Genomic DNA, 461373 nt, shown 5'->3' with positions numbered 1-461373 from the left:
GTACATGACAGTATTTAGCAACGCGCCACCTATCCCCATAAATCTCATATCAAGTCCCTGGAGAATGATTCCCACTAAAGGAGTTGTTGTCGCACCTAATCCTAAACCATACATAAACAACAATAAGCTATTTGACCAACTTAGCAACTCTGGCTGTAACATGACTGACTGACTTAAATATAATAAGGCTATTCCCATAACAGCTGTACCAAAAAGTAATAACTTATCTCCCACAACTGATAATAACTTACTTGATGATACAGAAGTTAAAATAAACCCAACACCTAATGATAAAAAAGCTAAGCTCGTCTCTGCCACACTGTTACCAAGACCTGATTGAACATAATAAGTTATTAAAAAGAATACCGAAAACATATTCAAATAAACAAATAACACACTAGCTAAACCTAAACTATAAAAGGAATTATCAAACAATTCTAAATCAACTAGAACCACTTTACCTTTTTCTTTTCGTTGCTTTTCAATCAGATAAAATGCAACCAGTAACCCAACGGCTACAAAAATCATAACTACTTGAAATGACATAGCCTGTTTATTTTGAAGCTGATATAGGCTATTAATGACTAACAACAAACCGGAAGATAACAAACCTGCCCCTAACCAATCAATTTTATCAGCTGAGATAGCTGGTTGTGTTTCCAATAATCTCATACCAAGCAAAATTAATAAGCAAAAAGGAATGTTGATAATAAATATATTACGCCAGCCTAGATCGAAGGCGTTGATATTTATGATCAGTCCACCAAGCATTAGACCAAAGGTAAACCCTAAGCCGATGACAACACCATAAATCGAAAAGACTAAGGGTTGAACGGCTTTATCAAACTGGTTGCGCATAAGAACTAAAACTTGTGGCTGAATACAGGCTCCAAAAATCCCCTGCAAAATTCTGACAACAATCAAAATAGTTCCTGATATTGCAGTCGCTCCAACGATTGAGACTAACATAAAGCCAAGAATTCCGACTATTAACAGCCGTTTATAACCAAAAACATCGCCTAGCTTGCCACTCAGTATTAACGTTGCTGCTAACCCTAAGGCATAGCCACTTAGGATATATTGTGCTTGACCGTAACTAGCACCAACTTGAGTTTGAATTTCCGGCAGTGCAACTTGAAGCATATATGTATTTAAACTAATTAATAAGTTAGGTAACAAAATAACACTCAATGTCACCCACTCTTTAACTGATAACTTTTTCACAAAAAAACTTCCTTCTAACCACTAAATTTTAACCGTAGATTTTTTTAGCTAACTGCTCAACACCTTCCAATGATTGGTAGCCATAACCAAACATCGCATTGTAGTCTAAGCCATAAACTTTTTTATTTTTAATCGCTTGCATCTCTTGTAGACGAGGGTCTTTCATCAGGCTATCAATTAAATCTTGGTCAGAAACGCCATCAGAACCCCCTGCTGACCAATCAGGTACGATTAAATATTCTGGATCTGCTTTGATTAATGATTCTAAGCTAACCTCACCCTCTACATCTTTAAAAATGTTGTTTAAGTTTAACATTTCAAAAACACTTTGGAAGAAGGTTTCTTTACTGGCAGAATAGACCATAATTTCATCAGGTGTACTCATGTGTAAATAAGCAAAGTCGGCTTTATCATGTGTCCCGATCGTCTTTTTAATAGCTGCTTCTTTCTCTTTTAATTCTGTTGAGAATTCCTTTGCTTTATTTTCAACCCCAAATAATGTCCCAGTACGTTCAATGTCATCGTAAATCGACTCGAATGTTCCACCTTGAATAGATGACCCTAAGATAAAACTTGGAACTGACATTTCTTTCAAACTTTCAACTGACCCATTGCCCCATTCTTCTTCACTAAACAATGTTCCACGTCCGTAAATTAAATCTGGATTGACACTTAAGGCTAATTCTTTCCCTACATAGTCAGTGGACACTTTAGGTAGTTTGGCATATTCTTTCGCAACGGTTTCATCACCTTGCCCAAAGTTAGCACCCACACCGACAATCCGATCTTGTAAGCCTAAGTGTAATAAAATCTCCGCCGCTGGTTTTGTATTAACAAAAATTTTCTCTGGTATTTTTTCAAAGGTCGTTTCAACTTTTGAAAACTCCGTTGAGCCTTTTTTATTTTCATAATTACTAATTGTGACACTCTTATCTGAACCTGCTTTATCTTGCGTTGTATTTGAACAGCCTACTAATACAAAAGCTAATGCTATTGTCATAATAACTGATAATTTTTTCATGTTAATTCTCCTCTTCTTTAAAATAGAAATTTAATCCTTGGTCAAAAGGATTACGGTATACTTCGCATTTTACATCGTACAACCGTGTTAACAGTTCTGAGGTCATCACCTCTTCTGGACGTCCTTCTGCTATAATCACCCCCTCTTTCATGGCATAAATATAATCACAGTACCTTGCAGCTGTTTCTAAATCATGCAGGACTGTTAAAATGCCAATATTTAACGATTTAAGTTCTTTCATCAATCGTAATTGATGTTTTATATCTAAGTGGTTTGTTGGCTCGTCTAAAACCATATAAGGGGTTTCTTGACATAATGCCCGAGCAACAATCACACGTTGTTTCTCACCGCCAGATAATGATAAAAAATTACGATGACGATAAGCTAATAGCTCCATTTTTTCTAACGCCTTAGTGACTAACTGATAGTCACTAGCTTTGTCACCTTCTAGTAATTTTTTATAGGGCGTTCTGCCTAGTAAAACCATTTCTTCGACAGTTAAGTCAAAGTTGACCTCATTAAACTGACCGACAACTGACATATTTCTTGCCACTTCTTTAGCATCTGCTGTTCTGGTATCTAAACCATCTAACTCAATTTGACCTGACGCAATAGCTAAGACACCCGTAATGCCCTTCACTAAAGTTGATTTACCACATCCATTAGGACCAATAATCCCCACACATTGCTGATCAGAAACTTTTAGTGAGGCTTCTTTAACAAGCTTAGTCTGTTTAATTTGAACAGATAAATTATCAACATATAAACCCATTTAAGCACCCCCAAAGTTGTATTCTTTTTTGACAATCATATAAATGAAAATTGGTGCACCAATTAAGGCTGTAATAATACCAATTGGTAATTCAGCATTCGTTACGATAACACGGGATAATAGGTCACAAAGCACCATGAATAAGCCACCTGATAAAATTGAAATTGGTAATAACTGTTTATGGCTTGAACCACAAAAACCACGAACAATATGTGGAATAATCAAACCAACAAAACCAATCATTCCAGAAAACGATACAATTACTCCAGTTAAAACAGCCGTCAGCCCCATATATAGCATACGATAGCGGCGCAGATTTACACCGAGTGATAATGCCGCATCTTCCCCGAGTAACATCACATCTAAAATACGATACTGACTCAAAAAGAAGAGAATCATTAACGTTAGTACGACTAGCAAAATTTGTAGTTTTTGCCAATCAGCTGACGCTAAACTTCCCATTGACCAAAACGCAACGGACTTCATCCCTTCTGCATTATTAGAAAGGAACACAATCAAACTTGTCACCGCACCAAATAAGGAGCTAATAATTGTTCCCGATAAAATTAATTTAATTGAGGTCATTTTTCCCCCGACTGATGAAAAAACAAACACTAAAACCGAGGCTAATAACGCTCCCCAGAATGCCCCAAAAGAGATCCCCGCATTTTGAAGCATTGGCAGCGAACTAAAGCCAATTAAAATCGCAAATGTTGCCCCTAATGAAGCTCCTGATGAAATTCCCAAAATATAAGGATCCGCTAGTGGGTTTTGGACCATCGCTTGCATGACAACACCAACCAATGCTAACCCCATCCCAACTAATAACGCTAAAAAGACACGCGGACTTCTTACGAACCAGATAATTGATTCTGTTGCTGGATTTACATCTGACACCCCAGATAAATGAAATATTTTATTAGCATAAACCGATACAATATCAACGAAGGATATATCAGCTTGACCATTGGCTACTGAAAACGCAACTGCCAATATAATCAATCCAACCAAACAAATTATTATAAAGGGAAATCCCCATTTTTTCTTACTCATTACACACTCTTCTTTCTAATTGAGAATAATTATCATTATCAACCACTTCATCATAACATCACTAATTTAAAATATCAATGTGAAATACCTAACAAAAAAAGACCCTTTAAAGGTCTTTTTTTTGACTAATTAATTTGCAAAAATTAACTTTATTTAGTTGATTGCCCTGTGCGATATAAATCCCCTTTGAACTAGCAAAGAAACAACTGACATAACTTGCCAAAAGTAACCAAGGTGCTAGTTCCAACCCAAACAACTCCACCCCCATAACAGCACATGCTAAGGGTGCATTGGTAGCACCAGCAAATACCCCAATAAATCCTAAGCTTGCTAAAAATGGAACGGTTACTTGTAGCATCGTCGCTAAGCTCGCACCTAAAGTCGCTCCAATTTCAAATAACGGGGTCACTTCTCCCCCTTGGAAACCCGCTCCCAGTGAAAAGACGGTAAAGAGTAATTTATTAATAAAATCAAAAAGTTGATGGGTGCCTGCAAATGCATCTGATAATAAGGGAAGACTTAATCCCAAATAACGTGTTGTCCCAAATAGTCCAACCAAACCTAAAACAACTAGCCCACCAAATCCAGCACGTAACACTGGATTAACAATCAGATGAGAATAGATGGTTTTAATTTGACGAATTGACCAACTAAATAAAGTCGCAACACACCCAAAAGCAATACTGGCTAGTAATACTTTTAATAATAGAGAGATTGAAAAGTCAGGTATGATTCCAGCTGCGTAATGACTATGCTGGATCCCTACTAAAACCGTGACTTGATTAGCAATTAACGCTGTTAATAGACTGGGCAGTAGCCCACGGATTTTAAAGCGTCCAATCATAATCACTTCAACGGCGAAAATTGCACCTGCAAACGGCGTTCCAAAGACACTGGCAAAACCACCACTTATTCCACAAATAATCGCTGTTTGGCGTTCTGAATCTGATAAGTTAAACCACTTGGCAACTTGCTCCGACCAAGAACCACCCATTTGAACAGCCGTTCCTTCACGACCAACTGAAGCCCCAAACAAATGACTAGTAATTGTCCCAAATAACGTTAGTGGAATCAATACTAAGGGAATTAAATTGTCACTACCATTAGCCCGACGAATCACTAAGTTATTTCCTTGATGACTTAACCCACCATATTTTTGATACAACCAGGTAAAAACCATCACAATCAGCGGCATGCCAAAAATTAACCACTGATTAGCTTCTCTAGTGGTTGTCGCCCAACTTAAACTGGTCAAAAAGAAACTCGATAACAATCCCGTCGCAACACCAATTACTAGACAAACGCTTAACCATTTAATCATCGTTATTCCTATTTTTTTTATGCTATCCATCTCTTGCGCTCCTATATCAAATAAAACACCGACTAAAAGTAGTCGATGTTTTTATCTCACTAACTTTTCTACTACTTAGAATAACATAGCAAAAGTAAGCAAACAATTCTCTTTAATTATGATACACCAATCGATCTCTTACTGGAAAGACTACGCGATTATTATTTGTTGGCACAAATTTTTTCACACGTCTAACCACTTCTAAGTTAGCGTACTGCATCTCATCAATGACAAACCATAAAACCGGTCCTGAATAAGGAGGCGTTGTTAGCGATCCAACAAAGTGATAATACTTCAACGGACGAGATAAATAATCTGCAGGGTTAAAAATCATATTAGTCCCTTCGTAAAAAATTTCTTCCATCATTTTACGACGCTTAGGATTTTCTTCAATATAGTCATCAGAATCCCCTTCATACATCACCGCAATCACTAAGTTTTCACCTTCTGGACCACTGTGGACTAAATGAAATTCAAACTTACTGGCTTGATTGTTTAACGTGTGCTCACTTGGAAAGTGAACGTGAATATCATCTAAATTGAAGCGTTGGCCCTCAAAAGTTAACCAACTCTTCCCTTCATTTGGCACTAGGTGATACGAACCACCAAAAACTTTTTGCTGATATTCTTCTTCCTGATAATGAAGTTTTAAATCCATCTCTGGCTCTGAAATAATACTCTCCACTTCGCCAAAGTCAATGGGAGATTGATACTGAAAGGCTTCCATTCCATCGGCTAAGCTCTTTAAGGGTAAGGCGTTTAAATCAGCTAATTTTTGATTCGCTTTTGTATATAAGTGTTGAATTGGCATGGGGCTATTCCCTCCTCTTTCTACACTTATATTTTAACTGACAAAAATAAATATCGTCAATTCTAAACCCTTATGCTTGTTCACTTCTTGCTTCTTTAGGTAGTACTTGGTTTAAGAAAATTCCGAATAACGTTGCAAGGGCCATGCCAGATAATTCAAATGGTCCTACCTTAAACATTAAGCCACCAATTCCAACAACTAAAATGACTGAGGCAATAATCAAATTGCGTTTTTTATCAAAATCAATTTTATTATCAATCAAAATTTTTAAGCCACTCGCTGCAATGACACCGAATAGAATGAAACTAATACCTGAGATAACTGGTCCAGGGATACTAAGAATAACCGCGCTGACTTTCCCAACAAATCCTAGGATAATCGCTAAAACAGCTGCCCCACCAAGAACAAAAACACTGTGAACTTTAGTAATGGCTAGTACACCAATATTTTCACCATAACTTGTGACAGGAGGACCTCCAATAAAACCAGCCGTAATTTGGGCTAAACCATCACCAAGTAACGTTCTTGATAAGCCTGGATCTTCAAAGAAGTTACGACGTGTTAATTTATTTAAAACTGTTAAATGACCGATATGCTCTGTCATTGTCACAAAGGCAATTGGTGCCATGGTCATAATCGCACCAATGTGTAATTTAGGTTGATACTGAACAAACGGAATTTCAAAATTAGGCATGGCAAACCAACTAGCTTCTGCAATGGGAGCTGTGTCGACAATTCCCATTAATAAGGCGAAAACGTAGCCTGAAATAATCCCTAGCAAAATTGGCAGCAAGCCGATAAAACCTTTCAAAAACATGTTAAAGATAATCGTCAATGCTAAGGTTACGAGCGCTACTAAAATTAATTTGGGATCATAATTCCCCGCACCATCATACATCGCATTAGTTGCTGCATTTCCAGCAAGTCCTAATCCAATCACCATCACAACTGGTCCCACGACAATCGGTGGTAAGACTTGATTAATCCACTCTGAGCCAATCTTTTTTATGATATAAGCAACAATGACATAAACTAAACCAGTTGTGATTGCACCCTGAGCAACTGCTGGGTAACCATCACTTTTCATCAACATTTGCATAGCAGGAATAAAAGCAAAACTACTTCCTAAGTAAGCTGGTATTTTAGCCCCAGTTGTCAACATATAAACAATCGTTCCTAATCCAGAACTCAACAAAGCTATTCCCGGATCAATCCCTACTAAGATTGGGACTAAAACAGTTGCTCCAAACATCGTGAAGAGATGCTGCAAACTCAAACCAAACCATTGCAATGCTTTTGGCTTATCCTTAATATCTAACACGACTTGATCATTTCTAAATTCACTCATTTTCATTCTCCTTTTTGTTTAGTTGCAAATTAAAAACCTTGATCAGCTCGACCAAGGTTCTCACAAAAAGACTCCAGACTTAGTAAGGAGAATTTTTGCTTTTCCTAGCCTCACGGGACTACTTTAAAAAGCGACTATTATTTAATTAAACAGATGCGGTCTTCCCCATCTGACTCAACCATTTTAACTTCAACTTCTTCTGTTACAGCTGTGGGTAAGTTCTTACCTACAAAATCCGCACGAATTGGTAACTCACGATGCCCGCGATCTACTAAGACAGCTAAAGCAATGCTTGCCGGTCTACCGTGGTCCATCACTGCATCAAGGGCTGCCCTTATTGTCCGTCCCGTATAAAGGACATCATCAACAAGTATGACTTTTTTACCCGCTAAGCTTTCTGGTATTTTTGACATTGTTGGATCCGGCGTCATGTCTAATTTTTGATCATCACGATACGTGGTTATATCCAACTCTCCAGTAAACACTCTTACATTCGAAAGTTCTGACAAACGATTAGCTAATCTTTCAGCAATAAAAATTCCACGTGTTTTAATACCCACTAACACTAAATCATCTAATGACTCATATCGTTCGATAATTTCATAACTAATCCGTGAAATCGTACGAGCCATTGTTTGAGCATCAAATACTTCTACTTCACTCATTGTTTTCCTCCTTTGTCAGTGAATTTGCCACAAAAAAACTCCTACCTAAAAAGGGCAGGAGTAAAAGTTCTACACAAAGTACAGTTTCCCTCAAGAAACTGTCTGCCTTATCAGTCTCACGGGACTGTTTTAAAGGTATTGTTTAATTGTCTTAAATTCTTATCTATTAGCATACTATTTTTGTTATCTAATAACAAGTTATTTATTTAAGGTTTTTAAAATCTCTTGGAAATTCTCTGGTAAGTCTGCTTCAAAGTATAACTCTTCACCCGTTTTTGGATGCACAAATCCTAACGATTTGGCATGCAAGTATTGACCTGTTCCAGGCAATGTTTTGCGTGGGCCATACAAAGGATCACCAGCAATTGGGTATTTAATATATTGCATGTGGACACGAATTTGGTGCGTACGTCCTGTTTCAAGTTGGCATTCAATCAATGTGAAATCTTCAAATTTTTCTAAAACTTTAAAGTGTGTCACAGCAGGCTTGCCACCCTCGATAACCGCTTGTGATTGACGATTGATTTTAGAACGACCAATTGGCGCATCAACCGTCCCTTTTTCATGAGGGATTTCACCATGAACTAAGGCAACATAGCGACGGACAACCGTTTTATCTTTTAACTGCTTACTTAATGATTCATGAGCTTCATCATTTTTAGCAACCATTAACAGTCCAGATGTATCTTTATCGATTCGGTGAACAATTCCTGGTCTCACTACATCGTTGATACTTGATAAGTTTTTGATATGGAATAATAAAGCATTAACCATTGTGCCACTAGCATGACCGGCTGAAGGATGAACGACCATTCCTTGCGGTTTATTAACCACAACCACATCATCATCTTCATAGACAATTTCTAAAGGAATATCTTCTGCTTCGATTTTTAATTCCACTGGAGCTTGACGAATAATTTCAATTTCATCACCAGCTTTGACTTTATAATTTGATTTCACTACTTCACCATTTACGGTTACGAAACCATCTTTTAACCATTGTTGGATTTGTGATCTTGAAAAATCAGCAAACTCTTCAACAATCGCTTTATCGATTCTTCCTGTTTGTTCTTCAATTGTCATATTTAATTTATCTAACATTATTAGCCACCTATTCTTTTTTTTCATCAAGCAAGATGTAAATTAAAACACATGCTACACCGATACTTAATGCTGTATCTGCTACGTTGAAAATCGGGAAATTAAAAAACTCTACTTGGAACATATCTACCACATATCCTAAACGAATACGGTCAATAAAATTACCAATAGCCCCACCTAAAATCAGTGCTAGACCAACTGTTAACCATTTACTTTCTTTAATATTATGAACTAGTAAATAGCCAATTACTAAACAGCACACAACTGTCACAATATAAAAGAACCACATTTTACCTTCTAACATACTCCAAGCTGCCCCTTCATTATGAAGATGGGTCAAACTTAACACTGGATTGTGGAGGACTGTTTCACCAATGACGATTTGATTGACTGTCCAAATCTTAACTAACTGATCCACAATAATGACTGTTAGGGCGATTAATAAATAGGGAATCATTGCATCTCACTCCACTCTTCATAATAATCTTGGAACACTTCTTTCGGTCTAACTAGACCGATTAACTTACTATTCGCTTGTCCATCAGTTGTTATCAAGATAGCCTCAATGGTTGGGTCAGCTAAAAACTTTTCCATAACTTGAAAGACATAGGCATTTTGAGCCACAAACAAATAGTTATTGCGTTTTGCATCACTTTTTAAAACCGATTCGACTGTTTTCCCTTTGATCGATATTTGCTCATTTTGATTGTGAGCTGCCAACCAAATCCCAATACCATTGGCAGTGATTAATCCCAAAAACTGCTTACCATCATAGATTGGAAACTGTGAGTATTCTTTCTCTGTTAAACTTTTTAAAATGACATCTAAAGACGTCCCTTTTTCAAAAGTCACAACCTCTTTTTTAAACCGCGGACTAACAAGCTCTGGCGCAATTAACTCTTGTTCAATTTTTTCGATTTTTTTGACAATCCAATCATTCGGTTCCGCAATAACAAAATCCGGAGCAATCCGATCATGAACAATTGCATTTCGCAATTGGGCAATTTCAAGTAAGTCATCATGGTATTTACGAACTTGTAAATCTTTACGTTTGGATAATCTACGAACTAGTTCAGCAAAACCTGGAAATGGTTTACGTTTGTATTCATCTTGTAACCACTTTTCAATCCGATTAAACGATGCTAAAAATTGATTGGCTTGTTTTCCCATAATAGACCCTCGCTTTTAAACTTAGTTCATTCTGCACTGATATAAATCCTTTCTAATGATAACAGTTTATAGCGGAAAAAGCCACGGCTACTTACTGTCACCGACATTCTGATAAAAAGCACTTAAAATTGACCTTAGACACTTTATTCCCTATAATGAAAGGGTATTCAATTATGACTAACTGGGGGAAATGAAGATGACGAATGGAACAGTTAAATGGTTTGATGCACAAAAAGGCTATGGCTTTATTACGTATAATGAAACTGAAGAAATATTCGTTCACTTTACCGGAATCGTTTCCGATGGTTTTAAAACCCTAAAAGAAAATCAAGTTGTTTCATTTGAAATTAAAGATGCTCTGCGAGGTCCTCAAGCAACAAATGTAACTGTTATCGATTAAAAAAAAGCGCTGGCAAATGCCAACGCTTTTTAAATTCCTTTAACTATACCTTTAAACTGTTCATGAGCTTTGACATCCCTTATAAACATGTCTAATGTTTTAGGTGTCATCAACAGTGATTCATTTAATAACTCTTGTTCTATCGTTAGACCGTAGGTGCCAACTGACAATTCTTTAATCGATTGCACTGGAATCTTGCGTTCATTTTTTTTCAAAATAGTTTTAATAATTAAATCATTATCTTCTATGACAATGATTCGTCTTAAACCAAGCCAAACAAAAAAAATAAATACTAAACCAATTAAAATAGAATATATATTCAGTTTAATTAATTCTAATTGCACAATTAAGGCAATAAAAAACAAAGTAAATGTCAACGACCAATAGATTAAACTAGTTGCAATCTCAGGCTGCCAACGGTATGCTTTCTTTATTAGTTTTTCTTTCATAGAAACCCCTCTAGTAATGTAACATTGTTTCTATAATACCATAATTTCAAAAAAGTCTCACTGATAGATAAGGAGTTCGTTTCATGCTTAAGATTTACGTTGATGCATCAACTAAAGGAAACCCAGGACCAAGTGGCATTGGCATTCAATTAATTGATGGTAACCATTACTTGCAACTCAATTACCCCCTCTCTGACATGTCCAACCACCAAGCAGAATTTGTAGCAATGGAAGCCGGTTTGACGGAAGCAATTGAGCGTGGACTGAATGACCAAACAACCTTTGTCTACAGTGATAGTAAAGTTGTCTGCGAAACCATCGATAAAAACTTCACTCAAAATGAGACGTTTAAGCCTTATTTAAAACGGATTCAACAACTTATCCCAAAATTTGATTTGATTATTATTCAGTGGATCCCTGAAAGACAAAATAAAGGCGCTGACAACCTTGCCCGTCAAGGTTTACAAAAAGCGCTACATAAAATAGAAAAAGAAGCCTAAGCGGCTTCTTTTTAATTTGTTGCTAATTCTTTTAGTAATTCAAAAAATTCTGGTGAGTCATTAAAAGGGTGAATATAGTTAAACTCCACTCCACCATTTTCCATAAAGTATTCTTTATTCTCACTTTCAATTTCTTCAATTGTTTCAATACAATCTGATACAAAACCTGGGGTAATGACCAATACTTTTTTGACCCCTTCTTTAGGCAATGCCATTAAAGTTTTATCCAATGCGGGTGTCAACCATTCAGCTGGACCAAATTTAGATTGATAGCACATTCTCCAAGGTGTTTCTAACTGAAGTTCTGCCATCAAAGCATCTGTCGTTGCTTGACACTGCGCTTGGTACGGGTCACCTTTTTCAACATAACTCACTGGAATTCCATGGTAAGACAAAATTAACTCATCAGGTTGATGCTCCGAAATTCCTTGGCGAATTTGATCTGCTAACAATTTAATGTAACCAGGATGGTCAGTAAATTCTCTAACAAAATGTAAATGTGGCATGTCTTCTGATTGTAAATAATGCTTGAAGACAGCATCGTTAATCGAAGCAGTTGTCGTAGTTGAATACTGTGGGTACAACGGAATAATTGTCACATCATCTACGCCCATTTCTGCCATTTCTGTTAAGCTTTGGCTGATTGTTGGCTCACTATATGCCATACCATAACGTACTACACTATCTGATAGTAATCCTTGTAACCCTTCTGCCTGTGCCTTTGTATAGATTTCTAATGGCGACCCTTCAGCTGTCCAAATTTCTTTATATAAAGCGGCTGACTTTTTAGGTCGTGTATTTAAAATAATGCCATGTAAGATTGGTAACCATTTCCAACGAGGTGTATCAATCACACGATGATCACCTAAAAACTTTGCTAAATAGCGTTTAACTTCTTTTTTTTCAGGTTTTTCTGGCGTCCCAATATTAGCAATTAAAATTCCTTTTTTCATCATCATCTTCCTTTCTATCACATCATAAACCTATTGATAATAATTCTCAATACCAAACAAAAAAGAACTGACTCAGTCAGTTCTTTTTATTCTTGCACTTCCCTTGGTTCTCTCGGTGGACGAGTTCCCCAGTATTGGAATAAATCTGTTCTTAACGCACCATTGTATAGTTTACGTTTTTTTGTTGCTTTCGCTTTATAATGCGTTTCAAAAGTTAAATCACTAGTTAGGATATACTTACTCCATGTTTTTAATGGACGATATGTCTCTCCCATTTCACGGTATAAGCGTTGAACTGATTCTTCTTCACCTAAACGTTCACCATATGGCGGATTGGCAACAATCACACCATATTCTTTTTCAGTGGTAAAATCTTTTAATTGCATTTGTTTAAATTGAATGGAATCACCTAAGCCGATTTCAGCAGCATTATCTTGTGCAATCTGAATCATCTTACCATCAATATCAGATCCCATAATATCTAATTCAATATCATAGTCTGCCTTCTCATCGGCTTCTGTTCTGACCTTATCAAAGATATCACCATCAACCCAGTCCCAATCTTCACATAGGAAATCTCGGTTGAAGCCTGGTGCAATATTGTGGCCAATTAAAGCAGCTTCAATACAAATTGTCCCTGATCCGCAAACGGGGTCATAAAAAGGACGGTCTTTACGCCAATTAGTTAACATCACTAAGGCCGCAGCCATATTTTCTTTTAATGGCGCTCCCCCTTTTTCAACACGGTAACCACGTTTAAACAAACTTGGTCCTGTCGTGTCTAAAGTAATCGTCACTTGATCTTTTAACAAAGCTACTTCTAACGGGAATTTAGCTCCTGTTTCTGGTAGACGGCCATAACGGTGATAAACCTCACTTAAGCGACTAACAATCGCTTTTTTAGTAATGGCTTGGCAATCAGAAATACTAAATAACGTTGATTTGATTGATTTTCCTGCTACTGGAAACTCAGCATCCATTGGTAAAATATCTTCCCATGGTAAGGCCTTAGTTTGTTCAAACAGCTCTTCAAAGGTCACCGCTTTAAATTCACCAACCACGATTTTGATACGGTCAGCGGTTCTTAACCATAAGTTTGCTGTCGCAATTGTTTCAAGATCGCCATGAAAAATCGCTTTCCCATTTTCAACCTGGCATTCAATCCCTAAATCTCTTAATTCTTGACCAACCAGCGCTTCCATACCACTGGCAGCTGTGGCAATTAGTTTAAATTGTTTCATATTATTAACTCCCTTTCAGGGTATTATTCGAAAAAAAAGCCTTCCAGTTACGGAAGGAAATCCTGATTAATTGTAGTTTTCTATAAGCCATGTTCTGTATTGAAACCTCTCAGGAAAGAAAGTTCCAACGATAATCATCTGTCTACAGTAAAACTGTTCCTTTTCTTGTTCAATTCCTCAAAAAGAATGCCCCTACCAAAGTTTGGGTTGCTCGCTCGAGGGGTTTACCGCGTTCCACTAACACCATTTCTAATGTTACTTCGTCACTGTGGCACTTTCAAGACTACTCCCCCATAGCCGAAACCTTAGGAGTTTTATCTGCCGTTACCTGACAAGCAGGTACCTTAGCTTATTTTTTCGCTAAGCACGAACACTACAAGCATCGCAGCTTGTGCGAGCATGGACTTTCCTCAAACGAGTAAACTCGCCTGCGATTACCCAAAAACTACAAATACAATCAATTAATTAAAATGTTCTTGTTTGTTCTAAATCTTCATGAATCGCTTTAACAGTCATTGTATCTGAAAATTTATCTTCTGCTTGAGTCGCTTCAACAACTTCTTCAGTTGCTTCTTCAAAGACAGGGATTTCAGTTACTTCTTCAACAACTTCTTCAGCTGTTAATTTTTTACCAAACACTTCTTTTTCTAAACTTGATAAACGTTTTAAAATATCAAAGTTAGTTGCTGAAGCTGTTGGGGTTACAGGTTCTTGTTTAATACGTGATAACGTTTCTTGGCTTTTCGTCATTTGTTCAACTTTAGCTTTTAAACGTTGGTTTTCTTCACGTAAAGATAATAACTCACGTGTGAATGTTTCGTAGTCTTTAATAACGCCATCTAAAAACTCGTCAACTTCAACTGGGTTATAGCCACGCATTTTTGATGTGAATTCTTTTTGTAAAATCTCTCTTGCATCGTAATTAATCGCCATTTTAAGCACCTCATCTATAATTTTTCAATAAATTTTCATAGTATAAATCTATTCTTTATTCATTGTACCGAAAACCTAGGTTAAAATCAATTAAATATCATTCAAAGTCTTGGGAATGTTGTAGGTCATCCATGGTAATTTGGAAGATAGTAAATTCCTTATCCTTATCTGATTTTTCAACAAATTTATTGGCATCATTTAGAAAATATTGACTCTTTCCTTCGTACTCTTCATCATAAATCAATAAGCAACCATCAGAATGTGTTAAAAGAAACTGTGTATGGTTTCGCAGCTGTTGGGGATTGTCGTACGGTTTATGCGAAACCGAGTCAACATAGTCCGCTTTGCTTTTCATCGCTATCAACTTACCTTGGTTCTTTTCATTCCATTGTTCACCAAACCCTTCAAAAGGAAAGATTAAACCAATAGAAAAATCGGGATACTCTATCTTTAATTCCTGCGCTACATCAAAGGCCCATTCTTCTATTCCAAGGTTTCCTGACAACAACAACCACTCTAATCCCTCTTCTAAACGCTGTTCCAATTGCATTTTTAAAACTTTCTTAATAATTCTAATTTTAGGGTCATTCTCTTGAAAGACACCGAGTTCAAAACTACGGTAGCCTGTCAGATAGATTGTTTTCATTTTTAACCCTCCTAAACTTTCCATTATCTAGGCTTTTTTGTTATAATATTCCCTAGGAGCGTGAACACCATGACAATCAAATACCCAAATGGAAGAACTCCTTCTAATCATGGCGGGAATTCTCTAAAAAAGCAAGTAAAACCAACACTAAGTCATAGCCACCGGAATCGTGGTATGAGCTTTGAAGAAATGATTAATTCATCTAATTTATATTATCGTGAAAAAGGGTTAGCTGTTATTCACAAAAAGCCTACTCCAGTTCAGATTGTAAAAGTGAATTATCCAAACCGAAGTGCTGCAGTTATTACTGAAGCCTATTTCAAAGAAGCGTCTACAACTGACTATAATGGTATTTATCAAGGTCATTATCTTGATTTCGAAGCGAAAGAGACTAAAAATAAGACCTCTTTCCCTTTAAATAACTTTCATCATCACCAAATGGAACATATGCGTCACTGTTTAAAACAACAAGGCGTCATTTTTGTATTAATTTGGTTTTCTAGTTTAAAACGATGTTTTATGCTTCCAGCAGACATACTTTTAGACTATTGGGATTCACAGTCAGATCAGCGAAAATCTATTCCTTTAACTGATTTTGAACAAAAAGCAGAAGAATTAAAAATTGGGATTGCACCAACTATTCCCTACTTAGAAAGTTTGACAACTATGATAAAAGGAGATTCGATCAATGAGTAAAACCAAACAACCAACCACTAAAAAAGTGGTCCCAAAGAAATCGCCAAACAAAAAAAAGAAAAAAGGTGGTTTTCTTTCTAAACTGAAAAAAATAGTCTTAACTTTGATTGGATTATTCCTGGTATTAGGCATCACTGTCGTTGTCTTTGCATTTGGTGTCATTAAAAACGGACCTGACCTAAATATGAAAGAACTAAATGCGCCTCGTTCCTCACAACTCTTTGACACTGGAAAAAACGTCATTTATGAAGTTGGTGAAGAAAAGCGGGAAAGTTTATCTGTCGAAGAGACACCTGACTCTATTAAAGAAGCAATTATGTCAATTGAAGATAAACGTTTTAAAAAACATATGGGTGTTGACCCTATTCGAATTATGGGTGCAGCTGTCTCAAACTTAAAATCCGGGGGCATGCAAGGTGGTAGTACACTGACTCAGCAGTTAATTAAACTATCGTTCTTCTCGACTACATCAAAAGACCAAAACTACAAACGTAAAATCCAAGAAGCTTGGATGTCTTTACAATTAGAGCGTAAACTATCAAAAGATGAAATCATTACCCTATACATTAATAAAGTCTTTATGGGTAATAGCTTATATGGCATGGAAACTGCTGCTCAAGGTTACTTCGGTAAACCTCTTAAAGAGTTAACAATTGCTCAAACGGCTTTACTTGCAGGTATTCCTCAAGCTCCTAACGCATACGATCCAATTCATCAACCGGAACAAGCAAAAACTCGTCGTGATTTAGTTTTATCAGAAATGCACAAAGATAAAAAAATTACTAAAGAACAATATGATGAAGCTGTCGCTGAACCAATTGATCATGAATTAAACACAGAACTTGAAAATAAAGAACAAAACAAAGTGATTGATAACTACATTAAACAAGTCATCGAAGAAGTGGAAAAAGAGTCTGACTATAACATTTATACTGATGGATTAGACATTTACACTAATATCAATATGGATGCACAAAAATATTTATATGATTTAGTTAATAGTGATGAACAAATCGCCTTCCCAAGTGATGATTTCCAAACAGCTGTATCAATTACTGATCCAGATACTGGTAAAGTTATTGCTCAACTAGGTGGACGTAAAGTGCCAGAAGATACTCAAATGAATAACAACTTAGCTGTTACTGCTGAGCGTGACTTCGGTTCAACTGTCAAACCAATCACTGACTACGCCCCAGCAATCGAATACTTGAATTATAGTACTGCTAAAATCACACCGGATACTCCTTATACTTACCCAGGTACAACAACTGCAGTAAACAACTACGATAAACGCTTCCGCGGAAACATTTCAATGCGTGAAGCCTTAGTTGATTCTCGTAACGTCCCTGCCATCCGTACCTTAGATGCTGTTGGCTTAGACAAATCAGCTGAATTCTTAAAAGGCTTAGGAATTGAATACGACGAAGGCCCCTTCTTATCAAACGCTATTACGGGTGCCCCTTCTTCATTACAAATGGCAGCTGCCTATGGCGCCTTTGCAAATGGCGGCACTTATTATAAACCATCTTACGTTGATAAAATCATCACTCCTGATGGTAAAGAAACAGAATTTGGTGATAAAGGTAAACGAGCAATGAAAGAATCAACTGCTTATATGATTACCGATATGCTTAAAGATGTTCTTATTCGTGGAACTGGTACACGCGCTAACATTCCTGGTTTCGCCCATGCTGGTAAAACAGGAACTTCTAACTATCCAGATGATTTCTTAGATAAAGTTGTTGGCGACGCCTATAAAGGTGTGCCTGATATTAGTTTTGTTGGCTACAGTCGTAACTTTGTTATTTCTGTTTGGACTGGTTACCAACAATATAACCACGCTATCGGTGTGCAAGACCAATGGTTAGCCGCTGAAATCTATCGCAACTTAATGTTATACCTATCTAACGGCATTGACACTCCAGACTGGAGCATGCCAGACGATGTTGTTAGAATTGGGAATGAGTTATATGTTAAAAACCATACCAATGACCAAGGAAATATAGCACAAAACGAAACAAAAGAAGATAAAGATAAAGATGACGAAGATAAAGATAAAGATAAAGATAAAGATAAAGACAAAGATAAGGACAAAGACAAAGACAAAGATAGGGACAAAGAAACAAAACCAAAACCTACAGAACCGAAACCAACACCTCCTACTACTGAGAGACCTACACCTCCGACAGAAGGAACTACGTCTCCTCCGACAGAGGGAACTACAACTCCCCCTATTACAGAAGAAACAAGTAGTACTCCACCAGAAACCACCGGCCCTTCCAATGGTGGCGGGGAAAACAGTAGCACCTGACCTTAAATGTCGAATCTAAAAATAAAAAAGCACTCGCAATTGCGAGTGCTTTTTATTTTTGTTTTAATAATCTACTTTTACCTTCTTGGCAGTAATCAAATACAGGGCAAGTTTCACATTTTGGCTGACGCGCTATACAGTGATAGCGACCAAAGAAAATCATCCGATGATGGGTTTTGACCCACATATCTTTCGGTATTTTTTTCATCAATGCTTCTTCTACTTCTAAAACGGTTGCTTTTTGTTTTACAATTCTCAATCGTTTAGACACTCGTTCCACATGTGTATCAACAGCAATCGCTGGGACATTGAAGGCATCACCCAATACGACGTTAGCTGTTTTACGACCAACTCCTGGTAATTTGACTAATTCTTCTCTCGTTTGTGGCACTTCACCGCCAAAGTCCTCGATGAGCATTTGGCAGCAAGCTTTAATATTCTTTGCTTTATTTCGATACAAGCCAATAGTTTTAATCATATTCATAATATCTTCTAAAGGAGCTTGGACAAACGCTTCTGGGGTCGGATATTTTTCAAATAAGGCAGGAGTTACTTTATTAACCGAGACGTCGGTTGCTTGAGCACTCAAAGCGACTGCGATGACTAACTCAAAAGGATTACGATGAGTTAATTCACATTCCGCTTCGGGAAACATTTCCGCCATGATATTAACAACTTCTAACGTTTTTTCTTTCGATAACATCAGATCACTCTTTTCTTTTATGCTTTGGGATCTAACCAGTTATACAATGGTACTTTAGGCAAGTCTTGCCCTGGTTGATTTGTTTGTTGACGTTCGTCATCAGCTAGACTTTTTTTGCGTTTTTGTTGATCCGCAATAATTTGTTCTTTTGATTTTAAATTTTTACGTTCCCAGCTTAATAAAATACGATCAATGTATTTTAAACTGTAGGCTTGGTTTAAAACCGCTTCACGCAATGCCAAACGGATGATTTCTGGCTCATATTGATCTTCCTTTAACCATAGCCCGATTGTTTCTAACTCTATTGGAGATAAAGGACGTCCAAATTCTTGTTCGAAAACTTGGTATAATTCACGACTTTGAAATTCAACTGATAATTGTGTTTCTTTCTTATGTGTTGCCTGCTGTAACTTATCAATCTTGCTGAACAGCCCTGTTAAATCATAGGCGTCGGTTGTTTGCCCTTGATCATTTTTAGTTGTTATTAATTTGATTATTTCTTTATCAATTAACCCTTGAAGCATTTGGAAAATATCTTCAGGTTGGTATCCCATTTGCTGTGAAATCACCATTAAATCTGGAAATAATACACCTTGTTGTTGGTATTGAACTAATTTTAAATATAAGATTAACTCTTGATCTGACATACCTAACGAACGGTAATGAGTTAATACTAAATTTGAGACACTAGTCTCACCGGCTTTTAAATAAGTTGTTAAATCTAACATTTGTCTCAACTCGCTTTCTCTCATCTAGTATAGCAATTTTTAAAAATAAATACAGTTATTTGAAAAAGAAAAAGACTACAAAATGTAGTCTTTATTTTTTAACCTGTTGTTTTTTTAAACTAGCTGTAATAATTAAACGAAGGATAATCGTGATAATCATTAAGGCAATAAAAATAGGCAAAGTCTTAGCCGTTAATAAGCCAATAAATAAAATCTTATGGAATAACATCGCTGCTACATAAATACCAACAACGGTTGTTACAATTAAGAAAACTCGTAGTGGATTTAATGGTAAACAAGCTTTAATGACTGCTAATAAGCTGACGCCAATTAATAGATAATACATTAATGTCGTTGATTCTAACTGACTAAAATTCATCACTTTTGCTAAGCCATAAACCGCCACAATATTCATAATAACTAGTAAAGCGTTAGGAAGAGCGTTTTTCAAAACTGTAGGTAAAAACTTACCATGTACTTGTCGTTTATCCGATTCAAATGATAGGAAGAACGCTGGATAGCCCTCGATAGCTAAATCAAGTAAGGTGATTTGAATCGGTACGAATGGAAATGCTAATGCCGATATCATACAAATGATTGATAAAATGAACGAGTAGATGGTCTTAATAAAGAAGACACTGGCTACTTTGGTTACATTATTAACTACTCGGCGTCCTTCAAATAAGACATCAGGTAAGGTTGTAAAGTCAGAGTCTAATAAGACTAAGTTAGCGATTTGGCGTGTGGCACTATCACCTTCAGCCATAGCGATACTACAATCCGCTTCACGTAAAGCAAGAACATCATTTACCCCATCCCCCGTCATAGCAACGGTATGTCCTAGTGATTGCAACTCATTCACTAAAATTTGTTTTTGTTTTGGCGATACTCGGCCAAAAACGGTGTAGTTAGCCACTGCTGCCCGAACTTCTGATTCAGTTTCTAAACCAGACATATCTAGATAGTTTTCATACCCTTCAAGTCCTGCACGTCTTGCGATATTGGAAACGGTCACTGGATTATCACCAGAGATAACTTTAATAGCCACCCCTTCGGATTTTAAGTAAGCTAATGTTTCATCTGCATTTTGACGGATCGGATCATCGATTTCAAAGACCATCAAAGGAACTACCTCTGACAGAGTTTCAGATTCCATGACTTCTGCTTGTGTTAGAGCTAACATCAAAACACGGAATCCTTCTTCTTGTCCGCGTTTCACTTGTTCTGGTAACTTATCTTCTGAAACTAAACGTTCCGGTGCCCCTAAAATAACTGTTCCTAAACCTTCAAACTTAATCGCTCCCCATTTACGTTCAGATGAAAAGGCTAAATCATCAATAGCTTGATAGTTCGTACTTTCTTCATAGGCTTCGCGAATCGCTTGCATGGTGATGTTGTTATCTGTTGATTCGTGTAAGTAACTTCCTAGAATCGCTTCGACTTCTACCTCATGCTCTGGCGATAAAATAGTAGCTTCAGCCACTTTCATTTTACCTTCTGTGATTGTTCCTGTTTTATCTAAACAAATCATATCAACATGAGCTAAGGTTTCAACAGCATACATATCTTGTACTAAAATACGTTTCTTAGCTAATTTTGTCACAGCTGTTGCTAAAGCGATACTAATTAAAAGAACTAAACCCTTTGGTAACATACCAAGTAGCGCCGCAGCTGATGCTACAACAGCTACTTTAGGAGAATCACCACGAATAAACAATCCTTCTGCTAATAAAATTAATCCCAACGGAATAATAATATAACTTGTAAATTTAGAAACTTTACGAATTGAGTTAACTAATTCGGAATTGATTGGTTTATGAACTTTCGCTTCTTCCGCAATTTTAGTGGCATAGTTATCTTTACCAACATGAATGACTTCAGCATAGACTTGTCCACTTGATAGGAAGCTACCTGACAATAGGTCAGCCCCCTCTTCTTTTTCAATTAAATCGGATTCACCTGTTAATAGTGATTCATTTGCCTCAGCACGTCCGAAAAGAACACGCATGTCAGATTGTATTTGTTCGCCTGCATTTAATTTAACAAGATCACCTAATACCAACTCGGTCGCATCAATCACTTGCTCTTGCCCATCACGGATAACCGTCGCCTGTTCACGAGATACAATTGATAACTTCGCCACCATATTTCGCGCATGAATCTCTTGATAAATCCCAATAACAACATTAATTAAAATAATCAGTATAAAAGCTAAGTTACTAAATGCTCCAACAAAGATTAAACAGACAGCAATCATCACATTTAAGAAGTTAAATAAGGTTAGCAAATTATCCTTAAAAATATCCTTCGTAGACTTTGCCACGTTATCATCATAATTATTTTGTAATCCTTGTACTTGTTTTTGGTGAACATCTGTTGTTGAAAGACCTTTATTATTCTCTAAGAAATTCTCCATTAACTAACTTCCTCTTTTCACTTATTAAAATGGTAAATCTTGGAAAATCTTCATCATTCGTAAGTTCCACTCAACGGTTTCAGCATAGAAAAAGTTCCCGCCATCTTTATAGAGATATCCTCCGTTATGAGCAATCGCTCGTGGTTTCAAATAGCGATACGTTTGACCAAAATTATTTCCTAATAGTGGAGCTAAAACATCTCTAGAATATTTTTCAGCTAATTCAACCGAATGAATGCCACCATTTTTACGAACATACTCGATATAATTACTACCGAAATTATAGGCTTGGACACCCGTCCAAATATCTGTTCCTTTATCTTGAGCTTCTTTTAACACTTCTGACAAGTGTTTGACACCAATCTCAATACTCTCACGAGAACTTGTTACTAGGTCAGTTGTTCCGTATTGACTTTCACTACTTTGCATGACGTCAAGGTGCTCACCTTTGGATTCAGTTAAGATAATCGCCATCACAATATCGTTATAAGCAGACAAGTTATACTCCGCTGTTACTTCTTTTACTGTTGACTCCCAATGTTCTACATCATGAACTCGTTGGTTCGTTTTATAAGCTTGATAACCACCAAACCCAATCGCTGCTATCAGAATCAACATTAGACCATAAAAAAGAATATGCCCAATTGCTTTAAAAAATTTCATATCTACCTTACCTTTCAACTACAAATAGCTGACCTATCTGCAGGACTATTCAATCTATAATTCTACTATAGTTTAGTAAAAATTAACAGTTAACCTCCCACCCTTAAATAAATATTAAGCAAACTATGAGATACTCCTCATCCGTAATTGACAATGCTCTAGTCTGATGCTATTTTTAATAAGTTATTATTTTTTATTTTTAAGGAGACTTTTATGGAAAAGAAAGAAATTATCGTATCACAAAAACTAATTGACCCATCAGCAATCGGTTTATTCGGTCTTGCAATGGTAACGTTAGTCGCTTCATCACAAAAATTAGAGTGGACAAATGGTGTCGGTGGCGTTATCCCTTGGGCTATTTTCCTAGGTGGTTTACTGCAAATCGTAGCTGCTGTTTACGACGCTAAAGAGCAAAACTTATTTGGCGCTACAGCTTTCTTTGGTTATGGATTCTTTTGGTTAGCAACTGCGACTGCTTGGATGACCCAAAACGGCGTCTTCGGTGAAGCATTGCAAGCTAGTTATGATCCAAAACAACTAGGCTTTGCTTTTATCGGTTACCTAATCTTCACAATCTTCATGACAATTGGTGCCATGGAAACACATAAAGTTTTATTCACTATTTTTGTTTTGATTGATTTCCTATTCTTAGGATTAGCTTTATCAACATTAGACATCGCACCTGATTTCTTCCACAGCTTAGCTGCTTGGTCAGAATTAGGAATCGCTATTATGTCATTTTACGGAAGTGCTGCTGCAGTGTTAAACAAACACTTCGGTAAAATCTTCTTACCAGTTGGAAAACCGTTCGGCATTTTCAAATAAACATGAATTAAAAGCACTCGCAAAATTGCGAGTGCTTTTTTTAATCTCGTTCTTTTTTGATTAACTCAGCTGTTTCAGCATTGAAGAAATAATTAAATTCTTGACGGCCTTCTTTCGTTTGAACTTCCCATATATTTTGACCAAGTTCTTTGCCTAACTCCATACTTTCAATCGTCTCTATATCAACTGCTTCTTTTTTCAACGCTGACTCTAATTCTGTTAATGTCGCTAACTCTTTTAAATTCGTTAGAACTTCTGGCGCTTCTTGTTTATCTTCACGATCTAATTTTTCTGAACGTTCTTTCAAAATTTTTGCCCCATCATAAGTCATGCTTGTTTCATAATCACGTTCTGCATCTTGTCCTTTAACAGCGACTTTTATTGCTTTCCCGTCAAAGTCAATCTCAATATCTGAAACCTTTACTTCAGGATTAGCTTGATGAAAAGTTGTTTCATACGTTGCTAAATCTTGAGTGAACAACCTCGTCACATCTTCTTTTGATACTTTTTGACAGGCTGCTAATAAACCTACCATCCCAAAGGTTGCTACAATTAATGATAATTTTTTCATCGATCATCTCTCCCTTTTACTCTAACTGGTTGTTGGACACGTACACGTTTAAAGCGATTGATTGCCACAGTGACAATGATTGCTCCAAAAACGACCATTGCAAAAAGACTTGCTGGAATATGGATGTTTATCATTGGGATTGACAAGAATAATTTAATCCCAATAAAGAAGATTAAGAAATAAGCCATTGCTTCCAACTCAGGAATTTTATCCATTAATTTAGCAATAAATGAAGCAATGCCACGCATACATAAAATCCCAACTAATCCCCCTAATAAAATAACAACTGGATTTTCTGATACAGCTAACGATGCTAACACAGCATCTACTGAGAATGCTAAATCCATCAATTCAATTGAAATCACCGTATACCAAAAGCCTTTTGCTGCTTTAGCAACATGACCTTCTACAACATGTGAGTCTTCTTTTTTAGTAAAGTATTTTACTGCTAGATACATCAAATATGCCGCACCTAAGACTTTGATTTGCCACATGTGAATTAAGTACGTTCCTAGCCCAATCGCGATGAATCTAAAGATGTAAGCTCCCCATAACCCATAAGTTAAAGCACGACGGCGATCAGCAGGATCATCTAATGTTTTCGTTTGCGCCGCCAATACAACAGCATTATCAACAGATAGTAAACACTCCATTAAAACTAATGTACCTAATAACAACCATGCTTCCGGGTTACTAAAAAACTCTACCCAGTTAGCTTTGTCAAAAAACGGTTGATACAAATTAATAATAAAATCCATCATATTCCTCCAGTATTAAATCTTTTTATTTTTTATATTACTATTTTAAGTCCACCATTTCGCCTGTTTCCCGGTAAACACTCCACTCACAAACGTTGGTAATATAATCGCCAATTCTTTCTAAATAACGGCCAACTTTCAAGTATTCAGTCATTGTCAGAACACTATCAGAATCTTTGATCATCATAGCTACAGCGGCGTCATAAAACTCACTATATTTTTCTGAAACAACTTGATTGTGACTGGCAATTTCTTGGGCAAAATGGGCATCTTCTTTAATAAAAGCTTCAACTGCTTGATTCCCCATGTTGTAAATCATTTGACCTACTTCATACAGCTGCTTTTCAATGACTGGATAAGATTCTTTCCCTTCCAATTGAATGGTTGCTTTGGCTATACTCGCTGCATGATCTCCGATTCTCTCTAAATCAGAACTGGCTTTCATCACTGAAATAACGCCCCGTAAAACACTACTAACAGGGTGCTGTAACGCGATGACTTCGACACATTTACGGTCAATATCTAGCTCTTTATCATTAATTAAAAAATCATCCTCAATAACCTCTTCTGCTAAAGCAAAGTCTTTCTTTTCAAATGCTTCTAGCGCATTACGAATACCACGATTAACTAAGGTTGTCATCTCAACCATCGACATATTGACACGTTTAATTTTACGATCTAATCTTTCACTCATAATACCCTCCTATAATTTCCCTGCAATGTAATTTTCCGTTGCTTTTTCTTGTGGTGTTAAAAAGATGTCTTTCGTAGGACCAAACTCAATTAAATGCCCCTTTGAGAAGAAAGCTGTTTTATCTGATATTCGGCTGGCTTGTTGCAAGTTGTGCGTCACCATAATAATGGTGTGCTCACGTTTAATCGTATCTAACATCTCTTCAATTTCTTTCGTTGAGATGGGATCTAAAGCACTAGTTGGTTCATCCATTAAAATTACTTTTGGATTCATCGCTAACACTCTTGCAATACAAACTCGCTGTTGTTGTCCACCAGATAAACTATCAGCACGACTGTTTAGTTTATCTTTGACTTCATCCCAAATAGCTGCTTTGCGTAAGCTTGTTTCCACGGCCTCATCCAAGATTGCCTTATCTTTTATCCCATTGGCTTTCAAACCATACACCACATTCTCATAAATAGAAAATGGAAATGGATTGGGCTGTTGAAAGACTAAGCCGATGTCTTGGCGTAACTGCGTAACATCAACTGCTTCATCATAAATATCTTTCCCTTGGTACTCAATCGCCCCCGTAACTCGCGCACCAGGAACTAAATCATTCATTCGATTTAGCGATTTTAAAAAGGTCGACTTGCCACAGCCAGATGGACCAATTAAGGCAGTGATGCCTTTCTCTTCAAAAGACATAGAAACTTGTTTGACGGCTTCAAAATCATCATAAAAAACACTCATTTTATCGACTGTTAACATCTCTTTTCCCCCTTACCCAAACTCACCTGTTATATAACTGTGAGTTAATTCCACAGCAGGATCTGTAAAGATTTTGGCTGTGTTATCATACTCAATCAACTCACCGTAATTAAAGAAGCCGGTATAGTCACTTAAGCGTGATGCTTGCGCCAAGTTATGAGTGACCATAATGATTGTGTAATCCTTCTTTAACTCATCTAAGGTTTCTTCAATCTTTCCTGTGGAAATGGGATCCAAAGCACTGGTTGGCTCATCCATCAAAATAATGTCTGGTTCCATTGCAAGCACCCGAGCAATACACAAGCGTTGTTGTTGACCACCTGACAAGGCTAAGGCACTTTTGTCTAGCTCATCTTTGACCTCATCCCATAACCCGACTTGCTTTAAACTAGTTTCCACTTTATCAGCCAAAAGTTGTTTATCTTTCAAGCCATGGCGTTCGAGTGCAAAGCTAATATTTCGACGGATACTCATCCGAAAGGGATTTGGTTTCTGGAAGACCATGCCAATTTTTTGGCGTAGTAAGTATTGATCGACTTTATCTGTATTCACATCAATATCTTGATAAATAATTTGGCCTGTCACTTGTCGATTATCACTCACGTCATGCATTCGATTGAGAGCTTTCAAGAATGTCGATTTGCCACAACCTGAAGGACCGATCAAGGCACTAATTTTATTCTTTGGAATGACCATATCAACAGCTTTAACTGCTTGATGTGTTCCATAATAAACTGATAATGCTTTAATATCTAAGGCAACATTTTGTTTTTTTACTGCTTCCATCTCAGATCCTCCTAACTTGATAGTTTTTTCTCTAAGCCACGACCAATTAATTTTGCGGAGATGTTAAAGATTAAAATAATAATCAGTAAGACTGTCCCCGCGCCTGCAGCAACCATTGGGCCATCAGGCATTAAGCCTTCACTATTGATTTTCCAAATATGGACTGCTAACGTTTCTGCAGGTCGAAATGGATTTAGTGGACTCGTCGGATCAAAGGGATTCCAATTGCTGAAGTCCATCGCCGGTGCACTTTGGCCAGAAGAGAAAATCAAAGCGGCTGCTTCTCCAAAGGTCCGTCCCGCTACTAAAACCACTCCTGTTACAATTCCTGGAATAGCTGATGGAATTAATAACTTAGTCACTGTTTCCCAACGACTTAAGCCTAAAGCAATGCCCCCTTCACGTTGAGCACCATCCACACTACGGATGGCATCTTCCACTACTCGTGTTAGAAAGGCAACATTTAAAATGGCTAAACTAATGGCACCTGCAATAACTGAGAAGCCAATATCCAGCTTAATCACAATAAACAAGTAACCAAACAAACCGATAACAATCGAAGGTAACGAACTCATCATTTCTATTAACAAGCGAAACCCTCTTGTCACAGCAGAGTCTTTAGCATATTCAGCTAAATAAATCCCTGCCCCTAATGCTATTGGCAAACAAATAAGTAAGGTTAAGATCATAATATACAACGAGTTAAATAACTGAATCCCAATGCCACCTCCTGCTTCAAAAGCTTTAGATGGCTGTGTCAGAAATTCCCATGAAATGACCGAAAATCCTCTAACTAGCACGTATAAAAGAAAACTCCCTGCCAGTAAAATGACAATCCCAGTCAATAAACTAATCATGACATTGTTTACTTTATTCAACTGTTCTTTTTTCATTTAGACCTGTCCTTTCTGACTAATACGTTTGATAATTAAATTAAAGACTAGTGACATAAATAGCAGAATAAAGGCTAACGTCCATAACGCATCATTCTCAAAGGTTCCCATGATGGTATTTCCCATCCCTTGAGTTAAGACACTTGTCAGTGTTGTGGCTGGCATCACCAAACTGTCTGGAATAACAATCGCATTCCCGATAACCATCTGAACCGCCAGTGCTTCTCCGAAAGCACGAGCTAAACCAAAAACAACTCCTGTTAAAATACCTGGTTTAGCTACTCTTAAAGTCACTCGATACATCGTTTGAAACTCATTAGCTCCTAAGGCTAAGGAAGAATGTTTCAGATGCTTTGGCACTCGGTTTAAAGCATCTACGGTCATACTTGCCACTGTTGGTAAAATCATCATGGCTAAAACAATTCCACCTGCTAAGATCCCAAACCCACTTCCTCCGAAGGTATTACGCATAAACGGCACTACAACTGACAAACCAACAAAACCATAAACAACCGAGGGAATACCGACTAAAAGTTCTAATAAGGGTTGCAAGATATATTTACCAATCTTTGGTGAAAGTTCGGTGATGAATAATCCTGTGGCAATGGCTAAGGGCGTCACCATGACTAACGCTAGTAACGTGACCGCCGTTGATCCGACTAACATTGGTAAGACACCCACTAAACTAAAGCCTTGTTCATTCGTTTTACCAGGTGACCATTGATCGCCAAAGAAAAACTGACTTAACTGGACCTTGTCATTGAAAAATAATGGCAACCCCTTGGCACTAATAAAAACAAAAATCGACACTACTGTGACTGCTAATAATAAAACGGCCAACAAACTAATCGTGTGTCCACGTTTTTCAACACTGGCTTTTTTAGATGTTCCCAGTAACGACTGATTCAAGCTACTCACTAGTTTCCCCTCCTTTTACTTCTGTTACTTCCCCCAAGCTATCTCGTTCAACCTTCATATTAGCGATGGGAATGTAACCCAATTTCTTAAAGACTTTCTCTTGAATGTCATGCGACATCATGTGATCAATAAATTCTTGGGTTAACTCATCTACTTCTAACTGGGTATACATATGTTCATAAGACCAAATTGACCATTGGTTCGTCGCAATCGTTTCAACACTGGCTTCCACACCCTCTATTGCCAAGGCGCGAACTGATTGATCGATATAAGGTAATGCCATGTAACTAACAGCACCCGGTGTTTGACTAACAATTTCTCGTGTCATTCCATTAGCTTCTTGTTCTTGGCTCGGTTTAACGGCAATATTATCTAACCCATACTTTTCAAAGTTCAGACGGGTTCCCGAACCCTCACTACGATTAATCACTATCACAGGTAAATCTTTACCACCAAGATCTTTCCAATTGGTAATCTCACCTGAAAATAAGCCTTTCAAATCGCTTTTAGAAATATCTGTCACACCAACATTCGGATTAACCACAGGTGCAATCCCGATGACTGCAACTTTATAATCAACCAGTTGCTCAGCTTTAATGCCTTTTTTCTCGTCAGCAAAGACATCGGAGTTCCCAATTTCCACCGCACCTGCTTGTACCTGACTTAAACCGGTTCCACTTCCCCCACCTTGGACATTCACCACGCGTCCCTTATGCTGTTGCATAAAATCATGTGCCCCAGCTTCTACTAAGGGTTGTAATGCCGTTGAACCAACCGCCGTTGTTGATGCCAGTTTTGCGCCACAGCCTGTTAGTAAAAAAACAGATGCTAACAATAAGCCAAATTTTTTCATCAGATTGCCTCCCAATTCCTTTATTACTATCAGTATACGAAAGCCTTGTAAAATTAATGTTTGCCTATTGTAAAATTTAGGTAAAAAAAAAAGCCGATTTATTGATCGACTCCTTTGGGTAAGGTCACCGTAACGGTAGTCCCTTTATTTTCTTGACTTGTCAGCTTAATTTCACCTTGTAAGGTTTCCACTAGCTCTTTAACTATGGATAACCCTAAACCGGTGCCTTTGATGTCACTTGTACGAGCTTTATCAACTCGGTAAAACCGTTCAAACACTCGACTCAAATCAGCCTCCGGAATCCCACGACCATTATCTGAAATCTGGACTCCGACTTCGTCAGAAGATTCGTTAATCATCACTTTAATTAGGCCACCTTCATCGGTGTACTTAACACTATTACTTAGAATATTATCTAACACTTGATAAACCAATTGCTCTTGACTAAAAATTAACCCTTTACCTACTGATTCAAACTCTAGGGTTAGATCCTTTTTAGCCAACTCCAACTCATATTGTTGCTTCAAGTCATTTAACGTCTTACGCAAATCAACAGGCTGAACAAGTTTATCACCTGTCTCTGATGACACTTTAGATAATTCTAAAATATCAGTGATCAAGTTTTCTAAACGGATACTTTGTTGGTTGATAATTTGAATAAAGTCTTCTGCTACTTCCGGTTGATCCTTGGCCCCATCGAGCAAACTTTCACTAAAGCCTTTAATAGCTGTGACTGGGGTCTTTAACTCATGAGAAACATTTCCGATAAAATCACTTTGATGAACGAGTAAATTTTCTTCATCTGTCACATCGTAAAATAAAATCACCACTTGCTTTTGATGATCATTCAAAATAGTGTTCCCTTTAATTTTATACCAATGTTGCTGCCATTCTTTTTTCGTACTAAAAGATTGATTCGTTTCAAATGTGGCCTCAACTTGTTCATAAAGGTCAACACCTGGTAAATAATGATGATAGTCTTTCCCTAAATCTTGACCCTCTAAACCAAGCACGTGGGAAGCAAACGGATTTGCCATAACAATCTGACGGTCTTGAGAAATCACTACCACACCTAAACTTAAAACATTCAGCAACTCTTCAAAACGCTGCTCACTTAAATTAAAATCTTGGGTTTGTTTTTCTAACTCATCAGCCAGACTTCTGACGGTTAAACCAAGTTGCGACAACTCACCATTGTCTGTCAATAAATACTTATCTGTGTATTCCCCTTTTTTTATTCCTGTTAGGGCTTTGGTCAAAACTAATTCACGTCGTTTTTGAATAGAATTAACATTCCAACCTAGTAGGAAGACAATCACCATAAAAGCAATGAGCAACGCCATAATCAACTTCTTAAATTGATTAATATTATCGACGAACCCACTGGCTTTTTCAGAAAGTCGCAGAATTCCCATTAACTTCCCATCTGACATGACCGGGATAGCAATATAATAATAAGATTCTTTTAAAGTCGCACTCATTCGAATATCTGAGCCAACTTTATCGCCTGATAAGACTTCTTTAATTTCTGGACGGTGACTCATATTATTGCCAATTTCCGAGTCACTCTCACTATCAAAAATCATCGTTCCCTCAGGACTAACAACAGAAATGCGTTGACTATTTTGATTTGATATTTCTTTAATCAGTTGCTTTTGTTCAACTGAAATATCTGTCGACCAATCGGTAATATCTGTCGCATAAAGAATGACATTTGCTTCATCAATCATTTCTTTACGATGTTGACTAAATAACTGTTTTGTCACATAACGATTACTAAAAAAGTAACCGGCAATCACTAAGATAATCGCCATGATGATGACGGTAATCATTTTTTTATTTAGTTTCATGTTCACCATCCTCTAAACGATAACCAAAACCGCGAATCGTTTTTAAATAGCGTGGTTCTTTAGGATTCTCTTCAATTTTTTCACGAAGTTTTCCCATGTGCATATCAATACTACGGGTACCACCCGACAATTCCAGCATACCCAAGCCATCAATCAATTGGTCGCGACTTATAATTAATCCTTTATTCTTCATCATATAAGATAAAATCGTAAACTGGGTTTTTGTTAAATCAAGCAGCTCTCCATCTAAGGTTACTTGATAATTTTTAGTATTTAGTGCTAAAGTGCCACATCTCAGCACCTCTTTTGTTGCTACAGGACTTGCTACTGATTTATCTGACCGTAATTCATCACGACGAATCACTGCTTTTAAGCGCGCTTCTAATTCACGAGGACTAAAAGGCTTCGTGATATAATCATCCGCACCAAGTTCTAACGCCATCACCTTATCCACTTCATTATCTTTTGCTGTTAACATGACAATCGGTGTGTAGTTTTTCAGATGACGTAGTTCTTTGATGATTTCCAAACCAGTCATACTTGGCAACATCAAATCAACGAGCAAACATTGATAGTCTTTTGCTTGTGCTTCTTCAAAGCCTGCCAATCCATCCTGACAAACAGTTGTATTAAATCCTGCTTGTGCCAAGTTATATTCTAAAAGCTTTGCAATTGCTGGTTCATCTTCAATAATTAAAATAGCCATTTCCCTAGCTCCTTATGTATAAGAATATTTTTCTTAACTTGAGTTAATCATATCATGAGATTTACCTAAATAAAAAAATAAGACTTAAAAAAGCATCCATCAATAGATGAATGCTTTTAAATTAATCCGCTTCTGCATATTCCATTAAAGCTTTGATATCATATCCTTCAATCTTAGCACGACCATTTAAATCAATTAATTCAATTAAGAACGCACAACCCACAACGACTCCGCCTAATTGTTCAATTAGTTGAATTGTTGCTTCGATTGTTCCGCCCGTAGCTAATAAGTCATCACAAATCATCACACGCTGACCTGGTTTAATCGCATCTTTATGTAGAGTTAAAATATCAGAGCCATATTCTAAACCATAATCTACTTCAATCGTTTCACGGGGTAGCTTCCCTTTTTTACGCGCAGGTGCAAAGCCAATACCTAATTCGTAAGCAACAGGACACCCAATAATAAAACCACGTGCCTCTGGCCCAACAATCATGTCTGCCTGTTTTTCTTTGGCATATTCAACAATCTGTTGTGTGGCTTCACGATAAGCCTCACCATCTCCCATTAATGGTGAGATATCTCTGAAAGTAACGCCTTCCACTGGGTAATTAGGAATGCTAGCAATATAATTTTTTAAGTTCACTTGATTTCCTCCTAGTTTAGCAACCAATCTCTTAACTCACTGATTTTGCTATATAATAAAAACTCTTCTGTTTTCATTTGTTTTTCACGCTGTTGATAAAGTTTACTTTCCTCCAGCTCACGACTAATAGGATTCTCAACTTTATTCATCAAACCATTTTCTATTGTAACAAATCCTAAGTCAGAAAACACTTGAATCATGAAAATTAATACTTGCGGTTTGATTTTCAAATACTGACTGATGGCAGGTAATTTGTGTCTAACATCAACATTTTTCTGATTGGCAATGAACTTAAAGAGCAGACCAAACTGTTCTCTAGAAGGCATGCCATTTAAATAGGCTTCATCTTTTGACGTTAAATAAACAAATATTTTTTTAGGTTCTAATTGTAATAACATCTCTTTTAATTCAGCTTTTTCAACTGGACAATCGACTAATACAATATCAGTCCATCCTCCTTTAGGAATGGCATTACCTATTAACACATTGTGTTCCGTTTTTTCTGACGCTTTTTCAAAAAGTTTCTCATCACTATAAATAAACAACGTTGTTTCAGAATTATGCTGATCTAACTTTATTTTTTGACCGCGCTTATCTAAAAGCTGTAACCCTGGAATTTTAAAATCATTAATCATGACTTGTGGTTTTTGATTGCCGTTCCATTCATTGATACTCAGCTGTCCCACAACAGAAACTTTTTCTGCTGTCGCCAATTCATCGTATTCTGTGCCTAAATTAAAGGCTAAGCAATCGAGATTACCACCAGTATCAGCCACTTGAAATTTCAAATGATTTTTATCCGCTCCAATTTGTTTCACTTGGACAGGCTGAACATCAGTGATTAAAAAGTTAGGTGCCGGATTATCAGTTCCAAAGGGCGCAAGTTTTCTAAGTTCTTGAATTTGTTTAATTGTGATGTCGGCGATGTCAATTTCACTATCAACACTTAGCGTTGGGCCTTCAGAAAAATCAATCTGCAACTCTTCTACAAATTTATTTAATTGCACTTGTAGTTTTTCTAAATTTTCTGATGGTAAGGACATACCTGCGGCCATTTGATGACCTCCAAAGGCAGTGAACAGTTCAGCTGCACTATTAAGTGCCTCATATAAATTAATTTGTTCAATACTTCGTCCTGATCCTTTTGCAATACCTGTTTCAGGGTCGATTCCTAAAACTAAGGCTGGACGTCCAGTTTCTTGAACTATTTTACTAGCAACAATCCCTAAAACACCAACATGCCAACCTTCTTTAGCTAAGACATAGATATCTTGCGAGGCACTACCATTAATCATCGCTAATGCTTCTGCTGAAATTTCTTTTACAATACTTTGGCGTTCTTGATTCACAGTATTAATCTGATTTGCTAGTCCGTCCGCTTCCTCTTTGTCAAAACTGCTCAACAATACGACTCCCGGTGTAGCATCTCCCAATCGGCCAATTGCATTTAAACGGGGAGCAATTCCAAAGCCGATTGACTCTTCCGTAATATCTTGTGGCTTAATATCGGCTGCTCTCAATAAAGTCGTCAAGCCCATTCTTTGACCTTGTTTCATCACTTCTAAACCATATTGAACGAGGACTCGATTTTCACCTGTCAGAGGGACTAAATCGGCAACCGTACCAATTGCCACAAGATCAAGCATCTCTTCCGGCAACTCTTCTAATAAGGCTGTCGCTAGTTTGAAAGCAACACCCACACCTGCCAACTCGCCAAATGGATAATTACCTTCAGGATGACGTGGGTGAACAATTGCATAAGCATTTGGTAATTCTTGAGGGATTTCATGATGATCTGTGACGACAACATCCACACCAACTGAGTTAGCATAGTCAATCGCATCATGACCTGCTACACCATTATCGACAGTGACAATTAGTTCAATGCCACGTTCTTCAATCAAGCGTTTATAAGTCTCTTTATTCGGCCCGTAACCATCTTTGAAACGATCAGGTAAATAGACAGAAACTTCTCCCCCAACCGTTTCAATTGCTTCTTTTAAGACTGTCGTACTAGTAATGCCATCAGCATCGTAATCACCATAAATCAAGATAGATTGACCCATAGCGATTCCTTCTTGAATTCGCTCAACCGCTTTTTCCATATCAAACATTAAATATGGATCATGAATTAAATCTGGTGTTGGCTCAAAGAAGGCTTGTAACATTTCTTCAGTTTGGATACCACGTTGCCATAACAACGGTGCAAACATTTCAGGTAAATCATGGCTACTTAACCACGGAATTAAGCTGGTACTCGCTTGATTATCTTCCGTTACTTTCCATGAATAATTTGGTTTTCCCATCTTCTTAGCTCCTAAACTATAAATAATCATTAGAAAACGCCTGACAACAGGTCAGACGTTTGTATTAATCAGCAATATGTTCGTCAATATCCGACAGTTGAATGGGTTGAGTATAACCTTCTGCATAGATTTTAACTTGACGTTCTAACTCAACAATTTTTTGATCTTTCGCGGCAATTTGAGCGTAAAGTTCTGCACCCGATGCTAATACTTTACCTTCAACACCTTGCTCTGCTTCTTTAATTTCTTCCTCTAAACGCTTAATTTTTTTGCGTTGTTTCCAGTAACTTGAAAATAGTGACATCCCAACAATCAAGGCTCCGACTACAGCTGAACCTAAGATGACATAAATAAGTGGAAACTCAAATTCAGCAAAGCCGAAATTAACACGTGTTGGTCGAATATTAATGACAGAAAAAACTGCAATAAAACCGACTAAAATAAAACTAAAAATTAATTTACCTTGTTCTCTCATATGCACTACATCTCCTATAATCCTTATTTTCCTGGAAAGGGAATATCAAATAAATCAAAATCTTTCACTATCTGACTATCATTAAAGACCGCTTGGGCTTCTTTTTCTAAATCATTAGCAGCTTTACCCACATACCTAGCACTAATGTGTGTTAAGAATACGCGTTTTACATTGGCTTCAATTGCAACTTCTGCTGCTTGTTTCGTTGTTGAATGGAAATAAGCCTTGGCTAACTTGGCCTCTTCTTGGTTAAAGGTGCTTTCATGAACTAAAACGTCAGCATCTTTAGCTAACTTAATAGCATTGGGGTGCTTTCTAGTATCTCCTAAAATTGTTACGACACGGCCTTTTTGTGGTTCACCCACATAATCTTTGCCGTCCAGAATGCGACCATCTGGCAATTCGACTTTCTTACCGCTTTTCAGCTTACCATAGATTGGTCCGGAAGGAACATTCTCAGCACGTAATTTTTCAACTTGAAGCTCTCCGTCGTAGTCTGCTTCTTCAATTCGGTAACCAAAGCATTTAATACGATGATCTAATGGTTCGCAAACAACCGTAAATTGATGATCCTTAAAAATTTCACCTGTCTCATCAATTTCATTGTAAATGATGGGATATTTCAAATGAGATTCGGATACTCTTAAACTCGTTTCCACAAAATCTTTAATCCCTTTAGGTCCAATAATAGTTAATGGCTCTACGCCGCCTTGGAATGAACGACTACTTAATAAGCCAGGCAAGCCAAAAATATGATCCCCGTGTAGGTGTGTAATAAAAATTTTTTCTATTTTACGAGGTCTAATATTTGTTCTTAAAATTTGTTGTTGTGTCCCTTCGCCACAATCAAATAGCCATACGGCATTTCGCTCATCTAATAACTTCAAAGCGATACTTGTGACATTTCGTTGTTTCGCTGGTACGCCAGCACCTGTTCCTAAGAATTGTATTTCCATTTATACCAAACTCTCTAAAATTATTTTCAAATACACTCAGTCAAATGACTGCCTTTACGTCTCTTCTATTGTAACAAAAAAGACCTTATCTTAAAACAAAAAAAGACCTCTTACCGAAGTAAAAGCTCTTTATAATGGTTAATCAATAAATTCGAAGGCAAATTCTCCGATACGAACTAAGTCGCCATCAATGGCACCTTTAGCACGTAATGCCTCATCAATCCCCATACCACGCAATTGACGAGCGAAACGCATAACACTCTCATCATGATCAAAGTTAGTCATCTTGAATAATTTTTCAAGACTTTCTCCTGACAATACCCAAGTAGAATCATCATCACGAGAAATATCAAATTGACGTTCTTCAGGAGTAAATTCATAGCGAACTGTTTCTTCTTCTAAACTCTCTTGATCGTATAATGGGAATTCTGGTGTTGTTTCAACTAAATCAACTGTCGCACTCATCAATGGTTCTAACCCTTTATGAGCAATACTTGAAATAGCAAACACTGGAATTTTATCTGCAAATTCATCAGTAACATCTGCATATAATTTTTCTTTAAATTCTTTTAAGTTCTCTTCGGCATCTGGCATATCCATTTTATTAGCTACCACAATTTGTGGACGTTCTAACAAACGTAAGTTGTGACTTTCTAACTCTTTGTTAATAGCTAGATAATCTTCATAAGGATCACGGCCTTCTGAGCCACTCATATCAATGACGTGTAAAATAACACGTGTACGTTCAATATGACGTAAGAATTGGGTTCCTAGTCCAATACCTTGTGAGGCGCCTTCAATCAGACCTGGTAAGTCCGCCATAACGAAACTACGACCATCTTCAACAGATACCATTCCTAAGTTAGGAACTAATGTTGTAAAGTGGTAAGCACCAATTTTTGGACGAGCTTTTGAAACGATTGATAAAATTGTTGATTTACCAACTGAAGGGAAACCAACTAAACCAACATCAGCTAGAACTTTTAACTCTAACTCAATTTTCTTCTCGTCTCCCGGTTCACCATTTTCAGCAATCTCTGGTGCTGGATTTCTTGGCGAAGCAAAACGAATATTACCACGGCCACCACGACCGCCTTTGGCAACGCGCAATTCTTGCCCTTGCTCGATTAAATCACCAATTAATGTCCCTGTTTCAGCATTACGAACTGTTGTGCCGGGAGGAACTGCTACATAAGTATCATCCGCTCCACGACCATGCATTCCTTTACTCATCCCATTTTCCCCTGGTGTTGAACGGAAGAAACGATTGAATCGGAAATCCATTAAGGTTCTTAAGCCTTCATCTACTACTAATATAATATCGCCACCACGACCGCCATCTCCCCCTGCAGGGCCACCGTCTGGGACGTATTTCTCTCTTCTAAAAGCAACCATTCCGTCACCGCCTTTACCGGCTTTAACGTCAATTGTTACCTGATCTAAAAACATGGACATCATTTGTCCTCCTAATCTTTTTCATCTTCTATTCATTCTACGTGCTAGAGAGCTATTTGTCTAGGTATTATTCTTATCTCTCGCGATTTATGTGATAAAAAAATGACTAAATAAAAATTTAGTCATTTTCAGTCGTTGAAACTTTGACTGGCATATTAAAATAGCGGGTTAGTAAAAATAAATGTGCAACATATACGGTGATTAAAATAATTTTAATCATCCAACTGTCTATAATAAAAAAAGGAATCGCTAAAATAAATAAAATACCTACAAACATTTTGACTTGCTCTCGCTTCCCCATCTTCTTTTCAATAATCATTTCTTGAATATATTTTTGATAATAAGTCGTCCCCACAAAATAATCATGCAATTTTTCAGAACTATTCAGCCAAAAGAAACCCGTTAATAAATAAAATGGGGTCGTCGGTAATATCGGAAAAAAGATGCCAATGGTTCCTAATACAAACGTCAGACTTCCTAATATGATAAAAAGAAGTTTTTTCATTCTTCATCACTCCTCTATTATGAGTTAAATGGTTCGCGCTCAGCATAGCACACTTCTGCTTAAAAAGCCTACTCTATTACGCTTGAGATATTTCTATACTAAATCCATATTATTTGTTATGCTATTTTTGAAAACAAAGGAAATGGGGAAATGAAATGAAACGTAAAAAAATATTAGTCAGTTTATCAGCTATTGCAATGACAACCCTGATTGCTGGTTGTACGGCTGGGACTGATTCTGCTAAAAGTAATACCACCGATCAAACAACTGAAAAAGTTGATGTTAACACACTAGATTTACCACAATTATCTAATGACATTGCTGAAAATGAAGTGGCTGCTGACATTGTGACATCACTTGGCACTATCTCAGTTAAACTGTTCCCGGAACAAGCACCTAAAGCTGTTGAAAACTTTATGACTCACGCTCGTGACGGCTATTATAATGACGTAAAATTTCACCGTGTTATTAAAGACTTTATGATTCAAACCGGTGACCCTCGTGGTACTGGTATGGGTGGTGAAAGTATTTTTGGTGAAGAATTTGCACCGGAAATTTCGAACCAACTTTATCACATCAATGGAGCACTAGCCATGGCCCGCACTGGTGGACCAGTTACTGATAAGACTCAAGGAAGTCAATTTTATATCGTCCAAAACGATCAAGATGTGTCAGGTCAATTATCAAAAGGAAATGTTAACTACCCTGACAAAATCAAAGAGGCTTATAAAAAAGGAGGCACTCCATTTTTAGATGCAGAATACTCTGTCTTTGGACAAGTCATTTCTGGTTTAGATATTGTTAAACAAATTGGAGAATTAGAAACTGTTGCACAAGATGCCCCAGCCAAAGATTTCCGTATTGAAAAGATTAATATCATTAAAGATTTACCTGAAACTAAATAACCTCTTGGACTTGTTGAACATTCAACAAGTCTTTTTATTTATAAAGATTTGTTAAGACCAACCCTTAGTACTAACTTTTATTTAATATGTTTAGTAAACTAGCATTATAAAATAACATTTATTACTTATATATATGTCAGTTACATTGCAATGTACGCTAACTTATTTTAAAATAGTGAAGTTGAGGCTTTTTTGCCTAATTTTACGTAAGAAAGGATTGGCCTATCAGATGGTATATAATGGAACCGGTACAGCTAACGGGAAGATTATCTTAATTGGCGAACACGCTGTTGTTTATCACCAACCATCAATCGCTCTTCCTTTCCCAGCTATTCAAGTAAAAGTACACGTTACTCCATCTGAAACTGAGACAACGATTGATTGCGCTTTTTATACTGGATTGTTAACGACAATGCCAGAGCTATTAGAAAGTATCAAAAAAACAATTGAATTAACCCTACTCGATTTAAATAAAATATCGGTACCGCTTGCGATTAAAATCGATAGCACGATTCCAGCTGAACGGGGCATGGGTTCAAGCGCTGCGGTTGCAGTTGCCATCACACGAGGACTATACAATTATTTTGATGCTCCATTAACGCAAGAGCAATTATTAAAAACCGTTGCTGAAGCTGAAAAGATAGCTCATGGAAACCCTAGTGGCCTAGATGCTTTAATGACTAGCAGCTCACATCCCTATTACTTTATTAAAGGGCAAGAACCTAAAAAACTACCACTTAATTTAAATGCCGTCCTAGTCGTCGCCGATACTGGTATCACAGGCCAAACAAAAAAAGTGGTCGAAGCGATTGCTAAAAAAGTATCTGGACCAAACCAAGTGCCTTATCAAGATGCCTTGTACCAATTGGGGCAATTAACAAATTCTGCAAGAATTGCCTTAGCAGAAAATCAACCTGTGAAACTTGGAGAAATCTTAACGAAAGCCCAAAAACAATTAGCTTTCTTAGGCGCAAGTAATGAGAACCTTGATACTTTAATTGAAGCAGCTCTTAATGCTGGATCATTAGGTGCTAAATTAACTGGTGGCGGTGCCGGCGGCTGTATGATTGCTCTTGCAAGTGATACAACGTCCGCTAATGATATTGCCCTATCTTTAAAACAAAATGGAGCCAAAGAAACTTGGCTATATGAAATGAGTGACTTATCAAATGAAATCAGCTAAAGCTAAAGCCCATACAAATATCGCTCTAATTAAATACTGGGGTAAAAAAGACCCAAAATTATTTTTACCAATGAACAGCAGTCTTTCACTGACGCTAGACGCTTTTTATACAGAAACCGAAGTCATCTTAGACGGTAATTTGGAAATGGATCAATTTATTTTAAACGATGAGATTCAAGGAGAAGCTGAAACAACAAAAATTTCAAACTTCCTAAATCTCTTTAGACAAGAAACTGGTATCTTAACTCCTGCTAAAGTGACAAGTCAAAACTTTGTCCCCACTGCTGCTGGATTAGCATCATCTGCTTCCGCATTTGCAGCCCTTGGCGCTGCAATGAATGAAGTTAGCGGAATGAAGGCAGATCCCACAACACTATCAACCTTTGTTAGGCGTGGTAGCGGAAGTGCTACTCGTAGTGTCTTTGGCGGTTTTGTTGAATGGCAAATGGGAACTTGTAACGAAGATAGCCATGCTATCCAAATTGATGATGCCAGTTGGGATATTGCGATGGTAACCGTTGCTGTTAATACTGGTAAAAAAACTATTTCTAGTCGTCAAGGCATGCAATTAACCGTAGATACTTCACCTTTTTATGCTAGTTGGGTAGAAACAGCTGCCACAGATTTAGTCGACATCAAACAAGCCATTCGTAATCAAGATTTTCAACAACTTGGTGAAATCACTGAATCAAATGGCATGAAGATGCACGGGACGATGTTAGGTGCTCGTCCACCATTTACCTATATGGAGCCCACAACTATTGATGTTTTAGCTGCCGTTCGTCAGTTACGTCAACAAGGTTTTGAAGCCTACTACACAATGGATGCCGGTCCGAACGTAAAAGTTCTCTGCCATCTATCTGATTCAGAAAAAATTCAAATGAAATTAAAAGAAGCCTTCCCTAATAATCCTGTGATTATTTCAAAAGTTGGCGGTGGAATTGAATTGCTTTCTTAAAAGCACAATTCTTAGAGAGGACGTTTTTTATGATTAAAGCTAGTGCCCCAGGAAAACTCTATATTGCCGGTGAATACGCCGTGTTAGAACCAGGTCACCCAGCTATTTTAGTTGCCTTAGACCAATTCATTACTGTTTATTTAAAAGAAGCTAAAGACCAAGGATCGATCCGTTCAAGCTATTCAAATGGTATGTCGATTCCCTGGACTCGCCGAAACGGTCATTTTTTTATTGATGAACGTGAAAATCCTTTCGCTTATGTTGCACAAGCTGTGACAACAACTGAACACTACATTGAAGAAAAAGGCATTGAGCTAAGTTTCTTTGATATTGAAATTGAAAGTGATTTAGACAATAAAGATGGTCGCAAATACGGATTAGGTTCAAGTGGTGCTGTAACAGTTGCTACAATTAAAGCACTCCTACTCTTTTACAAGGTGCCTTTTAATCAAGATTTAGTATACAAACTAGCTGCCTTAACCCACATGAGTATAAAAAGTAATGGCTCTTTTGGTGATTTAGCTGCCAGTACATTTGGTGGTTGGACAGCTTATTCATGTTTTGATCGCCAGTGGGTTGCCAATGCTCGGGAGCAATTATCATTACATGAATTGGTTTCATTAGACTGGCCTGACTTAATGATTGAACCCTTAACACCGCCAACTAATTTAGAATTATTAATCGGTTGGACTGGTACCCCCGCTTCAACCACGCAACTGGTCGACCTATTAAACGAAGAAGTTCATGATGAAGAACATTTCTATTCTCGTTTCTTACAAGATAGTAAGGAATGTGTTAACAACTTAATCACAGCTTTCAAATCGAACGATTTAGAAACTATTCAAGCGGGTATTCGTCAAAACCGTCAACTATTACAGCAATTAGGTAAAAATAGTGGCATCCACATTGAAACTGCCCCTCTGTTTGATCTTTGCGAAATAGCCGAAGATTATCACGGCGCTGCTAAATCATCTGGGGCTGGTGGTGGTGACTGTGGAATTGTCATTATTGATAACACATTAGATGCACATGGCTTAATGACAGAATGGCAACAAGCGGGAATAGAACCCCTTCCCTTATGTGTCCATTTTGAAAAAGCCTTAACCATTAAGTAAAGGAGCTAAGCAATATGTCACAACAAATGAATCGAAAAGATCAACACGTTGCTTTAGCAAATGAGCAATATCAAGTCCAAGCCATGTCTGATTTTGATCAAGTTCGCTTTGTTCATCAATCTCTACCACAAATTGATTTGGCTGATGTTTCATTAAAAACCCGGTTTGCTGGTTTAGACTTAGACTATCCATTCTATATAAATGGCATGACAGGTGGTAGCGAAAAAACAGCCATCATCAATCAACAGTTAGCTGAAGTTGCAAAAGCAACTGGCATTGCGATGGCAACTGGATCTGTCAGTGCGGCTTTGAAACATCCTGAAACAGCAGCAAGCTATCAAATAGTCCGTGAAGTGAATCCTGATGGTTTAGTTTTTGCAAACCTTGGGGCTGAACATTCTGTTGAAAATGGTAAAAAAGCTGTCGCTTTATTAAAAGCTGACGCTATTCAAATTCATGTCAATGCACCACAAGAAATGATTATGCCAGAAGGCAGTCGAGAATTCAGCACTTGGTTAGATTCAATTAAAGCCATGGTTGAAGGTGTTGGCGTTCCCGTTATTGTTAAAGAAGTCGGCTTTGGAATGAGTCGTGATACTATTTCTCAACTCAGCTCAATTGGTGTTAAAACAATTGATATTAGCGGTCGCGGCGGTACTAACTTTGCGACAATTGAAAATGCCCGTCGTCCCGAACAAGAACTAGATTTATTAGCTAACTGGGGACAATCCACTGCCATCAGTTTAATTGAAGCGTATAATTTCTCAATGACCCACGATATTTTAGCTTCTGGTGGCATCCGTAATCCACTGGACATGGCAAAAGCTCTCGCCCTTGGCGCTAAAGCTTGTGGACTTTCCGGACAAATTCTTGAACTTGTCCAAAAACAAGGTGTTGAAGAAACCATTAAAATCGTTAATAGCTGGAAAGATCAATTACAAACAATCATGACCCTACTCGGTTGTCGTAAAGTATCTGATTTAAAACAAACCGATTTAGTTTTAACTGGTTCTGTCAAAGACTGGTGCGATGTTCGTGATTTGAACTATCGTAAATTTGCTAATAGATAAACAAAAAGAGAGAGCAGCAGCTCTCTCTTTTTTATTTACTTAATAAGTAAGACACACGATTAGCAAAGGTCTTTGTTTCTTCTTCACTATCTCTAAACTTAACACCTCGATCAGGATGGTTCGTAATAATACCATCCATATCCAGACGTAAATATTTTTTCAACAACTCATCTTCGTTAACTGTCCAAACAAACAAATCCTTATTCATCTCAGCAGCTTGTTCTCGAACATTTTCTCTAATTGAAAATTCTTCTAAAACATAAAAATCATGCTGTGTATCAGGTAATTCCCCTAGATTCAAAGGAATGACATAACCCGTCTTAACTTTAGGCTCGATGTCTTTTAATTGATTCAAAACCTTTAAATCTAAAGACTGAACTAGAAAATCATCTAAGACATCCTTTTCAACCATTAAATCAATTAGTTTTTGAGGCATTTCCTTTGATTCATGCCCATGTGGTTTAACTTCAATTAAAAGCTTAATTTTTAATTCTTTAGCCTTATCAATATACTCTGACAGTGTGGGAATATGATCTTCAAAACCGCTTTGTGATAAGGTCAATTTTTGAACCTCTTCTAACGTCATATCATAAACCATCTTATTGGTACCTGTTAGACGTTTTAAATTAACATCATGCATCACAATAAATTGACCATCTTTAGTTTCTTGAATATCCATTTCAACCATATCAGCATCGGCTTCAGCTGAACCAACTAATGAGCCAATACTATTTTCTACCCCTTTTTCAGTAAATCCGCGATGAGCAACAATGGTTGTTTGAGGCTGATAAATAATATTGCTAACAGTCCAGGTATTAAAAGCTAACATTCCTAATAAACCAAGGGCTAGTCCAAATTTCACCCACTTATTCGTTAAGAAACGATGCCATTTACTACCTTGAACTTTTTCAGGTTCTGTTTTATTTAAATAATTTTCATCGTCTGTACTAGCAATAATCCCGTTTACTACTACTGGTTGAATTAATCCACCAAAAAAGAAAGTCAATAGTTGAATAACTGTTAAAACAATTCCCGCAATAATTGGTGAAGCAACCGGCAGGAGCCAATCGCTCAACATAACAGGACTAACAACTAAGAACATCACTAAACCAACAATAATTAAGTAAATAGTCATAATGCAAAATTGTAAGAAGAAGTTACTGATTGTTTTTCCTTTGGCGTAGTTCCAACTTCTTTTTATACTTTCCCAAATCGTCGCATCAGGATCCAATAAAAAGAAATAAAGCATGTAAATAAGTTTCAACGCCAAGTAAACTAAAATAATTGTCAAACCAGTGATTAAAATAAAGCCAACTGTTGTCATCGACAACTCATCTACAATAAAATCAGGAATTTTCAACGAACTAACTAAATCAGGTTTCAATCCCAAGGAAGCAATCGGTAAAACTAGTAGGAAATAACCAGCTAAAATTAATAAATGACCGCTAAAAAAATAACGAATTTTATGATGAAGATGGCCGACCACCTTGCGAATGCTGACAGGCTCTCCAGTACGGTGGTAGCCACTTAAAACAAAGTAGTAACCTAGTTCATAGAATACGGAATAAACAGCTAGCAGTAGCCATAGAACCCCTAATATCAAAGCCCAAGGATTTTTGAATAACAAAAGAATTGTTTCGTTTGTCAAACCGGCAACTTGTGCTTTTTCTAACATCAGATAAAAAATAAAACTTAAGGCAGGTAAGACAATTAAAAAGCGAACTCCCTGTAGAAAGAGTAAACTCTTAAAGTAATCTGGCCAGTGACTTAACACCTGCATGTAACTATTTTTCACATTTTTTACTAACTTACTCATACATTGTCATCCTCAATATAATTATTTTTATAAAAAAAGTCTCTAGGATATGGTTCTTCCTAGGACTCTCTTGCTTCATCAATTTTTTTAAATACTTTTAGGGTTTCTAAAAATCGTTGTTGTTCTACTTTATCCATACGGTTATAGTCGTTAGTAATAATTTTTTCGTATTTATCATAGAGACTAGCTGCAAGACGCTCACCTTTTTTAGTAAATGAAATATCATAAAAACGCTTATCTTCTGATGATTGTTTTTTTTCAATAATATCATCCGCAATCAAGCGCGTTAACAAGCGACTCGTATATCCTTTATCAAGTGCTAATTCCGATTCGATTGACTTGGCTGATACTGTTCCATTTTCCCACAATTCAAAAATAATACGCATTTCATTGAAATTAAAATCATCTTCCGCCATTTCTTTTTCCAAAAATGTAACATAATTAAAAAATGACTTAATAAACCCATTTACATCATGTTTTTGTGATTTCATTTAAAACCCTCCTAAATCCGAGCATCTTACTGATTTACTTCTACCATTCCGACTTAAGAATAGCATAATAATATTCATCCCACCAACCATCAGCTACTGGAATACATTCTTTAAAGTAACCTTCTCTACGCATCCCTAACTTTTCCATTAATTTGTAGGAACTACTATTTTCAGGCTGACACGTTGCAATGACGCGATGAATCCCTTTTTCTTTAAAGCCCCAGTCCATCAGAGCTTGTGCTGCTTCAAAAGCATAGCCATTGCCTTGATATGCCTGATTAAAAACCCAACCAATTTCATACGAATGATCACCAAAAAACGGCTCAAAATATAAGTGACCAATGACTTTTTTTTCTTCCTTTAACACAATCGGATAATAAGCAACTTTACGATTATTTTTAGCAATAAACTCTTTTATCGACTCTATGGTAAAAGATTCTTCTGGTAAATAATGCATCGTCTCTTTATCACCTAAGAATTCTAAAGCCTCTGTACTATCAGAAGCTTTATAATCTCTAATAATTAAACGCGGTGTTTCAATCAACATTATTTAAACATTCCTAAAATATCTGTAATATCAATATTCATTTTATTACCGTTAACTTGGGTTTTTGCTCCTTTTTGAGTTAATTCTTTCCCAAGCTGACCTAAAATATCACCAAAAACATCATTCATACCAGATTTTTGTTCTTGTACTTTAGTTTGATTACCACCAAACATGCCACCTAGAATATCACCTAAGTCGGGCGTTTTAGGCGCTTGTTGAGTGCTAGGTTTCCCTCCTAGAATATCACCTAAAATATCACCTAGGCCACCTGACTGACGGTGTTGTTCTACTTTAGGGGATTGCCCTTGTCCAAAGATAGAGCCAAGAATATCGCCTAAATCCGGAGCTTCATATTCAACCTTCGTTTGACCTTTCTTAGCCGCCTCTTTTATTAAGTCTGTAATATCAATCGCAGCTTTTTGTCCCGCTTCTAGCGGAATACCACGAGCAGCTTTATCTAATGTTTCTAGTTGATTTTGAATTGATTCTTGAGCACTGCCTGCTGGTGCTGGCCCTGCTTCATTCAAATAGATATCTTGTTTATTTTGATCTAATCCTGTTGCACCCAATAAGTCTGTTAAAAGTCCCATAAGTCACCTCGTCGTTTTATTTAACTACTCTTATGAACATTTTATCATAGATTATCTAAAAGCTACATTTTTAACTGTCTTGAGACAAAAAGATTGACCAGTGACATCGTGTCACTTATTATAATAGATAGATACTGAGGAGGTGAACGACATGCCCACTGAAACATTTTTTAATCTAAAACCAGAGAAAAAAAATCTCATTTTAAATGCTGCTTTCAAAGAATTTTCACAACATAATATTCATGATGCACTAGTATCAAATATTGTGGCTGACAGCAATATTTCTCGAGGTGCTTTCTACAAATATTTTACTGATATTGAAGATCTATACTACTTCGTTTATCGACAAATAACTGAAGATGCTCACAGTTTGGTCATTGATGGTATTAAACGTGCTGATGGTGATTTATTCTTAGGAATTGAATATTATCTATCTGCATTGGTTTTAAGCTACTCTACTTCTGATCATCAGAAGTATTTTGAAACGTTAACTTTAAATACCAACTATGAATTAGAACATAAGCTTTCTGGTGAAGACCAGTCTGAATCATCTGCTTCGATGAAACAATTTGCTAGATTAATTAATCCTGATAATTTACTGATTCAATCAAAAGCTGAGATGATCGATTTTCTTAAAGTCTTAACACCTTTAATTCACCAATGTATGATTGATTATTTTGTTAATAAATGGGATGAAGACGAACTTATTACTCAGTATCATAGACGCATTAAATGGTTAAAACATGGCGTACTAAAAAACGAATAGGAGATTTACACACATGATGAACAAACTTTTTAAAACAAGTAGTTTTTACCTTATTTTAGGATTAATCTTAGGAGTGTTTTACCGCGAATTTACTAAATTTAATAACTTTGAAGGTTCAACACAATTAAGCATTACACATACACACACTTTAGTTTTAGGAATGATGATGTTTTTAATTGTCCTTTTACTTGAAAAGAATTTTAACTTGTCGCAATTTAAACAATTCAACACATTCTATTTAACTTATAACATCGGTTTATTACTTTCAATCACAATGATGATTGTTCACGGTGTTTTAACAGTTTTAGGTAAAGATGGTGGCGCTGTAATGCCAGAAGCAGCTATTTCAGGAATGGCTGGTTTAGGTCACATCATTATGACAGCTGGTTTAGCTTTCTTATTCCACACAATTTCAAAAGCTGTTAAATTAGCTAGCAAGTAATTGCATTAACTCAAAGAAGCCCGTTATTAAATAACGAGCTTCTTTTTTTATCTTTTAAAATATTGCTGTGACTGCGTACTAAAGTTTGACCTTTTGCAAAATAAGGCTTAGCATTAAGATGTAAAGATATTTAGAAAGGGATGAAGTCTGATGAAAATTGGTATTGTTGGTGCTACTGGAAAACAAGGTAATTTATTACTTTTAGAAGCTTATCGTCGTGGTCATGAAGTAACTGCTCTTATTCGCGATCAAGCTAAACTACGTCATGAAGTTCCCTATATAGAAAAAGAATTATATGCTTTAACCCCTAAAGAAGTTGAACAGTTCGATGTGATTGTTTCAGCTTATAATGCTCCTGAAAACATGCCTCAACTTCATCAAACCGCACTTCGTCATTTGACTAAAATCCTTAAATATTCAGATACTCGATTATATGTTGTCGGTGGCGCTGGTAGCCTTTGGACTGATTCTGAAAAAGTTGAGCGCTTATTTGAAACTAATGATTTTCCTAAAGACTTTTACCCTGTTGCTTCAAGTATGTATCAGTCCCTATTTGAGCTTGAAAAGAGTAAAGCAACCAACTGGACCTATGTTAGTCCTGCTGCTGATTTCGACTTTGAAGGCGTCCTAACCGATGAGTACCAATTAAGTAATGATATTTTAACTCTTAATGAGGCTGGTAATAGTTACATTAGCTACTTAGACTATGCTAAAGGCATGATCGACCTAATCGAAGGGAAAGAACACAATAAAGAACATGTTTCACTTGTAAGTAAATAAAAAGACTCCCAGTTGGGAGTCTTTTTTTATGCAACTAATTTTAACGCTACTGTTGATAATAAGATTAAAGCAATACATGCTAAACGTTTGCGATCTGTTGAATCTTTGTACAATACAATACCAACGATTGCTGTCCCAACTGTTCCAATACCGGTCCAGATGGCATAACCTGTTCCCATAGGTATCTCTTGTAGCGCAACAGAAAGCAATAGTAAGCTACTTCCCATTGTGAAGAAGGCAAATAAGATTGCTTTGAAGTTTCCTTCAGCGACACGTTTTAAATTCCAAACACCGATAACTTCCATTAAACCGGCACCAATCAATGCTAACCACGCCATCTTACTTCACCTCTTTCTGTTCATTAGACTTAGCAAGTTTACCTGCTGTTCTTTCAGCATCTTCCATTTCTAATTCATTCATTAATTTACTAATTTTTAGTTTTAATGCATCCATCTCATCTAGTTGTGATTCATCAATACTCTCTAAAGTTTCTTTCAATTGTTCAGACGCGTCTTCCTTTGCAACTTCTTCAGAAACAATAGCCAATTTCTCTTCATCACTTACTGAAGGTGTTTGATCTTCATGAGAAATAACTTCTTCTGCTGAAACCTGTTCTGTATCAATTGTATCAAGCTCTGATTCTTCAGAATGATGGTCAACATCATGATCCACTTCCGCTTGTTCTAACATGGCAATGGTTTCATCTTCTACAATTTGCTCAACTTGGTCAATTTGTTCTTGCTCTGCTTTTTCTTTTTCAGAACGAACAACAAAAGGTTTTAAAGCTTCAATATTTTCCAAGTCTTCTTTATTTTCTTGATTTTGTGATTCAATTAATTTCAACCCAATGATTCCTACGAGTAATGTTCCCATGAAGAAAATTTTCACACCACTGATTTTTTCATCAAATAAAAAGACCCCTACTAAAATTGAGCCAATTGACCCTAGTCCTGCAAAGACTGCATAAACTGTACCAATCGGTAATTTTTTTACTGATGCTGTCAGCAAGTAAAAACTTACAACTACACCAATTGCTGTTAATAACCATTCAAAAAAGTTTGTTGCATGTGCTAAACCAGTTACCCAAACTAGCTCAAACAATGAAGCTACAACAACTTTTAACCAATCTTTTGTCATTTAAAACACCTCTTCATCTTTAAATTCTATTTATCTTCTGCTTCAGTTGTCCACTTAATCATACGTGCAAGGACTGCTTCACGTAGCTCTGTTTCTAACGGCTCTGCTTTAAAAAGTTCCGCATAATACAGTCCGTCAATCGCTAAACGAATAATTGTTGCTAGTACCGGATCATATCCATCCATTGTAACATGCTCTTGGATGACATTGAAACTGCGGGAATTATTCCCTTCTTTTTGACTGGCCATTGCACCAGCGACTAAAGCATTATTAAGACCACGCTCACCTTTCAAATCAGCATTCGACACATCGATTAATGCACGTGTCCAAGACCCTGTTGAACTTTCTTTTTGAGCAACTTCATCTTCGATTTTATGTATATAATCTTCATCCAACATATTCGCTAATTCAACTAATAGTTGATCTTTATTTTTATAGTAATGTGTAATGCCACCTTTACTGAAACAGGCCTGTTTGGCTACTTCATCTAAGGTCATATCGTGCAATCCTTTTTTCGCTAGTAATTGATTGGCGCTTTGTAAGATATGTTTTTTACGTTCTTCAATCGACAACATTTCATAAGACTCCTCTAAACAAATTAGGCTAATAAAACAAAATTATCAGTCGGTTTTAATTCTAGGTTAGTCCCGAACAAAATGCAAGGAAATGACTAAAAAAAACTTTGAGTCGGAAAATATAAAAAAGCTCATCCAAGATGAGCTTTTCCATTTAAAACAAGCCAGTAATTTGGCCTTTTTCATTCACGCTTATATTATTTGCTGCAGGTACTTTAGGCAGACCTGGCATTGTCATCACATCACCTGTGTAGACAACAATAAATCCTGCACCAGCAGATACTTTTAATTTTGTAACTTCAATTTCAAAGTCTGTCGGCGCTCCAATTAAACTTGGGTCATCGGAAAATGAATACTGTGTTTTCGCCATGCAAATTGGAAGATTAGCAAAACCTAGTTCCGTTAAGTTGATTAATTGTTGCTTAGCAGCTTTAGAATAATTGACTGCTGAGCCACCATAAATACGCTTAGTTAGTGTTAAGATTTTATCTTCAATTGATAATTCTTCCTCATAAGCAAATCTGAAGTCTTTATTTGCTTGTTCAGTTAACGCCACGACTTTTTCAGCAAGCTCTGTCGCACCTGCTCCACCTTTTGCCCAGACATCAGACAAAATAACTTCTACACCTAACTTAGCACATTCGTCAATCACTAAGTTAACTTCAGCTTCTGTATCTGTAGGGAACTTGTTAAGCGCTACAACTGTTGGTAAATGATAGACATCTGTCATATTACTCACATGTTTCAATAAGTTAGGAAGACCTGCTTTAAGTGCACCTAAATCTTCATTACCTAGTTCCGACTTAGCTAATCCACCATGCATTTTCAAGGCACGAATTGTACCAACAACGACAACCGCATCGGGTTGTAAGTTAGCTTGACGACATTTTATGTCTAAGAATTTCTCGGCCCCTAAGTCTGCTCCGAAACCAGCTTCTGTGACCACATAATCACTTAATTTCAAAGCTGTTTGCGTGGCAATCACCGAGTTACATCCGTGAGCGATATTAGCAAACGGCCCACCATGAATAATCGCTGGATTGTGCTCTAACGTTTGGACAATGTTTGGTTTGATGGCTTCTTTAAGCAAAGCTGTCATAGCTCCTGCAGCCTTTATCTCACCTGCGGTTACGGGTTCATTTTTAATCGTATAGGCAACAATGATATTTTCTAGCCGTGTTTTCAAATCATTTAAATCCGTTGCTAAACATAGAATAGCCATGATTTCTGATGCCACTGTAATCTCAAAGCCATCCTCACGTGGGACGCCATTCACTTTTGGTCCTAAACCATCAACAACTTGACGTAATTGACGATCATTCATATCCATACAACGTTTCCAAGTAATCCGATTCACATCTATTTGAAGCTCATTACCTTGGTGAATATGGTTATCAAGCATAGCAGCTAATAAGTTATTGGCTGCTCCAATCGCATGAAAATCGCCTGTAAAATGTAAGTTAATATCTTCCATTGGAACGACTTGGGCATAACCACCACCGGCAGCTCCGCCTTTCATTCCAAAAACCGGACCTAATGATGGTTCACGCAAGGCAACAATTGCCTTTTTACCAATTTTATTTAGCCCATCACCTAAACCCACAACTGTTGTTGTTTTTCCTTCTCCAGCTGGTGTCGGAGTAATTGCAGTGACTAAAATCAATTTTCCTTTTGCTTCTTTATCTACTAAAGAATCGACATCAATTTTAGCTTTGTAATTCCCAAATAGTTCAATATTATCTCGAGTTAAGCCTATCTTTTTAACAACCTCGTCTATGTAGGCCATCTCTGCTTGTTGCGCAATCTCAATATCACTTAAAAATTCAGTCATCTTAGCCCTCCTCAAATAATCATCTCTTATTTCATGATTTACTTCTATTCAGTTTACCATTTTTAAAGTTAAAAAGCACGCTACCAGAGGGTAACGTGCTTCAAACTTATCTTACTTCCACACCTAATTCACTCACAAGCGCTGCCTGGATCTTATCCATCGCAGAGGTTACTTCTTCGTCAACTAGTGTTGCTTCATTATTTAAAAATGTTAAAGAATAGGCCATTGATTTTTTGTCAGCCCCTAATTTTTCACCTTGGAAAATATCAAACAACTTGATGTCTGCTAGGAATTTTCCAGCATTAGCTTTGATAACATCAACTAATTGTTGGTTGCTAACTTCACTATTAACTAATAACGCCATATCACGTGTCATCGCTGGGAATTTCCCAACTTCTTGATACTTGATGCCCACGCCATCTAGGGCTAGTAAAGCTTCCAAATTAATTTCAGCCACATAGGTTTCATTAACATCATAGGCTTTAGCAATTACTGGATGAACTTGTCCAATGAAACCAATTGTTTGTTCACCAGCTACTAATTTTGCACTACGGCCTGGGTGTAAATCAGTCAATTCTGTTGTCGCTTCAAATCGGATGACATCTGTAAGTCCTAAACGTTTAAAGATATTTTCTAAAATACCTTTTAAAACATAGAAATCAACTAACTCTTTACCATTTTGCCATGTTTGTTGTTGCCATAAACCACTAATAGCAAAACCTAAGTGATTCACTTCTTTAGGTAATATTTCATCAGCAACTTGACTGAAGACTTTACCGATTTCATATAAAGCCACATCATTATTTTTACGAGCGATGTTATAAGCCACATCTTCTAACAACCCGCTAATTAAGCTTTGACGTAAAACCCCGCGATCTGAACTCATTGGCGACTGTAAGGCAACAACCGGTGCATCTTCTAATACGAAAGCAGTTGCTTTATCTTCTGTTGTTAAGGCATAGCTAATCGCTTCAGATAAACCTGATCCTTCAACTGATTCACGGATAGCACGAGTAATGGCTTGATCTGATGTTAAAGCACCTGGTAGAGCTTCCCCGCTTGGTAATGTTGATGGCAAATTATCATATCCATAAATGCGAGCCACTTCTTCAATCATATCTGCTTCAATTGAAATATCCCAACGGCGTCCTGGAATCGATACCGTAAAGACTTCTCCGCTTTCAGTAAATTCAAAGTCTAAGGCTTTTAAAATATCTGACACAGCAGAAACCGTTAAATCTGTTCCTAAACTACGATTAATTTTTGCTAGAGCAATGGTCACACTTGTTTCAGGTGCTTTAGTTTCTGTTCCGACAACTTCTCCAGAAACAACCGTTCCTTCACCTAAGTCAGCCATCATTTGAGCAGCAAATGCCAATGCTTCTTCAACAGTATCTAAGTTAATGCCTTTTTCAAAACGGCTACTTGATTCACTACGTAAACCAAATTGTTTCGCAGATTTACGAGTAATAATTCCGTCGAAGCTTGCTGCTTCAATGGCAACGGTTGTCGTTCCATCAGTAATTTCTGATTCTTTACCACCCATGATTCCTGCTAGGGCTAATGGTTTTTGACCGTTGGTAATCACAACGTTTTCAGCTGTAATGTCGCGTTCTTCTTCATCTAAAGTCACTAATTTTTCACCAGCTTGACCACGACGAACTAAGATTTCTTTGCTACCTAATTGGTTATAGTCAAAGGCATGTAAAGGTTGACCGAATAAAATTAACACATAGTTTGTCACATCCACTAAGTTATTAATCGGGCGAATCCCCGCATTCATTAAGCGATTTTGTAACCAAGCCGGACTTTCTTTTACCGTCACGTCTTTCACAATACGCATACGATAATTTGGAGTATCTTTTTCATCTGTCACAGAAACAGACAGATAATCGGCTGCTTTTTCACTAGCATCTTCTTTTAATTCTAATGTTTCGAAGGTTGGTTTTTGATTGTAAATTGCACCAACTTCATGAGCAGCACCTCTCATACTTAAAGCATCCGCACGGTTTGGTGTAATTGATAGCTCGATGATTTCATCTTCCATACCTAAATACGGATAAACATCTGAACCTGGTACTGCATCTTCTGGCATAAAGAAAATACCATCTGAGTAAGCTTTTGGCACGACGTTTTCAGAATAACCCAATTCATCTAAAGAACAAATCATTCCTAATGACACTTCACCACGCATTTTACCTTTTTTAATTTTTACATTGCCAGCAATACGTGAGTTTGGCATTGCCACAATCACTTTTTTACCAGCTTGAATATTTGGAGCACCACAGACGATTTGATAAAGTTCGTCTTCACCTACATCGACTTGGCAAATTGATAAGTGATCACTATCAGGATGTGGCACACATTCCTTCACATCACCGACAACAATTTTTTTCAACCCTGCTGATGGTTGATTGACTTCTTCTACTTCAATCCCAGTACGAGACATTTTATCTGCTAATTCTTCAGCAGTCACATTTGATAAATCTAGCATTTCACTTAACCATTTATAAGAAACTAACATATTAATTCTCCTTCACTGAAAATTGATTTAAGAAACGTTGATCGTTTTGATAGAAATAACGAATATCATTTACACCATAACGTAACATTGCAATACGGTCTGGTCCCATACCGAAAGCAAATCCGCTATAGACATCTGAATCAATACCTGACATTTTTAGAACGTTTGGATGAACCATACCTGCTCCTAAAATTTCAATCCAACCTGTTTCCTTACAAACGTTACAGCCTTCGCCACCACATTTGAAACAGCTCACATCAACTTCAACTGATGGTTCTGTAAATGGGAAATAACTTGGACGCAGACGGATTTCACGGTCTTCACCAAACATTTTTTTCATGACTACTTCAAGGGTTCCTTTTAAGTCACCCATCGTAATGTTTTTATCAATGACCAAGCCTTCAATTTGATGGAATTGGTGACTGTGAGTTGCATCATCGCTATCACGACGGAATACTTTACCTGGACTAATCATACGTAATGGTCCTTTAGAAAAATCGTGAACTTCCATTGTCCGAGCTTGGACTGGTGATGTGTGTGTTCTTAATAAAAGCTCTTCAGTAATATAGAAGGTATCTTGCATATCACGAGCTGGATGATCTTTGGGTAAGTTCATGCGTTCAAAGTTGTATTCATCTTGTTCCACTTCAAACCCTTCAACGACTTGATAACCCATACCTAAGAAAATATCTTCCATCTCTGACATTGTTTGCGTTAAAATGTGGGCTGCGCCACGAGCTGATTCTTTACCTGGCAATGTCACATCAATTGTTTCACTAGCTAATTTAGCATTTAATTCAGCAGCCTCTAACTCAACTTTTTTAGCTTCTAATTGTTCCGCTAAATGGTCGCGAATTTCATTGGCAAAACTACCTACAACCGGGCGTTCTTCTGCTGATAAATCTTTCATTCCTCGTAGGACTTCTGTGATAGGACCTTTTTTACCTAGCGTTTCCACTCTGATTTGATTTAATTCTGCTAAAGCTTCACTAGCTGAAATTTTAGCTAACGTTTCATGTTTTAACGTTTCTAATTGTTCTTTTAATGACATTATTCATGCTCCTCACTTTTATTTTAATAGCTGTCGCTGTTTCAAGACACAAAAAAAGACCTCATTCCTATCAAGGAACGAAGTCTCGCGGTACCATCCTAATTTACCGTCTACGATAAGACGATACTCTCTTCTTTGTTAACGGTGAATGGCACCGGCTCAGCATGACACTAAGCAACTCAGGAAGTGAACTTCACTTGCAGCCTCTATTCTAGCTCTCAGTCTTGACTAGAATTCCCTGGATATCAGCTCACATGCTACTCTTTTCCTTCAACGTTGTTACTATTATCTTATGCCTTAGTTTACTAGAAAATAGTACCTAGGTCAACTTGCTAACAGCCTACATCCATTTTACAGCCCAGTCTTGAATTTCAGACATGACTTCTTTTAAATCTTGTCCTTGTTCTGTTAAGGCATACTCAACTTTTTTACTATTGTTATCATCTTCATGTCTTTCTACAACTCCAAAAGCTTCTAGTTCTTTTAAACGTTCAACTAAAACACGGTCACTAACCATTGGGATTTTTTCAGCTAACTCATTATAACGCTGGGGACCTGTTTCCAATAAGACATCAATAATCAAACCATTCCATCGTTTTCCTAACATTGAAAATGTTTTTTCAAACTTAGGGCATAATTGGAATTTTTCACCACATTCATTTTCTTTTTCAGACATTTATAACACTCCTTCATAATAATCCATAAAAAAAGCAACCACCAAATGGTTGATTGCTTTTTCATCACTTAACTTGCTAAGTTGAATAATGAGGTCATTCGTTGTTTGGCATTGCGACAAGCTGGTACGATAACTTCATTTATCGCACAGTACTTATCAACCATGGTTACGATGTAACTCTCTTTATATCGTGGTGGCGCAATCGTAGCCAACCACATATGCTTGACTATTATATCACGTTCTCTTTTGTTTAACTCAGTTAATTTTTCAGCATTTTCTAAAGCAACACGGGGATGAACATAAGCATGTGTCCCGCCGGTATACTCTTCAGTACGCCAATCATAATAAAATAAATCATGTAGTAAGCCTGCACGTGCTGTTGAGCGAACATCGCCACCTAGACGTTTGGCTAAAAGATAACTACGATATGAAACAGCTATTGAATGATCAAGTCGAGTTGAATAATGATGCTGAGTAAATTCTGCTAAGCTTTGAACTTCATCCGTTGCTAGCAAATCCTCTACTAAAGCGACATACTCTTGATCTTTTTTCCAATCTTTTTTCAAGCGCGACATTCCTCTACTAAGTTATTTTGAACTCTTAATAACTAGTGTATCACCTTCTATAGCTTATAGCTAAAAAATGGATTGAGGTTAATAAATTCATAATAATTACGCTTTTAAAGCAAACATTAGAACTCCTGCAGCTACCGCAACATTTAACGATTCAGCTTCACCGACAATTGGAATGTAGACATTTTTGGTTGTTTGAGCTAAGATTTCAGCGCCCACTCCTTGTCCTTCATTACCCATCACTAATGCAAACTGTTCCATTGGTTTAATCTCACGATAGCAAACAGCTTGAGGATTTAATTCCGTGCCATAGACTGGGATGTTTTTTTCAGACAATGTAGACATCAGCTCTAGAATAGTCCCTTCAATCACATCGATGTGGAAGTGACTCCCTTGCATTGAGCGCAAAACTTTATCATTATAAATATCTGCTGTGCCTTCTCCTAAAAAGACTGTACCAAAACCTGCAGCATCAGCTGTGCGAATCATCGTACCAACGTTACCAGGATCTTGAACATTGTCTAAGACTAAAATTGGCTGATTTGTTTTTAACTCGACTTTGTTAGTTGGTAACTTAACAACTGCCATAATACCTTGAGGAGCTGGTACAAACGATAACTGTTTCATTATCTCATTTGATAATAAATAAGTCTCAACATTGTCTGAAATAGATAAGTTAGAATGGTTTTCTAAAAACTCTCTACTATATAAGATAGCTTCAATTTCAGTTCCACTTTTAAGTGCCTCTCCTACTAAGTGCTCACCATCTAATAAATAGCGACCTTGTGATGTTCGCTCTTTTTTCTTTGTTAATTTTTTTAAACTTTTAATATAATTATTTTGGCTTGAAGTAATTTCGTTCATTTTATCGCGTCCTTTATCAATCTCTTCCTTGTATTATATCATTCTGACTAAATAATCACTAGATAACTTAAAATAAGTTTAAAGCACAACTTAGATTTTACTCCCACGATTGAAATATACCTCTGAATAGCTTATAGTAAACTGTGTTAATAAATACTGAAAAAGGATGTCACTTATGAAAAAATCAAATAAAAAAATAGTTTTAGCCTCAAGTTTAGTGTTAGTTTTAATCACTTTATCAGGTTGTGTGGACCAAAAAAATGGGGTCCCTACTGGTGAAGGTTGGGTTTACAACTTACTTGTTGAACCAATGACTAATCTTTTAACAACTTTCTTAGGTTTCTTAGATGGTAATTATGGATTAGCGATCATTTTATTTACAATCATCATTCGTTTAATTATTTTACCTCTTGGTTTATACCAAACTAAGAAAGCTGCCTATCAATCTGAAAAAATGGCTTACTTAAAACCTCAGATGTCAGCCATTCAAGAACGTCAAAAAGCAGCGACAACACCTGCTGAACAAATGGCAGCTAACCAGCAATTACAAGCCTTATATAAAGATAACAACATGAGCATGTTCGGTGGTATCGGTTGCCTACCTTTACTAGTCCAAATGCCAATCTTTACTGCTCTTTTCTATACAATTAAATTTATGCCGGGAATTGAAAGTCAATCATTCTTAGGAATTAACTTAGCTGAACGTAGTTTACTCTTAACAGCTTTAGCTGGTTTAACTTATTTACTACAAAGTTACATCAGTTTACATGGCGTACCAGAAGAGCAAAAGAAACAAATGCAAACAATGATGTATATGTCTCCCCTTATGATTATCTTTGTATCATTTAGTTCACCAGCTGGTGTCACTTTATACTGGGTAGTCGGAGGTATCTTCAGTTGTATTCAAACGATTATCTCAACGTTCATTCAAAAACCAAAAGTTCGTAAAGTGGTTGAAGAAGAATTTCGTTTAAATCCACCAAAACCAGTCCGTGATATCCCTGTACAAGACGTGACACCACCTACTCGTCCAACAACAGCCACAACTAAAGCTGTGAATGCATCAAGAAATACACAATCAACAGGTGGCCGTAACGCTGGCAAACAACCAAAAAAATAATGAAATATTTATGACTGATTTCGAATATGAAATCAGTCTTTTATTTTGTTCCAAATTAATGAAAACGCATACATTTTGTGATTATGGAACCATTAATAAAACCTTATACATCAATGGTTTCAACCCTTTCAAAGGCTGTTTCATTTTTTTTCAAATAAAGTGAAGATTTCATTAGTTTATTGGTTTTATTTGTGTTACCATGATGATGTATTTGGTAGTAAATAAAAAACAATGTGAGGGGATTTTTTTAATGTTTGGAAGAAATAAAAAAGATCAATTTGGCGAGATTTTAAATGAAATGACTGCTAATCTAAGTGAAGCGGCATCATACTTTTCATCTTTCTCTCCAGAAAAACTTGAAGATATCACAGTTTTCTCAGAAACAATCAATAACTACGAGTCACAAGGTGACCGTCTTGTTTATAAGATGATTGTAGAATTAAATGATACATTTATTACACCAATCGAACGTGAAGATTTACTTGAATTAACTAACCGTATTGATGACGTATTAGACTCAATGGAGAAAGCGGCTCTTTCATTTGAAATTTGTCACTTATCTAAATTTAATGACGTTATTACAAGCATGGCAGCTGAAATTTCTGGTGCCTGTGAATCAATTTGTGAAGCAGTTGAATTAATGTTCCACAAAAAATTAAAAGATATCAATGCCCTATCTAAAAAAATCAAAGCGCACGAATCAGCTTGTGACGCTCTTTACCGTAAAGCTTTATTAGATTTATTCCAAGATGAGGAAGATCCAATTCGTTTAATCCGTTACAAAACGGTTTATGAAAACTTGGAAGAAATTGCAAACTTCTGTGAAGATGTTTCAAAAACTCTAAACTCTATCGTTATGAAGAACGCATAGGGGGCTAATAAATCATGGATCAATTACTAATTTTAACCGCTGTCATCGTTGCCTGTTCATTAGTTTTTGACTTAATCAACGGTTTCCACGATACAGCTAATGCAATCGCTACAAGTGTTTCAACAAAAGCACTTAAACCAAAACACGCTATCTTATTAGCAGCATCAATGAACTTCTTAGGTGCCCTTCTTTTCCAAGGTGTGGCTAAAAGAATTACTGATGATATTGTTTTATCAACAACCTTTGATTTACCGCATGTGAATATGCAAGTTGTCTTGATTGCAGCTTTATTATCTGCAATCACTTGGAACTTAGTTACTTGGTACTTTGGTATTCCAAGTAGTTCATCTCATGCTTTAATCGGTTCTATTGCAGGTGCAACTGTAGCTGCGGCAGGTTTTTCTGCTATCAATAAAACTGGCTTACTAGAAATTTTTGGCGGTTTAATTTTATCCCCTGTTCTAGCATTCTTTGTTGGTTATGTTGTTTATACAATTATTAAATTCATCTTTAAGAATCACAATTTAGCTCGAGCGAATCGTAATTTTCGTTTAGTCCAAATTTTAACAGCAGCACTGCAATCATTTACTCACGGGACTAATGATGCTCAAAAAGCGATGGGTATTATCACAATGGCCTTAATTGCCGGTGGTTACCAATCTGGTAGCGATGTTCAAACATGGGTACAAATTGCCTGTGCGACTGCTATGGCAATCGGGACAAGTATTGGTGGTTGGAAAATCATCAAAACAGTTGGTGGTAAAATCATGAAGATTAAACCAGTGACTGGTGTGGCAGCAGATATCAGTTCTGTTATTGTCATCTTCAGTGCGACATTACTTCACTTACCTGTTAGTACAACTCACGTAATTAGCTCTGCTATTATGGGTGTGGGTACTTCTCACCGTCCAAAAGGTGTTAAATGGGACACTGGTAAACGTATGTTATTCACTTGGGTGATTACTTTACCAATTGCATTTGCCTTATCAACAATCATTTATTACATTCTACATTTCTTTGTAGGTTAAAAAAAAGCCCGGTCAATTGACCGGGCTTTTTTTATGCATTCAATTCTGGCTCAAGCGATACTAAAGGTAGTTCAATCCTAAAGATTGTTCCAACGCCAACAGCACTTTCGGCTAAGATATGACCGCCATAACTTTCAACAAGTTCTCGAGCAATTGATAAGCCTAAGCCATTGCCACCTTTGTGACGACTGCGAGCTTTATCTACACGATAGAAACGATTAAAGACTTGATCTAAATCTTCTGTCGATATCCCCTCACCAAAATCCTGGATAGCAATTTCTAACGTATCTCGGGTTGACGATAAAGATAGATGAATCTCTTTACGATCAGTAGAATATTTAACTGCATTATCCAATAAAATAATCAGCAACTGTTCAAAGTGATGACGATAAATTTTGACTTGGCGTTCGCGGTATAAATCGTCATCTAAAATGAAAGTAAACTCTGGGTGTAAAATTTTAAAGTTATTAAATGTTTGATGCATCACTTCTTTAGCATGTGAGATATCATTTTTGTGTTGGAATTCCACTTGTTCTAAACGAGATAGATCTAACATCTCCTGAACGAGGCTCTTCATACGAATAATCTCTTGTAAAGAAGCTTCTAGGGACTCCTCTAAGACTTCTGGATCATCTTTCCCCCAACGATTCAATAACTTAAGGTGCCCTTCTATAATCGCGACAGGCGTTCTTAATTCATGTGATACATCTTCAACGAATTGTTGTTGTTGTTCAATGAAACGTTGCATCCGATCCATCATATCATTAAAGACATCAGCTAAATCTCCAAATTCATCACGATTAGGCATTTCAGGGATTCTAATTTCTGCCTGAGGATCTGTTTTAATCTCATTGATAACATTTGTGATTTTTCGTAATGGTCGTAAAAAATAAGATGATAATAAAAAGCCTAATAGTAACGTAACCAATAAACCAATAGCCATCAAAACGATGATATTTCCTAATAATTTTGATTTAACTGTTTGAACAACTGACATATCATAAAATAATTGAATATAACCAATTAACTTATCATTAGCTTGTGACATAACGGGTTGCGTCAAAATAAACCCATCTTTACCATTTAAAGTAATTTCTTGAATTTCTCGTTGTAAACTACCTTTGTAAGGAAAATTATTTTCACGTGTTTCTAAAATAATTTCTTTATTAAAATTATAAATCGTCGTGGTTACTTCCGGACGAGATAACTCTGCAATAAAACTATTTAATTCTATTTTTTTATTGTCTGTTGTTTCAGTATGAGTCTTTTTTAACAATTCAACAACACTCTCAGGTGTTAATTCTTCTGTCGATTCTGACAAGCGTTTTTCAACCTCTATATGGGTTTGTTTTAATTTGGTTTGTTCTTCTTTAACCAATACTTCCGTGCTCGATTTGTAGGTTATGATAGCAAAAGTAGAAAATAAGACAAATATAAAAACGGACGTTAGCAAGGTCCACTTAACAGTTAAAGTTAAATTGGACTTCACTAACGACGTCATTGATTTTTTAAATTTTGCCATTACGATCTCATAACATAACCAGTTCCGCGAACTGTTTGAATATAGCTCTCTTCTCCTGGCACATCAATTTTATTACGTAGATAACGAATATAAACATCTACTACGTTTGTTTCTACTTCTGACTCATAACCCCAAACCTTGTTTAAAAGAACATCACGAGCAAGAACAACGTTAACATTTTCCATTAAGGCTAATAATAACTCATACTCACGTTTTGTTAATTCAATTACTTCATTATCACGACGAACAATACGATTTTCTTTTTCAATTGTTAAGTTGCGATACGATAACGTCGTTTGTTTCATAATGTTTTTGTCGCCTTCAATATCAATACGACGAAGCAATGCTCTTAAACGAGCTAATAGTTCTTCAATCGCAAATGGTTTCACGATATAATCATCGGCACCATGGTCTAAACCTGAAACGCGATCAATAACTGAATCACGAGCAGTCATCATAATAATTGGAGTGTTTTTTGTTTGTCTAATACGACGACAAACTTCTAATCCATTTAATTCAGGTAACATCAAGTCTAGTAAAATAGCATCCCAATCACCTGCTAACGCTGCTTCTAATCCTGTTCTGCCATTGTAGTGAACTTCAACATGATAACCTTCATGCTTCAATTCTAACTCAACAAAACGGGCTAAATTTTTCTCATCTTCAATGATTAAAATATTACTCATATGTTGTAATTTCCTTTCTCAACACTGTAATTTCTCACTATACTGTACATTATACAGATTATTATCTAAAAAAGCCACGACTATTTATAGCGCTTTCTTTTTCAAACTTCTAGTTATTTGCACCGTACCAGTCAAAGTGGAATGTCCCTTCCATATCCTTGCGTTTGTATGTGTGAGCACCGAAGTAATCACGTTGTGCTTGGATAATATTGGCTGGTAAATCTGCACTGCGGTATGAATCATAATAGCTGATTGCTGATGCAAATGTTGGCACCGGTACTCCTGCTTGGACAGCTAGTGAAACAACATCACGCACAGACTGTTGATATTTTTGTGTAATCTCATTGAAGTACTCATCTAATAACAAGTTTTTAAGGTCTGCTTGACGATCATAAGCGTCTGTAATTTTTTGCAAGAATTTTGCTCGAATAATACAACCTTCACGGAAGATTTTAGCAATCTCACCATACTGTAAATCCCAACCATATTCTTCACTAGCAATCCGTAATTGAGCAAAACCTTGAGCGTAACTCATAATTTTACTAAAGTATAAAGCTTGGCGAATTTTTTCAACGATTTCTTTTTTATCGCCTGAGAAAGTTGCTACAGTTGGCGCTGGGATCACTTTACTTGCTGCTACACGTTCTTCTTTCATGGCTGAAATATAACGAGCAAATACTGATTCGGTAATCAATGGTAATGGCACACCTAAATCTAAGGCACTTTGGCTTGTCCATTTCCCTGTTCCTTTATTCCCAGCAGCATCCATGATAACATCAACAATCGGTTGGCCTGTTTCAGGATCTTTACGCGTTAAAATATCAGAGGTGATTTCCATTAGATAGCTATCTAATTCCCCTTCATTCCAATCGTTAAAAATTGTGGCACATTCTTCAACTGATAGTCCTAGGACACGAGTTAAAATATCATATGATTCAGCAATTAATTGCATATCACCATATTCAATTCCGTTGTGGGCCATTTTCACATAGTGACCAGCTCCATTGGGTCCAATATAAGTGACACATGATTCACCATCTTCAGCCACAGCCGCAATTTTTTCAAAAATTGGTGCAACTAAATCATACGCTTCTTTTTGTCCACCCGGCATGATTGAAGGTCCTTTTAAGGCTCCTTCTTCTCCGCCCGAAACACCTGTCCCGATGAAGTTAATTCCTGAGTTAGCTAATTCTTCGTTACGACGAATGGTATCTTTATAGAATGTGTTCCCACCATCAATTAAAATATCACCTTTATCTAAATGTGGTAATAAACTTTGAATTGTTTTATCTGTCGCATCTCCAGCTTGTACCATCAGCATAATACGGCGAGGTTTTTCTAATGACGCAACAAACTCTTCTACAGAATACATGGGTACTAATTTTTTGCCTGGGTTTTCTGCAACCACTTCCTCAGTTCTTGAAGCAGTTCGGTTAAAGATTGAAACAGTATACCCTCTACTTTCAATGTTTAAGGCTAGGTTTTTACCCATAACAGCCATTCCTACGACACCAATTTGTTGTTTAGTCATTTAACATTTCCTCCTACTTATAAGCCAATAGTCGGCTTATCTCTTGTAATCTAACACTCTAGATTATTATAGCCTATTCTCATCAATTTTTAAATAAAACACCCTTATTCTCAGACAACAAAAAAATCCCTTAGACTCCATGGTTGTCTAAAGGGATTTCGAACATTTCAAAAAATGTTTAATTATGCTTCAGTTGTTTTAACGTCTTTACCATCGTAATGACCACAAGCTGGACATACGTGGTGGCTACGTTTCATTTCGCCACAGTTTGAGCATGTGCTCATACCAGGTACTGACATTTTGTAATGCGTACGACGCTTAGCTTTTTTAGCTTTTGAAGTTCTTCTAGCAGGTACTGCCATATTAACTACACCTCCTTAAATCATTTAGCGAAAAGTAAACTCTTCACCATCTATTCCAATCTTACTCATCACCGGAATCTTTATTATTATCTAATAAAGCTGACAACTTTGCAAGACGAGGATCAATATTGTTTTGTTCTTGTTGCTGACGTTCATTGTAATAAGCGTCTTCTGACATTAATTCCCAATCAGAACCAACAATGTTAGCTTCAGACTGTTTCTCTTCATCAGTTAAGACTTGTAGTGGTAAAGATAATAACAAATGATCTTCAACCGCTTCACTTAAATCAATTAAGTCTTTTTCCAGAATCATCACTAATTCATCTGCCGCAATTTTATCTTGTTGCTTTTCAAATTGCTCCGGTGTCATATAGATTTCAGTTATATGTAACTTTGTCAGATATGGCACTGGTTCTAATGAGCGAGTTGATGCTAAAGTCAGCTCTGTTTCAATATCAAAATCAGCAATATACTCATTTTGAGAGACTGAAAAGATTCCTGATACTTTAACTGGTGATGCCCCTAAAATATTAGGTTCTCTTTCAGTTAACGATTGATTAACATCAATTGTTTCTGAGAACACTAACGGTTCATCTTTAAATTTATTTAGTTCTAATAATGACCATTTCATGTTTTTCACCTCTGTGCAACAAAAATAATTATACTAAGATAAGATACTTTTGTCAATGTAATTTTCTTGACAGGTATAGTAAAACCCCGTTATTTCACGGGGTTAATTCTACCATCAGTTTAAGGATTACGGCGGTTGGCACCTACCATTTTAATTTCACGTGCTAGATAACGAATACGTTCCATAATACGGCCCGCTTTCATCGGTTCTTCGTTACCTTCTTTGGTTACCATTAAGTGTTCTTTTTCTAACTGTTCCATACTAAAATTAGAGCTAAAGAAAGTTGGTAACTGTTCTTGCATACGATATTGTAGGATAACTCCTAAAATATCATCACGAATCCAAGAGCCCATAAAGTCTGCTCCAATATCATCAATCATTAAGACTGGTGACTTCTTGATTGCATCGACTTTATCACCCGTAGTATTTGTAGCAATAGCTCGTTTCATTTCAACAGCAAACTCTGAGAAGTTTAGCAAAGTTGATTGAATCCCTTGTTTAGCTAATTCATTGGCAATAACGGCTAGTAAATAAGTTTTACCAACTCCATAAGACCCTTGTAAATAAAGACCTTTATGGAACGCTTTAGGATTTTTAGGATACTCTTCGATAAATTCTAAAGCTGCTGTTAAGGCTTCTTCACGCTCAACAGTTGGTTCGTAACTTTCTAATGTGGCTTCACGAATATCTTTCTGCATACCAATAGCCTTCACACGATTACGTAGTGATTGCTCCGCTTGTTTTTGTAATAACTCTTCCGTTGGGACATACGTCACATCAATAAAGTGGAAGTTCATAAACAGTTTAGGCTCATACCCTGGGGCAATCATATTTGGTTCGTTCAATTTGAATTTACGTTTTTCTTGAACGTATTCATACATTTTAGCGTAGCTTTTATGAATCGCTTCATCGGTTAATTCATCTTGATGTTCTGAAATAAAGGCCGCTACATCTGGATCAGCAAGCACTTCTTTAACTAATTCATCTAGGCGTTCATTCCAATTGTTTTTATTCAAAACTTTTGTCATTTCATCTCCAACATGTTCCATTAGGCGTCACCCTCCTTTGACTGTTCACGTAATTTTTTAATTCGTTCTTTCAAACGATCCTCTGCTTCTTTCGAAACACGTGTTTCTTGGTTTGTTTGACCTACCCAATCAGGTGTCGTTTCTTTACGACCTCCTTTTTTAGCATAGGATTTTTTAGAATAAGATTGTTTTGGCTTACTTGCTTGTTGTGAAGCTACTTCTTTAATTTTTTCAAATGCCGCTTCCGGCGTTCTAATTTGATTTTGTGCCCAATCATTGGCAATGGTTTCCGCATGGAATTTATTAATATCTGGCTTACCTTGAACAACTAAGATGTAATGAATTAAAACATTAAGCACCGCATCTGATAATGTTGAACGTTTAATTAGGCCTTCAATGGCATAACGTTCCCCATCAGAAATGAACCCACGTTTTTGATCTTTGATTGATTCTAAGTAAATCATCGGACTATAACTTTCTGTTGCTAAAATAAATTCAACATCCGCATCACTATAACCTTTTGCTACCATGTCATTTTTACGACGAATCAATTGCTCAGAATCAGTTAAGCCTTCCAAAGCTGGTGAGGCTTCACCTGCTTGCTGTTCCTTACGACCATGATATTTATCAATGACCGCTTTACGCAACTCATTTACTTTAATTTCATTAGTGACATAATCGACACTTGGTTCCACTAATTCACGCATCGTTAATTCATTGATGCCGTATAAATTATGCAACGTATAGATTGTATCTTTTACTTCTTGTGTCATTTTTTCCTTATTTAAGAAAAAGTCATTCATTAAACTCATAAAGTAATCCCAATCAAAGCTATCACGTACTGGTGATAATTTTGTTAGCTCCACTTCAGTAAATTGGGCTTTCGTTTGGGTAAGTTGTTGGCTATGACTAGCTAGCTGCTCCCCTTTGAAATGAAAGACATCCACAAATTTATGAGTTACCTCTTGATAGCCTGTTGGCTGACATTGTGGAATCGCAAAACGTTTGACTAATTTATCAAAACGCTTTTCTCCCACAGCATCTAATAATAACAAACTTAAAACATCATCATTAAAAATATTTGTTGGGGCTAACGGCGGAATAAGTTCATAAATAAAGTGACGGAAATTATCTTGTTGTTTTTCGTAAACACGCAACAAACCAATCCCTTCAAGCTTTACTCGGGCATTAAAGATTTTAGGTAAATCAAGATTAAGTTGATTAAACAATTCACTGTGCAATGTTTCTTGACTATCGAAATCATGATCATCAATGGCGGTTAACAAGGCATGGTATAACCCAAAGGCTTCGATACCAATAATCGGTTGATATAAGTAACTTAAAACACGCTCATCTTGAACCGTTATTTCCTGACACAATTTTACCGTAAAACTATCTTGTGGATGTAATTGCTTCCAAGCACTATTCATGTCTATTCCTCCTTTCCCATTTTTATATATGACTATTTCTCTGCTTTATCTAACATCTCTTGCATCTCTTTTAAGAAGACACTCATATCTTTAAATTGACGGTAAACACTTGCGAAACGAATGTATGAAATTTCATCCAAGTTTACTAAGTCTTCCATGACATATTCACCAATTAGATTGGTTGACACTTCATTTTCCCCTAATGAACGAACCTTGTTCTCTACTTGATCAACAATTTGTTCCATTTGTTCCATCGAAACAGGACGTTTCTCTGAAGAACGAATTAGACCACGCAAGATTTTATCGCGGTTAAATTCTTCACGACCACCATTCTTTTTAATCACTAATAATGGTGCTGCTTCAATTCTTTCAAATGTTGTAAAACGGAAGCCACACTCTTCACATTCACGACGACGACGAATTGCTCGGCCATCATCTGCTGGTCGGCTATCGACTACTCGAGAGCCATTGTTTTGACATTTTGCACATTGCATTTCAGTTCACCTCTTTTTCAATTTAAATGTTATCAATTCGATTCCATTATTTGTCCAATTATAGAACTATTATATCACAATTGTTTCATGGAACATAGTCTGCTACACTTGCTCTCCCTCAGTTTTAATTGACATCTAAAAGCCCAATAGATACACTTGCCTTGTCTTCGTTTATATCCCCTTAACTTGAAAGGAGAATACTATGTCACGACAAGAAAAGATTGATAAAATCATTACTATGTCACTAATCCTAATTATTATTGCAATCCTCCTTTTTCTCTTCATTCCATTTATATCCCAACTAATCGCTCGAATTTCTGACAGCAACTTTTTAATGCTCTATTCATTATTAACTTATCTGTCCCCTGTATTATTACTTTTTTGGGCTGGCTATGCTTTATACATTTGGAAAAAATAAAAAACCTTCACATATGTGAAGGTTTTATTTTTTTATTCTTAACTAACCATTGATCGATTTGTTGATACGTTTCAGGGATCGTTCCCGAGTTATCAATGATAACATCAGCTAACTTGATTTTCTCAGAAATTGGCATCTGACTGGCTAAACGAGCTAAGCCCTCTTCTTCAGTCAATTTATTTCTAGCACACAACCGTTCTAATTGTATTTTTTCAGACAAACCCACAACTATAATTTCATCCATCATCTCATCATAATGAGCTTCATATAAAAGTGGAATATCAACTATAACTAAAGGCGCTCCCAGTTTAACTTGTTCTTCTATTCTCGTTGAAATCTCTCCGCGAATTTCATCATCTAAAATAGCATCTAACTTTCGACGTTTTTCACTGTCATTAAAAATGATTTCGCCTAATCTTTTTCTATTTAAATGACCATCTTCAAGTAAAATAGACTCTCCAAAATAAGCAACAACTTGAGCTAAGCCTGGTTCTCCTGGTTCAACCACTTCTCTAGCGATGATATCCGCATCGATAACTGGGTATCCCACCTCAGAAAAATAACGACTAACAGTTGACTTTCCGGTAGCTATTCCTCCTGTTAAACCAACAACTTTTGTCATGACTTTGCTCCTTTACTCTTGCGACGTTTTAACTGCTGACAGTTCGGACAATAATGAGTCCCACGTTGAGCCACTTTCTTCTTAGCAATTGGTCCACCACAATACTCACAAGGTTCACCGGTTTGACCATAAGCTTTCAAAGCTGTCTGGAATTTACCAGCTTCCCCTAAGGCATTTTTATATGTTCGAATCGTTGTTCCTCCTGCTTCAACCGCACGTCCTAAAACGTCAATAATTGCTTGGTGAAGGATCGTCACTTCTTTCTTGGTTAATGTGTCAGCTGGCTGTTCCGGATGAATCTGGGCTTGGAATAACGCCTCATCCACATAGATATTACCTAAGCCTGTCACTAATTTTTGTTCCAGTAATAACGGTTTAATTGCCTTACCTGATTTTTTCAAACCGACTGCAAACGGGTCTAATAAAAATTCTTCAACAACCGGTTCTGGTCCAAGTTTTTTTATCCCAGCATAGTCAGTTGCTGTTCCTTTTTCAATTAATGCCATACGACCAAACTTACGCACATCTAAATAACTTAGGCTGCTGCCATCTTGAAAATTAAAAACAACATGGGCATGCTTTTGTAATGATGCTGACTCTTCACTGAATTCATATTTCCCTTCCATCCTCAAATGAGAAATCAAATCATAGTGAGTCAGCCTGATAATCAAGAACTTACCTCGACGTTCTAGCCCCGTAATCGTTTCACCCTGTAGCATCAGCTTGAACTCATCAACTTCTGGCTTTTCAATAATTCGCGGCCAATAGACATCTACTGATTGAATTGTTTTGTTTAAAACCAATTGTTCTAATCCAATTCTGACTGCTTCTACTTCTGGTAATTCAGGCATAATTTCCTCCCCTGTTACTCACAAGCAGTTGAGTAACGACTTATTTAGCTTCGTACCACGTGTTACCTGTACTACTATCGACTTTCAACGGTACACTTAATGACACCGCATTCTCCATTACTTCTTTAACTAAAGCTTCTAATTTAGGTATCTCTGATTTAGGTGCTTCAAAAACTAACTCATCATGCACTTGCAATAACATCGTTGCTGCCATTTTTTCTGCCTTAAGACGCTTCGCCATCTCAATCATTGCTATCTTCAAGATATCTGCGGCGCTACCTTGAATCGGCGTATTAATCGCTGTTCTTTCTGCAAAGGAACGGATGTTAAAGTTGCGAGCGTTGATATCTGGTAAATAACGACGACGGTGCCATAAGGTTTCAACATACCCCTTATCTTTCGCTTCGCGAACAATTTCTTCCATGTAAGTTTTAATATCAGGATATTTTTCAAAGTATTTATCAATAAATGTTTGCGCTTCTTGACGACTGATTCCCAAGTTTTGTGATAAACCATAATCACTAATGCCATAAACAATTCCAAAGTTTACCGCTTTTGCCTGACGACGAATATTACCTGTCACCTCTTCTGGTGTTGGCACACCAAAGACACGCATTGCTGTACTTGTATGAATATCTTGTCCTTCTTTAAAGGCATCTTGCATGTGTTGGTCTTTTGCAATATCCGCTAAAACACGTAATTCAATTTGCGAGTAATCCGATGAAAAAATTTGCCAGTCAGGATCTCTTGGAATGAACGCTTGACGAATCTTACGTCCTTCTTCTAAACGAACGGGAATATTTTGCAAGTTAGGATCAACCGAACTCAAACGACCTGTTTGCGTCAGCGTTTGCACGTAACGTGTGTGAACTTTGCCATCATGGTGAATCACTTTCAACAAGCCTTCAACATAGGTCGATTGGATTTTAGCAATCTGACGGTAAGTTAAAATATCTTCAACAATTGGTGCTTGTTCTTTTAATTGCTCTAAAACATCAACCGCTGTTGAATAACCTGTTTTCGTTTTCTTAATCACTGGTAGTCCCATTTTTTCAAACAAAATTACGCCCAGTTGTTTCGGTGAATTCAAGTTAAATTCTTCGCCTGCTTGTTCAAAAATATTTTTTTCAATGTCAGCTAAGCGAATCGCAAACTCTTGTTTCATCTCTTGAAGACGTTGAGCATTAACGGTAATCCCTGCAATTTCCATATCAGCTAAGACTTTTGATAATGGTAATTCCATTTCAAAGAATAAATCTGATTGTTCTTTATCCGCTAGTTTTTCCATTAATTGTGGGGTTAAAACAGTTAAAGCTTTAGCTTTACGTGCTAAATGATCAGCTAACACCGTTTCTTCAGGTATTGCTAATTTAGCTCCTTTACCATAAACCGTTTCATCTGTTTCTAAGGCAAAGTATTCATGGTTGAAGGCTAGATCTGCTAAATCTTCACTCTTATCATTCGTATCAATTAAGTAAGCTCCTAATAAGCTATCAAACTTCACACCTTGTAATTGAATATTGTAACGATTTAACAAGACATAATTGGCTTTTGCATCATAAACATTTTTAACCTTTGTCTCGTCTTCTAACCACTCTTTTAAAACTGTTGAATGTAAGGCTTCATCACCTGGAACCACAAATAATTTATCTGTATCTCCCCAAGCGATTCCCACAATATCAGCATTGTGATAATTTTTATCTAAGAATTCCACATAGAAGCTCATCTCATCACTAAACATGTCAGCCGTAATATCAGAGCTTGATGTTACTAATTCGAATTTGATTTCTTCCGTCGTTTCAGATTCCCCAGTCATGCCACTTGTATCGAGTTTACTTAGCAATTGTTTGAATTCCATTTCACGGTAGAACGGTACTAATTTGTCTAGGTCTTTTCCTGAATAAGCTAAGCTCGACATCTCAACTTCAATTGGTGAGTCCGTATCAATCGTCGCTAATTTTTTACTTAAGAAAGCTTGCTCACGATCATTGATTAAGTTCTCTTTCATCTTGCTTTTCTTCAACTCATCAATGTTTTCATAAACGCCTTCAACTGAACCATATTCATGTAACAGTTTCAAAGCAGTCTTCTCCCCGACTTTTGTCACACCAGGAATGTTATCTGACGAATCACCAGCCAAACCTTTCATATCAATAATCTGCAATGGTTTTAAGCCGTACTTTTCTTGAATAAAATCAGGTGTGTACGTGACTAATTCGCTCACACCACGTGATGTTACCTCTACACGAATATGATCATCTGCTAATTGAGTTAAATCTTTATCTCCTGAGACGATCACAACTTCACAGTTTTCATTTGCTTCGCGCTTCGCCATCGTACCGATAATATCATCTGCTTCATAATCCATTAACTCGTAGTGTTTAATCCCTTGGGCTTCAATCAACTCACGAATATACGGCATTTGTTCTTTGAATTCACCAGGCGTCTTTGAACGACCGGCTTTATAGTCAGTAAAGAAGCCATGTCTAAAAGTCGTTTTTCCTGCATCAAAGGCAATCAAAACATGTGTTGGGCTTTCTCTTTCTAAAATGCTTTCTAGCATATTGTTAAAGAATAAAACCGCGTTCGTATGTAACCCTGTTTTTGTTTTGAATGACTCATAATTCTGAACAGCATAAAACGCTCTAAAAGCGATACTATTCCCATCGATTAATAATAATTTGTTTTTAGACATAACTCTTCTCCATTCTGTAATCTCTCTCTTTACTAGTTTAACAAAAACACTGACTAATTGCGATGTTCAGGCCTTCAAAGAACAAAATAAAAAAGCCTCTCACATGAGAAGCTTTTATTTAGTCACGACTACCAAAAATACGTAAGAAGGCTAATAATAAGTTGATGAAATCTAAGTACAATTGCATCGCACAATTAATAGCAATTCCTTTTGCTTGCGGACTATCCCCAACTTGGTAATACATTTTTTTAATTGTTTGGTGATCGTAAGCTGTTAACCCAGAGAAAATAATAATCATCGCAAAACCGATAAACATATCGACTGCTGAACTACCAACAAAGATATTGATTAGCATCACAACAATCAAACCAATTAAAGCACTGCGCATAGCATGCCCAACACCTGATAATTCTTTCTTCGTTCTTACACCGACAATTGCTGTTACGCCGTAAGTTACTGCCGCAGCAACAAAGGCTTTCGTAACACTTGCTTCAGTATATTGAGCTAAGATCAAACTTAGTACCACACCATTAATAGCTGAGTAAGCTACAAAAGCAGCCATCGCCATTGCAGGGTTTTTTAGAGATTTTGCACTTAAGTAAATCACCAACGCAATCTCAATAATTGGCATTAAGATAAGTAACATTGGGTGTTGCATTAGGTAGCCACCGACTTGGGCTGCAAAAACATTTGTAACTAAGTAAGACGTAACTGCACTTACTGCAATTCCTAAACCGACATAAGCGTAGACTCTAGCAAAAAACGTTGCTAATCCAGACTGAGTTGTCGTTGTTCCATAATTGACTTCATTCATTTTATCTATCTCCTTTTAAAAAACAGGACAGACCTTACGCCTATCCCGTATTTTATTACATACTATTTTTACGTGTTGTTCCTAACAATGTTTCATAGGCGCGTTGGAATTTTTGAACATCCCCTGCTCCCATAAAGACCATCACAGCATCATGGAAATCTAACAGCGGCGAAACATTTTCTTCCGAAATAACTGATCCACCTTTAGAAATCTTCGTCCCTAGATCATCAATCGTTACTTCACCTTGAACTTCACGAGCTGATCCAAAAATATCACATAAATAAACCGCATCAGCTAAATCTAAAGCTTCAGCAAATTCATCTAATAAAGCAACCGTTCGTGTAAAGGTGTGTGGTTGGAATACTGCTACTACTTCTTTGTCTGGGTATTTTTGACGAGCTGCATCAATGGTTGCACTAATCTCAGCTGGGTGGTGAGCATAATCATCCACTATTACCATATCATCGACTTTTTTCTCGCTAAAACGACGCTTAACTCCGCCAAACGTTGCTAACTCTTTTGCTACGAGTGTCATGTCTTGATTTTCTAAATGACCAATCGCAATTACACCTAAAGCATTAAAAACATTGTGCATACCATAGGCCGGAACCATAAAGTTACCTAATAACTCACCTTTAAAGAAGACATCAAATTTTGATCCTTCTGTTGTTCGTTGAATATTTTTAGCTTGGAAATCATCTGAATCATTTTCTCCGTAATAATAAACAGGAACATCTACTTTTAACTGACGTAGTTGTTCATCATCACCAAAAGCAACAATTGCTTTGTTGACTTGACTGGCAAATGATTGGAAAGCATCAAAAACATCGTCAATACTCTTATAATAATCAGGGTGATCAAAGTCAACGTTTGTAATAATCGCATAATCAGGTGAGTACGCTAAAAAGTGACGACGATACTCACAGGCTTCAAACGCAAAATATTCCGCATCTTTCACGCCGTGTCCTGTTCCATCACCAATCAAGAAACTTGTCGGAACAATCCCACTCATCACATGGGCTAATAAACCTGTTGTACTTGTTTTACCATGAGAACCAGTCACAGCCACACTCGTATAATTTTTCATTAGTTCACCTAAGAAACGGTGATATCTAACAACTTTCAAGCCTTTTTTTAAGGCTGCTTGGATTTCAACATGACTATCTGGAAAAGCATTTCCGGCAATCACCGTCATTCCATCTTTTATGTTCTCATCTGCAAAAGATAAAATTGGCACGCCTGCTTTTTCTAATTCTCTTTGAGTGAAACAGTATTGATCAATATCTGACCCTTGAACTTGAAAACCTTTTTCATAAAGAATTAATGCTAGCGCACTCATTCCCGCACCTTTAATACCGACAAAATGATACAAAGTTTCTGATTTATTCATCATTTATAAACCCTCTTTTCTCAAGCCTAACTATCTTTTCAAAATAAACTCAACCCGTTTGTTTTATAGTGGCATTCATTCCACTTATTATCTAATACTTTGCTTAATAATTCAACAAAAAAAACTTACACCACAGTGTAAGTTTTAGTCAAAATATCTTGTGATCGTTTCCCGTCCAGATTCTTCTTCAAAAATCCCACTCAGACCTCGATCTAATCGATTGGTACGACGTTGTTCTTTCTCCTGTGCCTCTGAAGGAAGTTCAACTTTTTCTTTTTCTTTATCGCTCAACTTTTTGAATTCACGACGTGTGAACGGAATATCCGCATCTTCACGTTTAAAGTTTGGTTTTTGTGGTGTAGAAACAATTTCTGTTTTACCATAAGCTTGTGTTTCTTCTTCGCCATCTTCCATTAATAAATAACTTTCACGTTCTTTTTTAAAGCGTTTAAGAATTTTATTTTTCTCTTCTTGATCTTTTGCAATCGCAGCAAACGAACGGTTACGAGATTCCGGAATCGGTTTTGGTGTGAATCGGTGATTTAGACTAGTTTCTCGTTCTGACTCAACCTTTACATCAGATAAGAAATCACGTGCAACTGGTTCATATACTGGTTTAATACGCTCATCATCTGATTCATCACCTTTGTCAAAAATAGGTTGATGAGCTGGTGTGAAGTTGGGTTTGATTGGTTCAAATTCAACATCCTCTTGAACCGCAACGTTATCTTGATATAGTTCTTGATGATAATTAAACTCAATTTCATCCTCTAATTCATAATCGCTAAAACTATCCTGATAGTTTACACGAGGCTCTTCCTTAAATACATCTGGAGAAACTTGGTAATCAGCGTCATATTCCAACTCTGCATAATCTTCATCGGTTAATAATTCCGCTGTATATTTACGGTCTAAATCCGTTAATTTCATTGGATACTCTTCTTGTAAGATGACGCGTGTGTATTCAGGAATCTGCTTCACACCTGTTTGGTCATCGAACATTGGAAAGCGGCAAACTTTACGTTCATCAGTTTGTTTTGTCATCTTTTATCAGTCCTTTAATAATCTGTCCTAATTAGTGTATCATATTTTTACCAATCACAAAACTTTTACTGTGCTATTTCATCACAAATTATGGTAAGCTAATGACTGGTTCTGAATTTATTTTAAAGGGTGATCATATGTATAAATTAGTAGTTAGTGATATCGATGAAACATTAATCACAAAAGATGGTGTTGTCACACCTGAAAATATTGCAGCAATCCAAGCCGTCCAAGATAAAGGAATTACCTTTATGCTAGCGACTGGTCGTAGTTTTAACGATTTCCAACGTATCTTAACTGATTTGGGAACCGTTGGTTTAGAAAAACACTACTCTATTTCGTATAACGGTGGCGTTATTACTGAAAATAAAAATAATAAAATTTTATATAAAAATGCCTTAGAACAAGATTTTGTTCACCAAATATTTGAAATCGGTGCCACTTACGACGGTGTTTTAATTCACTTATTTGCCTTACACCATACCTTTACTTATCGCATGACTGAATCAGAGCGGAACTTTATGGATAATCCTTTCCAATTGGAAGAATTAACTGATGCTAACCTTGATTTTTTAGGTGATATGGAAATCTTAAAAATCAATTTTCAAGCTGATGATATGGAGCAACTAAGAGCAATTCATCAACAATTACCTCAAGAAGTTATTAGTAACCACGATATTAATTATTCATCTGGCCGTTACCTAGAATTTAACCCTAAAGGAATTAACAAAGGGGAAGCTGTTCGTGTTGTTGCTAAAGAAATGGGCATTACGCCTTCAGAAATCCTTTGCATTGGCGATAACATTAATGATTTATCAATGGTCCGCTATGCTGGAACTGGTGTTTCGGTTGCCAATGGCGTACCAGAGTTAAAAGAAATTGCTGATCATATTTGTGATAATGACCATAATAATTCAGCTGTTGCTGAAGCCTTTAATCACTTTGTCCTAAAAAAATAAGCCTCCGCTAGTGCGGAAGCTTTTTTATTTTAACTTTTTATCAAGAGCAATACGTTCGCCACCATCGTCACTTAAGGTTAAATCACCAATTAATTGATAGCCTTGTTTTTTAAGGATATGTTGCATCCCTTTATTATCTTCATGAGTGTCTACTCGAATCACTTGTCGACCTAATCCAACAGTAATCTCTTCGGCATAAGCTAACAGTTTTTGGGATAACCCTTGAGCCGGAAAATCTTTGTTAATTGCTAAACGATGAATCGCTGTATAGGGCTCGTCATAACGCCATGCACCTTTATTCAACTGCTCATAATCAGATTCTGGAACGGCAGTCACAACAATGACGCCACGAATCTGCTCCTGTTCCTTTGCAATGTAACACTGCCCTAATTTGATGTCTGACTCCACCACTGCCATGCTAGGATAACCATCTTGCCATTGGTCGACACCAAGGTTTTTAAAATATGCTACGCCTTGTTGAAAGATATCAAGGATTTCTTGCTTATCTGTTTCCTTTGCTTTTAAAAATTCCATGTCATACCTCCAAAAGAAAAGCTCTGCAGCTGCAGAGCTTTATTTTATTTAGATAACCAGTTTGCTACTTCAGCTAGGGCATCAGGAATACCTGCTGGATTTTTACCACCAGCTTGGGCCATATCTGGACGACCGCCACCGCCACCACCAACAAGTGGTGCGATTGCTTTAATTAAATCGCCAGCTTTAAAGTCTTTATCATTAGCAGCTTTTGTCATCGCAACTAACAAGTTAGCTTTTTCGCCTTGGGCAGTTCCTAGAACTAATACATCAGATAATTCTTTTTGTTTCCATTGGTCAGCTAATTGACGCAGTTGATTCATATCTTTGACTGTCACTTGAGCTGTGATATATGACACACCACCCACTTCTTGTACATCTTTGAAAACATCTCCTGCTTGTTGATTAGCCATTTTAGCACTTAAAGCTTCGTTTTCTTTTTGTGCTTCTTTTAATTGTTTTTGAAGTTGTTCGACTTTACTTGGCACATCTTTTAATTGAGGAGCTTTTAAGCCACCTGCGATTTCTTTTAAGAAACCTTCTTCTTCTTTTAATAACTCATAAGCTTCTTGACTTGAAACAGCTTCAATCCGGCGAACGCCTGCTCCTACACCTGATTCAGAAACTATTTTGAAGATACCGATATCAGATGTATTAGCTACATGAGTTCCACCACATAGTTCGATAGAATAACCACCAATATTAACGACACGGACTTCTTTACCATATTTCTCACCAAATAGTGCCATCGCACCCATCTCTTTGGCAGTATCAATATCCGTTTCAACTGTTTCAACAGCTAATGCTTCCCAAATTTTTTCATTAACGATTGTTTCCATTTGAGCTAATTCATCAGCTGTCACTTGACCAAAATGTGAGAAGTCGAAGCGTAAGTGCGTTGGCGTTACTAATGAGCCAGCTTGGTTAGCATGATCACCCAACACATCTTTTAAGGCCTTATGTAATAAGTGAGTTGCTGTATGGTTTTTCAAAACTTTCAAGCGACGTTGACGGTCGACTTTCAAGACGTATTCTTGCCCTGAAGCTAATTCAGCCGTTACCTCTACTTTATGTAACCCTTGACCATTTGGCGCTTTTTGAACATCAACAACTTTAGCAACTTCTTTACCATCAGTTGTTTCAATCACACCCGTATCAAAGATCTGTCCACCCATTTCAGCATAAAATGGTGTTTGATTAAAGATTAATTGTGCTTCACCTGTTGAAACTTTATCAACTAATGTTTCATTTTGAATCAAGCTTGTTAACTGACCCGTTGCTGTTGTTTCTGTGTAGCCAATAAATTCACTACTATCTTTAATATCTGTTAATAAGGCCGATTGAACATTCATTGATTGATCGGTGTTACGTGCTGAACGAGCACGTTCACGTTGACCTTCCATTTCACGTTCGAAACCTTCATGATCAACAGTTAACCCCGCTTCTTCAGCAATTTCTTCTGTCAATTCAAATGGGAAACCGAACGTATCGTATAATTTAAAACTATCTTTTCCTTCAAGAACTGTTTTGTTTTCAGCTTTTAATTCAGCGATTAAATCATTTAAAATTTGTAAGCCGTCATTGATTGTTTCATGGAAACGTTCTTCTTCAGTTTTAATTACTTTTTGAATGAACGCCATATTTTCAGTTACTTCTGGATAATAGCTATTCATAATCTCAGCAATCACTGGTACTAGTTGGTGCATAAATGGTTTGTGAATACCTAGTTTTTTACCATGCATCACAGCACGACGTAATAAACGACGTAAGACATATCCGCGACCTTCATTTGATGGTAGTGCACCATCTCCAATGGCGAAAGCTACAGCACGCGTATGATCGGCAATCACTTTAAACGACGTATCCGTATCAACATCTTTGCCATACTCTTTGTTATCACTTAATTTAGCTGTTGCTTCAATAATTGGTACAAATAAATCAGTTTCAAAGTTTGTTGGTGTTTCTTGAATAACTGAAAGTAAACGTTCTAATCCCATACCCGTATCAATATTTTTATTAGGTAATGGTTCATAGGTGTCTTCTAACGTGTGGTTAAACTCTGAGAATACTAAGTTCCAGATTTCTAAATAACGTTCATTTTCACCACCAGGGAAGTTTTCAGGGTCTTCTTCTGCAACATCATTAAACTCCTCACCACGATCGTAAAAAATTTCTGAGTTTGGTCCACAAGGGCCAGCACCGATATCCCAGAAGTTCCCTTCTAAATCAATCACGCGGTCAGATGTTAGGCCAACTTCTTCTTCCCAAATTTTACGAGCATCTTTATCTTCAGGATAAACCGTTACATATAATTTATCTGCATCAAAGCCAATCCATTTTGGATCTGTTAAAAATTCCCACGCCCAAATAATCGCTTCACGTTTTTGATAATCTCCAACTGAAAAGTTCCCTAACATTTCAAACATTGTATGGTGACGAGCTGTCTTACCAACATTTTCGATATCATTCGTACGAATACTCTTTTGAGCATTGACCATACGTGGGTTTTCTGGCACAACTGATCCATCAAAATATTTTTTCATCGTTGCCACACCAGAGTTAATCCATAATAACGTTGGATCATTGACTGGCACTAATGAGGCGCTTGGTTCAACTGCATGACCTTTTTCTTGATAAAAATCTAAAAACATTTGACGCACTTGACTACTTGTTAGTTTTTTCATTTTCTCCACTCCTTCTCTTTTAAAAACAAAAAAACACCATGCAAAACAAGGACGACGACTCGCGGTACCACCTTGTTTGCAATGATGTTTAACATTCATTACCTCTTAAGACCGTTAACGCTGGTAAGCGTGATAGTTTCCTATCATGACTAAAGGGAGCATTTTAAACGGGCTTGATTTTCCTCTCACCAATGGAAAACTCTCTGAACAAACGACCTTCTAAAACATATCCTTCACTATATTACAAAGTATAATCAATGACTTGATAATTGTCAATTTAACTTAATGCATTTTGAATCAATTGAACAATGGCTAATCCTGCAAATAATGCGATCATTAACACGACTACCCAAAACATAAGACGACGCAACGACATGACGGTTCCTCCACTTGCTAAACTATTTGATATAAAAAATAATGGCGGCACGATAATTAAAGCGTGCTGGTGATAACGGTTGATTTGATTTTGGAACATCAACCACTAAACGTTCAGCTAAGTCTGTAACTGATTTCGGTTGACCATCCAAATTTGGTAATGCTACAGGTTTCATAACCCCTGTTTCAGCTGTTAATTCTGATTTTTCTGGATTACTCCCTGACTCAAAGTAGACCTCTGGTAAAAGGCTATCTGAAGGATTAATGGCTTCCTTCAATAAAATCCGTTCATCTGAATAATGGTCATAGTGGTTTTCTTCCTTTGGCGCAAAAACGTATTCCCACGCATCTTCAGATAACAATTGAAAACCATCAGAATAAACTTCTAACCAAATATCACTGTATGTTATATCTTCATACTGATACAAATAATAACGATCAGGATTTAGCTCATCACGTTCCATATAGAACATATTACGAGCCAAAATACTTGGGGGGTATTCCCATGATAAACTCGCTTCAAAATCAAGTTCAACTGTTAACTCTTTTTTGATGCGGGCTTCATTCATTTCATAAAAACGACGATCATCACCGACATATTGACCAGTCACAATATCATAATAGCCCTTATCTTTAACCCCGACTATTTTTGCCTTACGAGCCACAAACATCGGTTCAATTGTAACATTTCTGAGATGACTATACTCTTTTATCTGATCTTTAAGACAGACATCACTTGCCAACTCTTCTTTTCCTAAATCCACATCTTCCTGACCTGGTAAAAAGTAAAAAGTTTGTCCTGCCACCTCAACAGCAAGTGTTCGGCACACAGCATCCGTCATCCGCAAGTTCACCATATAAGGTTCTCCTACAGTGTGACGTTCTTCAAAGGTTGGTTTCATGGCGTCCTCAAACAAGGCTAGCTTATGTTCATCTGAAAGTCCTTGCCAAGCCGATAATTGCATGTAGTCATAGTAATTCACAAAATCGCTCCTATTCTGATAGGTACTTAGTTAAGAATGTATTCACTACTTCTTCATATTTTTTAGGATCAGTTTTAAAAGCTTCCGCATGTTTCGCACCAGGTACTAAGTAAAGTTCTTTTGGTCCTTTAGCTGCATCATATAATGGGTAGACCATATCAGTTGGAACAAAATCATCTTTATCACCGTGAATGAATAAAATCGGTAACTGATTTTTTTCAAGTTGTTTGACAGCACTTGCCTCTTTGAAATTATAACCTGCTCTCATTTCTGTGTATTTTGATGTCACAGGAATTAAAGGAAAGGCTGGCAAGCCAAACATTTGATCAAGCTGATAAGATAATTCGTTTTCAACTGTATCATAACCACAATCTGCAACAATTGCTTTCACGTTATCTGGTAAGCTTTCTCCTGATGTCATTAGAACCGTAGACGCCCCCATGCTGATTCCATATAATACAATATCAACTTTATTATCGTACTCTTTATTGATTTGGTCAATCCATTTCACGTAATCTAATCGATCTGGCCACCCAAAACCAATATACTTCCCTTCACTACGACCATGGCCACGCGCATCCGCTAAGAAAATATCATAGCCATCTTGATAAAACATCTTACCAAAATCATACATAAAATCACTACTACTTGTATAACCATGAGCAATAATAGCTATTTTTTTACGACCTTCTTGTTCTTGTTGAAATAAACGACCACTTAATTCTAAACCATCATCTGTTTTTTGAGTCATGACTTTTGCAGGCTCTTTCGCGAACTCCCACTTATCGATATCTTTCCCCTGGCTACCAGTTGCATCATCTTCCCCAAAGAAATCCTTTGGACCAGCAGCAATGGCATAATTAAATAGATAATTAACTCCCCATGCAAATCCACCAGCAACAGCAACTACCGCAATCACTAAAATAGTCATAATTATTTTTTTCATTCGTCATTCTCCATCCACTTTTTTATAAGTAACGACCCAATTATATAGAAGAATGACTTAAAAAGATATTTATAAAATTGAAACATTTTGAACAATTTAGAGTATAAACTATACATTATGAATTTTTTCGTCTGTTAAAAACTACTCGATTGTCTTTTCTAAAACAGAATTACAGGCATTTGTGTAAATAAAAAACTCACATTTCTGTGAGTTTAACGTTTTGTTTTTTTAGATTTTTTCATTTGGCGAGCTGCAGCACGTCGTTCAATCTTACGTGTTTTTTGTTCTTTTTCTGCAATAACCCAACCAATTTTCTTCTTATAAGCTGGTTTAATATGTTTCTTTTTCTTCTTAACTAAACCAATCATTTCAATGTCTAATTGTTTTTGTGTTTTATCACGTTTGGTACGACGATTACGGTCATAACCATCAACAATTTCGCCACCTTTAATTTCTTTTGGAATAAAATTAATACCAAGTTTTTCAAGTGCGTTAATCGCTTGCTCATCACTCGGATCATATAACGTAATCGCTGTTCCTTGCATTCCTTTACGACCGGTACGTCCCACACGGTGAATAAAGAAATCTAAATCATTCGGAATTTCAGCATTAATAACATGTGAAACACCATCGATGTCGATTCCACGTGCTGCTAAATCTGTGGCAACAACATATTGGAATTCAAGATTTTGAACTTGTTTCATCACACGCTTACGTTCACGAGGTAAAATATCGCCATGAATTTTAGCAACTTTTAACCCTTGTGATTTTAAGTGGTTAGCAATTTCATCCACCCGTTGTTTGGTATTTGCAAAGACAATCGCTAAATATGGTTGTCCTGTTGTTAACAGCTTATAAACTACTTGATTATTATCTTTTCCTTTTGTTGAAATCAACCAATTATCAATATCATCAGAAATAATTGAGGCTGGTTTAATATGTTCAATCACAGGATTTTCCATATATTTTTTCAAGAAAGGTTTTAAGTTTTCAGGGATTGTTGCTGAGAAGACTAACATTTGTAGTTTGCTTGGTAAGCTTGCTGCAATTTTATCAACATCTTCTAAGAACCCTAAATCTAAGGTCATATCAGCTTCATCTACAACAAAAGCTGTTGCTGTGTGTGTCCCAAGGGCATTTTCTTTCATCAAATCAAGAACACGACCTGGTGTCCCAATAGCAATGTGCGGTTGTTGATTTTCTAACTTAGCAATCTGACGTTTTTTATCTGTTCCTCCAACGAAACGAGAGACACGAACCTCTTCTTCAGAATGTTCAGCTAATTGAATAGCGGCATCATAAATTTGATTGGCAAGCTCACGGCTTGGTGCTGTTACTAATACTTGCACTTCATCCTTAGCCGGATCAATTTTATCCATTAACGGCAATAAGAATGTGTGTGTTTTACCAGAACCAGTTTGTGATTGTCCCACAACACTACGTCCTTTTTTAATAACTGGAATCAATTTTTCTTGAACTTCAGTCGGCGTTACAAATCCTTTTTCAGCTAAAGCTGATTCAAGATATGGTTTTAAATTAAATTGTTTAAATGTGGCCATAACGGTCACCTCTTCCTTCTTCTTTAAATTAATCTACTTGTAGCATTATAGCACAGAACCAGCTTCATTCCTTACTAATGAACAAAAAAGATTAAGATTGGGATAACAAATAAATAGACTAAAAATGTAAATGCTTGTGTCGTTGTGGCAAATTCAGCATCTGCACCATACTGTTTTGCTAATACTGGCATCGTATTCTGTGCTGGCATTGCTGCTTGCACAATAAAGACTTTTAGCATTAAGTCTGGCACGTGAATGATGAATGATAATAAAATTACCATTAATGGTGAGAAAAAATATCTTCCTAACAGAACGCCAAAGGTGTCCTTGTTCATGCGTAAATTTTTAATCCCTGTATGATAAATAATCATTCCAATAACAAACATTGATAACGGCGTTGTTAAACCACTTAAATGGTTAGCGAATCTAGACAATACTGGAATCTCTGGGATTTCCAACAACATCCAAACCATTCCAATAATAAACCCAAGCATTGCTGGGGTTAATAATAATTTAATCACTCCAACCACATCTAACTTCACATTTTCAATTGTTGGATCTTGATTGTCACTTGAAATCAAATAAATCCCCACCGTCCAAAAGAAGGTTGTATTGCAAATATAATATAGCAATACATAGGGAATGGATGACTCACCAAATATTGCTAGATTAATCGGGATTCCCATAAAGATTGAATTTGATACGGTAAACATCGTTTGAAATAAACCTTTTCTAGATGTTTCAACTTTGGTTAGCTTCCCATAAATGATACTAAATCCAAATGTTGCAAGTATTGAAACAGCTGGCAATAACATGCCAGTAAATAAGCTCAAAAATTCTTCTTTATTAAACTTTTCTGTCATGTTTAAAAACATGTTGAATGGCAAGGCAATATTTAAAACTAAATATGAAAAAATACGCATGGTATCTTTTTCAAACAAACCTTTCTTCGATAAAAAATAACCCACTAATACCAAAGCAAACACAACTAAAATATTAAAATATGACTCTAACATTTAACTCCTCTTTTCTCGTAAAAAAAAGGATGATAACTTCTCATCCTATTGTTTTATTTAGTTACAACTTCTGCTAATAAGTTATAAATTCGTTCCACATCTGATGGTGTCCCACGCAACTCATAATCTGCAACAAATGACACATTAAATTTTTCAGCATACTGCTTACCGGTTAAACAATATTGCCAGTTAAAGTTTTTATTCCCACTGCCAATAATTCCTAAACAACGTTGAGCATTATCACCAAACTCAATATACTCACCTAGTGTATTTGTCATGATTTCATTTGTTCCACTATCTAAACCATTCCCGCCATCTAAGTACGTCGGGACGCAAGCAAAGAAGTCTTTTTCTTCAGCTTCAAACATACTGTCATCGGTAATTTCTTTAATTTCAACCAAAGGCATGTCCACGTTTTGTGCATGTTGCTCTTTGCCATATGTTTCCATATGTTTTGCAAATGCTCGGGTATTGCCTGAAATTGAAAAGTATAATAAACGGATCATCTAATCTCTCCCTTTAGTTAGCTTCATATTTATCTAAACTACCTTCATTTTTATAAACCAGCGGAACACGCTCAGATAAAATACAAGGTAATTCATAATTAATCGTCCCGATATACTCGGCACCTTCTTGGAATGAAATCATTTCATGGGACTCTTCATCTTCACCAAAGATTGTGACAATCGTACCAATCGGAACCGGCTTATCTAAACGAATCATACATTGATCCATACAAATACGTCCGACAATTGGAACTCGTTTCCCATCTAAAAGTAATTTAAATCCTTGGAAGCTTCTCAAAAGACCATCGGCATACCCAATTGGCAATGTAGCAATCCATTCGTCTTCTGTTGTTTGATAAGTTGCACCATAGCTTAGTGACTCTCCCGCAGGAACTAACTTCATTTGGACAACTTCTGTGACCACAGACATCGCTTGCTTCAATTCATAAGGTGATGCTAACTCAGAACCTGATGGGTTAATCCCATACATGCTTGCCCCCAAACGAATTAAATTAGAACGCCAGTGGTCATGCCATAAAGCTGTTGCTGAATTAGCTGTATGAATATAACGAATATCATCTGGAAAAATAGTTAGGGCTTCTTCAAATCGTTCTTTTTGGAGATCAACATACGATGTATCTTTAGAATCTGCTTTTGCAAAATGTGTAAATAATCCCTCTATCTCAAATTCTTTATGCTTTTCTAAAAAAGCAACGACTTCTTTCATTTCATCAGCCGTACGCAACCCTAAACGACCCATTCCACTGTCAATTTTCACGTGAATTTTTAACCTTTCCCCATGACCAGCTTCCAAAGAGGCTGCTGCCATTTCAAGCCATTCCATGCTGACCGCTGCACAGGAAATATCATATTCAACCAGAATATTAGTAAAGATCGGGTCCACCACACCTAAAACAATAATCGGTTCAGTAATACCTGATTTCCGAAGCTCTACCGCTTCGTCTAATAGCGACACGCAGAAACCTGTCGCCCCTGCTTGTCTTGCAACCTCTGCAACCTTCACAGCTCCATGACCATAACCATTCGCTTTAACAACAGCAAAAATTTCTGCTCCGTCTTTAATATGTTTAAATTCAGATTTTATATTTTTATAAATAGCCGGACAATCGATGACGCGTTTTGTCGGCCGTAAGAAACCAATCGCCATCACGATTCTCCTTTCATACTTAACAACACATCCTACTTAATATAGTACCTTTTCCAACGTAAATTTACTAGTATTTTAATAATAAAAAAGCAACCACATGTGGTTGCTTTTTTATTTAATAACGTCTTTTAAGGCATTTAAATTTTTTTCCATCACAGATAAATAATCTTCACCTTCTGATTGTTCTTGATTTGTTAAACCTTCAAGTGTATTTAAATCTCGCAATTCGGCTCCTGTATTATCAGCAATCGTTTTGGCAATTTTACTCGATGAAAGCCCTTCGGTAAAGATAACTTTAACATTGTTGTTCTTAACAAAGTCTTGAATCTCTGCTAACTCAGATGGATTTGGTTCTTGGTCTGGATTTAAGCCCGCAATTGGTTTTTGAATTAAATTGTAGCGCTTGGCTAAATGACCAAAAGCTTCGTGTTGCGTGACAAATGTCCGATTTTTAGCATCCTTGAAGGCCGAAGCATATTTACTATCAAGCTCTTTCAATTTAAGAACGTACTCATTCGTATTTTTTTCAATATCTTCTTGCAGCTCGGGATAAGTTTTTACAATCGCTTCGCTTATCGTCAACACAGCATCTTGGGCTAAAACAGGATCTAACCAAACATGAGGATCGGTAGCACCGTTATCACTAGCTTGTTCGGCTTCGGCTACTCCACCAGCTTCAATTATCTTGGTTTTAGTATCACCCATGCTTTCTAAAGCTGTCGGTACCCATGTTTCCATATCAGTTGAATTATAAATAAAGATATCAGCATCTTGAATTTTAGCAATATCTTTTGCACTAGGTTCATAGTCATGTGGCTCAGTAGCACCATCAATTAAAACCGTTACATTTCCTTTGTCCCCAACAATTTGTTTTGCAAAATCATACATTGGATAAAAAGTTGTAACAACATTCAGTTTGTTATTTTCTTTCACTTCTTCTTTCTTGCTTCCACAGGCAGTTAAGGTTAAAGCGACAAGGGCAACGACAACAGTTTGAAATAAACGTTTCATATTCATGTCCTCTTTTCTAAATCGTAATTATTACACTTTGTATTATATGATGAATATTTTTAATTAGCAAGATTTTTTTACAAAAAAAGACCATTCATTTCTGAATGGTCTTCAACTAATTTTATTTTGGTCTAAAGGCATCCTTAACTTTATCAAAGAAACCTTCTTCTTCTGTTACTTGGTCGCCACCTGCTTCAGCAAATTTTCTTAATGCATCTCTTTGTGCATCACTTAAATTTTTAGGCGTCACGATTCGTACAGTCACTTGTTGATCACCATTACCAGTTCCTCTTAATTTAGATGCACCTTTTCCTTTTAATCGGAAAGTTGTACCTGTTTGAGTACCAGCTGGGACTTTTAATTTAATTTTCCCATGAATGGTTGGGACTTCAATTTCATCCCCTAATGTTGCTTGAACAAAACTTAATGGTAAATCATAGTAGATTTCTGAACCATCACGGTCAAAAATATCACTTTCTTCAACACGGAAGACAACATATAAATCACCATAAGGTCCACCGTTAATACCAGCTTCACCTTGACCAGCTAGACGCATTTGTTGCCCGTCTTCAACACCAGCGGGAACATTTACTTTCACACTATGTTTTTTCTTAATCCGACCTAAGCCAGCACAGTCATCACACGGTGTATTGATACGTTGACCTTTACCGCCACATTGATCACATGGTTGTTGTGTCATCATCCGACCAAGTGGTGTTTGACGTTCAACTTGAACCACACCTTGACCATGACACTTACTACATGTTTCAGGATGTGTTCCAGGTTTAGCACCTGAACCATCACAAGTTCCACATTTGTCTTCGCGATTAAATTTAATCGTTTGTTCTGTCCCAAAAACAGCTTCTTCAAAACTTAAATCTAATGTGTACTGTAAATCTGACCCTTGGCGAGGTGCGTTGGGATTTGATGAACGACCGCCACCACCAAAGAATGAACCAAAGATATCTTCGAAGCCACCGAATCCGCCGCCTTCGAAGCCACCAAAACCACCACCGAATCCGCCACCACCAAAGTTAGGGTCGGTACTCGCATGACCGTATTGATCATAGGCTGCTTTTTTCTGAGGGTCACTTAACACTTCATAAGCTTCAGAAATTTCTTTAAATTTATCTGCAGCATCATCTGCTTTATTAATATCTGGATGATATTGTTTTGACAGTTTACGATAAGCTTTTTTCATCTCATCAGCTGTTGCACTTTTAGATACACCCAGCACTTCATAATAATCACGTTTTGCCATGGGTTTACCTCACTCTCTCTAAATTCTTTTGCTCACCTAGCATAACATAAAAGTGTTATGAACTAAATGTGCTAATAAGTAGGAAAAGCCAAAAGCAAATTGCTTTGGCTTCCCTTTTTAAAAGCTTATTTATCGTCTACTTCTTCAAAATCAGCATCTACGATATCATCAGCACCGCCTTGGGCAGCATCAGCATCCGCTCCACCAGCAGCTTGTTGCGCTGCAGCAGCTTCTTCGTATAATTTAACTGTTAAAGCTTGCACGATTTCATTTAATTCATCGCGTTTCACTTTCATTTGTTCTAAATCATTTGCTTCTACCGCAGCTTTTAATTCATCGCGAGCAGCTTCTGCTTTTTTAACTTCCGCTTCATCAACTTTACCTTCTAATTCTCCTAAAGTTTTATCAACTGAGAATAATAAAGCATCTACGTCGTTACGTAAGTCAACTTCTTCTTTACGAGCTTTATCCGCTTCAGCATTTGCTTCAGCATCTTTCACCATTTTTTCAATTTCTTCATCTGTTAAACCTGAAGAAGATTTGATTGTAATTGTTTGCTCTTTTTGAGTTCCTAAATCTTTAGCAGAAACATTTACAATACCGTTTTTGTCGATATCGAATGTTACTTCGATTTGTGGCACACCACGAGGAGCTGCAGGAATATCTGTTAATTGGAAACGACCTAATGTTTTGTTATCTGTTGCCATTGGACGTTCACCTTGTAACACGTGAATATCTACTGCTGGTTGGTTGTCTGCTGCTGTTGAGAAGACTTGTGATTTACTTGTTGGAATTGTTGTATTACGGTCAATTAATTTAGTGAATACTGATCCCATAGTTTCAATACCTAATGATAAAGGTGTTACGTCTAATAATACGACATCTTTAACATCACCAGTGATTACGCCACCTTGGATTGCAGCACCCATTGCTACGACTTCATCTGGGTTAACTGATTTGTTAGCATCTTTACCTGTTTCTTTTTGAACAGCTTCAACAACAGCTGGAATACGAGTTGAACCACCAACTAAGATAACTTCATCGATATCTGATTGTGATAAACCAGCATCTTTAAGCGCTTGACGAACTGGCGTTTTAGTTCTTTCAACTAAGTCAGCTGTTAATTCATCAAATTTAGCACGCGTTAAGTTTAACTCTAAGTGTAACGGTCCAGCTTCACCTGCTGTGATGAACGGTAAGCTGATTTGTGTGCTTGATACACCTGATAAGTCTTTTTTAGCTTTTTCAGCAGCATCTTTCAAACGTTGGACAGCCATTTTATCTTTTGATAAATCAATACCATTTTCTTTTTTGAATTCTGCAACTAAATGATCGATGATTTTGTTATCGAAGTCATCCCCACCTAAGTTGTTATCACCGGCAGTTGATAATACGTCGAAGACACCGTCACCTAATTCAAGGATAGATACGTCAAATGTACCACCACCTAAGTCAAATACTAATACTTTTTCTTCTTTATCAGTTTTATCTAAACCGTATGCAAGTGCTGCTGCAGTTGGTTCGTTAACGATACGTTCTACTTCTAAACCAGCAATTTTACCAGCGTCTTTAGTTGCTTGACGTTGCGCATCATTGAAGTAAGCAGGAACTGTGATAACTGCTTTTGTAACTTCTTCACCTAAGTAGTCTTCAGCAAATCCTTTTAAGTATTGTAATGTCATAGCTGAGATTTCTTGTGGTGTGTATGATTTTCCATCAGCCTCTACTTTATATCCAGGTTCACCCATGTAACGTTTAATAGATGCAATTGTGTCAGGGTTTGTTACTGCTTGACGTTTAGCAACTTCACCTACTTGGATTTCACCATTTTTGAATGACACAACAGATGGTGTTGTACGATTACCTTCTGGGTTTGGAATAATTTTTGCTTCTCCACCCTCTAATACTGCCACTGCAGAGTTTGTTGTACCTAAGTCAATACCAATAATTTTAGCCATAATATAGATCTCCTTTTATATGTTAGTTTATTTTATATTTTTTTATTGAGCTACCATTACCATTGTCGGTCTTAAGACACGATCATGTAAAATATAACCCTTTTGTAACACTTGAACGATTTGATCAGCTGTTTGACCATCTTCAAGTGGAACTGTTTGAACTGCTTGATGAAGATTTGGATCGAATGTTTCACCCATTGCAGGGATTTCTTCGATTCCAGAAGTTTTCAAAGCATGTAGCATGCTTTCCATTACCATCTCAATACCTTTTTTCAAACTTTCGCCTTGTTCATCTGTTACTTCGATTGCTAAAGCTCTTTCTAGGTTATCGATAGCTGGTAATAATTCTTTCCCTAAATCTTGCGAACGGTATTTAGCTGCTGCTTCACGATCTTTAATTGAACGATTACGAACATTAGCCATTTCCGCTTGAGCTCTTAGGAACTTATCTTCCATCTCATCTAGTTTTTCTTGTAACTCTTCTTCAACTGTTTTTTCAATAACTTCTTCAGTCATCTCTTCAACAGCTGTTTCTTCCGTTGCGTCAGTTTTCACTTCTTCAACTGTTTCTTCTGTTTTCTCAGTCACTTCTTGTCTCCCCCTCTAAATCTTCTTGCCCATCATAATCAAGCAAGCGATAATATTCTGTTAATTCTTGTGATAGTTCTTGACGGAAAGCATCAACTAAACCTAATACTTTCGAATAAGACATATTCGTTGGTCCAAGTAAGGCGATTGTCCCTTTACCATGTCCTGCAACATCATATGATGCTGTAATCAGACTCATGTTTTCCAGTAAATCGTTGTTTATTTCATGACCGATTCGAATATCAATATCACTATCAGCTGGACTGATTAACTCAGTTAACTGATCTGGATTATCCATTAAAGAATAAACCGATTTAAATTGGGATAAATCTGTCATGACATCGAAGTCTAACAGATTCATCTGGCCACCTACATAGACTCTTTCTTCAAATGCATGCCCTAATATTTCATTGAAAAGATTCATCACGCCTGCTGGTGTATGGAAATACTGTTGCAGCAATAATGGAATTTCAGTGCGTAATTTTTGATAAACCGTTAAGAGTGGTTCTCCTACTAAGGTATCATTAATTAACTGAATCATCTTTTCTAAATCTTCATTAGAAACATCTTCCGGAATATTAAAGACTTGGCTTTCCACATTTCCTTTGTCAGTCACAATAATTGCCATAATTTGTTGGCTATTAAGTGGCACCATTCGGAAACCTGTTAAGCGGCGATCCTTAACATCTGGACCTAAAGAAAAAGCTGTGTAACTTGTCAAATCAGATAAAATTTCAGCTGAACGCTTAATGATATCATCAATGGCACTAAACTCTTGACCAAACGACCCTTTGATCAACGATAAGTCGCGAGAACTAACCGTTAATGGTTGGAGTAAGTTATCAACATAAAAACGATAACCTTCAACTGATGGAATACGACCAGAAGACGAGTGAGTTTTTTCAATCAAGCCCAACTCTTCGAGCAAACCTAAGTCATTTCGAATCGTTGCAGAACTTGCCTTAATCCCCTCATTCATCAAAGTCTTAGAACCAACAGGCACTCCAGTTGAAGTGTAAGTCTGAATGAGCAGACGTAAAATATTTAATTGACGTTCTGTTAACATTCTTCTCACCTCATTTTTCTAGCACTCGATACTATCGACTGCTAATACAATTATTATATTAACAAGGTAACCTACTAATGTCAACAGATAAGACTCATTTTTTAGCACTCGTACAAAAAGAGTGCTAACCTTAGTTTTAACGGTGCTAGCCTCACCTTTTTTCCATTATAAAACAAAATAATTCATTGCTCTTACTCGAAAAGAATCTTATACTAAAGGTGTATAAAAAAACAGAAAAGGAGATGTTTTTATGAAGAAAAAGAAGATTAGTTTCCCTTCCGCTTACACGGTCATTTTAATTGTTTTATTACTAGTTATGGCTCTAACTTATTTTATTCCTGCTGGTAAGTTTGAAACAATTCAATTTGATCCCGCTACAAAAGAATTTGTGATTACAGATACACATGAGCAAGAAGCTCAGCGCGTATCAGCTAGTCAACAAGTTCTTGATGATCATCAAATTAAAGTTGATTTAGCTAAATTTGAAGACGGCTCAATTTCAAAACCCGTTGCAATCCCAGGGAGTTATCAAGAGCTCGATGAGAAACGACCAAATGCATTTGGTGCACTTAAACAGTTCCTCCATGCTCCTATTCAAGGTTTAGCAGATTCAATCGGAATCATAACATTTGTTTTAATATTAGGTGGCATTATTGGTGTTATTAATAAAACGGGAGCATTCAATGCCGGTATGAACGCTCTATCAATACGTTTAAAAGGGAAGGAAAAATGGTTAATCATCATCATCTCTGTTTTAATCGCTGCTGGCGGAACAACCTTTGGCTTAGCTGAAGAAACAGTTGCATTCTATCCGATATTAGTTCCTATTTTTATGGCTGCTGGCTATGATGCTTTAGTTGCAATTGCCACTATTTATTTAGCTAGTTGCGTCGGAACAATGGCTTCAACTGTCAATCCATTCTCTGTCGTAATTGCCTCCGATACAGCGGGAATTCCTTTTACCCAAGGTATGAGTTTACGTCTAATCATGCTGACTCTCGCTTTAGTTCTTTGCATGGCATACATTATCCGATACGGAGAAAAAGTTCGAAAAAATGCTGAGCATTCATTAGTCTTTGATCAAAAAGAAGAATTAGAAGCGCAATTTTTAACAAAAGATAGTCAAGCAGAAGCGCCCGTATTTGATATTCGCAAAAAAATCATGTTGGCTATTTTCGCTCTTGGATTTGTTGTCATGGTGTTCGGTGTCAAAGATTATGCATGGGGATTTGATGAAATATCAGCTTTATTCTTATTCATTACATTCATTATGGCAGCTATTAGTGGCTTAGGTGAAAAGTCATTTGTTTCTGAATTTATAGCAGGCGCCTCTGATTTACTTGGAGTCGCATTGGTCATCGCCTTAGCACGTGGCGTAACTATTATTATGGAAGATGCTAAAATCAGTGACACTCTAATGCAATGGTTAAGTAGTGGTGTTTCCCACATGACAGGGGTTGTCTTCACAACGGTTTTATTCTTTGTTTATATCTTATTAGGTTTCTTTATTCCATCATCATCAGGGTTAGCTGTACTTTCAATGCCAGTAATGGCTCCTCTAGCCGATGTTGTTGGAATTGATCGCGCCTTAATTGTTGATGCCTACAACTGGGGACAAGGGATTATCGCATTCATTGCTCCAACAGGTCTAGTACTTGCATCGCTTGCTATGGTAAACATATCTTTCGATAAGTGGTTAAAATTTGTAACTCCTATTATGTTAGCTATTGGTGCCTTAGCTATTATTTTATTAGGAATTGGGGTCTTTATATAATAGAAGAAAAAAAGCTAGGACAATGAGTCCTAGCTTTTTTATTTAATAAACTTTTCAAAGACGGTATTGCCTAAAATCATCCCTCTATCAGTTAAGGAAATAAAACCATTTTTTTCTTGCAATAAACCATCCGCTAATAGATCATTAATTTCCGATTGATAGACACTATCTAATGTCTGGTTATATCGTGATGCAAAATGTTCTCTTGAAATTCCTTTGATTTTACGTAAACCCAAAAACATTTCTTCTTCCATTTTTTGCTTTAGCATCAGTGTTTCTGTTTCAATAACTGGAAGTTGATTATTTCTCAACGGTTCTAAGTAATGTTGAATTGGTCCATGATTACGGTAACGTTCGTTTCCTACATAACCACTTGCTCCAGCACCTATTCCAAAGTAATGATCATTATTCCAATACACTAGATTGTGTTGACTTTCAAAACCTGGCGAAGCAAAATTACTCACTTCATATTTAGGTCGACCCGCAGCTTCCATCTTGCGGGTAGCAAGCTCAAACATATCCCCTTCTTCGTCTTCAGTTGGAAGGTTCAATCGACCTTGGCGTGCCCAGTTATTAAACATAGTTTTGTTTTCTAAGATTAATGAATACATAGAATAATGAGGTAAGTCTAAGGCTATTGCTTTGTCTAAGGTATCTTCGAAATTTGCTAATGTTTGCCCTGGTAGTGCATAAATCAAATCTATGCTGACATTTGTCAGCCCTGATTTGTCAATTACCTTCATCGTATCAAAGACATCTTGAGCAGAGTGTTTGCGTCCAATTTTTTTCAACAAACGATCATCAAAAGATTGAACTCCCATTGATAAACGGTTAACACCATAGTTTTTCATGACTGCCAATTTATCAGCTGTTAAATCTCCAGGATTGGCCTCTACAGTGAACTCATCTCCATCAATAAAAGGTAGTTCTTCGCGAACCCCTTTTAGCAACGCATCTAACTGCTTGGCGGTCAAAGACGTTGGCGTTCCGCCACCAATATAGATTGTTTCAACACGATCCGTTGGGTATTTCTTCATGCTCAAATGCATTTCTTTGATGACCTCTTGGATATATTCATCAACTGGTTGGCCTTTTAAAAAGACTTTATTAAAATCACAGTAATAACAGATATGTTCGCAAAATGGGATGTGAATATAAGCTGACGTCATATTATGCCTCTCTTTCAGAGAAATAAGTTTCTGTGTCTACTTGATCTTGTTTCAACTGAGCTACTAATCCCTCAATACCATCAAATTTTATCTCATCACGCAAATAATGATGCCACTCGACAGCAACCTGTTCACCGTAAATATCTTGACTAAAGTCTAAAATATTAACTTCCACTGTCACATCACGGTTAGCTTCGAAAGTAATATTGCGACCAATTTGAGCCATGCCGCTATACCATTTCCCAGCTACTTGAATTTTCACTGCATAAACCCCTGTTCTTGGCATCCGTGACATTCCCGGCACTTTGATATTAGCTGTCGGGAATCCTAGGGTACGACCTCTAGCATCACCATGAACGACTGTTCCTTCCATTGTATAGGGATATCCTAGAAATTCTGAGACTCTCTCCATTTCTCCAGCTTCCATTAAATCTCTGATTGCCGTAGAGCTGATCTTCGTATCTGCTTCTGTTTGTTTAGGGACAGAAATAATTTCTAAACGACCATTAGTATACTTGGGTAGATTTGTCATTGTCGCAATATCTCTTGGTCCATAGGTATAATCGAATCCTGCTACAACCGTATCGGCATGTAAGCCCAGCATATACTGATCAACAAATTCATCAGGTGATAAGCTAGCAAAGGCTGACGTAAATTCAACAACATATAAAATATCAACACCTAAGTCCTCCATATGCTGACTTTTTTGCTCCACTGTCGTTAAATATGTCATCGTTTGTGGGTCAATTTTTTTGAAAACAATTGACGGATGTTGATTAAAGGTCATGACAGCTAGTTTTAAGCCTTTTTTCTCTGCTGCTTCACGACCGCGTTTAATGACTTCTTGGTGTCCACGATGAACACCATCAAAGAACCCTAAAACTAAGACAACTTCTCCAGTTGGTATTTGATCTTGTTTATATGGATGATGTAATTCAATAACTTCCATTTGACTACTCCTTTTATTGACCATTTCGTAAAACTTTAATCGGTTTTAAGAAGGCTTCTTTATGTGGGTGTTGCCCATAAATACTTACTAATAACTCCTTATAATAAACTGATACTAACTGATCATGAATCAGCTCAGGAAATGCTGCTAATTCAAGGAACCCACCATTTTTCACAATAGCATATTGGCTATCAGTTAAATCAATTCTTTGGAACATTGTCATGACTTGTTCAATTGGCGCTAAGAAGTCTAGTTCTTCTGCTGTCATTTTAGCAGCCACTTGATCTAAGGTTAAACAGTTTCCCGCTACAAAGCCACCACTACCAATTCTTGTTAAATCAGACATGTGTGCTGGGTAACCCATTTTAGCTCCCGTATCAACAGCTAAGGTGCGGACATAAGTTCCTTTGCCACAACCCACTTCAAAACGCCAAGAGACTGTTTTATTACCTTCATTAAAGACTGGTTCTGATGTTCGTTTAAAATACTCAATTTCAGCTGTTCGTACAGGTCGTTCAACTTCAAGCCCTTCACGAGCATATTCATACAAACGTTTGCCATTCACTTTAACAGCTGAATACATTGGCGGAATTTGGGTAATGGTTCCCTCCATTGATTTCATCACTTGATCAATTTCAGCAAGAGTAGGAACTTCTGTTACTTCCTTAACCTCTACTGTCTCACCACTAACATCTTCAGTCGTTGTGCTATATCCTAAAGTAATCTCACCAATGTAGGTTTTGCCACTATCTTGAATGTACTCAATCACTTTGGTCCCTTTACCAATACAAATTGGTAAAACACCATCGACATCCGGATCAAGCGTGCCACCATGGCCCACTTTTTTTGTTTTTAATATTTTTCTTAATTTAAAAACGCAATCATGACTAGTCATGCCACGTTCTTTCCATAGGGGTAAAATGCCATCCATTTTTTCGACCTCGCATCTTTTTCTAATAACTCGTTCATTATAGCATAACCAACCATTTTTGACTGATTTATGACACAAAAAAAGCCTAGATTTCTCTAGGCTTTTTGATTAATCATTTTTGTTTAAGTTACGGATTAATTCATCAATACGACTTCCGTAAGCAACTGATTCATCACGCTCAAAAATTAATTCAGGCGTTTTATAGATTCTTAAGCGTTGGCCTAACTCTTTACGAATTAAGCCTGTTGCTTTATCTAATCCTTCTTGCGCTTTTTTAAGCTCAGAAGCTTTATCAGATAAAATACTATAGTAAATCGTTGCTTGTTGTAAATCACCTGTCACACGAACGTCTGTAATAGTCACGTCTTGGACACGAGGATCACGGACACGTTTTTGAAGAATATCATTAACTTCTCGTTGCACTTCTTGCGCAACTTTACGATCACGATATTTAACCATGTCAATCCCTCCGATTTTTTGGATTATTTACGTTTAATTTCGACCATTTCAAATCCTTCAATCACATCATCAACTTTGATGTCATTGTAATCTTCAATCATCGCACCACATTCAAATCCCATTTTTACTTCTTTCGCATCATCTTTGAAACGTTTCAAGCTGGCAAGCTTACCTTCGTGGATAACAATGTTATCACGAATTAAGCGGATACCACCATCGCGCTTGATTGAACCATCGGTAACATAACAACCACCGATTGTTCCAACTTTAGAAACAGCATAAGTTTCACGGATCAACATTTGACCAGTAATCACTTCTTCATATTCAGGTTCTAATAAACCGTTCATAGCTGTTTCAATTTCATCAATCACGTTATAGATAATACTGTGTAAACGAATATCAACTTCATCTTGTTCAGCTTGTTGACGAGCTTGAATGGTTGGACGGACATTAAATCCGACAACAATTGCCCCACTGGCAGAAGCTAGTGTGATATCACTTTCAGTGATGGCACCAACTGCTGAGTGAACGATTTTAACACGCACACCTTCAACTTCGATTTTTTGTAAGCTGGCTGATAATGCTTCAGCTGTACCTTGTACATCAGCTTTGATAATCACGTTAACATCTTTGATTTCGCCATCTTTCAAGCTATCAAATAAGTTATCTAACGTTACAACTGTGTTGGTATTACGTTGTGCTGATAGTGCACGAGCGGCACGTTCTTCACCTGCTGCACGAGCCGTTTTCTCATCTTCAAAGACTACAAAACGATCGCCGGCTTGTGGCACATCATTTAAACCTGTGATTTCAACTGGTGTTGCTGGTCCAGCTTCTTTATCACGACGACCCATATCATTTGTCATCGTACGAACACGACCAAATGTATTACCAACTACGATAGGATCACCAACACGTAGCGTACCTTGTTGAACTAGTAATGTAGCAACAGTTCCTTTTCCTTTATCAAGACGCGCTTCAATCACGCTACCAATTGCACGTTGCGTTGGATCAGCTTTTAATTCTTGCACTTCAGAAATTAAAACAATATTTTCTAATAATTCATCAATGTTTTCATTGTTTTTAGCTGAGATATTAACGAACATTGTATCGCCACCCCAAGCTTCTGGAATAAGACCATGTTCACTCAATTGACCGATAACATTTTCAGGGTTAGCACCTGGTTTATCGATTTTATTAACCGCTACAATAATTGGCACATCTGCAGCTTTAGCATGGTTAATCGCTTCAATAGTTTGTGGCATAACACCATCGTCTGCTGCTACGACTAAGATGGTAATATCAGTGATACTTGCACCACGTGCACGCATACTTGTGAAAGCAGCATGTCCTGGTGTATCTAAGAAAGTAATTGTTTTACCATCAACATCAATTTGGTAAGCACCAATATGTTGAGTGATACCACCGGCTTCACCATCAGTTACTTTAGTATTACGTAACGTATCTAATAATGTTGTTTTACCATGGTCAACGTGACCCATGATTGTCACAACTGGTGGGCGTTCTTGTAAGTTGCCTTCTTCAATTGCTTCTGGTTCGAAGAATTTATCAATATCAGCCACATCAACTGCTACTTTTTCTTCTGCTTCAATACCATATTCAACAGCTAATAATTCAATCGTATCATTATCAAGGGCTTGGTTTTGGTTAACCATAACACCCATCATGAATAATTTTTTGATGATTTCAGCTGGATCACGGTAGATTTTTTTAGAGATTTCAGCAACGTTCATACCTTCTGTGTAAACTAACACTTCTGGTAATTCTTTAAACTTACGTGCTGGTACAGCAGGTTTGTTTGAAGCTGGATATTGTTTCTTACGCCCTTTTTTATTAAAGCGATTGTTGTTACGTCCTTGATAACCACCTTGTCCACCTGGGCGGTAGTTGTTATTACTGCGACCTTGGTAGCCACCTTGTCCACCACGGTTGTTTTGTCCACCTTGTTGACCACCACGAGCATTTTGGTTTTGACCTTGTGCCGGGCGATTGTTTTGATTTTGTCCCTGTGCTGGGCGATTGTTTTGATTTTGAGCTGGACGATTTTGTTGTTGCGCTGGTTTAGACGCAGCTGGTTTTTGTTGTGCTGGTCTTTCAGCTGGCTTAGCTGCTGGTTTAGATGCAGCAGGCTTTTGTTGCGCTGGTTTTTCAGCTGGTTTAGCTACTGGTTTAGACGCAGCTGGTTTTTGTTGTGCTGGTCTTTCAGTTGGCTTAGCAGCTGGTTTCGGTGCAGCTGGTTTTTGTTGTACTGGTTTTTCAGCAGGTTTTGCTGCTGGTTTGGGTGCAACTTTTCTTTCATCTGCACTGAAGTTTGGACGAGCTGCATTTGGTCTTTGTGACGCTGGTCTTTCAGACGTATCAAAGTTTGGACGAGCCGCATTTGGTCTTTGTGACGCTGGTTTTTCAGCAGGTTTAACTGCTGGCTTAGCATTTCCTTTAGGAGCTGGTTTTGCTCCTCCTTTAAAGGCTGCTTTTAATTGTTTTTCTTGTTCAGAACTAATTGACCCCATATGGTTTTTAATATCCATACCTAGTGATTGGGCTTTATCGACGATTGCTTTATTCGATTGATCGATTTCTTTTGCGAATTCATAAATTCTTTTCTTACTCATTCAATCACCTTCCTATGTCATCAATAACTCCTGGAATTTCTTAGCAAAGCCTTTGTCGCATACACCGATAATCATTCGGCTACGACCGATAGCATTGCTTAATTCCATTTGTGAGAACTCGCTACTACAAGGAACTTGGTAATAGCTGCTCTTGTCATTGATTTTTTTTATTGTATTGGGACTTGCATCGTTGGCTACAAAGACAATTTTGGCATTGCCTGAGCGAATGTCATTTATTGTTAATTCTTCACCTGAAACGATTTTACCGGCTCTCATTGCCATCCCTAGTAAATTTAAAATCTTATCCTTATTTGTCATTTGCAAATAATTCCTGTCTTGCTTTTTGATGGGATACATAATCCATTAACTCTTGATAAAAACTATCTTCTACCTTAGCTTTTAATACTCGATCAAATAATTGTTTATCACGGGCTTTTTGGACAATCGTCGGCTCAATAGTAACGTAAGCACCTCGACCTGGCATTTTACCGCTAGGATCGATTGAAACAACGCCTTCTTTTGAGCGAACAATCCTAACCATTGTACCTTTAGGATTCATTTCACCTGAAACAACACATTTTCTTAAGGGAACTTTTCGTTCTTTCATCTATTTCGCCACCCTTCTTTACGCTTCTTCGTTACTCACTTCTTCATCAGTTTCAACAGCTTCTACTTGATTACCAAGCTCTGCCATGTCTGATTCAGATTTAATATCGATTTTGAAGTTTGTTAGTTTAGCAGCTAAACGAGCATTTTGTCCGCGTTTACCAATTGCTAATGATAATTGATAATCAGGAACCACAACTGTACAAGCTTTTTGGCTTTCATCAAACTGAACATCCACAACTTGAGCTGGGTTTAAAGCATTTGCAATGTAGATTGCTGGATCTTCATTCCACTCAACGATATCCATGTTTTCACCTTTAAGTTCATTAACGATTGCTTGAACACGTTGACCACGTTGACCCACACATGTTCCAACTGGATCAACATTTGGGTCTTGTGAACGAACTGCTACTTTAGCACGATCGCCTGCTTCACGAGCAACGCTGACGATTTCAACAATACCATCGTAAACTTCAGGTACTTCTTGTTCAAATAAACGTTTTAATAAATCTGGGTGACTACGGCTAACAAATACTTGAGGGCCTTTTGATGTATTTTCTACTTTTGATACATAAACGCGGATACGATCATGTGCATGGTAAACTTCATTTGGAATTTGATCTTGGCGAGAAAGTACCGCTTCGATTTTTCCTAAGTTTACATAGATGTAACGATTGTCTTGACGTTCTACAATCCCTTGCATGATTTCATTTTCGTAAGCTGAAAATTCATTAAAGACGATTTCACGTTCTGCTTCGCGAACACGTTGTAATACAACTTGTTTAGCTGTTTGTGCTGCAATACGTCCAAAATCTTTTGGTGTTACTTCAAAACGGATTGTATCCCCTACTTCATAAGCACCATTAATTTTTAGAGCTTCTTCTAAACTGATTTCTAGTTGTGAATCCATCACTTCATCAGTGACTTCCTTCACGCCGTAGACATGGATTTTACCTTTTTTAGAATCAAATTCCACTTCAACATTTTGCGCTTGGCCATAGTGACGTTTGTATGCTGACACTAATGCTGCTTCAAGTGCTTCGATGACAATGTCTTTTGAAATCCCTTTTTCAACTTCTAGGGCTTCAAGAGCATTTAACATTTCTTTACTCATTTTATTATGCCTCCATTGTTTTCAATTGTTTAAAATTTAATCGCTAAGCGCGCTTTTGCAATATTGCTACGTTCAAAAGTCATGTCTTTATCACGTGTTTTAATCTTAACTGTTAAAGTTAAGGTTTCTGGTGTCACTTCTTTTAAATAACCGTTGAATTGTTTGTCATCTTCAACCGTTGTATACAACGACACGTGAACATATTCTTCCAACGCATTTACAAAATCTTCTTCTTTCTTCAAAGGACGCTCTGCACCAGGCGAAGACACTTCCAAGAAATATGCTTGCGGAATCGGATCTGGATTCATGGCATCTAAAGCTTCACTAATTTTTTCACTAGCTACTGCACAATCTTCAATATCAATCCCACCTGGTTTGTCAATGTAAATTCTTAGAAACCAATTTTGGCCTTCTTTTACAAACTCCACCTCAACAACCTCAAATTTTAATTCGTCAGTGATTGGTGTAACAACTGTTGTTACAGTTTCCACAACACTACTCAAGTAATTCCCCTCCTTCTCGATACTTAACCTATTTCATCAAAAAGAGTGAGCGCGGGGCGCTCACTCTTTCTCAAGTATCATTCTATAAGTATTGTACCATACCCGCAATGACAATTCAAATTGACACGCCTTCTTCTTTGATAGTTCCGAAGTCTATTAAATTAAGATTAAGAAATATTATCTAGGTTCCTTTATTTTTTATTTATTTGTTATACTAACTAACAGAAAGATTTAGAAAGGACTGCCTATATGAGCACAACTACGTTGATTTTGGCAATGCTTATCATACTAATTATTGGTTATGGCTTCTGGTCTAATCGCCAATTACAAATAGAACACATTCCCTTATTAGTCACTAACTTACCAAAAGAATTAGAGCAGGTTAAAATTAGTCATATCTCTGATTTACATTTTAGACGACTTAAATTAAACCCTGATGATTTATTAGAAGCTATTTCCAAAGAATCACCTGATTTAATTTTTGTGACGGGTGATACAATTGATCGGACAGAAGATTTATCAGTAACGACCATCGCAAACTTTATCGACGACTTAGTTATCATTGCCCCTACTTTCGTCATTGAAGGGAATCACGAAGAAACTTGTGATGACTTTGATCAATGGCGTCAATCAATTTTAGCTACTCGGGCTACCTTACTTGAGAATGACGTGACAACGGTCACTATCAAACAAACTAATATTGCCGTTGTTGGCTTACGGAATGAAATAACTGATTTACCACCTGAAGAAAAAAACAAACTGAAAGATTACCCAATTTCACTCATCCTAGCACATCATCCAGAACTGTATTCTGATTACTTAGCTAACTTTAAAGAAACGACAGCAGTCGCTATTTTTGCCGGACATGCTCATGGAGGTCAAATTAGATTACCATACATAGGTGGACTTTTAGGACCTGATAATACTTGGTTACCACCTTATTCATCTGGCATTTATTTTGATCAAGCAACTAAGCAATTACCTTTAATAGTTAGCCGTGGATTAGCTAATAGTCGTTTCCCACTTCGCATTAACAATAAACCGCATTTAATTACCCTTACCTTAAAACAAAAATAAGCAGAGCCAATGGCTCTGCTTATTTTTTATAGCATATCGAATAATGATAGTTGGTTTTCATCTGGCAAGCCATCAAGAACACCATTTTCTGTCATGTATTCAATTAATGTTTTAGAGACTTTGCCACGGTTAGCAAGATCTTCTTTTGATAAAAACTCTTGCTCTTCACGGGCAACCATAATCTGTTTCGCAACGTTCTGACCTAAACTTGGTACTGCACGGAATGGCGCAATTAAAGTATTACCTTCAATCACAAAGTTTTCCGCATCAGATTTATACAAATCAATCATTTTGAAATTATAACCACGTTCAAGCATTTCGTTACATAGTTCAAGCACGGTTAAAAGATTTTTTTCTTTCGTCGATGCTTCCATTCCTTTATCCGTAATTTCTTTCATGCGAGCTTTGACAGCATCCTTGCCTTTCGACATTGCTACTAAATCAAAATCATCAGCACGAACTGAGAAGTACGCTGCATAATAAAGAATTGGATAATAGACTTTAAAGTATGCCACACGTAACGCCATCAAGACGTAAGCTGCCGCATGGGCTTTCGGGAACATGTACTTAATTTTCAGACATGATTCAATGTACCATTCGGGAATACCAACCGCACGCATTTCCGCTTGATCTTCTTCTGAAATCCCTTTACCTTTACGAACGCCCTCCATTATTTTGAAGGCAAGTCCATCTTCTAAGCCGTTGTGAATCAAGTAAACCATGATATCATCACGACAACCAATTACTTCTGCCAAGGTTGTTTGACCTTTACGAATCAACTCTTCAGCATTTCCTAACCAAACGTCAGTACCATGAGAAAGTCCTGAAATTTGGAGTAATTCAGCAAAAGTTGTGGGATGGGTTTGTTCTAACATTCCCCGAACAAACTTCGTCCCAAACTCTGGAATACCTAAAGAACCTGTTTTTGAAAAGATTTGATCCGGTTCAACACCTAGCACTTCTGGCCCAGAGAAAATTCGCATCACTTCTGGATCATCCGTTGGAATCGTTTTAGGATCAATCCCTGATAAGTCTTGCAACATTCTAATAACTGTTGGGTCATCATGTCCCAAAATATCAAGTTTTAGTACGTTATCATGAATCGAATGGAAATCAAAGTGAGTTGTTTTCCATTCAGAGTTTTGATCATCAGCCGGGAATTGGATTGGTGAGAAATCATAGACATCCATATAATCAGGAATAACAATAATCCCCCCTGGATGTTGTCCAGTTGTTCTCTTAACCCCTGTTGACCCTTTTGCCAAACGGTCAACTTCCGCAGCTCTAAAGTTCAATTCATTATCTCGTTCATACCCTTTAACGAATCCGTACGCTGTCTTATCAGCAACTGTACCAATTGTCCCTGCACGGAAAACATATTCTTCGCCAAATAGCACTTTTGTGTAATGGTGAGCCTCTGCTTGGTAATCACCAGAGAAGTTCAAATCGATATCGGGTACTTTATCCCCGTGGAATCCTAAGAAGGTTTCAAACGGAATATCATGCCCATCTTTAAAGAGTCTACTTTGACATTCAGGACAGGCTTTTTCCGGCAAATCAAAACCAGAACCTACTGAACCGTCCTCAAAGAACTCAGTGTACTGACATTCTGCACAGCGGTAATGAGGTGCTAAAGGATTAACTTCGGTAATCCCCGTCATCGTAGCAACAAAACTTGACCCTACCGAACCACGTGAACCAACTAAGTAACCATCTTCCAAACTCTTATGAACGAGTTTTTGGGAAATTAGATAGATAACCGAGAACCCATTCCCAATGATACTGTCTAATTCTTTCTTCAAACGTTTTTCAACGATGTCTGGTAACGGATCACCATATAATCGTTTGGCTTCGTTGTAACTCAAGTCAGTGATTTCTTGTTCTGACCCTTCAATCTTAGGCGTATACAAATCATCTTTAACTGGCGTAATCTCATCACACCAACTAGCAATTAATTGTGAATTGGTTACAACAATCCGTTTAGCTTCTTCCTCACCTAGGAATGCAAAATCTTCAAGCATTTCATTCGTCGTACGGAAATGCACTTCAGGTAAAATACTTCTATTAAGCGGATTAGCTCCTCCCATTGAGTTAATCAAAATCTTACGGTAAATACCATCCGTCTTATCTAAGTAATGAACATTCCCTGTTGCAACAACAGGGATATCTAATTCACCAGCAATCTTGATTAAGTTGCCAATAATATCTTCTAAATCTTCATCGTTTTTAACTAACTCTTGGTCAATTAATGGAGCATAAACTTGTTTTGGCATGATTTCAATATAGTCGTAGAACTTCGCACGTTTCTTCGCTTCTTCTACCCCTTTTTGCATCATTGCCTCAAAAATCTCTCCACTGCTACACGCTGAACCAACAATTAATCCTTCACGTAATTTAGTTAGTTGTGATCTTGGGATACGCGGCACACGATAGAAGTAATCCACATTTGACATGGAAATCAGTTTAAATAGGTTTTTCAATCCTGCCTGTGTTGTCGCCATAATAATCGCATGGAACGGACGGGCACGCTTATATGCATCGCCTTCCCCAATGTGCTCATTCAATTCATCATGGAAATTAATATTGTGTTCCTCTTGGGCTTTTTTTAAGAAAATCCAACATAAGTGCCCTGTTGTTTCTGAATCATAAACAGCTCGGTGATGTTGCTCTAAGCCGACACCATATTTTTTAGCCAACGTATTTAAACGGTGACTCTTCCACTCTGGGTGTAGCATTCTTGAAAGTTCCAAAGTATCAATAACTGGATTAGGTGCTTCTGGCAAGCCATATTTTTCGTAACTTGTATTTAAGAATCCCATATCAAAGCTAGCGTTGTGGGCAACTAAAATATCATCACCCGTAAATTCTTTAAACATGCGTAGAACTTCTTCTTCCGATTTAGAACCACGAACCATCTCATCCGTAATCCCCGTTAAGTTAATCGTTGTTTCTGATAAGGGGTGACCTGGATCAATAAATTGTTCAAAGGTATCAATGACATTTCCTTTATGCATTTTCACTGCTGCTAACTCAATAATGGTATCGTAAACAGCTGACAAGCCAGTTGTCTCAACGTCAAATACGATATAAGTGGCATCTGTTAACGATTGATGGACTGGATTGTAAGCAATTGGCACACCATCATCGACAATATTGGCTTCAATCCCATAAAGAATTTTCACACCATGTTGCTTCCCTGCATGGTGAGCATCTGGGAAACTTTGTGCACCACTGTGATCCGTAATCGCCACAGCTGGCATCCCCCATTTACCTGCTTGCGCCACTAAATCTTTTGCTGCTGTAATACCATCCATTGTACTCATATTAGTGTGCATATGTAATTCAACACGTTTTTCATCGACTGGTGCAGTGTCCATGCGTCCGGCCTTTTTAACCTCAATTAAATCACGAGCATTCATGACTAAATCTTTCATGAATGTATCTTCTTGGACACTCCCTCGAACTTTTAACCATTGACCTTTTTTGATTGCGCCAAAAACTGCTTCATCTTGAGCACCGTTCGAGAATTTCTTAACAGCGAATGAAGATGTATAGTCAGTAATTTTAACAATTAGAATCTTACGACCAGATCGCAAATCACGAACTTCAACATCAAAAACATAACCTTCAATTGTGACGCTACGCTCTTCATCTACAATATCTGCCATTGGCATGATTAATTCACTATTGTTGATTGGCCGACCAAGTTGAATGGGTCCTTCAAGAGAAACTGGTTCAGATTTTTTCTTTTGTTTTAACTGTTCATTTTTTTCTAAAGCCGCCGCCGCTTCTGCCATCATTTTTTCTTGTTGCTCTTTTTGACGTTCTAAAAAGGCTTGCTGGTTTTCTTGAGCTTTCTCTTCGTTAACTTTTGGAAAAACACGTAATCTTGGGAAACCAAACTCAACAAAGACCTCTTCAACGATTGGTAAATAGTGTTGTTGTAAGTAGCTAACTAATCCTTCGTTTTCAACTAACAACGTTAATTTATCTTCAAATTGAATTGGCACCTGTCCTTTTAAGGCTCCCTTAACAATCGCCTCGTTACATTTAGCTTGTTCCAACCCTAACGGCCAGTAATCTTGAACTTCTTCTAAGCTAAAACTAGCGTCATCTACTGCTATCACTAATTTCACATCTGCGATGTCTTTAAACGCCGTTGTTAGTTGATAAGAAAATTGACGATATAATGAAACCGGTAAGCGTTTGGCAAAACGTAAATGGAATTCCCATAGACGACTTACTTTATGAACAATGACTTTTTCTACTGTTCCTGATTGCAATGATTTTTCGGAACGAAATTCTGGTGTCACATTCATTTGGTCTAATAATTTATCGAATAATTGCTGATTATTTAATGTCATTTTCTTACCTCCTTCTCTCTCATAATAAAAAGAAGACCGTCAACATAAGATTAGCTGACTGGCCTTCTTTGTTCTATTAAATTATACTCTTTTTCAACTCATTTTGAAAGTTATCTCTATTAGTCCTTTTCAGGATTTAATAAGACTGTTAAGGTATTGATCAATTCGTCTTTACGCACTTCTAGGTTTTCACCTGTTTTACGAATTTTGACTTCAACAATTCCTTCTGCAGCTTTTTTACCTACTGTAATTCGAACGGGTAATCCGATTAAATCAGCATCCGTAAATTTAACTCCGGCGCGCTCTTTGCGATCATCAACGAGAACTTCATAGCCCGCCGCTACCATTTCAGACTCAATTTCAGCAGCTAAAGCAACTTGAGTTTCATCTTTCACATTTACTGGTACGATATGCAAATCAAATGGTGCCAAACCTGCTGGCCAGTTCATACCATTTTCATCAGCATTTTGTTCTACGATAGCAGAAACCAAACGGCTCACACCAATTCCGTAACATCCCATAATCACAGGAATATCTCGGCCATTTTCATCAAGAACTGTTGCGCCCATTGCTTCACTATAACGTGTTCCTAGTTTAAAGATATGACCAATTTCAATACCTTTAGTAAACTGTAGCACGCCTTCGCCATCTGGAGAAATATCTCCTTCTTGCGCTAAACGGAAATCTTCAAAAGTTGTCACTTGGAAATCGCGTTCATGATTTACATTTCTTAAATGGAAGCCTGTCTCGTTAGCTCCGACAATGGCATTTGCCATATCTTGAACATATAAATCTGCAACGATTTTAACTTCTTCAGGAGCATTAACCGGTCCGATTGAACCAAATTCTGCACCAAAGTATTTCGCTGCTTCTTCAGGTGTAGCAGGTTCTAAGACCGCTGCATCTAAGAAATTTTTCAATTTAATATCATTGACTTCATGGTCACCACGAACTAGGACCATCACAGGTTCTTCATCAGCCATAAATAATACTGATTTAATGATTGTATCCGGGGATACTTTTAGGAATTCAGCCACTTCTTCAATCGATTCTACCTCAGGAGTCGCTACTTTTTCCATAGCTAACGCTTCAGTTTGCGATTGTTTGGGCGTGTATAGGCTCGTTGCCATTTCTAAGTTAGCAGCATAATCGCTCTCAGTTGAGTAACAAATGGTATCTTCCCCAACTTCTGCAATTGCCATAAACTCTTTTGAATCACTACCACCCATAGCTCCACCATCACCGATAATCGCACGGAATTCTAAACCACAACGTTCAAAAATACGGTAATAAGCTTGTTCATAAGCTTTGTAGCCTTCATCTAAACTTTCTTCTGAGGCATGGAATGAATAACCATCTTTCATTAAGAACTCACGACCTCTTAAAAGACCTGAACGAGGACGTTTTTCATCACGATATTTTGTTTGAATTTGATAAAGTGATAACGGTAAACGTTTGTAAGAGGCCACTTCATTTTTAATCAAATCAGTAATTGTTTCTTCGTGAGTTGGGCCTAAGATAAAATCACGACCATGACGATCTTGTAATTTCATTAGTAGTGGTCCGTATGTATCGTAACGACCAGACTCTTTCCATAAATCGGCTGGAATTAAAGCAGGCAATAACATTTCAGTTGCATCAATCGCAGCAAATTCTTCTTGCATGATTTTTTTTATTTTTTCTAACACGCGATGAGCAAGTGGTAAATAAGTATATACCCCAGCCGTCACTTGGCGGATATAACCCGCTCTCAATAACATTTGATGACTTAAGATTTCTGCATCATTTGGCGTTTCACGTAAAGTAGGTATTAACATTTTTGATTGTTTCATTAACTTTTTCTCCCCTATTTTAAGATTCTTTTTTATCTGAAAAAGAATCGCATAATATCGTTCCAAGTCACTAGGACCATTAAAATCATCACAAAAGCAAACCCTAAAATTGTAATCTTACCTTCGCTTTCAGGACTCAACGGTTTCCGTCTAATACCTTCTACAAAGTTCATTAGTAACTTCCCACCGTCTAATGCAGGAATTGGTAACAAGTTCATAATTCCCAAGTTAACACTTAGCATTGCCATAAAGTTCAAAACTGTAATCAGTCCTTGATTAGCAACTTCTGAAGACACTTGGAAAATCATCACAGGTCCACCTAGTTTATTTAAACTAAAGCCCATAATTAAATCTTTTAATGCCACAAAAATCGCTGTCGCACTAATTAACGTTTGAGCCCAAGCCGCTTTAATTTTTTCAAAGAAACTTAATTTAGTAAAGGTTGTTCCTGACATGATCCCAATCATCACACGTTCAGAACCATCTTCTTGTTTCTCACTCTTAGGTGTTAACTTAACTGTCTGTTCTTCCCCATCACGTTCAAGAAGAATTGTCACTTCTTGATCTTGATGTTTAGCTAATTCCGTTCCAATTGAACTGAAATCCGAAATACTTTGGTCCGCGATTTTTAAAATGCGATCATCCGGTTTAATCCCCGCTTGATACGCCACTCCATCTTCTACTAATCCACCAATCACAGCACTTGTATCAGCTTGCTTAATCCCACCTTGCATAAACATCACAATAGTAAAAATGACCATCGTTAGAATGAAATTGAATAATGGGCCTGCAAAGTTTGTTAACATCCGCTGCCATAATTTTGCTGATTGAAATTGCACATCCCGAGGAGCAATCCGGACTTCGGTTCCATCTGCTTCAATAATACTAGCATCATGATGGACTGGGTAATTCACCACTTGTTGATCGTCACCATTTAGGTAACCTTTAATATGTAAATCATCTTCTAAATCAAATTCTGTTACCGCAAGCGGAATTGCCTGCTGCAATTGAATTTTTGAACTAGTATTAATTTTTTCTACTAATCCTGATTCATTCAACACTAAGGAAATCGGCTGTCCCGGTGTCAAACTAACATTATCTTCCCCCATACCAGCCATGCGAACATAGCCACCCATCGGAATCATTCGAATCGTGTAGGTTGTCCCATCTTTCCCTTGATGAGAAAAGATTTTAGGACCCATTCCAATTGCAAATTCTCTGACTAAAATACCAGAGCGTTTAGCAAAGATAAAATGCCCTAATTCGTGAACAATCACAATGACACAAAATACGAATAAGAAAGTTATTATTGTTTTAATCATTTTCTTTCACGTCCTTATTTTTAAGCATAAACAAAGTATGCTGAGTACGTTATTTCTCTAGTATTTTAACACATTTCAGCCCAAGCTCCAAACTCGCTAATTCCCCAAGCAAAAGAAAAAAACTAGATTGAGATAAACTCAATCTAGTTTTTAAATAATTCCTAAAATAGCCATTACTGGGAAAACAAATAACATACTATCAAAGCGATCTAAAATACCACCATGCCCAGGTAAAATTTTACCCGAATCTTTTACGCCATAATGACGTTTGTAGGCTGATTCAACAAGGTCACCTAATTGCCCAACCATTGATAAAACAATTGTAAACATGATCATCATAAAGAAATTATAACCAAAAATTTCTTTAACATTGAAGAACAATAAATAGATTGTCGCAACAACAACCGCACTTAAAATCCCACCAGCAGAACCTTCTAAGGTTTTATTAGGCGAAATAGCTGGCGCTAATTTATTTTTACCGAATTGACGCCCTACTAAGTAAGCACCAATATCCGTTGACCAAACAACTAATAAACCAAACATTAATACAACTAAACTATTCGTATCACCACGAGCAACTAAGAAATACTTGAAGCCCATTCCAACATATAAAGCGACTAATACAGGAAAACCTGCTTGTTCTAAGGTATACGTATTTTTTGAAAATACTGCGATACTAAGCAACACCATTACCATTAAATAAAAAATCTCTAAACCATCAATAAATGACCCTGTATACTTAGCAATCGGTAAAACTAAAGCCACCGTTCCAATAATTGAAACAACACCTTCTAGACTTTTAATTTCTAAGCCTTTCATTCTAAATAATTCATAAACACCTACAGCTGCTAATAAAGCTGCTGTTAATTCAATCGCCCAACCACCAAAAATTAAGATGGGAATAAACAATGCCAAGGCAACTACTGCTGTAATAACTCGTTGTTTCATTTGAAACTCTCCTTTTAATACCAAGTCGCTAACTATTTACTAGCTGACTCTTGATTTAATCCGCCAAAACGACGGTTGCGATTTTGATATGAACCAATAGCTTGTTCAAAATGAACTTCGTCAAAATCAGGCCAAAGCGCCTCAGTAAAGTATAACTCACTATAAGCAATTTGCCAAAGCAGGAAGTTACTAATTCGTTCTTCACCACTTGTTCGGATTAGTAAGTCTGGATCCTGCAATTCTTTGCCAAGCTTTGCGGTCATTAAATGTTCTGATAACATTTCTTCAGTAACCTCACCTGTCAACTCACCTTTTTTAGCTTGTTCAACTAGCTCATTAACAGCCGTTAGCATTTCTGCACGACTACCATAATTCAACGCAAAGTTTAAAATCATGCCAGTATTATCTTTAGTTTGCTCCATTGCATCATTAATCGCTTTTTGGGTATGTTCCGGTAGATATTCTGTATAGCCGATCACTTCAACTCTAACATTTTCAGCAATCAAATCTGGAACAAAAGTATCAAAAAAGTCAACTGGTAACTGCATTAAAAAATCCACTTCTGAAGATGGACGTTTCCAGTTTTCCGTTGAAAAAGCATACATAGTTAACACTTTCACACCCATGTGGCTAGCGTGTTTTGTAATTTTTTTAACCGTATCCATTCCTTCTTTATGACCTGCTACTCTTGGGAGACGACGATTTTTAGCCCAACGTCCATTCCCGTCCATAATAACAGCAACATGCTTTGGGATAGAACCATCCGCATCAAAAATCACAGCCTGCTCTTTATTAATATATTTTTGTTTTTGTGGAAATAAACGAAACATACGTGACCTCCTAGAATCATTTCTATCTTACATTTTATCAAAAAGAAAGCTAAATACCTAGAAAAAGAATTGTTTTAAAGACTTTCTTATGAAGTTGCTCATAACAAAAAAAGACTGCTTACGCAGTCTTTTATACATCCAATAATTCTTTTTCTTTTTCAGAAGTAATTGAATCAATCATTTTTGTACTCTTATCGGTTAAATCTTGAACATCTTTCTCATAACCACGTAAATCATCTTCCGAAATCTCTTTAGCTTTTTCTTTTTTCTTCAAGTCATCAATCGCATCACGGCGAATGTTACGCACTGCAACTTTCGCTCCCTCAGCTAATTTTCCAACTTCTTTTGCTAAATCTTTACGACGATCTTCTGTTAATTGTGGAATCACTAAGCGAATAACTGTCCCGTCATTAGCTGGGCTAATGCCAATATCACTCGCCATAATAGCTTTTTCAATATCTTCCAGTGCTGTTTTATCAAACGGTGTAATCATTAAGACGCGGGCTTCTGGTACATTAATAGAAGCAATCGCATTTAAAGGAGTTGGCGCTCCATAATAATCCACTTGAATTCGATCTAACAAACTTGCGTTGGCACGACCTGCACGAACTTGACCTAATTCGCGAGTTAAGCTTTCTTCAGCTTTCACCATACGTTCTTTTGTGTTATTTAAAATTGTTTGTGCCATGTTTATTTCCCCCTAACTGTTGTTCCGATGTTTTCGCCTAGACAAACACGTTTAATGTTGCCAGGTTCATTTAAGTTGAAGACTACTAATGGAATGTCATTATCCATACTCAATGAACTTGCAGTTGAATCCATGACTTGTAACCCTTTAGAAATAACATCTAAATGAGTTAATTCATCAAATTTAGTCGCATCTGCGTTTGTTTTAGGATCTGCTGAGTAAACACCATCAACGTTGTTTTTAGCCATTAAAATGACGTCAGCATCAATTTCAGCGGCACGTAGCGCTGCTGTTGTATCAGTTGAGAAGTAAGGATTACCCGTACCTGCTGCAAAGATGACAACACGTTCTTTTTCTAGATGACGAACGGCTTTACGACGGATGTATGGTTCAGCAATTTGACGCATGTCAATAGATGCTTGAACACGAGTTGCCACACCAATATTCTCTAATGTATCTTGTAGAGCTAAAGCATTCATAACTGTCGCTAACATGCCCATATAATCCGCTTGTGCACGTTCCATACCCATTTCTTCACCAATTGTTCCACGCCAAATATTTCCGCCGCCCACAACAATAGCAACTTCAACACCTAGTTCTTGAACTTCTTTGATTTCTTTAGCAATTTCAGCAATAACTGGGGGATTGATTCCAAATCCTTCTTCACCAGCTAAGGCTTCACCACTTACTTTTAAAACTATACGTTGATATTTAGGTTTATCCATTTTAATTCCTCCATCGGACTTTTTATTCTCAATCTATTCTAGCATAATCAAGAGCAAAACTATACTTTTACCTAAAAAAAGGGAGCGCAACTTTCGCAAATTGCGTTCCCAACCATTTCAATTAAGAAATAGGTCTTATTTCATTTGGTTAGCTACTTCTTCCGCAAAGTTTTCTTCACGTTTTTCCATACCTTCGCCTACTTCAAAACGAATGAATGATTTAACAGTAGCATTTTTAGTTGCTGTAAATTTAGCAACAGTCATATCTGGATCTTTAACGAATGGTTGGTCAACTAAACAAATTTCAGCTAAGAATTTTTGCATACGTCCTTCAACCATTTTTTCAACGATATTAGCAGGTTTACCTTCGTTTAAAGCTTGTTCAGTCAGAACTGATTTTTCGTGATCTAACTCTTCAGCAGAAACTTGTTCGCTAGATACGTAACGTGGATTAATAGCCGCAACGTGCATCGCAACATCTTTAGCCATATCTTCATCAGTTGTGCCATCGATTGTAGCTAAAACAGCAATACGTCCACCCATGTGTAAGTAAGCACCGAAAGCTTGGTTGTCAGTTTTTTCAACTAATTCGAAACGACGGAAGCTAATTTTTTCACCGATAACAGTAGTAGCTTCTAAACATTCTTTTTCGATTGTTCCGTTTTCAGTAGTGATTGCTAATGCTTCTTCCATGTTAGCTGGTTTGTTTTCAGCAACAAGTTTCGCAATTTTAGCAACTAAGTTAACGAACATATCATTTTTAGATACGAAGTCAGTTTCTGAGTTTACTTCAACGATTGCAGCAGTGTTTCCTGCAACGTGTACGTTAGCTAAACCTTCAGCAGCGATTCTATCGCCTTTGTTAGCAGCTTTCGCTAAACCTTTTTCACGTAAGAAATCCACGGCTTTTTCCATGATTCCTTCAACTTCTACTAATGCTTTTTTAGCATCCATCATACCAACGCCAGTAGCGTCACGTAATTCTTTTACCATAGCAGCTGTAATTTTTGACATTCTAATTTCCTCCTAAAGTTAGCGTTTTGACAAACGCGATAATTGATTTAAAAAAACTGCCTCAAAGGAAGACTGGGCTACTTAAATTCGCCTACCGATCAATAGCCTTTGAGACAGTCTCAAGTTTTATTTAATTAACGAGCAGATTACTCTGCAGCGTTGTCGCCTTCAACAACTTCAACAATTTCTTCGATTGAAGCATTGTCAGCTTTTTCTTCAGTGAAAGTTTCTTCAACGACTTGATCTTCACCTTGGTTTCCTTCGATGAAAGCGTCAGCCATTTTACCAGCAATAAGTTTAACGGCACGAATAGCATCATCGTTAGATGGGATAACAACATCAATCTCATCTGGATCACAGTTAGTATCAACCATAGCAACGATTGGAATGTTTAATTTTTGTGCTTCTTGAACAGCGATACGCTCTTTACGAGGGTCAACGATGAACATTACATCTGGAATTCTAGGCATATCAGCGATACCACCTAAGAATTTTTCAAGACGGTCACGTTGTTTGTTCAAACCAGCAACTTCTTTTTTAGGAAGTAAATCGAAAGTTCCATCTTCTTCCATTTTGTTAATTTCTTTTAAGCGAGCGATACGTTTTTGGATAGTATCCCAGTTAGTTAAAGTTCCACCTAACCATCTGTGGTTTACATAGTATTGACCAGAGCGGATAGCTTCATCTTTAACAGCATCTTGTGCTTGTTTTTTAGTTCCTACGAATAAAGCAATGCCGCCATCTTCAGCGACTTTCTTCATGTAGTTGTAAGCATCGTCAGCAAGACGTACAGTTTTTTGTAAGTCGATGATGTAGATACCATTTCTTTCTGTGAAGATGTATTTCTTCATTTTTGGGTTCCAACGACGAGTCTGGTGACCGAAGTGAACGCCGGCTTCTAACAATTGTTTCATTGAGATTACTGCCATTTTTGTTTCCTCCATTTGGTTTTTATTTTTCCTCTCCTAAGTTCATGTGATAAAGAACTTGCAAGCAAGCACCCCTCTATCGATTCCTTAGGATGTGGTTTTAGCATCAATTAAATTGATACCTTTGATAGTATATAATATTTTACCAATCATTTCAAGCCTTAATCCAGTAATCAAACAACAAAAAAGAACAGCATAAGCTATTCTTTACAATGACAATCCTGGTTGGGCATTTAAATCCCAATCAGCTCGTGACCCTTTTTCTTTTTCAATTAATCCAGCAGCCGCAATCATTCCGGCATTATCTCCACAAAGATGGAAATCTGGAACAATTAATTCAACTTTTGGCAATTCTTCTGCTAAAGCTTTTGTCAAAGCTTTGCGCAATCCTTTATTCGCAGCCACACCACCAGCTAATACTAATTGCTTAACGTTGTATTCTTGACACGCTCTCAATGCTTTAGAAACTAAAACATCAATTACACTTGCTTGAAAACTCGCGGCAAGATTTTCTTTAATCAATGTTTCACCTTTTTGCTCAGCGTTGTGAACGGTATTAATAAATGAACTTTTCAAGCCACTAAAACTAAAATCAAAATTAACTTCTTTAATCATCCCTCTAGGGAAATCAAAGGTATCTTCACCCACGTGAGCCAACTCATCAATTTCTTTGCCTGAAGGATAAGCTAACCCCAGAACACGTCCTACCTTATCATAAGCTTCACCAGCTGCATCATCTCTTGTTTCGCCAATGATTTCATATTCGCCATGTTCTTTCATGTAAACCAATTCAGTATGCCCACCACTAACAAGTAGTGCCATTAAAGGAAACTCAAGTGGGGCTTTTAAGCTAGCAGCATAAATATGTCCTGCCATGTGATTGACTGGAACAAGCGGTAAGTCATGAGCCCAAGCAAATGCTTTTGCAGCACTAACACCGATCAATAACGCTCCCACTAATCCTGGCCCTTCTGTGACTGCAACAGCACTCAACTGGTCAACTGTAATTCCCGCATCAACAAGTGCCTCTTCCATACATAATGTAATTTGTTCAACATGGTGACGGCTGGCAACTTCTGGTACCACCCCACCAAAACGACGATGGCTTAACACTTGCGAAGCCACTACATTGGATTGTAATTTATTATCATCTGAAATGATTGCTACACTGGTTTCATCACAACTGCTTTCAATCGCTAATAAATATTTTTTCGTCACACCGCTCACCTCACTTTCTTCATCTAACAGGTCTGACCATTAAGATACCATCATCATCTGGACCATGATAATAGCCTTTTCTTTTGCCAACTTTAATAAATTTATTTTTTTTATAAAATTTTACTGCCGCTTCATTTAACGATCTAACCTCCAAATAAACTGATACAACTTTATTTTCTTTTGCTATATCAACTAATTCTTCCATTAAAGATTGCGCTGTTCCGCACCCTTTCATTTTTGGCGAAACAGCAATATTATCAATTTCAATTTCATCTAACATTTGACGGTAAGAAATAAAACCAATCACTTGATTCCCCTCTAATCGCGTTAAATAATTCGACCGCTCATTGCTTAAATCATCAAAAAATTGTTCAGCCGTCCAAGGCGAACCAAAATCATAACTAGCATCTGCTAATTGCCAAAGGCCTCTCGCTAATGATTCGCAAGAACTTTGTTCAGTAGACATTTACTTTTCCTCCAAAAGGTAATGCATTTTATACGCATCTTCTTTTTCTTTATAATAATAATTTTCTATTTGATCAATCGTTTCAAAACCTAATTTAGCATATAGCTCTTGAGCAGCGGTATTGCTAACTCGAACTTCCAATGTTAATTTTTCGACACCATAAACACAGCCAATTTCTTTTACTTGTTCCAATAAGAATGAAGCCAGACCCTGTCGTTGAAAATCAGAGCTGACAACAAGATTTGAAATTTGTCCCACACCCTCTGCAAAACGAGCCGTTACAAAAGCAACTGGTTCTTTAGCCACCATTAACATCATATAGAAAACTGGAGCAGCTTCGTTCATCTCTTCTAGGAACGCGGCACGACTCCAAGGAATCCGTCCACGGTAGACTTCTTTTTGTAATTGCATTAATTTTTTAATATCTTGATAACCAATTTCTTTAAATAAAAATTCCTGTCCATTTATTTCAACTGGACGTTCAGGCATAACCCGCTGAACTAAGCGTTCTTTATTATTTATCATTGTCATAACTAACCTTTTCAACATATGTTTGGACAGTGTCTTGATTTTCTTTCAACCAATTTTCTTCTGCTTCAACACGTTTTAAATAATTAGGCGTGAAGCCGTGAATATCTTTAATTGGTTCTGCATCTTCACCTAGCAAAGCTAACGAGCTGGCATCCACTTGGTTTAACACTTGTTCTTCGCAACATTCAGCTGTTGGGATAATAGTTTTAATGGCTTCTGAAAAATTAATCACATCTTCTCCCACGAACCGAAGCTCTTTTGTACCAGTTGCTTGCAACTCTGCCAACCAATCCATTAAAGAAGTATGTTTATCCGCAATCACTGATACTAATTCACCTGATTGCCACTGATAAGCACCTGTATAAATGTTTTGACGACGGGCATCAAACAAAGGGATAATCAACCCACCATAGTCACGCGAATTAGCGGCAATAGCTGCCAAACTAGAAACTGACACTAACTCAATTCCTAATGTCCACGCTAATGTTTTTGCTGTTGTCACGCCTATTCTTAACCCTGTATAGGAACCTGGTCCTGAAGCAACCACGATTCTATTCAAATCAGTTGGTTTCCAACCAGCTTTTTTCATTTCTTGATTGATAGCGGGCATTAAACTAACACTGTGATTTTTACTTTTCTCACCTAAGTGATTCCCAATCACAACACCGTCTTCAACAAGCGCTACCCCTAAACCTTGATTCGACGTATCGATTCCTAAAATTTTCAATTTAAGCCCTCCCTTCTTGCTTACATCCCTTTAATAAATTCAGCCAATGCCAAGCCTTTTGCTTTAAACATATCTAAAGTCTCTAACGCTTCAAACTCTTTCACTGTTTGCTGTTCTGCTAATACCCCTAAAACCATATCCGCAGAATCTGTCATCTGATGGAAAATAATATCCGTTTGTAATTTACCATCTTTTGAATATTTGATAATTGTCGGATCCGTTTCATTAAAACCTTGCCACTTGGCAACCACAAATTCTTCTAATAATTTTAATTGTTGGCGATCTGTCGATTTCAAGCGCAAACTTGTCACTGGCCACACCACTTCAAACAATTCAACTTGGTTGAACAACTCTGATATAGACAACACTTTTTCTGCCGCTGCCATTATCGGCAAGCTCGCAACCCCGCCAATGTAATGAGGGTGCGTTACGTCCTTTGCTAAGCTTGCTACAAAGTAATGTTCAAACAGCCCTTTCAACTGATTAAGATGATTAATTTTTTCATTCAACGTCACCTGTTGATGATGATTTTCAGATGTAAACAAGGCATCTTCTTGCCAATACTGTTGATCGGAAAAATGATAATTCCAAGTTTGACCATCTAAGTTCATTCTAATCATTCGTTTCGTCAAGCTTGAATCTTGCTCATCCGTTGAAATAAACCCTTCACGTTCCATACAATAAGTACACGTTGGATAAGCTGCTTCAACAGGTTTGTTTTTCCCTTTTTCAAAAGATAGTACTGAACCAAATTTCGAATCTAAGCTAGTTGAACTTTGGACGTCCGAGACTTGTTTATTTCCTTGATTGATTCCGCAGAAATAGGTGGTAGCATCTACCGGATCTTTTTCATAACGTTGAGCAAACAAGGCGTTCAGCACAGATGGTGGCGGCGTGACTAAATCAGCCAGTTGATCTGCTCTCAAACCACGCTCTTTTTGAAATGTTACTAACGCTCCTAAGTAATCATCACCTTCAACAAGGATATCTTTCTCTTCACATTCTGCAGGTGATAATTCTAATAAGCCAAACAAACGATTACGTAAATACAAGCGATCTAAAACCATCCAACCGCCTGCATCCATACCTGTATTTAAAAACTCTTCTACTACTTGTGATAACTTCATTTCAGCACCTCATTATCAGAATAATCTTATCCTTGTATTCTAACAAATTTCCCTCGGAAAGACCATGGCTTTTCACGTAATAAAAAACACGATAACAATTGTTATCGTGTTTTTTGTTTATTTAGATAAACCTGCTAGGGCTGCTTCATCTGCGATTAAGACAACATTATCATGTTTTTGCAGAATGCTCGCTGGACAGTCTGTTGAAATCGGCCCTTCAACCATTCCTTTAAGGGCGTCAATTTTGCTTTCGCCATAAGCAACTAAAATAATTTTTTTAGCTTTCATAATTGAACCAATCCCCATTGAATATGCTTCTGTAGGAACGTCTTCTTTTTTATCAAAGAAGCGCTTGTTTGATTCAATTGTCGATTCAACTAAACCAACTCGTCTTGTTTGAGAATCAAAAGGTGTGCCTGGTTCATTAAAACCAATATGACCATTTGTACCGATTCCTAAAATTTGAATATCAATTGGGTTGTTGGCAATAATTTCATCATAACGATCACACTCCGCCTTTTCATCCGTTGCCATACCATCTGGTACATAAGATGCTTTAAACGGTTTGTGATTAAATAATTTATCATTCATAAAGAAACGATAACTTTGTTCATCTGTTCCTTTTAAACCAACATATTCATCTAAGTTAATAGCTGTCATATCAGAAAAATCCAGATCACTAGCTACCATTTCTTGATACATCGTAATTGGAGAACTACCTGTCGCTAAGCCTAAAACTTTAGCTGAGTCGTTTTCCATTCCCTCTTTAATTAATTCAAAGGCTTTTTTTCCGCCTGCAACTTGATCCTGAACTTTAATAATTTCCATGACATAACCTCCACTGTTTTTGGTATAGTCCAATCATACACCCAACTTGGCATTTGTTCAAGGTCTAGACCAAAAAAATAAACAAAAAAACTATCACCTTACGATGATAGTTTTAAGATTATTCGACTGTCACACTTTTAGCTAAGTTACGTGGTTTATCTACATCTAGACCACGGTGTAAACTTGCATAATAAGCAATCAACTGAATCGGCACGACACTAACAAGCGGTGTTAACAACTCGTGAACGTGAGGTAAAACAATGTGATCGCCTTCTTTTTCAAAACCTTCCATTGAAACAACGACTGTTGCTGCTCCACGGCTTTCCACTTCTTTCAAGTTACCACGAGTATGACTACCCATGACTTCGTCAGTAATAATACCAATTACCGGTGTTCCCTCTTCAATCAAAGCAATTGTTCCATGTTTCAATTCACCAGCAGCAAAACCTTCTGCTTGAATGTATGAAATTTCTTTCAATTTAAGCGCAGCTTCCATTGAAACAAAATAGTCCATTCCGCGACCGATGTAAAAAGCGTTACGAGTTGTTTCTAAATTAGCTTTTACTAGATCAGAAATATGTTCTTTTTCTCCAACAAGACGTTCCATTCCTGTAGCAACTAAACTTAATTCTTTTACTAAGTTAAACTCTTTAGCAACTGCTGTTCCTTTAACCATTCCTGTCGCTTTAGCTAAAATTGCCAATGTAGCAATTTGTGCTGTATAAGCTTTGGTAGAAGCAACTGCAATCTCAGGTCCTGCATGCAATAACATCGTATGATTTGCTTCACGAGATAAGGTTGAGCCTGGAACGTTCGTCATTGTCATTGACTCGTATCCCAATTCATTGACACGAACTAAAACTTGACGACTATCTGCCGTTTCACCACTTTGACTGATAAAAATAAAGAATGGATTTTTAGAAATAAGTGGCATATTGTAAGCAAACTCACTTGCAACGTGAACTTCTACTGGAATTTCAGCCACTTTTTCAATTAGTTGTTTACCAACTAAACCTGCATGCCAGCTTGTTCCACAAGCGACAATATAAATGCGATCAGCTTTTTGAATACGTGATGTGATTGCTTCATCAACAACTAATTCACCTTTTTCATTTGTATACTCTTGGACTAAACGACGCATGACAGCAGGTTGTTCATCCACTTCTTTTAACATGTAGTGTTCATATGTACCTTTATCCATATCAGCAACATCGATTTTAGCTTCGTATGAATCACGATTAATCGTTTCACCAGCTTGGTTTTCAATGGTAATTTTATCTGCTTCAACAATTACTAATTCTCCGTCCATAATTTCAACGAACTCTTTCGTTTCAGTAATCATCGCCATAGCGTCACTACAAACCACATTAAAGCTATCACCTAATCCAATCAATAACGGACTTTTGTTTTTAGCAACATAAATCACTTCTGGTTGATTGCTTTCCATCATCGCAAAAGCGTATGATCCTTTGATAATTGTTAAAGCTTTTTTGAAAGCTTCTTTAGCTGATAAGTTTTCTTTTTCAGCTAAGACATTAATCAATTGAATGGCAACTTCCGTATCTGTCTCACCAATTAAATTAACACCTGCTAAATAATCAGTTTTGATTTCTTCATAGTTTTCAATCACGCCATTGTGAACTAAAACAAAACGTTCATTGCTCGATGTATGAGGGTGAGCATTTGTTTCTGATGGCACACCATGAGTTGCCCAACGTGTGTGACCAATCCCGGCTGTCCCATTAACATCAGCTGAAACTTTCTCGCGCAAGTTAGCAATACGGCCTACTGCTTTAATTAATTGGCCTTCATTTTCAGATTCTGACACAAAAATCCCCGCTGAGTCATAACCACGATACTCTAATTTCTCTAAACCTGTTAATAAAATTTCTTTCGCATTCTGATTCCCAACAATCCCGACAATTCCGCACATTTACATTTCCTTCTTTCAATAATTTAGTTTTCCAGCTGCGTGACTAGTTTTTTGTTATAGTTTTCCAACTAACTTTTAGACTAGTCTGTAGAGTGCAGTCCCTAGAGCTACCCGCCGAATATTTCGATAAGCTCTCTCCTCGTCACCTGTAAAAGGTCTGGCGCTTTTTAATAATTGGTATAGACGTATACCGGGTAAAAACTATCTGGAAACAGATATAAGAATAACTTTATATTAGCGTTTTGTCAACAAAAATAAAATTGGTATAGTTATAATAATTTATTGGTATACAAAAAAAGACAAGAGCTAAGCTCTTGTCTTTTTAGTCAATTCCAATTTCTTGACGAACAACTTCTGCAATCTGATCAACATAGTAATCAACTTTTTCTTTCGTTGGCGCTTCAGCCATCACACGAAGTAATGGTTCAGTACCTGAAGGTCGAACAAGGATACGTCCGTCACCATTCATTTCAGCTTCAGCTGCATCAATCGCTGCTTTGATTGCTGGCACTTCCATCGCACCATTTTTATTCGATACTTTAATATTCACTAATTTTTGTGGGTATTCTTCAACTTCTGCTGCTAATTCAGATAAAGTTTTACCCGTTTCTTTCATAACATTAATTAATTGAATTCCTGATAACATCCCATCACCAGTTGTATTGTGATCTAAGAAAATCATGTGGCCTGATTGTTCCCCACCGAAGTTATAACCATTATTTCTCATTTCTTCTACAACATAACGGTCACCTACTTGAGTTGCTAAAGCAACCATTCCTTCAGCTTCTACCGCTTTATGGAATCCTAAGTTACTCATTACCGTTGAAACAATTGTGTTCTTTTTCAATTTACCTTGGCTATATAAGTACTTACCACAGATAAACATGATTTTATCGCCATCAACGATTTGCCCTTTTTCATCAACAGCAATCACACGATCGCCATCTCCATCAAAGGCAAGCCCAACATTCGCTCCTTTTTCAAGAACAAATTCAGCTAATTTTTCAGGGTGTGTTGAACCAACTCCATCATTAATGTTTAAACCATTTGGATTAGTTCCCATTGTATAAAAGTCAGCTTCTAAATCCGCAAATACACGATCAACTAATGGTGTTGTGGCTCCATGAGCACCGTCTAAACAAATTTTAATTCCCTCAAAATCACCATCAATTGTTTCGGTTAAGAATTTTGCATAACGTAAAACACCTTCTGGGAATTCATCTAACGTTCCTAGACCATCGGCAGATGGACGTGGCAATGTATCTTCTTCTGCATCTAACAACACTTCAATTTCTGCTTCTTGAGCATCAACTAATTTAAAACCATCTGGTCCAAAGAATTTAATCCCATTATCTTGCGCCGGATTATGCGAGGCTGAAATCATCACACCTGCTGAAGCTTTTTGAGTTCTCGTTAAATATGAAACCGCTGGAGTTGAAATAACTCCTAAAGAGAACACTTCAATCCCAACTGAAATCAAACCTGAAATTAAAGCTTGCTCTAATAATTGACCTGAAATACGAGTATCACGACCAACTAAAACACTCGGTTGTGTTCCTTCTTCAATGTGTTGCGTTAAGACATAACCACCAAAACGTCCTAATTTAAATGCTAATTCTGGTGTTAATTCTTGATTGGCAATCCCACGAACGCCATCAGTTCCAAAATATTTTCCCATGTTATTCTCTCCAATACTTTAAAATAGTTATATTCATTATTTAAATTATTTTTCTTCTTTATCTTTCTTTACAGGTGTCACTTCTACTTGAACAATCGCGGGATCTAATTCGACCCCTTCAGGTTTAGTGATTGAATACGATTCTAATTCTCGTTTTTCAATTCCTGATGTATCAATAACTAACTCTAGCTTATCAATCGCATCAATCGTCGTACGAGATCCGTAAATAACGATATTTTCCATTTCAGGTTTGAATTTAAACTCTTTAATTCCTTCTGCAATTGAACCTGATTGTTTAATTTCTAATGGAACAGATTTTGAAGGTGCTGTCACTTTCACTTGGACTTTAACTGCTGCTGGCGCAATAATGACACCTAGCGCATTAGCTTGTTCGTCCAAAGCAACTAAATCAACTTCACGAGTCATGTTTTCAGATAAGTCACGAACGTCACTTAAGACAGCTGCCACTTTATCAATTTTGTGAATCGTGCTTTCACCAGCTGTGACTGTAACCTTCTCAGGATCTGCTGTAATACTCTCTAAAGTGTAGCCTTGCTTTAATAATGTGTCATTCAGCTCAGGGACTACTTCGAATTCTTTTGTCGCACGTTTTTCAATTGTGACATTTATTGATTGATCCCCTAGTACAGCATTAACTGCACTATTAAGACCTTTCACTTCAAGCGGAACATCATGAACCCCTTCTTCTAAGTTCGTTAAATCCGCCTGCACTTTAAAGTTCCGAGTCAATTCATTCGTTTCACCATCTAACAACACTTTATTATTACTCTTTAAGTAAACGGTTGTTGTTGGATCAAATCCTGAGATGTAATACTTTTTATCGTCGAACAACAATTGAATTGGCACCTTATCAGCAACCGCAGAAATACTTGGCACTGCTTCGCCCTTCAATACTTTATTTTCAGAATTAGCATTCCAAAAAAGTAATAAGGCAAATAGCAGTGCTACTAAAGGCGAAAACCACTTATGTCTAATTATTCTATCCATTAGCGCTGCCCTCCTTTAGTAAAACCTTCTAAGAACGATTGAACTAAACTTTCTTTTGGTTTTTCATCATGATTAACAAAAGCATCTTCTAATATTTTATAATACTCTTCTTGCTCTAAATGAGGGTAAAAATGATTATCCATTGTAATACTCACATCACCAGTTTCTTCAGACACGATAATCGTTAAGGCATCTGATACCTCACTGACACCAATCGCTGCACGGTGACGTGTCCCAAACTCTTTGGGAATAGTCTCACTTTCTGACAAAGGTAAGTAAGCACATGCTACCGCAATTTTATCATCATTAACAATAACTGCTCCATCATGCAACGGTGTGTTTGGAATGAAAATATTAATTAATAACTCTGAACTAATTTCAGCATCTAGTGGTATGCCTGTTTCAATATATTCATCTAACCCAGTGTTACGTTCAATCGTAATTAACGCTCCAATCTTACGTTTAGACATATATTGAATAGCTTGGTCGTACGCTTTTACTAAGGCAATATCTTTACGCTCTGCTTTTCCTGATTTTTTCAAGAAACCAACACGGCCTAAATGTTCCAATCCTCGGCGAACCTCTGGTTGGAAAATCACCACCGCCGCAATCACACCATACGTAATCACTTGATCCATCAACCATGAAACGGTATTTAGCCCTAGCACTCGGCTAAGCAATCGAACGATAATAATAACTGCAATCCCTTTAAGTAATTGGACTGCTTTTGTTCCTCTTAATAAGTTAAATAATTTATACAGAACAAACCAGACTACTAAAATGTCTAATAAATTAATAAAGAAATTCGGCGTCAAAATAAAACTATGCCAAATATCTTGCCATGTTTCTATCTTAAATAAGCTAAAAAAAGTATCTAACACATTTGTCACTCCCTCATTGAGTTGTCCAAGCAATTATATCATAATACCCCTGACTATAAAACTAAGGCAAACTAAAAAGAAGTTGAACTTAATCAACTTCTTTTTTCTTTTCTAATTTTTCACGAATCTTCTCTTCTTGCCCCGCCATTCTAGCGTAACGATAGAAACGTGATTTTGCTTGCGCAACCGTTTCATCGTATAACTGTTCGGCAATATCAGGATCCACACTCATCAATGTCGCAAATCTGGTTTCAGTCTTCATGAAATCTTTCATGCGATCAAAATCAGGTTTTTTGAAATCGATTGTCATTGGATTTTTACCTTTTTCAAGCAACAATGGATTATATCGATACAATGACCAATAGCCTGTTTCAACAGCATCTTTTGCTTGTTGAATCGTAATCCCGCCTGAAATACCATGTTCAATACATGGTGTATAACCAATAATCAATGATGGTCCAGGGAATTTTTCCGCTTCCTCAATCGCCTTAATTGTTTGCATTTGGTTAGCGCTTGAAGAAATTTGTGCGACGTAGACATGTTCATAGCTCATGGCAATCACACCAAGATCTTTTTTACCGCCACGTTTCCCTTCGGCAGCAAACTTCGCTACCGCAGATGAAGGTGTTGCTTTAGATTTTTGACCCCCAGTATTAGAGTAGACTTCATTATCCATGACTAGGATATTAACATCTTCCCCACTAGCAATCACATGATCTAAACCACCAAAACCAATATCGTAAGCCCAACCATCGCCACCGATTAACCATTGACTAGGTTTGACGAATAAATCATTGCTATCATAAATATCATTTAACAGCTCATCTGAATCTTTTTCTTCTATTAAAATAGCTTTTAACTTTTGAGCACGTTGTTGAGTTCCTTCGCTATCCATCAGATGCTCTAACCAATCGGACATCAAAGCACGTAAATCTTCACTTAATTCTTTCGTTGCTAACGCATCCGTAACTTTAGCAGCTAAATATTCACGACGAGAATTATTGGCTAAGTACATGCCGTAACCATATTCTGCATTGTCTTCGAATAACGAGTTAGACCACGCTGGCCCTTGACCTTGGTCATTTGTCGTATACGGTGTCGTCGCAGCTGACGCTCCAAAGATTGACGAACAACCTGTAGCATTCGCCATCATTAAACGGTCCCCATATAATTGCGTCAACAATTTCAAGTACGGTGTTTCACCACAACCAGAACACGCACCTGAGAATTCAATCAACGGTTTCTCAAATTGCGACCCTTTAACTGATCCTAATTTAACCGGATTCTCTTTCGCTTGCAAGGTCATCGCAAAAGCCCAGTTAATTGCTTCTTCTTTCATTTCTTCATAAGGACGCATTTCCAAAGCTTTTCCTTTAGCAGGACACACTTCAACGCATAAGCCGCAGCCAGTACAATCTTCAAGGGATACTTGAATTCGATACTTAAGACCATCTGCACCACGCATTTCACGAACTAAGAAACCTTCAGGAGCTTCTCCAAGTTCTTCATCATCTGCTAGGAATGGACGAATCGCAGCATGTGGGCAAACAAAGGTACATTCATTACACATCGTACATTTATCTACATCCCAGATTGGAACCTCTAAAGCCACGCCACGTTTTTCATACGCCGCTGTTCCTAAAGGCATCCGACCATCCGTCATACCATTTTCTTTCAAGTCGCCAACAGTTAAATCATTACCTTCTTGGCGAGCCACCGGATCAACAATATTAAAGACGAATGATGGGCGATCTGATTTAATTTGAGGCGCTTCTACAGAAGCCGTTGCCCACTCACTAGAAACAGGGATTTCCTCTAAATGTTCTATGGTTTGATCAATCGCTGTAAAGTTCAATTCAACAATCTCTTGTGATTTGCGACTATAGTTTTTAACCACGTGTTCTTTCATTAACGCAATCGCTTCTTCTTGAGGAATTAATCCCATCAACTTAAAGAAGGCTGCTTGCATAATCGTATTAATACGTTGACCAAGTCCCACTTCTTTCGCTAAGCCATTGGCATTAATCGTAAAGAATTTAATCTCTTTTTCTGCTAGCTCACGTTTCAACTTAGTTGGTAAGTTTGCCGCTATCTGTTCTGGTGTCCAAACTGTATTTAATAAGAAAGTACCACCTTTTTTCAACCCTTTTAGCAAATCATAATTATAGATATACGATGAATTATGACAGGCAACGAAGTCAGCATTTTCTACTAAATAAGCTGAATCAATTGGCTGCTCACCAAAACGCAAGTGAGAAACTGTTAGGCCACCCGCTTTTTTCGAGTCATAAGAAAAATAACCTTGAGCATATAAGTCAGTATTATCTCCGATGATTTTAATCGCTGATTTGTTAGCGCTAACTGTTCCGTCAGAACCAAATCCCCAGAACTTCGCTTGATAAGTTCCTTTAGGGGTTAAATCAAGTTTGCCTAAAGTCGGCAATGATAGATGGGTTACATCATCAACAATTCCAATCGTAAAGCGCGATTTCATCTCACTTTTTTCTTTCAACAATTCATCATAGACTGCTACGATTTGATCAGGCGTCACATCTTTCGAGCCTAATCCATAGCGACCACCAATGATTGTCGGATGACTGTCACTATCATACATCACACTTTGCACATCAAGTAATAGCGGCTCGCCGCCGGCACCTGGTTCTTTTGTCCGATCTAAAACTGCCATACGTTTCACTGTCGCTGGCATAGCTGCTAAGAAATCTTCTACTGGGAAAGGACGATATAAATGAATATTGATATGTCCTACTTTACGACCACTTTCAATCAAATGATCGACCACTTGATGAACAACTGGTGCGACACTTCCCATTGAAACAATCACTTCAGTTGCATCATCTGCACCATAATAATTGACTAAATCATAATCAGTCCCACGCAATTGATTGATTTCTGTCATGTATTTTTTTATGATTCCTGGGACTGCTAAATAATGGTTATTAACTGTCTCGCGTTGTTGGAAATGGATATCTTCATTTTGATTCGAACCACTGACATGCGGGTGATTTGGATTCAAACTACGAGCACGAAACTCGGCTAACTTCTCTTGATTAACCAAACCTGTAATTTCGTCATAATCTAACACTTCAATTTTTTGAATTTCATGACTCGTTCTAAAGCCATCAAAGAAACTTAAAACTGGCAAACTCGCTTCAATCGCTGCTAAATGAGCAATCGCTGACAAATCCATCACTTCTTGGACTGAACTTTCAGCTAACATCACCACACCCGTTTGACGAGCTGCCATAACATCGCCATGATCCCCAAAAATACTCAATGCATTGGTCGCCACCGCACGGCTAGCCACATGAAAGACAGCTGGCAATAATTCCCCAGCCATTTTGTACATATTAGGAATCATCAATAATAAGCCTTGTGACGCTGTGTAAGTTGTCGTCAAAGCCCCAGTATTTAATGAGCCATGAACCACACCTGCTGCTCCAGCTTCCGATTGCATCTCAACCACTTTAACAGGGTGTCCAAATATATTCTTTTTACCTTCAGCAGACCATAAATCAACTAACTCCGCCATTGAAGAACTTGGCGTAATCGGATAAATAGCTGCTAATTCTGTAAATGCGTATGAGATATAGGCAGCTGCTGCACTACCATCCATTGTTTGTTTTCTTCTCATCATCCGACACCTACTTTCTATCACTCTATGCTTAAATTTTGCACTAATTATCAAGATAACTAACGTCTATTATATACGAGGTCCTTATTTTTATATAGTAAAAAAACTTAATTTCTTTATTCTTTTTAAGAAACCAACAAAATAAAAAAAGCCACACTTTAAATAGTGAGGACTTTTTCTATTTTTTACAAACAAAAAACCAACGTGTTGTATTTTCTGATGGTTCTTCATCTGTGAAATCTGCACACATTTTAATATCTCTAAAATTCGCATTTTCCAACATCATGTAATAGTTGTCTAAAGAATAAGTCCGTTCTTCATGTAATTCATCATGACGAATAAACTGTTCATCTTCGGCTTTTTCTTTCACAAAGAAAGTTAAATGATGTTCAATACTGTGTTCTTCTTGCCCCTCATAACTATCCCAAAGGAAAGCAAAATCATCTGTTTGATAGTGATAACTGTACTCTGGAAAGACTTCGTTGACTTGAAAAATTGAATGCACGTCGAAAATAAACGTGCCGTTTTCTTCTAATCCTTCATAAGCTGAATCAAAAACTTGTTGAACTGCTTCTTGATCCGGCATATAACAAAGAGAATCAGAAAAACAAGTGATCGCTTCATAGGTACCGACTTCTGATAAATCCATCATATCGCCTTGCACAAATTGAACCTCTACGTTCTCTTCTTCCGCTCTTTCGCTAGCCATCGATAGCATCTCTTCTGACAAATCTAAGGCAGTGACATCGTAGCCTTCTCTTGCAAAATCACAAGCTAAAGCTCCTGTCCCACAAGCTAGTTCCAAAATACGTTTTGTCTCTCCTGGCAAATGGCGTTTACTAAAGGCCAACCACTCTTCATAAAGCGTTGGATCCATTACTTCGTCATACACCATGGCAAAAGTTTTATACAACATGTTAATCAACCATTCCTGTAACATCTACTAATGGTGCATCTGACCATAGTTTTTCTAAATTATAGAAGCTACGTTCTTCACCGTGGAAGACATGTAAAACGATATCGCCTAAATCTGCTAATACCCATTTTCCAGAATCTTTACCTTCGATACGTCCAACTTCAACTCCAGCTTTACGAGCTGCATCTGCTACCTCATCAACGATAGCTCCAACTTGTTTTTCACTATTCCCGTGACAAATGACAAAATAATCCGCTAGTAAAGAAATTCCTTGAACATCTAATGCCATGATTTCTTCCCCACGTTTGTCATCAATTGCTTTAACAACTACTTCTAATAATTCTTTGCTTTCTATGATAATTACCTCCTATTTTTTAACAACCCACTGGTTGAATGTTTCAATTGTTTTTGGATAAATCAACGCTTCTTTTTCAACTAAATATGCTAAAGTATGCTTTGTTTCAAATGCAACAGCTTCATCTAAGTCCGTCAAGGCAATTTCTCGCGCCTGATTGACTACTGGAAAATCACGACCACTTTCAACATAGTCTGCCACATAGATTAACTTATCTAATTGCGTCATATCAGCTGCACCTGTGGTATGCAACCTAACAGCATTTAAAATTTCAGCATCTGTCATGCCTAGTTCTTTTGAAATGATTTCTGCACCAACTAAACCATGCCAAATCGGATTACCATAAACTAATAGCTCTTCTGGAAAACCCTTCTCCTGAATCACTTTAATAAAATCATGATCGGGACGTTCTTTAGCATAATCGTGAACTAGGGCAGCGATACTGACTTTTTCTAAGTCACCACCATGAATGCCGGCTAACTCTAAAGCCATCTCTTCCACACGCAAAACATGTGCAAACCGTTTTTCAGACATTTGCTGCGCTACGATTTCAATCAAGCGTTCTCGACTGACGTCCACATATTGATTTGTATAAACTATTTCTTTAGACATCTTGATACAACCCCTTGTCTTGAATATAGTTTAGCACATTTTCAGGTAAGAAGTAATTGACTGACTTACCCTCGCTGATGTGATTACGAATCAATGATGAACTGATAGACATTAATGGCGCTTCTACCCAAGTGACTGGATAAGAACTTGATTCACCATATCCCGGACGTTTGACCGCCACCAGTGTAACCAATTCAAGCAAATCTTCTAAACGGTACCATTTTGGTAAATAATCTACCATATCGCCACCGATAATAAAGAAATAATCTGTATTAGAATTTTTCTCCACTAATTCAGCCATGGTGTCATAAGTATAACTAACACCACCTCGGTCAAGTTCACAGGTTTCAATCTTCAAACTATCTTGCCCTGCTACTGCTAATTCAAGCATGTCTAAACGTAAATCAGACGATAATGTTGTCTTCTTATCAATGTGAGGCGGCGTATAGGTTGGCATTAAGTAACATTCGTCTAAAGCTAACTCATGTTTAACTTGATCCGCCATCACTAAATGACCATAATGAATTGGATTAAAACTACCACCTAGAATCCCAACACGCTTGCGCTTATTTAATTCAGTTGTCATAGTTCACCCTCCTCATAGTTCGCTCAATTAAATTTTACGAACGTCTACAGAAATTTTTTGATATTTTTCACGACTAGATGGTTTAAACACCACTAAGATCCGGCCAATCACTTGAACCACATCACAACCAATTTCACGTTCTAAGACTTCTGCTACTTCTTCAGCAACTTCATCAGTATTTTGTAATAGACTAACTTTAATTAATTCTCTTCTATCTAATGTGTCTTCAATTTGATCAAGGACACTATCAGTCAAACCGCCTTTGCCAATTTGGCAAAGTGGTTGCATATGATGAGCCGCACTTCTTAAGAAACGTTTTTGTTTTCCTCTTAATTCCATTATGATCCTCTTCTCTTTTAATTTAACTTTAAACCAAAGCTTTACGACGAATTACGTCAACACCCTTTGGAGCCCACCCAGCTACAACACATGGTGAGTCAATTGTTATCCAACCCAGTCCTGCAAAAACAATATCCGTGCTTTCTTTAACAGAAAACTCAAAACGAACTAGTTCTGGGAAGTCTGAAACTTCATCTTGTTGTGGCGGTGTTAGTAACCCACCCACATGTTTTTCATAGAAAGCATCCGCATTTTCTAATTTCGTACGGTGCATTCCTAAGTCATTTGAGACATAAGTGACAAATGATTGGCGTTCACCTTGAATGAAATCAAAACGAGCCAAGCCACCTAAGAACAATGTTTGACCTTCATTTAACTGATAAACTTTCGGTTTAATTTCTTTCGTTGGGGCAATCAAGCGTAAATCTTTCTTCCCTAAGTAATGAGCCATTTGGAAATTATGAATAATTCCCGGCGTATCAATTAAGAACTTCCCATCATCTAAAGGAATTTCAATTTTATCTAATGTGGTACCAGGGAATTGTGATGTTGTGATTAATTCTTGCACCCCTGCTGTCGCTTTAATAATGCCATTGATTAATGTTGATTTACCAACATTGGTAACCCCAACAACGATGACATCGCGACCTTTGCGATATTTTTCAATCGTCTTAAGTAAGTCTTCCATTTCAGAATTTTTCTTGGCACTTGTTAGAACCACTTCTTCTGGACGCAAGCCCACTTCATGAGCACGTTCACGCATCCATTGTGTTAACTTACCACGCTTTAATGACTTAGGTAGGATATCAACTTTATTCCCGACTAATAAAACGGGATTGCTACCGATAAAACGGTGTAACCCTGGAATTAAGCTACCGTTAAAGTCAAAAATATCTACCACATTGACAATCAAGGCATCTTCTTCCCCGATGCTATTTAACAGACGTAGGAAATCATCATCCGTTAATGATACATCTTGAATATCATTGTAGTGACGTAGACGGAAACAACGTTGGCAATAGACATCGCCAGATTCTAAACCTTTTTCTAATGCCGAATTAGGCGTATAGCCTAAACCATCTTTATCAGTTGTTTGAATCGTCGACCCACAACCAATACATTTAATCTCTTCATTCACCTAAATCACCTCGCCAGTCCATTTTGGGATTTCTTTTTTTCAAATACTTCATAATATGTTTTTCCATAAAACGATTTGGTTTCGTTTTCCATTCATCTGTTGCAACTAATGGTTTCACTAAAATAGAACGAATTCCAGCACCATTTGCAGCACGAACATCTGTCATGACTTGATCCCCAACCATGACAATATTCTCTTTTGGTAAACCAAGTTTTGTCACACCTTCGTTCATGCCTTTTGGCAATGGTTTTTTTGCATGAGCAATAAAATCTAAGCCAAATGGTGAAACAGCTTTGGCAACACGTTCAGCATTATTATTAGAAACAACAACTACCGGAACCCCTGCTTCTTTTAACGTTTCAAACCACTGCAATAATTCGGGCGTTCCATTTGGATTATCCCAAGCAATCAGCGTATTATCTAGGTCAGTTAAGACCGCTTTAATATTATGTTTTGCTAACTCTTCTGGTGTTAAATGATAAATAACATCTAACATATATGTTGGTTTAAATTTTTTAAACATTGAATAAACTCCTTCCAATCCAGACACCCTTCAATCAAAATGTCTATAGCTTGCTTATTATACCGTAAATAACCGTTAATTTCATCTTATTTTAGTTGATAGCCAAAAGTAGTAAATTCAGATTACAATCTTTTAGTTTTTTCTTAAATCTGGCTAAAAAATAATGATTAAATGAGATTATTTTGCTATTTCAACAAAAAGAATTTATAATTTTAGTAGATTCGATTTTATCGAGATATTAGTGAGGTGTTGTTTATGAAATGGCGTGGAGATCGTCAAAGTACAAATGTAGAAGATCGGACAAACGGTCGCGTTACCCAAACTGGCGGGAGAGCAGTTAAAGGTGGCGGAATCTTCTCAATGATTATTTTAGGTTTAGTTATGTTGTTAGGTGGCGGAAACTTAGGATCCGTTTTAAATATGATGGAGCCTCCTGCTCAACAAGTGTCACCACAAACGCAACAACTTTCAACAGAACGTAAAGAATTTGTTTCCGTTGTTTTTGGACACTTAGAAGATTTCTGGGGTCAAGAATTCCAACGAGAAGGATTTAGATACACACAACCAAGTATGGTTTTATATTCCGGCCGCGTTCGAACAGCCTGCGGTTCTGCTGATTCTTCAGTTGGTCCATTCTATTGTCCAGGAGATCAAAAAGTTTATTTAGATTTATCTTTCATGGATGAACTAGCAACTAAATACAAAGCTAAAGGCGATTTTGCCATGGCTTATGTGGTTGCTCATGAAGTCGGCCACCATGTTCAACAACAACTTGGTATCGCTGATCAAATGAATAAATTAAGAACGACACTTTCAACGAAAGAATATAACAAGTATCAAGTACGTATGGAATTACAAGCTGACTACTACGCCGGCATGTGGACAAAATATATTGCAGGCAAAACTCACAATGGCCAACCTATTTTAGAAATTGGCGATGTGGAATCTGCCTTAACAGCTGCTAATGCGATTGGTGATGACACCTTACAACGTAAGTTCCAAGGATTCGTTATTCCAGATAGCTTTACTCACGGGACATCAAAACAACGTATTAACTGGTTCAATCGTGGTTACCAATACGGTGACTTTGAACATGGCAATACATTCGCTGCTACAAATTTAGATTTAGAATAAAACAAAAACCGATTCTTTCGAATCGGTTTTTTATTTATCTCCGCGGTGCATAACCGTCAGACCTTTAATAAAGTTACGGGCAAATTTATCACCACAACGTTGGTAATTACGAGCACCTTCTTTTCTCAACACAGCCCCTAGTTCGCTTGCAGAAATTCTCATACCTGCATGGTCAAACACTTCTAACATATCATCGCTTGTCATACTTAAAGCAATTTTCAATTTTTTCAATAATTCATTATTGCCATTACCATGATTCATTGTGTACACAACTGGCTTTTCAACTTCACCAGGTTTCAATGGTCGCTTACCTCTTTTAAATGTGATAAAGCCGTTTAAAAACATTTCCAATTTACGATCATTACATGTCACTTCGTATTTATTATCATCAAATTCATCAGTATCTTCCGTATAAACACGTTTTAACATGGCTTTAACTTCGTCCACTGACAAATCTGCTCCACCTAATTTAAAAATTTTCGCCATATCCTGATCTTTTAAATCTAAGGCATAGCGTAAACGAACTAATTTATCATTATTATTCATTTGCAACCTCCGTCTTTTTATCTTCATTTCATTATAGCTTGCTCAACACTTCAACACAAGACAGCACTCTCACTTCAAAAGTGAAAACTTTCATGAAAATATTTTTAGTATTTCGGCATCCCTTATTCCTAGAATTGCTACTTCGCCTTTGCTATAATCATAATCAATAACTCATTGGGGGAGATTGTATGTTAGAACAACGTTACGCTGAATTGAAAACAGCAGAAAAAGGGGCCATTGTTAGCATCGTTGCCTACCTTTTAATTTCAATCTTAAAATTAAGCGTTGGTTATTGGGCTAACTCATCTGCCCTAAGAGCCGATGGTCTCAATAACTTTACAGATATTATTGCCTCTGTCGCAATTTTAGTCGGAATAAAAATCGCACGCAAACCCGCTGATGACCAACATCGCTATGGTCACTGGAAGGTGGAAACTGTCGCTAGTATGATTACCTCTTTCATTATGGTCTTAGTGGGTGCACAAGTTTTAATTAACTCAATCACGGCTTTTATTAACCACAAAACAACTACCCCAGACCCAATTGCCGCAACGGTCGGAATTTTTTCAGCCGTTGTCATGGTCTTAGTATTTCTTTATAATCGGAAATTAGCAAAATCTGTTAAAAGTAGCGCGTTAATGGCGGCTGCAAAAGATAACTTATCTGACGCCTACACAAGTATCGGCACAGCTATCGCGATTTTTGCAGCCAGCTTCGGGATTAATTGGCTCGATAGTTTAACAGCGATCATCGTCGGAGCTTTAATTATTTGGACTGGTATCCAAATTTTTTCTGAAAGTGCCTTTTCTCTTTCAGATGGTTTCTCTCGTGAAGAACTACGAACATACAAGGCAGACATCTTAGCTGTCCCAGGCGTTGAAAAAATTGTCGGTTTAAGAGGCAGAACATACGGTGCCAATGTCTTCTTAGATGTCGTCGTCTTAATGGATGGCAACTTAACCGTTAGTGAAAGTCATGAGATTACTGAAGAAATTGAAAGAATTCTCAGTGAAAAACATAATATTTTTGATACGGATGTTCACGTTGAACCCGTCCAAAGTTACAAACCTTAACAACTTGTTTTCAAGTTGTTTTTTATTTCCAAAAAATACGCTATACTAAAGCCATTAAGGAGGTTTCCCAAATGAATATTGCAATTATCGGCGGCGGAATCGTCGGTTCAACTACTGCTTTTTATTTATCTCAAGACGATTCAGTGACCGTTACCTTATATGATGAACCGACTGGGCAAGCTTCCAGCGCTGCAGCTGGAATCATCTCACCTTGGCTATCACAACGTCGGAATAAAAATTGGTATCATTTAGCAAAAACTGGAGCTGCATTTTATCCCACTTTAATTAAAGACTTGGGATTACCTTTCGCCTCTGAAGTTTACAAACAAACAGGTACTCTGCTATATAAAAATACACCTGAACTTTTAGACAAACTCACACACATTGCTACTGAACGGAAAGTTGAGGCTCCCGAGATTGGTGAATTAGCTGTTTTATCACCTGCGGAGATTCATCGTTTGATCCCCTTACTCAATAATGAACAGTCAGGTTTACTCGTATCTGGCGGAGCACGAGTTGATGGCGCTGCCCTTGTTAGAACTTTAAAAGAAGCCATCGGCAACAAACACGGTAACTATTACCAAACAGAAGTAACCTCTCTCAAAAAACAAAATGACCTTTGGCAAATTACAACTACTGATGGTTGTGTGCAATTTGATAAAGTTATTTTGACTGTTGGCGCTTGGTTACCGGAACTTCTAACACCACTAGGATATACCGTTGATGTTCGTGGACAAAAAGGTCAATTAGTTGAATTAGATATTGCCACAGAAACTGACCAGTGGCCTGTCGTCATGCCCCATGGCGAAGCTGATATTATTCCCTTCGATAACGGAAAAATCCTAATTGGGGCCACACATGAAAACGATCTTGGATATGATTTAACTAGTGACCCTACTAAGATCAACGAATTAGTTCAAAGCGTCATGACTATCGCTCCAACTATCTCTTCATTTAAACAAACAAGTACACGCATTGGCACCCGAGCTTACACTTCGGACTTTTTACCATTTTTTGGACCCGTTCCTAACGATAACTCTATTTTAGTTGCTAGCGGTCTCGGTTCTTCTGGTTTAACAACAGGCCCCATCATCGGCAAATCCTTGGCAGATTTATGTTTAGAGCGGGAAACTACTATCAACATTCAACACTATGCATGTGATAATTATATAAAAATGAAGGATGTGTTCTAATGGGACTAAAATTTAAAAAAGATGATTTTCTAGAAAAGAAATTTGAAGACTTCGGTTTAGACTCACTTTTAAGTGACGTTGATCAGCGCGCTAACGAAGCTAAATTAGCTGCAGAAAAATTCATTGAAAAAGAACAAGAACAATTAGCAAAGAAAAAAGACGAAAAAAAAGGCCAGTAAGCAATTCGCTTACTGAGCCTTTTTTATTTTAGTCACAATAACTGGTTTATAATTACGGCGAGCAATTTCAAAAATAATCAACCCACCAGCAATTGCTCCAGCTAGGGCGATGACTTGAATACCATACTCTACTGCTTGATGGTAATCACCAACAAATAAACTGTGCATCATTTTATAAGATGTTCCCCCTGGCACCACTGAAGTGATTCCCGGGATATTATACAATGTTGCAGGCGTATGTGTCTTACGTGCAATAATGTAACTTAACCAAGCAATTGTTAAAGCGCACCAAAAAGTTGAAACGGTATTTCCCACACCAAACTCGCGACAAGCCCAGTAAACCATCCAACCACCAGCACCTGCTAGGCCCGCTAGATACATTCTATTTTGGGGAACACGCCAGATAAAAGCAAAGCCTACCGCTGATAAGAAGCTAAGGGTAAACTGTTCAATCATTTTTAATAATATTTCCATCTCTACCACCCCATCACAGAAAAGGCTAAGGTAATCCCCGCCCCAATCATCAAAGCAATAATCAAAGCTTCAACGCCTCGACAAACACCTGATAACATGTGACCTTCCTGTAAGTCTCGAACTGTATTGGTTAAGGCTACACCTGGTACAAGCGGCATGATACTTCCAATAATCATGTCATCTAAAGAATGACCCCAACCTAATTTGATCATAAAGAATGCTAGGATTCCCATTGAAAAAGCACCAACAAACTCATCAACATATTTCAAACGTAAATATTTTGTACTTAACTCATACACTAACCACCCACCTGCACCAACAATACACGTAGGTATGAAATCAACCCAGGTTCCGCCAAGCAGAATCATCAAACTAGCACTGATAATCATTGCCCAAAAAACATTCCATAAAATCGTCTTTGGCGTTTTGTCATTATGAATTTTTCTAAGTTCGGCATTTAAATGCTCTATACTAATCATGTCACGAGAGAACAACCACGACAAGTCATTCACTTGGGAAACCTTTCCTAAGTTAGTCGTCCGTTCTTTGATACGTTCCATGTGAATACTTTTTGTACTATCTAATCCCATAATCACAACTGTTTGCGTCACAAAACTTTTCCCAACTTGATTGTGATGATTCATCGCAATACGGTTCATAGTATCTTCAATTCGAAACATTTCTGCACCATTTTCTAGCATCACTTTACCAGCAAAAGCACAGGTTTCTAATAAATAATCCTTGTCAATCGATTCTGCCAAAAACATTACCCCCTTCAACCCCAATTCTTAACTGCACTTATCATAACAACAAGAAAGCCGAATGCCAACCTTAAAACATTTATTTTCACAAAAAATGAGAATAGTTTAACCGGATTGAACGAACTCTCTTAAATTGTTATTTAAAACAAAAAAAGAACACTCTTATGAGTGTTCTTTTCTAACCAATAATTCCCATTCCAACTAACATTCCTAAGATAAATGAAATGACCCATAGCGTCCAAACTGCAAGGCTGAATTTGTGAAATTTCTCTTTAGCCTTATCATCACCTTTTAAATAAACCCAGATAGCCCATAGTAAATGGAATCCCATTAAAATCAAAGCTGCTCCACCAGTAATTTGATGAATTCCAAATTCACCTCCGCCGTTACTTTCTGCAATCCGGTTCATTAAAGTCGTTCCGGTTGTATCAAAAATTAAACCACCGAAGAAGAATAATAAATGTTTCAATTGAATCGTTCCACTAAATTTCTCACCAAACACCCCGATACTATAAGAAATCAAGGCAATAATCATGGCTCCACTTGCTAAAATTAAATCTGCACTCACTAATTTTCCAACTTTCTATGTGTTTTTTGATTTTTTAAAACAAAGCTCAAGAAGAAAATAATTCCTGAAGCTATCGCACTGAATAAGAACATTCTTTGATAAGCTGCCCCCGCAGTCTCTCTAAAAATTGCTAAAGCTTGATTTTTCTCTGGGCTAGCTGCTAAATCAGTTAAACCTAGTAATGTTGATTCAACTGAATGTTGATTCACTTGCGATAATTGTTCTGTCACAAATTCACTTGGTAAAGCTTTCGTTAATTGTGGCATTAATGAATTAAATCCGTTTTGAATTAATGCTGCGTATAAAGTCGGAGCAATCGTCAGTCCAACTTGGCGACTAACTGATAACGTTCCTAATGCAGATCCTTTTTCCTTACCTGCTTCTTCACTAGCTAAAACAGATAGCGGTGCCCCCATTAACATACCAAATCCTAGCCCGGCAATTGTTGACGTGATTAAAAATGTAGTTGTGTTTGTCGCAAAGAACGCTAAACTTCCAAAGCCTACTAAAGAAATAAAACTAGCAATTTGAATCGTTTGAACCGCTCCTTTTTTATCAACAAAACGTCCGCCACTACCAGCACCCACAATAGAGGCTAAACCAATACCAGACATATAAATCCCCGCTTGGTTGGCAGACACGCCTAGGCGATGTTCAACAAAACTCGGAATGTAGACAAAGATGGCTATTAATGTTCCTGTCAATAATCCCATAAAGAGAGTTAACATAAAATTACGATTTGTTAATAAGCGGTAATCTAAAATTGGATCAATTTCTTTCACTTGATTTCCTTTTTCAATAAAGAATAAACCAGTAAATAAGATAATCCCACCGAGTAAAAATCCTAAAACTTTTAAACTTAACAAACTACTCATTAAGTTAGTTTGATCTAAGCTGGTGATCGCTAGCATGAAACTTAGAATTCCTAAACTTAAGAAGACCGTTCCAATATAATCTGTTTTTTTATTAGTCGGATTTTTTGTTTCCGGCACCCATAAGTAAGCTGATATAAGAATTGCAACCGCAATTGGTAAGTTGATTAAAAATAACCAATGCCAACTATTTGTTGCTTTCAAGACTAAACTCCCAATATTTGGACCAACAACTGAAGCAATCCCATTAACTGCTCCTAACATCCCTAATAAGCCACCTTGTTTTTCTTTTGGAAAAACAGTTAAAACAAATGAACTAGCGATGATGAAAATTCCACCACCACCTAAAGCCTGAACAAATCGCGCCGCTAAGAATAAGGTAAAGTTAGTGCTTAATGCTACTAATAATGACCCTATAGCAAATAAAAATATTTCTGCTAGAAATAATTTCTTACGGCCATAACGATCTGCCATCTTACCGATTATCGGTGTGGAGATTGCCATTCCTAAAGTATATAACGTGATTCCCCAAGACCCCTGAACTTCCGATACATCAAATGAAGAATTGATCGTTGTTAACGCCGCTGAAATAATCCCATTATCTAACGCCGACATAAACACCCCTAAAACTAAAATACCTAGCGCCAAACTTTTATTGACTGTTTTTTTTGACATTCAATCCCCTCCTACAACATAAGTGACACGATGTCACCTTTCTTAATTATTATAGTGACACAGTGTCACTTTGTCAATTCAAATGTTTTATTTTTAGCTATGACTTATTATTATGTCAGCTTTATGTTAGGATAATTACTATAACGTATTTAAAGGAGACTCACGATGAATCAATTATTTTTTGTCCTAGCTACATTTGCAGTTGCTATTGTTATCCTCACAATCAAAATGATGTTTAAAGCAAAAAAACAAGGTAATATGGAAAACTACCGTATCTATGAAATAACAACTTATCTATTTGCTGCTATTAGCATCATTCTATATGTGGTTTCATACTTAGCTCCAAAATTATTTTAAATAAAACAAAAAAGACTTCTCAAACTTGAGAAGTCTTTTTTAGATTATTTTTTCTTTTTGTTCATCACGAAGACCACCAAGCCAATTAAGATAATCCCGCCTATCACACTCACCGTAGCAATAATTTTTTTGTCTATTTTTTTTGAATTCATTTTATTTTTGGGGCTATCTTTATTTTCTTTTCCATCCGCCTTAACTTCTATCTTGCGACCAACTTCTGGCGCTTCAACTTTTTTATTTTCAGTTTTTAATTTTTTAAAATAATTTATAAATACCGAGGTATCTGCATCCATAGCTGTCACTAATTTCCCCTTTTTAAAACTTTTAAATCCGTCACCACCACCAAATAAAAAGTCATTAATAACAATATTATAATTTTTATCATCTTCAATTTCAGCACCCTCGTCATCTGTTAGTGATGTCACTTCAAAATTAGATCCGACACCTTGATAACTCATTTTAAGACCTGAAAACTGTAGAAAGTATTCTAATTTATCATTATCAAATTGCTCATTCAAGGCCGAGCGTAAGTCAGAACCTTTAATTTCAACGACTTGTAAAATATTCCCAAAAGGTTGTACCGTTTGAATAGCTCCCCAAGTCAACTCACCATTTTTATCTGCTATCAAATCTGCTCTGATACCTCCATCATTTGTTAGGGCAAAATCAGCATGTACCTCATTCCCATCCGCATCCTTCAGACCTTCTGTATTGGCCATGTATAATTGTGCATCTGTCACTAAGTTGCCCAACGGTGATTCATTATGTGAGTTAGAATCACTTGTAACGACAGAACGACCTTCTGGATCCTTTGTCATTTTCTCGACACTCGCATTTATGATTGACGCTTCAGTAATTGGTTTTATTAATTCATTAGCTTCATCTACTATTTTTTGAACGTCTTGATTATATCGATCTTCACCTACGTCTGTGTTTGGTATTACTTCTGCTTTTGGTGTTTCAGTAAAGTCCTGTGTCGATGGATCTAACGTGCCTTGTACATCAACATACGCTTTACCATGAGAAACACTTTGAACAACTCTCACATCATTTTTCCCATGAATAATTCCATTTGTAAACTGATGATTATGGGCAGCAAATACCACGTCAATACTATTATCAGGATCTAATTTATCAACATTTCCCATAATATCAACTACATCACCCTCAACCACACCGTCTGAACTCACTGCCGGAATATGCGTGATAACAACAATTGCGTTAACGCCTTGTTCTTCACGCAGCTCTTTTGAATATTTTGCCATTGTTTCCGCTTCATCAAGAACATTAAATGATTCTGTATGCTGAGCTAATACCAGATTAGGAAACTCTGACGTAACCACACCAAGATAGGCAACTTTTACAGAATCATCACCTTCTCCATATTTTTTAATAGTATATGGCTTAAACCCATAAGGAATTTCACCTTTTTTACCAAACTCACCATCAGCCTTATTTTCAACATTCGCAATAACAATTTCTTCTCTAGATGCACTTCTTGGGTAATCTTTTAATACTTTCCAGAGATCATCATCCATCGTCGGACCAAAATCTTCTCTAACAGGTTCTCTGCCATCTAATGCCCGTTTATATTCTTTAAGTCCTTCATCAAATTCATGATTCCCTAAAACACCGATAGAAAACCCCATTAAATCAAACGCTCTAATTGCTGGCTCATCTTGTAATAAGGCTGAGTTTGCTGGACTTGCTCCCACAATATCTCCCGCTTGTATACGAACTGTTTCACCATCAGGGTGTTTCTCTTTAAATTGATTTTCCGAATCATTTAAATGAGTAGCTAAATTTTTTAACGCCCCTGTATTTTCAATTTTTTTCCCCTCAATATATACTGTTCCAATTGAATCTAAACTACCGTGAAAATCATTGACACTTAAAATTTGAATCGGGACAGTATTTGTTGCAATCGCTTCCGATTCAAGAACGACTCCACTTCCAACCATCAAAGATAGCAAAATTGTTGCTTTAAGTACCGTTCTCCAACACTTCATATAAATCAGACCCCTTTTTCATTATTTAAAATCAACTCACTTTACCACTGAAGGTCTATTCATTCAATTGTGTTTCAATTTAAATAACAGTTTAATAACAGCCTCTTAGATAAACAAAAAAGACTTCTCAAAATTGAGAAGTCTTTTTTTATACAGTAACGAATTACGCTTCTGCGTTTTCGTCTTTGATACCATATTTTTTGTTGAAACGATCCACACGGCCATCGGCTTGAGTGAATTTTTGACGTCCTGTATAGAACGGGTGAGAATCAGAACTGATCTCCATACGGATTAATGGGTATGTGTTACCATCTTCCCATTCAATTGTTTCTTCTGGAGTTTTTGTAGAACCTGATAAGAATTTGAATCCAGTTGTTGAATCCATGAATACTACAGGTTGGTAATTTGGGTGGATATTTTCTTTCATAATTTAGCTCTCCTTTGCCCTGAATCATTTGCTGAGTCAGAGTTGATTTTGTATTTATAACATTATTATATTAACACACTAGACTTGCTGTGACAATCACTTTCAGTGATTTTTTACGCTTCGTTCACTAATTTGATATCTGCCCCAAGCGCCGTTAATTTTTCAATAATTGAATCATAACCACGTAGGATGTATTCTACATTAGTAATCTTCGTTTCACCTTCAGCCATTAGACCAGCAGTGACTAGACAAGCTCCTGCACGCAAATCACTAGCGACAACTTCTGCACCACGTAATTTGTTAGGACCTTCAATGACAATTGTATTGCCTTGCACTTTTGCTTTAGCACCCATACGCGCTAATTCAGCGATGTGATTGACACGTTTTTGGTAAATCGTATCGTTGATCATGCTTTCACCTTGAGCTAATAGCAATAACGGTGTAATTGGTTGTTGTAAATCTGTAGCAAAACCTGGATAAGGTAATGTTTTAACATCTGTCGCTTTTAAGTTTTTCGCTGGATGAACGAAAACTGAATCTTCTCCAATTTCCATTTCAACACCAATTTCTTCAAGTTTAGAAATTAAACTCTCAATGTGTTCATGGATAACATTCTTAACTAAGATGCCATCGCCAGCCGCAGCAGCTAATGCAATGTAAGTTCCCGCTTCAATACGGTCAGGAATAATCGAATGACGGCACCCATGCATTTCAGTAACCCCTTCAATTCTAATTTCATCAGTACCAGCACCACGGATTTTTGCACCCATATTGTTTAACAATGTCGCAACGTCAATAATTTCTGGTTCACGAGCAGCATTTTCAATCACTGTTTTACCTTTAGCTTTAACAGCTGCAAGCATTACATTAATTGTCGCTCCGACTGAAACCATATCCATATAGATACGAGCACCTTCAAGGCCATCTTCTGTTGTATTTAAATACGTTGCACCATTCTCCATTTTGACGTCAGCACCTAAAGCTTCAAAGCCTTTCATGTGCAAGTCGATTGGACGTGGCCCTAAGAAACAACCACCAGGTAAACCGACAACCGCTTCACCAAATTTTCCTAATAGCGAGCCCATAAAGTAATATGAGGCACGTAAACTACTAATTTTACCACTTGGCATTGGTGTTGATTTCATATCAGTTGGGTCAATAACCATTTCGTTATTTTCAAACGTTACCTTAACACCCATAATCTCAAGAATTTCTTTAAGAGAATGAACATCATCAATATCTGGAACTCCTTCAAGAATAACCGGTGAGTCAGCAAGTATTGCTGCCGGAATTAAAGCTACAGCACTATTTTTTGCCCCATTAATTGTTACTTCGCCTTTTAAAGTACGGCCACCATTAATTACAAATTTTTTCATTATATTAGTCACTCATTTCCTCAGTATCGTTTCAATTAAATAATCTCATTTTAGTCATAGACCCTTAAAGTCTAAATCGTTTATCATTTTATCATATAATGAACATTAAACAAAGCAAACCTCTGTTTTAATAAGAAGATCATTATTAACCTATCTTTTAATACTCTATCAACTAACGATAAAACCAAAGATGGTTGCCATCTGGATCATCAATTTGTAGTAGACCTTGACGTTTATTGTAATAAACATCTTGTCCTTTATCTTTTAAAAATGCTACATATTTTTCCAACTCTTCTTTATCCGGCAAACGAAACGCTAAATAGTCTAGCCCTAAGAAATTATCATCAGTTGCAATTTTTTCTGAGGATGTTGCTAGACGTAAATAATCTTCTTCTTCAGGATTGACTTCAAGCTTCAATCCTTTTTCATCTAACTTTTCTGTAAAGCCTAAAATTTCTGTATAAAACTTATGACTTTCAACAATGTCAGCAACTGCTAATCGAACAGCATGAATTTCCAATTCCTCATGCGTTTTGGCTGGTCCACGCAAAAAAAAGGTCGGCTTAATAATCCCTTCGTGTTTTTTCGCTTGCGCTTCCAAATAAGGGTTAACCGTGTTCATATTCAATAAATCAAGTGTATGGTTCTCTGGATCTAGCACACGGATAACATCATGATTACTTTCAGATTTAAAGGCAGAAAATTCATAGTCAGCCTTTAGCAAACGTTCTTTAATATCAGTAAACCACTTATTCGTTGGTACAGAAATCGCAAACCGCGCTAAAACATTTTGTTCTGGCAAGCTTTCAATCCCCTCTGGGTATTCATATAAAGCAACCATGGGTCTTCCCGTTGCCTTAGAGCCTAAATAGGCGATATTATTTTCTTCAATGATCATATCTAAGCCTAAATAGTCACAATAAAATTGTAATGACTTTTCACTATCTTTTACTTTTAATGAGATGACATCTAGCAGAGGGCTCGTTTTATTAAAAACAGTCATTTCTAGTCAACTCTCCTTTTCATTTATCTTGTACTCGTATACTACCATTTTTATACATTTTTTAGTAGTAATTTGCCCTAGCAAAAAAGCTCTAGTCTACCGACTAGAGCATTTTTAAATCGCTACTTCTTCAGAAAATTGACTGTTATATAAATCAGCATAAAAACCATTTTTAGCCATTAATTCATCGTGATTGCCAATTTCGACAATTTGTCCTTTATCCATCACAATAATCTTATCTGCATCACGGATAGTTGACAATCTATGAGCGACAACAAAACTTGTACGCCCTTCAAGCAAACGATTCATTGCAGCTTGAATGAGTGATTCCGTCCGTGTATCGACACTTGATGTTGCTTCGTCTAAAATTAAAATCTCTGGATCCGCTAAGAAAGCACGGGCAATCGTTAATAATTGGCGTTGACCTTGAGAAATATTACTTGCATCCTCATTTAAGACCGTGTCGTATCCCTCTGGCAGACGACGAACAAAGTCATCCACATGAGCTGCTTTAGTGGCAGCAGCAAGCGCTACTTCATCTGCTTCATCATTACCATATTGAATATTTTCTTTAATAGAACCCGTAAACAACCAGCTATCTTGTAAAACAATTGAGAAGCGTTGACGTAATTCTTCACGACTCATATCGCGAATATCAACACCATCTAATTTAACTGAACCTGCACTAACATCGTAGAAACGTTCAAGTAAATTAATTAAGGTTGTCTTACCTGCCCCAGTCGGACCAACGACCGCTATCATCTCACCTTGATTGACTTCTAAATTGAAATCAGTCATCAACAAATTATTTTCTTCGTAACCAAATTCGACGTTGTCAAAAATAACTTTTTTGTCTGTTTCAATCGGAGCGATTCCACTAGGTTCTTCTGACATTTCTTCTTCGTCTAAAACCTCGAAAACACGTTCAGCCGAAGCAATCGTCGATTGAATCGTATTTAACAAGTTAGCAATTTGAGTGATTGGTTGCGAAAATTGATTTGTATATTGTAGGAACGCTTGCACATCCCCTAAGTCCATGCGACCATTCGCAACTTTCACTCCACCTAAAACAGCAACAAAAACATAGCCTAAGTTTTTAATGAAGTTCATCAATGGCATAATCATCGCTGAAATAAATTGGGCACGACGACCAGCATCATATAGTTTTTCATTTTGTTCTTCGAAGACTTCAATTGCCTTGGCTTCGTAATTGAAACTTTTAATAACATTGTGACCACCGTATGTTTCTTCTGTTTGGTTATTCAACAATCCCAAACTCTTTTGTTGGTTACTGAAATGTTTTTGCGAACGTGGCGCAATAATCATCACCACAATCAAACTTAATGGGACTGTTGCTAATGCTACAAATGTTAAAGTCCAACTAATTGAAATCATCATAATTAAAACACCGATGACTGTCACAAAACTTGTCACTAATTGCGTTAAACTTTGTTGTAAGGTGCTTGAGATATTATCCATATCGTTAATAGCACGTGACATGATATCGCCATTTGAATGAGTATCATAATAGTTAATTGGAACTTTATTCATCTTCACTTTTAAATCTTGACGCATTTGGTAGACCGTTCGTTGTGAGACACGGGTCATGATGAACTGTTGACAGAAATTAAAAATTGCCGAAATTAAGTACATCCCAATGACAATTAATAAAATCTGACCAACTTTTGTAAAATCTACAGGAAATTGCTCAAGTTTAATCCCTTGTTGCATTTGAGCATAGCCTTTAGCAATCCCTTTGGCTACCTCAGTCGTTGCTTTACCTAAAACTTTAGGTGTTCCGATTTGGAAGATTGTTGCTGCGATCGCTAAGATCACCACAAGTAAAATCGCATAAGCACGATTTGACATATATTTTAATAATCGTTTAGTCGTTCCCCAGAAATTTTTAGCTTTTTCTGGTTTACTACCTACTCGCTGTCCGCCTCTTGGTCCACTCATGCAATTTCCTCCTCTCTCAATTGAGAACTAATAATTTCTTGATACGTTTGACAGTTCTCTTTCAATTCATCATGGGTGCCTTGTCCCACAATTTCACCTTCATCAATTACTAAAATTAAATCTGCATCCACAACTGTACTAATACGTTGCGCCACAATGACAACAATTTCATCTGTCACATTTTCTTTCAACGCTTTTCTTAAACGAGCATCTGTTTTAAAGTCTAACGCTGAGAATGAATCATCAAAGATAAAGATATCAGCTTCTTTAACAAGTGCACGGGCAATACATAAACGTTGACGTTGACCGCCAGAGAAATTACCGCCACCTTGTTCAACATGACTCTCTAAACCATCTTCAAGTCCTGAAACAAAGTCTTTAGCTTGGGCAATTTCTAACGCTTTCCAAATTTCTTCGTCTGTGGCATCTTCTTTCCCATATAACATGTTATCGCGAATTGTTCCTGTAAATAACATCGCTTTCTGCGGAACAAAACCAATATGGTCAATTAATTCTTCCTTATTCACTTGGTCCACAGGCAAGCCATTCACTTTAACAGCTCCCGCCTCAACATTGTAAAAGCGCGGAATTAAATTAACTAAGGTCGTTTTACCTGAACCCGTACCACCAATAATTGCCAATGTTTGACCACCTTTAAGGTTAAAGTCAACATCTGACAACGCCAATTTCTCTGCCCCTTCATAACGATAATCAACATGATCAAATGTTAATGAAATAGGCTCTTTTGAATCTGCTAGTGACACAGGATTTTCTGCTGGAATAATGTCGTCTTCTAATTCTAAAACTTCATTGATACGAGCAGCTGACGCTTGCCCACGCGGAACGAAAATAAAAATCATTGATAACATCATAAAGCTGACTAAAATTTGCATCGCATACGACATGAACGCCACCATATGACCGATTTCCATTTGCATATCGGCAATCAAATGACTACCATTCCAAACAATCAAGACACTCGTTCCACTCATAATTAATGTCACTAAGGGAATCATCATTGCCATTATGGTATTCACTTTAATCGCTGTTGCTACAAAGTCTTCATTGGCTTCAGCAAAACGTTCTTCTTCAAAATCAGTTCTGTTAAAAGCACGAACTACACGAACCCCTGTTAAACCTTCACGGAAAACGAGATTTAATTTATCTGTTTTCTTTTGCATGCTCTTGAACAATGGAACAGCAAAATACATAATCACACCAATTAAAATAATCATTAACGGAATTGTGATGATAAATACTTTTGTTAATTCTGCATTTTTACGATAGGCCATAATGCTTGCTCCAACTAACATGATAGGAGCATTAATCATCAAGCGTAAAAACATTTGAATCACCATTTGGATTTGATTCACATCGTTGGTTGTTCTTGTAATTAACGAAGCCGTCCCAACTTTATCCATTTGGTTATGAGAAGCAAAACTTACTTTTTGGAAAATTTCCGAACGAAGTGTCTTCCCAATTTTTTGTGATTCTTTTGTTGCAAAATACGTGTTACCCACTGCTGCAACAATACTAAATAATGAAAAACCAATCATAATGAAACCAATTTTCCAAATATAATCAATATCGCCAGTAGCAACACCTTTGTCAATAATATTTGACGTTAGATTCGGTAAATACAAATCACTTACAACTTGAATTACCATAAAAAACAGCGCAGCTATTACGGACACGATTGACATGCGTTTAATAATTTTAATCATCTATTTCCACCTACCTTACTTAGTTACCCCAAACTGAATCCATTCCAGTTTGGTATTAAATTCTTTTTTTATTTCATCAATATCAACAATCATTCCATGCATTTCCATTTTATAGGCGTGATTAATCGACGTAAACATCATCCCCGTCACAAGTTTGATTAACATAGATAAATGACCGTCATCATCAACCTTCAATGTCGATGTATCAATAATATCCATCAAACTTGCTACTTTTTCTTTATGCTTTTCAGCACGCTGTTTATTTTTCTCTACCCACTCATCGTTATTAGCAATCTCTGGCGACACTTTCGCCGTACCTCGATAATCCATAAACATCAATAAATTGCGGTAGAACTCACAGTGAGGACCTTTTAACACTTCAAAAATCCATTCATCAAAATAATTTTTGGCAGCATTAAAAATATCACCCTTATGTTTTTTTAATTGATATTCTAATTTTTGTTCATTGTTTGTCCGAATCTTTTCAAAATAGTAATAGTAAAGATCTTCTTTATCTTCAAAATATTGATAAAAACTTCCTCTTGAAATATCAGCAAGTTTAACAATTTTTGCAATAGAAGCTTCCTGTAATGGTGCTCGAGCAAATTCAACACGAGCTGCTTCCATTAATCTTTCTTGCTTATCTAGTGGTAAATTAAAAAATGTTTCTTTCGGCATACTAATCCTCCTCTCGTATGTATGACAGGGTGTCATATCGTCATTTTCAAATTATATATGACACCCTGTCATATTGCAAGAAAAAAGAACACCGCATATGCGATGTTCTTAAATATAAGTTTATGCTTTATTTTTTCCACGACGTGCAATCGCTGGCATGATAGCACCTAATGCGATTAATACAATCGGTGTTAAGATATTCATAATCAATTGGAAAATATACTCTTTAGGGGCAGAAGCATACTCCACTTTCGGAACCATTCCTAGTAAACAAGCAAAGGCTGTAAATGCAAAACACCATAAACCAATTAAGTAACCAATTTTTGGATTCTTAACAAATTTGTATTCTGATGAGAATTTTTGATGTTGTTTATTAATCCACATAAAGGCTAAGAATACCCATAAATAGCGCATTGGCATAACAACCGAGTTTAAGTTTGTTAACCATTTGAATAATTCATTCATATTGCCGATACCCAATGACGGTACCACGATTAAGATTGTTACAAGAATACCAGTAAAGATATAACCATTAACTGGTGTGCCTTTTTTATTTAAACGAGATAATTTTTCAGGGATATAATCTGGATCCGCATCTGAAAGTAAGATTTTCAACGGTGCATCAATTGAGAATGCTAGCGCAGAAATTTGTGCCATGGCATTTGCAATCGCATATAAAATAACAAATAGATTGCCAACATTATAGTGAACTCCTAGACGCTCGAAAGCACTATAAGCACCATTGGCCATGAAGTCAGCAGGAATATTATTCGCATCAAACAACATTCCCATCGCAATTGAACCAAGTAACGCACAGACAGCAACCATCCCAGCTAAAACTAACATCCCTTTGGGGAATTCTTTAGCAGGATTTTTTGTATTATTTACATAAGGAGAAATCTTTTCACAACCACCTACGGCAAAGACTAACATGGATACCGTTGTTAAATAGGCAAAATCAAACTTCGGCATGTAGGTTGATAAACTAGTCATGTTTGCTGTTGCAACTTCTGTTCCTCTCAACGCTGGAGCTGATACGGCTAATAAAATAAATAATAGCGACATAACAAACATAGCAGTTCCTGCCATGTTACCGATCATTTTCAACGTTGTTAAACCTTTTGAAGCAACCCATAGGAACACTAAGAAAATTGCCAAACAAATTAGTGAAACGACTTTTGCATCAACCGTATTAACAAAGTTCCCATTTCCTTTAAATAACCAACTTAACGCCAATAAGATACCTTGAGGCTTTTGAGCTAAGTAAGGAATATGTACAACCCAATAAGTCCACGCTGCATAATAAGCTAATTTGGTCGTTGAGGTTTCTTTAATCCATGATGACACACCACCCGCAGACTCTTTAAATGTTGAACCTAATTGACCAACACTCAGTGCATACGGAACAAAATATAATGCCATAATTAAAATCCATGATACAACCACTGTTAATCCTTGTTGTGCAAAGTTATTAACAACATTACCTAGTCCCCAAACGGTTACAAAGGCCATCATTGCAATATTTTGCCATCTCAATTGCTTTTGATTCATCGACAACTCTCCTTTAAATCTATTTTTTATACCCTTTAAGTGTAAACTTTGCTATTTTCCAGAACAATAAATAGAAAAACATTTTCATTAAAATTTAATTAAGTATCACGGGGTATAAAACACTTAAAAAATACCTTGTAAACGTTTACTTAGCGACTGGTATAGACATATTTCTTTCACACTGTTTTCTCATTATATAATAACATTTTAAAAAAATCTATAAAAAAATAAGAGCCTAAGCTCTTATTGGTGATAAATCATATAGACTTCTTGTTTTGGGACTTTTCTTAATTTAGCAACTTGCTTAATGGCATCTTTAGAAGTAAGCCCTTCTTGTTCAATCATGTAGGTCAAATGTTCAGACACGCTCCACTCTTGCCAAGACTCTTCATCAGTCACTACTTGAGTGGCACCTTCTAACAATAAACAACATTCCCCTTTAACGTCATGATCTGCTAAGTACTGATAAACTTCCTCAGCAGTCCCTCTTAAAAACTCCTCGTGAAGCTTTGTTAGTTCTCGACATAAAACGACTTGTCTATCGGGACCAAACACCTCAATAAAATTAGCTACTGTCGCTTTAACACGATGAGGTGATTCATAAAATATTTGGGTTTCAACTTGATTCAGTAAATTTTTCAATTCAGTTTGTTGCTCATTCTTCTTACGTTTCAAAAAGCCGTAAAAAGAAAAGCGGTCAGCCGGTAGTCCTGAAGCAACTAACGCCGTCACCCCAGCGGTAGCTCCTGGTAACGGTACAACAGGAATCCCTTGTGCAATCGCCGCAACTACTAATTCATGACCCGGATCACTAATCGACGGCATACCCGCATCACTAACTTGAGCAATCGATTCCCCATGTTGTAACTTAACTAACAATTCCGGAATACGTTCTTTATAGTTATGGTCGTGAAAACTAATTTGCGGTGTATTGATTTCAAAATGATTAAGTAATTTTTGAGTGTTTCTAGTATCTTCGCTTGCAATATATTCAACTTTTTTAAGTGTTTCTACTGAACGGAACGTCATATCTTGTAAATTACCAATTGGAGTAGGTACCAAGTAGAGTGTCCCGCCTGTATATAATTTGTCATAACTTTTCTGTTTAAACACCATGATTATCTCCTAACTTTCCCAATTAAAAAACTGATTAGATTAGATCCAATCAGCTACTTACGGTCACCATAGATAACGTCCAAGCAAAATGCACATGGTTCATCATTTTCACGTCGTGTGCCATAAGAAAAATTACAAACATGAAAACCATCTTCGTAAATTTTTTCTAGATTCATACGTGATTTGGACAAGGCTTGTGCCTCTGCCACAACTTCTCCTTCTTGACCATCTAACTCTACTAAACGCTCACGCAAATGACGGTTTTCAATTTCTAACGTGACGTTTTGTTCTGTTAACTCATCTACTGCTTTTTTCATTTCAGTAATGCGTTGAACCATTGATGTCATTTCAGACTCAACATTCCCCAATTCATCATACAAGGTTTTCTTATCCATTTGAATCTTCCTTTATCATCCCACTAGTAATTTTTTTACTAGCTTGATAGTCTTTTAATTCATCCTGTTCAAAATCAATCACGCCATCTTTACTTAATAACCGTACTTTCACAACACGATCTAATAGATTCAAACCAACCACTCGACCGCGACCTTCTGGGGTATCTATTTCTTTCCCATAATCAGGCATCTCACGTTTTGCTTGCGCGTATGTATCATTTTCATATTTCAAACAACACATTAAACGACCACATAAACCTGAAATTTTCGTTTGGTTTAATGAGAGATTTTGATCTTTCGCCATCTTAATAGAAACTGGAATAAAATCTCCTAGGAAGGTTGAACAACATAGTTGACGACCACATGGGCCAATCCCACCTAAAATTTTAGCTTCATCCCGAATCCCGATTTGACGTAATTCAATTCGTGTTTTAAATGCAGCAGCTAGATCTTTAACTAAATTTCTAAAGTCAATTCTACCATCTGCTGTAAACTGGAAAATTAGTTTCGAACGGTCAAAAGCATATTCTGCATGAATTAACTTCATCTCAAGCTCATGTTGAGAAATCTTTTTCTTAGCAATTTTGAACGCTTCTTTAGCATCTTCTTCATTTTTTGCAGCTTTTTCAATATCAGCTACAGTGGCATGTTTGATGATCGGCTTCAGTTCATCTGGCACATCAGCTTCAGCTAACGTTTTGCTAGGGTAAACCACTTCTGCAAGCTGTTTGCTTTTTTTATTATCAACTAAGACACGATCACGAAACTCATAACGCCCATCTGCTGGCAAATAATAATAAACATGCCCTGACTCTCTAAATCTAACGCCTACTACTTCAACCATCGAATCCTCCTTATCCAGAAATTAATTTTAACGATAAATATTCACAAACATTTTGAAAGCTAACATTAGCTGAAAACATTTGTCGTGCCTTTAAAATGGTTTCTAAACCATTGATTAGTTTCTTTTGTGACCATTTACTTTGAACGGTCATTTGCTGACTACCTGTAACCTTATTCGCTAATTGTTGACGAACTAGAATTAATAACATATCAATCAAAAGAATTTGCTGTTCTTTTTCTTTACACTGTTGGACTAATTCCTGTTGAACAAAGACCATCGCATAAGGATTATCACTTAACAACAGGCCACACCATTTACGGGCGACTGCTGTAGTTTCATTAAACCATTCATCATTAGAAAACTCAACCGCTTTTTCATGACTATTCGTTAATTGTGAAATGAACTCCGCTTGCTGTTTTTCAATGCCACTTGCCATTAAATCTGCAATTAAAGCTGACTGCGGTAATGGTGAAAAATGTAAAATCTGACATCTTGATTGAATTGTCGGTAAAATTTTCGCCTTACTTTCAGTTAAGAAAATAATCGTCATCTCACCTTCTGGTTCTTCAATAAACTTCAACAAACTATTAGCTGCACTCACGGTCATCTTGTCCGCTTCTTGAATAATCATCACTTTGCGCTGACTTTCCATCCCACTCTTTACAAAATTACCTTTGATTTCGCGAATTTGATCAACTTTTATTGTTTGGCCATCAGGAATGATTGTCAGGACATCGGGGTGATTACCAGTTGCTATTCTTTGGCAATTCAGGCATTGGCCACACGAACCTTGCGAACTATCCTCACAAAATACAAGCTGACTGAACCACGTTGCCATTTCTTTTTTACCTGTCCCTTTAGCCCCTTCAAATAAATAACTGTGACTTAGTCGGTTAGTCTGAAAGCTATTTAATAATTGTTGGAAGACTAAAGGTTGTTTTTCTTTAAGCATTAGAACTGGTGGAAGCTTTCTACAGGCATAATAAAGACTGTTGCCCCACCCACTTGAACAGGGATTGGCACTGAGAAATAACTATCCATATTAACATCTAAACTAACTGGTGATGTCATATATTGTTCACGAGCTTGGCAATATTCTTCAATTAAATCAAGAACTTCTTGGACACGTTCATCTTCAATCCCGATTAGGAATGTTGTATTTCCAGCTTTCAAAAAGCCACCTGTTGTTGATAATTTAGTTGCTCTGACATTTACTTTATTAAACTCATCTGATAACCGACCACTATCTTTGTCTTGGACAATCGCAATAATTAATTTCATGTTACTTCCACCTTTCTAATTATAATTAGTTAAACACTTTTGGAAAACGTTTTTGTATGACATCGAAACAAGCCGTTTGAACTGCTTCAATACTTTGCTCACCATCAATTGAAACGATACGTTCAGGGTTATCTTTCACTAACCTCAAGTAACCATCTCGCACTTTTTGATGGAAACTTAAGCTTTCCGTATCTAAGCGATCCAAATCTTCTGCTGCTCTTCCTTTTTGGATACGAGCTAATCCAACTTCAGAATCAACATCAATGTATAACGTTAAGTCTGGCTCTAAGCCCGCACAGGCAAATTCATTAATGCTTGCCACTTCTGACATGCCAATTCCTCGACCAGCACCTTGATATGCCAGTGAACTGTCAACAAACCGATCACATAACACAATTTTACCAGCAGCTAAGGCTGGCATAACTTTTTCAACTAAATGCTGACGACGAGCTGCAGCATATAATAACGCCTCAGTCCGATCATCCATTGTTGTATGGGCAGGATCCAAGATAATTTCACGGATTTTCTCCGAAATGGGAATGCCACCAGGTTCTCGTGTTAATAACAATTCCGTTTTCAAACTTGCTTCCAGCAACGGTGCTAATCCTTTAATCAAACTTGTTTTACCGGCACCATCTGGCCCTTCAATCGTGATAAATAATCCTGACATCTCTTCCACTCCTAAAATCCTATAGTTCACGGCGCCCTTCCACTGCTTTTAGCAATGTAATTTCATCCGCGTATTCAATATCACTGCCTACTGACAACCCGTGAGCAAGGCGCGTTACTTTAATTCCCGCCGGCTTAATCAACCGCGATAAGTACATTGCAGTCGCTTCACCTTCAGTTGTTGCATTCGTTGCAATAATCACTTCTTTAATCTGATCATCATGGAGACGACTAATTAAACTAGCGATATTAATATCATCTGGTCCTGTCCCATCCATCGGTGATAACACACCATGAAGGACGTGGTATTGACCTTTGTATTCTCGCATCTTCTCTAATGACATGACATCTTTAGTTTCTTCTACAACCAAGACAACACTCTTATCTCGCGTTTGATCTTGGCAAATCTCACAAGTTGGTTCTTCTGTGATATTTCCGCAAACTTCACAATAATGCAGGTCACGCTTCACGCTGATTAACGACTTCGCAAAATCGTTTACGTCATCTTCGCGCATATCTAAAGTGAAGAAGGCTAAACGAGCTGCTGTTTTAGCCCCAATCCCCGGCAAACGCATATAACTTTCTATTAACTTCGCTATTGGTGTTGGATAATGCATACTCCGCCCCCTCCCTTATTTTTGAAAAAAACAGGAAGTTTCCTTCCTGTTAAGTTTTAGAATCCAGGCATACCTTGTGCGTATTTACCCATTTTTTGTTCAGTTTCTTTTTCAATTTTAACTAAGGCATCATTAACTGCAGTTAAAACTAAGTCTTGTAACATTTCTGGATCTTCTGGATCAATCACTTCTGGTTTGATAGTTAAATCAACCATTTTACGATCTCCTGTAAATGTCACAACTACTAAATCATTTATTGCTGCCCCCATAAATTCTTGAGCATTCAAATTTTCTTGTGCAGCCATCATTTCTTTTTGCATTTTTTGAACTTGTTTCATCATACCTTGCATATTTCCCATACCACGCATCATTATTCTTCACTCCTATTTTAACATATTTTAATTTAAATTAATCATTTATAACTTCAGTCACACTATCACCGAAAAGATCTAAGGCCTCATCAACAATCGCATTTTCTGAAGCTGTTTGCTGTTCTTCTTCCGCCGGAACCTCATATGGAGCTTCCTCTGGTGTTTCAACTTCTGCAGCTGGATTAGCTGTACGTTGATTAATAAAATCATTTCTCAAAGTCGTCCAACTATCACCTGGAATACAGACAATATTCGGTTGATACTGAATAATTTTTTGCAGACTATCTAAGACAATCGCATGTAACTCTTGGTCCTCATTGGCACGTTGACAGACAATCTCATAATCAAACGATAACACCATCGCTTTAGAACTTGCCGCCACTGGTTGACTAGCTTTCAACATCGCGCGTTGTGTTACTGAAACCATTTGTAACAATTCATCCCAAGCATCTTGAACTTGTACCAATTGACTACGGGTTGCTTCGCCTAACACTTGGTACACTCGTTCTGTTGGAATACGATAGGTTGACTTTGGTGCAGGTGTAGTCTTTTTAGCTGTCCCTTGATTGCTGTCAGCTGATTGAACAGCGCCATTTTTTAAAGCCGTTTCTAATTGCGCAACACGATTTGTTAACTCTTTAACTACCGCATCATCCATAACTGAACCATTTTGAGGAGCAGCTTGTGGAGTCGGAACCGCTGTACTTGCTGTCGCCATTTTGACAATTCCCACTTCCAAATAAATATCCGGGTGGTTAGTGAAACGAATTTCTTTTTGCGTCTCGCTTAAAATGTCAATGTAATGGTAAACCGTCGTTGCTGGCAGACTCTCTGCTAATTCTTTAAAAATCTCCGTTGCCTGACCATTTTGATTCGCTAATAAATTAGGCGCTTGTTGGTACATTAATAAATCACGACAATATAATAATAAGTTATCTAAAATCCGACTACTCTCTTTACCTTCCGACGTGATTTCATGTAGCAATTGAATCGCTGTTTCTGTTTCTTGCTTTTGACAAGCCTTTAGCAATTGATCCATTAACTCAGCGGTTAAACTTCCTGTCACTTGAAGAGCCGTTTCTACAGTCACTTCCCCGTCAGCAAATGATAAGGCTTGATCCATGATACTCAATGCATCACGCATCCCACCTTCAGCAGCACGAGCAATGATATATAGACTTTGTTCTTGGTAGGCAACATCCATCTCTTTTAAGATGTGTGCTAAGTGTTCGACAATATCTGCCGTATCAATTCGTTTAAAATCAAATCGTTGTGTTCTTGAAATGATTGTCGCTGGAATCTTATGTGGCTCAGTTGTCGCTAAAATAAAGATAACGTTACTAGGTGGCTCTTCTAATGTTTTTAATAAGGCGTTAAAGGCTCCTGTTGAAAGCATATGAACCTCATCGATAATATAAACTTTATAGGTTGCTTGAGTTGGTGCATATTTTACCTTCTCACGAATATCACGAATCTCTTCGACACCATTATTACTAGCGGCATCAATTTCGATGACATCGTTTAAACGCCCTTCAGTAATTCCTAAACAAATATCGCAGGCATTACACGGTTCACCCTCTTGGTTGTTGGGACAGTTAATTGCTTTGGCAAAAATTTTCGCTGCACTTGTTTTCCCAGTTCCTCTTGGTCCGGTAAATAAATAGGCATGAGAGGTTTTATTTTGGATAATGGCATTTTTTAAAGTTTGTGTGACCATCTTTTGGCCGACAATTGTATCAAAACGTTGCGAACGCCAGACACGATAAAGTGCTTGATAACTCATGATTTAACTTCCTCTCTTGATTGACATCATTAGTCATAATTATACGTTACTCACCATAAAAAAACCACTCTCAAGCTGAATTTAAAATAAAAAGAGCCACCTATAACAGGTGGCTCTTCGAACGTTTATTTTAATCAAGCACATGGCTAAACTAACACGGGGCTGCTTCCTTCCGGACCTGACCCAATTAGCTAGTAAGCCATTGCTCTAGCCTTGCGGCAAAATAATTATAACGTATTTTGGTTTGAAATGCTAGCCCTAAAATTATGACCTATTCTACCCCATCAGCTTTGCGTTTTTTATTTCGCGCACGCAGTTCTTTGAAAAAATGCGTCAACAATTCACCACACTCCGCTTCCAAGATCCCCGACTCTAAATAAGGTTGATGATTAAATCTGTCATCTGCTAACAAATTCATTAGTGAGCCACAAGTTCCTGCTTTCGGATCCATAGCCCCAAAATAAACTTCTGACAAGCGACCAAGGATAATGGCGCCACTACACATGGGACAAGGTTCCAACGTTACAAACAACTGACACTCTTCCAAACGCCAATTATCAACTTTTTTACAAGCGTCTTGAATTGCTAAAAGTTCTGCATGAGTCGTAGCATCCTTGGTAGTTTCACGAATATTATGACCCCGAGCAATGACCTCACCTTTGTAAACAATCACTGCACCAATCGGCACTTCACCTTTACTCTCTGCAATCTTAGCTTCAGCGATTGCCTCTGCCATGTATTTTTCTTTTTCTTGTTGAGTCAACTGACTTGTTTGTTCCATATAAACTCCTCTAGTTACGACGATCGCCGTAAATCATAATTAACCTTAACAATTGTAAAACGCTCGCAAAAGCTGCTGCAACATAAGTTAGCGCTGCAGCAAACAAGACATGGCGAGCCATCGACATCTCTTCTTGATCTAAAATTTCCTGCTCATTTAATATGCGTAACGCACGTGCTGATGCATTAAATTCAACTGGTAATGTAACTAATTGGAAAACTAAGGCTGCTGAAAAACAAACAATTCCCGCAGTAATTAAAAACTTACCAAAAAATAAACCAGCAATGATTAAAGGAAACGACACTTGTGTACCAAAGTTTGCAATTGGTACTAAAGCAGCACGCCAAATTAATGGTTTATATCCCACAGCATCTTGAACAGCGTGTCCACACTCGTGAGCCGCAACGCCAATCGCTGATACTGATTGCACATTTGCCACTGGTTCTGACAAACTTAAAATTTTTGTCGCAGAATTATAGTTGTCATTCAACTCGCCACGAATCGGTTGTACCGCAACATTTTGAATGTTATTGACATCTAAAATCATTTGAGCAACTTGTGCCCCCGTATAGCCTTTCTTGGTTTTAACATCGGCATATTTTTTGAATGTTCGGCTAACATAGGCTGAGGCTAACATCGAAAGTACCATACCGATAATAATTAAGATATAGGTTCTATCCCACATCATATTCATCGGACCAAATCCATACATATACATTCTCCTTTTAAAAAAAGCTGAACTCAATGTCCAGCTCTTCTGTTGTTATTTAGATTTTTTTAACAAATTCAGATTTCAATTTCATCACACCGAAACCATCGATTTTACATTCAATATCATGACCAGTATTCATTGACGGATCAATCAAACGAATATTTTTAACGTTTGTTCCCTTTTTAATAGCTGACGAGCTCCCTTTGACTTTTAAATCTTTTATAACAGAAATCGCATCACCATCAACAATGACATTGCCATTTGAATCTTTTACAACTGTTTCCGCTTCAACTTCGGCTTCACTTGTAGATGACCATTCATTTCCACACTCTGGACAGATAAATAAATCACGATCTTCATAAGCGTAAGCTGATTGGCATTGCGGACAATTTGGAATTGACATATTCGTTCTCCTCTATATATAAAATAGTTTTTTGATTTATCAATAGATTATCATATCTTAATAAAAATGCCAATTCTAAAGAAATACACTTGATTTTCAGGAATTTAATAACATTAAATTAGAAAAATGGTATACTTATTGTACAAAAAAACAAATTATATTAATATCTGAAAGGAGAAAAATGATGCGTGATCTACTTGACACTACTACTAAAAGACGTTTAGCTATTTTAGAGGAATTAAACTTACGAGCTGGCTGGATTAGTTCCAATGAGTTAGCAGAGCATAACAACGCATCTTTGCGAACAATTTCTAATGATATTAACTACTTAAAGGAACAAGGTGCTAAATATTTTCAAATTGAGATTTCAAAAAAAAATGGCGTCCGCCTAAATACTTTTGTTAACAGCCAAATCGCTCACGTCTATAGCCTCGTCATGAGACAATCTGAAACATTTAATTTCATTGAGAAAATTTTATTTAATGCCAACACTCCTATTGAGGAATGGGCAGAAAAGTTATTTATTAGTGACTCCTCAATTTATCGGATTGCAAATCAAATGAAAGACTCTTTTAGTGAATATGAAATCGAGCTAAACCAACGTCCATGTTATTTAAAATCAACCCACGAAAACTATGTCCGACATTTTTATACCCACTATTTTGCAGAAACATACGGCGTCCATAACTGGCCTTATGATTTAGATAAAAAAATAATCGTTCAGCTTTCTGAAGAAGTCTATAAAATGTCCGGTCTATACTCTGATGAATTTTTATTATCACAGTGCTCTCACCTTATTGCCATTGGAATTATCCGGTACCAACAAGGATTTTACTACTCAGCTGACCCACAAAAAAAATTACCTAGCGATATTATGAAGCGCCTATACGATAATGAACGTTTTATGGAATTAATTTATAGCTTACAATTAGATAATATTGACCACTTCTTAAATGATTTCATTAATAATATTTATTTTTTAAAAGCAAATTGGTTAGAGCCTGAAAAGCATCAAACTATCGGAAACGAAATAAACGAATATCTTAACCTTCTTGAAATAGGATTAGGGGTTCCAATCGATGAAGCTAGCCGTAAACACACTGTTGACGCGTTAACTATTTTAAATTACAAATATTTAGATTACCCCAAAAGCGATTTTGTTTTATTTGATCGCTACTCATTTAATATCAAAGCTTTGGAATCAAGCTTCCCTTTTTTCTGTAAAGTTGTAGCAAAAAACTTGCATAACTGGGAAAATCGAACTGGCTTTCCTTGGTCTACAACATTTAATAATAAAGTTACGTATTGGACAATCATCACATGGCAGAGTTTACCAACTCTCTTAGAAAATAAACGTCCAAAAGCTAGCTTATTAATTTTTAATGACCTCGGTCACGCTCATGCTGAATTACTTGTGGAAATGATTAATAAGAATTTTATGAATAAAGTTGAAACAACTATCTATCCAGCTTCAACAATGTTTTTGGAAGAAGCTGACATCGAATTTGTTTCGCAGTTTGATTATTTCATTGCTAATTTTTATAATGATATTTTCCCTAAAAATAAAACAATCGTCATAGAACCTATCCCCTCAGATCAAGATTGGGCGAAGTTACGCCATGCCATCCACCGAATATACCGCGGATCAAAAGATTCTAATTAGGAGCTTGAATTATGTTAATTAATCACTTGCCAACTTTTTTCAATACCTACGTTATTAACCTATCACTGATTCTTTCAAGTGTTTTAACGTACTATTTTTTATCATTAGCAAAATCATTTAAGCGGGCGGAATATCGACGATTCGCCCCTCAATTAAATGTCCAAAATATTTTTGACTGGAAAGAAACACTGGTTTCTTCATTCGCATTAGCGGTTGCAACTATTCTATTAGCCTACAACACGATTCCATCATATAGCAAAGATTATTCGCTAGATACTAGCTATATTTTGATTTATTTGACTATCATGTTCGGAACGCCTTTACTTGGAATTTTTACAACTATTTCTTTCGAAGCCCTTTCAACTTTCATCTTGACTAAACAACAAGTTGACCTTGATCCAGCCATTGCACGACAATACTTTTTATTTGTTATTATCATTGTTTCAGCTTCATACGGTTTGCGCTTTTGGAAAATTTCTCTATTTAAAAAACATGTCATTTTCCTAACTTTATTTATTATATTAAAATCATTTTTCTTTTCAATCTACACTGATACCTTTGGCCAGAGTAGTCAAGTTATAGACTTTGTCTATCAAACGCTTGTCTATGGTTCGCTATTTACTACCGCAACACTTATTATCACAAAAATTATCAGTGTGACAAAATCTTTTGATAGCGTCCACGTGGCAGCAAACACTGATGGCTTAACTCAAGCTTTTAATCGCTTTGCATTTGACCAAGAAATGAATAGACTTGAGGCCATCCCAGCAGATTCGCAACAAAATTTCTGTTTAAGCGTCATCGATATCGATAACTTTAAGTTAATAAATGATACTCATGGGCATCAAGCTGGCGACCAGGCATTAATCTATCTTGCCACTCTCTTAGCTACAACCGGCGAGAACGATGAAATCAATATTTATCGAACTGGCGGCGATGAATTTACTCTTCTCCATCAAACAAATACTGAAAAAGCCCGTTCTTTTTACAACAATTTATTCCATTCTTTAGAACAGCAACCATTTGAATATAATCATAAAAATAATACCTTGCTTATTTCAGTTGGCTTAACTGAGGTCTCTAAAGCAACAACATTTAATAGTACTGCTTGTATTGTCAAAGCTGATCACGCTCTTTATCAATCAAAAGAAGTTAGTGGAAATCATCTGACTTTTATAAAATAAAAAGACTCTCTTGCGAGAGTCTTTTTTCTTATATTATCTAGCCTGTGTGTATTTATATGCTGTCCCCAATGAAATATCACATTCTTCAGCGATTTGACGTAACGTATATTTGTTATCACTGTAAAGCGTTTGAATCTTTTCAATCGTTTCTTGAGAAATACGTGGGCGTCCACCAATTCTACCATTTTGACGTGCGACTTCTAACCCACGTGATGTTCTTTCACGAATGATTTCTTTTTCCATCTTAGCCATTTTACCTACCATTAAACTATAAGTTGAGCTATCAACATGTGCAAGTTCAGCCGGTTTACTTAAAATAACTAACTTAATACCTTTGTCATTTAATGATGAAATAAAGTCCGCTAATTGAATAATCGATTTACCTAAACAAATCAATTCAAAAACAACTAATGTGTCCCCTTTTGTCATTTCAGCAACGGCTGCTTCTAGTTCAACATGAGGATGAGATGTTTGCTCAAAACTATCTGTTTCAAGAACGATACGATCACATTCATTTTTACCTAAAGCTTCTAATTGTGCCGATAAATAAGTCTTATCTTTTGTAGTATACGCATAACCAATTGTACTCATTCTAATTCCTCCATTTATATCAAACTATCGTTAATTAATTTTTGTTTATAAATGAATTATAATAAACCTACCCTTTTAAATCTATATCACAAATTGCACAAAGATAGGTAATTCGTGATAATAAACTACTCTTTATGAACAAACGCCAAGAACTACACCTATTTATTCATTTTCTTACTAAAAATAAGTCAGAAAGATAGACAAAAAGAAAGTTTTTTTGCTAGACTGATAAATGTAAAAACTAAATCAAAGTGAGGAATTAAATATGACAAACGTATTAGTTATTAAAGCTCACCCACTTAACGATGAGCAATCAACTTCAATGAAAGTATTATCACATTTTACAGATGCTGTAAAAGTTGCTGATGCCGATGCAACAATCGAAATATTAGATTTATACAATGATTTTATCCCTGAGTTAGACGGTCCATTATTAATGGCTTTTAACGCTTTAAAAGCTGGTGAAGAATTTACTAGTTTAACAGCTGATCAACAAAAAAATGTGGCTCGCTTTAACGAGTTAACTGAACTATTTTTAAATGCTGATAAAATTATTATTGGAAACGCCTTATGGAACTTAAACATTCCAACTCGCTTAAAAGCTTGGGTTGATACAATCAACGTAGCGGGTAAAACTTTCCACTATACAGCAACAGGTCCTGCTCCACTAACAAGTGGTAAAAAAGCTGTTCACATTCAATCAAGTGGCGGAAGTTACAATGGCCAAGATTACTCAACAAGATTTATGGAAGATATTTTAAAATTTGTTGGTGTCGCTGACGTACAACAAATTGCCATTGAAGGAATCGATCATCACCCAGAAGAAAGAGAAAATATTTTAGCTGCTGTCTTTGCAGAAGCTGATGCTATTGCTAAAACATTTTAATAAGAAAAAGAGCTATCACATAATGTGATAGCTCTTTTTTTATTCCTCTTCATATAATGGCGAGGCTGCTTTATACCAAGTGAATAAATGCTGAACTAAAACTTTTAACGCCGCATAACCTGGCACTCCAATAATAACCCCAACAATACCGAAAAGTTTACCTGCTGTTAACAGCACAAAGATAATCGTTACTGGATGAATTTTCAACTGACTTGCTAAAACAAGTGGCGATACAAATTTACCTTCAATCACTTGCTCAATTCCAAACACTGCTAATACTTTTACTAGCATGACTGGACCACTAACCAGCGCTAAGAATATGGCTGGAATCATCGCAATAGCTGATCCAATATAGGGAATCAGGTTTAAAATTCCTGCTGTAATTCCTAATGTCACACTATAATCCATACCGATAATCGCAAAACCAATCATAAACATAATGGCAACTGTAAACGCAACCGTCACTTGTCCACGAATGTATTGTGACACTTGGTTGTTCATATCAATTAATACTTTTTTAGCTGGTTGGCGTACTTTTGTAGGTAACAACTTCACAAAAGAACCAGCTAAATGATGCCCATCTTTTAATAAGTAGAATAAAATAAATGGCGTCGTGAAAATAGTAATAAACCAGTTTGCCACTGTTCCTAAGAAATTACCAATGCCATGGACTGTATTTGTTGATAGCCCTTTGACAATACTAGAAAGACTATCAGTAATACTCTCTACAACTGATTCTAACTGTTCTGAATACTGACTAAAAATTGGTAAGTTAATAAATTCATTCGTCTTATCCTGAATAGTCTGCCAATAACTTGGCCAATTATCAGCTAAACTAGCCGTTTGAGCTTGGATTTTAGGAACTAAAATAATCACTCCCCATGTAATTAGCGCAACTACACCCACATAGATCACACCGATTGCAAGCCCACGTGACATCCCTTTTCGCTCTAAAATATTTACTAGTGGATTTAAAAAATAATAGAGTAACGTTGAAATAACTAACGGCATCCCTACTATTCCAAAAAATTTACCTAATGGAGCAAATACAAAGGCAACTTTTGAAAAAACTAAAATGATCAATAACACCAATAAGATAATTAGTAACCGACTGACCACACGATTATTCATTATATGATGCCAAAACCATGATTTTTGCTTGTTTTCACTAGGTGTCTTTTCCATCATTCCAACTCCTTCAAAACTCGTTATTTATATTTTAATTGTATCACATGTTTATTTAGTTTCGCTTGCCTCAACACTTTCTTAATAAAAATTAGAGATTTTTGACATTTACTCTACTATGCTATAATGGCAGTAATAAATTGAAAGGCGGGAATAATTTTATGACAGAACTTTTAACTTTAGGAACTTATACTCGTGACAAAAGCCAAGGTATTTATACCGTTAGTTTAGATACTCAAAATGACACTTTAAAAGATCTCACGCTACTTACTGAAGCAGGAAACCCCACTTACTTAGCAAAAAAAGACCACACATTGATCAGCGTCCTTACTAATGGTGATCAAGGGGGTATCGCATCTTGGGATTTGGAAAACCAGTCCTGTTTCCTTATTAATAGCGTCATGAAAAATGGTGCTGCTCCTTGTTACGTCTCAATTGATTCAGAGCGTCAACTTACTTACAGTGCCAACTATCACACTGGCGAAATTACTGTCTATCAATTATCTTTAGCCGGTCAATTAGAACAAGTCGAGAGCCTAACTTATGCTGGTTCTGGTCCACATCCCAACCAAGCAACATCACATGCCCACTTTGCTGATTTAACACCTGATAACCGACTTGTCACATGTGATTTAGGTGGAGATACTGTCTACACCTATGATGTTAGTCCCGAAGGAAAGTTAACAGAGGTGACTTCTTTTAACGCCCCCGCTGGTTCTGGCCCACGCCACCTTGCTTTTCATCCAAATAAAACCACAGCTTACCTATTTGGCGAGTTAGATTCAACTGTCACCACTTTAAATTATGATGTTCTGACAGGTGCATTTTCTCAAAACCAAACATATTCAACCTTACCTAAAGATTTCACTGGCGAAAGCAGTGGTGCTGCAATCCAAATCAGCCAAGATGGCCGCTTTCTTTATTTATCAAATCGCGGACATAATTCAATCGTTACATTTGAAATTTCAGCTGATGATCCAAATACACTAACGCCAATCCAATGGATTTCAACAGAAGGTGATGGCCCTAGAGATTTCACCCTAAACAAAACTGAAGATTACCTTATTGTCGGTCATCAATTTACAAACAACCTTACTTTATTTAAACGTTCCAAAGACACAGGATTATTAACCCTTGTCCAAAAAGATTTTGAAGCACCTGAGTGTGTTTGTATTGTTTAGTAAAATGAAAAAGCCACAGCATTTAGCTGTGGCTTTTTCATTTTACTAATGTAAGATATGACCTTTTTTCAAATAATCATTTAATTTTTTCGTATATTTTTGAATTTGTGGGAAGAACATCACTCCAATAATGAAGAATGCTAAGCCAACAATTAATAATATCACTAAGGCTTTAATGGCATTCGGCCAATAAATACCACCAACCGGTTCACGTAATAAGTTTACCGCATGTGTAAATGGTAGTAGCGGGTTAATCATTTGGAAAAATTTACCCGACATTTCAATTGGATAATTACCTCCACCGCCTGAAATCGATAATACTAAAATAATAACCGCTGCACCTTTACCTAAATTACCGAATAAGGCAACAAGAACATAAACCATGACCATAAAGACTAATCCTACGACAATCGCAAATAAAATCGCGAAAACAGGGTTAGCAGCATATGTTCCTAATAAATAATAGTTACCTAACGCTACTATTAAAGCTTGGAAGAAACTAACGACTAAGAAAGTTGCCATTCTAGCTAAAAATTGTTGACGTTTACTATATTTTTTACGTTGTTCATCTGTTAAATGGAACTCAGTACTTGCAATACTTGAGAACAAGACTGCTCCTACCCACAAGCATAGCGCTGTATAGAACGGCGCACTCGCTGATCCATTGTTAGGAACAGGATAAATATCATGTTGATCAATTAGGACTGGACTCGCTAAGAAATCACTCTCAGCTTTTGCATCAGCTTTCAACAGTTTCATTAGCGCAGCAAAATCAATATCTTTACGTCCCTCTCTAATTAATTCAGCAACGCGACTTACACCTTTTTGAATATTAGGCCATTCATTCTCAATTAACCCTTGGGCAGAATCTAAAGCTGATTCAACTAATGGTAATTTTTCATTCACCATTCCCATTGTCTTGTTAACATCTGCTTCAACGCCTGGCAAATCATTTTGAATAAAGCCAGCAGCTAATCCCATTTTTTCAGTGACATTAGGTAAATCATTTTGATACAAATCAGCAGCTTTATTAATACCACTTACAATGGTATCCATATTCTCATTCAACATCATACTTGCATCATGAATTTCTTGCTTAATTTCGGGAATTTGTGCTTGATATTTTTCTAGGAACGAAATACCTTCTGTTATCGTGCCAGAAGCATTTGCAAGCAACCCGTTAATTTCAGAAATCATTTTATTATCAATCACTTGATTGGTAATATTTTCAGCATCGCCTAAGACTTTTTGGACTTTTTCAATAACAGCTGATAATTGTCGACTAATTTCTTCCGGATCCAAACCTGATAATGCTGAAACAATACTAGCCGCTTCCTTACTAATTTCTTCTAAACGAACTTGTAACTCTTCCGCTGATAGATTTTCAGCATTCTCAATCAAATCAGAAAGCTTACTCATAATCGCTTCAACTTTTCCTTGTGCTTCTGTCAATTGATTAATTAAAGGATCCAAAGCTTCTGTCGAACCCATTTCATTAATTTTCTGCATAACTGTAATGGTATGAGTTAACATTTTATGCATACCATTAAAACTATCAAAAACGCCTACAAGTTGTTTGATTTTTTCAGCTTTATTCTCTTCAGTAACATTTTGTGCTAATTCATGTGTAATGTTCTGAACGTCAGTTGCAACAACTAACACTATTTTCAGGCCTGAACCAACACCACTTGCAATTTCAGGTAATGATGTTGAAATATCATTCAATCCATTTGAAATATCTGGTAACGCTGCGTTTGCATCATTTATTAATTTTTCAACATTTGGTAACACTTCTTGCGTTTTACCAATCACGTCTAAACCAGTCTTTGCTTCAGAAATGGCATCATTCATAGTATCCGCAACTTTATCAAAGTCCTGATCAATTTGTTCAACTTGTTTGGCTGCATTTTGTATTTCGGGTATTTTATCTTGTACTTCTAAGATCAACCCACCTTTTTCTTGAATCGTTGGCATCATGCCATTAATTGCAACAACACGGTCACCTAGTTTATTTAACTCAGGCATATATTTTGTAAACTCATTGGCTTTATCAAGTTTACCCTTAATTTCTGGCATTTTTTTATTTAACTCAATAACTTCTTTTGTATAGCCATCAATCTTATCCATATTGTCATCTAAGTCTAAAATCTTATTACTGATTTTATCAATATTCACAATGTTACTGTCTAAATCAACACCGACTTCATTTAAACCACTCACTAACCCTTCACTGATTGTGGCAATAAATTGTTTCGTAATCTGATCTTGGATACCGCTTGCCCCTTTATCGGTGATCTTTGGCGCAATAGCATTAATCTTTTGGTTTACAGAATATTCAATTTCAGGTTTCTTGATGTCACCACCAACAAAACTGACTAAATGTTCTGAGAAATCTTCTGGCAAATAGACTCCACCATAATATTTACCACTTTTAACGCCTTTGTCTAATTCTTCTTTAGAATCGACAAAGCGCCAGCCGACTTTATCATTATCATGTAGACCATCAATAATCTTATCTCCAATATTGATCTCTTTACCCATGACTTCGGCTGTTTTATCATCTGAATAAACAGCAATAGAAATGTCTTTAGTATTTGAATACGGATCCCATAGAGCCGCAATATTAAACCATGCGTATAATGATGGAATGACCATCAAAGCTAAAATCAATGCAAAAGTTAATTTATTTTTGTAAATGCGTTTCCAGTCTAATTTAAATAATTCCCACGTATTTTTAAAGCTATTTTTCATGCGTCTATCATCCCTCATATTCAATCTCATTCCAATCTCTTGTCGGAATTTCTTTTTCCTTAATAAAGACTTTTTTCAATACTTCTGCGATTGTAATCGCTCTTAGTTTTTCTTCCCAAACGCGGTCAGCTTCAGAGAAAAAGCCCGATATAATATTATCACCATTTTGAGCATATTCGTCAAATCCTACGAACGCTCTTTGAAGCACACCAACATCCGGAAAAGACTGGAACGGTCCTTCAATTGCCTCGACAATTTCCAATAAAGAAATATCATCCGTTTCTCTTTCTAAATAAAAGCCACCATTATTCCCTGATACGCCGGCTATTAATTTTGATACCACTAGCTTACGCAATAATTTCTTCACATAAGATTGTGACACCGATAATTTTGTATAAATACTTTCTGAGGACACAGGGACATCCTTTTTCTGAACCGATAAAATCGCCATAATCGCTAGCGCCTGCTCCGTTGCATTCGTTAATTTCAATTTAGTCATCTCCGCTTTCACTACTTATGAAATCCATTATAGACTTTCTTTGTCGCTGAGGCAACTAAAAACTATCATTTTCATGAAAAAATTCAAGAAAACAAAAAAACACCAACCTTTCGATTGGTGTTTTACTAAATTGTTTAAATTAAGCTTTATCTTTAGAACCGAACCATTCAATTCTTTGTTTAACTAATTCAACAACAGCTTCAGTACCTGGAGCTAATAATTTACGAGGGTCAAAACCTTTACCTTCAAGATCTTTACCTTCTTCGATGTATTTACGAGTAGCAGCCGCAAAGACTTCTTGACATTCAGTGTTTACGTTAATTTTTGAAACACCTAATGAGATAGCTTTTTGAACTTGCTCTAATGGAATACCTGATCCTCCGTGTAATACTAATGGTTTACCATCAGTTACGTCAGCGATTTCGCCTAAACGTTCAAAGTTAAGTCCTGTCCAGTTTTCTGGGTATGAACCGTGGATGTTACCAATACCAGCTGCTAGGAAATCAATTCCTGTATCTGACATTGCTTTACATTCTGCTGGGTCAGCTAATTCGCCAGAACCGATGATTCCGTCTTCTTCCCCACCGATACTTCCAACTTCACACTCTACTGAAACACCTTTAGCGTGAGCTTTAGCTACAACATCTTTAGCTTCTTCAATGTTTTTATCAAATGGGTGGTGTGAACCATCATACATTACTGAAGTGTAACCAATTTCGATACATTTTAATGCATCTTCATATTCACCGTGGTCTAAGTGTAATGCTACTGGTACAGTGATGTTCATTGATTCGATTAAATCTTCAACCATGTGGACACACATTTGGTATCCGCCCATGTATTTTGCAGCTCCCATTGATGTTTGGATCATAACTGGAGAGTTTGACTCTTGAGCACCTTTAAGAATAGCTTTTGTCCATTCTAAGTTGTTTGTATTGAAAGCTCCTACTGCGTATTTACCTTCACGTGCTTGTTTTAACATATCTGCTGCTGATACTAATGCCATTGATAATTCCTCCTATTTTTGGAACACATTTTTTGGTTAAGCTATGCTTAACTAACATTTACATTTTATCAGAAAACTCTAATTTATTCTAGTCATATTATCATGTTAACAAAAAAGCTAAGCATTCATTGCTTAGCTCTCACGTGTTTTATTCAAATAATCAATTGCATCTTGAACTGTTTTAACAGGAACTATTTCCATCTTAGTGTCAATTGTTTTCGCGGCTCTCTGAGCTTCTTGATAATTAGTTTCTAAATCTGGGTACTCCTTTAGTAACTCATCTGGAAACTCTTCAGCTGGAGCAAAGAAGACTGTTGCACCCATGTGATCAGCTGCCACAACTTTTTTATCAATGCCGCCAATACTACCAACAGAACCATCTTCATTAATCGTTCCAGTTCCAGCGATTTCACGACCATCCCGTAAATCAACGCCTGCTAATAACTGATAGGTTTCTAGCGTGAACATTAGTCCCGCAGACGGGCCACCAATATCACCGGCATTTATTTCAATCTTATCCTTGGTTTTTAATTCTGTATGATCCACCAGGGTAATGCCAATTGCAGCTTTTTGGTCATCTGGTCCCTCTGTTAGTTTACCAAATGTTTTTAAACTTTCACCATCACGCTTAAAATCAATCCTGACTTCTTCACCAATTTTTTTACTCTTGATATAGGTCATAAAATCAGCAGTGGAATTAAATGTTTGGCTATCAACTTCTTCAATAACATCCCCTGTCATTAGTTCACCTTTAAAAGCAGATTGTTCTGAAACTGCCATGACGTATACACCTTTATAATCAAATTGATATGGTTTACCTGACAAATCCAAGGCTACTTTTTTTGCCATGTTCTCCGATGATGTCATTTGATAGGCTGATAGTTTATCATACTCATCATCACTGCTATCACCCATCAAATCCTCTTTACTAATAATTTCTTGAAACGGCATTAGTTTAGCAGTTAACAGACTGGCTACTGTCCCACGTTTAATACCTACTGTCGTCATCATGTACGAACCATCATTTTTATCACGTTCATCATTAACAGTGACAAAGTTACGAACATTCTCAGCTGAGCCAGGTACTTCAACATAGTATGGTAACGGAATAATCACTGAAGCAATAATTACTATTGCAAGTATAATAAACCCAAGATATTTTATTAATTCTTTTTTCGACTCTTTTACTTCATTCATTGGAGTCTTCTCCTCATTCTATTGATTATGATACTTTTTAAACATCGCTGTTTGGACCGCTTCAGGAACGAAAGCCGAAACGTCACCATCGAATTTTGCAATTTCTTTGATGATAGATGAGCTAACATTCGAATATTCTTCGGCAGCTAGTAAAAAAATCGTTTCTACATTTGGATTTAAGCGCTTATTCATTGAAGCAATATTCTTTTCATACTCATAATCCGTCTGGTTGCGAATCCCACGGACCAAGAAAGCAGCGCCTAATTTATCTGCAATATCGACTGTTAAGCCATCTTCTTGAACCATTACAGAAACATTTTTTAATTGACTAATAGACTCTTCAATTAATTTAATCTTCTCATCAGCATTGAATAGACCAACTTTAGATGTATTAGTCGCTACAGTGATAATCACCTTATCAAATAATTTTGCAGCACGTTCAACCGTATTTAAATGCCCGTTGGTAAAGGGATCAAAACTTCCTGGAAATAATGCAATTTTCGTCATGATTAATTTTCCTCTCTTCGGTAAATGACAACTGTCGTGCCACCATAATTTTGTCTTCGTCTTTCATTGAAATTACCAATTGTTTCTGGCAATTCAACTGATTTATCAACTTCACACACAATCATTGCATCTGATGTAAATAAATTTAATAACTCGGCTTTTTCAATTTGTTCGCAAATTTCTTGCTTCGCATAGGGCGGATCTAAAAATAAATAATCAAAGCATAATCCCTTTGTCGCCAATTGTTCAAGGATCCGATTCGCTTCTCCTTTAATGACTGAAAATTTATGTGGTTCTTTTGTCATTTCCACATTCTCTTTAATCACTTGGATAGCTTGGAAATTCTTATCAATACAGTAAGCCTGTTCACACCCTCTTGAAATTGCTTCAATGGCCAAGCTTCCGCTACCTGAAAACAAATCCAAAACAATTCCTCCGTCAAAATAAGGACCAATCATATTAAAAATAGCTCCTTTTACTTTATCTGAAGTTGGTCTTGTATTATCTCCTGGCAATGATTTCAAACGTCTACCACCATATTCACCTGCAACAACTCGCATAATTCCCGCTCACTTTCTCTTTAACATTAAAAGTTAAAAATGACCCTCATCTAATTTGTTTTTAAACAAACCAAACCAGCGCCATTTACTATTATTTAGTCATAATTAAAGGGGTTACTTTCTTACCTTTATATATGAAATCTTCTTCACTAGGTTCAACATCTTTTAAAATAGACTCTAAGTTACCTTCAACAGCAACTTCTGGACGATGCGATTGATCCACGCTTCTAACAAAATGAAGCTTATTTAATGCTTCAATCGTTTCATCAATGCCTTCTTGATTCACATATATAATAGCATACTTCATCTTACGTGAAGCATACATCACTGAGCCAAATTTTTTTAAAGATTTCAACTGACGTAAGTTATACATCCAAACTACTAACCCACGACGTTCAGTTATGTTGATATCCGCAACTGTATCTGTATATTTATCCAACATGGCAACTCCCTCCACAGCCTTTTGAGGCAAATTCGAAAAATGGATTTCCTGCATCTATCTTAATGTCTTCAGAAATAACTTGAGCCATTTCATAAACTAATCTATCTAACATACTTTGCAACTCGTGTTCGGACACTCTGAACTTAGCCACAATTGGGTCTAAATCTAACTCACGTTTAGCTTGCCTTAACTGACGACGCTTCTCTTTAAAATCAGGAGCGTAATCGCCATAATTTTCAATTTTCTCAAAGGCAGTTTTAGCGTCACCAAATACCTTCTCTTTATTAAGCGTTTCAGGACTATTTAAAATGGCTTTTTTATTTGAACAATGATCGTCAAAACTAGTTGAAGATAATAACGCCTGGCAAAGTTCATCTAAACTATCTTCTAGTTCAAATACTTCATCTGTATAAATCATCTATCTAGCTCCTATCTTTGATTTGATTCAAAAACCAATACTAACATACCTTCTGAAATCGCAATTCCAACCGATTTTCCAGACAAGTCGAATAATTGTTGTTGACCAAACTCCCCACCATATAAACCCATTAACAATAAATTCAAGTTATCTGTTGGAGTGACCGCTAACACTTCAAAATCATCCTGATTTACTATTGAAGTATCAGCCAACTCTAATAGTCTATGAATTGCATCTGAGTCTAAGGTCAGAAAACTTTGAGAAACAACTTGATTTCTTAAATCTTGCCATTCTGTTAAAACTGCATCATCTTTGATAACCTCAGGTAGTTTTTTTATTAAAACTGTTAATAGTTGATCTGCAACATCCGACATTTCTTGATTTAAAATGGCTGGTGATTGCTCCTGTCTTTCAGACATCACTGATAATAATTGACTTAAATGTCTTTCTTGATATGCCCGTAATTCTGAAGAATCTTGAATAACTAAGGGTCGTTTCAGACGACTATCATTGATTAATCGATAAGGTAAGTTATTTAAAAACATTTCCTTTGAATAATAACTTATGCCTAACACTCGACCAGACATTTGATCTAAGTGAGCCATTGCAAAACTGCCATTATCAAATCTAACTAAAGGCTTTGTATTTAAATCATTGCCTGATAACTCAATCTCAAACACCTGGTTTTCAAAATTAACCTCAAACTGATCTTGAAGCGTCAAACCATTACCAATGTCCGCAAGTGTCATCCCTATTTTAAATTGTCCATCTGGAATATCTTCCCCTGCAACGAATAGACTAGCAACATTTCCATAGTCATCTATGTCTGCTTGTAAAAAATCAGCCTGACTTTCACCAAAGGTCATAGCTTGACGACTCTCATTGTAATCAACCACATCTGTTGGTTCACCAAGAACTTGAATAACATCCTTGATTGGTTGTCCAACAAACTCAGCATAGTAATCCGCCGAGAGTTCATCATCAACCGCGTCTAAACTAGCTGTCTTCTCTACCTGAGTGGACTCTGGTAACTCTTGACTCCTAAAAATAGGCGGGACATATGATAAGAATAAAAAACACATGAGTATCACACCAAATATTCCAATTCTTTTAATCACTTGTCTCACCTACTATCTCTACTTAACTATATCCGTTTCATTTGAACTAGTTCACCTTGATTTTGATTGTGAACTTCTTTCATATGACGACGCTTTAATTCATCTGCACGAATGTTTAAAACAAATCCAATTCCTATAGATAATGTAACTAGACTCGAACCACCTTGACTTAGGAAAGGAAACGTTACACCTGTTAACGGGATTAATCCAGTAATCCCACCTACGTTGACTATCGTTTGAATTAATAACATACCACCCACACCAATACACATAAGTGAATTGAATGGTGTACTTGCATTAACGCCAATCGCCATTACTCTCAATGTTAAAAATAATAAAAGCAATAATAAAATAATCCCGACAATTAAGCCTAACTCTTCTAACACGATTGCAAACATGAAATCGGAATGAGCTTCTGGTAGGAAACCTTTCTTTTGAATACTATTTCCTAACCCTTGGCCTAACCAACCACCTCGATACATAGCATAATAGGAGTTGACCATTTGGTGCCCGTCTCCAAATGCGTCAGTAAACGGATTTTTAAAACTTTGGAAACGACCGTAAATATGTTGGAAGTTACTAGGATAAAAGCTTTTCGGAATTGCAGGTAACACTTGAATAACAAACAAGCTAACCAGAGCTCCCGCTCCAGCAACTACTAGTGAGTAATAATAACTTATACCACTAGATAAAAGCATCACTAAAGTAATTAAGATTAAGATTAATGCACCACCTGTATCAGGTTGAATTAAAACCAGCCCAATCAAGGCCCCGACTAACATCATCGGACGCATGACAGCCTGTTTAAAGTTATTGGAAATACCATCCTGACGTCTCGCTAAAATATAAGATAAATACCAAATTAACATAACTTTTAAAAATTCTGCCGGTTGGATCATACCTAATGGTCCTAACTTCAACCAACCTCTGGCACCATTTACTTCTTGACCTAAAGGAGTAAATCTTGTTGCCAGCAACATTAAACTAACAACAATCAAGCCGAATACAATAAAGTTTCTATTTTGGAAAACTTTTGTTTTAAATTTGTAAATAATTGCAATGATAATCAAACTACCTATTAGGAAAATGATTTGCTTTAAAGCATCTGCCCATGGTGCTTGAGGAGGATTAGAGTTCATCAATCGATATGAGCTTGCACTGTACGACATGATAACACCCACAATTGACAACACAATATACGGCACTAAGATTGTGTAATCTAAATATGCAGTTTTTCTAGCTTTTTTACCCAAACCTAAATCCTCCTATTTCCCTTTTGCTTCTTCTTGTTGTTTCTCGTAAACATCACTATACACTTTATTTAGTTCTTGCTCTAAGTTTGCTAACATTTTATGTCCTTCTTGAGATGTTAAGACATTTAAACGAACGGCGTATTCCACTTGTTTTGAAAAACCATACATTTGTGTATCAACCACTTCTTCAAAGGCTTTACACTGTGCAATACACAGATGATTTTGTTGGTTACTGATAAGTTTTTGAATCTTTTGAGCTTCGTTTTCAAGGATTGTTACTGCCTCTACTTTAATAATTTCTGTTGCCACGTTAGCCCCTCCTATCTAATTCCTATATTATATCATAACAATGTATTTTTTTAGTAGTCTCCACTCTTTTTTAATGATATTTAAACTAACAAAAAAACCTCTTAGATTAATCTAAGAGGTTTGATCTATCAAATTATTTTGCTGCTGCAAAACGTTTGTTAACTTCATCCCAGTTTACAACGTTCCAGAAAGCTTTGATGTAATCAGGGCGTACGTTACTGAATTTTTTGTAGTAAGCGTGTTCCCAAACATCTAAACCAAGTACTGGAGTTTTACCTTCAGTTAATGGTGAATCTTGGTTTGCAGTAGACATTACTTCTAATTTTCCATTATTTACAACTAACCATGCCCAACCAGAACCAAAACGGCCTGTTGCAGCTGCAGCAAATTGTGTTTTGAAATCTTCAAAAGAACCGAAAGTTGCTTCGATTGCTTCTTTAATTTCTCCAGTAGGTTCGCCACCAGCGTTAGGTGCCATAATTTCCCAGAAGAATGTGTGGTTAGCATGTCCGCCACCATTGTTTTGAACGGCTGTTTTAATATCAGCAGGAACGTTAGCTAAGTCAGCTACTAATTCATCAATTGATTTTTCTGCTAATTCTGGATATTTTTCAATCGCAGCATTTAAGTTTGTTACATAAGTATTGTGGTGTTTGTCGTGGTGTAATTTCATTGTTTCCACGTCAATATGTGGTTCTAAAGCATCGTATGCGTATGGTAAATCTGGTAAAGTGTAAGTCATTGGATATTCCTCCATTTAATTTGTATTTTGTTCTACATCCTTATCTTATCATTAGAACAGGCTAGCGAGCAATCTAAATGCTTACCTCGTGTTGATAGACAATCCTTGTATTAGCACCCGAAAAAGTTTACAATTATTTTGATAGAACTGTGGTTCAACCACAAAGAAGGAGACCGTCATGAGTTTGTATCAATTATTCATTTCTGCATTTAAAGCACCACAAAAATTAATCTTTTCTGTTAGTAAAAAATTCGGAAAGGTTTTTGTTTACTTGTTATTTTTGTCCGCTCTATTAAGCATTCCGATTGGCATTCAAGTAAACAAAGTCATTAAAGTCGCCCAACGTGACTTAACAACTATCAGTGAGAAAATCCCTGAATTTACAATTCAAGATAATAAGCTATCTGCACCAGATTCTGAAGGATTCATTCAGCAAACAGATAACTTCATTTTCACCTTTGATCCCAAAGGTGTTTACCAACCTAAAGATGTCCAAGATGATTTAATCGGAAATGCTGTGGGACTGGCTTTATTATCCGACCAAGCCTTATTGACTGTACCAGAAGATCATTTAATGGCCGGCATGTTACCGAAAACATTATTCTCGTTAAAATATGAAGCTTTTGATACTAGTTCATTCAATAAAGCATGGATTACTCACCAACTTGGTGACAATAGTCAATCTAGAGTGATTCAGTTCTTTGCCTATATCGCAGCGATTATTCCTATGTTTATCAACTTGCTGATGTCACTATTCATGATGAGTTTAATCGGAAACATTTGGTGCCGAATGACTGGCAGCCCCTTACGTTTGTCAGAGACTTTCAAAATCATTACCTTCTCGGCTACTGTACCAGTTGTCATTTCAACTGTCCTAGCTATTTTTCAACCTGGTATTGATCAAATGTTTATCATCATGTTCCTAACGTTCTTAATCTATTTAAGAGTGATCAGTCCGACTATCCAAAAACCAAAATTAAAATAAAAACAAAAAAGACGACTCAATGAGTCGTCTTTTTATTTTGCTGTATATGTATAAGTTGGTTCATCTAACTTTTCATCATAATCTACTGCTAAATCAAACCCATGAAAAAACCATTCGTCTGATTCTTCTGTAAAATAAGTGATGCCATTGACTTCAATTTTAGCCAACGTGTTAGTTGATGGTTCTGCAATCGTCATGCCCGTTGTAAAACCAACATGAACATTCGTGCTTCCACCATACTTACCGAAGAAACGAATACCGTCACCATCTTTTAAATTAAGTTCAGACTTAAACCACGCTTGTCCTTTATCAGAAATTGTTAAATTCATTTTTAGCCCACGCTTTCATGTTCTATTTAATGTCAGTTTAGCATAGATTGATAAAATAAGCGGTTTATTTGCCTACAACATTTTTGCATCTAAACGGTCAACATCTTCATCGGCACCAATGACTAGTAAGCAGTCATCTTGTAAGACTTTTTCCTCTGCTGCTGGCGAAATAATTAACTTCTTATTGCGACGAATTCCGACGATATTTAGCCCGAAACGCTGACGAAAATTCAACGTTAATAAATCTTTGTCATAAAATTTTGGATTCGTTACTTTAACTTCTGCTAAAGAGTATTCATCAGATAACTCTAAATAGTCTAAAATATTTTTAGAAACTAAGTTATGTGCCACTTTAACCCCCATGTCACGCTCGGGATGGACCACATGATCTGCTCCGATTTTATATAATACTTTGGCGTGATAAGAGTTTTGTGCCTTAGCAATAACATTTTTAACACCTAGTTCTTTAGCCATAAGGGTTACCAAGATACTCGCTTGAATGTCTTCCCCAATCGCAACAATCACGTGGTCAAAGTTCCGAACACCTAAGGAACGTAATGTCATCTCATCTTGAGCATTAGCTACCACAGCATGTGTGGCAATATTCATATACTCATTAATCGTATCTTCATCACGGTCAATCGCTAAAACTTCTTGCCCCGATTCAATTAATGTTTCACATAAACTTCCACCAAAACGACCTAAGCCAATAATTGCAAAATTTTGTTTCATTTCAAATGCCTACTCTTTCATTTTTGTTTATTTAACTATACCATGTTTGAAAGAATAAATCGCCGCTTGTGTACGATCTTCTACATCCAACTTAGATAAAATATTAGAGACATGTGTTTTCACAGTTTTCAAGGTTATGAACAGTTCATCTGCAATTTCTTGATTACTCATCCCTGCTGCAATTAATAATAAAATCTCATGTTCACGATTAGTCAAATCATCATGTAAAACCGGTACATTTTTTTGGTTTAAACGTGCCATCATTTTACCCGTCACTTCTGGTTCAAGGACTGTTTCTCCTTGGTACGTTGCACGAATAGCGTTAGCAATTTCACCTGCAGATGATGTCTTTAATAAATAACCTGCTGCTCCTGCTTCGATTGCCGGATAGACTTTTTCATCATCAATAAAGCTTGTAACAATAATAATCTTAGCCTCTGGCCAATCTTTTAAAATTGCTTTGGTTGATTCAATTCCGTCCATTGTATCCATCACTAAATCCATCAAAATAACATCAGGTTTTAATTCTAAAGCTTTTTCATAGCCTACTTGTCCATTTTCAGCTTCCCCAACAACTTCAATATCTGATTGAACTGACAAGTACGACGACACGCCTAAACGAACCATTTCGTGATCATCTACTAAAAGTACTCTAATCATTGATTGCTTCCCCCTCTAAAATTGGCACACGGATTTCAACACTTGTCCCCTGTCCCTTAAAACTGATAATCTTACATGTGCCACCCATACCAGCAACACGTTCTTTAATATTATTTAAACCATAACTTCCAGCTGTCGTTTCAGTTGTATCAAATCCCACACCATCATCAACTAACCGCAGATGAACATTATTTTCAACTCGTTGTAAATAAACTTCTAATGACTTAGCTTTTGAATGACGTAAGGTATTTGATAATAATTCCTGAACAATTCTAAATAAATGATCTTCAATTGCTTTTTTCAAACTTAAATCAGCAATGTCCCAAGTTAAATCTATTTTTACTTTCGTCGTCAACTCAACTAATAGTTGTTCAATCCCTTTTTTCAGACTCTTACCTTCTAAATTAATTGGTCTTAAATGTAACAACAAAGCGCGCATTTCCGCTTGGGAGTCATTCACAATTGTCGAAACCGTAGCTAGCTGCTTACTTAAAGCAGGATTGACTGCAAAAGTTTCTTCTTCTTCCTGCACAGCTGATAATAACATACTCGCTGCAAACAATTGTTGGCTCACAGAATCATGTAGTTCTCTTGCTAAACGATGACGCTCTTCTTTAACAATATCTTCCTTTGACACACCAGAAACAAGTGCAGGACGTCCTGAATACTCTTGCAACTCCTTTGTCATTTCAATTAACGTAGCATGAATTTTCTCAACATCTTGCAACATACCAGCTAAATTAGGATTGCCAATTTCAACTATCTCATCGGAATAAAAAATTGAATCATCTACAGCACCCTTTGCCAATAAACTTAGCTTCGTTTCAATTTCAGCATACTGACTGCGTTGCACGAAGTGAACAATGATTAATACTAAACCACTGACAACTAGCGCAATTAAAATAACATAAACAATTAATGGAATTTTGAAAATCTGTGCATGAATTAATTCTCTCAACCACAAGCGTTGACTATGAGCATAGTAACTAGTATACAAAGTGATGGTTAAAATAATTATTGTGAAAATAAAGGTATATAAGAAAAGAATCGGACGACTGATTTTAGAAATCATATACGGATAACCTCCAAATCACCAACAAAGGTAGTAGATACAACCTTCAAACGTCGTTGTGTCTGGCTATAATCATCACTATAGACTTTTACTGCATCATTCTTCAACTTAATCACTTGGTTATCTAATTTTACATTACCAGTTAATGCCGAATGTTCAATCATCACACCAATTCCCACCGGCACTAACAAACGGGTGCGGCCAAAGGCTTTTCTAATTAAGATGACATTATCTTCTTTAGGCAATAATGTATTACCTAAATCAACTAATGTATCGCCAGAAATAATGGTCATATTGATATCATCCCATTCATAAACCGTATCGCCTATTCGTTGATTTCCAAACCACTTACGCTTAAATCGACGACCATTTTTATTTTCTGGTTCAATCGTTTCAACCATAATTATTTCCTTGTTTTTACGACCAGATTCACCAAATAATGAGCTTCCTGTTAATTCAAATCCTTTTAGACCTAGGAAAACAATTGCGATCACCAGCATAATCCAAAAAGCAGGGCTATTAATCAAAAGCATTAACAACAAGACAATAACACTTACCACAATTTGAAACTGATTAAAGGAATTGCGTCTTTCTTTTTTGAAAACATATAATAAAGTAATCACAGCTAAAATGACTAAAAATAATGCTCCAAAATTATTAAAAAGTTGACCTAATACAACTAAAAGAAGTAAGGCTTCAATTATTAAAAATAGTTGCCAATAAATTTTCACGATAAAGACTCCAATCTGTACATTCTATCTGTTCATATTATACTTCTTATTAATAAAAGATGGTAGTCATCTACAGACCTATCCATTACTCAGACTTAAGACCTACAAAAAAAGCCTATCATTTAGATAGGCTTTTAATTATGACACTTTAGTAATCTTAACGTTCATATCGCCACCAGGAGTAGCAATCGTTACTTCATCATTTAAACGACGACCAATTAAGGCTTTCGCAATTGGTGAATCATTTGAAATTTTACCTGTTAGGGGATCTGCTTCCGCACTTCCTACAATTGTGTACTCTTCTTCATCGCCAGCTGGCAACTCAATAAAAGTCACTGTACGACCTAAACAAACCTCGTCTGTATCAGCATTCTGATTATCAATAATTTCAGAAAAACGAATCATGTTTTCTAAAGTTGTGATACGTCCTTCCGTAAAGGCTTGCTCATCTTTAGCTGACTCATACTCAGAGTTCTCAGATAAATCTCCGAAACTACGAGCAATTTTAATACGCTCAACAATTTCTTTACGTTTAACTGTTTTCAACATTTCTAACTCTTCTTCTAACTTAGCTTTCCCCTCTAACGTCATTGGGTATACTTTTTCTACCATATTAAATTATGCTCCTTTAACTATGCTTTGTAATAGAAACCCTATTATAGCAACAATGTAATAGCTTTCACTATTTTTTTCACATTCCAAAGGTTACCACTTCTTCTGTGAAATGTAAACAAGCTAGGCTTATTATTATTTTTTCTCTAATTGTTTATCAATATATTCTTCTTTTAATTTCAAATGTTCTTCATACGTTTTGGCAAAATACACTTTATGAGTTGAAACATCGGCTAAGAAGTAGATATAATCATTCTCTTTCGGATGTAAAACAGCATCGATTGCTTCTTCACTTGGACTATTAAATGGTCCAGGACCATAGCCTTTATTTGTATACAAATTATAAGGAGAATCAACTTGTGTATCTTTATTTGATAAATGAACTTTATGTTCATCCATTGCATAAAGAATGGAAATGTCTGATTGTAATGGCATTTCTTCATCAATACGATTTAGGAATACTTGTGCAATATTTTGACGATCTTCTAACTCAACACCTTCTTTTTCAACTAAAGAGGCTAGAGTTAACAATTCTTGAACAGTTAATTTGCTAGCAGCAATATCCGCTTTACGTTGTGCCATCACTTCTGCCGAACGTTTTACCATTTGCGTGATTAAATCATCTACACCATTTTCTTTATAATAGTTATAACTCGCAGGGAATAAGTAACCTTCAAGACGGTAACGGACATCCTTGGCATCTTTTACACTTTCTAATAACTCAGGGTAACTCTCATATAACTTGTCAAACAACTTAGGATTTTTTGCAGCGTCAATAAATTCATCAACTTTAACATCTGTATTTTTTTCCATGATTTCTGCAATCTGATACAATGATGATCCTTCTGGAATCGTTATACGACCATCAGCAAGCGCTGTTGGTTCATCACTACCACCTTGTTGTAGCATTTTAGCAATATCAACTAATTTCATATCAGGTGACATTTGATAAAAACCACCTTTGAAATCAGAAATATTATTAGCTTTGACATAGTAGTTAAATACTAATCCACTTTTAATCACATCTGATTTTTCAAGAATATTACCAATCTGTTTATTACTAGTTCCTAATGGAATTTCAACTTGAACCATATCATGATCCTTAGGGTTTAACGGTTGCAAACCATTTTGCCAATATTTATAAAAAGCAAAACCAGCTACTACTGAAATTAAAACGACAGCTGATAAGACAATTGTTACGATTTTTTTTACCATATTATTTTCTTTTTGACGCATTTCGCGACGCTTCATACTTTCTTCTTTTAAAACTTCTTTAGTTTCTTTTTGAGTCACTTTAGAAACCTCCAATTTACTTGAATTTATTCACCAAACCATTTTACATAGTTTGTAACCTAGTACATTATACATGATATGACTCTAAAGTTAAATGTTTATTCCAGTATTAATCCTTAAGTAAAACGTAAGGATTAATGCCCAAAACAGAATAACTTTTAAGCCAACATTTATTAAATACGCAAAACATCTCATACTATATTAATAATTTTTATTTTATTCTTCTTATTCTTAATTCATTAAGCAAAGATTTATTTTTTTGTGTGGTTATTAATAAATAAACAAGCATAGCGATTGCCCCCAATACATCTATAAACAAATCGCCCATCGTATCCATCAAGGCTTCTCTACCAATTAAATCAACACCTTTTGAAGCAAATCTCTGCATATTAAGATCTAGTAGTCCATCAAAAATAAATTCATAAAACTCCCAAAATACTCCACCAGAAATCGCAAAAAATGTTCCAAAAAAATAACACAGTTTCATTTCAACAGTTGAAATAACAGCTTTATTAAGTAACGACAAATAAAAACTAACCCCAAATAAAACTAGTAACCCTGCACTAATAAAATGTAATAGTTTATCCCAATAAGCAATCTTTCCATAAAATCCAAATCCTGTCCCTAAAAATACCGAGCCTATAATAAAAATGCAATAAAAGATAACTAGCATTCTCGGTAAGCTAACTTTCATTTTTCTTTCAATTACTATAGGAATTATCATCAGGAATAATCCCAAGGCTAATTGAATCCCTTTAAACAAGACTTTCTCACTATCAGGTAAGACTACCAACCCCTTGACCAGAAAATACAATGTCATAACTGTACAAATAACTAATATAATTTTAAAACTTTTAAATCTTTCTTTCATAATTTAGACACCCCGTTTTAAAGATAAAAAAAAAGACACACCGTGGTGTGTCTCCAGAGCTCCGGCAGTAGGACTCGAACCTACGACATCATGATTAACAGTCATGCGCTACTACCAACTGAGCTATGCCGGAATAATACTAAAGCGTGGCAACGTCCTACTCTCACAGGGGGAAACCCCCAACTACCATCGGCGCTAAGAAGCTTAACTACTGTGTTCGGCATGGGAACAGGTGTATCCTTCTTGCTATCGCCACCACACTTGTGATGTATTATTTTCTTTTGAGTAATTGCTCACTCAAAACTGGATAGTAAAGTTTAATCAAAACATTCCTTGAATCCTACGTTTTATTCTTGGTTAAGTCCTCGACCGATTAGTACTAGTCCGCTCCATACATCACTGTACTTCCACTTCTAGCCTATCTACCTGATCGTCTCTCAGGGGTCTTACTTTCCGAAGAAATGGGAAATCTCATCTTGAGGGGGGCTTCACGCTTAGATGCTTTCAGCGTTTATCCCGTCCACACGTAGCTACCCAGCAATGCCCTTGGCAGAACAACTGGTACACCAGCGGTGTGTCCATCCCGGTCCTCTCGTACTAAGGACAGCTCCTCTCAAATTTCCTACGCCCGCGACGGATAGGGACCGAACTGTCTCACGACGTTCTGAACCCAGCTCGCGTGCCGCTTTAATGGGCGAACAGCCCAACCCTTGGGACCGACTACAGCCCCAGGATGCGACGAGCCGACATCGAGGTGCCAAACCTCCCCGTCGATGTGGACTCTTGGGGGAGATAAGCCTGTTATCCCCAGGGTAGCTTTTATCCGTTGAGCGATGGCCCTTCCATGCGGAACCACCGGATCACTAAGTCCGTCTTTCGACCCTGCTCGACTTGTAGGTCTCGCAGTCAAGCTCGCTTATGCCTTTGCACTCTACGAATGATTTCCAACCATTCTGAGCGAACCTTTGAGCGCCTCCGTTACTCTTTAGGAGGCGACCGCCCCAGTCAAACTGCCCATCTGACACTGTCTCCCACCACGATTAGTGGTGCGGGTTAGAATGGCCATAACACAAGGGTAGTATCCCACCAACGCCTCAACCAACACTAGCGTGCTGGCATCTAAGGCTCCTACCTATCCTGTACATGTGTCACAGACATTCAATATCAAACTACAGTAAAGCTCCATGGGGTCTTTCCGTCCTGTCGCGGGTAACCTGCATCTTCACAGGTACTAAAATTTCACCGAGTCTCTCGTTGAGACAGTGCCCAAATCGTTACGCCTTTCGTGCGGGTCGGAACTTACCCGACAAGGAATTTCGCTACCTTAGGACCGTTATAGTTACGGCCGCCGTTTACTGGGGCTTCAATTCTGAGCTTCGCCGAAGCTAACCCATCCTCTTAACCTTCCAGCACCGGGCAGGCGTCAGCCCCTATACGTCATCTTTCGATTTTGCAGAGACCTGTGTTTTTGATAAACAGTCGCTTGGGCCTATTCACTGCGGCTGGTCCGGAGACCAGCACCCCTTCTCCCGAAGTTACGGGGTCATTTTGCCGAGTTCCTTAACGAGAGTTCGCTCGCTCACCTTAGGCTACTCGCCTCGACTACCTGTGTCGGTTTGCGGTACGGGCAGTAATCATCTAACTAGAAGCTTTTCTTGGCAGTGTGACATCGGAAACTTCGGTACTTAATTTCCCTCCCCATCACAACTTGTTCTTATAAGAGTAAGCATTTGACTCACCCTAAAACTCATTGCTTGGCCGTGCACTTCCATTCGCACGGATTTCTTAGCCTACTGCGTCCCTCCATTGGTCAAACAATAATTACTGGTACAGGAATATCAACCTGTTGTCCATCGCCTACGCCTATCGGCCTCGGCTTAGGTCCCGACTAACCCTGGGAGGACGAGCCTTCCCCAGGAAACCTTAGTCATACGGTGGACAGGATTCTCACCTGTCTTTCGCTACTCATACCGGCATTCTCACTTCTAAGCGCTCCAGTAGTCCTCACGATCTACCTTCAACGCCCTTAGAACGCTCTCCTACCAATGCACCTAATGGTGCACTCCACAGCTTCGGTAATATGTTTAGCCCCGGTACATTTTCGGCGCAGGGTCACTCGACTAGTGAGCTATTACGCACTCTTTAAATGGTGGCTGCTTCTAAGCCAACATCCTAGTTGTTTATGCAACCCCACATCCTTTTCCACTTAACATATATTTTGGGACCTTAGCTGGTGGTCTGGGCTGTTTCCCTTTCGACTACGGATCTTATCACTCGCAGTCTGACTCCCGGATATGAATATATGGCATTCGGAGTTTATCTGAATTCGGTAACCCGAGATGGGCCCCTAGTCCAAACAGTGGCTCTACCTCCACAATTCTTAATCCGAGGCTAGCCCTAAAGCTATTTCGGAGAGAACCAGCTATCTCCAAGTTCGATTGGAATTTCTCCGCTACCCACAGCTCATCCCCGCACTTTTCAACGTACGTGGGTTCGGTCCTCCAGTGCGTTTTACCGCACCTTCAACCTGGCCATGGGTAGATCACATGGTTTCGGGTCTACGACAACATACTCATTCGCCCTATTCAGACTCGCTTTCGCTACGGCTCCGACTCTTCATCTTAACCTCGCATGCTATCGTAACTCGCCGGTTCATTCTACAAAAGGCACGCTATCACCCATTAACGGGCTTTAACTTGTTGTAGGCACACGGTTTCAGGATCTATTTCACTCCCCTCCCGGGGTGCTTTTCACCTTTCCCTCACGGTACTGGTTCACTATCGGTCACTAGAGAGTATTTAGCCTTGCGGGATGGTCCCCGCGGATTCCGACGGAATTTCTCGTGTTCCGCCGTACTCAGGATACTCATAGGTGTGCAGTCCATTTCGCCTACGGGGCTTTTACCCACTACGGCTGACCTTTCCAGGTCGATTCGACTATCAACTACAGCTACCATATTTGAGTCCTACAACCCCAAGAAGCAAGCTTCTTGGTTTGGGCTCTTACCGTTTCGCTCGCCGCTACTAAGGTAATCGAATTTTCTTTCTCTTCCTGCAGGTACTTAGATGTTTCAGTTCTCTGCGTCTCACCTCATATACCTATGTATTCAGTATATGATGACAGCCTATAACAGCTGCCGGGTTTCCCCATTCGGAAATCTCTGGATCATAGCTTACTTACAGCTCCCCAAAGCATATCGGAGTTAGTCCCGTCCTTCATCGTCTTCTAGTGCCAAGGCATCCACCGTGCGCCCTTATTAACTTAACCTATGTTGCTAACAATGATGTTAGACTTTCAGTTTCCACTCTGTAGCGATACAGGCTCCACTGATCCTTTAAACAGCGTTTTGAACTTTGTTTAAAAACTCTTATGAATAGTACTAAAGTACTATCACAACGCGGTGTTCTCGGTTTGTTTTGATTAATTTCTTTAACTATCCAGTTTTCAATGAGCAAATGTTTGAGAGTAGACCTCTCAAAACTGAGCAAAGTAAGAACGGACCTGTAGGATTCCGTTATATTCCTTAGAAAGGAGGTGATCCAGCCGCACCTTCCGATACGGCTACCTTGTTACGACTTCACCCCAATCATCTATCCCACCTTAGGCGGCTGGCTCCAAAAGGTTACCTCACCGACTTCGGGTGTTACAAACTCTCGTGGTGTGACGGGCGGTGTGTACAAGGCCCGGGAACGTATTCACCGCGGCGTTCTGATCCGCGATTACTAGCGATTCCGGCTTCATGTAGGCGAGTTGCAGCCTACAATCCGAACTGAGAATGGCTTTAAGAGATTAGCTTGGCCTCGCGACCTTGCGACTCGTTGTACCATCCATTGTAGCACGTGTGTAGCCCAGGTCATAAGGGGCATGATGATTTGACGTCATCCCCACCTTCCTCCGGTTTGTCACCGGCAGTCTCGCTAGAGTGCCCAACTTAATGATGGCAACTAACAATAGGGGTTGCGCTCGTTGCGGGACTTAACCCAACATCTCACGACACGAGCTGACGACAACCATGCACCACCTGTCACTTTGTCCCCGAAGGGAAAGCTCTATCTCTAGAGTGGTCAAAGGATGTCAAGACCTGGTAAGGTTCTTCGCGTTGCTTCGAATTAAACCACATGCTCCACCGCTTGTGCGGGCCCCCGTCAATTCCTTTGAGTTTCAACCTTGCGGTCGTACTCCCCAGGCGGAGTGCTTAATGCGTTAACTGCAGCACTGAAGGGCGGAAACCCTCCAACACTTAGCACTCATCGTTTACGGCGTGGACTACCAGGGTATCTAATCCTGTTTGCTCCCCACGCTTTCGAGCCTCAGCGTCAGTTACAGACCAGAGAGTCGCCTTCGCCACTGGTGTTCCTCCATATATCTACGCATTTCACCGCTACACATGGAATTCCACTCTCCTCTTCTGCACTCAAGTTCCCCAGTTTCCAATGACCCTCCCCGGTTGAGCCGGGGGCTTTCACATCAGACTTAAAGAACCGCCTGCGCTCGCTTTACGCCCAATAAATCCGGACAACGCTTGCCACCTACGTATTACCGCGGCTGCTGGCACGTAGTTAGCCGTGGCTTTCTGGTTAGATACCGTCAAGGCGGGAACAGTTACTCTCCCACTTATTCTTCTCTAACAACAGAGTTTTACGATCCGAAAACCTTCTTCACTCACGCGGCGTTGCTCGGTCAGACTTTCGTCCATTGCCGAAGATTCCCTACTGCTGCCTCCCGTAGGAGTCTGGGCCGTGTCTCAGTCCCAGTGTGGCCGATCACCCTCTCAGGTCGGCTATGCATCACGGTCTTGGTGAGCCATTACCTCACCAACTAACTAATGCAGCGCGGGTCCATCCTTCAGTGACACCGTAAAGCGTCTTTCATAGTTTCACCATGCGGTGAAACCAGTTATGCGGTATTAGCATCTGTTTCCAAATGTTATCCCCCGCTGAAGGGCAGGTTACCCACGTGTTACTCACCCGTCCGCCACTCTTCTCATATGAACTGGTGCAAGCACCGGTTCGGAGAAGCGTTCGACTTGCATGTATTAGGCACGCCGCCAGCGTTCGTCCTGAGCCAGGATCAAACTCTCAATAAAAGTTTTGATTGTTTCTTTCGAAACAGCTCATTTGTTGTTTGCTAGCGAATGTTACTTCACTTACGTTTTTATAAAAAACGTTAAAATTTAGTTTGTTGTCTCAACTAATGAGAACAACATCCTACACGTTTGGTTCGTCTTACTTTGTTCAGTTTTCAAAGGTCTACGTTGTCGCGTTGACAACTTAATCATAGTATCAAGATTACGCTTCACTGTCAACACAATTTTCAAATTAATTCTAATTTATTTTTCTACTTCAAAAACAGGCGTTGATGATACGTCTAAATCAGTCATCATTTCACGTAGTGTTTTTGAATTTTCCCAACTAATCATATCACTCAAAATATGATTCATCGATGCTTGCTTCTCTTCCGTCATTTCAAATACAAACAACTGTGTTCTCTCACCTTTTAAGTTAATACTAACCAACTCAACAAGATCAATTAGAGCTAAATCAATTGCCGCTGTTTTTTTTAATTCTTTTAAAATGACTCCCATATTTGTTTCGTCAGTTGTTGTTTCTGTTGAAAAAAAACTGAAGCCATCATTTTGTCTGTTCACTAAAAATGATTTTTCTCCATTATTTTTACTTAACATTACTGTTCCTGTAACTATTTTCGACACTCGTTTTTCACCTCTATTTCCCTCTTTGATCCAGTTGCTCTAAATTTTCTTCAATCCACTCAGGTAAAACATCTGCTAAACTTTTAAACCCAATATTCTTATTTCGATCCGTAAAATATTTTTTATATTTAAATGCCGGACCCGCTCCTTCAGTTTCTAAAGCTCTCATTGATAAACTGATTTTTTTTGAGTACTCATCAATATCAATGACTTTGACACGGACTTTGTCACCAACTGCTAACACATCAGAAATATTTTTTATAAAACCATGCTTCACTTCGGAAATATGCACTAAACCTTGTTGTTCTCCCTCTAACGATACAAAAGCCCCATACGGCTGAACTCCTGTGACAACGCCATCTATTTCCATACCTATTCTATATTCCAATTCTTTCACCTCGCTTATTAACTCTTTAATAGTATACTCCAGAAATGATTGAGTTTAAAGCCTCTCACTTTTTTTCTGAAAATAAAAAAGAGGCCTCAGCCTCTTTTCAAGTTTTATTCTGAAACTACTACAGATTCAATAACGATATCATAGAGTGGTTTATCTTGTGGGCCACGTTGAACTGCTGCCATATCATCAACAACATCCATACCTTCCATCACATGACCAAACACTGTATGGCGAGAATCTAACCAAGGTGTTCCACCTTTTCCATATTCAGTGATAATTTCATCAGGGAATCCTGCGTCTTTTAATTGCCCAAGCATATTCGCTGGAACATTTTTATTTTGAACGATAAAGAATTGGCTACCGTTTGTGTTAGGGCCAGCATTAGCCATCGATAAAGCACCACGCAAGTTGAAAGCATTCGCTGAAAACTCATCTTCAAAACTTGCTCCATAAATACTTTCGCCACCCATCCCAGTTCCAGTTGGGTCGCCGCCTTGAACCATAAAATCAGGGATAACACGGTGGAAAATAACGCCATCGTAATACCCTTGTTTTGCTAAACCAACAAAGTTAGCCACTGTTTTAGGTGCAATCTCATCAAATAGTTTGAATGTGATGTCACCACGGTTTGTTTTCATTGTGACAACTGTTCCTTTTGCATTTGCTAAATCAAGTTGTGGATATGTCATAAATGATTCCTCCTAATATTAATTGTTTACTTTGCAATCATACCTAATTTCTGCTTTTTTTTCTATCTATTTAACTTAAATAAGTACGATTTTCTGTTTTTATTTTACCCTATCACTTATACTAAATAGCATAAGATTATTTATATAGTAGAAAGGAGTCTTATTGTGACTAACAAAGACATCTACGATTTAACAATTATCGGTGGCGGTCCTGCTGGTTTATTTGCTGGTTTTTACGCCGGTATGCGTCAAGCAAAAACAAAAATCATTGAGAGTTTGCCTCAACTAGGGGGACAACTGACTCTTTTATATCCTGAAAAGAAAATATACGATATTCCTGGTTTTCCTAATATCCCTGCTGCTGATTTAATCGAGAATCTCTCGACTCAAATGGCACCTTTCAATCACGATATTTGTTTGAACGAAGAAGTTCTAGAAATAAATAAACTGGAAGATGGTAGTATTCACTTGAAAACAAATCTAGGTGATCACTATTCTAAAGCAGTTATTATCACGGCAGGAAACGGTGCCTTCCAACCAAGAAAACTACAAGTCCCTTACGAAGAAAAACTAGAAGGACAATCGCTTCATTATTTTGTTACTAACACTGATATTTTCACTAATAAAGATGTCGTGATTTGTGGCGGTGGCGACTCAGCTGTCGATTGGGCACTAACGCTAGAACCCATCGCGAACTCTGTTTCTTTATTACACCGCCGCGACGCATTCCGCGCTCACGAACACAGCTTGGCTTTATTAGAAAAATCTTCTGTGGAAAAATTAACGCCATATGTCATTAAAGAAATTGATTCATCAGGTCCTTCAATTAACAATCTGACTATCGTTAACCCAAAGACAGCGGAAGATATCACCTTAACACCTGACCACCTATTGGTTACTTACGGCTTCATGGCTAATTATGGGGAGCTATCAAATTGGGGATTAGAACTTGATGGACACGCTATTAAAGTTAATAGTGATATGTCAACAAACATTCCCGGTATTTACGCTGCTGGAGATATTTGTACCTATCCCGGAAAAGTAAAACTGATCGCAACTGGGTTCGGCGAAGCTCCCACTGCTGTGAACAACGCACTGCATTTTATTTCACCAGAGACTCGCACGCAACCGGCACATAGTACTGCCGTCTTTAATGATTAGAAAAAAGAACGCCAGCCATTTGGCTAGAGTTCTTTTTTATTTTTATTAAGCAATTGATATTTCCCAAAATAAATACCTAACAATAAAAGTAATTCAAATAAAAGAAAGCCTAAAACGAAACAATGCATGAAATAACTTTCAGGCAAGGCATTAATAATTGGATCAGTTAGAGGGTTAAACAACCACGCATCATTATTAAAAAAGATACTATGGAATGTCACGAAAAACCAATCAAATGACATCAACATAACCAAACCAAAAGCAAACGGTATCAAAGCGGCTATTTGGAAAGGTCGAACCAATCTCCAAAATTGACCTTCACGCCACAACTTTCTTAAAAATAAAACAGTTGGCGTAATCGTGATTAATAGCACACCATAATTAAGCATAAACAACCGTTTCACTTCATAAAAATGAAAGGCGCCTGATACCGAATGAGGAAAGTCAGTTAGTTTAAATTGATTGCGCCACGGAAAATTCAAGTAGCCCATCATCTCACGGTAATTTAGTAATAATTGTTTTGAAGTCAGTCCTAATGACTCTGCTAAATCCAACTGTTTTATTTCAAGAACATATAAAGGATAAGCATTAATCGTTATGGTTATAACTAGCGTTACAATCATTAAGAATAACGACACCATCCCAAGCCAAAACCAACTTCTATTTTTCATCTGCAATTACCCACTCATCTAAACTTGTCACTACGTGGGTCGGTGCAACTGGTAAAGACGGAACTTGTTCTTTACTCGTAAAACCAGTCAAAACTAACAAACTATCAATATCATTTTCAATCCCAGCCTTGATATCCGTCTCATAGTTATCTCCAACCATAACAACTTCACTAGCGGGTAATTTTATTTTTTCCAAAGCAGATAACATAATACTGCTATTAGGTTTCCCGATGACAACCGGAGTCACACCCGTGGCTGTTTCTAACAATGATAAAAAGCTTCCTGCTCCTGGTAACAAACCTCGGTTTGTTGGAATGTTTTTGTCAGGGTTTGTTCCAATAAAATGAGCACCATTGCGGATCGCAAGTGTCGCCGCTGTCAATTTCTCATAAGAAATAGCTGTATCTAAGCCAACTACCACATAATCTGGTTGTTCATCTGTTAACTGATAACCAGCTTCAGAAATCCCTTCCTGCAAACCTGATTCACCAATAACGTAAACTTTTTTACCTTTAGCTAAGCGGTTCATATAATCAACTGTCGCCAAGGTCGCCGTATAAATGGTTTCGACAGGAACATCAATAGCGAATTTTTCGGCTAAGCGCTGGCGAACCATCTCTGGTGTTTTAGTTGTATTGTTTGTGACGAATAAATAAGGGGTTTCTGTCTTCTGCAAGCGTTCAACAAAACGTTTGCCTGCCGGAATCAGTTCTTCACCTAAATAAATCGTACCGTCTAAATCAATTAAATATCCTTTGTATGACATTCTCATTCAATCCTTACTAACTATTTTTTTGACGAATGGTAAACCCTCGTTCTTTTTTAGCACCTTCCACCGAACTTGGTTTATTGTTTTTTACAGCGGGTTTTTGATCTGTTTTTTTCTTCATTACCGGTTTTTGACGATTAGTAATTTTCTTATCTTGGGTTGTCTTAGTTTGTTTCCCACGTTTTTCAGCAACATGAGCTGAATTGTTATTGCTACGTTGTGGTTTAGAACGACGATTTTGGGAACGTTTATGCTTCCCTTTCGATTCATTTACAGGATGCTCACCGATACGTTCAATTACAAAATAAGGACAACCAAAGTTACAGTATTCATACAAGTAATCTTCTAAACTACTAATTCGTTGTTCCGCAGGCATATTTTGGTGATCATCACTGAAAAAACCACGTAAACGTAATTGTTCAAACCCCATATCTCCTACGATATATTCATAGCGATTCAAGACATCGCTGTAACGTTCACCTAACAAATTGACATCAAAGGCTTCACGATAATTGCTGACGATGCGGTAAGCACACTCATCAATCAATAAATTCGTTTCAGAAACTAAAGTAGCACGACATGGTTTTTCTTTCACCGGCTCTACAACAGCTTCAGTTTCTAACGGCTCTACTGTTGAACTTTTTGTTTTATCTTCAGTCATGACTGATACCTCTTTCATTTACATTTCTTCTATTATATCTTGTTTATTCCCTATTGGATAGAGATTATTTAGTATCTTCTGTGTAATTAGCTCGAATCATTTCTAAATATTCAGACGATAGACCAATTTGATTAATGATAAACGCTTCAACCGTTTCATGTTTAGCTAGCATAATTTCATAAGCTAAATCCAAATACTCCGAATCAACTAACAACATCACTTCAGCTTCTTCAAGTTGCTCTGGCGTCATACCTTCATTAGCTAAGACAGTTAAGATTTTTTGGTTCGTGTCTTGGCGCATCTCATTAGTTGCCAAATAATCCTCATAAATATCTTTTTTATCGACACCCAGTATTTCTAAAATTAACATCGCACCAATTCCCGTACGATCCTTTCCGGCAAAGCAATGGAAAATAAAAGGCTCATCTTTCTTAGCAATGGTTTCTAAAAATACACGATAACCATTCAATCCCGAATCAACGACTAAGATATCCCGATAAATCGCCAACATGTGTTCTTTAGCTGACGACAACCCTGACATCAAATCTTCAAAGCTTGCTGAATTCCCTTGGCAATCTTTCATAATATCAATATTGTGATATTCAACGCCTGTTAATTTATCATCAGGTTTAGAGTTTACTTCATCCGCCCCTCGGAAATCGAAAATTGTTTTTAACTGGTAATCCTTCAAAAGGGTTTTACGAGCTTCTTCACTTAAACCAACTAGCTCCCCACTTCTTAAAATTTTCCCCATTACAACTCTACGGTTATCTTTTGTCACCAAACCACCTACATCTCTAAAATTCACTAATGTCTTCATACTATACCCCCGTTAATTTTTATATACATATTATATGCCAAAAACTAGCAGATAGATAATAATACTTACCCAAATCAAAAAAGCTGTCCTTTACAGGCCAGCTTTTTATGCATCAATTAATCTAATTTGTAAAACATTTTTATTTAACGAAATATCTTCAATCAGTTCGGAATGATTAAACCCTCTCGGTAATTCAACTGTGTAAATATTCGTATAAACTTTTTCGTCTGCATGAATTTCAACATCAAAATCGACACCTTTAACTTGGACACCTTTTTCTTCAAAGTAATCCATCACAAATTCTTTCGTTTCCAAACGGTGTTGGTACTTAATTTGTAATTTCTTTAAAGTAGGTACCGCAACAAGCACCTTATTCAGCAACGATAGTACCACTTGGATGACAACGAACCCGGAAATCGCAATCGTATATAAACCCATACCCGCTGCAATCCCTAAGCAAGCGACCGCCCATAACGAAGCAGCTGTTGTTAATCCCATGACCGAACGCTGAGTCACAATGATTGTTCCCGCTCCCAAAAATCCAATACCACTAACAACCTGCGCGATTAAACGCGTCTGATCACTTTTAACGACTGCGGCCAGCTCCGGACTTTCCGCTACCATCTGCAAGGCATTGACAGATAATTGCGTTTGAACTAAAGCGATAACGGCAGCTCCGACACAAACTAAAATATGAGTTCTCATTCCTGCTGGTCGATTTTTAAATTCACGATCAAAACCAACTGCTCCCGAAATAATAATCGCAAGTAATAATCGTTGAGAAATTTCTAACAATGTCATCGAACCACTCCTATCTCACTAATTTAATTATAGCATCAGGTTATTTTATACACCAGAATAATCCCTAAAATAGACGATAGCCACTCACATAAGCGAGTGGCTATCTAACTAAAAATAAATATCTATACGGTTTTGTTCCATAAAACTATTTGTTTAATAACTTCAGTTGTTTCTCATTTAAACGATCCAACCCCTACCATCTGTTGCATCCTTGCAGCCCTATAGCTGCGCCAGTGTGAATAAACTTCTTAAAAATCAATTGTGTTACGACTGATACTTATTTTTAATACACATTTATCGTAACACTTTTATCATCTTTATACAAATCCACCGTTAAACCTTAAAAAAACCTTTAAAACAACCCTAAACACGAACATTAAATAATTTATGTTGATTATTGTACGACATTAAGTTATTATACAGTTGTTATTAATCAAATAAAACTTTTAAAGGAGATTTTCAGACATGACATCTTTTTTCAAACTGAAGGAAAACAACACAACGGTTAAGACCGAGGTACTTGGGGGACTGACCACCTTTTTCACCATGGCTTATATCATCGTTGTAAATCCTGCAATTCTAAGTTCCGCAGGTGTGCCAACCGCTCAAGTTTTTATCGCAACTATTTTATCAACAATTCTTGCTTCAACTTGGATGGCGCTATCTGCTAATTACCCGATAGCTATTGCACCAGGTTTGGGATTAAATGCTTATTTTGTTTCTGTTGTAGCAGGTGGCGTTGATTATAAGGTTGCCTTTTCTTCTGTATTTGTCGCTGGTATCATTTTCTTTCTATTATCATTAACTTCTTTTCGTGAAGAATTAATTCGAGCTATTCCAGAATCACTAAAGTCAGCTATCACTGCAGGAATCGGTTTGTTCATCGCCTTTGTCGGTTTAAAACTTTCCCATATCATTGTTGCTGACCCAGCCAACTTAGTCGCTCTTGGTGATTTAAAAGATCCGCAAGTTCTGCTAGCCTTATTCGGGATTTTATTAACCGTCGCTTTCATTTTATTAAAAGTCCCCGGCGCTATCTTCCTAAGCATGGTAGTTATCGCAATCATTGCAGCTTTAATGGGCGACTTACAGTTTTCAGGTATTATTAGTCTGCCTGATTTCAGTAATGGTTTAATGATTACGAATCCTATCACTCCATTTAAAGATGTCGTAGCAAACGGTTTATACGGGGCCGTCCTCTCTTTCTTATTAATCACTATCTTCGATACAACAGGGACTGTCATCGCAGTAGCTAAAAAAGCTAAGTTAATGAAAAACGGAGAACTCCCTGGAGCAAAAGGTGCATTATTCGCTGACGCTATCGGAACAGTAGCTGGAGCTATTTTCGGAACAAGTCCAACCAGTGCTTATATTGAATCAGGGACCGGTGTTGCCGCTGGTGCCAGAACTGGTTTATCAACTCTAACCGTTTCATTTATGTTCTTATTGTCTGGATTATTCTATCCAGTCGTTAGCGTTTTAACAACTGTTCCCGCCATCACAACACCAGCATTAGTCATTGTCGGTAGCATGATGATTGGTGAAGCATCTGAAATTAATTGGGATGATTTTGCTGAAGCATTCCCAGCTTTCTTAGTTATCATTACAATGCCCTTAACTGGTAGTATTGCAACTGGTTTAGCTTTAGGTTTCATTACTTATCCCATCACTCACTTACTGACTAAAAAAGGACGTGAGGTTCATCCCTTAATTTATGTTTTCGCCTTTCTATTCTTTATCCAACTATTCGTTTTAGGTGGACACTAAAAAAGGACTAGCCAAGCTAGTCCTTTTTTTCTTGCATCTCACCCGCCATGTTGCTACTATCAAATAAAAGAACATTTAGGAGGGAAAGCTTTTGTACAGTCAATTAAAAGAAGATATCATCACCGCTAGTCAGACTATCGGTATCGATAAAATTGGTTTCGCATCCGCTGCTCCCTTCACACATTTGAAAACCAGTTTAGAAGAACAAAAGGCCGCTGGCCATACATCCGGTTTTGAGCACCCCAACATCGAGGAACGAATTAACCCTGACATGATTTTTGACCAGCCACAATCAATTATTTCCATCGCACTGGCGTATCCGACACGTTTAACAAAAAAAGCCGAATCAATCCCTGGCGAACGCCGCGGAAGCTTCGCGCGAGCATCTTGGGGAATCGACTATCACGATATCTTAAAAGAGCGACTAGGAAACTTAATCAGCTTCATCCAAGAGCGTTGCGAAGATGACGAAACCATTACTTTTAAACCAATGGTCGATACTGGGGAGCTGATTGATGTTGCCGTTGCCCAACGTGCTGGCTTAGGGTTTATTGGTAAAAACGGCCTATTGATTACGGAAGAGTTTGGTTCTTATGTCTATTTAGGTGAAATCATCACGAACATTCCTTTTGAACCTGATACGCCAATCAAATCTAAATGCGGTGACTGCACACGATGTATTGACCTTTGCCCAACCGATGCCCTACTTGGCGATGGACGGATGAACGCGAAACGCTGTTTATCATACCAAACCCAAACGAAAGATATGATGCCTTTAGAATACCGTGATAAAATTCGGACGGTGATTTACGGCTGCGATATTTGTCAACAAGTCTGTCCTTATAACAAAGGGAAAGATTTTCACATTCATCCAGAAATGGAACCTGACCCAGAAAGCGTCACACCACTATTAACACCTATGTTAACCATGTCTAACAAAGAATTTAAAAGTCAATTTGGAGCATTAGCTGGCTCCTGGCGTGGTAAGAAACCACTTCAGCGAAATGCAATCATCGCTCTGGCAAACGCCAAACAAACTTCAGCTATTCCAAAATTATTAGAAGTCATTGAAAATGATGTTCGACCTGTTATTCGAGCCACAGCTATTTGGGCTGTAGCTGATTTAATTCCTACTAATAACCCAGAAATACTTCATTACTTTAAAGAACTCCAAACTAATGAAAAAGATACAGATATGCAAAATGAACTACAACATGCTATTCAGACAATCGAAGCCAAATAAAAAAAGACTGAGATGAGATCAGTCTTTTTTTCTATCCTAAAATTTGCCAAGCATTATATAGATTAATAAAAATAACTAATAGCACGACACCTGTAAAAATTTGACCAACACGTTTCTCACAGAATTTACAACTCAACATACCACCGATATAGCCACCTAAAATGGCTGCGGGGACGATAACCCATAAGACACTTAAATCAAAATCACCAAAACCAGTACTTGTGGCAATTTCAACTAGTTTAGCCAATTGCGAAAACAAGATCGTTATAATTGAATAAATAGTTGCTTCTTTCATTTTTAATCCAAAACAAAAAATTAGCAACGAGACATTAATTGGTCCCCCACCAATTCCTAGTAACGTAGAAAAACCACCTAAGAAAATTCCAACCAATAAATAAACAATCGGTCCTGTTAAGTCTAAAGTTTTAGCATTTCTCAACGAGTAGAAGAAAACAATGATAAACGAACTAACCGTTAACACGATTTGCAGAATCTGTAATTGTGTTTGGGAACCGAAATAATCTAATAAAAATGTTACTAATTTATTTCCAAATGTTCCACCAATAACCGAGCCCACAGAAATCGCTCCGGCACGAACATAGTCTATCGAAAAGCCATTACGAACTTGTTTAAATGTCGAGGCAATCGCCATCGTAAAGACTGCCACACATGAAAAGAATAAAATGTTCTCTAAACTATGAAACCCAAATGTTTCAAAAAGAGGCTTAATAATAACTCCTCCACCGACACCCGAAATCGCACCAATTGTATTGGCAAAAATAATAATCAGAAAATAAATTGCATAAACCAAGTTGCTTTCCTTCTCTCCAGCTAATTAATTATTTATACTATTACTACTATGTGTTTTTACAACACGAACATTTCTAGTGTACTCCTAATACTTCGTGATTTAAATAACAAATCAAAATTCTTAGTAAGATTTAATTGACCTTCCCCTTAGGTCAGACTTTAAACTGAACCTATCAAGTAGAAAGGAGGTCTTCCGATGACCTTAACGATTAAAGAATTAGCTGATTTAGCTGGCATCTCAAATAAAACATTACGTTATTATGACCAGATTAATCTATTAAAGCCAAGCTACTATACTGAAGCTGGTTACCGAATCTATGAACAAGCTGAAATCGATCGACTACATAAAATTTTATTATATAAAACTTTCGATATGCCTCTTGAAAAGATTGCTGCCCTCCTCGACCAAGAAGATAATCAGTTGGAACTTTTAAAAAGTCATCAATCCCTATTGTTGGCAAAACAAACCCAATTAATCAACTTGATTGCCAACATTGAACAAACAATTAAAACCATCGAAGGAGAGTCAACTATGACAAACACTGAAAAATTCGCAGCATTCAAAACTAGTATTGATGAAAATGAAGCTCTTTATGGAGAAGAATTACGCCAATCTTATGGGTCAGATGTCATCAACCAATCTGTTCACGCTATGAAAAACATGACAACAGAACAATATAACACTTGGTTAGCTTTAGAAACCACACTTTTAGCCCACCTGCAAAAGCATGCTGAAACTGCCATTCCATCACCTGAAGCTGAACTTTTATTTAACACTCACAAAGAATGGTTACATATGAGTTGGGGGTCTTATGACCGCAAACGTCATGCCGGATTAGCTGAACTCTATCTTATTAATCCTGAATTTACTGAATACTATGATTCTCGGTGTGGTGACGGATCGACAACCGTTTTAGTCGATATTATCCGTTATTACACGAGTCACTAAGCTCAACCTTTGTCACTCTCTCAAATTTTCAGTATACTAATAGATAGAAACTGAATTTAAAGGAGTGTTACACATGACTGAAGTAAAATATTTTGTAACAAGCGGTCCCGCTGCTGAAAATTGCTACTTTATTTATAATGAAGATAACTTATTAATTGTTGATCCTGGGAATGACTTTGACAAAATCAAAACATTTATCACAGAGACTAATCGTAAGCCTGTAGCTATCTTATTAACTCACACTCACTATGACCACATTGGTGCTGTTGAGGAAGTTCGTCACTATTATGATATCCCTGTTTACGTTAGTCCTTATGAGCAAGCTTGGTTAAGTAGCCCGGAAGATAACCTATCTGGTTTGATGCGTCATTCAGATATGGCAGATATCGTCTGCGAGCCTGCCGACTTCGAATTTGAAGCAACTTCTTACACATTAGGCGGCATGACTTTCGAAGTCCGCGAAACCCCTGGCCACTCTCGTGGAGGAGTCAGCTTTGTTTTTCATGATGATCAGTTTGTCATTACAGGTGATGCGTTATTTGCCGGCAGTATCGGTCGCAGCGACTTACCAACTGGCAATATGGAGCAACTTTTAACAAGTGTTCAAACACAGTTGTTTTCATTACCACCAGAATTTATCGCTTATCCCGGACACAACGGACCAACTACCATTGGTCATGAAATAGCAACAAACCCTTTCTTCAATTAAACGAAAGCAAGTGCCGACTTGGCACTTGCTTTTTTTATAGAATTATTAAGAAAACTAAATCAACTTGGACATCATTCTAAAAATAGGTATACTATTACATGAGTTTATTTAAAAAAGATTCGGAAGGACTGACATAATGGATTGGTTTAATTTATTTAAAGCAGTCATCCTTGGTATCGTAGAAGGTATCACAGAATGGTTGCCAATTAGTAGTACAGGTCACTTGATTTTAGTAGATGAGTTTATCAAATTAGATGCCTCACCTGCCTTTAAAGAAATGTTTAATGTTGTCATCCAATTAGGAGCTATCTTAGCAGTTATTGTCATTTTCTTTAACAAGCTAAACCCTTTTTCAGGACAAAAAACAAGCATTGAGAAAAAAGACACGTGGGACTTATGGTGGAAAGTCTTAATCGCTTGTGTCCCTGCCGGAATTATCGGTGTGGTTTTAGATGATTGGTTCGAAGCTAATTTTCACAAATTCTTACCTATTGCCTTAATGTTAATTATCTACGGTGTCCTATTTATTGTTGTAGAAAACTGGAACAAAGGCCAAACTCCAAAAGTAACAAACTTCAATGAGTTCACATATCGTTCTGCTTTTATTATTGGTATTTTCCAAGTCTTAGCATTAATGCCAGGCACATCCCGTTCTGGCGCTACAATTCTTGGGGGAATGTTAATTGGTTGTTCACGTTTCGTGGCTACTGAGTTCTCTTTCTTCCTGAGCATCCCTGTTATGGTTGGAGCTAGCGGAATTAAAGTATTAAAATTCTTATTAAAAGGAAACAGTTTTACATTTGATGAATTTATGATTTTAGGCGTAGCAAGTTTAGTTGCTTTCGTAGTATCTATCATTGCTATTCGTTTCTTATTACAATTCATTAAAACCAACGACTTTAAAGCCTTTGGTTGGTACCGTATCATTTTAGGCGCAATTCTAATCGGATACTGGTTCTTCACAAAATAAAAAAGCAGCCAATTGGCTGCTTTTTGTTTATAAAATAATTAAAAATACTTTTGTAATTAAGAACGCAATCGCTAAGCAACCAGGGAATGTTAACACCCAGGCTAAGACCATTTCTTTAGCTGTTTTCCATTTAACTGTTTCTGGATCACGCGCTGCTCCAACTCCCATAATCGCTGTTGTTTTTGTTTGAGTTGTTGACATCGGTACGCCGAACAAACCTGCACCAAGTAATGCTCCCGCAGCTGTTACATCGGCACTGAAACCTTGATAGGTTTCTAACTGAGCCATGTCACCAATATTATCGATGATACGCATACCACCAGCACTAACTCCTAAGCCAATTGTGACAGAACACAGAATCATTACCCACAACGGAATATCAAAACCGCCACCAGGATTTTGACCAATTAAATTATTATAGAACAATCCTAGCATGAACACGCCCATAAATTTCTGACCATCTTGCATACCATGAACAAAACTCATCATCACCGCACCAAATATTTGCCACCCTTTAAAACGACGATCATTTTCTTTACTTGTTGGATTTTTAATAAATAATTGCAATAACTTTGTTAAGATCCAACCGCCCCCAAAACCAATAACTGTTGAAACGACTAAGCCAATCCCGACTTTTAACCACTCTGCTCCATTCACCGAACTTAAACCACCTAGTGCCATCGCACTACCAGTCAACCCAGCAACCAAGGCATGACTTTCACTTGTTGGAATGCCAAACCACCAAGCCCCTAGCGCCCATGTCACAATAGAGAACAAAGCGGCCATCAGAGCAATTCTTGACTGTGAACCTGTACCATCTTCAAAACTAACGATATGGCTAATCGTATCTGCCACTTGCGAATTAATCATCGTCATAACAAGCGCTCCTAAGAAACACATTACCGATGCAATAATAATAGCTGTTTTAGGTTTCAACGCCTTGGTTGAAATAGCTGTGGCAATACTGTTTGGAGCATCAGTAAAGCCGTTCACAAAAATAACTCCCATCGTTAATACTAACGTGATAACCAACGCAAGATTCATACGCTACACCTCTTCATTTTAATGTAATTTATTATAGGTTAATAATAACATATTTCATCTGAAAACATTGATTTAACTGTGCCCTACTCACATCAAAAATTTGTTGCAATGAAGCTTTTATTTCTGTATAATTACAAATGTTGAATTACAAATGGTTCTGACCAGGCGTAAAACTTAAATCATCGGAGGTGAAACTCATGCCAAACATCGAATCTGCTATCAAACGTGTACGTACTGCTGAAAAAGCTAACGAATTAAATTCAGGTCAATTAAGCACTATGCGTACTGCGATTAAAAAATATGAACAAGCTTTAGAAGCTGGTGCCGCAAACGCTGAAGAATTATACAAAGCTGCTGCTCGCGCTATTGATATGGCTCAATCAAAAGGTCTTATCCACAAAAACAAAGCTGCTCGTGATAAATCACGTTTAGCTGCTAAATTAGCTAAATAATAAAAAAAGCCAACTAACTAAGTTAGTTGGCTTTTTTTATTTGCGGTTCCCGTGCTTTAATAGGAATAATTCAAATAACAAATCTTTTTCTAAAGCTCCTGTTTTAATACGGTAATCATTCTCAACTAAATCTTGGAACATCGCTTTCAAGGTCACTTCATCAAACCCACGAGCTTGTTGTTGTGCCATCTTCAAACGATAAGGATGTACTTTAATGACATCTTGCATATTACTTTGCTGATAACCCGCCCCTTGCATAATCTTGACTTGTAACAACAAGCGGAACTGACCAATTAAAATCGCATTAATTTTAATCGTTTCCTCCCCTTGCAACAACAAGTCGCGATATAAACTTAGCGCATCTTCAGCTTGCCCTTTAGTCACATAATTGACCATATCAAAGATATTATGTTCTAGTGTTTTCGGCACTAAATCTGCAATCATTGGTTTGGTTATTTTTTTTGTGTCCGAACTATACAGCATAACTTTATTTAACTCAGACATGATCTTCGATAAATCCATATCAGTTAAATGAACAAATAAATCAAAGGCTTCTGGTGTAATCTCATAGCCCTCATTATGAATATATTGTTGCACATATTTTCTGACATCGTTCTCTTGCATCTCTTTAACATCAACCAAAGTTGCAACCTTCTTCAATTGCTTTACAACTTTTTTACGTTCATCCAATTTTTCATACGGTGCATAAAAAACTAGGACTGTTGAATCTGACGGCTCTTCTAAATAAGCAATCAGTTCATCTGTATTATGCTCAAGTGCTATTTTTTTCTTTTCACCTGTTAAAAAATAGGGATTTTCAATTGCCACTAAACGTTTGTCACCAAAAAAAGGAATCGTATTAGCTTCATCAATGACTGCTCCCAGTAAACTTTCAGCCATATCAAAACTTGCTGAGTTTAGCTCATCATCTTCTGTTAAAATGATTTGCTTCTGCAACGCTTGTTTAAAACGATCTGCTAAAAACTGTTCTGTCCCTAATACAAGATAGACACTTGCTAACTGACCACTATTTACTTTTTTTATCGTTTCTTGCAAGCTCATAGAACGCAACCCCTTTCTTTTTCAAGTAACTCATTAGCTACTATCTTATCATTAAGTGACCTATCTTTAAAGATTTTTTATTCTGATAACATAACCGTTTTTGCTTGCGAAAGTTTTGAACTAAACGGTGTCCATGTGCAATAAATCATACCTTGCTGGTCGGTTCTAAACACTCTGGCGTTGACCTTAGCTAAATTTTCTAACGTTTCTTGATTAGGATGACCAAAATGATTGGCTACCCCACACGATATAATAGCATCCGTTGGTCGCACACGATTTATAAAAAAATCGTTACTCGATGTTTTACTACCATGGTGTCCCGTACTTAAGATATCTGTTTTTAAATCAGCATATCGCCTGACTAGCATCTCTTCCCCCGTTTTCTCTAAATCACCCATTAGTAAAAAGCTTTTATCTTTAATTTTAGTTTTCAACACTAACGAGTTATCATTGTCCCCCTTACCTGCTACAAGCGGTGCTAATGCTGTTAACTGATACTCACTAAAATTCCACTTAGTTCCCGCAAGGACTTCAACTTGGGGGATTTTTTTGTTTTTTAGCGTTTTGGATAGTTCATTAAATAACGATTGATTCTTAGTACCTTCAGGATAAATTAGTTTTTTTATTTTAAATTGTTGGGCAACCATCGGGAGATTTCCAAAATGATCAATATGACCATGTGTAATAAATACTGCATCAATTGAGGCAACCCCTAAACTTTTCAGCACAGGAATTATATCGTAATTAACTTCTGACGATTTTCCACTCCCTTTTTTCCAGCCTTCTATCGCAGGGTTCTTTACTTCTAATTTACCACCTGTGTCCACAATAATCGTGCCTCTATTAAACGGTCTCTTAATAACCAGTCCATCACCTTGCCCCACGTCAACAAATGCCACCATTCCTCTAGGATCACAATATTTAAATCCGCTAATGACAGCTACCATCCCTACTAAGCAGATAACACTAAACCAAAACGAAGGTCGGACTTTACTCAACCATATTATGCTGATCACGATTGCCACCCCCACCACAATTAAAGGTAACTTACCCGTGACAATATGAAAGGAATCCAAATTATTTAATTTAAACAACACTTCTTGTCCTTTAGATAATATGGCATCAAACTCATTTAGCACCGAACCAATTGGCATTACGAGATTTATAATTAATAAGCCTAATAAACTAGGCATTAAAACAAAACTAAAGAATGGCATTAAAATAACAGTTAACAACAACGACCCTATTTGCCATTCGAAAAAATTAAACGCAACAATCGGGACGGATAGAATCGACAAGACCACAGAAAAAACTAACAGTTCCATTCTTTGCGACACTTGTTTCTGAATGATCGGGGCTAAGAAAATAATATAGGCTGTTAAGCCAAAAGATAATTGACCTGCTGCAGTTAATAATAAATATGGGTTAATCACTAAACTAAACAACAAGGCTAATGACCAGGCATCTAGTGGTGATAACGTTAACCTGAATCGTTGAACGCTTTTTAAAATAGCTATATAAAAAACACTTCTCCCAACACTAGTTGAAAAACCTGTCAAACCTAAAAATAAAAGTAAAAAACTAATTTCAAGGCCATAAATATCTTCTGGAAACAACCCTATACTCCGCAGCCCATAGCCTAACAATGCTAAGAAGAAATAGACATGCATGCCTGAAATACTAAAAAAATGAAGAATCCCTAATCGTGATAACTGATTTTGATTTGCTTTAAATTCATGGTCTTTTACCCCAATAAATAAGCTTTTTAAGTAGGATGCTGTCGTTGTCGGATAATTTTTGGTGATATAACGATTAATTTTAGCACGGCAACTCCGAATTATTCCAATTGGAGAAAATGATTTATCTTTGGATTTAGATAGGATTTCATCTACTTTTAACTGGCGATAAACACCTTGTTCAGTGGCATATTTTTTGTAATCAAAAGCTCCTAAATTACGTTTTACTGAAATCGAAGTTAATTCACCTGATACTTTTAAGCACACTCTATCATCGAGGTTTAAAAAATAATCATGTTCTTCTTTAGTTCTTAGCCAGTTATTCACTTTAATTTTTTCACCCGATTCAGTTATCACTGCTCTAAACTTTAAAGACTGACCATCCACCTCCACTGTATCTGGTTGCACAAGGATTAAACAATTTGAAACTACTTCATTCTTCAGCTGTAAGCCTTTAACCGTTTGATTATGTACATAGAAAAAGAAGCATCCAAATGAAAGGAATAAAAAAAGACAACTCGTTATGACTAACCGTTGTCTTGTGAGAATCAATCGTATACCAAATACTGTACTGAGTACGAGTGAATACATATTAACTGAAAGGATTAAAAAACTTAGCAAACTTGCTGTCAGAGCTAAGTAAACCCACATACCGCTTAAACTTGTCAGTTGGGTAATTTGGCTTGTTTCTTTTAAAAATAGTTTAGCTGTTAGTTTCTCCATTAATCAATAATTTTGAAAAGTAATCATCTGTTAGCTCAACCTGAATGACTTCCACACCAGCTTGTTTAATCAATTGCAGCGCATAAGCATCGTTACGATAGTCTTTTAAGTAGTAAATTTTACTAATTCCCGCTTGTAAAATCATCTTAGTGCATGGTAAACATGGAAAATGCGTGACATAAATTTCTGCCCCTTCAGTCGGAACACCAAATTTTGAACATTGTAAAATAGCATTCATTTCCGCATGAATAGTTCTCACACAATGATTATCTACCACATAACAGCCTTCATCAATACAATGACTATCGCCACTAACCGACCCATTATATCCACCTGCAATGATTCGTTTATCACGAACAATCGTCGCCCCTACTTCTAAGCGCGAACACGTACTACGTAAAGATAAAAGTAAACTTTGAGCCATAAAGTATTGCTCCCAAGGAATGCGTTCTGTCATCATAATATTCTCCCTTAATTTCGTCTTGCATCTATTGTATATGTTAGCATCCCTTTTTGGCAATCTGAAACAAGAAACTTTTCAAAACCCTCCTTTCTAAATAGTTAACTTATCCTTTAACCGTTCAACCGTTTTACTACCAATTCCTGATACGTCACTTAAATTTTCAATTGTTTTAAACGAGCCGTGTTCTTCACGGTAGCTGACGATAGCTGCTGCTTTTTTGGCACCGACACCATCCAATTGTTCCAATTCAACCTCAGTTGCTGAGTTAATATTAATTTTTGTGTCTTGTTCACCTGAACTACTTTTAGCAACTTCTCCTTGCACTTCTTCTAATTCAGAAACATCCTCCCCAATTTTTGGAATGTAAAAGACCGTTTGATCTTGTACTATCAACGCTTGGTTAATCTGTCTATCATCAGCTTCTTTACTTAATCCACCAGCTAGTTGAATCAAATCTAACAACCGCATATTTGAGGTTAATCGATAAACTCCAGGATGTTGCACAGCCCCTTTTATATCGGCATAACTTTTTAGCTCTGAACTTACAGTCTCCATCTGTTCTTCCGTGGAAACTATTTCTTCTGTCAATTCGTTGCTAATTAATTGCGGTTGAACAAAAAACATCTTGCATAATAACAGTCCGACAATAACCACTGTTATTCCTAAAATAATCAAACGACCTCTTGTTAAATTGCTACGAATTATTCGCCACATTTCCTCCCTCCTCAACAATAAAAGTTCGCAGTCGCTTAGCTGCACAACAAAAAAAGACCAACATTTTTTGTTGGTCTTTCATCAATACTTTTTATTCTTCATCTTCGTCATCGTCAAAGTCGATATCGTCTTCGTCAACAACTGTTAATTCGTCTTCTAATTTACCAGATAGTTCATCATCGTCATCTGTTGCATCCGCACCAATTTCAGACAAGTCTTTATTGTACTCAGAGATTTCTTCTTCCTCTTCTTCCTCTTCGTACTCATCTTCAGCAGATAAATCTGCATCTTCTGGATCATCATCATTGTAGTCAATTGCATCTTCATCGTTCATATCAAGGAAGGCATTAACTTTTTTACGTTTTTTACGACGTGGTGTATCTTCATCTTCATCGATGTGTGAGACTTCTTCATCGATTGAATCGATTGGATACCATGAACGTAAACCCCAACGGTTTTCGCCAAGTGAAATGAAACTTCCATCTAAGTTTAAGTCAGTATAAAACTGTGCTAAATCTTCACGGATTGTGCTATCAGCTTTACCTAAAAAGTTTTGAATTTTATTTACTAAATCAGAGAAGTCCATAACTTCTTGCTTATTTTGTTCTAAAATCGCATGAGCAACTTCGATCATTGACAATTCTTCTTTATTTACACCTTTAAATGCTTTGATTTCCAAACGGAACACGTCCTTTCGTAATGTACTCTTTATCTTACAATAGTTTGACCCTAAAAAGCAATCAAAAATTGGCTTTATCACTAAACTAGTAACCGTTATTAATTAATTTCTTGATAATCTAATTCTAGGTGGTAATCTCCTAAGAGACCTTGCTCTGCATGCAGTTGATATTTAATCGTTAAACGACCTGAATAATCTTGAGCTTGAGGTTGATGCTCAATGGCTTTAGTTTGTACCTCTAGTGCCATCATGCCATAAGGAGTTTGATAATTCATAACAGTTGAGCCTTCCAAGGTGAAGTTTAATTTTGTCCGTTGTTCTGCACTTCTCGTTAAGTTAACACTACCATCTTGATTAATCTTCATAATCACAGGTACTTTGACAAGTTGCGCTCCTTCAAGTTGATATTCTTCATCGTACAACAAGTAAAGACTGTCACCTTTTTTCACAGCATTTCCTTTCACATCAAAGTGATGCTTTTCAGTTTCTTTATCTTGCTTCATAATTGTTGTTAATTTAATTTGAATGGGTGTTCCATTTTTCATTATTTTCACCTCTTAAGTATTCTCTTTCATCTCTATATCTTACAAGATTTTCTACCCATTATTCAAGTTATAGGTGTTTTTTATTCACTAGAATGGGCACCTGTATCAAAGTAAAGCATTTCTTGAACAAATCCGCTATAATAAAAGAATAAGAAAATAGAAAGGACTACGTCATGACAACTAATATCACACCTAGTCAACTACATCTGGTCTCACAAGATATCACATCAGCATCTAATGTTTTAGCCCCTTTCGCCGTTACTGATCTATTTATCCAAGAAGCTGCTAAAGACAAACATAGTTTTTTACATTTTTGGACAACAATTCCGACAGTTATTCTAGGTATGAAAGATACCCGTACACCTTTTTTAACAGATGGCTTAGGTCTTTTAAAAACTAGGAACTACCAAACAATCGCTCGTAACTCTGGTGGATTAGCTGTCATTTCAGAACCTGGCGTTTTAAACCTTTCATTAGTTTTACCTAATTCTTCTGATGACCCCATCACTGTAACCCAAGGGTATCAACTAATGACTGACTTAATCCAAGCCACATTTAGTCCTTTTACTAAAGAGATTGAAGCCAAAGAAATTAGTGAATCATACTGCCCAGGAGAATTCGATTTAAGTATTCACGATAAGAAATTCGCAGGAATCTCACAACGTCGCATTGGTAATGGTTTAGCTGTCATGATTTATTTAAGTATTAATGGCGATCAAGATGCTCGTGGGCGACTTGTCCAACAATTTTATCACGCTTCTTTAAAAGAAGATTTTGGAACAAATGGTTATCCCTCTGTTGATCCAGACTCCATGGCAAACCTGAATGATTTATTACAGCAAAACTGGTCTGTTTCAGAAGTTCAGACCATGCTGACCAATGCTGCCGAAACCTTATTCAAGGCAACGGCAACCCCTTTATCATTAAGTACGCATCTTGGTAAGCCAGACGTTGCTACTGCTTATGAAAAACATCTAACAAAAATGAAAACACGTAACCAAGATATTTTAAAGAATGGAGCCATTTAAGATGACACCGTATAAAGATCAGTTTTTACCTATCGAAAAAGTTTTCCGTGATCCTGTTCACGGCGATATTTATGTTGAACACCAAGTGATTTTAGATTTAATTAATTCTCGAGAATTTCAAAGGCTGCGTCGCATCAAACAACTAGGAACAACCTCTTTTACATTCCACGGTGGTGAGCATAGTCGTTTCAGCCATTCCCTTGGCGTTTATGAAATAACCCGTAAAATTTGTGATTTGTTTCAACGTAACTATCCTGTTGAGGAAGACCCTATTAACGGTTGGGATGATAATGAACGTTTAGTTGCTTTATGTGCAGCCTTACTGCATGATGTCGGTCATGGCCCCTACTCACACACCTTTGAAGGTATTTTTGGTACGGACCATGAAGAATTTACTGTCGCGATTATCACCTCACCTGAAACTGAAATATTCAGTATTTTAAATAACGTTGAGGCCGGTTTCCCAGAAAAAATTGCTAGTGTCATTCGTAAGGATTACCAAAATCCACAAGTCGTGCAAATGATTTCAAGCCAAATCGATGCCGATCGAATGGATTACTTATTGCGTGATGCTTACTTCACTGGTATTGAATATGGTACTTTTGATTTAACGAGAATTTTACGTGTCATCCGTCCTTACAAAGATGGCATTACTTTTAACGCAAGCGGTATGCACGCTGTTGAAGACTACATCGTGAGTCGTTACCAAATGTATATGCAAGTTTATTTCCATCCCGTTTCTCGTGGCATGGAAATCATCTTAAACCATTTATTAAAGCGTGGTGCTTATCTTCATCAAGAAGATTCAAGTTATTTCCATGATCAAACACCTTTGTTACGTCCCTTCTTTGAAGATAATTATACATTGAATGACTATCTAAAATTAGATGATGGGGTTTTAAATACCTACTTCAATATGTGGTTAGATGATTCTGATCCAATTCTCAATGATTTGGCAAGTCGTTTCCTTAACCGCAAACCATTTAAGTCAGCACGTTTCAATCCAGAAAAAGATCAAGCTTTAGTTGAAGAGTTATCAGAGTTAATTGGCACAGTCGGCTTTGATAAAACCTATTATACTGCGATTAACACGTCTTATGACCTACCTTATGATTTCTATCGTCCTGAAAAAGAAAAAAACCGCACCCAAATTGTCTTGATGGAAAAAGATGGTAGTTTGACCGAGTTATCAACATCGAGTGCTTTAGTTGCATCACTAGCTGGTCAAACTCACGGAGATGACCGCTTATTCTTCCCAAGAGAAATGTTAGAGCAAGAAAGTTTAAGTTTATTCCAAAATGAAGTATCCTTATTCAACAGTCACTTCCATAATGGAAAACTAATTTAACTTAATTTTGAAAGGATGATTTATTATGAAAATGGCACATACCTGTATTCGTGTTCAAAACTTAGAAGCATCATTAGAATTTTACAAAAAAGCATTCAACTTTGAAGAATCTCGTCGTCGAGACTTCCCCGATCATAAATTTACGTTATCATACGTGACACTCCCTGGAGATGATTACGAACTAGAGTTAACGTACAACTACGATTCTGATCCTTATGATTTAGGAAACGGTTATAGCCACATTGCCATTGCCGTCGATAATCTTGAAGAGCTACACGCACAACAAAAAGCTGCCGGACTTGATGTCACTGATTTAAAAGCTTTACCAGGCGTTCCACCATCATACTTCTTCGTAACCGATCCAGATGGTTATAAAATTGAAGTTATTCGTCAAAAATAAAAAAGATTGAACTGATTTTTCAGTTCAACCTTTTTTTATTTTACTTTGAAATCTGTTACAATAGACTTATTGAAATCGGGAAAGGATGAGTTTCGTGTCAGGATCTTTTACTAATAAAGAAGAAGAAAAACATTACTATGAAAACGAAGCAACTGAAGCTGAATTTTTAAGTTGGTACGCTAAACAAGAACAACCTACTTACGATATGCCTTCAGTAACCATTGATAACGTTATTTTTTGTTACAACCGCGAAGAAGATCAGCTAAAACTTTTATTAATTAAACGTAATAGCCACCCTTTCCAAAATTCTTGGGCATTACCTGGTGGGTTTGTTCAGCGTGGTGAATCCACTGCTGATACTTGCTTGCGTGAAACAGCTGAAGAAACAGGTGTTGCGATTAATTTAGATAGCATCGAACAGTTACATACTTTCAGCACCCCTAACCGTGATCCCCGCGGGTGGGTGGTAACCGTTAGTTATTTGGCCTTCATCGGTGAAGACCCTTTAACTGCTGGTGACGATGCCAAAGAAGCAACATGGTTCAATGTTAACCGTGTTAATTCAGAATTTCTATTAGAACATCCCGGTCATGGTGTTATTACTCTGGACCTTAAAGAAAATCGTGGAACAAGTCCTTTAACCTTAGCTTTTGACCATGATCAAATTATTTTAAAAGCACTAACTCATGTTTTAAATACGATGTATCACGAACCTAAGCTATTACAAGTATTAGGGGAAGATTTTTCAGTGGCGGAAGCACGTAAAGTTTTTGCAAAATTCTTAGGCATTGACTTCCGTGATATTGATCACTCTAACTTCAAAAAAGCTTTATTACCTTTTTTAACAGAAGTTGATGAACGTTCAATGGGTATCGGTCGCCCTGCTAAATTTTATAAATTATCTTGTTATAACTAAAAAACTAGTAGCCAATGGCTACTAGTTTTTTACTGTTCGACGTTCTTTTTTCTTAATTTGTTTACTACGTAATTGACCACATGCAGCATCAATATCTGTCCCTTGTTCTTTACGAACAACGTTATTGACACCATATTTGCTTAAAATCTCATGGAATGTTTTCATATCTGCTTTACTACTACGGCTGTATTGGTCATGCTCACTTACTGGATTATAAGGAATTAAGTTAACGTAACATAATTTCTTTTTATTTTTTAACAACTCGCCAAGCTCATGCGCATGTTCTGGACGATCATTCACATTCGAAATCATAATATATTCAAACGTAATTTTACGGTTAGTCTTTTCTAAATAATAATCAACAGCTTCCATTAATTTTTCCACTGGATTACTACGGTTGATACGCATCATTGACGTTCGAACTTCATTGTTAGGTGCGTGCAATGATAAAGCCAAGTTGACTTGAATACCTTCATCAGCAAACTCATACATTTTATGAACTAAGCCACTTGTTGACACCGTCATATGACGAGCACCAATTGCTAACCCATTTTTATCATTAACCGTTCTTAAGAAGTCCATCACGTTATCGTAATTGTCAAACGGTTCCCCAATTCCCATAACAACAATATGACTGACACGATCGCCGTTACCTTGTTGGTCTAGATAGAATTGAACTTGCATAATTTGCGCCACAATTTCACCAGCTGATAAATCACGTTGTTTTGTCAACAGACCACTGGCACAGAATGTACACCCAATATTACAACCAACTTGAGTTGTCACACAAACTGATAAGCCATATTCATGACGCATCAACACGGTTTCAATCATGTTTTTATCTTCTAATTGGAATAAATATTTAATTGTTCCATCTTTTGATTCTTGAACAACCACTTCTGTTAGCGGACTCATATCAAAATTTTCATTTAAAAGATCAATAGTCCCTTTTCCTAAGTTACTCATTTCATCAAATGTGCGAACACGTTTGACGTATAGCCAATCCCAAACTTGAGTTGCTCTAAACTTTTTCTCGCCGTGTTCTTCAAACCAAGCTTTCAACTTGTCTTGAGTCAAACTATATATCGATTGTTTCATTATATGTTCCTCATTTCAGTTTTTCTCTCTTTGAGAGTATAGCCTAAATAACAGCGAAAGGCAATGTTCTAAGATGCTGCTATGATGATGAAAAGGCTTTATTGCCACTCTTTTTCTGTTCGTTCCAAGATAATTTCCAAAAGCGTTCCTAGCATGGAAAAAATAACTATAGCTGATGTCGGTAGCCAAACACTCGTAAACAAATAATCTACGCCTATAAAAATTAATATATCAACAATAAAACCTAAAATTAAATAACCGACAAATGCTGTTTTAAGCGGAATATTAATTGCTCTTGCAAGTCCCTTGCAAATTCCCGTTACTACTGGTTCAAGAACCAATCCAATAATGATTGCTACCATCAAAAATAAAATCAACATGCCTTTAGACGTACTTTCTACCCCTAACAATTTTAAAATCCCCCCATAACAAGAGCCATAACAAACATGATTAGACCTAATAAAAAAACAACACCCATACTCCCCATAACTTTTTCTTTCATAATGACTATCTCCCTTTGGTTATTTAAAGTATTATCTCACAGCCCCTTTTATCTGCCAACTATTGATTTAATGATGTATAACTTTTTTCTAATATATAATTTAACAAGGCAAGATTTTAGTTATCGCACTATTTTTTTTGCTATAATAATTACGAGGTGAGTTTATGACAATATTAATCGCAAGTATTTTAATGGTCTTACTTGTTGTTTTATCCAATATTATTAGTCATTATTTAGTATCAATTCCCACTGCCCTAATTGAAATCGGCGTAGGATTACTAATTGCACTAATATTTAATTTTCAGATTCAGATGGAATCTGATTGGTTTATGCTTTTGTTTGTTGCACCATTGCTATTCAATGATGGTAAACTTTTCCCTAAAAATGAATTGTGGGAATTAAAAGCTCCTATTTTTGCTTATGCTATCTGGTTAGTACTTTTAACAACAGTTGTGGGTGGCTACTTTATCCACTGGTTAATTCCGGCTTTCCCATTACCTTTAGCCATGGCTTTAGTTGCCGTGCTTTCGCCAACAGATCCAGTTGCTGTTCACGGAATTGCTGAACAAATCAAACTCCCAAAGAAAATTTTAAGTCTGATTAGTGGCGAAAGTTTGATTAACGATGCTAGTGGCTTGATCGCTTTTAAATATGCCTTAGCTGCATTTATGACAGGGCAGTTTTCACTAGCACATGCCACAATCGATTTCTTTTATATGGCAATTGCCGGTGTTGTGATCGGTGTTTTATCGATGATGTTAATCCATTTCTTACGGATGCTACTTGTTCAACAAGGTATTCAAGATGCGATATTACATACGACAATCCAGTTGTTAACACCGTTCTTAATTTATATTTTAGCTGATGAAATTGCCCACGCATCTGGTGTTATCGCTGTCGTTTCAGCAGGTTTGATTTCGATTAATCAAGCCCCTATCTTTAGAAGTCAATATTCTGAAGTTAGATTAATCACCAACAAGATGTGGGACATGATGGTTTATTTATTAAATGGTTTGATTTTCGTGCTACTTGGTTTGCAATTACCAGTCGCTATGAAAGAAACGTTAGCGGACCCAACCATTCATAATTCAACCCTGTTAAAATATATTTTAAGCATTTGGTTCTTCCTATTAGTTATCCGTGTGATTTGGTCTTATCTATATATGTGGTTAACTAACCTTAAAAAAGATGAAAAAACGACACGACCTTCATTCAACAAAGCTCTGATGACAGGATTGACAGGTGTCCGTGGAGCGATTAGTATGGCGACAATTATGTCTGTTCCCTATTTCTTGCCAAACGGTGAAAGCTTTAGCCAACGTTCATTAGTTATTACGATTGCCTGTGGAGTTGTTCTTACTAGTTTAATTGTAGCCACTGTAACACTCCCAATTTTAACTAAGAAAAAAATACGCTTACCGCTTGTTGGTAATGAGCCTATGAGTAAATCAGATGATTTTTACGAGTATCATAAAGAAGAGCAAGAAAACAAATTAACCGAACTTGAAGCGCGTCAACTAATGGTGAAAGAAGCTTTAGTCACTTTAAAACGTGAAGCTGCCACAGCTGAACAACCGTTGATTGTGTCAGATTTAATTCATGAATTCGAAGCCCGGCTTCGTCACTTATATCGTGAACATAATGATGACCAAACAAACTTACACTACTCTAAAATCGAGCGAAAAGTGCAAGAAATTGCTGTCAATGGTGAGAATTCAGCCATTCAAGAATTAGTTGAACATGATGAGGTTTCTAAAACACTAGCCAAACAATACACAAAAATTTTACAAATGAAGCGCGTTTCTTTTGAGCCCGGTTTCATCAATTCAATCAAACGTTACTTCTTCGTTTTACGCAAACAAGGAAACTTAGCTTTTTGGCGCATGAAAGCCGCTCAACATGATGAGGAAGCAATACTGGGTGACACCTCTATCCTCATGTTAGAAGAAGCTAGCACCTTAGGAGCTATTACAAGTTTACAAGCTTATAAAAAAACTTTAATACCAGATTCTGAAGCTTATGAATTACATAAGCACATCGCTAACCAAAAGCTGCATGAATATTTACATAAGCTACATCGCTTGCGTCAAGCAAGTGAAATCTCGAAAAAAGATTATCAAAAGCTGGTTCAAGAATTTTATATGAAAGCGATTGATAGCGAGCGCGAAATCGTTCAAGAATTATTCCAAGATGGACGTATCACTTTGTCGATGCTAAACCATTTAAGACAATCACTAAATTACTATGAAAGTTCACTATTACAAACTAGATCAAATCACTAAAAAAGAAGCTGTGAGATTTCTCTCACAGCTTCTTTTATTTTATTAAAATGGTAAGTCGTTTGGTGATTCTTCAACTTGATTCGTTGGTTCTTCAGGGACTGCCGATTTCAAAATCTTACGCCCTTTACTTCCTTCCGAAGGGCCAACGACACCCATATCTTCCATTTGATCAACTAAGCGTGCTGCTCGGTTATAACCAATTCGGAAACGACGTTGTAGTAACGAAGCACTGGCTTTTCCTTCATGGACAACACAGGCCACAGCTTCTTCAAAAAGTTCATCTAAGTCTGAACCATCTCCAGCTGTCCCACCTTCTGGTTCATCGGTTGGCATCATATCTTCACGATAATCGGCTCCTTGTTGATCCGTTACAAACGCAACTAAATCTTCAACTTCTGAATCAGAAATGAAGGCACCTTGGACACGAGTCGGTTTATTTTGCCCCATTGGTAGGAACAACATATCTCCTCGACCTAATAATTTTTCAGCACCATTACTATCAATAATTGTACGAGAGTCTGTCCCACTTGAGACAGCAAAAGCGATTCTCGATGGCACGTTCGCTTTAATAATACCGGTAATAACGTCCACACTTGGGCGTTGCGTTGCAAGAATCATGTGGATACCCGCAGCACGAGCCATTTGCGCTAAACGAATGATCGCATCTTCAACTTCATTACTTGCTACCATCATTAAATCGGCTAACTCATCTACAATGACAACAATGAATGGTAAGATCGGGCGATTACCGCCATCTTTTTCGTTGTGTTTTGCGACCATTTCATTATAACCAGTAATGTTACGGACACCACTTGCCGCAAACATTTCATAACGACTTTCCATCTCACCTACAACCTTATGTAACGCTTGCGCCGCTTTACGCGGATTCGTTACCACTGGTGTTAATAAATGAGGAATGCCATTATAAACATTTAACTCAACCATTTTCGGGTCAATCATCATTAATTTAACTTCATGAGGTTTCGCTCTCATTAAGATACTCGTAATGATTCCATTAATACAGACTGATTTACCACTACCTGTTGAACCAGCAATTAACATGTGAGGCATTTTAGCCAAGTCAGCTGAAACAACAGAACCAGAAATATCTCGGCCTAAAGGAACTTCTAATAAGTTACTTGCACTTTTCGGTTGAGCTTCAATAATATCTCGGAACGATACCATGCTAACTGTATTGTTAGGGACTTCAATTCCAATTAATGATTTACCTGGAATTGGTGCTTCCATTCGAATATCTTTCGCTGCTAAAGCTAAGGCTAAATCATCAGTTAAACTAACAATTTTACTGACTTTAACGCCCACTGCTGGTTGAATTTCATACTTTGTAACAGATGGCCCTAAACTAGCTCGAACCACTTTGGCATCGACACCAAAACTCTTGAAGGTTTGCTCTAAGACACCCACATTGTGTTCGATTGATTTATATTCATCACTTTGATCTGTTAATGGAATTTCATTCAGCAATGTTGAAGGCGGTAAAACATAATCACGATTTTCTGTTTCTTGTGGAATGTCGAAATCTAAATCTACACCATCATCTTCAACTTCATCACTTGTGTCTTCCATGGCAGGTTCATCTGGAACAATACTAAGGGTTGGTTTATCATCATATTGACTTTGATAGGTATCAATTTCAAGCGGGGCTTGCGCGACTTCCTCTTCTGCTAAAGTAGAAAAAGGATAATCTTTACCTTCTGCCAAAATAGCATCTTGTTTCAATTGATTCGCTTCAGTCAATTCACGTTGCGCAATTTCCAACTCTATAGCTTCACGCTCTTTAGCACGCTGCTCATTTTTAATAGCGCGGGCTTCTTGTTTTTCAGCAAAACTATGGTTTAATTTCCCCCATATTCCTTGAACAAGCTCTACAACTTGTGCCCATTTCACATCTAAAGTCATCGCCAAACCAATACCAAAGACAATAACAGAAACGATGTATGCTCCTACTTGGGAAACCAAAAAGTGAATAACCTTGTATAAAACAGCGCCAATTAAGCCGCCGCCAACCGGCTCGCTAATAACATTATTTTTCAAGTCTGATAATAGCAGTTCCCAGGTCATACCAAAAACATTTGGGTTATCAGCAATTCTTGTTCTAAATAATAAAGCGTGCATGAAAACCAGAACACTTAAGAAAAGTAATGTCAGTCCCACTGCAATTTTTTTATTTGGAATAGTTATTTTACGTCCTTTGAACATTATGTAAACACCATAGGCTATTAACAAGATACCTAGAACTGGGTAAGCATTCCCTACGATAATTCTTAATAAGTTTGTAATGGCAGTTCCTAGGAAGCCTAGTTTAAAAATACCGAAGACCCCAATTAGTACAAGAACCACACCAGTGATCACATTCATTAATTGATCTTGTTGTGCTTGTTGTGCAGCTTGCTGTTTCTTCGTTAATTTAGTTTTATTACCTTTTTTCGTTGCCATGTTCAGCCTCCTTAAATTCTTATCTATTATACTACAAATATCAATGCTTCACAAAAGCAAAAAACTATTAGAGCGCCCCGCTTGCGGACTATCCTAATAGTTTCATTGATTGACCTAATCCCGTCGTTTACAACATTTCGTTTTTTGGCGATAATACATGGCTTCTTCAGCTTCTTTACCATCGGCGTTAATCTTTTTACCATCTTTCAAAAGCAATATGCCATGATAGAGTTGCACATCTTCATCACAGTCGTCGCAATATCTTAATTCTTGCGGATCCCAACAAGCAATTAAGAAGTTATCTTTTCCTTTAATTTCCGGTAATTGTGTATGGGTGTTGACCAATGCTTTCTCAAATGCTTTTAAGGCAACTTGAAAGTCATCATAACTATCCTCTGTTAAAATATCATCACGCCAATCCTCAAAAAACCACCACGGCTCATTTTCTCCGTGCATCGTTACCACTTGATACATCGTCATCACCTCACTTATTAATACAATTTTAATCCCTTTTATGAATAACTGCAATTGATACACCTCGACACAAAAAAAGACCACTCAATAGAGTGATCTTTTTATTATAACGCTTGAAACTCTTCAGGAGAAACTTGTTCTAATGTTACTAACCAAGCCTCTGATTCCAGAGGATTATCTAAAATTGACGAGTCGTTTAAAGCAGCTTGATTGACTTCTTTAATCACACCAGCTACGGGACTCAATAATTCTGTCACAGCTTTTTCTGCTTCTAGCTCTGTGATTGTATCTCCTGTTTCGATGACTTGTCCTACTTTAGGAAACATCACAAATGTCACATTACCAAAATCATCTTGCCCTTGGTTTGTTAACCCAATACGATATTGTTGGTTTTTTTCTTCAATCCATAATTGCTTATTACTAATTTTTTTCATCATGTATTGCCACCTACTTAGTCAGTTCTTCATAAGCGGCTTCTTTAAATCCTAAAACAACCGGTTGTCCTGGTTTTTCTAAGATTGGACGCTTAATTAACATACCATCTACTTTTAATCGATCTGCTGCTTCCTCATGACTAAAATCGTTCACGATATCTTTCAACCCTTGTTCGCGGTAACGAACACCACTTGTGTTAAAGAAACGGCGAACTGGTAAATCAGTGATCGCCATCCAGCCCATAAGTTGCTCTTTAGTGGGTGGTGTTTCTACCATATCAATTGTGTTATATGAAATACCGTGTTCATCTAACCAGACTTTTGCACGTTTACATGTTGAACATTTAGGATACCAATAAAAATTATACATTTGTTTTCCCCATTTCATCTTTATTTCTAGTTCATTATAGCATAGAGAACCTTGCCTTTCAGCCAAAATAAAAAACTCTAATCAACAGATTAAAGTTTTAAACTTGGATTTTTTTGATAACGCATCGACAAGATAATTCCTACCCCAATCATATTTCCCAATAGCGATGACCCACCTTGGCTGACAAATGGTAACGGAATACCCGTTAATGGTAACAAACCAATATTCGCTCCAATGTTTTCAAACACATGGAATAAAATCATCATAATAATACCTGTTGCAATGTAGGCATAGAATTCATTGTTAGTATCAAAACAAACTCGAATCATACGATAGATCAAAATAAAATACATCATAATCATCAAGGCGCCGCCTATGAAACCAAAATTCTCACCAATGACGGTAAAAATCATATCAGACTCCCTAACTGGCACATGAACATCCGAGACATTAAAGCCTTTCCCCGTCACACCACCCGAACCAATGGCAGTAATAGCTTGTGCTTGTTGCAATGATTTCCCAGTTGGATCATGGAAAGGATCTTGCCATGAATCAATCCTTGATAATTGATAGTCTTTTACCCCTACAGTTGATAAGAAATCACGCCCTGCATCTGTGGTGATTAAAAAAATAGTGCCTGCAGCTAAAACGACAAATACTGTAATACAAGGAATAATAATTCGCCAAGAAATACCTGACATCAGGAATACCCCACCTAAAATAGCCACATAGACTAACATTGTCCCTAAATCTTGTTGAAATTTCAGCAACAAGACCACTGGCAATGTGACCAAAAGCATTTTCCCGATTAGATTCATATCATTTTTAAATTCATGCTCATTCACCAAATTATGACGAGTGACAACAAAAGCTAACATTAAAATATAAGCAATCTTCATCAACTCAGACGGCTGAAACATTAAGCCACCAAAGTTAAACCAGTTTCTCGACCCGGTAACAGCTGCTAAATTTTCATCATGGAACCAAATTAACAAGGTCATCAGTAGCAATCCTAAGCCATAAAAGAATGGCGTTAGACGCCACAATAAGCGTGAACTAAACTGCATCATAACTACCACCGCAACGGCTCCAATTAAAACCCATAAAACTTGCTTAATCATTGCATTTGTCACATCACCGACTAAAGGATTGTGAGACAGCGCAACGTACAAGGCTCCTAAGCCCATTAAAATTAAAACAAAGACTGGCAAAATAATCCCATAATCAATTCGATTATCTAAATCATAGTCTTTTCTAAAATTACCCATATCTTTCTCCTTTAGTTAATTTCTTTTACTATCATACTACGAATTTACTGTACCGTGCGTACAAACTGCTTATCTTAAAATTCTTTTATACTATTTATGTTTACCGATAAATTCTTTTACCTCTTCAAAGGTTTCTTGAGACGCTTTCAACGTCATGTCGAACTGATATTCATGCATTAGCGATTCTTTTGACTCCGGATAAAAGACCGTCGTCACATCTGTTCCTTGTTCTCGCATTTTCTTTGCAAAACTTTGGCCTTGCACCGGAAATGAAAATTCATTTCCGTCAGTAATGAATAACGGTGGCATTTTTTTAGCAACGACTGATATAAGATCTGCTTCTTTGACTTTGTTAGAATTTAGCCAGTAACGGTCGCCCGTATAGGCCCAGCCAATATTTTTAACAAAATAATCGATGACCTTAGAGTCACCTAAATCACTTAAATCTTTTAAAGAAAATGGCGTACAGAATAACAGCCCACCTTTGATGGTATCTACTGGAACCACACTTGGTAGTCCCACCTTTTTACTGTAATCAGAATCTAGTTGAATAGCTAAAAACTGCATGCTTATTTGACCACCTGCCGAATCACCGGCAAAGAATACTTTCGATAAGTCTAAGTTATAGGTAGCTGCTTGTTTTTCCAACTCTTTATACAACTCACCTAATTGAATCAGCGGGCTAGGATATTTCGTTCCTGGCGCTAAAGCATAATTCATATTGGCTACAGCATAACCTTCAGAGGCTAACATCTGTGTATAAATCCGATTATCTTCTTTTTGTCCTCCAACAAAAGCGCCCCCATGCACCCAAATGATGACTGGAACTTTTTCTTCTGTATCAGGCCGAACTAAATCATATTTATTTTGTGGTTGCTCTGATTGATACGTTAAATCATTGTAATTTTGAATTTTATCCATTCGCTTTTGAAAATCAGCCGGCTCTTTAGCTGGCCCACCCTTAGCAAACAGACTATTTATTAAGTTGGTTGCAGGGTATGGTGTAAACGCAATTAGCCCTACAGCAAATAGGAGCAACACTCCTAAAATAATACTGATATCTTTTAAAAATCTTTTCATTTAAAATTATCCTCTTCACGTGATTTATTACAGTTAATTGTATCTTTTTTTGAACTGATACACAACTAAGTACCTTCCGTAACTGTAAAGAAAGTCTTAACTTTACCACTATATATATGGTATTCTAAACTCACTATTATTAAAGGAGTTCTGCCTTATGAGAAAATGGATTATTAGCCTGTTAGTTGCCATCATCCTTGCACAACTAGGATTTATCTTTTACCGTCAATCACAATTATCTAATAAAACAGCCCCCACGACTCAACAAACTGAAGAAACTAGCTCGCTTCAACTAACCGAAACAACGAAAGAACCTGATTCTAAACCAGCTAAAACTGAACCAAATACCAAAAACTGGCTCTCTTCTGAGGCAGAAATCAACTTCCCTATCTTGATGTATCATAGCTTATCTGAAGGTAACAGCTTAAGAGTCCCACCAGCTGAATTTCGCCAACACATGGCGTGGTTGAAAGAGAATGACTATTATACGCTGACACCAGAAGAAGCCTATTTAGTGTTAACAACTAATAAAAAACCTGCCGAAAACATTGTCTGGGTTACCTTTGATGATGGCTACCTTGATAACTATGAGGAAGGCTTCCCCATCTTAAAAGATTTAAAGATGAAAGCAACGATTAATTCTATTATCAAAAAACAAAAGAGTGATAATGGTTTCACTCTTGAACAGGCTAAAGAAATGAGTGACTCTGGCCTAGTTAGTATCCAGAGTCACACATACAATCACTTAGAATTAAATCAAATGACTCCGGCAGAACAAACGGAAGAAATGAACTCATCTAAAAATTTTTTAGATAAAAACTTAAAACAAGATACCAACACACTCTGCTATCCTGTAGGACGTTACGATGATACTACGATTGAACTATCTGAAAAAGCTGGTTATAAAATGGCTGTCACAACTGAACCTGGCTATGCTAGTGCTAGCGATGGACTATTTGCCTTAAAACGCGTGCGTGTATCCCCTGGATATGATGGCGCTGGCTTCGGTAATCTAATGACAAGTTTTGCTTATTAAGCAAAAAAAGACTGCCAATGGCAGTCTTTTTTGTTTGATTATTTTGTACCGAATAAACGGTCCCCAGCATCTCCTAGACCTGGAACGATGTAGCCATCTTCGTTTAGTTTTTCATCTAAACCTGCCGTAATGATATCGACATCTGGATGGGCATCGTGTAAAGCTTTAACTCCTTCTGGAGCTGCTACTAAACAAACAAATTTAATGTTTGTTCCACCACGTTTTTTCAGAGCGTCGACTGCTAAAATAGCAGAGCCTCCTGTGGCTAACATTGGATCAACAACAAATAACTGACGTGTTTCAATATCAGATGGTAATTTAACAAAATATTCTACTGGTTCCCATGTATCATGATCACGATACATCCCAATATGTCCTACCTTGGCTGCTGGAATTAAATCCAACATTCCGTCTACCATGCCGATACCAGCACGAAGAATTGGAATTATAGCTACTTTTTTACCTGAAAGTGTTTTTTGAATTGATTTACCGACTGGCGTTTCAATCTCAACATCTTCTAGGGGCATGTCACGTGAAACCTCAAATGCCATCAGCATTGATATTTCATTAACAACCTCACGAAAGACCTTAGTACCACAATTCTTATCACGAATAATTGTTAATTTGTGTTGAATTAGTGGATGATCAATAACTTGAAAATTTCCCATAGCGCTAACTCCCTTTCTTTGTTACTTCAATCCGAAAACTGAAGCGGTGTTATTTTTTACTATTTACCATTGTAGAACAAAAAAGAGCAATTGACTAGCAATTACTCTAATTTTTTTAATTATATAGTGGGAAATTCCCAGTGATTTCTTGAACTTCATTGGCAACAGTTGCTAAACGACTGTCATCATCATGATGTGTTAAGACTTCATCAATTAATTCAGCAATACGTTTTGCTTCGGCTTCTTTCATGCCACGAGTGGTAATAGCTGGGCTACCAATGCGAATCCCACTTGTTTTAAAGGGACTTAGAACTTCAAAGGGAATTGAATTTTTATTAACTGTCATGTGAACGGTATCTAATAAAGCTTCCGCTTCTTTACCATTCAAACCATAACCCGTCACATCAATTAGAACTAAGTGGTTATCTGTACCATGACTAATGACACGCGCTTTTTCAGACGTCATAAAGACATCTGCCATCGCTTTAGCATTTGCTACGACTTGTTTTTGATAATCAACAAATTCTGGTTCCAAGGCTTCTTTAAAGGCCACTGCTTTTGCACCAATCACGTGCATCAATGGTCCTCCTTGGATACCAGGGAAGATGGCACTGTCAATCTTTTTCGCAAGATCGGCATCATTTGTTAAAATAATACCCCCACGTGGACCACGAAGTGTTTTATGGGTTGTTGACGTTACCACGTCAGCATACGGCATTGGGCTTTGGTGAACGCCCGCTGCGACTAAACCAGCGATGTGTGCCATATCAACCATTAACTTAGCACCAACTTCATCTGCAATTTCTTTAAATTTAGAAAAATCAATTTCTCGAGCATAGGCACTGGCGCCTGCCACGATTAATTTAGGTTTAACTTCTCTGGCACGTTCACGGACAACATCATAGTCAATTGTTTCAGTTTCTGGGTCAACACCATAACCATGGAATTCGTAAGTTTTCCCACTAAAGTTAACGGGCGAACCATGAGTTAAGTGACCACCATGAGCAAGATCCATTCCTAAAACAACATCACCAGGTTGAATCAAAGCCATATAAGCAGCTGTGTTCGCTTGTGAACCAGAGTGTGGTTGAACATTAGCAAACTCTGCACCAAAAATTTTCTTTACTCGGTCAATTGCTAAGTTTTCAGCAATATCAACATACTCACAGCCACCATAGTAACGACGGCCAGGATAACCTTCGGCATATTTATTTGTTAAAATACTCCCTTGAGCAGCCATCACTCCAGGTGATACAAAGTTTTCAGAGGCAATTAATTCAATATTACCATTTTGTCTTTCATTTTCTTGCTCTACCGCATTCCAAAATTCCGGATCAAACGCTTGATAATCTTTATTCATCATCTAAACCACACTCCTTCGCTTTTTTATAATTGTAGCATGCTTTATTTTAGAAAAGACATTTTATTGCTCATGAAATCAACTTTTAAATAACAAAAAAAAGCCAGTGAAGGCTTTTTATTTAAATATATTGATTGTCTGCCGCTTTTTTTAAACGGTTCATATAAGCCAAGCCTAACCCTTCTTCTGGGTAAGTTTGAACTAGTATTGTATCTATCTCATTAGAAGATTCATCCAACTGACGAAGTCCAGCAAATAATAAGCGACTAGCATCAGCAATATTATCTCCTTCTGACAAAGCGAAACTTCCAACGCTCGCAAGCTGATTCATTGAAATGATTTCTTCTGAAGCTAAGATTGCCACACGCACACCTTCAGTTTGCAATTTTAAGATAGCTTCTGACCAATCCCGTTCACCTACTGGCATCATCAAAACTCTTGCATTTGGCGAATAATGTTGGTACTTCATACCTGGCGCTTTAGGTTGTTGATCAGTTGGCAAAGCGTTGGCTTGCCCAAGTTTCCCAATAACGGCTTCAATCTCAGCAGCCACAATCTGACCCGGCCGTAAAATCACTGGTTCTGGAACAGATAGATCAAGGACAGTTGACTCTAATCCGACCGTCGTTGCCCCGCCATCTAAAACACCAGTCACTTTCCCAGCAAGATCATGCAGTACATGATCCGCTGTCGTAGGACTAGGTTTCCCTGATGTATTAGCACTTGGGCCAACTAAAGGAACCCCTGCTTCTGTGATTAGAGCTAAAGCCAATTCATGGTCCGGCATTCTAAAAGCAGCCGTTTTTAAGCCACCAGTTACGACTGAAGGTAAACTACCAGGAATAATTTCAAATATCATCGTTAGTGGTCCCGGCCAAAACGTTTCGATCAATTTAATCGCACGCTCCGGTACTTCAGCAACAAATTGATTTAATTGTTCTTTAGTTGAGAGATGAACAATTAATGGATTATCACTAGGTCTACCTTTGGCTTGATAAACATGACTCACTGCTTCGGCATTGGTTGCATCAGCTCCTAATCCATAAACAGTTTCAGTCGGGAAGGCAATTAATTCCCCTGCTTGTATTCTTTTAGCAGCTTGGCTGACTGTCTCTTTCGTATAGCGTTTCGTTTCCATTGTTCACCCCTCCTTTATTGAATAAAAACCATCCGATCCTGACCAAACACATCTTGTTTTATTTCTACTAAACGATTCGGTAGGGCATTTTGAAAAATCTCTTGGACAGCTCGACCTTGATTAAACCCAATTTCTAAATAAACAGTCGTTTGTTCATGGCTGATTGTTTTAAGTTCTTGAGCTAGTTGTTCATATAATGCTAAACCTTTATTTTCTGCAAACAAGGCCATTTTTGGTTCATATTCACGAACACTTTCATCCATTAAATCCCATTCGTCAGCTGAAATATAAGGTGGATTGGAGATAACGATATCAAAGACTTCTCCTTTGACCGCCTGTGTTAAATCACTTTCTAAAAATCTAACATCAGCTTGAAGCTCTTCTGCATTCAAGCTAGCAACTGCAAGGGCATCTGGCGATAAATCAACAGCTGTCACATCCCAGTCAGGAGCTTCTTGCTTTAAGGAAATAGCAATGGCACCTGTCCCTGTTCCAATATCTAAGACTTTTAAATTCTTTTCCTTATCATTTCCAGCTAAACACCCTTGAACTAATTCTTCTGTTTCTGGACGTGGAATCAGCGTGTTGCTATTTACCTTAAAGCGACGACCATAAAATTCACAAGACCCAATCACATATTGGGCTGGCTGTCCTTCCAGAACTTTTGCTAAATCTAGTTCAAATTGAGCTGAAATATTCTCTGGCATTTCCGTTCTTAAGCGAGTCACTAAGTCCGTTTTATTCCAACCTTGGCGTTCGCATAAAAGGTATTCTGCTAAGTAACCTTCAAGACCTTGCTCTTCTAAAAAAGAAGAAGCCCGTTTAAGGACTTCGACATAAAGATTATCTTGCATTTTGCATCTCTTCTAATTTAGCTGTTTGATCATAAATGATTAAAGCATCTACGATTTCGTCCAGTTCCCCAGCTAAAATACGATCTAATTTTTGAACCGTTAAACCAATACGGTGATCGGTTACACGGTTTTGCGGGAAGTTATACGTTCTAATACGTTCTGAACGGTCACCCGTACCCACAGCCGATTTACGACTTGAATCATACTCGCTACGCGCTTCTTGTTCTAATTGGTCAAAGACACGTGCACGTAAAATCTTCATAGCTTTTTCTCTATTTTGTAATTGTGAACGCTGATCTTGCATCGCTACAACAATACCTGTTGGTAAGTGAGTCAAACGAACAGCAGAGGCTGTCTTGTTGACGTGCTGTCCACCGGCACCACTGGCATGGTAAATATCAACACGGATATCTTTTTCATCTAAGTCTAATTCCACTTCTTCTGCTTCAGGTAAAACAACAACCGTCGCAGTTGATGTGTGAACACGACCTTGTGATTCCGTTGATGGAACACGTTGAACACGGTGTGCACCACTTTCATATTTCAATTTAGAGAAAACATTTTCTCCTGTAATCATCACGATAACTTCTTTATAACCACCAATACCAGTGATATTCGCTTCCATCACTTCAAACTTCCAACCTTGTGATGAGGCATAGCTTTGGTACATTTCGAATAAATCACCAGCAAATAATGCTGCTTCATCTCCGCCTGCAGCACCACGAATTTCCATGATGATGTTTTTATCATCGTTTGGATCTTTAGGAATCAACAGAACTTTAATACGTTCTTCTAACTCTTCTTTTTCAGCTTTTAAATCAGATAATTCTTCTTTTGCCATTTCTTGCATTTCAGCATCTAATTTTTCGCCTAACATTTCTTCAGTTTCCGAAATACCTGAAACCACTTCTTTATAACGACGATAAACTTCTACTGTTTCACGAGTGTTAGCTTCTTCTTTTGATAATTCCATGAATTTCTTGTTATCCGAAATAACAGCCGGGTCACTTAGTAATTCCCCTAACTCTTCATAACGATCTTCTATTGATTGTAATTGATCATACATAGATATGTTCTCCTTTAAGTAAGTCCTTAATTAATTTCTGGCTTTAAATAGTGTTTACGACAAACGGGATAATAAGCTTCGTTTCCCCCGATTTGAATTTGCTCGCCATCATAGACTGGCTTGCCATCAAGCATCCGCAAGTTCATCGACGCTTTTTTATGACAGAACCAACAAATTGTTTTTAATTCTTCTAATTTATCTGCATATAATAATAAGTATTTTGACCCTTCAAATAATTCATTACGGAAATCATTTTTTAGACCAAAGGCCATTACTGGCACTCCCAATTCATCCACCACTTGAGCAAATTGCTCAACATGATGTTTTTCTAAAAATTGAGCTTCATCAATCAAAATACAATAAGGTTTGAAATCAAGGCTATGAATAAAATCAAACACGTTAGTCTCACTAAAGATTGGTGTTGCTTCACGAGATAAGCCAATCCGACTAGAAACAGTCCCTACGCCATCACGATCATCAAGTCCACTAGTCATTAAGACCACTGGTTTATTTTGTTCTTCATAATTATGAGCAACTTTTAAAATTTCAATGGTTTTACCACTATTCATCGCGCCATATTTGAAAAATAACTGTGCCATTTTTTCACCCATCTTTCATTTTCTTCCTATGTTAGTATACTTTACTTTGAGGAAAAAATCATCCTTTGAAATAAGAAATCCCCTAAAACTTTTACAAGCTTTAGAGGAGTATTTTTTATTTATATTTGTTTGCATCCGAGTAGTTTGGCGCGCCACCACGGAATGACCCTGTTTTAGCATTAACCGTTACGATATAAATCGGTAATTGGCTATCACTAAAACTTTGCGTAATTGCTGTGTCACGTCTTGTTGCATATAATTCGTAGTAAGCTTCACCATTTAAAATTTCTTTAGCTACTAATGTATAACCACCTGGTGTTACATACCCACGAGAGATAACTGTGTTGATGAAGTTTTCTTGAACCCCTGGTGCCCAAGACCAATCTCCATCAAGCGTTGATCCTGGTGTACGGCCATGAATCACAACGCCATCCTTAACCATACCGCCACCATCACTGTTGGCACCGTGGTCTAAGCCACCTGAACCTGCTGTTCCAGCATTACCACCATTTGCCGATTGTTGTCCTTGTTGTTGAGTTTGCGTTTGTTCACTAGCGGCTTTTTCTTTCGCTGCTTTTTCTGTTTCTGAAAGCACTTTATCAACAGTTGCTAAATCTTTTTCAAATTTAGCTTTTAAATCTTTATCCGTTAATTGATCAACTAATTTTTTAGCCTCATCGTATTGTTTACGTGTGACATCTTTTTTAGGCTTGCTATCTTTATCTAACAAGTTAGCTAAAGCATCTTTCGCTTCATTAATTTCAGTTAGCTGTTTCTTAGCTACGGTTAACCCTTGGTTGACTAACGTTTCAAAATCATCTTTAGGGTCTTCAATTGTTACTGGCACTTTGTTAAGAGATGTTTTGAACACTGGTTTTTCGCTTAACTTATCACCTTTAATAATGCCTTCTTTAAATAAATTGTTTACTTCAAATTGCTTCTCAGCTTTTGCTTGGACAGCCGTTAGCTGTTCCTCTAAATCAGCTTTTAAGTCTTTATTTTTTAACTCAGCCACTTCATCTACAACTTTTTCTAACTTTTCAGCATTAAAATCTTCACTTAAGAATACTTTAGATTCGTTTAAATATAACTCATTTAAATGAGTCTCAGCTAAATCAGCGTGTTGAGTCATTTCAGTTTTAGACTGACCTCCTGTTGTTTCTTGGTATTTAGAATAGCCATATCCGCCACCACCAAGTAATAATAAAGCAGCTAAACCAGTCGCAACTTTTTTACCTTTTGAACCTTTTTTACTGTCAGTATTATCTGTGTCAGAAGCTTCTTCGATTGAAACTTGAGCTTCTTCAACTTTCTGAACTTCTTCTTTTGTTTCTTCTTTTGTTTTTTCTTTTACTTCTTCTTTTTGTTCAACGTCAACAGCTACTTCTTCTGACGCTTCCGCTTTTGCTGACTTTGCAGCTGCAACTGCCGCTGCAGCAGGAGCAAATTTTTCTAACTTGTCATCAGCTTTTTCTTGAATTGTTTCTTCCACAGTTTCAGCTGATTCTTTTGTTGCTTTTTCAACTTCAGCTTTCGCTTCCTTAGCCGCTTTGGCAGCCGCTGCTTTAGCCTCAACTTCTGCTGCTTTTGATCCAGCTACAACACCAGCTGTAGCCCCCGCTACTTTACTAGCAGGTTTTCTAATTTTTTTATTATCTGCAGAAAAACTATCACAGTTCGGACAAACGCCATCTGTTGTTGTCACCACACGTCCACAGTTTGGACATTTAATTTCTTTCGCCATTTTTATCACGATCCTATTTTTAATTTCGTCGAGCACATTAGTTCTACTCATTATATTGCTAGTTTATCATATTCCTTTTTAGATTGTTAGAAAGACACCTAAACTTAACACTATCGTAATGTATCAAAACACCCGTCTTCCAGTCTCAAATGAGATACTTTAAATTTAAAATTGCAGTTATTTTTAGAAATGCTATACTAAATACAGCATTTTATTCAGAAAGGAGGGTTTTCGGTGGCTAAACATCGTTTTTTCTATGGTTATAAACGTGATTTTTCTCGTTTTATTTCATCACATGTTTCCAGTATTCAGTTAATCGTTATCTACTATTTAATTTTAACAAGCATCGCTTTCGTCCTGTTAAAGTTGCCATATTTTCGCGTCCCTGGTGCAGAGACTTCTTTACTAGACGATATTTTCATGGCTGTTAGTACTGTTAGCGTCACCGGATTAACCACCTTTAATATTAGTGAGGTCTTTAACCACCGCGGTGTCATCTTGTTAGAAATTTTATTCCAAGTTGGTGGGTTAGGAATTATGATGGTGTCAACCTTCTTCCTAATTTTATCGAGAAAGAAAATTTCTCTTAAACAACGTCAATTAATTATGGCTGATATGAACCAACCAAAATTAAGCGGAATCGTTAGACTGATTCGCACAACCCTTGGTATTTTATTACTCCTACAATTTGTTTTCGGAGTTATCTTCTCAATTCATTTTTATGTAACAGAACACCATCCAACTATTATTGAGTCCATTTATTATGGTTTCTACCAATCAATCTCAGCGGTGACCAATTCTGGGTTCGACGTAACTGGTACCTCATTGATTCCTTACGCGAATGATTATTTCTTCTTAATTTGTATTATCTTATTGATCATTATCGGAGGGATTGGTTTCCCGGTCATTATGGAAATCAAAGAATGGTTATTCTTCAAGAAGAAACGTCGAGGTTATCCTTTCCGTTTTTCTTTATTTAGTAAGTTAGCTATTAGCTCTTTCTTAATCCTATTTGTATTAGGAACCATTTTTATTTATTTACTAGAACGCAAACACCTTTTTGCTGGAATGGACGGCATGCAAACGTGGATTCACTCAATGTTTTATTCCATGACAACTCGTAATGCCGGTTTACAACTCAATCAGTTAGGTGAATTCCAAACCCCAACTTTACTATTATTCTCAACTTTAATGTTTATCGGCTGTAGCCCAAGTTCAGTCGGCGGTGGAGTGAGAACAACAACTGTTGCGATTGTCTTCCTATACATGGTGTCATTCATTAAAAGTGAAGAAAAAATTAGTATCTTTGGTCGCCGTATCTCGGAAGAAGATATTAAAAAATCCGTGGTCGTATTTAATCTCTCTTTATTAATGTGCTTTGTCTCTGTTCTGATTCTTTCAGCAACAGAAAATGAATCGTTGATTTCATTAATTGTTGAAGTGACATCGGCATTCGGTACGACTGGTTTATCTATGGGAATTACTGACGACCTTAGTGTCGTCGGCAAAATGATTATTTGCGCCCTAATGTTTATCGGACGTATCGGCATGCTTTACACCCTTATGCTATTTGTTCCGAAAGAAATGAAAGATAAAGGCTACATTTACCCAACAGAAAAAATTATTATCGGTTAAAACGAAAAACCTATCCTTCTAGAAAGGATAGGTTTTTCTTAAGTTAATAGTCTGACTTAAAAATAAAAATAAATTATGGTATGATTAACAAGATAAAAATTGCACCTAGCTCTTTCCAAGAGCAGCATAGGAGGAATATAACATGACTTTACGTAGTCAATTAGCCAAAACAGTTGGTAAATCTAGCCAATGGTTTTTAACAAACTTTACTAAAGGTGGTAGCAGTCTACCAGGTAAATTAGCCTTAAAGATTGATCCACATATTTTAGACACTTTAGCCAAAGACTATGAAGTGATTGTAGTGACTGGTACAAACGGAAAGACTCTAACGACTGCCTTAACAGTTAATGTCTTGAAGCAAGAATTTGACCACGTTTTAACAAACCCGACTGGTGCCAATATGGCTCAAGGAATTGTTTCGACTTTCTTAAGCGCTAAAGGAAATAAAAACAGTAAAAAATTTGCGGTTTTAGAAATCGATGAAGCAAGCTTAAGTAAGGTAACAGAATACATCAAACCTAAACTATTCTTATTCACAAATATCTTCCGTGACCAGATGGATCGTTACGGAGAAATCTATACCACCTATAAATTAATTGTTGATGGCGCAGCCAAAGCACCTGAAGCAACAATTTTAGCCAATGGCGATTTACCAATTTTCAATTCCGTTGAAACGGTCAATCCTCGTGAGTATTATGGCTTTAACCATCAAGAAGACAGTGAAATGATGGCTCACTACAATACAGATGGGGTGCTTTGTCCTAACTGCCAGCACATTTTACACTACAAAATGATTACTTATAGTAACTTAGGTAAATACTACTGTGCTAACTGTGACTTCAAACGTCCAGAATTAGATTATCAATTAACTGCCTTAGGCGATATGACTAATACCTCAGCTGCATTCACAATTGATGGGGAAGATTACAACATCGAAGTCGGCGGTTTGTATAACGTCTATAACGCTTTATCTGCGGCTGCAATTGGCGAACACTATGGTGTCTCTGCAGATAAAATCCGTAAAGGCTTAGCTTATGACGAAAAAGTATTTGGTCGTCAAGAAGTTATTGAAGTTGACGGCAAACGTTGTACCCTAGTCTTAGTTAAAAACCCTGTGGGATTAAACCAAGTCATCGACATGATCGACTTAGCACCACGTCCTTTCTCATTAGTTAGCTTATTAAACGCTAACTATGCTGACGGGATTGATATTAGTTGGATTTGGGATGGGAATCACGAAGCATTTGCTGACATGGCCATTCCTAAAGTCATTACAGGTGGCGATCGTCGCAAAGATATGAGCTTACGTTTAACCGTAGCTGGCATTGAAGATAGTATTATGACAGAAGCCGCTTCTTTCCAAGAGGTGATTGAAGAAATTAAGTCTGCGCCAACTGATGATGTCTTTATCTTAGCAACTTATACAGCTGTTCTCCAATTACGTAAAGAATTAGCTAACCAAGGCTATATTAAAGGAGGAATGTAAGATGGCAGAAAAAGTAATTCGAGCTTGCCACCTTTACGGCAACCTACTTAATACCTATGGCGACAACGGTAATATGTTAATGATGGCTCACGTTGCCAAACAACAAGGTGTGGCTTTTGAATCTAAAATCGTCAGCATCTATGAAGAGTTTAATCCTGATGAGTTTGATTTTATCTTTTTTGGTGGTGGTCAAGACTACGAGCAAACAATCGTATCGAAAGACTTACAAACTAAAAAAGAAGCCTTAACACAATACATTGAAGATGAGGGTGTCATCTTAGCAATTTGCGGTGGTTATCAAATGCTTGGTCACTACTACATTGGTGCCAATGGCGATAAAATACCTGGTATCAGCGCTTTAGACCACTACACTGAAAGCCAAGAAGATAATCGTTTCATTGGTGATGTTGAAATTCACAACGAAGCCTTCAATGAAACTTATGTGGGATTCGAAAACCACAATGGTGTGACTTACTTAGGCGAAGGTGAAAAGCCACTTGGAACTGTCACGACTGGTTATGGTAATAACGGAAAAGACAACGGTGAAGGCGCTATTTATAAAAACACTTTCTGTAGTTACTTACACGGTCCAATCCTAGCTCGTAATCCCCACTTAGCAAAACGCTTAGTCGATATTATCTTAGATAAAAAATATGCAAAATAAAAAGAGTGAACTTAACCGTTCACTCTTTTTTATTTACATTTCATTTGGATTTAATTCTTCTTCCTCATCAAAAAACTCGCGAGTAAAACCTTCGCCAATCACACTTTGAACATCATTAATAATGACAAATGCTAAAGGATCAATCTCATTAATAATTTTTTGAATCGGTAATAATTGCTGACGACTAATTACCACATACAAAATCGTCTTAGGATTTTTTTGATAGTAACCAACCCCATCAACTACGGTTAAACCACGTCCAAGTTGATCGCTAATTTCTTTGGCAACCGCTTCATGTTTTTCTGAAATAATCGTGATCGATTTTTTAGGATTAGACCCTTCAAGAATGAAGTCTAAGAGTTTTGTAGAAACAGCTAATGAAACAAAGGTGAACATCATGCTTTCAATTCCAATGACAAAAGCTGATGGAATGACAACAATCAAATCAAAAAATAACATAGCGTAGCTGGTGTTCCAACCTAAGTATTTATTCGCTAACTTCGCTAAAATCCCACTGCCTGCTGTTGTTCCATTACCACGCATAATCAAGCCAATACCGATCCCCATTAAGACACCGGCACCAATCGCACCAATGATTACTTCACTAGTTTGGAATGGATATGGTTCTAAGAGATGTAAGAAAACAGAAATAATAGCGATGGCATACAGTGTATAAAAGATGGTTTTTTTATCTAAAAACTTATAGCCAATTACCAGTAAAATCGCATTAAAGAACATATTTGTATAAGCAGTAGGAATATCATATAAATACTTCAAAATCATGGTAATCCCCGTTACCCCACCCTCACCTAAGTTGTTAGGAATAGCCATAACTTGAACGGAAGCAGAGAAAATAAATGCCCCAATCGTAATTTTAATGATATTTGATAAAAGTTCTTTGTTATTTTTAGTCATCTCTTTATTCCTCCTTACAAAACTTAAAACACCCAGTTGTATTTTATCTAAAGATACTATAAAGCGGAATATCAATGCAACCTAAATGACAGTTTTATGAGCAAGTTCTGTGCAATTGCTCTTTTTTCTGCTTGTAAAAAATCACGGCATTATTATCACTGAAATAGAACAGTCTTCTATACTTATTACTAATATTATGATAGAATTAATTTAATTATAACGTTCACGTATTTTATTAAACAGATAACTTAAAGTCTATGATGTTTAATCAGAGGAATAGCCGCTCTATTCCAAGCAAGTTTAACCTCAGTTTAATTTGCTTAATAAGTTTAGAACAGGTGCTAACCACCTCATTTTAGTATGTGCAATTTGTTGTAATCCGTTATTAACAACGCTGATAGATTTTTTCTATCTTTGAATAAAACTACCCTACGGGGACGAAGGAGACAGATTTATGATTTATAAAGTTTTTTATCAAGAAACAAAAACACGTAACCCAAAAAGAGAGCAAACTAAATCACTTTACTTAGAAGCTGATTCAGAAGTTGCGGCACGTATGACAGTTGAAGACAATACCCCATACCACATTGAGTTGGTTCAACTACTAGAAGGTAATCACTTAGATTACGAAAAAGAAAATGCTGAGTTTTCTTTAACGGAGTTCAAATAAAATGAAACCCACTATTAAAAACAACGAAACTGGTGTTTTTGGGATTGGTGGATTAGGTGAAATCGGGAAAAATACATATGGGGTTCAGTTCCAAGATGAAATTATCATCGTTGATGCTGGGATTAAATTCCCTGAAGATGATCTTTTAGGAATTGATTATGTTATCCCTGATTACAGCTACATCATTGAAAACTTGCCTAAAGTTAAAGGGTTAGTTATCACCCATGGACACGAAGACCACATCGGTGGTATTCCATTCTTATTAAAGCAAGCTAACATTCCAATTTATGCTGGACCACTAGCCTTGGCTTTAATCAAAAACAAATTAGAAGAACACGGTTTACTAAGAGATGCTGTCTTACATGAAATTAATGAAGACACTGTCATTAAATTCCGTAAAACATCTGTTAGCTTCTTCCGTACAACACACAGTATTCCAGACGCTTTAGGTTTAGTCGTTAAGACCCCTTCAGGTAATATTGTTTGTACTGGTGACTTTAAATTTGACTTAACGCCAGTTGGTGAACCACCAAACTTACAACGCATGGCAAAAATCGGTTCTGAAGGTGTACTATGTATGCTATCAGATAGTACTAATGCTGAAGTACCTGATTTTACTAAATCAGAAAAAATGGTTGGCGAGTCAATCGATCGCATCTTCCAAAAAATTGAAGGTCGTATTATCTTTGCAACCTTCGCTTCAAATATCTTCCGTCTACAACAAACAGTACAAGCGGCTGTGAAAACAGGCCGTAAAGTTGCTGTCTTTGGTCGTAGTATGGAAAATGCCATTGTGAATGGTCAAAAATTAGGCTACATCACTGCTCCTGAAGGAACATTTGTTGATGGTCGTGAAATTAATAATGTCCCTGCAAATGAGATGTTAATCTTATGTACAGGTTCTCAAGGTGAACCAATGGCTGCGTTAAGTCGTATTGCTAACGGTACTCACCGTCAAATTTCAATTCAACCTGGTGACTCAGTCATCTTCTCAAGTTCGCCGATTCCTGGTAACACAACAAGCGTAAACCGTGTTATCAACCGTCTTGCAGAAGCTGGTGCTGAAGTTATTCATGGTAAAGTGAATAACATTCACACTTCTGGTCATGGTGGCCAACAAGAACAAAAATTAATGCTTAGCTTAATGAAACCTAAGTACTTTATGCCAGTTCACGGTGAATACCGTATGCTTAAAGTTCATACTCAATTAGCTCAAGATACCGGTGTTGAAGCGGATAACTGCTTTATCTTACAAAACGGTGACATGTTGGCTTTAACAGCTGATAGTGCTCGTATTGCTGGGCATTTTGAAGCTGGTGATGTCTATGTTGATGGTAATGGTATTGGCGATATTGGTAACGCTGTTCTTAGCGAACGTCGTAACCTATCAGAAGAAGGAATTGTTTTAGCAGTTGCAACTGTCGACTACAAAAAACAACAAATCCTTGCTGGTCCAGACATTCTATCACGTGGTTTCATCTACATGCGTGAATCAGGTAGCTTAATCAACCAAGCACAACGTATTGTGTCTCGTGAAATGATGAAAGCTTTGAAAAACCCTGAATGTAACGAAAAAATGTTAGAAGATGTTATCACTAAAACACTACAACCATTCCTAGTTGAGAAGACTGAGCGTCATCCAATGATTATGCCAATGGTATTAACACAAGATAACTAATTTAAAAGAGCCTCCGCAAATGCGGAAGCTCTTTTTTTTATTTAAATAACTTATTTTTTATTTTTTTTGAAACGAAATGTTACCAAACCAGCTATACTAATTAATAATAATCCTAATAATGAGTACACTAGATTATTAATTTCACCAGTTTGTGGTAAGGATTCTTGTTCCTTTGTTGGTTCTGTTGGCTCCGTTGGCTCCGTTGGTTCCGTTGGCTCCGTTGGTTCCGTTGGTTCCGTTGGTTCCGTTGGTTCCGTTGGCTCCGTTGGCTCCGTTGGTTCCGTTGGTTCCGTTGGTTCCGTTGGTTCCGTTGGTTCCGTTGGTTCCGTTGGTTCCGTTGGTTCCGTTGGTTTTTGATCTTTTTCATAAACATATACAACTGTTTGTTCTTTATCTGTAAATGTTCCTGATGTATTAGCTGGTGTTTCTTTCAATGTATAACCATCGATTTCAACCGACTCTGATTTGTACGCATCGCCAATGTTTCCATCAAGAATGACTGGTTTCGCTAATTCTTTACCATCTTTATCTTCATGTTTTACAGTAACTGACGCTGCTTCTACTTGGTCTTTTTCATAAACATATACAACTGTTTGTTCTTTATCTGTAAATGTTCCTGATGCATTAGCTGGTGTTTCTTTCAATGTATAACCATCGATTTCAACTGACTCTGATTTGTACGCATCGCCAATGTTTCCATCAAGAATGACTGGTTTCGCTAATTCTTTACCATCTTTATCTTCATGTTTTACAGTAACTGACGCTGCTTCTACTTGGTCTTTTTCATAAACATATACAACTGTTTGTTCTTTATCTGTAAATGTTCCTGATGCATTAGCTGGTGTTTCTTTCAATGTATAACCATCGATTTCAACTGACTCTGATTTGTACGCATCGCCAATGTTTCCATCAAGAATGACTGGTTTCGCTAATTCTTTACCATCTTTATCTTCATGTTTTACAGTAACTGACGCTGCTTCTACTTGGTCTTTTTCATAAACATATACAACTGTTTGTTCTTTATCTGTAAATGTTCCTGATGCATTAGCTGGTGTTTCTTTCAATGTATAACCATCGATTTCAACTGACTCTGATTTGTACGCATCGCCAATGTTTCCATCAAGAATGACTGGTTTCGCTAATTCTTTACCATCTTTATCTTCATGTTTTACAGTAACTGACGCTGCTTCTACTTGGTCTTTTTCATAAACATATACAACTGTTTGTTCTTTATCTGTAAATGTTCCTGATGCATTAGCTGGTGTTTCTTTCAATGTATAACCATCGATTTTAACTGACTCTGATTTGTACGCATCGCCAATGTTTCCATCAAGAATGACTGGTTTCGCTAATTCTTTACCATCTTTATCTTCATGTTTTACAGTAACTGACGCTGCTTCTACTTGGTCTTTTTCATAAACATATACAACTGTTTGTTCTTTATCTGTAAATGTTCCTGATGCATTAGCTGGTGTTCCTTTCAATGTATAACCATCGATTTTAACTGACTCTGATTTGTACGCATCGCCAATGTTTCCATCAAGAATGACTGGTTTCGCTAATTCTTTACCATCTTTATCTTCATGTTTTACAGTAACTGACGCTGCTTCTACTTGGTCTTTTTTATAAACATATACAACTGTTTGTTCTTTATCTGTAAATGTTCCTGATGCATTAGCTGGTGTTCCTTTCAATGTATAACCATCGATTTTAACTGACTCTGATTTGTACGCATCGCCAATGTTTCCATCAAGAATGACTGGTTTCGCTAATTCTTTACCATCTTTATCTTCATGTTTTACAGTAACTGACGCTGCTTCTACTTGAGCATTTGGTAATAAAGGTTGAGTAATTCGGCCAGAAAATAAACTAGATTGATCTTCTAAGGGAAGTGCCAAGCTAAATGAATATGTCACTTTTTCTATATCATCGTCTAACAACCATTTTATGTTTGGTTGTTCATACGTCCCTGCATGACTTATCGTTGAAATTAATGGTAACTTATCATTTAGTGATAACGTATTGTTTATAATTGTTAAATTTTTTTGCCATAATATTGGATCATTTGTGAATGTTTGATTTTTTGCATCTATAGTAGTTGCATTTTTGAGATTAGTAAGTGACTCAATATTGATAATATGATTGTTAAACAAATATATTTTTTCCAAAGTAGTTATATTACTAAGTGGGGTCACATCACTTATATTATTTGTGTACAAATACAACTCTTTTAAAAAAGGCAAATTAGATAATGGCTCTAAGTTTTCAATTCTTTTGTTATCTCCTAAATTTAAAGCAACTAAATTATGAAGCTCACCAATGGGATTTATATCCTCAATATTGTTTGAGACCATATTCAATAAACTCAAATTAGGTATCGTAGTTAAAAAATCACAATTATTCACTAACATTTGATTATTCATAGATAACTCAGTTAAATTTTCCAACTGACCAATCTTATTAGCAGTTTCTTGTGTCATTGCAGTTGACATTGAAAATGTAATATAGAATTTTTTTAATTGTTTTAAACTAGAAATCAAATCCATCTGTGTATTTATATCTAATTTTCCTTCTTCAGTTGAACTTGTTTTACCTGCTATTTCAAGTTTTGTTAGGTTATTTAAATATTGAAGTCCTTCAACACTCTCAAAATCCCATCCCATATCCATTCCATTCAATAATAGTTCCGTTATTGAGTCTAATTCTGATTGACTAACAGGTGAGGAAATAGATGCTTTATTTAATTTTTTCTTTATCAAAGTTGCTAATTCATTATCCGGAAATATTGAGTTGATTGGTTTACTAGATGGAATAACTTCATCTGGTGAAGCTGCTTCGTTTTCAACCACATTGTTATTTTCATCATTCAATAGATTACTATCTTGTTGTGAAGACATTTCATCCTTAACTGCGACATTTAAAGAATTCTCAGTCGAGTCACTTAGATTATCTTGGCTTCCCCCTGGATCTGAGCTAGTTAGTTCCGAGTTTGTCGTCTCTTTAAATTGCTCTGTAAAACTTGTCTCAGCTTTTGTTTCCAAATCAACAGCTAATGATACCACTGGCATTAATAACTGTGTAGCTAAAACACTGGTACTCATTAATGTAATTAACTTCGTTGTATTTCGTTTCATTTGTTTTATTCTCCTTTAAATTTGAATTTTGATTCTGTAACCTTGCCCAACATCAGAATAGAATCGATGACTTATATTCTCACTGTCTTCAGTACGATCAACCACTGGTAAAATAGTTTTGTCTCCTAAAAAATCCTAATAAGAATCTTTTGGCTCTTTATAAAAAACTCCTCCTACAATATATGTCTATTAACTGTATGTTAACTTTATTATAAGACATCGCTCCACTAAGTTCGTCCCAGTATTTACTTTCTCTTTGCAACTATTGGTAATCTGTTCCTTTGTATCTTTTATTCTAATCGTTGATGATAAAAGTATGCCCAATGGAAAAGAGTTAGTGAAAACCCTAACTTACACCATCAAAATAATATGTTATAACAGTTAGATTTCATTGCACTCTTGATGAAATTGTTAACTGAATTCTGTAAATAATTATTTTAAAAAAGTAAAACGAGATATTGATTTGACCACTTAAAATCCACACTCCACTGAGTTGGACTAGCTGCTATTATCTTATGTACATAACTATTTTGGTAGCACAAAATAAATACAAAAGCCTCCGCAAATGCGGAAGCTCTTTTTTTATTTAAATAACTTAATTTTTATTTTTTTTGAAACGAAATGTTGCCAAACCAGCTATACTAATAAATAATAACCCTAATAATGAGTACACTAGATTATTAATTTCACCAGTTTGTGGTAAGGATTCTTGTTCCTTTGTTGGTTCTGTTGGCTCCGTTGGCTCCGTTGGTTCCGTTGGTTCCGTTGGTTCCGTTGGTTCCGTTGGTTTTTGATCTTTTTCATACACATACACCACTTCTTGTGCTTCTTCAGTGAATGTTCCTGATGCATTAGCTGGTGTTTCTTTCAATGTCCACCCATTGATGCTTGCGGCTTCTGATTGATACGGAAGTCCAACTTTACCATTTAAGGTTGCGTCAGCGGCTAGTTCATTGCCGTCTTCATCTTGATATTTCACAGTAACTGGTTTCGCATCTGTACGTTCATACACATACACCACTTCTTGTGCTTCTTCAGTGAATGTTCCTGATGCATTAGCTGGTGTTTCTTTCAACGTCCAACCATTAATGCTTGCGGCTTCTGATTGATACGGAAGTCCCACTTTACCATTTAAGGTTGCGTCAGCGGCTAATTCATTGCCGTCTCCATCTTGATATTTCACAGTAACTGGTTTCGCATCTGTACGTTCATACACATACACCACTTCTTGTGCTTCTTCAGTAAATGTTCCTGATGCATTAGCTGGTGTTTCTTTCAATGTCCAACCATTAATGCTTGCGGCTTCTGATTGATACGGAAGTCCAACTTTACCATTTAAGGTTGCGTCAGCGGCTAATTCATTGCCGTCTTCATCTTGATATTTCACAGTAACTGGTTTCGCATCTGTACGTTCATACACATACACCACTTCTTGTGCTTCTTCAGTAAATGTTCCTGATGCATTAGCTGGTGTTTCTTTCAATGTCCAACCATTAATGCTTGCGGCTTCTGATTGATACGGAAGTCCAACTTTACCATTTAAGGTTGCGTCAGCGGCTAATTCATTGCCGTCTTCATCTTGATATTTCACAGTAACTGGTTTCGCATCTGTACGTTCATACACATACACCACTTCTTGTGCTTCTTCAGTGAATGTTCCTGATGCATTAGCTGGTGTTTCTTTCAATGTCCAACCATTAATGCTTGCGGCTTCTGATTGATACGGAAGTCCCACTTTACCATTTAAGGTTGCGTCAGCGGCTAATTCATTGCCGTCTTCATCTTGATATTTCACAGTAACTGGTTTCGCATCTGTACGTTCATACACATACACCACTTCTTGTGCTTCTTCAGTGAATGTTCCTGATGCATTAGCTGGTGTTTCTTTCAATGTCCAACCATTAATGCTTGCGGCTTCTGATTGATACGGAAGTCCCACTTTACCATTTAAGGTTGCGTCAGCGGCTAATTCATTGCCGTCTTCATCTTGATATTTCACAGTAACTGGTTCTGCTTCTACAGCTTCTTTCACTTCATAAGGAACTCTCAAATAAACCGTCCCACCATCTAAGTCAAATTTCAACACTGCTGATCCTGAAGTTGTTGCCTGACTCAAATCAGGTTCTATTTCCCATTCTACTTTAAGATTGTCTAATGAAACTGGTGAACCGTCGCTCATTTTCACTGTATCTTTTAGTAATAATTTTGGAGTTGTGTAATTAGGATCTGTTGTTTCTCCTTTACTGTAAATGATAAAATCATCATTCAGTTCTCCAACACCCGCAGTTTTTTGTAGGATATTATTGCCTTGAAAACCCACACCATACTTCATATTCATAAAACTATCGTACATTATTTGATACGGCATCACTTTATAGCTACTTTCAAAACTTTGTTTATAATCTGATGTAGGATTTACTACTTCAATTTTAGAGCTCGCGCTTTGATACAAATTTACACTAAACTTACCTATTGAAACTTTGTTGTCAATCACGAAATCCTTGAGTGATGTTGCAGGTATAGTTTTCATATAATATGATATTTGTTCCACTTCTGACATTCCATTAAAATCAGGGCGTTCGTCATTAGGCAGGCTATACAGTGTTCGTATACCGTTATGACCCCATCCATCTCCAAAAGCCAATATAATATCTCCTGTGATAAAACCATTTATATTAAATACATCAGTAACACCCGTCCCGTTAGAATTTGTCTTTACTTTCTTAAATTCCGGAATATCAAACTTGGTTGTTCGAATAATTGTCCAATCTATTTTTTGTAATTGCTCTGCTAATTCTTGTAAATATTTTTCTTCCCCATTTTTCAAGCCTTTAGCCAAAAATTCGGCCCCTTTTTCGCCGGTCTCTATTTCATCAGTTAATTCAAATTTCTCAATTTCAGAGTCAATATTTAATTCTGTCTCAAGCAAATCTGCCCCTGGATCTGTGGTTAATTCTGATGAAATAACCGTATCACTAGTATCAGCTTCTGTTGCTACTGATACCACTGGGATTAATAATTGTGTTGCTAATATACTCGTGCTCATTAATGTGACTAATTTCGTTGTATTTTTTTTCATTTATGATATTCTCCTTATAGTTTGTCTTCTAATCCAATGTACCTCATCTCACTACTCAAAACATGTCATTTTTTTCGCTCTCGATGTAATAACTGGGAATCCATTTCCTTGTAGCGTACATTGAAATAGCCTATGATATGTGTAAAGGTCTTTGGAAAAGAGGTACTAATATTGAAAACATTACTCCCAAAAAATACGTTACGACAACTAGAGTTTCTTGAACTCTTAATAAAAAAAGATGACTGGATCCCATTGGGGACTATTTCAAAAACTCTAGGGTGCTCAACCAGAATTCTTTGGTACGATATTGAATTTATCAATCAAAATTTACACCCTTTTTCAATTGAGTCATCAACACAATATGGGGTAATTATTAAATACCCCCCGAATTACTCTATTGATTACATCTATTCATGGATTTTAAAAAACACACCCATCTTTAATTTATTAGAATTACTATTCACTCAAGATAATTTGAATATTTCTGAAATTTCTGAAAAATTATTTATTAGCACATCTCAAACTTATCGATTGCTTAATTCCTTAACCAAATATCTTACACCCCTAGGTATTAAAATCTCAAATAAATCCTATCAACTTACTGGAAATGAAGGGGCAATTAGAACTCTATTTGTTCATTACTTTCTAGAAAAGTATCCTGTCATGTCAGATTTTTGGTCTGAAGACAAAATCAAAACTGCTAAAACATATTTTTATTATCTCGAAGAAAATACTGATATCACTCTAAGTTACCCAGACAAAAAACTTTTAACTGTTGTTTTTTTGACACATTTAGATCGAATCGCGCACGGCTTCCGGCTGACAGATCGCCCTTACTCTAATGACGTTGAACCTTTTATCGTTTCTTTCTTGGACAACCCTGATAACCCTATTGACAAAAAAGCATTTTATAAAACATTTAATGTCACACTATCTTCGGATGTTATACAGGAAATATTTTCTGCCTTCTTGTCAAACGACTTCATATTAACCCCTGCTGATTTTGATAAGCGACTAGCACTGAAAGAAGAACCCTTATACTCTCGAGTAGGTATTATACAAACTTTCCTAACTAATTTGTCTAATAGATTAAAAATTGATATTCCTAACTATGATAAACTTGTTTTTGAACTTTATAATATTCATAAATTGTTTATTGGTAAAAATTATATTCTATTCAATCGACGTGAATATTTTGCTCAATACGCAAAAAAAGAATACCCTTATTTTGTTTCCGTCTTAATTGAAGAGCTTGATAATTTCAAATTTGATAGCTCATTCGAATGGGATCAAGACTCTTTTAACGAAGTATTATATACTCTATTAATTAACTGGCAAGACATCCCAAAAGAATTAACACATTCAATTCAACCACTAAATATTGGCATCTTCTGCAACTATGATGAAGAACACTCTTACTTCATTGCGGATATGGTGAACTATCATTTTGGCGATCATGTTTCTGTATCTCTGTTTTCGAGTGCCGATTTTGACTCTGCAAAAATAGAAAGTAAAAAATTTGATTTAACCATAACAAATATTTCTAATATTCAATTGAATTCTGACTATACAATTTGTATCAATTCCGTCCCGACACTAAGAGATTGGAAATTAATCAATCAAATCATCTCTTTACACTCTAAAAACGATATGATGATGGCAACAAAATTTACTAAATAATAAAGGAAGCCTCACTTGAGGCTTCCTTTATTTAATTTGCACAAGGTATTTTATTTCATCAATCAGTTTTACTTTTATTTCAGGTATTTTTTCAAATAAAATCTTTTTAATCTGGTCTTCGGTATAATTAATTGGAAAAATCATCGTTACCATTCTCTCTTCATTTCTTTCTATAAAGTGAATTTCATATTCTAAAAAATCATTAAAGCGATCATAATCAATTATCAAGTGTATAACCTCCCCTTATACATTTGATTTTACTCTATGCTAACTTATTATTTTCTTCAATATTTTCACTGACTATTGAAAATAAAAAAGCACATACAATTGTATGTGCTTTTTGTTTTATTTTTTATTTACTTTAGTTTTACCTGTCCAAGCATTGATTCCGCCTTTTAAGATGTAAACATCAGTGTAACCTTGTTTACGTAAAAGGTTTGCTGCACGAACGCTTAAAGACATCACTTGGTCATATAAATAGATCGGTTGATCTTTTCTAAATGAACTTGGGTTTTGTTTCATCATTGGGTAGCTCACATTACGAGCCCCTAAAATGTGACCAGCATCAAAGGCCGAACGGTCACGAACGTCGATGACTTGTGCTTTACGCATATTTTCAGCAAACTCATCTTCTTTAATGACCTTCGCTGAACGTTTTACCATAATTTTCGTATACAACCAGTTTAAAACAATTACTAAAATAATTAATAACAAAATAATATTTAATACGGCTAAAAAATTTCTCACTGTTTCTTCATCCTTCCAACTATCAATCTGCTCTCTTTTGGGAGCGCTACCTTTATATTCTAACACATCAAATAACTAAATTAAATCCCTGTTTGAGAGCTATTTTCTTTCCGAACTTCGTGTTCATGTTCTTTTATTAGAACAACCTTGGCAGCTTGATAACTTTTTATGTCTAGTATTTGAGCACGATATAAACTATCTAACTCAATTCCCATCATTTCAATATCCCACTTACGCTTACCAACATAAATATATGTTCCATAGCGTTTTAATAGTTGCTGAACATCATATAAGGTTTCCATACATGTGACTCCTCTACTTTGACTTCAGACTGATTATACTGGATAACAAAGTCTTTAGGCAACTGTTTCTAATTGTGTTGGTTCACCTTTTTCAATGAAGAATTTAATTAATAACGGTGAGACTAATGTGGCAATAATAATTGAGACAACAATTGCAGAGTAAACATTACCTGAAAGCAGACCTAGTGACCGGCCCATTTGAACAATGATCAACGCCATTTCTCCACGAGACACCATACCAGCACCAATTACCCAAGCTTTGTTGCGAGCTACTTTTGAAAAACGAGCACTTATATAACCACCGATTAATTTGGTTGCAATCGCCATTACTGATAATACTAGGATAAATAAAAATTCTGTTTTAAATACTGCTAAGTCTAAATCTAAGCCGATTGATACGAAGAAAACAGGAATAAATAGGGCATAGCCAATTGTCACAATCCGTTTTTCTACTTGTTCCTTAACAGGTTCACGAGATAATAATAACCCCATAAAGAAGGCACCGATCACATCGCTCATTCCTAAGTATTCAGATAACAAGGCAAATCCAAAACATAGCACTAACGCCGCTGCTGTTTCACTTTCTGTAGCAATCAAACGTTTCGTAATACGTAAAAACGGTTTTAATAAATATTTAGCCACAATGTAAATTAAGAAGAAGAACAATAATTTCTTACCTAATAAATCCCAGAAAAAGGCAGCATCTAAACTTAACTTACCGTTCATGTTTAAGAATGTTGAGAATAAACTAACAATCAATACCACTACGATGTCATCCACAACCGCTGCTCCTAAGATGATTGAACCTTCTTCGGAGTCTAAACGACGGTAATCACGTAACACTTGGACTGAGATACTCACCGATGTGGCACTGAATACGATACCGACAAAGATTGCCGAAATTAAAGAAAGTCCAAACCAATAACTCACTAGGCCACATAATATCAATGGAAATAAAATCCCTAAGACCGCAACTGACATGGCTGGTTTAAAGTATTTCTTCAACAAGTTTAAATCACTTTCAAGACCTGCCAAGAACATTAATAAAATCACTCCGATTTCAGAAAAAACATGGAGCATATCACTTGGGACAATCAGGCTCAGCACTGCTGGTCCAAAAATAATCCCGACCATTAATTCACCAATAACGGCTGGTACAGAAATCAGCTGACATAAATGTGCGGCTAACTTAGTTCCTATTAAAATCAAAATAAGTGCAAGTAATAATTGTTCTAACATCAAAACATCCTCTCAATTTTTAGACAAAAAAATGGACAGTATGACTTTCAATTTTCTTCCCGCCCTTTGAAGAAAAAACCTTGAAAGCATATCTGCCCAACCGACTGTCTATTTTATTATAGTTCTATTATGACATAGATTTGGTTATTTTTAAAGTTTACCGCTTAGATAGTATACAGGCGATAGACATATAAGAAACACATCGCCAATAAAAATACTAAGGCAATACTTGCCCGAACTTGACTGTGACGGTCAATCCTTGATGACTGAAATTGGCTATTACGTAACTTAGGAATACCGACGATAAATCCTAATAAAAAGCCACCAATTGCGCCACCAATATGACCCCACATATCAATTTGACTACTAAATAAATTGAAGAATAAGTTAACAGCGATTAAGGTCCCCATTTGCTTCGCCATAAAACTAATTTGCGGGTGATGCGGGTAAACTTTTCCTAAAGCATAGAAATAAGCAAACATTCCAAATAGCGCCGTGCTAGCACCTGCTGAAACTGTAGCTGGACTACTAAAAGCAAAACTGGCTAAGTTACCTGCAATCCCTGACAATAAATAAACACATAAAAAGCGCCAGTGACCAATTAAGCCTTCTAGTCTAAATCCAATAAAGTATAAGGTCATTGAGTTTACTAATAAATGCAGCCAACCGATGTGGATAAAGATCGGCATAATGAACCGCCAAAATTCCCCAGTTTCCATGACCACTTGTTGATTCATAGCACCATATTTTAATAGCAAACCGATACTCTTAGTTCCATCGAAACCAATACCATAACGAATACCATCTACTGTCATCAAGACAAAGATTAAACATTGAATCCCTAATAATGTCCACGTAATCCATGGCGAACGTTGAAACTGACGGTAATACCGATTATTTTTTAAATTCATTTTACACCTCTATCTTAGTATATAACTGTTTAACTGGCTGATCATACCTATCAGGAAGCCATTCTTGCCCTAACTGAACCTCAAAGACTAGACTACACGTTTCACCCTTGAAATCGGCTAGATAGCGATCATAAAAGCCCCCGCCAAAACCAATGCGATAGCCATCTGTATTAAACAAAACACCTGGCACCACAATTAAATCAATGTCACTTTTCTCGATAATCGTTTCACTTACTGGTTCTGACACACCAATCTTAGTCATAGTATAACTAGTTTCTGGAAAGACCTCAACAAATTCCATTCGTCCCTGACTATAAACTTTAGGGAGTAATAAACGTTTGCCAGCATTCCAAGCCTCATCCATTAATCTTGTTGTATCAAATTCATAGGGCATACTTTTAGTTGTAGCAATGATTTTAGCTTTTTTCCATTGAGATGATTCGAATAACTGTTTGAGAATTAATCGCTCTTCTACTTGCTTAGCATCTGGACTTTGAGCTAATTGGTCCTTTAATTGTTGGATACCACTTTTTCTAAGCATTGCTTTCAAATAAACCATCTCCTCTCCCTTTATTCTACTATACTATAAACTGACACTCTATTTTTAAAAATAAAAAAACCACACAAAAGTGTGGTTTAAATCGTTATTATTTAGTTTCACGGTGAAGCGTAACTTTACGCTCACGTGGACAATATTTTTTAACTTCTAAACGATCAGGATTGTTACGTTTGTTTTTGTTTGATAAATAGTTACGTTCTTTACATTCTGTACATTCTAAAGTGATATGAACACGCATGTTATTCCCTCCAAGCTATAAATTAAATGACTTACTGGAAATATAATACCATGAATAAAACCTGATTTCTACCCTTTTCAGCAAATTTGTTAAGTAAAGTTACTTTACAAATTTCCCACACTAATTAAAGTGAAAAAAGCTCAACAAATTGTTGAGCTTTTGATTATTTTTTACGTTTTACATAACTTTTATAGCCTAATGTACTAACTACAACAATAATTAGGAAACCAATAACCGACAAGACAAAGTTACGCTGTTCACCTGTTTGTGGTAACCACTTAACGAATTTACTCTCTTTTTTCGCATCAGTCTTAGTATCACTTGGATTATCATCTAAGAAAGTTAGCAGTTTTTGTTTGTATCTATTATCAAATTCTTCCGCATGTTTTCTAACTAAATCTTGGAATTTAAATGGTTTCTTTGAAGCTGGATCTTCTGACCCTTTTTTTGCATCGGATGTTTGATCGTTTTTGTTATCTGTTAAACTATCTTCAGCCTTTTCAGAAGACTTAGAATCTGTGTCAGAAGAACCATCTTTGCTTCCTTCACTATCTGAATTTTCTGAACTATCTGATGTTTCTGAACTGCTTTCACCGTCAGAATTTCCTGGTTCTTCAGAACTGTCTTCACTATCTGAACCGCCTGGTGCTTCTGAACCATCAGAACTATCAGAATCATCTGTATCCTCTGTTTCAGTTGTAGCAACTTTTTCCCAAACATAAGTATCAGCATGGTGGCCGCCGCTATAATTACTGCCTAATTCTTTTGAAGTCCAAACATTAGTACCTTTTGGCTCATCTATTGAACCGTCACCAACGTTTATCCATTTTCCAGTATGTGCTTCACTGGATAAATCAACTCTTGGAAAGGCACTTGAAAACTTATGATTTTTTCCTAGAGTGATTTCCGATAGTTTTGTTATCGGCTTATCTGGATAAATTCCAAAATCACTAGGACTGTGTAATGTATTAAAATTTTCAATGTTCAGCTTCTTTAAGTTACGACAGCCTGAAAACATTAAACACATGTCTTCAACCTTACTTGTCTCAAAATTCGATAAATCTAGTTCTTTTAACTGTGTACAATTGATAAACATTGAATACATATTTAAAACATTACTTGTATCAAAACTTGAAAAATTTACCGTTTCTAAATTGCTACAATTGAAAAACATAATTTGCATATCTTGAACTTTTGTAGTCTTAAAAGAACTTAAATCTAAGTGATTGACTGCTTTACATTCATAAAACATGCCCATCATGTCAGTCACGTTTTTAGTATTAAAATGTGCTAAGTTAATTTCAGACAATTCTAAACATTGTGCAAACATTCCAACCATATTTGTTACTTCACTTGTATCAACATTTTCGAAACCATTTATTTTTTTCAAATTATGCATTTGACCAAACATTTGCTCAGCTGAACCAATAATTTTTAATGGTTCTGAAAAAGTAATTTCTTGGATTTTTGGTGTAATAACCGGTCGTAATTGGTTTGGATTAGTGATGGTACCACCTTTGATAATGGCATGATCCCCATCAATTTCGATCTCGATTGTCTTATTCCATTTGACAATCTTATCGGCCACTTTATTTTTCTTTTCTTCTTTCGTTTCAGATTTATTTTCTGAAGCCGATGTTGAACTTTCTTTTTTTTCTTTTGTTTTTTCTTGTGATTCTGATGTTTGACTTTTACTATCTGTTTTAGCTGTTTCCATCTCTGTTTCTGATGATTTCTCTTGGGAAGAACTCTCTTCACTTGAATCAGAGCTTACAAGCGGATCCATTGATTCCTTGAACTCAATCGATTCAGAACTTGATTGATGTTGCTCTGTTGTTTTTTCTTCTGCAAACATTGTCGCTCCGAAAAATGAATTTATTAACAATACGCCACATATAAACCTCTTCATTATGTTATTCATATAATCCCCCTTATACAAAATCATTTACAACTTTAGTATATATGAAAGCGCTGTTCTGTTCAAATGATACCCTTTTAAAAACTTGAAAACAAAAAATGCTTTTTTTCTTGTATGAAATATACGTTATTTAATATATAAAAAAAAGACTGTGGGATTACCACAGTCTTTTTTATTATTTTTCAAAATAATCATAATAGGCATCTAAAATTTCTTTTGTTACTTGCGAATTCATTTTATCTGCTTCATCACTAATATGAGGAATAACTAATGACACACTCACTTTAGGGTCATCCGACGGTGCGTAAGCGATCATTGTACTATTATATAGCTCAATCGGATTGTCCGGGTCATTTGGATTATCTTTTGGAACTTCGGCAGTACCTGTTTTGGCAGAGGCTGTATATTTCGTGCCGTCCATCCACATACCTGAACCTCCTTCGTTAACAACTTGATACATTCCTTCATGAATAATATCATATTGATCCTGTGAACCAACATGAGCCATTACTTTAGGTTTGGTCGCTAATTCCATGCCACCCAACTTACCATCAGGGTCATTGCTATATAGACCTTTTACAATGCGCGGAGCTAGTTTCACACCATTGTTGGCAATTGTACTAACATATTGTGCTAATTGAATTGGCGTGTAAGTATCAAAGTTACCATATGATAAATCGAGTAAGTTACCCATACGACCTTGAATTAAAGTGCCGTTCGGTTGGTAATAATCTTTAGTTGATAATCCAAAAGATTCACCTGCCACATCAATACCGGTCGATGTTCCTAAACCAAAATCTTGATAGTTATTACGAAGCGTAGCAAAGACATCTGTATGATCTCCTAAGACCATATTTTTAGAATAGGTTTCGCCCATTAATTTAAAGGCAATTTTCATCATGTAGACGTTTGACGAATCTTTTAACGCTTCAACAGCGGTCATTTCTCGAGACTTACCGTTAGTAAACACCGATTCTTTAACCGCATCCCCCATAATTTGAATGGGTTCATCGACTAATACTTCATTTCCAGAAATAACACCATTACGCCAGCCTGCCATAATCGTAGCAGGTTTCACTACCGATCCCGGTGTAAATGATTTGTTAATTGTCCCCAAGGCATCCATCGATAACTTGCCACTATCCAAGTCATGGTTTATACCAGCTAACGCATTAATTTCTCCGGTTTTAGGATTCATTACAACAGCGTAAATCCCTTCAGAATACTGAGTTTTGCCACTGTTCATTAATTGTCCATAGTTACGATACAAGATATCTTCAATCTTTTCTTGGAATTCTTGCTCTATAGTTAAGACAACATTTTTACCTTTTTCACCAGGGTATTTCTCAACTGTTGATTCAACACGTTGTCCATCTTCTGTCAATTTCATTTCAAGATTAGACTTGGTCCCTTTTAAAGCCGTCTCGTAATATTTTTCAATATAACTTAACCCAACACGGTCATTAACCGCATAACCATTTGCCACATACCGGTTTCGTTCTTCAGCCGGCAAACCATTTTTCTCAGTGGATACACGACCAAGGATAGTTCCTAAGAATTCATCTTCGGGGTAACTTCTTTCCCAGTCCACTCCCGCTGACAAGCCTGGAATATCTCCCATGCTTTCACCAACACGAGCTACTTCTTCAGTTGTGACATCGTCTGTTTTCACGTAGACAGGTGTCATTTCTTGTGCGCCACTGATTCGTTTGAAGACGGAAATAACCTTTTCCTCATCTTTACTATAATCAATCTCAGCTTCTGTTACTTTGTCTAAAGTATTTTGATACACGACATCATTACTTAAAAAATTCCCTTTAGCATCTACTTTTTCTGATTTTTTTAATCGCCCTTGAGCTTCTTTTAAATGGTCAGGATCTGCTAGCCAGTAATCTTTTTTATCACGATCCGTTACATTGTCAGCATCGATTGAAATAATCTCAGTGATTTTTTTGGCGGTTTCTAATAATTTTTCACCACTCATATTCTTAGGTTTCGTGTATAATACCGCTTGTTTAGACGTATTTTCCACTAAGACCTTACCATTACGATCATAGATTTGACCACGGGGAGCATTGCCTTTTATCGTTGTTTTTTGATCCCATTTAATTTTAGTATTAAAAAATTGTCCATTCGCTAACTGTAAATAGGCTAGTTGAATTAGCAATGCTACAAACAAGCCAAAGACAATAAAGAATAAAAAATTCAAGCGAAATGGAATGTGATTTTTTTTATGAACAACTGTCGGTGCCACTTCTTTGTGGGAGTCAGTTACTTCTTGAAATTTACGTTTGATTTTACCAAGCATAGTCGTGGTCCTTTCGTTCTATCAGACTCATCTTAAGCTACTTGCGCAACAAACAATTCTATTTGTTTACGTCCTAAGATGACGTTTATTTTCCTTTTAAAAGTATCTCATTAATTAACTATAGGTGCAAGTCATACCGCCTCTCTTAAGAGTTCTTTTAAGAAATAAAAACCAGACCTCAGAGGCCTGGTTTTTGCAAATATTATTCTGTTGGTCGGCTATAGTTTTGAACTTCTGTTGTCACAGCTGTTACAAAATCTTCTAATGCCATTGAAGTTGTTTCTTTACTTCCGTATTTACGGACGTTGACTTCACCAGCTTCAACCTCTTTATCCCCGACAACTAATTGATAAGGGATTTTTTGTGTTTGTGAGGCACGGATCTTATAACCCATTTTTTCGTTACGTTCATCTACTTGGAAACGTAAACCTAGTTTTTCAAGACGTTCTTTAATCTCGAATGAGTAATCCATGTGGTGTTCATTACTTACTGGAATGATTGTTCCTTGGATTGGTGCTAACCAAGTTGGGAAGGCTCCTTTGTAAACTTCTGTTAAGTAAGCAACGAAACGTTCCATTGTTGATACGATACCTCGGTGAATAACAACTGGACGGTGGTTATTTTCACCATCTTCACCAACGTATGTTAAATCAAAACGTTCTGGTAACAAGAAATCTAATTGAATCGTTGATAATGTTTCTTCAATACCCATGGCAGTCTTAACTTGAACATCAAGTTTTGGACCATAGAAAGCAGCTTCACCTTCAGCTTCCACATATTCAAGACCCATTTCATCAACGGCTTCTTTAATCATTTTTTGAGCTTTATCCCACATTTGATCATCATCAAAATACTTTTCAGTATTTTCTGGATCGCGGTAACTTAAGCGGAATTTGTAATCTGTGATGTTGAAGTCTTCATAAACAGCAACCATTAATTCAATTGTACGTTTGAACTCATCTTTAATTTGGTCAGGACGAACAAATGTGTGTCCATCATTTAATGTCATTTCACGGACACGTTGTAAGCCTGATAACGCACCACTCTTCTCATAACGGTGCATCATACCAAGTTCCGCGATACGGATTGGCAATTCACGGTAACTGTGAACTTCATTTTTATAAACCATCATGTGGTGTGGGCAGTTCATCGGACGTAGGACTAACATCTCGCCGTCACCCATATCCATTGGCGGGAACATATCTTCATGGTAGTGATCCCAGTGACCTGACGTTTTGTAGAATTCTACATTAGCCATGATTGGTGTGTAAACATGTTGGTAGCCTAAGCTAATTTCTTTATCAGTGATATAACGGTCAACAACACGACGGATTGTCGCACCATTTGGTAACCAGAATGGTAAGCCTGCACCCACATCACTATTTGTCATGAATAAACCAAGTTCTTTACCTAGTTTACGGTGATCGCGTTCTTTCATTTCTTCACGGAATTGCATGTATTCTTTCAATTCTTTTTTATCAAAGAAAGCTGTTCCGTAGACACGTTGCATCATGTGGTTATCAGAATTCCCTCTCCAGTAGGCACCGGCAACTGATAATAATTTGAAGACTTGAATACGACCTGTTGATGGCACGTGAACCCCACGACATAAATCAACAAAATCACCTTGGTCATAAACAGTAATTTCTTCATCAGCTGGTAAGTCAGTAATTAGTTCTACTTTATACGGATCTTCTTTAAATAGTTCAAGCGCTTCTTCTTTAGAAACTACTTTACGAACGATTGGATTGTTCTCTTTCACAATCGCCATCATCTCAGCTTCAATTTTTGGTAAATCTTCTTCAGTAATTGGGTTTTCACCATTATCAGTATCGTAGTAGAAACCATTATCAATCGCTGGTCCTACACCAAAGTGAATCGTTGGATATAAACGACGAACCGCATTAGCCATTAAGTGAGCAGTTGAGTGGCGTAAAATTTGTAAAGCATCTTCGTGATCAGGTGTCACGATTTCTAATGAACCATCCGCATCTAGTGGTTTTACTAAATCAACTAATTCTCCATTGAATTTTCCTGCTAAAGCTTTTTTAGCTAAACTTTTACTAATGCTTTCTGCGACTTCTTTCGTTGTCACACCAGCACCAAATTCTTTCACTGCACCATCTGGAAATGTAATCTTAATCTCTGACATGTAAAACTCCCCCTTTTATTTTCTCTGCGTTGGTCACTAAAACTAATAAAAAAACGCCCCAGCATTTTGCTTTCGCAAAACACTAGGACGATATGATCGTGGTACCACCTAAATTCAGAATTATCTCTAATTCTCTCTTCACGTGATAACGGTACGACCGACTTAGCTTTAACTAAATTCTTGAAAGTAGTCATCTCTTGGGCTTGTTTAGAAAACTTCCAGCTAATGTTTCCCTCTCTGTAAACAGCTGACAAGACATGGTGTCTTTCGCATAGATTTAATATTAATATACTCTCATTTAATCATGAACTATTTGATAAATCAAGGTTAAAGCTACTTTATTTTGTTTGATTGCCACCTAAACCGTAATTTTCTTTTTTCATATCATTGATAATAATACTGACAGCTTCTTTTTTAGCACCTGTTGTCCGCACGATAGCATCAGTTACTTCACTAATCATCGCTGCTTTTTGTTCTGGCGTACGACCTTCCATTAAACTCACTGTAACGATTGGCATCTCTTTTCCTCCTTTAATAATTCATTAAATTTACCAACTTTTAGGACTCCATAGAGTTCCGTCTAGCTGTCCTTCCATTTGTTCTTTCCTGATAGCTTGTTCTTCATAAATTCGTTGCGCTGCGGCTAACAAAGCCTTTTCTCGATAATCGTGACTCGTTTCCTTTAGTTCAGCTACTAAATTATTAATCCATGTTGTTTCCATTTAGTACCCTCCTTCTGCTGTCATCTCTGATAAAGTATCGTTTAAATCCGCTAGTGTTTCTGCATTCTCTTCAAGGGCACCAACTAATAATTGTAACTTAGCTTGATCCTTATGCTGACTTCTTTTCAAGTGACTAATTAACCACTGCGTTCGTTCAGCTAAAGATTGATTAGCTGGACCCGTTAAATAATATTGGTAATCAGTCACTAAAGATACTTTCTCTGCATCTGTTTGATAAACAAATTGATTAATCGCAAAGTGTGGTAAATAGATCATCTCAAAATAATTTGCTAGTGCTTGATACGGAGCTAAGATGTGTTCCATCGTTAGTCCTAGTTTGCCACCTGGTCGGTAATCTTTCTGATTAGCACCGACTGAAATCACCAAACCAAACGCTTTCCCTTTCAATGCTCCTGAACTCAAACTACTCAGTACTTGGTCTTGCCACTCTTTAAGCAAAGACGGACTACTATACCAGTATAAGGGGAACTGAAACACAATCCGATCATGCTCTTTTAATAATGACACTTCTGTTGCGATATCAATAGCCGAAGTGCCATAACAACTATCCAAATGGTGTATGGTTACGTCTTCAAAACCAAGGATACTCTCTTTCAAAAACTGTTGTCCCATTGATTCTTGATAATTAGGATGTGAAATAATAAGTAATGTTTTCATTTGTCATGCCTCCACTGCTATTATAGCGGAAAATAATGATGAGACGAATAAATATGCATAAAAAAAGCCCCTGATTTAACAGGGGACATTCTTATAATCTATTTTCTAATTCTTTTTGTAAATCTTCAAATCCAGGTTTACCTAATAAAGCAAACATATTTTTCTTGTAAGCCTCAACACCCGGTTGGTCAAATGGATTCACACCATTTAAGTATCCTGAAATTCCTACTGCAATTTCAAAGAAGTACATTAAGTAACCTAATGTATAAGCGTCCGTTTCTGGAATCGTAATCACGAAGTTTGGCACATCGCCATCTGTATGTGCTAATAATGTTCCTTGGAAAGCTTTCGTATTAACGAAGTCAATTTCTTTTCCTTGTAAGTAACCTAAACCATCTAAGTCTTGTTCCATTTCTGGAATCGTTAATGTGTGACGCGCTTTATCAACTTTAATCACTGTTTCAAAGATGTTACGGCGTCCTTCTTGAATGTATTGACCTAATGAGTGCAAGTCAGTTGAGAAGTTGGCACTTGATGGGTAAATACCTTTTTGATCTTTCCCTTCAGACTCACCGAATAATTGTTTCCACCACTCTGAGAAGTATTGCAAGCTTGGCTCATAGTTGATTAATAATTCAGTCACTTTACCTTTACGGTATAAGATGTTTCTTAATGCAGCATATTGGTAAGCCGCATTATCTTCTAATTTATCGCTCATAAAATCAGTACGAGCATCAGCTGCACCTTTCATTAAACCATCAATATCAGCTCCACTGGCTGCGATTGGTAATAATCCCACAGCAGTTAAGACTGAGAAACGTCCACCGACGTCGTCTGGAATCACAAATGTTTGCCAACCTTCAGCATCTGCTTCAACTTTGACAGCACCTTTGGCTTTATCAGTCGTAGCATAAATACGTTGGTTCGCTTCTTCTTTACCATATTTTTTAACTAATAATTCTTTAAAGACACGGAAGGCAATTGCTGGCTCAGTTGTTGTTCCTGATTTAGAAATCACGTTAACTGAGAAATCACGATCCCCAATCACATCGATTAAATCTGCTAAGTAAGAAGAACTAATGCTGTTTCCTGCGAAGAAGATTAATGGTGCTTTACGTTCGCTACTATCTAGTAAGTTATAGAATGAGTGATTTAAGAAATCTAAAGCCGCTTTAGCTCCTAAATATGAACCCCCAATCCCAATAACAACTAACACTTCAGAATCTTTTTGAATTTTAGCTGCCGCTTCTTTAATACGCGCAAATTCAGCTTTATCATAATCTGCTGGCAAATCAATCCAGCCACGGAAGTCACTTCCAGCACCTGTTCCGTCACGTAATTCGTTATGAGCAGCGGTTACTTGGCTTTGCATATAAGCTAATTCATTTTCACCAATGAATGAACTCATTTTTGAATAGTCAAAATTAATATGTGTCATATTGTTTTCCTCCTAAAAATAGTAACGATTTAATATCTTAACTGTACTGTTTTTATGAAATTTTTTCAAGTAATTTTCATCTCTTTTAGTATTAAAATACCCTACCTAAACACCCATCTTTCAATCAACGGATGCTTTATGGTAAACTAAAACCTGAAATGGAGGTCATTCATTTATGACATACGATGTGATTGTAATCGGTGGTGGAACTAGTGGCATGATGGCAGCGGTCAGCGCTGCTGAAAATGGAGCCAATACCTTATTAATAGAAAAGAACAAAAAACTAGGGAAAAAATTACTCCTAACCGGTGGTGGTCGCTGTAACGTAACGAATAACCGTGAACCAGAAGACATCATTCAACATATTCCTGGTAACGGAAAATTCTTATACAGTGCCTTTTCCCAATTTGATAACCATCAAATCATGGCCTTCTTTGAAGAGAACGGAGTTTCATTAAAAGAAGAAGACCATGGTAGAATGTTCCCTGTCTCTGATCGTTCAAAAAGTATTGTTGAATGTTTACAAACTAAAATGTTAGAACTGGGTGTCACGATTCAACAAGCTGACCCTGTTAAACGTTTATTAATAGAAGATCAACGCATTGTCGGCGTCCAATTAGATTCTGGCGATCGCCAAATTGCTCCTTGTGTCATTGTTTCAACAGGTGGTCGAACTTATCAACAAACTGGGTCGACTGGTGATGGGTATCGGTTTGCTAAAAAAGCTGGCCATACAGTCACACCTCTTTTCCCAACGGAAGCGCCTTTATTATCAAAGGAATCGTTCATTCAAAATAAAACCTTACAAGGTTTAGCTTTACAAGATATAAAATTAAGCGTTTTAAACACAAAAAATAAAGAGATTGTCAGCCATGAAATGGACATGCTATTTACCCACTTTGGTATCTCTGGACCAGCCGCTTTGCGCTGTAGCATGTTCGTTAATAAAGAACTCGAAGCACGGGAATCGGTGACACTTGTACTAGATGCCCTACCTAATAAAAGTCAGGCTCAACTTGTTTCAGAGTTTGCTCAACGTCGGGCTGAAAGTGAACAAAAATCGATTAAAAACGCCTTGAAAAATATGTTACCTGAAAGGTATTTAGATTTCTTAATTAGCCAAACTGAAATTGATAGTTCGGCAACTATTAAAAGTCTAAATGAAAAAGATCGCGATCAACTGATTGACTTAATGAAAGCTTTTCCGATTGAGATTAACGGCACGTGGCCTATCGAAAAATCGTTTGTCACAGGTGGCGGTATTTCTCTAAAAGAAATTAATCCAAAATCAATGGAAAGTAAGTTAGTTAGTGGTCTCTTCTTTACTGGTGAAGTCTTAGACGTTAACGGCTATACCGGTGGTTATAATATTACCGCAGCTTTTGTGACAGGACACGTTGCTGGTAAACACGCGGCAGAAATTGCTAGCTATTATAATTACTAACCCTTAAATGTGATAAGATAGACATTGTTAGCGCTATCATTTTGTTTTTTTAATATTTTAAGGTATACTAACGGTGAACTATAAATTATTCAATTCATTGGAGGCGTTGAGATGTTTCAACAAAAAAAAATCTATAAAACTTTAGAAAACCGCAATTTTACTGCTGAGTCACTAGCAACAGAATTAGCAGATTTAAAAGAGTTTAATTTTGAAAATGTATCTTATACTGGGCTAAACCTAAATTTAGATATGTTAATGACACAACACATTCGTAATGATGAGTTTCAACTAATCGAAGTTCAAGGCGGTCTAGCTAAGAAACCTTACGCTACTTGGCAGCAAGATTTAGCCCTTGCTATTAACATCTACAATAACTTTACTGATTATACAAAAGCTCACTTCAATGACTTTATTGAAGAATCTAAAAAATTCGAAGCTGAAACTGGCTACGGTCAAAGTACAGCGCAATTTAAAGATTATTTTGAACAAGGAAATGGCATGTATTTCCACGATGTTCTACACAGTGTCTTTGATATTTCTCGTCGTTTAGATTTATCAATCGAAGATTTCGAAGAATCACTAACCGCTGATGGACAAGCACTAAGTGACTTCCCATTACCTGAAAAACGTGTCTTTGAATCACAAAAAAGAAAATAAAAAAAACAGCCAATTGGCTGTTTTTTGTTTACACAATTAAATCATGAAACTCTCCTCGAACAAGTTGTGCAAGTGCTTGTGGGGCCACACTCATCTGAACTCCTCTTTTTCCCGCTGACACATGAATACTATCATGTTCTAAAGCTGATTGATCAAAGTAAGTCGGATATAACTTTTTCATGCCTACTGGTGAGCAGCCTCCGCGAATATAACCAGTTGTCTGTTCTAGGTCTTTCAAAGGTAACATTTCCATCTTCTTATTGCCGCTGACTTTGGCTAGCTTTTTTAAATCAAGTTCATGATTACCCGGAATAGCAACTACGACTGGTCCTGTTTTATTTCCTAAGGTCACTAAGGTTTTAAAAATCTCTTCTTCTTTTTGACCAAGAGCATGCGCCACACTCACTGCATCTGTGTGTTCATCTGTCACTTCAAATTCCCGCTCTGTGTAGGGGATTTTTTTTTGCTCTAATAAACGAATGGCATTCGTTTTTTGTATTTTTTTCTTTGCCATCTATCTCACCCTTTTAAGTCGAACTTATTTCGTTAAACGACGCACTTCGGAAATAGTTAATTGCCCTGGTGCCGTCGCCGATCTAACTGTTGCAAAGGTTAAAACACCTTGTTTATTTGTTCTAGTCGGCTGACCCACTTCACCCATACCGATTAAAATAAGCGGTTGGATGACATTCCACTGTTCTTTCACTAAAGATAATCTTAACAACTCAGTTTCTTCCGTGACCTTGTATGCCATTTTAATTAAATCTGGTTGACAATAAGACATTTCATCTAACTTATTGGTGATGTCTGGTAGTGTGGGCATGCCATAGAAGTCATGATAAGATAATACACTTGGTTTACCTTGTAACTTAGCTTTTTTCAATAGTGCTTGACGGTAATCCGTTGGACAGCTCATTTGAATATCAACAGCATCCACCTCATCCAGTGTTATTAACAGATCCACTAACATGTGATAGGCTTGCCAGTCTCCTTGGTAGTTTCCACCTTCTGCTTCCGTTCTGACTGTCACTAATAAAGGAATCCCTTTTAAAATTAAGACCAGCTCTTTAATCATTTCAGAAACCATCTTTTGATTATCGCAATCCTCTAAATAATCTAGTCGCCACTCTACTACATCGGCTGCTTCATCGGCTGCTGCATAGGCTTCTAAAAATACTTCACGAGCATCTTTCCCTGCAATTGGTACACATATTTTAAGTGGTTCTTGTTCTCCAAGCAAAACTTCCCCTATTTGAACTGTTTTCATTCCATTCACTCCTTTATGACAAAACTTGATAGATTAAAACTTTTAAATAATTACCTTCCGGAAAACTTTTACTCGTTTTGAAATCTACAGGCAATCGATTTTCACCAATCTGTTTAAACTGTTTCCCTTGTTTGCGTAATGCCGTTTCAACCATTTGTTGATATTTATCAACAGTTACATTAGCCGCATTCGTTGAAGCTATCAAGATCCCCTCATTATTCAATAATGGTGCGACATCTTCTACTAAGTCGCCATAATTTTTAGCTACTGAAAACGTCCGCTTCTTGCTTCTAGCAAAGCTTGGTGGATCTAAAACAATCATATCAAAACTTAACGCTTTACGTTTTGCATAATTAAAATAATCAAATACATCCATCACCACAATGCGATTATTATCTAGTGACAAACCATTTGTTTCAAACATCTCTTGCGTTTTCGGCAGACTACGTTTGGCTAAATCAACACTAACTGTTTCTTTTGCTCCCCCCATAGCTGCAGCAACTGAGAATGCCCCTGTGTAACTGAAAGTATTTAAGACCGAACGGCCTAGTGCTAAACCATCGACTAAACGACCACGAACTTCTTTTTGATCTAAGAAAATCCCCGTCATCAATCCTTCATTCAAATAGGTAGCATACGCCACACCATTTTCTTTAACGACTAAAGGTTCTGGTGCCTCTTGGCCAAAAATAAATTGGGATTCAGGCAAACCGTTTCCTTGGAAACGAATTTTTTCATACCCGCCAACAATTTCGGGATTGACATTTCTAAAGGCGTCAATAATAATTTGTTTATTATGATAAATCGTTTCGTTGTACCAAGAAAACACGGCATATTGATTATAAATATCAATCGTCACACCACCTAGTTGGTCGCCTTCACCGTTAAACATTCGATAAGCTGTCGTCTCATCATTGCTTAAAAAATGTTGCCTTAAACTTTTAGCCTGCTTAAATTTTTCTTCAAAAAACGGTCGTTCTAATGTTGAATAAAATTGGGGCGTTAATACCCAACCAGACCCTTTATTTTGATCTCCTAAATAGCCAATCCCTAAAAAGTCATCTGATTGGGTTACAAATTGAACCCAATCTAATTGGTTCATAAGATCTTTTTCATTCAACAAATCATTACGTCGAATCAGAGGATAGCCCGCTTTGACTTGCTGACTAATTTTAGTTTTTAATTTAATTTTTTTCATTTAATTAACCGCCTACTTAACTATTCAATCACCACGGATTGTTTCTATCATAGTTTACCACATTTCTTTATTATTCTCTTAAAAACCAGAACAGATGTATTTCTAACAATTTATTAAGATAGTACTAATTTGTTTGTTTATTTCCTTTTCAGAGTCTATAATAGTAAGAATGAAAGAGCCTAAATGGCTTTAATAACTTACTATTACGAATCACCACATAGATGAAACAATCAGTGACCTGAAAGGACGTTTTAAATTTGAAAAAATCTTATTATCCAAATTGGTTAAACAAACGCATGGGATTCTTTACCTTGCTAGTTTTACTTAGTTGGGCAAAAGCCATTTTTGCTTACTTAGTTGATTTTAACTTAGGTGTGGAAAATGCCTTCCAATACTTTATTTTATTCATTAACCCATTTGCTACAACTATTTTTATTTTGTCAGCTGCGCTTTATATTAAAAATAAAAAAGCGTCTTATATTACCATGCTTTTACTTTACACAGTCATGTCAATTCTTTTATTTTCAAACGTGACTTACTACCGAGAGTTTACTGACTTTATTACCATTAACACGATGTTAGGTGCTGGTAAAGTTTCCTCTGGTTTAGGAGAAAGTGCCTTACGCTTATTCCGCTGGTATGATTTTGTTTACTTGCTTGACTTAGTTATTTTGCCAGTCCTGCTTCTTAGAAAGAAAATTAAGATGGAAGAAAAACCAATGCGTGGACGTTTTGCGATTGCTATCACCACTTGTGCGGTTCTTTTCTTCTTAGGTAACCTAACATTAGCTGAAACAAGTCGTCCCGAATTATTAAAACGGACTTTTTCACGTGATTATTTAGTGAAGTACTTAGGAATTAATGCTTTTACTGCTTATGATGGTATTCAAACCTTTAAAACAAACCAAACTCGTGCTCAAGCAAATGAAAATGACGTGGTAAACGTGGAACAATATGTTGCTGATCACCGTGTCAAACCTAACCCTGACACATTTGGTATGGCTAAAGGTCGTAATGTTATTTATATCCATCTAGAGAGTCTGCAACAATTTATGATTAACTATAAATTAAAAGATGAAAATGGTGTTGAACATGAAGTCACACCCTTCTTAAACAGTTTATATAATGGAACTGATACTTATAGCTTCAGCAATTTCTTCCATCAAGTTAAATCCGGTAAGACAAGTGATGCTGAAACATTATTAGAAAATTCTTTCTTTGGTTTGAACCAAGGTCCCTTGTTTACTCAGTTAGGGTCTAAAAATACGTTCCAAGCTGCCCCTGCAATTCTTGGACAAAAGGCTGGTTATACTAGCGCTGTCTTCCACGGTAATGCTGGAACATTCTGGAACCGTAATGAAACTTACAAACGTTTAGGATATGATTATTTCTTTGACGCTAGTAACTATGATGTGACTGCTGAAAATTCATTCCAATACGGCTTACATGACAAACCTTTCTTCAATCAATCGATTCAGTATTTAGAACATTTACAACAGCCCTTCTATACGAAGATGATTGCTGTTTCGAATCACTACCCTTACTCAGAATTCAAAGGTGATGAAGCTGGTTTCCCAATTGCCCAAACAAATGATACGACCATTAACGGTTACTTTGCTACAGCTAATTACTTAGATAAAGCTGTTGAAGAGTTCTTTAATTACTTAAAAGATAGCGGTTTATATGATAAATCAATGATTATCCTATACGGCGATCATTATGGTGTTTCAAACTCAAGAAACACTGAACTTGCTCCTTTACTTGGAAAAGACGCTGAAACATGGACTGATTTTGACAATGCTCAACTACAACGCGTGCCTATGATGTTCCATATCCCTGGTACAACAACTGGTGGGGTGCAAGATACCTACGGTGGTCAAGTTGATGTCTTACCGACCTTGCTTGGTTTACTAGGACTTGATACTAAACCCTACTTAATGTTGGGACAAGATTTATTATCACCTGACCGTGATGGTATTGTCGCATTCCGTAATGGTGATTTCTTAACATCTGATTATACGGTATTGCACGACGTCATCTATGATAACAAAACTGGTGAATTGATTGCGGAACCAACACCTGAGCTGAGTGAAACAATCGCAGCATTAACTGATAAAGTTAAATTACAACTAAGTAATTCTGATAGTTTGACAAATGGTGATCTTCTTCGTTTCCACGATGCAGGTCTAACCGATGTCAATCCAGAGGATTACAATTACACGAAACAATTGCCACAATTGGAAGCAATCGAACAAGAACTAGGTGCTGGATCAACCAGCGTTTACAATCAAAACAAAAACACTTCTACTGTCGACTTATATAAAACAAAAACATATAAAGAATATAACGAAGCAAAATAAAAAAGCCCCGCATTAGCGGAGGCTTTTTTTTGTTTCATTTAAACGGATTTTAATATTGTCCGTCGTCCGTTTTGTATACAATTGCTTTGAGCATGCTGGGCAATTATAAACTGCTCTCTCTGGCTTAGAAAAATCTTCAGCAAAGATTTTCACTAGCTTTGTATAACAATGCTGACATTGAAATTCTTCTCGGTTCATCTCAACACCCCTATTTCTTAATAAGTTCTGCCACACACTCCACATGTGGTGTTTGTGGGAACATATCAACTGGTTGAACTTGTTTCAGTTCATAACCCTTATCTGCAAACAATTGACAGTCACGAGCTAAACTAGCTGGATTACATGACACGTAAACAATTTTCTTGGGCGCCATTTCAACGGCCGTATCGATAAATGATTCAGCCAAACCTTTGCGTGGTGGGTCAACGATTAAAACATCTGCTTCAATCCCATCTTTCAACCAAGTTGGCATTAAATATTCAGCACGACCAATTTCAAATTTAACATTATTGATGTCGTTCATTTTAGCATTGATTTTAGCATCAGCAATGGCATCTGGATTTACTTCTAGTCCCAGAACTTTATCGACTTTATCTGCTAAAGATAAACCAATTGTTCCAATCCCACAGTAGGCATCGATCACTGTATCTGATTTTCTTAAGTTAGCAAACTCAATCGCTTTTTGATATAACACTTCTGCTTGAACCGTATTAACTTGATAGAATGATTGAGCAGAAATACGGTATTTCTTCCCTAACAATTCATCTGTAATATAGTTTTGACCAAACAATGTTTTATTCGTTTTACCTAGAATAACATTGGTTGCATCTGGATTGATGTTTTGAACAATTGAAACCACCTCAGGTAATTGTTGGTGAATTTCTTGCACCATTTTTTCATAGTTAAATAATTTAGGTGTGCGCGTCACTAAGACAATCATCATCTCGTTTGAGTAATGACCACGTTTCACAATAATGTGACGTAAGTTCCCATTATTTTCAGCTTCAATATAAGCTTTAACACCATATTTTTCCATGACATCACGAACAATAATAATCGCTTCATCAATTTTTGGATCTTGGATGTAATAGTTTTCTAACGGCACTAAGTCATGGCTATTCTTTCTAAAGAAACCAGTCGATAATTGCCCATTAACTTTACGAACTGGGATTTGTGCTTTATTACGATATTCCACTGGATTGTCCATGCCAATAATTGGTAAAACTTTAGTCTCAGGCATTTTAGCAATTCGTTGGAAGACGTTATTAACTTGTTGCTCTTTAAAAGCTAATTGACCTTCATACGTCATGTGGTGTAACGGTGCAATACCTGTTCTAATCAATGTTTCATCGATATCTTTAACACGATCAGGACTTTCTTTTAACAGGTTTAAAACTTTAGCAAAGCCAAATTTTTTCCCTGTTTTCAAAACTAATACTTCTGCTTCTTCACCTGGCAATGTGTTTTCAATAAATAGTGGATAACCTTCTACTTTGGCTACACCTAGACCATCATGTGATAAATCGATAATTGATACGGTAATCGTATCGTTTTTTTGTATTGATAAAGTTTTCATTCGAAACTCTTTTCTATAAGTTATTTTTATATAAGGTAACCATCAGATTTTAAGAAATCTGACCGTCACCATTGATATCTTGATTCGTTAAGCTTTCTACTTCTTTAACAAAAGCATCAGATATTTCTAATTCTTCTGGATCTCCAACAACAGCATCATCGGAAATATCGTCGAGATTAGCAAACATTTCAATGTGTTGACGTAGATTGATAAATGTCATTGGCGCATCGCCACCGTACTCACCATCTAAGTTAATCATCATTTTGAAGTTTTCATCTAATGGCTCGGCTTTGAAAGCTGATGTTTTGATATAAAGAATCCGTGGGTCATTGATATGTTTCCCACCATGAACCACCATTGCTGCTAAGTGTAGCAACTCAATTAAATTGGCTGTCTTCACAACAATTAGCGAAAATTTACCATCGTCTAACCGAGCGTTAGGTGACAAGTTCTCAAACCCACCGACTGAATTTGTTAAACCAAGGAAAAACATTGAAGCTTTTCCTTCATAAACCCCATCATCATAGGTTAAGCGCATATTGATTGGCTTCACTCGCGGTAACATTTCTGCCCCTTTTACCAAGTAAGCTAAATAACCAAAGACACTTTTTAATTTTGATGGCACTTCATAAGTTAACTCAGTTAGCGAACCACCAGCACCAATATTCATGAAATATTTTTCACCAGCTTGACCAATATCCATTTTAACTGTTTGATTTTTCAAAATGATTTTGGCAGCTTCGACAATATCTCCACGTGGAATTTTCAAGGCTCGCGCATAATCATTCGTTGTCCCACCTGGTAAAATCGCTAACTTCGGTCTTTTTTCTAGTGGGGCAATCCCATTAATCACTTGATTGATGGTGCCATCCCCACCGGCCGCCACGATTAAATCAAAACCTGCTTCAGCTGCTCGTGTTGCCTCATCTTGGGCAGAATTTGGTTCTGGTGTTGTGGCATAAGCACTCGCTTCATACCCCGCACTTTCTAAAATATCCAGCACATCTGGTAAACTTTTTTTCAAAACCTCTTTACCTGATGTCGGATTATAGATAACTCTTGCTCGCATCTTTATCGACTCCTCCATTCCGAAATCGTCCTGTGCTTATCAGAACCTATCTCTTACCAAGTTCTTCTGTTAATAGTTTATTAACGACTCCTGGATTTGCTTGACCTTTAGTTGCTTTCATAATTTGTCCCACTAAGAAACCAACAGCACGGTCTTTACCATTTTTAAAGTCTTCAATTGACTGGCCATTATTATCTAAAATCTCATTGATAATCGGTAATAATTGAGCAGGATCAGACAATTGAACTAACCCCTTAGCTTCAACCACTTCACGGGCATTTCCGCCATTTTCAATTAATTCTTTGAAAACTTTTTTAGCAATCTTAGAACTGATTGTGCCATCAGCAATTAAATTAATCATGCCTGCTAAGTTGCTTGGTGTTAACTTAGTTTGATGTAATTCTAAATGTTCGCTATTCAAGTGAGCAGATACCTCACCCATCAACCAGTTTGATGCTTGTTTCGCATCAGCACCTTCAGCTAATGTCTCTTCAAAGAAATCTGACATTTCTTTTGATAAGGTTAAGACCATTGCATCATATTCTGGCAAGTCTAACTCTTTCACATAGCGTTCGCGGCGAGCTGCTGGTAATTCAGGTAAGCTAGCGCGTACTTCTTCGATCCATTCATCAGAAATTTCCAAGACTGGCAGATCTGGTTCTGGGAAGTAACGGTAATCTGCCGCTCCTTCTTTCACACGCATTAAGATTGTATCACCAGTAGCGTCATCATAACGACGTGTTTCTTGTTGAATGATACCACCTGACATTAAGACTTTCGCTTGACGTTTTTCTTCATAAGCTAAACCTTTACGGACATAGTTAAGTGAGTTCAAGTTTTTCAACTCGGCTTTAGTTCCAAATTCTTCTTGCCCATAAGGACGTAATGAAATGTTGGCATCACAACGCATTGATCCTTCTTCCATTTTTACATCACTTACGCCAGAAAATTGAATGATTGAACGAATCGCATCTAGATAAGCATAAGCTTCTTCTGGCGAACGCATATCTGCTTCTGAGACGATTTCAATTAACGGTGTTCCTTGGCGATTTAGATCCACGTAAGAATAGCCATCTGTGCCATGGATATTTTTACCGGCATCTTCTTCTAAGTGAACACGTTCAATACGAATACGTTTTGTTTCGCCTTCAACTTCAATATCAATCCAACCATCATAACCAATCGGTTGATCATCTTGTGAGATTTGGTAAGCTTTTGGATTATCTGGATAAAAATAGTTTTTTCGATCAAAGTGAGTATCTTTTGCAATCTTACAGTTTAAAGCCATCGCCGCACGCATCCCAAATTCAATGGCACGTTTATTAGCAACTGGTAAGACACCTGGATAACTCCAGTCGATCACATTAGTATTTGTATTTTGCTCGGCACCAAAATGAGCTGGAGCAGGCGAGAAGATTTTAGAGTCTGTTTTTAGTTCAACATGGACTTCAAGTCCGATAACTGTTTCGAAATTCATTACTTGCTCCCTCCTAACATTTCTGGTTTTTGATTATGAAATTCTGTTGCTGTTTCAAATGCTTGCGCAGCACGATACATTGTTGTTTCATCAAATGGTTTACCAATAATTTGAAGACCCACTGGCATACCGTCTACTAAGCCACATGGTACAGACATTCCTGGTAGTCCAGCTAAGTTAACCGGAATCGTTAATAAGTCACCCATGTACATCGTAATTGGGTCATTTAAGTTTTCACCTAATTTATAAGCAGGTGTTGGTGCTGTTGGCGAAATAATCAAATCATACTCTTTAAACACCTCATCAAAATCACGTTTCACTAATGTTCTAACCTGACACGCCTTTTTAAAGTGAGCATCATAGAAACCTGAACTTAATGAGAACGTCCCTAACATAATGCGACGTTTCACTTCTGGTCCAAACCCTTCTGAACGTGAACGAACATATAAATCTTCAATATCTTTAACATTTTCTGCACGATAACCGTAGCGGATACCATCAAAACGTTGTAAGTTTGATGACGCTTCAGATGATGCGACAATGTAATAAATTTCAACCCCATATTTCGAATGCGGTAAGCTAACTTCCTCAACGGTTGCACCCAAAGCTCGATACGTTGCAATGGCTTTTTCAACTTGAGCTGTAACTTCTGGGTCAATCCCTTCACCCATATATTCTTTAGGAACAGCAATCTTCATTCCTTTAACACCGTCATGTAGTCCTTTAGTAAAATCAGGGACATCTAGTTGTGCACTTGTACTATCTTTTTTATCCCACCCACTTAAAGCATTTAAGACTAACGCGTTATCTTCGACGGTACGTGTCATTGGTCCAATTTGGTCTAAGCTTGATGAAAAGGCAATTAAACCATAACGAGAAATTCGACCATACGTTGGTTTCATCCCTACAATACCGTTAAACGCTGCAGGTTGACGAATACTTCCACCTGTATCAGTTCCTAGGGCAACTGGTAATTGTCCGCCTGCAACAGCGGCAGCAGAACCACCTGAAGATCCTCCCGGAACACGTTCATGATCCCAGGCATTTTTAGTTTGTTTATAATATGACGTTTCGCTACTACCACCCATGGCAAATTCATCCATGTTTAATTTACCCATTGGAATCATGTTTGCATCATAAACTTTTTCCATCACGGTAGCATCATAAATAGGCGTGAAATTATGTAACATTTTGCTGGCAGAAGTTGTTAAAATGTCTTCCGTCACAATGTTATCTTTAATCCCAATTGGAATCCCTGCTAAAACATCCTCAGCTGAGATACCAGCTTTGTCAATCTCTGCTGCTTGCGCTAGTGCTTTTTCTTCATTCAAAGTAATGAATGCTTCTAACTCAGGTTCTGTTGCTTTAATGCGATCAAATGTTGCTTTAGTTAATTCTACAGCCGTAATGTCTTTAGCAACTAATAAGTCGTGTAATTCTTTTACCGATTTTTGAAATAATTCAGTCATTATGCCCCAGCCTCCCCATTGTCTAACATTGCTGGCACTTTAATGTAACCATCTTGTTTTGTTGGAACATTTTTCATTAATAAGTCACGATCTGTTCCAGCTTCTGCTACGTCTTCACGCATCACGTTGATGTCGTGAATGACGTTTGTTGTTACAGGCACGCCTGTTGTATCCACCTCGTCTAAACGCTCAACCATTTCAATAATTTTACCTAATTTATCTGATAATGCTGTGATTTCAGCATCGGAAAATTCTAATTTTGATAACTTTGCAATATGTTTAATTTCCTCATTACTAATAGTCATAATAGCCTCCTTCTAAGCTTACTAATTAAATACATTGGTCACGACTTTATCGCTTCCTGCTTCTTTTTTCACAAATCCTTCTGGACCTTCTAAAGAATTAATTTGAACCTCCACAGCACCAGCTACATTGAATAATGTCTCTGTTGCTCTTGAAACGTATTGAATGAAACTATGCATCTCTGTTTCACCAAAATATTTCGTTTCAATTTTAATCACTGTTTTCTGAAGTTCCCGATTTCGATAATAAGCTGTTCCTGAAATACCACTATTATTCGGGAAAAACTCCTCCACGCTATTTTTAAAATCAGCAAACTTAGCTTCTAAACCATCTTCTGCCGCACTGCTTGGGTTATTTGACCCTGGCATTAAGGCCACATGCTCTTCTTCAACTGCTGACCAATCAGTTAGTTTCTTACCTTCCTTGCTAAAAGCTTGGGCAAAGTATGATCCACCAGAAATGTCATTACTGTTAGCTTGACGATATAAACCAATGGTCACTGGTACATCTGACATGCCTTCAAAACTACGAATTTCTTCTAATAGCTTTTCAGCCGCCGCTTTCCCCGCTTCTTCAATTTCAGGATCTTTGATTTCAATCGGCGGTTCAGCACTATAATCCACAGAGTTTAACGCTACCCCTAAACTAATGCCAGCAATTTTCTTTGTTTTCTTATCTAAGAAATCTTGTTCAATCACTTGTTGGAAAATATAAGGTTTGTTTTTATCTTCTGGGTTCAACCCTTTAGGATTATCACTACTTTTGCGCTCGATTAAATCAAGGACTTGTTCCCTTTGTAATAATTGGCCCTCTTGGAAATAGAATTTATCCGTAGCGAAGTGTTCTTTAGAAATTTCAATTAAGCCACGTTCATAGTTCACAGTGTTTTCTTGACTATTAAGCAAGTTAACTGTCAATCCACGTAGCGGGCTTGTTTGATAGTGACCATCTGTCACGATTGATTCATAAGATTCATCATCAATTCGACCCGTCACAACCGCCTGTCCTTTAGGTGTATCGGGATCTAAATGTGAGGTTCCTTTTTCAATTTTTCCACATCCAGCTAACAGAGCTAAACTTAAAGCTGTCACCGTAGCTAATTTAATTTTCTTCATGACTAACACTCCCTTCAATTGCCGCAATCATCTCTTCTTCATTCCAAACAGTGATACCTAGCTCCTGAGCCTTTTCTAACTTACTACCCGCTTCAAGACCAGCAACTACAATATCGGTTTTTTTAGAAACACTCCCAGTTACTTTACCACCTAGTGCTTCAATTTTATTCTTCGCTTCTGTTCGTTTATATTGCTCTAACGTTCCAGTTAAAACTACAACTTTATCTTTAAATGGTGATTCCACTTTAGCTAAATCGGCTGCTGTTACACCACGATACGTTAAGTTAACTCCTGATTCTGCTAACTCGGCTAATAAGACTGGTACTTTTTCATTTGCAAAGTAAGTTGTTAAGCTATTAGCAATCGTTGAACCTAGGCCATCAATTTGACTAACTTCTTCAACTGAAGCTTGACTAATAGCGTCCATCGTTCCAAAGTGAGCTGCTAACATCTGCGCTGCTTTAGCACCCACATGTCTTATGCCTAAGCCAAACAACAGTTTTTCTAAAGAATTTTCTTTACTTGCTTCAATTGCTTTTAAAATATTATTAGCAGATTTTTCTTTGATTTTTTCTAAGCTCAATAAATCTTCTGTTGATAATTTATATAAATCGGCTACATCTTTAATCAAGCCAGCTTCAAACATCTGCTCTAAAACACGTGGTCCTAAACCGTCAATATTCATCGCTTGGCGTGACACGAAGTGGCTCAATCCTTCTTTAATTTGAGCAGGACACATCGGGTTTAAACAACGTACTGCAACTTCTTCATCTAAGTGGACTAATTCGCTGTCACAAATTGGACAATGGGTTGGTGCTTCATACGCAACACTAGTAGCTGGTCGTTTATCTAATAACACACGGGATACTTCTGGAATAATATCTCCCGCTTTATGAATCATGACTTTATCACCTAAACGAATATCACGCTCACGAATTAAATCCATATTATGAAGACTTGCTCGCGCAACAGTTGTACCAGCTAGACGAACAGGTGTCATCACTGCCGTTGGTGTTACCACCCCTGTACGGCCAATCGTCCACTCAATATCTTCAATTAGTGTTTCCGCTTCTTCCGCTGGGAATTTATAAGCAATTGCCCAACGTGGCGCTTTAACTGTATAACCAATTGCTTCTTGGTCTTCAAAATTATTAACTTTAATCACAATACCATCGATTTCATAAGCTAAGTTAGGACGTTCATCTTGGAAATGCTGAACGTATTCCCAGACCTCATCTATTGACTGGCAAACTTTACGTTCATGATTGGTTGCTAGACCTAATTCATCTAAAGCATTTAGTCCTTGTTCTTGACTAGCAACATCTAAATCACCTTGATTAGCCACCGCGTACATAAACGTGCTTAGCTGTCGCTCACCTACTACTGCCGAATCAAGTTGTCGTAAACTTCCGGCTGCCGCATTTCGAGGATTAGCAAAGACCGCTTGACCACTTTCTTCACGTTCTTCATTCAAACGAACAAACGAAGATTTTGGCATGTAACACTCTCCACGAACTTCCATGGTTAAGGGCTCATTTAATTTTGCTGGAATGGATTCGACCATCTTCAAGTTAGCCGTAATATCTTCACCGACTTTACCATCACCACGCGTAGCGCCTTGAACAAATTGACCATTTTCATACTTCACCGAAACAGCTAAGCCATCAATTTTCAGTTCACACATGTATTCAATTGGTTCGTCAATCAACTTCTTAATGCGCCCTTCAAAGGATTGGAGGTCCTCTAAATTAAAAGCATTTCCTAAACTTAACATCGGTGAATCATGAATGATTTTTGTAAACCCAGCAGCCACTTGCCCGCCAACTTTTTGGGTAATGGAATCACTTGTTACCAGATCAGGATAAGCTTCCTCCAATCCAACTAACTCATGATATAACCCATCATAGATATGATCTTCCGCAATCGGTTGATCACTTTCATAGTAGGCCTGAGCCATTTCATTCAATTGCTGGCGCAATTCACTTATTCGGTTTTGTGCTTGTTCTTGATCCATGTCTCAGACCTCCTAATAATTATCTCTTACATTTTTTCGATTGGTGCATAGGCTGCTAACAATCGTTTAATCCCTTGACCTGGGAAAGCAATATCTAACTCGATATCTTTAGCTGTACCACTAACTTTAACAACTGTCCCTGTGCCCCATTTTTTATGGTTCACTTTATCACCAGACGTCCAGCTAGCTGAGTCACCACCTGTGGCAACTTTAGCTGAAACCTTTTTCTGAACAGGTTGTTGATACGCTGGTTTCTTAGTCGGACTAAAGCTGCGTCCCACTTGACTTGAAAAGACTTGGGAACGGTTAGCTTGGCCAGCTTTTTCAATTAAATCTTGATCAATTTCTTCAATGAAACGTGATGGTTGATTGTATTTGGTTTGACCATATAAAGTTCTTGAATACGCATTTGAAATCACTAGTTTTTCTTCAGCACGAGTAATTCCAACATAAGCTAAACGACGCTCTTCTTCTAGCTCATCATCATTTTCCATCGCCCGAGATAACGGGAAAACTCCTTCTTCCAAGCCTAATAAAAATACAACTGGGAATTCTAAACCTTTAGCCGCATGCAAAGTCATCAACGTAATTTGTGATGATTCTTCTGGCAGATTATCTAAATCAGATACTAAGGCTAAATCATTTAAGAAGACTGTTAATTTTTCTTCTGGATTTTCAAGTTCTTCATCCGCTTCAGCTAGTTGTTTATCGAAAGCTTGTGTGACCGTTAAGAATTCATCTAAGTTTTCTAAACGCGTTTGTGATTCTAATGTATTTTGACGATTTAAATCCGCTTCATAACCACTACGTTTTAACGTTTCTTTAACTAACTCTGTGACCGTTAAGAACGGCACCATTTTTTGTAAGTCTTGAATCATTTGACCAAAGTCACCCAGTTCTTTGGCAGCTTTACCCGTGATAGCTGCAAGATCAATATTAATCGCAGCTTCTAATAACGGCCAATCATGTAAATCAGCAAAGTCACGCAATTTTTGAATCGATGTATTTCCGATTCCACGTTTAGGTTCATTGACAATTCTTGCCATGCTTAATGAATCACTCGGGTTAGCAATTAAGTTTAAGTAAGCTAAAACATCTTTAATCTCTTTACGATCATAGAATTTATGACCGCCAACCATTTTATAGGGCATGTTAGCTTTTAATAACATTTCCTCCATCACACGTGATTGGGCATTCGTACGATACAAGACAGCAAAGTCACCGTATTTGCGACCTGACTCACGCATCTCATTTTGAATCGTTTGCACGATATATTGTGTTTCATCACGTTCGGTGTCTCCACGATAATATGTGATTTTCGAACCATCAGTATTGTCAGTCCACAATTTCTTTGCTTTACGATTTGTATTATTATCAATCACATGATTCGCTGCTGCTAAAATGTTTTTAGTTGAACGATAGTTTTGCTCTAATAAAACAACTTTCGCCGTTGGGTAATCTTTTTCAAAATCTAAAATATTTTGCATGTCAGCACCACGCCAACCGTAAATACTTTGGTCAGCATCTCCAACCACACATAAATTTTTGAAGCGCGCTGCTAACATATTAACTAAGGTATATTGAGCATGGTTGGTATCTTGATACTCATCCACATGGATGTATTGGAATTTATTTTGATAATAAGCCAACGTTTCTGGCGAATCTTCCAACAAACGAATCGTTAGCATAATCAGATCATCAAAATCCACACACTGGTTGCGACGTAATTCTTTTTGATAACGTTTATAACAATTGGCCACTGTCCGACCAATGTAATCATTGTTTAGTTCCGTGAATTTATCGACTGTCTGTAATTCATTTTTGGCATTACTAATACGAGATAAAATCATGCGTGGGTCAAATTGTTTCGGATCTAAATTTTCCTCTTTTAAAATTCGTTTCACTAAGGTCAATTGTTCTGAACTATCCACAATCGTAAAGTTGCTGTTGTAACCAATCAAGTCGACATCACGGCGCAACATTCTGACACACATTGAGTGGAAGGTTGACACCCAGACAGCATCCCCACCTTGAGGTAATAAATCGCTGACACGTTCTTTCATTTCACGAGCCGCTTTATTGGTAAAGGTAATCGCTAAAATGTTCCAAGGGTTGATATTTTTTTCAGTCATTAAATAAGCAATACGGTGTGTTAGCACACGTGTCTTACCACTACCTGCTCCCGCCATAATTAGCAATGGGCCTTCGGTCGCTAAAACAGCTTCTTTTTGACGTGGGTTCATCCCATCAATTAAGGTATTACGGTTCATCATTTTACAATCTTCCCTTCAACAATTCGCTCTTTATCTTTAGCTGCTTTGAATAACAGTCACTATCCTTTTCAATCCTTATTATTATAGCAAATTTCACGGAAAACTTCTTCCTAAAGAGGCTAAATTTATGAGTTTTTTTACAATAAAAAAAGCGGCCAACACATATTGTGCTAACCACTTTTAAAATTAGATTAATAAGCTCTTAAAGTTTAGTAACTTCAGCTGCTTGAGGGCCTCTGTCGCCATCTACTACTGAAAACTCAACTGCTTGACCTTCTTCTAATGATTTGAATCCGTCACCTTGAATTGCTGAGAAGTGTACGAATACATCGTCTCCGCCTTCCATTTCGATAAATCCAAAACCTTTTTCGTTGTTAAACCATTTCACTTTACCTTGTTCCATTGGATAGAACCTCCATTTATTGTTTACTTGTAACGAGTCAATCGATGGTTGTTCATCAAAAAACAGATACTGCTTTTATCTAAAATCGCCTTCTTCAAAACTCTGTTTACAAATTCATTATACGACACCCAAAACATTATCGCAATAGGAAATAAACCGCTTTCTTTTTTTATTTATTATCGGTCATTTTTTGAAATTTTGTGAATAAAAAACCACTGACAAGTCAGTGGTTTAACATAATAAATTAATCTGCACGTTTTTTGTTCTTTTGAGATTTTTCACGCTCAGCTTTGTTAAGAATTTTTTTACGTAAACGGATGCTTTCTGGAGTTACTTCACAGTATTCATCATCGTTCAAGAATTCTAATGATTCTTCTAAAGACATCACTTTAGCTTTTTTGATAACACTTGTTTGGTCTTTATTCGCAGAACGAACGTTAGTCATTTGTTTCGCTTTAGTGATGTTTACAGTTAAATCGTTCTCACGTGAGTTTTCACCGATAACCATTCCTTCGTAAACTTCTGTTGTTGGTTCAACAAAGACTGTACCACGTTCTTCAATACTCATGATTGAGTATGTTGTTGCTTTACCAGTATCGATAGAAACTAGGGCACCGTTACGACGGCCACCAATTGTACCATTGATCATTGGTAAGTATTGATCGAATGTGTGGTTCATGATTCCATAACCACGAGTCATTGACATAAATTCAGTTGTATAACCGATTAAACCACGCGCTGGTGCTAAGAAAGTTAAACGGATTTGACCGTTACCAGTGTGGACCATGTCTTGCATTTCACCTTTACGTTGGCTTAATGATTCGATAATTGAACCCATGTGTTCTTCTGGAGTATCGATTTGAACGCGTTCAAACGGTTCGCATTTCACGCCATCAATTTCTTTAACGATAACTTCAGGACGAGATACTTGTAACTCGTAACCTTCACGACGCATGTTTTCGATTAAGATTGATAAGTGTAATTCCCCACGACCTGAAACAGTCCAAGCATCTGGTGAATCTGTATTTTCAACTTTAAGAGACACGTCAGTTTGTAATTGTGATACTAAACGTTCTTCAATTTTACGAGACGTTACGAATTTACCTTCACGTCCAGCAAATGGAGAGTTATTTACTAAGAATGTCATTTGTAGTGTTGGTTCATCAATATGTAGGATTGGTAAAGCATCTTGAGCATCAACTGGAGTCACAGTTTCCCCAACGAAGATATCTTCCATACCTGAAACGGCGATTAAGTCACCAGCTTTTGCTTCTTGAATTTCAACACGGTCTAAACCGAAGAAACCAAAGATTTTAGTCACACGGAAGTTTTTAGCTGTTCCGTCTAATTTCATTAATGACACGCTATCGCCAACTTTGATTGTTCCGCGGAAAACACGGCCAATCCCGATACGACCAACGTAGTCATTGTAATCAAGTAATGATACTTGGAATTGTAATGGCTCATCGCTATTATCAATTGGAGCTGGGATGTGTTCTAAAATAGTTTCAAACACAGGGTTCATTGTTTCTTCTTGATCCGCTGGATTATCTGATAAACTTGATGTTCCGTTTAATGCTGATGCATAAATAACTGGGAACTCTAATTGATCATCATCAGCACCTAACTCGATAAGCAATTCTAATACTTCATCAACAACTTCTGCAGGTCGTGCAGATGGTTTGTCAATTTTATTTACTAATACGATTGGTGTTAATTTTTGTTCTAACGCTTTTTTCAATACGAAACGTGTTTGTGGCATTGTACCTTCGTAAGCATCGACTACTAAGATAACACCATCAACCATTTTCATAATACGTTCAACTTCTCCACCGAAATCGGCATGTCCTGGTGTATCTAGAATGTTGATTTGTTTGTCATTATATTTAATGGCAGTATTTTTAGCTAAAATTGTAATACCACGTTCTTTTTCAATATCATTTGAATCCATTGCGCGTTCATCTAAGGCTGTACGGCCATCTAATGTTTGCGATTGTTTTAACATTTCATCTACAACTGTTGTTTTACCGTGATCGACGTGGGCGATAATGGCAACGTTACGAATATCTTCTCTTAATTTCACTTGTAATTGCTCCTCACTATTTTAATTACTTTTCTATTGTCTGTCACATCATTCTTAATTAACTCGACTTTTCATTATAACAATAAAAGCACCTGAAAAACAATAGAAAGTTTTTCAGAAAGCCCTATCAATAGCTGATTATATCAGCCTTATGAGAGTAGCCTAAGCATTCATCTTTAATTTCATTCCAGAACTTAATTTCTGGCTTTCTTGAACCGCATGATACAGAGAGTAACCAGAGGCTTCTTCAAAATCTCTCCCTAACTGACGCTCTTCGCCAATACTTTTTATGACACCTTTAAACGCCTGATAGGCTTTTTTGAAATCATCAACCAAAACGCCCGTTTCATAAACATCTTCAAGCGTCTGCCACATGACCATCACTTGAATCATCTCAGTCTGACTCCACTCAATATCTAGCGGATAACTATAATTTTCTTGCATCTCTCACACCTCATCATTTCTATCTAGTTCATTCCAGTATAGCAAAAAAAGACAACTTTCGTAAGTCGTCTTTTATTTTGCTGAAGTTGGAATTTGTTCAGTTATCTCATTTTTAGGAAAGAACAGTTTAAAGGTTGTCCCTTTCCCTTTTTCACTAGTAACATCAACTGTCCCTTTATGAAGTTTCATGATTTGCTGCACAATAGATAGACCTAAGCCCGATTCTCCGTGTTTGGTGTTTTTTCGAGAGGGATCTGCTTTGTAATAACGTTCCCAAATATTTTTTAATTCATCTTCGGTCATGCCGATTCCAGTATCAGAAATCAGCACCTCAGTTCCTTCAGTCAATTGCGTCAAACTAATTTGAATTAAACCGTCTTCCGTAAACTGAATCGCATTTTGAACAATGTTCACGAGCACTTGCACAAACCGATCAAAATCAGCTGTTACTGATACTTTATCTGTCGTCAAGACTTTAATTTCATTGCCCACTTCTTCGGCTTTTGGTGTTAATTGTTCAGCAATTTGATTGGCCATATCGGTGGCATCAAATTCTTGGATTAACAAATTAATTTGATTCGTTCGAATTTTTTCATAATCCAAGTTTTCATTTACCAACCTTATTAAGCGTGTCGTTTCATTGCGCATCAAAGAAATACATTTTTCTTCTTGGTTTTTCGGGATTGCCTGATAAGCTAAACCTTCAAGTAAGCCATTGATAGTCGTTAACGGCGTGCGCATTTCATGAGCAGCATCTGCCATAAATTGACGCCGGCGTTCTTCCTGCCGTTCAATTTCTTTTTGCGATTCTTCCAACGAATTGGCCATGGTGTTAAAGTCTTGAGCTAGTTCAGCTAACTCATCATTCCCCTTCACCTTCACTTCAACAGCAAAATTACCCTCAGCAATTTCTTTCGTTGCACGTTTCATCCCATTAATGCGTTTCACTTGGACTTTAGCTAATAAATAACTCACAATCAAGGCAACTACACTAGAGACTAAAAAGGCTTTGAATAAATTTTGTGTCAAATCTTTGATGCTTTTTTCCATATATTCAATCGGTTGTAACACCGCCATCGCCCCATAAAAAACCGTCTTATTGCCATCGGAGAGAAATAACGGTGTTAAGACCATAGCTGACATCACGCTATCTTTGCCGCTCAAACCTGGTGCTTCCAAAGTTTTCCTAACAGAGCCACCTCGCCCATTTTCCAATTGCTGCCAATCTTCTTCCGTAATAAAACGCGGTTTTGACCCTTGTACTGAATGTGGGTATTGAACGGTTTCATTCGCATCTACCACCATAAATAAAATTCGTTGGTTTTTCAATGCACGCTCAGTTAACTGAATATTTGGAACAAGCTGACTGGGTTGATCCATACTGTTTAATTGAATTGCATCGGCGTAGTTAGACATTTGTTCATAGGTTGTATCAAGCACGGCATCTTTCGTAAACTGGGTAAAAGCAACCCCAACAATTATCAAAACTGTGACAATAATGACCCAAAATGCTAGCATCTGTTGTAGTAAATACTTCATTAACTGTCCGCTCCTGAATCATCAAATTTATAGCCTACACCCCAAACAGTTTGAATGACTTGGGGTCCGACTTTTTCAATCTTTTGACGGAGTTTTTTGATATGAGCATCTACTGTCCGTTCATCACCAAAGTATTGATAATCCCAAACCATTTCTAATAATTGTTCACGGGAAAAAACTTGGCGGGGTTTCTTAGCTAAAGTGTAAAGTAAATCAAATTCTTTCGGTGTTAATCCTTGAATTAAAGCGTCATCTAGATAAACTTCACGTGTTTTCGTATTCATTTTAAAATGAGTTGTCACGATATCATAGTTTGCAGCATCAACATCCGAAACAACCACTCCTTTGGATAATTCTGCACGACGATGTAACGCTTTGATACGAGCAATCAAAGTCAAAGGGCTAAATGGTTTTGTGACGTAGTCATCTGCTCCCATCTCAAGACCAATCACTTGGTCACTTTCTGAATCACGCGCCGTCAACATGATGACTGGCACCGTAGCAGAAACTTTACGAATTTCACGACAAACAGAAACCCCATCTAATCCTGGTAGATTTAAATCCAGCGTCACCATGTCCCATTTTTCAGGGTTATCTAGAAAAGCATTCAGTCCTTCTTGACCATCCGCTTTAAATGTTGCCTCCCAGTTTTCATTTAAGAAAAACATCTGCATCATTTCTGATACAGATTCGTTATCTTCAATCATTAAAACGTTCATCTAACCATCCCCTAAAGTCCTATTTTCTTCATTATACTATATCTTAAAAACAATGCTTACTAATCCAACTGACTTTCTAAGTTATTTCATGATATTCACAAAATAGTCACATTCCTATAATCCTCCTATTTTTCTCGTATCAAAAATTATGCTATAATAAAGGTGTACACAACCGTACCCACTTTTAATTAAGGGGGCGTTACGGATTCGACAGGCGGTACGAACATTTGAATAGCGAGTAGTTAGGTAGGACTTAATCCACCACAGTTAAATATAACTGCTAAAAACGAAACTTTAATGGCTGCCTAATTTAATTTAGGTGTGTCATCTAACCCCACATGATTGGCTAGGCATGATTGTGGTTCCAACTCCTAGAGTAGGTTGAAGTGCTGATAATAGCTTATAACCGAAATCACATATCTGCGTTAGACAGACTTCTTGCTTGTTGTCAGTCGTTTAACTAAGGCATACAACATCCACACTCGTAGAATTTTGGGTGCAAGGCCGTTTGGACAGGGGTTCGACTCCCCTCGCCTCCATAATATGCCATTGCTATTATGGAACTAGTAACCTGTGGATTAATTCACAGGTTTTTATTTTGCCTTCAAACGTATTCTTCCATTAAAATAAGAAACGTGCAAAGTATAGACTAACGGGGGAAATAAATATGCAAAACTATCAAGTATTACTGTATTACCAATATGCAGAAATCAAAGATCCAGTTCAATTCGCTAAAGAACATTTAGAGTTCTGTCGCTCACTTAACTTAAAAGGACGTATTTTAGTTGGTGAAGAAGGAATTAACGGGACTTTGTCTGGTTTAATTGAAGACACAAACAAATATATGGAAGTTATGAATGATAATCCGCTATTTAAAGATATGATTTTCAAAGTTGATATGGCTGACAACCACGCTTTCAAAAAAATGTTCGTTCGTCCTAGAAAGGAAATTGTTTCTTTAAACCTTGAAGATGATATCAACCCACTTGAACTAACAGGTGCTTACTTATCTGCTAAAGAATTTAAAGACGCTATTTTAGATGACAATACTGTCGTGATTGACGCTCGTAATGATTATGAATTTGATTTAGGTCATTTTCGTGGAGCCGTTCGTCCAGATATTAAATCATTTAGAGAACTACCACAATGGATTCGTGATAACAAAGAGGAATTTATGGATAAACGCGTGGTGACATATTGTACCGGTGGTATTCGTTGCGAGAAGTTTTCTGGTTGGTTAGTTAAAGAAGGTTTTAAAGATGTCGGTCAACTTCACGGTGGCATCGCTACATACAGTCGTGATGAAGAAGTTCGTGGTGAACTTTGGGATGGGACAATGTACGTCTTTGATGAACGTATTTCAGTTCCCATTAATCATGTCGAACCTACGATTGTTGGTCGTGATTGGTTTGATGACACGCCATGTGAGCGCTATGTCAACTGTGCTAATCCTTTCTGTAACCGTCAAATTTTGACATCAGAAGAGAATGAAGCAAAATACCTCCGTGGATGTTCTCCAGAATGTCGCTCTCACGAGAAAAATAGATATGTTAAAGAACATAATCTAACTCATGATGAATGGGAAGCTAGATTAGCTGTCTTAAACGAATCGCTTGAATCAGTAAAAGCATAATAAAAACACCTTCAATAAGAAGGTGTTTTTATTTTAGTTTAATATAATGGCCAATCATCGCAATGGAAGCCTTACGACTACCCGCATGTAAAACTTCTTTCCCCAATCGTTTTCGGTATTCATCAAAGCCATTATCTTCTAACAACTTAAAAGCTCTTCCGTAAAAGGCAAAGACACTTTCATCTTCTTGTAAATTCATCATTTCTAAATTTGTTTTACACATGACTCGAACCTCTTTCATTCTGACTTAATCCTATTATATCTTTTGAACTAGATTTTTAAAACAAAGAAGATTGGGTCCAACTAAACATTCTATAAGCATTATGTTAAACTAAATAAGTCATATATCATAAAGGAGGCGTTAGTATGTCAGAAAAAACAACTGAAAAACTTACTGGTAAGATTGCCGCTATTAGTCAAACACTAGCTGCTATTCAAACATCACGTCCCCATATTACTTATTCTAAAAAAACAAATTTAAGCAGTAATCTTTATTTAAAACAACAGCTACATCAAACCAATCAACTACTAGCTAAGCTAGAAATTAATTTAGCCGAAGACTTAGATAAACTCAAAGAAATCGACTAATATCTTGTTGATAAAATCAATAGAAAGGAGACCCTCATGCCACTAAATTTTTTTAAAAAAGAAATTAATCTTCAAGAACAATCTGTTAATGACTATATATTAACCATCACAAAACAGTTAGAGACTTTAAAGGTTGAACTATCAGACTTAAAGGACACCGACGCATCAGTAAATCAACAACAAGCTATTACCAATTTGGTTGCAAATTACACACCATTAATTGAGGGTCTCCAACTTGCATTTGACACACTGAATGTATCAAATACTGAGTTAACTCAAAGTTATTTCGCTGAGGTTAAAGGACGAAAAATCAAAAGTAAATTCTTGACCCATCGAAAAAATAAATTAAGCCTCAAATTAAATGCTCTCGCACATAAAAACAAATCAACCTTTACTAGTTGGCGTTATCACAGACTATCAAACAAACATAAAGCTATTGAACTACAACTTCTTTCACTGACTAAATTAGATCACTTAGAACCTGATACGTTTTCAGAAATAGAGATTATTCAACGGCAATTAAGCGTTGGCTTCAGAAACCTTGAACAAGGCAATACATTAGTAAATACTTTAGATAAAAACTCCCCTTGGCTAAAAGAATTAGAACAAGCTCAAATTAATCGGATTTGGAATCAATGGTACCAAGAAAAGAAGAGCTTGCCATTAGACTCTCTTTCTGAAATGACGAAAGAAGCATACAATTCATTTGAACCAATTATGTTTTACACACTCTATTATTATGATGGTTGGGATATTCCTGCTATTGCGGCATTTAATAATTATTTAATTCAACAAATTACATCAGATGAATTATCAGCACAGCAAGTGATGACTGACTTAATGACCAAGCAACGGCAACAAGTCGGATCCCCAGCCTATTTAATTCTATTCCGAAATAGTCATTACTCACCTTTGAAAAAAATCGAGTTAATGCTTAATCAGCTCGGCGGGGAAATTGATGAGTTTAAGTTCTTACAACTTAGCGGACCATTTGAAATTTACAAAGACCTAAGCCCCCACAGTCGTTTTATCGAACTTCTTTGCCAAACGGTTCGTGATGCCTATTTTAAACGTGAAATCGATTCACGGAGACTTCATCAATTTAGAATGTATTTAGATCGTCAAAATTTAAATTATATTCGTAACAACTTCCCGTCAAAAAGAGACGACCTTTCACTTCTGAATTATATAAAAGCCCCTCTACCTAAAGGTTTGGCTGGTCAAAGTTTAATTAGAGAGCGTGGTCGACTTCATAATAAAGTACCAGATACGCGAAATTACAGTGACTATATCTTAGAATTTTCCACAATTAAAAGACTAACCCCCAACTTTCATTCAGAATTTATCTTGGATAATAATGGCATGTTTGTTAGTCAGTGGAACGTCTTGAAAATCAAAAACAACCGAGTCATTAGTGATCCTGATGCTTACGAATGGACTGAAAATTTCGAACGTCAGATATTAAATACCGAGTCCCTAAACTATGCAACTAAAAACGATGCTGAACATAAACGATTAGATAGTATCCCGCCAGAGAAATATGATTACCTAATTCGTGACAAGGCGAGTAAAACATGGTCCAGTCCAACTTTGAACCAATATTCATTTAAACAAGTCGATAATAAAAAAAACAGAAAAGTCTAGCCATAATTGGCTGGACTTTTCTGTTCTAAAAGGAGCATCCTGATAAGTGGATGCATCCTCGGGAAGATCACACAACAACTTCACTTATATAGTTAAGGGGCTATGTTACCCACAAAGCTAATTGTAAATGAAAAAATGCTGTGCTATTATGTAAGCAGATTTAGCAAATAATACAGGGAATAAACTTTTCCAATGTCCTGGCCGACTATTAGATATTTGTTAGGTTATTGCACCATCCGCTTACACCACGAGTATAGTTTCTTTTATTCCTCTCGTCAATGGTAATGCGGAATTTTTTCCGATACTTTTGAAAAGAGGATTGCTATGACTATTTACGAAAAAATAAAATTACTAGTTTCTGAGAAAGAGAATCTAACTGTCTCTAAGTTAGAACAAGAACTAAACTTCGGTAGTGGCACTATCAGGCGGTGGCAGGAAACGATTCCTGGTGTTGATAAATTATTAAAAGTGGCTAACTACTTTGAAATTCCTATTACACTACTACTTGACGACCAAAAACAATTTAATTTGGAAGCACAGTATAAACCATTCACTATTGAAATAGCCCAACTAATCACGCAATTAAGCGAAGCTGACCGACAATATTTATTAAAAGAAATGATTGAGTATGGAACCTTCCAAAAACAAAAATTAAAAAAGAAGTAGCAAGTTGCTACTTCTTTTTATTTATTTCTATTAGTCATTTCCTTCTCATATTGACTTTCATTTGCTTTGTTAACACGACGCATTCGACCTTTAATCGGCATGGACTGTAATTCCTTAAGAACCTTATCACCCTTACCATTTAAAATTTCAACAAACGTCGAAACATCTAACAGACTAATCACACCAATATCATCTCCAGATAGACCATCAATATTACAGATAGCTCCAACGACATCGCCTGCACGCATCTTAGTCTTCTTACCAGCATTGATGTGAAGCTTCATGATCTCATCTTTAAAAACTAATTCCTTTAATGCTTTTAATTCTGGTTGACGATTTTGTTTAGCTGAAAATGATGACATTTGAGAAATAACTAGCTCTTCTTTAGGAGCCATAAACTGTTGAATATCGGAATAACTTTCTCTAATTGCCGAAAAGCGCCTTTCGTCAAATTGATTCACAAATACTAACGCTCTACCTGAATTCTCAAATCGTGCTGTACGCCCAATTCTATGAGTATAATTTTCTACCTTATCAGGTAAATCAAAATTAACAACTAAAGTAACATCAGTCACATCTAAGCCACGAGCAGCAACATCAGTTGCCACTAAATAACGGAAATATCCTTGTTTAAATTCATTAATCGTTTTTGTCCGATCTCGCTGCTCCATGCCACCATGTAACATTTCAGGTTTGGCACCTAATTGCTCTAATGCATCCACAACCTCTTCAACTGCATCGCGAGTGTTACAAAAAATAATAGATGTATCAGGATTTTCAACCACTATTACATCCAATAATAATTGGAGCTTATCATCTTCCAACACATTATAGTAGACTTGCTCAATTCTTTTTTGCACTTGGTTAGCAGAGCTAACTTCAATCATTTTTGGAACAGTCAAATATCTATCAACTAATTCCTTAATTCTATCGGGCATTGTAGCCGAAAATAAAGCTGTTTGATGCTTATTAGGTAGCGCCTTAATCACAGCTTCAATTTGTTCAACAAATCCCATATCGAGCATTTCATCGGCTTCATCTATCACTAGATATTTAATTTTAGAGAGGTCTATTGTCCCACGTTTAACATGATCTAATAAACGACCTGGTGTTGCAACCACAATATGCGTTCGTTGTTTCAACATTTTCTCTTGTTGTTCAAATGAACTTCTACCAAAAACTGCCTCAACCTTCATTCTCTTAAAACGACCAAGATTGAAAATTTCAGCTTGAATTTGCAAAGCAAGTTCACGTGTTGGTGCTAAAACTAACCCTTGCGGTGCACGTTCTTCCCACTCGACCATATCGACTAAAGGTATCCCAAACGCCGCTGTCTTACCACTTCCCGTCTGAGATTTAACTAAAATATCTTGACCTTCTTTAAATACCGGAATCACTTCAGATTGAACCTTTGTTGGCTGTTCATATCCCATCAAGTTTAAAGCCTTGATGATTGACTGATTGATTCCTAACTTTTCAAATGATGACATATAAACCACTTCCTTATTTTGTGATAAAAAAAAAGACACACCGTGGTGTGTCTCCAGAGCTCCGGCAGTAGGACTCGAACCTACGACATCATGATTAACAGTCATGCGCTACTACCAACTGAGCTATGCCGGAATAATACTAAAGCGTGGCAACGTCCTACTCTCACAGGGGGAAACCCCCAACTACCATCGGCGCTAAGAAGCTTAACTACTGTGTTCGGCATGGGAACAGGTGTATCCTTCTTGCTATCGCCACCACACTTGTGATGTATTATTTTCTTTTGAGTAATTGCTCACTCAAAACTGGATAGTAAAGTTTAATCAAAACATTCCTTGAATCCTACGTTTTATTCTTGGTTAAGTCCTCGACCGATTAGTACTAGTCCGCTCCATACATCACTGTACTTCCACTTCTAGCCTATCTACCTGATCGTCTCTCAGGGGTCTTACTTTCCGAAGAAATGGGAAATCTCATCTTGAGGGGGGCTTCACGCTTAGATGCTTTCAGCGTTTATCCCGTCCACACGTAGCTACCCAGCAATGCCCTTGGCAGAACAACTGGTACACCAGCGGTGTGTCCATCCCGGTCCTCTCGTACTAAGGACAGCTCCTCTCAAATTTCCTACGCCCGCGACGGATAGGGACCGAACTGTCTCACGACGTTCTGAACCCAGCTCGCGTGCCGCTTTAATGGGCGAACAGCCCAACCCTTGGGACCGACTACAGCCCCAGGATGCGACGAGCCGACATCGAGGTGCCAAACCTCCCCGTCGATGTGGACTCTTGGGGGAGATAAGCCTGTTATCCCCAGGGTAGCTTTTATCCGTTGAGCGATGGCCCTTCCATGCGGAACCACCGGATCACTAAGTCCGTCTTTCGACCCTGCTCGACTTGTAGGTCTCGCAGTCAAGCTCGCTTATGCCTTTGCACTCTACGAATGATTTCCAACCATTCTGAGCGAACCTTTGAGCGCCTCCGTTACTCTTTAGGAGGCGACCGCCCCAGTCAAACTGCCCATCTGACACTGTCTCCCACCACGATTAGTGGTGCGGGTTAGAATGGCCATAACACAAGGGTAGTATCCCACCAACGCCTCAACCAACACTAGCGTGCTGGCATCTAAGGCTCCTACCTATCCTGTACATGTGTCACAGACATTCAATATCAAACTACAGTAAAGCTCCATGGGGTCTTTCCGTCCTGTCGCGGGTAACCTGCATCTTCACAGGTACTAAAATTTCACCGAGTCTCTCGTTGAGACAGTGCCCAAATCGTTACGCCTTTCGTGCGGGTCGGAACTTACCCGACAAGGAATTTCGCTACCTTAGGACCGTTATAGTTACGGCCGCCGTTTACTGGGGCTTCAATTCTGAGCTTCGCCGAAGCTAACCCATCCTCTTAACCTTCCAGCACCGGGCAGGCGTCAGCCCCTATACGTCATCTTTCGATTTTGCAGAGACCTGTGTTTTTGATAAACAGTCGCTTGGGCCTATTCACTGCGGCTGGTCCGGAGACCAGCACCCCTTCTCCCGAAGTTACGGGGTCATTTTGCCGAGTTCCTTAACGAGAGTTCGCTCGCTCACCTTAGGCTACTCGCCTCGACTACCTGTGTCGGTTTGCGGTACGGGCAGTAATCATCTAACTAGAAGCTTTTCTTGGCAGTGTGACATCGGAAACTTCGGTACTTAATTTCCCTCCCCATCACAACTTGTTCTTATAAGAGTAAGCATTTGACTCACCCTAAAACTCATTGCTTGGCCGTGCACTTCCATTCGCACGGATTTCTTAGCCTACTGCGTCCCTCCATTGGTCAAACAATAATTACTGGTACAGGAATATCAACCTGTTGTCCATCGCCTACGCCTATCGGCCTCGGCTTAGGTCCCGACTAACCCTGGGAGGACGAGCCTTCCCCAGGAAACCTTAGTCATACGGTGGACAGGATTCTCACCTGTCTTTCGCTACTCATACCGGCATTCTCACTTCTAAGCGCTCCAGTAGTCCTCACGATCTACCTTCAACGCCCTTAGAACGCTCTCCTACCAATGCACCTAATGGTGCACTCCACAGCTTCGGTAATATGTTTAGCCCCGGTACATTTTCGGCGCAGGGTCACTCGACTAGTGAGCTATTACGCACTCTTTAAATGGTGGCTGCTTCTAAGCCAACATCCTAGTTGTTTATGCAACCCCACATCCTTTTCCACTTAACATATATTTTGGGACCTTAGCTGGTGGTCTGGGCTGTTTCCCTTTCGACTACGGATCTTATCACTCGCAGTCTGACTCCCGGATATGAATATATGGCATTCGGAGTTTATCTGAATTCGGTAACCCGAGATGGGCCCCTAGTCCAAACAGTGGCTCTACCTCCACAATTCTTAATCCGAGGCTAGCCCTAAAGCTATTTCGGAGAGAACCAGCTATCTCCAAGTTCGATTGGAATTTCTCCGCTACCCACAGCTCATCCCCGCACTTTTCAACGTACGTGGGTTCGGTCCTCCAGTGCGTTTTACCGCACCTTCAACCTGGCCATGGGTAGATCACATGGTTTCGGGTCTACGACAACATACTCATTCGCCCTATTCAGACTCGCTTTCGCTACGGCTCCGACTCTTCATCTTAACCTCGCATGCTATCGTAACTCGCCGGTTCATTCTACAAAAGGCACGCTATCACCCATTAACGGGCTTTAACTTGTTGTAGGCACACGGTTTCAGGATCTATTTCACTCCCCTCCCGGGGTGCTTTTCACCTTTCCCTCACGGTACTGGTTCACTATCGGTCACTAGAGAGTATTTAGCCTTGCGGGATGGTCCCCGCGGATTCCGACGGAATTTCTCGTGTTCCGCCGTACTCAGGATACTCATAGGTGTGCAGTCCATTTCGCCTACGGGGCTTTTACCCACTACGGCTGACCTTTCCAGGTCGATTCGACTATCAACTACAGCTACCATATTTGAGTCCTACAACCCCAAGAAGCAAGCTTCTTGGTTTGGGCTCTTACCGTTTCGCTCGCCGCTACTAAGGTAATCGAATTTTCTTTCTCTTCCTGCAGGTACTTAGATGTTTCAGTTCTCTGCGTCTCACCTCATATACCTATGTATTCAGTATATGATGACAGCCTATAACAGCTGCCGGGTTTCCCCATTCGGAAATCTCTGGATCATAGCTTACTTACAGCTCCCCAAAGCATATCGGAGTTAGTCCCGTCCTTCATCGTCTTCTAGTGCCAAGGCATCCACCGTGCGCCCTTATTAACTTAACCTATGTTGCTAACAATGATGTTAGACTTTCAGTTTCCACTCTGTAGCGATACAGGCTCCACTGATCCTTTAAACAGCGTTTTGAACTTTGTTTAAAAACTCTTATGAATAGTACTAAAGTACTATCACAACGCGGTGTTCTCGGTTTGTTTTGATTAATTTCTTTAACTATCCAGTTTTCAATGAGCAAATGTTTGAGAGTAGACCTCTCAAAACTGAGCAAAGTAAGAACGGACCTGTAGGATTCCGTTATATTCCTTAGAAAGGAGGTGATCCAGCCGCACCTTCCGATACGGCTACCTTGTTACGACTTCACCCCAATCATCTATCCCACCTTAGGCGGCTGGCTCCAAAAGGTTACCTCACCGACTTCGGGTGTTACAAACTCTCGTGGTGTGACGGGCGGTGTGTACAAGGCCCGGGAACGTATTCACCGCGGCGTTCTGATCCGCGATTACTAGCGATTCCGGCTTCATGTAGGCGAGTTGCAGCCTACAATCCGAACTGAGAATGGCTTTAAGAGATTAGCTTGGCCTCGCGACCTTGCGACTCGTTGTACCATCCATTGTAGCACGTGTGTAGCCCAGGTCATAAGGGGCATGATGATTTGACGTCATCCCCACCTTCCTCCGGTTTGTCACCGGCAGTCTCGCTAGAGTGCCCAACTTAATGATGGCAACTAACAATAGGGGTTGCGCTCGTTGCGGGACTTAACCCAACATCTCACGACACGAGCTGACGACAACCATGCACCACCTGTCACTTTGTCCCCGAAGGGAAAGCTCTATCTCTAGAGTGGTCAAAGGATGTCAAGACCTGGTAAGGTTCTTCGCGTTGCTTCGAATTAAACCACATGCTCCACCGCTTGTGCGGGCCCCCGTCAATTCCTTTGAGTTTCAACCTTGCGGTCGTACTCCCCAGGCGGAGTGCTTAATGCGTTAACTGCAGCACTGAAGGGCGGAAACCCTCCAACACTTAGCACTCATCGTTTACGGCGTGGACTACCAGGGTATCTAATCCTGTTTGCTCCCCACGCTTTCGAGCCTCAGCGTCAGTTACAGACCAGAGAGTCGCCTTCGCCACTGGTGTTCCTCCATATATCTACGCATTTCACCGCTACACATGGAATTCCACTCTCCTCTTCTGCACTCAAGTTCCCCAGTTTCCAATGACCCTCCCCGGTTGAGCCGGGGGCTTTCACATCAGACTTAAAGAACCGCCTGCGCTCGCTTTACGCCCAATAAATCCGGACAACGCTTGCCACCTACGTATTACCGCGGCTGCTGGCACGTAGTTAGCCGTGGCTTTCTGGTTAGATACCGTCAAGGCGGGAACAGTTACTCTCCCACTTGTTCTTCTCTAACAACAGAGTTTTACGATCCGAAAACCTTCTTCACTCACGCGGCGTTGCTCGGTCAGACTTTCGTCCATTGCCGAAGATTCCCTACTGCTGCCTCCCGTAGGAGTCTGGGCCGTGTCTCAGTCCCAGTGTGGCCGATCACCCTCTCAGGTCGGCTATGCATCACGGTCTTGGTGAGCCATTACCTCACCAACTAACTAATGCAGCGCGGGTCCATCCTTCAGTGACACCGTAAAGCGTCTTTCATAGTTTCACCATGCGGTGAAACCAATTATGCGGTATTAGCATCTGTTTCCAAATGTTATCCCCCGCTGAAGGGCAGGTTACCCACGTGTTACTCACCCGTCCGCCACTCTTCTCATATGAACTGGTGCAAGCACCGGTTCGGAGAAGCGTTCGACTTGCATGTATTAGGCACGCCGCCAGCGTTCGTCCTGAGCCAGGATCAAACTCTCAATAAAAGTTTTGATTGTTTCTTACGAAACAGCTCATTTGTTGTTTGCTAGCGAATGTTACTTCACTTACGTTTTTATAAAAAACGTTAAAATTTAGTTTGTTGTCTCAACTAATGAGGACAACATCCTACACGTTTGGTTCGTCTTACTTTGTTCAGTTTTCAAAGGTCTACGTTGTCGCTTGTTCTAACGACATGTATTAATATAACAACTATACAGCCACATTGCAAGCTCTTTTTAAGTTTTTTTTATATTTTATTTTTAATATAGATTTAAAATAAAAAAACGTCTATTTGTTAGACGTTTTTAGAATAATCTGTACACGTATTCATTTTTAGGCGGGGAAATTTTTGTTGTTTTTTCAACTTTGACAGTTGGCAAGGTTTGTCCAAATGGTTCATAATATTGCGAATCAATAACTCCTTCTATCGATAGCCACTGATTATCTGGATAAACCAAGTCGCTTTCACTGTCTAACAATAAACCATACACCCCAGAATCAGCTACACAATGAAGGACGCCAAAACGAAAAAGAAATTGTTTACCTGTTTTTGGTTCATTATACATAAAGCCATTTAGTTTAATCGGTTTACCTGCAAACGCTTGTGGATAATTATAAATTAATTCCATCACTTGTAAATAATTATCCTCATTTAGGACTACTTCAGTTAGATCTCCTAGCTCTTCAAAATCTTTTTTCATCATCGCTTCATAGTCTTCATCATTAAAAAAGATATGAGTATTTGGTTTCAAGTACTGCTGCTCAATATCACCAAAACTCGTGCTATCTTTACTGACCGGAAAATTAAACCCTTTCGAGGTCACGACACTAGCATCTAGACTAACTGACGGGAAAAACAAAACAACAATAATCGGTAAAATCAAAAGTACCGTCGACATTGCTTTCCCTAACGGAGATGTCCCACCGTGATTATGCCCGCAGTTCTCATGTTCGTGGAGCCCGTCGTTTTCAACAGAATCCTCTTTCGCCCACTTAAACAATTCGACTAAAGTTAATATCAATGCTAAAACTAACGTCATAATGATTAGATATTGATAACGAGGATTAATATATTGATTTAATTTATTAGTGACAAACAAATAGCTCATCATCACAAAGTAGCCTGCTAATATAATAATTCTTGTCATCATTTCTCCTCCTTATATAATCAAACCGTAAATGAATACAATCACAACAATTATCACAATCAACTTCCAGATAAACTCTGTTTTAAAGTGACGCTTCATCATCAGCAAGTTCTTAATATCAACCATTGAACCTAATACTAAAAAGGCAATGACCGGTCCTAGCCCAAACAAACTAACCATCGTAGCCCCGATGAAAGCATCCGCTTCTGAACAAAGCGATAACACAAACGCTAACAGCAACATCGCTAACACAGCTGTTATCGGATTTTTGGCTAACGGATATAGCCATGACGTTTGTAAAAATATTTGCATAGCTGACGCTAATAGCGCGCCAATCACCAAGTAACGACCTGTATCAAAAAACTCATCGACACTGTGAGTTAACGCATGATAGACTTTCTCTGCGAATCTTGTTGGTGTTTTTGTAACGCCACAGGTATCACATCCATCAACTTCAACCAACAAAATATCATCTTTATATTTATAAGCCAACCACAGCCCGACGACTAAACCGACTATCAAACTTCCTATCACCCGTAAAAATACTGGATACGCCAAATTATTGAACGCTATGTACGTTGAAAATAAAACAACCGGGTTAATTATCGGTGCTGTCACCATAAACGCAATCGCTGTATAACTAGGAACGCCTTTTCGAACTAGCTCCTTAACAACTGGCACAATCCCACACTCACAAGAGGGAAAGAAGAACCCCAATGTCATTCCAGAGATAATCGCAAGCACTTTATTTTTGGGAATAATCCGACTCACTTTTTCAGCATTTAAAAAACTTTGGAGGAAACCTGTCACCAGACATCCAAACAAAACAAATGGAATTGCTTCTATAATAATAGAAATAAATATCGTACTCATTTGTAAAATAGAATTCGGCAATGTCATCTAACTTCCTCCTCAACAACTTGTTATATTTTATTATTTTACCACTTTTAACAAGAGATAAAATAAAAAACATTCCAATTAAGGAATGTTTAAGGTTTAACGTAGGTGATACTTATTCACAACATGAACAACGTCACGTTTACGATAATCTGCTTTGACGCCACCTTCAATACGATGATCACGTAATGACATCATTAAAATGTAAAGGATAACCGCACAAACAACAAACGCGATGAACATCCATTTATAATCCATACCTGTAGCATCCAAAATCGCTCCGATAATAACCGAAGGCGTGACACAACCGAAAATCCCTCCTAAAGAGAAAACACCAAAAGATGGAGAAAAAGCTTTCCCTTTAAACATTGCTAACGGCATACTATACAATACTGTAAATGCCGCATTTGTTAACAAATTACCTGCCGACATAATCAAGAATAAGCCTAGCTTACCATCATTTCCTGCAGGGATCAAAGGCATTAAACAAATTATAGCCACACCAGCGATCATACTTAGACCTACAAAGTGTCCTTCTTTTCCTTTAAACCATTTATTTATAACAAACGAACTCCCGATTCCACCAATCAACAAGAAGATTCCCGCTGCAGCAGCAACAATACCTAACGAGCTCATTTCAAGTCCCTTGTTCACACTTAAGTATGTTGGCATTAAATTCGCAGCACCGATGACAATAAAATTGACACAGGCAGCCCCAGCTGACATGATCCATAGATTAGGATTGTTTAGGATCTGACGAATTGGTAAATCCGGTTCCGTTTCATCAACTTTAGCTGATTCGATATTCGGCATTAAGAATGTAAATCCTACTGCCGCAACTAGTGCAAAAAATGCGACAATCCAATAAATCGCGCGCCAGTTAGTTTCTGCTAACGAAGCAAATAAAACTGGACCTGCCAAAGCAGCCACACCTAATGAAGATAATAAAATGGATTGCGCAAAGCTTTTCTTATCCTCTGGCATCACTTTATTCACTGCTAACGTCGCAGCTGGCGGATAAGCTGTATGACCAAACATGCCAGAAATAAAACGGACAGCGATAAATAAGAACAATGATCCCGACAAACTACTGAAAATAATTGCTGTTACACCAATAATTACTAACGAAGTAACAATTACCCACTTCGTATTCAATTTGTTTAATAAAAAGCCGATTGGAATTTGCATCAAGCCTATCCCAAGATAGAACATACTCACAATTGCCCCTTTTTGTGTTTCGGTGAACCCATACAAATCTGTAAAGGGAATTAATGAAAAGGCCATTGATTGTTTATCTAAATAAACAATACTATACCCTAAAAATAACAAGAATAAAGTACTCATTTGTTTCTTAGTCACGTTTTTATTTCCTCCTTTTAATGAATAGGTTTTATGATACCATATATTTAAAAAGTGGCAAAGAAATAAGACATAACACAGATACCTGTCACCAAAATAAAAAAGCTGGAATTTACCAGCTTTTCTATAACTATTCTTTTTCCATTAGGTATTTTGCAATTTCAAGCGCTTTACCACCATATACTGTAGATGGTCCGCCTCCCATTAGCACAGCGACATCAACTACTGAAGCAATTTCTTCCATTGTCACACCTAATGACAAACATGTTTTAACGTGAGCTAGAATACAACCTTCGCAACGAACTGCAATCGCAATTCCAAGAGCAATAAATTCTTTTTGTTTTTTATCTAAGGCTTGATCTTTCACTGCCGCTCCGTGTAATGTTGTGAAACCATGAGAAACATCACCACAAAATTCTTTCATCAATTTACCGTTACCTGCTAATTGAGCATAATCTTCTGTATAATCTTTCATCTTTTTCGCCTCCATTAATTTGATACTCTAACCATACCTCAAAACTAAAGAAAGCGCCACCAAATCAACATAAAAAAAGAACTGCTTAAGCAGTTCTTTTTTGTTCTCTGTTCATTGCTAACCAATTAATATAGCCATACGTACTATTAATTAAAATTGCAACAGTCATTGCAATCATCGCGGCATCTCCAACTTTGATCCACAACCATAATTGTAAGACATTAACGACAATCCACATAATCCATTGTTCCGCAAAACGTTTCGTCATTAAAATCTGAGCAATGATGCTGACAGATGTTGTCAAGGCATCTTGCATTGGTGAGTTGCTCTTGAATGCAATCAATAACATGACAATAATCGTATACAAAATAGCCGTACTTGCCAACGTCACAAACCAACCTTTTGCATCTAGCGTTTTACTTTCTACGACTTCAGATTCATCACCTGTCACTTCATGCATATTCAATGACCATGTATACAAGCCAACAAACTGCATCACAAAGTAAAACGTCGCTAATGCCGCTTCACCTAACACAAAATGCTGCATTGAAATAATAAAGTAGAAGCCAGCGTAGAAAATACCAAACAAGTAGTTACTCATTTTCCCTTTCGCAACTAAGAAGACACAAAAGATATTGGCAATCGCTGTTAACATCCCCATTGTTGAATTATCAACTTCTTTAGTAAAGAAGAACGTAGCTACTTGGATTGCTAACAATCCCAATAAATAAACCCATTCCCAACCTTTAATACCTGAAACTTCACCTTTGATAAACTTTCCAGCTTGATACTGGTTTTTATCATTCATAAACATACCTTTTAAATTTTTAAACATCAACTTAAATTTTTCCATTATACACTCCCATCAGTATTTTCTATTTATATAGAAGAAACTAGTTATTTATGTGAATCTAACATGCTACAAACAACATCACATGCTTGATTATAACGACCCATATAACTCGGTTCATCAAGTAAGACAACCTTGTCTTCCCAACCGTATTTTTTGATAATAGCCATAAAAGCATTGTGCATCTCCCAACGCTCATCATCGTTAGCTGTCGTCATATCACGGAATCCGTCATCGACGTACTCTGTAATTGGTGGAATCACGAAAATCTTTTCGAATTTCTGGCGTTTAGCGTGAATTTCAAATGTCTGACGAACACTTTCATAGTCTGCCGCAGCATACATTTGTGTATAAACTTCAGTCGTTGAAATATCCGTATCAAAAAAGACTAAGCCCGGATTTCCCATCTCACGAATGGCACTACGATTTAACTCGAATTGAGCTAACCCCATACCTAATAAATCTTGAACTAGTAATTCATTATCACGCACATTAAACAATGGTTCGTAAGTTCTCGCAGCTTCATACGTGAAGGGCGCATTAAAGCGACGTCCCAAATCACGAATTAACGACGTTTTACCCGTAGACGGACTACCAATGACTAAATAATTTTTAGAAAAATACTTCCTAAAAGGTGGCAAGATATAGTTCCAATGTTTTAATGGATTTTCTCTGATGGCCGTTCCGCTAATTGGCAAAATTTGTCGATCAACTAAAACAACCTCATCTTGTGGTCTCAATTCATTTAACTTTTCTTGATATTCTTTTTCCCCTGTATACCAAACGTATTTAGCATTAGGATTGACCGTCAATTTTTTAACCTCTGTTAAAACTAAGTCTAACCATGGTTCCCAACCATGTGGCATAGCTGGAATGTGATCCTCATTAACATAACTAACTGACACGTTATCATCTTCTGAAAAAATCTCACGGGTACTTCGCCCTCTTTGAGTCAGGTTCATCCCGGCATTTTCACCACGATCACCCGTATAACCACTAACAATGACAACACATCCATCATTTTCTCGTTTAGCACGGACAATCTCCGAATAGTGACCTTGATGCAACGGACTTACCGTCCCAAAGAAAATACCAATACGATCACCTTTGATTTTCTTTTCACTGATATCATGTAATTTATTCTTCATCACAAGCTCCTTAAATTGTTTTCAAAAAATACCTTTAATAAAAAATAGTTTACCATATTCAATTCAGATAATGCCACGATGATGCGTTTGTATAAAAAAAGAGAGCGCCAGGCGCTCTCTTACTATTGTTCTATTTCATACGACCGATTGGTTGTATCCATTTTTCATTTACTTCTAAATGCGTCATGTATAGTTCAAGTCGTTCATACAAATGAACTCCAGCTTCTTCATACTCGGCTGCTAATGCTTCACCAATTTGACTAACTGTTTTCTTACCATCAACTTGTTTCATGATAAAACTACCATAGTCATCCAGTGTCATGTAGACAGCTTCAGGAATCTTAATATAGATTTTTCTGAAGAAACGTTGTATCCAATGGTTTTGCGGCTTAGCAATCACCACTAACCCTTCCTCGTTCACAAAGTGTTCAAGGTCGGGGGTGATTTGATAGACCACATTTAAGAAATCATTCGTTTCTTCCATCAGAATTATTTGTCAGCTTTTTTAGACATAATTGGAGCTAGAGATAATACAACTAGCGCAGCAATTAATACTAACGCTCCACCGTTACCACCAAGGAATCCAGTGATTTCACCAGGTTTGATAACGTTTGTTAATTGTAGAATCGCACCTAATAAACCAATGATAGAAGCTCCGGCGATTAAACCTGAAGATAAGCTGATACCAGTGTTGATACGTTCTTCTTTAACTTTTTCATCACGACGGCTCATGAATTCAACGAATGTACGCATGATACCACCAATTAAGATGATTGAAGTAGTTGCGATTGGTAAGTAAGCACCAACGGCAACTGACATTACAGGTAAACCTAGTAAGAATAATACGATACCCATCGCAACACCGATGAATACGATTGTCCATGGAAGGTCACCGTTTAAGATACCACTTGTTAATGTGTGGATTAAGCTTGCTTGAGGAGCAGCAAAGTCACCAGCTTGAATTTGTTCAGCTAAGACTGTGATTACACCTACAACAGTTGCAACACCAACAACAGCAGAAATAATGAAGTATTTACGCATTTCTGAGTAGCTACCACCTAAAACCATTGTTACTTTTTGTGTTTGCATATAAGTACCAGCTACAGAGATAACTAATACTACTAAAGTACCAAACATTAATAAGCTAATTTGGTTAGCTGTTCCAGCCCAACCCATCATTTTGAAGACAGCTGCCATAATAACTAATGAAGCAATTGTCATACCAGAAACTGGTAAGTTAGATGTACCTAAAGTACCTGCTAAACGACCAGCAACGATTGCGAATAAGAAACCTAAGATAAGAGTTAATACAGCACCGATTAATGCCATAGCAACGTTTCCTGAAATAACGAAACCAATAACGAATGTTAAAATAACACCAGCTAAAAGAACCATCATTGAAGAACCGTCGTTATCTGAAGAACCGCCATCTTTTTTGGCAGCCATAGTAGCTTTAAGCGAGCTAATAATTGTTGGGATCAATTGTAAAGCACCAATTAAACCACCAGAAATCATCATACCAGCACCAATATACTTAGTATATGAACCAGCAATTTGACCAACACCAATACCGTTTACAGCAGTAGCTGCATCGTTCCATAACATAGCGTCAGGACCAGCGATATCAGTAAAGAAGTGAATTAATGGAATAATAGCAAAGTTAGTTAATACAGAACCTGCAAATAACATAACTGCAACTTTAAGACCAACGATGAAACCAATACCAGCTAACATTGGGTTAGCTTCTGTACTCATTTCAGCAGTATAAGCTTGTTTGCCTGAACCTTTGATTGGCATTGTGAACATGTTGTTAACAAGACCGAATACGTTACCAGTTAAAGCAGTGATGATACCACCAATACCAAAACCAATACCCATACTCTTAAGTGAATCTCCACCAACTTCTGAAGCAACTAATGATTCAGTAATGGCCATTGATTCTGGGTAAACGATATTTCCGTGTTCTTGAACTAATAAGTAGTCTTGAACGATTGAAATACCACCAACTGAGAATAAAGTAGCGATAACACCTACAGCCATAGCTTGTAAGAAGTTAACTTCTTCACCCATTAAAACAATTGCAGGTAAAACGTAAATCATACCTGAGGCAATTGATTCACCACCAGCTGACATACCAGCTAAGATGTTTTTACCTAAGATACTTTTATTTTTTAAGAATAATGTCACTAAACCTGAACCCAAGATTGAACCAGGGATTCCTGCAGCTACTGTCAATCCGCCCTTCATACCTGAATAAGCTGTTGACGCTGCGAATAAAATTGCTAATAAAATACCGAATAATAAGATCAAGCTTCCACCTGATTTTGTGTTTTTGCCATCTTCAACGTAAGGAACATATTCTGATCCGTGTACGCCTCCGTAAGCATCTTTAGAAAGTTTCTTCATGCCTTTGAGTCTCCTATTGTCTTTTATATTTTTTTACAAAAGCAAACACTGTATCACACCACTTCACAGCAATGTGATACAGTTCCGCTTTAAGTAACAAGATTGTGACTAATCAATAAGTATTTGACGAGCAAAAATTATTTGATTAATTGGTAAATTGAGTCAGCGTAGATAACTGCTGCACGGTAGATATCTTCTTCAACCATGAATTCGTTAGCTTGGTGCATAACGTTTGGACGGTCTGGGAATAAAGCACCGAATGCACAACCACGTTCGAATAAACGTCCGTAAGTTCCGCCACCGATAGTTTGTTCAAATCCTTTAAGACCAGTGTATTTTTCATAAGTTTCTAAGAAAGTTTTTACCATTGGATCTTCAGCTGAAGTATAGTGAGGTTCTTTAACCCCTGCTTCAGTGATCACTTTAGCATCAGAAATTGCTGATTGCATTTGTTCAGCGATTTTAGCTGAATCTGTTCCTTTAGGGAAACGGATATTGATTGAAATTGTTTGGTCGCCATCTTTAGTGTAACGGAAGATGTTAGCACTTGATGTTAATTCGCCCATGATTTCATCTTTGTGAGCAACGCCTGTTAAGTTACCTTGAGAGTCGTTGTGTAAGAATTTAGCTGTTGCTTGGATGTAAGCTTGGCCTTTACCATCAAATTTATATGATGATAAGAAATCAGCTAAGAATGTCGCAGCATTTACACCATCAGTTGGAGTTTGTGCGTGACATTGTTTACCGAATAATTTGATTGTTACGTTTTCGCCATCAGCAGTGAAGTCAGCACGAACGCCATTTTCAGCAACATAAGCTTCTAACGCAGCTTTCATTTCATCAGTGTTTAATGCAGTTGTCATTTCAACTGTAGCATCACCAGGTACCATGTTTGAAGCGATTCCTGAAGTGAATGTGTTTAATGTTACATCGCCTTCTGAAGGAGTAGTTCCTTTGAAGTCTAATGTGTAAGATGCAATACCTTTTTCACCATTGATGATTGGGAACATAGCATCTGGAGAGAAACCGAAGTCAGGCATTTTTTCATTAGCCATGTAACGGTCCATACAAGCCCAACCGCTTTCTTCGTCAGTTCCGATAATGAAACGAACTTGTTTAGATACTGGTAATTCTAATTCTTTAATAATTTTCAATGCATAGTAAGCTGCAACAGAAGGTCCTTTGTCATCGCTTGATCCGCGAGCAAATAATTTTCCGTCGATGATTACTGGTTCAAATGGATCAGTGTCCCATCCGTCACCTGCAGGAACCACGTCAACGTGTCCTAAGATACCGAATGTTTCATCACCTTCACCAAATTCGATGTGTCCAGCCATGTTTTCGATATTTTTAGTAACGAAACCATCGCGTTCAGCGATTTCTAAGAATTTAGCTAATGCTTCAGCAGGAGCTGGTCCTACTGGGAACTCTTCAGTAGCGTTTTACATGTCTTTAACACTTGGAATACGGATAAGAGCTTCTAAATCCGCCATTAGGTCAGATTTACGTGCGTCAACTTCTTTTTGCCAATCAATTGTTGTCATAAAAATTCTCCTTCTTTCTGTTTGGGTTATGAGAAAACTTATCATGTAAGCGGTAAGTATCTCTAATACAATTATCATTATACAACGTTTTCATTTTTTAAGTTAGTAATATCCTTTTTTTTAAGAGAATTCTCATATAATTTAATTGTCATTGAAAGCCTTAACAGTCTGATAAGACTAGTAAATAACTAGGTATAAAGTACTTTTTACTATTAAGCCAATGATAGCGCTATCTTCGTCATTTTTTTCACAAACAATAAACTTACCTTTAAAAAACCCAACCTAAAAATTTGTTATTTTATTTTCTAAGACTTTTCTTACTTTAAACAAAAAACATCTCTTCCGAGATGTTTTTATAGCGTTTTTGATTCGACCACACTTTGACCATTACCTGTTTTAGTAATTATTAATTGCTGTCCAATCCGCTGCTTCATTTCAGTGACATGAGAGATAACGCCTACCATGCGACCACTATTTCCTATTTCCTCGAGAACTGTTATAGCTTGATCTAATGTCTCTTGATCAAGAGAACCAAACCCTTCATCTATAAACAAGGCATCTATAGATACACCACCCGACTTGCCTTGAACCACTTCGGCTAAAGATAAAGCGATTGATAAGGCAGCGATAAAACTCTCTCCTCCAGACAACGTGTCTGTTGAGCGAACCTCATTTGTATTGTAATCAAAAATATCAATTTCTAACCCAGTTTGATTTGCGCGACTGGCTTTTTCTTGTTTCAATTCAAAACGATAACGCCCGTTAGACAGCTGCCCAATATAATGTTGATTAGCATAATTCAAGACTTCTATTAAGAATGCTTGTAAGACATAGCGTTCTAAGGTTAAATTCAATTGATTATTACCGCTTACCGCTTGTGTTAAGCGAGATAATTCTTGGTAGTCCGCATCTGTATTAAGCTTGGACCAAAGCGCTTGAACTCTAGACAATGATTGTTTCGTTGTTTCTAAACGTTCTTCTTCTTGTCCGCATATTTTTGACAAGTCTGTTTTTTCTTGTTCGAATGCGAGGCGTGTTTCTTCTAACTCAACTAGATCAGGTCTTGTTTGTTTAGCTGTTTTAGTCCTTAAGTCATTTTCTTCTTGGGATAAACGCGTTAGTTCGTCCTCATATTGCAAGACTTGCTGACTTTGACGTAACATCTCTTGGTGATCAAAAGTTTGCACCTTAGCTACCAACTCTTCAATGCTCAGCTGTTTGCTTTGCTGCAACATTGTTTTCTCAATCAATCCTTTTAACTCTACGATTTCTGCTTCTACAGACAACTTTGTATCTCGGTATCGTTTTAGTTCAGCTGCTAATAACTCATGCTGTTTTTCAGCTTTTTGCAACTGATCTTTAGCTTCATTATATTCTAATTGCGTCTGCTTCACTTGCGACTCAAGTTTACTCAATTCTGAAGTTAAAATTTCAGAACCAACGCATCTGCTAGTTAACTGATAACCTTGTTCAAACAGCACTACAACCTCTGCTTGTCGTTTCTCAAGTTCCCTTGTCAAACGTTGAGACTCTCTTTTCAATTTATTGAATGCTTCCTCTAACGATTGGCATTTCTCTTGCAAAGCCGCCACTTCTTTTTGAGTCCTATCAATTTTTTCAAATGATGCAGCCAGTGCCCCTTCATCAGCTTTTCCATGAATACCATCTGCAGTTGGATGTTCCTTTGACCCACAAACTAAACAAGCCTCTCCTTCAACCAGCTCCGCTTGCAACTGCAAGACCATCAACTCACGACGATTGGCCAATAAAAGCATTGCCTCTTCTTGCTTTGTTTCATAAAATCGCTTCGACTCATGCAACTGCTTTTGAACACTTTCATAATCAGTCACGGTCTCTTCTTTAGCACTCGATAAACTACTTAGTACTGACATTTGTTCACGTGCTTGCCTTAAAATCTGTTCTAACTCAGTAATCAACCGTTTTTGTTCTGCGGGTGTAGAAGAATTTTCAGTTTTAATAGTGCTTTCAGACGGCAACTGAATTTCTGTTGCTTGTAAACCAGCTCCTAAATTTATTAATTCTTCAGACAGTTTCGCCAATTCTTTTGCATTAGGAATTAACGTCCCTCGCAATTCATTCACACGCTGTTCGGCAGCTGTTAGATTTTCGTGATTCGTTTCAGCAAGTTTAAACTTAGTTTGTCTAGCAGTTAGCTCTTCTCTGGCCTCAGCAACTTCTTTTTCGCTAGCAACAATGGCAGACTTCGTTAGCTCTTGGTTTTGTTTAGTCTTGATGTACGTCGAAACCGGACTAACTAACTCAGCTAACCAACTTTTTTCAGCTACTGATGCTTTTAACTCAGTCATTTGATCTTTATTTTCTTCAAGAGTTGCTAATTGAGACGCCACTTCCGTCAAACGGTTAAAGGCTATCGTTAAATCTTTCCCAGCTTGCCATGCGCTATCACTTTTTTGCCAATCTTTTTCAACGGATTCGACCTTCTTCTCTAACTCTTTATAAGCATCTTTTTTCTCTATCACTAACTTTTCTAACATGATTAAAGATTCTTCATTAACTAAGGTAGGATCTGTTTCATCATTATTATATGATTCTGGCCAACTAACATTTTTTAAAACACCTGCTAATTCATGTTCATCACTCTCACGTGTTTTCGAAGCTTCTTTATAACGTTCTTTTAGCGATAAAGTAAAGCGACTATACAACTCTGTTCCAAACAGATTGCGCAAGATTGCTTCTTTGCTATCACTTTTCGCTGATAAAAACTTCCTGAAATCATTTTGGGGCAAGAGGATAATCTGACGGAACTGTTCTGCCGTTAACCCTAACAATTCCTGAACTGCTGTATCAACTTCATTTTTCTTACTGTAAGCATTACCGGTTTCCTGCCCATCGATATCCGACAACTCAGAAAATGTTTGTTCTGTTTTACGTGTCACCAACTTATCTTTTGAGCGCGCACCAAATGAATCTTGCTCTGGTTTACGGTTAACGCGATAAAACTTGCCATTGTGTTCAAAAGTAAAGATGACTTCCGTCACTTGAGAACCATCAGCAAAGTCACTGCGCATCGCTTTAGGCTGGCGAGAACTTGTCCCCTCGCCAAACAGTGCATACGTCATAGCGTCAAAAAGTGTTGTCTTCCCAGCACCAGTGTCACCACTAATTAAAAACAACGAACTCTCCCCTTGGTTGAATTGTGTAAAGTCAATCACAGAATGACTATGAGGGCCGAAGTAATTCATTTCAATTTTTAATGGTCTCACGCTTCTTCCCCCGCCTTTCTCACTTCTTGCAAGACATCTTCTACTAAGTTTATCTGCTGCAAACTCATCTCTTGCCCAGCAGTGACATCTTCATAAAACTGTTTTAAAATATCTTGATCGCTAGCAACTGTTCGTTGAGATAACTCTTCTTCATCCCATGTCCCGACAGTCGATTGTCCCATAAAGTGTAACTCCACAACATCACCATAAACTTCACTTAAACTTTGACGAATATTTTTGACTAACGGACGATCAGTCAGTTTCACACTAAAGAATGCTTCTCCTTTTTTAGGTTGCTTACTGGAAAAATCTTTTGACATCAACTCGTCGAAAGTTCCTTTTAAAACAATCAAGTCATTTTTAGGAGTAATTTTTCGGAAATCAGAGGTGACACCTTTTTCAGTGATTTCAACAATATAAACACCTTTTTCATTTGTCGCTTCTTTCGTATTAAATTTAACTGGTGAACCACTATATCTGACATACTTATCTGGACTAGCTTGCCATAGATGCAAATGTCCCAAAGCTACATAATCAAAATCTTTAAAGTGAGTCGCTCTAACCGCATTCAAGCCACCAACAGTTGACGTTGTTTCACTTGTTAGCTCATAATCAGCATTTTGCTCACCTGTCACATGAAAATGCGTAATCAAAATTTGTTTCTTACTAGGATTAAATTGTTCCTTCATTCTATCTATAACCAGTGCTATCGCACTATCGATTGAGCGTAGGTCACTTGGTTCATCGATATCGAAATAAATGCGTGCATCTATTGGGTCGAAAAATGGTAGCATAAATATCTGCACATCATTTAATTCAACTGGTTGAAACGCTTCTGAAATTTGGGTACGCAAATATAGTTGGTTTTCTTCAAACCAACGATTACCAAAGTTCAAACGATTGGCACCATCGTGATTACCACTGATTGCATAGACTGGCAAGCCATCTTCAATGTTTAAAATATGAAGCATTTTATCGAAAGCCTCAACTGCAGCAACTGAAGGAATCGCTCGGTCATACAAATCACCTGCAATAATAATCCCATCCACTTTTTCATCTTTGGCTATTTGACGAATTGTTTCAAAGGCATGCCACTGCTCATCTAGTAAATCAAAGCCATTCAATTGTTTACCAATGTGCCAGTCCGCAGTATGTAATAGTTTCATAAGACGCCTCTTTCTCTGTTGTTTTCTCCATTTTAACATAGCTAAACCCAAACAAAAAAGCAAAGGCTGAGGCCTTTGCTTTATTTATTATCTAAATCTACTTCTTGCAAGGGAATTAATTTTGTTTTGTAGCGCACTTTATAGTATACGAATAAAACCAACACTAGAGGAATACTCATATAAGTAAACAAAATTTGTCCCCAATCCATATTAATAAATGCTGGAATATCTTGTCCTACAATAACAAGTACACATAAGGCCAAAGCTAATAATGGGCCAAACGGGAATAGTTTCGCACGATATTTCAGCACGCCTAAATCTTTGCCTTGGGCTTTCATCGCACGACGGAAACGCAAATGACTTAAACCAATCCCCAACCAAGCAATAAAACCTGTTAAGCCTGATGCAGCAATTAATAAACCATAGAAACTCTCACCAAAGATTGAACTTAGGAAAGCCACTGCTCCAACCATTGCTGTTAGGATTAGCGCATTAATTGGTACCCCACGTTTGTTAACTTTAGCAAACACTTTAGGAGCTTGTCCTGATTTCGCCATTGAGTGCAACATTCTTGATGAAGCATATAAACCTGAGTTCCCAGCTGATAAAATCGCAGTTAGGATGACGGCATTTAAAACACTAGCTGCTGTAGCTAACCCAGCACGTTTAAAGACTAGAGTGAATGGACTTGTTGCCACGTCCGCTACATCACCACCTAATAAATTAGGTGAAGTATAAGGAATCAAGACACCAATAATGAAGATTGATACTATGTAGAATAAAATAATACGCCAGAAAACTTGTTTAATCGCTTTAGGAATTGATTCTTCTGGGTTTTCCGTTTCACCGGCACTTACCCCAATCAACTCTGTTCCTTGGAATGAAAAACCAGCTACCACGAAGACACTTAGTAAAGCAGGAATACCACCTACAAATGGCGCTTCGCCAACGGTAAAGTTTTTCATACCTACAGGTTCGCCACCCATAATACCGAAAATAGTTAACGTTCCAATGACGATGAAAATAATAACCGTAATCACTTTAATCATTGATAACCAGTATTCTGCTTCACCAAACGAACGTCCCGATGTAGCATTAACACCAAAAATCAACGCTAGGAAAACCATGCTGAACATCCAACTCGGAACGTCTGGCAACCAATATTGCATAATAATCGCTGCTGTATTAATTTCCACAGCCAAGGTAATTGCCCAGTTAAACCAATAGTTCCAACCTAATGCAAAACCAAAGGCTGGATCGATAAAACGACTAGCGTAAGTACTAAAGGAACCTGACACTGGCATATAAGTTGCCATTTCACCTAGTGACGTCATCATAAAGTAAACCATGACACCCATTAAAGCGTAAGCAACTAATGCTCCACCAGGACCCGCTTCGGAAATCGCTGACCCACTGGCTAAAAACAATCCCGTTCCGATTGATCCACCAATGGCAATCATTGATAAGTGACGGGTTTTCAAACTACGATGCATCTCTGTATTTTCTTGCGACATAATTCTACTCCTCTAACTAATGTATTACTCAAAAAAACAACCACTCTTCATGTCGATTCTATCGTCCATAAAGGGTGATTGTTTGTTAATTTCACACTTTAGTCTGATAGCGCAACACGATTGCTCGTGACAGTTATACACCTATTAAGTGTATCCCCAGCCTAACTAATGAAACGATTAGTTAGGCTTCGGCGGAAGTTCTTTTTATACTTTTTCAGCGGATCGTTCATCCTCTAAAGTACGACTCGTAACTTTCGCAGCCTCTACCTCTAAAAAGAGTATTCAGTTGTTCTTTCAAGTTGAATTTATTATAACGGAAAGTTTCCGAAAAGACAAGATGGACCTTTCCGCATTGTGTCCTCAATCAAATTACTCTGTTATTTGAGTTCGTTTGCTACCATGAAGTGACCAACGATATCAGAAATTCTTGATAAATCAACGTTACCGCCTGACACGACTGCCACAGCTTTTTTACCTTTAACATATTTCTCTGCTTTGCCACTTAGAACAGCGGCTGTTGCTAACGCACCTGCTCCTTCAACTACTACTTTAGTACGTTGAATTAAATCTTTAATGGCAAATTCAATTTCATCTTCGGTCACGAGAATCATGTCAGTCACACATTCTTTAACGACCTCAAAGGTTAATTCACCAGGATATTCAACAGCACAGCCATCAGCTAATGTTGTGCCATCTTTATGAGGGGTAATTTCACCTGCTTGGTAAGAACTTGTCATCCCGTGAATCGTTTCAGCTTGAACACCAATGATATTAATAGAAGGATTGAAGGTTTTAAGCGCTACTGCTAAACCTGCAATTAATCCGCCACCGCCTACGGGAATGATGACTGTATCTACATCCCAAAGCTCATCTAATATTTCAAACCCGATTGTTCCTTGTCCTGCCATTACTAAAGCATCATCAAATGGCGGGATAAAGGTTTCACCTGTTTCTTCTTGAACTTTTTGACAATAGGCTTTCGCTTCATCAAAGTTAGCACCATGCAATACCACTTCTGATCCATAACCTTCAGTCGCTTGCACTTTAGCTTTTGGTGCTGCAACTGGCATCACAATTTTACTTTTGATCCCTAATAATTTACAAGATAAGGCAACCCCTTGCGCATGGTTCCCCGCTGAACACGCAATCACTCCGCGCGCTTTTTCTTCATCTGTTAAACTAGCAATTTTGTTGAAGGCTCCTCTAAATTTAAATGAACCCGTTAATTGCATGTTTTCTAATTTTAAATAAACATCGCCACCACTTTGGCTAGATAAATAATATGATTTTAATAACGGCGTTTGACGTGCATATTGTCCAATCACGTGACGCGCCTCTCTGATTTGGTCAATGGTTACTGGTAATTGCGTTTGGTTAGTCATTTCTGTCAGCTCCTCTGTTAGTTTTAGATTAAAGCCTTACTCTCTTACTTACAACCATAAGATAACACCTCTCAACCCTTGATACAACTGTTTTGATAATTTTTTCACAATCTTTTAGCTAATTCTCATTTAAAAATGAAAAGGCTATCATTTCAAGCCCAATTGCTCTGTGAAACTAAGGAAGTTCTCATAAATCTTAAAAAAACCACTATTAATATAGTGGTTTTTACTTTTATTCTTTTTCTTTTAAACGATAACTTTCCATTTTACGACGGAACAACTCACCATTTGTTGGTGGCGTATAGGTAATCGCGTTTGCTCCGGCTTCAATCGTTTCTAAAATATCTTCATCTTTCGGACCACCAGTTGCAATAATTGGCAAATCTGGATAACGCTCACGGAAATGGCGAACAGTTGCCGCTGTATCTTTTCCCGCGCTAATATTAATAATTTGCACACCTGCCTCAAGTTTTTCATCGATTTCAGTATAAATCGAAGTTACTGTACTGATAACTGGAATTGCCACAACATCACTCACTGCCGAAACCGTAGTCACAGGCGTCGGAGCATTTAAAACAACACCGATTGAACCTTGTGCTTCCGCAAATAAACTCATGTAAACAGAACGCTCACCTTGAGTTAGTCCGCCTCCCACACCAGAAAATACTGGAATATCCGCCGCTTCAATGACACCTTTCATGATAGCTGGGTGTGGCGTGAATGGGTACACCGCAATGACAGCTTCTGCATTACAGTTACAAATAATAGCAATGTCCGTTGTAAAGATGATCGAACGGATTTTTTTACCAAAGATTCTAATCCCACTAGCTTGTTTAATAACTTCTGGCACCTTAATGATATCTTGACGCAATTCTGTGGTCACTTCTGGAACAAATCCTTTTTCCATCTATAATCAACCTCCCAATCTTCTTTTCTTCATTCTACTTCATTTCAAAAAAAAGAGCACGCAAAACAAAAACTCCCCTCAATAGAGGAGAGTTTTCGTTTAACTTATTTTGCTTTTTCTTTTGTCTCTACAATTGATTCAACTGCAGATTTTGTTGGAGCTTTTTTATCTGTAATACATTTAGAAACAACTACTAAGGCTAAAACTAAGAACAGAACGTTCACAAGGAAACCTAAGCCTGCAGCCGTATTTAAATTGCTTGTTTTACCAAGCGCTGTGTAGACAGCCAACGTAATAGCCATACCAAAACTACCACCTAAAGCACTTGCCATTTTGTATAATCCTGAAGCCACACCAACTTTATCAGCCGGAGCACTTTCTAAGACCATATCTGTCGATGGTGTTGCATACATCCCTTGACCAATACCTAAAATAGCAAGACCTAAGAATGTTAAAACTAAGTAAGGCGCGCCAGGGATGAATGTTAATGCCATTAAAACAATCCCTGAAGCGGAAATAACTGGACCTAACATCATCGGACGTTTTGCGCCCCCCGATTTAAGTAATTTTTCACCAGCCATGATTGAAATAATAATTGATACTAGGTAACCAACAGAGATTAAACCAACTTGCGAACTTGATAATCCACGAGTTTCACCTTGTAAGTAAATTGATAAAATTGCTGATGCACCAGTAATTCCATTCATTAAGAAGTTTGAAATTGTCGCACCAAAGAAGTTTGAATCTTTAAATAGAGAAAAGTCTACTAATGGCTCTTTGTGTTTAGCTTCAATTTTTGAGAAAACAAAGGCTGATGCTAAGAAAACTGCTAATAAACCAATTGTTTTCGCGCTTAACCAACCAAACTCAGCACCTTTAGTGATAAATAAGTTAATACTTAACATTAAGATAATAAATGTAATCAGACCTAAGAAATCAAATCTTACATCAGATTTTGATGCAGCAATATTTTTTTCTTTTGTTCCATAAATTAAAGCTAATGACACTAATGATACGATGATTGATACCATAAAAATTGCTTTCCAACCAAAGGCTTGGACTAAGACACCACCAATTAAACCTGAAAGTGCAGTACCACCCCATGATCCAATTGACCACCATGTTACAGCACGTTGGCGATCTTCACCCTCGAAGTTATCTTTTAATAATCCCATTGTCGCAGGCATGATACACGCTGCAGAGATTCCTGAAATGATACGACCAATAACGAATAAAGTTTCACCATTGGCTAATAATAAAATAACTGAACTAACAATACTTAAAATAATACCTAAATAAGTGATTTTTAAACGGCCAATTTTATCAGCAAATCCCCCGGCAACGGTAATAAAGATCCCAGAGAATAAGGCTGTTAAGCTTAAACCAAAGTTAACTGATTCTGCAGAAATACCTAAACTTTCAATAATATTTGGCACACCCACTGTGATGGCTTGCGCAAATAACCAAAATGTTAATACGCTAAGTACAATACCTGTTAATAATTTCTTTTGTTTTACTGTCATGAGTTTCTCCTTTTGAATTTATAAGACGACCTTATAAATAGTTATATGTTTGCTTTCTTGATAATGTTTTATAAACAGGTTTATCTCCTGTTGCAACACCTGCATCTAGTTTCATACTTTGAATATTTAAGTCATCATACATTCTGATATGCATTTCAACTTTATCCAAATCATAGACAACTGTGTAATGGTTATACTGACAACCTAAATCTGTTTTCACCATATCGCGGGGGATATCAAAACTTGATTGCATGTGGAAAATAGTATTAATTGCTGTTTCTTCATGGAAGTCACCAATTAAATTTTTCATATAAGCCGCACGGATGAAACGCCCTGGCGCAGTGTAGTCACCTGGCATCTCACGTAAACCAGAACCTTTACCAATTGATTTAACAGCTAAGTCACCCATTTGAATGTTCGGTGAACTTTCTTCTGAAATCGCAGTATAATTTCTTAAGTTTGTTAAGTGCCAATCAAACGTCGGACTATTCGTCATAATCCCAATCGGGTTATCAAACACTTGGAAACCACCTTCAATCGATGGTTCAACAACAACTGACGCTCCTGTTGTATCAAAGAACATAAAGTGCTGTGGTAATGCCATTGCTGGGTTGAACAAGCCTTCATCAATAATTGCTACTTTATTAATTTGTTCTTTTAAATCAGCTACTGACTCTGAGTTACCCAACGCCCAGAAAACAAACTCTTCTGCATAAACTGGTGTTTTACCTAGCTCAGCAATTTTTTCTTTAGACGCATAAACGTTGTAGTCACCAAAATATAAACTTTGACCTGATAAACCTTTTTCGTTAATACCATCTACAACTGAATCAAAATTCATTTCAGGTGTTTTTTCGCCACCTACACCCATCACTGAGTACTTAAGATTCCAATGTGAATAACCTGTTGCTTCATAGCCTCTTGGCAATTGAGCTAACGCATATGGTAATTCAATATCGAATTCTTGCGTACGTGATTGATAATGAGTATTCTCTTTAGTAATAATTTGAATACCTGTACACATCATCCATTCCTTCTTTCTCTTTGTTAATTAAAGAACAATTTGATTATACTCCTATCCGTTTAATAAAAAAACTATTTTCGATACAAAAATGCATATTTTGGGTTTTTATTGTTTTTTTTTAGAATATTGAGGAGTATAATAAAACTTGTAAACAGAAAGGATGATACAAATGGATAAAAAATTAATTTTAGAAGAAGCAAAAGCTATTCAAGCTGAAATGGTTGCGTGTCGTCGTCAATTACACGAAAATCCAGAAACAGGTTTCGATTTAGAAAATACAACACAACTTGTAATGGATAAACTAACAGCCATGGGTTATACACCTGAACGCTGTGGTAAAGCCGGTGTCGTTGCTACTGTTGGAAACAGCAATGGTAAAACATTCTTATTACGTGGTGATATGGACGCTTTACCTATTACAGAAGAAACAGCTTTAGACTTTAAATCAGAAAACGGTAAAATGCATGCTTGTGGTCACGATATCCACACAACAATGCTGTTAGGCGCTGCCCAATTGCTTAAAAAGCATGAGTCAGAACTTAACGGAACGGTTAAATTAATGTTCCAGCCGGCTGAAGAAATCATGGAAGGCGCTGCCGATATGATCGCTAATGGCGTCTTAGAAAATCCAAAGGTGGATGCTGGTTCAATGATCCATATCGCCCCAGGCTTACCTATGGACGATGGTTCAATCATCGTAGCTAACAAAGGAAAATCATTGTCATCATGTGACTGGTACGAAATTAACATTACTGGTAAAGGTGGTCATGGTTCAATGCCAATGATGGCAATCGATCCTATTACACCCGCTGCTAATATTTTCTTAGCCTTAAACGAAATTCAAACACGTGAATTACCAGCTGATGCACTAACAGCATTAACTGTGGGTGAATTCCATTCAGGCACAACTTCAAATGTTATTCCGGAAACAGCTAGTCTAAAAGGTACTTTACGTACTTATGACGAAGGTATGCGTCAACAAATTAAAGACCGTATGACAGAGATGGCTGATAACATCGCTAAAGCTTATCGTTGTACTGCTGAAACTAAATTCTTATCAGGCTGTCCTACTTTAGAAAATGGTGCTGATATTGTTGATTTAGCAGAAAGTATCTTACCAGAGTATATTGGTGCTGAAAAAGTGATTCGTACAGAAGACATCCCAGGCCTACCCGTTCAAATGGGTTCTGAAGATTTCGCTTATGTCAGCCACGAAGTACCAACAGTGATGTACGCATTAGCTGCTGCTGATTCAAGAGTGAGCGAAGCTTATCCAGTTCACCATCCAAAATTAGTTTTAAATGAAGATATCTTCCCTTATGGTGTCGCTGCCCATGTAGGAACTGCTATGGAATGGTTAGCTAAAAACTAAATTTTTAAATAAAAAGAAAGCTGTTAGACAGCTTTCTTTTTTGTTATTATAGGGTCAATTAGTTATTAAAGGAGAAATAAATATGCTTGAGGTCCTTCTAAGAAAAATGGAACAAAAAAAATTACATATTTTGACACAAGTGAGTCAGGTTGAAACCATCTCTTTAGTACAATTTTCAGATGACCTGAACCTCTCTCGTCCCACTGTTGAAAGACAAGTTCTTTCACTTATTGATGACCTCAATCATCTCTATGGTGAAGATCAATCCTTCATAAAAATTAGTGATGGCGTTATTTTTTCTACTATAGATATTCATACGACTAAACATAATCCAACTAGGGTTTTGATTAATTCCTATCTAGGATCATCTAGCCACTATCATTTACTTGATAAGCTAGTCCAAGAGAAATCCCAAACGACTGAGCTATTAGTTAAAGAATTAGAGACCAGTTTACCGTACATCAAAAAAATGATAACTGAGCTAAACAAGCAACTGAATGAATTCCAGTTGAATATTACGCTAAAAGGAAATCTTATAAAGTTGGATGGCCCCATTTTAAATAGGATCATGTTTACTTACCTTTTTCACTTTATTATGTCAGACACTGAGCACGATATGACACAATCCTTTCTAACAGATCAAGTTTTCAATGACTTAGATGCTACAAATAAATACCGAGCATCCGCACTTTCAAAAACAATCGAACTCTTTACAGATGATTTACAACGGGATATTAATTGCCCACCAACAACAGCTGAACTTATCACTGAGTTATTTAAAGCACACCCTTTAGTTGACACAATAAAACTAAAAAAAGCCGTGAGTGAAAATTGTGTGCCATTCTTAAACTTCTTATTTATCCAAGTTATTAACAACGACTCTAATTTTTTGAGTAACAATGGTCTATTAACTAACAACCTGACCGACCACATCACAACAAGTCAACACGAAGTTGTCTTGTTATCTAGTGAGCTATTACAACGGTTCGGGCAAGCCTACACTGTCACGTGGAACAAGGATATTCTCCCCTTCATCGAAACTGGTATCGTCCTTCATATTCTGACGGTTCAAGTCCATGGCCTAAACATCATCTCTCGTTTTTTCCGTTCTATTAAATTTCAATACGGCTACCGAGTTGATAGCGAATTTTCTAAGTCCGTTTTGACCTTTGTTAAAACACAACAGGTCGAATCTAAATTAACACCAGAAACTTATTTCCCAGATATCCCCAAAGCAATTATGCTTGCTTTAGTTCTGACTTATCAATTTAGAACCTTATTACCGGTTTCAATCGCAGTCAGCATCTCAACAAACAACATGGCAGAAAGTTTAATTCGTAAAAAAATTAGCCAGTTTATTAATCCCGATGCTTATCAGTTCTCAACAAATCATGAAACCGCCGATTTAATTATCGCCGACCACTTCTTATCTTCCTTAATGGATAAAGAAAGTTTAATCATCTCTGATATTACAAATCATAATGTCTGGTCAGACATTACTTCAAAGATAAGTTATGTGTATAGCAAAAAAAATAAGTTAACTTTATAAAAAAAGCCTGCTCAAAAGAGCAAGGCTTTTTATTTTAATTTATTATTGTAAAATTCTATCATTCTATCAATTACTTCATCTTTAATTTCTGGCTCATTGTGAATCTCGTGTCTAAATCCTGGATAGATACGAGTTTGTATATCTGTATGCCCTGTACTCCACAGCATATTAGATACATGGTAGACACCTTCACCATAATTTCCAACTGGATCCTGATCTCCAGCTATATTGTAAATCGGTAATTCTTTAGGAACCGATTCCGACCATTCCACTTGATTAACATCTGTAATAAGCTCACAAAAATCATGAATCGATTGAATCGTTGGTAGCATCCCCAAATTATTAAAGGGATCGCTCTCATTTTCAACAATTACCTCAGGTGTAACAGAAATCCAAGCGCTTGGTGATTCTTCCTCTGGATAACGGCTTTTCATTTCCGAAAACAACATACCTACTAAAGTTTCATCACGTTCATTTCCTTTGCCAGCTTTCACTAGCTTACCTGATTTTTTTAAAATATCTTCCACTTGTCCAAATATTATGGTCGTTCCACAAAAAACGGCTGCTTTAACTTTATCACCATACAGCGAAACAAATTTTCGCACAATTAACGAGCCCCAACTGTGACCATAAATCCCTACCGGTAAGCTCGGATATTTTTCTGTGATGATATTAAATAATTTATATTCATCTTCAACAGCAGTCAGATAACCTTTATCCCCGAAATCTCCCCACGAATCATTAACTTGGGCTGTCTTACCATGTCCTATGTGATCATTGGCAGCAACTATATACCCCGCCTCTACAAACTTAGAAATCATATAAAAATAACGTCTCGAATGTTCTCCAAAACCATGAACGAGTTGAATAATTCCTTTTGGTTTTTTTACAGGTGTATATACCCATCCTTGAATAGTATCTCTACCGTTGAATGATAAAAACTCAATTTCATGTGTTGCCATAATATCTCCCCCTTTATATAACTAAACGATACACCTAACAGAAAAATATTGAAAGCGATTACACTCGGTTTCAAAAAAAGCCTGCTCAAAAGAGCCAGGCTTTTTATTTTGTATAAACTTTACTTAAAAATTGTTGCAGACGCTCTGATTTGGGTGCTTCAAAAATGTCTTTCGGGTGTCCCTCTTCTTGGATAACACCCTGGTCAATAAAGATGACACGATCAGCGACTTCACGAGCAAAATCCATTTCATGGGTAACAATAACCATCGTCATCCCATCTTTCGCTAACTGTTTCATAACTGATAATACTTCTCCAACCATCTCTGGATCTAAAGCCGAGGTTGGTTCATCAAACAACATCACTTCTGGTTTCATTGCTAACGCTCGTGCAATTGCTACCCGTTGCTTTTGTCCACCTGATAAACTATCTGGATATAATTCTTTTTTATCTAATAGCCCAACTTGGTTTAATAAGTTCTCAGCTTCTTGTTCCGCTGTCTGTTTATCTACACCTTTTATTGTCATTGGCGCCAATGTGATATTCTCTAAGACAGACTTATGAGGAAACAGATTAAAGTTTTGGAATACCATACCAATTTTTTGACGCCACGCATCTAATTCTTTTTCAGTTTTAGGTAAATGTTGACCATCAATAATGATGTCTCCTTCATTAGGTGTTTCTAAAACATTTAAACAACGTAGGAAGGTACTTTTCCCACTTCCTGAAGGACCGAGTAAAACAACCACTTCACCTTTTTTGATATCTGTAGACATCCCTTTTAAAACTTCTGTCTCACCAAATTTTTTATGAATATTTTCTGCTTTAATCATTTTGTAGTCTCCTTTCAACCACACCAACGGCTCTTGATAAGGTAAATGTTAATACGAAATAAATTACGGATACGATTAAAATTGGTAAGAAGGGCTTGAAGCTGGCTCCTTGAACCACACCAGCTTGGAACATTAAGTCGGCCACACCGATGACTGATACAACGGATGATTCTTTAATGACTGTCACAAACTCATTCCCCAAGGCCGGTAAAATATTTTTAATCGCTTGCGGCATAATAATCTTTTGCATCGTCTTCATTGAACTTAACCCTAATGAACGAGCTGCTTCAAATTGACCTTGAGGCACAGCATTAATCCCTGCACGAATAATTTCAGCTACATAGGCTCCACTGTTTAAACAAACAGCAATTGCCCCAGCTGCAAAAGCACTCAAGTTTAATCCTAAAACGCCTGTCCCAAAATAAACTAAGAAAATTTGAACTAAAAGCGGTGTTCCTCTTACATATTCGATATAAACTAAAGCAATTCCTTTGAAGAATTTATTTTTTGATAACTTCATTAAAGCTAAGACTGCTCCAAACAAACTACCAAATAATACTCCCAGAACAGATAAACCTAATGTTACACCAGTTCCTTTTAAATAGAAGGTTCCGTATTTTGACCAGAAACTTTCATTGTCAGCTAACAGACCGCCGACTTCTTTTTGCCAGTCAGCCATTTTATTTTCCAATGTCACATTTTCAATTGTTTTATTGATTTCTGTTGCTAAGGCTTTTGACTCTTTCGCTAAGGCTACCGCCATTTTATCTTGACCCACTTCACCGATTTCATAATCAGCAATCATCAAGTCAGGATTTTGTGCCACGTATGCTTGAGCAACTGGACGTTCTAATAAGCCACTATCGACTTTATTATTTTTTAAGTTAAGAATAATATCAGTCATTTTAGGTAAGGATGTTAATTCTGTGTCAGGAGATTCATTTCTCAACAATGTTTCTTGAGCAGATGATTTTTGCACCCCTACATTTTTAGTTGTGATGTCCGTCTCTTTAGACCAATCTTTTTTATCCGCCTTACGAATGACCATCGCTTGATCGATGGCAATGTATGGATCAGAAAACAAAACCTCTTTACTACGTTCTGGTGTAGGTACCATCCCAGAAATAATCATATCGACTTTCCCAGTACTTAGTGCGGGAATTAACGCATCAAAACCTAGTTCTTTAATTTCTAGTTTCACACCCAAGTCTTTTGCAATCGCTTCGGCTAATTTTACATCAAGACCTACGACTTGATCCTTGCCATCTACTTTCGTATGAAATTCATAGGGTGGGTAATCCGCACTTAACCCTAAAGTAATGGTCTTGCTCTTTTCAACTTTAGATAGACTATCATCTGACTCAGCAGCCATGCTTATTGGTGCGATCATCATAATCAATCCCATCATCAAAATCATTTTATTAATCACATATTTTATCGTCATAATTTCAACCAGCTTTCTTTTTCTATAATATAACTATACTCATTAGATGCATAATATTCAACATTTTTCATTTTTTATACATAATTTAAATGAATTATTTATAAAATATGCAAACAAACACCGTTTAGTTCTGTTTTAAATGCATATTTTTTTGTGTTGACTTACATCATACCCAACTATATACTGAAGTTAACTTCACATGAAACAAACTTCACATTCGATTGGAGAATAATTATGACTAATAATGTTAAATCACATCGGCTAGCTATCGATATGACACAAGCTGAACTGGCAAAACACGTTAAAGTCTCTGCCCGTACCATTATTTCTTTAGAACAAGGAAAATATAAACCTTCTATCATGCTTGCCTATCGACTCGCCCTACTTTTCAATACCACTATCGAAGACTTATTTAATTTACCTGACAACTTAAAAATGGAGGATAACACTGATGAAAATACAAAGTAAAAAATACCTGACACTTGGAATTCTGTATGGCTTACTAACACTTTTTTTAGCATTTACCTTACGAGTAGATAACACGGATGTCTTTAGCTGGTTAGAATTATTTAAATCACTCTTCTTTCTGGTCGTGACGTTCTGTGCCAGCGCTTATCATCTCGTCTGCGCTTTTTCAGCTGAAGCACTTGAAGAGGAACAAATTGAAAAAGCTGATGAGCGTAATAACTTGATCAACGACAAAACAAATGCTGTGATAGGTCGTATCTGCTTTATCAGTTGCTTATTATTCGCTATCTTATTCTTAGGTCTTTGGGGCTTCTTCCAGTCAGATGGTTTCTTATGGACAGGTATCCTCTTCGCTGTTATCTTTAATCTATTAATTGTCATAAGTATTTTTGTTGAACGACACTATGAGAAAACAATTTAAAAAGACATCCTTAGAGGATGTCTTTTTTTAATCAATAAAATCGACTGTTTGAACTTGTTTTAACGCATACTTTGTTAATTTATCAACTGCAGTCATTTTGATACCTTGTAACTGTCGATTACCATTCATCGATACATACATAACCTTATTCTCTAAATCATAAGCACTTGTGTATTGTGTGTTGTAATCAAAGTTCGTCCCATCTTCTAAATCAAACACCCCATCAGGAATATCAAATTGATTCATGATATGAAAGAATTTATTTATTCCTTGTTCATGAGGAACAACTTTTGATAAATTATTCAAATATGTCGCACGAACAAAACGACTTTGCGAGGTGAAGTCCCCAGGCAGACCATGCATTCCTGACCCTTTACCTGCTGCTGGGATAATTGCTTCACCTAAAATAGCTGCTTTAACCAGTTTTTGTTCCATGCCAGCATAGTTGCTTAAGTTCGTAACATGCCAATCATAGGTTGGATGGTTCGTCATTGTCCCCACTTTATTTTCATGAATATCAAAGCCTTTTGTTTCTGAAGTATGCTCAATCACCACTGATCGACCCTTGCTATCAGTAATATTAAAATGTAGTGGATCGCATTTTCCTAAGTTATTTAACTTATCACATAAGTCGATGTCATTTGTTAACTTTTCAATTAATTCATCTAGCGAACTGACTGTCGCTAATACCCATGTCACAAACTCTTCTCCACGATATGGCGTTTTGCCTTCTGCAAGGATTGCTTCTTCCTTACCATAAACGCAGAAATCACTAAAGTATTGCATACTAGCTCCAATACCTGCACTATTCATCCCATCAGCAAATAGTACACCTTCAACGCCAAACGGTTCACCATCATAGCAAACACCTATTGCTTGATGCTTGAACTCAATTGGATTCATCGTATTGGTTAACACTGTTCCCGCTGGAACATTAGCCGCTACATAAGGAAGTGGCAACATATACTCTTGTGTTCGACCAAAAACAACCTTTCCCTCTTCGCTGATAATTCTAATACTTGTACACATAAAAAAATCCCCCTTTATTAACATTTAAATTATACCTTAAATTTAAATATTTACGAATAATTTACAAAGTTAATTTGACAAACTTCTAAATAGGTATTATCATTTAGATAAACTTCTAAATAGATTGAAAGGAGTCATCCATGTCAAACAATGAAGAACACATCACAACCTTTAAAGCAATTGGTCACCCCGTTCGTAATGATATTTTAACTGTGTTAAAAGCTGGACCAATGAGCGCTGGCGATATTTCTAAGAATTTCGATTTATCAAATGCTACCATCAGCCACCACCTCTCGATACTGAGAGAAGCAGGTCTAGTTCGCGAACGAAAAGATCGCAACTTCGTCATCTACGAATTAAATACCAGCGTCTTCGAAGAAGCCATCCGCTGGTTTAAAACATTTATCTAAAGGAGTGTTACCTATGACAAACATTATTAAAAATTACAAACTACAAATTTTCGCTTCATTTATCCCATTCGGTACTATCTTATTTTATTACAACCGCTTACCCGAACGAGTGGCAACCCACTTTGATACAAATAACACCGTCAACGGAACAATGTCAAAACCTATTTTTTTGTTGTTGCCACTATTCTTAGTCCTTTTAGAAATTTTCTTACTTTGGGTTGAACAAAAGAAGGGCACTCAAGATAAAAAAATCATCAGTTTAACAGCTTGGATTATTCCCGCTATTAGTTTATGGGCAACCGGCGCTAGCATTCAATATTCTGTCTACAATGAAGCGAATATTTTGAATACCATGCCACTTCTCCTTGGCTTAATCTTTATCATTATGGGGAACTACATGCCAAAAGCGTCTCAAAATAGAACCTTCGGTATTCGCATACCATCCACATTGAACAATGCAGACAACTGGTACCACACTCACCGCCTAGCAGGAAAAGTTTGGGTGATTGCCGGATTGTTCTTGATTGTGATGACAGTGGTTAACTTTAACCCTGTTTGGATTTTAGTGACTACTGTGGTAGCAGTTGTGATACCTGTGGTTTATTCTCTGACTTATAAAGCAAAATAAAAAAACACCCTAACGGGTGTTTTTTTTATAGGTCTTTAGATAGCTCTTTCAAGTATTCCCTAAACTCATTTTTTATATCAGGATGTTGCAAAGCATACTCAACGGATGTCTTCATAAATCCTAACTTATCACCAACATCTGAGCGTTTCCCTTTAAAGTTACGTGCATAGACAGGCTGGGTCTCATTTAATCGATCAATGGCATCGGTTAATTGAATCTCATTGCCCGCACCTTCAGTTTGCGTTTCTAGTAATTCAAAAATTTCAGGTGTTAACAAGTAACGACCGATAATTGCTAAATTGCTGGGTGCTTCTTCAACTGGCGGTTTTTCAACAAAACCTGACACTTGATATAAGCCTGCCGAAATTTCCTCTTTGGGATTGATAACGCCATACTTATCAACTTCTGATTTCGGAACTTCCATCACCGCTAACACTGACGACTCTTCTTTTTCATAATCATTGATTAATTGTTGGGTTAACGGAATTTCATCTGACATCAAATCATCCCCTAACAAAACAACAAAAGGTTCATCGCCAACAAATGCTTTCGCATGTAACACCGCATCTCCTAAACCTTTAGGATACGATTGGCGCACATAGTGAATGCGAATGCCAGTCGTCTCACGAACTAGTTCTAGCAACTCGGCTTTCCCTTTTTGTTCAAGATTTTGTTCTAACTCAGGATTAGAGTCAAAATGATCTTCAATCGAGCGCTTATGGCGTCCTGTCACGATTAAAATTTCTTCAATCCCTGAAGCTAACGCCTCTTCTATAATAAATTGGATTGTTGGTTTATCAACAATTGGCAACATTTCTTTCGCCAATGCTTTAGTTGCTGGTAAAAAACGCGTACCTAAACCGGCGGCGGGAATAACTGCTTTTCTAACTTTTTTCAAAGGTGACACCTCTCTTACTTGATTAATTGATAAATGGCATTTTCATATTTTTTTATTTTTTCATTTGCTTTCTCTACGGATCTATCTTTAACACCGATATAAAACTTAATCTTGGGTTCTGTCCCCGATGGGCGAATCGCGACCCAACTATCATCTGAAAAGTAATATTTAAGAACATCTGCTGGTAGCATCTCTATTTGCTCACTTCTACCATCCGAAAATAATCGCAGTTGAGATTGATAATCCTCAGAAATCAGGACTTCTGTTCCTGCAAGTTCATGTAGGCCTTCCGTTCTAAATGTCTTCATTAATGATGCTATTTTGTCACTACCTTCGATACCTGGCAGGGTGATTGAAATAGTTTTTTCTTCAAAATAGCCAAACTCTTCAAATAATTCATTTAACCCATCATATAAAGTCTTGTTTTGCGATTTATAATAGGCTGTAACCTCTGCTAATAGTAGCGCTGCTTGAATTGCATCTTTATCCCGTACAAACGGCTTTACTAAAAAGCCAAAACTTTCTTCAAATCCAAATAAAAACTCTTGAGTATTAGTTTGTTCAAATTCTTCGATTTTTTCTGCAATAAATTTAAATCCTGTTAAAACATTTAGCATTTCAACATTATATTTTTGACAAATAGCTGTCGGCAGCTCACTTGAAACAATTGATTTTAAGACCACGCCATTTTCTGGTAAAACAGCTTGTTCCGTTTTGACGCGTAAGATGTAAGCTACTAATAATGCCGCAATCTGATTTCCTGTTAGCACCTGATATTTACCGTTATTATCTCTAATGGCTGCGCCCATCCGGTCCGCATCTGGATCGGTAGCAATTAACAATTCCGCATCTTCTGCTTCCCCTAACGCAAAAGCCAATTCAAAAGCACTTGGTTCTTCTGGATTAGGTGATGGGACTGTAGGGAAATCTCCATTTGGAATGGACTGAGAGGGTTCATATAATACCGATTCAAAACCTGCGTTGTTAAAGGCTTTTTGCATCATCATCAACCCTACACCATGTAATGGTGTATAAACAATCCGCAAGGCTTTACCATATTCAGCAACGAGTTCTTGATTCATCGTAACCGTTTGGATTTCCTTCAAATATAGCTCATCCATTTTTTCTCCAATCATTTCAATATAATCAGAGTTTACATCGGCAACTTGGATGTTAAAAGGATCTGTTATTTTCTGTAACTCATTCACAATGATTGATATATCATCCGGTGCCATTTGACCACCATCTGACCCGTATAATTTATACCCATTATAATGTGCCGGATTGTGACTTGCGGTAATCATAATACCTGCAACACATCCCAGCTCACGCACGGCAAATGACAGCTCTGGCGTAGGACGTAACTCATCGAATAAATAAACTTTAATCTGATGATTTGCAAGCACTCTAGCTGCTTCTTCGGCAAATTCTGGCGAATAGTGGCGGGAATCATAGGCAATGACAACCGATTTTTTATTGTCTTCCGAAACGATTTGATTCACGAGCCTTGCAAGTGCCTCTGTAACATGACGCACTGTATAGCTATTCATGCGATTAGTTCCCGCACCGAGAATACCACGCATACCGGCTGTCCCAAATTCCAAAGGTTTATAAAATGCCTCTTTCAAAACATCTGGAGTCGTTTTCAACTGATTTAAATCTGCTTTCAAACCCACTGGTAAACCAGTAAAATCCTCCCAGCGCTTAACTTGTTCTTGCCAAAGCATTTCTTTACCTCTTCTCATCATTGTATTAATTCATTATAACAAGCTTCCCACGTCAGCGCACCCCTAGCCAGACATTTTTCTATAAAATCAGCCCTAAGTATGATACACTTTAGTTAGTTAAATAATAAATTGCTACCGAGCAGAGAGTATCAACTTCCCGTAGGTCCTAGTGGGGAGTTTGGTGCTCTCTTTTTATTTTGAAAGGAGGTGAGGTTATGGCGTGGTTACATTTACTTATCGCAGGCATCTTGGAAGTCGTTTGGGCTACCACTATGAAATTAAGCGATGGTTTCACAAAATTAAACTTCAGTTTATTGACAATTATTGGGATGATCGCCAGTTTCTTTTTCTTGTCGAAAGCCATCAAACTTTTACCTATGAGTTTAGCCTATCCAATTTGGACCGGCATCGGGGCGGTTGGTTCAATCATTATTGGCGTGGTTATCTTTAAAGATGCTTTATCTCTAAAAACTTGGTTCTTTGTTTGTCTACTATTAATTGGGATTATCGGAATTAAGTTAAGTAGTAATGCTTAAATAAAAACAGTACGTTTAAATATAAACGTACTGTTTTTATTATTTTATTGGCAGCTTCCCCAAGCTTTTATTTAAGTTGTAATGCGTATCCAACTTCTTCAACTTCATCGATTTCCATTTCATATTTTTCCTGACTTAATATAGTCATGACATCTTTTTCACTGTAATCAATAGGAAAAATAAATTTCCGCACAACCGGACTTTCAAAAGTTTCCACTTTATAGTAGACATTAAAAATTAAGAAGTCATGACAAAATTTTGAAACTTGCATTCCCTTCACCTCATTACGCCATAATTTTATAAGTTACGATTTAATATCCTTAGATTATTATTTAGGCGTCTTTATTGCGTCTTTTCAAGAATAATAAACCGAATAGCGCGATTAACAATGTCCCTACAGTTGCAATCAAGATACTTGTGTTTTCACCTGTCTGAGGCAATGCTTTTATACCATCTGAATTAAAATCAGAATCAATTGGGCCTTTAATCACTTCTTGTGGCGCAACTGGATTACCATCTTCATCAACATGATTTATGATAACTTCCCCATCTTCTTGCTCATACACATACACCACTTCTTGGGCTTTTTCTGTGAACGTTCCAGTGGCATTCACTGGTGTGTCTGTCAACGCCCAGCCATCGATACTTGCGGGTGTTGTTTGATACGGTAAGCCAACTTTTCCGTTTAAGGTTGCTGAAGGCGCTAATTCATTACCTTTTTCATCTTGATATTTCACGGTAACAGGTTTAGCTGCTGTCCGTTCATACACATAGATGACTTCTTGCGCTTTTTCTGTGAATGTACCAGTGGCATTTGTTGGCGTGGCTTTCAACATCCACCCATCGATGTTTGCGGGTGTTGTTTGGTACGAAAGTCCTAATTTACCATTTAAAACAACATCACCAGATAATTTATTACCTTCTTCATCTTGATATTTCACGGTAACGGGTTTAGCTTCTGTCCGTTCATACACATACACCACTTCTTGGGCTTTTTCTGTGAACGTTCCAGTGGCATTCACTGGTATATCTTTCACCACCCAACCATCGATACTGGCAGGAGTTGTTTGATACGGCAAACCAACTTTTCCGTTTAAGGTTGTTGAAGGGGCTAATTCATTTCCTTCCTCATCTTGATATTTCACGGTAACGGGTTTAGCTTCTGTCCGTTCATACACATACACCACTTCTTGGGCTTTTTCTGTGAACGTTCCATTGGCATTCACTGGTGTGTCTTTCAACACCCAACCATCGATACTGGTAGGGTTTGTTTGATACGGCAAACCAACTTTTCCGTTTAAGGTTGTTGAAGGGGCTAATTCATTGCCTTCCTCATCTTGATATTTCACGGTAACGGGTTTAGCTTCTGTCCGTTCATACACATACACCACTTCTTGAGCTTTTTCTGTGAACGTTCCAGTGGCATTCACTGGTGTGCCTTTCAACACCCAACCATCGATACTGGCAGGGCTTGTTTGATACGGCAAACCAACTTTTCCGTTCAAGGTTGTTGAGAGGGCTAGTTCATTACCATCTTCATCTTGATATTTCACCGTTACAGGCTTAGCTTCTGTCCGTTCATACACATAGATAACTTCTTGGGCCTCTTCTGTGAATGTCCCATTGGCATTCGCTGGTGTCTCTTTCAACGTCCAGCCATCAATACTCGCAGGTGTTGATTGATATGCTGATCCAACCTCACCATTAAGCACGACTGATTCAGCTAGTTCATTACCATCTTCATCTTGATATTTCACCGTTACAGGTGACGCTTCCTCAACTTTATCAAAAGTCTGTACTACTAACGCAGGAACTACAGCGTGAGATTCTGTCACGACAGAAAAACTAACTTCCTCTCTGTCTGAAAGTAATATCGTTCCCATATTTTCATGACCACCTTGAGATGTGAGCCACGAGCTATCAATTCCATTTTTTTTAAGTTTATTTAAATGGCTAACTCCATTATCACTTAATGCAGCTTTTTCTTTTGTAACATCTGAACCACTCAATATAAAAGCTTCTTTTTTTCCAGCTCCAAAGGTTGTTGGATAGCTTTGAGGTGATACGATTGTATCTGCCCATTGTGAATAACCAATACTACCATTCGTGTTGTCTTTCCAATAATATTTTTTCTTAACTTCACCTAATGTAATATTATGACTTGTTACAGGCTGTACAAATTCTTCAGCAGGACTTCCGGCAATGGTGTTCTTATACCATTCGTCGACTGTGGCTTTTACAACACTTTCTTGATAACCATCATTATCATCTTCGTTTTTATTAAAGAAATAATCTAAACTATAAATACTATCTCCAATTTTATTTTCCATAGCAATCATTTTAATCCCATCGCCATAATCTTGGATAACATCCCATGACTTTCCTACGAACTCTACCGTCCCGTCTTCATTATTAGTTGGACGTACAGCTTGCTGTCTAATCTCGTCTGAGTAATCGGATGAACTTCCAATCTCTTGATGTTTATCATTAATAATATCTGTAGCTAGTCCCACCACCGGTTGAACACTAAATACTATTGCTATTAATAAATAGCCATATTTTTTCATATTGTCCTCCTTGAAAAATAACTAGGTCATTTCTATATTATAATATATTAATATGATATTCGCATACAAACACAACTCTCAATACTTTTAATCATAAAAATTGCTATCGCCCATCAGGTTCAGTCTGAAAGACGATAGTTCTCACGCATATTTACCTGTCCTCATTTTAATTAAAATAATCCATCACAATTTATTTTACTGCTTTCTATATTTAAAACGGTATGTCAACAGCCCTGCTAAGCCAACTAATAGAGTTCCTAGCAAAACAGTAGCCGAAGAATTTACTTCTCCTGTTTGCGGTAAAGTTTTTTCTTGAGCACTAGTATCTTGCTCTGTTGGATCTGTTGGATCTGTTGGGTCTGTTGGTTCCGTTGGTTCCGTTGGTTCCGTTGGTTCCGTTGGTTCCGTTGGTTTTGTTGACTCTTCTACGTATACATAGGTTACCGTTTGCGGAGTATCAGTAAATTTACCAGTCGGATTACCTTGTACCTCTTTAAAAATGTATCCTGAAACTTCTTTTTGTTCCGTAGCATAATCGTCTCCAACATTCCCCGACTGCACTTCATCTGAAGCAATAGTGTTTCCATCTACATCTACATATTTCGCTGTTACTGTGCTCTCATAAATGTTCAAATAAGTATATCCCGATATTTCCTTTCCATTTGTCAATGTCACGATGTAGTTTACTAACGTTCCGTTTAAGTCATTTTCATATAGATCAGAAACTCCCGTTTTCCAATTGTATCTATTAAAGGATTTTAATTCTCCCATTTGAATGACCCCATCCAATGCTGGCCCACTTGATGTATTGCTTAACACTGTAAAGTTTGGCACATTTGAAAATGGCATGATTTTCGCTTTTTCAATACCAACCCCACCTTCTTCACCTACTGTGACAATATTATTCAAGTTAACTAATCTTGAACCTAGTAAATTATCCTCGTACATTGATGCTGGATCTAGCAAATAAGAATTACTGCTTGTATCACTAAAGTAATTCTTATCTGAAATTGGAGAATAATCTCTAATGTGATTATCTGAAACATTTAATGATGTCAGCTTACCTAACCTCGATACACTCTTTACATCATCCATAGAAGTCGAAACCACTGTAAGTTTCTCAAGGTTTTCCAAACCACTCAACCAGCCAAAACCATTATCCGTTGTTTCACCAATCCCTGTCATAACTAACTCGTGTAATTGAGATAGATTACTCAATCCAGATAATTCTGCTTTCATTCTCGGATAAGGTGTATAGTTTTTCATCTCACAGTTAAGGTAACCTAAGTGCAGATATTTTAAATTCGTTAAATTACCCAAGTCCGAAAAATCAATAACTTGTTGAATCCCAACACTCTCACCCACATTGTTTAACATTGTTGCATCATTACCCAAAAAGATAATCGAATTAAGATCAAGAGTTTGCAACCAAGTCATTTTTCCCACGTGATTCAACAAATCTACATCTGTTTCAACATATGAAACATATAATTCTCTTAAATTTGTCAGGTACTCTAAACCTTCCCATGACTTAACCTTCTTATTTTCACCACCACTACTGCCTGAAATATCCACAAAAGAATTTATTGATGCCAACTCTTCCTTTGTCGCAGAATAATCCTCATCCTTATATAGCGCTGCGTTAATCGATTTTCTTAATTCCAAATCAGGAATTAAAAACTCACTTATTTTTTCAGTAGCAGGCACCGCTTCATTTTCTAATTCAACACCATTAGTATTCTCCATCTCTGAAAAAGTCGTACTTACTTGTTGCTCTGCAGGTATATTTTCAGAAAAAGCTTCTGAATTAACTGCTTGCCCTACTACAGGGATTAACAAGTTTGCTGTTAAAATTGTTGTTCCTATTAATGCAATGATTTTTGCTCTATTTTTTTTCATAACGTCCTCCTATTTTTACATTTATAACTCAATACTGAATCAACTTTTTCGTACAAAAAAAGATGATTTGAATGCCGTATCATACATTAACTATAATTAAAGAAGCTTCCTTTTTATAGCATCGTATGAGCGATTCGTTATCATCTTTTTTTTAATTCTAAAAATTATTGAGACGTCATTTTTTTTAGTTTAAATATTATTTTAAAGGACTGTCATTATTGTTTTAAAACCATTTCTTTTTATTTTTTGTGTATTCACCATAACAAATCCGGCCTGAAAGTTCTTCCATCAACGCTTTTACCATGTAAGGTTTTGCCATAGACGCGTTACCACTTATCGGATCTTTTTTCTTGGTAATCATTTGCTTATTAGTCGTTTCTGAACCATATTTTTCCAACCATTCTTTAATAGATGATTTTTTATAAATATAATTAACAGTTTGAACATCTTTTGTGATTTTTCCAGAGGGATTCCCGATAATCCTATCCAGGTACCACAGGGTATTATTTTTTATAAAATATTCTTGGCGCGCATACACTTTTTTTTGTTCAACAATGTCTTTAGAATAATTTTGATAAAAATTCTGTGCAGCAAATTGTTGTCCTGTGACAAAGAATAAAAGCGTCCCTAGGATACATATATTAATCTTTTTCAACTTTACTCTCCTTGATTAATAACACTTTATCAGCAAACGTACCCCAGTCGTTTACTGTTGGCGGGTCTCTCCAAATAATTTTATCTGTTTTTATATTTGGCAGATAAATGTCAGTTAAGTATAAATCCGTATCCCCATTATAAGATTCTTGTAAATTGATATTTAAATCTTTATAGTTCTCAATATTTCGTTTAATAAACATGTTGTAAGCTGAGCCATGAGAGAAATCTACACAAATATTAATAATTGGTTCGATCTCATGTAATGATATTTCTTGGATTAATAAGAAAATGAGATCGTAATAGTATTTAGCTAATTGACTATTATCAACTTGTATTGGCAACAAGTTACGACAGTAAACATCAACAAACCGATGTGCGATTGAATGGAATGTTGGATACATCTCACAAAAATAACCAATTTGAGCTTCTTCAATAAAAGAAGTCGCTTTATTTGAAAATATTAACCAATTTGCAAATAACATGGCGCTTTCTTCGACAATATCAGTATTAGCATACACATCCTTCTTTATCTGCTCCTTAATGGTCAGTTCAAACATCTCAATTAACTCTTGAACTCTTCCGCTTTTCACCACTGAAATATCAGCCTTTTGAATATTCAATTGAATATACGCTATCAAAACAACTTGTTCATCTGGTGATAAACCAAGGTTCGTCATAGCTTGACTGAAATAATAATCTGTTTTTTCCATTGTGATCAAGCCATCAATCAGATTTCTATCCATTGAAGTAATATTTTTATTCGATAAAACACGAGTCAGCTGTATACAAATAAATAGTTTTAAATTTTTCCCTTGCGTCTTGGGAATTCTTTTAGTAAATACAGCCTGTACCATTTTTTTGATTTCTAAGTATTTCTCGCGAACCTCATTAGAAAAAGGTAAATCAAACCCACTAAAGTAAAAGAAATACAAATCATATAAGCTATTTCTTAATGCTAGTTCACTTGGCGCTATGAGTTCCATACTATTCAATTCAATATTTAATTCATTTTTTAAAAAACTTGCTAACTCTAAACGAAGTCTATAGGATTGCGGAATACTCAGAAATGCTTTTTTTGAAAAATCTGGCATGCTTTGACCACCATCAAGTATATATTGAAGTAAATGAAACTTTTTAGACCGCATTATGTATGTTTGTTTCAGTTTTTCTAAACGATTCGTCGTAACTGGTCCGTAAATTAAAATACCTTCTTTATCTATCTTGACTTCATTATTTTCAAGAACTTGATTGATTCCTTTGACATGCTGCTCTAATTTATAATTAGAGATATTCAATTCACTACAAACCATATTAGCTGTAAGAACATGATTATTATATTGTTCAAGCATCATCACAATTAACATCTCAACACGGTCATTACTCTCTAAAATATCTAAAATCATAAATCCTCCTAATATCTATACCTATCCGCCATCTCTTTTCATAAAATTTGCCTTAATACTATTATATATAAAACATTAATTTAAATATAGTCTAATTAACCCTGTTAAGTATCAGGTTTTTTATTTTTATAAAAAATAATGATACGTATTTATTCAACAGTCTATCTGAATTGTATTTGATTTAATACTAATATGTTATATCTAAAAAACAACCTAACGTTTGTTAGGTTGTTTCAGTTATAAACTAGTGTCTTCTCTTATAAAAAGTATATCCCAATATACTCAGTAAAATTGCCCCTAACCCTGATAACCAAAGAATAGATTCTTCACCCGTCTGTGGCAAAATTTCATTTGGTTTTTCTTTGCCTTTATCATTAGTATTTTGAGTTGGATTACTATTCTCCGTTCCATTGGAATCTATAGGATTCGTTGGATTTGTTGGATCTGTTGGGTCTGTTGGGTCTGTTGGTGGTACAGCCACTTCATTTTTTACGTAAACATAAGTAACAATTTGCTTATCTAAGCTAAATGTTCCAGTAGCATTGGCTGGTTTTTCTTTTAGCGTCCAGCCGTCAATACTTACAACTTTCGATTCATATGGCAGACCGAATTTACCATTTAATATCACTTCTTCAGATAACGCATTGCCTTGTTCATCTTGATATCTGATGATAACCGGTGCTGCTTCTGAACGTTCATAAACATAAATTACTTCTTGATCTTCATCTGCAAACTTCCCAGTAGCATTGGTTGGTTTTGCTTTTAGCGTCCAGCCATTAATAATTTCTGCTTGCGAGTTATACTCTTCTCCATTTTCCCCTGTTAATTCTTTAGCTGGATGTATATCATTACCGTCCTCATCCACATATCTAACAGTTACTAATCGATAACTATCAAATTCAACATTTTTATAATGCTTACCATCTAGAAACAATTCTGCTATCAAATTTGTCCCGGAATGCGCCTGATCCCAATTTGCTTCAACTGTTGACTCGACAAACACTTTTTCATTAACACCTAATTTATCAAATTTCACTCGAAGCCCCTTAATATCACTGATTGAACTCGGTACTTCTTCATTAAAAGAAACCCCATCTACAGAATACTCCATCGTATATGATGTTGTTTCAGGAGCAGTTACCTTGGGTAGCGACTTTAAAGTAACAGATTTCCCATATGTTTTCGACATTGAAAAATCCACATTTTCTTTACTGGATGGTTGAAACATATGGGAAAAAGTTATCAACGATGCATCGTCTTTTTCAATTGTAATTATTGGTTTTAAAGTTAAGTTTTCACCATTAATATATACTTCCATTCCATAGTTACCTGAAACCGCTCTCGAATTCATATTATTATCATCTAAAAGCATATTTTTTGTTGGAACCAATCCACCTTCAGCACGTGCATTTCCTGGAACTATTAACATTGAACTAAGTAAACACACTAAGCCTATATACCCCATCAATTTATATTTCAACTTTAGCCCTCCATTACATCATTATTTTTTCAAGTTATATTATCCCTCACTTCGCATTCTCAAGCAACCTCTTTTTAACACTTATAATACATTTGAATAACACTTTGTTAATTACATTCGACCCTTCATTTCCAAATATGTACCATACCGTTTGACCTGTTCCGATCAGTCCAAAAAAGCCCCGCACAAGCGAGGCTTTTTTTGTTATGGTCTTAACAGTAATTTTCCTGTGCTTTTTCGACTTTCTAATAGGTCATGGGCTGCCTGTCCATCTGACAAGGCAAAGATGGTCGGCTCAGACACGACTAAATCTTTGTTTAAAATAGCAGTAAACAATTGGTCCGCTCTGGCTTGTCTAATGTCGTGACTTGTTAGCACATTCCACAAATCTCCACCTGTTAACGTTTTTGACGTGTCCATTAACATACGCGGGTCAACCAGTGCTGGGTCGCCACCTGCCATTCCGTAGAAGACAACTGCCCCACCTGTTTTTGTTGCTGCAAAGCTTTGTTCTAAAGTTGAGCCTACCGAATCATAAGCGACATCTACGCCACTAGTAATAGTTTGGACCGCACTCACCCAATCGGTGTCATATAGGAAAACATGGTCTGCGCCTTTAGACGTTACTACTTTTGCTTTAGCATCTGATGAGGTTAAACCAATCACTTTAGCGCCTTTGGCTTTCGCTAGTTGAACTAAATTTTGTCCCACTCCACCTGCCGCAGCATGAACTAAAACAGTCTCTCCTTCTGAACTTAAATTATAACTATCAGATAATAAATATTGGGCTGTTAGGCCTTGAAGCAAGATTGCTGCAGCTGTGTCGAATGAAATACCCTCTGGAATTTTGATGATTTTTTCTTCAGGAACCACGACTAATTCTGCATTAGCGAACGGCACGTCAGCAAAGGCTATACGTTGGCCAACCGCGACATAGGAAACATTTTCGCCAACAGCTTTGACCACTCCTGAACCTTCGTAACCTAAAATATAAGGTGCTTCGCCAGCTAAGTGGTAATTCCCTTTTCTACGATAGATGTCAGCAAAGTTAACTCCGATACTTTTCATTTCTACTAAGATCTCGTTCTCATTCATAACGGGATCAGAAACCTCACCATATTTTAAAACATTTGCATCGCCAAACTCATTAAAGTATAAAGCTTTCATCAAACCCCTCTTTTCTCTTTGTTATTATTACCATCTTACGTTCTAGCAATAGTACACGCAACTTTAAACTCTGAATGAAGAATGGCTCTTTATGGTATAATAAAAACAACTATAGAAGGAGGTGCCTTTCATGAAGAAAACAAATTTTATCGTTATTTTTTGGCTAGTACTAGCTTTAATCTTTACGATTGTTTTATTATTTAACTTAACAAGTATTTTCCAAAGCATTTCCTATTTAATCATCCCTGAAACAAGCAATGATATGTATATGTCTGCTGACGAAGTGAAGCGCTCATTAATTTCAAACATCCCAATGGCAGTTATTTCAATTGCCGGTATGTGGGTTGGTATTAAATCAGGTTTAAAGCTATACAAACACACTGAAGAAGTTTAAGAAACAATTAAAAACCTTCTCTTATCCGAGAGGGTTTTATTGTGTTATCCAATTATACCTTCCATTAACATTTGGGTTATTGGTAATGTTATATTTGTATCAACCTTAAATAAATATACGCGGAGGAACAAGAACATGAGTGATAGTTTGTTTTTTACAACTCAAATAGAATTTACAAATTGGTTGGAGGATCATCATCTAACTTCTAATGAACTGTGGGTAGGTTTTTATAAACAGAAATCAAAGAAAGTAAGCATCTCTTGGTCAGAATCAGTCGATTGCGCACTCGCTTTTGGCTGGATCGATGGTATTCGAAAATCCATTGATGAAGAGAGTTATAAAATCCGCTTTACACCACGCAAGCCTAATAGCGTTTGGAGCAAGATTAATGTTGAGAAAGTCCAAAAATTAATCGAGTTGAACCAAATGAGACCTGAAGGATTGGCCCTTTTCAATCAAAGAAAAGATCAAATTGGTTATTCATCCGTTGACAGAAATGTTGATCTACCTACAGACTATCACTTTGAAATCACAAAAAATATAAAAGCATTAGCATTTTATAACCAACTTCCACCTTCTTACAAAAGAGATTCTATCTGGTGGGTCATGAGTGCCAAAAAAGAAGAAACACAACTTAGAAGACTCCATCGTTTAATTACCGCATGGGAAGAAAAAGATATGTTACGCCCATAACCCTTTTAATCACAATCTTGACAATAATACAGTTACCGTCAATAAAAAGACTATAAACACTGATACCACAGCGTTTATAGTCTTTTTTTATTCCCCTACACTACCTTCCATTAAACAAGTAGCATTAAATTGGCATCAAATAAATCCATAAGAATCACATCTATTTAAAACTTGTAATTTTTTCAGGTGCTAGGCGTACTGACTCATAGCCTTCGTCCACAGCTTTACCTATTGAAAGGATCATAACTGGTACAAAGCGTTCTTTATCTAAATCAAACGCTTCTGCTAATTGATCTGATTCAAATCCACCAATCGCATTCGTATCATAACCATATGTACGAGCAACTAACATCAGTTGCATCGCTGCTAGACTTGAATCGATTTTAACAACATCGTTCATTTGTTCTTTAGTGAAGCTATTATAATATGGAAGAATAGCTGCTAACTGTTGCTCTTTAACCTCTTCAGGCATTTTACCTTCAACTACAGCTTGCGAGTATATCTCTACACCATTTTCTTGACATAACATATCACCAAAAATTAAAATCATTGCTGATGAGGTATCATTTTGACGTCCATTAAAACGGACTAAAGGTTTTAATTTAGCTTTAGCTTCATCACTTTCCACTACAACAAAACGCCAAGGTTGCATATTGACTGAAGAAGGAGCTTTCGTTGCTTCTTCAATCATTTTCAGCATATCTTCTTGTGGTATTTTATGATTTTCATCAAACACACGGATTGATTTTCTGCCAAAGGTAATGTCATTAAAATCATTTGTCATTTTTTTTAACATTATAAGTTCCTCTTTCCTTCTTATTAAACAGCTTTAACTGTCAGTTCGATATTATTTTTAACAGCTTTTGAATAAGGGCATACTTTGTGTGCAACCTCTAACAATTCCTGCGCTTCTTCTAAAGTAAGCCCTTCAATATGACCTTCAATCTCCACCCCTAATTGGACGTCAGGTAACGCGGATTGACTCATATTATATAGACCAACTGTTGCTGAAACGACTGATTCACCCGTAACATTATGCTGTTCTTTAACATAGTCTAATGCACTATTAAAACAAGCACTAAATCCTGCTGCAAATAATTGTTCAGGATTGGTTGCACCGTCTCCTTTTTTCCCAGGTGGTAAAATCAACATTGATAATGAACCATCTGCAGAACGAACCTCTCCTGAGCGCCCTCCAGTATTAATCACCTTAGTAGAATATACTTTTTTCATTGCCATTCCTTCTTTCTGTTAATTAGATTGTGCGCAATCTATATCGCTAACAAATTGAATTGTACACAATCAAATTGTGTTTGACAAGTGTTTTGTTTTAACATAAACTGAACCTATCAAATAACTGGAGGTAGTTACTATTATGACGGAACAATCCCCTCATTTAGAGCAAAGCATTTGTTTTCAAATGTATGTGGCATCAAAAGAAATCATTCGCCTTTACAAACCTTATTTAAATGAATATAACTTAACTTATACTGGTTTTATTGCCATGTTAGCAATTGAAGATGGCATGTCTGTTAGTTCATTAGGTGAAGCTTTGTTTTTAGACTCTGGCACGCTAAGTCCCTTATTAAAAAAACTAGAGAAGCACGACTTAATAAAACGAGTTCGCTCAAAAGAAGATGAACGTGTCTTAGTTTTAAAATTAACGGAGCAAGGACAGTTACTAAAAGAAAAATTGCCAAAAATATCAGAAACTATTTATAAACAAATTAATGAACAAGCGCCGACTATCAATTATCCTCAACTATTAGAAACTCTGAGAACCATCAACCGCACATTGTAACTAAGGAGGAAGAAGAATGGGCACCACTACCCCTTTAAAAGATATCTATACACATGATTTTTTGTTAGATTTTTCTAAACAAGTCACTACTTTCCAATCGCATTTTAATAGTGACTCATTTGTTTTAGAAATCACTTCAAATTCTTGGACTGAATTAAGTTTACGACAAAGGATGATGAAAATCGCAACTTTATTAGGTGACCATTTAACAGGTACCTATCTCGAAAAACTAGAAATCATCCTATCACTACATTCGCAAAATCCCGGATTTAATTATTTGTTTTTACCAGATTTTGTCAGCGTCTTCGGTTTATCGGATGAGCATTTCGATATTTCTCTGGACTATCTAAAAAAATTAACTTGCTTCTCTTCTGCGGAGTTTGCTATTAGACCTTTTATTAATAAAGACCAAAAGAGAGTTCAACCTTTTTTATTAGAATGCAGTTTAAATCAGAATGAACATATTCGTCGCTTAGCATCCGAAGGCAGTCGCCCGCGACTTCCCTGGGGAATCCATCTGAAAGATTATATCCAGAACCCTGAATTGAATTTACCACTATTAACTAATTTGAAGAACGACCCTTCCCTCTACGTTCGGAAGTCAGTAGCAAACCACTTAAATGATATCTCTAAAGAGAATCCTGATTTGGTAATTGCAACCTGCAAAGACTGGTCAAACCACTCAAAAGAAACGGATTGGATTATCAAACGCGCTTGTCGCACACTTGTTAAAAAAGCAAATCCTGATGCGTTAAAACTTTTCGGTTACGCTGAACCAGGTACGACTTTTGAGATTCTACGGACTGAATTAAGCATTCTAAATAAGACGCTCTCAATTGGCGAGACTCTATCGTTTAACTATCTTATAGAAATAACTCTCACAGCTACACAGCCTCTTCGCCTCGAATTTGGCATAAATTATATGAAGGCAAATGGAACAACCTCGTTAAAAAAATTTCATATTTCAGACTCATTAACATCGGAACAGATCTTTTCTGGGAAAAAGAACTTATCATTTCAGGACTTATCCACGCGGAATCATTATCCCGGCACTCATCAACTACTTCTTTTCTGTAACGGGCAACAAGTTAATTGTATGGATTTTCATTTAACAACTAGTTAAATACCTGTTTGGGATAATGACGTCTTTATGATAGACTACTTATTAACGTCACAACTTCTAGGAGCTTTTTATGATTAATTTACACGATTATTCAAACAATAAAGTAACAATCACAATGACAATTGGTGGATTGAACGATAGGCTAATAAAACAAACTGTTGAGACTATCATTGCCGCGCACGGACATCAATTAGAATACTCAATAAATGAATCTGCATCTCAACTTAAACTGATATTAGCAACTCAGGAAATTCCAGAGTTCGTTAAACTTTTTACTAATGAAAATCTCGCTATTTATGAAATGAAAGAAATTAAAGAAAAGACCACCCCATAATGCGGTGGTCTTTTCTTTATATTTTATTGTTTTAAAAATCATATGGGCTCTTCTAAAGGAAGCACTTTTATCAGATGATATTTAATTTTTGAGGAGCTATTTCAGAAATCAAAAAATATATAAACTATAAATAGTTTTATTTTTTCCAAACAAAATAACTTAGGGTAATCACAAAATCAATTCCTAGAACAAGCAACCAAACTTGTACCATGTCTGTTAGTACTTTGGTTCTTTCTGGATCACCTACGATAACTGTAATTAGTAGTAACATGCCTGAACCTAAAAGAAAGGCTAAAACATGCTTCAGCCAACTCCTAAATTGTTGTTTCGCATACGCTATACCAACTAGCTTTTTAGGCTTGTCACCTATCTTCATTATATAATAAGCAAATCTTTCGTCTGCCCATTGGATCATACCTTTACCATAGATAACTGATACCCCAATATAAACACCGGCTAAAGCGTGAGCTGGTGTGGCTGTTGCGCCATTATACATATCGAAACCAGCTGCGGTTAACAAGATTAAATCTAGTATAGGAATCATGGACAAGATTCTAAAACCCAATCTGTCATTTTTAAATATACCTGACTATTAATCCAAGTCCAATGGCTACCCAAAATAAAATTTCACATAATAAAATTAACCCAATAATCAAATAATCTTTCCTCCAACCTAGCTTTCTTCTATCATTTTAAACAATACTATAACCCAAAGTTCATTTAGTAAAAGCTATTTCTTTGTCACGATAAACGCGGCACCTCCACCCTAACTACTTTCCACGTCGATTTTCTTCCTTATATTTTAACATAAGCCACTGTATTTCAGATACTGTATCAACATACAAAAAGAGCCCTCATTTCTAAGGACTCTTATTACATGTACTGAACTCTCTATTTCTCGTCAGCTATCACTTCAATCGGTTCAACCACATTCCCGTCTTTATCATAGATAACTGATTCGTTGATTCGATTATCTGATTTCGTTTGTTGCATGTAGAAAAATGAACCCGCTATAGCTGATAAAAGAATAATGCCCCATAACCAAATATTTTTATAAAATGGTTTCACTTGATTTCCATTGCTCATTGTAATACCTCCATGTAGGTTAGTTTATGCCTATTATTCTATCTCTAACAGCTTCGTTTCACAATAGTACCCTTTTCCGCCTACGGAAACTTTTTCGATCGTTTCATTTACATCTGTCCCCAAGGTTACCATGATTTCAGATGGAAGGTTCAATGCATAACCTTGCTCAAAAGCGTAAGTCTCTTTCCTCAGAATATTATTTTTATGCAAGAAACAAGCTAAGGCACAATTTGACGTGCCAGTTGCTGCTTCTTCATCAATATCAAAACGCGGAGCGAAGTTTCGACAAATAATCCGATTATCATTAAATGCATAAAGATGCATGCCTACCACATCATAGTCATCACTGATTGTTTTAATCTCAGAAAAGTTAGGTTGCAGCTGATGTAGTTGCTCTGCCGTTTTGATTGGGACTAAGATATCTTTCAAGCCAGTGGAAACAATTTGAATAGCCAAGTTGTCAGCAATAGCCTCAGGATCAAAACAGGCAGCGAGCTGTTCTAAAGCTAAAACATCATAAAATTCAGGCTGATTTTGTTCCATAAAAATCATATCGTCTTTTATGCTAATGTTTAGCACGCCACTGTTTGTTTCTATTGTATAGTTTCCTTTAGAAAGTTTATTTAAATGATTCAATATAACAAATGACCCAATCGTAGCGTGACCGCATAAATCAACTTCTTCTTTTGGTGTGAAGTATTCGATTTTATAATCCGCTATCTCAGAATCAGAAATATAAGCTGTTTCTGCATAACCTAACTCTTTGGCAATGGCCATTTTTTTCTGAGCACTTAATGGCTGATCCATTAGAACAACCCCCGCTTTATTACCACCTTTTTGATTTTTACTAAAGGCACTTGCAACATAAACCGTGACTGACATCTTAGCCCTCCTACTAACTCACTTATTAAACTAATTATACCGATTAATGAATGAATAGTAAAAACAGTTTGAATTTTATTATCACACACCATAAAAAAAGCCTCCGCACTTGCGGAGGCTTTTTCTTATTTTACGAATTTATTTAATGCTTCAAAGTATGCTTCAGGTTCTTCCAACATTGGGTTGTGTCCACTTTTAGAAAACTTAGTCACTTCTAGACCGTTTTCTTCTGTTATATCATCCCATAGCTTGGTTGGTGCTACCAAATAATCAAAATCACTTAGCAATAATAGAACTGGTTTATGCCAGTTTCTTAAAAAGTACGCTGTATCAAAAGTAGCAAAAGCTTCGCCCCATAAATGATCAAGAGCTGGCATGTTATTCTCTACGCCATCCCACAAGTACGCACCATCGAACTGATAGTCATAGAAACTGTGAGCTTGCATACGAATATTCATGTGACTAAAACGATTCTTTGGATCTGCTTCAATTTCATTTGCCAACTTAGCAATTTCACCATAGAAGTAATTTTTGCGTTCATCAGATGCTGTCGTTTCAAAATACTCAATACTGCCATCTTGACGTTCCTGAGTATTCGTTGGTGCTAAGTTAGACAGGATAATACCTGTTACCCGTTCACCATACTTTTCAGCATAGGCCATCGCCATAAAGCCATGACCCGAGTGTCCTAAAATATACATTGATTCAATCCCTAAATCTTGACGAATTAATTCAATATCCTCTACAACTTCCGATAAACTATAACCAGCATCTTCAGACTCTGGCCTAGCAAATCCCCTATGATCTATGAAAATTAAGTTTAACGCTTCAAAGATCTTATCTTCAAATAGTCTTGGGTAGTAAACACTACTACCTATAACCATGATCGGTTGTTTTGTTGTATCTCCTTTTTGGAAATAATTTAATTTATATGTATTTGTATTAATATGTTTCATCTCTTTCACCTCTAATAATTGTTATTATTATAGGCCACACATGTAGCCCATAATACTTGCTACATTAGGTATGTCTACTCTATAGATAGTACCTATACTTATCTATAGAGACTAGTTATCGGATGAAACTCCCTGATAATCCCATTTCTCTCACCTGACTTGTTTATTATTTTATTAAATATTAACACATGTAGTTTATAAGTTCAAAATACGCGAACCATTCAGTTTATTATAATTTTACTTCAGAAAAATATAAAAGCCCACATTTTCATGTGGGCTTTCTCTATCATTATTTTTCTAAATCCTTTAAGCAGTCAATAATAATTTGTGTGCCCTTTTCTACAGTTGCTCTTGGGCAGGCAATATTCACGCGCATGTAGCGTTTGTCGTTTTCGAAGAAATCTTTGCTTGTTTCTAGCGCTAGACCGTGTGCCACTAATGACTCACGCATCTCATCTTCTGTGACCTTTAAGTAGTCGACATTTAGCCAAACTAAGTAAGTTGCTTGTAAGTCTGTAATCACGACTTGCGGACACTCTCTTTCAATTTCGCTTCGCATGTATTGGTAGTTTCCGTAGACATACTCAGTTAGTTCTTTAACGTATGGCGCCCCATGTTTATAGGCTGCTTCCATTGCAAGACATGAAAAGTTATTTAGTAGATCTGAACTATGAGTGTAGGCTTCGGCTTCTTTAATTTTACCAAGTAAGAATTCATTTTCTACAATGTAATAGGCCACTTGAATACCTGCCAAGTTAAATGTCTTAGTTGGTGCAATTAAGACACATAAGGATTGGTCAAAACCAATTTTCCGAGCGACTTTCATAGCCGGCACAAAAGTATGGCCTGGCATAATCAAGTCACTATGAACTTCATCTGATACCATCAAAACATTGTATTTTTGACAGATTAACATCATTTTTTCTATTTCATCTTCTGACCATACACGACCTGTCGGGTTATGTGGGTTACATAGAACATATAGTTTAATATCATTTTCAATAATTTTTGTTTCAAAATCATCAAAATCAAACTCGACTTGGCTACCGTTCATTATTAAGTGTGTCCCAATCCAATTTCGTTTAGCACCTGTTGTCACATGAACAAAAGGTCCGTAACTCGGCATCGACAATAGGACATTATCCCCTTCTTCAGTAAAGGCAATGACAGCTAAATTTAGCCCTTTTAAAATAGAAGACGTAAAGAAGATACTATCTTCTTTATAGGTAATATCATTTTGCTGTTGATGCCACTTCACTGGTGCTTCTCTATAGAAAGAACCAAATAAAGAATAACCAAACACACCATGGTGTGCGCGTTTTTCAATTGCTTCTACGACTTCTTTTGGTGGATAAAAGTCCATATCCGCCACCCACATTGGTAACAAATCAGGATTCCCATATAACAAACCTAGTCCATCATACTTACCACAATGAGATCCTCTTCTTTCAATTATTTCATCAAATTTTGACATTCTCTTTCCTCCTATTCAGGTATGCGTTTTAACAAACGTTGTTCAAACTGTGTGATAACTAATGTCACGATTAAAATGACAACAATCCCAACTCCAACAAAGAATGACGTCGTGGCTAATTGATCAGAAAATAGTCCGGATATTTGATTGATAATTAAAGGCGACAATGCAAAACCTAAACTTGTGGCTGCTGAAAAGACGCCAGCAGTTATGGGAATTGCTGCTGGTTTTACAACAGAGGTCATTAAGAATAAAATACGGGTCATCACAAACCACGTGCTAATGCCATTAACTAGACAACCAATAAAGACAGCCATTGGTAAATGGATAGTAGCAATCAATAACTGACCAACTGCCATCCCGATGAAACCAATAATCATCGTGTAACTCCGAAAGACTTTGGCTAACTTAGTCACAATTAAACCAGCCGCTATCCCACCTAGACTTTCACAAGATAATGCCAAGCCTGCAACCTTTGCATCTCCAATATGGGCTTCTTGAATATGAAGTGCAACATTATTTTGACTCACACCACCTAAAAGAGTCACTAACATGCCTAAGATAATCACGAAAATAACAGTGGTACTGACTAAGGTAAGGCGATTGTCATCAGCTGAGGTCTCACCACTACTCTCTTGTTCTTCTAGTAATTGGGTTTCACGAATGGCTTTATCATTAGGTAAGAAAAAGATGGCAAAGACAACGCCAACAAAAGCGAATAAGAACATTGCATAACTGAAGTACCAACCAAACGAAGCTAAGATACCACCAAGCGCAGCCACTGCCATACCGCCAATCGCTTTTAGACTTGTGTTTAAACCAAGCATGTTGGAACGACTGTCCCCACTAAAGTAGGTAGCAATAATAGCGGGCATTGTCGAGGTCATTAGACCTGCCCCTAACCCAAGTAATACTGAAATAAACAGCAGAAAATTAAATCCGGGTTGAATAAATAGTGGCAAGGACCCTGACCCTAAAAGTAGCGCTCCTATGATGACAACAATTTTCTGAGAAAAGATATCTTGCAGTTTCCCCGCGACAAGAGAGACACCAAAACTAGCAAAAGCTGCTAAGGAAATAATTAATTGCAACGTTGAACGACCCACTTCTGGATAGGATAGACCAATGACACCTAAACTTGGGGCAATCCCTAAAGCAATGTTAGAAATTATCATTAGTAGACCAAGAGTGACAATCATTTGTTTACTTGTCATAGTGATGACCTACTTTCATCCGACTGTCAGAGGTAACCTGATGAATAGCATCAACCAACACATTCATTTTAACTTGAGTCATTGTTATTCCTCCAAATCTGTCAAAACAAGTGACGTACGACTGGATCCATTAAAAAGTAAGTAATAGTAAACGAAGCAACTGCCTTTATTCTCTAGAAAAATAAAAGAGGGCTAGACGTTAGTCTAACCCTCTTCATAATTATATACCCACCAAACAAGACCTACATAAATAGACCTACTCCATCACTTGTTTTTATTCGGAATATTTAAAAATCCGATTTACAAATGCTGTCAGTTGGTGTTACATTAACTATAAGCAGTGGTTAGTCCTTGGCGACTAATCTTTATCCATGGGTGTTACCAGCACCTATGGGATGCTTTTTTTATTTTGTCTACTATTACTCGCCACCATCATATGGCTAAAACACATAAAGGTCAAGGGGAACATATACGCTTTTATGATAACTAGTAAAATCAAAATCACATACTTTTTATGGGTAAACTTGTAATTTACTATTGCAAAAATCACATGATGACTAGTACATACACTATTTACTATCACATAGACCTTACCTTTTCAGCATCTATTTAGTTGGTCAGATTCAAACTGTTGCAGATGCTTTAATAAAAATAAATTTCCTTATTAATCTTTGCTTAAATCAAGTATAATTTATTTAAAATCTAGGAGGTTAACTTATGCAAAAAACTGACTATATAAATTGCTGGAAAGAAAAAAATGAAGTTGGATTAGATGAAGTAACTGATACATTTATCAACTTATTTAAAAAACCTGATTTTCTTCCATCAATTTATCATCCAATTCTGTATAAATACTTGAAAAACCCTCAAATAAAACATTGGGACAAAGAGTTATTCACATTTTCTTATACGAAAATACGAGAATTAGAACGTTCTATTGGCAAAGAAAATATGTCGATAACGCTATTATCTAACTTTCATCTTCTTTCTACCGCATATCAAAATTTATTGGATATAGAAAGTAGAATTTTATTAATGAATAGGTTTAAAGGAAGCGAAGAACTTAAAGCTAAAATTTTCAACATTAACATTTACAATGACCTTCTAAATGGAGTATTCGGAGAACTATTAAAGCTTTTTATTACTTTTGAAAGCGCTAAAGATAATAAAAACTTATCTCAAAAAACATTAAAGCCTCAAATTGAATTACTTGAATCTAATAAAAGGGGCTATCAAAACATAACCGCTTTAGCTGATGCTAATATTCGAAACGCAATTTCTCACGGCGGAGTCAAAGTAGTTGGACCAAAAATTTATTTTTCATTCAGAATTGGAAAAGAACATTTCCAACACGAGTCAACGGTCTATGATTTTAAAGATTCCCTTCTACGACTATTTGATGGAGTAAGCGGTATTATACTATCTTGGTTCAGCTATTTGTGTGAGGAAAACATATCATATAACGAAGTCTCTGGTAACTCTTTGATTAATGAAGAAACATCCCTTTTCTTCGAAAAATTATCAATGTCCACCTTATTAACTGCCTGTGATAAGGTATACCAAGTTGATATTGATAACGAATCTGGAAAAAGAAAACATATAAATGTTGAGTTTATTGGCACTGACTTGGATGTGGACCAAAGAATTCTTTTTGGAATATATACTGCAGAACGAATCTTCCATCTAAGACAACTTAATCAGGAAGACACAGTAATGATTTCTTTTAACTCTCCTAAAACTGTTACTTCTTTCTTTACGATCAATTGCTCAGATATCAATAATTTGAGTAATGGAAAAATTACAGTTGAGGATGTTTCCAAAATCATCTATCAAAGCGGAAATGTATTAATGTTTCCTGTTAATGATGAAGATAGAAATGAGTTTGAGGATAGTTTTAGACACTACTCAGATATCGAGACCCAGGATTACCATATTACTGAAATCGAAGATATTAGTCTTGAAAACGAAAAAAGAATCAAGGCTGTTGTTTATCTTAATCGAGCAAAAAGACCTAACCATGTTGAAAAAAACATCTCTGAAATTGTAGAACAGTTAAAAAAACTTGAGACTTACGGCTTCGCATCGAACAAAGTAAAACACGGAAAAATGGATGCCGATTTGATTTATTTGATTTTGTATAAAAAAGAGGTCCGTAAAGGAAAGGATAGAGCTTTATATCCAACAAATGACAATTTCATTGCTCAAATTCAATATGATAATAAAATGAAATTCCCAATTAGAAATGCTTTTGTTGACCCCAATTTAAAATTACGCCGTTATAAAACGATTGAATATAATTGGAATCCTAATTTTTAATTGTTTCTAGATAATTTCTTGAGAAAAAGCTTTATTGTCCTTTTTAATAATGATTAAATAACTTTTAATTATTTTTCTATTTGATTGTTTTGTACATAACCCCTGAAATACAAAATCAACATAAATCAGGAATTTTAAATCAATATCAAAAATAAATCAAACAAGACGGTGCTCTTTCGAGCTCTGCCTTGTCTAATATCAACTATTATTCCACTATCCACTAACATTTCACCCACTAAATAGCATGCATTAACAAATTTTGATATTTAGCCATTATATAAAGGTCTAATGGTCTAGTGGTTTAATCTTAATATATCTAAGTGATTATTTAATCGATTAGATATTATTTTTAGCTGGGCAACCTAAGCACTTACTCATTTTTGAGTAGGTGCTTTTTTAATTATCACTTATATCAGTTACATTCTCTGAATTCACTTTATAACGGTTGTCTTTTTTATTCACAGGTCCAAATCTAGTTATATAATACTCTTTTGTTTTAGCATCCCTATTAGCAATAATTGTAATCAATCCATCTTTTTTATCATTATTAAATAGTTTCAATAATTCTTTTATGTCTTTTTCATATAAAGTTATGACAGCTATATCTCTAATTGTAAGTTCTAATTTTTTATAAGATAAAATATTCTTAACCGCTTTATTAGGCCACCAACCAATCCTATCTATCGTTTTGTCTTTGACATTTTCGTCAAAATAATTTTTACTCACAGGCTTTAGTTCACTTAGTTCATCATTTTTTTCCGCCACCGATTTCGAGAATGAGTTTTTAATAACTGGATACACTAATGCCCCAAATCCCCCGACTAAAACACTGATAGTTAAACCTGATAACACATCCCTAAAAAAATCAACATTGAATATTATATTATATATCATTTATTTCCACCTCTATTTTTCTTATATCAACAGTCATATAAAAAACAGCCTCACCGAAAGGAGTGATTATGTACAAATAAAACTGCAATCAGCCTTATATATTCTTTAATTCCCCTTCGTTTATAGCCCCTAAGACACTACCAAACAGATCATTACATACTTTAGTTATCTCTATAAATTTTAGCCATCTTATTTCACTGTCTGACATCATTTTATCCCTACAACCCTTACTATGATTTAGCCCTTTTTTAAAATCATAATAATTAGCAAACGAACTTATATATTCCAAATATGAGGTGAATATTAGAAGATCATCAAAAAATGTATCATAAATCAAAGAATATTGTCCTTGATTTAAATATTTATTCAATAGACATATTAATTTATAGTTTTCCTCATCCATTTCAAACCATTCTTTTGGCAGATTTGTTGTTACACTTGGATTTTCAGCATCATATCTCAATGCACTTCCCATCTTAGTTATTTGCTTACCAATTAAAGCTACTAACATATCAGTTATTTGTAACCCTATATGTTGATGAGATTCTTGGCCTTTTAGAACATCAGTAAAACCTAATTCTGAAAAACCTAAATCAGGTATCCCTTCATCTAAAAAAAGTTGGTTTTCTTCGCCTTCCCAATTATTAACTACTTTGTTTTCAGTAACCCACAAATCTATCGACCACTTAAATTGTTCCCAATCAAACTGAACTTCATCGAAGTCTATTTCACTTAATCTATGCTTATGCTGTTTAAATACCTTAACCATATTTTTATATTCCGAAATTTGCATTTCCATTCTTTTATTTCTACTATGAATATCTATGAATTCTTTCAACTCTTTAATAAGTGCACTTATAAACTCTTTATTACTTATATTATTATCAAATAACAATTCATTAAGCTCTTGCGACGACTCTATTTCAAAGAACTTAGTAATCGAGTATTTTATTAAATGAACATTATGTATATGCCTGTCTCTTTGCAACTCTAACAACCACTTACTAAACCGTACATTAACAACAATCGAAAATTTACTAATCGCAAAACATAAGTTGGAACAGTCGTTCTCTATAAGAATTTTTAACAACTCCGTGTAAAAGTTAACCTCTTTTGTATGCATGTTTGCAATTCCATAGTTAAAATGAGATTTTAATATTTGTTGCCCTTTCAACTCAGAAGATTTATTTTGCCTCTCGAATCCATTAATTATTTTTTTGTATTCATCTTCAACTTTTCCTTTTACCGAATTTTTCACACTAAAAAGATTTGCAACGTACGAACTCATATTATCATCAGCTAAATTCAAACGCTTTTCATGAGAAAAATCTTTAGCAATCCGTATAGTTTCTTGTGGTCCTTTTTCATCTATATAAACATAACTCACATTATTTCCTCCCTTATATCACCCGAACAGTCCTTAACTATAGAACCAATCAAGATACCTACTTTTGAATAACACCAACTAATCACCTAAGCATGATATAATCCTTTTCATGCTTAAAAAATTTTAATGCACTAATCATTTGATCAACGTTCCGACAAACTTAGCTACTGACTTATATAAGTTATTTAGTATCTGTTTATACGGACCAGCGTACTTAACATAATATATTAGGATATTATTCATGAATAATCCCATTAATTGAATGGGAATAGCCATTATATAAATTAAAATAATAAATTTTAACCAGTTTACAATGTCATTGAGGGGAGTTGTAAAAAATATAAATCTATCAAAAATAGCAAAAGAGTCCCTAAAATTTATTTTAATATCACTAAAAATAGTTATCACTCCTAATATAGTAAGCAAAAATGATGCAGGAATAAAAGATAGTTTCAAAAACGAATGATGATTGTCTAAAACTGACAATAAAAAATTACTATCGTCTATGTTCTTCAACCGAAAATACATACCCAGATTTATTACTATGACATAAAGCAACATCACCATAAGCAATATCGCCTCCGAGCTAAATAAAATATTTGAGACTTCCTCTAGATCAGAGTATTTTAAAATATATAATTTTATCCATTCTGATATTATAAACATCGGGAAAACTGCAAAATAATAAACAAACATAGGAACCTGATATTTTGTCATATTATTATCCTTATAGTTTTTTAGCCACCTGGAACAAAAAATATCACATAACGATGATAAAAATAAAAAACTAGGGAAAATAAATATCAAAAAAATAAAAAACACAAGAAATAATGTTAGCCCTACGATAACTATTATACCTCCTAATAAAAGAAGTAATACTTTCCAAGCTGACAATAGCAATGCTAATATCACCAATAAAAATAAATAGTTTTCAATCAAAAAATTCACTATCAGTTTAAATACGTCACCTATCCTATTTTTTTTAATCCAATTTTTTACCAGTCCGTGTACCTTCTTCCACATAGAAATCTCCCTTCATACTGACTAGCCTCTAAACTGAAAATGTCATGATTAGTAAAGCAAGTCAAAAAAATAATAATATATATTACTAGCCGCACATAACGCTTTTATTTCATTCACATTATACATCAGATATAACAAAACGAACCACCAATTTAACGACAGCCCTTCCTGTTATTTTATAGTCATATCCCCTTCATATAGCTCTACAGATTCTAATCCTAAAAATACCAGTATATCTGTCATTCGTTTAGATATTTTAAGTAACTCCACTAAACTCTCATTCTTACGGGTTACCTCATGACCTCGAGAGTCTACTTGATCTACCATAATTCCTCAATTAGATATATCGGTAATCAGATGGTTTTTAATCTCCCATAGCTTCATGTAATCCGATACTAAATCTAATAAATACTTAGAGTCTGTTCTATTAGATATGAGCCAAACAACAATAAATACCTATGCACATGTTACTCCTGAACAATCTGAAAATACTAGTTAAAAGCAAGAAAATTATTTAAGTGTCTGACAAATCGATAGCTTTTCAGATAGCATTTTAGATTTATAGACAAACAAAAAAGCTAGGAATGTTGTTAAAACAACATTTCTAGCTTAAATAATATACTTACCCCACTGACCCTTCCAGCAGAAAGTTAGCTTTTTTTGAAGGCTCTAAGAGACTCTAAACGTTGATATAACAGTATTCTGTTTTTCTAGTGAATACTGTTGTATCCCGTTAATTTTTGCTAATTGTAGTTAGTTTTGAGTTAGTTTCAAACTGTTTCAACGAAAAAAACATGGATATTTCGGATGATTTTTAGTAAGAAAATTGCGAGCTAGAATAAATACTAATAAAACACCTTAATACAAAAACCCTAAAGATCTTTGATCCATATCACTTTATTATTGTCAGAATTTTAATTTTTAATTTCAGATATAACGCTTGTATAACTTGAATCTAAAATTGATTTAGGATTTTGATTATAGCCTAGCTCATATTTTGTATATTCCGCCACACTTTTAGATAAATACTCTTGTAACGATATATCCGTAATATATTTATTATTACTAAGTACTTCAGGCACCTGACCTTTCAATGCTTTTACTAAATGATACGTCCATATTCCATTACTTAATTTATCACTTGAATAAGAACTTTCTCCTGTTTGACAAGATAAAAAAGTAGCATAATAAGGGAACTCACTTGAAAATAGTTTGATTTCTTCATCATTAATATCCTTAATGTTATTCCTCTCATTTGGATTTTGAAACATTTGGGCACATGCATCTATAAAAATAAGTGCATTATTGCATTTTGATTTTTGTAGAGGCTCTAATAATATTCTCTTTAATGAAACGGCCGTCTCAATTACATTAGACGGGTGCATATCAAAAGTAGATAAATAATTGGTAATACCATCATGAAATCCATGACCAACGTAGTAAAAAATCAAGCGATCTTCTTCAGTTAAATTATAAAAATGGTATTTTAAATCATTTTCTAAATTACTCTTCAATGCATTTTCATTTATAATCATTACTATGTCTTCTTTAGAGATATTCATAGACTCCACTAACATTTTTTTAAATTCTAGCGCGTCATCAATAGCATACTTGACTTTAGTAATTTGATTATTTTCCCTTTTTGTATAATCTTCTATAGCAATGATGATAGCTAATGTTCTAGTATATCTAGGCGCACTCAATTGAGTTATTTGCTCAGATTTTCCTTCTATAACACTCTGAGATTCAACTCTAACATATTTATTATTCCCTAATAGGATATCTTCACCTGATTTATCTGTTTTTATTACAAAAATGCTTTTGTCTTCATGTATCGCCCAATCAAAGACTACATTTGGAATAGGAGATAGCAGGGAAATTGCATTTTTAGTAATTTCTGTAACAGAAAAATCCTTACTAAGCCCTACAACTTCATTCAAATCTGGAGATATTTCTGTCATTCCAAAAATTAATTTACCTCCACTCGTATTAGCTAAAGATGATATAATTTTTGCTATTTTTTGTGGAGCATAAGGTACCGCATTAAACTCTAAAATTTCGGATTTTGACTCATTAGTTAAACTTTCAATTTCACTTTCTGATAGTTCAATAGTATTTATAGGTATTCTGTTTACACCAGTTTTTTTCAAAAGTTGACCTATTGTGATTTTTTGAGGAATATTTGTTCCATCTTCATACCAAAGTTCAGCATCAACGTACTCAAGAACATCAAACTCTGACGTGTAATATATTAATACTTGATTATTATCGGATGGTCTTGCTACTACAGTTATTTCATTGCCATTTTTGATTATACCACCAATAATACTAGTAGCAATTTTAAAATAATTTGAGCAATCATACTCTGGTAATTTTTCTAAATGACTCAGCACGTTTTCTACTGATCTGGATATAAGTCTCTCCGCATACTTTAGTCCTTCATAATCTGATTTAGACATGTGAAAAAATTCTAAGGTCGTTTCTTTCTCATTAACCACTTTTTCAATATCTGCAAAATTAGAAATAGGATAATTTTTTATTAAAGTGTTAGAATCAAATTCATTGTAAAGTGTAGCTGGAATTTCTAATTCTTCTTGTTCAAAATACTCTTGAATCTCATCCTGCGTTGATCTAAGTAAAAAGTCGAGTTTTTTACCATATCCGTTCAAACAGAAATATTTACACAATATTTCTGATAGGGTCAAAAATACACTATTAGAATTCCAAGGATAAGTCACATAAAGCTTTCGTTCATTATAGTGAGTGTTTACACCTTTAGTAAAATCTATACCTGTATATGTGATTTCAAACTGATCAGATTGGTAAATTTCCAAATCACTAACTTTTGCTTGTAATTCATTTACTATATTGACTACATCACTATCGTTATCTTCACTAGCAATCCAAATTCCAAAAAACGGAAGTATCCTTCTTAGTTTTTCTTTTAAAGATGTAGCTTCTTCCAATTGATGATAAATTAACTCAAATTCACTTTGTCTTAATAGCTTTACTTGAAAATATTCTAATAGCTTTTCTAGGTTTGGATGCTCTCTATTTTCAGCACTAAGCATCATGAATATATATTGCTCTTGGAATACATTCTCATTACCGTCTAAAAAGAATTTAAGAGAGTTACACTTTGTAAATTGTCTTTTCGTATTTAACAATTGTTCAGTTCGTGACCAAGCTTTTACGGTCTCTATATCATCGGTATTCCAATTGATACATTGTATTAATAATTTAGAGTATATAGACTGAATCCTCTCATAATTTTCACTTTTCAAGTAATTGTTTTTATCAGTATCTAAAGAGATTTGTTTTAGTATTTCTAAATAATCAGCTACATTTAAAGCAGTTTTAAAATTGAAAAATGATCTCCAATCAGAGTTCAACTCAGGACCACTAAAAACTGGTAAGTATTTTCCAGAGAGTTCTTTAATTTCCTTTGTATTTAGTAATACCTTACTTGATATCTCACATTTCTTCAAAAGAGTAGGTATAATTTTAGCATTATTAATGAGCCATGGAACATAGTTTCCCACAGCATCACCATTTCGTCTACCTAGTCTTCCTTGATTTCCCCAGTAGGCTCTAGCTGGAATTTCTAGACTTTCATTATCAAAGTTTTCTATATAATCATTCCAAAATCCCAAAGAAAATTCATAGTTATTTTCTATAAAATTAATGTAGTTCATGGTTATTACTTCACTAAAAGTATCTGCTTTAAAAATAGTAACGTATGGTTTGAAATACTTGTCTTCACTTTCGAAATATTCATTTTTTATACCTGAATCAACTAAACTAGATGTAGAACTTTTGTTTAAATATTTTATTTCTGAAATGCCTTCTTGAACTCCAAGCATTTTAAAAAATATTTTCCATTCATCTTTATATAAAGGGTTTTCACAGTAGGAGCTACTAACAAAAATATCTTTTTCTAAAATTTTTTCGCTCTTTAATCTCGGATTATAATAATTCGAAAGATAGCACATTTTTGCAGGACAAAGAGTATCATTTAAAGTAAGTAATTTCAAATCTGCTAATTGTATGATTAAATCTTTTTTTAATTCACCTTTCATATATAAACCGAACAATTCTCTGATTGTCTGTATCGCATTATCTTTTGTAATATAAGAATTTGCATTAGGCAAAATATTCTGAGCTATATAGGTAGTATCTGTTCTCTCGGTAACCCCAATTTTTTCTAGCCATTGTCTGCTATCCATATCAATTACTAACCAATTTTGTAATTCTTGATGAACAAAAGACAATTCATTATTAGGATTATTCCAGTTGTCATCACCCGCTACTGGAAAACATACTCTATTAGGATAATTAAGAACATTTTTTTGATCCCAAATAAATGGAAGTTCACTACAGAAACTCTCAGTAATCACCATATTTTTCCCAGATGAGCATACTATTTTAATATATTTTATTAAATCAATATTATTGCTGATCGTATGGGTCTCAATAAATTTTTTTGATGAAAGAAAAGACTTTAAATCATTCCACTCAAAACTTATAGCACCCATTTTTTTAAAATCATAAAAAAACTGTTTGTTTTTAGCGAACTGCTTATCTTGAACTGAAAGTACCGTATTACCTCTATTAGTAGCAAAAAATTTTATTGAATCTTTTTCTATAAATTTTTTATCAGATAAAGATGTAAAATCAACTATAGTATTCTCAATTTTAATTAATTCATTTTGTTTTGAAAGTATAAATGGAACGCTTTTTAATGCTTCATTTATCCCTTCATTAAATGCTTTACCCAAATCATTTTCAACGCTTTTATTTGGAATCAATTTATAGGCTTCAGATTTAAATTCACTCAATACTAATACTGATATCCAACGAAAAATCTCAACAGCTATTGTTTTAAACAGCCACTGATTCCATTTGGAATCTGTATGAAGTGACTCACGATTGGCAGAAGTTAAGAAACTTGTATTAGCAAGAACTGGCAAGGAATATTTAGTTTCGTCGGTAGGTAAATATGAATAAAGAAGCTTTTCATGATTGGATAGTTTAACAATCCCATCTGCCTCAATTTTTGCAGCCAGAGCTAATTCTATTACTTCAGTTTTTAGTAATTTATCAGGAACATTCCTCTCATCTTGCATTTCATATTTTACATTTTGAGGAACTTTTAACTGTATTGTATTTATTAACCAATCAATTGGAGCCTCATTATTTTTCTGCAAACTTATTCTGTTTTCGACAGATCTATCGATTTTAATACTATTTTTTTCTTCTAAATCAAAATTTATTTCACAAATATTTTTAAGGAATAAAAAAACATTTAAATTATTAGCTAGACTTTGAATGGCTTCACTTGTTTCATGTATATTTTTCATATGGATTATTGTTGCAACTTTTACTTCATCATCTTTAACAAATTGATTGATAGATTTTGAAATATCTTTTGATTCTGTATATATGGGGATAATTTGCCAAGGAAATTGAAATTCCCTATCGTTATTCGTTTCCCAATGCTCTTTAGTATCTTCCCAAGCCCACTCAAATTGATAATTAGCATCAAAACTAAAATACTCATCCTCCGTGTATATTGTGACTTTATCAGATTGACCAAAAACTGATTTAAAACCTATACCTTTGTATCCAGTTTTCGATATATCCGTTTTCTTTGTACCATTATTTATATTACAAATTCCTTGAACATCTCTTTTTGTAAAAGGACTTCCAGAATGTGCTATCACTAAATTATCACCAAAAATTTTTATCCATACTTTAATAGGTTTATCATTTTTGCAAGAATCATCTGCATTTTGTAAAAGCTCATAAATAAATCTTTTTGAATCTGTATATAAATCACTTGATAACGCATTCAAGGAACTTGCTTGGTTAACAGCCTGCATTGGTTGTGCGTAAATAGAGTTCTCTTGAAAAGTTTTCTCAATTTGACCTTTTATTCTCATATTGAACCTCATCTCCTTTTCTTTTCTAAATAAATATCAAAAAATAGTTTAATCAATGTTATTAAAATTATAGCATAGCTCACAAACCGATAATGGATAGCTAGTATAAAAAAATTGATTAAACTAAAGAAACAGTGGAAGATATTTATACTATTTAATTCAAAAAAATAAAATATAGCTTATATAGAGCTATATTAAAAATCTAAACTCAGCTATGTCCCGTTTTAAATAAAAATTTAAAAAAGGAACAAAAAGTTGATAAAAACCTTTGTTAATGGTATATTATCCTTGTCCCACTGAAGAAAGGTTGGTTAAAAATGAATCATATAAATAAAAATCTCCCAAATCTAATTAAGGCTGCGTTTGAAAATGATATTGAGACAGTTGAATTATCTTCTCTTAACATTATTCGCGCTCTAAAGAAAGAGGATGAAGATACTGCAAAAAAAATTTCAGCCCTTCTATCTAATTACAGATCAGGTGCTTCTTTAACAAGAGCTTTTGGTCAAGAACCAGTACCGAGAGATGAAGAAGGATTAAACAGTCTCGTAAAACTAGAGAATAACGAAGACTTTTCTTCAAAAATTTTTCTTTCAAAAAAATATGAAGAAACTATAGATAACTTTTTAAAAAATAGGGAGCACATGGAAAAACTCATTGATTTTGGAATTGCTCCTTCTAATAGTTTACTTCTTTACGGAGAACCAGGTGTTGGTAAAACATTTTTGGCCAAATATATTTCCAATAAAACTCAATTACCACTTATTACCTTGGACTTATCTTCCACAATTTCAAGCTATCTTGGGAAAACTGGGAAAAATATTAAAGAGGTTTTAGATTACGCTAAACGATCCCCTTCTATCCTATTTTTAGATGAATTTGATGCAATTGCTAAAAGAAGAGATGATTCTAGTGATCTTGGAGAATTAAAAAGAACCGTAAACGTTCTTTTAAAAGAGTTAGAAACTTGGCCATTCGATTGTATTCTAATTGCAGCAACAAACCATCCTGAACTTTTGGACAACGCAATTTGGAGAAGATTCGATTTGAAAATTGAAGTTGAAAAACCAGATAAATCACTTAGACTCAAACTTTGGAAATATTATTTAGATAGAGGAGTTGTTGAAATAAATGATGACTTCATCTTTTTTTTAAGTTCCACATTAACTGATGTTTCCCCTTCTGACATTGAACAAATCAGTTCTAGTTCATTACAAAAACAAATTGTTTCTGGCGGAAGCATAGAAACAAATACCATCAAGAGTATCATCGAAACAAATGTAATTTCTGAACATAACTTAAAGAAAAAATTAGTTGTGGCACTAAAAAAAGAGTATGAAAAAAATGCTACTCAAAGAGATTTAGCAAAATTAACAGGATTTCCATTATCTTCAATAAATAGATATTTAAAAGAGGAGGAATAACTTATGTCAAATGAACGTAGACCTATTCTTGGTCGTGGCGAAAACCTAGTAGAGCCAATTACTAAAAGCAGTGGTGGTGGGCCAAAAAAATACCCCCGTTCTTATTCTGAAGCATTAGAATTAGTTACTTCAAATTTGAAACAGTTAGAATCAGAGATAACAAAAATACCTGAAGAAAAAAGAATGAATAAAATTGTTGTTACTGTTCGTTTACATGAGGATTTCCTCGCTAAGTCTTACACACCTGAAACTTTTTTTAGAAACTTAAATTACGAAAATATTGGTTCTCGAAAATGGATTACCGACTCTGGAAAAGAAAGTAAAATGAATTTTATCAAACTTGACCCTAATAATATAGATAATAATATTAAAACTTTGACGTCATTTAATACGAAAAGCTTCAAAGATGATTTAAGAAAGATAGAAGAAATAAATATTTTAAATGTTGATGAGACTGTCCTTGGTTTTGAAGAATCATGGGATAACGGACGTGTTGAGTTAGTTCTACATCCATTTGAAGAAACACAGTTAGTTTTAGAAAAACTCTATTCTTTACTAGATCTAACAGCTGAACAGCGCCAAAAAGTTAAATACAAAAAGTATGATAATGGACCTCTATTTGTAAGTACTATTATTTCAAAAGATAAACTAAAAAATGTTGCAGAGTTCAACCCTTTAAGAACAGTACATCCACTTAAAGTTGAAGTTAATTCTTTTAGCAAAGATCCCTTCATAGTAAAAGTAAAAGAACCTGTTGCCCCACCTATACCCACAAAAAAAATAGGAATAATTGATGGCGGAGTGAACTTGGGAAATCCTTTTTTCTCAAGCTACGTTACTCAGAATTTTGAAGTTGCCTCTCCACCTAGTAATATGTTTACTCAACATGGTTCAAATGTTGCAAGTATGGCATTATATGGTGACTTATATGGTATGAAGAAAGACGAACAATTAATGCCCCCTATATTAGGAATAGAAAGTATTCGTGTTTTTCCAACTTCAGATTCTGATGATATCGATTTGTACGAGTCAATCGACCTTATCGAAGAAGCTGTTCCTAAATTAAAGGATGTTGATGTTTTTAACGTTTCTGTTGGCCCAATAGGAAATATTCTGGATGATGATATTAGCCGATTCACAACAGCATTGGATCAGCTATCTTATGATTATAAAAAATTATTCACTGTAGCGGTAGGAAATACTGGTTCTAAACCATCTCCTCTTAATAGAATCCAGTCACCAGCAGATATGGTTAACGGAATTGGTGTTGGTTCCTATTCTATAAATCAAGGTGGTGACTACTCCCGAGCCATATATAGTTCTGTTGGCTTTGGGCGAGAGGGTTGTAAAATTAAACCAGATTTATGTGAGCATGGTGGCTCTACTAGTCGCCCTCTTCAAGTATTAAATTCAGATTCATTTTCTATGAACAATGTTATGGGAACAAGCTTTTCCGCACCTGTAGTTGCGAAAAAAGCAGCTGAGCTCATGCTAAAAAGTAAGGATGTTGGAGTACTCACTGCTCGTGCTCTCTTAACTCAAAATGCATCAAATGAAATTCAAGAAGTCAATCATGAACTAGGTTACGGGGCTTGTATTTCACGAACTGATGATATTTTGACATGTTCTAAGAATAAAGTTACTATCTTATATAATAATGAAATGTCTGTAAAAAATTCAGCTAAATTGCGAATCCCATTACCTCAAAATAGTTCAGCTAAAAAGTACAAAATTTCATGGACAATTGTCTCTGATACTCAGCCCAATCCTCTATTTGCTGAAGGTTATACATCAACTGCATTAGAGGACACTTTTTATCCAAATGAAAATAAATTTAATTACAGACTAGGTAAAACCTCTTATGCAAGGAATATTGTTCATCAATCTAAAGAAATACAAGAATTGAAAGCGAAAGGGTTTAATCAAAGTACTATTCAAGCTAGTTCAACACCAATGAAATTTGCCTCTGAAGCAGATAGAAGAAACGAGCAAAAATGGGACACTGTGGTAAAACGAAGTAAAGTTTGTCTCGCCAAAACTTTAGATTACCCTTTCTTGACAGTTCATGCTCTAGATAGAGAAACTACTAAAACACGTGTAAGATATAGCGTAGCCATCACAGTCGAAGCATTAAATTATAATGGCGATCTATATGATGAAATCATGAATGAGTATCGGGTTCTTCAACCAATTAATGTACAACTTGAAAATGAATTGCGAATTTCAAATAAGTTTTAGTTTTTTAAATACTTATATAGTATACCATCGCTTAGTTTATCAAGAAGCATTAAGCATTCAATATTAAGAAGAAGTTTGAAAAAGGCGTTTCCATCATTTTGGAGCGTCTTTTTCATTTGAGCTAAACTTCCATCTAACTAAAAGGTAACAACAAATGAATAAAAAAAGAAGCAGAGTGATTACTACATTAGCCACTACTGTCTATTATGAAAAAGTTGCTAACTATATCTCTACCTAGCACGTTAAATCATTGGGTTGATTACACTGGACCGATGAAGGCATCCATATAATTAAATCGGATAATCAGCCCGCTTTTTGTATTGAACATGGAATACTTCTTACTGGCGGCTCTGTATTTTCCCGTTCATAACTAACTACCGCAGAGAAGGAAGGACTTTCATCAATCTCGTACTATAGCTACCAAATAAACCCTACTATTGGTATTTATAAGATTACTGAAAACTTATTTTAGCTTGAATTTGGCGTTGAATTATTAATTACAAAAATCCCAATTTTGAGAATTGTTGAGCTAAAAAAAATTGAAATAAGGAACTATTATATTAAACAATCAACTAGCAACACCACAAGATTATCAATTAATTTTAAGTATTTGAGAGAAATCTGCGTTAGCAACACACGATTTCCTTAGTCCAAATGACTTGGATTTTTATAAAGCGCAAATACCAAACTTTCTAGATTATGTCGAATTACGTGTCTGGTCTATCGACAGGCTGCAGCCAATCGGTTTCAGCGGAACAAGCGATAATGTATTAGATATGTTATTCCTTAATCCTGAAAAAATAGGTGGTGGGTATGGCCATCAGATTTTAACTTGGTTAATTGAAAATAAACAAATTAATAAAATTGATGTTAACGAACAAAACCATCGTACGAAAGATTTTTATTTGAAGCATGGCTTTAAAATTGTTTCAAGAAGTGAACGAGATAGTTTTGATAACCCATATCCCATTATACATTTAGAACAATAAGAAAAAGTACCTACTCCACTGAGTAGGTACTTTTTCTTATATATTAACCAACACTACCTTCCATTAAAGATTTAGATTATCAGTAATATTATATTTGTATCAAACTCAGTAAACATACTGATTCTTTACTTTTAACAAATCATTAAGAATCATTCGTTTTCACTCAAATGGCATTTAACATGGCATTTAGTTTTTGAGGAGCTATTTCAAAAATCAATTTCTTTTCTATACGTTATGATTAAAAATATAATAACTCATTTCATACATTTTTTCGTTCGCATATTCAAATTGACCACTAACCTATTTCTAATATATAATATAATTATTAAAACTATGAAACGGAGTAATAAATATGAAAATTTATTTCAGTTGGGGGTTTACCCAAAGAATTATCAAATGTGCAATGGAAAGGAGCTGATAAAAAAACTTTTGAAAGAAGGAACTACTATGTTAAAAAATCAACTAGCAACACCACAAGATTATCATTTAATTTTAAGTATATGGGAGAAATCTGCGTTAGCAACACACGATTTCCTTAGCCCAAATGACTTGGATTTTTATAAAGAGCAAATACCAAAATTTCTAGATCATGTAGAATTACGTGTCTGGTCTATCGATGGGCAGCAGCCAATCGGTTTCAGTGGAACAAGCGATAATGAATTAGATATGTTATTCCTTGATCCTGAAAAAATAGGTGGTGGGTATGGGCATCAGATTTTAACTTGGTTAATTGAACATAAACAAATTAACAAAATTGACGTGAACGAACAAAATCATCGTGCGAAAGATTTTTATTTGAAGCATGGCTTTAAAATTGTTTCAAGAAGTGAACGAGATGGTTTTGATAAACCATATCCCATTTTACATTTAGAAAAATAAGAAAAAGTACCTACTCAACTGAGTAGGTACTTTTTCTTTTATATTATCCAACGCTACCTTCCATTTCGTACTGAATCAGGCGGTTTAATTCTACTGCGTATTCCATTGGGAGTTCTTTTGTAAATGGTTCTACGAATCCCATAACAATCATCTCTGTGGCTTCGCCTTCTGATAGGCCTCGGCTCATTAAGTAGTATAATTGTTCTTCTGAAATTTTTGAGACTTTCGCTTCGTGCTCTAAGGCAACTTGGCTGTTGTGAATCTCATTGAACGGAATCGTATCACTCTTAGATTTATCATCCATGATGATCGTATCACATTCAATATGTGAGATTGAGCCAGCACTCTTCTTGCCGAAGGTTACTTGTCCACGGTAGTTCACTTCTCCACCATCTTTGGCAATTGATTTAGAAACAATTGATGATGATGTATTTGGTGCGTTGTGAATCATCTTCGCACCTGTATCTTGGATTTGACCTTCACCAGCGAAAGCGATTGATAACATCGTTCCACGAGCACCAGGTCCATCTAAGTAAACACTTGGATATTTCATTGTTGTTTTAGCACCTAAGTTACCATCAATCCATTCCACTGTGGCACCTTCATAAGCTTTGGCACGTTTTGTTACCAAGTTATAAACGTTGTCAGACCAGTTTTGGATTGTTGTGTAACGACAGTAGGCATCTTTACGCGTAAAAATCTCAACGATGGCAGCGTGTAAGCTGTTTGTTGAATAAGTCGGAGCGGTACAACCTTCTACGTAGTGAACGCTTGCGCCTTCGTCTACGATGATTAAGGTACGCTCAAATTGTCCCATGTTCTCACCGTTAATACGGAAGTAAGTTTGTAATGGCACATCAACTTTAACATTTTTCGGTACATAGATAAATGTTCCACCTGACCAAACCGCTGAGTTTAAAGCAGCTAGCTTGTTGTCAGTTGGTGGCACTAATTTAGCAAAGTACTCTTTAAATAAATCTGGGTATTCTTTCAAGGCAGAATCCGTATCTGTGAAGACGATTCCTAATTTAGAAAACTCTTCTTTCATGTTGTGGTAAACCACTTCTGATTCATACTGGGCTGAAGCGCCAGCTAAGTATTTACGTTCTGCTTCGGGAATCCCGATACGTTCAAAGGTTTCTTTGATTTTATCTGGTACATCATCCCAATCACGAGCTGGCTCGTCACTGGCTTTTTTATAATAAGTTAGGGCTTCAAAATCGATATCTGATAGATCAGGTCCCCACTCTTGCATATGCATTTTATTGAAGGCTGCTAAAGATTTCAAGCGGAAATCTAACATCCATTCTGGTTCTTCTTTGATGGCAGAAATCTCGCGAACGATATCTTCAGATAACCCTTTCCCTGTTTCATAGACTGATGTGACATCATCGTGAAACCCGTATTTATATTCCTCTAACTCAGGGACTTCAATTGGTTCAAATTCTTCACTCATGGTCAGCACTCCTTTACTCTGTAGTCTTTTATTGGAGGTCGTTGTCCATTACTTCTAACTCACTAAAGTTAGAAGAGGAATGGCTCTCCGATGTCCCATACTTCTAACTCACTAAAGCGAGAAGAGTAATGGCTCTCCTTTACTATTTAATCTTGTTCTGTATGTGTGTCACAATGACTAGCTGTTTCAACTGTCGTTGTTTGATTCTCTTTGATACCTTTTTCTAAAGCTTTCCAACCTAATGTCGCACATTTAATGCGAGCTGGGAATTTAGCCACTCCACCAAGCATTTGGGCGTCACCTAAATCATCAATGTTAGGGACGTCTTTGCCTTGAACCAATTCTGAAAATTGATCAACTAAGGCTAAGGCTTCGGCAGTTGTTTTTCCAATCACGGCATCCGTCATCATACTTGTACTAGCTGTACTAATCGAACAACCACTACCAGAAAAACGGATATCTGAAATTTTATCATTGTCGTCAATGGCTAACTGAAGCTGGATGACATCACCACACGTTGGGTTATTCATTTCAATTTCAGTTGAGGCATCATCTAAAACACCATGATGGTGAGGATGACTTGAGTGATCCAGGATCACTTGACGGTATAAGTTATCTAATCTAGATAGGGCCATTTTCAAAAAACTCCTTCGCTGCAATAACGGCTGCCACAAATTGGTCAGCTTCTTCGATTGTATTATAGAAATAAAAACTTGCTCTAGCTGTTGATTGCACATCTAAGTAGCGCAATAACGGTTGGGCACAATGATGTCCCGCACGCACTGCCACCCCTTGCATGTCCATAGCTGTAGCTAAGTCATGGGGATGAACGCTGTCTAAGTTGAAAGCAATCACCGCACCACGATCATCACTTGATTGTGGACCGTAGATTGTTAAACCATCAATCGCTTGTAATTTTGGCATCACGTAGGCTGTTAACTCTTCTTCATAAGCGTGGATTTGATCCATACCGATTTCAGTTAAGTAATCAACGGCTGCACCTAAAGCAATCGCGCCAGCAATGTTGGGCGTACCGGCTTCGAACTTCCAAGGAAGCTCTGTCCATGTACTTTCTTGGTCATAGACGAAATCAATCATCTCACCACCAAACTCAACTGGTTCCATTTTTTCTAAGTGTTGACGTTTACCATAAAGAACACCGATCCCTGTTGGCCCACACATTTTATGACCACTAAAGGCATAGAAGTCCACATCTAACGATTGAACATCGACCGTCATATGAGGAACGGCTTGAGCCCCATCAGCAATGATAATCCCACCATGTTGGTGAACTAAATCAGCTAGCTCTTTAATCGGGTTTGTCACCCCAAGAACATTAGAAACATGCGCAATCGATAAGACTTTTGTTTTAGGGCCAATCTTTGCTTTCGCATCTGTCATATCTAGTTGACCATCAGCTGTTAGTTCTAAATAAACTAACTTAGCCCCTGTCGCTTTCGCTACTTGTTGCCAAGGCACAATGTTAGAGTGATGTTCCATGTAAGAAATCACAATCTCATCGCCAGCTTTTAAGTTTGCCATGCCGTAGCTTTGAGCTAACCAATTGAGACTGGTTGTTGTCCCACGTGTGAATAAAACTTCGGCCGTTTCATTGGCATGAATGAAGGCACGAACTTTTTCACGAGCTGCTTCATAGTCTTTCGTAGCACGTTCTGCTAAGGTATGAACCCCGCGGTGAACGTTAGCATTATCTTCTTGGTAGTACTTGTTTAAGACATCTAAAACCTGTTGCGGTTTTTGAGTTGTCGCCGCATTATCCAAGTAGATTAAGGGTTCATCATTAACTTGTTGATCTAGTATTGGGAAATCTTTTTTCAATGCTTTAGCATCAAACATTAAGATAACTTCCTTTCAATAACCTCAGCTAATTCTTTTTGAACTTCTTTAACTGGAATCGCTGTTAAGACTGACCCTAGGAAACCACGAATGACTAAACGTTCTGCTTCAGTTTTTCTTAAACCACGACTCATTAAGTAGTACATCTCTTCTGGATCCACACGACCAACAGAGGCAGCGTGTCCAGCAGTGACTTCATTTTCATCAATTAAAAGAATTGGGTTGGCATCGCCACGCGCTTGGTCTGATAACATCAAGACACGACTTTCTTGTTGCGCATCAGAACCTTTTGCTCCTTTTAGAATATGACCAATTCCGTTGAATGTTAAGGTACCACGATCACGGATAACACCGTGTTGTAAAATATGTCCCACAGAATGTGGTGCCATATTTGTCACACGCGTATCAATTCCTTGAACTTGTTTACCAGAACTAATGGCAACGGCTTTGACTTCTGAATGAGAGCCTTCGCCTACTAAATCAGAATCAAAGTCAGCGACAATGTTCGCTTCGTTCATCACGCCAATCGCCCAGTCAACTGAGGCATCACGCATAATATGTCCACGACGGTTCATATAAGCTGTGACATTTTCGCCTAATTGATCAATAGCAGAGAATTTCACTTTAGCGCCTTGTTTCGCAATCACTTCCACCACGATATTGGCAGTTGATTTAACATCACCTTCACCAATTGTTTGGAAACGTTCCAAGTAGTTAAATTGTGAATTTTCATCGGCTAAGATTAGCACGTGTTTTACGAAGTTTGTTGTTGACGCTGCATTTTGTAAATACAACGCTTCAAATGGTTCTTCAACCACAACATTTTTCGGTACATATAAGAACATTCCGCCACTCATGAACGCAGCATGGAAGGCTGTTAATTTATCTTCATCCGCTTTAACGGCTAATTGCATATATGCTTCTTTCACTAATGCTTCGTGCTCTTGCATCGCTGTAAAGATATCTGTAAAGATAACTCCTTGCTCGATTAAGCTCATTGGCATTTGTTCAGCAATGGTAATGTTGCCGTGTTGAATTAATAATGGATTTTCTTTGACTTGATCAAAGCTGTAGACTCCTTCAAAGTCCACAGTTTCATCAAAGTCTACCACTTTTGTTAGATCCCAACGGTCAATTTTGACACGTTCAATATCTGGTAATGGTAACTCAGTTATTTTAGCTAATGCTGCTTGTCTTAGGTCAAGCATCCAAGAAGGTTCTCCTTGACTAACTGAGTAAGCTTTAATTTCCCCAAGATAATTAGTAAATTCATTGGTTGTCATTTAGCTTGTCCTCCTCTTTAATATTAGTCTTCAGATAACTCGATGCCTAGTTCTTGGCTGATTCCAACATAACCTTCTGCTTCTAAACGTTTCGCAAGATCTGCTCCACCAGTTTTAACCACACGACCATCCATCATCACGTGAACCACATCTGGTGTGATGTAGTTTAATAGACGTTGATAGTGAGTGATGATTAACGCACCAAAATTATCGCCACGCATTTCGTTCACGCCTTTTGATACAACTTTAAGAGCATCGATATCTAGACCAGAGTCAATCTCATCTAAAATGGCAAAAGTTGGTTCTAACATTAATAATTGTAAAATTTCGTTACGTTTTTTCTCTCCACCTGAGAAGCCTTCGTTTAAGTAACGTTCAGCCATTTCTTCAGGCATATCTAATAACGCCATTTTTTCATCCATTTTTTTAATGAATTCCATAACAGACATTTTGTTATCGTCATCACGTTTTGAGTTAATTGCTGCACGCATGAATTCAGCGTTTGTAATCCCAGCAATTTCACTTGGGTATTGCATCGCTAAGAAAAGACCAGCGCGAGCGCGTTCGTCTACTTCTAATTCTAAAATGTTTTCACCATCTAACAGAATTTCACCTTCAGTGACTTCATAGTTAGGATTTCCCATAATCGCAGCAGATAATGTTGATTTACCTGTTCCGTTTGGTCCCATGATGGCATGGATTTCGTTGGTGTTCATTGTTAAGTTAACACCTTTTAAGATTTCTTTATCTTCAATTGACACATGTAAATTTTTAATTTCTAAAACTGACATTGGCAATGACCTCCGTATCTTTTTTTATTCTTAATTACCTTCCTTCAGTTTATCCTAATTGAGAATGAATTTCAAATGATAAAACTGGCTTTTACCAAGCGATGTATTTAGTTTTAAGAAAAAAATAAAAAGCCCACTCTTTATAATGACTATAAAGAACAAGGCTATACGGTTTAACTTAATTTTAAATCAATATGAGGAATGTCATCTTCTAAATATTCTTCCGAAATTTCTACAAAACCAAAACTTTTATAGAAGTCCAACAAGTAAGTCTGACCGGAAATAATAATGTCTTTGTTAGGGAAGCGCTCATGCAATTCCGCAATCGTTTTTTCAATTAGTTTACGACCTAATTTTTGACTACGGTAGTTCTCCGTGACGAGAACACGCCCAAAACTAACCGTCTCTCCTTTGTCTAACAAACGAGCATAGGCCATCAGCTCCCCTGACTCAGACCACTGGCATAAATGCAGGGCCCCTTTGTCTGCTTGATCAATTTCTTGATAGGGACAATTTTGTTCTACCACAAAAACCGCCACTCTTTGTGCCATGATTTCCAATAATTGTCGTTGCGTTAAGTCGTTTATCTGGTAACAAGTAAAACTCATTTTTATGTCCCTCCATCACTTTTTTCTTTTTATTATACTATACTTTCATTTTGCGGTATAATCTTTGATACAATAGCATTATCTAAGACTAATAAAGGAGCTAAAAACTAGCTTATGATACTTTTAAAATTTTTAAAATTACTAACTCACCGGATCACCATTGTCGTGTTCTTATTACTTGTCCAATTGGCATTAGTATTTGCCTCAATCTATGTCTTCCGTGACTACTTTGTTTACTTCTACATCGTCAACTTCTTCTTATCATTGGCAGCCATCTTACATATTATTAACGGCCGCAGCAACCCCGCCTATAAAATCGCTTGGCTTGTTCCTGTGACAACCCTACCGATTATCGGTGTAGTCATCTACATCATCTTTGGTCGCTTACGTGTTCGTAAGAAATTCCATACTAAAATGGGACGTGCTTTAGAAAAAGAAAAAGAAGCTATCGCTAACACCGTGCCTGATTTAGATATTAACCAATTCGCACATACTAACGCGACAATCCAATCAACTTATCTAAAAGATAACAGTGGCATGCCAGCTTTTAAAAATACAGAAAGTACTTACTTGCCATTTGGCGAAGAAGCTTTTGCTGCTTTAAAAGAAGAATTAGAAAAAGCCGAGAAGTACATCTTCATGGAATACTTCATTATTGATGAAGGTAAGATGTGGGATGAAATTCTTGATATTTTAATTCGTAAAGCGGCAGCCGGTTTGGATGTCCGCTTAATGTACGATGACTTTGGTTGTTTATTAACCCTACCTGAAGGGTATCATAAACAAATTGAAAAATTCGGGATTAAATGCTCTGTCTTCAATCCTTTCGTGCCAGTCCTATCTTCTATTTTCAATAACCGTGATCACAGAAAGATTACTGTCATCGATGGTAAAGTCGCCTTCACTGGTGGGATTAACCTAGCAGATGAATACATCAACGAAATCCAACGTTTTGGTCACTGGAAAGATAACGCCATTATGATGCGTGGTGAAGCAGCTTGGGGCTTTACGATTTTATTCTTATCAATTTGGGATTTCCAACGTCCATCTGATGAACGTTATGAAGATTTTTATCCTGGCCCACAAAAAATCGAAGGTTCAAAAGGAGTTTATCAACCATACAGCGATAGTCCTTTTGACAATGAGACCCTTGGAGAAAATGTTTACCTTAACTTGATTAATCGTGCGGAGAAATACGTTTATATCACAACTCCGTACTTAATTATTGATAACTTATTAATGGAAGCTTTGTGTAATGCTGCGAAGAGCGGCATTGATGTCCGCATTCAAACACCTCATATTTCTGATAAAGCTTATGTTCACGCTTTGACAAAATCAAACTATGAGCAACTATTAGAATCAGGTGTCCGTATCTTTGAATACACACCAGGTTTCATTCACTCAAAAACCTTTGTGGTGGATGACTTATACGGAACAGTCGGCACTGTCAACATGGACTTCCGTAGTTTATTCTTACATGTGGAATGTGGCGTTTGGATGTATCAAACCGAAGCTATTCCACAACTTTACCAAGACTTCGTCGATACAGAAGTCCTTTGTGAAGAAATCACCCTTGAAAAAGCTCGTGACGTCCGTTGGATTACTCACTTAGTTCGTTCTATTTTAAACGTCTTTGCTCCATTGATGTAGTTGAAAGGAGACTTCTCCATGACTAAACTAAACCGTCGGATTTTAATGGTGATCTTACTTATCCTTATCGTTCCCATTTTGACACATCTTACACCAAAGTCCGCTCTTCGGACTAACTTGGTTACCTCTGGTCAAATAAAAACAGCTTTCACCGCGGATATTAAATACTTGGGCAAGACGGATGATGACGAATTAGCTTATGAGATTACCCCTATTACAAAACACAAACAAGCCGTGCATCTACCGGACCACTATCTTGTAAAAAAAGAATTATTTTATTATCTTGCTGAAGTTTGGGATCAAATGGATCACTTAACACCATAATAAAAAAGCTCTGTTCTTTCGAACAGGGCTTTTTATTTTAGATATATTGTCTTTCTTCATCACCATTAAAGGCGGCATCAATGATTCCGCCGCCAAGACATTCTTCACCGTCATAGAAAACAACGGCTTGGCCTGGGGTAATCGCACGAACAGGTTCATCAAAGATGACCGTCGCTTTTGTTTGATCACCTTCAGCAAATTTCACTGTCACCCCAACATCAGTTTGGCGGTAACGGAATTTCGCTGTGCATTTAAATTCAGCCGGACGTTCTACTTCTGTTGTGAAGTGAACTTGACTTGCTTCTAAGTGAGTACTGTATAACGTTGGGTGATGGAAACCTTGGCCAACGTATAAGGTATTGGTTTTTAAATCTTTCCCAATCGCAAACCACGGTTCTTGGCTGTCACCAGCGCTACCACCGATACCTAAACCTTGACGTTGACCAATTGTGTAATACATTAAACCAGCATGGTCCCCTTTGACAACGCCATCTTCCGTCATCATTTTACCAGGTTTAGCAGGTAAGTATTTGCTTAAAAACTCTTTGAAGTTTTTCTCGCCAATGAAACAAACACCTGTCGAATCTTTTTTCTTAGCAGTCGCTAAGCCAGCTTTTTCTGCTAAGGCACGAACTTCAGGTTTTTCCATGTGTCCTAGTGGGAACATGGTTTTCGCTAATTGCTCTTGTGATAATTGGCTTAAGAAATAAGTTTGATCTTTGTTATTATCTACTCCACGTAACATGTGAGCTGTGCCGTCCTCATCACGAACGACTTGTGCATAGTGACCAGTCGCCACATAATCAGCACCCATATCCATCGCGTAATCAAGGAAAGCTTTAAACTTAATTTCTTTGTTACACATCACATCAGGATTTGGCGTGCGACCACGTTTGTATTCATCTAAGAAATATTCAAAGACACGATCCCAATATTCTTTTTCAAAATTCACTGAATAATAAGGAATGCCGATTTGTTCAGCGACTTTAGCCACATCTTTGTAGTCTTCTGTTGCTGTACAAACACCATTTTCATCAGTGTCATCCCAGTTTTTCATAAAGATTCCTACGACGTCATAGCCTTGTTCTTTTAAAACCAAAGCCGTCACAGAGGAATCCACTCCACCACTCATGCCGACAACGACACGAGTATTACTGTTGTCTTGCATATGCTGCACCATCATTTCTTTCAGATTCTGAAATAGCTACGATTTGAAGGTCGGATTTCAGTCTGTCTTATTATAAGCTCTTTTGCGTTTTTTTTCATCCTTTTAAGACAAATAAAAAAACGGCTTTTCAGCCGTCTCTTTTACGCTTCTACTTTTTCAAAACAACCACGGTCAATCATACCATCCATTAGGAAGTAGAATTTGTCTTGGTTCATTTTAAATTTATCATTATCAAACAGGTTAATGGCTTTTAAGCCATTAGCTGTTGTTGCTGACATTTTAAATGCTTTGATATCACTTGAAACCGTGATTTTTAGTTTGAAGCCTTGTTTACTTTGAGGCGTCGCATCTAAAGGGCGAACCAGTTGGTAATTACCTGCCTTGGTTTCTGTAAAGCCATTATCTTTCAACGTAAATTTCTTCGTGTCAGCTCCTAATTTGTAACTAACAGGACAGCCTAAGATTGTTGCTTGCTCCTTCATTGATGTTCCTCCTTATTATTTTGCTAAATCTAAAACAGTTTTTGTGATCATTTTTGTTAAATCAGCTGGATTAGATCCAGTTGCAACTTTTGTTTCTTTCGACCCAATCATCCCACCTGTTAATTGACCTAATTGTTTTTGTAATTTAGCTTGATTCTTTTGTTTAGCAGTTGGGAATAATCCTTTTTGCAATTTTTCTAGTTGTGATTCTTCACTTGGGAAGACAATTTCTTTAATGTTTTCCACGTTACCAATTTGTTTTCTAACACTTAATGGTAAAGCTGACATTAAAGCTCGTTTCATCAACCATTTATTCATCGGGCTTTGTTCACCCTTTTTCTCTTTTTTCTTAAATAACATTCCTACTACTTTAGTAATCATCCACGTTGGCATAAACTTATTTCTCCTTTTCCTAACAATAGCCTTTATTATACAGCTTTCTGAGAAATTCGTCTAATCTAACGTAGGTTATTTAGATGTCATTCGTTCTTTAATTTTCACTAGTTCAGCAACCAAGGTGGCTACTTCCTCATCTGTATTTCCTAGTCCAAAACTAATTCGAATGGATTCTAAGGCTCGTTCTGTTTTTTGACCAAACATCGCTTCTAATACGTGAGATGGTTGGACAGCTCCTGCTGTACAAGCTGATCCCACAGAAATGGCAATGCCTGCTAAATCTAATTGCATTAACACTTGTTGATTCGGTAAGTCTTTCAGCCAAAGATTGATGACGTGACTACTTTTCAATGAACTTGTGCCATTGATTTCAAACTCAATACCGGCATCGTGTAATCCTGTTGTCAGTTTCGTTTGTAATTCTTGGTAACCTTGGCGACGTTGCTCTTTTGTTGCCTCATCTAATAGTTTCACCGCTTCAGCAAAACCCACAATCCCAGGAATATTTTCTGTCCCTGCACGCTGTTGCGTTTCTTGTTTACCACCGGTTTGCATAGCCGGCAAATGAACCCCTTCGCGCTGGAATAACATTCCCACACCTTTGGGACCATTAATTTTATGAGCAGATGCCGACAACAAATCAACTGCCACTTCATTAACGTCAATCGTTTCTAAACCAAAAGCTTGAACGGCATCCGTATGGAAATAAGCTTGATGGTCTTTTAAGACTTCGCTAATTTCTTTAATCGGAAATTGTACACCAGTCTCATTATTAGTCCACATTAAGCTGACTAAAATCGTATCCGGTCGCAAGGCTTTTGCAACTTGTTCTGGTGTAATATCCCCTGTTTCCGATACATCTAAGAAGGTCACATCAAAACCCTCTTTGCCTAATTCTTTCATGGTATCTAAAACGGCTGGATGTTCCACATTAGAAGTAACCAGATGACGACCTAAATGCTGACGACTTTTGGCGGTTTGACGAATAGCAAAGTTATCACTTTCGGTGCCACCACTAGTAAAAATAATCTCATCTTCCTTTGCATTGATACTTGTCGCAATTTCTTGGCGCGCTTTATTTAATAAGGCTTTAGCCGTGCGACCCGTTTGGTGAACACTTGAAGGATTGCCATAGACGTGACTCATGACTTCTGTCATCTTTTCAATAACAGCTGGAGCAATTGGTGTTGTGCCCCCATGATCAAAATAAATAGTTGGCATATGATTGCCCCCCTTTCTGTTACTATCTCTTTGTTAGTATAACTCATGACCGGCTAGCTGACAAAAGGTTATTCTTGAAATACCAAGCTTTTATGGTTTATTTACATTTATCGAACATGATATAATAAAACTCTAAAGGAGGGTGTCCCATGCAAGAGTCATTAATCACAAAAAAAGTTATTGCCTATTCATTAAAAAAAGTCATGGAAACGACTCCCTTCCAAAAAGTATCGATTAGCCAAATCATGGAACAAGCTGAAATTCGTCGCCAAACTTTTTACAATCACTTTCAAGATAAATATGAATTGTTAGATTGGATTTATAAACAAGAGATTTCTGAAAATATTAGCGACTTCCTAGATTACGAAGAGTGGGATAAGGTGATTTACCGTATCTTGGCTTACTTCGAAAAGAACCAAGTCTTTTATCGCAATGCCTTAGCTATTTCTGAACAGAATTCTTTTGACCAATCCTTTTACAGCCACACTCAAGGCTTACTAGCGACGATTATTCGTGATATCGCTAAGAAGAAAAATGTCACCAAAGATATTGCTCTTTTAGCTTACAGTGCTGAATTTTACAGTCACGCCTTTGTTGGTATTACTAAAACTTGGATTTTAGACGGCTGTAAAACCCCAACCCAAGAATTAGCGGATGAAACCGTGGCGGTTTTAGTCGCTTCAATTTACGGCTTGCTTGAATCATAAAAAAAAGACCCAGCTAACTGAGCTGAGTCTTTTTTGTTTACCAACCGTAACTATCCGTTGGTTTATTTAAATAGGCTAACCATTGATCATCTTTGATTTCTAGAATTGATAATGACACACCTGCCATATCGATAGAGGACATAAAGGTCCCGACTTTTTTGTAAGCTACTTCGACTTCTTCTAACATCAACAATCGACGAACATCATTGGCAAAGATTTGCAGTTCCATTAAGGGCGTGCTACCTAAGCCATTAACCATCACAGCCACTTTCATATCTTTGCGCCATTGGTAATGAGTTTTTAATTTATTGATTAACTCATTAGCTAATTGTTCTGAAGAATGTAACGGTTCTTCACGATAACCGGCTTCACCATGAATCCCAATCCCAAATGAGATTTGATCATCGGCTAGTTTAAATTGGGAGTCGTTTGTTCCTGGAATAACACCTGGCGCTAAGGCTACACCTAACGTATTAATACTTGCCACCACTTCTTCGCCGAGAGTTGCCAATGCTTCTAATGATTGACCCTCTGTAGCGGCTGCTCCTAAAATCTTGTGCACAAAAATTGTCCCCGCCACTCCCCGACGACGCTTCTTGAAATTTTCTTTATCAATAGAACAGTCATCGTTCACAATCACATGGCTGACTTGATGGCCTTTTTCTTTTGCCAAGGTTTCAGCCGCTAAAAAGTTCTCAACATCCCGTTCAAAATTTTTAACGATTAACAAAACTCCTTGTCCTTGATCGGCAGCCTCTATTGCTTGAAGTATTTCAGCCGGTTCTGGCGGCGTGAAAATTCCACCATTAATACTGGCTGCTAACATATTTTCGCCAACATAACCTGAATGGGCTGGCTCATGACCAGTCCCACCACCAGAAATAACTGCTACTTGGTTAGTTTGACGTTCTTTTTTGATAATAATGCCTGTTTTAGGGAGACGTTCTAAACGGTCATCATTTGCAAAAATAATGCCATTTAAAACTTGGCTCACTGTATCTTCAGGTCGATTCATGATTTTTTTATTCATCAGATTCTCCACTTTTCTATCGAAACTCTATTGCTTAGTCAGGTCTTCCTGCTCATTAAGTTTACCATAAAAGCTAATTTTGGTCTTTGGAATTAACTAAAAACACCTTCAAAACAAATCGTTTCAAAGGTGTCAGGTTGATAAGTATTAAGCTTGGATAGCTGCTTTGTAGTCGCTACCGATTTTATCTGCTGCCATAATAGCTGCTGCTACGGCTTCCACTTCAATTGGGAATGGCATAGAGTGAATTGATTCTTCTGGGATACAGGCTTTTTCAGCCACTTCCATTGCTTCAGCAAAGGTAATTGATTCTACTCCGATGTCAGCTAGACAAACTGGTAAGCCAACTGATAGACAGAAATCTAAGACTTCATGTAATTCAGCTGTTTCAGCATTTTCTAATACTAATTGACAGATTGTACTGAAGGCAACTTTCTCACCGTGGAAGAAGTGATGTGTTCCTTCTAAAGCTGTTAACCCATCGTGAATCGCATGAATCGCTGCTAAACCACTACTTTCAAATCCTAAACCTGATAATAAGATATTTGTTTCAACGATGTTTTCTAAAGCTGGAGTGACTAAGTTATTGTCACAAGCAATTTTAGCGTTGTAACCATTTTCTAGTAATGTTTCGTAACATACTTTTGCCATAGTGTAAGCAGCAATTGTATTTTTAGCAGGTTTTGCTTCGCCTGTTAAGACACCACAAGGTAAACCAGCGTTGACGTTTGAATATGAGTTAGCTGTTGCGCGCGCTTCAAACATTGTTGATAAGGCATCACCCATACCAGCTACTAAGAAACGAGTTGGTGCATTAGCGATGATTGTTGTATCAACCATTACCACACTTGGGCTTTGTTTGAAGTAAGCATAGTCATCAAATTCACCTTCTGGCGTGTACATAACTGCAGAGTGACTTGTTGGAGCATCTGTTGCAGCAATTGTTGGCACGATGATTAAGTGTTCACCTTCAGCTACACATTTAGATGTATCGATGGCTTTACCACCACCAAGACCAATAATACAGTCTGTTTGATTTTCTTTAGCGATTGCTTGTAAACGAGCAATTTCTTCACGTGAACATTCGCCACCGAAATTACTTGCCACAAATGTTACACCAAATTTTTCAGCTGTTTCGTCTAATTGTGTTTGCACACGTGCGATATCATCTTTGTGAGCAATTAATAATGCTGATTCACCAAACGTTTTAACAAAGTAACCTAAATTCAATAATTCATTTTCACCTTGAACATATTTTGTTGGACAAATAAATGCTTTTCTCATCTTAACTTCCTCCTCATTTTTTATGCTATTTATATTTTACTGCTAATAAACTATTTAACTTTTAAAGCTTGTAATTGTTCATCGATGGCTTCAAAAGGCGCACCTGCTTGTAATAAAGCGGCAGCTGTATACGCACTTTCAACAAAAGCTGTATCGTATAAAACAACTTCTTTATCCGTCACTTCCATTGCCATCTCTAAGTTCATTTTCGCACTGCCTAAATCATAAAACGCTAGAATTTTTTCGCCTTCGTTGGCTTCAAAAGCGGCTTCGATTTTATCAAAACTTGTACCGACTTCATTGTCATCCGTTCCACCAGCAATTGTGATTGAGACATCTTTCGCTACTTCATTTAATAAACGATTAATTCCAAAAACTAATTCGGGTACGTGTGAGACCATCACCATTCCTAATTTTGCCATTAGTTGTTTACCTCCGCTTCAATCATTGTTGTGAATAAGTAACCACTTGAAACTGCACCTGGATCTAAGTGTCCAACTGAACGTTCACCTAAGTAAGAGGCACGGCCTTTTGTTGCTTGGATAGCTTTTGTTTTTTCAACGATTGCTTCAACAGTTTCCGTTGTTAAATCGCCAGCTTTTAATGCTTCAATAACTGGTAACCAGGTATCAACCATTGTTTTTTCACCGGCCTCAGCTTTCCCACGTTTTTGAATGCCTTCAACACCAGCTTCTAAAATTGTCACTAAATCTTCTGAATCTTTAGCTGCTTTAGCCATACCGATGAATGCTGATCCGTATAAAGGACCTGATGCTCCACCGACTTTGCTGACTAACGTCATGCCTGCTAATTTAAATGTATCAGCAATTGTTTCAGGATTTTTTTCTGTCATAGCTGCTTGCATTTCAGTTGTACCGCGAGCCATGTTCATACCGTGATCGCCGTCACCAATTGCACCATCTAAATCACTTAAATACGCTTTATTTTCATTTACTTTAGTTGTAAATAATTCTAACCAATTTTTGACATTGTTTAATTCCATTGTTCAATCTTCCTCTCTTATCTACTGCCTACCAGGCAATTGTTGTGACATTGTGATCTAAGTTTTCTAACCAGCTGTCCTCTTCAATGTGAATCATTGATAGTGATAAACCAGCCATATCGATTGCTGTCATGTAATCGCCGACTTTTTTGAAGGTTACATTTAAGCCATCAGCTTCTAGTAATTCTTTCACATCATTCATGAAAACAAATTGTTCCATTAAGGGTGTCGCACCTAAACCATTGACTAAGACACCGTATTGGTCGCCTGCTTGCCAGTTGAATTGACCTTTTAATTTGCCAACGATTTCTTTCGCTAACTCTTTACTTGGGGCAACTTTTTGACGGCTATAACCTGGTTCACCGTGAATTCCGACACCGAATTCTAATTCATCTTCAGCTAATTCAAATCCTGGGTGACCAACTTCAGGAACTGTCGCACCTGATAACGCCACACCTAATGTTTTGATATTTGGCACAATCGCATCGGCTAATGCTTTTATTTCTGAAAGACTAGCTCCCTTATCAGCGGCTGCTCCTAAAATTTTATGAACTAAAACGGTTCCGGCAACGCCACGTTTACCAGCTGTGAAAGTACTATCTTCAACAGCGATATCATCATCTACGATAATTGTTTCTACTTCGATGTCTTCCATTTCAGCTAAATCTTTAGCCATTTCAAAGTTCATCACATCGCCTGAATAATTTTTAATAATTAACAAGACGCCGGCACCTTGATCGGCTTTTTGAATTCCTTCAAAAATTTGATCGGGTGTTGGTGACGTAAAGACTGGGCCACAAACTGCCGCATCTAACATACCTTGTCCCACAAAACCTGCATGAGCTGGTTCGTGACCACTTCCGCCACCGCTGACTAAACCAACCTTACCAGCTTTCATTTCCTTGTTTAAAATCACTCCGCTATCATCTAAGCGAGTTAGTAAGTTGCTATATGCATAGACAAGACCATTTAACATTTCATCTAAAACGTTTTCTGGTTGATTAATAATTTTTTTCATCTTGTTCACACCTTTCTTCTTTATAAATCCATCATACTTTGGAAAGGCTTTCATTGTAATGGACAATTTTTAAAATATGTCCGCTTCATGACATGACAACAAAAAAAAGCCAACTCCTAAGAGTTGACTGTTCATCATTTTATAAAACGGTAGCACCTAAGGTATTTTTAAAATGTCCGAGCGCCCATTGATGTCCCACTGGGTCAAAACTTTGAACTCCATTTTCATGAACCACAATTTGATAGCCTAAGTTATAGGCATCAATCGCTGTATGAAGCACACAAATATCCGTACAGACACCGACTAAATGAATTTCTTGAATCCCCCGTTCACGCAAACGAATATCTAAATCCGTCCCGCTAAAGGCTGAATAATGACGTTTATCAATCCAATAAACTTTGGCATTATCTTTATTGGCTGCGTAGACATCTGCTAATTTACCATATAAGTCACGACCACTTGTGCCGTTAACATTATGTGGTGGAAATAATTTATTCTCTGGGTGATACTGATCACTTGGATCATGACCATCAATGGCAAAGACCACATAATCTTCTTTAGCAATAAATTCCTCTGTCAAAGAAACAATTGCAGCTTCAACTTCTTGACCTGGTTTACCTGTTGTTAAGGCACCGTCATCTGCTACAAAGTCATAAGTATAATCAATATTAATTAAGGCTTTCATCATTATCAGCTCCATTTGATTTTTTATAAAGCACCGACTAAAGCAATCGTCATTTCCGCAGACTTACGGCCTGCTTCTAAAATAAATTCATCAAAATTAACACTTGCTTCTTCGTCTCCCACATCACTCATGGCACGAATCACCACAAAAGGCACTTCGAACTGATGTGCCACATGGGCAATCGCAGCCCCTTCCATTTCATTGGCAAGAACCTCTGGGAAATAAGATTTAATTTCGGCAATTTTTTCTTGTTTATTCACAAAAGTATCTCCTGTGACAATCAAACCTGTTTTAGCGGCAAGATCTTTTGCAGTTGCCGCTTCTTTGGCTTTAGCAACTAAGTTTTTGTCGGCTTCATAATATAAAGGCATGCCTGCCATTTGGCCCATTTCATAACCAAAAGCTGTCACATCTGCATCAAAGTAAGCTAACTTGTCTGAGACGACCACATCCCCAATCGCTAATCCTTCACCAATCCCGCCAGCTGATCCTGTATTAATCACTGCATCTACATCATAATGACTAATTAATAATGTTGTTGTCACTGCGGCTAAGACTTTTCCAATCCCTGATTGAACAACTACTACTTCCTTATCTCCTAGCTTTCCAGCAATGAATGTGGCTCCTGCTTCTGACCACTCTTGACAGTCTGTCATTTCTTGACGTAATAAACGTAACTCCTCGGCCATCGCACCAATAATTCCAATTTTCACTTAGCGTTCCTCCAATTATTTAGAAATAAAAGATTGCAATAAAGACAATCACCAATAAAATACTCACCGCTAAAATCGCTTTATTTAAAAAGCTTGATAAGCGTGCAATCCGTTCTTGTTCTTCTGAACGACTAACCTCTAACGGTTTGTTTTTCTTTTTCTCACGACTAAAGAACTTTTTGATTTTTTTATCCTTTTTAGTAAATTCTTTTTCTTCAACAGATTCTGTCTGATTTAAAATTTTATTTAATTTTTGACGATCGGCACGGGTCATTCTTTCTTCTGGTTGTGTCATTTGAACGCCTCCTCGGCTAATTATTATTTAATCGGCTTAGTTGCCAATATTGAATGGCAATAATGGTTTTACCATCAGTAATTTTTCCTGTTTGAATCGCTTGTACCGCTTCTGCTAATGTCCATTCATGTTGAATAAATAATTCATCTTCATCAGCTGGTAATGGATTATCAACTTTAACTAAATCACCTGCTTCAAATAAGTGTAAGACTTCATTAGAAAAGCCCGGTGATCCTTGAAATGAGTAGACTGGTTTAAGCCAACCTGGTCGCATGCCAGTTTCTTCTTCCAACTCTCTAGCAGCACAAGCGATTGGTTCTTTATCTTCAATCTCTAATTTCCCAGCTGGGATTTCAATTAAGGTTTGCTCTAGCGCTTTCCGATACTGTTCCACTAAGATAATTTTATCTTCTGGTGTAATCGCTAAAATCCCCACAGCCCCACGATGTAAGATTAATTCTCGCGTGCTTTCCTGTCCTGAAGGCAGAGAAACTTGATCAACAACTAACTCTACGACATGGCCTTTAAAAATTTGTTCGCGTTTGATGGTTTTTTCTTCAAAATCCATAACCCTCATCCTCGTTTCAGCTATTTCTTTTATGATACCTTTTCCTAGGTTTTTTTTCAATGAAAGGCCGCCAGCTAAACTCTTCCTTAATAAATAAAAAAGAACCTACAACGTAGGCTCTTTTATTTTTTTAGTTCTGGAAATAATAAATCTAAGACGATTGTACTCAACCGTTCTCCTGGTCCTTCAAACGGAAAGGCATGCATGTGCATAGCAGGATTAAAGTTTGCTTCAATAATACCGTAAGCTTGATAGTCATTTTTATCAGCCGGTACATTGATATCCGGAATAATTAAATCAATGCCACTCACTTCTGCACCCAAAGCAACTACCGCTTGAGCAGCAATGTCTTTATAACATTGTGGCATCTCTTCTGTTAAATCAATCGAATCGCCACCGGTACTAACATTTGAATTTTCTCGTAAATAAACAATCTCATCTTGTGCTAAAACCGTGTCAAAATCGTAGCCTTGCTCTTTCAACATAAGCGCTTCTAAATCACCTGTTTGAATTTTTTGTAAGGGCGCACGGTATTGCTGACCACGTAATGGATTTTTATTTTTCTCTGCCACTAATTCACGAATAGTTGCTGTCCCATCCCCTTTAACATTGGCAGGGATTCGTAACGTGATAGCTTCTGTCTGGCCATCAATAACGAAGAAACGATACTCTGTCCCCTCAATAAAATCTTCCACTAAAATGTCACTATCTTCACGGAAAGCTAGTTCTACCGCCTCTTGATAAGCTGCTTCACTTGCCCCGTCCTTAAAAATAGAAATTCCCAAGCCATAGTTAGTTGATTTCGGCTTAACAACAATTCCACGATCAACAAAATAACCGTAATCAGCATTTGCTGATTCAACATCACCATATTCTTTACCACCAGGAACACTAAAGCCGGCTTCGGCTAAAACTTTTTTAGTGACCGTTTTATTTTCCATCATTAAGGGCACCACGTAGTTATCCAAACTTGTCATGTTGGCATTTTTTACATACTCAATATGATCCTGATAACTTAGTTTTAAGAATTGATCACGACGATCTAAAATTTCAACATTGATGCCCTTTTGGAAACTATCAAAGATCATCATTTGCGTTGATAGTTCCATATCATCAAACCCAGCTAGTTGATAAGATTTCTCCCACGCTTGAGCTTGATAGGTATTACCTAGTTCAACAGCCATATCGCATTGAGTTAAGCCACTATTATAGTGAGTTAACATTTGACCTGCTAATGTTTCTTCAGGCTTAGCCATTAAACTTTGGTATTTTTCGATTGCTGTTAACACTGTTTCATTGGCACCAATCGCTTTGGCCATGCCTAACCAACCTGCCAACAATTCTAGACCTTCGGCTTTTTGACTTGTTTGCGTTAAGGGATTTTCTAAAGCCACTTGGTTATTAAGAGCTTCCCCTTTGTGTAATAACTCATCGGCATCACAGTCTTCATTATCTAGCCATAACATGTACATTAAGAAGTAGTGTAGTAACTCCACTTGTTCTTCAGTGATTCCATAAGGAGCGAAGGGGTTGTTATCGATGTTACGAATTTCAATGTACCCCACACCTTTTTCAGCAATCTCTGCTACCGTTTTCCCACCACGCAGACGGACAGCTGAATAAAATTCTTTTTCTTCTGAAATCGCTCCATTAGCAACTAAGCGTTGAATGCTTTCAGCATAATCTTTAATCGAACGGTATGACACGAATACCGATTCATCATTGGTATAACCAAAGTTACTATTACGAATACTACGAACTGGCATGTCTGGCGCATTTTTACCACAGTCAGAGAAATAACCTCGCTCCGATTGCGGAGCAGCTCCCATTAAATAGGTAATTAACCAACGGTAACGTAAATAATTACGGGCTACTTTTAAATAAAGTTCTGTACGGAATTCACGGTAATCTGATATTTCTGATTGATCAGCAAATAATCGCTTAACCAAAATTGGATCAAACTCAAAGTTATAGTGAATCCCACTCACCATTTGCTTACGTTTCCCATAAACTTTGGCTAGATGTTCGCGATAAGCCACGTCTTTAGGATTATCTAACTTAGCAATTTGGATGTCTTTTTCATCTTGTGGTAAAACTGGTGGCATACTTAACGGCCACAACATTTCCCCTTCAGGCAATGAGCGACGAACCACTTCATGTAAGCCAGCCAAATAAGACATCACCTCTTCAGCAGATGTCGTCACTGGTGTAATAATCTCTACTTGTGTTTCACTAAAATCTGTTTGAATTGTTGGATGGAATGTGCGATTTCCAAAGATATTTGGGTGAGCCGTCTTTGCCAATTCACCATCTAAGTTCACACGTTGGCTTTCTTTTTCGATTCCTATTTTAGCGCCCTTAAATAACGAGCTAAATTGAATTTCCGATAACTTTTCTTGCATATTTTTCATTATAAAACTCCTCAACTGTACGTTCTTTACTAGTGATAAATTATATCATTCATCTTCTAATAATGCTTATATTTGAACTGGGATAACGAACAAACAAAAAAAGCCCCTAGATAATAGGAGCTTTCATTTAATCTAATAAACCTTTAAACAAACCTTGGACATAAGCTTCTGGTTTGAATGGTTGTAGGTCATTAATCCCTTCACCTAAACCAACTAGTTTCACAGGAATTTGTAAGTCATTACGAATCGCTAAGACAATTCCACCTTTAGCTGTGCCATCTAATTTAGATAGTACTAAACCTGAAACATCGGTTACTTCTTTAAATTGTTTCGCTTGAACCATGGCATTTTGCCCCGTTGTCGCATCCAAGACTAGCAACACTTCATGTGGAGCATCAGGAATTTCCCGTTGAATCACACGTTTAATCTTTTCTAATTCATTCATCAAGTTAACTTTATTTTGTAGACGACCTGCTGTATCCACTAATAAAATATCCGCTTCTTGTTCTTGAGCTTTCTTAACCGCATCAAAAACCACAGCTGCTGGATCGCCACCAGCTTCACCACGAATGACCTCTACTTGGGCACGTTCTCCCCAAACAACTAACTGATCAATCGCTCCAGCACGGAAGGTATCCGCTGCTGCCATTAAAACTTTTTTTCCTTCTTCACGGTACTGATTGGCTAATTTACCAATGCTTGTTGTTTTACCAACACCATTAACACCTACAAACAACATCACTGTTAATCCATCTTTTTGGATGTTTAACTCATTGTTTTCCGTCGTACCATTCGCTTCATAAACTTCAACTAATTTGTCGATGATGACACGTTGGACATCTTCTGATTTCTTAGCATTTTGTAGTTTAACTTCTTGGCGCAATTCATCAGTAATTCGCATCGCTGTTTCATAACCCACATCTGCAGTGATTAATGTTTCTTCAAGATCCTCAAAGAAATCTTCATCTACTGTACGGAAGTTGGCCATTAATTCGTTGAAGACTTGTGAGAATGAGCGACGTGTTTTTTTCAAACCTTGGGACATTTTTTCGTCAGGAGAAATTTCTTCAACCTCTTCAACTTGTGGTTCAGCTTGTGCTTCTTCAAGCGTTTCTGAGTCATCTTCATTGTCTGTCACAAGTTCTTCTTCAGTTTGTTCTGTTTGTTCTGTTTGAACCTCTTCTAATTTTTCAGTCAAGACTTCTTGGAACTCCTCAGATTTCTCTTTGATTTGTTCTTCCATCTCTTCTTTTTTAGCTAGTTGCTCATCTAATTTATCAGCTAATTTTTCTTGTTTCTCAATATTTTTAGCTAATTCATTTTGAACTTCTTTTGATTCTTCGACTTGTTCCGAAATATCTTTACCTTTTTCAAGGCGTTTTTCAATCTTTTCTTGTAGTTCCTCTTGTTCTTCTAATAACTCTTCAAAGTCTTCACGTAACTCTTCTTGAGTTTCTAAGTTATCTTCAATTTTATCTTCAATCTTATTTTGTTTCTCTAAATCTTCTTGAAGTTCATCACGTAACTCATCGACTTCATCTTCTTGTTTCTTTTTAAACATTTTGAAAAATCCCATGTTAAGCCTCCTTATCTGCTAGAACAAATTTTTCTACGGCTAATGCCACACCATCTTCTTCATTTGTAGCGGTAATGTATTGTGCATCTTTTTTAAGTTCAGCCGTCCCGTTTTCCATGACAACACCTAAACCAACAAAACGAATCATCGCTTGATCATTTTCTTCATCGCCTAATGCCATCATTTCTTCCGGTTGAATACCCAATAAGTCACCTAAACGACGTAAGCCATCTGCTTTTGAGACACCTTTTGGCATAAATTCAAAGATTGCTTTTCCTGAACGAACAATACTATATTGCTCGTGATACTCCGCTGGAACTTTTGGTAGCAACTCATCAATCTTTTCTTCTGAAATAGCACAAACTGCTTTATTAAACTCCGTATCATTTGGTAATTCTGACAATTCAACATCAACAAAGTTTAATAGAGGGTTTAACTTATGATACCACGATGGGTTGCTTGTAGGTTGTGGTTGGATTTTTAAAACTTTGGGACCCGACACCACATCTAAAGGAAAAACTAACTCTTGGCTTAATTGGTAAATGTTTTCGATATCAGCTTTTGTTAATAAGACTTTTGATAAAATTTCACCTGTATCATTTCTTTGAATCAAACCACCATTGAAGGTAACCGCAAAGTCACCTTCTTCTACTAAACCTAATGTTTCTAAATGAGGTAAAACAGAGTTTAATGGTCGGCCTGTACAAAGGACGACTTTCACCCCTTGCTGTTTAGCAGCTTGTAAAGTTTTGATATTCTTCTCTGAAATCGTTTTATCATCTTTTAATAACGTTCCATCTAAATCAATCGCAATTAATTTAATCATTAGTTATCCCTCTTTCTCGCTTCCTAGTTACCTATTTGGCAATATCCCCACGGTCATTAATATCTTCTAAACGAACTGAAACAATCTTAGAAACGCCTGATTCTTGCATGGTTACCCCATATAAAACATCAGCTGCTTCCATCGTTCCTTTACGGTGAGTGATTACGATGAATTGTGTATCATCTTCAAACTTACTTAAGTACTGACCAAAACGTGCAACATTGGCCTCATCCAAGGCTGCTTCAACTTCATCTAGGACACAGAATGGCACTGGTCGTACTTGAATAATTGAGAATAATAAGGCAATCGCTGTTAAAGCACGTTCCCCACCTGACAATAGACTTAAACTTTGTAGTTTTTTCCCTGGTGGTTGCGCGACGATTTCGATTCCGGTATTTAACAAATCATCTGGATCTGTTAATTGTAAGTCGGCATAGCCACCACCAAACATTCTTGGGAATGTTTCTTGGAATTTCTCACGAATTTCACCAAAGATTTCGCCGAATTTCTCTTTCACTACTTCGTCCATTTCATTCATCGTACTGAATAGACTATCTTTCGCTTCTAATAAATCATCGCGTTGCGTTGTTAAGAAGCCATAACGTTCGTTCACCGATTCAAATTGTTCAATCGCACCCATGTTAACTGGTCCTAAACGATCGATTTCTTGTTTGAATCCTCGGATTTGAAGTTTACCTTCACCGATTTCAACGGTTAACGGATATTGTTCTTTACCCGCTTCGTAAGACAAACTATAGTCTTCTTGCAGGCGTTGTAGAGCATTATCCATGCCTACTTCAGAACGACTCTTAATGACTTCGGCTTGTGATTTTTCACCTAACAAGTCTTGATAACGTTTGTTAGATTCAGTCAACTGATCGTCCAGCTCAGTAATCTTCGTTTGAACTTCTTCACGTTCAATTTTCAGATTAGCCAGTGACTCTTGCAATTCAACTTTAGTTGTTTGTAAGGTTGTCATTTTGGTTTCAATCTCATCTTGCGTCATCGCGTGATTTGATTGGTCATCTGTCAACAAACGTAATTGTTCAGCTAAGTTGTCCGCTTCGCGTTGCGCTTCATCACGCTGGGCTTTTTTACTACTAATCAATTGGTCTAAATGACTTTCTTGTTCAGCAGCAACAGCTAGGACAGCTTGTTGTTTTTGCAAATCAACTAATGTCGCTTCACGTTTTTGAGCATTGACTGCTTCTAATTCATCAGCATGTGACATTTCTTCATCTAACTGATCACGTTTTTCAGTTAAATCAGCTAAGGCTTTTTCTAACTCAGCTTTTTGTGATTTATAGTTATCTAAGAAACTGTTTAACCCTTGAGACTCATGGTCAAAGGCTTTTAATTCACGTGCTAATTGACTACGTTCTGAACCTAACAGTTCAAGTTGATTTTTCAACTCTTGTTCTTTCAGACGACTTGTTTCACCTTGTTCACGCAACTGTTCTAATTGACGGTCCGCTTGTTGGACGGCTTCTTTCAATTGACGAACTAAGACTTCACGTTCTTTTAGCTCAACTTCCATCTTAGCAACTTGTTCTGTTAAGGTTTGAAGTTCGCCCGCTTGTGAGAATAAGTTTCCTTGGTTGCCTTTACGCGTTGCCCCACCAGTCATCGAACCACCTGGGTTCATTACGTCTCCTTCTAAGGAAACAACACGGTATTTATAACGGACTTCTTTAGCTAATTGGTTGGCACTTGCCAAGTCTTTCGCTAAAATTGTCACCCCTAATAAATTAGAAATGACAGCACGAACTTTATGATCAAATTTAACTTCTTCACTTGCAATGCCAACAAAGCCGGGAACTTTTTTCAAACCAGCCACAACATCAGCCGGGATGTGACGTTCTTTAACTGTTGATAATGGAATGAATGTGGCACGACCCATTTGTTTTTTCTTCAAATAGGCAATTGCCGAACGACCAGCAGCTTCATCTGCGACAACCACATTTTGAGCAGCAGCTCCTAAAGCCGTTTCGATTCCTAATGCTAATGATTTTGGCACTTCTATCAATTCGGCAACGGCTCCCACAACACCAGATAATTCTGATTTTGCTTTTAAGACCGCACGGACACCTTGATAGAATCCTGCATAGTTCTCTTGTAGCTCTTGTAAACTTTTTTGACGAGCTTTGGCTTGTTGCAAGATACCCATGGCATCATACATTTGTTTTTCTTTAGTTGTTAATTCTTGTTTTTGCGTAGTTGTTTTTTGTTGCAGACTTAAATAAGCTGACTGCATCTCAGTTAACTTTGCTTGGTGTGTTTCTAAATTTGTTTGAGCTTTTTCTTCACGTGTTTCTAACTCAGTGTTTTTCGTCACTAATTGTTCATGACGACCCATGGCTGATTTATTCTTTTGTGATTCTTGCTCATATTGTTTTTCTAAATGTTTTAAATCATTATTAGCACTTGCTTGGCTTTGCATTAACTCCACGTATTCACTACGTAAGTCTGCTAAGCGATCTTTGGCTGATTGGCTGTATTTTGTCACTAACGTTTCTAATTCAGATACTGTAGCAACAATAGCTAGTTTTGACGTTTCTTTTTCTTTTAATTCAGAAATCAATCCTTGGCGTTCAGCTTCATACTGTTCAATCTTCGTTTGTAAAGCAGCTAAATTAGCTTGATACTCACTTGTATTTTTTTCAGTATTTTGGCTACGTTCTAGCAAGACATTTTTATGGCCTTCTGCCTGTTCATAGGCTTCTGTAGCAGTTAGTAATTGTTGCTGATCTTGGTCTAACTTGTGATCTAAGTTATTACGTTTATCACGTAAATTAATCAATGTGCGCTCGAAATTAGCAACTGAATCAGCGACTTGGCTAATTGTTTGGTCGATTTCTTTTAAGGCAGCATCTTTCGCTTCCCATTGCTCTTTTAATTCATCAATTTCATGAACGGTTACACTGACATCAACACTTGTTAACTGTTCTTTTAATTGTAAATATTTTTTAGCTGTTTCACTTTGCTCACGTAAAGGTTCAAGTTGTCCTTCTAATTCATAAACGATATCTTGAACACGGTTTAAGTTATCTTCTGTTTCAAACAACTTACGTTCCGCTTGGGTTTTACGTTGTTTGTATTTTAAAACACCTGCCGCTTCTTCAAAAATCCCACGACGGTCTTCCGGTTTACTGTTAAAGATAGCTTCAACTTTACCTTGAGAGATAATCGAGAATGATTCTTTCCCTAATCCAGAGTCCATAAATAAATCGACGATATCTTTCAATCGACAACTTTGTTTATTAATAAAGAAGTCACTTTCTCCCGAACGTTTCAAACGACGAGTCACACTGACTTCGCTAAAATCTAACGGTAAAAAGCGTTCTTCGTTGTCCAGAACAACCGTTACTTCCGCAATGTTTAACGGTTTACGTTTTTCTGTTCCGGCGAAGATGATATCTGGCATTTTGCCCCCACGTAAGCTCTTAGCGGACTGTTCACCTAATACCCAACGAATCGCTTCTGTAATGTTACTTTTACCACTTCCGTTTGGCCCAACTACTGCGGTCAAACCACGGTCAAAATCAATGACTGTTCTTTCTGCAAATGATTTAAACCCTGCAATCTCAATTCTTTTCAAATACATCGTTGTGCAAGACTCCCTTCCTAGCTTAGTGTTTAGCACTGCTTTCATTTATTTTTTTAATTGCGGCGGCCGCTGCGGCTTGTTCCGCATTCTTTTTCGACTTACCTGTTCCTGTGCCAATCACATCACCTGAAACACTAACTTCAACGAAGAACTCACGCTCATGAGCAGGTCCTTCTTCTGAAACTAATTGATAATTGATGGCAACATCACCATTACGTTGTAAAATTTCTTGCAACGCTGTTTTGTGATCCATCTCATGTGAAAAAGCACCAGATTCGATTTTTGGAACAATCACTTGGTGGATAAAGTTATCCGCCGCGTCAAACCCTTGATCCAAATATAAAGCGCCTAAGAATGATTCAAATAAATCACAAAGTAAAGCTGGACGTTTCCGACCATTGGAGTTTTCTTCCCCTTTACCTAAACGGATGTATTGATCGAAACCACATTCTTTAGCAAATTTTGACAGACTATCTTCTCGCACAATTGCGGCACGCATTTTTGTTAGCTTACCTTCTGGTAATTCTGGAAACTCTGCGTACAAGTACTGTGAAATCAATAGTTCTAAGACTGCATCTCCTAAAAACTCTAGGCGTTCGTTATCTGTCAGCTCTAAATATCGATGCTCATTGACATAAGATGAATGAGTGAAAGCTTGTTCTAACAATGTTTGATTTTTAAATACAACTTGAAACTTTTCTTTTACTAACACTGCTAATTCTTCCAACATCTTCATCAGTCCTTTTCATTTCTATTTACACTCTTCCTATTATACTTGTTTTGTTATGTTTTTAAAACGTTTATCCCTAATTTACAGCAAATAAAAAAACGGTCCTCATAAGAGGAACCGTTTAAAATTTAATTATTTTACTTTAGCTAATGCTGCTTCTAAATCAGCTAATAAATCTTCTGTATCTTCAATCCCACATGAGAAGCGTAGTAACCCTTGAGTCACCCCTTGTTCTTGACGTTCCTCTTCAGAAATACAAGCGTGTGACATTGTTCTTGGATAAGAAACAATTGATTCAACTCCACCTAAACTAACTGCGATAATCGGTACATTTAAAGCAGCAGAGAAGTCTGCAACAGCATTTTCATCAGCTAATTCAAATGAAAGTACCGCTCCACCATTAGCCGCTTGGCTCATGTGAACGTCGTGGTTAGGGTGCGACGCTAAACCAGGGTAGAAAACATTTTTAACTTTCGGATGTTTCGCCATGTATTCAGCAATAGCTGTCGCGTTTTGAACACTTTTCTCCATACGAATACCCATTGTTTTCATACCACGTAAGATTAACCATGAGTCTTCAACGCCTAAAATACCACCAAATGATTTTTGATAAACTTTTAATGTCGCTGCTAACTCTTCATCATTTGTTGCAAGTAAGCCAGCCACCACATCACTGTGTCCATTTAAGAATTTAGTCGCACTTTCAATGACCATATCAACACCCATTTCTAATGGTTTTTGATAAAGTGGTGTCATGAATGTGTTATCTAAAGCAGTCATTAGGTTGTTTGCTTTAGCAATTTCAACCATCGCTTTAATATCAGTAACTTTAAGTAACGGATTTGATGGTGTTTCAATATATAACATTTTTGTATTAGGTTTTACAGCTGCTTTTACCGCTTCAATATCAGAACAATCTACAAAAGACGCTTCGATGTTGTAGTTAGGTAAAATATCGTTTACGAATTGACAAGTTCCACCATAAACTTCTAAAGGTAAAATGACATGTTCACCAGCTTTTAATAACATTAAGACAGTTGAAATAGCTGCCATTCCTGATGAAAAAGCAAAACCAAATTTAGCTCCTTCAAGAGTTGCAATACCTTCTTCTAACGCCGCAACGGTTGGGTTACCAAAACGTGTGTAAGTGTAGTCTTGCGTGCCTAAAATTTCTTTTTGGTTGAAAGTTGATGCTTGATACTTCGGAATTGATGCTGCTCCTGTAAATTGATCAACTACTGGATAGCCATGTAATAATTTTGTGTTATCTAACATTTTAAAATCTCCCTTCAAGTTTGCACTACTATAAAATACAAAAGCCGATGAGGTTCCCCTTCATCGGCTAATTTTATCTTGCATTAGTCGGTGAACACCGCTTAATCAATCTTATTTTAACATGTGTTTTGGATCTAGGATTTCAATTAATTTCTCTTTTGTTAAATCTGTTAATTCAACAGCCGCTTCGATTAATTTTAAGTTATTAGCAAAAGCGTGTTTTGCGATTTTTGCAGCCGTATCATACCCAACGTGTGGGTTAAGGGCTGTTACTAACATTAGCGAATCATTTAATAACCCTGTCATGCGGTCATCACTAACCTCAATTCCGGCTAAACAACGTTCTCTGAATGATGCCATACCTGTTGCTAATAAGTTTACTGATTGAACAAAGTTCATCATAATCACTGGTTTATAAACGTTTAATTCAAAGTTACCTTGACTGGCAGAGAATTGAATCGTCGTGTGGTTACCCATGACTTGTGCCACAACCATTGTTAAGGCTTCTGCTTGAGTTGGGTTAACTTTACCTGGCATGATTGAACTTCCTGGTTCGTTACTTGGAATAGTAATTTCACCAATCCCACAACGAGGACCACTTGCTAACCAACGAATATCATTAGCAATTTTCATTAAGTCACCAGCTAGAGCTGTCATTGACCCATGAGTCGTCGCCATATCACTGTGTGATGTTAAGCCGTAAAATTTATTAGGGTGTGATTTATAACCTGGGAAGTAGGCTTTGTTAATTTCATTGACAATACCTTCTGGATATTCAGCTGAGGCATTTAATCCAGTTCCAACTGCTGTTCCGCCAATTGGTAAATACGCTAATGATTCAACATTTTGTGCTAGTAACTCACGGTTACGTTCAATCATTGCTTTCCAACCACTAATTTCTTGGCCAAATGTTAATGGAGTCGCATCTTGTAAATGCGTACGACCAATTTTCACGTGTTGGCTGTATTTTTCTTCAAGTTCGCCTAGTAATTTAATCCATTCATCCATCTCTGGCAATAAGTTTTCAATGACCATTTTACGAGCAGCCATGTTCATTGCTGTCGGGAATGTGTCGTTTGAACTTTGTGACATATTTAAATCATCGTTCGGGTGTAAAGTAACACCAGTTGCTTTTTTATTAGCTAAGTGTGATAACACTTCATTCACGTTCATGTTTGATTGTGTGCCACTACCTGTTTGCCAAATGCGTAATGGAAAATGTTTCATAATATTTTCTTCAGCTAAGACTTCATCCGCTACTTGAGCAATTAAATCAGCTTTTTCTTGTGGTAATTTTCCTTCTGCTGCATTTTGTTGCGCAGCAGCACGTTTCACGTGGATAAAGGCGCGCATTAATTCTTCTGGCATACCTTCACTACCGATTGGGAAATTTTGGATACTACGTTGTGTTTGAGCAGCCCATGTTGCCTCCACCGGAACTTGAACTTCACCTAATGAATCTCTTTCAATTCTATACTCTGTCACTGTTAAACAGCTCCTTATCAGTTTTCTTATTTATCTTGTTTACACCAGAACAGCAACCAACCCATAGACTCGGTTGGCTGCTGATAGTGATTTGCAATTATTTAAAATTAGTCAGCTGTAATGGCTGAAATAATTTCTTCTGATACGCCATGTTCACGAGCTACTTCGATAACTGTTTTGTCATCACGTAAGCTTTCTTTTGTGATTTCAGAAGCTTCTTTATATCCGATGTGAATGGCTAAGTCAGTTGTTAAGTAAGTACTTCTTTCTAATAACTCACGACAACGTTCTTTATTCACTTCAATACCTTTCACACAGTTTTCATCGAATGTTAAGATCGCATTACTTAAAACGCGGAATGATTCGAAGATTTTGTGGAATGCTACTGGTTCAAAAGCGTTTAATTCTAATTGTCCACCTTCAACAGCTAAAGCTACAGTGTAGCTGTTACCAGCTGCTAAGTACGCTGCTTGGCTTAATACTTCAGGGATAACTGGGTTGATTTTACCCGGCATGATTGAAGAACCATTTTGACGAGATGGAATATATAATTCACCTAATCCCGTACGAGGGCCTGATGAAAGTAAACGAATATCATTGGCAACTTTAGAAAGGCTTAAACCAATTGTTTTTTGAACGTCTGCAACCACAGCAAAACAATCAATATTTTGTGTGGCATCGATTAAATCTTCAGCAACTGTTAATCCTAAACCTGTTACATCATTGATGTGTTTGTTAAATGTTTGTGGTAAATCTTTATGAGCAGAAATACCTGTACCGATTGCTGTACCACCCATGTTTAGAGCACGAACTTCATCTTTAACCGCTTCTAAACGTTTGATGTTACGCTTTGTTAATGTGGAATGAGCGTGGAATTCTTCGCCAACTGTGATTAAGACTGCATCACTTAATTGCGTACGACCCATTTTTTTAATGCCAGCAAATTCTTTTGCTTTAGCTTCAAATGTATCAGCTAATTGGTTTAATGATGCTAATAAAATGTCCGCTAATTTTAACATTGTTAATTTACCACTTGTTGGGTAAACATCGTTTGTTGATTGACCTTTGTTTACGTGGTCATTAGGGCTGACAACTGTGTAGTCACCTTTTTCGCCACCAAGCATTTCAATTGCACGGTTAGCAATCACTTCATTGATATTCATGTTTGAGCTTGTTCCTGCTCCACCTTGAATTGGATCAACGATCATTTGGTCATGTAAGTTTCCTGCTAACATTTCATCAGCAACTTTGACAATTGTTTCGCCGATTTTTGGATCTAATTCACCTAATTCCATATTGGCTAAGGCTACTGCTTTTTTAACTTGTACTAAACTTTCAATAAACAATGGATCTAGACGTTGTCCTGTAATTTGGAAGTTTTCGAATGCACGTTGGGCGTTTACGCCATAGTAAGCATCCTTTGGAATATTTAATTTGCCAACGCTGTCTTGTTCTTCACGGTACATTGTGATTCCCCCTATTGAGTGATTAGTTTTATATATTTGCCTTCCGCTCGAAGTAAGCGGATACAGATATAGTATAACGCTAATCAAAAGTAATAACGGTATTGTGAACAATCTCTTACTAATCATGTGTTTTTTTTTATGAAAATCAATCCATTTTCTCATTTTTCTCACGCTTAACTTTAGGAGCTTTCACAGACAAGAAAAAACGACCTATAAATAGGTCGTTTTCTGATTATCTCGTTTCTGATGAAACGCCGACATTCGCCCACATTTGATACGTCCCTCTGCTCCAGTCTAAACCTGTCACACGTTTACTAACAGGCAGCACTTCATAGCGGTAATGAGTTGGAATCGTAAACGGATCATCGAAAGTAAATTGTTGCCATTTATCATATACCTCTTTTTGATGAGCTTCATCAAAGGATTCTAAACTGCCGATATCCGCTAGCGCTTGATCATTTTCTTTAGATTCATAACGACTGTAGTTGAACAAAGCATCTGGCCCGTATAGACTCATTGGATCAGGATTACTACTTAACGCCCATGCTCCAGCATACATGTCGACTTCTGGATCATCTTGTTTCAATTTATCATAAAAAGATTGAAACTCAATTAGTCGTCCCGTCGTCAACTCAACATGTAAGCCAACATCTTTCCAATTTTGAATTTGGAAATCAGCAATCGGTTGCGCTGTCTCGCCACCCGACATGCTAGCAAAATTGATAATTAACTCTTTACCATCAGGAGATTCAACATAACCATCGCCATCAACATCTTTGTAACCTGCTTCCTCTAACAAGGTTTTAGATTTCTCTGGATCATAAATATAACCTTCAATTTTTTCATTATGTAATTTGCCAAAAATTGGTGGAATTAATGTTGTCCCGTGAGATCGTAATCCATTATAAAAACGATCGGCAACAGACTGATTATCCATAGCATAACCTATTGCTTTTCTTAAATTCACATCTGCCATTTTTGATTTCGCATCAAATACCACATGCCCTTTATCTTGGTCCCATTTCCCCATTTTAAAGCCTAGGTAGGTATAACTTAAATCTTCACGACCTAAAATTTCATAACCTTCCACGTCTTTATAAGTCGGGAAAGTTGCTGTCGGCATCTTCATCGCAATATCATATTTTTTTGTTTTCAACGCTTCAACAATCGAAGCTGATGGAACTGCTGTCACAACAATTTTAGCTAGTTTGGGTTTGTTTCCAAAATAAAATTTATTGGGTTGATATTCCACTGATTCACCCGGTGTCACCTTACTAATAACATACGGTCCATAACTTAGCGGGTTTTTACGTACCGGGTCAGAGGATTCTAAATCTTTAATTGGAATATCTTTCAGTGCATGTTTAGGTGCAATATTTTCCCAAATCGCATCACCAACTTGGCGCATGCTAGGTGTCATTTTTTGATAACTGATTTCTACTGTTTTATCATCAATTTCTTTAATCCCTGAAATCGTATCTGCTTTACCATTGTGATAGTCTTCAATTCCCACAACATTCATGAAGTTTGTATCATATCGAATTCCGGTATAGTCTTTACTAGCAATGATTTCGTACGGATAAATAATATCTTCTGCCTTAACCGCTTCACCATCTGACCACGTCACCCCATCTTTAATGGTAATGGTTGCTGTTTTATTATCGATATCTAATTTCAATGTTGCTGCACCATCATCTGTCACAGAAAAATTTTCATCAGAACTAAACATTTCGTTACCCGTAAACCTTAAAAACTGCGCATCATAATCATCCGAACTAAACTCGGTTGAAAATAATCCTTGAAAAGGACTATCCATCACCATTGCAATATCTAAAGTGCCGTCTGAAACATCTTTTTCTTTATTTGAAACAGCTATTGGTAAACTATCTGGATCAATTTTTTCTACTTCTTTATTGGCTGCGGGCTTTTTTCCGCACCCCACCAATACTAACCCGACTAACAACACAACTGAGATAATGCCCCACAATCTTTTCATTTAACTTCCCCCTTTTAACCCAACCTTTGACGAGCATCTGCTGAACGTTTCAACGCTTGACCGATATAATTGATACTAAGCATCATGACTAAAATTAAAATTGAAGCAGGTAACCAAACCCATAATTTGTTGGATAAAACATCTCCATTTGACGCGTACGTTATTAATGTCCCCAAACTCGGTACGTTCGTCGGTAAACCAAACCCTAAAAAGGTTAAGGTTGTTTCAATGCCAATATTTGCCGCAAAATTAATTGTTAAATTAGTGATAATTAAAGAACTCAAATTAGGGAGAATTTCACGCAACATTATTTTGAAATCATTGGTCCCTAATGTTTTTGATGCGCTGACATAATCTCTCTGTCCTTCAGATAATGTTTTACCGCGAAATAGCCGCGCTTTTCCAACCCAATAAAAACTACTCATAATTAGAATGAATGACCAAACATTATATTTAGGGATAATTGTCACTAATACAATAATCAACATTTGTATTGGTAGAACCATGACAAAATCAACAATTCTCATTAGGATATTGTCAACAATTCCACCATAAAAGCCTGCGATGACACCTACGCTTACCCCAATTATTGACGTTAAAATGGTAATCGAGAACCCTATCATAATCGAGTTACGCGCCCCAATAATCAGTTGCCAAAAAACATCGCGCCCGCCTTCATCTGCACCTAAGATAAATCGGCTGCCGGTATTTGTATTAAACGACCCAGGCACAGCATATTTATCAAAGATACTCACCGTCATAATGTCACCTTGATTCACATAATAGGCACCTGAGAAGACAACAATTAGAATTAACACTAATAGAACAAGTGAAAACATTGCTAATTTATCCTTCAAAAACTCTCTCCCAACCATTTGAATGCCAAGTGACGGTGCTCCTATACCTTTATTCTCTTTCTTCTTCCAAATAACGTTCTCCCCCTTTCCAGCAATTACTTACCCTATTGAATCCGAATACGCGGATCTACCCAACTCATAATAATGTCTGACAATAAGGTTCCAATTAAAGTCGCCGTTCCTAAAATCAGAATGAGCGCCGTGATTACCGTGTAATCCCTTTGAATAATTGAATCAATAAATAATTTACCCACACCTGGAAAAGCGAAGATTTTTTCAATCGCAATCGAGCCAGTTATCAAGCCCGTAATCTCATAACCTAACAATGAGGCAACTGGTAACGACGCATTTCTAAAAATATGGCGCGTATAGACTTTACTTGTTGGAACTCCTTTTGAACGGGCCGTTCGAACATAATCTAAACTTTGGGAATCAATCACTTCACTCCGTAAATACTGAATGGTAACAGCAGTTGCTAACAGCGCTTGGGATATGGCTGGCAACATAATATGATGGAATCGATCCCAATAATAGGCGCCTGTTCCTGGTATGGCCCAACTAGATACCGACCCCGTCGTTGGAAACCAGTCTAAACGATAACCAAAAACAAAGAGTGTGATTAAAGCAAAAATAAAGATTGGAACAGCAAAACTGAAAAAGTTATATGTGATGACCACTTTATCAAACTTGCTATTTTTGTATCTACCAGAAAATAGTCCTAATGGTAAGGCAATCAAATATGAGATGACGACTGTCAACAACGCTAACCAAATGGTATTCATAATCCGTCCCGAGACTAAGCTAGCCACTGGCATCTTATTGATAAAACTTTTACCAAAATCGCCATGAAAGGCATTGCCAATCCAACGGAAATACTGGGTATACCACGGATCATTCAATCCTGCCGCCTCTTTCATACGCTCAATAGCATGGGCATCCATATTTGGATTAATTAAACCGGTGAAAGGATCGCCCGGCATTGCTTTGGCTAATAAAAAAATAAACAGGCTCAACAAGAAAATTTGAGGGATCATGACAATCACTCGCCTTAAAATCGTTTTCCACATATTAATCCACCTCCTGACTGACCGTACTTAAAGCGACATAATGACTAGGCGTAATTGGTTTTAAATCAAAGACACTTTCGTGAGCATCATAATAAATATGTTTCAACGTGTGAAATTCTTCTTCTACTCGGCGACGCTCTATTTTATGACCCTCTCGATGAGCTACATCAATCTTAGGTATTGCTGATAGTAATCGTTTTGTATAAATATGTTGTGGATTTTCATAGATTTCTTTTTTGGTCCCAATTTCGACAAAACGACCGCGATGCATAATCGCTAAATTATCACACATGTGTTTTACCACACCTAAGTCATGGGATATAAAGAGATAACTCAAACCAAACTGCTCTTGAATTTCTTTCATAAAGTTCAGCACTTGTGCTTGCACTGATAAATCTAAAGCTGAAACTGGTTCATCCGCAACGATTAGTTGAGGATTAGTAGCAATTGCTCTGGCTACACCAATCCGTTGCCTCTGCCCTCCTGAAAATTCATGGGGGTATTTATAAAGCGCATCTGACGGCATCCCAACTATCGCTAAAAGTTCTTGAACTCTTTTCATCTCTTCACCATAACTCAATCGCTCATAGTTACGAAGGGGTTCTGAAATAATATCCAACACCCGTTTTTTAGGGTTCAAACTAGACATGGCATCTTGAAATATCATTTGCACATGACGGTTGTATCCTATTTTTTTGCGTTGCTGATGTTTCGTCACATCATTTCCTTGAAATAATATCTTACCGCTGGTTGGTTTTTCTAATCCAACAATCGCTTTACCAATAGTTGATTTGCCAGATCCAGACTCACCAACTAAACCATACGTTTTGCCTTTTTCAATGACAAAGTCCACGCCATCCACAGCTAATACATGATCTGTCACTCGATTCAAAAAAACACTACGAATCGGATAATGAACTTGCAGCCCTTTAATTTCCAATAATTCTGCCATAAGTGCCCTCCTTATAAAAAATCAAAGTGACGGTAACAAGTGCAACGAACAAAATGACCAGACGAAACTTCATGCAACTCCGGATTTTCTTCGTGAGCGGAAGCAGACACCCAGGGAATACGATTGGCAAAACGACAACCTACTCTTGGCAAATCAACTAAAGACGGAACAAGACCTTCAATCACATGTAGGGATTCACCACTAGTATTTTCTTGAGGAATTGAATTGAGCAAGGAACGAGTATAAGGGTGTAAGGGATTATCAAATAACTCTAGAACGGTAGCTTCTTCAACAATTTGCCCAGCGTACATAACTGCTACTCGATCTGCTGTTTCAGCAACAACCGCTAAATCATGAGTGATCAAAATAATGCCCGCTTCTGTTTCTCGTTGTAAATCCGTTAACAAATCTAAGATTTGTGCTTGAATAGTAACATCTAATGCTGTGGTTGGTTCATCTGCTATGATGATTGGTGGTTTACAACAGATCGCAATGGCAATAATCACTCGCTGCCTCATTCCACCAGATAGTTCATGGGGAAATTGTTTGACCACTCGGGTTGGATTTTTTATCCCCACTTGCTCTAGCAACTCAAGAACTCTTTGTCCACGCTCTTCTTTGGTCATTGAAGTGTGATAACTCAACCCTTCAGCTATCTGATCACCAATTTTCATTAATGGATTCAAGGATGATAGCGGATCTTGAAAAATCATTCCAATATCATTACCTCGAATTTTATTATATTCTGCCTCGCTTATCTGATTTAAATCAACTTTATTGTAATTAATTTCTCCAGAAATTCGGGTTTGTTTGAGATCATGTAATCCCATAATTGTGATTGCTAAGGTACTTTTACCACAACCTGATTCTCCCACAATAGCTAATACTTCATTTTGTTTGAGAGTTAAAGAGATATCATCCACAGCATCGTAATAATCATCTCGTAACCTGAATCCTGTATGTAAGTGGTTAATTTCTAAAACAACTTTTTCAACAGACATCTAACTTCCTCCATTTCTCCTTAATTCTCTTGTACAGACGTTTTCTCATGTTATTTTAATTATTATCATCAGTTTTTAATTATATTACACGCAAAATAAGTTTAATGCAATAAAATTTATAAAAAAAATAAACCCAAGATTTTCATCTTGGGTTTATTTCTATTATAGGTTAGCAGAGATATATTCAACTGCTGCCCCTACTGTTTCAATTTTTTCTGCATCTTCATCAGAAATTTCTGTGCCGAATTCATCTTCTAATTCTAAAACGAATTCCATGATGCTAATTGAATCTGCACCTAAATCTTCTTTAATGTTTAAAGTTTCAACAACTTTTTCTTCTTCAATATCAAAGTGCTTTGTAATGATTAAACGCACCTTCTGTAAAACTTCTTCTTTAGTCATGTTTGTCCTCCTCAGACAGCTACGATTATTATTCAATAGCTTATATACATTTTACTGATTATTTCGTCATTTGTCCATAGTTTTTAAACTATTCAGCGTTGTCAGCCACTTTCTCTTCTTCGAAATAAGCGACTAAATCTGGAATCACATGACTTTCATGCATTGTGTGGATTTGACGAATGGTATGATGAACTGCTTCTGGACCTGTTGATCCATGAGTTTTTACAACTGGTGCTTTCAGCCCGAACAAGACCGCTCCACCATGTGATGAATAATCTAATTCCTTTTTGACTTGACGAAGAGCATCTTTTAATAACAGAGCTCCGATTTTTCCTTTTAGCCCTGAACCTAAAATTGATTTTTTCAAGACTGACATCAGTGACATCGCTGTTCCTTCTGTCGCTTTCAAGACCGCATTCCCTGTAAAACCATCTGTTACAACAACATCTGCTTGTCCTGTTAATAAATCACGAGCCTCAATATTACCAACGAAGTTAATATCAGCTGTTTGACTTAACAATTCATAGGTTGCTTTTGTTAACTCGCTACCTTTAGTCGCTTCAGCTCCATTATTTAACAATGCTACGCGCGGCTTTTTAATGCCACGTACATTTTCAGCATAATAGCTTGCTAGTACCGCATATTGAGCAATGTGTTCTGGTTTATTATCAGCGTTAGCTCCCATATCAATAAAATCAAAGCCACCTTCTGGATCACCCATCACTGGCATTGTTGTCATAAGCCCTGGGCGTTCCACATTTTTGATACGACCGACAATAAATAATCCCGCAGCCAATAACGCACCTGTGTTCCCGGCAGAAAAGACTGCATCAGCTTCTCCTTCTTTAACAGCTTTAGCTGCCAAGACCATAGAGGCTTCTTTCTTCCGGCGAATCGCACGAACTGGCTCGTCGTCACTTTCAATTTTTTCATCAGTATGAATAATTTTTATGTTTTTTTCAGTTGTTAAATATTTTTTGATTTCCGATTCTTTTCCGTATAGTTGGAACTCTGTATCTGGAAACTCAGTAATCGCTGACATCACACCTTCAACAATTGCTTTTGGGGCGAAATCGCCACCCATCGCATCGACTGCAATTTTCATCTTAACACCTGTCTTCCCTATAATTTTATCTTTATTATATCATAATTTCCAAACAACTTTGATTAATCAAACCAGGCATTGGTTTGTTGATCTCCTAATAAATAGTCTTTCATTTCTTGGTTTTCAGGTAACTCCCACCATTTATCCAACTCCCAAAGACTAGCGACTTCTTGACGAGCAACTTCCATAATTGGGAAGTCACTAATCAAATCACCTATTAAGAATTGAGGTAAACCTGATTGTCTTGACCCGAAAACTTCACCTGGACCACGCATTTCTAAGTCCTTTTGACTTAAAACAAAGCCATCATTTGTTTCTGTCATAATTTTCATACGCTGTTTTCCCATGTCATTTTTAGGCTCTGACACTAAGATACAATGAGAGGCATGTGCACCACGACCAACACGTCCACGCAGTTGGTGGAGTTGTGCTAAGCCAAAGCGTTCCGCATCCATGATTAACATGGCAGTAGCGTTGGGCACGTTCACTCCAACTTCAATAACCGTTGTAGAAACTAAAAGCTGACAGCGATTTTCTTTGAATTCCGTCATCATCTCATCTTTTTCTGCAGCACTTAACTTACCGTGTAAAAGACCTACATTATAAGTTGGTCCGTAATAACGAGCAAGCTTTTCATATATTTCAGTCGCATTTTTCACATCTAAGGTTTCCGACTCTTCTATTAGTGGACAGATAACATAAGCTTGATGACCTTTAGCCAATTCTTTTTGTAGCCACTCTAAAACAACATCTAGCTGAGCTGGTTTAATCCACCGTGTTTCAATTGGAATACGCCCTGCCGGCAACTCATCAATCACTGAAACATCCATTTCTCCATAAGCTGTAATTGCTAGTGTTCTTGGAATAGGTGTAGCCGTCATAAATAAGACATCTGGGTTGCTACCTTTTTCTCGTAAAACTTTCCGCTGATTCACACCGAAACGATGCTGTTCGTCTGTAATTACCAAACCAAGGTTATGGAAATCCACATCTTTTTGAATCAAGGCGTGAGTTCCAACAATAATATCAACCTTGCCAGCCGCTAAATCGGCTAAAATCTCACGTCGTTCTTTCGCTTTCGTTGAACCTGTTAACAACTTAACCGTTACATCTGTTTTGGCGAATAACCCAAATAAACTTTCGAGGTGCTGTTCTGCTAAAATCTCGGTTGGTACCATTAGCGCACCTTGGAAACCTGCAGTTACAGCTGCATATAGAACAATGGCGGCAACGACTGTCTTCCCACTACCTACATCCCCTTGTAGCAAGCGCAACATGTGCTTGTGACTACGCATGTCACGGCAGATTTCGTTTGTCACTCGTTTTTGAGCATCCGTTAATTCAAATGGCAAGCTATCTGTAAAAGCTTTTAGTTGCTTCACATCATATAGTATTTCTTGACCATCACCTAATTCACGCTCTTGATGACGTAATTGTTGTAATCTCATTTGAAACTCAAAAAATTCTTCAAAAATCAAACGACGACGTGCTCCTTGGCTTTGTTGGATAGAATCCGGAAAATGCATTTGCCTTGCCGCTTCGGGTCGTAACATAAGTTGATATTTATTTATCAATCCAGCTGGTAACCATTCTTCTATCAAGTCACCATATTCTTCAAAAGCTACTTTAATCAAATCCACTAACGTATTTTGACGGACACTTTTATTCACATGGTAGATCGGTGAAAAATCCTGCCCCGCTTCTTTACTGGCAATAATTTTCATTCCCATTAACGTTTTTCGTTTGGCATCCCATTTACCATAGATAGCCATTTCTTCATTAGCTATTACTTTACTTTTTAAATACGGTTGATTGAAAAAACTAACGCTGACAACCGCATGTTCGAGCATTAACTTGAAACTAAGACGGTTTTTACGATAGCCATAGTACGAAACTATTGGCTCCCCAATCACAACACCTTTCAAGACCACTTTCTCTTGATCTAAAATCTCATCTAAAGCTTTTTCTTGAATGTCATCATATCGAAAAGGATAGTATGTCACTAAATCTTCAATTGTTTCAATACCCAATGTCGCTAAACTTTCGGCACGCTTTGGTCCCACGCCAGCTAACACTGTTACTGAATCAGTTAATCGTTTCATAATCTATCCTCCTCGCTCAAATTTATTATGACCTTATTATACCTTAATCTAGCATGATATAGAAATTAGTAAACTTCACTTCACAATAAAAAGCTTAGTCAAATGACTAAGCTTTTTTCCAACTCTCAACAAGTTCTTGATGATTGTCTATCCAGTGACGAGCAGCATCTGCTGGCTTTTCACCCTTTTCAATAGCAAGCATAACCGATTCAATATCAGCTAACTCCCAATTAAAATTATCTAGTACTTGGTACACTTCTGGACGATCTTTTTCTAATCCTTTACGGACCATCGTCTTAATACTTTCATCGCCACCCATAGTTCCTTTAGGATCTTCTAAATATTTCAAATCATATCTAGAAAACATCCAATGTGGAGACCATCCGGTAATGACAATTTCTTCTTTATTTTTGATTGCTTTCGCTAATTCCGTTGTCATCGCCCCATTTGAAGATGACACTAGATTCCAGTCTGATAAATTAGCATATTCAGCCATTGTCTCTTCAGCTGCTGCTACCACACCGGCACCAGGTTCTATTCCAACAACTTGCTGTTTACCTTCAGTTGTTAACTCGTCGATTGAGTTAACAGCCATGTAACTTGGAACCACTAAACCTAAACGGGCACCGCCATCCAAGTTAGGTCCTAAATCATCTAACTTATCCTTAAACTTATCATATTGAGAACCATGTGTGCCCGGCAACCAAGCAGCTACCATCCCATCGGCTTCTCCGTTAGCAACAGCCTCCCACATAATCGCACTATCAAGTGGAGTCATTTTCACATCATATCCCATGTCTTTTAATACTTCAGACACAACCGTTGTTGAGGCAATTTCGGTATCCCATTCAACGTAAGCCAACGTCACTTCCTGATTTTTTTTACCTACAAAAGATGATAGTGCCGCTCCACCAATAGCTAAAAGAGCAACTAATGTTAACAACCGCGTCAACATTTTCTTTTTCTTACTAGCTGTTTCACTTGTTGTACGTCGTTCTTTTGGATTTAAGTGTTGCGTAAAGCGATCCATAATAATAGCCAATATAACGAGCGCTAAACCATTTACAAAACCGCTGCCGACTTGTGAACGTTGTACAGCCGAAAGGACGCCTTGACCTAAGCCAGGAGCTCCTATCATCGATGCAATAACAACCATCGATAACGCTAACATGATAGTTTGGTTAATCCCTGCCAAAATTGTACTTTTAGCAAGTGGCAATTCTAACTTAAACAATTTTTGTTTACCCGTGCTACCAAAAGAATCTGACGCTTCAACTAGTTCAGTTGGCACTTGTCTGATCCCCAGATTTGTCATTCTGACTGTTGGAGGTAAAGCAAAAATCACTGATGCAAAAACACCTGGTACCATCCCGATTCCAAAGAATGCAACTGCCGGAATCAAATAGACAAAACCTGGCATTGTTTGCATGAAATCTAAAATCGGCGTAATAATACTTTGCGCTTTATTACTTTTTGCCATTAAGACACCCAATGGCACCCCAATTATAATTGAAACTAAACTTGAGATAATCACTAAGGTTACAGTACTCATTAGCTCAGACCATAAACCTTGGTTATAAATAAACAATAAGCCCAATAGTGTAAAACTAGTTAATCCTATTTTACGTTTAGAAATTACATAGGCAATAATCGTTAAAAGAGCAATCATCACTAAAGGCGGAACAAAGAGCAATGAATTAGTCATAAGCTCCATTACCCATTGGCCAGATTTTTGTAAAACAGAAAATAAACCTGAAAAGGTATTCGTTAACCAATCGGTTGCAGTGGTAACCCATTCTGCAACTGGAATAGGTGATTGTAAAATATTAAGCATTTGCAACACCTCCCACTTCCTCTACTGACACTTCAGCATCATGATCTGTATCAGTCAACGCACCAATAACACTACCTCTGATGACTACTCCAATCAAACGATCTTCATCATCTACTACCGCTAAAGGCGTGGGTGAATCATAAATCAAATCAAACATGTCCGTTATTAGTGTATCCGGATGAACTTTTTGAACATTTTTATCAATAACTTCTTTAATCGTCAAATTATTTTTTCTAGCATCACGTGCTGATTCTGCCGTCAAACTACCTTTTAATTTACGCTTACGGTCAACCGCTAAGAGCATACTCACTTCTTCTTTACGCATTCTTTGTAACGCGACATTCGGACCATCAATTTCAACATTCGTCGTTAAAGCCGGTACCATAATATTTTGAGCAGTCAATACTTTAGAACGATCGACATCTTCAACAAATTCACGAACAAATTCATTAGCAGGATTTGTTAAGATTTCTTCCCCTGTTCCAATTTGCATGATTTGACCATCTTTCATTAAGGCAATCCGGTCACCTATTCTTAAAGCCTCATTTAAATCATGCGTAATAAAGATAATTGTTTTTTGAACTTTTGCTTGTAACTCAATCAATTCATCTTGCATTTCACGACGAATCAAAGGATCCAATGCAGAAAATGCTTCATCCATTAATAAAATTTCTGGATCGTTAGCTAGAGCACGCGCCAAACCAACTCGTTGTTGCATTCCCCCTGATAATTGATCAGGATATTGATTTTTAAACGATAGTAATCCTGAATTATCTAGCGCTTTCTCCGCCTTAGCAGTTCGCTCCGCTTTAGGAACATCACGAACTTCTAAGCCATATTCGGTATTTTCCAAAATCGTTCTGTGGGGAAATAAACCAAAGTTTTGAAATACCATATTGATTTTATGACGACGCACATCACGCAGAAGATCTTTATTCATTTTAGAAACATCTTCACCATCAATGTAGATGTGGCCTGATGACGGTTCAATTAATCGATTCAGTAGTCTAATCAGTGTTGATTTACCACTTCCTGAAAGGCCCATGATAACAAATATTTCTCCTTCTTCCACTTCGAAGCTGGCATCATACACTCCCACGGTTGCACCAGTCGCATCCATAATCTCATCTTTGCTTTTGTTTTCTTTAACCATTGCTAGTGCTTGTTGACTTTTTTTACCAAACACTTTCGTTAGGTTCTCCACTTGTACCTTACTCAAACTAACACCCCTTTTAAAACTTACTTCTGGTTTTCTAATAAACCAAAGTGACCATACAACCGTAACATCGTATGGTCACTTGTGTCAAAAGAAAAAGACTCATAGAAACCGCTATAAGTCTTGTTTTTACATTAGTTATTCGGATAGAAGTAACTAGTCATGCGTTGTAAGGCGCTTTCATCACCCACAAAATAAATCGTATCATTTTCTTTGATTTTAGCATATGGTCCGGGTGAAACTAGAAGTTCTGACCCCGTTTGAATGGCAACAATCGTTGCTCCTGTTTCTTGCCAAATATTCAATTCTACAATACTTTTTTCTACTTGAACCGCCTCTGAAGTAATAATTAACTCATAAGGAGCAAACGGTAACATATGATGGACCTTACTAGTTTGACTTACTAGATCATTCAATAGCTCTGAAAAATGATTTAATTCTTCTTTTTGTCGAGTAACACTTTCTAAAATATCCTTTTTCACTTCTTGTACTGATTGAACATGTTTATATTTTTCTACAAAGCGCTGAGCATTTTCACGCGAGGCAACGTAAGAACCGCTACCATGGCGAACTTCCATGATATCCAAATCAACCAGCACATTAATTGCTTTACGAGCTGTTTCAGGTGAAACATTAAAATTACTTGCAAGGGTTGAACGAGCGTGAATTTTTTCTCCAAATTTATAACGATTTTCAACAATTCGTTCTGCTATTTCCAACGCAACTTGTTGATACCTTGGAAAGGCTACATGTTTCTTTCCACGATTTTTTTCTTCCATTATTGCCACATTTCCTTTATCAGTCTGTCATCATTTCGAAACTTATTGTATCACTCTTTTAAAAACAAAACAAAAAAGCCAAACGTCAAGTTTGGCCTTTTCAGATTTTTTATTCTACTGAGAATAAGTAAGGGTAAACCGGTTGGTCCCCTTGGTGAATCTCAACTTCAAGATCACTATCAATATTTAAAACAGCTGCTTCTAAAGCTTCTGCTTCTTCTTGATTACCATCTTCACCAATGATGATCGTCACGATTTCACTGTCTTCATCAATCATTTTTTCTAATGTTGAAATAGCTGTTGCTGCTAACTCAGGTTGGCAAACAACGATTTTTCCTTCAAGCATTCCGATGAAATGATTTTCTTTAATTTCAATACCATCAATGTTAGTGTCACGCACAGCCGTTGTTACTTGACCACTCTTCACTTCATCTAACATGTTGATCATTGCTTCTTTATTTTCTTCAAGAGACATTTGATCATTGAAGCCTAACATTGCTGTCATACCTTGTGAGATTGTTTTCGCAGGAACAACTGCTACTGGAATTTCACTAACTTCAGCAGCCGCATCTGCAGCCATGAAGATATTTTTATTATTTGGTAAAATGATGACTTTTTCAGCATTCACTTCTTCGATTGCTTTCAGAATATCTTCAGTACTTGGGTTCATTGTTTGTCCACCACTAATAATGTGGTTCGCTCCCATGCTTGTGAATAATTCTTGAACACCTTTACCTGCAGCAATTGCAATAATGCCGTAAGGTTTCGCTGGTGCTTTTTCTTTTGGCGTATCATTTTTTTCATTTTCTAAAATCGTATCATGTTGTAAACGCATGTTATCAACTTTGATTTTAACTAATGAACCAAATTTTTGACCATAGTTCATGACTTCACCAGGGGTTTCAGTATGAACGTGTACTTTGATAATCTCATCATCAGCAACAACTAACAATGAATCACCTAATTCGTTTAAGTAGTTACGGAATGTATCATAATCAAATTCGCTATCAACGGTTTCGCCTTCACCAATTTTAACCATGATTTCTGTACAATAACCAAAGGTAATATCTTCAGTTGCCACGTGTCCAGCCACACTACGGTGATGTTCAGCATTAACCATATCAGTCATTTGAGCTGGGTTTGGTTGATAGACTTTCTCAACAACTTTTCCAGATAAAACTTCTAAGAAGCCTTCATAGATAAATAATAGACCTTGTCCACCACTATCAACTACGCCAACTTCTTTTAAAACAGGTAATAAATCTGGCGTACCATCTAAAGCAACTTGTCCACCGTCAACAACTGCTTGCATAACTTCAACACAGTCATCAGTTTCTAAAGCTTTTTCTTCACCGGCAACTGCTGCAAGACGAGCAACTGTTAAGATTGTTCCTTCAACTGGCTTCATCACTGCTTTATAAGCAGTTTCTACACCATTAGTAAAAGCAGCAGCTAATTCTTTCGCTGTTAAGTCTTTTACTTCAGGGATTTCTTTTGAGAATCCACGGAATAATTGCGATAAGATAACTCCTGAGTTACCACGAGCTCCCATCAATAATCCTTTTGATAAAACTTGAGCTAATTCGCCCACATTTTCAGACAAGCTAGAAGCAACTGCTTCAGCACCACTTGTCATTGATAAATTCATATTAGTACCTGTATCACCATCGGGCACAGGGAATACATTTAATTGGTTAACATATTCTGCATTTTTATCTAATCGATCTGAACCAGCTTGAACCATTTGCTGAAACTGATCACTTGTTATTGCTGTAACTTTCACTTAATTATCCTCCTTAGAATGACTACCAGACAAAGCTTATTCCGGTAGGACACGTACACCTTGTACAAGTACATTTACTGAGTTTGCAGTAACGCCTAGCATTGTTTCTAGGTTATATTTCACACTTTCTTGAACGTTACGACTAACTTCTGATATTTTAGTACCATAACTTACAATTGTGTAGACGTCAATTCCAACGCCGTTTTCTTCTTGACGAACTACGACGCCACGAGAATAGTTTTCTTTGCGTAAAATATCATTTAAGTTATCTTTGATTTGGTTTTTACTAGCCATACCCACGATACCATAGATATCTGTTGCTGCTCCGCCAACTACTGTAGCAATAACCTCATTACTAATTTCGATAGTGCCTGCTTGTGTTTTTATTTTAACAGCCATAGTTAATGCCTCCTTTGAGCTAGTTTGCTCATTTTCTTCTATTATTTTATCATAGCAAGGGGTTTTTTGAAAGTTTATTTGACCTTTTTGGAACATTCTCATAGTTTTCACCAGTTATTTCACGTAGCAGACTTTTATTCCTCCCACACTGAAAAACATCTTGCAATGACACTATTTCTATGGTAAATTATTCTAGTATGAACAGCAGAGATCTGTTTGAATTCCAGTGTAAAGGAGGCCAATATCATGGCAAAAGAATGTTATATTACTGGACGTAAGTCTAGAAGTGGTAACTCACGCTCTCACGCAATGAACGCATCAAAACGTACTTGGAAACCTAACCTACAAAAAGTTAGAATCTTAGTAGATGGTAAACCTAAAAAAGTTTGGGTATCAACTCGTGCTTTAAAATCAGGTAAAGTTGAACGTGTATAATTCTAATTAAACACTAAAAAAGCGTCGCAAGATATCTTGCGACGCTTTTTTTATTTGTCTTTACTTTGAACAACTACGACCACGCCTGAAGAAAACTCAAAATTAGCGTAACCTTCAATAAATTCATTACTTGCAAAACTAATCGGATACGCCGCTTGATAATTATTCAGCGGGTACTTAACTCCTCTAAGCGTCAAATCAGCTACCGGCGTCACACAAAGGAAACCTAAATAATCTTTATCTCCTTCTTTTTCAACAACGTGACTCCCCGACTGATAAAACGTAATGCTATTCTGATTGTCTTTTATCATAAACCGTTGGCTAATTTCTTGAAAACGCGGCTCCAACATCAACCAAAAATTTGCCATTAAATGATCCATGCGACCACCTGTTGCACCAATTAAAATAATAGGGCAATCATCACATTCAGACATCGCTATTTTCAAACCAAGTTGTGTATCTGTCTCATCTTTTTCTCTCGGTGCTTTTACCACTTCCGAAACTACTTCAGAAATGGTTTTAAACTCTTCCACCGACAAAGAATCAAAATCTCCAACAGCATAATCCGGTGTGATACCATTTTCCAGTAAAAACCACGCACCCCGGTCGACACCAACCCAAAATGTTTCATTCTTTTTATAACTAGACATTTCTGGCCAATATTTAGGTGATCCACCCGCTACAATAATAATCTGCTTCATCATATTATGACTCAATCGCTTTACGAATTAATGCAATTTGTCCATTCGGATCTTCTGAATTATAAACATATGATCCCGCTACAAAGACATCTGCTCCAGCTTGGGCACACAATGTTGCCGTTTCTGGAACAATGCCACCATCTACTTCAATTTCATATGCATAGCCATTTGTTTGACGCAATTCACTTAACTCTTCAATTTTAGCTAAACATGACGGAATAAAGGCTTGACCTCCGAAACCTGGATTAACCGTCATCACAAGAACTAAATCAACCATTTCAAGCACTTCTTTAATCGCTGAAACTGGCGTTGCTGGATTGATAACAACTCCCGATTTCACGCCTGCATTTTTAATCATTTGTAAAACGCGGTGCAAGTGATTCGTACTCTCTTGATGAACCACAATAATATCGGCACCCGCTTTTGCAAAATTCTCAACATAACGTTCAGGTTCCGTAATCATCAAGTGCACATCTAACGGTAATTGTGTCACTGGGCGTAACGCCGACACGATATTTGGGCCTAAGGTAATGTTTGGCACAAACTGACCATCCATAACGTCTACATGGATATAATCTGCTCCGCCTGCTTCAACTAACTTAACATCACGCTCTAAATTCGCAAAATCTGCACTTAAAATTGATGGGGCTATCTTCATGTTCATTCTCCTCGTTGGTTATTATTTTTTGTTTTTTCCATAAACCGGCTTACGATTTTCAATCTCTGATAAAAACTGACAATAATTCTTATAACGACTTTCTTCAACGGTTCCATTCTCTAGCTCTAACTTAACCTGGCATTTTGGCTCATGGATATGCAAACACTCTCGAAACTTACAGCCTTCAGATGCTTTTAAAATTTCAGGAAATTGTGCCGTTAATTCGGTATTTTCAATCTCTGTAAAATCAATTGCACTAAACCCTGGCGTATCACCTACTAGACCACCATTCAATGGGATCAACTCCACATGACGTGTCGTATGACGACCACGCCCTAGTGAACTTGAAATTTCTCCAGTCTTCAAGGCTAATTCCGGCGAAATATTATTAAGTAGGGTTGATTTCCCTGCACCTGTTTGGCCCATAAAGACCGTTAACTTCCCTTCGAAAAGCTCTACTAATTCTTTAATTGCTTGGTCGTTTGATGTTTGATTTGGCAAGAACACTTGGTAGCCAATTTTCTCATAGACTGCTTTCACTTGTCGTACCTCTTGATACGCTGCATCATCCAAGAGATCGACCTTAGTAAAGTAGATTAATGGTTTAATCTGCTCATACTCTAACGTTACTAAAAAACGATCCAAAAGATTTAACGAATAATTAGGTTCCACACAGCTCATTACAATAACGCCTTGATCAACATTGGCAACTGCTGGGCGGACTAATTGATTATCTCGTGGCAAAACATCCAACAAGTAACCTTCTATTAAGTTGTCGCTCTCAAATTCTACCCAATCTCCAACCAAGGGAGTGATTTTGCGATTACGCAAATTCCCTCGTCCTCTCGTTTGATAAGTTTCACCTTCTGAATAAATATAGTAAAAACCGCTTAACGCTTTTCTAATCTGGCCTTTTTGCAAATCGCACCTCCACAATCCTTCTCTCTTCACTCTACTTAATATCACCTGATTTTTCAAGTCATATCAACGCAAAAAGCAGCTTATCTAGCGATAAGCTGCTTTTTATTTTATCCAAATGGATTAACTTCTGTATCCAGTGCTTCTTCTTTCTCTGTAGCCTCTGTCTCTTCTTTAGGTTCTGGTCCCTTAGAAATAACTAAGGTAACCGAGTCACCTTTGTAAAGTTCTGTTCCACCATCTGGCGTGTGAGAAATGACACTACCAAATGGTACGGTATCTGAATACTCAGATGGCGCTTCTTTAGCTATTAAACCTTTGTCTTCTAAGTATTTATGAGCTTGTGCTTTAGTGTAACCTTCCATGTTTCTTAAACCGAAACTTTTAGCACCCTTACTAACAGTCAACTCAACTGTATCTTTATTCGGGTTCACACTTGCTTGGGAACCTGGCGTTGACTTCATTACAACACCAGCTTCCACCTCATCAGAGGTCTCATCATTTCTTAAAATCTGACTACCAGAAAATCCTAGGGCAATCAACTGATCATAGGCTGCTTCATAGCTCATACCAACGTAATCATCTAATTTAACTAATTCACTTCCGGTACTCACGACTAATTCAATTTCATCTTCTGATGGATCAACTTCTTTCCCATCTTTAGGTGACTGAGAAATGATGTAACCTTCTTCAACATCTTCTGATCCTTCTTTTTTCTTAACTATTTGCTTATCTCCAAAACCTAATGCAATTAGCTCTTCATAAACGTCATCATACTTTTTATTTTCGTAATCTTTTAACATGATTTTCTTTGTTCCACTACTAATATAAAGTTTAATCTCACGACCTTTTTTTACTTCAACACCAGCTTTTGGAATTGTGCGAACAACGTTTCCAGCCTCAATTTCTTCATCTGGGACTTCCACAATATCCTCGTCGACTTTTAATCCCAGTGCCGTCAACTCACGTCTTGCTTCAGACACTGTTTTGTCTTTTAAATCCGGCATTTTGATGGGTTTATTTCCGGATAAACCAAGATACCCTAGGCCAACACCCGCCAAAATCAATAATAATAAAATCCAAGGCCATTTACGTTTTTTCTTTGGCTCTTCTTCCTCTTCAACAACTGGTGTTTTTTTAGAGGTCACTACTTTTTCTTCTTTTTCAGCGGACATATGTCTAAAAGATTCTGGAATATCACTTTCCGTAATCGGGCTTAGAACTTTCGTTTCATCCATAGATAAGTGTTTCGGAACAAAAACTGGTTCATCTCTTCTTGCAGAATCCAAAGCAGTCGAAATGTCCAATTCCATATCGTTGGCAGTTAAATATCGATCTTTTGGATCTTTCGCTGCTGCATGCAATATAACATTTTCAAGCGCTTGAGGAATTGAAACATTCATGGCACGTACAGATGGCACTTCACTTTGGAAATGCTTCAGTGCAATTGATACGGCAGATTCACCATCAAATGGCACGCGACCAGTTAATAATTCATACAAAATAATACCTAACGCGTAAATATCTGATTGACGCGTTGCCATTCCACCACGTGCTTGTTCTGGTGATAAATAGTGAACTGATCCCAATAACGTGTTAGTTTGAGTTAACGATGTCTCACTTAAAGCAACCGCAATCCCAAAATCGGCAATTTTAACATTACCTGCTTCGTCCATTAAAATGTTTTGTGGTTTTAAATCACGATGGATGATGTGGTGTTTATGGGCTAACGAGACTCCTGATAAAACTTGCTCCATAATACGCACGACCGTTTCAATCGATAACGGATGATTCTTTTTAATATACTGTTTCAAATCTGTCCCTTTGACATATTCCATTACTAAATATTGCATGCCATCTTCTTCACCAACATCATAAACGCCTACAATATTCGGATGAACTAATTCAGAGGCGGCTAACGCTTCTCTTTGGAAACGACGAATTGCGATTTGGTCATTTTGGAAGTCAAAACGTAACATCTTCACAGCTACTTCGCGTTCTAAAATTAAATCTTCTGCTAAGAAAACATTGGCCATACCACCACTACCAACATTACCAATCACTTTATAACGATCATTTATTTTATGTCCCACTTTAACCATGCGTTAGCACCTCCTTGACATCACTTATTTTCATTAATAAAGCAGTAATATTATCTGCCCCACCCGCCTCATTAGCGTGATTCACTAATTCATGTAACGCTTCATCGACATCTTCTTTTGTTTCAACAATCGCTAAAATGTCATCATTTGCCACCATATTGGTTAAACCATCTGAACACAATAATAATGTATCGCCATTTTCAAGTACCAAAGTCGTAACATCTACCTCAACTGTACTTTGTCCTCCAACCGAACGTGTTAAAACATTACGACGAGGATGGTTAGCCGCCATTTCTTCCGTTATTTCACCAGACTTCACTAGTTCATGAACCAATGAATGATCCTCTGTTAACTGGTTAATCCCTTGTTCGCGCAGTAAATAAACACGACTGTCTCCAACGTGCGCTACTAGACATTCACCTGGCAATACAACGACAGCTACTAGAGTTGTCCCCATACCAGCCATCTCTTCATTTTCTTGACCCTTTTTATGGATTGCTTCATTTGCGGCTTGAATCGTCTCTTTCAACCAAGAAGTAATTTTTGTCGTTTCTTTTAGTTCGCTAGACTTCCAAGCAGCAACTAACGTTTCAATCAGCATACTGCTAGCGATATCACCGGCTTGGTGACCACCCATACCATCGGCTACAAGAGCTAAAGTAACCCCCGCTTTATTTTCGCAAAAACCTGCGCTGTCTTGATTGGTGCGGCGACGTCTGCCAACATCTGTTATAAATTGTATTTTCATGCTTTCACCTCGTTTATGAACTGACTTATTATTTACGTTTTAAACAACAGATGAAAAAGCCATCTGTTTGATAATCATGGGGATAAATTGTCACACTTGGAAATGGTTCATTTTGTTGTAATGACTCAGCACCTTTAACATCAATCGCTTCAAACTCAGGATGTTCTTCTAAGAACGCAGCAATCACTTGTTGATTTTCAGCTTGCGACACCGTACATGTGCTATATGTCATTATACCCGATTGTTTTAATTTCGGTGCTAAACTTGATAGGATTTCTAGTTGAATTTTTGGTAAGTTAGCAAAATCACTGGCTTGTTTACTATATTTAATATCTGGTTTACGTCGCAATAACCCTAACCCCGAACACGGGACATCCGCTAAAATACGGTCAAATGTTTCATCTTCAAATTTCTCCGAAACTTTGCGGGCATCTAAGACATGAGCTTCGATTCTTTCGGATACCTGCAAACGTTCAGCGTTATCCATAATCAATTTTACTTTGTGTTCGTGAATATCTAAGGCAGTAATCTTTCCACCTTCTAAAACATCAATGTAGTTTGCAATATGCGTTGTTTTGCCCCCTGGAGCAGCACAAGCATCTAATACTTGATGGTGCGCTTCTACTTGCATACTCGGTGCCACTAGCATTGAGGTTTCGTCTTGAACGGTTAATTGTCCTTCTTTAGATAACCAACTGCCTGCTAGGAACCCTTTTTTACCAACGACTCCAACTGGTGATAAATCACTAGCCACTACTTCTAAACCATCATCAGAAAGTTCCGTTAGTACCAGTTCTCTCGTCGTTAAATCTGTATTAACACGCGCACTAACCTTACTTGGCGTAAATAATGACTGCCCTAATTTTTTAGTTTCTTCAAAGCCAATTTCAGAAATAAACTGTTCCACTAACCATTTAGGCATGCTGATTTCAACTGATAGACGTTCTACTGGGTCCTTAATCAACTCCGGACTTGGCACACCTTCCCGTTGAATTGTTCTTAAAACACCATTCACAAATCGACTAGCACCAATATTGCCACGCGCTTTAGCGATTTCAACCGCTTCATCAACAATCGCGTGTTCAGGCACGCGGTCTAAATATTCTAATTGATAAAGAGATAACAGTAACAATTGATAGACCCATGGTTCAACTTTTTTAGCTTTAGCAATAAACGGGGCTAAACCATACTCCAAAGTTAAACGGCGACTAATCGTTCCATAAACAATTTCCGTCATCAAACGACCATCTTTTTCACTTAATTGTGATTCATTTAAAATTTGGTTAATTAATAAATTCGAATACGCTTGGCGATTCGCTACTTTAACTAATGCATTCATCGCCGCAAAGCGAGCACTGTGTTTAATTTTTACTGGAATTTTTTTAGCCATGTCCTACCACTTGTCCCATCTCGATTGATTTGCCTGATCCATTTAAGAACTCTGTTACCGACAATTTCCCCTTGCCAGCCGGTTGAATTTCTTTCACCGCTAAAACGGTCCCTTCACCACAAGCAATCCATAAGTTTTTCTTGTCTATTTTAATAATTGTTCCCGGCATTTCAGTTGTCTTTTCTTCTGGTAAGACTTCAACCTCAAACAACTTCCAGCGAGCCTCTTCAAAAACGGTATGGGCAACCGGCCAAGGATTCATCCCGCGAACTTGATTCCAAACTGCTGTCGCGTTCTTATTCCAGTCAATTGCTTCTTCTTCACGAGTGATATTCGGAGAGAAAGTCACCTCTTCTTCATCTTGACCTTTTGTTTCAATCGATCCAGCCAAATAACCAGGCAATGTTTTAATTAATAATTTTCGACCTAAATCACTCAATTTATCAAACATCGTCCCAACATTATCTTCATCCGTAATAGTAATCGCTTCTTGACTAATAATATCGCCAGCATCCATTTTTTTAATCATTTCCATAATCGTCACACCCGTTTCCGGTTGCCCATCAATAATCGAATAATGAACTGGTGCTCCACCACGATATTTAGGTAGCAAAGAGGCATGGACATTAATCGCCCCATGTTTTGGCGCTTGCAATAATTTTTCCGGTAAAAACTGACCAAATGCTGCCGTTACGATCAAATCTGGTTCTAAAGCTATCACCCGTTCCATTTCTGGGGAACCTGAAATTTTTTCCGGCTGTAAAACATCCAAGCCATGAACAAGCGCTCTTGCTTTGACTGGCGTCGGAGTTAATAGACGTTTACGCCCCACTGGACGATCTGGTTGAGTCACTACGGCGACCACATCATAACCTTCTTCAATCAACCCATCTAAGATAGGCGCTGAAAAACCTGGTGTTCCCATAAAAACTATTTTAGTCATTTAATCTCTCCTCCATGTAAGCATCTAAATCTTCTGGTGCAATTTTATCAATAATTTTATCGGTAAACAATTTACCATCTAAGTGTTCTAATTCATGTTGAATGGCACGCGCGAAATATTCTGTTGCTGTCACTTCATACTCTTCACCTTCACGATCGAAATAACGAACAATAATTTCTTTGGCACGTTCTACCGTTCCATAAACCTCTGGAAAACTTAAGCAACCCTCAACATCAATGTCTTTTCCTTTTGCTTTGATAATTTTCGGATTAATCATCTCAAACAAACCTGATTCTTCATCAATTTCAACCAAGGCAACTCGTAAACTTTGACCAATTTGCGGAGCTGCAATACCAATGCCGTCATGAGCAATCATCGTTTCTCTCATCCCATCCAACATTTCAATCAGTTCATCTGTAATTTCAACAACTTCTTTCGTCGGTGTTTCTAAAATTTTATTAGGATAAAGAACTATTGGGTATGGCATAGGATTCACTCATTTCTTTTTTAGTTAAATAAATTGTTGCGGTTCAACATCAATAGTAATTTTCAACCCTTGACGAATATCTAATTGACTGTCATTTAATATTTTTCGTAATGCCTCATTTAAGGCAGGTTCTTGTTTGTATTTCAAGACAACTTGATAAAAGTAACGATTATTAACTCGTGCCACCGTTTTTGGTGTTGGTCCTAAAATAATACTATTTGGACTTAACACTTTTTGTAACTCTAAAACAATCTGATACATTTTCTTGGCAGCCATATTTTCATCTTCATGGCTAGCGACAATTTGGACTGTATAAAAAAATGGTGGATAATTTCCTTGATGACGAGTCACCATTTCTCTTTTATAAAACCCTTCATAGTTTTGCTCTTGGGCATACTGAATGGCATAATGATCCGGATTAAACGTTTGAATCACCACTTCACCTGCTTTTTCGGCACGTCCTGCACGTCCACTAACTTGTGTTAGTAATTGAAAGGTTTTTTCCGCTGAACGAAAATCAGGCAAGTTTAATGCTGTATCTGCATTTAATACCCCGACTAATGTGACTTCTGGAAAATCTAAGCCTTTGGCAATCATTTGTGTTCCTAACAGAATATCTGCTTCGTGATTCCCAAATTGTTCTAACAATTTTTCATGCGCACCTTTACGTCTGGTCGTATCCACGTCCATTCTCAAAATACGAGCTTCTGGGAAGAGTTCTTTTAATTCTTCTTCAACTTTTTGTGTACCTGTTCCAAAATACCGAATCTTATGACCGTTACAACTTGGACAAACATTGGGAATGCCTTCTTCATGACCGCAATAATGACATTTCATTTTTTTGCTATCCATATGGAGTGTTAGGGAAATATCACAATTTTGACAAGGCAAGACAAAACCACAATCACGACACATCACGAAGGAAGAATACCCACGTCGATTTAACATCAAAACACTTTGTTCATTTTTATCTAAACGATCTTGAATCTTAGTCAGCAAGGTTTCAGAAAAGGATTGCATCTGACCTTTTGCCGCTTCTACTCTCAAATCAACAACTGATACACTAGGTAATTGCGCTGCACTTACTGCCCGTTGATTTAATTGTAGCCATTGGTAAACACCTTTTTGCGCACGCGCTCTTGATTCTAAACAAGGGGTAGCACTCCCTAATACAACAGGACATTGATGTTTCTCAGCCCGCCACTGTGCTAAATCTCTGGCGTGATAACGAGGTGATTCATCTTGCTTATAGCTAGATTCATGTTCCTCATCGATAACAATGACACCTAAATTTTCTAAGGGAGCAAAAATCGCCGAACGGGCACCTACTACGACACGCGCTTCTTTACGTTCGATTTTACGCCATTCATCATACTTCTCTCCAGTTGATAAGCCACTGTGTAAAACAGCTACTTCATCACCAAAGCGACGTTTGAAACGATTGACTGTTTGAGGCGTTAATGAAATTTCAGGCACTAGCATGATTGCACTTTGGCCTTGCTCCAATGCTTCCGCAATAACTTGTAAGTAAACTTCTGTTTTACCACTACCGGTTACACCTTGTAATAAGAACGTATCATGCGATTCACTTGCCATAGAGGCAGTGATTTGATTGAATGCGGATTGCTGTTCATCATTTAATTGTTTATGGTAATCCGCTTCAAAAATGCGGTCTGCATACGGATCACGTTGTAATTCAATCTCTACAATCTCCAACCAACCACTTTTTTCTCCTGCTTTAACCGTATTACGACTAATCCCAAATTCTTCTTCTACTTCTTTGATTGACCAAACTTTATCCGCAGGACTATCTTGTAGGAATAATAATAGATTTTCTTTTTGAGTAGACCCTTTGCGTAACCCTTTTTGCGCTTCGTGATACTCTTCCACGCCTAATTTCCCTTGAAAACCTTGAATGACTTTACTTCGGTTTCGTTTTTTCACTTCATAGCGGACATCAATACTTTCTTTCTGACGAAGACCCATCAAACGAGGGAAAAAGTCACTGGCTACCGCTTCATCCCAATTGACTTCATGACGACCAGCAAAAAGTTGTAATTCGATATCTGCTGGCAATTCTGATTTTTTCACTAAAAACTTTTCATACGAGGCGCGCATCACGCTTGGTAGCATCGTTTGTAGGCAAGTGATTTTAAACGCGAACGTTGACTTTGCCATTTCATCTGCCAACGCTAACATCTCATCATTTAAAACAGGTGCTAAGTCCAATACCGATACAATTTCTTTCATATCATGATTATCCAACTCAGCTAAACTTTGATAATAATGCGTCCCTAAAACAAAACCTTGAACATGACGATTACCTTTACCGAAAGGAACCTCAACACGCATGCCTACTTTGACCTCATCACCTAACGAATCAGGAATAAGATAACTATAGGCATTATCCGTTTGCATGCTTGGTACATCAACGATTACTTCTGCAACATAAATCATCTTACTCCTCCATTCTCGACAGGTTACTCTAACTCTCTTATTTTACTAAAAAAAGGCGGTTTTGTCTTGTTTTCTTGCCCTTCTTTAAAGAAGTTCACAGATTATTAAAAAAGAAAAAAGATTAGCTAAGAGCTAATCTTTTAGATAATTATTGAATAGGTTGTTCCATGCGAATGCGCGCTTCTAATTCAGCTTGTTCATGTTCAGCGATTGCTTTACGCTCTTCTTCTTTGCGTTTTAAAAGCTCACGCTTTAATTCTGGATTTGGATCAACAATTACATCGCCAGCTTCAATTTCCTCTAAAGCTTGTCCAACGTGTTTAACAGATTCAAACTCTTCAGTCATCGGTGTCGCTCCTGCCTCTAATTCGTGGGCACGTTTACTTGCCAAAATAACTAATGAATATTTTGAATTTACTTTTTCTAATAATGAATCAATTGACGGTTTAAGCATCATATTGGTTACAGCTCCTTTATCATTTTAATATAACGGTGAATTACACGATCAACACGTAAGTGCTCACTATGTATTATATCTTTTATTCGTTTAACTGCAAGAGGAACCTCATCGTTCACAACTGCATAATCGTAATGGCTCATCATTTCGATTTCAGAAACTGCAATTTCCATACGTTGTTCAATAACTGACATTTCATCTGTCCCACGACCAACAATACGTGATTTCAATTCTGATAGATCAGGTGGCGTTAAGAAAATATAGACACCATCAGGAGCTTTTTCTTTCACCTTCATCGCACCTTGAACTTCGATTTCCAGAAAGACATCTTTGCCTTGATCAAGGGTTTGATTGACATACTCTAAAGGCGTACCGTAATAGTTACCTGCATACTCAGCATATTCCAACATCTGTCCTGCTGCAATTAACTCCTCAAATTCTTCGCGAGTACGGAAGAAATAATCTTCCCCCTCAACTTCTCCTTCACGCATTTGGCGTGTTGTCATTGAGATTGAATATTCAAAATCATTTCCTTCGGTCTCAAATATTGCTTTGCGGACAGTTCCTTTACCTACACCGGACGGTCCAGATAAAACTATCAATAGGCCTCTTTCAGTCATTTCGTCGTTCCTTTCACAAGAAAATTGCTTTTTCTTATTTTAACACAAAACCCTACGACAAACGAGCCTTTTAGTTATTTTAATTCTTTATACAAGTCAATACTACATCTCTTCCAAAGCTTTTTTCAAAGCTGTAAACTCCTCATTACTCAAAGTAATTCCTTTAGCCATTTTTTCACGCCCTGGCGCCCAATCTCGCAGGTCAAATTTAGGTGGACGTCCGTTCCAACTAATGAGATTAAATTCCTTTGTCCAACCTTTATTATTCTCAGACAATACTGCAATTTCTTCAACAATTTCATAACTAAATTCTTGACTCATTCTTCTCATCCTTTCCTTCTTCAGATAAGTAATTAACCAAGCGCGCCGCTAAGTATACACGTGGCGCAATTGGCCATAGCGCATCAAAAAATCCAGGCGCCTGATCTTTTTTAAGAAGCTCTGCTAAACTTGCAATCTGCTGCTTTTCTGTAGGTAAGGTTGTTTCTTCAGCAAACCGTTGCAACCATTCGTTTACCGACAACAACATGCTCTCATGGTCACGTTCCTCAGCATTCCAACCTTCATCTAGCTTAGCCTTCACTTCTGCTACTAATTTAGGAAGCGTATAGATCTTTATTGGACTGACTTCCAATTGTTTTGCGACATACTCTAAAAGGTATAAGCCTGATAGTTCTTCTGTCATCCGGTCATTGTATAAGTTACGTATTTTCGAGACTAACGATTTAATTTCTTTGTCTCCTACATTATTTAACAAATCAGCTGATTCCAACATCGCTTCTCGGCATTTAGCTTGCCACTCTTTAACTTCAGAATCTGTTATTTCATGAGCTAACGTGTACCAATGTCCAATATATTTACCGTAACTTTTCAAGGTTTCTAAATAACCTAATTGAATATTAAATTCCGATCGCGCACCATCAAACAATAGAACCGTCCCTAAATTCCAATTACTTTCAATTGTGCGTAACGGAAAATTATCAGGAACTGTTGTATTCTTGGTCATCCCTGGTCCTTTAACATTAACAATAATCCCTTCTGTTGCACCATTGTTTAACGCAACGTCTAGAGGTATATTATTGCGATACCCACCATCAACATATAATCCCCCATTGATTTTTGCTGCTTCCATTGCCGGAAAAAAAGAAGATGATGCTAATAGCCACTGGCCAAATTCACCTTTAGCAGTTTCTTTTAACGAAATAACTGTTTCCTTAAAATTAGGCAATTGAGTTGTACATAAAAACAAATCTTTTGGTTGTTGGTGCATTTTTTCTTCATCTAGCATGTCATGAATCATTTCACGCAAAGGTTCTGTACTAACCCCTTGCGAATTAGCAGCTGACATCACTAGATTTTGGACATCCTTCAAGCTTTGTTGCATCGTATAATTAGCACTTTTTTCTAACCCTGGATAACTCAAAATTTTACCAGTATCAATTTGACTCCACATATTCTCAGCCACATCATACTCACCTTGCGCAATCAACGCTCCATTTAAAGCGCCAACTGATGTGCCACATATTAAATCAAATTCAACCCCCAACTCTCTCAACGCTTTCCAAACACCAATTTGATAAGCCCCACGTGCCCCACCACCCGCTAAAATAAGAGCCGTATGATAACTTAATTTTTTTGAAAGAATAGTAAATGAACTTTGCCCGTCTACTTCTTCATAACCCAAGTCATTTAGCTTGTTGATAACACTTTGATCATATAGTGACAATTCAATTTGGTTTTCTTTATAGTCAGCTAATTTGCTAGTTTTTTCTAACCAATTCAACCAAAAACCCAAACCTTTTTTATTTGTTAACTGGCCATCTTTCAATAAAAAGTTTGTGACATAAAAAATTGTGCCTCTATCTTCAAAACTGATTAATGCCAAAATCTCCTCAGCTGATACAATGGCCACAGTTTGATTACTCTTATCACTAAGGTCATTCAAAAAAACACTTCGCGCTTTTCCTTGATTACTATAAAAAGGTAATAATTGTTTAAATCTACTTACCTTAGTTGTCAATTCAATAATATTATATGTTGTTAGTCTAACTAATTTCATGTCAACGCTCCTCATAAATTGTCCTTTAATTATACCACAGGAATCTCACCCTCCTCTAATATTGAGCCTCTCCTCTGTTGACTAGAAATGCGAACATTCTGTATAATGGGTTTAGATTAAATTTTGGAGGTGTGATGATGGTAAAAGAGAATCCCGTAAACGGTTTAAAACAATTAGCCAAGAAATTAACAGCTTCTTCTCAAAATCTTTTAGCCGCTTTTTTAGACGATGACTTTAAAGCCAAACAAAAACATCAAGAAATTTTAAAACAAATTGAACTTGCTTACCAACAACAATCATTTGTGGTCCTACAATTAACAAATGGTATTGAACCTAACCCAACTTTCGAAACAACATATGGTTATATCAAACCACATCCAAATAATCCCGACCTCATCATTCTAAATGAGGAACAAGATGGTGGTATCCGTATGATTCAAACAAAATCAATCGTTAAAATTAGCTTTTTGAATAAAAAGAAAAGCAATTTGTCAGAAGATCAGGTTGTTGAAGAACCCGCTATTAGAAAAATAAAATAAGCTACCCGCGGGTAGCTTATTTTTTTATGCTTCAATCACAATTTGACCAATCGCAGTATCTACTGTGTGAGAGATAGACACAAAAACTTTACCTTCATTTTCAGGTTTTGTAACAATTGGTTGTCCACTGTCTAAAGTAAGAATTTCAATTTCTTGAAATGACACCGGACCTAACCCTGTGCCAATCGCCTTAAGATACGCTTCTTTACAGGCAAATCGACCTGCTAAAAATTCAACTTGACGATGTCCTTTCAGACTTGCAAAAACCATTTGCTCATTCTCTGTCAAAACACGCTTTACAAATGCAGGTTTATTTTCTACAATTTCCTTCATTCGTGACTTCTCAACTAAATCTACACCTATTCCCTTAATCATTTCTCACACCTCCCACTTCTTTCCTCCATTATACAAAAAAGCGGCAGGAGTGAACACTCCTAGCCACTTAATAATTATTTATTCCCTGTGCGGATAACGAAATCACGTTTTCCACCTTTAGATTTACCAGTATTTTCAGACTCTGAACGACGAGATTCTGAACGACGGCTTTGACTTGGTTTACCATCTTTTTTATCAAAACTACGGCGACGATCATTGTTGCGGCCTTCGCTGTTACCACGACCTCCGCGATCGTTACGATCACTACGTTCGCCACGTCCACCACGGTTTCCACCACCATTGCGATTTCCGCCACGGTAGCCTCCGCCACCACGATTTCCGCCACGACTTCCGCCGCCACGGTTTCCACCACGTCCTTTACCTCCAGGTAATGGACGTTCCGGAGTGATTTTAACTGGAACTTCTGATGAACTTTCTTTGGCAACTGACTTAATCAACATCGCTGCTAACTCTTCAGCTGAATATTTAGCTACTAAGTCAGCTGTTGCAGCTGAATAGTCCTCTAAATTAGCATCTTCAAATTCGCTTTCAATCGTTTCAACCGCAGCCCCAATTTGGCTCGTCATCGCTTCTTTTTGTGAAGGCGGACGTAATGGTGTCATTTTTTTCTTCGTTAAGTTTTCAATTACGTTTAAGTAACTCATTTCATTTGGTGTAACAAAAGTCACAGATAAACCTTCTTTACCAGCACGACCAGTACGTCCAATACGGTGAACGTAACTTTCTGGATCTTGAGGAATATCGTAGTTATAAACGTGAGTCACGCCAGAAATATCTAAACCACGTGCAGCAACGTCTGTCGCTACCAAGATGTCTAGTTGACCACCTTTGAATGCGCGCAATACGCTCATACGTTTTTGTTGAGATAAATCACCATGGATTCCCTCAGCTTTATAACCACGCAACTCTAAACCACGTGCTAATTCATCAACACGACGTTTTGTACGTCCGAATACGATAGTTAATTCTGGTGACTGAACATCTAATAAACGTGTCATAATATCGAATTTTTCGAAATCTTTACAACGTACATAATATTGGTCAATTAAGTTCGCAGTCATTTCTTTGTTCTTGATTGCTACGTGTTCTGGATTATTCATAAATTTAACACCAATACGTTTGATAGCATCTGGCATTGTTGCAGAGAATAATAATGTTTGTCTTGCAGCCGGCACTTTAGAAATAATTGATTCAATATCTTCTAAGAATCCCATGTTTAACATTTCATCTGCTTCATCTAATACTAATGTTTCAACTGTTTCAAGTTTCAACGTTTTACGATTAATATGATCGATTAAACGACCAGGTGTACCCACAACAATATGAGCCCCATCTTTTAGTCCACGAATTTGACGACCGATATCCGCTCCACCATAAACCGCTTGAACGCGGATTTTTTTATCTTTTCCTAGACGGAATAATTCTTCTTGTGTTTGGATTGCTAACTCACGAGTTGGCGCAATCACTAATCCTTGAACCACGCGTTTGCTTGGGTCAATTTTTTGTAACATTGGTAAACCAAAAGCTGCAGTTTTACCAGTACCTGTTTGTGCTTGGCCGATAACGTCTTGACCAGTTAAGGCGATTGGGATAGTTCCCCCTTGTACAGGTGTTGCCTCTTCAAAGCCGGCACGTTGAATAGCGGCTAGTAATTCAGGTTGTAGTCCTAATTCTTCAAATTTCAAATGATATCCTCCTAATGTCTTTTCCAATTTCTTGGTCTTCATCTCTTATATTGCAAGACGCAGAGCTTGTATCGCGTCGTCCGTACATGTCCACATCTGAACTAGTATAACACGGTAACAAGACCTTTACAATGAAAACCGAATTCTACTTTTCAGTAATTCTTTCAACGATTTCAATAAGTTTCATACTATTACTACCTTTTAAAACAACCATGTCGTCCGATTTTAAATTCATTTCTAAATCAAGAGCTAGCTGCTCTTTATCTGCTAAATCATAGTGGTGCATTCTGTCTGAAGGGTAAATTTCTTTTAGCGATGTTGCTAAACTTTTCATCATCGGTCCAAATAAATAGACTTCTGAAATCCTATTCGGGTCTAAGTGATCAGCCATTCCTTTGTGCAGCACTTCCCAGTCCGGTCCTAATTCACCCATGTCTGCTAAAACGGCAATTTTTTTACCCTCTACAGGCAACTCCGATACCGTATCTAATACTAAGCTCATGGCTGTTGGATTAGCATTATAAACATCACTTAAAACAGCGGCACCATTTTTAGCAATTAACCATTCTGTTCTACTTTGTGTCAGATTCATCGATGCTAAACCGCGAACAATTTGCTCAATTGTTAGATCAAAGTACGTCCCAACGGAAACAGCAATCAAAGCATTGCTAACGTTATAACTTCCTAAGACTGGAATTTGCAATTCAACTTCTGCCGTCTTATTCGTTTTAAAGACTGTATTTGTTCGATTTTCAGAAATAATCGTGCCGACTACATCACATGTATCAGTTAAGCCAAATGTCATGACTTGCTGTGTTGTTGCAGTTAATAGATCTGCTAACAACGGTTCAAAGCCTGGCGCAACTAATAGACCCTCTTGTTTCAAACCTGCCGTGATTTCCATTTTAGCTTTTGCGATCCCTTGACGCGTACCTAAAAACTCAAGGTGAGATTCACCTATCATCGTGATAGCTGCTACATCTGGCGTTGTCAACAAGCTTAATTCCTCGATTTCACCAAAGCCTGTCATACCCATTTCTAAAACAACCACTTCTGTATCCGTAGCCATTTGCAAGATTGTATATGGTAGGCCTATTTCATTATTATAGTTCCCTTGCGTCTTGTGCGTTTTGAAGCCTTGTGACAACACACCATCCAACATATCTTTTGTCGTTGTTTTACCATTACTCCCAGTTACACCAACAACTTTTGCACCAACTTTTGCTAAATAATATTTAGCAATTTCTTGAAAAGCTTGCAGGGTGTCTGAAACTACTAAGACAGGTTTATCTTTTGGCTCCGACCCAACATTTTCTGCCCATAAACTTGCTGTAGCATGGCTTTCAAAAGCACCTTCGACAAAATCATGTCCATCACGAGCGCCACCTTGAAGCGGGATAAACAATGACCCTTCGCTAACTTTACGATTATCAAATTCAACACTACTTATCTCGACATCCGCCCATTTAGACCAATCATTTTTAGCTTGAACAAGTTCAGCAATTTCTTTAATTTTAAATTTCATTTTGTCTACCATCCTTTATAAAAGAAAAGCCGAACTCGAAAGCTCAGCTTCTGTCAGTATTTACGCGTGATCTAGCGATAAGTTAGCGCGTTGTTTGTGTCTCATTAAACCAAGTTGAATTAATTCTTCAATCAAATCACCATATTTAATTCCCATGTTTTCCCATAGCAAGGGGTACATACTAAACGGTGTGAAACCTGGCATAGTGTTCACTTCATTTAAGAATAAATCATTGTTACTTGTTAAGAAGAAATCACATCTTGTCAATCCACTACCATCAAATGCTAAATAAGCTTTTTTAGCATATTCACGAGCTTTCTCATGAACTTCTGCTGGAATATCTGCTGGAATTTGTAACGTTGCACTATTATCTAAATATTTAGATTCGTAGTCATAGAAATCAACCGTTTTAACAACTTCACCAGCTAATGTTGTACGGACTTCTTCGTTACCTAAAACAGCAATCTCAATTTCACGTGCTTCAATTCCTTGTTCAACCACTACTCGTTGGTCATATTTAAAGGCTTCTTGAATAGCTGCTGCTAATTCTTCGCGGTTCGTTGCTTTACTAACACCCACACTTGAACCCATATTAGCTGGTTTAACAAACATCGGGTACACCAATGTTCCTTCACACTGTTCAAAAACAGCTTCAGCATTTTCTTGCCACAACATTTTAGATACCGGTGCATAGGGCACTTGTGGGATATCTTGCTGTTGCAAGATATACTTACTCATAATTTTATCCATTCCACACGCACTAGCTAAGACTCCCGCCCCAACATACGGCATATCTAAAACTTCAAGTAATCCTTGAATTGTACCATCTTCACCATTCGGTCCATGTAAGATTGGGAAAACAATGGCATCCTCTTCTTTAATAGCTCCCGTTGGAATTAGTTCCCCTGTCTCTGCTGTTAAATACAATTCCTCTTGTGTCGCTGGCGCTGCTGTCAGTAACGGTCCCTTGAACCATTCACCTGATTTAGAAATATAAACCAATTGCACATTATAATAATCATAATAAAAAGATTTTAACATCGAAAACGTTGAAAGAACTGAAATGTCATGTTCTGCGCTTTTTCCACCGTATAAAGCGATAATTTTCATCTGTGTTTCCTCCTCAAGATAAATATCTTAGCCTATAGTATACCAATTTTATGAAATAAAAAAAAGCCTAAGTCATCCTAGGCTTGTTTTATTTTAGTTGCTAACCATGGGTCCAAAATATCGATTTGCCAACTATCTTCAGCAAAGTTATAAATAATTTCCCCTACTCGGTTTTCTTCTTTTAAATGTCGAGGGGCAATAGCTTTCACTCGATCATCACCTACATATAAAGGAATACGATACAAATCATCAATCAAATATGTTTGACGAGTATCAAAAATAACACCTTCTTGAAAGGCAAGTTTCATCGCTTTCATTGCTTCTGGATCAATCGGTGACACCTCAGAAGAAGCTTTAAACAAACTTTTACGACGATTCACTTTATTGTAAACCACATTGGTAATTTTATGACTCATTAAACGATAAAAATCTTCCATATGACGGTAATAAACTTTTGTAATATCGCCTGGTTTTTCAAAATAAACATATTTATTTTGTAGTTTATAGAAGAAAGGCGACCTTAATTGCGTCATCATATGTCCAAAATACAACAATTCAGCAATTTCCATAGAAGTTAACTGTTGCAACAAATCAACATCTTTAAAATCTAACCATTTCATTTGAGCATCACGTTGTTTTGATTTTTGGAAAAAATAGCGTGTTACTTCCGTTTTCCCACGTATCACGCGCAACCCAGTATGAGGTTCGTATTCCCCTTCGGTTTCGTTTGCGTCCAATAATAATATTTGCGCAGGTACTTCCGGTAAGGAAGAAGAAAAGTCTTCAACTGACAAACCACGAGCAAATAGCGAATTGCTAATCGTATCTAAATGTAGGTATATAAAATCTGCTGACATAAACTTTCCTCCTTCCACAACATCATACAATCTATTCTACATCATTTTGTTATAAAATTGGGGGCTGTAAATTTAAAATTAGATTACATTCTGACCTTATTTTGGATTTTCAAGACATACGTTTGTAACATTTCACACGTAAAGAATTCTCTTTTTTTGAAATCAGCTTTTTTTATGTTAATATGACTGTATTAAACAATGAAAAGGAGCTCTTTTAATGTCATCAAGATCTCAAAAACATTTAAAAAACAAAAAAAAAAGGAAGCTGGTTTAGCAACCTTTTACTGACACTTTTATTGCTTATCGGCTTAGTTTTAGTCTTCAACGGGCCTATCAAAAATTGGATTGTCAAAAACATGACTACTCAATATAATGTTGCTAATACCAATTTAGATGCTATCAAAAATAACCAAGGGAAAGATGCTACTTTTGATTTTGATGCCGTGAAATCATTAGACTTTCAAAGCGTTGTGAAGTCTAAACTCTATCAAGATCAGCTTTACGTCTTAGGTGGCATTGCTGTTCCTGATGTAAAATTAAATCTACCTATTTTTAAAGGTGTTTCTAATTATTCCTTGATCGTTGGCGCTGGCACAATGAAACCTGAGCAAAAAATGGGAGAAGGAAATTACGCTTTGGCTAGCCATCATATGTTAGAAGCTGACTTATTATTCGGACCATTAACTAAAGTTGAATTAGGTCAAGTAATTTATTTAACTGACCTTGAATATATTTACGAATATGAAATTGATTATAAAGAATATGTCGAACCTACTCGTGTTGATCTCATCGAAGATCAACCAGATAAGACGCAATTAACATTAGTCACTTGTGATGAAACAGGAAATCAACGTTTAATTGTGCAGGCGACTTTTAAAGAGAAAGTATCTAATAAAAAAGCTTCTAAAAAAATGATTAAAGCCTTTAACTTAGATAAAAATACTTACTAAAAAAGACAGCTCTAGAGCTGTCTTTTTATTATATCCTCTAACTTTTCAGAAAAGTGTTGACGGTCATCTGCCGTCAGCTTTTTAGGACCTTTTGTCCGACCACCACTTTTTCTAACCTTTGCGTTGTGATGCCGACTTTCTAACATTAAATCAATTGTTACCGTTGTATATTCTTTTCCTAAATGATGCAAGACAACTGCTCTTTTCCCAAGAACTAATGATGCAAGTCCATAATCTTGTGTCACTACGATATCACCTGCTTCAGTTAGCTTTACAATACGATAATCTGCAGAATCTGCTCCCTCATCAACATAAACTGTTGAAACAAATTCTGGCAATGCTGTCACCGAATAATGTGAAACACTTGTTACCAACATAACTTTCAACTCATATTTTTCCGCTAATTCATAAATTTCATTTTTTACAGGACACGCATCTCCGTCAATTAATATTTTCATCTATACCTCTTTCCAAAAGAAAAAAGCCCTCACAGGCTTTTACTTAAATAAACTCAATTTCAACCGTTTGTGTCAAGATATCAGTGTAACTATAGGATACCCTCTCACAAGATTTATCATCTTGATCTAAATCGACAATAAAAACTGCTGGATACGTCTCAGTTAACGTTCCTGAATGTCGTGTTTGGCGCTTCCTTCCAGTTTGAGCAACTAGAGTGATTTTACTCCCAATCCGACTTTCCATCTCTTTTTTTATTGTAGCTAATGTTGTTGGCATCCAATTCACCTCTTAACAGAAATTGTACCATATTTGAGCGAAAAAGTAAAGGCTTTCACGATTTCAGCTTTGAAACCGCTACTTTCCCAACCTCCAAACGGTCTGCTTTTTAAGGCATTATCATTTTGCATTTCTTTTTTATCCGATCCATTCCATTATGAACCTTTGCATCTGAACAATCTAATGCAGTAGCTGTTTCACTCTCTGATTTATTTAAAAGATAGTAATATAGCACGGCTTTTTCAAACTTCGACATGCGGTAAACAATCTCAACTATTTGTTCTTTCGCAGCAATTGGCGTTGTAAATTGATAGCTCAACTCCCTCTCTGATAACAAAAAGAAATCACCTTGTTTTTCAAACTGTTGTTCAAAAGATAAACTTTCCACCCACGCTTTTCGTTTTAAAGCACCTTGTTTCCGCAACAAACTGAAGATGTGTCTTTCGAAATTCATTCTAAAAAAGCATCCTAACGTTAACCCTTTTTCTTTCTTATAATTTTTTATTGACTGATATAGCACTAAGTCACCTTCTTGCAACCAATCTTCTCGCTCTAAATCTTTTAAATGATATGACTTTTGCATTTTGTAAATGACAGGTTGATATTTTTGACGGAGCGTTAAAAACGCCTCAGAGCTTCCAGATTGAGATGCAACGATTAACTCATCCAAATTCATAGAAATTCCTCCTATACAAATATCTTTACCATCGGCCTTGGTACCTGGAGTGTACGCCCTAAATGCCAAAATTAAAAGAGAACTCTTATTCAAAACAAAAAAACAACAGCTTTCGCTGTTGTTTTCTATCTATTATTTTGTTCTATTACGAAAAACTTCATACATCAAAAGGCCAGCTGCAACACTCGCATTTAAGCTTTGAACATGACCACTCATCGGAATTGATAACATTTCATCAACATCTTTTTTCAAACCAGGCGACATACCTTTTCCTTCATTCCCGATAATTAAGGCAATTGATCCAGCTGTATTCCATTGGCGATAATCTGTGCCTGACATATCCGTTCCAAATATCCAAAACCCATTTTCTTTCAATGTCACTAACCCTTGCTTAAGATTTGTAGCACGTGCTACTGGAATGTGCTCAACTGCTCCCGTTGACGTTTTCGTTACAACTGAAGTTATCCCTACAGCACGATGCTTTGGAATAATCACACCATCTACACCTGTCGCATCAGCTGTTCTTAAAATCGAACCAAAGTTATGAGGGTCTTCGATCCCATCTAAGACTAAGAAGAATGGTTCTTCCTTCTTGCTCTTAGCCTGTTCGATTAATTCTTCAACACTCAGATATTCAAAAGGAGTAATTCCCATAACAATCCCTTGATGGACTGCCCCATCAGTTAATTTATCCAACTTAACTTTCGGTGCCCAAGAAACTGGCACTGAGTATTCAGCTGCTAATTCTTTTAATTCTTGGGCGTTAGCACCTTTTAAATCTTCCTGTAAAAACAATTTATTACCACGTTTGTTTTTTAATGACTCAACTACAGCATGTTTGCCATAAACAAAATCAACTTCTTCCGTTGACCCAGCCGATAAATCTTCTACTTGAGGACGTTTAGACGATTTACTAAATCCTTTATCATTAAATTTATTTCTTTTTCCTTTATTATTCCCTTTAAACTCTTTAGCCATTCTCTTTTTCACCCACCTTTTCAATACACCAATATACTAACTCTTCTATTCGTACTTTTTTATCAGTTAAATGTAAGTATCCAAACAACGCTTCAAATCCGGTTGAAATACGGTATGTCGTAACGTCAGCATTTTTAGCTGACGTATGACTTTTCGCATTGCGTCCCCGTTTATACATTAATAATTCTTCTTCAGATAATAATTCTTCTTCTAACATCAACTTCATCAAATAAGCTTGCGATTTAGCAGAAACATATTTAGTCGCTGTTTTATGTAACATATTCGGTTTCGTTAAGCCTTGTCGAATCAAAAAATCACGAATATAGATTTCATATATCGCATCGCCTACATACGCTAACGCTAAGCCATTAATTAAAGTATAATCTTCATTTTTTGTCATTAACTTCTTCTCCATCTTGTTCCTTGGGCGGTATCCTCTAAAATAATCCCTTGGTCTTTTAATAAGTCACGAATTTCATCACTACGTGCAAAATTACGGTCCACACGAGCTTGATCACGTTCAACTAAAAGTTGATCAATTGTTTCATCAAGTAACTCGTTTTCTTTTTCCAAAATAACACCAAATATTGTCATCAATCTTGTTAGTAATTCTAAACTCTCTGTCACCACTTCTCGAGAGACTTCTTTTTTGGTGTTATATTGATTGACCCATTTAACGAACTCATAAATAACAGTCAATCCATTAGCCACATTAAAATCGTCGTCCATTTCCAATTGGAATTTCTCTTCAAACTCTTTTAATTTAGATAAATGATCATTTTCAATACTGTCAGAAACCGAATCTGTTCCTAACCTAAACTTTAAGTTATCATAGGCTGTTTGAATTTTTTGACGATTATTTTCCGCCTCAACTAGTGTTTCTTCATTAAAAGGTAACGGACGGCGATAATGAGTCGACGCCAGTGCAAAACGGACATTTTCTGCTTGACCGTCAGCAATAAAGTCATGCGCCGTCACAAAGTTACCTAGTGATTTGCTCATTTTTTCGCCATCTTCACCCACAGTCACATAACCATTATGCATCCAGTAGTTCGCGAATGTCTTACCTGTTTTCGCTTCACTTTGTGCTATTTCATTTTCATGATGCGGGAAAGACAAATCTTGCCCTCCCCCATGAATATCAATAGTATCGCCTAATAACTTAGTAGCCATAACTGAACATTCAATATGCCAACCAGGACGACCTTTACCCCAAGGCGAATCCCACGATACTTCATCGTCCTTAGCTGATTTCCACAAAGCAAAGTCCAACGGATCTTCTTTCTTATCTTGCTCAGCTCCTGTTCGGTTGCTTGCTCCAACTTCCAATTCATCAATTGATTGGTCGCTCAATTCTCCATATTTATCAAATTTACGAGTTCGGTAGTAGACGTCGCCAGCAGATTCATAAGCAAACCCTAAACGAATCAACCCTTCAACAAACTCGATAATATCAGTCATATGATCGATAACACGCGGATGAGTGCAAGCTGGCTTAACATTTAAAGCGCCTGTATCTTCTTTAAAAGCAGCAATGAAACGGTCCGCTAACTCTTTAGGCGTGACGTTTTCTTCTTTTGCTGTTCGAATAATTTTGTCATCGACATCGGTAAAATTAGAAACATAATTTACATCATAGCCACGGTACTCAAAGTACTTACGAATGGTATCGAACGCAATCGTACTACGAGCATTCCCAATATGAATGTAATTATAAACTGTCGGACCACACACATACATTTTTATTTTTCCCGGCTCCAACGGTACGAACTCTTCTTTTTGACGGGTTAAGGTATTATAAATTTTTATCATCTTAACTCTTCTCCTTTGATTTCAAAATAAAAAACGACTTTCAATTGATATAAAATCAACTAAAAGACGTTTTCACGTGGTTCCACTTTTCTTCACTAATAGTTTTGTTAACTATCAGCCTCGGTGTACATAACGGATACAAACCGTTTTAGTCTACTAAGTTTCGACTAAACCACTCTAAGAGGCATTTAACAGACGTTAGTCATCTACTTTCAGCAGGCGTAGACTCTCTGTGGACTTACAATCTGTTACTTTTCTTTTCAACGTGTTTTTATGATAAAGCTTTTGTTAAATGATCAATTGTTTTTTCTTTTCCTAATAAAACGATTGTATCACCTAATTCAGGTCCGTGCATTTCGCCAGATACAGCAACACGAATTGGCATAAATAAATTTTTTCCTTTTACGCCTGTCTCTTTTTGAACAGTTTTAATGGCTGCTTTAATATTCGGTACATCAAATTCTTCTAGAGCAGCAATTTGTTCTTTAAAAGCCCCTAAAACAGTTGGTACTGTTTCACCAGCTAAAACTTCTTTTGCTTCTTCCCCGGCAACTGGATGTTCGCCAAAGAATAACTCAGACAACTCAACGATTTCCGCTGCGTAACTCATTTGCGGTTGGTATAAACTTACTAACTTAGAAACCCACGCTAATTTTTCTGCCGTTGGATTTGCTTCAACGCGACCAGCTTCTACTAGGAACGGTAAGCACATGTCAGTAAATGCTTCTAAATCTAAATTTTTAATGTATTGGTTGTTAACCCATTCCAATTTTTTACCATCAAATGCGGCAGGTGATTTACTTAATCGGTCAGCATCAAACATTTCGACAATTTGTTCTGGAGTGAAGATTTCTTCTTCTCCAACCGGTGACCAACCTAATAAAGCAATAAAGTTGAACATGGCTTCTGGCAAGTAACCCAATTCACGGTACTGTTCGATGAATTGTAAAATTGTTTCATCACGTTTTGATAATTTTTTGCCTGTTTCACTATTAATGATTAATGTCATATGACCAAATGTTGGAGCTTCCCAACCAAATGCTTCATAGATCATTAATTGTTTAGGTGTATTAGCAATGTGGTCATCTCCACGAAGTACGTGAGTGATTTCCATCATGTGATCATCTACAGCTACAGCAAAGTTGTATGTTGGCATACCATCACGTTTCAAGATAACAAAGTCGCCACCCACACTTGATGATTCAAAGGTGATATCACCTTTAACTAAATCGTTAAATTTATATTCTTTATTTTGAGGAACACGGAAACGAACAACTGGTTCACGACCTTCTGCTTCATATGCAGCTTGTTCTTCTGCCGTTAGGTTTGCGCACATACCGTTATAACGCGGCATTTCTCCACGAGCTTTTTGAGCTTCACGAACCTCTTCAAGTTCTTCTTCAGTAGCATAGCATTTGTAGGCTAAGTTACTAGCTAATAATTGTTCAATCAGAGGTAAGTAGATATCACTACGTTCTGATTGGCGGTAAGGACCAAATTTTCCTGGGTTTTCAGGACTTTCTGCCCAGTCCATTCCTAACCATGCAAGGTTTTCTAATTGGCTTTTTTCGCCACCTTCGATATTACGTTTTAAATCGGTATCTTCAATACGAATAATGAAGTCTCCATCATGGTGTTTTGCATATAAATAATTGAACAATGCTGTTCTGGCATTCCCAATATGTAAATGTCCCGTTGGACTTGGTGCATAACGCACGCGTACTTTTTTCGTCATCTTCCTAGCCTCTTTCCTCTAAATTCTCTTCTAATAATACCACAGACATCGCACCGATGCCCTCACTTCTGCCAATAAATCCCATTTTTTCCATAGTTGTCGCTTTAATGCTAACTTGATTTTCTAAAATATCACATGTTTCAGAAATGATTTGTTTCATTCTTGGAATATAAGGCGACATTTTAGGCGCTTCCGCTAAAATAGTGCAGTCGATATTACCTAATCGATAACCACTTGCTTTCATTTGACCGCAAACATATTGCAACAGTTCCAAAGAATCACTACCTTGAACTTCTGATTCCGGAAAAACACTGCCAATATCTCCTGCGCCAAGAGCTCCTAAAATAGCATCAATGATGCTGTGTGTTAAAACATCTGCATCCGTTACTCCTAACAAACCTTTCGGGTAATCTAGGGCAATACCACCAATAATACATGGTCTACCACTAACTAACTCATGGACATCGAATCCTTGACCAATTCTCATGGTTACACCTCACTAATTTTCGTGTTTAATCCCTCGATCCATGTGAACAGGTTTCGCAAAAATCATACGACCTGCTGCAGTTTGTAACGCACTGGTTACCACAACAGCAATTTTCTTATTCATATAGTGTTGACCCTCTTCCACAACAATCATCGTGCCATCGTCTAAGTAAGCCACACCTTGTTGGCGCTCCGTTCCTTCTTTTACTACCATCACGTCAAGTTGTTCCCCTGGGATAACAACTGGTTTAACAGCATTAGCTAGTGCATTAATATTTAAAACTGGAACATTTTGAAACTCTGCTACTTTATTTAAATTGTAGTCATTTGTGACAACAACACCATCTAACATTTTAGCTAATTTCAATAGTTTAGTATCTACTTCAGCGACATCTTCAAAATCACCTTCATACATTTCAACTCGAATTGATTCTTCTTTTTGCAAGGCATTTAAAATATCTAGCCCGCGACGACCACGTACCCGCTTTAAGCTATCTCCTGAATCAGCGATATATTGTAACTCATATAACACAAAGTTTGGAATAAGCAGAACACCTTCAACAAACCCTGTCTTAGCGATATCATAAATCCGACCATCAATGATGACACTCGTATCTAAAATTTTATATTTGTGATGATGATCATCGACCTTACGCTCTAAAACATCTTCACTTTGACGTTTGTTTTTTGGTGTAAATAATTTTTTCCACTCATCTTTTTTAGTTGTTCCTAAGCGGAAACCTAAATAAGCGGCGATAAACATAATAAATGTAGGAAGAATATTTCCAATAATTGCAACATTCAAACTAAATAACGGAATTGACACTAACACACCAATTAACAACCCAATTATCGTACCAATGGAACCAAATAATAAATAATCCGAGCTGTGCCCACTTAAATTCAGTTCAGCCCGTTTAATCATTCTTACCACATTGTTTCCAAAGATTAGTGATAACAAGAAAAATACTGCAGCTCCAATAACTCCATTTACAAAAACATTATCAATCATTGAAGATAAACTTAAATTAAGCAACGACCATAGCCCTGGTAAAAATGTAATACCTAAACTAATACCAAGAATTACCATTAAGCCCGTAAATATTTTTTTAATCATACACTTCACCTCTTCCCATCATGTTTTATCCGAAAATTTTATGTAAAGCTTCGCCTAAGGTAGATACGCCCACTACTTCAATCCCTTTAGGTGGCTCCCAACCTTGTAAATTATTTTTTGGAATGTACATTTTCTTAAACCCTAGTTTTTTAGCTTCCATAATGCGTTGCTCTATACGGTTAACACGGCGAATTTCTCCAGTTAATCCAATCTCACCGATAAAGCACTCAGTTGGTTTCGTCCCTTTTTCTTTATAACTTGAAGCTATGGCAACAGCGATTGCCAAATCAATTGCTGGTTCATCTAACTTAACGCCACCCGCTGCCTTTAAATACGCATCTTGATTTTGCAACAATAAACCTGCTCTTTTTTCTAGAACTGCCATAATTAGTGATACTCGATTGTAATCTAGCCCCGTCGCTGTTCGTTTAGCATTCCCAAACATACTCGGTGTCACCAACGATTGAATTTCTACTAAAATTGGTCGTGTTCCCTCCATTGATACAACAATAGCTGAACCTGTAGCACCATCAAGTCGTTCTTCTAAAAATGCCTCAGAGGGATTAGCCACTTCAACCAATCCGCGTTCTTTCATTTCAAAAATCCCAATCTCGTTGGTTGAGCCAAAACGATTTTTAACAGCTCGTAAAATTCTAAAAGTATGGTGTCGATCACCCTCAAAATAAAGAACCGTATCAACCATGTGTTCCAACATTCTTGGACCAGCTAAAGCTCCTTCTTTTGTTACATGTCCCACAATAAAAATAGCAATTTGGTTTGTTTTAGCAATTTGCATCAACTCGGCAGTTGTTTCCCGAACTTGACTAACGCTACCCGTTGCACTAGAAATTTCTGGCTGCATCATTGTTTGAATGGAATCAATGATGACATAATCTGGCGCCATCTCTTCAATTGTTTGACGAATTAATGACATATCTGTTTCTGGGTAAACATAAAAATCATTACCTTCAATGCTCAAGCGTTCTGCTCGCATTTTTATTTGTTCCGCACTTTCCTCTCCAGATACATATAATACTTTCCCACCGCTTTGATGAAGTTGTTGCGAAACTTGTAATAATAATGTAGATTTCCCAATCCCTGGATCCCCACCGATTAGAACTAATGAGCCTGGGACAACTCCGCCACCAAGCACACGGTTTAATTCTTCTATCTTAGTCTTAACACGCGGTTCTTTCTTTGATGTCACATCACCTAATTTAGTTGCTGTCGTCCTTTTCCCAGCTAAACTAACTCGACTATTTCGATTTGTATCATCTTGCAATTTCACTTCCATCATTTCATTCCATTGTCCACAGTTCGGACAACGACCTAAGTATTTCGGAGAAATATAACCACAGGCCTGACATTCAAATTGTGTTTTTGCTTTTTTAGCCATTTACATCCCTCTTTCATCACTTAATATCTTCTTTATTCTATCATAAAGAAGGCGGTTTCGGGACAGAAAGACCCTCTTTTAGCGTGATTTAATCAAAAATAAAAAAAGTGTTCTAAGGTCGCCCTTAAAACACTTTTATTTACTTACCAGAAGAACCAAAACCGCCAGTTCTTTCTTTTGTCACATCATCTTGGTCAGCTTTTAAAAACGGCATGAAAATCCCCTGCCCAATACGCTCGCCTTTAACAATTGTTTTATCTTTTAAACCAAAGTTTAATAACTGGAACATAATGTGCCCTTCATTATTTTCATTATTGTAATAGTCACTATCAATAATGCCAACACCATTGGCCATTAATAAATAGTTCTTCAAAGGGTTACTTGAGCGATTACATAATTGTAAAAACTCATCTTCGCCCATATATGCTTTAATCTCGGTTGGAACTAATACCGGTTTTAATTCTTTCATTGTGGCATCATCCAACTCAGCAATCCCCCCAGTTAAGACTGCTTTTAATACTTTAGCAACCCCTTGTTTCCAAATACTTGGAACAACGGTGTCTGCTGACGCTTCAAAATCATAACCAGCTGCCGCTTTCGTCGCACGAACTGGCAAATTAATATCTTGTGATGATGTTGATAATCTTTCAAATCCTCTTGTCTTTGTCATTTTTCTACCTCCAATTTTTTTCTTACCCCTTACTCCTCACTACTCGCAGACCCTCTATATTATTAAAATAAGGTCTATTTTTTTTGCGAAGCCAACGCCATAAAACATTGGCATAGACAGCAATCCAAACTATTAAAATGATAAATTCCGCAATCACCTGACTCACAATAATATAAACATTATCAGACATAATATCTGTCAACGGATTAAATAAAATGTTTATCACTACGGGAATATAGATAAAACTGAAACGCTTGATGTAGACTTTTATTCTTGGGCCTTTAATAACATCAAAACGGATCCGCAATACCCAACTAGAAATAGTATATCCTCGGCATACTATTGGTACGATAACCGAGTAGAGAAAGAAACCACCAATTTTAATTATATCTATATACAGTTCCGATGTGACTCCGAACACTCCTGCAAAAACATTAGCTGTTATTCCCGCAGCATACATTGTCAATAACGCTTCAACAATTTGAATACCATACGATGTCACGTCCCCAGAATGATACGGTTGATCTTTTTGAACGAGCTCTTTTCTACTTGGTAAAAAAAATAAAAATAAGGGCGCTAATAAGTATCCAATAACCGCTCCCAATGTGTTGGCAAATAAATCATCCACATCAAACAAGCGATACGGCACTTGATAATACCCAAACAACGCAGTTATTTGTGAAACTTCAAAAAATAATGATACTAAAAATCCTAGGCATGCCGCCTTCCATAACCGAGCTGAATTTTTCTTATAATATTTATAATAAACACCCAGCGGAAGCAACATTACTAAATTAAAGAAAAACTGGAAGAATGCCGGCGAGTGCCTTAACTCTTTATAGGTGGTAATGCGCAACCAATCAACTTCGGATTCTTTTGTTATATCACTAATAAAACGAAATGGTTTCAATTGGCTGTAAATTTCACTTTGGCCCGGAATAAAATTTTCCCGATTAACCGGCAACGGTAAACTAACTAAGAAAAATGCAGTCAATAAGTAAAAAACAAACGAAAACAAAATGAGATTACGCCAAAAACTAAAATAACCATGCTTACGGTATTGATAGATAGTCCAAGGCGTAGTCACTACAAATGCCACTATTAAAAAAATAAGGAATGCAGTTAAAATAGGTTGAATATGGTTAATCATATGTAACTCCTCAATATTTCATATAATAATCATAACATTACTTATCTTTTCAATAAACAAAAAAGAAGGGGCCTAAGCTCCTTCTTTATTTTTTTTCAATTAAACGCATTGCTTTTGCAAGTTGCTCTGCTTGTCTGTCTGGATCAGCATCAGGATTTTCCAACTGATGCTTCAGATTTTCAGCTGCCATGACACCCATGATTTTATCCACACTGGCACGAACTGCTGCAAGTTGAACCATCATATCGCCACAACTTTGTCCTTCAGACATCATTTTTTGAATGCCACGCATCTGGCCTTCAGCACGCTTTAAACGATTCATTATTTTTTGATCACATTGCATTGCCTTTTCCTCCTTAGCGACACACTCGATCTGGTAATACCGTAGCATATAAACTATATGCCCCATCAAGATTCATCACATTAAATCCATTTTGCTTTAATAAGCGCTCAGCAATATAGCTACGCAACCCACTTTCACAACTGACAATATATTGTTGTTGTTTGTCTAATTCAGATAAACGTTGGCGTAGCTCTGGTAACGGAATATTTATACCTTCCGCCACTTTCCCATTTACCACTTCCGCACCACTTCGGACATCTAACAATTGCCAACCATCTTTCAAATAGTTATCAACCTCATGCCATTGTATCATATTAGACTGACCTTCCATAACGTTCAAAGCCACATATCCGAGCATATTAACTGGGTCTTTCGCTACACCAAATGGGGGGGCATACGTAAATTCAAGTTCTGGCAAGTCTTCTACAGTCAATCCACCTTTAATAGCCGTTGCTAAAATGTCAATCCGTTTATCAATACCTTTTGGCCCTACACCTTGTGCACCATAAATTGTACCCGTCTTAGGATTAAAAACCAACTTAAGAACCACCGCTGTACTGCCTGGATAATAGCCTGCATGATCTTTCCCTTTAGTATGAACTACCGCCACATCGAGCCCTGCCAATTGTGCTTGCCTTTCAGTCAACCCTGTGGAAGCTGCGGTTTGACCAAATACGCGAACAATCGCCGTTCCAATACTCCCTTTATTTTTACGAGGCAGACCTGAAATAACATCTGCAACTTGACGACCTTGTCGGTTCGCTGGTGAAGCAAGCGAAATCAAGGCATCTTCACCCGTGATCTGCTGCTTTACAACAATCGCATCCCCCACCGCATAAATATGCGGGATATTCGTTTGATAGTGTTCGTCTACTAGAATGCCACCACGTAAACCTAATTCAACGCCGGCTTCCTTAGCTAAAGTTGATTCCGGTGTCACTCCCACCGACAGAATCGTTAAGTCTGAGGACACAGTTTCACCATTGTCTAACTCGATTACTTGACCAGCTTGTTTGAAACCAACTGCCCCAACTCCTGTTAAAACACGCACATCATTTGCTTTCAATTCATTTTCAACAAAAGCGGCCATCTCTTGATCCAGAGGCGGCAACACATGTGGTGCTTTTTCAACAATTGTTACTGATAAGCCAGCTTCTTTTAAGTTTTCTGCCATTTCCAAACCAATGAAACCCGCACCGATAACGGTAGCTGTTTTTGGTTGTTTAGCTTCTAACTGAGTCATAATCTGATCTAAATCAGGGACATTTCTTAAAGAAAAAACATTTTCAGCTTCTGCAAGTCCTGCGATTGGCGGGATAACCGGACGTGCTCCAGGAGAGAAAATCAATTCATCATAACTCTCCCAGTAACTTCCTTCCGCTGTTTTAATCTCAACTTTCATCCCTTCAGAATCAATTGTAACGACTTCGCTTTCAGGCCTAACATCTAAAGCAAATCGCGCTTTTAAACTAGCGGGTGTTTGGACTAATAGGTCCCCACGTTCACTAATTTCACCTGAAACATAATAAGGCAATCCACAGTTTGCAAAAGAAACAAACGGACCTTTTTCTACGACAATAATTTCTGCCTCTTCATTTAAACGACGAAGTCTTGTTGCTGCAGACATTCCCCCTGCTACACCACCGACAATCACAATTTTCATTTTATTTGCCTCCCTTAACAGCACCTTGCCACTGCATCATGCCACCTTTAACATTATAGGCATCAATACCTTTACCAACTAAATGACTTGTTGCTTGTTTGCTACGCATACCTGATTGACAAATCACGTAAACCGGCCCTTTTCCTTTATAACTACTAATCTGTTGTAACGGAATATTTTTCGCTCCTAGAATATGACCTCCAGCAAATTCATGTTTTTCTCTGACATCGATTAATTCAATTTTTTTTGCTAATAATTCTTGTAGCTCTTTATTGGTTATACTTGGGACACTTTTAAATAAAAACATAGTTTAGCTCCTCCAAATTTTAGTTTAATTCCATTTCATTTTATACCCCCTTGGGTATATTGTAAATTGATTTGCTCAAATTACCTAAAAGTGATTTATTTTCCTGTCATTCTATTCTATTATAGGGGTGTACAACCCAATAAATTACAAAGGAGACTGAACAATGTCAGAACAAACAATTGATTTAGTAGCTCGTTTAACCAACATCCCTTCACCAACCGGGGATACCAAAAATATTATTGAGGTTTTAAATCACGAACTAACTACAGCAGGTTACACGCCAACGATTAATCGTAAAGGAAGTTTAATCGTAACTGTACTAGGTAAAGATGATCAGAATCATCGTTTTATTACTGCTCACGTCGATACTTTGGGCGCTATGGTTCGGGCAATCAAACCTGATGGACGTTTAATGTTAGATTTAGTAGGCGGTTTTAAATTTAACGCCATCGAAGGCGAATATTGCCAAATCCATACCCAATCTGGTCAAACTTATACCGGAACTATTTTAATGCACCAAACAAGCGTCCACGTCTACAAAGATGCCGGGACTGCAGAACGTAATCAAGCAAATATGGAAGTCCGCATTGACGAAAAAACAACTAATGCTGAAGAAACTGCAGCTCTTGGTATTCAAGTCGGAGACTTCATTAGCTTTGATCCACGTACTGAAATTACACCGAGCGGTTTTATTAAATCACGTCACTTAGATGATAAAGTCAGCGTTGCCATCTTAGTAAACTTTTTAAAACAAATTGCAACCGATAAAACAGAACTGCCACATACAACTCATTTCTTCTTTTCAAACAACGAGGAAATTGGTTACGGAGGCAACTCAAACATTTCAGAAAAGGTTGTTGATTACTTAGCCGTCGACATGGGAGCCATGGGCGATAACCAACAAACCGATGAATACACTGTCTCAATTTGTGTGAAAGATGCCAGCGGACCTTATCACTTAGATCTTCGTAATCAATTTGTGTCATTATGTGAAGAAAACAAGATCCCCTACAAATTAGATATCTACCCATTTTACGGAAGTGATGCTTCTGCTGCAATGAAAGCTGGGGCTGACGTCCGCCACGGACTTGTTGGAGCGGGTATCGAGGCAAGTCATGCATACGAACGAACGCACCAAACATCAATTGATGCCACTGAAAAATTAGTATCTGCTTATTTATTAAGTCATTTAATTTAATTAATTTAAAAAAGCCATGGATAATATCATCCACGGCTTTTAATATTTACTTAGTAATTGTTCGAACTTTCATTATGACTTTGTCACAAAAAATTCATAATTAGATTCTATTATAAAGGTGTACCAAATAAACAACCCTAACAAAACTTTTTCATTATTTACTCCTCCAAAGTAAATAAAAAATCTCCTAAAAACACCCGACCTCTCCAGTCGGGTGTTTTTTCTTGTCTGCTTTTATGAAAATTGAGCGTCATATAAGCTTTGATATTTACCACCTTGTTCAATCAATTCTTGATGATTACCGCTTTCGATAATTTCACCTTTTTCCATCACTAAAATAGTGTCGGCATTATGAATGGTTGATAAACGATGAGCAATAACCAACGCTGTTTTTTGTTCTAATAATTCTTCTAACGATTTTTGAATGAAGCGTTCTGATTCATTATCTAACGCAGCTGTTGCTTCATCTAAAATTAAGATTGGCGCATTCTTTAAAAATACGCGAGCAATTGAAATCCGTTGTTTTTGTCCCCCAGATAGTTTCACACCTCGTTCACCGATTTGCGTTTCTAGTCCTTCTGGTAAATCTGTAACGAACTCAGATAATTTAGCCGCATCAATGGCAGTTTGAACTTCTTCCGGTGTTTTACCTGGAATACCGTACGTGACATTTTCACGGACAGTGCCATCAATCAACTCAACATCTTGAGAAACCACACCAATCCCTTGGCGAAGTGACTCAATCGCAATTCGATTTAACGGAATATTATCAATCATAATTTCTCCAGCTGTTGGTTCGTATAAACGTGATAATAATTTTGTCACCGTTGTTTTTCCTGAACCCGAAGACCCAACTAAAGCTATCAATTTCCCTTTAGGAATTTCAAATGATACATCGTTTAACACTTTCTTACCAGTCTGATATTCAAATGAAACATGATCGAATGTCACACCTTGATGCAAATCTGTTAAAGGACTAGCATCTTCAGCATCATTGATTGTTGGTTCACTCTCATGAATATCCATCAAACGCTCATAAGAAACTAACGCTTGTTGGAAGCGACTAATCATTGAAGTGATTGAACGAATCGGATTTTGCAGCAATTTAAGATAAGCAAGATAACTCATCATAGCTCCGACTGTCAGGTTACCTGCAAAAATTTGTAACGTTCCATAGGTTAAGACAATAGCCGTTCCTAAGAAGTTAATCATATCCATTGAGGGCGAAAATAAGGCTTGCGTTTTTGTTGCTGTTAATTGATTTGCTTTAACTTCAGCATTTAAATCTTCAAAACGACTGCGTTCATACCCTTCAGTTGCTGAATTTTTTATCATCAAAACAGACGTTAATGTCGTCTGTAAGTGATTATTCAAACTAGCTACCGACTCACGAACACGACGAAAGTTAGCTTTCATTCGCTTACTAAAATAATCATTTACAAGAAATAACATGGGAAAGGTAATTAAAATCAATAGACTTAATTTCCAATCTGTATACATTAAAAATCCTAAAACCAAAACAAACGTGACAATATTACTGAAAATTCTCAATGTACTCGGTGAAATTAAATCCTGAATCGTCCTAACATCACTTGTTAATCGAGTCATTAAATCTCCAGTTTTTTGATTTTCAAAATAAGCCAAGTCTTGCTTTAACACATGACTATATAAGTCTTGGCGTAAGCTGACAACAGCTTGCTGACTGATTTTACTCATTAGATAAGTAGAAATAACTGATAACAGATTTAGCGCTATAGTAAAAAATGCCAACATCCCAATCGATTTAAATAACAAACTCTTTGATTTAGATGGCACAACGACATCAATAATTTGTTGCGTGATTTGCGGAATTTTAAATTCGACTACAGCAATTAAAACTAACGCTGCAATACTGATTAATAATACTTTCCATTCTTTCGCCACACGTTTGAAAACAAACGATAGCATCTCAAAAATGGTGCTCTCTGATTTCTTCTTCATAAATAACCCCTTTCGCCTTAAACTATAAGTTTACACGTTTTGTGTTTTAGATGCAAAAAAGGACCCTTTTACAGAGTCCTTTTAGCTATTCATTAATTAATAAAATATCACGAATATCATCTTCAGATAATTTTTTCAATTTCGAACCGTCTTGATCAGACATAACTTCGTCAAACAAACGGCGTTTACCTTCTTGTAAATGATACATTTTTTCTTCAATCGTTCCCTCAGAAATCATCCGCCACACTTCAACCACCTGTTTTTGACCCATACGATGAGCTCGACTCGCGGCTTGTTCTTCAACCGCTGGATTCCACCATAAGTCATATAAGATAACAGTATCTGCTCCGGTTAAATTCAACCCTGTTCCACCTGCTTTTAAGGAAATCAAAAAAACATCTTTTGAGCCTTGGTTGAATTTATCGACCATCTCAATTCGTTCTTTCGGTTTTGTTCCTCCATGTAAATAGAAGGTGCTTATTTCCATATCCGTTAATTCATTTTCTAAAATATTGAGCATCCCTGTAAATTGCGAAAACAATAAGATCCGTCTACCATTAGCTTTTGCTGCAGCAACTAGCTCTTTGACTTGATCCAACTTGCCTGAACCACCCTGATAATCTTCAATAAACAATCTCGGATCGCAGCAAATTTGACGTAATCGTGTCAATCCTGCCAAAATTTGTAGATGATTTTCTTTAAACGCTTTAGAATCCATCCCTTTGACTTTTGTTTGCATTTGACGAAGGTGGGCTAAATAAGTCGCCTTTTGCTCATCAGTTAAGACGCTTAAAACATTTGATTCTATCTTGTCCGGCAAGTCCTTTAATACTTCACGTTTTTCACGACGCAAGACAAACGGCTGAATCATTTTAGCTACTTCAGAAGCTGACATGCGATTGAATTTCGCTCTTTTTGGGAAAAATCCTGGCATGACAATTGCAAATAGCGACCATAATTCTTCCAGTTTATTTTCAATTGGTGTGCCACTCAAGGCAAATCGTTGAGTGGTTTTCAACTTTTTCATCGCTTGAAAAGTTTTAGTCGTTGGATTTTTAATAGTTTGCGCTTCATCTAAAATCAATGTACTTAGCTGCATTTGATGATAACGACTACTATCCTGACGTAAGCTAGCATAAGACACAATTAGCACATCAAACCCATCTGCTTCATTTAAGTATTGTTCCCGTTCTTTTTGCGTCCCCATAATGACAATCGTTTTTAGCGTTGGAGCGAATTTCTTAAATTCATTTTGCCAGTTATAAACTAAGCTAGCCGGTGCCACCACAAGCGCTGGACCTTCTGTACCACACTCTTTTTGGTTTAATAAAAAAGCAATTGTCTGAATAGTTTTTCCCAGTCCCATATCATCAGCTAAAATTCCGCCAAATCCATAATCTCTTAACATCGTCAACCAACGATAACCAACTTCTTGATATTCTCTCAAATCGGCATTTAATTCTTTAGGCACAGGAACTGTCAGCTCTTGAGGATGAGTTAAATCATAACTTAATTTAGCAAATTCTGAATCATACTGAACACGATCGGTTTGATTTAAAATCTCTGATAACTGTAAGCTACGATATTTTGGAATTAAAAACTGGTTATCTTCAAACGTTAGATATTGTCGTAATTCTTTTAAGGCATGACTTGTTTTTTGATAACTTTCTGACTCTAAAGAAATGATTTTGCCATCAGACAATTGGTGATACGTTTTTTGTTCCATTAGACTTAGCATCAGCCCTGAAATATCTTCTTCCGCAATGCCACTAATATCAAAATCTACATCAAACCATGAGCCTTGTTCTTTCACTTCAATAACCGGTGCATATTTCAAACCATCTAAATATTGTTCTTGCAACTCAGAAGCAAGCTCGACACGGCTGATTTTTCTTAAGTTTGGTAATTCTTTTGTAAAGAACAAGAATAACGCTTCACCTTTAGGTAATTGTTTTTGATAGCCGTTCTTAGATTTTTGATACTGTTGTTTAGCTAATAATTTCAACAGTCTTTGCTCTTGAACCGTATCGCGAATTACTGTTTTCTGTTCATCTAAACCACTACTTAGGTCGCTATTTGTCGAAAACCGGATGTCGCCGTAAACAGCATCCGCTTGTACCATCAAATTGTTATCAGCTATCGAAAATAACAATTCATTCACCAAAGGATACCTGACCATTTGACTCAAATGGTCATTGATTAACTCAACTACTCCTATTTCAGAAAGCTGCGGCAATACGAAAGTAAATAAATCTGACACCTCTTCCGCTTCAAAAAGGATTGCTAAGCTATCTGATCGTTTTAGTAATTGATTTAAGGTTTCAAAAATTTCTGTTTGTCGTGGATTTAATTGAAACATGCCACTTTCGATTTGAACCCATGAGTAGTACTCCCAATAATTTATAACTTCCGTTAGAACCGTTAACACATATCCCTTTTGTTTTGGTTCCACTTTAAATTTAAACGGTGTCTCATCTTTTTTGATCTGCCACTTCTCATCATTTATATTAGCTACTTTCAATTGTAACTTATCAGCTTTCATTAACATATCAATAGTTCGTACTAAGTTATCTCTATCTAAAAACAAATGGCGTGGTTTTAACTTCCCTTTTGTTGGATACTGCACAGCTCCAAGAACTTCTTGCATATGTGAAATATCCCAAATACTTTCTAATAGACTATGGTCAGCGTCTGAAAAACTGTCACGAGTTAAGGTGACAGTTAACCCTTCCGCAATTGTATACACTCCTTCTGCTTGCCAACACTCTAAGAATTTTTGACTATTTTTAACGACATAACAGCGTTCGTTTCTTAGCCCTATTTTAAAACTAAGTACCCAAATGTCTTTATGAGGATGATGAATTGAAGTCGGAACTGACTCAATCACATATTCCATTGTTAAAGGCATTTCATCAGCTAACAAGATCTCCGTTTGTTTGGTTTGTAATTTAGAAAAACTATTAGAAAATAATTTCCCTACCGTTGGTGCTTTATATGTTGAACGTAACTGTGGATTTTGTTTTAACACCCGATTCAACCCTTTTGAACGAAGGGCTAATTCAACAGCCACTGTATGTTTACAATATTTTTTCTTTTGCCAATCTTCACACGTACATTGGTCTTCTTCGCGTGGTGAACCATCTAATTTCACTTGATAAACAGCAGTACCAATTACTTCCGCATGCCAACAATTTTCTTCTAAATCTTGCGTAATAGCTGTCACACGACCATCATTTGTATATTTTCTACCTTGTTCCACTATTTTTTCAGGAATGCTCCATTTCATCAATACCACCATCTTTCTTTTAAGGACTTCCCACTATTATACCAAATTTCAAAAGATTTTTCTGTTGTTCAAGACAAATAAAAAAAGCAGAACAATTGTCTGCTTTTACTTTTGTTTTGGGATATATTTAAAATCTGGGTTAACTTCATGATCTAATTGATTAAAAGCTGATGTCATACGACGTTCCACTTCTTCAATTCCTTCTTGATTCATTTTGGGAATATCTGACACATCAATTGGATCACCAAATCTAACAGTGACTTTTTGACGTTTGAATAACCCACCAAAGGTAACCGGCCCTTGATAAATTGCTGGAACGATCGGTACTTTAGCCATCTTAGCTATTAAAGCCGCCCCACCTTTTAACTCTTCTGAATGACGTGTCCCACTCGGAAACATAATCAAACTTAAATCACTATTTTTTAATGACTTAATCGGTGTTTTAATAACGCTAGGTCCTGGATTATCACGTTTCACCGGAAAAGCATGTGCTTTCGTTAAAATAAATCGCAATATAGGATTTTTAAATAATTCCTCTTTCGCCATAAAACTAAATTCTTTGGGAGATGCAGCTAGTGCAAAATAAATTGGATCCCACCATGTGCGGTGTGGTCCAACTAAAATATAATTTGTTTCAGTTGGTAGCTTTTCTTTTTGCTCATAACTTGCACGCCCATTTATAATAAATACAATACCTCGTGCTACTTGACGGATAAATCTAAAAAACATTAGCTTCGCCTCACTTTATCTTTCTTCAACAATAGTATGACGAAAAACTGAACTTCTGGCAAGTTTTTTATTTACCCCTTCCTCGTATGCTATAATATGAAAAGAATTTCTTACAGAAGGAGCTTTACTTTATGGATATTGAGCTATTTGAAAACGAACGAGTTGACCAGCTTTATGCCGATGATATTAAAATCATCCAAAGTCATGAAGTTTTTTCTTATTCATTAGATGCTGTATTACTAGCTAACTTCGCATCCTTACCAAAGCGTGGTGAGATTGTCGACCTTTGTGCTGGTAACGGAGCTGTCGGGCTATTCATGAGTCGCAAAACAGCAGCTCATATTACCGGTATTGAAATTCAAGAGCGGTTGGCAGACATGGGGCGTCGTAGTATCCTATTAAATGATTTAGGTCAACAGCTTTCAATTGAAACACTTGATTTAGTCAACACGACCCAGATCATCAAAAAGGATTCCGTTGATTTAATCACTTGCAATCCGCCATATTTCAAAGATTTACCTACTAACGTCGCTAATCCCAATCCTCATTTAGCCATTGCACGCCATGAAATTAAAACTAGTTTAGACGGCGTTATTAAAGAAGCTGCCGGTTTACTAAAATTCAATGGAAAACTTGCACTTGTTCATCGCCCTGAACGTTTTGTGGATATTATTGAAACTATGAAAAAATATCAGATTATTCCAAAGCGCGTTCAATTCGTTTATCCTAAAGAAGGTAAAGAAGCAAATACCGTCCTGGTTGAAGGAATCAATCAAGGTAAACCAGATGGACTGAAAATCTTACCCCCTTTGGTTGTTTACGACGCACAAGGTGATTATTTGCCCGAAGTTAGGGGGATGCTATTTGGAAACTAATAACTCCGAAAAAAAACAATATTTTTATGTCTTACTATGTGCAGATAACAGTTTTTATGGTGGCTATACGACCGAACCTACTCGTCGTCTAAAAGAACATAATGATGGTGTCGGTGCTAAATATACTCGTGTTCGTAGTCGTCGCCCAGCTAAAATGATCTACACTGAAGCGTTCGAAACTAAAAGTGAAGCCATGCGTGCTGAGTATGCTTTTAAACAATTAGCTCGCCATGAAAAAGAAAAATTTTTAAAAAAATACTTATAAAAAAAGAAGCCTAAACGGCTTCTTTTTATTGCATTCCTGGATCGTAAAAGTTCCCTAAAATTTTAACATTATCAGCTATACTGACAAAAGCACTAGGGTCTGCAGCTTCCATAGCCTCTTCAAGCGTATGCATTTCAAAACGTGTGATGACAGTGAATAAAATCGTCTTTTTGTCATGTTTATATGCACCTTCTGCATCATGAAGAATTGTAATACCTCGACGTAAACGTTCTTGTACTTCTTCAATTACTGCATCAGGCTTATTAGTGATAATCATGACCTGCATTTTTTGTTGCTTTGTATAAATTAAATCTGTTACTTTACCTGTTACAAAAATTGAAATTAAACTATAAAATGCGTATTCCCAACCGAATAAATAACCTGCTGTAAAAGCAATCATCCCATTAATAAAGGTGTTGATTAAGCCAACATTACGGCCGGTAATTTGGCGAATCGTAATAGCGACAATATCTAAGCCACCCGATGAAATACCATTTTTCAAAGCAAAACCAATAGCAAACCCATTAATCGCACCACCAAAGATAGCGCACATGATAGGATCTGGTGTTAACATCGTCACTGGAATAAACTGGATAGCAATTGTTGCTAGCGTGACAGTAATCATTGTAAAAACTGTAAATTTTTTACTAATTCGTTTCCAAGCTAAGATAAAAAGCGGCACATTTAATACATAATAAATTAATGCAACTGGGGGAACCTGACCGGTCATCTTGCCAATTAAAGTAGTCACAATTTGAGCAATACCCGTGACACCACTAGCATAAATATTCCCTGGCTGCCAAAACATGTTTAAGGCAATCGCTGCTAAAATAGCATAGATAACTGCAACTGATGATTTTCGAGTATATTCTGATTCTGAAAATTTCTTCTGAAATTCTTTCATTTTTAAAATAAGTCTCCTTCAATCAACTTAATAGTTATATTATACGACCAATCTCGATACAAAGAAAGGACAATCCTTTAAGATTGTCCTAAATTTTTTTTCATTATCCCTCTTGATTTTCATTAACAATTAAATGCAAATCAGCTAATTGCTCCGCTGAAACCTTACCTGGTGCTTGGTTCATCGGGTCAATTGCTTTACTATTTTTAGGAAATGCTATGACTTCTCTAATATTATCTTTACCCGCTAGCAACATTGCAAAACGGTCTAAGCCTAAGGCGATACCACCATGTGGCGGGAATCCAAAGTCTAAGGCTTCTAACAAGAAACCGAATTGTTCTTCCGCTGACTCTGCTGTAAAACCAAGGACTTTAAACATTTTTTCTTGAATATCTCGTTGGTGAATACGACTAGAACCGCCACCCAACTCATAACCGTTTAAAACAATATCGTAAGCTTCAGCATAGACTTTTTCTGGGGCTGTTTCTAATAATTCTAAATCACCTGCTTTTGGCATCGTAAACGGATGATGAGCAGATGTGAAACGACCGGCTTCTTCATCAAATTCTAATAATGGCCAATCCACTACCCATAGGAAATTAAATTGTGATTCATCAATTAATCCCAATTCTTTCCCTAACTTATTACGTAAAGCACCAAGTGAAGCTGCAACGACATCCGCTTGATCAGCTGCAAACATAATCAAATCGCCAGCCTCCGCATTAGTTGCTTCTAAAACAGCTGCTTCATGCTCTGTCATAAATTTAGCAATCGGACCTTTCAAGCCTTCTTCGTCAACTTTTAACCAAGCTAACCCTTTCGCACCGTATTGACCAACAAATTCACCTAATTTATCCATATCTTTACGAGAATAACTTTCAGCAGCGCCTTTAGCAACGATTGCCTTAACTTGACCGCCTGCTTCTAATGCCATTTGGAAAACTTTAAACTCAATCGGTTTAACAACTTCACTTAAATCAATGAGTTCCATACCAAAACGCATATCAGGTTTATCGTTCCCAAAGCGAGCCATTGATTCATCATAACTAATACGAGGGAATGGTAATGCAACGTCGATCCCTTTAACATCTTTCATCACTTTAGCAATCAATTGCTCGGTATGATCTTGGATTTCTTCTGGTGATAAGAAACTTGTTTCAATATCAATTTGAGTGAATTCTGGTTGGCGATCACCACGTAAATCTTCATCACGGAAACAACGAACAATTTGGTAGTAACGATCAAAGCCGGCACCCATTAATAATTGTTTTGTAATTTGTGGTGATTGCGGCAACGCGTAAAAATGACCTTCTTGAATACGTGAAGGGACTAAATAATCACGTGCACCTTCAGGGGTTGATTTGTTTAAATAAGGAGTTTCCACATCAATAAATTCTTCACCGTCTAAATAGCCACGAACAGATTTAGTAATCTCATGGCGTAAGCGCAAGTTACTTAACATTTCAGGACGACGTAAGTCTAAGTAACGATATTTCAAACGAAGTTCATCATTAACTGACTCTCCTTCATCAATTAAAAACGGTGTTGTTTTCGCACTGTTTAAAATAATGATGTTAGATGCTAATACTTCAATTTCACCTGTTGCCATATTCGGGTTGATAGCATTCCCTTCACGGGCAGAAACAGTCCCTGTCACTTCAATAACATATTCTGTACGACAACTATCAGCTACTTCCCACGCTTCTTTATTTGTTTCAGGATTAAAAACAATCTGAACGAAGCCTTCACGGTCGCGCAAATCAATAAAGATTAAATTTCCTAAATCACGACGTTTTTTTACCCAACCTTTTAATGTTACTTCTTGACCTAAGTTTTCTTTTGATACTTGTCCACAATAATTTGTTCTTTTAGTCATTTTTGCGTTCTCCTTATCCTTCAACCGATTTTACTACTAAATCATATTGTTTTTTAAAGTTCTCATGAACGTCAGCTAGATTTACTTCTACCTGTTTCCCACTGGCCATGTGTTTCATTTGTATTTTACCTTCTGCTAATTCCGTTTCACCTAAGGTCAACACTACTTTAGCATTTAATTTATTGGCTGTTTTGAATTGTCCTTTAGCTTTTCTATTTAAGAAGTCACGTTCAGCAACAAATCCTGCGTCACGAATACTTTGAACTAGTTTTAGTGTTTCAATGTTTGTAGCTTCCCCTAACCCAACGACATAAGCATCAACTTCTGTCTCGCACGGTATTTCAATACCTTCTGCATCAAGCGTAATTAAGGTTCTTTCAACACCCAAAGCAAATCCAAAGCCTGGTGTTGCTGGGCCACCTAATTCTTCCACTAACCCATCATAACGGCCACCTGCACAGATCGTTGTAATAGCTCCTTCAAATCC

The 461373-nt window shown here is 37.0% G+C and carries 423 protein-coding genes, 2 tRNA genes, 6 rRNA genes, 3 other RNA genes, 3 pseudogenes, 1 riboswitch and 3 other annotated features (2 of these 441 only partly in view); of the genes and pseudogenes, 82 read left to right on the top strand and 355 right to left on the bottom strand.

Translation table 11 applies throughout. From position 1 onward, the window contains the following. The 11 genes from G7081_RS05165 to G7081_RS05115 all read right to left on the bottom strand — a co-directional run. Positions 1–1224, bottom strand: the 5' portion of a protein-coding gene (locus G7081_RS05165; RefSeq protein WP_166007892.1) for an MFS transporter. 195 nt of this gene lie to the left of the window's left edge; only the first 1224 of its 1419 coding nucleotides appear in the window; its start codon is at positions 1222–1224; the stop codon falls past the left edge of the window. Positions 1225–1252: 28 nt separating this feature from the next. Next, entirely contained in the window at positions 1253–2245 is a 993-nt protein-coding gene (locus tag G7081_RS05160) for an ABC transporter substrate-binding protein (RefSeq protein ID WP_166007891.1), read from the bottom strand. A 1-nt stretch (position 2246) separates the two neighbouring features. After that, the gene (locus G7081_RS05155; RefSeq protein WP_166007890.1) at positions 2247–3017 is read right to left on the bottom strand and encodes an ABC transporter ATP-binding protein; all 771 of its coding nucleotides are present in this window, start codon (positions 3015–3017) and stop codon (positions 2247–2249) included. Then, positions 3018–4070, bottom strand: coding sequence for a FecCD family ABC transporter permease (locus G7081_RS05150; RefSeq protein WP_166007889.1), 1053 nt, complete (start codon positions 4068–4070; stop codon positions 3018–3020). A 106-nt stretch (positions 4071–4176) separates the two neighbouring features. Continuing rightward, on the bottom strand, positions 4177–5421 hold the full coding sequence (locus G7081_RS05145; protein ID WP_166007888.1) for a chloride channel protein: 1245 nt from the start codon (positions 5419–5421) through the stop codon (positions 4177–4179). Positions 5422–5533: 112 nt separating this feature from the next. Continuing rightward, positions 5534–6232: a carbonic anhydrase family protein gene (locus tag G7081_RS05140; protein ID WP_166007887.1), complete on the bottom strand. Its 699-nt coding sequence runs from the start codon at positions 6230–6232 to the stop codon at positions 5534–5536. A gap of 70 nt (positions 6233–6302) precedes the next feature. After that, on the bottom strand, positions 6303–7586 hold the full coding sequence (locus G7081_RS05135) for a solute carrier family 23 protein (protein WP_166007886.1): 1284 nt from the start codon (positions 7584–7586) through the stop codon (positions 6303–6305). A 131-nt stretch (positions 7587–7717) separates the two neighbouring features. Beyond that, positions 7718–8245 carry a bifunctional pyr operon transcriptional regulator/uracil phosphoribosyltransferase PyrR gene (pyrR, locus tag G7081_RS05130; protein ID WP_166007885.1) on the bottom strand — a complete coding sequence of 176 codons (528 nt, stop codon included), beginning with the start codon at positions 8243–8245 and terminating at the stop codon, positions 7718–7720. 198 nt (positions 8246–8443) lie between these two features. Beyond that, the gene (locus G7081_RS05125; protein ID WP_338064552.1) at positions 8444–9346 is read right to left on the bottom strand and encodes an RluA family pseudouridine synthase; all 903 of its coding nucleotides are present in this window, start codon (positions 9344–9346) and stop codon (positions 8444–8446) included. 10 nt (positions 9347–9356) lie between these two features. Then, positions 9357–9803 carry a signal peptidase II gene (gene lspA, locus G7081_RS05120; protein WP_166007883.1) on the bottom strand — a complete coding sequence of 149 codons (447 nt, stop codon included), beginning with the start codon at positions 9801–9803 and terminating at the stop codon, positions 9357–9359. Next, entirely contained in the window at positions 9800–10516 is a 717-nt protein-coding gene (locus G7081_RS05115; protein ID WP_166007882.1) for a CBS domain-containing protein, read from the bottom strand. Before G7081_RS05115 ends, lspA begins: the two co-directional genes overlap by 4 nt. Positions 10517–10712: 196 nt before the next feature. Between G7081_RS05115 and G7081_RS05110 the strand changes: the two genes are divergently transcribed. Beyond that, entirely contained in the window at positions 10713–10916 is a 204-nt protein-coding gene (locus G7081_RS05110) for a cold-shock protein (protein ID WP_166007881.1), read from the top strand. A 29-nt stretch (positions 10917–10945) separates the two neighbouring features. On the opposite strand, the gene G7081_RS05105 is transcribed toward G7081_RS05110, so the two are convergent. After that, positions 10946–11365, bottom strand: coding sequence for an EbsA family protein (locus G7081_RS05105; protein WP_166007880.1), 420 nt, complete (start codon positions 11363–11365; stop codon positions 10946–10948). 83 nt (positions 11366–11448) lie between these two features. Between G7081_RS05105 and G7081_RS05100 the strand changes: the two genes are divergently transcribed. After that, positions 11449–11865 (top strand): ribonuclease HI family protein, encoded by a 417-nt coding sequence (locus G7081_RS05100; RefSeq protein ID WP_166007879.1) that lies wholly within the window; start codon positions 11449–11451, stop codon positions 11863–11865. 11 nt (positions 11866–11876) lie between these two features. On the opposite strand, the gene hemH is transcribed toward G7081_RS05100, so the two are convergent. From hemH to G7081_RS05075, 5 genes are all read right to left on the bottom strand, one after another. After that, on the bottom strand, positions 11877–12821 hold the full coding sequence (gene hemH, locus G7081_RS05095) for a ferrochelatase (protein WP_202982283.1): 945 nt from the start codon (positions 12819–12821) through the stop codon (positions 11877–11879). Positions 12822–12904: 83 nt separating this feature from the next. Further along, positions 12905–14059, bottom strand: coding sequence for a THUMP domain-containing class I SAM-dependent RNA methyltransferase (locus G7081_RS05090; RefSeq protein ID WP_166007877.1), 1155 nt, complete (start codon positions 14057–14059; stop codon positions 12905–12907). 78 nt (positions 14060–14137) lie between these two features. Continuing rightward, positions 14138–14505, bottom strand: an RNA gene (gene rnpB, locus G7081_RS05085) — RNase P RNA component class B. A gap of 19 nt (positions 14506–14524) precedes the next feature. Next, complete coding sequence (gene gpsB / locus G7081_RS05080) at positions 14525–14992, bottom strand: cell division regulator GpsB (protein WP_166007876.1); 468 nt, start codon at positions 14990–14992, stop codon at positions 14525–14527. Between the two features lie 97 nt (positions 14993–15089). Beyond that, complete coding sequence (locus G7081_RS05075; protein WP_166007875.1) at positions 15090–15638, bottom strand: SLOG family protein; 549 nt, start codon at positions 15636–15638, stop codon at positions 15090–15092. 69 nt (positions 15639–15707) lie between these two features. Between G7081_RS05075 and recU the strand changes: the two genes are divergently transcribed. Together recU and G7081_RS05065 are read left to right on the top strand one after the other, a co-directional pair. Beyond that, positions 15708–16334 carry a Holliday junction resolvase RecU gene (recU, locus tag G7081_RS05070; RefSeq protein ID WP_166007874.1) on the top strand — a complete coding sequence of 209 codons (627 nt, stop codon included), beginning with the start codon at positions 15708–15710 and terminating at the stop codon, positions 16332–16334. Beyond that, the gene (locus G7081_RS05065; RefSeq protein WP_166007873.1) at positions 16327–18645 is read left to right on the top strand and encodes a PBP1A family penicillin-binding protein; all 2319 of its coding nucleotides are present in this window, start codon (positions 16327–16329) and stop codon (positions 18643–18645) included. The genes recU and G7081_RS05065 overlap by 8 nt, the downstream gene beginning before the upstream one ends. A gap of 52 nt (positions 18646–18697) precedes the next feature. Here G7081_RS05065 and nth read toward each other — a convergent pair whose 3' ends face one another. The 4 genes from nth to G7081_RS05045 form a co-directional block, all read right to left on the bottom strand. After that, on the bottom strand, positions 18698–19348 hold the full coding sequence (gene nth, locus G7081_RS05060) for an endonuclease III (protein ID WP_166007872.1): 651 nt from the start codon (positions 19346–19348) through the stop codon (positions 18698–18700). Between the two features lie 17 nt (positions 19349–19365). Beyond that, positions 19366–20076 carry a DnaD domain-containing protein gene (locus G7081_RS05055; RefSeq protein ID WP_166007871.1) on the bottom strand — a complete coding sequence of 237 codons (711 nt, stop codon included), beginning with the start codon at positions 20074–20076 and terminating at the stop codon, positions 19366–19368. A gap of 91 nt (positions 20077–20167) precedes the next feature. Further along, positions 20168–22492: a cation-translocating P-type ATPase gene (locus G7081_RS05050; RefSeq protein ID WP_166007870.1), complete on the bottom strand. Its 2325-nt coding sequence runs from the start codon at positions 22490–22492 to the stop codon at positions 20168–20170. A 24-nt stretch (positions 22493–22516) separates the two neighbouring features. After that, a complete protein-coding gene (locus G7081_RS05045) occupies positions 22517–23155 on the bottom strand; it encodes a lysozyme family protein (protein WP_166007869.1) in 639 nt (212 codons plus the stop codon). Between the two features lie 213 nt (positions 23156–23368). On the opposite strand from G7081_RS05045, the gene G7081_RS05040 reads away from it, so the two are divergent. After that, a complete protein-coding gene (locus G7081_RS05040) occupies positions 23369–23980 on the top strand; it encodes an acetate uptake transporter (protein ID WP_166007868.1) in 612 nt (203 codons plus the stop codon). Between the two features lie 40 nt (positions 23981–24020). Here the strand turns inward: G7081_RS05040 and G7081_RS05035 are convergent, their stop codons facing one another. The 16 genes from G7081_RS05035 to G7081_RS04960 all read right to left on the bottom strand — a co-directional run bounded on the left by G7081_RS05035 (position 24021) and on the right by G7081_RS04960 (position 39105). Beyond that, positions 24021–24551, bottom strand: coding sequence for a PepSY domain-containing protein (locus G7081_RS05035; protein WP_166007867.1), 531 nt, complete (start codon positions 24549–24551; stop codon positions 24021–24023). Beyond that, positions 24548–25309, bottom strand: coding sequence for a TerC family protein (locus G7081_RS05030; RefSeq protein ID WP_166007866.1), 762 nt, complete (start codon positions 25307–25309; stop codon positions 24548–24550). The genes G7081_RS05035 and G7081_RS05030 overlap by 4 nt, the downstream gene beginning before the upstream one ends. A 40-nt stretch (positions 25310–25349) precedes the next feature. Then, positions 25350–26003: a phosphate signaling complex protein PhoU gene (gene phoU, locus G7081_RS05025; RefSeq protein WP_166007865.1), complete on the bottom strand. Its 654-nt coding sequence runs from the start codon at positions 26001–26003 to the stop codon at positions 25350–25352. Positions 26004–26012: 9 nt separating this feature from the next. Then, entirely contained in the window at positions 26013–26756 is a 744-nt protein-coding gene (gene pstB, locus G7081_RS05020; RefSeq protein ID WP_166007864.1) for a phosphate ABC transporter ATP-binding protein PstB, read from the bottom strand. Between the two features lie 12 nt (positions 26757–26768). Continuing rightward, positions 26769–27542, bottom strand: coding sequence for a phosphate ABC transporter ATP-binding protein PstB (gene pstB / locus G7081_RS05015; RefSeq protein WP_166007863.1), 774 nt, complete (start codon positions 27540–27542; stop codon positions 26769–26771). A gap of 11 nt (positions 27543–27553) precedes the next feature. Further along, positions 27554–28435 (bottom strand): phosphate ABC transporter permease PstA, encoded by an 882-nt coding sequence (pstA, locus tag G7081_RS05010; RefSeq protein ID WP_166007862.1) that lies wholly within the window; start codon positions 28433–28435, stop codon positions 27554–27556. Further along, positions 28436–29353 (bottom strand): phosphate ABC transporter permease subunit PstC, encoded by a 918-nt coding sequence (gene pstC, locus G7081_RS05005; protein ID WP_166007861.1) that lies wholly within the window; start codon positions 29351–29353, stop codon positions 28436–28438. Then, entirely contained in the window at positions 29346–30206 is an 861-nt protein-coding gene (locus G7081_RS05000; protein ID WP_166007860.1) for a phosphate ABC transporter substrate-binding protein PstS family protein, read from the bottom strand. Before G7081_RS05000 ends, pstC begins: the two co-directional genes overlap by 8 nt. 98 nt (positions 30207–30304) lie before the next feature. After that, positions 30305–32056 (bottom strand): sensor histidine kinase, encoded by a 1752-nt coding sequence (locus G7081_RS04995; protein WP_166007859.1) that lies wholly within the window; start codon positions 32054–32056, stop codon positions 30305–30307. Further along, positions 32043–32762, bottom strand: coding sequence for a response regulator transcription factor (locus G7081_RS04990; RefSeq protein ID WP_166007858.1), 720 nt, complete (start codon positions 32760–32762; stop codon positions 32043–32045). The genes G7081_RS04995 and G7081_RS04990 overlap by 14 nt, the downstream gene beginning before the upstream one ends. A 121-nt stretch (positions 32763–32883) precedes the next feature. Beyond that, positions 32884–33408, bottom strand: coding sequence for an adenine phosphoribosyltransferase (locus G7081_RS04985; RefSeq protein ID WP_166007857.1), 525 nt, complete (start codon positions 33406–33408; stop codon positions 32884–32886). A gap of 11 nt (positions 33409–33419) precedes the next feature. Further along, positions 33420–35714, bottom strand: coding sequence for a single-stranded-DNA-specific exonuclease RecJ (gene recJ / locus G7081_RS04980; protein WP_166007856.1), 2295 nt, complete (start codon positions 35712–35714; stop codon positions 33420–33422). 64 nt (positions 35715–35778) lie between these two features. Continuing rightward, complete coding sequence (locus G7081_RS04975; RefSeq protein WP_166007855.1) at positions 35779–36189, bottom strand: LapA family protein; 411 nt, start codon at positions 36187–36189, stop codon at positions 35779–35781. A gap of 23 nt (positions 36190–36212) precedes the next feature. After that, positions 36213–37145 carry a ribonuclease Z gene (gene rnz, locus G7081_RS04970; RefSeq protein ID WP_166007854.1) on the bottom strand — a complete coding sequence of 311 codons (933 nt, stop codon included), beginning with the start codon at positions 37143–37145 and terminating at the stop codon, positions 36213–36215. A 138-nt stretch (positions 37146–37283) separates the two neighbouring features. Further along, positions 37284–38600, bottom strand: a complete 1317-nt coding sequence (gene obgE / locus G7081_RS04965) for a GTPase ObgE (RefSeq protein WP_166008393.1) — start codon at positions 38598–38600, stop codon at positions 37284–37286. 118 nt (positions 38601–38718) lie between these two features. After that, on the bottom strand, positions 38719–39105 hold the full coding sequence (locus tag G7081_RS04960) for a YbaN family protein (protein WP_166007853.1): 387 nt from the start codon (positions 39103–39105) through the stop codon (positions 38719–38721). 155 nt (positions 39106–39260) lie between these two features. Here G7081_RS04960 and G7081_RS04955 point away from each other — a divergent pair, with 155 nt between their 5' ends. The 5 genes from G7081_RS04955 (at position 39261) to fni (ending at position 44336) form a co-directional block, all read left to right on the top strand. Continuing rightward, the gene (locus G7081_RS04955) at positions 39261–40010 is read left to right on the top strand and encodes a peptidylprolyl isomerase (RefSeq protein WP_166007852.1); all 750 of its coding nucleotides are present in this window, start codon (positions 39261–39263) and stop codon (positions 40008–40010) included. Positions 40011–40239: 229 nt separating this feature from the next. Next, a complete protein-coding gene (gene mvk / locus G7081_RS04950; RefSeq protein ID WP_166007851.1) occupies positions 40240–41193 on the top strand; it encodes a mevalonate kinase in 954 nt (317 codons plus the stop codon). Beyond that, the gene (gene mvaD, locus G7081_RS04945) at positions 41180–42151 is read left to right on the top strand and encodes a diphosphomevalonate decarboxylase (RefSeq protein ID WP_166007850.1); all 972 of its coding nucleotides are present in this window, start codon (positions 41180–41182) and stop codon (positions 42149–42151) included. The genes mvk and mvaD overlap by 14 nt, the downstream gene beginning before the upstream one ends. Before the next feature lie 29 nt (positions 42152–42180). Beyond that, entirely contained in the window at positions 42181–43266 is a 1086-nt protein-coding gene (locus G7081_RS04940) for a phosphomevalonate kinase (RefSeq protein WP_166007849.1), read from the top strand. 14 nt (positions 43267–43280) lie between these two features. Continuing rightward, a complete protein-coding gene (fni, locus tag G7081_RS04935) occupies positions 43281–44336 on the top strand; it encodes a type 2 isopentenyl-diphosphate Delta-isomerase (protein WP_238786623.1) in 1056 nt (351 codons plus the stop codon). Positions 44337–44367: 31 nt separating this feature from the next. Here fni and G7081_RS04930 read toward each other — a convergent pair whose 3' ends face one another. From G7081_RS04930 to G7081_RS04915, 4 genes are read right to left on the bottom strand one after another with little or no spacing between them, the layout of a single operon-like run. Continuing rightward, positions 44368–46152, bottom strand: coding sequence for a glycerophosphoryl diester phosphodiesterase membrane domain-containing protein (locus tag G7081_RS04930; RefSeq protein ID WP_166007848.1), 1785 nt, complete (start codon positions 46150–46152; stop codon positions 44368–44370). A 59-nt stretch (positions 46153–46211) separates the two neighbouring features. After that, a complete protein-coding gene (locus G7081_RS04925; protein WP_166007847.1) occupies positions 46212–46643 on the bottom strand; it encodes a MarR family winged helix-turn-helix transcriptional regulator in 432 nt (143 codons plus the stop codon). Between the two features lie 40 nt (positions 46644–46683). Beyond that, positions 46684–47190 carry a GNAT family N-acetyltransferase gene (locus tag G7081_RS04920; RefSeq protein ID WP_166007846.1) on the bottom strand — a complete coding sequence of 169 codons (507 nt, stop codon included), beginning with the start codon at positions 47188–47190 and terminating at the stop codon, positions 46684–46686. Then, positions 47190–47780 carry a hypothetical protein gene (locus G7081_RS04915; RefSeq protein WP_166007845.1) on the bottom strand — a complete coding sequence of 197 codons (591 nt, stop codon included), beginning with the start codon at positions 47778–47780 and terminating at the stop codon, positions 47190–47192. Before G7081_RS04915 ends, G7081_RS04920 begins: the two co-directional genes overlap by 1 nt. A 151-nt stretch (positions 47781–47931) precedes the next feature. Between G7081_RS04915 and G7081_RS04910 the strand changes: the two genes are divergently transcribed. The 3 genes from G7081_RS04910 to G7081_RS04900 all read left to right on the top strand — a co-directional run bounded on the left by G7081_RS04910 (position 47932) and on the right by G7081_RS04900 (position 49768). Next, a complete protein-coding gene (locus G7081_RS04910) occupies positions 47932–48546 on the top strand; it encodes a TetR/AcrR family transcriptional regulator (protein WP_166007844.1) in 615 nt (204 codons plus the stop codon). 13 nt (positions 48547–48559) lie between these two features. Continuing rightward, the gene (locus G7081_RS04905) at positions 48560–48988 is read left to right on the top strand and encodes a DUF2871 domain-containing protein (RefSeq protein WP_238786622.1); all 429 of its coding nucleotides are present in this window, start codon (positions 48560–48562) and stop codon (positions 48986–48988) included. Positions 48989–49138: 150 nt separating this feature from the next. Next, positions 49139–49768, top strand: a complete 630-nt coding sequence (locus G7081_RS04900) for an NAD(P)H-binding protein (protein ID WP_166007843.1) — start codon at positions 49139–49141, stop codon at positions 49766–49768. 26 nt (positions 49769–49794) lie between these two features. Here the strand turns inward: G7081_RS04900 and G7081_RS04895 are convergent, their stop codons facing one another. The 9 genes from G7081_RS04895 to G7081_RS04855 form a co-directional block, all read right to left on the bottom strand. Beyond that, positions 49795–50106: a DMT family transporter gene (locus G7081_RS04895; protein ID WP_166007842.1), complete on the bottom strand. Its 312-nt coding sequence runs from the start codon at positions 50104–50106 to the stop codon at positions 49795–49797. Position 50107: 1 nt separating this feature from the next. Next, the gene (locus G7081_RS04890) at positions 50108–50905 is read right to left on the bottom strand and encodes a DMT family transporter (protein ID WP_166007841.1); all 798 of its coding nucleotides are present in this window, start codon (positions 50903–50905) and stop codon (positions 50108–50110) included. Between the two features lie 26 nt (positions 50906–50931). Next, positions 50932–51480: a TetR/AcrR family transcriptional regulator gene (locus tag G7081_RS04885; RefSeq protein ID WP_166007840.1), complete on the bottom strand. Its 549-nt coding sequence runs from the start codon at positions 51478–51480 to the stop codon at positions 50932–50934. A 154-nt stretch (positions 51481–51634) separates the two neighbouring features. After that, positions 51635–53311: a formate--tetrahydrofolate ligase gene (locus tag G7081_RS04880; protein WP_166007839.1), complete on the bottom strand. Its 1677-nt coding sequence runs from the start codon at positions 53309–53311 to the stop codon at positions 51635–51637. A gap of 106 nt (positions 53312–53417) precedes the next feature. Then, complete coding sequence (pheT, locus tag G7081_RS04875) at positions 53418–55835, bottom strand: phenylalanine--tRNA ligase subunit beta (RefSeq protein ID WP_166007838.1); 2418 nt, start codon at positions 55833–55835, stop codon at positions 53418–53420. 1 nt (position 55836) lies between these two features. Further along, positions 55837–56886 carry a phenylalanine--tRNA ligase subunit alpha gene (pheS, locus tag G7081_RS04870; protein WP_166007837.1) on the bottom strand — a complete coding sequence of 350 codons (1050 nt, stop codon included), beginning with the start codon at positions 56884–56886 and terminating at the stop codon, positions 55837–55839. Between the two features lie 70 nt (positions 56887–56956). Next, positions 56957–57169: a binding site (T-box leader), on the bottom strand. Between the two features lie 57 nt (positions 57170–57226). Further along, complete coding sequence (locus tag G7081_RS04865; RefSeq protein WP_166007836.1) at positions 57227–57562, bottom strand: winged helix-turn-helix transcriptional regulator; 336 nt, start codon at positions 57560–57562, stop codon at positions 57227–57229. A 68-nt stretch (positions 57563–57630) separates the two neighbouring features. Next, positions 57631–58128: an HD domain-containing protein gene (locus G7081_RS04860; protein ID WP_166007835.1), complete on the bottom strand. Its 498-nt coding sequence runs from the start codon at positions 58126–58128 to the stop codon at positions 57631–57633. A 105-nt stretch (positions 58129–58233) separates the two neighbouring features. Further along, positions 58234–58998 (bottom strand): TrmH family RNA methyltransferase, encoded by a 765-nt coding sequence (locus G7081_RS04855; RefSeq protein WP_166007834.1) that lies wholly within the window; start codon positions 58996–58998, stop codon positions 58234–58236. A 175-nt stretch (positions 58999–59173) separates the two neighbouring features. Between G7081_RS04855 and yidC the strand changes: the two genes are divergently transcribed. From yidC to G7081_RS04840, 3 genes are all read left to right on the top strand, one after another. Beyond that, positions 59174–60118 (top strand): membrane protein insertase YidC, encoded by a 945-nt coding sequence (gene yidC, locus G7081_RS04850; RefSeq protein WP_166007833.1) that lies wholly within the window; start codon positions 59174–59176, stop codon positions 60116–60118. A 250-nt stretch (positions 60119–60368) separates the two neighbouring features. Further along, positions 60369–60989 (top strand): DUF47 domain-containing protein, encoded by a 621-nt coding sequence (locus G7081_RS04845; protein WP_166007832.1) that lies wholly within the window; start codon positions 60369–60371, stop codon positions 60987–60989. A gap of 14 nt (positions 60990–61003) precedes the next feature. Continuing rightward, positions 61004–62017, top strand: coding sequence for an inorganic phosphate transporter (locus G7081_RS04840; RefSeq protein WP_166007831.1), 1014 nt, complete (start codon positions 61004–61006; stop codon positions 62015–62017). 31 nt (positions 62018–62048) lie between these two features. Here the strand turns inward: G7081_RS04840 and G7081_RS04835 are convergent, their stop codons facing one another. The 14 genes from G7081_RS04835 to G7081_RS04770 all read right to left on the bottom strand — a co-directional run bounded on the left by G7081_RS04835 (position 62049) and on the right by G7081_RS04770 (position 77535). After that, a complete protein-coding gene (locus tag G7081_RS04835; RefSeq protein WP_166007830.1) occupies positions 62049–63539 on the bottom strand; it encodes a HAMP domain-containing histidine kinase in 1491 nt (496 codons plus the stop codon). Beyond that, complete coding sequence (locus G7081_RS04830) at positions 63539–64225, bottom strand: response regulator transcription factor (RefSeq protein ID WP_166007829.1); 687 nt, start codon at positions 64223–64225, stop codon at positions 63539–63541. Before G7081_RS04830 ends, G7081_RS04835 begins: the two co-directional genes overlap by 1 nt. Before the next feature lie 109 nt (positions 64226–64334). Further along, positions 64335–65756 carry an NADP-dependent phosphogluconate dehydrogenase gene (gene gndA, locus G7081_RS04825; RefSeq protein WP_166007828.1) on the bottom strand — a complete coding sequence of 474 codons (1422 nt, stop codon included), beginning with the start codon at positions 65754–65756 and terminating at the stop codon, positions 64335–64337. A gap of 182 nt (positions 65757–65938) precedes the next feature. Beyond that, entirely contained in the window at positions 65939–66118 is a 180-nt protein-coding gene (rpmF, locus tag G7081_RS04820; RefSeq protein WP_166007827.1) for a 50S ribosomal protein L32, read from the bottom strand. Positions 66119–66179: 61 nt separating this feature from the next. After that, positions 66180–66749: a DUF177 domain-containing protein gene (locus tag G7081_RS04815; RefSeq protein ID WP_166007826.1), complete on the bottom strand. Its 570-nt coding sequence runs from the start codon at positions 66747–66749 to the stop codon at positions 66180–66182. Between the two features lie 119 nt (positions 66750–66868). After that, a complete protein-coding gene (gene dnaI / locus G7081_RS04810; RefSeq protein ID WP_166007825.1) occupies positions 66869–67798 on the bottom strand; it encodes a primosomal protein DnaI in 930 nt (309 codons plus the stop codon). Continuing rightward, on the bottom strand, positions 67798–69207 hold the full coding sequence (locus tag G7081_RS04805) for a replication initiation and membrane attachment family protein (protein ID WP_166007824.1): 1410 nt from the start codon (positions 69205–69207) through the stop codon (positions 67798–67800). Before G7081_RS04805 ends, dnaI begins: the two co-directional genes overlap by 1 nt. Positions 69208–69239: 32 nt before the next feature. Further along, positions 69240–69701 (bottom strand): transcriptional regulator NrdR, encoded by a 462-nt coding sequence (gene nrdR / locus G7081_RS04800; protein WP_166007823.1) that lies wholly within the window; start codon positions 69699–69701, stop codon positions 69240–69242. Positions 69702–70126: 425 nt separating this feature from the next. Beyond that, positions 70127–70741, bottom strand: coding sequence for a dephospho-CoA kinase (coaE, locus tag G7081_RS04795; protein ID WP_166007822.1), 615 nt, complete (start codon positions 70739–70741; stop codon positions 70127–70129). After that, positions 70738–71592, bottom strand: a complete 855-nt coding sequence (gene mutM / locus G7081_RS04790; protein WP_166007821.1) for a DNA-formamidopyrimidine glycosylase — start codon at positions 71590–71592, stop codon at positions 70738–70740. The genes coaE and mutM overlap by 4 nt, the downstream gene beginning before the upstream one ends. A gap of 40 nt (positions 71593–71632) precedes the next feature. Then, positions 71633–74287 (bottom strand): DNA polymerase I, encoded by a 2655-nt coding sequence (polA, locus tag G7081_RS04785; RefSeq protein ID WP_166007820.1) that lies wholly within the window; start codon positions 74285–74287, stop codon positions 71633–71635. A 118-nt stretch (positions 74288–74405) separates the two neighbouring features. Continuing rightward, complete coding sequence (locus tag G7081_RS04780) at positions 74406–75101, bottom strand: Bax inhibitor-1/YccA family protein (RefSeq protein WP_166007819.1); 696 nt, start codon at positions 75099–75101, stop codon at positions 74406–74408. A 55-nt stretch (positions 75102–75156) separates the two neighbouring features. Continuing rightward, on the bottom strand, positions 75157–76491 hold the full coding sequence (gene murC, locus G7081_RS04775) for a UDP-N-acetylmuramate--L-alanine ligase (protein ID WP_166008390.1): 1335 nt from the start codon (positions 76489–76491) through the stop codon (positions 75157–75159). Positions 76492–76635: 144 nt separating this feature from the next. Then, positions 76636–77535 (bottom strand): hypothetical protein, encoded by a 900-nt coding sequence (locus G7081_RS04770; protein WP_166007818.1) that lies wholly within the window; start codon positions 77533–77535, stop codon positions 76636–76638. 137 nt (positions 77536–77672) lie between these two features. Here G7081_RS04770 and G7081_RS04765 point away from each other — a divergent pair, with 137 nt between their 5' ends. Continuing rightward, positions 77673–78494, top strand: a complete 822-nt coding sequence (locus G7081_RS04765) for a Cof-type HAD-IIB family hydrolase (protein ID WP_166007817.1) — start codon at positions 77673–77675, stop codon at positions 78492–78494. Between the two features lie 24 nt (positions 78495–78518). On the opposite strand, the gene G7081_RS04760 is transcribed toward G7081_RS04765, so the two are convergent. The 13 genes from G7081_RS04760 to hrcA all read right to left on the bottom strand — a co-directional run bounded on the left by G7081_RS04760 (position 78519) and on the right by hrcA (position 94149). Beyond that, the gene (locus G7081_RS04760) at positions 78519–79028 is read right to left on the bottom strand and encodes a GNAT family N-acetyltransferase (protein ID WP_166007816.1); all 510 of its coding nucleotides are present in this window, start codon (positions 79026–79028) and stop codon (positions 78519–78521) included. Between the two features lie 44 nt (positions 79029–79072). Further along, positions 79073–81712: an alanine--tRNA ligase gene (alaS, locus tag G7081_RS04755; protein ID WP_166007815.1), complete on the bottom strand. Its 2640-nt coding sequence runs from the start codon at positions 81710–81712 to the stop codon at positions 79073–79075. 398 nt (positions 81713–82110) lie between these two features. Next, a complete protein-coding gene (locus tag G7081_RS04750; protein ID WP_166007814.1) occupies positions 82111–83070 on the bottom strand; it encodes a DUF7278 family profilin-like fold-containing protein in 960 nt (319 codons plus the stop codon). Positions 83071–83080: 10 nt separating this feature from the next. After that, positions 83081–84016, bottom strand: coding sequence for an alpha/beta hydrolase (locus tag G7081_RS04745; protein WP_166007813.1), 936 nt, complete (start codon positions 84014–84016; stop codon positions 83081–83083). Positions 84017–84228: 212 nt separating this feature from the next. After that, entirely contained in the window at positions 84229–85575 is a 1347-nt protein-coding gene (locus tag G7081_RS04740) for a DEAD/DEAH box helicase (RefSeq protein WP_166007812.1), read from the bottom strand. A 74-nt stretch (positions 85576–85649) separates the two neighbouring features. Beyond that, positions 85650–86591, bottom strand: coding sequence for an AEC family transporter (locus G7081_RS04735; RefSeq protein ID WP_166007811.1), 942 nt, complete (start codon positions 86589–86591; stop codon positions 85650–85652). A 53-nt stretch (positions 86592–86644) separates the two neighbouring features. Further along, positions 86645–87094, bottom strand: a complete 450-nt coding sequence (gene nrdI, locus G7081_RS04730; RefSeq protein ID WP_420824512.1) for a class Ib ribonucleoside-diphosphate reductase assembly flavoprotein NrdI — start codon at positions 87092–87094, stop codon at positions 86645–86647. 16 nt (positions 87095–87110) lie between these two features. Beyond that, positions 87111–88265: an alanine racemase gene (alr, locus tag G7081_RS04725; protein WP_166007809.1), complete on the bottom strand. Its 1155-nt coding sequence runs from the start codon at positions 88263–88265 to the stop codon at positions 87111–87113. Positions 88266–88376: 111 nt separating this feature from the next. After that, the gene (locus tag G7081_RS04720; RefSeq protein ID WP_166007808.1) at positions 88377–89276 is read right to left on the bottom strand and encodes a metal ABC transporter solute-binding protein, Zn/Mn family; all 900 of its coding nucleotides are present in this window, start codon (positions 89274–89276) and stop codon (positions 88377–88379) included. Positions 89277–89397: 121 nt separating this feature from the next. Beyond that, positions 89398–90537 carry a molecular chaperone DnaJ gene (gene dnaJ, locus G7081_RS04715; protein WP_166007807.1) on the bottom strand — a complete coding sequence of 380 codons (1140 nt, stop codon included), beginning with the start codon at positions 90535–90537 and terminating at the stop codon, positions 89398–89400. Between the two features lie 125 nt (positions 90538–90662). Next, the gene (gene dnaK, locus G7081_RS04710) at positions 90663–92495 is read right to left on the bottom strand and encodes a molecular chaperone DnaK (RefSeq protein WP_166007806.1); all 1833 of its coding nucleotides are present in this window, start codon (positions 92493–92495) and stop codon (positions 90663–90665) included. Positions 92496–92537: 42 nt separating this feature from the next. Continuing rightward, positions 92538–93083 (bottom strand): nucleotide exchange factor GrpE, encoded by a 546-nt coding sequence (gene grpE / locus G7081_RS04705; RefSeq protein ID WP_166007805.1) that lies wholly within the window; start codon positions 93081–93083, stop codon positions 92538–92540. Beyond that, positions 93076–94149, bottom strand: a complete 1074-nt coding sequence (hrcA, locus tag G7081_RS04700) for a heat-inducible transcriptional repressor HrcA (RefSeq protein WP_166007804.1) — start codon at positions 94147–94149, stop codon at positions 93076–93078. The genes grpE and hrcA overlap by 8 nt, the downstream gene beginning before the upstream one ends. 250 nt (positions 94150–94399) lie before the next feature. Between hrcA and G7081_RS04695 the strand changes: the two genes are divergently transcribed. Then, positions 94400–95923, top strand: a complete 1524-nt coding sequence (locus tag G7081_RS04695) for a YfcC family protein (protein WP_166007803.1) — start codon at positions 94400–94402, stop codon at positions 95921–95923. A 38-nt stretch (positions 95924–95961) separates the two neighbouring features. Here G7081_RS04695 and hemW read toward each other — a convergent pair whose 3' ends face one another. From hemW to rimP, 9 genes and pseudogenes are all read right to left on the bottom strand, one after another. Beyond that, positions 95962–97092 carry a radical SAM family heme chaperone HemW gene (gene hemW / locus G7081_RS04690; protein ID WP_166007802.1) on the bottom strand — a complete coding sequence of 377 codons (1131 nt, stop codon included), beginning with the start codon at positions 97090–97092 and terminating at the stop codon, positions 95962–95964. A 1-nt stretch (position 97093) separates the two neighbouring features. Then, on the bottom strand, positions 97094–98041 hold the full coding sequence (gene ribF / locus G7081_RS04685) for a riboflavin biosynthesis protein RibF (protein ID WP_166007801.1): 948 nt from the start codon (positions 98039–98041) through the stop codon (positions 97094–97096). A 13-nt stretch (positions 98042–98054) separates the two neighbouring features. Next, complete coding sequence (gene truB, locus G7081_RS04680; protein WP_166007800.1) at positions 98055–98972, bottom strand: tRNA pseudouridine(55) synthase TruB; 918 nt, start codon at positions 98970–98972, stop codon at positions 98055–98057. A gap of 108 nt (positions 98973–99080) precedes the next feature. Beyond that, complete coding sequence (rbfA, locus tag G7081_RS04675) at positions 99081–99431, bottom strand: 30S ribosome-binding factor RbfA (RefSeq protein ID WP_166007799.1); 351 nt, start codon at positions 99429–99431, stop codon at positions 99081–99083. 23 nt (positions 99432–99454) lie between these two features. Then, positions 99455–102064, bottom strand: a complete 2610-nt coding sequence (gene infB, locus G7081_RS04670) for a translation initiation factor IF-2 (protein ID WP_166007798.1) — start codon at positions 102062–102064, stop codon at positions 99455–99457. Positions 102065–102076: 12 nt separating this feature from the next. Then, positions 102077–102382 (bottom strand): YlxQ-related RNA-binding protein, encoded by a 306-nt coding sequence (locus G7081_RS04665; protein ID WP_166007797.1) that lies wholly within the window; start codon positions 102380–102382, stop codon positions 102077–102079. Continuing rightward, complete coding sequence (gene rnpM, locus G7081_RS04660) at positions 102372–102671, bottom strand: RNase P modulator RnpM (RefSeq protein ID WP_166007796.1); 300 nt, start codon at positions 102669–102671, stop codon at positions 102372–102374. Before rnpM ends, G7081_RS04665 begins: the two co-directional genes overlap by 11 nt. A gap of 27 nt (positions 102672–102698) precedes the next feature. Next, a pseudogene (gene nusA, locus G7081_RS04655) lies at positions 102699–103784 on the bottom strand (transcription termination factor NusA); the annotation flags it as partial. A 29-nt stretch (positions 103785–103813) separates the two neighbouring features. After that, positions 103814–104287, bottom strand: a complete 474-nt coding sequence (gene rimP, locus G7081_RS04650) for a ribosome maturation factor RimP (protein WP_166007794.1) — start codon at positions 104285–104287, stop codon at positions 103814–103816. A 249-nt stretch (positions 104288–104536) separates the two neighbouring features. Between rimP and G7081_RS04645 the strand changes: the two genes are divergently transcribed. Continuing rightward, positions 104537–105364: a metallophosphoesterase gene (locus G7081_RS04645; protein WP_238786621.1), complete on the top strand. Its 828-nt coding sequence runs from the start codon at positions 104537–104539 to the stop codon at positions 105362–105364. Positions 105365–105390: 26 nt separating this feature from the next. Here G7081_RS04645 and G7081_RS04640 read toward each other — a convergent pair whose 3' ends face one another. From G7081_RS04640 to G7081_RS04510, 27 genes and pseudogenes are all read right to left on the bottom strand, one after another. Further along, on the bottom strand, positions 105391–109728 hold the full coding sequence (locus tag G7081_RS04640; protein WP_166007792.1) for a PolC-type DNA polymerase III: 4338 nt from the start codon (positions 109726–109728) through the stop codon (positions 105391–105393). A 119-nt stretch (positions 109729–109847) separates the two neighbouring features. Further along, positions 109848–111560, bottom strand: coding sequence for a proline--tRNA ligase (locus G7081_RS04635; RefSeq protein ID WP_166007791.1), 1713 nt, complete (start codon positions 111558–111560; stop codon positions 109848–109850). A 32-nt stretch (positions 111561–111592) separates the two neighbouring features. Further along, positions 111593–112879, bottom strand: coding sequence for an RIP metalloprotease RseP (rseP, locus tag G7081_RS04630; protein WP_166008389.1), 1287 nt, complete (start codon positions 112877–112879; stop codon positions 111593–111595). A 153-nt stretch (positions 112880–113032) separates the two neighbouring features. Next, positions 113033–113830 carry a phosphatidate cytidylyltransferase gene (locus G7081_RS04625; protein WP_166007790.1) on the bottom strand — a complete coding sequence of 266 codons (798 nt, stop codon included), beginning with the start codon at positions 113828–113830 and terminating at the stop codon, positions 113033–113035. Positions 113831–113862: 32 nt separating this feature from the next. Beyond that, positions 113863–114660: an isoprenyl transferase gene (locus G7081_RS04620; protein ID WP_166007789.1), complete on the bottom strand. Its 798-nt coding sequence runs from the start codon at positions 114658–114660 to the stop codon at positions 113863–113865. Between the two features lie 130 nt (positions 114661–114790). Beyond that, the gene (gene frr / locus G7081_RS04615; protein ID WP_166007788.1) at positions 114791–115348 is read right to left on the bottom strand and encodes a ribosome recycling factor; all 558 of its coding nucleotides are present in this window, start codon (positions 115346–115348) and stop codon (positions 114791–114793) included. 2 nt (positions 115349–115350) lie between these two features. Next, positions 115351–116073, bottom strand: coding sequence for a UMP kinase (gene pyrH, locus G7081_RS04610; RefSeq protein ID WP_166007787.1), 723 nt, complete (start codon positions 116071–116073; stop codon positions 115351–115353). Between the two features lie 135 nt (positions 116074–116208). Further along, positions 116209–117087: a translation elongation factor Ts gene (gene tsf, locus G7081_RS04605; RefSeq protein ID WP_166007786.1), complete on the bottom strand. Its 879-nt coding sequence runs from the start codon at positions 117085–117087 to the stop codon at positions 116209–116211. Between the two features lie 146 nt (positions 117088–117233). Then, positions 117234–118016 (bottom strand): 30S ribosomal protein S2, encoded by a 783-nt coding sequence (gene rpsB / locus G7081_RS04600; protein WP_166007785.1) that lies wholly within the window; start codon positions 118014–118016, stop codon positions 117234–117236. Positions 118017–118223: 207 nt separating this feature from the next. Beyond that, positions 118224–119234, bottom strand: a complete 1011-nt coding sequence (gene tsaD, locus G7081_RS04595; protein WP_166007784.1) for a tRNA (adenosine(37)-N6)-threonylcarbamoyltransferase complex transferase subunit TsaD — start codon at positions 119232–119234, stop codon at positions 118224–118226. Between the two features lie 19 nt (positions 119235–119253). Beyond that, positions 119254–119700, bottom strand: coding sequence for a ribosomal protein S18-alanine N-acetyltransferase (gene rimI / locus G7081_RS04590; protein WP_166007783.1), 447 nt, complete (start codon positions 119698–119700; stop codon positions 119254–119256). Then, positions 119701–120231: a ribosomal protein S18-alanine N-acetyltransferase gene (gene rimI, locus G7081_RS04585; RefSeq protein WP_166007782.1), complete on the bottom strand. Its 531-nt coding sequence runs from the start codon at positions 120229–120231 to the stop codon at positions 119701–119703. Next, on the bottom strand, positions 120215–120958 hold the full coding sequence (gene tsaB, locus G7081_RS04580; RefSeq protein ID WP_166007781.1) for a tRNA (adenosine(37)-N6)-threonylcarbamoyltransferase complex dimerization subunit type 1 TsaB: 744 nt from the start codon (positions 120956–120958) through the stop codon (positions 120215–120217). Before tsaB ends, rimI (G7081_RS04585) begins: the two co-directional genes overlap by 17 nt. A 20-nt stretch (positions 120959–120978) precedes the next feature. Further along, the gene (locus G7081_RS04575; RefSeq protein ID WP_166007780.1) at positions 120979–122085 is read right to left on the bottom strand and encodes a hypothetical protein; all 1107 of its coding nucleotides are present in this window, start codon (positions 122083–122085) and stop codon (positions 120979–120981) included. A gap of 117 nt (positions 122086–122202) precedes the next feature. Continuing rightward, entirely contained in the window at positions 122203–122913 is a 711-nt protein-coding gene (locus G7081_RS04570; RefSeq protein ID WP_166007779.1) for a glucosamine-6-phosphate deaminase, read from the bottom strand. 118 nt (positions 122914–123031) lie between these two features. Continuing rightward, entirely contained in the window at positions 123032–124846 is a 1815-nt protein-coding gene (gene glmS / locus G7081_RS04565) for a glutamine--fructose-6-phosphate transaminase (isomerizing) (RefSeq protein WP_166007778.1), read from the bottom strand. A gap of 322 nt (positions 124847–125168) precedes the next feature. Continuing rightward, the gene (gene glmM, locus G7081_RS04560; protein ID WP_166007777.1) at positions 125169–126524 is read right to left on the bottom strand and encodes a phosphoglucosamine mutase; all 1356 of its coding nucleotides are present in this window, start codon (positions 126522–126524) and stop codon (positions 125169–125171) included. Positions 126525–126569: 45 nt separating this feature from the next. After that, positions 126570–127532 (bottom strand): CdaR family protein, encoded by a 963-nt coding sequence (locus G7081_RS04555; protein WP_166007776.1) that lies wholly within the window; start codon positions 127530–127532, stop codon positions 126570–126572. Continuing rightward, positions 127532–128413: a diadenylate cyclase CdaA gene (gene cdaA, locus G7081_RS04550; protein WP_275115407.1), complete on the bottom strand. Its 882-nt coding sequence runs from the start codon at positions 128411–128413 to the stop codon at positions 127532–127534. The genes G7081_RS04555 and cdaA overlap by 1 nt, the downstream gene beginning before the upstream one ends. A 97-nt stretch (positions 128414–128510) precedes the next feature. Beyond that, a pseudogene (nifJ, locus tag G7081_RS04545) lies at positions 128511–132065 on the bottom strand (pyruvate:ferredoxin (flavodoxin) oxidoreductase); the annotation flags it as partial. 178 nt (positions 132066–132243) lie between these two features. Beyond that, positions 132244–132981 carry a class I SAM-dependent DNA methyltransferase gene (locus G7081_RS04540; RefSeq protein ID WP_166007773.1) on the bottom strand — a complete coding sequence of 246 codons (738 nt, stop codon included), beginning with the start codon at positions 132979–132981 and terminating at the stop codon, positions 132244–132246. 1 nt (position 132982) lies between these two features. Then, entirely contained in the window at positions 132983–133336 is a 354-nt protein-coding gene (gene rsfS / locus G7081_RS04535) for a ribosome silencing factor (protein ID WP_420824511.1), read from the bottom strand. Positions 133337–133348: 12 nt separating this feature from the next. Beyond that, on the bottom strand, positions 133349–133948 hold the full coding sequence (gene yqeK / locus G7081_RS04530; protein WP_166007772.1) for a bis(5'-nucleosyl)-tetraphosphatase (symmetrical) YqeK: 600 nt from the start codon (positions 133946–133948) through the stop codon (positions 133349–133351). Beyond that, complete coding sequence (locus G7081_RS04525) at positions 133941–134534, bottom strand: nicotinate-nucleotide adenylyltransferase (RefSeq protein ID WP_166007771.1); 594 nt, start codon at positions 134532–134534, stop codon at positions 133941–133943. The genes yqeK and G7081_RS04525 overlap by 8 nt, the downstream gene beginning before the upstream one ends. Before the next feature lie 27 nt (positions 134535–134561). Next, complete coding sequence (gene yhbY, locus G7081_RS04520; protein ID WP_166007770.1) at positions 134562–134873, bottom strand: ribosome assembly RNA-binding protein YhbY; 312 nt, start codon at positions 134871–134873, stop codon at positions 134562–134564. A gap of 28 nt (positions 134874–134901) precedes the next feature. After that, positions 134902–136011 carry a ribosome biogenesis GTPase YqeH gene (gene yqeH, locus G7081_RS04515; protein ID WP_166007769.1) on the bottom strand — a complete coding sequence of 370 codons (1110 nt, stop codon included), beginning with the start codon at positions 136009–136011 and terminating at the stop codon, positions 134902–134904. After that, positions 136004–136534 (bottom strand): YqeG family HAD IIIA-type phosphatase, encoded by a 531-nt coding sequence (locus tag G7081_RS04510; RefSeq protein ID WP_166007768.1) that lies wholly within the window; start codon positions 136532–136534, stop codon positions 136004–136006. Before G7081_RS04510 ends, yqeH begins: the two co-directional genes overlap by 8 nt. 255 nt (positions 136535–136789) lie before the next feature. On the opposite strand from G7081_RS04510, the gene ypfJ reads away from it, so the two are divergent. Continuing rightward, positions 136790–137668, top strand: a complete 879-nt coding sequence (gene ypfJ, locus G7081_RS04505; RefSeq protein ID WP_166007767.1) for a KPN_02809 family neutral zinc metallopeptidase — start codon at positions 136790–136792, stop codon at positions 137666–137668. A gap of 30 nt (positions 137669–137698) precedes the next feature. Here the strand turns inward: ypfJ and G7081_RS04500 are convergent, their stop codons facing one another. Then, entirely contained in the window at positions 137699–138214 is a 516-nt protein-coding gene (locus G7081_RS04500; protein WP_202982252.1) for a YehS family protein, read from the bottom strand. 188 nt (positions 138215–138402) lie between these two features. Between G7081_RS04500 and G7081_RS04495 the strand changes: the two genes are divergently transcribed. The 3 genes from G7081_RS04495 to G7081_RS04485 all read left to right on the top strand — a co-directional run bounded on the left by G7081_RS04495 (position 138403) and on the right by G7081_RS04485 (position 140659). Beyond that, positions 138403–139287, top strand: coding sequence for a cation diffusion facilitator family transporter (locus tag G7081_RS04495; RefSeq protein WP_166007765.1), 885 nt, complete (start codon positions 138403–138405; stop codon positions 139285–139287). 71 nt (positions 139288–139358) lie between these two features. Next, positions 139359–140480, top strand: a complete 1122-nt coding sequence (locus G7081_RS04490; RefSeq protein WP_166007764.1) for an NAD(P)/FAD-dependent oxidoreductase — start codon at positions 139359–139361, stop codon at positions 140478–140480. Next, a complete protein-coding gene (locus tag G7081_RS04485) occupies positions 140480–140659 on the top strand; it encodes an SPJ_0845 family protein (protein WP_166007763.1) in 180 nt (59 codons plus the stop codon). Before G7081_RS04490 ends, G7081_RS04485 begins: the two co-directional genes overlap by 1 nt. 9 nt (positions 140660–140668) lie before the next feature. On the opposite strand, the gene G7081_RS04480 is transcribed toward G7081_RS04485, so the two are convergent. From G7081_RS04480 to G7081_RS04465, 4 genes are all read right to left on the bottom strand, one after another. Further along, positions 140669–141133 (bottom strand): threonine/serine exporter family protein, encoded by a 465-nt coding sequence (locus G7081_RS04480; protein ID WP_166007762.1) that lies wholly within the window; start codon positions 141131–141133, stop codon positions 140669–140671. Between the two features lie 2 nt (positions 141134–141135). Continuing rightward, on the bottom strand, positions 141136–141894 hold the full coding sequence (locus G7081_RS04475) for a threonine/serine exporter family protein (protein ID WP_166007761.1): 759 nt from the start codon (positions 141892–141894) through the stop codon (positions 141136–141138). A gap of 178 nt (positions 141895–142072) precedes the next feature. Then, positions 142073–142462, bottom strand: a complete 390-nt coding sequence (locus tag G7081_RS04470) for an HsmA family protein (protein WP_166007760.1) — start codon at positions 142460–142462, stop codon at positions 142073–142075. Next, positions 142462–144009: an MFS transporter gene (locus G7081_RS04465; protein WP_166007759.1), complete on the bottom strand. Its 1548-nt coding sequence runs from the start codon at positions 144007–144009 to the stop codon at positions 142462–142464. Before G7081_RS04465 ends, G7081_RS04470 begins: the two co-directional genes overlap by 1 nt. A 165-nt stretch (positions 144010–144174) precedes the next feature. On the opposite strand from G7081_RS04465, the gene G7081_RS04460 reads away from it, so the two are divergent. Beyond that, complete coding sequence (locus tag G7081_RS04460) at positions 144175–144366, top strand: hypothetical protein (protein WP_166007758.1); 192 nt, start codon at positions 144175–144177, stop codon at positions 144364–144366. Between the two features lie 44 nt (positions 144367–144410). Here the strand turns inward: G7081_RS04460 and G7081_RS04455 are convergent, their stop codons facing one another. The 21 genes from G7081_RS04455 to G7081_RS04355 all read right to left on the bottom strand — a co-directional run bounded on the left by G7081_RS04455 (position 144411) and on the right by G7081_RS04355 (position 164065). Next, on the bottom strand, positions 144411–146375 hold the full coding sequence (locus tag G7081_RS04455) for a bifunctional metallophosphatase/5'-nucleotidase (RefSeq protein ID WP_166007757.1): 1965 nt from the start codon (positions 146373–146375) through the stop codon (positions 144411–144413). 163 nt (positions 146376–146538) lie between these two features. Beyond that, complete coding sequence (locus G7081_RS04450; protein WP_166007756.1) at positions 146539–146802, bottom strand: type B 50S ribosomal protein L31; 264 nt, start codon at positions 146800–146802, stop codon at positions 146539–146541. Between the two features lie 113 nt (positions 146803–146915). After that, positions 146916–148178, bottom strand: coding sequence for a UDP-N-acetylglucosamine 1-carboxyvinyltransferase (locus G7081_RS04445; RefSeq protein WP_166007755.1), 1263 nt, complete (start codon positions 148176–148178; stop codon positions 146916–146918). A 172-nt stretch (positions 148179–148350) separates the two neighbouring features. Continuing rightward, positions 148351–149181: a VOC family protein gene (locus tag G7081_RS04440; RefSeq protein ID WP_166007754.1), complete on the bottom strand. Its 831-nt coding sequence runs from the start codon at positions 149179–149181 to the stop codon at positions 148351–148353. Between the two features lie 114 nt (positions 149182–149295). Next, complete coding sequence (locus G7081_RS04435) at positions 149296–151140, bottom strand: ABC transporter ATP-binding protein (RefSeq protein WP_166007753.1); 1845 nt, start codon at positions 151138–151140, stop codon at positions 149296–149298. Further along, positions 151137–152864 (bottom strand): ABC transporter ATP-binding protein, encoded by a 1728-nt coding sequence (locus tag G7081_RS04430; protein ID WP_166007752.1) that lies wholly within the window; start codon positions 152862–152864, stop codon positions 151137–151139. Before G7081_RS04430 ends, G7081_RS04435 begins: the two co-directional genes overlap by 4 nt. 15 nt (positions 152865–152879) lie before the next feature. Beyond that, complete coding sequence (locus G7081_RS04425; RefSeq protein WP_166007751.1) at positions 152880–153542, bottom strand: TetR/AcrR family transcriptional regulator; 663 nt, start codon at positions 153540–153542, stop codon at positions 152880–152882. Between the two features lie 120 nt (positions 153543–153662). Beyond that, positions 153663–155093, bottom strand: coding sequence for an APC family permease (locus tag G7081_RS04420; RefSeq protein WP_166007750.1), 1431 nt, complete (start codon positions 155091–155093; stop codon positions 153663–153665). 243 nt (positions 155094–155336) lie between these two features. Next, positions 155337–156206, bottom strand: coding sequence for a 16S rRNA (cytidine(1402)-2'-O)-methyltransferase (rsmI, locus tag G7081_RS04415; RefSeq protein WP_166007749.1), 870 nt, complete (start codon positions 156204–156206; stop codon positions 155337–155339). A 56-nt stretch (positions 156207–156262) separates the two neighbouring features. Then, entirely contained in the window at positions 156263–156604 is a 342-nt protein-coding gene (locus G7081_RS04410; protein WP_166007748.1) for a DNA replication initiation control protein YabA, read from the bottom strand. Then, positions 156597–157448: a PSP1 domain-containing protein gene (locus G7081_RS04405; RefSeq protein ID WP_166007747.1), complete on the bottom strand. Its 852-nt coding sequence runs from the start codon at positions 157446–157448 to the stop codon at positions 156597–156599. Before G7081_RS04405 ends, G7081_RS04410 begins: the two co-directional genes overlap by 8 nt. Positions 157449–157458: 10 nt before the next feature. Beyond that, positions 157459–158400 (bottom strand): DNA polymerase III subunit delta', encoded by a 942-nt coding sequence (holB, locus tag G7081_RS04400; protein WP_166007746.1) that lies wholly within the window; start codon positions 158398–158400, stop codon positions 157459–157461. Further along, complete coding sequence (locus tag G7081_RS04395; protein ID WP_166007745.1) at positions 158400–158729, bottom strand: cyclic-di-AMP receptor; 330 nt, start codon at positions 158727–158729, stop codon at positions 158400–158402. The genes holB and G7081_RS04395 overlap by 1 nt, the downstream gene beginning before the upstream one ends. Positions 158730–158754: 25 nt before the next feature. Continuing rightward, entirely contained in the window at positions 158755–159399 is a 645-nt protein-coding gene (gene tmk, locus G7081_RS04390) for a dTMP kinase (protein WP_166007744.1), read from the bottom strand. 19 nt (positions 159400–159418) lie between these two features. After that, positions 159419–160015 (bottom strand): recombination mediator RecR, encoded by a 597-nt coding sequence (gene recR / locus G7081_RS04385; RefSeq protein ID WP_166007743.1) that lies wholly within the window; start codon positions 160013–160015, stop codon positions 159419–159421. Between the two features lie 56 nt (positions 160016–160071). Continuing rightward, the gene (locus G7081_RS04380; protein ID WP_166007742.1) at positions 160072–160386 is read right to left on the bottom strand and encodes a YbaB/EbfC family nucleoid-associated protein; all 315 of its coding nucleotides are present in this window, start codon (positions 160384–160386) and stop codon (positions 160072–160074) included. 37 nt (positions 160387–160423) lie between these two features. Then, a complete protein-coding gene (dnaX, locus tag G7081_RS04375) occupies positions 160424–162169 on the bottom strand; it encodes a DNA polymerase III subunit gamma/tau (RefSeq protein WP_166007741.1) in 1746 nt (581 codons plus the stop codon). A 127-nt stretch (positions 162170–162296) separates the two neighbouring features. Then, positions 162297–162383, bottom strand: an RNA gene (gene ffs, locus G7081_RS04370) — signal recognition particle sRNA small type. Positions 162384–162440: 57 nt separating this feature from the next. Next, positions 162441–162950 carry a tRNA adenosine(34) deaminase TadA gene (gene tadA, locus G7081_RS04365; RefSeq protein ID WP_166007740.1) on the bottom strand — a complete coding sequence of 170 codons (510 nt, stop codon included), beginning with the start codon at positions 162948–162950 and terminating at the stop codon, positions 162441–162443. Positions 162951–162960: 10 nt separating this feature from the next. Then, the gene (locus G7081_RS04360) at positions 162961–163662 is read right to left on the bottom strand and encodes a zinc metallopeptidase (protein WP_166007739.1); all 702 of its coding nucleotides are present in this window, start codon (positions 163660–163662) and stop codon (positions 162961–162963) included. Positions 163663–163717: 55 nt separating this feature from the next. Continuing rightward, the gene (locus G7081_RS04355; protein WP_166007738.1) at positions 163718–164065 is read right to left on the bottom strand and encodes a zinc ribbon domain-containing protein YjdM; all 348 of its coding nucleotides are present in this window, start codon (positions 164063–164065) and stop codon (positions 163718–163720) included. Between the two features lie 181 nt (positions 164066–164246). On the opposite strand from G7081_RS04355, the gene G7081_RS04350 reads away from it, so the two are divergent. Next, positions 164247–165728 (top strand): AcpB/EbpR/MafR family transcriptional regulator, encoded by a 1482-nt coding sequence (locus G7081_RS04350; protein WP_238786620.1) that lies wholly within the window; start codon positions 164247–164249, stop codon positions 165726–165728. A gap of 11 nt (positions 165729–165739) precedes the next feature. Beyond that, positions 165740–166912: a GGDEF domain-containing protein gene (locus G7081_RS04345; protein ID WP_166007734.1), complete on the top strand. Its 1173-nt coding sequence runs from the start codon at positions 165740–165742 to the stop codon at positions 166910–166912. 33 nt (positions 166913–166945) lie between these two features. Here the strand turns inward: G7081_RS04345 and G7081_RS04340 are convergent, their stop codons facing one another. Beyond that, on the bottom strand, positions 166946–167503 hold the full coding sequence (locus G7081_RS04340; RefSeq protein ID WP_166007732.1) for a recombinase family protein: 558 nt from the start codon (positions 167501–167503) through the stop codon (positions 166946–166948). A 265-nt stretch (positions 167504–167768) separates the two neighbouring features. Here G7081_RS04340 and G7081_RS04335 point away from each other — a divergent pair, with 265 nt between their 5' ends. Next, complete coding sequence (locus G7081_RS04335; RefSeq protein WP_166007730.1) at positions 167769–168389, top strand: FMN-dependent NADH-azoreductase; 621 nt, start codon at positions 167769–167771, stop codon at positions 168387–168389. A 39-nt stretch (positions 168390–168428) separates the two neighbouring features. On the opposite strand, the gene G7081_RS04330 is transcribed toward G7081_RS04335, so the two are convergent. Then, the gene (locus tag G7081_RS04330; protein ID WP_166008387.1) at positions 168429–169574 is read right to left on the bottom strand and encodes an AI-2E family transporter; all 1146 of its coding nucleotides are present in this window, start codon (positions 169572–169574) and stop codon (positions 168429–168431) included. 161 nt (positions 169575–169735) lie between these two features. Here G7081_RS04330 and G7081_RS04325 point away from each other — a divergent pair, with 161 nt between their 5' ends. Next, positions 169736–170755: a lactonase family protein gene (locus G7081_RS04325; RefSeq protein ID WP_166007728.1), complete on the top strand. Its 1020-nt coding sequence runs from the start codon at positions 169736–169738 to the stop codon at positions 170753–170755. Positions 170756–170800: 45 nt separating this feature from the next. Here G7081_RS04325 and G7081_RS04320 read toward each other — a convergent pair whose 3' ends face one another. From G7081_RS04320 to G7081_RS04265, 12 genes are all read right to left on the bottom strand, one after another. Continuing rightward, a complete protein-coding gene (locus G7081_RS04320; protein WP_166008386.1) occupies positions 170801–173506 on the bottom strand; it encodes a YhgE/Pip domain-containing protein in 2706 nt (901 codons plus the stop codon). Between the two features lie 7 nt (positions 173507–173513). Further along, positions 173514–174005, bottom strand: a complete 492-nt coding sequence (locus G7081_RS04315; RefSeq protein WP_166007726.1) for an RrF2 family transcriptional regulator — start codon at positions 174003–174005, stop codon at positions 173514–173516. 139 nt (positions 174006–174144) lie between these two features. Next, complete coding sequence (locus tag G7081_RS04310) at positions 174145–175011, bottom strand: class II fructose-bisphosphate aldolase (RefSeq protein WP_166007724.1); 867 nt, start codon at positions 175009–175011, stop codon at positions 174145–174147. Positions 175012–175143: 132 nt separating this feature from the next. Next, entirely contained in the window at positions 175144–176208 is a 1065-nt protein-coding gene (locus G7081_RS04305; protein WP_166007722.1) for a SepM family pheromone-processing serine protease, read from the bottom strand. Positions 176209–176226: 18 nt separating this feature from the next. Continuing rightward, positions 176227–176715: a pantetheine-phosphate adenylyltransferase gene (gene coaD, locus G7081_RS04300; RefSeq protein WP_166007720.1), complete on the bottom strand. Its 489-nt coding sequence runs from the start codon at positions 176713–176715 to the stop codon at positions 176227–176229. A gap of 2 nt (positions 176716–176717) precedes the next feature. Continuing rightward, complete coding sequence (gene rsmD, locus G7081_RS04295; protein WP_166007718.1) at positions 176718–177275, bottom strand: 16S rRNA (guanine(966)-N(2))-methyltransferase RsmD; 558 nt, start codon at positions 177273–177275, stop codon at positions 176718–176720. Positions 177276–177366: 91 nt separating this feature from the next. Continuing rightward, positions 177367–177717, bottom strand: a complete 351-nt coding sequence (locus G7081_RS04290) for a YlbG family protein (RefSeq protein ID WP_166007716.1) — start codon at positions 177715–177717, stop codon at positions 177367–177369. Then, positions 177707–178135 carry a YlbF/YmcA family competence regulator gene (locus G7081_RS04285; protein ID WP_166007714.1) on the bottom strand — a complete coding sequence of 143 codons (429 nt, stop codon included), beginning with the start codon at positions 178133–178135 and terminating at the stop codon, positions 177707–177709. Before G7081_RS04285 ends, G7081_RS04290 begins: the two co-directional genes overlap by 11 nt. Positions 178136–178146: 11 nt before the next feature. Continuing rightward, positions 178147–179253: a CAP-associated domain-containing protein gene (locus G7081_RS04280; RefSeq protein ID WP_166007712.1), complete on the bottom strand. Its 1107-nt coding sequence runs from the start codon at positions 179251–179253 to the stop codon at positions 178147–178149. Positions 179254–179279: 26 nt separating this feature from the next. Next, positions 179280–180506, bottom strand: coding sequence for an FtsW/RodA/SpoVE family cell cycle protein (locus G7081_RS04275; protein ID WP_166007710.1), 1227 nt, complete (start codon positions 180504–180506; stop codon positions 179280–179282). 12 nt (positions 180507–180518) lie between these two features. Next, on the bottom strand, positions 180519–180815 hold the full coding sequence (locus G7081_RS04270; protein ID WP_202982250.1) for a DUF1507 family protein: 297 nt from the start codon (positions 180813–180815) through the stop codon (positions 180519–180521). Between the two features lie 133 nt (positions 180816–180948). Continuing rightward, a complete protein-coding gene (locus tag G7081_RS04265) occupies positions 180949–181557 on the bottom strand; it encodes a superoxide dismutase (RefSeq protein WP_166007708.1) in 609 nt (202 codons plus the stop codon). A gap of 178 nt (positions 181558–181735) precedes the next feature. On the opposite strand from G7081_RS04265, the gene G7081_RS04260 reads away from it, so the two are divergent. Further along, entirely contained in the window at positions 181736–182542 is an 807-nt protein-coding gene (locus G7081_RS04260; protein ID WP_166007706.1) for a DUF1189 domain-containing protein, read from the top strand. Between the two features lie 32 nt (positions 182543–182574). Here the strand turns inward: G7081_RS04260 and G7081_RS04255 are convergent, their stop codons facing one another. From G7081_RS04255 to G7081_RS04185, 15 genes are all read right to left on the bottom strand, one after another. Next, positions 182575–182871 carry a HesB/YadR/YfhF family protein gene (locus G7081_RS04255; protein ID WP_166007705.1) on the bottom strand — a complete coding sequence of 99 codons (297 nt, stop codon included), beginning with the start codon at positions 182869–182871 and terminating at the stop codon, positions 182575–182577. Positions 182872–182943: 72 nt separating this feature from the next. Next, a complete protein-coding gene (locus tag G7081_RS04250; protein ID WP_166007703.1) occupies positions 182944–183603 on the bottom strand; it encodes a potassium channel family protein in 660 nt (219 codons plus the stop codon). A gap of 27 nt (positions 183604–183630) precedes the next feature. Continuing rightward, entirely contained in the window at positions 183631–184263 is a 633-nt protein-coding gene (locus G7081_RS04245; RefSeq protein WP_166007701.1) for a response regulator, read from the bottom strand. Further along, complete coding sequence (locus G7081_RS04240; protein WP_166007699.1) at positions 184256–185335, bottom strand: sensor histidine kinase; 1080 nt, start codon at positions 185333–185335, stop codon at positions 184256–184258. The genes G7081_RS04245 and G7081_RS04240 overlap by 8 nt, the downstream gene beginning before the upstream one ends. Continuing rightward, on the bottom strand, positions 185332–186066 hold the full coding sequence (gene liaF, locus G7081_RS04235; protein WP_166007697.1) for a cell wall-active antibiotics response protein LiaF: 735 nt from the start codon (positions 186064–186066) through the stop codon (positions 185332–185334). Before liaF ends, G7081_RS04240 begins: the two co-directional genes overlap by 4 nt. Before the next feature lie 138 nt (positions 186067–186204). Further along, entirely contained in the window at positions 186205–186678 is a 474-nt protein-coding gene (gene greA / locus G7081_RS04230; RefSeq protein WP_166007695.1) for a transcription elongation factor GreA, read from the bottom strand. A 135-nt stretch (positions 186679–186813) separates the two neighbouring features. Then, the gene (mltG, locus tag G7081_RS04225; RefSeq protein ID WP_238786619.1) at positions 186814–187971 is read right to left on the bottom strand and encodes an endolytic transglycosylase MltG; all 1158 of its coding nucleotides are present in this window, start codon (positions 187969–187971) and stop codon (positions 186814–186816) included. Between the two features lie 211 nt (positions 187972–188182). Next, complete coding sequence (locus G7081_RS04220; protein WP_166007693.1) at positions 188183–188842, bottom strand: DUF2238 domain-containing protein; 660 nt, start codon at positions 188840–188842, stop codon at positions 188183–188185. Between the two features lie 59 nt (positions 188843–188901). Next, positions 188902–188975 (bottom strand) — tRNA-Asn (locus tag G7081_RS04215). Between the two features lie 11 nt (positions 188976–188986). Further along, a 5S ribosomal RNA gene (gene rrf, locus G7081_RS04210) occupies positions 188987–189102 on the bottom strand. A 93-nt stretch (positions 189103–189195) separates the two neighbouring features. Beyond that, a 23S ribosomal RNA gene (locus tag G7081_RS04205) occupies positions 189196–192109 on the bottom strand. Positions 192110–192369: 260 nt separating this feature from the next. Next, a 16S ribosomal RNA gene (locus G7081_RS04200) occupies positions 192370–193928 on the bottom strand. Together the 16S, 23S and 5S rRNA genes with 1 tRNA gene alongside form the textbook arrangement of a ribosomal RNA operon. Before the next feature lie 243 nt (positions 193929–194171). After that, positions 194172–194552 (bottom strand): hypothetical protein, encoded by a 381-nt coding sequence (locus G7081_RS04195; RefSeq protein ID WP_166007691.1) that lies wholly within the window; start codon positions 194550–194552, stop codon positions 194172–194174. A 13-nt stretch (positions 194553–194565) separates the two neighbouring features. Further along, on the bottom strand, positions 194566–194940 hold the full coding sequence (locus tag G7081_RS04190) for a CvfD/Ygs/GSP13 family RNA-binding post-transcriptional regulator (protein ID WP_166008383.1): 375 nt from the start codon (positions 194938–194940) through the stop codon (positions 194566–194568). 113 nt (positions 194941–195053) lie between these two features. Then, a complete protein-coding gene (locus G7081_RS04185) occupies positions 195054–195638 on the bottom strand; it encodes a peptidylprolyl isomerase (protein ID WP_166007689.1) in 585 nt (194 codons plus the stop codon). A 162-nt stretch (positions 195639–195800) separates the two neighbouring features. Here G7081_RS04185 and G7081_RS04180 point away from each other — a divergent pair, with 162 nt between their 5' ends. After that, a complete protein-coding gene (locus G7081_RS04180) occupies positions 195801–196799 on the top strand; it encodes an NAD(P)/FAD-dependent oxidoreductase (RefSeq protein ID WP_166008382.1) in 999 nt (332 codons plus the stop codon). Between the two features lie 23 nt (positions 196800–196822). Here G7081_RS04180 and G7081_RS04175 read toward each other — a convergent pair whose 3' ends face one another. The 5 genes from G7081_RS04175 to G7081_RS04155 form a co-directional block, all read right to left on the bottom strand. Further along, positions 196823–197470, bottom strand: a complete 648-nt coding sequence (locus tag G7081_RS04175; RefSeq protein WP_166007687.1) for a TIGR01906 family membrane protein — start codon at positions 197468–197470, stop codon at positions 196823–196825. Next, on the bottom strand, positions 197460–198236 hold the full coding sequence (locus tag G7081_RS04170; RefSeq protein ID WP_166007685.1) for a TIGR01457 family HAD-type hydrolase: 777 nt from the start codon (positions 198234–198236) through the stop codon (positions 197460–197462). The genes G7081_RS04175 and G7081_RS04170 overlap by 11 nt, the downstream gene beginning before the upstream one ends. Before the next feature lie 16 nt (positions 198237–198252). Then, positions 198253–198900: a YutD family protein gene (locus G7081_RS04165; RefSeq protein WP_166007683.1), complete on the bottom strand. Its 648-nt coding sequence runs from the start codon at positions 198898–198900 to the stop codon at positions 198253–198255. 64 nt (positions 198901–198964) lie between these two features. Beyond that, complete coding sequence (locus tag G7081_RS04160; protein ID WP_166007681.1) at positions 198965–199720, bottom strand: tyrosine-protein phosphatase; 756 nt, start codon at positions 199718–199720, stop codon at positions 198965–198967. 105 nt (positions 199721–199825) lie between these two features. Next, positions 199826–200521: an MgtC/SapB family protein gene (locus G7081_RS04155; RefSeq protein WP_166007679.1), complete on the bottom strand. Its 696-nt coding sequence runs from the start codon at positions 200519–200521 to the stop codon at positions 199826–199828. A 465-nt stretch (positions 200522–200986) separates the two neighbouring features. Between G7081_RS04155 and G7081_RS04150 the strand changes: the two genes are divergently transcribed. Then, entirely contained in the window at positions 200987–202288 is a 1302-nt protein-coding gene (locus G7081_RS04150) for an NCS2 family permease (RefSeq protein ID WP_166007677.1), read from the top strand. A gap of 91 nt (positions 202289–202379) precedes the next feature. Next, a complete protein-coding gene (gene queG / locus G7081_RS04145) occupies positions 202380–203531 on the top strand; it encodes a tRNA epoxyqueuosine(34) reductase QueG (protein ID WP_166007674.1) in 1152 nt (383 codons plus the stop codon). 31 nt (positions 203532–203562) lie between these two features. Here the strand turns inward: queG and G7081_RS04140 are convergent, their stop codons facing one another. After that, positions 203563–204342 carry a sulfite exporter TauE/SafE family protein gene (locus G7081_RS04140; protein ID WP_166007672.1) on the bottom strand — a complete coding sequence of 260 codons (780 nt, stop codon included), beginning with the start codon at positions 204340–204342 and terminating at the stop codon, positions 203563–203565. A gap of 195 nt (positions 204343–204537) precedes the next feature. Here G7081_RS04140 and G7081_RS04135 point away from each other — a divergent pair, with 195 nt between their 5' ends. The 3 genes from G7081_RS04135 (at position 204538) to G7081_RS04125 (ending at position 206969) form a co-directional block, all read left to right on the top strand. Then, positions 204538–205290, top strand: coding sequence for a MerR family transcriptional regulator (locus tag G7081_RS04135; RefSeq protein ID WP_166007670.1), 753 nt, complete (start codon positions 204538–204540; stop codon positions 205288–205290). Positions 205291–205363: 73 nt separating this feature from the next. Further along, entirely contained in the window at positions 205364–205999 is a 636-nt protein-coding gene (locus G7081_RS04130) for an MBL fold metallo-hydrolase (RefSeq protein WP_166007668.1), read from the top strand. Positions 206000–206135: 136 nt separating this feature from the next. Continuing rightward, on the top strand, positions 206136–206969 hold the full coding sequence (locus tag G7081_RS04125) for an undecaprenyl-diphosphate phosphatase (RefSeq protein WP_166007666.1): 834 nt from the start codon (positions 206136–206138) through the stop codon (positions 206967–206969). Between the two features lie 27 nt (positions 206970–206996). On the opposite strand, the gene G7081_RS04120 is transcribed toward G7081_RS04125, so the two are convergent. Beyond that, positions 206997–208013, bottom strand: coding sequence for an inorganic phosphate transporter (locus tag G7081_RS04120; protein WP_166007664.1), 1017 nt, complete (start codon positions 208011–208013; stop codon positions 206997–206999). 197 nt (positions 208014–208210) lie between these two features. Here G7081_RS04120 and rpsT point away from each other — a divergent pair, with 197 nt between their 5' ends. Then, entirely contained in the window at positions 208211–208465 is a 255-nt protein-coding gene (gene rpsT, locus G7081_RS04115) for a 30S ribosomal protein S20 (protein ID WP_166007662.1), read from the top strand. Between the two features lie 36 nt (positions 208466–208501). On the opposite strand, the gene holA is transcribed toward rpsT, so the two are convergent. The 6 genes from holA to G7081_RS04085 all read right to left on the bottom strand — a co-directional run bounded on the left by holA (position 208502) and on the right by G7081_RS04085 (position 214387). Next, positions 208502–209527, bottom strand: a complete 1026-nt coding sequence (gene holA / locus G7081_RS04110; RefSeq protein WP_166007660.1) for a DNA polymerase III subunit delta — start codon at positions 209525–209527, stop codon at positions 208502–208504. Positions 209528–209604: 77 nt separating this feature from the next. After that, positions 209605–211986: a DNA internalization-related competence protein ComEC/Rec2 gene (locus tag G7081_RS04105; protein ID WP_166007658.1), complete on the bottom strand. Its 2382-nt coding sequence runs from the start codon at positions 211984–211986 to the stop codon at positions 209605–209607. Then, entirely contained in the window at positions 211967–212446 is a 480-nt protein-coding gene (locus G7081_RS04100) for a ComE operon protein 2 (protein ID WP_166007656.1), read from the bottom strand. The genes G7081_RS04105 and G7081_RS04100 overlap by 20 nt, the downstream gene beginning before the upstream one ends. Positions 212447–212539: 93 nt before the next feature. Further along, on the bottom strand, positions 212540–213163 hold the full coding sequence (locus tag G7081_RS04095) for a helix-hairpin-helix domain-containing protein (RefSeq protein WP_166007654.1): 624 nt from the start codon (positions 213161–213163) through the stop codon (positions 212540–212542). A gap of 91 nt (positions 213164–213254) precedes the next feature. Beyond that, positions 213255–213842 carry a DNA-directed RNA polymerase subunit delta gene (gene rpoE / locus G7081_RS04090; protein ID WP_166007652.1) on the bottom strand — a complete coding sequence of 196 codons (588 nt, stop codon included), beginning with the start codon at positions 213840–213842 and terminating at the stop codon, positions 213255–213257. Between the two features lie 98 nt (positions 213843–213940). Then, a complete protein-coding gene (locus tag G7081_RS04085; protein WP_166007650.1) occupies positions 213941–214387 on the bottom strand; it encodes a YwiB family protein in 447 nt (148 codons plus the stop codon). A 173-nt stretch (positions 214388–214560) separates the two neighbouring features. Between G7081_RS04085 and G7081_RS04080 the strand changes: the two genes are divergently transcribed. The 4 genes from G7081_RS04080 (at position 214561) to G7081_RS04065 (ending at position 218079) form a co-directional block, all read left to right on the top strand. Continuing rightward, positions 214561–215415: a lipoate--protein ligase family protein gene (locus G7081_RS04080; RefSeq protein WP_166007648.1), complete on the top strand. Its 855-nt coding sequence runs from the start codon at positions 214561–214563 to the stop codon at positions 215413–215415. A gap of 1 nt (position 215416) precedes the next feature. Further along, complete coding sequence (locus tag G7081_RS04075; protein ID WP_166007646.1) at positions 215417–216763, top strand: HD domain-containing protein; 1347 nt, start codon at positions 215417–215419, stop codon at positions 216761–216763. Between the two features lie 25 nt (positions 216764–216788). Continuing rightward, positions 216789–217163, top strand: coding sequence for a lactoylglutathione lyase (gloA, locus tag G7081_RS04070; protein ID WP_166007644.1), 375 nt, complete (start codon positions 216789–216791; stop codon positions 217161–217163). Positions 217164–217257: 94 nt separating this feature from the next. Continuing rightward, positions 217258–218079, top strand: coding sequence for an NUDIX domain-containing protein (locus G7081_RS04065; RefSeq protein WP_420824495.1), 822 nt, complete (start codon positions 217258–217260; stop codon positions 218077–218079). Positions 218080–218100: 21 nt separating this feature from the next. Here G7081_RS04065 and rlmN read toward each other — a convergent pair whose 3' ends face one another. After that, positions 218101–219180, bottom strand: coding sequence for a dual-specificity RNA methyltransferase RlmN (gene rlmN, locus G7081_RS04060; protein WP_166008381.1), 1080 nt, complete (start codon positions 219178–219180; stop codon positions 218101–218103). Between the two features lie 95 nt (positions 219181–219275). Next, the gene (locus G7081_RS04055; protein WP_166007640.1) at positions 219276–219587 is read right to left on the bottom strand and encodes a YrvL family regulatory protein; all 312 of its coding nucleotides are present in this window, start codon (positions 219585–219587) and stop codon (positions 219276–219278) included. Between the two features lie 256 nt (positions 219588–219843). Between G7081_RS04055 and G7081_RS04050 the strand changes: the two genes are divergently transcribed. Next, complete coding sequence (locus G7081_RS04050) at positions 219844–221961, top strand: Na+/H+ antiporter (RefSeq protein ID WP_166007639.1); 2118 nt, start codon at positions 219844–219846, stop codon at positions 221959–221961. Positions 221962–222003: 42 nt separating this feature from the next. Here G7081_RS04050 and G7081_RS04045 read toward each other — a convergent pair whose 3' ends face one another. From G7081_RS04045 to G7081_RS04020, 6 genes are all read right to left on the bottom strand, one after another. Then, positions 222004–224418, bottom strand: a complete 2415-nt coding sequence (locus G7081_RS04045; RefSeq protein ID WP_166007637.1) for an FtsK/SpoIIIE family DNA translocase — start codon at positions 224416–224418, stop codon at positions 222004–222006. A gap of 114 nt (positions 224419–224532) precedes the next feature. Next, positions 224533–224946, bottom strand: a complete 414-nt coding sequence (locus G7081_RS04040; RefSeq protein WP_238786618.1) for a DUF1033 family protein — start codon at positions 224944–224946, stop codon at positions 224533–224535. A 50-nt stretch (positions 224947–224996) separates the two neighbouring features. Continuing rightward, complete coding sequence (locus G7081_RS04035; protein ID WP_166007633.1) at positions 224997–225329, bottom strand: glycine cleavage system H family protein; 333 nt, start codon at positions 225327–225329, stop codon at positions 224997–224999. Positions 225330–225339: 10 nt separating this feature from the next. Then, positions 225340–225696 carry an arsenate reductase family protein gene (locus G7081_RS04030; protein WP_166008380.1) on the bottom strand — a complete coding sequence of 119 codons (357 nt, stop codon included), beginning with the start codon at positions 225694–225696 and terminating at the stop codon, positions 225340–225342. A gap of 89 nt (positions 225697–225785) precedes the next feature. Continuing rightward, a complete protein-coding gene (locus tag G7081_RS04025) occupies positions 225786–226964 on the bottom strand; it encodes an FtsW/RodA/SpoVE family cell cycle protein (protein ID WP_166007631.1) in 1179 nt (392 codons plus the stop codon). A 90-nt stretch (positions 226965–227054) separates the two neighbouring features. Next, on the bottom strand, positions 227055–228044 hold the full coding sequence (locus G7081_RS04020) for an alpha/beta hydrolase (RefSeq protein WP_166007629.1): 990 nt from the start codon (positions 228042–228044) through the stop codon (positions 227055–227057). A gap of 157 nt (positions 228045–228201) precedes the next feature. Here G7081_RS04020 and G7081_RS04015 point away from each other — a divergent pair, with 157 nt between their 5' ends. Then, positions 228202–229080 (top strand): polysaccharide deacetylase family protein, encoded by an 879-nt coding sequence (locus G7081_RS04015; RefSeq protein ID WP_166007627.1) that lies wholly within the window; start codon positions 228202–228204, stop codon positions 229078–229080. A 38-nt stretch (positions 229081–229118) separates the two neighbouring features. Here the strand turns inward: G7081_RS04015 and upp are convergent, their stop codons facing one another. The 7 genes from upp to G7081_RS03980 form a co-directional block, all read right to left on the bottom strand. Beyond that, positions 229119–229748, bottom strand: coding sequence for a uracil phosphoribosyltransferase (gene upp / locus G7081_RS04010; protein WP_166007625.1), 630 nt, complete (start codon positions 229746–229748; stop codon positions 229119–229121). Between the two features lie 115 nt (positions 229749–229863). Then, on the bottom strand, positions 229864–231108 hold the full coding sequence (gene glyA, locus G7081_RS04005; protein ID WP_338064557.1) for a serine hydroxymethyltransferase: 1245 nt from the start codon (positions 231106–231108) through the stop codon (positions 229864–229866). 121 nt (positions 231109–231229) lie between these two features. Next, complete coding sequence (locus G7081_RS04000; RefSeq protein WP_166007621.1) at positions 231230–232246, bottom strand: L-threonylcarbamoyladenylate synthase; 1017 nt, start codon at positions 232244–232246, stop codon at positions 231230–231232. A 14-nt stretch (positions 232247–232260) separates the two neighbouring features. Next, the gene (gene prmC, locus G7081_RS03995) at positions 232261–233100 is read right to left on the bottom strand and encodes a peptide chain release factor N(5)-glutamine methyltransferase (RefSeq protein WP_166007619.1); all 840 of its coding nucleotides are present in this window, start codon (positions 233098–233100) and stop codon (positions 232261–232263) included. After that, entirely contained in the window at positions 233090–234166 is a 1077-nt protein-coding gene (gene prfA / locus G7081_RS03990; protein WP_166007617.1) for a peptide chain release factor 1, read from the bottom strand. Before prfA ends, prmC begins: the two co-directional genes overlap by 11 nt. 26 nt (positions 234167–234192) lie before the next feature. After that, positions 234193–234765, bottom strand: coding sequence for a thymidine kinase (locus tag G7081_RS03985; RefSeq protein ID WP_202982249.1), 573 nt, complete (start codon positions 234763–234765; stop codon positions 234193–234195). Positions 234766–234880: 115 nt separating this feature from the next. Next, positions 234881–236509: a cell division site-positioning protein MapZ family protein gene (locus G7081_RS03980; RefSeq protein ID WP_166007612.1), complete on the bottom strand. Its 1629-nt coding sequence runs from the start codon at positions 236507–236509 to the stop codon at positions 234881–234883. A 234-nt stretch (positions 236510–236743) separates the two neighbouring features. Here G7081_RS03980 and G7081_RS03975 point away from each other — a divergent pair, with 234 nt between their 5' ends. The 3 genes from G7081_RS03975 to G7081_RS03965 all read left to right on the top strand — a co-directional run bounded on the left by G7081_RS03975 (position 236744) and on the right by G7081_RS03965 (position 240294). After that, entirely contained in the window at positions 236744–238144 is a 1401-nt protein-coding gene (locus G7081_RS03975) for a TrkH family potassium uptake protein (RefSeq protein WP_166007610.1), read from the top strand. 142 nt (positions 238145–238286) lie between these two features. Further along, a complete protein-coding gene (locus G7081_RS03970; RefSeq protein ID WP_166007608.1) occupies positions 238287–239630 on the top strand; it encodes a Mur ligase family protein in 1344 nt (447 codons plus the stop codon). A gap of 1 nt (position 239631) precedes the next feature. Further along, positions 239632–240294 (top strand): type 1 glutamine amidotransferase, encoded by a 663-nt coding sequence (locus G7081_RS03965; protein ID WP_166007606.1) that lies wholly within the window; start codon positions 239632–239634, stop codon positions 240292–240294. A gap of 33 nt (positions 240295–240327) precedes the next feature. On the opposite strand, the gene G7081_RS03960 is transcribed toward G7081_RS03965, so the two are convergent. Then, positions 240328–241209, bottom strand: coding sequence for a YitT family protein (locus tag G7081_RS03960; RefSeq protein WP_166007604.1), 882 nt, complete (start codon positions 241207–241209; stop codon positions 240328–240330). A 454-nt stretch (positions 241210–241663) separates the two neighbouring features. Between G7081_RS03960 and G7081_RS03955 the strand changes: the two genes are divergently transcribed. Together G7081_RS03955 and rnjA are read left to right on the top strand one after the other, a co-directional pair. Further along, positions 241664–241879, top strand: coding sequence for a DNA-dependent RNA polymerase subunit epsilon (locus G7081_RS03955; protein WP_166007602.1), 216 nt, complete (start codon positions 241664–241666; stop codon positions 241877–241879). Position 241880: 1 nt separating this feature from the next. Continuing rightward, a complete protein-coding gene (gene rnjA, locus G7081_RS03950) occupies positions 241881–243557 on the top strand; it encodes a ribonuclease J1 (protein WP_166007600.1) in 1677 nt (558 codons plus the stop codon). Between the two features lie 50 nt (positions 243558–243607). Here the strand turns inward: rnjA and G7081_RS03945 are convergent, their stop codons facing one another. Both G7081_RS03945 and G7081_RS03940 read right to left on the bottom strand, forming a co-directional pair. Next, on the bottom strand, positions 243608–246691 hold the full coding sequence (locus G7081_RS03945; protein ID WP_166007598.1) for a MucBP domain-containing protein: 3084 nt from the start codon (positions 246689–246691) through the stop codon (positions 243608–243610). Between the two features lie 595 nt (positions 246692–247286). Beyond that, positions 247287–249770, bottom strand: a complete 2484-nt coding sequence (locus G7081_RS03940) for a MucBP domain-containing protein (protein ID WP_166007596.1) — start codon at positions 249768–249770, stop codon at positions 247287–247289. Between the two features lie 171 nt (positions 249771–249941). Between G7081_RS03940 and G7081_RS03935 the strand changes: the two genes are divergently transcribed. After that, on the top strand, positions 249942–251450 hold the full coding sequence (locus tag G7081_RS03935) for an AcpB/EbpR/MafR family transcriptional regulator (protein WP_166007594.1): 1509 nt from the start codon (positions 249942–249944) through the stop codon (positions 251448–251450). Between the two features lie 27 nt (positions 251451–251477). Here the strand turns inward: G7081_RS03935 and G7081_RS03930 are convergent, their stop codons facing one another. The 14 genes from G7081_RS03930 to G7081_RS03865 all read right to left on the bottom strand — a co-directional run bounded on the left by G7081_RS03930 (position 251478) and on the right by G7081_RS03865 (position 264662). Beyond that, a complete protein-coding gene (locus G7081_RS03930) occupies positions 251478–251678 on the bottom strand; it encodes a hypothetical protein (RefSeq protein WP_166007592.1) in 201 nt (66 codons plus the stop codon). Positions 251679–251795: 117 nt separating this feature from the next. Further along, positions 251796–252197, bottom strand: coding sequence for a rhodanese-like domain-containing protein (locus G7081_RS03925; protein WP_238786617.1), 402 nt, complete (start codon positions 252195–252197; stop codon positions 251796–251798). Between the two features lie 80 nt (positions 252198–252277). Further along, entirely contained in the window at positions 252278–252499 is a 222-nt protein-coding gene (locus tag G7081_RS03920) for a YqgQ family protein (RefSeq protein WP_166007590.1), read from the bottom strand. A gap of 54 nt (positions 252500–252553) precedes the next feature. Continuing rightward, complete coding sequence (locus tag G7081_RS03915) at positions 252554–253738, bottom strand: cation:proton antiporter (protein WP_166007589.1); 1185 nt, start codon at positions 253736–253738, stop codon at positions 252554–252556. Positions 253739–253791: 53 nt separating this feature from the next. Then, positions 253792–253840 (bottom strand) — a sequence feature (sodium ion sensor (DUF1646 type); this cis-regulatory element may regulate processes involved in with the transportation of sodium ions). Between the two features lie 62 nt (positions 253841–253902). After that, positions 253903–254649: a rhomboid family intramembrane serine protease gene (locus G7081_RS03910; RefSeq protein ID WP_166007587.1), complete on the bottom strand. Its 747-nt coding sequence runs from the start codon at positions 254647–254649 to the stop codon at positions 253903–253905. Position 254650: 1 nt separating this feature from the next. After that, positions 254651–255208 (bottom strand): 5-formyltetrahydrofolate cyclo-ligase, encoded by a 558-nt coding sequence (locus G7081_RS03905; protein WP_238786616.1) that lies wholly within the window; start codon positions 255206–255208, stop codon positions 254651–254653. Between the two features lie 88 nt (positions 255209–255296). Then, positions 255297–255446: a 50S ribosomal protein L33 gene (rpmG, locus tag G7081_RS03900; RefSeq protein WP_023606847.1), complete on the bottom strand. Its 150-nt coding sequence runs from the start codon at positions 255444–255446 to the stop codon at positions 255297–255299. Positions 255447–255609: 163 nt separating this feature from the next. Continuing rightward, complete coding sequence (locus tag G7081_RS03895) at positions 255610–257367, bottom strand: BspA family leucine-rich repeat surface protein (protein WP_166007583.1); 1758 nt, start codon at positions 257365–257367, stop codon at positions 255610–255612. Positions 257368–257539: 172 nt separating this feature from the next. Then, positions 257540–259672, bottom strand: a complete 2133-nt coding sequence (locus tag G7081_RS03890) for a peptidoglycan D,D-transpeptidase FtsI family protein (RefSeq protein WP_166007581.1) — start codon at positions 259670–259672, stop codon at positions 257540–257542. 202 nt (positions 259673–259874) lie between these two features. Then, positions 259875–261824 carry a threonine--tRNA ligase gene (thrS, locus tag G7081_RS03885; protein WP_166007579.1) on the bottom strand — a complete coding sequence of 650 codons (1950 nt, stop codon included), beginning with the start codon at positions 261822–261824 and terminating at the stop codon, positions 259875–259877. A gap of 338 nt (positions 261825–262162) precedes the next feature. Beyond that, positions 262163–262342 (bottom strand): 2-hydroxymuconate tautomerase, encoded by a 180-nt coding sequence (locus G7081_RS03880; RefSeq protein WP_166007577.1) that lies wholly within the window; start codon positions 262340–262342, stop codon positions 262163–262165. Between the two features lie 30 nt (positions 262343–262372). Beyond that, positions 262373–262546, bottom strand: a complete 174-nt coding sequence (locus tag G7081_RS03875) for a hypothetical protein (protein WP_166007575.1) — start codon at positions 262544–262546, stop codon at positions 262373–262375. Beyond that, positions 262547–263224: an NAD(P)H-dependent oxidoreductase gene (locus G7081_RS03870; protein ID WP_166007573.1), complete on the bottom strand. Its 678-nt coding sequence runs from the start codon at positions 263222–263224 to the stop codon at positions 262547–262549. Positions 263225–263315: 91 nt separating this feature from the next. Continuing rightward, positions 263316–264662, bottom strand: a complete 1347-nt coding sequence (locus G7081_RS03865) for a glucose-6-phosphate isomerase (protein WP_166007571.1) — start codon at positions 264660–264662, stop codon at positions 263316–263318. Positions 264663–264837: 175 nt separating this feature from the next. Between G7081_RS03865 and G7081_RS03860 the strand changes: the two genes are divergently transcribed. Together G7081_RS03860 and G7081_RS03855 are read left to right on the top strand one after the other, a co-directional pair. Then, positions 264838–266106: a BaiN/RdsA family NAD(P)/FAD-dependent oxidoreductase gene (locus G7081_RS03860; protein ID WP_166007569.1), complete on the top strand. Its 1269-nt coding sequence runs from the start codon at positions 264838–264840 to the stop codon at positions 266104–266106. A 111-nt stretch (positions 266107–266217) separates the two neighbouring features. After that, entirely contained in the window at positions 266218–266763 is a 546-nt protein-coding gene (locus G7081_RS03855) for a hypothetical protein (protein ID WP_166007567.1), read from the top strand. 28 nt (positions 266764–266791) lie between these two features. Here G7081_RS03855 and ybaK read toward each other — a convergent pair whose 3' ends face one another. The 3 genes from ybaK to G7081_RS03840 are packed head-to-tail and all read right to left on the bottom strand — an operon-like array spanning position 266792 to position 269228. After that, positions 266792–267277 (bottom strand): Cys-tRNA(Pro) deacylase, encoded by a 486-nt coding sequence (ybaK, locus tag G7081_RS03850; RefSeq protein ID WP_166007565.1) that lies wholly within the window; start codon positions 267275–267277, stop codon positions 266792–266794. A gap of 24 nt (positions 267278–267301) precedes the next feature. Further along, complete coding sequence (gene aroD, locus G7081_RS03845) at positions 267302–268030, bottom strand: type I 3-dehydroquinate dehydratase (RefSeq protein ID WP_166007563.1); 729 nt, start codon at positions 268028–268030, stop codon at positions 267302–267304. Between the two features lie 13 nt (positions 268031–268043). Next, the gene (locus tag G7081_RS03840) at positions 268044–269228 is read right to left on the bottom strand and encodes a class I SAM-dependent rRNA methyltransferase (protein WP_166007561.1); all 1185 of its coding nucleotides are present in this window, start codon (positions 269226–269228) and stop codon (positions 268044–268046) included. 257 nt (positions 269229–269485) lie between these two features. Here G7081_RS03840 and G7081_RS03835 point away from each other — a divergent pair, with 257 nt between their 5' ends. Continuing rightward, positions 269486–271588, top strand: a complete 2103-nt coding sequence (locus tag G7081_RS03835) for an LTA synthase family protein (RefSeq protein ID WP_420824494.1) — start codon at positions 269486–269488, stop codon at positions 271586–271588. A 208-nt stretch (positions 271589–271796) separates the two neighbouring features. On the opposite strand, the gene rlmD is transcribed toward G7081_RS03835, so the two are convergent. From rlmD to G7081_RS03770, 13 genes are all read right to left on the bottom strand, one after another. Then, positions 271797–273164, bottom strand: a complete 1368-nt coding sequence (gene rlmD, locus G7081_RS03830; protein ID WP_166007559.1) for a 23S rRNA (uracil(1939)-C(5))-methyltransferase RlmD — start codon at positions 273162–273164, stop codon at positions 271797–271799. 49 nt (positions 273165–273213) lie between these two features. After that, on the bottom strand, positions 273214–274251 hold the full coding sequence (locus G7081_RS03825) for a diacylglycerol kinase (protein ID WP_420824506.1): 1038 nt from the start codon (positions 274249–274251) through the stop codon (positions 273214–273216). A 28-nt stretch (positions 274252–274279) separates the two neighbouring features. Then, positions 274280–275710, bottom strand: coding sequence for an Asp-tRNA(Asn)/Glu-tRNA(Gln) amidotransferase subunit GatB (gatB, locus tag G7081_RS03820; protein WP_166007557.1), 1431 nt, complete (start codon positions 275708–275710; stop codon positions 274280–274282). Next, on the bottom strand, positions 275710–277179 hold the full coding sequence (gatA, locus tag G7081_RS03815; RefSeq protein WP_166007555.1) for an Asp-tRNA(Asn)/Glu-tRNA(Gln) amidotransferase subunit GatA: 1470 nt from the start codon (positions 277177–277179) through the stop codon (positions 275710–275712). The genes gatB and gatA overlap by 1 nt, the downstream gene beginning before the upstream one ends. After that, positions 277179–277484, bottom strand: a complete 306-nt coding sequence (gene gatC / locus G7081_RS03810; protein ID WP_166007553.1) for an Asp-tRNA(Asn)/Glu-tRNA(Gln) amidotransferase subunit GatC — start codon at positions 277482–277484, stop codon at positions 277179–277181. The genes gatA and gatC overlap by 1 nt, the downstream gene beginning before the upstream one ends. A gap of 21 nt (positions 277485–277505) precedes the next feature. Then, positions 277506–278597, bottom strand: a complete 1092-nt coding sequence (locus G7081_RS03805) for a CamS family sex pheromone protein (protein ID WP_166007551.1) — start codon at positions 278595–278597, stop codon at positions 277506–277508. Beyond that, complete coding sequence (gene ligA / locus G7081_RS03800; RefSeq protein WP_166007549.1) at positions 278584–280611, bottom strand: NAD-dependent DNA ligase LigA; 2028 nt, start codon at positions 280609–280611, stop codon at positions 278584–278586. The genes G7081_RS03805 and ligA overlap by 14 nt, the downstream gene beginning before the upstream one ends. A gap of 26 nt (positions 280612–280637) precedes the next feature. Continuing rightward, positions 280638–282854, bottom strand: a complete 2217-nt coding sequence (gene pcrA / locus G7081_RS03795) for a DNA helicase PcrA (protein ID WP_420824510.1) — start codon at positions 282852–282854, stop codon at positions 280638–280640. A gap of 232 nt (positions 282855–283086) precedes the next feature. Beyond that, complete coding sequence (locus G7081_RS03790) at positions 283087–283287, bottom strand: cold-shock protein (protein ID WP_166007544.1); 201 nt, start codon at positions 283285–283287, stop codon at positions 283087–283089. A 244-nt stretch (positions 283288–283531) separates the two neighbouring features. Continuing rightward, a complete protein-coding gene (gene typA / locus G7081_RS03785) occupies positions 283532–285370 on the bottom strand; it encodes a translational GTPase TypA (RefSeq protein WP_166007542.1) in 1839 nt (612 codons plus the stop codon). Between the two features lie 162 nt (positions 285371–285532). Further along, complete coding sequence (locus tag G7081_RS03780; RefSeq protein WP_166007540.1) at positions 285533–285814, bottom strand: UPF0223 family protein; 282 nt, start codon at positions 285812–285814, stop codon at positions 285533–285535. A 72-nt stretch (positions 285815–285886) separates the two neighbouring features. Then, positions 285887–287353, bottom strand: coding sequence for a sensor histidine kinase (locus G7081_RS03775; protein WP_166007538.1), 1467 nt, complete (start codon positions 287351–287353; stop codon positions 285887–285889). Beyond that, positions 287353–288072 (bottom strand): response regulator transcription factor, encoded by a 720-nt coding sequence (locus G7081_RS03770; RefSeq protein WP_166007536.1) that lies wholly within the window; start codon positions 288070–288072, stop codon positions 287353–287355. Before G7081_RS03770 ends, G7081_RS03775 begins: the two co-directional genes overlap by 1 nt. A gap of 192 nt (positions 288073–288264) precedes the next feature. On the opposite strand from G7081_RS03770, the gene ssrA reads away from it, so the two are divergent. Beyond that, positions 288265–288614: a transfer-messenger RNA gene (gene ssrA, locus G7081_RS03765) on the top strand. Between the two features lie 125 nt (positions 288615–288739). After that, positions 288740–289705, top strand: a complete 966-nt coding sequence (trhO, locus tag G7081_RS03760) for an oxygen-dependent tRNA uridine(34) hydroxylase TrhO (protein ID WP_166007534.1) — start codon at positions 288740–288742, stop codon at positions 289703–289705. A 28-nt stretch (positions 289706–289733) separates the two neighbouring features. On the opposite strand, the gene G7081_RS03755 is transcribed toward trhO, so the two are convergent. After that, positions 289734–289928: a hypothetical protein gene (locus G7081_RS03755; protein WP_166007532.1), complete on the bottom strand. Its 195-nt coding sequence runs from the start codon at positions 289926–289928 to the stop codon at positions 289734–289736. A gap of 143 nt (positions 289929–290071) precedes the next feature. Here G7081_RS03755 and G7081_RS03750 point away from each other — a divergent pair, with 143 nt between their 5' ends. From G7081_RS03750 to G7081_RS03740, 3 genes are all read left to right on the top strand, one after another. Then, the gene (locus tag G7081_RS03750; RefSeq protein WP_166007530.1) at positions 290072–290293 is read left to right on the top strand and encodes a hypothetical protein; all 222 of its coding nucleotides are present in this window, start codon (positions 290072–290074) and stop codon (positions 290291–290293) included. Positions 290294–290329: 36 nt separating this feature from the next. Then, on the top strand, positions 290330–291937 hold the full coding sequence (locus tag G7081_RS03745; RefSeq protein WP_166007528.1) for a DUF3114 domain-containing protein: 1608 nt from the start codon (positions 290330–290332) through the stop codon (positions 291935–291937). A gap of 324 nt (positions 291938–292261) precedes the next feature. After that, positions 292262–292603 (top strand): XRE family transcriptional regulator, encoded by a 342-nt coding sequence (locus G7081_RS03740; protein ID WP_166007526.1) that lies wholly within the window; start codon positions 292262–292264, stop codon positions 292601–292603. 17 nt (positions 292604–292620) lie between these two features. Here G7081_RS03740 and G7081_RS03735 read toward each other — a convergent pair whose 3' ends face one another. From G7081_RS03735 to G7081_RS03635, 21 genes and pseudogenes are all read right to left on the bottom strand, one after another. Next, positions 292621–294093: a DEAD/DEAH box helicase gene (locus G7081_RS03735; RefSeq protein WP_166007524.1), complete on the bottom strand. Its 1473-nt coding sequence runs from the start codon at positions 294091–294093 to the stop codon at positions 292621–292623. A gap of 59 nt (positions 294094–294152) precedes the next feature. Further along, a tRNA-Asn gene (locus G7081_RS03730) sits at positions 294153–294226 on the bottom strand. Positions 294227–294237: 11 nt separating this feature from the next. Continuing rightward, positions 294238–294353, bottom strand: a 5S ribosomal RNA gene (rrf, locus tag G7081_RS03725). 93 nt (positions 294354–294446) lie between these two features. Beyond that, positions 294447–297360 (bottom strand): 23S ribosomal RNA (locus G7081_RS03720). Between the two features lie 260 nt (positions 297361–297620). Beyond that, a 16S ribosomal RNA gene (locus tag G7081_RS03715) occupies positions 297621–299179 on the bottom strand. A gap of 300 nt (positions 299180–299479) precedes the next feature. Continuing rightward, complete coding sequence (locus G7081_RS03710; RefSeq protein ID WP_238786664.1) at positions 299480–300325, bottom strand: TIGR03943 family putative permease subunit; 846 nt, start codon at positions 300323–300325, stop codon at positions 299480–299482. Between the two features lie 9 nt (positions 300326–300334). Beyond that, positions 300335–301222: a permease gene (locus G7081_RS03705; RefSeq protein WP_166007520.1), complete on the bottom strand. Its 888-nt coding sequence runs from the start codon at positions 301220–301222 to the stop codon at positions 300335–300337. Between the two features lie 96 nt (positions 301223–301318). Continuing rightward, positions 301319–302578 (bottom strand): MFS transporter, encoded by a 1260-nt coding sequence (locus G7081_RS03700; RefSeq protein WP_166007518.1) that lies wholly within the window; start codon positions 302576–302578, stop codon positions 301319–301321. 130 nt (positions 302579–302708) lie between these two features. After that, on the bottom strand, positions 302709–303053 hold the full coding sequence (locus tag G7081_RS03695) for a carboxymuconolactone decarboxylase family protein (RefSeq protein WP_202982275.1): 345 nt from the start codon (positions 303051–303053) through the stop codon (positions 302709–302711). Between the two features lie 85 nt (positions 303054–303138). After that, on the bottom strand, positions 303139–303906 hold the full coding sequence (gene pnuC / locus G7081_RS03690) for a nicotinamide riboside transporter PnuC (protein ID WP_166007516.1): 768 nt from the start codon (positions 303904–303906) through the stop codon (positions 303139–303141). A 44-nt stretch (positions 303907–303950) separates the two neighbouring features. Next, positions 303951–305051, bottom strand: coding sequence for an AAA family ATPase (locus G7081_RS03685; protein WP_166007514.1), 1101 nt, complete (start codon positions 305049–305051; stop codon positions 303951–303953). A 130-nt stretch (positions 305052–305181) separates the two neighbouring features. Beyond that, entirely contained in the window at positions 305182–305535 is a 354-nt protein-coding gene (locus G7081_RS03680; protein WP_166007512.1) for a PqqD family peptide modification chaperone, read from the bottom strand. 5 nt (positions 305536–305540) lie between these two features. Beyond that, positions 305541–307457, bottom strand: coding sequence for an OPT family oligopeptide transporter (locus G7081_RS03675; protein ID WP_166007510.1), 1917 nt, complete (start codon positions 307455–307457; stop codon positions 305541–305543). A 137-nt stretch (positions 307458–307594) separates the two neighbouring features. Further along, positions 307595–309001: pseudogene (gene pepV / locus G7081_RS03670) on the bottom strand (dipeptidase PepV). A 353-nt stretch (positions 309002–309354) separates the two neighbouring features. Next, the gene (locus G7081_RS03665) at positions 309355–312246 is read right to left on the bottom strand and encodes an SbcC/MukB-like Walker B domain-containing protein (protein WP_166007508.1); all 2892 of its coding nucleotides are present in this window, start codon (positions 312244–312246) and stop codon (positions 309355–309357) included. After that, positions 312243–313412: an exonuclease SbcCD subunit D gene (locus G7081_RS03660; RefSeq protein WP_166007506.1), complete on the bottom strand. Its 1170-nt coding sequence runs from the start codon at positions 313410–313412 to the stop codon at positions 312243–312245. The genes G7081_RS03665 and G7081_RS03660 overlap by 4 nt, the downstream gene beginning before the upstream one ends. 80 nt (positions 313413–313492) lie before the next feature. After that, on the bottom strand, positions 313493–314926 hold the full coding sequence (locus G7081_RS03655) for an amino acid permease (RefSeq protein WP_166007504.1): 1434 nt from the start codon (positions 314924–314926) through the stop codon (positions 313493–313495). 99 nt (positions 314927–315025) lie between these two features. Further along, positions 315026–315200: riboswitch (Lysine riboswitch) on the bottom strand. A gap of 103 nt (positions 315201–315303) precedes the next feature. Then, positions 315304–316308 (bottom strand): bifunctional threonine ammonia-lyase/L-serine ammonia-lyase TdcB, encoded by a 1005-nt coding sequence (gene tdcB, locus G7081_RS03650; protein ID WP_166007502.1) that lies wholly within the window; start codon positions 316306–316308, stop codon positions 315304–315306. Positions 316309–316540: 232 nt separating this feature from the next. Beyond that, on the bottom strand, positions 316541–317215 hold the full coding sequence (locus G7081_RS03645) for a beta/alpha barrel domain-containing protein (RefSeq protein WP_166007500.1): 675 nt from the start codon (positions 317213–317215) through the stop codon (positions 316541–316543). A 104-nt stretch (positions 317216–317319) separates the two neighbouring features. After that, the gene (locus tag G7081_RS03640) at positions 317320–318738 is read right to left on the bottom strand and encodes an MFS transporter (protein WP_166007498.1); all 1419 of its coding nucleotides are present in this window, start codon (positions 318736–318738) and stop codon (positions 317320–317322) included. Positions 318739–318769: 31 nt separating this feature from the next. After that, positions 318770–319765 (bottom strand): choloylglycine hydrolase family protein, encoded by a 996-nt coding sequence (locus G7081_RS03635; RefSeq protein ID WP_166007495.1) that lies wholly within the window; start codon positions 319763–319765, stop codon positions 318770–318772. Between the two features lie 166 nt (positions 319766–319931). On the opposite strand from G7081_RS03635, the gene G7081_RS03630 reads away from it, so the two are divergent. Further along, complete coding sequence (locus tag G7081_RS03630) at positions 319932–321134, top strand: M20 metallopeptidase family protein (RefSeq protein WP_238786663.1); 1203 nt, start codon at positions 319932–319934, stop codon at positions 321132–321134. An 82-nt stretch (positions 321135–321216) separates the two neighbouring features. Further along, entirely contained in the window at positions 321217–322683 is a 1467-nt protein-coding gene (locus G7081_RS03625; protein WP_238786662.1) for a helix-turn-helix domain-containing protein, read from the top strand. Positions 322684–322712: 29 nt separating this feature from the next. On the opposite strand, the gene G7081_RS03620 is transcribed toward G7081_RS03625, so the two are convergent. The 3 genes from G7081_RS03620 to G7081_RS03610 all read right to left on the bottom strand — a co-directional run bounded on the left by G7081_RS03620 (position 322713) and on the right by G7081_RS03610 (position 325924). After that, positions 322713–323645 carry an alpha/beta fold hydrolase gene (locus G7081_RS03620; protein WP_166007489.1) on the bottom strand — a complete coding sequence of 311 codons (933 nt, stop codon included), beginning with the start codon at positions 323643–323645 and terminating at the stop codon, positions 322713–322715. Between the two features lie 103 nt (positions 323646–323748). After that, positions 323749–324477: an amino acid ABC transporter ATP-binding protein gene (locus tag G7081_RS03615; RefSeq protein WP_166007487.1), complete on the bottom strand. Its 729-nt coding sequence runs from the start codon at positions 324475–324477 to the stop codon at positions 323749–323751. Then, positions 324470–325924: an ABC transporter substrate-binding protein/permease gene (locus tag G7081_RS03610; RefSeq protein WP_420824509.1), complete on the bottom strand. Its 1455-nt coding sequence runs from the start codon at positions 325922–325924 to the stop codon at positions 324470–324472. Before G7081_RS03610 ends, G7081_RS03615 begins: the two co-directional genes overlap by 8 nt. A gap of 231 nt (positions 325925–326155) precedes the next feature. On the opposite strand from G7081_RS03610, the gene G7081_RS03605 reads away from it, so the two are divergent. Both G7081_RS03605 and G7081_RS03600 read left to right on the top strand, forming a co-directional pair. After that, positions 326156–326389, top strand: a complete 234-nt coding sequence (locus tag G7081_RS03605) for a helix-turn-helix transcriptional regulator (RefSeq protein ID WP_166007483.1) — start codon at positions 326156–326158, stop codon at positions 326387–326389. Continuing rightward, the gene (locus G7081_RS03600) at positions 326373–326810 is read left to right on the top strand and encodes a hypothetical protein (RefSeq protein ID WP_166007481.1); all 438 of its coding nucleotides are present in this window, start codon (positions 326373–326375) and stop codon (positions 326808–326810) included. Before G7081_RS03605 ends, G7081_RS03600 begins: the two co-directional genes overlap by 17 nt. Positions 326811–326837: 27 nt before the next feature. On the opposite strand, the gene G7081_RS03595 is transcribed toward G7081_RS03600, so the two are convergent. Next, positions 326838–327839, bottom strand: a complete 1002-nt coding sequence (locus G7081_RS03595) for a linear amide C-N hydrolase (RefSeq protein ID WP_166007478.1) — start codon at positions 327837–327839, stop codon at positions 326838–326840. Between the two features lie 140 nt (positions 327840–327979). On the opposite strand from G7081_RS03595, the gene G7081_RS03590 reads away from it, so the two are divergent. Together G7081_RS03590 and G7081_RS03585 are read left to right on the top strand one after the other, a co-directional pair. Next, positions 327980–328249 carry an autorepressor SdpR family transcription factor gene (locus tag G7081_RS03590; RefSeq protein ID WP_166007476.1) on the top strand — a complete coding sequence of 90 codons (270 nt, stop codon included), beginning with the start codon at positions 327980–327982 and terminating at the stop codon, positions 328247–328249. A gap of 13 nt (positions 328250–328262) precedes the next feature. Then, positions 328263–328877, top strand: a complete 615-nt coding sequence (locus tag G7081_RS03585) for an SdpI family protein (protein ID WP_166007474.1) — start codon at positions 328263–328265, stop codon at positions 328875–328877. A 25-nt stretch (positions 328878–328902) separates the two neighbouring features. Here the strand turns inward: G7081_RS03585 and galU are convergent, their stop codons facing one another. Together galU and G7081_RS03575 are read right to left on the bottom strand one after the other, a co-directional pair. Further along, positions 328903–329775: a UTP--glucose-1-phosphate uridylyltransferase GalU gene (galU, locus tag G7081_RS03580; protein WP_166007472.1), complete on the bottom strand. Its 873-nt coding sequence runs from the start codon at positions 329773–329775 to the stop codon at positions 328903–328905. A 14-nt stretch (positions 329776–329789) separates the two neighbouring features. After that, positions 329790–331502 (bottom strand): phospho-sugar mutase, encoded by a 1713-nt coding sequence (locus G7081_RS03575; RefSeq protein WP_166008375.1) that lies wholly within the window; start codon positions 331500–331502, stop codon positions 329790–329792. 215 nt (positions 331503–331717) lie between these two features. On the opposite strand from G7081_RS03575, the gene G7081_RS03570 reads away from it, so the two are divergent. Beyond that, positions 331718–332038 carry a DMT family transporter gene (locus G7081_RS03570; RefSeq protein WP_166007470.1) on the top strand — a complete coding sequence of 107 codons (321 nt, stop codon included), beginning with the start codon at positions 331718–331720 and terminating at the stop codon, positions 332036–332038. Between the two features lie 67 nt (positions 332039–332105). Here G7081_RS03570 and G7081_RS03565 read toward each other — a convergent pair whose 3' ends face one another. The 7 genes from G7081_RS03565 to G7081_RS03535 form a co-directional block, all read right to left on the bottom strand. Next, positions 332106–332309, bottom strand: a complete 204-nt coding sequence (locus tag G7081_RS03565; RefSeq protein WP_166007468.1) for a hypothetical protein — start codon at positions 332307–332309, stop codon at positions 332106–332108. Positions 332310–332370: 61 nt separating this feature from the next. Further along, positions 332371–334605: a MucBP domain-containing protein gene (locus G7081_RS03560; protein WP_166007466.1), complete on the bottom strand. Its 2235-nt coding sequence runs from the start codon at positions 334603–334605 to the stop codon at positions 332371–332373. Positions 334606–334800: 195 nt separating this feature from the next. Beyond that, a complete protein-coding gene (locus tag G7081_RS03555) occupies positions 334801–336504 on the bottom strand; it encodes a MucBP domain-containing protein (RefSeq protein WP_202982274.1) in 1704 nt (567 codons plus the stop codon). A 223-nt stretch (positions 336505–336727) separates the two neighbouring features. Beyond that, a complete protein-coding gene (locus tag G7081_RS03550; protein ID WP_166007464.1) occupies positions 336728–337159 on the bottom strand; it encodes a MucBP domain-containing protein in 432 nt (143 codons plus the stop codon). Next, positions 337146–338564 carry a helix-turn-helix domain-containing protein gene (locus tag G7081_RS03545; protein ID WP_166007462.1) on the bottom strand — a complete coding sequence of 473 codons (1419 nt, stop codon included), beginning with the start codon at positions 338562–338564 and terminating at the stop codon, positions 337146–337148. The genes G7081_RS03550 and G7081_RS03545 overlap by 14 nt, the downstream gene beginning before the upstream one ends. Positions 338565–338808: 244 nt before the next feature. Next, the gene (locus G7081_RS03540; protein WP_166007460.1) at positions 338809–340044 is read right to left on the bottom strand and encodes a MucBP domain-containing protein; all 1236 of its coding nucleotides are present in this window, start codon (positions 340042–340044) and stop codon (positions 338809–338811) included. Positions 340045–340248: 204 nt separating this feature from the next. Further along, a complete protein-coding gene (locus tag G7081_RS03535) occupies positions 340249–341211 on the bottom strand; it encodes a quinone oxidoreductase family protein (protein WP_166007457.1) in 963 nt (320 codons plus the stop codon). A 130-nt stretch (positions 341212–341341) separates the two neighbouring features. On the opposite strand from G7081_RS03535, the gene G7081_RS03530 reads away from it, so the two are divergent. Together G7081_RS03530 and G7081_RS03525 are read left to right on the top strand one after the other, a co-directional pair. Beyond that, positions 341342–341605, top strand: coding sequence for a hypothetical protein (locus G7081_RS03530; protein ID WP_166007455.1), 264 nt, complete (start codon positions 341342–341344; stop codon positions 341603–341605). 135 nt (positions 341606–341740) lie between these two features. Further along, entirely contained in the window at positions 341741–342298 is a 558-nt protein-coding gene (locus G7081_RS03525; protein WP_166007453.1) for a YdeI/OmpD-associated family protein, read from the top strand. 160 nt (positions 342299–342458) lie between these two features. Here the strand turns inward: G7081_RS03525 and G7081_RS03520 are convergent, their stop codons facing one another. Beyond that, entirely contained in the window at positions 342459–343094 is a 636-nt protein-coding gene (locus G7081_RS03520) for a nitroreductase family protein (protein WP_166007451.1), read from the bottom strand. Between the two features lie 23 nt (positions 343095–343117). After that, entirely contained in the window at positions 343118–343531 is a 414-nt protein-coding gene (locus G7081_RS03515; protein ID WP_166007449.1) for an Ohr family peroxiredoxin, read from the bottom strand. A gap of 142 nt (positions 343532–343673) precedes the next feature. Here G7081_RS03515 and G7081_RS03510 point away from each other — a divergent pair, with 142 nt between their 5' ends. From G7081_RS03510 to G7081_RS03500, 3 genes are all read left to right on the top strand, one after another. Beyond that, positions 343674–344099 carry a MarR family winged helix-turn-helix transcriptional regulator gene (locus G7081_RS03510; protein ID WP_166007447.1) on the top strand — a complete coding sequence of 142 codons (426 nt, stop codon included), beginning with the start codon at positions 343674–343676 and terminating at the stop codon, positions 344097–344099. Positions 344100–344115: 16 nt separating this feature from the next. Then, on the top strand, positions 344116–345222 hold the full coding sequence (locus G7081_RS03505) for a DNA alkylation repair protein (protein ID WP_166007445.1): 1107 nt from the start codon (positions 344116–344118) through the stop codon (positions 345220–345222). Between the two features lie 70 nt (positions 345223–345292). Beyond that, positions 345293–345556 carry a hypothetical protein gene (locus tag G7081_RS03500; RefSeq protein WP_166007443.1) on the top strand — a complete coding sequence of 88 codons (264 nt, stop codon included), beginning with the start codon at positions 345293–345295 and terminating at the stop codon, positions 345554–345556. 136 nt (positions 345557–345692) lie between these two features. Here the strand turns inward: G7081_RS03500 and G7081_RS03495 are convergent, their stop codons facing one another. From G7081_RS03495 to G7081_RS03470, 6 genes are all read right to left on the bottom strand, one after another. Further along, a complete protein-coding gene (locus G7081_RS03495) occupies positions 345693–346100 on the bottom strand; it encodes a hypothetical protein (RefSeq protein WP_202982273.1) in 408 nt (135 codons plus the stop codon). Between the two features lie 347 nt (positions 346101–346447). Further along, positions 346448–346642: a hypothetical protein gene (locus G7081_RS03490; RefSeq protein ID WP_166007441.1), complete on the bottom strand. Its 195-nt coding sequence runs from the start codon at positions 346640–346642 to the stop codon at positions 346448–346450. 33 nt (positions 346643–346675) lie between these two features. Continuing rightward, positions 346676–347524: a PhzF family phenazine biosynthesis protein gene (locus G7081_RS03485; protein ID WP_166007439.1), complete on the bottom strand. Its 849-nt coding sequence runs from the start codon at positions 347522–347524 to the stop codon at positions 346676–346678. 125 nt (positions 347525–347649) lie between these two features. Further along, complete coding sequence (locus G7081_RS03480) at positions 347650–348480, bottom strand: alpha/beta fold hydrolase (protein WP_166007437.1); 831 nt, start codon at positions 348478–348480, stop codon at positions 347650–347652. A gap of 289 nt (positions 348481–348769) precedes the next feature. Then, positions 348770–349954: a MalY/PatB family protein gene (locus G7081_RS03475; RefSeq protein ID WP_166007435.1), complete on the bottom strand. Its 1185-nt coding sequence runs from the start codon at positions 349952–349954 to the stop codon at positions 348770–348772. An 11-nt stretch (positions 349955–349965) separates the two neighbouring features. Next, positions 349966–351168, bottom strand: coding sequence for an MFS transporter (locus tag G7081_RS03470; RefSeq protein WP_166007433.1), 1203 nt, complete (start codon positions 351166–351168; stop codon positions 349966–349968). Between the two features lie 717 nt (positions 351169–351885). Between G7081_RS03470 and G7081_RS03465 the strand changes: the two genes are divergently transcribed. After that, positions 351886–353484 (top strand): hypothetical protein, encoded by a 1599-nt coding sequence (locus tag G7081_RS03465; RefSeq protein ID WP_166007431.1) that lies wholly within the window; start codon positions 351886–351888, stop codon positions 353482–353484. 396 nt (positions 353485–353880) lie between these two features. On the opposite strand, the gene G7081_RS03460 is transcribed toward G7081_RS03465, so the two are convergent. From G7081_RS03460 to G7081_RS03445, 4 genes are all read right to left on the bottom strand, one after another. Continuing rightward, complete coding sequence (locus tag G7081_RS03460) at positions 353881–354378, bottom strand: hypothetical protein (RefSeq protein ID WP_166007429.1); 498 nt, start codon at positions 354376–354378, stop codon at positions 353881–353883. 94 nt (positions 354379–354472) lie between these two features. After that, positions 354473–355765 (bottom strand): hypothetical protein, encoded by a 1293-nt coding sequence (locus G7081_RS03455; RefSeq protein WP_166007427.1) that lies wholly within the window; start codon positions 355763–355765, stop codon positions 354473–354475. Positions 355766–355900: 135 nt separating this feature from the next. Next, entirely contained in the window at positions 355901–356788 is an 888-nt protein-coding gene (locus tag G7081_RS03450; protein ID WP_166007425.1) for a hypothetical protein, read from the bottom strand. 914 nt (positions 356789–357702) lie between these two features. Beyond that, on the bottom strand, positions 357703–362730 hold the full coding sequence (locus G7081_RS03445; RefSeq protein WP_166007423.1) for a sacsin N-terminal ATP-binding-like domain-containing protein: 5028 nt from the start codon (positions 362728–362730) through the stop codon (positions 357703–357705). Positions 362731–363047: 317 nt separating this feature from the next. Between G7081_RS03445 and G7081_RS03440 the strand changes: the two genes are divergently transcribed. The 4 genes from G7081_RS03440 (at position 363048) to G7081_RS03425 (ending at position 368260) form a co-directional block, all read left to right on the top strand. Further along, a complete protein-coding gene (locus G7081_RS03440; protein WP_166007421.1) occupies positions 363048–364154 on the top strand; it encodes an AAA family ATPase in 1107 nt (368 codons plus the stop codon). A 3-nt stretch (positions 364155–364157) separates the two neighbouring features. Next, positions 364158–366392, top strand: coding sequence for a S8 family peptidase (locus G7081_RS03435; protein WP_166007419.1), 2235 nt, complete (start codon positions 364158–364160; stop codon positions 366390–366392). Positions 366393–367051: 659 nt separating this feature from the next. Further along, the gene (locus G7081_RS03430) at positions 367052–367381 is read left to right on the top strand and encodes a GNAT family N-acetyltransferase (RefSeq protein WP_238786661.1); all 330 of its coding nucleotides are present in this window, start codon (positions 367052–367054) and stop codon (positions 367379–367381) included. A gap of 396 nt (positions 367382–367777) precedes the next feature. Then, entirely contained in the window at positions 367778–368260 is a 483-nt protein-coding gene (locus G7081_RS03425) for a GNAT family N-acetyltransferase (RefSeq protein ID WP_338064554.1), read from the top strand. 43 nt (positions 368261–368303) lie between these two features. On the opposite strand, the gene sufB is transcribed toward G7081_RS03425, so the two are convergent. The 6 genes from sufB to G7081_RS03395 all read right to left on the bottom strand — a co-directional run bounded on the left by sufB (position 368304) and on the right by G7081_RS03395 (position 374255). Beyond that, positions 368304–369716 (bottom strand): Fe-S cluster assembly protein SufB, encoded by a 1413-nt coding sequence (gene sufB, locus G7081_RS03420; RefSeq protein WP_166007417.1) that lies wholly within the window; start codon positions 369714–369716, stop codon positions 368304–368306. Between the two features lie 146 nt (positions 369717–369862). Beyond that, positions 369863–370351, bottom strand: a complete 489-nt coding sequence (gene sufU, locus G7081_RS03415) for a Fe-S cluster assembly sulfur transfer protein SufU (protein WP_166007415.1) — start codon at positions 370349–370351, stop codon at positions 369863–369865. Beyond that, entirely contained in the window at positions 370338–371573 is a 1236-nt protein-coding gene (locus G7081_RS03410) for a cysteine desulfurase (RefSeq protein WP_166007413.1), read from the bottom strand. The genes sufU and G7081_RS03410 overlap by 14 nt, the downstream gene beginning before the upstream one ends. After that, the gene (gene sufD, locus G7081_RS03405; RefSeq protein ID WP_166007411.1) at positions 371573–372856 is read right to left on the bottom strand and encodes a Fe-S cluster assembly protein SufD; all 1284 of its coding nucleotides are present in this window, start codon (positions 372854–372856) and stop codon (positions 371573–371575) included. The genes G7081_RS03410 and sufD overlap by 1 nt, the downstream gene beginning before the upstream one ends. A 23-nt stretch (positions 372857–372879) precedes the next feature. After that, positions 372880–373647 (bottom strand): Fe-S cluster assembly ATPase SufC, encoded by a 768-nt coding sequence (gene sufC / locus G7081_RS03400; RefSeq protein WP_166007409.1) that lies wholly within the window; start codon positions 373645–373647, stop codon positions 372880–372882. 173 nt (positions 373648–373820) lie between these two features. Then, complete coding sequence (locus G7081_RS03395; RefSeq protein ID WP_166007407.1) at positions 373821–374255, bottom strand: GNAT family N-acetyltransferase; 435 nt, start codon at positions 374253–374255, stop codon at positions 373821–373823. A 114-nt stretch (positions 374256–374369) separates the two neighbouring features. Here G7081_RS03395 and cls point away from each other — a divergent pair, with 114 nt between their 5' ends. Together cls and G7081_RS03385 are read left to right on the top strand one after the other, a co-directional pair. Further along, positions 374370–375905, top strand: coding sequence for a cardiolipin synthase (gene cls, locus G7081_RS03390; RefSeq protein ID WP_166007405.1), 1536 nt, complete (start codon positions 374370–374372; stop codon positions 375903–375905). Between the two features lie 18 nt (positions 375906–375923). Continuing rightward, complete coding sequence (locus G7081_RS03385) at positions 375924–376229, top strand: hypothetical protein (protein ID WP_166007403.1); 306 nt, start codon at positions 375924–375926, stop codon at positions 376227–376229. 37 nt (positions 376230–376266) lie between these two features. Here G7081_RS03385 and mnmA read toward each other — a convergent pair whose 3' ends face one another. The 4 genes from mnmA to G7081_RS03365 all read right to left on the bottom strand — a co-directional run bounded on the left by mnmA (position 376267) and on the right by G7081_RS03365 (position 379496). Continuing rightward, positions 376267–377397: a tRNA 2-thiouridine(34) synthase MnmA gene (gene mnmA, locus G7081_RS03380; RefSeq protein WP_238786667.1), complete on the bottom strand. Its 1131-nt coding sequence runs from the start codon at positions 377395–377397 to the stop codon at positions 376267–376269. A 140-nt stretch (positions 377398–377537) separates the two neighbouring features. Then, positions 377538–377879 carry a DUF1831 domain-containing protein gene (locus G7081_RS03375; RefSeq protein WP_166007399.1) on the bottom strand — a complete coding sequence of 114 codons (342 nt, stop codon included), beginning with the start codon at positions 377877–377879 and terminating at the stop codon, positions 377538–377540. Between the two features lie 15 nt (positions 377880–377894). Continuing rightward, positions 377895–378272 (bottom strand): hypothetical protein, encoded by a 378-nt coding sequence (locus G7081_RS03370; protein ID WP_166007397.1) that lies wholly within the window; start codon positions 378270–378272, stop codon positions 377895–377897. A 75-nt stretch (positions 378273–378347) separates the two neighbouring features. Then, complete coding sequence (locus tag G7081_RS03365; RefSeq protein ID WP_166007395.1) at positions 378348–379496, bottom strand: cysteine desulfurase family protein; 1149 nt, start codon at positions 379494–379496, stop codon at positions 378348–378350. Positions 379497–379645: 149 nt separating this feature from the next. Here G7081_RS03365 and dhaS point away from each other — a divergent pair, with 149 nt between their 5' ends. Further along, positions 379646–380203 (top strand): dihydroxyacetone kinase transcriptional activator DhaS, encoded by a 558-nt coding sequence (dhaS, locus tag G7081_RS03360; protein WP_166007393.1) that lies wholly within the window; start codon positions 379646–379648, stop codon positions 380201–380203. A gap of 37 nt (positions 380204–380240) precedes the next feature. Here dhaS and dhaQ read toward each other — a convergent pair whose 3' ends face one another. From dhaQ to G7081_RS03210, 30 genes are all read right to left on the bottom strand, one after another. Beyond that, on the bottom strand, positions 380241–381233 hold the full coding sequence (gene dhaQ, locus G7081_RS03355) for a DhaKLM operon coactivator DhaQ (protein ID WP_166007391.1): 993 nt from the start codon (positions 381231–381233) through the stop codon (positions 380241–380243). A gap of 147 nt (positions 381234–381380) precedes the next feature. Continuing rightward, positions 381381–382517 (bottom strand): glycerol dehydrogenase, encoded by a 1137-nt coding sequence (locus G7081_RS03350; protein ID WP_166007389.1) that lies wholly within the window; start codon positions 382515–382517, stop codon positions 381381–381383. A gap of 50 nt (positions 382518–382567) precedes the next feature. Next, a complete protein-coding gene (gene dhaM / locus G7081_RS03345) occupies positions 382568–382939 on the bottom strand; it encodes a dihydroxyacetone kinase phosphoryl donor subunit DhaM (RefSeq protein ID WP_166007387.1) in 372 nt (123 codons plus the stop codon). Continuing rightward, a complete protein-coding gene (gene dhaL / locus G7081_RS03340; RefSeq protein ID WP_166007385.1) occupies positions 382939–383520 on the bottom strand; it encodes a dihydroxyacetone kinase subunit DhaL in 582 nt (193 codons plus the stop codon). Before dhaL ends, dhaM begins: the two co-directional genes overlap by 1 nt. A 28-nt stretch (positions 383521–383548) precedes the next feature. Beyond that, the gene (gene dhaK, locus G7081_RS03335) at positions 383549–384538 is read right to left on the bottom strand and encodes a dihydroxyacetone kinase subunit DhaK (RefSeq protein ID WP_166007383.1); all 990 of its coding nucleotides are present in this window, start codon (positions 384536–384538) and stop codon (positions 383549–383551) included. Between the two features lie 139 nt (positions 384539–384677). Further along, complete coding sequence (locus tag G7081_RS03330; protein ID WP_166008372.1) at positions 384678–385223, bottom strand: cysteine hydrolase family protein; 546 nt, start codon at positions 385221–385223, stop codon at positions 384678–384680. 23 nt (positions 385224–385246) lie between these two features. Next, positions 385247–385936 carry a 5'-methylthioadenosine/adenosylhomocysteine nucleosidase gene (locus G7081_RS03325; protein ID WP_166007381.1) on the bottom strand — a complete coding sequence of 230 codons (690 nt, stop codon included), beginning with the start codon at positions 385934–385936 and terminating at the stop codon, positions 385247–385249. Between the two features lie 19 nt (positions 385937–385955). Next, positions 385956–386231 carry a cell wall synthase accessory phosphoprotein MacP gene (macP, locus tag G7081_RS03320; protein WP_166007380.1) on the bottom strand — a complete coding sequence of 92 codons (276 nt, stop codon included), beginning with the start codon at positions 386229–386231 and terminating at the stop codon, positions 385956–385958. 16 nt (positions 386232–386247) lie between these two features. Continuing rightward, positions 386248–386799, bottom strand: a complete 552-nt coding sequence (locus G7081_RS03315) for an NUDIX hydrolase (RefSeq protein ID WP_166007378.1) — start codon at positions 386797–386799, stop codon at positions 386248–386250. A gap of 122 nt (positions 386800–386921) precedes the next feature. Continuing rightward, complete coding sequence (gshAB, locus tag G7081_RS03310) at positions 386922–389210, bottom strand: bifunctional glutamate--cysteine ligase GshA/glutathione synthetase GshB (protein WP_238786660.1); 2289 nt, start codon at positions 389208–389210, stop codon at positions 386922–386924. A 127-nt stretch (positions 389211–389337) separates the two neighbouring features. Further along, on the bottom strand, positions 389338–390786 hold the full coding sequence (gene ftsY, locus G7081_RS03305) for a signal recognition particle-docking protein FtsY (protein WP_166007376.1): 1449 nt from the start codon (positions 390784–390786) through the stop codon (positions 389338–389340). Between the two features lies 1 nt (position 390787). Further along, positions 390788–391612, bottom strand: a complete 825-nt coding sequence (locus G7081_RS03300; RefSeq protein ID WP_166007374.1) for a Cof-type HAD-IIB family hydrolase — start codon at positions 391610–391612, stop codon at positions 390788–390790. Positions 391613–391643: 31 nt separating this feature from the next. Next, entirely contained in the window at positions 391644–395216 is a 3573-nt protein-coding gene (smc, locus tag G7081_RS03295; protein WP_166007372.1) for a chromosome segregation protein SMC, read from the bottom strand. 25 nt (positions 395217–395241) lie between these two features. Continuing rightward, on the bottom strand, positions 395242–395949 hold the full coding sequence (rnc, locus tag G7081_RS03290; protein ID WP_166007370.1) for a ribonuclease III: 708 nt from the start codon (positions 395947–395949) through the stop codon (positions 395242–395244). 132 nt (positions 395950–396081) lie between these two features. Next, a complete protein-coding gene (locus tag G7081_RS03285; protein WP_166007368.1) occupies positions 396082–397224 on the bottom strand; it encodes a trans-sulfuration enzyme family protein in 1143 nt (380 codons plus the stop codon). 111 nt (positions 397225–397335) lie between these two features. Next, on the bottom strand, positions 397336–398709 hold the full coding sequence (locus G7081_RS03280; protein ID WP_166007366.1) for a class II fumarate hydratase: 1374 nt from the start codon (positions 398707–398709) through the stop codon (positions 397336–397338). Between the two features lie 107 nt (positions 398710–398816). Next, positions 398817–400175 carry an aspartate ammonia-lyase gene (locus G7081_RS03275; RefSeq protein ID WP_166007364.1) on the bottom strand — a complete coding sequence of 453 codons (1359 nt, stop codon included), beginning with the start codon at positions 400173–400175 and terminating at the stop codon, positions 398817–398819. A gap of 232 nt (positions 400176–400407) precedes the next feature. Next, positions 400408–402171, bottom strand: a complete 1764-nt coding sequence (locus tag G7081_RS03270) for an oligopeptide ABC transporter substrate-binding protein (RefSeq protein WP_166007362.1) — start codon at positions 402169–402171, stop codon at positions 400408–400410. Between the two features lie 14 nt (positions 402172–402185). Next, the gene (locus tag G7081_RS03265; RefSeq protein ID WP_166007360.1) at positions 402186–403046 is read right to left on the bottom strand and encodes an ABC transporter permease; all 861 of its coding nucleotides are present in this window, start codon (positions 403044–403046) and stop codon (positions 402186–402188) included. 86 nt (positions 403047–403132) lie between these two features. After that, positions 403133–404095, bottom strand: coding sequence for an oligopeptide ABC transporter permease (opp4B, locus tag G7081_RS03260; protein WP_166007358.1), 963 nt, complete (start codon positions 404093–404095; stop codon positions 403133–403135). A 1-nt stretch (position 404096) separates the two neighbouring features. Then, positions 404097–405047 carry an ATP-binding cassette domain-containing protein gene (locus G7081_RS03255; protein ID WP_166007356.1) on the bottom strand — a complete coding sequence of 317 codons (951 nt, stop codon included), beginning with the start codon at positions 405045–405047 and terminating at the stop codon, positions 404097–404099. 11 nt (positions 405048–405058) lie between these two features. Continuing rightward, positions 405059–406048 carry an ABC transporter ATP-binding protein gene (locus tag G7081_RS03250; RefSeq protein ID WP_166007354.1) on the bottom strand — a complete coding sequence of 330 codons (990 nt, stop codon included), beginning with the start codon at positions 406046–406048 and terminating at the stop codon, positions 405059–405061. 162 nt (positions 406049–406210) lie between these two features. Further along, on the bottom strand, positions 406211–406450 hold the full coding sequence (gene acpP / locus G7081_RS03245; RefSeq protein WP_166007352.1) for an acyl carrier protein: 240 nt from the start codon (positions 406448–406450) through the stop codon (positions 406211–406213). 88 nt (positions 406451–406538) lie between these two features. Beyond that, positions 406539–407555: a phosphate acyltransferase PlsX gene (gene plsX / locus G7081_RS03240; RefSeq protein ID WP_166007350.1), complete on the bottom strand. Its 1017-nt coding sequence runs from the start codon at positions 407553–407555 to the stop codon at positions 406539–406541. Between the two features lie 62 nt (positions 407556–407617). Beyond that, positions 407618–409657: an ATP-dependent DNA helicase RecG gene (gene recG, locus G7081_RS03235; protein ID WP_166007348.1), complete on the bottom strand. Its 2040-nt coding sequence runs from the start codon at positions 409655–409657 to the stop codon at positions 407618–407620. 106 nt (positions 409658–409763) lie between these two features. Next, positions 409764–411491, bottom strand: a complete 1728-nt coding sequence (locus G7081_RS03230) for an ABC transporter permease/substrate binding protein (protein WP_166007346.1) — start codon at positions 411489–411491, stop codon at positions 409764–409766. After that, complete coding sequence (locus G7081_RS03225) at positions 411484–412710, bottom strand: quaternary amine ABC transporter ATP-binding protein (RefSeq protein ID WP_166007344.1); 1227 nt, start codon at positions 412708–412710, stop codon at positions 411484–411486. The genes G7081_RS03230 and G7081_RS03225 overlap by 8 nt, the downstream gene beginning before the upstream one ends. A 131-nt stretch (positions 412711–412841) precedes the next feature. Continuing rightward, positions 412842–413486, bottom strand: a complete 645-nt coding sequence (locus G7081_RS03220; protein WP_166007342.1) for a GntR family transcriptional regulator — start codon at positions 413484–413486, stop codon at positions 412842–412844. Between the two features lie 109 nt (positions 413487–413595). Beyond that, entirely contained in the window at positions 413596–415269 is a 1674-nt protein-coding gene (locus tag G7081_RS03215; RefSeq protein WP_166007340.1) for a DAK2 domain-containing protein, read from the bottom strand. A gap of 36 nt (positions 415270–415305) precedes the next feature. Further along, the gene (locus G7081_RS03210; RefSeq protein WP_166007338.1) at positions 415306–415668 is read right to left on the bottom strand and encodes an Asp23/Gls24 family envelope stress response protein; all 363 of its coding nucleotides are present in this window, start codon (positions 415666–415668) and stop codon (positions 415306–415308) included. A 246-nt stretch (positions 415669–415914) separates the two neighbouring features. Here G7081_RS03210 and rpmB point away from each other — a divergent pair, with 246 nt between their 5' ends. Further along, positions 415915–416103: a 50S ribosomal protein L28 gene (gene rpmB, locus G7081_RS03205; protein ID WP_166007336.1), complete on the top strand. Its 189-nt coding sequence runs from the start codon at positions 415915–415917 to the stop codon at positions 416101–416103. 50 nt (positions 416104–416153) lie between these two features. Here the strand turns inward: rpmB and G7081_RS03200 are convergent, their stop codons facing one another. The 13 genes from G7081_RS03200 to G7081_RS03140 all read right to left on the bottom strand — a co-directional run bounded on the left by G7081_RS03200 (position 416154) and on the right by G7081_RS03140 (position 429643). Then, positions 416154–416807 (bottom strand): thiamine diphosphokinase, encoded by a 654-nt coding sequence (locus G7081_RS03200; protein ID WP_238786659.1) that lies wholly within the window; start codon positions 416805–416807, stop codon positions 416154–416156. Between the two features lies 1 nt (position 416808). Then, complete coding sequence (gene rpe, locus G7081_RS03195; protein ID WP_166007332.1) at positions 416809–417462, bottom strand: ribulose-phosphate 3-epimerase; 654 nt, start codon at positions 417460–417462, stop codon at positions 416809–416811. 21 nt (positions 417463–417483) lie between these two features. Beyond that, positions 417484–418383: a ribosome small subunit-dependent GTPase A gene (gene rsgA, locus G7081_RS03190; RefSeq protein WP_166007330.1), complete on the bottom strand. Its 900-nt coding sequence runs from the start codon at positions 418381–418383 to the stop codon at positions 417484–417486. A 107-nt stretch (positions 418384–418490) separates the two neighbouring features. Continuing rightward, positions 418491–420482, bottom strand: a complete 1992-nt coding sequence (gene pknB / locus G7081_RS03185) for a Stk1 family PASTA domain-containing Ser/Thr kinase (RefSeq protein ID WP_166007328.1) — start codon at positions 420480–420482, stop codon at positions 418491–418493. Continuing rightward, positions 420475–421230 (bottom strand): Stp1/IreP family PP2C-type Ser/Thr phosphatase, encoded by a 756-nt coding sequence (locus tag G7081_RS03180; RefSeq protein WP_166007326.1) that lies wholly within the window; start codon positions 421228–421230, stop codon positions 420475–420477. The genes pknB and G7081_RS03180 overlap by 8 nt, the downstream gene beginning before the upstream one ends. A gap of 28 nt (positions 421231–421258) precedes the next feature. Beyond that, complete coding sequence (gene rsmB / locus G7081_RS03175) at positions 421259–422620, bottom strand: 16S rRNA (cytosine(967)-C(5))-methyltransferase RsmB (protein WP_166007323.1); 1362 nt, start codon at positions 422618–422620, stop codon at positions 421259–421261. Continuing rightward, positions 422613–423563, bottom strand: a complete 951-nt coding sequence (gene fmt, locus G7081_RS03170; RefSeq protein WP_166007320.1) for a methionyl-tRNA formyltransferase — start codon at positions 423561–423563, stop codon at positions 422613–422615. Before fmt ends, rsmB begins: the two co-directional genes overlap by 8 nt. After that, positions 423556–424050: a peptide deformylase gene (gene def / locus G7081_RS03165; RefSeq protein WP_166007317.1), complete on the bottom strand. Its 495-nt coding sequence runs from the start codon at positions 424048–424050 to the stop codon at positions 423556–423558. Before def ends, fmt begins: the two co-directional genes overlap by 8 nt. Before the next feature lie 24 nt (positions 424051–424074). Continuing rightward, on the bottom strand, positions 424075–426507 hold the full coding sequence (gene priA, locus G7081_RS03160; protein WP_166007315.1) for a primosomal protein N': 2433 nt from the start codon (positions 426505–426507) through the stop codon (positions 424075–424077). A 148-nt stretch (positions 426508–426655) separates the two neighbouring features. Further along, positions 426656–426964: a DNA-directed RNA polymerase subunit omega gene (gene rpoZ / locus G7081_RS03155; protein WP_166007313.1), complete on the bottom strand. Its 309-nt coding sequence runs from the start codon at positions 426962–426964 to the stop codon at positions 426656–426658. Between the two features lie 5 nt (positions 426965–426969). Then, positions 426970–427584 carry a guanylate kinase gene (gene gmk, locus G7081_RS03150; protein WP_166007311.1) on the bottom strand — a complete coding sequence of 205 codons (615 nt, stop codon included), beginning with the start codon at positions 427582–427584 and terminating at the stop codon, positions 426970–426972. A gap of 102 nt (positions 427585–427686) precedes the next feature. After that, positions 427687–427905: a YdbC family protein gene (locus G7081_RS03145; RefSeq protein ID WP_166007309.1), complete on the bottom strand. Its 219-nt coding sequence runs from the start codon at positions 427903–427905 to the stop codon at positions 427687–427689. Beyond that, positions 427889–429643, bottom strand: coding sequence for a patatin-like phospholipase family protein (locus G7081_RS03140; RefSeq protein WP_166007307.1), 1755 nt, complete (start codon positions 429641–429643; stop codon positions 427889–427891). The genes G7081_RS03145 and G7081_RS03140 overlap by 17 nt, the downstream gene beginning before the upstream one ends. A gap of 134 nt (positions 429644–429777) precedes the next feature. Here G7081_RS03140 and G7081_RS03135 point away from each other — a divergent pair, with 134 nt between their 5' ends. Beyond that, positions 429778–430182, top strand: coding sequence for a hypothetical protein (locus G7081_RS03135; protein ID WP_238786658.1), 405 nt, complete (start codon positions 429778–429780; stop codon positions 430180–430182). Positions 430183–430206: 24 nt separating this feature from the next. Here the strand turns inward: G7081_RS03135 and acpS are convergent, their stop codons facing one another. The 5 genes from acpS to G7081_RS03110 form a co-directional block, all read right to left on the bottom strand. Further along, positions 430207–430557: a holo-ACP synthase gene (acpS, locus tag G7081_RS03130; protein ID WP_166007303.1), complete on the bottom strand. Its 351-nt coding sequence runs from the start codon at positions 430555–430557 to the stop codon at positions 430207–430209. A 74-nt stretch (positions 430558–430631) separates the two neighbouring features. Beyond that, the gene (cshA, locus tag G7081_RS03125; RefSeq protein ID WP_166007301.1) at positions 430632–432263 is read right to left on the bottom strand and encodes a degradosome RNA helicase CshA; all 1632 of its coding nucleotides are present in this window, start codon (positions 432261–432263) and stop codon (positions 430632–430634) included. 145 nt (positions 432264–432408) lie between these two features. Continuing rightward, on the bottom strand, positions 432409–433788 hold the full coding sequence (locus G7081_RS03120; RefSeq protein WP_166007299.1) for a UDP-N-acetylmuramoyl-tripeptide--D-alanyl-D-alanine ligase: 1380 nt from the start codon (positions 433786–433788) through the stop codon (positions 432409–432411). A gap of 60 nt (positions 433789–433848) precedes the next feature. Next, a complete protein-coding gene (locus tag G7081_RS03115) occupies positions 433849–434898 on the bottom strand; it encodes a D-alanine--D-alanine ligase (RefSeq protein WP_166007298.1) in 1050 nt (349 codons plus the stop codon). Positions 434899–434975: 77 nt separating this feature from the next. Next, a complete protein-coding gene (locus tag G7081_RS03110; RefSeq protein WP_166007296.1) occupies positions 434976–435755 on the bottom strand; it encodes a hypothetical protein in 780 nt (259 codons plus the stop codon). A gap of 356 nt (positions 435756–436111) precedes the next feature. On the opposite strand from G7081_RS03110, the gene G7081_RS03105 reads away from it, so the two are divergent. After that, complete coding sequence (locus G7081_RS03105; RefSeq protein WP_166007294.1) at positions 436112–436705, top strand: class A sortase; 594 nt, start codon at positions 436112–436114, stop codon at positions 436703–436705. Positions 436706–436716: 11 nt separating this feature from the next. On the opposite strand, the gene G7081_RS03100 is transcribed toward G7081_RS03105, so the two are convergent. The 15 genes from G7081_RS03100 to G7081_RS03030 form a co-directional block, all read right to left on the bottom strand. Then, a complete protein-coding gene (locus G7081_RS03100; protein ID WP_166007291.1) occupies positions 436717–437163 on the bottom strand; it encodes a YaiI/YqxD family protein in 447 nt (148 codons plus the stop codon). Between the two features lie 43 nt (positions 437164–437206). Further along, positions 437207–437440 (bottom strand): Veg family protein, encoded by a 234-nt coding sequence (locus G7081_RS03095; RefSeq protein WP_166007289.1) that lies wholly within the window; start codon positions 437438–437440, stop codon positions 437207–437209. Between the two features lie 109 nt (positions 437441–437549). Continuing rightward, complete coding sequence (locus G7081_RS03090) at positions 437550–438116, bottom strand: sigma factor (protein ID WP_166007288.1); 567 nt, start codon at positions 438114–438116, stop codon at positions 437550–437552. Positions 438117–438248: 132 nt separating this feature from the next. Then, the gene (gene rlmB / locus G7081_RS03085) at positions 438249–439094 is read right to left on the bottom strand and encodes a 23S rRNA (guanosine(2251)-2'-O)-methyltransferase RlmB (RefSeq protein WP_166007286.1); all 846 of its coding nucleotides are present in this window, start codon (positions 439092–439094) and stop codon (positions 438249–438251) included. Continuing rightward, positions 439087–439509 (bottom strand): Mini-ribonuclease 3, encoded by a 423-nt coding sequence (locus G7081_RS03080; protein ID WP_166007284.1) that lies wholly within the window; start codon positions 439507–439509, stop codon positions 439087–439089. The genes rlmB and G7081_RS03080 overlap by 8 nt, the downstream gene beginning before the upstream one ends. Next, a complete protein-coding gene (cysS, locus tag G7081_RS03075; protein ID WP_166007282.1) occupies positions 439494–440906 on the bottom strand; it encodes a cysteine--tRNA ligase in 1413 nt (470 codons plus the stop codon). Before cysS ends, G7081_RS03080 begins: the two co-directional genes overlap by 16 nt. 59 nt (positions 440907–440965) lie before the next feature. Further along, positions 440966–441179 (bottom strand) — a binding site (T-box leader). Continuing rightward, positions 441178–442641, bottom strand: a complete 1464-nt coding sequence (gene gltX / locus G7081_RS03070) for a glutamate--tRNA ligase (RefSeq protein WP_166007281.1) — start codon at positions 442639–442641, stop codon at positions 441178–441180. Its footprint overlaps the feature before it by 2 nt. Positions 442642–442645: 4 nt before the next feature. Continuing rightward, positions 442646–443128 carry a 2-C-methyl-D-erythritol 2,4-cyclodiphosphate synthase gene (ispF, locus tag G7081_RS03065; RefSeq protein ID WP_166007280.1) on the bottom strand — a complete coding sequence of 161 codons (483 nt, stop codon included), beginning with the start codon at positions 443126–443128 and terminating at the stop codon, positions 442646–442648. A 12-nt stretch (positions 443129–443140) separates the two neighbouring features. Then, positions 443141–444244, bottom strand: a complete 1104-nt coding sequence (locus G7081_RS03060; protein WP_166007279.1) for a PIN/TRAM domain-containing protein — start codon at positions 444242–444244, stop codon at positions 443141–443143. Between the two features lie 25 nt (positions 444245–444269). Continuing rightward, positions 444270–445640: a DNA repair protein RadA gene (radA, locus tag G7081_RS03055; protein ID WP_166007278.1), complete on the bottom strand. Its 1371-nt coding sequence runs from the start codon at positions 445638–445640 to the stop codon at positions 444270–444272. 139 nt (positions 445641–445779) lie between these two features. After that, complete coding sequence (locus tag G7081_RS03050; protein WP_166007277.1) at positions 445780–446310, bottom strand: dCTP deaminase/dUTPase family protein; 531 nt, start codon at positions 446308–446310, stop codon at positions 445780–445782. 22 nt (positions 446311–446332) lie between these two features. Then, positions 446333–447460 carry a VanZ family protein gene (locus G7081_RS03045; RefSeq protein WP_166007276.1) on the bottom strand — a complete coding sequence of 376 codons (1128 nt, stop codon included), beginning with the start codon at positions 447458–447460 and terminating at the stop codon, positions 446333–446335. Positions 447461–447545: 85 nt separating this feature from the next. Then, a complete protein-coding gene (locus G7081_RS03040; protein ID WP_166007275.1) occupies positions 447546–447803 on the bottom strand; it encodes a metal-sensing transcriptional repressor in 258 nt (85 codons plus the stop codon). 13 nt (positions 447804–447816) lie between these two features. Next, on the bottom strand, positions 447817–449466 hold the full coding sequence (locus G7081_RS03035; RefSeq protein ID WP_166007274.1) for an FAD-dependent oxidoreductase: 1650 nt from the start codon (positions 449464–449466) through the stop codon (positions 447817–447819). 1 nt (position 449467) lies between these two features. Beyond that, on the bottom strand, positions 449468–449773 hold the full coding sequence (locus tag G7081_RS03030; protein ID WP_166007273.1) for a rhodanese-like domain-containing protein: 306 nt from the start codon (positions 449771–449773) through the stop codon (positions 449468–449470). Positions 449774–449936: 163 nt separating this feature from the next. Between G7081_RS03030 and G7081_RS03025 the strand changes: the two genes are divergently transcribed. After that, positions 449937–450971, top strand: a complete 1035-nt coding sequence (locus G7081_RS03025) for a M42 family metallopeptidase (RefSeq protein WP_166007272.1) — start codon at positions 449937–449939, stop codon at positions 450969–450971. Positions 450972–451205: 234 nt separating this feature from the next. Here the strand turns inward: G7081_RS03025 and G7081_RS03020 are convergent, their stop codons facing one another. The 3 genes from G7081_RS03020 to G7081_RS03010 form a co-directional block, all read right to left on the bottom strand. Further along, a complete protein-coding gene (locus G7081_RS03020) occupies positions 451206–452951 on the bottom strand; it encodes an ABC transporter ATP-binding protein (protein ID WP_166007271.1) in 1746 nt (581 codons plus the stop codon). 85 nt (positions 452952–453036) lie between these two features. Then, positions 453037–456237 (bottom strand): DEAD/DEAH box helicase, encoded by a 3201-nt coding sequence (locus G7081_RS03015; protein ID WP_166007270.1) that lies wholly within the window; start codon positions 456235–456237, stop codon positions 453037–453039. A 105-nt stretch (positions 456238–456342) separates the two neighbouring features. Further along, complete coding sequence (locus G7081_RS03010) at positions 456343–456966, bottom strand: lysophospholipid acyltransferase family protein (RefSeq protein ID WP_166007269.1); 624 nt, start codon at positions 456964–456966, stop codon at positions 456343–456345. A gap of 131 nt (positions 456967–457097) precedes the next feature. Between G7081_RS03010 and G7081_RS03005 the strand changes: the two genes are divergently transcribed. Both G7081_RS03005 and G7081_RS03000 read left to right on the top strand, forming a co-directional pair. Beyond that, positions 457098–457841 (top strand): tRNA1(Val) (adenine(37)-N6)-methyltransferase, encoded by a 744-nt coding sequence (locus tag G7081_RS03005; protein ID WP_166007268.1) that lies wholly within the window; start codon positions 457098–457100, stop codon positions 457839–457841. Next, positions 457831–458106: a GIY-YIG nuclease family protein gene (locus G7081_RS03000; protein WP_166007267.1), complete on the top strand. Its 276-nt coding sequence runs from the start codon at positions 457831–457833 to the stop codon at positions 458104–458106. The genes G7081_RS03005 and G7081_RS03000 overlap by 11 nt, the downstream gene beginning before the upstream one ends. Positions 458107–458131: 25 nt before the next feature. On the opposite strand, the gene G7081_RS02995 is transcribed toward G7081_RS03000, so the two are convergent. The 3 genes from G7081_RS02995 to hisS form a co-directional block, all read right to left on the bottom strand. Continuing rightward, on the bottom strand, positions 458132–459010 hold the full coding sequence (locus tag G7081_RS02995; RefSeq protein WP_166007266.1) for a YitT family protein: 879 nt from the start codon (positions 459008–459010) through the stop codon (positions 458132–458134). A gap of 103 nt (positions 459011–459113) precedes the next feature. Beyond that, positions 459114–460886 carry an aspartate--tRNA ligase gene (aspS, locus tag G7081_RS02990; RefSeq protein WP_166007265.1) on the bottom strand — a complete coding sequence of 591 codons (1773 nt, stop codon included), beginning with the start codon at positions 460884–460886 and terminating at the stop codon, positions 459114–459116. Between the two features lie 13 nt (positions 460887–460899). After that, positions 460900–461373 carry the 3' portion of a histidine--tRNA ligase gene (gene hisS, locus G7081_RS02985; RefSeq protein ID WP_166007264.1) on the bottom strand. Its footprint extends 828 nt past the window's final position, so the window shows 474 of its 1302 coding nt (coding positions 829–1302); its start codon lies beyond the right edge, outside the window; it ends in the stop codon at positions 460900–460902.

Source organism: Vagococcus coleopterorum (assembly GCF_011303955.1).
GTDB classification, from domain to species: domain Bacteria; phylum Bacillota; class Bacilli; order Lactobacillales; family Vagococcaceae; genus Vagococcus_D; species Vagococcus_D coleopterorum.
The sequence above is the reverse complement of the archived record's forward strand: the minus strand, read 5'-3'. Positions and strand labels throughout refer to the sequence as shown.

Bases quoted from the DNA above. Each gene is read 5' to 3' on its own strand.
- G7081_RS05160 (WP_166007891.1), bottom strand. From the start codon at position 2,245: ATGAAAAAATTATCAGTTATTATGACAATAGCATTAGCTTTTGTATTA.
- G7081_RS05155 (WP_166007890.1), bottom strand. From the start codon at position 3,017: ATGGGTTTATATGTTGATAATTTATCTGTTCAAATTAAACAGACTAAG.
- G7081_RS05150 (WP_166007889.1), bottom strand. From the start codon at position 4,070: ATGAGTAAGAAAAAATGGGGATTTCCCTTTATAATAATTTGTTTGGTT.
- G7081_RS05145 (WP_166007888.1), bottom strand. From the start codon at position 5,421: ATGGATAGCATAAAAAAAATAGGAATAACGATGATTAAATGGTTAAGC.
- G7081_RS05140 (WP_166007887.1), bottom strand. From the start codon at position 6,232: ATGCCAATTCAACACTTATATACAAAAGCGAATCAAAAATTAGCTGAT.
- G7081_RS05135 (WP_166007886.1), bottom strand. From the start codon at position 7,586: ATGAAAATGAGTGAATTTAGAAATGATCAAGTCGTGTTAGATATTAAG.
- pyrR (WP_166007885.1), bottom strand. From the start codon at position 8,245: ATGAGTGAAGTAGAAGTATTTGATGCTCAAACAATGGCTCGTACGATT.
- G7081_RS05125 (WP_338064552.1), bottom strand. From the start codon at position 9,346: ATGTTAGATAAATTAAATATGACAATTGAAGAACAAACAGGAAGAATC.
- lspA (WP_166007883.1), bottom strand. From the start codon at position 9,803: ATGATTCCCTATTTATTAATCGCCCTAACAGTCATTATTGTGGATCAG.
- G7081_RS05115 (WP_166007882.1), bottom strand. From the start codon at position 10,516: ATGGGAAAACAAGCCAATCAATTTTTAGCATCGTTTAATCGGATTGAA.
- G7081_RS05110 (WP_166007881.1), top strand. From the start codon at position 10,713: ATGACGAATGGAACAGTTAAATGGTTTGATGCACAAAAAGGCTATGGC.
- G7081_RS05105 (WP_166007880.1), bottom strand. From the start codon at position 11,365: ATGAAAGAAAAACTAATAAAGAAAGCATACCGTTGGCAGCCTGAGATT.
- G7081_RS05100 (WP_166007879.1), top strand. From the start codon at position 11,449: ATGCTTAAGATTTACGTTGATGCATCAACTAAAGGAAACCCAGGACCA.
- hemH (WP_202982283.1), bottom strand. From the start codon at position 12,821: ATGATGAAAAAAGGAATTTTAATTGCTAATATTGGGACGCCAGAAAAA.
- G7081_RS05090 (WP_166007877.1), bottom strand. From the start codon at position 14,059: ATGAAACAATTTAAACTAATTGCCACAGCTGCCAGTGGTATGGAAGCG.
- gpsB (WP_166007876.1), bottom strand. From the start codon at position 14,992: ATGGCGATTAATTACGATGCAAGAGAGATTTTACAAAAAGAATTCACA.
- G7081_RS05075 (WP_166007875.1), bottom strand. From the start codon at position 15,638: ATGAAAACAATCTATCTGACAGGCTACCGTAGTTTTGAACTCGGTGTC.
- recU (WP_166007874.1), top strand. From the start codon at position 15,708: ATGACAATCAAATACCCAAATGGAAGAACTCCTTCTAATCATGGCGGG.
- G7081_RS05065 (WP_166007873.1), top strand. From the start codon at position 16,327: ATGAGTAAAACCAAACAACCAACCACTAAAAAAGTGGTCCCAAAGAAA.
- nth (WP_166007872.1), bottom strand. From the start codon at position 19,348: ATGTTATCGAAAGAAAAAACGTTAGAAGTTGTTAATATCATGGCGGAA.
- G7081_RS05055 (WP_166007871.1), bottom strand. From the start codon at position 20,076: ATGTTAGATTTAACAACTTATTTAAAAGCCGGTGAGACTAGTGTCTCA.
- G7081_RS05050 (WP_166007870.1), bottom strand. From the start codon at position 22,492: ATGGAGAATTTCTTAGAGAATAATAAAGGTCTTTCAACAACAGATGTT.
- G7081_RS05045 (WP_166007869.1), bottom strand. From the start codon at position 23,155: ATGAAATTTTTTAAAGCAATTGGGCATATTCTTTTTTATGGTCTAATG.
- G7081_RS05040 (WP_166007868.1), top strand. From the start codon at position 23,369: ATGGAAAAGAAAGAAATTATCGTATCACAAAAACTAATTGACCCATCA.
- G7081_RS05035 (WP_166007867.1), bottom strand. From the start codon at position 24,551: ATGAAAAAATTATCATTAATTGTAGCAACCTTTGGGATGGTAGGTTTA.
- G7081_RS05030 (WP_166007866.1), bottom strand. From the start codon at position 25,309: ATGGATTTTATTATTAATTTGTATCAACCGTTTTTTGACAAAGCTAAC.
- phoU (WP_166007865.1), bottom strand. From the start codon at position 26,003: ATGAGTGAAAGATTAGATCGTAAAATTAAACGTGTCAATATGTCGATG.
- pstB (WP_166007864.1), bottom strand. From the start codon at position 26,756: ATGTTAACAGTCGATAAAATGAGTGTTTTTTATGATGATTTTGAAGCC.
- pstB (WP_166007863.1), bottom strand. From the start codon at position 27,542: ATGGAAGCAGTAAAAAAACAAAATGTTGCCTTAGATATTAAAGCATTA.
- pstA (WP_166007862.1), bottom strand. From the start codon at position 28,435: ATGAAAAAAGAACAGTTGAATAAAGTAAACAATGTCATGATTAGTTTA.
- G7081_RS05000 (WP_166007860.1), bottom strand. From the start codon at position 30,206: ATGAAAAAATTTGGCTTATTGTTAGCATCTGTTTTTTTACTAACAGGC.
- G7081_RS04995 (WP_166007859.1), bottom strand. From the start codon at position 32,056: ATGAAACTAAATAAAAAAATGATTACCGTCATCATCATGGCGATTATC.
- G7081_RS04990 (WP_166007858.1), bottom strand. From the start codon at position 32,762: ATGGCTATTTTAATTATTGAAGATGAACCAGCAATTGCAAAGCTTTTA.
- recJ (WP_166007856.1), bottom strand. From the start codon at position 35,714: ATGGGAAAACCAAATTATTCATGGAAAGTAACGGAAGATAATCAAGCG.
- G7081_RS04975 (WP_166007855.1), bottom strand. From the start codon at position 36,189: ATGAGAGAACAAGGTAAATTAATTTTTAGTTTTATTTTAGTCGGTTTT.
- rnz (WP_166007854.1), bottom strand. From the start codon at position 37,145: ATGGAAATACAATTCTTAGGAACAGGTGCTGGCGTACCAGCGAAACAA.
- obgE (WP_166008393.1), bottom strand. From the start codon at position 38,600: ATGTCCATGTTTTTAGATCAGGTAACAATTGACGTTAAAGCCGGTAAA.
- G7081_RS04960 (WP_166007853.1), bottom strand. From the start codon at position 39,105: ATGAAAAAACTTCTTTTTATCATATTAGGAAGTCTGACGTTTGTATTA.
- G7081_RS04955 (WP_166007852.1), top strand. From the start codon at position 39,261: ATGAAACGTAAAAAAATATTAGTCAGTTTATCAGCTATTGCAATGACA.
- mvk (WP_166007851.1), top strand. From the start codon at position 40,240: ATGGTATATAATGGAACCGGTACAGCTAACGGGAAGATTATCTTAATT.
- mvaD (WP_166007850.1), top strand. From the start codon at position 41,180: ATGAAATCAGCTAAAGCTAAAGCCCATACAAATATCGCTCTAATTAAA.
- G7081_RS04940 (WP_166007849.1), top strand. From the start codon at position 42,181: ATGATTAAAGCTAGTGCCCCAGGAAAACTCTATATTGCCGGTGAATAC.
- fni (WP_238786623.1), top strand. From the start codon at position 43,281: ATGTCACAACAAATGAATCGAAAAGATCAACACGTTGCTTTAGCAAAT.
- G7081_RS04930 (WP_166007848.1), bottom strand. From the start codon at position 46,152: ATGAGTAAGTTAGTAAAAAATGTGAAAAATAGTTACATGCAGGTGTTA.
- G7081_RS04925 (WP_166007847.1), bottom strand. From the start codon at position 46,643: ATGAAATCACAAAAACATGATGTAAATGGGTTTATTAAGTCATTTTTT.
- G7081_RS04920 (WP_166007846.1), bottom strand. From the start codon at position 47,190: ATGTTGATTGAAACACCGCGTTTAATTATTAGAGATTATAAAGCTTCT.
- G7081_RS04915 (WP_166007845.1), bottom strand. From the start codon at position 47,780: ATGGGACTTTTAACAGACTTATTGGGTGCAACAGGATTAGATCAAAAT.
- G7081_RS04910 (WP_166007844.1), top strand. From the start codon at position 47,932: ATGCCCACTGAAACATTTTTTAATCTAAAACCAGAGAAAAAAAATCTC.
- G7081_RS04905 (WP_238786622.1), top strand. From the start codon at position 48,560: ATGATGAACAAACTTTTTAAAACAAGTAGTTTTTACCTTATTTTAGGA.
- G7081_RS04900 (WP_166007843.1), top strand. From the start codon at position 49,139: ATGAAAATTGGTATTGTTGGTGCTACTGGAAAACAAGGTAATTTATTA.
- G7081_RS04895 (WP_166007842.1), bottom strand. From the start codon at position 50,106: ATGGCGTGGTTAGCATTGATTGGTGCCGGTTTAATGGAAGTTATCGGT.
- G7081_RS04890 (WP_166007841.1), bottom strand. From the start codon at position 50,905: ATGACAAAAGATTGGTTAAAAGTTGTTGTAGCTTCATTGTTTGAGCTA.
- G7081_RS04885 (WP_166007840.1), bottom strand. From the start codon at position 51,480: ATGTTGTCGATTGAAGAACGTAAAAAACATATCTTACAAAGCGCCAAT.
- G7081_RS04880 (WP_166007839.1), bottom strand. From the start codon at position 53,311: ATGACTGAATTTTTAAGTGATATTGAGATTGCGCAACAAGCAGAGATG.
- pheT (WP_166007838.1), bottom strand. From the start codon at position 55,835: ATGTTAGTTTCTTATAAATGGTTAAGTGAAATGCTAGATTTATCAAAT.
- pheS (WP_166007837.1), bottom strand. From the start codon at position 56,886: ATGTCATTAAAAGAACAATTAGAAACGTTAAAACATGAAACGTTAGCT.
- G7081_RS04865 (WP_166007836.1), bottom strand. From the start codon at position 57,562: ATGTCTGAAAAAGAAAATGAATGTGGTGAAAAATTCCAATTATGCCCT.
- G7081_RS04855 (WP_166007834.1), bottom strand. From the start codon at position 58,998: ATGAACGAAATTACTTCAAGCCAAAATAATTATATTAAAAGTTTAAAA.
- yidC (WP_166007833.1), top strand. From the start codon at position 59,174: ATGAAAAAATCAAATAAAAAAATAGTTTTAGCCTCAAGTTTAGTGTTA.
- G7081_RS04845 (WP_166007832.1), top strand. From the start codon at position 60,369: ATGTTTGGAAGAAATAAAAAAGATCAATTTGGCGAGATTTTAAATGAA.
- G7081_RS04840 (WP_166007831.1), top strand. From the start codon at position 61,004: ATGGATCAATTACTAATTTTAACCGCTGTCATCGTTGCCTGTTCATTA.
- G7081_RS04835 (WP_166007830.1), bottom strand. From the start codon at position 63,539: ATGGCAAAATTTAAAAAATCAATGACGTCGTTAGTGAAGTCCAATTTA.
- G7081_RS04830 (WP_166007829.1), bottom strand. From the start codon at position 64,225: ATGAGTAATATTTTAATCATTGAAGATGAGAAAAATTTAGCCCGTTTT.
- gndA (WP_166007828.1), bottom strand. From the start codon at position 65,756: ATGACTAAACAACAAATTGGTGTCGTAGGAATGGCTGTTATGGGTAAA.
- rpmF (WP_166007827.1), bottom strand. From the start codon at position 66,118: ATGGCAGTACCTGCTAGAAGAACTTCAAAAGCTAAAAAAGCTAAGCGT.
- G7081_RS04815 (WP_166007826.1), bottom strand. From the start codon at position 66,749: ATGAAATGGTCATTATTAGAACTAAATAAATTTAAAGATGAACCGTTA.
- dnaI (WP_166007825.1), bottom strand. From the start codon at position 67,798: ATGGAACATGTTGGAGATGAAATGACAAAAGTTTTGAATAAAAACAAT.
- G7081_RS04805 (WP_166007824.1), bottom strand. From the start codon at position 69,207: ATGAATAGTGCTTGGAAGCAATTACATCCACAAGATAGTTTTACGGTA.
- nrdR (WP_166007823.1), bottom strand. From the start codon at position 69,701: ATGCAATGTGCAAAATGTCAAAACAATGGCTCTCGAGTAGTCGATAGC.
- coaE (WP_166007822.1), bottom strand. From the start codon at position 70,741: ATGACAAAAGTTGTTGGTTTAACAGGAGGAATAGCTACCGGAAAGTCA.
- mutM (WP_166007821.1), bottom strand. From the start codon at position 71,592: ATGCCTGAATTACCAGAAGTAGAAGCAGTCAGAATTGGATTAGAACAA.
- polA (WP_166007820.1), bottom strand. From the start codon at position 74,287: ATGTCTAAAAACAAATTATTATTAATCGATGGGAATAGTATCGCTTTT.
- G7081_RS04780 (WP_166007819.1), bottom strand. From the start codon at position 75,101: ATGAATGAAGTCAATTATGGAACAACGACAACTCAGTCTGGATTAGCA.
- murC (WP_166008390.1), bottom strand. From the start codon at position 76,491: ATGAATAAATCAGAAACTTTGTATCATTTTGTCGGTATTAAAGGTGCG.
- G7081_RS04770 (WP_166007818.1), bottom strand. From the start codon at position 77,535: ATGACAAAACAAACTGATGAACGTAAAGTTTGCCGCTTTCCAATGTTC.
- G7081_RS04765 (WP_166007817.1), top strand. From the start codon at position 77,673: ATGTATAAATTAGTAGTTAGTGATATCGATGAAACATTAATCACAAAA.
- G7081_RS04760 (WP_166007816.1), bottom strand. From the start codon at position 79,028: ATGGAATTTTTAAAAGCAAAGGAAACAGATAAGCAAGAAATCCTTGAT.
- alaS (WP_166007815.1), bottom strand. From the start codon at position 81,712: ATGAAAAAACTAACAAGTAGTCAAGTGCGTCAAATGTTTTTAGATTTT.
- G7081_RS04745 (WP_166007813.1), bottom strand. From the start codon at position 84,016: ATGAAAAAAATAATTATGACTATTTTAGTGATTGCGGTAGTTGCTGTT.
- G7081_RS04740 (WP_166007812.1), bottom strand. From the start codon at position 85,575: ATGGCCACATTTAAACAATTTAATTTAAAACCATATCTTGAATCAGCT.
- G7081_RS04735 (WP_166007811.1), bottom strand. From the start codon at position 86,591: ATGTTAGAGTCATATTTTAATATTTTAGTTGTGTTTGCTTTGGTATTA.
- alr (WP_166007809.1), bottom strand. From the start codon at position 88,265: ATGGCGATTGGTTTCTTACGGCCGACAAAACGCGTCATCGATTGTCCG.
- G7081_RS04720 (WP_166007808.1), bottom strand. From the start codon at position 89,276: ATGAAACGTTTATTTCAAACTGTTGTCGTTGCCCTTGTCGCTTTAACC.
- dnaJ (WP_166007807.1), bottom strand. From the start codon at position 90,537: ATGGCAAAACGTGATTATTATGAAGTGCTGGGTGTATCTAAAAGTGCA.
- dnaK (WP_166007806.1), bottom strand. From the start codon at position 92,495: ATGGCTAAAATTATTGGTATTGACTTAGGTACAACAAACTCTGCAGTG.
- hrcA (WP_166007804.1), bottom strand. From the start codon at position 94,149: ATGTTAACAGAACGTCAATTAAATATTTTACGTCTGCTCATTCAGACT.
- G7081_RS04695 (WP_166007803.1), top strand. From the start codon at position 94,400: ATGAAGAAAAAGAAGATTAGTTTCCCTTCCGCTTACACGGTCATTTTA.
- hemW (WP_166007802.1), bottom strand. From the start codon at position 97,092: ATGACGTCAGCTTATATTCACATCCCATTTTGCGAACATATCTGTTAT.
- ribF (WP_166007801.1), bottom strand. From the start codon at position 98,041: ATGGAAGTTATTGAATTACATCATCCATATAAACAAGATCAAATACCA.
- truB (WP_166007800.1), bottom strand. From the start codon at position 98,972: ATGGATGGCATTTTACCCCTATGGAAAGAACGTGGCATGACTAGTCAT.
- rbfA (WP_166007799.1), bottom strand. From the start codon at position 99,431: ATGGTTAAATATCGTGATCGTAAAGTTGCGCAAGAAGTGCAACGAGAA.
- infB (WP_166007798.1), bottom strand. From the start codon at position 102,064: ATGAGTAAGAAAAGAATTTATGAATTCGCAAAAGAAATCGATCAATCG.
- G7081_RS04665 (WP_166007797.1), bottom strand. From the start codon at position 102,382: ATGACAAATAAGGATAAGATTTTAAATTTACTAGGGATGGCAATGAGA.
- rnpM (WP_166007796.1), bottom strand. From the start codon at position 102,671: ATGAAAGAACGAAAAGTTCCCTTAAGAAAATGTGTTGTTTCAGGTGAA.
- G7081_RS04645 (WP_238786621.1), top strand. From the start codon at position 104,537: ATGAGCACAACTACGTTGATTTTGGCAATGCTTATCATACTAATTATT.
- G7081_RS04640 (WP_166007792.1), bottom strand. From the start codon at position 109,728: ATGACATTAAATAATCAGCAATTATTCGATAAATTATTAGACCAAATG.
- G7081_RS04635 (WP_166007791.1), bottom strand. From the start codon at position 111,560: ATGAAACAATCAAAAATGTTAATACCTACTTTACGTGAAACGCCAAAT.
- G7081_RS04625 (WP_166007790.1), bottom strand. From the start codon at position 113,830: ATGAAACAACGAGTTATTACAGCAGTAGTTGCCTTGGCATTGTTTATT.
- G7081_RS04620 (WP_166007789.1), bottom strand. From the start codon at position 114,660: ATGTTTCGTTTATTTCCACAAAAACAAAAATATATTAATAAAGAGCAG.
- frr (WP_166007788.1), bottom strand. From the start codon at position 115,348: ATGGCACAAACAATTTTAAATAACACAAAAGAACGTATGGTGAAAGCT.
- pyrH (WP_166007787.1), bottom strand. From the start codon at position 116,073: ATGGATAAACCTAAATATCAACGTATAGTTTTAAAAGTAAGTGGTGAA.
- tsf (WP_166007786.1), bottom strand. From the start codon at position 117,087: ATGTCAAAAATTACAGCTGCTATGGTAAAAGAATTACGTGACGCTACT.
- rpsB (WP_166007785.1), bottom strand. From the start codon at position 118,016: ATGGCAGTAATCTCAATGAAACAATTGTTAGAAGCCGGCGTTCACTTC.
- rimI (WP_166007783.1), bottom strand. From the start codon at position 119,700: ATGTCTACTGAACAAAGTTCTTGCGAATCATTAGCGAGAGGCCTTTGG.
- rimI (WP_166007782.1), bottom strand. From the start codon at position 120,231: ATGACAATGATAAATAATAAAGAACGCTTAGTTCAGCGGGTTATGCCT.
- G7081_RS04575 (WP_166007780.1), bottom strand. From the start codon at position 122,085: ATGAAGTTATCACAAGTAGTAGAAGAGTTTTTAAATACAGGTATGGAT.
- G7081_RS04570 (WP_166007779.1), bottom strand. From the start codon at position 122,913: ATGGAAATTATTAAAGTTCAGGATCAAGTTGCAGGCGGAAAAAAAGCC.
- glmS (WP_166007778.1), bottom strand. From the start codon at position 124,846: ATGTGCGGAATTGTCGGGATTGTTGGGAATCAGAATGCGAAAGAAATT.
- glmM (WP_166007777.1), bottom strand. From the start codon at position 126,524: ATGGGAAAATATTTTGGAACTGATGGCGTTCGTGGGATTGCCAATCAA.
- G7081_RS04555 (WP_166007776.1), bottom strand. From the start codon at position 127,532: ATGGATAGAATAATTAGACATAAGTGGTTTTCGCCTTTAGTAGCACTG.
- G7081_RS04540 (WP_166007773.1), bottom strand. From the start codon at position 132,981: ATGTTGTATAAAACTTTTGCCATGGTGTATGACGAAGTAATGGATCCA.
- yqeK (WP_166007772.1), bottom strand. From the start codon at position 133,948: ATGTCTAAAGAAATAGTTTATACAAATCAATATGTGGACGTCAGTCGA.
- G7081_RS04525 (WP_166007771.1), bottom strand. From the start codon at position 134,534: ATGACAACTGAATTAAATAAGCGCAAGCGTGTTGGGATTCTAGGTGGT.
- yhbY (WP_166007770.1), bottom strand. From the start codon at position 134,873: ATGGAATTAAGAGGAAAACAAAAACGTTTCTTAAGAAGTGCGGCTCAT.
- G7081_RS04510 (WP_166007768.1), bottom strand. From the start codon at position 136,534: ATGTTTAAAAAATTTAAACCAACATATATGTTAGATGTTATTTATCAT.
- ypfJ (WP_166007767.1), top strand. From the start codon at position 136,790: ATGAAATGGCGTGGAGATCGTCAAAGTACAAATGTAGAAGATCGGACA.
- G7081_RS04500 (WP_202982252.1), bottom strand. From the start codon at position 138,214: ATGAATAATAATGATAAATTAGTTCGTTTACGCTATGCCTTAGATTTA.
- G7081_RS04495 (WP_166007765.1), top strand. From the start codon at position 138,403: ATGTTAGAACAACGTTACGCTGAATTGAAAACAGCAGAAAAAGGGGCC.
- G7081_RS04490 (WP_166007764.1), top strand. From the start codon at position 139,359: ATGAATATTGCAATTATCGGCGGCGGAATCGTCGGTTCAACTACTGCT.
- G7081_RS04485 (WP_166007763.1), top strand. From the start codon at position 140,480: ATGGGACTAAAATTTAAAAAAGATGATTTTCTAGAAAAGAAATTTGAA.
- G7081_RS04480 (WP_166007762.1), bottom strand. From the start codon at position 141,133: ATGGAAATATTATTAAAAATGATTGAACAGTTTACCCTTAGCTTCTTA.
- G7081_RS04465 (WP_166007759.1), bottom strand. From the start codon at position 144,009: ATGTCAAAAAAAACAGTCAATAAAAGTTTGGCGCTAGGTATTTTAGTT.
- G7081_RS04460 (WP_166007758.1), top strand. From the start codon at position 144,175: ATGAATCAATTATTTTTTGTCCTAGCTACATTTGCAGTTGCTATTGTT.
- G7081_RS04455 (WP_166007757.1), bottom strand. From the start codon at position 146,375: ATGAAGTGTTGGAGAACGGTACTTAAAGCAACAATTTTGCTATCTTTG.
- G7081_RS04450 (WP_166007756.1), bottom strand. From the start codon at position 146,802: ATGAAAGAAAATATCCACCCAAATTACCAACCTGTAGTATTCATGGAT.
- G7081_RS04445 (WP_166007755.1), bottom strand. From the start codon at position 148,178: ATGAAAAAATTTGTAATTAATGGTGGCCGTACTTTAAAAGGCGAAGTA.
- G7081_RS04440 (WP_166007754.1), bottom strand. From the start codon at position 149,181: ATGACTGTTTTTAATAAAACGAGCCCTCTGCTAGATGTCATCTCATTA.
- G7081_RS04435 (WP_166007753.1), bottom strand. From the start codon at position 151,140: ATGAGTGGACCAAGAGGCGGACAGCGAGTAGGTAGTAAACCAGAAAAA.
- G7081_RS04430 (WP_166007752.1), bottom strand. From the start codon at position 152,864: ATGATTAAAATTATTAAACGCATGTCAATCGTGTCCGTAATAGCTGCG.
- G7081_RS04425 (WP_166007751.1), bottom strand. From the start codon at position 153,542: ATGCCGAAAGAAACATTTTTTAATTTACCACTAGATAAGCAAGAAAGA.
- G7081_RS04420 (WP_166007750.1), bottom strand. From the start codon at position 155,093: ATGAATCAAAAGCAATTGAGATGGCAAAATATTGCAATGATGGCCTTT.
- G7081_RS04410 (WP_166007748.1), bottom strand. From the start codon at position 156,604: ATGGATAAGAAAACCTTGTATGATGAATTGGGGAATGTTGAGTCTGAA.
- G7081_RS04405 (WP_166007747.1), bottom strand. From the start codon at position 157,448: ATGGTTGAAGTAGTAGGCGTTAGATTTAGAGAGTCAGGGCATGTTTAT.
- holB (WP_166007746.1), bottom strand. From the start codon at position 158,400: ATGCTTAAAGAAAAACAACCTTTAGTCTTCCAACAATTATTAAATAGC.
- G7081_RS04395 (WP_166007745.1), bottom strand. From the start codon at position 158,729: ATGAAATTAATTATTGCGATTGTCCAAGACAAAGATAGTGGTCGGTTA.
- tmk (WP_166007744.1), bottom strand. From the start codon at position 159,399: ATGTCAGGATTATTTATCACGATTGAAGGGCCAGATGGTGCCGGTAAA.
- recR (WP_166007743.1), bottom strand. From the start codon at position 160,015: ATGCATTATCCAACACCAATAGCGAAGTTAATAGAAAGTTATATGCGT.
- G7081_RS04380 (WP_166007742.1), bottom strand. From the start codon at position 160,386: ATGATGCGTGGTATGGGAAATATGCAAGGTATGATGAAACAAGTTCAA.
- dnaX (WP_166007741.1), bottom strand. From the start codon at position 162,169: ATGAGTTATCAAGCACTTTATCGTGTCTGGCGTTCGCAACGTTTTGAT.
- tadA (WP_166007740.1), bottom strand. From the start codon at position 162,950: ATGGAACAAACAAGTCAGTTGACTCAACAAGAAAAAGAAAAATACATG.
- G7081_RS04360 (WP_166007739.1), bottom strand. From the start codon at position 163,662: ATGTATGGATTTGGTCCGATGAATATGATGTGGGATAGAACCTATATC.
- G7081_RS04355 (WP_166007738.1), bottom strand. From the start codon at position 164,065: ATGTCAATTCCAAATTGTCCGCAATGCCAATCAGCTTACGCTTATGAA.
- G7081_RS04350 (WP_238786620.1), top strand. From the start codon at position 164,247: ATGATGCGTGATCTACTTGACACTACTACTAAAAGACGTTTAGCTATT.
- G7081_RS04345 (WP_166007734.1), top strand. From the start codon at position 165,740: ATGTTAATTAATCACTTGCCAACTTTTTTCAATACCTACGTTATTAAC.
- G7081_RS04340 (WP_166007732.1), bottom strand. From the start codon at position 167,503: ATGAGTACAATTGGTTATGCGTATACTACAAAAGATAAGACTTATTTA.
- G7081_RS04335 (WP_166007730.1), top strand. From the start codon at position 167,769: ATGACAAACGTATTAGTTATTAAAGCTCACCCACTTAACGATGAGCAA.
- G7081_RS04330 (WP_166008387.1), bottom strand. From the start codon at position 169,574: ATGGAAAAGACACCTAGTGAAAACAAGCAAAAATCATGGTTTTGGCAT.
- G7081_RS04325 (WP_166007728.1), top strand. From the start codon at position 169,736: ATGACAGAACTTTTAACTTTAGGAACTTATACTCGTGACAAAAGCCAA.
- G7081_RS04320 (WP_166008386.1), bottom strand. From the start codon at position 173,506: ATGAAAAATAGCTTTAAAAATACGTGGGAATTATTTAAATTAGACTGG.
- G7081_RS04315 (WP_166007726.1), bottom strand. From the start codon at position 174,005: ATGACTAAATTGAAATTAACGAATGCAACGGAGCAGGCGCTAGCGATT.
- G7081_RS04310 (WP_166007724.1), bottom strand. From the start codon at position 175,011: ATGGCATTAGTATCAGCAGCAGATATGTTAAAACAAGCACGTGAAGGT.
- G7081_RS04305 (WP_166007722.1), bottom strand. From the start codon at position 176,208: ATGAATGAAGTAAAAGAGTCGAAAAAAGAATTAATAAAATATCTTGGG.
- coaD (WP_166007720.1), bottom strand. From the start codon at position 176,715: ATGACGAAAATTGCATTATTTCCAGGAAGTTTTGATCCCTTTACCAAC.
- rsmD (WP_166007718.1), bottom strand. From the start codon at position 177,275: ATGCGAGTTGTTGCAGGTGAATATGGTGGTAGACGTTTGAAATCATTG.
- G7081_RS04290 (WP_166007716.1), bottom strand. From the start codon at position 177,717: ATGTTGGATAAATATACAGATACAGTTGCGGATATCAACATAACTGAA.
- G7081_RS04285 (WP_166007714.1), bottom strand. From the start codon at position 178,135: ATGATTTATACAGATGAAGTATTTGAACTAGAAGATAGTTTAGATGAA.
- G7081_RS04265 (WP_166007708.1), bottom strand. From the start codon at position 181,557: ATGACTTACACTTTACCAGATTTACCATACGCATACGATGCTTTAGAA.
- G7081_RS04260 (WP_166007706.1), top strand. From the start codon at position 181,736: ATGAGTTTGTATCAATTATTCATTTCTGCATTTAAAGCACCACAAAAA.
- G7081_RS04255 (WP_166007705.1), bottom strand. From the start codon at position 182,871: ATGAATTTAACAATTTCTGATAAAGGACAAGCGTGGTTTAAGTCTGAA.
- G7081_RS04250 (WP_166007703.1), bottom strand. From the start codon at position 183,603: ATGAAACAAAATTTTGCAATTATTGGCTTAGGTCGTTTTGGTGGAAGT.
- G7081_RS04245 (WP_166007701.1), bottom strand. From the start codon at position 184,263: ATGATTAGAGTACTTTTAGTAGATGATCACGAAATGGTTCGTTTAGGC.
- G7081_RS04240 (WP_166007699.1), bottom strand. From the start codon at position 185,335: ATGATTTCTAAAATCAGTCGTCCGATTCTTTTCTTATATACCTTTATT.
- greA (WP_166007695.1), bottom strand. From the start codon at position 186,678: ATGGTAGAAAAAGTATACCCAATGACGTTAGAGGGGAAAGCTAAGTTA.
- G7081_RS04220 (WP_166007693.1), bottom strand. From the start codon at position 188,842: ATGAAAGAAAGATTTAAAAGTTTTAAAATTATATTAGTTATTTGTACA.
- G7081_RS04185 (WP_166007689.1), bottom strand. From the start codon at position 195,638: ATGACATATCCACAACTTGATTTAGCAAATGCAAAAGGAACAGTTGTC.
- G7081_RS04175 (WP_166007687.1), bottom strand. From the start codon at position 197,470: ATGAAAAATAGAAGTTGGTTTTGGCTTGGGATGGTGTCGTTATTCTTA.
- G7081_RS04170 (WP_166007685.1), bottom strand. From the start codon at position 198,236: ATGTCATACAAAGGATATTTAATTGATTTAGACGGTACGATTTATTTA.
- G7081_RS04165 (WP_166007683.1), bottom strand. From the start codon at position 198,900: ATGACTGAAGATAAAACAAAAAGTTCAACAGTAGAGCCGTTAGAAACT.
- G7081_RS04160 (WP_166007681.1), bottom strand. From the start codon at position 199,720: ATGAAGACATTAGTGAATTTTAGAGATGTAGGTGGTTTGGTGACAAAA.
- G7081_RS04155 (WP_166007679.1), bottom strand. From the start codon at position 200,521: ATGACATTGTTAGAAATTTCTCAACGATTATTACTTGCGATTATTATT.
- G7081_RS04150 (WP_166007677.1), top strand. From the start codon at position 200,987: ATGACATCTTTTTTCAAACTGAAGGAAAACAACACAACGGTTAAGACC.
- G7081_RS04135 (WP_166007670.1), top strand. From the start codon at position 204,538: ATGACCTTAACGATTAAAGAATTAGCTGATTTAGCTGGCATCTCAAAT.
- G7081_RS04130 (WP_166007668.1), top strand. From the start codon at position 205,364: ATGACTGAAGTAAAATATTTTGTAACAAGCGGTCCCGCTGCTGAAAAT.
- G7081_RS04125 (WP_166007666.1), top strand. From the start codon at position 206,136: ATGGATTGGTTTAATTTATTTAAAGCAGTCATCCTTGGTATCGTAGAA.
- G7081_RS04120 (WP_166007664.1), bottom strand. From the start codon at position 208,013: ATGAATCTTGCGTTGGTTATCACGTTAGTATTAACGATGGGAGTTATT.
- rpsT (WP_166007662.1), top strand. From the start codon at position 208,211: ATGCCAAACATCGAATCTGCTATCAAACGTGTACGTACTGCTGAAAAA.
- holA (WP_166007660.1), bottom strand. From the start codon at position 209,527: ATGAGCTTGCAAGAAACGATAAAAAAAGTAAATAGTGGTCAGTTAGCA.
- G7081_RS04105 (WP_166007658.1), bottom strand. From the start codon at position 211,986: ATGGAGAAACTAACAGCTAAACTATTTTTAAAAGAAACAAGCCAAATT.
- G7081_RS04100 (WP_166007656.1), bottom strand. From the start codon at position 212,446: ATGATGACAGAACGCATTCCTTGGGAGCAATACTTTATGGCTCAAAGT.
- G7081_RS04095 (WP_166007654.1), bottom strand. From the start codon at position 213,163: ATGTGGCGAATAATTCGTAGCAATTTAACAAGAGGTCGTTTGATTATT.
- G7081_RS04085 (WP_166007650.1), bottom strand. From the start codon at position 214,387: ATGAAAAATGGAACACCCATTCAAATTAAATTAACAACAATTATGAAG.
- G7081_RS04080 (WP_166007648.1), top strand. From the start codon at position 214,561: ATGACAACTAATATCACACCTAGTCAACTACATCTGGTCTCACAAGAT.
- G7081_RS04075 (WP_166007646.1), top strand. From the start codon at position 215,417: ATGACACCGTATAAAGATCAGTTTTTACCTATCGAAAAAGTTTTCCGT.
- gloA (WP_166007644.1), top strand. From the start codon at position 216,789: ATGAAAATGGCACATACCTGTATTCGTGTTCAAAACTTAGAAGCATCA.
- G7081_RS04050 (WP_166007639.1), top strand. From the start codon at position 219,844: ATGACAATATTAATCGCAAGTATTTTAATGGTCTTACTTGTTGTTTTA.
- G7081_RS04045 (WP_166007637.1), bottom strand. From the start codon at position 224,418: ATGGCAACGAAAAAAGGTAATAAAACTAAATTAACGAAGAAACAGCAA.
- G7081_RS04035 (WP_166007633.1), bottom strand. From the start codon at position 225,329: ATGATGAAAAAAATTAGTAATAAGCAATTATGGATTGAAGAAAAAAAC.
- G7081_RS04030 (WP_166008380.1), bottom strand. From the start codon at position 225,696: ATGTATAATTTTTATTGGTATCCTAAATGTTCAACATGTAAACGTGCA.
- G7081_RS04025 (WP_166007631.1), bottom strand. From the start codon at position 226,964: ATGGGTAATTTTAGAAAAGACTATGATTTAGATAATCGAATTGATTAT.
- G7081_RS04020 (WP_166007629.1), bottom strand. From the start codon at position 228,044: ATGAAAAGATTTTTAAAAGATATCAGTATTATTTTAGGAGTGTTGCTC.
- G7081_RS04015 (WP_166007627.1), top strand. From the start codon at position 228,202: ATGAGAAAATGGATTATTAGCCTGTTAGTTGCCATCATCCTTGCACAA.
- upp (WP_166007625.1), bottom strand. From the start codon at position 229,748: ATGGGAAATTTTCAAGTTATTGATCATCCACTAATTCAACACAAATTA.
- glyA (WP_338064557.1), bottom strand. From the start codon at position 231,108: ATGAATAAAGATTATCAAGCGTTTGATCCGGAATTTTGGAATGCGGTA.
- G7081_RS04000 (WP_166007621.1), bottom strand. From the start codon at position 232,246: ATGGAAACGAAACGCTATACGAAAGAGACAGTCAGCCAAGCTGCTAAA.
- prmC (WP_166007619.1), bottom strand. From the start codon at position 233,100: ATGCAAGATAATCTTTATGTCGAAGTCCTTAAACGGGCTTCTTCTTTT.
- prfA (WP_166007617.1), bottom strand. From the start codon at position 234,166: ATGTATGATCAATTACAATCAATAGAAGATCGTTATGAAGAGTTAGGG.
- G7081_RS03985 (WP_202982249.1), bottom strand. From the start codon at position 234,765: ATGGCACAGTTATTTTTCAAATATGGCGCGATGAATAGTGGTAAAACC.
- G7081_RS03980 (WP_166007612.1), bottom strand. From the start codon at position 236,509: ATGGCGAAAGAAATTAAATGTCCAAACTGTGGACGTGTGGTGACAACA.
- G7081_RS03970 (WP_166007608.1), top strand. From the start codon at position 238,287: ATGACTTTACGTAGTCAATTAGCCAAAACAGTTGGTAAATCTAGCCAA.
- G7081_RS03965 (WP_166007606.1), top strand. From the start codon at position 239,632: ATGGCAGAAAAAGTAATTCGAGCTTGCCACCTTTACGGCAACCTACTT.
- G7081_RS03960 (WP_166007604.1), bottom strand. From the start codon at position 241,209: ATGACTAAAAATAACAAAGAACTTTTATCAAATATCATTAAAATTACG.
- G7081_RS03955 (WP_166007602.1), top strand. From the start codon at position 241,664: ATGATTTATAAAGTTTTTTATCAAGAAACAAAAACACGTAACCCAAAA.
- rnjA (WP_166007600.1), top strand. From the start codon at position 241,881: ATGAAACCCACTATTAAAAACAACGAAACTGGTGTTTTTGGGATTGGT.
- G7081_RS03945 (WP_166007598.1), bottom strand. From the start codon at position 246,691: ATGAAACGAAATACAACGAAGTTAATTACATTAATGAGTACCAGTGTT.
- G7081_RS03940 (WP_166007596.1), bottom strand. From the start codon at position 249,770: ATGAAAAAAAATACAACGAAATTAGTCACATTAATGAGCACGAGTATA.
- G7081_RS03920 (WP_166007590.1), bottom strand. From the start codon at position 252,499: ATGGAAACCTTATATGATGTTCAGCAACTATTAAAACGCTATGGAACA.
- G7081_RS03915 (WP_166007589.1), bottom strand. From the start codon at position 253,738: ATGTTAGAACAATTATTACTTGCACTTATTTTGATTTTAATAGGAACT.
- G7081_RS03910 (WP_166007587.1), bottom strand. From the start codon at position 254,649: ATGAATTTAAAAAATAATCGGTATTACCGTCAGTTTCAACGTTCGCCA.
- G7081_RS03905 (WP_238786616.1), bottom strand. From the start codon at position 255,208: ATGGTTTATTTGAAAGCAATGCTTAGAAAAAGTGGTATCCAACAATTA.
- rpmG (WP_023606847.1), bottom strand. From the start codon at position 255,446: ATGCGTGTTCATATCACTTTAGAATGTACAGAATGTAAAGAACGTAAC.
- G7081_RS03895 (WP_166007583.1), bottom strand. From the start codon at position 257,367: ATGAATAACATAATGAAGAGGTTTATATGTGGCGTATTGTTAATAAAT.
- G7081_RS03890 (WP_166007581.1), bottom strand. From the start codon at position 259,672: ATGCTTGGTAAAATCAAACGTAAATTTCAAGAAGTAACTGACTCCCAC.
- thrS (WP_166007579.1), bottom strand. From the start codon at position 261,824: ATGTCAGAGATTAAGATTACATTTCCAGATGGTGCAGTGAAAGAATTT.
- G7081_RS03880 (WP_166007577.1), bottom strand. From the start codon at position 262,342: ATGCCAATCGTTACAGTGAGTTTAATGGAAGGTCGTACGCCAGAACAA.
- G7081_RS03875 (WP_166007575.1), bottom strand. From the start codon at position 262,546: ATGGAAACAACATGGATTAATAATTTAGTAGCTGAACTAAAGGAAACG.
- G7081_RS03870 (WP_166007573.1), bottom strand. From the start codon at position 263,224: ATGAAAACATTACTTATTATTTCACATCCTAATTATCAAGAATCAATG.
- G7081_RS03865 (WP_166007571.1), bottom strand. From the start codon at position 264,662: ATGACACATATTAATTTTGACTATTCAAAAATGAGTTCATTCATTGGT.
- G7081_RS03860 (WP_166007569.1), top strand. From the start codon at position 264,838: ATGACATACGATGTGATTGTAATCGGTGGTGGAACTAGTGGCATGATG.
- G7081_RS03855 (WP_166007567.1), top strand. From the start codon at position 266,218: ATGTTTCAACAAAAAAAAATCTATAAAACTTTAGAAAACCGCAATTTT.
- ybaK (WP_166007565.1), bottom strand. From the start codon at position 267,277: ATGGCAAAGAAAAAAATACAAAAAACGAATGCCATTCGTTTATTAGAG.
- aroD (WP_166007563.1), bottom strand. From the start codon at position 268,030: ATGAAAACAGTTCAAATAGGGGAAGTTTTGCTTGGAGAACAAGAACCA.
- G7081_RS03840 (WP_166007561.1), bottom strand. From the start codon at position 269,228: ATGAAAAAAATTAAATTAAAAACTAAAATTAGTCAGCAAGTCAAAGCG.
- rlmD (WP_166007559.1), bottom strand. From the start codon at position 273,164: ATGAAAACTTTATCAATACAAAAAAACGATACGATTACCGTATCAATT.
- G7081_RS03825 (WP_420824506.1), bottom strand. From the start codon at position 274,251: ATGGAGGAGTCGATAAAGATGCGAGCAAGAGTTATCTATAATCCGACA.
- gatB (WP_166007557.1), bottom strand. From the start codon at position 275,710: ATGAATTTCGAAACAGTTATCGGACTTGAAGTCCATGTTGAACTAAAA.
- gatA (WP_166007555.1), bottom strand. From the start codon at position 277,179: ATGACTGAATTATTTCAAAAATCGGTAAAAGAATTACACGACTTATTA.
- gatC (WP_166007553.1), bottom strand. From the start codon at position 277,484: ATGACTATTAGTAATGAGGAAATTAAACATATTGCAAAGTTATCAAAA.
- G7081_RS03805 (WP_166007551.1), bottom strand. From the start codon at position 278,597: ATGAAGAAAATTAAATTAGCTACGGTGACAGCTTTAAGTTTAGCTCTG.
- ligA (WP_166007549.1), bottom strand. From the start codon at position 280,611: ATGGATCAAGAACAAGCACAAAACCGAATAAGTGAATTGCGCCAGCAA.
- pcrA (WP_420824510.1), bottom strand. From the start codon at position 282,854: ATGAACCCACGTCAAAAAGAAGCTGTTTTAGCGACCGAAGGCCCATTG.
- G7081_RS03790 (WP_166007544.1), bottom strand. From the start codon at position 283,287: ATGGAACAAGGTAAAGTGAAATGGTTTAACAACGAAAAAGGTTTTGGA.
- G7081_RS03780 (WP_166007540.1), bottom strand. From the start codon at position 285,814: ATGCAAGAAAATTATAGTTATCCGCTAGATATTGAGTGGAGTCAGACT.
- G7081_RS03775 (WP_166007538.1), bottom strand. From the start codon at position 287,353: ATGAAGTATTTACTACAACAGATGCTAGCATTTTGGGTCATTATTGTC.
- G7081_RS03770 (WP_166007536.1), bottom strand. From the start codon at position 288,072: ATGAACGTTTTAATGATTGAAGATAACGAATCTGTATCAGAAATGATG.
- trhO (WP_166007534.1), top strand. From the start codon at position 288,740: ATGCAAAACTATCAAGTATTACTGTATTACCAATATGCAGAAATCAAA.
- G7081_RS03755 (WP_166007532.1), bottom strand. From the start codon at position 289,928: ATGTGTAAAACAAATTTAGAAATGATGAATTTACAAGAAGATGAAAGT.
- G7081_RS03750 (WP_166007530.1), top strand. From the start codon at position 290,072: ATGTCAGAAAAAACAACTGAAAAACTTACTGGTAAGATTGCCGCTATT.
- G7081_RS03745 (WP_166007528.1), top strand. From the start codon at position 290,330: ATGCCACTAAATTTTTTTAAAAAAGAAATTAATCTTCAAGAACAATCT.
- G7081_RS03740 (WP_166007526.1), top strand. From the start codon at position 292,262: ATGACTATTTACGAAAAAATAAAATTACTAGTTTCTGAGAAAGAGAAT.
- G7081_RS03735 (WP_166007524.1), bottom strand. From the start codon at position 294,093: ATGTCATCATTTGAAAAGTTAGGAATCAATCAGTCAATCATCAAGGCT.
- G7081_RS03710 (WP_238786664.1), bottom strand. From the start codon at position 300,325: ATGATGACAAGAATTATTATATTAGCAGGCTACTTTGTGATGATGAGC.
- G7081_RS03705 (WP_166007520.1), bottom strand. From the start codon at position 301,222: ATGACATTGCCGAATTCTATTTTACAAATGAGTACGATATTTATTTCT.
- G7081_RS03695 (WP_202982275.1), bottom strand. From the start codon at position 303,053: ATGAAAGATTATACAGAAGATTATGCTCAATTAGCAGGTAACGGTAAA.
- pnuC (WP_166007516.1), bottom strand. From the start codon at position 303,906: ATGGAAAAATTTAAGTTGATGTTTAAAAATTTAAAAGGTATGTTTATG.
- G7081_RS03685 (WP_166007514.1), bottom strand. From the start codon at position 305,051: ATGAAGAATAAATTACATGATATCAGTGAAAAGAAAATCAAAGGTGAT.
- G7081_RS03680 (WP_166007512.1), bottom strand. From the start codon at position 305,535: ATGGAAGAAACGAATGATTTCTTAAATGTGGTCTATCAAATCACCCCC.
- G7081_RS03675 (WP_166007510.1), bottom strand. From the start codon at position 307,457: ATGAAGAAACTTTCTAAAGATGCTTACGGAGGCGTACACGGATCAGAA.
- G7081_RS03660 (WP_166007506.1), bottom strand. From the start codon at position 313,412: ATGAAACTATTACATACTGCGGACTGGCACATTGGTAAACAATTGAAT.
- G7081_RS03655 (WP_166007504.1), bottom strand. From the start codon at position 314,926: ATGTCGCAAGAAAATACAGAGATGCATCGTAGTTTGAAAACCCGTCAC.
- tdcB (WP_166007502.1), bottom strand. From the start codon at position 316,308: ATGACTAACCAAACGCAATTACCAGTAACCATTGACCAAATCAGAGAG.
- G7081_RS03645 (WP_166007500.1), bottom strand. From the start codon at position 317,215: ATGGAAAAAGGATTTGTTCCAGAAGTGACCACAGAATTGCGTCAAGAT.
- G7081_RS03640 (WP_166007498.1), bottom strand. From the start codon at position 318,738: ATGACAGTAAAACAAAAGAAATTATTAACAGGTATTGTACTTAGCGTA.
- G7081_RS03635 (WP_166007495.1), bottom strand. From the start codon at position 319,765: ATGATGTGTACAGGTATTCAAATTATTACTAAAGAGAATACTCATTAT.
- G7081_RS03630 (WP_238786663.1), top strand. From the start codon at position 319,932: ATGGATAAAAAATTAATTTTAGAAGAAGCAAAAGCTATTCAAGCTGAA.
- G7081_RS03625 (WP_238786662.1), top strand. From the start codon at position 321,217: ATGCTTGAGGTCCTTCTAAGAAAAATGGAACAAAAAAAATTACATATT.
- G7081_RS03620 (WP_166007489.1), bottom strand. From the start codon at position 323,645: ATGGCAACACATGAAATTGAGTTTTTATCATTCAACGGTAGAGATACT.
- G7081_RS03615 (WP_166007487.1), bottom strand. From the start codon at position 324,477: ATGATTAAAGCAGAAAATATTCATAAAAAATTTGGTGAGACAGAAGTT.
- G7081_RS03605 (WP_166007483.1), top strand. From the start codon at position 326,156: ATGACTAATAATGTTAAATCACATCGGCTAGCTATCGATATGACACAA.
- G7081_RS03600 (WP_166007481.1), top strand. From the start codon at position 326,373: ATGAAAATACAAAGTAAAAAATACCTGACACTTGGAATTCTGTATGGC.
- G7081_RS03595 (WP_166007478.1), bottom strand. From the start codon at position 327,839: ATGTGTACAAGTATTAGAATTATCAGCGAAGAGGGAAAGGTTGTTTTT.
- G7081_RS03590 (WP_166007476.1), top strand. From the start codon at position 327,980: ATGTCAAACAATGAAGAACACATCACAACCTTTAAAGCAATTGGTCAC.
- G7081_RS03585 (WP_166007474.1), top strand. From the start codon at position 328,263: ATGACAAACATTATTAAAAATTACAAACTACAAATTTTCGCTTCATTT.
- G7081_RS03575 (WP_166008375.1), bottom strand. From the start codon at position 331,502: ATGCTTTGGCAAGAACAAGTTAAGCGCTGGGAGGATTTTACTGGTTTA.
- G7081_RS03570 (WP_166007470.1), top strand. From the start codon at position 331,718: ATGGCGTGGTTACATTTACTTATCGCAGGCATCTTGGAAGTCGTTTGG.
- G7081_RS03565 (WP_166007468.1), bottom strand. From the start codon at position 332,309: ATGCAAGTTTCAAAATTTTGTCATGACTTCTTAATTTTTAATGTCTAC.
- G7081_RS03560 (WP_166007466.1), bottom strand. From the start codon at position 334,605: ATGAAAAAATATGGCTATTTATTAATAGCAATAGTATTTAGTGTTCAA.
- G7081_RS03555 (WP_202982274.1), bottom strand. From the start codon at position 336,504: ATGAAAAAAAATAGAGCAAAAATCATTGCATTAATAGGAACAACAATT.
- G7081_RS03545 (WP_166007462.1), bottom strand. From the start codon at position 338,564: ATGATTTTAGATATTTTAGAGAGTAATGACCGTGTTGAGATGTTAATT.
- G7081_RS03535 (WP_166007457.1), bottom strand. From the start codon at position 341,211: ATGAAAGCTTTATACTTTAATGAGTTTGGCGATGCAAATGTTTTAAAA.
- G7081_RS03530 (WP_166007455.1), top strand. From the start codon at position 341,342: ATGAAGAAAACAAATTTTATCGTTATTTTTTGGCTAGTACTAGCTTTA.
- G7081_RS03525 (WP_166007453.1), top strand. From the start codon at position 341,741: ATGAGTGATAGTTTGTTTTTTACAACTCAAATAGAATTTACAAATTGG.
- G7081_RS03520 (WP_166007451.1), bottom strand. From the start codon at position 343,094: ATGTTAAAAAAAATGACAAATGATTTTAATGACATTACCTTTGGCAGA.
- G7081_RS03515 (WP_166007449.1), bottom strand. From the start codon at position 343,531: ATGAAAAAAGTATATTCTACTAAGGTGATTAATACTGGAGGGCGCTCA.
- G7081_RS03510 (WP_166007447.1), top strand. From the start codon at position 343,674: ATGACGGAACAATCCCCTCATTTAGAGCAAAGCATTTGTTTTCAAATG.
- G7081_RS03505 (WP_166007445.1), top strand. From the start codon at position 344,116: ATGGGCACCACTACCCCTTTAAAAGATATCTATACACATGATTTTTTG.
- G7081_RS03500 (WP_166007443.1), top strand. From the start codon at position 345,293: ATGATTAATTTACACGATTATTCAAACAATAAAGTAACAATCACAATG.
- G7081_RS03495 (WP_202982273.1), bottom strand. From the start codon at position 346,100: ATGATTCCTATACTAGATTTAATCTTGTTAACCGCAGCTGGTTTCGAT.
- G7081_RS03490 (WP_166007441.1), bottom strand. From the start codon at position 346,642: ATGAGCAATGGAAATCAAGTGAAACCATTTTATAAAAATATTTGGTTA.
- G7081_RS03485 (WP_166007439.1), bottom strand. From the start codon at position 347,524: ATGTCAGTCACGGTTTATGTTGCAAGTGCCTTTAGTAAAAATCAAAAA.
- G7081_RS03480 (WP_166007437.1), bottom strand. From the start codon at position 348,480: ATGAAACATATTAATACAAATACATATAAATTAAATTATTTCCAAAAA.
- G7081_RS03475 (WP_166007435.1), bottom strand. From the start codon at position 349,954: ATGTCAAAATTTGATGAAATAATTGAAAGAAGAGGATCTCATTGTGGT.
- G7081_RS03470 (WP_166007433.1), bottom strand. From the start codon at position 351,168: ATGACAAGTAAACAAATGATTGTCACTCTTGGTCTACTAATGATAATT.
- G7081_RS03465 (WP_166007431.1), top strand. From the start codon at position 351,886: ATGCAAAAAACTGACTATATAAATTGCTGGAAAGAAAAAAATGAAGTT.
- G7081_RS03460 (WP_166007429.1), bottom strand. From the start codon at position 354,378: ATGATATATAATATAATATTCAATGTTGATTTTTTTAGGGATGTGTTA.
- G7081_RS03450 (WP_166007425.1), bottom strand. From the start codon at position 356,788: ATGTGGAAGAAGGTACACGGACTGGTAAAAAATTGGATTAAAAAAAAT.
- G7081_RS03445 (WP_166007423.1), bottom strand. From the start codon at position 362,730: ATGAGAATAAAAGGTCAAATTGAGAAAACTTTTCAAGAGAACTCTATT.
- G7081_RS03440 (WP_166007421.1), top strand. From the start codon at position 363,048: ATGAATCATATAAATAAAAATCTCCCAAATCTAATTAAGGCTGCGTTT.
- G7081_RS03435 (WP_166007419.1), top strand. From the start codon at position 364,158: ATGTCAAATGAACGTAGACCTATTCTTGGTCGTGGCGAAAACCTAGTA.
- G7081_RS03425 (WP_338064554.1), top strand. From the start codon at position 367,778: ATGTGCAATGGAAAGGAGCTGATAAAAAAACTTTTGAAAGAAGGAACT.
- sufB (WP_166007417.1), bottom strand. From the start codon at position 369,716: ATGAGTGAAGAATTTGAACCAATTGAAGTCCCTGAGTTAGAGGAATAT.
- sufU (WP_166007415.1), bottom strand. From the start codon at position 370,351: ATGGCCCTATCTAGATTAGATAACTTATACCGTCAAGTGATCCTGGAT.
- G7081_RS03410 (WP_166007413.1), bottom strand. From the start codon at position 371,573: ATGTTTGATGCTAAAGCATTGAAAAAAGATTTCCCAATACTAGATCAA.
- sufD (WP_166007411.1), bottom strand. From the start codon at position 372,856: ATGACAACCAATGAATTTACTAATTATCTTGGGGAAATTAAAGCTTAC.
- sufC (WP_166007409.1), bottom strand. From the start codon at position 373,647: ATGTCAGTTTTAGAAATTAAAAATTTACATGTGTCAATTGAAGATAAA.
- G7081_RS03395 (WP_166007407.1), bottom strand. From the start codon at position 374,255: ATGAGTTTTACTTGTTACCAGATAAACGACTTAACGCAACGACAATTA.
- cls (WP_166007405.1), top strand. From the start codon at position 374,370: ATGATACTTTTAAAATTTTTAAAATTACTAACTCACCGGATCACCATT.
- G7081_RS03385 (WP_166007403.1), top strand. From the start codon at position 375,924: ATGACTAAACTAAACCGTCGGATTTTAATGGTGATCTTACTTATCCTT.
- mnmA (WP_238786667.1), bottom strand. From the start codon at position 377,397: ATGCAAGACAACAGTAATACTCGTGTCGTTGTCGGCATGAGTGGTGGA.
- G7081_RS03375 (WP_166007399.1), bottom strand. From the start codon at position 377,879: ATGAAGGAGCAAGCAACAATCTTAGGCTGTCCTGTTAGTTACAAATTA.
- G7081_RS03370 (WP_166007397.1), bottom strand. From the start codon at position 378,272: ATGCCAACGTGGATGATTACTAAAGTAGTAGGAATGTTATTTAAGAAA.
- G7081_RS03365 (WP_166007395.1), bottom strand. From the start codon at position 379,496: ATGCCAACTATTTATTTTGATCATGGGGGCACAACACCAATTGCTCCA.
- dhaS (WP_166007393.1), top strand. From the start codon at position 379,646: ATGCAAGAGTCATTAATCACAAAAAAAGTTATTGCCTATTCATTAAAA.
- dhaQ (WP_166007391.1), bottom strand. From the start codon at position 381,233: ATGAATAAAAAAATCATGAATCGACCTGAAGATACAGTGAGCCAAGTT.
- G7081_RS03350 (WP_166007389.1), bottom strand. From the start codon at position 382,517: ATGAGAAAAGCATTTATTTGTCCAACAAAATATGTTCAAGGTGAAAAT.
- dhaM (WP_166007387.1), bottom strand. From the start codon at position 382,939: ATGGCAAAATTAGGAATGGTGATGGTCTCACACGTACCCGAATTAGTT.
- dhaL (WP_166007385.1), bottom strand. From the start codon at position 383,520: ATGGAATTAAACAATGTCAAAAATTGGTTAGAATTATTTACAACTAAA.
- dhaK (WP_166007383.1), bottom strand. From the start codon at position 384,538: ATGAAAAAAATTATTAATCAACCAGAAAACGTTTTAGATGAAATGTTA.
- G7081_RS03330 (WP_166008372.1), bottom strand. From the start codon at position 385,223: ATGAAAGCCTTAATTAATATTGATTATACTTATGACTTTGTAGCAGAT.
- macP (WP_166007380.1), bottom strand. From the start codon at position 386,231: ATGACACAACCAGAAGAAAGAATGACCCGTGCCGATCGTCAAAAATTA.
- G7081_RS03315 (WP_166007378.1), bottom strand. From the start codon at position 386,799: ATGGATTTTGAAGAAAAAACCATCAAACGCGAACAAATTTTTAAAGGC.
- gshAB (WP_238786660.1), bottom strand. From the start codon at position 389,210: ATGAAAAATATGCAAGAAAAGTTATCGGAAATTCAATTTAGCTCGTTA.
- ftsY (WP_166007376.1), bottom strand. From the start codon at position 390,786: ATGGGATTTTTCAAAATGTTTAAAAAGAAACAAGAAGATGAAGTCGAT.
- G7081_RS03300 (WP_166007374.1), bottom strand. From the start codon at position 391,612: ATGATTAAATTAATTGCGATTGATTTAGATGGAACGTTATTAAAAGAT.
- smc (WP_166007372.1), bottom strand. From the start codon at position 395,216: ATGTATTTGAAAAGAATTGAGATTGCAGGGTTTAAATCATTTGCAGAA.
- rnc (WP_166007370.1), bottom strand. From the start codon at position 395,949: ATGTTGGAAGAATTAGCAGTGTTAGTAAAAGAAAAGTTTCAAGTTGTA.
- G7081_RS03285 (WP_166007368.1), bottom strand. From the start codon at position 397,224: ATGTTAGATAACACAAAATTATTACATGGCTATCCAGTAGTTGATCAA.
- G7081_RS03275 (WP_166007364.1), bottom strand. From the start codon at position 400,175: ATGTACCGTGAAGAACAAGACAGCGTTGGCAAATTAAATATTCCAAAG.
- G7081_RS03270 (WP_166007362.1), bottom strand. From the start codon at position 402,171: ATGAAAAGATTGTGGGGCATTATCTCAGTTGTGTTGTTAGTCGGGTTA.
- G7081_RS03265 (WP_166007360.1), bottom strand. From the start codon at position 403,046: ATGGTTGGGAGAGAGTTTTTGAAGGATAAATTAGCAATGTTTTCACTT.
- opp4B (WP_166007358.1), bottom strand. From the start codon at position 404,095: ATGTGGAAAACGATTTTAAGGCGAGTGATTGTCATGATCCCTCAAATT.
- G7081_RS03255 (WP_166007356.1), bottom strand. From the start codon at position 405,047: ATGGCAGAATTATTGGAAATTAAAGGGCTGCAAGTTCATTATCCGATT.
- G7081_RS03250 (WP_166007354.1), bottom strand. From the start codon at position 406,048: ATGTCTGTTGAAAAAGTTGTTTTAGAAATTAACCACTTACATACAGGA.
- acpP (WP_166007352.1), bottom strand. From the start codon at position 406,450: ATGACTAAAGAAGAAGTTTTACAGAAGGTGCGTTTAATCATTACAAAG.
- plsX (WP_166007350.1), bottom strand. From the start codon at position 407,555: ATGAAAATTGCAGTCGATGCGATGGGTGGCGATTTCGCCCCAAAAGCA.
- recG (WP_166007348.1), bottom strand. From the start codon at position 409,657: ATGAAACGATTAACTGATTCAGTAACAGTGTTAGCTGGCGTGGGACCA.
- G7081_RS03230 (WP_166007346.1), bottom strand. From the start codon at position 411,491: ATGCTTAATATTTTACAATCACCTATTCCAGTTGCAGAATGGGTTACC.
- G7081_RS03220 (WP_166007342.1), bottom strand. From the start codon at position 413,486: ATGGAAGAAAAAAATCGTGGAAAGAAACATGTAGCCTTTCCAAGGTAT.
- G7081_RS03210 (WP_166007338.1), bottom strand. From the start codon at position 415,668: ATGGCTGTTAAAATAAAAACACAAGCAGGCACTATCGAAATTAGTAAT.
- rpmB (WP_166007336.1), top strand. From the start codon at position 415,915: ATGGCAAAAGAATGTTATATTACTGGACGTAAGTCTAGAAGTGGTAAC.
- G7081_RS03200 (WP_238786659.1), bottom strand. From the start codon at position 416,807: ATGATGAAGCAGATTATTATTGTAGCGGGTGGATCACCTAAATATTGG.
- rpe (WP_166007332.1), bottom strand. From the start codon at position 417,462: ATGAAGATAGCCCCATCAATTTTAAGTGCAGATTTTGCGAATTTAGAG.
- pknB (WP_166007328.1), bottom strand. From the start codon at position 420,482: ATGGTTAAAGTGGGACATAAAATAAATGATCGTTATAAAGTGATTGGT.
- G7081_RS03180 (WP_166007326.1), bottom strand. From the start codon at position 421,230: ATGAAAATACAATTTATAACAGATGTTGGCAGACGTCGCCGCACCAAT.
- rsmB (WP_166007323.1), bottom strand. From the start codon at position 422,620: ATGGCTAAAAAAATTCCAGTAAAAATTAAACACAGTGCTCGCTTTGCG.
- fmt (WP_166007320.1), bottom strand. From the start codon at position 423,563: ATGACTAAAATAGTTTTTATGGGAACACCAGGTTTTTCAGCGCCTATC.
- def (WP_166007317.1), bottom strand. From the start codon at position 424,050: ATGCCATACCCAATAGTTCTTTATCCTAATAAAATTTTAGAAACACCG.
- priA (WP_166007315.1), bottom strand. From the start codon at position 426,507: ATGATTTATGTTGCAGAAGTAATCGTTGATGTACCAAGCATGCAAACG.
- rpoZ (WP_166007313.1), bottom strand. From the start codon at position 426,964: ATGATGCTTAAACCGTCAATTGATTCATTATTAGAAAAAGTAAATTCA.
- gmk (WP_166007311.1), bottom strand. From the start codon at position 427,584: ATGACTGAAAGAGGCCTATTGATAGTTTTATCTGGACCGTCCGGTGTA.
- G7081_RS03145 (WP_166007309.1), bottom strand. From the start codon at position 427,905: ATGAGTCAAGAATTTAGTTATGAAATTGTTGAAGAAATTGCAGTATTG.
- G7081_RS03140 (WP_166007307.1), bottom strand. From the start codon at position 429,643: ATGAAATTAGTTAGACTAACAACATATAATATTATTGAATTGACAACT.
- G7081_RS03135 (WP_238786658.1), top strand. From the start codon at position 429,778: ATGATGGTAAAAGAGAATCCCGTAAACGGTTTAAAACAATTAGCCAAG.
- acpS (WP_166007303.1), bottom strand. From the start codon at position 430,557: ATGATTAAGGGAATAGGTGTAGATTTAGTTGAGAAGTCACGAATGAAG.
- G7081_RS03120 (WP_166007299.1), bottom strand. From the start codon at position 433,788: ATGAAATTTAAAATTAAAGAAATTGCTGAACTTGTTCAAGCTAAAAAT.
- G7081_RS03115 (WP_166007298.1), bottom strand. From the start codon at position 434,898: ATGAAAATTATCGCTTTATACGGTGGAAAAAGCGCAGAACATGACATT.
- G7081_RS03110 (WP_166007296.1), bottom strand. From the start codon at position 435,755: ATGTCAGCAGATTTTATATACCTACATTTAGATACGATTAGCAATTCG.
- G7081_RS03105 (WP_166007294.1), top strand. From the start codon at position 436,112: ATGACTACTCAATATAATGTTGCTAATACCAATTTAGATGCTATCAAA.
- G7081_RS03100 (WP_166007291.1), bottom strand. From the start codon at position 437,163: ATGAAAATATTAATTGACGGAGATGCGTGTCCTGTAAAAAATGAAATT.
- G7081_RS03095 (WP_166007289.1), bottom strand. From the start codon at position 437,440: ATGCCAACAACATTAGCTACAATAAAAAAAGAGATGGAAAGTCGGATT.
- G7081_RS03090 (WP_166007288.1), bottom strand. From the start codon at position 438,116: ATGAATTTGGATGAGTTAATCGTTGCATCTCAATCTGGAAGCTCTGAG.
- rlmB (WP_166007286.1), bottom strand. From the start codon at position 439,094: ATGGCTAAAGAGTTTAAAGGGAATAATAAAGGAAAAAGAAATAAATTT.
- G7081_RS03080 (WP_166007284.1), bottom strand. From the start codon at position 439,509: ATGGAGAAGAAGTTAATGACAAAAAATGAAGATTATACTTTAATTAAT.
- cysS (WP_166007282.1), bottom strand. From the start codon at position 440,906: ATGATAAAAATTTATAATACCTTAACCCGTCAAAAAGAAGAGTTCGTA.
- gltX (WP_166007281.1), bottom strand. From the start codon at position 442,641: ATGACGAAAAAAGTACGCGTGCGTTATGCACCAAGTCCAACGGGACAT.
- ispF (WP_166007280.1), bottom strand. From the start codon at position 443,128: ATGAGAATTGGTCAAGGATTCGATGTCCATGAGTTAGTTAGTGGTAGA.
- G7081_RS03060 (WP_166007279.1), bottom strand. From the start codon at position 444,244: ATGATTAAAAAAATATTTACGGGCTTAATGGTAATTCTTGGTATTAGT.
- radA (WP_166007278.1), bottom strand. From the start codon at position 445,640: ATGGCTAAAAAAGCAAAAACACAATTTGAATGTCAGGCCTGTGGTTAT.
- G7081_RS03050 (WP_166007277.1), bottom strand. From the start codon at position 446,310: ATGACAAAGACAAGAGGATTTGAAAGATTATCAACATCATCACAAGAT.
- G7081_RS03045 (WP_166007276.1), bottom strand. From the start codon at position 447,460: ATGATTAACCATATTCAACCTATTTTAACTGCATTCCTTATTTTTTTA.
- G7081_RS03040 (WP_166007275.1), bottom strand. From the start codon at position 447,803: ATGCAATGTGATCAAAAAATAATGAATCGTTTAAAGCGTGCTGAAGGC.
- G7081_RS03035 (WP_166007274.1), bottom strand. From the start codon at position 449,466: ATGAAAATTGTGATTGTCGGTGGTGTAGCAGGGGGAATGTCTGCAGCA.
- G7081_RS03030 (WP_166007273.1), bottom strand. From the start codon at position 449,773: ATGTTTTTATTTAAAAGTGTCCCAAGTATAACCAATAAAGAGCTACAA.
- G7081_RS03025 (WP_166007272.1), top strand. From the start codon at position 449,937: ATGTCAGAACAAACAATTGATTTAGTAGCTCGTTTAACCAACATCCCT.
- G7081_RS03020 (WP_166007271.1), bottom strand. From the start codon at position 452,951: ATGAAGAAGAAATCAGAGAGCACCATTTTTGAGATGCTATCGTTTGTT.
- G7081_RS03015 (WP_166007270.1), bottom strand. From the start codon at position 456,237: ATGAAATGGAGCATTCCTGAAAAAATAGTGGAACAAGGTAGAAAATAT.
- G7081_RS03010 (WP_166007269.1), bottom strand. From the start codon at position 456,966: ATGTTTTTTAGATTTATCCGTCAAGTAGCACGAGGTATTGTATTTATT.
- G7081_RS03005 (WP_166007268.1), top strand. From the start codon at position 457,098: ATGGATATTGAGCTATTTGAAAACGAACGAGTTGACCAGCTTTATGCC.
- G7081_RS02995 (WP_166007266.1), bottom strand. From the start codon at position 459,010: ATGAAAGAATTTCAGAAGAAATTTTCAGAATCAGAATATACTCGAAAA.
- aspS (WP_166007265.1), bottom strand. From the start codon at position 460,886: ATGACTAAAAGAACAAATTATTGTGGACAAGTATCAAAAGAAAACTTA.